415 protein-coding genes, 2 tRNA genes and 1 pseudogene (2 of these 418 running past the window's edge) are annotated in these 448,811 nt (G+C 65.3%); 209 read left to right on the top strand and 209 right to left on the bottom strand.

Annotated elements, in window-relative coordinates; genetic code table 11:
- Positions 1-823, bottom strand: the 5' portion of a protein-coding gene (locus P5703_RS21320) for a lactonase family protein (protein ID WP_020308004.1). The gene continues 341 nt to the left of window position 1, outside the view; only the first 823 of its 1,164 coding nucleotides appear in the window; its start codon is at positions 821-823; the stop codon falls past the left edge of the window.
- A 158-nt stretch (positions 824-981) separates the two neighbouring features.
- On the opposite strand from P5703_RS21320, the gene P5703_RS21315 reads away from it, so the two are divergent.
- Together P5703_RS21315 and P5703_RS21310 are read left to right on the top strand one after the other, a co-directional pair.
- The gene (locus P5703_RS21315) at positions 982-2,139 is read left to right on the top strand and encodes an acyl-CoA dehydrogenase family protein (protein ID WP_041755198.1); all 1,158 of its coding nucleotides are present in this window, start codon (positions 982-984) and stop codon (positions 2,137-2,139) included.
- Complete coding sequence (locus tag P5703_RS21310; RefSeq protein WP_011911391.1) at positions 2,136-4,922, top strand: response regulator; 2,787 nt, start codon at positions 2,136-2,138, stop codon at positions 4,920-4,922. Before P5703_RS21315 ends, P5703_RS21310 begins: the two co-directional genes overlap by 4 nt.
- Here the strand turns inward: P5703_RS21310 and P5703_RS21305 are convergent.
- From P5703_RS21305 to P5703_RS21295, 3 genes are read right to left on the bottom strand one after another with little or no spacing between them, the layout of a single operon-like run.
- Complete coding sequence (locus P5703_RS21305; protein WP_013981345.1) at positions 4,885-5,106, bottom strand: hypothetical protein; 222 nt, start codon at positions 5,104-5,106, stop codon at positions 4,885-4,887. The two genes, P5703_RS21310 and P5703_RS21305, sit on opposite strands and share 38 nt — an antisense overlap.
- Entirely contained in the window at positions 5,103-6,230 is a 1,128-nt protein-coding gene (locus P5703_RS21300; RefSeq protein ID WP_095460381.1) for a PepSY-associated TM helix domain-containing protein, read from the bottom strand. Before P5703_RS21300 ends, P5703_RS21305 begins: the two co-directional genes overlap by 4 nt.
- Positions 6,230-8,461 (bottom strand): TonB-dependent receptor, encoded by a 2,232-nt coding sequence (locus tag P5703_RS21295; protein WP_285589630.1) that lies wholly within the window; start codon positions 8,459-8,461, stop codon positions 6,230-6,232. The genes P5703_RS21300 and P5703_RS21295 overlap by 1 nt, the downstream gene beginning before the upstream one ends.
- Positions 8,462-8,753: 292 nt before the next feature.
- Here P5703_RS21295 and P5703_RS21290 point away from each other — a divergent pair, with 292 nt between their 5' ends.
- The 3 genes from P5703_RS21290 to P5703_RS21280 all read left to right on the top strand — a co-directional run bounded on the left by P5703_RS21290 (position 8,754) and on the right by P5703_RS21280 (position 10,901).
- Positions 8,754-9,215 (top strand): YybH family protein, encoded by a 462-nt coding sequence (locus P5703_RS21290; RefSeq protein WP_095461220.1) that lies wholly within the window; start codon positions 8,754-8,756, stop codon positions 9,213-9,215.
- A gap of 85 nt (positions 9,216-9,300) precedes the next feature.
- Positions 9,301-9,657 (top strand): YciI family protein, encoded by a 357-nt coding sequence (locus P5703_RS21285; RefSeq protein WP_011911395.1) that lies wholly within the window; start codon positions 9,301-9,303, stop codon positions 9,655-9,657.
- Between the two features lie 2 nt (positions 9,658-9,659).
- Complete coding sequence (locus P5703_RS21280; protein ID WP_048328198.1) at positions 9,660-10,901, top strand: RNA polymerase sigma factor; 1,242 nt, start codon at positions 9,660-9,662, stop codon at positions 10,899-10,901.
- A 129-nt stretch (positions 10,902-11,030) separates the two neighbouring features.
- Here the strand turns inward: P5703_RS21280 and mifR are convergent, their stop codons facing one another.
- Both mifR and P5703_RS21270 read right to left on the bottom strand, forming a co-directional pair.
- The gene (gene mifR, locus P5703_RS21275; RefSeq protein WP_125852492.1) at positions 11,031-12,374 is read right to left on the bottom strand and encodes a two-component system response regulator MifR; all 1,344 of its coding nucleotides are present in this window, start codon (positions 12,372-12,374) and stop codon (positions 11,031-11,033) included.
- Positions 12,375-12,405: 31 nt separating this feature from the next.
- Positions 12,406-14,169 (bottom strand): sensor histidine kinase, encoded by a 1,764-nt coding sequence (locus tag P5703_RS21270; RefSeq protein WP_019407414.1) that lies wholly within the window; start codon positions 14,167-14,169, stop codon positions 12,406-12,408.
- A 204-nt stretch (positions 14,170-14,373) separates the two neighbouring features.
- Between P5703_RS21270 and P5703_RS21265 the strand changes: the two genes are divergently transcribed.
- Both P5703_RS21265 and P5703_RS21260 read left to right on the top strand, forming a co-directional pair.
- Complete coding sequence (locus P5703_RS21265) at positions 14,374-15,591, top strand: cyclic di-GMP phosphodiesterase (protein WP_020699870.1); 1,218 nt, start codon at positions 14,374-14,376, stop codon at positions 15,589-15,591.
- A 262-nt stretch (positions 15,592-15,853) separates the two neighbouring features.
- On the top strand, positions 15,854-16,705 hold the full coding sequence (locus P5703_RS21260) for a universal stress protein (RefSeq protein ID WP_285589620.1): 852 nt from the start codon (positions 15,854-15,856) through the stop codon (positions 16,703-16,705).
- Positions 16,706-16,752: 47 nt separating this feature from the next.
- Here the strand turns inward: P5703_RS21260 and cfaB are convergent, their stop codons facing one another.
- A complete protein-coding gene (cfaB, locus tag P5703_RS21255) occupies positions 16,753-17,934 on the bottom strand; it encodes a C17 cyclopropane fatty acid synthase CfaB (protein ID WP_045158116.1) in 1,182 nt (393 codons plus the stop codon).
- A gap of 151 nt (positions 17,935-18,085) precedes the next feature.
- On the opposite strand from cfaB, the gene P5703_RS21250 reads away from it, so the two are divergent.
- Positions 18,086-18,460: a DsrE family protein gene (locus P5703_RS21250; protein ID WP_265661405.1), complete on the top strand. Its 375-nt coding sequence runs from the start codon at positions 18,086-18,088 to the stop codon at positions 18,458-18,460.
- Positions 18,457-18,921: a glycine cleavage system protein H gene (locus P5703_RS21245; RefSeq protein ID WP_170801102.1), complete on the top strand. Its 465-nt coding sequence runs from the start codon at positions 18,457-18,459 to the stop codon at positions 18,919-18,921. The genes P5703_RS21250 and P5703_RS21245 overlap by 4 nt, the downstream gene beginning before the upstream one ends.
- 66 nt (positions 18,922-18,987) lie before the next feature.
- Here P5703_RS21245 and P5703_RS21240 read toward each other — a convergent pair whose 3' ends face one another.
- The 14 genes from P5703_RS21240 to P5703_RS21175 form a co-directional block, all read right to left on the bottom strand.
- Entirely contained in the window at positions 18,988-19,305 is a 318-nt protein-coding gene (locus P5703_RS21240; protein WP_111481790.1) for a hypothetical protein, read from the bottom strand.
- A gap of 144 nt (positions 19,306-19,449) precedes the next feature.
- Positions 19,450-19,545, bottom strand: a tRNA-Sec gene (locus P5703_RS21235).
- A gap of 8 nt (positions 19,546-19,553) precedes the next feature.
- On the bottom strand, positions 19,554-20,594 hold the full coding sequence (locus tag P5703_RS21230) for a phage integrase (RefSeq protein WP_285589614.1): 1,041 nt from the start codon (positions 20,592-20,594) through the stop codon (positions 19,554-19,556).
- A complete protein-coding gene (locus tag P5703_RS21225) occupies positions 20,594-21,874 on the bottom strand; it encodes a phage replication initiation factor (RefSeq protein WP_125881907.1) in 1,281 nt (426 codons plus the stop codon). Before P5703_RS21225 ends, P5703_RS21230 begins: the two co-directional genes overlap by 1 nt.
- A 147-nt stretch (positions 21,875-22,021) precedes the next feature.
- The gene (locus tag P5703_RS21220; protein WP_285589611.1) at positions 22,022-23,200 is read right to left on the bottom strand and encodes a zonular occludens toxin domain-containing protein; all 1,179 of its coding nucleotides are present in this window, start codon (positions 23,198-23,200) and stop codon (positions 22,022-22,024) included.
- Positions 23,201-23,212: 12 nt separating this feature from the next.
- Positions 23,213-23,539, bottom strand: coding sequence for a DUF2523 domain-containing protein (locus P5703_RS21215; RefSeq protein WP_265661401.1), 327 nt, complete (start codon positions 23,537-23,539; stop codon positions 23,213-23,215).
- Positions 23,539-24,507, bottom strand: a complete 969-nt coding sequence (locus P5703_RS21210) for a virulence factor TspB C-terminal domain-related protein (protein WP_285589609.1) — start codon at positions 24,505-24,507, stop codon at positions 23,539-23,541. Before P5703_RS21210 ends, P5703_RS21215 begins: the two co-directional genes overlap by 1 nt.
- A gap of 521 nt (positions 24,508-25,028) precedes the next feature.
- The gene (locus P5703_RS21205) at positions 25,029-25,238 is read right to left on the bottom strand and encodes a major capsid protein (RefSeq protein WP_285589607.1); all 210 of its coding nucleotides are present in this window, start codon (positions 25,236-25,238) and stop codon (positions 25,029-25,031) included.
- Positions 25,239-25,248: 10 nt separating this feature from the next.
- Positions 25,249-25,464 (bottom strand): hypothetical protein, encoded by a 216-nt coding sequence (locus P5703_RS21200; RefSeq protein ID WP_285589606.1) that lies wholly within the window; start codon positions 25,462-25,464, stop codon positions 25,249-25,251.
- Positions 25,461-25,640 (bottom strand): hypothetical protein, encoded by a 180-nt coding sequence (locus P5703_RS21195; protein WP_265661398.1) that lies wholly within the window; start codon positions 25,638-25,640, stop codon positions 25,461-25,463. Before P5703_RS21195 ends, P5703_RS21200 begins: the two co-directional genes overlap by 4 nt.
- A gap of 15 nt (positions 25,641-25,655) precedes the next feature.
- On the bottom strand, positions 25,656-26,027 hold the full coding sequence (locus P5703_RS21190) for a hypothetical protein (RefSeq protein WP_285589602.1): 372 nt from the start codon (positions 26,025-26,027) through the stop codon (positions 25,656-25,658).
- A 175-nt stretch (positions 26,028-26,202) separates the two neighbouring features.
- On the bottom strand, positions 26,203-26,976 hold the full coding sequence (locus P5703_RS21185) for a DNA cytosine methyltransferase (RefSeq protein WP_285589600.1): 774 nt from the start codon (positions 26,974-26,976) through the stop codon (positions 26,203-26,205).
- Between the two features lie 4 nt (positions 26,977-26,980).
- Entirely contained in the window at positions 26,981-27,319 is a 339-nt protein-coding gene (gene pflM, locus P5703_RS21180; protein WP_285589597.1) for a lysogeny maintenance protein PflM, read from the bottom strand.
- Positions 27,320-27,634: 315 nt separating this feature from the next.
- A complete protein-coding gene (locus P5703_RS21175) occupies positions 27,635-27,850 on the bottom strand; it encodes a DNA-binding protein (protein WP_125881902.1) in 216 nt (71 codons plus the stop codon).
- Between the two features lie 115 nt (positions 27,851-27,965).
- Between P5703_RS21175 and P5703_RS21170 the strand changes: the two genes are divergently transcribed.
- The gene (locus tag P5703_RS21170; protein ID WP_241833468.1) at positions 27,966-28,250 is read left to right on the top strand and encodes a DNA-binding protein; all 285 of its coding nucleotides are present in this window, start codon (positions 27,966-27,968) and stop codon (positions 28,248-28,250) included.
- A gap of 57 nt (positions 28,251-28,307) precedes the next feature.
- Positions 28,308-28,859: a hypothetical protein gene (locus tag P5703_RS21165; protein ID WP_125881901.1), complete on the top strand. Its 552-nt coding sequence runs from the start codon at positions 28,308-28,310 to the stop codon at positions 28,857-28,859.
- Positions 28,860-29,072: 213 nt separating this feature from the next.
- Here the strand turns inward: P5703_RS21165 and selB are convergent, their stop codons facing one another.
- The 7 genes from selB to P5703_RS21130 all read right to left on the bottom strand — a co-directional run bounded on the left by selB (position 29,073) and on the right by P5703_RS21130 (position 39,111).
- Positions 29,073-30,989, bottom strand: coding sequence for a selenocysteine-specific translation elongation factor (selB, locus tag P5703_RS21160; protein ID WP_019407420.1), 1,917 nt, complete (start codon positions 30,987-30,989; stop codon positions 29,073-29,075).
- On the bottom strand, positions 30,986-32,395 hold the full coding sequence (gene selA, locus P5703_RS21155; RefSeq protein ID WP_019407421.1) for an L-seryl-tRNA(Sec) selenium transferase: 1,410 nt from the start codon (positions 32,393-32,395) through the stop codon (positions 30,986-30,988). The genes selB and selA overlap by 4 nt, the downstream gene beginning before the upstream one ends.
- Positions 32,392-33,309 (bottom strand): formate dehydrogenase accessory protein FdhE, encoded by a 918-nt coding sequence (fdhE, locus tag P5703_RS21150; protein WP_019407422.1) that lies wholly within the window; start codon positions 33,307-33,309, stop codon positions 32,392-32,394. The genes selA and fdhE overlap by 4 nt, the downstream gene beginning before the upstream one ends.
- A gap of 126 nt (positions 33,310-33,435) precedes the next feature.
- On the bottom strand, positions 33,436-34,059 hold the full coding sequence (locus tag P5703_RS21145) for a formate dehydrogenase subunit gamma (protein WP_017245933.1): 624 nt from the start codon (positions 34,057-34,059) through the stop codon (positions 33,436-33,438).
- A gap of 57 nt (positions 34,060-34,116) precedes the next feature.
- Entirely contained in the window at positions 34,117-35,055 is a 939-nt protein-coding gene (gene fdxH, locus P5703_RS21140; protein ID WP_026012601.1) for a formate dehydrogenase subunit beta, read from the bottom strand.
- On the bottom strand, positions 35,055-38,129 hold the full coding sequence (gene fdnG, locus P5703_RS21135) for a formate dehydrogenase-N subunit alpha (protein ID WP_141239074.1): 3,075 nt from the start codon (positions 38,127-38,129) through the stop codon (positions 35,055-35,057). The genes fdxH and fdnG overlap by 1 nt, the downstream gene beginning before the upstream one ends.
- 145 nt (positions 38,130-38,274) lie before the next feature.
- A complete protein-coding gene (locus P5703_RS21130) occupies positions 38,275-39,111 on the bottom strand; it encodes an AraC family transcriptional regulator (RefSeq protein WP_045158099.1) in 837 nt (278 codons plus the stop codon).
- A gap of 117 nt (positions 39,112-39,228) precedes the next feature.
- Between P5703_RS21130 and P5703_RS21125 the strand changes: the two genes are divergently transcribed.
- Positions 39,229-39,657 (top strand): organic hydroperoxide resistance protein, encoded by a 429-nt coding sequence (locus P5703_RS21125; protein ID WP_049326115.1) that lies wholly within the window; start codon positions 39,229-39,231, stop codon positions 39,655-39,657.
- Positions 39,658-39,694: 37 nt separating this feature from the next.
- Positions 39,695-40,648 (top strand): alpha/beta fold hydrolase, encoded by a 954-nt coding sequence (locus tag P5703_RS21120; protein WP_285589566.1) that lies wholly within the window; start codon positions 39,695-39,697, stop codon positions 40,646-40,648.
- Positions 40,649-40,808: 160 nt separating this feature from the next.
- Here the strand turns inward: P5703_RS21120 and P5703_RS21115 are convergent, their stop codons facing one another.
- The 3 genes from P5703_RS21115 to uvrD form a co-directional block, all read right to left on the bottom strand.
- On the bottom strand, positions 40,809-41,651 hold the full coding sequence (locus P5703_RS21115) for a Tim44 domain-containing protein (RefSeq protein ID WP_218422122.1): 843 nt from the start codon (positions 41,649-41,651) through the stop codon (positions 40,809-40,811).
- A gap of 189 nt (positions 41,652-41,840) precedes the next feature.
- Complete coding sequence (locus tag P5703_RS21110) at positions 41,841-42,944, bottom strand: TRAP transporter substrate-binding protein (protein ID WP_285589559.1); 1,104 nt, start codon at positions 42,942-42,944, stop codon at positions 41,841-41,843.
- A 73-nt stretch (positions 42,945-43,017) separates the two neighbouring features.
- Complete coding sequence (gene uvrD / locus P5703_RS21105) at positions 43,018-45,207, bottom strand: DNA helicase II (protein ID WP_285589556.1); 2,190 nt, start codon at positions 45,205-45,207, stop codon at positions 43,018-43,020.
- A 257-nt stretch (positions 45,208-45,464) separates the two neighbouring features.
- Between uvrD and P5703_RS21100 the strand changes: the two genes are divergently transcribed.
- Positions 45,465-48,284: an EAL domain-containing protein gene (locus tag P5703_RS21100; protein WP_285589553.1), complete on the top strand. Its 2,820-nt coding sequence runs from the start codon at positions 45,465-45,467 to the stop codon at positions 48,282-48,284.
- Between the two features lie 21 nt (positions 48,285-48,305).
- Here P5703_RS21100 and trhP read toward each other — a convergent pair whose 3' ends face one another.
- The 8 genes from trhP to zwf form a co-directional block, all read right to left on the bottom strand.
- On the bottom strand, positions 48,306-49,679 hold the full coding sequence (gene trhP / locus P5703_RS21095) for a prephenate-dependent tRNA uridine(34) hydroxylase TrhP (protein ID WP_043942078.1): 1,374 nt from the start codon (positions 49,677-49,679) through the stop codon (positions 48,306-48,308).
- A gap of 123 nt (positions 49,680-49,802) precedes the next feature.
- On the bottom strand, positions 49,803-50,021 hold the full coding sequence (locus tag P5703_RS21090; RefSeq protein WP_011911422.1) for an HP1242/YdcH family protein: 219 nt from the start codon (positions 50,019-50,021) through the stop codon (positions 49,803-49,805).
- A gap of 184 nt (positions 50,022-50,205) precedes the next feature.
- A complete protein-coding gene (locus P5703_RS21085) occupies positions 50,206-51,636 on the bottom strand; it encodes an aspartate kinase (protein ID WP_013981377.1) in 1,431 nt (476 codons plus the stop codon).
- Positions 51,637-51,788: 152 nt separating this feature from the next.
- Entirely contained in the window at positions 51,789-52,697 is a 909-nt protein-coding gene (gene thpD / locus P5703_RS21080; protein WP_011911424.1) for an ectoine hydroxylase, read from the bottom strand.
- Between the two features lie 68 nt (positions 52,698-52,765).
- Positions 52,766-53,167 carry an ectoine synthase gene (locus P5703_RS21075; protein ID WP_013981379.1) on the bottom strand — a complete coding sequence of 134 codons (402 nt, stop codon included), beginning with the start codon at positions 53,165-53,167 and terminating at the stop codon, positions 52,766-52,768.
- Positions 53,168-53,177: 10 nt separating this feature from the next.
- Positions 53,178-54,455 (bottom strand): diaminobutyrate--2-oxoglutarate transaminase, encoded by a 1,278-nt coding sequence (gene ectB / locus P5703_RS21070; protein WP_279648699.1) that lies wholly within the window; start codon positions 54,453-54,455, stop codon positions 53,178-53,180.
- On the bottom strand, positions 54,452-54,967 hold the full coding sequence (gene ectA, locus P5703_RS21065; RefSeq protein ID WP_013981381.1) for a diaminobutyrate acetyltransferase: 516 nt from the start codon (positions 54,965-54,967) through the stop codon (positions 54,452-54,454). Before ectA ends, ectB begins: the two co-directional genes overlap by 4 nt.
- A gap of 637 nt (positions 54,968-55,604) precedes the next feature.
- Positions 55,605-57,047: a glucose-6-phosphate dehydrogenase gene (gene zwf / locus P5703_RS21060; protein ID WP_011911428.1), complete on the bottom strand. Its 1,443-nt coding sequence runs from the start codon at positions 57,045-57,047 to the stop codon at positions 55,605-55,607.
- A gap of 141 nt (positions 57,048-57,188) precedes the next feature.
- Between zwf and hexR the strand changes: the two genes are divergently transcribed.
- Together hexR and P5703_RS21050 are read left to right on the top strand one after the other, a co-directional pair.
- Positions 57,189-58,055: a transcriptional regulator HexR gene (hexR, locus tag P5703_RS21055; RefSeq protein ID WP_020307974.1), complete on the top strand. Its 867-nt coding sequence runs from the start codon at positions 57,189-57,191 to the stop codon at positions 58,053-58,055.
- A 102-nt stretch (positions 58,056-58,157) separates the two neighbouring features.
- A complete protein-coding gene (locus tag P5703_RS21050; RefSeq protein WP_037005028.1) occupies positions 58,158-58,370 on the top strand; it encodes a PA3496 family putative envelope integrity protein in 213 nt (70 codons plus the stop codon).
- Here P5703_RS21050 and P5703_RS21045 read toward each other — a convergent pair.
- Positions 58,315-59,274 carry a LysR family transcriptional regulator gene (locus tag P5703_RS21045; protein ID WP_020307972.1) on the bottom strand — a complete coding sequence of 320 codons (960 nt, stop codon included), beginning with the start codon at positions 59,272-59,274 and terminating at the stop codon, positions 58,315-58,317. The genes P5703_RS21050 and P5703_RS21045 overlap by 56 nt on opposite strands.
- Positions 59,275-59,512: 238 nt before the next feature.
- On the opposite strand from P5703_RS21045, the gene P5703_RS21040 reads away from it, so the two are divergent.
- From P5703_RS21040 to P5703_RS21015, 6 genes are all read left to right on the top strand, one after another.
- On the top strand, positions 59,513-60,928 hold the full coding sequence (locus P5703_RS21040; RefSeq protein ID WP_020307970.1) for an acetyl-CoA carboxylase biotin carboxylase subunit: 1,416 nt from the start codon (positions 59,513-59,515) through the stop codon (positions 60,926-60,928).
- A 10-nt stretch (positions 60,929-60,938) separates the two neighbouring features.
- A complete protein-coding gene (gene oadA, locus P5703_RS21035; protein WP_019407435.1) occupies positions 60,939-62,750 on the top strand; it encodes a sodium-extruding oxaloacetate decarboxylase subunit alpha in 1,812 nt (603 codons plus the stop codon).
- 189 nt (positions 62,751-62,939) lie between these two features.
- Positions 62,940-63,881: a sodium-dependent bicarbonate transport family permease gene (locus P5703_RS21030; RefSeq protein WP_013981387.1), complete on the top strand. Its 942-nt coding sequence runs from the start codon at positions 62,940-62,942 to the stop codon at positions 63,879-63,881.
- A 1-nt stretch (position 63,882) separates the two neighbouring features.
- Positions 63,883-64,185, top strand: coding sequence for a P-II family nitrogen regulator (locus tag P5703_RS21025; protein ID WP_014595482.1), 303 nt, complete (start codon positions 63,883-63,885; stop codon positions 64,183-64,185).
- 64 nt (positions 64,186-64,249) lie between these two features.
- Positions 64,250-65,158, top strand: a complete 909-nt coding sequence (gene glsB, locus P5703_RS21020; protein WP_108241275.1) for a glutaminase B — start codon at positions 64,250-64,252, stop codon at positions 65,156-65,158.
- Between the two features lie 44 nt (positions 65,159-65,202).
- A complete protein-coding gene (locus tag P5703_RS21015) occupies positions 65,203-65,901 on the top strand; it encodes a carbonic anhydrase (protein ID WP_011911437.1) in 699 nt (232 codons plus the stop codon).
- A 4-nt stretch (positions 65,902-65,905) separates the two neighbouring features.
- Here P5703_RS21015 and P5703_RS21010 read toward each other — a convergent pair whose 3' ends face one another.
- The 3 genes from P5703_RS21010 to P5703_RS21000 form a co-directional block, all read right to left on the bottom strand.
- Positions 65,906-66,715, bottom strand: a complete 810-nt coding sequence (locus P5703_RS21010) for a substrate-binding periplasmic protein (protein ID WP_020307967.1) — start codon at positions 66,713-66,715, stop codon at positions 65,906-65,908.
- Positions 66,716-66,843: 128 nt separating this feature from the next.
- Entirely contained in the window at positions 66,844-67,827 is a 984-nt protein-coding gene (locus P5703_RS21005; protein ID WP_020307966.1) for an asparaginase, read from the bottom strand.
- Positions 67,828-67,936: 109 nt separating this feature from the next.
- Entirely contained in the window at positions 67,937-69,358 is a 1,422-nt protein-coding gene (locus P5703_RS21000; protein WP_020307965.1) for an alanine/glycine:cation symporter family protein, read from the bottom strand.
- 170 nt (positions 69,359-69,528) lie between these two features.
- Here P5703_RS21000 and P5703_RS20995 point away from each other — a divergent pair, with 170 nt between their 5' ends.
- Positions 69,529-70,347 carry a helix-turn-helix domain-containing protein gene (locus P5703_RS20995; protein ID WP_013981394.1) on the top strand — a complete coding sequence of 273 codons (819 nt, stop codon included), beginning with the start codon at positions 69,529-69,531 and terminating at the stop codon, positions 70,345-70,347.
- Positions 70,348-70,358: 11 nt separating this feature from the next.
- Here P5703_RS20995 and P5703_RS20990 read toward each other — a convergent pair whose 3' ends face one another.
- Complete coding sequence (locus P5703_RS20990; RefSeq protein ID WP_079329330.1) at positions 70,359-71,618, bottom strand: dicarboxylate/amino acid:cation symporter; 1,260 nt, start codon at positions 71,616-71,618, stop codon at positions 70,359-70,361.
- A gap of 89 nt (positions 71,619-71,707) precedes the next feature.
- Positions 71,708-73,132, bottom strand: a complete 1,425-nt coding sequence (locus P5703_RS20985) for an aspartate ammonia-lyase (protein ID WP_013981395.1) — start codon at positions 73,130-73,132, stop codon at positions 71,708-71,710.
- 162 nt (positions 73,133-73,294) lie between these two features.
- Between P5703_RS20985 and P5703_RS20980 the strand changes: the two genes are divergently transcribed.
- The 9 genes from P5703_RS20980 (at position 73,295) to P5703_RS20940 (ending at position 85,145) form a co-directional block, all read left to right on the top strand.
- Positions 73,295-74,203: a LysR substrate-binding domain-containing protein gene (locus P5703_RS20980; RefSeq protein WP_014595489.1), complete on the top strand. Its 909-nt coding sequence runs from the start codon at positions 73,295-73,297 to the stop codon at positions 74,201-74,203.
- Between the two features lie 191 nt (positions 74,204-74,394).
- On the top strand, positions 74,395-77,130 hold the full coding sequence (locus P5703_RS20975; RefSeq protein WP_285589536.1) for an AMP-binding protein: 2,736 nt from the start codon (positions 74,395-74,397) through the stop codon (positions 77,128-77,130).
- A gap of 68 nt (positions 77,131-77,198) precedes the next feature.
- Complete coding sequence (locus tag P5703_RS20970; protein ID WP_285589534.1) at positions 77,199-79,124, top strand: bifunctional sugar phosphate isomerase/epimerase/4-hydroxyphenylpyruvate dioxygenase family protein; 1,926 nt, start codon at positions 77,199-77,201, stop codon at positions 79,122-79,124.
- 117 nt (positions 79,125-79,241) lie between these two features.
- Positions 79,242-81,734 (top strand): ATP-binding protein, encoded by a 2,493-nt coding sequence (locus P5703_RS20965; protein ID WP_285589532.1) that lies wholly within the window; start codon positions 79,242-79,244, stop codon positions 81,732-81,734.
- Positions 81,735-81,894: 160 nt separating this feature from the next.
- On the top strand, positions 81,895-82,383 hold the full coding sequence (gene purE, locus P5703_RS20960) for a 5-(carboxyamino)imidazole ribonucleotide mutase (RefSeq protein WP_013981400.1): 489 nt from the start codon (positions 81,895-81,897) through the stop codon (positions 82,381-82,383).
- Positions 82,384-82,456: 73 nt separating this feature from the next.
- Entirely contained in the window at positions 82,457-83,542 is a 1,086-nt protein-coding gene (locus P5703_RS20955) for a 5-(carboxyamino)imidazole ribonucleotide synthase (RefSeq protein ID WP_043942081.1), read from the top strand.
- A gap of 84 nt (positions 83,543-83,626) precedes the next feature.
- Positions 83,627-83,878, top strand: a complete 252-nt coding sequence (locus P5703_RS20950; RefSeq protein WP_013981402.1) for a GlsB/YeaQ/YmgE family stress response membrane protein — start codon at positions 83,627-83,629, stop codon at positions 83,876-83,878.
- A gap of 53 nt (positions 83,879-83,931) precedes the next feature.
- Complete coding sequence (locus P5703_RS20945; RefSeq protein ID WP_014595494.1) at positions 83,932-84,468, top strand: DUF3299 domain-containing protein; 537 nt, start codon at positions 83,932-83,934, stop codon at positions 84,466-84,468.
- Positions 84,465-85,145: a uracil-DNA glycosylase family protein gene (locus P5703_RS20940; RefSeq protein ID WP_111481777.1), complete on the top strand. Its 681-nt coding sequence runs from the start codon at positions 84,465-84,467 to the stop codon at positions 85,143-85,145. The genes P5703_RS20945 and P5703_RS20940 overlap by 4 nt, the downstream gene beginning before the upstream one ends.
- Here the strand turns inward: P5703_RS20940 and P5703_RS20935 are convergent.
- The 6 genes from P5703_RS20935 to oscA form a co-directional block, all read right to left on the bottom strand.
- Entirely contained in the window at positions 85,135-86,124 is a 990-nt protein-coding gene (locus P5703_RS20935; RefSeq protein ID WP_014595496.1) for a 2-hydroxyacid dehydrogenase, read from the bottom strand. The genes P5703_RS20940 and P5703_RS20935 overlap by 11 nt on opposite strands.
- A gap of 96 nt (positions 86,125-86,220) precedes the next feature.
- Positions 86,221-87,207: a sulfate/molybdate ABC transporter ATP-binding protein gene (locus P5703_RS20930; protein WP_111481776.1), complete on the bottom strand. Its 987-nt coding sequence runs from the start codon at positions 87,205-87,207 to the stop codon at positions 86,221-86,223.
- Complete coding sequence (cysW, locus tag P5703_RS20925; protein ID WP_008568697.1) at positions 87,204-88,079, bottom strand: sulfate ABC transporter permease subunit CysW; 876 nt, start codon at positions 88,077-88,079, stop codon at positions 87,204-87,206. Before cysW ends, P5703_RS20930 begins: the two co-directional genes overlap by 4 nt.
- A 10-nt stretch (positions 88,080-88,089) precedes the next feature.
- Positions 88,090-88,905 (bottom strand): sulfate ABC transporter permease subunit CysT, encoded by an 816-nt coding sequence (gene cysT / locus P5703_RS20920; protein ID WP_014595498.1) that lies wholly within the window; start codon positions 88,903-88,905, stop codon positions 88,090-88,092.
- Between the two features lie 137 nt (positions 88,906-89,042).
- Entirely contained in the window at positions 89,043-90,041 is a 999-nt protein-coding gene (locus P5703_RS20915; protein WP_285589521.1) for a sulfate ABC transporter substrate-binding protein, read from the bottom strand.
- A 266-nt stretch (positions 90,042-90,307) separates the two neighbouring features.
- Complete coding sequence (gene oscA, locus P5703_RS20910; protein WP_011911457.1) at positions 90,308-90,487, bottom strand: sulfur starvation response protein OscA; 180 nt, start codon at positions 90,485-90,487, stop codon at positions 90,308-90,310.
- 257 nt (positions 90,488-90,744) lie between these two features.
- On the opposite strand from oscA, the gene P5703_RS20905 reads away from it, so the two are divergent.
- The 27 genes from P5703_RS20905 to P5703_RS20775 all read left to right on the top strand — a co-directional run bounded on the left by P5703_RS20905 (position 90,745) and on the right by P5703_RS20775 (position 123,024).
- Entirely contained in the window at positions 90,745-91,320 is a 576-nt protein-coding gene (locus P5703_RS20905; RefSeq protein WP_011911458.1) for an RBBP9/YdeN family alpha/beta hydrolase, read from the top strand.
- Between the two features lie 47 nt (positions 91,321-91,367).
- On the top strand, positions 91,368-92,006 hold the full coding sequence (locus tag P5703_RS20900) for a peroxiredoxin (RefSeq protein WP_003284022.1): 639 nt from the start codon (positions 91,368-91,370) through the stop codon (positions 92,004-92,006).
- A 16-nt stretch (positions 92,007-92,022) separates the two neighbouring features.
- On the top strand, positions 92,023-92,616 hold the full coding sequence (gene ssuE / locus P5703_RS20895) for an NADPH-dependent FMN reductase (RefSeq protein ID WP_014595502.1): 594 nt from the start codon (positions 92,023-92,025) through the stop codon (positions 92,614-92,616).
- 97 nt (positions 92,617-92,713) lie between these two features.
- Positions 92,714-93,679 (top strand): sulfonate ABC transporter substrate-binding protein, encoded by a 966-nt coding sequence (locus tag P5703_RS20890; RefSeq protein ID WP_014595503.1) that lies wholly within the window; start codon positions 92,714-92,716, stop codon positions 93,677-93,679.
- 47 nt (positions 93,680-93,726) lie between these two features.
- Positions 93,727-94,875 carry an FMNH2-dependent alkanesulfonate monooxygenase gene (gene ssuD, locus P5703_RS20885; RefSeq protein ID WP_285589517.1) on the top strand — a complete coding sequence of 383 codons (1,149 nt, stop codon included), beginning with the start codon at positions 93,727-93,729 and terminating at the stop codon, positions 94,873-94,875.
- 137 nt (positions 94,876-95,012) lie between these two features.
- The gene (gene ssuC, locus P5703_RS20880) at positions 95,013-95,798 is read left to right on the top strand and encodes an aliphatic sulfonate ABC transporter permease SsuC (protein WP_285589515.1); all 786 of its coding nucleotides are present in this window, start codon (positions 95,013-95,015) and stop codon (positions 95,796-95,798) included.
- Positions 95,795-96,595 carry an aliphatic sulfonates ABC transporter ATP-binding protein gene (gene ssuB / locus P5703_RS20875; protein WP_279641145.1) on the top strand — a complete coding sequence of 267 codons (801 nt, stop codon included), beginning with the start codon at positions 95,795-95,797 and terminating at the stop codon, positions 96,593-96,595. The genes ssuC and ssuB overlap by 4 nt, the downstream gene beginning before the upstream one ends.
- Positions 96,596-96,701: 106 nt before the next feature.
- Positions 96,702-96,917 carry a TOBE domain-containing protein gene (locus tag P5703_RS20870; protein WP_042921314.1) on the top strand — a complete coding sequence of 72 codons (216 nt, stop codon included), beginning with the start codon at positions 96,702-96,704 and terminating at the stop codon, positions 96,915-96,917.
- 285 nt (positions 96,918-97,202) lie between these two features.
- A complete protein-coding gene (locus tag P5703_RS20865) occupies positions 97,203-98,015 on the top strand; it encodes an IclR family transcriptional regulator (protein WP_042921313.1) in 813 nt (270 codons plus the stop codon).
- A 197-nt stretch (positions 98,016-98,212) separates the two neighbouring features.
- Positions 98,213-99,886 carry an ABC transporter substrate-binding protein gene (locus P5703_RS20860; RefSeq protein ID WP_260465663.1) on the top strand — a complete coding sequence of 558 codons (1,674 nt, stop codon included), beginning with the start codon at positions 98,213-98,215 and terminating at the stop codon, positions 99,884-99,886.
- A 75-nt stretch (positions 99,887-99,961) separates the two neighbouring features.
- Entirely contained in the window at positions 99,962-100,915 is a 954-nt protein-coding gene (locus P5703_RS20855; RefSeq protein ID WP_042921310.1) for an ABC transporter permease, read from the top strand.
- A 2-nt stretch (positions 100,916-100,917) separates the two neighbouring features.
- A complete protein-coding gene (locus tag P5703_RS20850) occupies positions 100,918-101,808 on the top strand; it encodes an ABC transporter permease (RefSeq protein ID WP_042921309.1) in 891 nt (296 codons plus the stop codon).
- Positions 101,805-102,875 carry an ABC transporter ATP-binding protein gene (locus P5703_RS20845; protein WP_042921306.1) on the top strand — a complete coding sequence of 357 codons (1,071 nt, stop codon included), beginning with the start codon at positions 101,805-101,807 and terminating at the stop codon, positions 102,873-102,875. The genes P5703_RS20850 and P5703_RS20845 overlap by 4 nt, the downstream gene beginning before the upstream one ends.
- Positions 102,868-103,905: an ABC transporter ATP-binding protein gene (locus tag P5703_RS20840; protein WP_235989075.1), complete on the top strand. Its 1,038-nt coding sequence runs from the start codon at positions 102,868-102,870 to the stop codon at positions 103,903-103,905. The genes P5703_RS20845 and P5703_RS20840 overlap by 8 nt, the downstream gene beginning before the upstream one ends.
- Positions 103,906-103,968: 63 nt before the next feature.
- Positions 103,969-105,141: an amidase gene (locus P5703_RS20835; protein WP_042921304.1), complete on the top strand. Its 1,173-nt coding sequence runs from the start codon at positions 103,969-103,971 to the stop codon at positions 105,139-105,141.
- A gap of 41 nt (positions 105,142-105,182) precedes the next feature.
- A complete protein-coding gene (locus P5703_RS20830; RefSeq protein WP_042921303.1) occupies positions 105,183-106,421 on the top strand; it encodes a Zn-dependent hydrolase in 1,239 nt (412 codons plus the stop codon).
- A 487-nt stretch (positions 106,422-106,908) separates the two neighbouring features.
- Complete coding sequence (locus P5703_RS20825) at positions 106,909-107,922, top strand: hypothetical protein (protein WP_279641146.1); 1,014 nt, start codon at positions 106,909-106,911, stop codon at positions 107,920-107,922.
- Between the two features lie 279 nt (positions 107,923-108,201).
- Complete coding sequence (locus P5703_RS20820) at positions 108,202-108,567, top strand: hypothetical protein (protein WP_279641147.1); 366 nt, start codon at positions 108,202-108,204, stop codon at positions 108,565-108,567.
- A 104-nt stretch (positions 108,568-108,671) separates the two neighbouring features.
- Positions 108,672-111,953: a helicase-related protein gene (locus P5703_RS20815; protein WP_279641148.1), complete on the top strand. Its 3,282-nt coding sequence runs from the start codon at positions 108,672-108,674 to the stop codon at positions 111,951-111,953.
- 32 nt (positions 111,954-111,985) lie between these two features.
- Positions 111,986-112,519, top strand: a complete 534-nt coding sequence (locus tag P5703_RS20810) for a hypothetical protein (protein ID WP_279641149.1) — start codon at positions 111,986-111,988, stop codon at positions 112,517-112,519.
- Positions 112,520-112,542: 23 nt separating this feature from the next.
- Positions 112,543-113,310 carry a DUF4391 domain-containing protein gene (locus P5703_RS20805; RefSeq protein WP_279641150.1) on the top strand — a complete coding sequence of 256 codons (768 nt, stop codon included), beginning with the start codon at positions 112,543-112,545 and terminating at the stop codon, positions 113,308-113,310.
- Between the two features lie 10 nt (positions 113,311-113,320).
- A complete protein-coding gene (locus P5703_RS20800; protein WP_279641151.1) occupies positions 113,321-115,213 on the top strand; it encodes a site-specific DNA-methyltransferase in 1,893 nt (630 codons plus the stop codon).
- A gap of 11 nt (positions 115,214-115,224) precedes the next feature.
- Positions 115,225-116,907 carry an RNA-binding domain-containing protein gene (locus P5703_RS20795; RefSeq protein WP_279641152.1) on the top strand — a complete coding sequence of 561 codons (1,683 nt, stop codon included), beginning with the start codon at positions 115,225-115,227 and terminating at the stop codon, positions 116,905-116,907.
- A 103-nt stretch (positions 116,908-117,010) separates the two neighbouring features.
- Positions 117,011-120,112, top strand: coding sequence for a type III restriction-modification system endonuclease (locus P5703_RS20790; RefSeq protein WP_111482090.1), 3,102 nt, complete (start codon positions 117,011-117,013; stop codon positions 120,110-120,112).
- Between the two features lie 461 nt (positions 120,113-120,573).
- Positions 120,574-120,864, top strand: coding sequence for a hypothetical protein (locus P5703_RS20785; RefSeq protein ID WP_020306876.1), 291 nt, complete (start codon positions 120,574-120,576; stop codon positions 120,862-120,864).
- Complete coding sequence (locus P5703_RS20780) at positions 120,857-121,738, top strand: toprim domain-containing protein (protein WP_020306875.1); 882 nt, start codon at positions 120,857-120,859, stop codon at positions 121,736-121,738. The genes P5703_RS20785 and P5703_RS20780 overlap by 8 nt, the downstream gene beginning before the upstream one ends.
- A complete protein-coding gene (locus P5703_RS20775; RefSeq protein WP_014595524.1) occupies positions 121,735-123,024 on the top strand; it encodes a YfjI family protein in 1,290 nt (429 codons plus the stop codon). Before P5703_RS20780 ends, P5703_RS20775 begins: the two co-directional genes overlap by 4 nt.
- An 81-nt stretch (positions 123,025-123,105) precedes the next feature.
- Here P5703_RS20775 and cadR (P5703_RS20770) read toward each other — a convergent pair whose 3' ends face one another.
- Complete coding sequence (gene cadR, locus P5703_RS20770) at positions 123,106-123,513, bottom strand: Cd(II)/Pb(II)-responsive transcriptional regulator (RefSeq protein WP_014595525.1); 408 nt, start codon at positions 123,511-123,513, stop codon at positions 123,106-123,108.
- A 268-nt stretch (positions 123,514-123,781) separates the two neighbouring features.
- Entirely contained in the window at positions 123,782-124,216 is a 435-nt protein-coding gene (gene cadR / locus P5703_RS20765; RefSeq protein WP_008175821.1) for a Cd(II)/Pb(II)-responsive transcriptional regulator, read from the bottom strand.
- Positions 124,217-124,314: 98 nt separating this feature from the next.
- Between cadR (P5703_RS20765) and P5703_RS20760 the strand changes: the two genes are divergently transcribed.
- The 5 genes and pseudogenes from P5703_RS20760 to P5703_RS20740 all read left to right on the top strand — a co-directional run.
- Positions 124,315-125,211 carry a cation efflux transmembrane domain-containing protein gene (locus P5703_RS20760; RefSeq protein WP_008928737.1) on the top strand — a complete coding sequence of 299 codons (897 nt, stop codon included), beginning with the start codon at positions 124,315-124,317 and terminating at the stop codon, positions 125,209-125,211.
- A gap of 142 nt (positions 125,212-125,353) precedes the next feature.
- On the top strand, positions 125,354-126,115 hold the full coding sequence (locus P5703_RS20755; RefSeq protein ID WP_279641153.1) for a ZIP family metal transporter: 762 nt from the start codon (positions 125,354-125,356) through the stop codon (positions 126,113-126,115).
- Between the two features lie 294 nt (positions 126,116-126,409).
- The gene (gene lnt, locus P5703_RS20750; protein ID WP_043942082.1) at positions 126,410-127,849 is read left to right on the top strand and encodes an apolipoprotein N-acyltransferase; all 1,440 of its coding nucleotides are present in this window, start codon (positions 126,410-126,412) and stop codon (positions 127,847-127,849) included.
- 53 nt (positions 127,850-127,902) lie between these two features.
- Positions 127,903-128,424: a signal peptidase II gene (gene lspA, locus P5703_RS20745; RefSeq protein WP_008930575.1), complete on the top strand. Its 522-nt coding sequence runs from the start codon at positions 127,903-127,905 to the stop codon at positions 128,422-128,424.
- Positions 128,425-128,552: 128 nt separating this feature from the next.
- Positions 128,553-129,363 (top strand): annotated as a pseudogene (locus P5703_RS20740) (ISL3 family transposase); the annotation flags it as partial.
- A 1,236-nt stretch (positions 129,364-130,599) separates the two neighbouring features.
- Here the strand turns inward: P5703_RS20740 and P5703_RS20735 are convergent.
- The 6 genes from P5703_RS20735 to P5703_RS20710 form a co-directional block, all read right to left on the bottom strand.
- Positions 130,600-130,827 carry a helix-turn-helix transcriptional regulator gene (locus P5703_RS20735; protein WP_020306873.1) on the bottom strand — a complete coding sequence of 76 codons (228 nt, stop codon included), beginning with the start codon at positions 130,825-130,827 and terminating at the stop codon, positions 130,600-130,602.
- A gap of 162 nt (positions 130,828-130,989) precedes the next feature.
- Complete coding sequence (locus P5703_RS20730) at positions 130,990-132,315, bottom strand: tyrosine-type recombinase/integrase (RefSeq protein ID WP_020306872.1); 1,326 nt, start codon at positions 132,313-132,315, stop codon at positions 130,990-130,992.
- A 171-nt stretch (positions 132,316-132,486) separates the two neighbouring features.
- Positions 132,487-132,562, bottom strand: a tRNA-Thr gene (locus tag P5703_RS20725).
- A 70-nt stretch (positions 132,563-132,632) separates the two neighbouring features.
- Positions 132,633-133,865 carry a methyltransferase gene (locus tag P5703_RS20720; protein ID WP_285589459.1) on the bottom strand — a complete coding sequence of 411 codons (1,233 nt, stop codon included), beginning with the start codon at positions 133,863-133,865 and terminating at the stop codon, positions 132,633-132,635.
- 90 nt (positions 133,866-133,955) lie between these two features.
- A complete protein-coding gene (locus tag P5703_RS20715) occupies positions 133,956-135,332 on the bottom strand; it encodes a TRAP transporter large permease (protein WP_049341220.1) in 1,377 nt (458 codons plus the stop codon).
- Entirely contained in the window at positions 135,325-135,870 is a 546-nt protein-coding gene (locus P5703_RS20710) for a TRAP transporter small permease subunit (RefSeq protein WP_013981422.1), read from the bottom strand. Before P5703_RS20710 ends, P5703_RS20715 begins: the two co-directional genes overlap by 8 nt.
- A gap of 295 nt (positions 135,871-136,165) precedes the next feature.
- On the opposite strand from P5703_RS20710, the gene P5703_RS20705 reads away from it, so the two are divergent.
- Positions 136,166-137,272 (top strand): TRAP transporter substrate-binding protein, encoded by a 1,107-nt coding sequence (locus P5703_RS20705; protein ID WP_014595533.1) that lies wholly within the window; start codon positions 136,166-136,168, stop codon positions 137,270-137,272.
- 76 nt (positions 137,273-137,348) lie between these two features.
- On the opposite strand, the gene P5703_RS20700 is transcribed toward P5703_RS20705, so the two are convergent.
- From P5703_RS20700 to P5703_RS20685, 4 genes are all read right to left on the bottom strand, one after another.
- Positions 137,349-137,774 carry an OsmC family protein gene (locus P5703_RS20700; protein WP_013981424.1) on the bottom strand — a complete coding sequence of 142 codons (426 nt, stop codon included), beginning with the start codon at positions 137,772-137,774 and terminating at the stop codon, positions 137,349-137,351.
- Positions 137,775-137,815: 41 nt separating this feature from the next.
- Positions 137,816-138,124: a DUF2388 domain-containing protein gene (locus tag P5703_RS20695; protein ID WP_011911504.1), complete on the bottom strand. Its 309-nt coding sequence runs from the start codon at positions 138,122-138,124 to the stop codon at positions 137,816-137,818.
- A 69-nt stretch (positions 138,125-138,193) separates the two neighbouring features.
- Positions 138,194-142,888, bottom strand: a complete 4,695-nt coding sequence (locus tag P5703_RS20690) for a PAS domain S-box protein (RefSeq protein ID WP_285589456.1) — start codon at positions 142,886-142,888, stop codon at positions 138,194-138,196.
- A gap of 181 nt (positions 142,889-143,069) precedes the next feature.
- Positions 143,070-144,650, bottom strand: coding sequence for a L,D-transpeptidase family protein (locus tag P5703_RS20685; protein WP_197861123.1), 1,581 nt, complete (start codon positions 144,648-144,650; stop codon positions 143,070-143,072).
- Positions 144,651-144,866: 216 nt separating this feature from the next.
- Here P5703_RS20685 and P5703_RS20680 point away from each other — a divergent pair, with 216 nt between their 5' ends.
- Entirely contained in the window at positions 144,867-145,580 is a 714-nt protein-coding gene (locus tag P5703_RS20680; protein ID WP_125919211.1) for a murein L,D-transpeptidase catalytic domain family protein, read from the top strand.
- Positions 145,581-145,677: 97 nt separating this feature from the next.
- On the opposite strand, the gene tfpB is transcribed toward P5703_RS20680, so the two are convergent.
- Together tfpB and P5703_RS20670 are read right to left on the bottom strand one after the other, a co-directional pair.
- Positions 145,678-147,462 carry a type IV pilus assembly ATPase TfpB gene (gene tfpB / locus P5703_RS20675; protein WP_013981428.1) on the bottom strand — a complete coding sequence of 595 codons (1,785 nt, stop codon included), beginning with the start codon at positions 147,460-147,462 and terminating at the stop codon, positions 145,678-145,680.
- A gap of 96 nt (positions 147,463-147,558) precedes the next feature.
- On the bottom strand, positions 147,559-148,923 hold the full coding sequence (locus P5703_RS20670) for a CYTH domain-containing protein (RefSeq protein ID WP_270067048.1): 1,365 nt from the start codon (positions 148,921-148,923) through the stop codon (positions 147,559-147,561).
- A 113-nt stretch (positions 148,924-149,036) separates the two neighbouring features.
- Here P5703_RS20670 and P5703_RS20665 point away from each other — a divergent pair, with 113 nt between their 5' ends.
- From P5703_RS20665 to argA, 4 genes are all read left to right on the top strand, one after another.
- Entirely contained in the window at positions 149,037-149,714 is a 678-nt protein-coding gene (locus P5703_RS20665) for a TIGR00153 family protein (RefSeq protein ID WP_015278654.1), read from the top strand.
- Positions 149,715-149,755: 41 nt separating this feature from the next.
- Positions 149,756-151,021, top strand: coding sequence for an inorganic phosphate transporter (locus P5703_RS20660; RefSeq protein WP_014595539.1), 1,266 nt, complete (start codon positions 149,756-149,758; stop codon positions 151,019-151,021).
- Between the two features lie 118 nt (positions 151,022-151,139).
- The gene (gene argE, locus P5703_RS20655; RefSeq protein ID WP_011911512.1) at positions 151,140-152,291 is read left to right on the top strand and encodes an acetylornithine deacetylase; all 1,152 of its coding nucleotides are present in this window, start codon (positions 151,140-151,142) and stop codon (positions 152,289-152,291) included.
- A 45-nt stretch (positions 152,292-152,336) separates the two neighbouring features.
- Positions 152,337-153,635 carry an amino-acid N-acetyltransferase gene (argA, locus tag P5703_RS20650; RefSeq protein WP_013981432.1) on the top strand — a complete coding sequence of 433 codons (1,299 nt, stop codon included), beginning with the start codon at positions 152,337-152,339 and terminating at the stop codon, positions 153,633-153,635.
- Positions 153,636-153,668: 33 nt separating this feature from the next.
- On the opposite strand, the gene P5703_RS20645 is transcribed toward argA, so the two are convergent.
- From P5703_RS20645 to bcsE, 12 genes are all read right to left on the bottom strand, one after another.
- Positions 153,669-155,405: an alpha/beta hydrolase gene (locus P5703_RS20645; RefSeq protein WP_265661339.1), complete on the bottom strand. Its 1,737-nt coding sequence runs from the start codon at positions 155,403-155,405 to the stop codon at positions 153,669-153,671.
- Between the two features lie 208 nt (positions 155,406-155,613).
- Positions 155,614-157,191, bottom strand: a complete 1,578-nt coding sequence (gene gshA, locus P5703_RS20640; protein WP_285589440.1) for a glutamate--cysteine ligase — start codon at positions 157,189-157,191, stop codon at positions 155,614-155,616.
- 126 nt (positions 157,192-157,317) lie between these two features.
- The gene (locus P5703_RS20635) at positions 157,318-157,707 is read right to left on the bottom strand and encodes a PaaI family thioesterase (protein ID WP_011911515.1); all 390 of its coding nucleotides are present in this window, start codon (positions 157,705-157,707) and stop codon (positions 157,318-157,320) included.
- Between the two features lie 2 nt (positions 157,708-157,709).
- Positions 157,710-160,028: a Tex family protein gene (locus P5703_RS20630; protein ID WP_048328277.1), complete on the bottom strand. Its 2,319-nt coding sequence runs from the start codon at positions 160,026-160,028 to the stop codon at positions 157,710-157,712.
- 97 nt (positions 160,029-160,125) lie between these two features.
- Positions 160,126-163,620 (bottom strand): cellulose synthase complex outer membrane protein BcsC, encoded by a 3,495-nt coding sequence (gene bcsC / locus P5703_RS20625; RefSeq protein ID WP_014595545.1) that lies wholly within the window; start codon positions 163,618-163,620, stop codon positions 160,126-160,128.
- A gap of 6 nt (positions 163,621-163,626) precedes the next feature.
- A complete protein-coding gene (bcsB, locus tag P5703_RS20620; protein ID WP_045158003.1) occupies positions 163,627-165,849 on the bottom strand; it encodes a cellulose biosynthesis cyclic di-GMP-binding regulatory protein BcsB in 2,223 nt (740 codons plus the stop codon).
- Positions 165,846-168,443, bottom strand: coding sequence for a UDP-forming cellulose synthase catalytic subunit (gene bcsA / locus P5703_RS20615; protein WP_049341202.1), 2,598 nt, complete (start codon positions 168,441-168,443; stop codon positions 165,846-165,848). The genes bcsB and bcsA overlap by 4 nt, the downstream gene beginning before the upstream one ends.
- Before the next feature lies 1 nt (position 168,444).
- A complete protein-coding gene (gene bcsQ, locus P5703_RS20610) occupies positions 168,445-169,179 on the bottom strand; it encodes a cellulose biosynthesis protein BcsQ (RefSeq protein WP_049341200.1) in 735 nt (244 codons plus the stop codon).
- Positions 169,176-169,409, bottom strand: coding sequence for a cellulose biosynthesis protein BcsR (gene bcsR, locus P5703_RS20605; protein WP_017244729.1), 234 nt, complete (start codon positions 169,407-169,409; stop codon positions 169,176-169,178). The genes bcsQ and bcsR overlap by 4 nt, the downstream gene beginning before the upstream one ends.
- 7 nt (positions 169,410-169,416) lie before the next feature.
- On the bottom strand, positions 169,417-171,042 hold the full coding sequence (gene bcsG, locus P5703_RS20600) for a cellulose biosynthesis protein BcsG (protein ID WP_049341198.1): 1,626 nt from the start codon (positions 171,040-171,042) through the stop codon (positions 169,417-169,419).
- Positions 171,039-171,221 (bottom strand): cellulose biosynthesis protein BcsF, encoded by a 183-nt coding sequence (gene bcsF, locus P5703_RS20595; RefSeq protein ID WP_049341196.1) that lies wholly within the window; start codon positions 171,219-171,221, stop codon positions 171,039-171,041. The genes bcsG and bcsF overlap by 4 nt, the downstream gene beginning before the upstream one ends.
- Positions 171,218-172,756 carry a cellulose biosynthesis protein BcsE gene (bcsE, locus tag P5703_RS20590; RefSeq protein WP_049341194.1) on the bottom strand — a complete coding sequence of 513 codons (1,539 nt, stop codon included), beginning with the start codon at positions 172,754-172,756 and terminating at the stop codon, positions 171,218-171,220. Before bcsE ends, bcsF begins: the two co-directional genes overlap by 4 nt.
- Positions 172,757-172,972: 216 nt before the next feature.
- Here bcsE and P5703_RS20585 point away from each other — a divergent pair, with 216 nt between their 5' ends.
- The 3 genes from P5703_RS20585 (at position 172,973) to P5703_RS20575 (ending at position 175,616) form a co-directional block, all read left to right on the top strand.
- Complete coding sequence (locus P5703_RS20585) at positions 172,973-173,359, top strand: diacylglycerol kinase (RefSeq protein WP_013981444.1); 387 nt, start codon at positions 172,973-172,975, stop codon at positions 173,357-173,359.
- Between the two features lie 114 nt (positions 173,360-173,473).
- Positions 173,474-174,208: an osmolarity response regulator transcription factor OmpR gene (ompR, locus tag P5703_RS20580; RefSeq protein ID WP_011911524.1), complete on the top strand. Its 735-nt coding sequence runs from the start codon at positions 173,474-173,476 to the stop codon at positions 174,206-174,208.
- Positions 174,209-174,284: 76 nt separating this feature from the next.
- A complete protein-coding gene (locus tag P5703_RS20575) occupies positions 174,285-175,616 on the top strand; it encodes an ATP-binding protein (RefSeq protein ID WP_285589413.1) in 1,332 nt (443 codons plus the stop codon).
- Positions 175,617-175,638: 22 nt separating this feature from the next.
- On the opposite strand, the gene rimK is transcribed toward P5703_RS20575, so the two are convergent.
- Together rimK and rimB are read right to left on the bottom strand one after the other, a co-directional pair.
- Positions 175,639-176,544 (bottom strand): 30S ribosomal protein S6--L-glutamate ligase, encoded by a 906-nt coding sequence (gene rimK, locus P5703_RS20570; RefSeq protein WP_011911526.1) that lies wholly within the window; start codon positions 176,542-176,544, stop codon positions 175,639-175,641.
- On the bottom strand, positions 176,541-177,008 hold the full coding sequence (gene rimB / locus P5703_RS20565; protein ID WP_011911527.1) for a retropepsin-like aspartic endopeptidase RimB: 468 nt from the start codon (positions 177,006-177,008) through the stop codon (positions 176,541-176,543). The genes rimK and rimB overlap by 4 nt, the downstream gene beginning before the upstream one ends.
- Positions 177,009-177,109: 101 nt before the next feature.
- Here rimB and P5703_RS20560 point away from each other — a divergent pair, with 101 nt between their 5' ends.
- The gene (locus tag P5703_RS20560) at positions 177,110-177,508 is read left to right on the top strand and encodes an RNA-binding S4 domain-containing protein (RefSeq protein WP_014595554.1); all 399 of its coding nucleotides are present in this window, start codon (positions 177,110-177,112) and stop codon (positions 177,506-177,508) included.
- Here the strand turns inward: P5703_RS20560 and P5703_RS20555 are convergent.
- Positions 177,505-178,296 carry a phosphatase PAP2 family protein gene (locus P5703_RS20555; RefSeq protein WP_014595555.1) on the bottom strand — a complete coding sequence of 264 codons (792 nt, stop codon included), beginning with the start codon at positions 178,294-178,296 and terminating at the stop codon, positions 177,505-177,507. The two genes, P5703_RS20560 and P5703_RS20555, sit on opposite strands and share 4 nt — an antisense overlap.
- 195 nt (positions 178,297-178,491) lie before the next feature.
- Between P5703_RS20555 and hslO the strand changes: the two genes are divergently transcribed.
- The 3 genes from hslO to P5703_RS20540 all read left to right on the top strand — a co-directional run bounded on the left by hslO (position 178,492) and on the right by P5703_RS20540 (position 181,912).
- Positions 178,492-179,379 (top strand): Hsp33 family molecular chaperone HslO, encoded by an 888-nt coding sequence (gene hslO, locus P5703_RS20550; RefSeq protein ID WP_285589410.1) that lies wholly within the window; start codon positions 178,492-178,494, stop codon positions 179,377-179,379.
- A gap of 219 nt (positions 179,380-179,598) precedes the next feature.
- Complete coding sequence (locus tag P5703_RS20545) at positions 179,599-181,143, top strand: phosphoenolpyruvate carboxykinase (protein WP_014595556.1); 1,545 nt, start codon at positions 179,599-179,601, stop codon at positions 181,141-181,143.
- A gap of 166 nt (positions 181,144-181,309) precedes the next feature.
- Entirely contained in the window at positions 181,310-181,912 is a 603-nt protein-coding gene (locus P5703_RS20540; protein WP_014595557.1) for a nitroreductase family protein, read from the top strand.
- Positions 181,913-181,985: 73 nt separating this feature from the next.
- Here the strand turns inward: P5703_RS20540 and P5703_RS20535 are convergent, their stop codons facing one another.
- Positions 181,986-182,228: a DUF2790 domain-containing protein gene (locus P5703_RS20535; protein ID WP_013981452.1), complete on the bottom strand. Its 243-nt coding sequence runs from the start codon at positions 182,226-182,228 to the stop codon at positions 181,986-181,988.
- A 293-nt stretch (positions 182,229-182,521) separates the two neighbouring features.
- Here P5703_RS20535 and P5703_RS20530 point away from each other — a divergent pair, with 293 nt between their 5' ends.
- Positions 182,522-184,447, top strand: a complete 1,926-nt coding sequence (locus P5703_RS20530) for a RecQ family ATP-dependent DNA helicase (protein ID WP_014595558.1) — start codon at positions 182,522-182,524, stop codon at positions 184,445-184,447.
- Here P5703_RS20530 and P5703_RS20525 read toward each other — a convergent pair.
- Positions 184,444-186,465: an FIST N-terminal domain-containing protein gene (locus P5703_RS20525; protein WP_170799251.1), complete on the bottom strand. Its 2,022-nt coding sequence runs from the start codon at positions 186,463-186,465 to the stop codon at positions 184,444-184,446. The two genes, P5703_RS20530 and P5703_RS20525, sit on opposite strands and share 4 nt — an antisense overlap.
- A gap of 192 nt (positions 186,466-186,657) precedes the next feature.
- On the opposite strand from P5703_RS20525, the gene P5703_RS20520 reads away from it, so the two are divergent.
- The 7 genes from P5703_RS20520 to P5703_RS20490 all read left to right on the top strand — a co-directional run bounded on the left by P5703_RS20520 (position 186,658) and on the right by P5703_RS20490 (position 193,606).
- Complete coding sequence (locus tag P5703_RS20520; protein WP_013981455.1) at positions 186,658-186,825, top strand: hypothetical protein; 168 nt, start codon at positions 186,658-186,660, stop codon at positions 186,823-186,825.
- Entirely contained in the window at positions 186,806-188,440 is a 1,635-nt protein-coding gene (locus P5703_RS20515; protein ID WP_125872522.1) for a methyl-accepting chemotaxis protein, read from the top strand. Before P5703_RS20520 ends, P5703_RS20515 begins: the two co-directional genes overlap by 20 nt.
- A 450-nt stretch (positions 188,441-188,890) precedes the next feature.
- Positions 188,891-189,808, top strand: coding sequence for an aldo/keto reductase (locus tag P5703_RS20510; protein WP_125841838.1), 918 nt, complete (start codon positions 188,891-188,893; stop codon positions 189,806-189,808).
- 10 nt (positions 189,809-189,818) lie between these two features.
- The gene (locus P5703_RS20505) at positions 189,819-191,117 is read left to right on the top strand and encodes an NTP/NDP exchange transporter (protein ID WP_186415878.1); all 1,299 of its coding nucleotides are present in this window, start codon (positions 189,819-189,821) and stop codon (positions 191,115-191,117) included.
- A gap of 60 nt (positions 191,118-191,177) precedes the next feature.
- Positions 191,178-191,600, top strand: coding sequence for an HPF/RaiA family ribosome-associated protein (locus P5703_RS20500; protein WP_011911539.1), 423 nt, complete (start codon positions 191,178-191,180; stop codon positions 191,598-191,600).
- Between the two features lie 111 nt (positions 191,601-191,711).
- Entirely contained in the window at positions 191,712-192,272 is a 561-nt protein-coding gene (locus P5703_RS20495; protein ID WP_079327638.1) for a histidine phosphatase family protein, read from the top strand.
- A 122-nt stretch (positions 192,273-192,394) separates the two neighbouring features.
- Positions 192,395-193,606 (top strand): aldose 1-epimerase family protein, encoded by a 1,212-nt coding sequence (locus tag P5703_RS20490; protein ID WP_079327636.1) that lies wholly within the window; start codon positions 192,395-192,397, stop codon positions 193,604-193,606.
- Positions 193,607-194,155: 549 nt separating this feature from the next.
- Here the strand turns inward: P5703_RS20490 and P5703_RS20485 are convergent.
- From P5703_RS20485 to P5703_RS20455, 7 genes are all read right to left on the bottom strand, one after another.
- On the bottom strand, positions 194,156-196,105 hold the full coding sequence (locus tag P5703_RS20485) for a response regulator (RefSeq protein WP_265660569.1): 1,950 nt from the start codon (positions 196,103-196,105) through the stop codon (positions 194,156-194,158).
- The gene (locus P5703_RS20480; protein ID WP_285589388.1) at positions 196,095-196,967 is read right to left on the bottom strand and encodes a sensor histidine kinase; all 873 of its coding nucleotides are present in this window, start codon (positions 196,965-196,967) and stop codon (positions 196,095-196,097) included. Before P5703_RS20480 ends, P5703_RS20485 begins: the two co-directional genes overlap by 11 nt.
- Positions 196,960-197,970 (bottom strand): ATP-binding protein, encoded by a 1,011-nt coding sequence (locus tag P5703_RS20475; RefSeq protein ID WP_285589386.1) that lies wholly within the window; start codon positions 197,968-197,970, stop codon positions 196,960-196,962. Before P5703_RS20475 ends, P5703_RS20480 begins: the two co-directional genes overlap by 8 nt.
- A complete protein-coding gene (locus tag P5703_RS20470) occupies positions 197,967-198,371 on the bottom strand; it encodes an ATP-binding protein (protein WP_003281109.1) in 405 nt (134 codons plus the stop codon). The genes P5703_RS20475 and P5703_RS20470 overlap by 4 nt, the downstream gene beginning before the upstream one ends.
- Entirely contained in the window at positions 198,368-198,730 is a 363-nt protein-coding gene (locus tag P5703_RS20465; protein WP_285589379.1) for an STAS domain-containing protein, read from the bottom strand. The genes P5703_RS20470 and P5703_RS20465 overlap by 4 nt, the downstream gene beginning before the upstream one ends.
- Positions 198,730-199,578 (bottom strand): STAS domain-containing protein, encoded by an 849-nt coding sequence (locus tag P5703_RS20460; RefSeq protein WP_181090375.1) that lies wholly within the window; start codon positions 199,576-199,578, stop codon positions 198,730-198,732. Before P5703_RS20460 ends, P5703_RS20465 begins: the two co-directional genes overlap by 1 nt.
- Positions 199,579-199,771: 193 nt before the next feature.
- Positions 199,772-200,671: a LysR family transcriptional regulator gene (locus tag P5703_RS20455; protein ID WP_285589374.1), complete on the bottom strand. Its 900-nt coding sequence runs from the start codon at positions 200,669-200,671 to the stop codon at positions 199,772-199,774.
- A 102-nt stretch (positions 200,672-200,773) separates the two neighbouring features.
- Between P5703_RS20455 and P5703_RS20450 the strand changes: the two genes are divergently transcribed.
- The 4 genes from P5703_RS20450 to P5703_RS20435 are packed head-to-tail and all read left to right on the top strand — an operon-like array spanning position 200,774 to position 205,463.
- Positions 200,774-202,012 carry a 3-hydroxyacyl-CoA dehydrogenase gene (locus P5703_RS20450; protein ID WP_285589370.1) on the top strand — a complete coding sequence of 413 codons (1,239 nt, stop codon included), beginning with the start codon at positions 200,774-200,776 and terminating at the stop codon, positions 202,010-202,012.
- A 2-nt stretch (positions 202,013-202,014) separates the two neighbouring features.
- Positions 202,015-203,805 (top strand): acyl-CoA dehydrogenase C-terminal domain-containing protein, encoded by a 1,791-nt coding sequence (locus P5703_RS20445; protein ID WP_234493052.1) that lies wholly within the window; start codon positions 202,015-202,017, stop codon positions 203,803-203,805.
- A gap of 24 nt (positions 203,806-203,829) precedes the next feature.
- The gene (locus tag P5703_RS20440; RefSeq protein WP_234493051.1) at positions 203,830-204,993 is read left to right on the top strand and encodes an iron-containing alcohol dehydrogenase; all 1,164 of its coding nucleotides are present in this window, start codon (positions 203,830-203,832) and stop codon (positions 204,991-204,993) included.
- Between the two features lie 38 nt (positions 204,994-205,031).
- Positions 205,032-205,463, top strand: coding sequence for an acyl-CoA thioesterase (locus P5703_RS20435; RefSeq protein ID WP_234493050.1), 432 nt, complete (start codon positions 205,032-205,034; stop codon positions 205,461-205,463).
- Positions 205,464-205,564: 101 nt separating this feature from the next.
- Here the strand turns inward: P5703_RS20435 and P5703_RS20430 are convergent, their stop codons facing one another.
- The 4 genes from P5703_RS20430 to yrfG all read right to left on the bottom strand — a co-directional run bounded on the left by P5703_RS20430 (position 205,565) and on the right by yrfG (position 210,538).
- Complete coding sequence (locus P5703_RS20430; RefSeq protein WP_017244755.1) at positions 205,565-206,029, bottom strand: YMGG-like glycine zipper-containing protein; 465 nt, start codon at positions 206,027-206,029, stop codon at positions 205,565-205,567.
- 162 nt (positions 206,030-206,191) lie between these two features.
- The gene (fdhD, locus tag P5703_RS20425; protein ID WP_049325251.1) at positions 206,192-207,037 is read right to left on the bottom strand and encodes a formate dehydrogenase accessory sulfurtransferase FdhD; all 846 of its coding nucleotides are present in this window, start codon (positions 207,035-207,037) and stop codon (positions 206,192-206,194) included.
- 98 nt (positions 207,038-207,135) lie between these two features.
- Positions 207,136-209,691, bottom strand: coding sequence for a PAS domain-containing protein (locus P5703_RS20420; protein WP_234493049.1), 2,556 nt, complete (start codon positions 209,689-209,691; stop codon positions 207,136-207,138).
- Between the two features lie 166 nt (positions 209,692-209,857).
- Positions 209,858-210,538, bottom strand: a complete 681-nt coding sequence (yrfG, locus tag P5703_RS20415) for a GMP/IMP nucleotidase (RefSeq protein WP_014595575.1) — start codon at positions 210,536-210,538, stop codon at positions 209,858-209,860.
- A 115-nt stretch (positions 210,539-210,653) separates the two neighbouring features.
- Here yrfG and nudE point away from each other — a divergent pair, with 115 nt between their 5' ends.
- Both nudE and cysQ read left to right on the top strand, forming a co-directional pair.
- Positions 210,654-211,220, top strand: coding sequence for an ADP compounds hydrolase NudE (gene nudE, locus P5703_RS20410; protein WP_011911556.1), 567 nt, complete (start codon positions 210,654-210,656; stop codon positions 211,218-211,220).
- Complete coding sequence (gene cysQ / locus P5703_RS20405) at positions 211,217-212,035, top strand: 3'(2'),5'-bisphosphate nucleotidase CysQ (RefSeq protein ID WP_053528059.1); 819 nt, start codon at positions 211,217-211,219, stop codon at positions 212,033-212,035. Before nudE ends, cysQ begins: the two co-directional genes overlap by 4 nt.
- A 58-nt stretch (positions 212,036-212,093) precedes the next feature.
- On the opposite strand, the gene P5703_RS20400 is transcribed toward cysQ, so the two are convergent.
- Positions 212,094-212,546 carry a thioesterase domain-containing protein gene (locus P5703_RS20400; protein ID WP_013981477.1) on the bottom strand — a complete coding sequence of 151 codons (453 nt, stop codon included), beginning with the start codon at positions 212,544-212,546 and terminating at the stop codon, positions 212,094-212,096.
- 173 nt (positions 212,547-212,719) lie between these two features.
- Positions 212,720-213,121 (bottom strand): YkgJ family cysteine cluster protein, encoded by a 402-nt coding sequence (locus tag P5703_RS20395; protein ID WP_234492683.1) that lies wholly within the window; start codon positions 213,119-213,121, stop codon positions 212,720-212,722.
- 204 nt (positions 213,122-213,325) lie between these two features.
- Between P5703_RS20395 and P5703_RS20390 the strand changes: the two genes are divergently transcribed.
- The 5 genes from P5703_RS20390 (at position 213,326) to P5703_RS20370 (ending at position 218,471) form a co-directional block, all read left to right on the top strand.
- Positions 213,326-215,776, top strand: a complete 2,451-nt coding sequence (locus P5703_RS20390; protein ID WP_017244758.1) for a glycogen/starch/alpha-glucan phosphorylase — start codon at positions 213,326-213,328, stop codon at positions 215,774-215,776.
- Between the two features lie 183 nt (positions 215,777-215,959).
- Positions 215,960-216,970, top strand: coding sequence for a class 1 fructose-bisphosphatase (locus tag P5703_RS20385; RefSeq protein ID WP_285589356.1), 1,011 nt, complete (start codon positions 215,960-215,962; stop codon positions 216,968-216,970).
- Between the two features lie 3 nt (positions 216,971-216,973).
- Entirely contained in the window at positions 216,974-217,576 is a 603-nt protein-coding gene (locus tag P5703_RS20380) for a DUF924 family protein (protein ID WP_014595579.1), read from the top strand.
- Between the two features lie 81 nt (positions 217,577-217,657).
- Positions 217,658-217,912, top strand: a complete 255-nt coding sequence (gene bamE / locus P5703_RS20375) for an outer membrane protein assembly factor BamE domain-containing protein (protein WP_011911564.1) — start codon at positions 217,658-217,660, stop codon at positions 217,910-217,912.
- A 25-nt stretch (positions 217,913-217,937) separates the two neighbouring features.
- Positions 217,938-218,471, top strand: a complete 534-nt coding sequence (locus tag P5703_RS20370; RefSeq protein ID WP_011911565.1) for a lipocalin family protein — start codon at positions 217,938-217,940, stop codon at positions 218,469-218,471.
- A gap of 22 nt (positions 218,472-218,493) precedes the next feature.
- On the opposite strand, the gene P5703_RS20365 is transcribed toward P5703_RS20370, so the two are convergent.
- Positions 218,494-218,919: a hypothetical protein gene (locus P5703_RS20365; protein ID WP_011911566.1), complete on the bottom strand. Its 426-nt coding sequence runs from the start codon at positions 218,917-218,919 to the stop codon at positions 218,494-218,496.
- A 78-nt stretch (positions 218,920-218,997) separates the two neighbouring features.
- Between P5703_RS20365 and pip the strand changes: the two genes are divergently transcribed.
- Positions 218,998-219,972 carry a prolyl aminopeptidase gene (pip, locus tag P5703_RS20360; RefSeq protein ID WP_011911567.1) on the top strand — a complete coding sequence of 325 codons (975 nt, stop codon included), beginning with the start codon at positions 218,998-219,000 and terminating at the stop codon, positions 219,970-219,972.
- On the top strand, positions 219,969-220,406 hold the full coding sequence (gene dtd, locus P5703_RS20355; protein WP_048328325.1) for a D-aminoacyl-tRNA deacylase: 438 nt from the start codon (positions 219,969-219,971) through the stop codon (positions 220,404-220,406). The genes pip and dtd overlap by 4 nt, the downstream gene beginning before the upstream one ends.
- 3 nt (positions 220,407-220,409) lie before the next feature.
- Here dtd and P5703_RS20350 read toward each other — a convergent pair whose 3' ends face one another.
- The 10 genes from P5703_RS20350 to ubiE all read right to left on the bottom strand — a co-directional run bounded on the left by P5703_RS20350 (position 220,410) and on the right by ubiE (position 227,025).
- Positions 220,410-220,829, bottom strand: a complete 420-nt coding sequence (locus P5703_RS20350; protein WP_279946966.1) for a UPF0158 family protein — start codon at positions 220,827-220,829, stop codon at positions 220,410-220,412.
- 186 nt (positions 220,830-221,015) lie between these two features.
- Complete coding sequence (locus tag P5703_RS20345; RefSeq protein ID WP_020306821.1) at positions 221,016-221,723, bottom strand: 16S rRNA (uracil(1498)-N(3))-methyltransferase; 708 nt, start codon at positions 221,721-221,723, stop codon at positions 221,016-221,018.
- A complete protein-coding gene (tatC, locus tag P5703_RS20340; protein WP_285589345.1) occupies positions 221,720-222,523 on the bottom strand; it encodes a twin-arginine translocase subunit TatC in 804 nt (267 codons plus the stop codon). Before tatC ends, P5703_RS20345 begins: the two co-directional genes overlap by 4 nt.
- Positions 222,520-222,939 carry a Sec-independent protein translocase protein TatB gene (gene tatB / locus P5703_RS20335; RefSeq protein ID WP_049340081.1) on the bottom strand — a complete coding sequence of 140 codons (420 nt, stop codon included), beginning with the start codon at positions 222,937-222,939 and terminating at the stop codon, positions 222,520-222,522. Before tatB ends, tatC begins: the two co-directional genes overlap by 4 nt.
- A 67-nt stretch (positions 222,940-223,006) precedes the next feature.
- Positions 223,007-223,237 (bottom strand): twin-arginine translocase TatA/TatE family subunit, encoded by a 231-nt coding sequence (gene tatA, locus P5703_RS20330; protein ID WP_011911573.1) that lies wholly within the window; start codon positions 223,235-223,237, stop codon positions 223,007-223,009.
- A 20-nt stretch (positions 223,238-223,257) separates the two neighbouring features.
- Positions 223,258-223,590 (bottom strand): phosphoribosyl-ATP diphosphatase, encoded by a 333-nt coding sequence (locus tag P5703_RS20325; protein ID WP_011911574.1) that lies wholly within the window; start codon positions 223,588-223,590, stop codon positions 223,258-223,260.
- Positions 223,583-223,978 carry a phosphoribosyl-AMP cyclohydrolase gene (gene hisI, locus P5703_RS20320; RefSeq protein ID WP_011911575.1) on the bottom strand — a complete coding sequence of 132 codons (396 nt, stop codon included), beginning with the start codon at positions 223,976-223,978 and terminating at the stop codon, positions 223,583-223,585. The genes P5703_RS20325 and hisI overlap by 8 nt, the downstream gene beginning before the upstream one ends.
- A gap of 49 nt (positions 223,979-224,027) precedes the next feature.
- Positions 224,028-225,635: a ubiquinone biosynthesis regulatory protein kinase UbiB gene (gene ubiB / locus P5703_RS20315; protein ID WP_011911576.1), complete on the bottom strand. Its 1,608-nt coding sequence runs from the start codon at positions 225,633-225,635 to the stop codon at positions 224,028-224,030.
- Entirely contained in the window at positions 225,632-226,255 is a 624-nt protein-coding gene (locus tag P5703_RS20310; protein WP_045157966.1) for a ubiquinone biosynthesis accessory factor UbiJ, read from the bottom strand. The genes ubiB and P5703_RS20310 overlap by 4 nt, the downstream gene beginning before the upstream one ends.
- Positions 226,255-227,025 (bottom strand): bifunctional demethylmenaquinone methyltransferase/2-methoxy-6-polyprenyl-1,4-benzoquinol methylase UbiE, encoded by a 771-nt coding sequence (ubiE, locus tag P5703_RS20305; RefSeq protein ID WP_017244765.1) that lies wholly within the window; start codon positions 227,023-227,025, stop codon positions 226,255-226,257. Before ubiE ends, P5703_RS20310 begins: the two co-directional genes overlap by 1 nt.
- Positions 227,026-227,211: 186 nt before the next feature.
- Here ubiE and P5703_RS20300 point away from each other — a divergent pair, with 186 nt between their 5' ends.
- Complete coding sequence (locus P5703_RS20300; RefSeq protein ID WP_013981490.1) at positions 227,212-227,487, top strand: polyhydroxyalkanoic acid system family protein; 276 nt, start codon at positions 227,212-227,214, stop codon at positions 227,485-227,487.
- 37 nt (positions 227,488-227,524) lie between these two features.
- On the opposite strand, the gene P5703_RS20295 is transcribed toward P5703_RS20300, so the two are convergent.
- The 6 genes from P5703_RS20295 to P5703_RS20270 all read right to left on the bottom strand — a co-directional run bounded on the left by P5703_RS20295 (position 227,525) and on the right by P5703_RS20270 (position 235,153).
- The gene (locus P5703_RS20295; protein ID WP_011911580.1) at positions 227,525-229,456 is read right to left on the bottom strand and encodes a methyl-accepting chemotaxis protein; all 1,932 of its coding nucleotides are present in this window, start codon (positions 229,454-229,456) and stop codon (positions 227,525-227,527) included.
- Positions 229,457-229,757: 301 nt separating this feature from the next.
- On the bottom strand, positions 229,758-230,132 hold the full coding sequence (locus P5703_RS20290) for a gamma-butyrobetaine hydroxylase family protein (RefSeq protein WP_011911581.1): 375 nt from the start codon (positions 230,130-230,132) through the stop codon (positions 229,758-229,760).
- Positions 230,133-230,180: 48 nt separating this feature from the next.
- Positions 230,181-231,524 carry an ATP-dependent protease ATPase subunit HslU gene (gene hslU, locus P5703_RS20285; RefSeq protein ID WP_011911582.1) on the bottom strand — a complete coding sequence of 448 codons (1,344 nt, stop codon included), beginning with the start codon at positions 231,522-231,524 and terminating at the stop codon, positions 230,181-230,183.
- 27 nt (positions 231,525-231,551) lie between these two features.
- Positions 231,552-232,088: an ATP-dependent protease subunit HslV gene (gene hslV, locus P5703_RS20280; protein WP_011911583.1), complete on the bottom strand. Its 537-nt coding sequence runs from the start codon at positions 232,086-232,088 to the stop codon at positions 231,552-231,554.
- 120 nt (positions 232,089-232,208) lie between these two features.
- A complete protein-coding gene (locus P5703_RS20275; RefSeq protein ID WP_279641166.1) occupies positions 232,209-234,581 on the bottom strand; it encodes an FdhF/YdeP family oxidoreductase in 2,373 nt (790 codons plus the stop codon).
- Between the two features lie 89 nt (positions 234,582-234,670).
- Positions 234,671-235,153, bottom strand: a complete 483-nt coding sequence (locus P5703_RS20270; RefSeq protein ID WP_011911585.1) for a tRNA (cytidine(34)-2'-O)-methyltransferase — start codon at positions 235,151-235,153, stop codon at positions 234,671-234,673.
- Between P5703_RS20270 and P5703_RS20265 the strand changes: the two genes are divergently transcribed.
- On the top strand, positions 235,152-235,598 hold the full coding sequence (locus P5703_RS20265) for a hypothetical protein (RefSeq protein ID WP_043942085.1): 447 nt from the start codon (positions 235,152-235,154) through the stop codon (positions 235,596-235,598). The two genes, P5703_RS20270 and P5703_RS20265, sit on opposite strands and share 2 nt — an antisense overlap.
- A gap of 83 nt (positions 235,599-235,681) precedes the next feature.
- Here the strand turns inward: P5703_RS20265 and ntrC are convergent, their stop codons facing one another.
- The 5 genes from ntrC to glnA form a co-directional block, all read right to left on the bottom strand.
- Positions 235,682-237,118 carry a nitrogen regulation protein NR(I) gene (gene ntrC / locus P5703_RS20260; protein WP_011911587.1) on the bottom strand — a complete coding sequence of 479 codons (1,437 nt, stop codon included), beginning with the start codon at positions 237,116-237,118 and terminating at the stop codon, positions 235,682-235,684.
- Positions 237,115-238,197 (bottom strand): nitrogen regulation protein NR(II), encoded by a 1,083-nt coding sequence (gene glnL, locus P5703_RS20255; RefSeq protein ID WP_014595587.1) that lies wholly within the window; start codon positions 238,195-238,197, stop codon positions 237,115-237,117. Before glnL ends, ntrC begins: the two co-directional genes overlap by 4 nt.
- Positions 238,198-238,366: 169 nt before the next feature.
- Complete coding sequence (locus P5703_RS20250) at positions 238,367-238,996, bottom strand: DUF4124 domain-containing protein (protein WP_285589337.1); 630 nt, start codon at positions 238,994-238,996, stop codon at positions 238,367-238,369.
- Positions 238,993-239,547 carry a DUF4124 domain-containing protein gene (locus P5703_RS20245; protein ID WP_011911590.1) on the bottom strand — a complete coding sequence of 185 codons (555 nt, stop codon included), beginning with the start codon at positions 239,545-239,547 and terminating at the stop codon, positions 238,993-238,995. Before P5703_RS20245 ends, P5703_RS20250 begins: the two co-directional genes overlap by 4 nt.
- A gap of 164 nt (positions 239,548-239,711) precedes the next feature.
- The gene (gene glnA / locus P5703_RS20240; protein WP_011911591.1) at positions 239,712-241,118 is read right to left on the bottom strand and encodes a glutamate--ammonia ligase; all 1,407 of its coding nucleotides are present in this window, start codon (positions 241,116-241,118) and stop codon (positions 239,712-239,714) included.
- 340 nt (positions 241,119-241,458) lie between these two features.
- On the opposite strand from glnA, the gene thiI reads away from it, so the two are divergent.
- The 3 genes from thiI (at position 241,459) to P5703_RS20225 (ending at position 246,866) form a co-directional block, all read left to right on the top strand.
- The gene (gene thiI / locus P5703_RS20235) at positions 241,459-242,913 is read left to right on the top strand and encodes a tRNA uracil 4-sulfurtransferase ThiI (protein ID WP_285589335.1); all 1,455 of its coding nucleotides are present in this window, start codon (positions 241,459-241,461) and stop codon (positions 242,911-242,913) included.
- Between the two features lie 167 nt (positions 242,914-243,080).
- On the top strand, positions 243,081-244,901 hold the full coding sequence (gene typA / locus P5703_RS20230) for a translational GTPase TypA (RefSeq protein WP_011911593.1): 1,821 nt from the start codon (positions 243,081-243,083) through the stop codon (positions 244,899-244,901).
- Between the two features lie 327 nt (positions 244,902-245,228).
- Positions 245,229-246,866, top strand: a complete 1,638-nt coding sequence (locus tag P5703_RS20225) for a methyl-accepting chemotaxis protein (RefSeq protein ID WP_019407521.1) — start codon at positions 245,229-245,231, stop codon at positions 246,864-246,866.
- Between the two features lie 75 nt (positions 246,867-246,941).
- On the opposite strand, the gene P5703_RS20220 is transcribed toward P5703_RS20225, so the two are convergent.
- Entirely contained in the window at positions 246,942-248,255 is a 1,314-nt protein-coding gene (locus tag P5703_RS20220) for a 2-hydroxycarboxylate transporter family protein (RefSeq protein WP_011911595.1), read from the bottom strand.
- 266 nt (positions 248,256-248,521) lie between these two features.
- On the opposite strand from P5703_RS20220, the gene dcuS reads away from it, so the two are divergent.
- Together dcuS and P5703_RS20210 are read left to right on the top strand one after the other, a co-directional pair.
- Positions 248,522-250,129 (top strand): DcuS/MalK family sensor histidine kinase, encoded by a 1,608-nt coding sequence (gene dcuS / locus P5703_RS20215; protein WP_125920642.1) that lies wholly within the window; start codon positions 248,522-248,524, stop codon positions 250,127-250,129.
- Complete coding sequence (locus tag P5703_RS20210) at positions 250,126-250,851, top strand: response regulator (RefSeq protein WP_017244096.1); 726 nt, start codon at positions 250,126-250,128, stop codon at positions 250,849-250,851. The genes dcuS and P5703_RS20210 overlap by 4 nt, the downstream gene beginning before the upstream one ends.
- Positions 250,852-250,924: 73 nt before the next feature.
- Here P5703_RS20210 and P5703_RS20205 read toward each other — a convergent pair whose 3' ends face one another.
- Positions 250,925-251,371, bottom strand: a complete 447-nt coding sequence (locus tag P5703_RS20205; protein ID WP_013981503.1) for a DUF2147 domain-containing protein — start codon at positions 251,369-251,371, stop codon at positions 250,925-250,927.
- Between the two features lie 459 nt (positions 251,372-251,830).
- On the opposite strand from P5703_RS20205, the gene P5703_RS20200 reads away from it, so the two are divergent.
- Positions 251,831-252,712 (top strand): alpha/beta fold hydrolase, encoded by an 882-nt coding sequence (locus P5703_RS20200; RefSeq protein WP_014595596.1) that lies wholly within the window; start codon positions 251,831-251,833, stop codon positions 252,710-252,712.
- Positions 252,713-252,871: 159 nt separating this feature from the next.
- On the opposite strand, the gene P5703_RS20195 is transcribed toward P5703_RS20200, so the two are convergent.
- On the bottom strand, positions 252,872-253,261 hold the full coding sequence (locus P5703_RS20195; RefSeq protein WP_013981505.1) for a DUF4168 domain-containing protein: 390 nt from the start codon (positions 253,259-253,261) through the stop codon (positions 252,872-252,874).
- A 150-nt stretch (positions 253,262-253,411) separates the two neighbouring features.
- Here P5703_RS20195 and P5703_RS20190 point away from each other — a divergent pair, with 150 nt between their 5' ends.
- From P5703_RS20190 to P5703_RS20165, 6 genes are all read left to right on the top strand, one after another.
- Positions 253,412-254,890, top strand: coding sequence for a sensor histidine kinase (locus P5703_RS20190; RefSeq protein ID WP_111481885.1), 1,479 nt, complete (start codon positions 253,412-253,414; stop codon positions 254,888-254,890).
- Entirely contained in the window at positions 254,883-256,271 is a 1,389-nt protein-coding gene (locus tag P5703_RS20185) for a sigma-54-dependent transcriptional regulator (RefSeq protein WP_011911602.1), read from the top strand. The genes P5703_RS20190 and P5703_RS20185 overlap by 8 nt, the downstream gene beginning before the upstream one ends.
- A gap of 63 nt (positions 256,272-256,334) precedes the next feature.
- Positions 256,335-256,793, top strand: coding sequence for a YehS family protein (locus P5703_RS20180; protein WP_011911603.1), 459 nt, complete (start codon positions 256,335-256,337; stop codon positions 256,791-256,793).
- Between the two features lie 152 nt (positions 256,794-256,945).
- A complete protein-coding gene (locus P5703_RS20175; protein ID WP_285589320.1) occupies positions 256,946-258,214 on the top strand; it encodes a PQQ-dependent sugar dehydrogenase in 1,269 nt (422 codons plus the stop codon).
- Positions 258,215-258,270: 56 nt separating this feature from the next.
- The gene (locus tag P5703_RS20170) at positions 258,271-258,612 is read left to right on the top strand and encodes a c-type cytochrome (RefSeq protein WP_013981509.1); all 342 of its coding nucleotides are present in this window, start codon (positions 258,271-258,273) and stop codon (positions 258,610-258,612) included.
- A gap of 70 nt (positions 258,613-258,682) precedes the next feature.
- A complete protein-coding gene (locus P5703_RS20165; protein ID WP_285589318.1) occupies positions 258,683-259,357 on the top strand; it encodes a DUF1028 domain-containing protein in 675 nt (224 codons plus the stop codon).
- 16 nt (positions 259,358-259,373) lie between these two features.
- Here the strand turns inward: P5703_RS20165 and P5703_RS20160 are convergent, their stop codons facing one another.
- The 3 genes from P5703_RS20160 to P5703_RS20150 all read right to left on the bottom strand — a co-directional run bounded on the left by P5703_RS20160 (position 259,374) and on the right by P5703_RS20150 (position 263,418).
- Positions 259,374-259,853, bottom strand: a complete 480-nt coding sequence (locus tag P5703_RS20160) for a BCAM0308 family protein (protein ID WP_111481889.1) — start codon at positions 259,851-259,853, stop codon at positions 259,374-259,376.
- A 126-nt stretch (positions 259,854-259,979) separates the two neighbouring features.
- Entirely contained in the window at positions 259,980-262,346 is a 2,367-nt protein-coding gene (locus P5703_RS20155) for a putative bifunctional diguanylate cyclase/phosphodiesterase (protein ID WP_264884249.1), read from the bottom strand.
- Entirely contained in the window at positions 262,333-263,418 is a 1,086-nt protein-coding gene (locus P5703_RS20150) for an ABC transporter substrate-binding protein (protein ID WP_017244089.1), read from the bottom strand. Before P5703_RS20150 ends, P5703_RS20155 begins: the two co-directional genes overlap by 14 nt.
- A 220-nt stretch (positions 263,419-263,638) precedes the next feature.
- On the opposite strand from P5703_RS20150, the gene P5703_RS20145 reads away from it, so the two are divergent.
- Together P5703_RS20145 and P5703_RS20140 are read left to right on the top strand one after the other, a co-directional pair.
- Positions 263,639-264,307 carry a phosphoribosyltransferase gene (locus tag P5703_RS20145; protein WP_013981514.1) on the top strand — a complete coding sequence of 223 codons (669 nt, stop codon included), beginning with the start codon at positions 263,639-263,641 and terminating at the stop codon, positions 264,305-264,307.
- Positions 264,304-264,957, top strand: a complete 654-nt coding sequence (locus tag P5703_RS20140; protein WP_013981515.1) for a dienelactone hydrolase family protein — start codon at positions 264,304-264,306, stop codon at positions 264,955-264,957. The genes P5703_RS20145 and P5703_RS20140 overlap by 4 nt, the downstream gene beginning before the upstream one ends.
- A gap of 22 nt (positions 264,958-264,979) precedes the next feature.
- Here P5703_RS20140 and P5703_RS20135 read toward each other — a convergent pair whose 3' ends face one another.
- The 4 genes from P5703_RS20135 to P5703_RS20120 all read right to left on the bottom strand — a co-directional run bounded on the left by P5703_RS20135 (position 264,980) and on the right by P5703_RS20120 (position 269,003).
- The gene (locus P5703_RS20135; protein ID WP_045633745.1) at positions 264,980-265,987 is read right to left on the bottom strand and encodes an SDR family oxidoreductase; all 1,008 of its coding nucleotides are present in this window, start codon (positions 265,985-265,987) and stop codon (positions 264,980-264,982) included.
- 93 nt (positions 265,988-266,080) lie between these two features.
- Positions 266,081-267,073 carry an ArsA family ATPase gene (locus P5703_RS20130; protein ID WP_285589303.1) on the bottom strand — a complete coding sequence of 331 codons (993 nt, stop codon included), beginning with the start codon at positions 267,071-267,073 and terminating at the stop codon, positions 266,081-266,083.
- Positions 267,064-267,330: a cory-CC-star protein gene (locus P5703_RS20125; protein WP_013981518.1), complete on the bottom strand. Its 267-nt coding sequence runs from the start codon at positions 267,328-267,330 to the stop codon at positions 267,064-267,066. Before P5703_RS20125 ends, P5703_RS20130 begins: the two co-directional genes overlap by 10 nt.
- Entirely contained in the window at positions 267,327-269,003 is a 1,677-nt protein-coding gene (locus P5703_RS20120; RefSeq protein WP_011911615.1) for a carbon starvation CstA family protein, read from the bottom strand. Before P5703_RS20120 ends, P5703_RS20125 begins: the two co-directional genes overlap by 4 nt.
- A 252-nt stretch (positions 269,004-269,255) precedes the next feature.
- On the opposite strand from P5703_RS20120, the gene P5703_RS20115 reads away from it, so the two are divergent.
- From P5703_RS20115 to P5703_RS20080, 8 genes are read left to right on the top strand one after another with little or no spacing between them, the layout of a single operon-like run.
- Positions 269,256-269,759 (top strand): Na+/H+ antiporter subunit E, encoded by a 504-nt coding sequence (locus P5703_RS20115; RefSeq protein ID WP_013981520.1) that lies wholly within the window; start codon positions 269,256-269,258, stop codon positions 269,757-269,759.
- Positions 269,759-270,010: an MrpF/PhaF family protein gene (locus P5703_RS20110; protein ID WP_013981521.1), complete on the top strand. Its 252-nt coding sequence runs from the start codon at positions 269,759-269,761 to the stop codon at positions 270,008-270,010. The genes P5703_RS20115 and P5703_RS20110 overlap by 1 nt, the downstream gene beginning before the upstream one ends.
- Entirely contained in the window at positions 270,003-270,311 is a 309-nt protein-coding gene (locus tag P5703_RS20105) for a cation:proton antiporter (RefSeq protein ID WP_013981522.1), read from the top strand. Before P5703_RS20110 ends, P5703_RS20105 begins: the two co-directional genes overlap by 8 nt.
- Complete coding sequence (locus tag P5703_RS20100; protein WP_020306798.1) at positions 270,304-271,212, top strand: MnhB domain-containing protein; 909 nt, start codon at positions 270,304-270,306, stop codon at positions 271,210-271,212. Before P5703_RS20105 ends, P5703_RS20100 begins: the two co-directional genes overlap by 8 nt.
- Positions 271,209-271,490 (top strand): NADH-quinone oxidoreductase subunit K, encoded by a 282-nt coding sequence (locus P5703_RS20095; RefSeq protein WP_013981524.1) that lies wholly within the window; start codon positions 271,209-271,211, stop codon positions 271,488-271,490. Before P5703_RS20100 ends, P5703_RS20095 begins: the two co-directional genes overlap by 4 nt.
- Positions 271,487-272,911: a complex I subunit 5 family protein gene (locus P5703_RS20090; RefSeq protein WP_011911619.1), complete on the top strand. Its 1,425-nt coding sequence runs from the start codon at positions 271,487-271,489 to the stop codon at positions 272,909-272,911. The genes P5703_RS20095 and P5703_RS20090 overlap by 4 nt, the downstream gene beginning before the upstream one ends.
- Entirely contained in the window at positions 272,908-274,401 is a 1,494-nt protein-coding gene (locus tag P5703_RS20085) for a complex I subunit 5 family protein (protein ID WP_285589289.1), read from the top strand. The genes P5703_RS20090 and P5703_RS20085 overlap by 4 nt, the downstream gene beginning before the upstream one ends.
- Positions 274,398-276,047, top strand: coding sequence for a complex I subunit 5 family protein (locus tag P5703_RS20080; RefSeq protein WP_285589285.1), 1,650 nt, complete (start codon positions 274,398-274,400; stop codon positions 276,045-276,047). The genes P5703_RS20085 and P5703_RS20080 overlap by 4 nt, the downstream gene beginning before the upstream one ends.
- Here the strand turns inward: P5703_RS20080 and P5703_RS20075 are convergent, their stop codons facing one another.
- The 8 genes from P5703_RS20075 to P5703_RS20040 form a co-directional block, all read right to left on the bottom strand.
- The gene (locus P5703_RS20075; protein ID WP_013981526.1) at positions 276,048-276,491 is read right to left on the bottom strand and encodes a ketosteroid isomerase-related protein; all 444 of its coding nucleotides are present in this window, start codon (positions 276,489-276,491) and stop codon (positions 276,048-276,050) included.
- Between the two features lie 76 nt (positions 276,492-276,567).
- A complete protein-coding gene (locus tag P5703_RS20070) occupies positions 276,568-277,965 on the bottom strand; it encodes an ATP-binding protein (protein ID WP_279647013.1) in 1,398 nt (465 codons plus the stop codon).
- The gene (locus P5703_RS20065) at positions 277,962-278,639 is read right to left on the bottom strand and encodes a response regulator (RefSeq protein ID WP_011911625.1); all 678 of its coding nucleotides are present in this window, start codon (positions 278,637-278,639) and stop codon (positions 277,962-277,964) included. The genes P5703_RS20070 and P5703_RS20065 overlap by 4 nt, the downstream gene beginning before the upstream one ends.
- 74 nt (positions 278,640-278,713) lie before the next feature.
- Positions 278,714-279,319 (bottom strand): outer membrane beta-barrel protein, encoded by a 606-nt coding sequence (locus tag P5703_RS20060; RefSeq protein ID WP_013981528.1) that lies wholly within the window; start codon positions 279,317-279,319, stop codon positions 278,714-278,716.
- Between the two features lie 133 nt (positions 279,320-279,452).
- Complete coding sequence (locus tag P5703_RS20055; RefSeq protein WP_125885783.1) at positions 279,453-279,863, bottom strand: hypothetical protein; 411 nt, start codon at positions 279,861-279,863, stop codon at positions 279,453-279,455.
- A gap of 44 nt (positions 279,864-279,907) precedes the next feature.
- Entirely contained in the window at positions 279,908-280,789 is an 882-nt protein-coding gene (locus tag P5703_RS20050) for a hypothetical protein (RefSeq protein WP_125885782.1), read from the bottom strand.
- 17 nt (positions 280,790-280,806) lie between these two features.
- Positions 280,807-281,298, bottom strand: coding sequence for a curli production assembly protein CsgB (locus tag P5703_RS20045; protein ID WP_125912501.1), 492 nt, complete (start codon positions 281,296-281,298; stop codon positions 280,807-280,809).
- A gap of 195 nt (positions 281,299-281,493) precedes the next feature.
- Positions 281,494-282,078, bottom strand: coding sequence for a helix-turn-helix transcriptional regulator (locus P5703_RS20040; RefSeq protein ID WP_014595614.1), 585 nt, complete (start codon positions 282,076-282,078; stop codon positions 281,494-281,496).
- A 262-nt stretch (positions 282,079-282,340) separates the two neighbouring features.
- Here P5703_RS20040 and P5703_RS20035 point away from each other — a divergent pair, with 262 nt between their 5' ends.
- The 4 genes from P5703_RS20035 (at position 282,341) to P5703_RS20020 (ending at position 286,135) form a co-directional block, all read left to right on the top strand.
- Complete coding sequence (locus P5703_RS20035; RefSeq protein ID WP_125912500.1) at positions 282,341-284,053, top strand: OPT/YSL family transporter; 1,713 nt, start codon at positions 282,341-282,343, stop codon at positions 284,051-284,053.
- A gap of 70 nt (positions 284,054-284,123) precedes the next feature.
- Positions 284,124-285,194 carry an AI-2E family transporter gene (locus P5703_RS20030; RefSeq protein ID WP_265660548.1) on the top strand — a complete coding sequence of 357 codons (1,071 nt, stop codon included), beginning with the start codon at positions 284,124-284,126 and terminating at the stop codon, positions 285,192-285,194.
- Positions 285,195-285,316: 122 nt separating this feature from the next.
- Positions 285,317-285,688, top strand: coding sequence for a hypothetical protein (locus tag P5703_RS20025; protein WP_125885781.1), 372 nt, complete (start codon positions 285,317-285,319; stop codon positions 285,686-285,688).
- Positions 285,689-285,838: 150 nt separating this feature from the next.
- A complete protein-coding gene (locus P5703_RS20020; protein ID WP_049340659.1) occupies positions 285,839-286,135 on the top strand; it encodes a hypothetical protein in 297 nt (98 codons plus the stop codon).
- A gap of 82 nt (positions 286,136-286,217) precedes the next feature.
- Here P5703_RS20020 and serA read toward each other — a convergent pair whose 3' ends face one another.
- The gene (serA, locus tag P5703_RS20015) at positions 286,218-287,447 is read right to left on the bottom strand and encodes a phosphoglycerate dehydrogenase (protein ID WP_020306786.1); all 1,230 of its coding nucleotides are present in this window, start codon (positions 287,445-287,447) and stop codon (positions 286,218-286,220) included.
- Positions 287,448-287,646: 199 nt separating this feature from the next.
- Between serA and P5703_RS20010 the strand changes: the two genes are divergently transcribed.
- The 4 genes from P5703_RS20010 (at position 287,647) to P5703_RS19995 (ending at position 291,706) form a co-directional block, all read left to right on the top strand.
- Positions 287,647-289,041: a D-2-hydroxyglutarate dehydrogenase gene (locus P5703_RS20010; RefSeq protein ID WP_011911635.1), complete on the top strand. Its 1,395-nt coding sequence runs from the start codon at positions 287,647-287,649 to the stop codon at positions 289,039-289,041.
- Positions 289,042-289,068: 27 nt separating this feature from the next.
- Positions 289,069-289,734: a fumarylacetoacetate hydrolase family protein gene (locus tag P5703_RS20005; RefSeq protein WP_014595619.1), complete on the top strand. Its 666-nt coding sequence runs from the start codon at positions 289,069-289,071 to the stop codon at positions 289,732-289,734.
- Positions 289,735-289,829: 95 nt separating this feature from the next.
- Positions 289,830-290,732, top strand: a complete 903-nt coding sequence (locus P5703_RS20000; protein WP_169917551.1) for an SdiA-regulated domain-containing protein — start codon at positions 289,830-289,832, stop codon at positions 290,730-290,732.
- Between the two features lie 77 nt (positions 290,733-290,809).
- Positions 290,810-291,706: an SdiA-regulated domain-containing protein gene (locus P5703_RS19995; RefSeq protein ID WP_125881853.1), complete on the top strand. Its 897-nt coding sequence runs from the start codon at positions 290,810-290,812 to the stop codon at positions 291,704-291,706.
- Positions 291,707-291,739: 33 nt separating this feature from the next.
- Here P5703_RS19995 and P5703_RS19990 read toward each other — a convergent pair whose 3' ends face one another.
- Positions 291,740-292,087: a YegP family protein gene (locus P5703_RS19990; RefSeq protein ID WP_014595622.1), complete on the bottom strand. Its 348-nt coding sequence runs from the start codon at positions 292,085-292,087 to the stop codon at positions 291,740-291,742.
- Between the two features lie 88 nt (positions 292,088-292,175).
- A complete protein-coding gene (gene rpiA, locus P5703_RS19985) occupies positions 292,176-292,847 on the bottom strand; it encodes a ribose-5-phosphate isomerase RpiA (protein ID WP_011911640.1) in 672 nt (223 codons plus the stop codon).
- A 166-nt stretch (positions 292,848-293,013) separates the two neighbouring features.
- Here rpiA and ilvA point away from each other — a divergent pair, with 166 nt between their 5' ends.
- Positions 293,014-294,528 carry a threonine ammonia-lyase, biosynthetic gene (ilvA, locus tag P5703_RS19980; protein WP_169917553.1) on the top strand — a complete coding sequence of 505 codons (1,515 nt, stop codon included), beginning with the start codon at positions 293,014-293,016 and terminating at the stop codon, positions 294,526-294,528.
- Positions 294,529-294,548: 20 nt separating this feature from the next.
- Positions 294,549-294,977, top strand: coding sequence for a DUF2269 family protein (locus P5703_RS19975; protein ID WP_013981545.1), 429 nt, complete (start codon positions 294,549-294,551; stop codon positions 294,975-294,977).
- On the opposite strand, the gene P5703_RS19970 is transcribed toward P5703_RS19975, so the two are convergent.
- On the bottom strand, positions 294,978-296,204 hold the full coding sequence (locus tag P5703_RS19970; protein WP_279641869.1) for an MFS transporter: 1,227 nt from the start codon (positions 296,202-296,204) through the stop codon (positions 294,978-294,980).
- Between the two features lie 114 nt (positions 296,205-296,318).
- A complete protein-coding gene (locus P5703_RS19965) occupies positions 296,319-296,975 on the bottom strand; it encodes a histidinol-phosphatase (protein ID WP_061373835.1) in 657 nt (218 codons plus the stop codon).
- Between the two features lie 193 nt (positions 296,976-297,168).
- Between P5703_RS19965 and P5703_RS19960 the strand changes: the two genes are divergently transcribed.
- Positions 297,169-297,648, top strand: coding sequence for an RNA pyrophosphohydrolase (locus P5703_RS19960; protein ID WP_011911645.1), 480 nt, complete (start codon positions 297,169-297,171; stop codon positions 297,646-297,648).
- A 25-nt stretch (positions 297,649-297,673) separates the two neighbouring features.
- Positions 297,674-299,947 carry a phosphoenolpyruvate--protein phosphotransferase gene (gene ptsP / locus P5703_RS19955; RefSeq protein WP_279641870.1) on the top strand — a complete coding sequence of 758 codons (2,274 nt, stop codon included), beginning with the start codon at positions 297,674-297,676 and terminating at the stop codon, positions 299,945-299,947.
- Between the two features lie 21 nt (positions 299,948-299,968).
- On the opposite strand, the gene P5703_RS19950 is transcribed toward ptsP, so the two are convergent.
- Positions 299,969-300,724 (bottom strand): NRDE family protein, encoded by a 756-nt coding sequence (locus P5703_RS19950; protein ID WP_111481750.1) that lies wholly within the window; start codon positions 300,722-300,724, stop codon positions 299,969-299,971.
- 145 nt (positions 300,725-300,869) lie between these two features.
- On the opposite strand from P5703_RS19950, the gene P5703_RS19945 reads away from it, so the two are divergent.
- The 4 genes from P5703_RS19945 (at position 300,870) to P5703_RS19930 (ending at position 304,367) form a co-directional block, all read left to right on the top strand.
- Positions 300,870-301,652: a sulfite exporter TauE/SafE family protein gene (locus P5703_RS19945; RefSeq protein WP_014595628.1), complete on the top strand. Its 783-nt coding sequence runs from the start codon at positions 300,870-300,872 to the stop codon at positions 301,650-301,652.
- A gap of 10 nt (positions 301,653-301,662) precedes the next feature.
- The gene (gene lgt / locus P5703_RS19940; RefSeq protein ID WP_011911649.1) at positions 301,663-302,463 is read left to right on the top strand and encodes a prolipoprotein diacylglyceryl transferase; all 801 of its coding nucleotides are present in this window, start codon (positions 301,663-301,665) and stop codon (positions 302,461-302,463) included.
- 105 nt (positions 302,464-302,568) lie between these two features.
- The gene (locus tag P5703_RS19935; protein ID WP_045157928.1) at positions 302,569-303,363 is read left to right on the top strand and encodes a thymidylate synthase; all 795 of its coding nucleotides are present in this window, start codon (positions 302,569-302,571) and stop codon (positions 303,361-303,363) included.
- Between the two features lie 230 nt (positions 303,364-303,593).
- The gene (locus P5703_RS19930) at positions 303,594-304,367 is read left to right on the top strand and encodes a ParA family protein (protein ID WP_020306783.1); all 774 of its coding nucleotides are present in this window, start codon (positions 303,594-303,596) and stop codon (positions 304,365-304,367) included.
- A gap of 11 nt (positions 304,368-304,378) precedes the next feature.
- On the opposite strand, the gene P5703_RS19925 is transcribed toward P5703_RS19930, so the two are convergent.
- The 6 genes from P5703_RS19925 to P5703_RS19900 form a co-directional block, all read right to left on the bottom strand.
- The gene (locus tag P5703_RS19925) at positions 304,379-305,365 is read right to left on the bottom strand and encodes a branched-chain amino acid ABC transporter permease (RefSeq protein ID WP_011911652.1); all 987 of its coding nucleotides are present in this window, start codon (positions 305,363-305,365) and stop codon (positions 304,379-304,381) included.
- Complete coding sequence (locus tag P5703_RS19920) at positions 305,365-306,252, bottom strand: branched-chain amino acid ABC transporter permease (RefSeq protein WP_104098091.1); 888 nt, start codon at positions 306,250-306,252, stop codon at positions 305,365-305,367. The genes P5703_RS19925 and P5703_RS19920 overlap by 1 nt, the downstream gene beginning before the upstream one ends.
- Positions 306,252-306,956: an ABC transporter ATP-binding protein gene (locus P5703_RS19915; RefSeq protein ID WP_285589239.1), complete on the bottom strand. Its 705-nt coding sequence runs from the start codon at positions 306,954-306,956 to the stop codon at positions 306,252-306,254. The genes P5703_RS19920 and P5703_RS19915 overlap by 1 nt, the downstream gene beginning before the upstream one ends.
- On the bottom strand, positions 306,949-307,749 hold the full coding sequence (locus P5703_RS19910; RefSeq protein WP_279641872.1) for an ABC transporter ATP-binding protein: 801 nt from the start codon (positions 307,747-307,749) through the stop codon (positions 306,949-306,951). The genes P5703_RS19915 and P5703_RS19910 overlap by 8 nt, the downstream gene beginning before the upstream one ends.
- Complete coding sequence (locus tag P5703_RS19905) at positions 307,746-308,951, bottom strand: ABC transporter substrate-binding protein (RefSeq protein ID WP_017244070.1); 1,206 nt, start codon at positions 308,949-308,951, stop codon at positions 307,746-307,748. The genes P5703_RS19910 and P5703_RS19905 overlap by 4 nt, the downstream gene beginning before the upstream one ends.
- A gap of 403 nt (positions 308,952-309,354) precedes the next feature.
- The gene (locus P5703_RS19900) at positions 309,355-310,152 is read right to left on the bottom strand and encodes a universal stress protein (RefSeq protein WP_045633275.1); all 798 of its coding nucleotides are present in this window, start codon (positions 310,150-310,152) and stop codon (positions 309,355-309,357) included.
- 198 nt (positions 310,153-310,350) lie between these two features.
- On the opposite strand from P5703_RS19900, the gene P5703_RS19895 reads away from it, so the two are divergent.
- Entirely contained in the window at positions 310,351-311,259 is a 909-nt protein-coding gene (locus P5703_RS19895) for a response regulator (protein WP_045633274.1), read from the top strand.
- Positions 311,260-311,401: 142 nt separating this feature from the next.
- Positions 311,402-312,298, top strand: coding sequence for a peptidoglycan DD-metalloendopeptidase family protein (locus P5703_RS19890; RefSeq protein ID WP_013981559.1), 897 nt, complete (start codon positions 311,402-311,404; stop codon positions 312,296-312,298).
- A gap of 52 nt (positions 312,299-312,350) precedes the next feature.
- Here P5703_RS19890 and P5703_RS19885 read toward each other — a convergent pair whose 3' ends face one another.
- From P5703_RS19885 to glcC, 7 genes are all read right to left on the bottom strand, one after another.
- Positions 312,351-313,112 (bottom strand): outer membrane protein, encoded by a 762-nt coding sequence (locus P5703_RS19885; RefSeq protein WP_014595635.1) that lies wholly within the window; start codon positions 313,110-313,112, stop codon positions 312,351-312,353.
- Between the two features lie 173 nt (positions 313,113-313,285).
- Positions 313,286-314,629 (bottom strand): hemolysin family protein, encoded by a 1,344-nt coding sequence (locus tag P5703_RS19880; RefSeq protein WP_013981561.1) that lies wholly within the window; start codon positions 314,627-314,629, stop codon positions 313,286-313,288.
- A gap of 100 nt (positions 314,630-314,729) precedes the next feature.
- Positions 314,730-316,031 carry a phosphate regulon sensor histidine kinase PhoR gene (gene phoR, locus P5703_RS19875; RefSeq protein ID WP_013981562.1) on the bottom strand — a complete coding sequence of 434 codons (1,302 nt, stop codon included), beginning with the start codon at positions 316,029-316,031 and terminating at the stop codon, positions 314,730-314,732.
- 62 nt (positions 316,032-316,093) lie between these two features.
- The gene (phoB, locus tag P5703_RS19870; protein ID WP_011911663.1) at positions 316,094-316,783 is read right to left on the bottom strand and encodes a phosphate regulon transcriptional regulator PhoB; all 690 of its coding nucleotides are present in this window, start codon (positions 316,781-316,783) and stop codon (positions 316,094-316,096) included.
- A 118-nt stretch (positions 316,784-316,901) separates the two neighbouring features.
- On the bottom strand, positions 316,902-317,795 hold the full coding sequence (ubiA, locus tag P5703_RS19865; RefSeq protein ID WP_279641874.1) for a 4-hydroxybenzoate octaprenyltransferase: 894 nt from the start codon (positions 317,793-317,795) through the stop codon (positions 316,902-316,904).
- A 43-nt stretch (positions 317,796-317,838) separates the two neighbouring features.
- Positions 317,839-318,378 carry a chorismate--pyruvate lyase family protein gene (locus tag P5703_RS19860; RefSeq protein ID WP_279641875.1) on the bottom strand — a complete coding sequence of 180 codons (540 nt, stop codon included), beginning with the start codon at positions 318,376-318,378 and terminating at the stop codon, positions 317,839-317,841.
- A gap of 120 nt (positions 318,379-318,498) precedes the next feature.
- The gene (gene glcC, locus P5703_RS19855) at positions 318,499-319,272 is read right to left on the bottom strand and encodes a transcriptional regulator GlcC (RefSeq protein ID WP_011911666.1); all 774 of its coding nucleotides are present in this window, start codon (positions 319,270-319,272) and stop codon (positions 318,499-318,501) included.
- 233 nt (positions 319,273-319,505) lie between these two features.
- On the opposite strand from glcC, the gene glcD reads away from it, so the two are divergent.
- The 10 genes from glcD (at position 319,506) to P5703_RS19805 (ending at position 330,330) form a co-directional block, all read left to right on the top strand.
- Entirely contained in the window at positions 319,506-321,005 is a 1,500-nt protein-coding gene (gene glcD / locus P5703_RS19850; RefSeq protein WP_014595640.1) for a glycolate oxidase subunit GlcD, read from the top strand.
- Positions 321,005-322,066, top strand: coding sequence for a glycolate oxidase subunit GlcE (glcE, locus tag P5703_RS19845; RefSeq protein ID WP_200632931.1), 1,062 nt, complete (start codon positions 321,005-321,007; stop codon positions 322,064-322,066). Before glcD ends, glcE begins: the two co-directional genes overlap by 1 nt.
- Positions 322,067-322,072: 6 nt before the next feature.
- Entirely contained in the window at positions 322,073-323,290 is a 1,218-nt protein-coding gene (glcF, locus tag P5703_RS19840) for a glycolate oxidase subunit GlcF (protein ID WP_014595642.1), read from the top strand.
- A 73-nt stretch (positions 323,291-323,363) separates the two neighbouring features.
- On the top strand, positions 323,364-323,768 hold the full coding sequence (locus P5703_RS19835) for a heme-binding protein (RefSeq protein WP_011911670.1): 405 nt from the start codon (positions 323,364-323,366) through the stop codon (positions 323,766-323,768).
- A 20-nt stretch (positions 323,769-323,788) separates the two neighbouring features.
- Positions 323,789-325,969, top strand: coding sequence for a malate synthase G (locus P5703_RS19830; protein ID WP_045159316.1), 2,181 nt, complete (start codon positions 323,789-323,791; stop codon positions 325,967-325,969).
- Between the two features lie 216 nt (positions 325,970-326,185).
- On the top strand, positions 326,186-327,889 hold the full coding sequence (locus P5703_RS19825; protein WP_014595644.1) for an L-lactate permease: 1,704 nt from the start codon (positions 326,186-326,188) through the stop codon (positions 327,887-327,889).
- A 114-nt stretch (positions 327,890-328,003) separates the two neighbouring features.
- Positions 328,004-328,171, top strand: a complete 168-nt coding sequence (gene rd / locus P5703_RS19820; RefSeq protein WP_011911673.1) for a rubredoxin — start codon at positions 328,004-328,006, stop codon at positions 328,169-328,171.
- A 35-nt stretch (positions 328,172-328,206) separates the two neighbouring features.
- Positions 328,207-329,391: an NAD(P)/FAD-dependent oxidoreductase gene (locus tag P5703_RS19815; RefSeq protein WP_279641876.1), complete on the top strand. Its 1,185-nt coding sequence runs from the start codon at positions 328,207-328,209 to the stop codon at positions 329,389-329,391.
- Positions 329,392-329,540: 149 nt separating this feature from the next.
- A complete protein-coding gene (locus P5703_RS19810; RefSeq protein ID WP_003283322.1) occupies positions 329,541-329,813 on the top strand; it encodes an HU family DNA-binding protein in 273 nt (90 codons plus the stop codon).
- A 142-nt stretch (positions 329,814-329,955) separates the two neighbouring features.
- The gene (locus tag P5703_RS19805) at positions 329,956-330,330 is read left to right on the top strand and encodes an SCP2 sterol-binding domain-containing protein (protein ID WP_020306777.1); all 375 of its coding nucleotides are present in this window, start codon (positions 329,956-329,958) and stop codon (positions 330,328-330,330) included.
- A 147-nt stretch (positions 330,331-330,477) separates the two neighbouring features.
- Here P5703_RS19805 and P5703_RS19800 read toward each other — a convergent pair whose 3' ends face one another.
- Positions 330,478-331,380 (bottom strand): LysR family transcriptional regulator, encoded by a 903-nt coding sequence (locus tag P5703_RS19800; protein ID WP_285589226.1) that lies wholly within the window; start codon positions 331,378-331,380, stop codon positions 330,478-330,480.
- Positions 331,381-331,557: 177 nt separating this feature from the next.
- Between P5703_RS19800 and P5703_RS19795 the strand changes: the two genes are divergently transcribed.
- The gene (locus tag P5703_RS19795) at positions 331,558-332,739 is read left to right on the top strand and encodes an acyl-CoA dehydrogenase (protein ID WP_011911678.1); all 1,182 of its coding nucleotides are present in this window, start codon (positions 331,558-331,560) and stop codon (positions 332,737-332,739) included.
- A gap of 66 nt (positions 332,740-332,805) precedes the next feature.
- Positions 332,806-334,029 carry a CaiB/BaiF CoA transferase family protein gene (locus tag P5703_RS19790; RefSeq protein WP_020306776.1) on the top strand — a complete coding sequence of 408 codons (1,224 nt, stop codon included), beginning with the start codon at positions 332,806-332,808 and terminating at the stop codon, positions 334,027-334,029.
- A gap of 17 nt (positions 334,030-334,046) precedes the next feature.
- Here P5703_RS19790 and P5703_RS19785 read toward each other — a convergent pair whose 3' ends face one another.
- Complete coding sequence (locus tag P5703_RS19785) at positions 334,047-335,060, bottom strand: zinc-binding alcohol dehydrogenase family protein (RefSeq protein ID WP_020306775.1); 1,014 nt, start codon at positions 335,058-335,060, stop codon at positions 334,047-334,049.
- A gap of 100 nt (positions 335,061-335,160) precedes the next feature.
- Between P5703_RS19785 and vimR the strand changes: the two genes are divergently transcribed.
- The 4 genes from vimR (at position 335,161) to P5703_RS19765 (ending at position 338,178) form a co-directional block, all read left to right on the top strand.
- A complete protein-coding gene (vimR, locus tag P5703_RS19780; RefSeq protein ID WP_285589219.1) occupies positions 335,161-336,081 on the top strand; it encodes a transcription regulator VimR in 921 nt (306 codons plus the stop codon).
- A 103-nt stretch (positions 336,082-336,184) separates the two neighbouring features.
- Positions 336,185-336,793, top strand: a complete 609-nt coding sequence (locus tag P5703_RS19775) for a LemA family protein (protein WP_013981577.1) — start codon at positions 336,185-336,187, stop codon at positions 336,791-336,793.
- Complete coding sequence (locus tag P5703_RS19770) at positions 336,790-337,542, top strand: TPM domain-containing protein (RefSeq protein WP_013981578.1); 753 nt, start codon at positions 336,790-336,792, stop codon at positions 337,540-337,542. The genes P5703_RS19775 and P5703_RS19770 overlap by 4 nt, the downstream gene beginning before the upstream one ends.
- An 18-nt stretch (positions 337,543-337,560) precedes the next feature.
- A complete protein-coding gene (locus P5703_RS19765; protein WP_011911684.1) occupies positions 337,561-338,178 on the top strand; it encodes a TPM domain-containing protein in 618 nt (205 codons plus the stop codon).
- Positions 338,179-338,226: 48 nt separating this feature from the next.
- Here the strand turns inward: P5703_RS19765 and P5703_RS19760 are convergent, their stop codons facing one another.
- A complete protein-coding gene (locus tag P5703_RS19760; RefSeq protein ID WP_279642480.1) occupies positions 338,227-339,357 on the bottom strand; it encodes a tetratricopeptide repeat protein in 1,131 nt (376 codons plus the stop codon).
- Between P5703_RS19760 and P5703_RS19755 the strand changes: the two genes are divergently transcribed.
- Positions 339,349-339,837: a helix-turn-helix domain-containing protein gene (locus tag P5703_RS19755; RefSeq protein ID WP_234545491.1), complete on the top strand. Its 489-nt coding sequence runs from the start codon at positions 339,349-339,351 to the stop codon at positions 339,835-339,837. The genes P5703_RS19760 and P5703_RS19755 overlap by 9 nt on opposite strands.
- A 27-nt stretch (positions 339,838-339,864) precedes the next feature.
- Here P5703_RS19755 and P5703_RS19750 read toward each other — a convergent pair whose 3' ends face one another.
- Positions 339,865-341,838 carry an AAA family ATPase gene (locus tag P5703_RS19750; protein WP_019407008.1) on the bottom strand — a complete coding sequence of 658 codons (1,974 nt, stop codon included), beginning with the start codon at positions 341,836-341,838 and terminating at the stop codon, positions 339,865-339,867.
- 506 nt (positions 341,839-342,344) lie between these two features.
- Between P5703_RS19750 and P5703_RS19745 the strand changes: the two genes are divergently transcribed.
- Positions 342,345-343,100: a substrate-binding periplasmic protein gene (locus P5703_RS19745; RefSeq protein ID WP_013981582.1), complete on the top strand. Its 756-nt coding sequence runs from the start codon at positions 342,345-342,347 to the stop codon at positions 343,098-343,100.
- Positions 343,101-343,135: 35 nt separating this feature from the next.
- On the opposite strand, the gene P5703_RS19740 is transcribed toward P5703_RS19745, so the two are convergent.
- From P5703_RS19740 to P5703_RS19730, 3 genes are read right to left on the bottom strand one after another with little or no spacing between them, the layout of a single operon-like run.
- Positions 343,136-344,365, bottom strand: coding sequence for a c-type cytochrome (locus P5703_RS19740; protein ID WP_125459944.1), 1,230 nt, complete (start codon positions 344,363-344,365; stop codon positions 343,136-343,138).
- An 11-nt stretch (positions 344,366-344,376) separates the two neighbouring features.
- Positions 344,377-346,575, bottom strand: coding sequence for a xanthine dehydrogenase family protein molybdopterin-binding subunit (locus tag P5703_RS19735; protein WP_285589203.1), 2,199 nt, complete (start codon positions 346,573-346,575; stop codon positions 344,377-344,379).
- An 11-nt stretch (positions 346,576-346,586) separates the two neighbouring features.
- The gene (locus tag P5703_RS19730; RefSeq protein ID WP_011911691.1) at positions 346,587-347,039 is read right to left on the bottom strand and encodes a (2Fe-2S)-binding protein; all 453 of its coding nucleotides are present in this window, start codon (positions 347,037-347,039) and stop codon (positions 346,587-346,589) included.
- A gap of 264 nt (positions 347,040-347,303) precedes the next feature.
- Here P5703_RS19730 and P5703_RS19725 point away from each other — a divergent pair, with 264 nt between their 5' ends.
- Entirely contained in the window at positions 347,304-347,762 is a 459-nt protein-coding gene (locus tag P5703_RS19725; RefSeq protein WP_049326228.1) for a FecR domain-containing protein, read from the top strand.
- Between the two features lie 11 nt (positions 347,763-347,773).
- Positions 347,774-348,337, top strand: coding sequence for an OmpA family protein (locus P5703_RS19720; RefSeq protein WP_014595654.1), 564 nt, complete (start codon positions 347,774-347,776; stop codon positions 348,335-348,337).
- Positions 348,338-348,377: 40 nt separating this feature from the next.
- On the opposite strand, the gene ridA is transcribed toward P5703_RS19720, so the two are convergent.
- The 5 genes from ridA to P5703_RS19695 all read right to left on the bottom strand — a co-directional run bounded on the left by ridA (position 348,378) and on the right by P5703_RS19695 (position 353,005).
- Positions 348,378-348,758, bottom strand: coding sequence for a deaminase RidA (gene ridA, locus P5703_RS19715; protein WP_011911694.1), 381 nt, complete (start codon positions 348,756-348,758; stop codon positions 348,378-348,380).
- Between the two features lie 149 nt (positions 348,759-348,907).
- Positions 348,908-351,016 (bottom strand): bifunctional GTP diphosphokinase/guanosine-3',5'-bis pyrophosphate 3'-pyrophosphohydrolase, encoded by a 2,109-nt coding sequence (gene spoT, locus P5703_RS19710; protein ID WP_013981587.1) that lies wholly within the window; start codon positions 351,014-351,016, stop codon positions 348,908-348,910.
- A 60-nt stretch (positions 351,017-351,076) separates the two neighbouring features.
- Positions 351,077-351,340 (bottom strand): DNA-directed RNA polymerase subunit omega, encoded by a 264-nt coding sequence (rpoZ, locus tag P5703_RS19705; RefSeq protein ID WP_003295433.1) that lies wholly within the window; start codon positions 351,338-351,340, stop codon positions 351,077-351,079.
- A gap of 119 nt (positions 351,341-351,459) precedes the next feature.
- Complete coding sequence (gene gmk / locus P5703_RS19700; RefSeq protein ID WP_011911696.1) at positions 351,460-352,080, bottom strand: guanylate kinase; 621 nt, start codon at positions 352,078-352,080, stop codon at positions 351,460-351,462.
- Positions 352,081-352,141: 61 nt separating this feature from the next.
- On the bottom strand, positions 352,142-353,005 hold the full coding sequence (locus tag P5703_RS19695; protein WP_013981589.1) for a YicC/YloC family endoribonuclease: 864 nt from the start codon (positions 353,003-353,005) through the stop codon (positions 352,142-352,144).
- Positions 353,006-353,154: 149 nt separating this feature from the next.
- Here P5703_RS19695 and rph point away from each other — a divergent pair, with 149 nt between their 5' ends.
- Together rph and P5703_RS19685 are read left to right on the top strand one after the other, a co-directional pair.
- Positions 353,155-353,877, top strand: coding sequence for a ribonuclease PH (gene rph, locus P5703_RS19690; protein ID WP_011911698.1), 723 nt, complete (start codon positions 353,155-353,157; stop codon positions 353,875-353,877).
- Between the two features lie 17 nt (positions 353,878-353,894).
- Positions 353,895-354,263 carry a DUF4870 domain-containing protein gene (locus P5703_RS19685; RefSeq protein ID WP_011911699.1) on the top strand — a complete coding sequence of 123 codons (369 nt, stop codon included), beginning with the start codon at positions 353,895-353,897 and terminating at the stop codon, positions 354,261-354,263.
- Positions 354,264-354,336: 73 nt separating this feature from the next.
- Here P5703_RS19685 and crc read toward each other — a convergent pair whose 3' ends face one another.
- Positions 354,337-355,116 (bottom strand): catabolite repression control protein Crc, encoded by a 780-nt coding sequence (gene crc / locus P5703_RS19680; protein ID WP_011911700.1) that lies wholly within the window; start codon positions 355,114-355,116, stop codon positions 354,337-354,339.
- A gap of 85 nt (positions 355,117-355,201) precedes the next feature.
- Here crc and pyrE point away from each other — a divergent pair, with 85 nt between their 5' ends.
- The 3 genes from pyrE to P5703_RS19665 all read left to right on the top strand — a co-directional run bounded on the left by pyrE (position 355,202) and on the right by P5703_RS19665 (position 358,136).
- Positions 355,202-355,843, top strand: a complete 642-nt coding sequence (pyrE, locus tag P5703_RS19675; RefSeq protein WP_013981594.1) for an orotate phosphoribosyltransferase — start codon at positions 355,202-355,204, stop codon at positions 355,841-355,843.
- A 46-nt stretch (positions 355,844-355,889) separates the two neighbouring features.
- The gene (locus P5703_RS19670) at positions 355,890-356,456 is read left to right on the top strand and encodes a DUF4124 domain-containing protein (protein ID WP_084902309.1); all 567 of its coding nucleotides are present in this window, start codon (positions 355,890-355,892) and stop codon (positions 356,454-356,456) included.
- A 204-nt stretch (positions 356,457-356,660) separates the two neighbouring features.
- Complete coding sequence (locus P5703_RS19665) at positions 356,661-358,136, top strand: DUF3360 family protein (protein ID WP_011911703.1); 1,476 nt, start codon at positions 356,661-356,663, stop codon at positions 358,134-358,136.
- Between the two features lie 56 nt (positions 358,137-358,192).
- Here the strand turns inward: P5703_RS19665 and argB are convergent, their stop codons facing one another.
- The 4 genes from argB to coaBC are packed head-to-tail and all read right to left on the bottom strand — an operon-like array spanning position 358,193 to position 363,392.
- Entirely contained in the window at positions 358,193-359,095 is a 903-nt protein-coding gene (gene argB / locus P5703_RS19660) for an acetylglutamate kinase (protein WP_011911704.1), read from the bottom strand.
- A 16-nt stretch (positions 359,096-359,111) separates the two neighbouring features.
- Positions 359,112-361,682 carry a phosphomannomutase/phosphoglucomutase gene (locus tag P5703_RS23980; RefSeq protein ID WP_341829572.1) on the bottom strand — a complete coding sequence of 857 codons (2,571 nt, stop codon included), beginning with the start codon at positions 361,680-361,682 and terminating at the stop codon, positions 359,112-359,114.
- Positions 361,683-361,726: 44 nt separating this feature from the next.
- Positions 361,727-362,182 (bottom strand): dUTP diphosphatase, encoded by a 456-nt coding sequence (gene dut / locus P5703_RS19650; RefSeq protein ID WP_011911706.1) that lies wholly within the window; start codon positions 362,180-362,182, stop codon positions 361,727-361,729.
- 1 nt (position 362,183) lies between these two features.
- Entirely contained in the window at positions 362,184-363,392 is a 1,209-nt protein-coding gene (gene coaBC, locus P5703_RS19645; RefSeq protein ID WP_011911707.1) for a bifunctional phosphopantothenoylcysteine decarboxylase/phosphopantothenate--cysteine ligase CoaBC, read from the bottom strand.
- 137 nt (positions 363,393-363,529) lie between these two features.
- Between coaBC and radC the strand changes: the two genes are divergently transcribed.
- Positions 363,530-364,204, top strand: coding sequence for a RadC family protein (gene radC / locus P5703_RS19640; protein WP_011911708.1), 675 nt, complete (start codon positions 363,530-363,532; stop codon positions 364,202-364,204).
- Between the two features lie 6 nt (positions 364,205-364,210).
- Here the strand turns inward: radC and P5703_RS19635 are convergent, their stop codons facing one another.
- On the bottom strand, positions 364,211-365,539 hold the full coding sequence (locus P5703_RS19635) for a hypothetical protein (RefSeq protein ID WP_279641893.1): 1,329 nt from the start codon (positions 365,537-365,539) through the stop codon (positions 364,211-364,213).
- Between the two features lie 3 nt (positions 365,540-365,542).
- Positions 365,543-365,971, bottom strand: a complete 429-nt coding sequence (locus tag P5703_RS19630) for a PaaI family thioesterase (RefSeq protein ID WP_279641894.1) — start codon at positions 365,969-365,971, stop codon at positions 365,543-365,545.
- A gap of 114 nt (positions 365,972-366,085) precedes the next feature.
- On the opposite strand from P5703_RS19630, the gene P5703_RS19625 reads away from it, so the two are divergent.
- From P5703_RS19625 to P5703_RS19615, 3 genes are all read left to right on the top strand, one after another.
- Entirely contained in the window at positions 366,086-367,609 is a 1,524-nt protein-coding gene (locus tag P5703_RS19625) for a 3-hydroxyacyl-CoA dehydrogenase (protein ID WP_285589185.1), read from the top strand.
- A 161-nt stretch (positions 367,610-367,770) separates the two neighbouring features.
- On the top strand, positions 367,771-369,333 hold the full coding sequence (locus P5703_RS19620) for a methyl-accepting chemotaxis protein (RefSeq protein WP_014595662.1): 1,563 nt from the start codon (positions 367,771-367,773) through the stop codon (positions 369,331-369,333).
- 101 nt (positions 369,334-369,434) lie between these two features.
- Positions 369,435-369,959, top strand: a complete 525-nt coding sequence (locus P5703_RS19615; protein WP_068506899.1) for an Mpo1 family 2-hydroxy fatty acid dioxygenase — start codon at positions 369,435-369,437, stop codon at positions 369,957-369,959.
- 6 nt (positions 369,960-369,965) lie between these two features.
- Here P5703_RS19615 and P5703_RS19610 read toward each other — a convergent pair whose 3' ends face one another.
- The 4 genes from P5703_RS19610 to P5703_RS19595 all read right to left on the bottom strand — a co-directional run bounded on the left by P5703_RS19610 (position 369,966) and on the right by P5703_RS19595 (position 374,440).
- Positions 369,966-370,703 carry a hypothetical protein gene (locus P5703_RS19610; RefSeq protein ID WP_011911714.1) on the bottom strand — a complete coding sequence of 246 codons (738 nt, stop codon included), beginning with the start codon at positions 370,701-370,703 and terminating at the stop codon, positions 369,966-369,968.
- Between the two features lie 202 nt (positions 370,704-370,905).
- Positions 370,906-372,453 carry a phospholipase D family protein gene (locus P5703_RS19605; protein ID WP_125852921.1) on the bottom strand — a complete coding sequence of 516 codons (1,548 nt, stop codon included), beginning with the start codon at positions 372,451-372,453 and terminating at the stop codon, positions 370,906-370,908.
- A gap of 60 nt (positions 372,454-372,513) precedes the next feature.
- On the bottom strand, positions 372,514-373,848 hold the full coding sequence (locus P5703_RS19600; RefSeq protein ID WP_279649457.1) for an NAD(P)/FAD-dependent oxidoreductase: 1,335 nt from the start codon (positions 373,846-373,848) through the stop codon (positions 372,514-372,516).
- Between the two features lie 103 nt (positions 373,849-373,951).
- Positions 373,952-374,440, bottom strand: a complete 489-nt coding sequence (locus tag P5703_RS19595) for an Lrp/AsnC ligand binding domain-containing protein (RefSeq protein WP_003295466.1) — start codon at positions 374,438-374,440, stop codon at positions 373,952-373,954.
- 147 nt (positions 374,441-374,587) lie between these two features.
- On the opposite strand from P5703_RS19595, the gene dadA reads away from it, so the two are divergent.
- The 5 genes from dadA (at position 374,588) to P5703_RS19570 (ending at position 378,150) form a co-directional block, all read left to right on the top strand.
- Positions 374,588-375,886 carry a D-amino acid dehydrogenase gene (gene dadA, locus P5703_RS19590; RefSeq protein WP_013981605.1) on the top strand — a complete coding sequence of 433 codons (1,299 nt, stop codon included), beginning with the start codon at positions 374,588-374,590 and terminating at the stop codon, positions 375,884-375,886.
- Positions 375,861-376,235 (top strand): RidA family protein, encoded by a 375-nt coding sequence (locus P5703_RS19585; RefSeq protein WP_014595665.1) that lies wholly within the window; start codon positions 375,861-375,863, stop codon positions 376,233-376,235. Before dadA ends, P5703_RS19585 begins: the two co-directional genes overlap by 26 nt.
- Positions 376,236-376,347: 112 nt before the next feature.
- Entirely contained in the window at positions 376,348-376,896 is a 549-nt protein-coding gene (locus P5703_RS19580; RefSeq protein ID WP_017246161.1) for a cupin domain-containing protein, read from the top strand.
- A 158-nt stretch (positions 376,897-377,054) separates the two neighbouring features.
- A complete protein-coding gene (locus P5703_RS19575) occupies positions 377,055-377,480 on the top strand; it encodes a c-type cytochrome (RefSeq protein ID WP_011911719.1) in 426 nt (141 codons plus the stop codon).
- A gap of 133 nt (positions 377,481-377,613) precedes the next feature.
- Positions 377,614-378,150 (top strand): cupin domain-containing protein, encoded by a 537-nt coding sequence (locus P5703_RS19570; RefSeq protein WP_285589171.1) that lies wholly within the window; start codon positions 377,614-377,616, stop codon positions 378,148-378,150.
- 17 nt (positions 378,151-378,167) lie between these two features.
- Here P5703_RS19570 and P5703_RS19565 read toward each other — a convergent pair whose 3' ends face one another.
- The 4 genes from P5703_RS19565 to P5703_RS19550 form a co-directional block, all read right to left on the bottom strand.
- On the bottom strand, positions 378,168-378,740 hold the full coding sequence (locus tag P5703_RS19565; RefSeq protein WP_013981607.1) for a xanthine phosphoribosyltransferase: 573 nt from the start codon (positions 378,738-378,740) through the stop codon (positions 378,168-378,170).
- 136 nt (positions 378,741-378,876) lie between these two features.
- Positions 378,877-379,461, bottom strand: a complete 585-nt coding sequence (locus P5703_RS19560; protein WP_095460874.1) for a 3-keto-disaccharide hydrolase — start codon at positions 379,459-379,461, stop codon at positions 378,877-378,879.
- A 9-nt stretch (positions 379,462-379,470) separates the two neighbouring features.
- Positions 379,471-381,093: an alpha-amylase family protein gene (locus P5703_RS19555; protein WP_011911723.1), complete on the bottom strand. Its 1,623-nt coding sequence runs from the start codon at positions 381,091-381,093 to the stop codon at positions 379,471-379,473.
- 2 nt (positions 381,094-381,095) lie between these two features.
- Entirely contained in the window at positions 381,096-382,631 is a 1,536-nt protein-coding gene (locus P5703_RS19550) for an alpha-amylase family glycosyl hydrolase (protein WP_037004557.1), read from the bottom strand.
- A gap of 186 nt (positions 382,632-382,817) precedes the next feature.
- Between P5703_RS19550 and gap the strand changes: the two genes are divergently transcribed.
- The 5 genes from gap (at position 382,818) to P5703_RS19525 (ending at position 388,131) form a co-directional block, all read left to right on the top strand.
- Complete coding sequence (gap, locus tag P5703_RS19545; RefSeq protein WP_095460877.1) at positions 382,818-383,828, top strand: type I glyceraldehyde-3-phosphate dehydrogenase; 1,011 nt, start codon at positions 382,818-382,820, stop codon at positions 383,826-383,828.
- Positions 383,825-384,412 (top strand): cyclodeaminase/cyclohydrolase family protein, encoded by a 588-nt coding sequence (locus P5703_RS19540; protein ID WP_285589164.1) that lies wholly within the window; start codon positions 383,825-383,827, stop codon positions 384,410-384,412. The genes gap and P5703_RS19540 overlap by 4 nt, the downstream gene beginning before the upstream one ends.
- A gap of 159 nt (positions 384,413-384,571) precedes the next feature.
- Complete coding sequence (locus tag P5703_RS19535; RefSeq protein WP_151320423.1) at positions 384,572-385,738, top strand: iron-containing alcohol dehydrogenase; 1,167 nt, start codon at positions 384,572-384,574, stop codon at positions 385,736-385,738.
- 4 nt (positions 385,739-385,742) lie between these two features.
- A complete protein-coding gene (locus tag P5703_RS19530) occupies positions 385,743-387,245 on the top strand; it encodes a CoA-acylating methylmalonate-semialdehyde dehydrogenase (RefSeq protein ID WP_151320422.1) in 1,503 nt (500 codons plus the stop codon).
- A gap of 91 nt (positions 387,246-387,336) precedes the next feature.
- Positions 387,337-388,131, top strand: coding sequence for an IclR family transcriptional regulator (locus tag P5703_RS19525; RefSeq protein ID WP_053526893.1), 795 nt, complete (start codon positions 387,337-387,339; stop codon positions 388,129-388,131).
- Here the strand turns inward: P5703_RS19525 and trhA are convergent.
- Positions 388,119-388,736, bottom strand: coding sequence for a PAQR family membrane homeostasis protein TrhA (gene trhA / locus P5703_RS19520; protein WP_045632858.1), 618 nt, complete (start codon positions 388,734-388,736; stop codon positions 388,119-388,121). The genes P5703_RS19525 and trhA overlap by 13 nt on opposite strands.
- 95 nt (positions 388,737-388,831) lie before the next feature.
- A complete protein-coding gene (gene rep / locus P5703_RS19515; RefSeq protein ID WP_285589145.1) occupies positions 388,832-390,841 on the bottom strand; it encodes a DNA helicase Rep in 2,010 nt (669 codons plus the stop codon).
- A 244-nt stretch (positions 390,842-391,085) separates the two neighbouring features.
- Between rep and P5703_RS19510 the strand changes: the two genes are divergently transcribed.
- A complete protein-coding gene (locus P5703_RS19510) occupies positions 391,086-392,723 on the top strand; it encodes a putative bifunctional diguanylate cyclase/phosphodiesterase (RefSeq protein WP_279641910.1) in 1,638 nt (545 codons plus the stop codon).
- Positions 392,724-392,762: 39 nt separating this feature from the next.
- Here the strand turns inward: P5703_RS19510 and P5703_RS19505 are convergent, their stop codons facing one another.
- From P5703_RS19505 to P5703_RS19495, 3 genes are all read right to left on the bottom strand, one after another.
- Positions 392,763-394,736, bottom strand: coding sequence for a BCCT family transporter (locus P5703_RS19505; protein WP_084902368.1), 1,974 nt, complete (start codon positions 394,734-394,736; stop codon positions 392,763-392,765).
- A gap of 129 nt (positions 394,737-394,865) precedes the next feature.
- A complete protein-coding gene (locus P5703_RS19500) occupies positions 394,866-396,362 on the bottom strand; it encodes a YifB family Mg chelatase-like AAA ATPase (RefSeq protein ID WP_285589142.1) in 1,497 nt (498 codons plus the stop codon).
- 36 nt (positions 396,363-396,398) lie between these two features.
- Positions 396,399-396,659, bottom strand: coding sequence for an accessory factor UbiK family protein (locus tag P5703_RS19495; RefSeq protein ID WP_013981620.1), 261 nt, complete (start codon positions 396,657-396,659; stop codon positions 396,399-396,401).
- A 396-nt stretch (positions 396,660-397,055) separates the two neighbouring features.
- Between P5703_RS19495 and glnK the strand changes: the two genes are divergently transcribed.
- The 5 genes from glnK to sutA all read left to right on the top strand — a co-directional run bounded on the left by glnK (position 397,056) and on the right by sutA (position 401,049).
- On the top strand, positions 397,056-397,394 hold the full coding sequence (glnK, locus tag P5703_RS19490; RefSeq protein ID WP_003096476.1) for a P-II family nitrogen regulator: 339 nt from the start codon (positions 397,056-397,058) through the stop codon (positions 397,392-397,394).
- 37 nt (positions 397,395-397,431) lie between these two features.
- Positions 397,432-398,748 (top strand): ammonium transporter, encoded by a 1,317-nt coding sequence (locus P5703_RS19485; RefSeq protein WP_011911736.1) that lies wholly within the window; start codon positions 397,432-397,434, stop codon positions 398,746-398,748.
- A gap of 116 nt (positions 398,749-398,864) precedes the next feature.
- Positions 398,865-400,115 carry an ammonium transporter AmtB gene (locus tag P5703_RS19480; RefSeq protein WP_014595677.1) on the top strand — a complete coding sequence of 417 codons (1,251 nt, stop codon included), beginning with the start codon at positions 398,865-398,867 and terminating at the stop codon, positions 400,113-400,115.
- Positions 400,116-400,216: 101 nt separating this feature from the next.
- Entirely contained in the window at positions 400,217-400,642 is a 426-nt protein-coding gene (locus P5703_RS19475; protein WP_011911738.1) for a secondary thiamine-phosphate synthase enzyme YjbQ, read from the top strand.
- Positions 400,643-400,719: 77 nt separating this feature from the next.
- A complete protein-coding gene (gene sutA, locus P5703_RS19470; RefSeq protein WP_011911739.1) occupies positions 400,720-401,049 on the top strand; it encodes a dormancy-specific transcriptional regulator SutA in 330 nt (109 codons plus the stop codon).
- Between the two features lie 69 nt (positions 401,050-401,118).
- On the opposite strand, the gene P5703_RS19465 is transcribed toward sutA, so the two are convergent.
- From P5703_RS19465 to lptM, 6 genes are read right to left on the bottom strand one after another with little or no spacing between them, the layout of a single operon-like run.
- The gene (locus P5703_RS19465) at positions 401,119-401,820 is read right to left on the bottom strand and encodes an HAD family hydrolase (protein WP_019405712.1); all 702 of its coding nucleotides are present in this window, start codon (positions 401,818-401,820) and stop codon (positions 401,119-401,121) included.
- On the bottom strand, positions 401,817-402,716 hold the full coding sequence (xerC, locus tag P5703_RS19460; RefSeq protein ID WP_285589138.1) for a tyrosine recombinase XerC: 900 nt from the start codon (positions 402,714-402,716) through the stop codon (positions 401,817-401,819). Before xerC ends, P5703_RS19465 begins: the two co-directional genes overlap by 4 nt.
- Before the next feature lie 56 nt (positions 402,717-402,772).
- A complete protein-coding gene (locus P5703_RS19455) occupies positions 402,773-403,465 on the bottom strand; it encodes a DUF484 family protein (protein WP_011911742.1) in 693 nt (230 codons plus the stop codon).
- Positions 403,462-404,292: a diaminopimelate epimerase gene (dapF, locus tag P5703_RS19450; RefSeq protein WP_084902380.1), complete on the bottom strand. Its 831-nt coding sequence runs from the start codon at positions 404,290-404,292 to the stop codon at positions 403,462-403,464. Before dapF ends, P5703_RS19455 begins: the two co-directional genes overlap by 4 nt.
- Positions 404,293-404,302: 10 nt before the next feature.
- Positions 404,303-405,550 (bottom strand): diaminopimelate decarboxylase, encoded by a 1,248-nt coding sequence (gene lysA / locus P5703_RS19445; RefSeq protein WP_285589133.1) that lies wholly within the window; start codon positions 405,548-405,550, stop codon positions 404,303-404,305.
- Positions 405,551-405,562: 12 nt separating this feature from the next.
- Positions 405,563-405,703, bottom strand: a complete 141-nt coding sequence (gene lptM / locus P5703_RS19440; RefSeq protein WP_003283423.1) for an LPS translocon maturation chaperone LptM — start codon at positions 405,701-405,703, stop codon at positions 405,563-405,565.
- Between the two features lie 187 nt (positions 405,704-405,890).
- Between lptM and cyaY the strand changes: the two genes are divergently transcribed.
- Together cyaY and rnk are read left to right on the top strand one after the other, a co-directional pair.
- Positions 405,891-406,223, top strand: coding sequence for an iron donor protein CyaY (cyaY, locus tag P5703_RS19435; protein ID WP_019405708.1), 333 nt, complete (start codon positions 405,891-405,893; stop codon positions 406,221-406,223).
- Positions 406,224-406,383: 160 nt separating this feature from the next.
- Complete coding sequence (gene rnk / locus P5703_RS19430; protein ID WP_011911747.1) at positions 406,384-406,788, top strand: nucleoside diphosphate kinase regulator; 405 nt, start codon at positions 406,384-406,386, stop codon at positions 406,786-406,788.
- Positions 406,789-406,871: 83 nt separating this feature from the next.
- Here rnk and P5703_RS19425 read toward each other — a convergent pair whose 3' ends face one another.
- The 8 genes from P5703_RS19425 to argH form a co-directional block, all read right to left on the bottom strand.
- Entirely contained in the window at positions 406,872-407,102 is a 231-nt protein-coding gene (locus P5703_RS19425; protein WP_043942090.1) for a FecR/PupR family sigma factor regulator, read from the bottom strand.
- A 77-nt stretch (positions 407,103-407,179) separates the two neighbouring features.
- Positions 407,180-407,647: a sigma factor-like helix-turn-helix DNA-binding protein gene (locus P5703_RS19420; RefSeq protein WP_014595680.1), complete on the bottom strand. Its 468-nt coding sequence runs from the start codon at positions 407,645-407,647 to the stop codon at positions 407,180-407,182.
- Positions 407,648-407,732: 85 nt separating this feature from the next.
- Positions 407,733-410,549 carry a class I adenylate cyclase gene (locus P5703_RS19415; protein WP_285589130.1) on the bottom strand — a complete coding sequence of 939 codons (2,817 nt, stop codon included), beginning with the start codon at positions 410,547-410,549 and terminating at the stop codon, positions 407,733-407,735.
- 150 nt (positions 410,550-410,699) lie between these two features.
- Entirely contained in the window at positions 410,700-410,945 is a 246-nt protein-coding gene (locus tag P5703_RS19410) for a TIGR02647 family protein (RefSeq protein ID WP_011911750.1), read from the bottom strand.
- Positions 410,946-411,023: 78 nt separating this feature from the next.
- Positions 411,024-411,464 carry a hypothetical protein gene (locus tag P5703_RS19405; RefSeq protein WP_011911751.1) on the bottom strand — a complete coding sequence of 147 codons (441 nt, stop codon included), beginning with the start codon at positions 411,462-411,464 and terminating at the stop codon, positions 411,024-411,026.
- Between the two features lie 70 nt (positions 411,465-411,534).
- Positions 411,535-412,062, bottom strand: coding sequence for a hypothetical protein (locus P5703_RS19400; RefSeq protein WP_011911752.1), 528 nt, complete (start codon positions 412,060-412,062; stop codon positions 411,535-411,537).
- A 77-nt stretch (positions 412,063-412,139) separates the two neighbouring features.
- Complete coding sequence (locus tag P5703_RS19395) at positions 412,140-413,288, bottom strand: NnrS family protein (protein ID WP_014595682.1); 1,149 nt, start codon at positions 413,286-413,288, stop codon at positions 412,140-412,142.
- Positions 413,289-413,343: 55 nt separating this feature from the next.
- Positions 413,344-414,738, bottom strand: a complete 1,395-nt coding sequence (gene argH / locus P5703_RS19390) for an argininosuccinate lyase (protein ID WP_014595683.1) — start codon at positions 414,736-414,738, stop codon at positions 413,344-413,346.
- 206 nt (positions 414,739-414,944) lie between these two features.
- Between argH and P5703_RS19385 the strand changes: the two genes are divergently transcribed.
- The 9 genes from P5703_RS19385 (at position 414,945) to P5703_RS19345 (ending at position 423,322) form a co-directional block, all read left to right on the top strand.
- On the top strand, positions 414,945-416,003 hold the full coding sequence (locus tag P5703_RS19385; RefSeq protein WP_013981628.1) for a sensor histidine kinase: 1,059 nt from the start codon (positions 414,945-414,947) through the stop codon (positions 416,001-416,003).
- A complete protein-coding gene (locus tag P5703_RS19380) occupies positions 416,000-416,746 on the top strand; it encodes a LytR/AlgR family response regulator transcription factor (protein WP_285589125.1) in 747 nt (248 codons plus the stop codon). Before P5703_RS19385 ends, P5703_RS19380 begins: the two co-directional genes overlap by 4 nt.
- A gap of 155 nt (positions 416,747-416,901) precedes the next feature.
- Complete coding sequence (hemC, locus tag P5703_RS19375) at positions 416,902-417,840, top strand: hydroxymethylbilane synthase (protein WP_014595684.1); 939 nt, start codon at positions 416,902-416,904, stop codon at positions 417,838-417,840.
- Entirely contained in the window at positions 417,837-418,607 is a 771-nt protein-coding gene (locus P5703_RS19370; RefSeq protein ID WP_285589121.1) for a uroporphyrinogen-III synthase, read from the top strand. Before hemC ends, P5703_RS19370 begins: the two co-directional genes overlap by 4 nt.
- 16 nt (positions 418,608-418,623) lie before the next feature.
- Positions 418,624-419,808: a uroporphyrinogen-III C-methyltransferase gene (locus tag P5703_RS19365; protein ID WP_285589118.1), complete on the top strand. Its 1,185-nt coding sequence runs from the start codon at positions 418,624-418,626 to the stop codon at positions 419,806-419,808.
- On the top strand, positions 419,805-421,025 hold the full coding sequence (locus P5703_RS19360; RefSeq protein ID WP_019405697.1) for a heme biosynthesis HemY N-terminal domain-containing protein: 1,221 nt from the start codon (positions 419,805-419,807) through the stop codon (positions 421,023-421,025). Before P5703_RS19365 ends, P5703_RS19360 begins: the two co-directional genes overlap by 4 nt.
- A gap of 118 nt (positions 421,026-421,143) precedes the next feature.
- Positions 421,144-421,635, top strand: coding sequence for a disulfide bond formation protein B (locus P5703_RS19355; protein WP_011911761.1), 492 nt, complete (start codon positions 421,144-421,146; stop codon positions 421,633-421,635).
- A 263-nt stretch (positions 421,636-421,898) separates the two neighbouring features.
- On the top strand, positions 421,899-422,360 hold the full coding sequence (locus P5703_RS19350; protein WP_011911762.1) for an Rsd/AlgQ family anti-sigma factor: 462 nt from the start codon (positions 421,899-421,901) through the stop codon (positions 422,358-422,360).
- Positions 422,361-422,464: 104 nt separating this feature from the next.
- Complete coding sequence (locus P5703_RS19345) at positions 422,465-423,322, top strand: AlgP family protein (RefSeq protein ID WP_285589116.1); 858 nt, start codon at positions 422,465-422,467, stop codon at positions 423,320-423,322.
- Here the strand turns inward: P5703_RS19345 and P5703_RS19340 are convergent.
- Complete coding sequence (locus tag P5703_RS19340; protein ID WP_011911764.1) at positions 423,298-423,774, bottom strand: TIGR02444 family protein; 477 nt, start codon at positions 423,772-423,774, stop codon at positions 423,298-423,300. The genes P5703_RS19345 and P5703_RS19340 overlap by 25 nt on opposite strands.
- Before the next feature lie 69 nt (positions 423,775-423,843).
- On the opposite strand from P5703_RS19340, the gene P5703_RS19335 reads away from it, so the two are divergent.
- Genes P5703_RS19335 through P5703_RS19315 form a run of 5 tightly spaced genes read left to right on the top strand, consistent with a single transcriptional unit; the run spans position 423,844 to position 428,233 of the window.
- Positions 423,844-425,754, top strand: coding sequence for an ATP-binding cassette domain-containing protein (locus P5703_RS19335; protein ID WP_285589113.1), 1,911 nt, complete (start codon positions 423,844-423,846; stop codon positions 425,752-425,754).
- Positions 425,751-426,332 carry a mechanosensitive ion channel domain-containing protein gene (locus P5703_RS19330; protein WP_013981637.1) on the top strand — a complete coding sequence of 194 codons (582 nt, stop codon included), beginning with the start codon at positions 425,751-425,753 and terminating at the stop codon, positions 426,330-426,332. The genes P5703_RS19335 and P5703_RS19330 overlap by 4 nt, the downstream gene beginning before the upstream one ends.
- Positions 426,333-426,341: 9 nt before the next feature.
- Positions 426,342-427,100 carry a TerC family protein gene (locus tag P5703_RS19325; protein WP_011911767.1) on the top strand — a complete coding sequence of 253 codons (759 nt, stop codon included), beginning with the start codon at positions 426,342-426,344 and terminating at the stop codon, positions 427,098-427,100.
- Between the two features lie 30 nt (positions 427,101-427,130).
- Complete coding sequence (locus tag P5703_RS19320) at positions 427,131-427,763, top strand: LysE family transporter (protein ID WP_011911768.1); 633 nt, start codon at positions 427,131-427,133, stop codon at positions 427,761-427,763.
- A gap of 14 nt (positions 427,764-427,777) precedes the next feature.
- Entirely contained in the window at positions 427,778-428,233 is a 456-nt protein-coding gene (locus tag P5703_RS19315; RefSeq protein WP_013981638.1) for a YaiI/YqxD family protein, read from the top strand.
- On the opposite strand, the gene P5703_RS19310 is transcribed toward P5703_RS19315, so the two are convergent.
- The 3 genes from P5703_RS19310 to elbB all read right to left on the bottom strand — a co-directional run bounded on the left by P5703_RS19310 (position 428,208) and on the right by elbB (position 431,735).
- Positions 428,208-430,346, bottom strand: a complete 2,139-nt coding sequence (locus tag P5703_RS19310) for a putative bifunctional diguanylate cyclase/phosphodiesterase (protein WP_125872568.1) — start codon at positions 430,344-430,346, stop codon at positions 428,208-428,210. The genes P5703_RS19315 and P5703_RS19310 overlap by 26 nt on opposite strands.
- Before the next feature lie 112 nt (positions 430,347-430,458).
- Entirely contained in the window at positions 430,459-430,926 is a 468-nt protein-coding gene (locus tag P5703_RS19305) for a thioesterase family protein (RefSeq protein WP_013981640.1), read from the bottom strand.
- A gap of 143 nt (positions 430,927-431,069) precedes the next feature.
- Positions 431,070-431,735 (bottom strand): isoprenoid biosynthesis glyoxalase ElbB, encoded by a 666-nt coding sequence (elbB, locus tag P5703_RS19300; RefSeq protein WP_011911772.1) that lies wholly within the window; start codon positions 431,733-431,735, stop codon positions 431,070-431,072.
- A gap of 303 nt (positions 431,736-432,038) precedes the next feature.
- On the opposite strand from elbB, the gene hemB reads away from it, so the two are divergent.
- Complete coding sequence (gene hemB / locus P5703_RS19295; protein ID WP_125872569.1) at positions 432,039-433,052, top strand: porphobilinogen synthase; 1,014 nt, start codon at positions 432,039-432,041, stop codon at positions 433,050-433,052.
- Positions 433,053-433,072: 20 nt separating this feature from the next.
- The gene (gene ppk1, locus P5703_RS19290) at positions 433,073-435,274 is read left to right on the top strand and encodes a polyphosphate kinase 1 (RefSeq protein WP_125459965.1); all 2,202 of its coding nucleotides are present in this window, start codon (positions 433,073-433,075) and stop codon (positions 435,272-435,274) included.
- 70 nt (positions 435,275-435,344) lie between these two features.
- Here ppk1 and ppx read toward each other — a convergent pair whose 3' ends face one another.
- Positions 435,345-436,847 (bottom strand): exopolyphosphatase, encoded by a 1,503-nt coding sequence (gene ppx, locus P5703_RS19285; RefSeq protein WP_019405690.1) that lies wholly within the window; start codon positions 436,845-436,847, stop codon positions 435,345-435,347.
- A gap of 183 nt (positions 436,848-437,030) precedes the next feature.
- Between ppx and trxA the strand changes: the two genes are divergently transcribed.
- Positions 437,031-437,357, top strand: a complete 327-nt coding sequence (gene trxA / locus P5703_RS19280; RefSeq protein WP_013981643.1) for a thioredoxin TrxA — start codon at positions 437,031-437,033, stop codon at positions 437,355-437,357.
- Between the two features lie 54 nt (positions 437,358-437,411).
- Here trxA and P5703_RS19275 read toward each other — a convergent pair whose 3' ends face one another.
- Positions 437,412-438,614, bottom strand: a complete 1,203-nt coding sequence (locus P5703_RS19275; protein WP_003282047.1) for an ISL3 family transposase — start codon at positions 438,612-438,614, stop codon at positions 437,412-437,414.
- A gap of 289 nt (positions 438,615-438,903) precedes the next feature.
- Here P5703_RS19275 and rho point away from each other — a divergent pair, with 289 nt between their 5' ends.
- The 3 genes from rho (at position 438,904) to P5703_RS19260 (ending at position 442,797) form a co-directional block, all read left to right on the top strand.
- On the top strand, positions 438,904-440,163 hold the full coding sequence (gene rho, locus P5703_RS19270; protein WP_011911776.1) for a transcription termination factor Rho: 1,260 nt from the start codon (positions 438,904-438,906) through the stop codon (positions 440,161-440,163).
- 122 nt (positions 440,164-440,285) lie between these two features.
- A complete protein-coding gene (ubiD, locus tag P5703_RS19265; protein ID WP_014595696.1) occupies positions 440,286-441,752 on the top strand; it encodes a 4-hydroxy-3-polyprenylbenzoate decarboxylase in 1,467 nt (488 codons plus the stop codon).
- A gap of 73 nt (positions 441,753-441,825) precedes the next feature.
- Complete coding sequence (locus P5703_RS19260) at positions 441,826-442,797, top strand: CDP-6-deoxy-delta-3,4-glucoseen reductase (protein ID WP_014595697.1); 972 nt, start codon at positions 441,826-441,828, stop codon at positions 442,795-442,797.
- A gap of 55 nt (positions 442,798-442,852) precedes the next feature.
- Here the strand turns inward: P5703_RS19260 and P5703_RS19255 are convergent, their stop codons facing one another.
- The 3 genes from P5703_RS19255 to P5703_RS19245 all read right to left on the bottom strand — a co-directional run bounded on the left by P5703_RS19255 (position 442,853) and on the right by P5703_RS19245 (position 447,595).
- The gene (locus P5703_RS19255; RefSeq protein ID WP_045632883.1) at positions 442,853-443,518 is read right to left on the bottom strand and encodes an SPOR domain-containing protein; all 666 of its coding nucleotides are present in this window, start codon (positions 443,516-443,518) and stop codon (positions 442,853-442,855) included.
- Complete coding sequence (gene argS, locus P5703_RS19250; protein WP_079328102.1) at positions 443,519-445,258, bottom strand: arginine--tRNA ligase; 1,740 nt, start codon at positions 445,256-445,258, stop codon at positions 443,519-443,521. It abuts the gene before it with no gap.
- 114 nt (positions 445,259-445,372) lie between these two features.
- A complete protein-coding gene (locus P5703_RS19245) occupies positions 445,373-447,595 on the bottom strand; it encodes a primosomal protein N' (RefSeq protein WP_285589102.1) in 2,223 nt (740 codons plus the stop codon).
- Between the two features lie 194 nt (positions 447,596-447,789).
- Between P5703_RS19245 and rpmE the strand changes: the two genes are divergently transcribed.
- Positions 447,790-448,002, top strand: a complete 213-nt coding sequence (gene rpmE, locus P5703_RS19240) for a 50S ribosomal protein L31 (RefSeq protein ID WP_003301052.1) — start codon at positions 447,790-447,792, stop codon at positions 448,000-448,002.
- A 20-nt stretch (positions 448,003-448,022) separates the two neighbouring features.
- Positions 448,023-448,811, top strand: the 5' portion of a protein-coding gene (locus P5703_RS19235; RefSeq protein ID WP_279641945.1) for a thermonuclease family protein. 6 nt of this gene lie beyond the right edge of the window; only the first 789 of its 795 coding nucleotides appear in the window; the start codon lies at positions 448,023-448,025; its stop codon lies beyond the right edge, outside the window.

The raw sequence follows: 448,811 nt of genomic DNA, 5'->3' as shown, positions 1-448,811 counted from the left end.
TGAGGTCCAGCAGTTGCCGGCGGGTCAAGGTGCCATTGGTGTAATCGAAGCCAGCCACCTGGGCGCTCAGTTCGAGGGCGAGGTAGGCGTGTTTGCCATTGGGATGGAACACCAGATGGCGCGGGCCGCTGCCCGCGGGCAGCTCGATGCTGGCTGGCTCATCCGGCCGCAGCGGGCGTTCGGCATGGCTCGGGTCGTAGCGGTAGACGAACACCCGGTCGGCGCCCAGGTCGCTGACCAGAAGGCGCGTGCCGTCCGGGCTGGGCACCGCCGAATGCACGTGAGGCGATGCCTGGCGTTCGGGGTGCACGCCGCTGGCCTGATGCGCAGCGATCTGCGTGACCGGCAAGGGGCGGCCATCCTCGTCCAGCGGCAGCACCGCCAGGCTGCCGCCGGGGTTGGGTCGCGAGCCATAGTTGCTGACGAACAGGTAGCGGCCATCGGCGCTCAGGCTGGCGTGGGTGGGCTCATCGCCGAGGCTGATGGCCTGGCCGATGGGCTGGTAGTCGCCCTTGGCGTCGCGCTGCCAGGCGCCGACGCGACCGACCGGATCGGCATGGGCCGGGCCGTTCTCATGGGTGGCATAGAGCCGCCCGCGTCGCTCGTCCAGCACCAGCCAGGAGGGGTTGTGGCTCGTCAGCGCCTGCAGCGGCTCCGGCTCGAGCCGTCCCTGCGAGGGGTCGAAGCGCAGGCGCAGCACGCCGGGGCTGTCGCTGTCATGCGTGTAGCTGCCGATCAGGATCTGCATGTCGTTGCTCTCGGCCTGGGCGCCATTGGCCAGCAATGCCCCGGTCAGCAGAGCCAGTGCGAGTCGAAGGCGCATGGGCCGCTTGCCCTTTGTCGAAGAAGTCATGCCACTATGACCGCCAATCTCACGTGGCGCTCCCCACATGGAGCCGCCGCGTTCGAACAAGATCCGACCAAAACGGTCAGATATTCGGCTGGGTGGATGCCGGCCTCCCCAAGATTCCAGGAAGACTCATGGACCATTTGCTCCCCGTTCAGCTGGTCGAATTGCAGAGCATCGCCACCGATCTGGCAGAAAATGTCATCGCGCCCCTGGCCGCCGAGGTCGACGCCGAGTGTCGCTGGCCGGCCCATTCCATGCGCGCGCTCGCCGAGGCCGGCCTGCTCGGCCTGCAGGTTCCGGTGGATCAGGGCGGGCTGGGTCAGGGGCTGCTGGGCCTGTGCGTGCTCACCGAAGCCATTGCCCGTGCCTGTCCGTCCTCTGCCTTGTGCTATGGCATGCATTGCGTGGCCACTGCGGTGATCGCCGCCAAGGCCACCGACCATCAGCGCGAGCACTACCTGAAGGAAATTGCCGCGGGCCGGCATGTCACCACCCTGGCGCTGTCCGAGCAGGGCACCGGTGCGCATTTCTATCTGCCGGAGACCCGCCTGGATGCCGACGGCGAGGATTTCATCGTCGAGGGCACCAAGCAGTTCGTCACCAATGGCGGGCATGCCGATTCCTACGTGGTATCCACCGTGGCGGCCGGCGCCGAAGCCGGGGATTTCAGCTGCCTGATCGTCGACAAGGGCGGGGAGGGTATGCACTGGCTGGATGCCTGGGCCGGTTTCGGAATGCGCGGCAACTCGTCGCGACCGCTGCAGCTCGATCGGGTACGGGTGCCGGCGCGCAACCTGCTGGGCGAGCCGGGCGACCAGGTCTGGTATGTCTTCGAGGTGGTGGCACCGTTCTTTCTCATGGCCATGGCCGGCACCTACCTGGGCATCGCCCAGGCTGCGCTGGACGAGGCGGGCCTGCACCTGCACTCGCGTCGCTACAGTCATTCCGGCGAGTCCCTGCGCGACGTGGAGACGCTGCAGGTGCGCTATGGCGAACTCTGGACCGATCTGGTGAAAACCCGCGCGTTGGTGCGTGAGGCCGCACGCCGTGGCGATGCCGCGCATCCCGAGGCGCTGCCGTACATTCTGGCGTGCAAGACCGAAGCGGCGGAGACGGCGGTACGCCTGGCCAACGAGGCGATGACGCTGTGCGGTGGGGCGGCCTATCGGGAAAACAGCCGTGCTGCCCGGCTGCTGCGGGATGCCCGCGCCGGCCACGTGATGACGCCCACCACCGGGCTGCTCAAACTCTGGACAGGCCGCAGTCTGCTGGGGGTGCCGCTGCTATGAGCGACCTGCTGCTCGATCGGGTCGCGCTGCTGGAGGTCGATGACAGCGGCCTGCATGAGCAGGTCGCCCGGTGGGCGGCGGCGCACGGCCTGCAGCTGAGCCGCCTGGATGCCGGTGCATTGCCGCCGGACGACGAACAGCCGGCGCTGGTGCTGTTGGCGGCCGCTCTGCCGCGCCCGGTGACCCTGGCGCGACAGCTGCGCAACCACTGGAAAACGGCGCAGATCCTCTTTCTCAGCGAGGATGGCGAAGCCGACGCGCTGCACCGCGCGCTGGGCCCGGCGCCCCTGCTCGGGCCCCACTGGTCCATCGTCAACCTGGGTGCCAATCCACAACAGCAGCTCGATCAGGCGCTGGCCAGCGTGCGGCGACGGGCGCGTCTGCGGACCACGCTGGACCGGGCCAATGCCACGGTGCACGGCAGTCAGTCGAGCAGGCGGCCGCTGCCAACGGCGGAGCTCTATCTGCATCACTTCATCGATGCCGCGCGCGATGCGATCGTCGGCCTCGACCGGGCCGGCGCGGTGCTCTACTGGAGTGCCGGCGCGGCCGAGCTGTTCGGTCTCGCGCGCGCCGAGGTGCTGGGTCGTACCGCGAGTGGTCTGCCGTTCTGGAGCCCGGAGCTGGGCCAGGCGCTGGCACGCGCGCTGGACTGCGACACGACGCAGACGCTGCAGCACGAGGACGCCGTCAGCGGCCGCGCCCTGGAGATCGTCGTGGCCGCGGTCTGTGCGGCGGATGGTGCCGTGGTGGGCGCTGCCCTGACCCTGCGCGATGTGTCGGCACTGGTGGCCGAGCGCCGCGCCAGCGAGCTGCACGGGCGCCGACTCGACGAGGAGCGCGCGCATCTGCAGCGGCTGTTCGACCAGGCACCGGGCTTCATCGCCATCACCGAAGGGCCGCGCCACGAACTGAAGATCGCCAACCGCGCCTTCCATCAGCTGGTTGGTGCCCGCGAACTGCTCGGCCGCCCGGCATTCAAGGCCTTTCCGCAGCTGGAGAGCCGTGCGCTGTCCGAGCTGCTGCAGCAGGTCTACGTTACCGGGCGGCCCTATCTCGGCCGTGACCTCGCCGTGCGCGTGCGCCCGCAGACCGGTGGCAAGGCCGAGCGACGCTACCTCAACTTCGTTTTCCAGCCGGTATTCAGCGAGGACGAGCGGGTCACCGGTATTTTCTGCCAGGGTCATGACGTCACCGCCCAGGTGCTGGCGCAGCAGGCCTTGCAGCGCTCCAGCGAGCGGCTGCAGGAACTGGTCGAGGAACGCACCCGCGAGCTGGAGCTGAGCCGGCAGGCGCTGTACCAGTCGCAGAAGCTCGAGGCCATCGGCAAGCTCACGGGCGGCGTGGCCCATGATTTCAACAACGTGCTGCAGGTGATCGCCGGCAATCTGCAATTGCTGCAGCCGCTGGTGGAGGAGCACCGCAGCGCGGCCAAGCGCGTCGATGCTGCCAGCTCGGCAGTCGAACGCGGTGCCAAGCTGGCGCGCCAGCTGCTGGCCTTTGCCCGCCGCCAGCCGCTACGGCCGCAACCGACCAACCTCGGCCGGCTGTTGCGCGATCTCGACGAGCTGCTGCGCCAGGCCATCGGCGAGCACATCGAGATCGAAACCGTGGTCGCCGGCGGCCTATGGACCACCATGGTCGATCCACACCAGCTCGAGCAGGTGGTGCTCAACCTGGCGATCAATGCTCGCGATGCCATGCCCGAGGGCGGCAAGCTGACCCTGGAATTGGGCAACGCCATGCTCGACGAACTTTATGCGGGCACCCAGGCCGACGTGACGCCCGGTCAGTACGTGCTGCTGGCGGTGTCCGACACCGGCATCGGCATGCCTGCCGAGATCATCGAGCAGGCCTTCGAACCCTTTTTCACCACCAAGCCGGAAGGCCACGGTACCGGCCTGGGCCTGAGCATGGCTTACGGTTTCGCCAAGCAGAGTGGCGGGCATATCCGCCTCTACAGCGAGCCGGGCTCGGGTACCACGGTCAAGCTCTACCTGCCGCGTACCGAGCAGCCCGAAGTACAGGCGCTGCCAGCCACCGTCGGCCCGGTGGTGGGCGGCAGCGAAACCATTCTGGTGGTGGAGGATGACCTGCCCGTACAGGCCACGGTGATCGAACTGCTTACCGGTCTCGGCTATTCGGTGTTGCGTGCCAACGATGCGCAGAGCGCCCTGAGCATCCTGCAGAGCGGCATCGGTATCGACCTGCTGTTCACCGACGTGGTCATGCCCGGGCCGCTGAGCAGCACCGAACTGGCGCGCCAGGCACGGCTACTGCAGCCGGACGTCGCGGTGCTGTTCACGTCCGGCTACACGCGCAATGCGGTGGTTCATGGCGGGCGCCTGGACCCCGGCGTGGAGCTGCTGAGCAAGCCCTACCGGCAGGAAGACCTGGCGCGCAAGGTGCGTCAGCTGCTGGGTGCCCAGCATGGGGACGACAAGACCGCGCCGCGGCAGTGGGTGATGGTCGTGGAGGACCAGCCGCAGCTGCTGACGCTGACCTGCGAGATGGTTGAGGAGCTGGGTTACGGCGTGCGCGGCTATCCGGACGCGGAAACGGCGGCAAAGGCGCTGCACGAGCAGCGTTTCGACCAGCTGCTGCTGGACGTCAACCTGCCCGGCCGCTCGGGCCCGGAATTCGCTGCCGAGGCGCTGAAGGCCCAGCCGTGGCTGCGACTGGTCTTCGTCTCCGGCGAGGGCCGTATCGACAGCCGCCTGCCGGCGCGTTCGTTGCCCAAGCCGTTCAGCTTCGATCAGCTCGCCGAGGTGCTGCGCCCCTGAAATCGTCGCTGCGCGCCTGAGCCCGGGCGCCGCAGCGGGTCAGGCCATGCACGCCGACGGCGACCGGTGCTGCCAGCGCCAGCCAGCTCAGCCAGTCGCCGGCGCCTTCGGAAACCAGGCCGGCGATCAGTCCGGCGGCGGACAACACGGCGATCACCACCGGCCACAACCAGATGCGCATCATGTGCGCACCTCGGTCGCGCCGCGCTTGAGCCAGAGGTACAGGCCGCTGCCGAGCACGACGATGGTGAGGATATCCAGCAGCGCCCAGAGCACCTTCAGCGGCAGGCCGCCGTAGTCGCCGAAGTGCAGCGGCTCGGACAGCTGCAGCGTGGTGACGTACCAGGGCCGCGCGCTGGCCTCCAGCACCTCGCCGTTGGCGGGGTCGACCAGCAGCGCCTGGCTCAGACGCGAGGTCAGCGGTGTGTCGCCATGCAGCATCACCGCGACATGCTCCGGCGTGGCGCGCAGGGTACCGGGGTAGGCGATCATCGCCACCGCCATGCCCGGCGCGGCGGCCAGTACACGGTCGACGGCAGTCTGCAGCGAGCCGTCCGCGGCCGGTGCATCACTGGCGTCCTTCGGCAGCAACACGCGGGTCTTGCCGGCCTGCAGGGCGGCGACCTGTTCGGCCTGCCAGGCCTGGAAGATCAGGTCCGCCCAGGTGTTGATCACCCCGGTGAAGCCCACCGCCAGCGCCCAGACCAGGGTGACGATGCCGAGCAGGTTGTGCAGATCCAGCCAGCGGGTGCGGGCGGTGCGTTCCTGACGCACTTCGCCGAAGCGCAGCTTGCGCATGAAGGGCGCGTAGAGCACCACGCCGGAAATGATCGCCACCATCAGCAGCAGGCCCATGAAGCCGAGGAACAGCTTGCCCGCCAGCCCCGCGTAGAGGTCGACGTGCAGGCGGTACATGATGCTCATGAACCCCTCGTCGAAGTTCGGCGCGCCCAGTACCTCGGCCGTGCGGGCGTCGGAGAGGATCAGCGTCGACCCGCTTTCATCGGTATCGACGCGGGTATCGAGTTTGACGTACCAGACATCCGGATCGTCTTCTTCGGCGAAGAAATACAGCGGCACCAGCCCTGGATAGGCCTCGACCGCCTTGGCAGCCACCTGATCGACCGGAGCGCGCGGCGTGCCTTCGGGCATCGCCGGCGCCTCGATCTCGTTGCCGGTCAGGTGATCGATCTCATGCGAGAAGATCAACGGCAGGCCGGTCAGGCACAGCATCAGGATAAACAGCGTGCAGACCAGGCTGGACCACTTGTGGACCCAGCCCCAGCGACGAAGCGTGGCTGCCTGCATCAGAAGTCGACCGTGGCGCTGACCGACAGGGTGCGCGGGGCGCCGAGGACGAGGTAGTTGGCGTTCGGATAGCCGCCCACCGAGGCCCAGTAGTCGCGTCCGGTCACGTTGTCCAGGCGGGCACGCAGGGTCACGTCACGCTCGTCGATCACCATACGGTAGCGGGCGCCAAGGTCCAGGCGGGTCCAGGAAGGGATTTCGAGATCATTTGCCGTATCGGCATACTGGCTGCTGGTGTAGACGACACGGCTGGTCAGGGTCAGGCCATTGCTGCCGGGTACGTCCCACTCACCGCCGATATTGGCCTGGGTGCGTGGCACGCCGATGGCGCGGTTGCCTTCGTTGACGCCGTCCTGGGTGCTGGTCAGCTCTGCATCGAGCAACGTCAGGCCGCCCAGCAGGCGCACACCGTAGGTCGGTTCACCGAACACCGACAGCTCGATACCGCGGTTGCGCTGCTCGCCGCCGTCGGTATAGACGCCCCTCGTGACGCCGCCAATGGTTTCGATACCTTCAACGGTGCTGAATGGCCGGTCAGTGGTGAACACGGCCAGGCTGCCGCCGAGGTTACCGCCGTCATACTTGATACCGACTTCGGTCTGCTTCGAAACGTAAGGCTCCAAGGCGTCGCCAGCATTGTTGATCGTGACGCCTCCGCTCGTAACCGGTGCGATATCACCTTTGACCAAGCCTTCGATGTAGTTGGCATAGACCGAAAGCTCGTCGGTCAGCTGATACACCACGCCGGCGACCGGGCTGTTCTTGTAGCGGTTGTAGGAAGGCAAACGGTCACCGCTGTTGTAGTCGTAGCTCTTGGCTTCGATGCCCTGGCGGCGGGCGCCAAGGGTGACCAACAGACGGTCATCCATGAAGCCCAGGGTATCGGCGATGGCCAGACTCTGGGTGTGGGTTCGCTCTGTGACGTTGGGGTTAGACATCGAGCCGCCCAGCCAGACAGCATCCGGCATCGCGGCGGCGAACGGCCGGTAGATATCTGCTGCATAGTTGCCCGACATGGCGTAGGCGTTGCGGGCTTCCAGATCGAACATGGCTGCCGACATCACCCATTCGTGGGACACGTCGCCAGTTCTGCCGCGGGCGCGCAGGCCCACTTCGCTGGTGAATACCTCCTCCTCACGTACGTTGTCGAAGCGGTAGAAGGTGCCGGCGCCCGAACTGCCTGCAGTCATGCTTGCCAACCGATTCTTTTCCTCGCCCTCACGCACGCCGGCTGCGAGCCAGCCGGTTACGGCATCGGAGAAGTCAAATTCGGCGCGGAAGGTGCCGAAAGTCTGCTTCTCCTTCGAGTAGGTCCAAGGCTGGGCAAAGTTGTCGTCGGCATCCGGCGCGCTGGGAATGCCACCGCTCGGCGTGACGCTCGGTCGTGGCTGGTCGATGAAGTGGTACTGGTGACCGATGTCACCGGAGAGGCGGAAGTTGTCGCCCTGGTAATCGAGGCCAAGGGCGAACATGTCGAGGATGCGATCCTCGTCTTCGACCGTGGTCTCGCCGGCACGCTTGGCCGCGTTCAGGCGCACACCGAAGCGCTCCTCTTCGCCGAAGCGACGGGCGATATCGGCGTGGGTCATGGCCTGGCCACCGTTTTCGGCACCGACGGTCAGTCGCGTCAGCGGCTCGTTCGGCGCGCGCTTGGGCAGGATGTTGATCGCGCCGCCAATGCCGCTGCCACCTGGGGCTGCGCCGTTGAGGAAGGTGTTGGCGCCGCGGAACACTTCCACCCGCTCGATGAACTCGGCGGCTACATACTGGCGCGGTAGCAGGCCATAAAGGCCGTTGTAGGAAATGTCATCGGAGTACACCGGGAAACCGCGCACCACGTACAGCTCCTGGAAGTTGCCGAAGCCGCGGGCAACGCGCACCGAGGGGTCGTTCTGCAGCACGTCCGACACGCTGCGAGCCTGCTGATCCTGGATCAGCTGCGAGGTATAGGACGTCGAGGTGAACGGCGTTTCCATGTAATCGCGGTTGCCGAGAATACCCACACGCCCGCCGCGGGCGACCTGTTCGCCGGCGTAGGGTTGGGTCAGCCCGTCTGCAGAGGCGTCGGCGCTGGCGGTGATCTCCACCGATTGCAGCTCGACCGGCTCGGCCGCACTGCTCTGTGCTCCCTCTTCGAGTTGTTCCTGGGCCATGAGCGGCGAGCCAGCGAAGCTGGCGGCAAGGCAAACGGGCAGCAGTGCGGTTTTACGCGAGAAGCGAAGAGTGGGCATGACGGACCTGACCGGGCATTGGACTGTAGGTGGCGGAGGACGGCTCGGCTGGCGATGCGAGCCTGTGCCATCTGAGAGCCACTATCGTATATAAAGGATAACAATTCGCAACTGTATTCCGCCTGGCGGTGCCGTGCCATGGCGGCGCGCTAGGCATGCCAAGGCGTCTGGCCCGCGGCCCGTCGCCTGTCGGTCTTCTGAAAAAAAAGATTCGCCCGGCCTGTCGATCCATGGGCGCGCCGAACGACTACTGGCTGAACCCACCCGTTCAACCCGATCACAGGAGACGGACATGAACACCGAAACCCGTCAGGATGAAACCGCCATTCGCCAGCTGCACGAAGACTTCGAGCAGGCCATTGGCGCCAAGGATCTCGACCGGATCATGGCTCAGTACGCGCCGGAGGTGGTCGCCTTCGATGCTGTGGGCGCGTTGCAGTTCAAGGGCGTGCCCGAGTACCGCGCGCACTGGCAGCGCTGCTTCGAGTTCTGCCAGGGCGAAGGCTTCTTCGAGACCCACGAGCTGCACGTGGACGTCGGCGGCGAGCTGGCCTGCAGCCGCATGCTCAGCCACTGCGGTGGCCCCAACGCCGAAGGCGAGATGCAGAGCGCGTGGATGCGCGGCACCCGTGTCTGGGCGCGGCGCGGCGGCGACTGGAAGGTCATCCATGAGCACTTCTCGATGCCCTTCGACATGGAGACCGGCCAGGTATGCATGTCGTCGACACCTCCGGCGGCGCAGCAGGCCGGTTGAGCGCTGCGGAGCTTCGTCGTTCGATCGGGCAGGCTTTGCTCCCGGCTGCTAGCTTTTCTGCGTCCCCAGCAGCCGGAGCCTCGCCATGAAATACCTGTGTCTGATCTATTACGACGAGCAGCGCGTGGATGCGCTGACCGATGAACAGTGGCAGGCGCTGGTTGCGCGCTGCCTGAGCTGTGGCGAGGAGCTGCGTGCCAGCGGGCATATGCTCGCCGGGGAACCGCTGCAGTCGGTGCGCACGGCTCGCACGGTGCGCGTGCGCGATGGCATCACTTCGGTGGTCGATGGTCCTTTTGCCGAAACCCGCGAGCAGCTGGCCGGCTTCTACCTGATCGAGGCGGCTGACCAGCGGGAGGCAGAGGCCATCGCGGCGAAGATTCCGCCAGCCAGCCTCGGTTGTGTCGAGGTCCGGCCTTTGCGCCAGCTGCCGCAGCGCTGAGCATGCCGCTCACTGGAGCCATTGCGGCGGCGCAGGTCGAGGCGGTCTACCGCCGCGAATCGCGTCGGGTCCTGGCCACGCTGATCCGCCTGCTGGGTGATTTCGATCGTGCCGAGGAAGCACTGCAAGACGCCTTCGCCGCCGCGCTGCAGCAATGGCCACGCGATGGCGTCCCGGACAACCCGCGCGCCTGGCTGGTGTCCACCGGTCGCTTCAAGGCCATCGATGCCCTGCGCCGGCGGGCGCGCTTCGATGCCTCGCTGCGGTTGCTGGCCGAGCAGCTGGAAGACGCAGCCGAGGCGGCGGAGGTGGACGAGATGGAAGACGACCGTCTGCGGCTGATCTTCACCTGCTGCCATCCGGCCTTACCGGCGGATGGTCGCGTGGCGCTGACCCTGCGCGAGGTCTGTGATCTGACCACCGAGGAGATCGCCCGGGCCTTTCTGGCGCCGCCCAGCACCATCGCCCAGCGCATCGTGCGGGCCAAGGCGAAGATCCGCGATGCCCAGCTGCCCTATCGGGTGCCGGAGCGCGCGGAACTGCCGGCGCGCCTGGAGAGCGTGCTGCGGGTGATCTACCTGGTGTTCAACGAAGGGTATTCGGCATCGGCCGGGGCATCGCTGACCCGCGCCGACCTCTGCGCCGAGGCCATTCGGCTGGGTCGCCTGCTCTACGAGCTGCTGCCCGACGTGGAGGTCGCCGGGCTGCTGGCGCTGATGCTGCTGCATGATGCCCGGCGCGCCGCACGCACGGATGCCTACGGCGAGCTGGTGCGGCTGGACGAGCAGGATCGCAGCCTGTGGGATCGGCAGCAGATCGCTGAAGGCGCATTGCTGGTGCAGCGTGCCCTGAGCACGCGTGCCTTCGGCCCCTACGCATTGCAGGCAGCCATCGTTGCCGTGCATGCCGAGGCGCCGAGCGCCGCGCAGACGGACTGGACGCAGATCGTGCGGCTCTACGATGTGTTGCTGCAGTTCAGTCCGTCAGCCGTGGTGGAGCTGAACCGCGCGGTGGCGGTGGCCATGCGCGACGGCGCTGAAGCGGGATTACTGCTGGTGGATGCGCTGTTGGCCCAGGGGCACCTGCAGGACTATCACCTCAGCCACGCCACCCGCGCCGACCTGCTACGCCAGCTGGCGCGCCTCGACGAGGCTCGCGAGGCGTACCGCAGCGCCTTGCGGCTGGTGCAGCTGGAGCCGGAACGCCGTTTTCTGCAGAGGCAGCTGGATGGGCTGGACAGTTGACTCGACGGGCTCGACGCTTGCGGATGCGTGCGCTCAACGCCCGCAAGGCTCCCATTCGGAGCGGACGACCCATGCTACATGGCGTCGCGCTGCGACGGTTTGCAGAGGCGACGAGGGCGGCTGCCGTGATCAGTTGTCGCAACTTCCGGCCGGCAAATAGTCACTGCGGCTCAAGCCGTGGCGCTGCATCTTTTCGTTGAGGGTTCGGCGCGGCAGCTGCAGCTGGGTCATCACCTCGGCAATGTTGCCTTTGCATTGCTGCAACGCATTGTGCAGGCACTGCGCCTCGAAGGCTTCCATCTGCTCGGCCAGCGACTGTCCGCCGCTGCTCGCCGGGGCCGGCGCGCTGAGGCCGAGGGCGTGGCGTTCGGCAGCGTTGATCAGTTCGCGCACGTTGCCCGGCCAGTCGTGGGCGAGCAGCTGCGCCAGTTCGCCGGGCGTCACCGGTGGTGCGGCACGGCCGTGGCGCTGGGCGGCCTGGCTGGCAAAGTGTTCGAACAGCAGCGGAATGTCCTCGCGCCGCTCGCGCAGTGGCGGGATATGCAGCTCGGCGACGTTCAGCCGGTACAGCAGGTCCTCGCGGAAGCGCCCGCCACGCACCTCTTCCAGCAAATCCGGCTTGGCCGCGCTGATCACCCGCAGATCGACCTCAATGCTGCGGTTGGAGCCCAGCCGCTCCAGGGTCTTCTCCTGCAGCACGCGCAGCAGCTTGACCTGCTGCGCCAGCGGCATGCTTTCGATCTCGTCGAGAAACAGCGTGCCGCCGGCGGCGTGTTCGATGCGGCCGATGCGCTTGCCCTGGGCGCCGGTGAAGGCGCCGCTTTCATGGCCGAACAGCTCGCTCTCGAAGATGGTTTCCGGGATCGCCGCGCAGTTCAGCGCCACGAACGGCCCGCCGGCGCGCGGGCTGAAGTCGTGCAGGCAGCGCGCCACCTGCTCCTTGCCGCTGCCGGTTTCGCCGCGGATCAGCACGTTGACGTCGGTTCCGGCCAGCTCCAGCACCTGGCGTCGCAGGTTATCCATGGCGCGGGATACGCCCAGCAGCTGCGATTCGATACGCCCCTTGCGGGCGAACTGCTCGCGCAGCTGGCGGTTCTCGCAGACCAGCCGGCGCTTGTCCATCGCGCGGCGCACGCTGTCCAGCAGGCGCTCGGGGGTAAAGGGCTTCTCGATGAAATCGTAGGCGCCCTGACGCAGCGCCTGCACGGCCATGGGCACGTCACCGTGGCCGGTGACCATGATCACCGGCAGGTCGGCATCCAGTTCGATCAGCCGCTCCAGCAGGCCGAGGCCGTCGAGGTCTGGCATGCGCACGTCGCTGATCAGCACACCGGGAAAGTCGCGATCCAGTACCGACAGCGCTTCCCGCGCGCGGGAAAAGGTGCGCACCTGGAAGCCGGAGAGCTCCAGCCATTGCTGCACGGCCTGACGGATCGCCGCCTCGTCATCGATGAAGATTACCTGCCCGCTCATTGCCAGCTCCTCGCGCTCGCGTCGCCGCAGTTTACTCGGCGGCGTGCACTTCGGCAGCCGGCAGCGTCAGGGTGAACACCGCGCCCTGTTCGTCGTTGCTCACCTCCAGGGTGCCGCCCATGTCGCGCACGATGCCATAGGACACCGCCAGGCCCAGGCCCAGGCCCTGACCCACCGGCTTGGTGGTGAAGAAGGGCTCGAACACCTGATCCAGATGCTCGCTGGCAATGCCGCCGCCATTGTCGGCAACGCTGAGCTGCCAGGCGTCGCCGACGCGCCGACAGAGGATGCGCAGGCGCCGTTGCGGCCGCTCGGCCATGGCGTCCAGCGCGTTGTGCAGCAGATTGATCAGCACCTGCTCCAGGCGGATCGCATCGCCACGCACCGTGGCCTCGGTCGGCACCTGGCGGAATACCTCCACCTGCTCGCTGCGAATGCGCGGCGACAGCAGCTGCAACGCCTGTTCCAGCACATCGGCCAGCGCCAGGTGCTGTTGCAGGCCGGCAGGACTCTTGCGGGCAAAGGTCTTCAGATGGCCAGTCAGCGCGGCCATGCGCTCGAGCAGACCTTCCACGTGCCCGAGCCCTTCGCGCACTTCGCCCTCGCGGCCGTTGTCTAGCAGCAGGCGCAGGCTGGCCAGTTGCATTCGCAGGGCGGTAAGCGGCTGGTTGATTTCGTGGGCCAGCGCGGCGGACATCTGCCCCAGTGCCGCCATGCGCGCAGCATGCACCAGCTCGTCCTGGGCGGTGTGCAGCTCGCGGGTGCGTTCCTGCACCAGGCGCTCCAGCTCACTGCGGCTGCGCAGTTCGAGGCGGCGGGTCTTGCGTCGCTGTGCCAGGTAGAGCAACAGGAACGCCAGCGTCATCCATACGCCGGCCGCGGCCAGGCGATAGCTGCGCACACTGGCGGCGATCGACTGCGGGTCATGCAGCAGGTGCAAGGTCCAGTCTTCCTCGGGCAATGCCAGACGCTGCCAGAGGTACTCGCGGCGGCCATCCGGGCCGTCCACCAGGCGGCGCTCGCTGCCCTCGTCGAGCTGCTGCACCCGGCTGCTCTGCAGCGGCTGCAGGGTCTGCTCGGCATAGCGGCGCACATCCACCAACCGGCTGCGCACCTCGTCGCTCAGCGGGCGCAGGTAGCGAAAGCGCCAGGCCGGGCGGTTGGTGAGGATGACGATGTCCAGCGAGTCGGCGATCAGCAGGATACCCGGCTGGCCGACCCAGTCGCGCTGCATGTCCTCCAGTTCGAGCTTGACCACCAGTACGCCGAGCAGCTCGCCGGCAGCGTTCTTCACCGAACTTGAAAGGAAATAGCCGGGAATGCCGGTGGTCACGCCGACCGCGAAGTAACGCCCGCTGCCGTTGGCCACGGCGTCGCGGAAATAGGGGCGAAAGGCATAGTTGTTGCCGACGAAGCTGCTCCAGTCACGCCAGTTGCTGGCTGCGATGGTCTCGCCGTTACGATCCAGCAGGTACAGCACCGAGGAGCCCGCGGCGTGGTTCTGCTGCTCCAGGCGCTGGTTGAGCTGGCCGCGCAGCTGGCGGTTGCCCGGGTCGGCGAGTAATGCCTGGATGTCGCTATCCAGCGCCAGCAACGCCGGCACCGAGCGGAAGCGCTCGACCTGGGTGTGGATGGCCTGCGCATAGAGCTCCAGCTGCCCCTGCGATTCTTGCCCGCGCTCGGCCCAGGCGCGCTGCTCGGCCAGCCGCCCGGCCCAGTACATGCTGAGCAGCAGACCGACGAGGATCAACGCCACGATCAGGCTGACGCGGCTGCGGTTGGAGATGACAGGCATTGGCGACGCTCGCGAAAGGACGCGACGATGGTAAGCGAAAGCCGTAGTCCCTGTGGACCGACCGGCGAGCCGATCGACACCAAAGTCTTGATCCAGACATGTAGAGGCAAAGTGCCATCACACATATACTGTGGGGAGTTCTTGTAGTGGCGAGCATGGAACGCTTGCGCGGCTACCAGCGCCGCTCACGAATCGAGGTGCGCCTTGCTCAGAAAAATCCTTGTCAGTCAGCTTCGCTTCGGCATGTACGTACACGCTCTGGAGGGCAGCTGGTTCGACCATCCGTTCTGGCGCAGCAAGTTCCTGCTGACCGATCCCGCCGACCTGCAGACGCTGCGCAGCAGTGGCGTCAAGGCGCTGTGGATCGACGTGGAGAAGGGCGTGGATGTCGAAACGGCAACGCCGGCCGCCGCCGATGCGCCACCGCTGGTGCAACCACCGGAGCCCTCCAGCCTGCCGTCGGATGCCACCACCTCGACGCAGCAGTGCAGCGTGGATGACGAGTTGCAGCGCGCGAGCCGGCTGCTCAAGCGCTCCAAGGAGCAGGTGACCTCGATGTTCAACGAGGCTCGTCTGGGCAAAGCCGTCGATCCGCAACAGTGCCAGCCCCTGGTGGAGCAGATATCCGCCTCGCTGGCGCGCAACGGTTCGGCGCTGCTGAGCCTGGCGCGCCTGAAGACCAAGGACGAATACACCTACATGCATTCGGTGGCGGTGTGCGCGCTGATGGTCGCGCTCGCCCGTCAGCTGGACCTGCCCGAGGATCAGGTGCACGAAGCCGGGATGGCCGGGTTGCTGCACGACATCGGCAAGATGGCCATGCCGCTGGATGTGCTCAACAAGCCGGGCAAGCTGAGCGACGACGAGTACGCCATCATGCGCAGCCACCCGGAGCGCGGCCATGCCATGCTGCTCGCCGCGCAGACCGCCGTATCCGACGCGGTGCTGGACGTCTGCCTGCATCACCATGAAAAGGTCGACGGCACCGGCTACCCGCACCGGCTGGCGGGCGAAGAGATCAGCCTGCTGGCTCGCATGGGTGCGATCTGCGATGTGTACGACGCCATCACTTCGAACCGCCCGTACAAGACGGCCTGGGATGCCTCGGGCTCGCTGGCACGCATGGCCCAGTGGCAAGGGCATTTCGATACGCAGCTGCTGCACGCCTTCGTCCGTACCGTGGGCATTTATCCGCTGGGCTCGCTGGTGCGGCTGCAGTCGGGTCGGCTCGGCGTGGTTATCGAGCATCATCCGCAGCAACTGACCGCGCCGCGGCTGAAGCTGTTCTATTCGGTACGCACCCGGGCGGCGATTCCCGCCCAGGAGCTGGATCTCTCCAACCCCCAATGCGGCGACCGCATCGTCGGCCGGGAAGATCCCGCCGCCTGGGGTTTCAACAACCTGGACGAGCTCTGGACCTAGCTCGGCAGCCCGGCTCGCCAGTCGGGCCTTCGTCGTTCCCGATGGCCAGACGACTGCCGTCCTGGCGGTGGTCATCCCCTGCGCCCTGGCCTACCGTGTTCGGGTAGACGAGCCGTTGGTGAGCAGGCAGCAATGACCGCCGCGACGGCACCGATGCCCGGGTGCCGGGTCTCAACAAGCGAGCGCGACGATCGCCTCGACGTGCATGGCGAACCCGCGGCCATCGACCCGATCGTGTGAGCTACTGACCAGGAGAAGCACCATGACCCATGTAATGGCTTGTATCGACGGCTCTCCGCAGGCCGCGGCGGTCTGTGATTGCGCGGCCTGGGCCAGCCGGCGGCTGGGCGCGCCGCTGACGCTGCTGCACGTGCTGGATCGCCAGCAGTACCCGATGTCGGGCGACCTCAGCGGCATCATCGGGCTCGGCAGCCGCGAGTTCCTGCTGCAGGAGCTGGCGACGCTGGACGAAAAGCGCGCCAAGCTCGCCCTTGAGGAGGGCCGCATGATGTTCGATGCGGCGCGCCAGCGGGCGATTGCCGCCGGTGTCGCCCAGCCGGAATGCCGGCAGCGTCATGGCGACCTGGTCGAAGCCCTGCGCGATCTGCAGAACGAAACGCGCCTGCTGGTGATCGGCCGCCAGGGTGAGGACAGCGACGATGCCCTCCAGCACATTGGCAGCCAGCTGGAGAATGTCATCCGCACCATGCAGCGACCGATCCTGGTGGTACCCGGCGAATTCAGTGCGCCGCAGAGCGTGATGCTCGCCTTCGACGGCAGTGCCACCAGTCGCAAGGGCATGGAAATGCTGGCCGGCAGCCCGCTGTTCAAAGGCATGCCGATCCATCTGGTGATGGTCGGGCAGGATGGCGCCGAGCACCGCGCGCAGCTGGAAGATGCGCGCGCCGTACTGGCGTCGGCCGGTTTCGCAGTGCAGATCGCCATCCGCGACGGTGAGGTCGAGCAGACCCTACATGCCTATCAGGCCGAGCACGGCATCGATCTGCTGGTGATGGGCGCCTACGGCCATTCGCGCATTCGCCAGTTCTTCGTCGGCAGCACCACCACCAACATGATCCGCACCACCCGCACGCCGCTGCTGTTACTGCGTTGAAGGCAGCACACCGCGCCCATCGACGTCGGGCGCAGCGGCCAGCCTCTTCAGCGGTACAGGTCGGCGCGTGTCCAGGGCAGCTCGTGGGAGCCGTCCGGCAGCGGCTTGGTCGCCAGAATCTGATGCAGGTCGATCCAGTCGCGGCGGAAACCATAGGCGCAACCCGCCAGATACAGCCGCCAGATACGCAGCGCCCGCTCGGGCACCAGCGCCTGGGCCTCGGCGAGCCGGGCTTCCAGCCGCTCGCTCCACAGCTGCAGCGTACGTGCGTAATGCAGGCGCAGGCTTTCCACGTCGACGATCTCCAGCCCCGCTTCGCTGATGCAGCCGCTGATGTTCACCAGGTGCGGCAGCTCGCCATGGGGAAACACGTAGCGATCGATGAACTCGCCGGCGCCATGGCCCACCGGCCGGCCATCGAGATGGCGCGAGGTGATGCCGTGGTTGAGTACCAAGCCACCCGGACGCACCGCGCCGAACAGCCGCTGGCAGTACAGCGGCAGATTGGCGTGGCCGACGTGCTCGAACATGCCGACGCTGACCACCTTGTCGAAGCGCTCGTCCTGCGGCAGGTCGCGGTAATCCATCAGCTCCAGTTGTACCTGATCCTGCAGCCCCTCGGCCGCCACGCGCTCGCGGGCCAGCGCCAGCTGCTCGCGGCTGAGGGTGATGCCGAACACCCGGGCGCCGAACTCGCGGGCGGCGAAGCGGGCCAATCCGCCCCAACCGCAGCCGACATCCAGCAGGCGGTCGCCGGGCTTGAGCCGCAGCTTGCGGCAGATCAGGCGCAGCTTGGCCTGCTGCGCCTGGTCGATAGCCTCTTCGCCGGTCTCGAAATAGGCACAGGAATAGACCATGTCGCGGTCCAGCCAGAGCTGGTAGAAGTCGTTGGACAGGTCATAGTGGTAGGAGATGGCCTCGGCGTCTGTCGCCTTGTCATGGGCCTCGCGTGCCGGTGTCGAGAAATCGTCCTGGCTCATTGCCCGACTGATCACGTCGCCGATACGGATGACCTCATCCACCGGCCCGTGCAGGTCGATCTGACCTTCGACATAGGCGGCGCCAAGCACATCCAGACTGGGACTGGCCAACTGAGTGACGAGGCTGGGGTCCCTGATGACCAGCGTGACGGAAGGGGCGGGGCCGATGTCGATCTCCTTGCCATCCCACAGCTGCAGTTTCAGTGGCACGGCGAGTTCTTTCAGGGCCGGTAGCAGTGTCGCCAGCATGCTCGATCTCCTATCTGTGCATCCGTGAAAAATCCTAGACCATGAAATCGAGACTGTAGGCTATGGTGATGATAGTTTCATGCAATGGCCCGAACGGCGGCGAACGTGCGCTTGACGGCTTAACTCGTCGGCCTGGTCCAGAAGAGGCGTTATGCAGCAGTCTCCCTCACCACGCGTGCTGATCCTGGTAGCCAGCGGCCCCAGTACCCCCGCCCGTTGCGCCGCGCCATTCCACATCGCGACGCTGCTCGCCTGCATGGATGCCGAGGTCACCCTCTACCTCACCGGAGAGGCCACGCAGCTGGCGCACCCCGAGGTCGCCGCAACGCTGTGCGCGGTGGACGGGGGCGAACCGTTGCTGCACTTTATTCGCAATGCCAAAGCGGTGGGCGCGCGGCTGCTGATGTGCCGCCAGCCCGGCGCCCAGTTGGAGGCCTCCGCGCTGATCGCCGAGCTGGACGACATCTCCAGCGGTGGCGAGCTGGCGCAGATGATCTTGGAGTACGAGCGGGTGCTGACCCTATGAATGTGCAGGGCCTGGAATTTCCCGACACGCTGCGTTACGCGCCGGAGCACAGCCTGTGGCTGCGCGAGGAAGCCGACGGCAGCGTCACCCTCGGCCTGACTGCCTACGGTTGCGCGCTCTACGGCCAGATATTCGCCTTTACTCCCAAGCGCGTCGGCGCCCGCATCGAGCGCGACCGCAGCTTCGGCGTGGTGGAATTCGCCAAGGCCGCGTCCTCGGCACGCTGTCCACTTAGCGGCACACTGTTGGCGGTGAACGAAGCGCTGCTGAAGCGCCCCGGGCTGATCAACCAGGACTGTTACGGCGAAGGCTGGATGGTCCGCCTGCAACCCGAGAACTGGGCTGCTGCGCGCGACGTCTTCCCATTGGGTGAAGCAGCCAAGCCGGCAATCGCCGAACGCATGCGCCTGGACAACTTCGACCCGGCCAACGCCCATGTGCAGGCGTTGCAGTGGAAGTAACGGTGCTGCAGGCTGCTCGGTACGGTGGGCTTCAGCCCACCCTCAACAACATGCCCAGGCGCAATCTCAGGATTTATCGGGCGTCGAACAGCCCAGTACCTTGTCGCAGCTTTCTTTGATCGCCTGATCGAGCTGGCGGATGCAGAGTTCGATCGCCATATCGCGGGTGCGCTTGTTCGACCATTCCAGCTCGGCCAGCGTCTCGATCAGGTCCTGATGACCATTCTCGTTGACCAGCATTCCATGCCGTACCGTCAACGTGCGGCCCTGCAGGCTCAGCTGCACCGGGTCCCGGCCGACCAGCGAAGCACCTGCCGCCAACAGGCAATCGATATGGTCTCGCAGTGCATGAAACGCACGCCGCTCATCGATCCGATCGTTCACAAGCGTCTCTCCCGTCCCTGGAAAGAAAAACGCTGATTGTGACGCGCTTCGCATGATAAGGCGATGGCTTTTTGATATCGCGATATGGGTCAGACTGTCGCACACCGATCTGGCGGCTGGAGAGAGGGTGGAGGCGAGGGAGATTGGCGGAAGGCAGTGAGAGTCGAACTCACCCGGGAGCGGCTGCCGCCCCCAACCGGGTTTGAAGCCCGGCCGCACCACCGGGTGCGATTGCCTTCCTTATTGATTTACAAAGGATTTTCCTGCCCCAACTGTAGCTCAGAGGCGGGAGTGTCGAAGAAGTGTCGAAAATCCCTAGCAGGACCAAAGGCTAACACGTCTTGCAGATGATCGGGCGCAAGGTGCGCGTATCGCATTGTCATTGCCAGGGACGAGTGACCGAGAATTTTCTGCAAGGTCAGGATATTGCCACCGTTCGCGATGAAGTGTGAGGCGAAGGTATGCCGCAACACATGCGACTTTTGTCCCGCAGGCAACCCCAGCCCGGCTCGCGAAACCGCCTCATCGAACCGATCCCGGCAGTTGGTAAACGCACCGTGTTCCCGAAGATGTTGGCGAATCCGCTCCGCCAGCTTCGGATCGACCGGCACCACACGACGACGCTTCGACTTCGTGTTGACGAACTGGAGCATGCCATCGCCCACCCGGCTGATCGTGAGCCCTTGCGCTTCACCCCATCGGCAACCCGTTACCAGACAGATCATGGCGATCAGTTCGACATGCGGGTGCGTCATGCTGCGCAGTACCTGGAACAGTCGGTCGATCTGATGGCTGTCGAGGTAGGACAGTTCCCTTTCCTGCACCCGAATCGCTCTGAGCATCGAGAGCGGGTTATCGAACTCGATTTCACCAAGTCGCCGCAGCTCATTGAACATGGCCCGCAGGTACGAAAGCTCGTTGTTAAGCGTTTTCGGGCTGATGCCGGACGCGAGGCGCTTCGCGCGGTACTCCGCGAAATCGGTAGCAGTGAAGGCTATGGCCACAGGGTCTTTCAGGCGTTCGACCATACGATCCATGATGACGCGGCGACCTTCGTAGTCGGACAGCGAACCGCCATGCAGACGACCCCAGCATTCCACCAGTTGGGACAGGCGACGACGATCCTTCGGCTTCGGTGACCATTGCGGGCTTTCGATCAGCTTGGATCGGCACGTCGCTTCGAAGCGCTGAGCCTCGCCCTTGGTCTTGAAGGTCTTACGGAATCGCTTGCCCTTGATCGGCTCAACATCGACCCGCCAGCGTCCGTCAGAGAGTGCCTGTATCGCCATCAGACGGCACGCCCCCAGCGCACGTGTCGTTCCTGCAACAGGTTCTTGATGTGCTTGTACAGGTCACGCTCGCTCATATCCTTGGCGGCGTAGTGGTCGCGGATCACTGGCCAGCATTCCCATTGCTTCAATCGATCAAATGCGGTCTTAGCGCCCACTCGCTCCCTTGCCAGCAGGCTTACGAAGTTTCCCAGGAACAGCTCGACGTTCTTGCCGCTGAATCCACGGCTGGTCTTGTAATAGCGCTTGTACTCCGTTTCCTCGACCAGGGAATCGACTGGTAGATCGACCCTCGCGTCATCCCGCATTAGCGTCCAGATCGGCTCGTAATAGCCGGGGCGGGCGATCAGCTTGAACTGGCTCAGGCCATAGCGCCACAGGCCGTCCAGATGCGCCGAGAACGCCGCAAACGAATCCGTATCGATGGCCTCGCCGGTCTTCGCACTGATCGAGCCGCTGGCGAACTGCTGGATTACGGAGTGGTGATAGCGCAGCTCGACGCGCCAGACGTCTTGGGTCGGATCGTAGTTATCGGGATCGGTAGGATCGAAGGAATCCCGACGACGCCACACGCTTTCCCAGTAGTCGAGCTTGTCATTGGCTCGCGCCTGAAGCGTTTTGTTGTAGATGCCGAGCTGCACACCGCTGGCCGAGCCAAACAGGAAGGATTGGCCCTTGCCATAGGTGGCCGACTCCATGGTCCACTGAATTTCCTTGATGCCAGAAATATCGCGGGTTGCGCGCGCGCGACAGTGGAGGCGGGCAACCAGATCAGCTGGAGGGGTCCACCCCTGAAGGTCCAATGCCAAGTGAACGGCACACTGATTGCGCTCGCGATTGGTCATCACTGCTGCAGCGTAGTAGTCCATCCGCTCTTGCAGACGTTCCGGCGACAGCGCGTCGATGGCATGCGGCGACACCTCGATTTTCAGGTGTGGCCCGATGTTTTCGAGCTTGGCGTTGAAATTCTTGATGAGCAGGATGAACCCGAGGTCAGCGTTCTGGAGCTTGTACTGGTAGCCAGAGTCCCGGCCGACCCGTCCCGAGTGCCAGACTTCGCCAGCAAACTCCACCATCGCGCCCGGTTTCTCGAACAGCGCCATGATCTCTGGACGGATCAGCCCGCGATACAACTGGCGAACCGTATCGACGCCGCAACGCAGCAACCGGACCTTCGACAGATCGGTGATAGCCGCAGTCCCTGGATCAACGAAAAGCCGTCCCCGCTTGGTCGGGTTGCCCGTGATGTGGTCCAGCCTTGCTTGATCTTTAACGCTCATCTTCGAAACTCCAACAATGTCCAATAACGGACGGTTTCAACTGGATTTATCTGACGTGCTACAGGGACGTCAGCGCGCGCGTTTGCACGCCGGCTCGTGCCTCGCCGCGCGTGCAAAGAGCGCGGAGCGCACGCGCGCTGACGGTCATCACCACAGGAAACGCCCCTTCTCGTAGGGCACGCGCGTAAGCGTGGTAGCCGCTTGCTGCTGGCTCGGTTGATAGGCCGGTGCGGTGGTCGGTGGTGGTGGCTGGTTGCGCATGTCCTGCGGCGAGCCACGGTCGGGCTTGGTGTCGTCGAAGTAGCCGTTCTGCACGACCGACATACAGAAGCGAAACGACACATCCAGGCGGGTGCCCTGCTGGGTGTTGCAACGGCACCCCGTCAGCCCTTCATCGCTGTCACCGACCTGCATGCGCTTGTAGTTGCGGGCGATCAGATCGCGGTCGTTGGTGGCGATGCATACAGGCTTGGGAAAGGTTTGCGGGCCGGTCAGGCCGTCATACACCGGCGCAGATGCTGGCAGGTCCTGCACCCTCGGCACTCGCCTGCCCAGGTACTGCTCGACGGTGAGCGGCGCGGCCTGTTCGGCGTCGGAGGCGCTTGGCCGGATAAACGACCCGACCGTATCCCTTACCTGATCAACCATGCTCCCGGCCGGCGCGCTGCTGGTGGCTACGAGCGCGGTTTTCTCGGCGTTGTAGCGCTCATAGGCGCGATAGACGAGGATGCCCGCACCGATCAGCACGCAGATGGCCAGGATGAACTTGGTCGGCACCTTGGCCTGGAAGTGGTGCTTGGCGTTGGTGCTGGTGTAGGCGCCGAAGTAGCGCTTATCCAGGCGCAGCGACTTCTTGTCCGCGTCCTTGAAGCTGGTCTTCAGCTCGACCTTCTCTACGACGACTTCCGACTCGAAGCGCAGCAGCTGGGCGGACTTGAACACGCGCCAGTAGTGGATGTGCGTGTTGCACAGCCGACGCAGATGCACATCGAGATAGCGCGGGTCCTGGGTGACGAGGTGCACTTCGTGGCCCTGGTGGCGCATTGTCTCGAAGCGGGTGATGTGCTCCGGTGGCCGCGCCCGTGGATCGCGTGCGCCGAACCAGCCCTGCGCTTCGTCCACGACGATGATCGAGTCGTTTGGCAGCTCGAACCACTTCTCCGGATCTTCGAACTCGAACCACTGCGCTTGCAGCTGATCGGGCTTGAGGCCGTTGATGTTGTGGAAGTAGACGACGCGGCCTTCGGCGTGGGCCTTTTGATCGACCTCCCGAATGGTGTTGAGGGTCTTGCCATGGCCGGGCTTGCCAGTGCGGATAACGAGCATGACGGCGTCTCCTTAGGCTTCGATGGAGGTGCCGCCCGGCTTGCGCCAGACCTGATTGCGTTTGCGGTCGGTGGCCTTGTCGATCCCCGCCAGGATGAAGCGCGTGGAGATGGCGGCAAAATACAGGTTCACCACCACATCGAACTTGGCCAGCCCGAGAATGCCCTGGATGACCGGCCCGACATCCCCTATCAGGCCGAACAGGTAGTCCTGCGCCTGGCCAATGATGAGGTTGAAGCCCATGTACGAGACGAAGCCGAAACCGATCATTTTCAGCACCATCTTTACCAGCGGGCCAAGCACGATGATCAGCATCTGAACGATGAATAGGAATTGCATTACTGACCTCCTACACCGCGGCCTACATACAGGGCGGCAAGAACGGTGGCCACAGCCACGAACAGGCCGCTCAGGTCACTGGCGGCGCGGCAAAGCGGTTCGTAGCTGAGCTGGAAAGTGCGACCGCCGGCCGTGGTCAGGCTGAAGCTCTCGGCGGCAGGACAGGCGGACGGCAGAAAACGGGTGCCCTGGTTGATGAAGGACGGCAGCTGAATCTCGGAACCTTCCTCAAGCTGGAACTTGTCGCCCTGGACGGCGGCTTCGATGGCGGGCTTATGCTTTTCGAAGTCGGCCTGCTTCTCGGCGTGGCAACGCAGTTCCTTTTGCTGGCGGAGAATCGCGCATTGCACGGCGTCGCCGGTGCACTTCACCTCAGCGTCACAGGCTTCGCCCTCTACGCTAGACTTGCCGCACTTGTTTGGGTCCTTGGCCGGGTCGCATTCGGCCCCATCCCCGTCTCCTTTGCCATCCCCGTCGCCGTCTCCTGACCCATCACCGTCTCCTGACCCATCACCGTCTCCATCGCCGGAACCGTCACCGTCTCCATTGCCGTCACCATCCCCTTCGCCGTCACCGTCACCGTCACCGTCGCCAGGGTTGTCAGGATCGGGGTTCTCGTTGCCATCGCAGCCGCCGACTTCAACTTCGGGATCGCACGGTTTGGGCGGTTCCTTGCTGCAGAAGGTGCCGTTCCAGACGTAGCCGTCCGGGCATTTGTTGTCAGGATCGGGGGTTGGGGTTTCGTCGGGATCGGTCTGCTGGCCGGGGTTGCCCGGTTCCTTGCGGGTGTCTTCGTTGCATTCGATGCCGTTGCCGGTATAGCTGTAAACACCGAAGACGCCGGGCGGATTGCCGCTGCTGTAGACGTAGACGTTACTGGCCGGCGTAAAGCCGAAGGCGTACTGGCAGCTATTGGCGCAGACCGAGCCAGGCGGATCGATCACCGGCTGACCGACCGCTTCCTTCATCTTGTGTTCGTGGGTGACGACCTGGCCGATGGTGGCTTCGCAGGCATTGGGCGGCGCTACGCATTCGCCGGTTGTGGGGTTGTATTCTGTGCCAGACGGGCAAGCCGACCCATAACGGTAGATAGTTGCAGAATATTCAACACCATAGGATATCCCCTTACAGAAACCTGATGTTGGAGTAGTAAGTGAATAAGTTACAGAGTGAATAGGGTACTGAAGTGTTTTTGATCTGTCCGCGGCCCACAAATTGCACGTTTCAGCAGGGGAAGAAGCAGCGAATATCCGTGCAGTAGTATCCCAATAATAATCCTCAGCACTAACGGGCGAGCACCAAATCCCCGCAGCCAGCAATATCAGAAGCATCCTTTTCATATTCACACCCGCCCAAAAAACACGAGGTAAAACGCCAGGGTAGTGAGGATCAGGACGTACAGTTCGTAGCTCATGGCATTTCCCTGGAAGAGAAAACCCCGCCGGAGCGGGGTTTGTTTGCTTCGGAACATGCAGTGCGCGGTTCCCGGTTACAGGGCGCGGCGCATGTACTTGAACACCATCGCAGCGATGATCACGGCGAACACCGCCCAACCGATGGTGCCGACGTCGGCGCCCGCGGTATCCAGCGCTTGGGTGGCTTCGGGCGGGACTGCCGCGTAGACGGAGCCGGCAGCAGCCGAGAGAGCAACGGCAGCGCCGAGGCCGATTTTCTTGATGAAGTGCTTGTTCAGTTGCATGGGTGATACCTCACTGTTTCAGGGCTTTTTTCAGGACCAGGAAGCCGAACACGGTGGCGAACAGAACAATCGCTTCGCCTTGCAGCTCGGAGACTTGGTCCCAGGTCAGTGCAGAGCCGTAGAGGCTTTGCATTTCCTCGACCGTGAGGGCGACCAGCGAGCCGGAGCAGATGGGCGAGCCATCGGCGCTTTGCAGCCAGTCACCGTCACAGGCGAGGAAATTCATTCGCCGGCCTGCTCGAGGTCGGCGGATTGTTCGGAGGGTTCGCAGTCAGGGCAGACGGCGAAGTGGGGCGGCAGGCTGAGGTCGGGCAGCAGGTCGCTTTGCGGCGCGGGCAGCGCCATGAGCTTGCCCATGTCGTTTCCGCAGCAGTCGCAGTACACCCGGTCATCGATCAGCATGGCCGCCCCTACCGGTTAGTTGGCCTTGGCCTGTTCCGGCTGGGTGCCGGCTGGCTTGGCGGTTGGGGTCGGTTGCTGAGTCGGCTTGGGGGCTTGAGCAGCGGCTGCTTTCACAGGCTCAACGTGCAGGACGATGAACTTGCCGGCGTTCTTGGAGCCTCGCTCGATCTCGGTGGTAACGCGGATCGGCTCAAGCACATCGAGGCTTTCGCAGGCGGACCACACTTCGTCCAGGGCATCTTCGGAGACATTCATCGACAGGATGGAAATGCCGAGGTCACGCTTGCCGTCCGGCTCGTCACCGACAAACAGCTTCACCAGCTTCACGTTGTCGAACTCGACTTTCTCGGCGCTGAGAAATGCAACTTCCATGATCGAACGTGCCATTTGTGTTTCCTCTCTCTAGTTGCGCTTTATTGCGCTGCTTTGCTTTCTGCAGGCCGAGCGATCCCGAACCGGTGAACTCGCAAGTTCGCCGAGGTGATCTGTTACTTGGCCTACTGGTTAAAACGTCGCGTTGTGCGTGTTCTCTAGTTGGTTAACACCAAGGGCTTTGCCCTTGTCATCCCACTCTCGCCGCCGAGGGCTCGGGAGCGCGGGGCGGTGAAGCTGCCCCACACTCACGAGCGGAGGCTGTTTCTGTTCGTGCCGGGTCAAGGGTGCGCTTCGCCCGTGCTTCCGTTCGCCGGATCGGTGAAGCGTGATCCGACGAGCCGGGAGCGCGGCCCTGGACCAGGACAGGTCGCATGGGGTTGGCGAGCTGGTCCATCACGTATCTGCCCCATTGCATGGCAATTGCCTCTGCGACGCACTGATAGGTACGCGAGCGGTTCTTCCAGCGGTCCGGTCCCGGCGCCATGTAATGCACAGTCGGTTCGCGGCCGTCGACGATTTCGGTCGGTACCAGGAGCGGCAGGTTCTGGAGCCAGAAATGCGTTTCCTTGCGTTCGCCATGACCGAACATCCAAGGCTGGATGATCTGGTCCGGTTTGCGGATCCGGCTGGAGATGACGGACTTCGGATTTTCGAGTGCCTTGAAAGGGATCGGCGCAGCCAGCAGGGTGCGGACGAAATCCAAGGCGCGGGCTTGACGACCATCAGCGATCTTCTCAGGGAACCAGCGTGCGCCCGATGTAGCGAGATCAGTGCAGGGCGGATGGGCAATCAGTAGATCCCATCCCCAGTCGAGTACTTCCAGCACATCGCCCTGGATGTGCTCGCCTTCGGTTTCGGATGGCAGCAGGTCGCAGCTGACGGCGTAGAACCCGGCGCGGGTCAGCGCATCACGAACGCGCCCGGAGAACTCGCAGGCAACGAGAGCGGTTGGCTGTCTCATGCCATCACCCCACCAATTCGAACGGTTCGTGAATCGGGACGAAGGGCGTTGGCTTGCCCGGGTCGTAGATAACGCTCCACCACTTCGCGGGGCGGTCGGGTGGCGTGTGCTTCTCGCAGATAAAGGCCGGTTCCACTGTCCAGTCCGAGAGCAGAGGCTTCCAGGTTCCACCGACGCAGCCCATTTGCAGCGTGCGAATCGGCCGCGCAGAGGCGGGGCGGCAAAGGGCGCATGGTGTGGACCGGGAGGGATCGGGTTTCGCCACTTCGCGTCCGGACCAGCAGACAGAGCAGTCGCAGTTCGGGGCATGAGGTAGGCGCAAGTACTTCGCCAGGACAATCATCAACAGGCACCTGGGTCGATGGCTTTACCGGAGATTGACGACGCATATAGGCAACGTAGGAGGGCATTACCGGACCCACGTTGCGCTCATCGGGGAACGGCTTCCCTGAATTTTCAGAGGCGTTCAGCAGTAAGTCAGTAAACAAACAGTGCTGATCCCAGGTGATAACACCGAGATCCCAAAGAGCATGTAGCTGGCCTTGAACCAAACCAAATTTTGCGTGGCGCTGATAATCAGGAGTGCTTTCAGGGCCACTCAAGCGGACATCGACGAGAGCGAGCAGAAGCGAGCGGAACGCGCGATCAGTAGACAAGCTCATTCGTCCCACTCCTTTTCCATGAGCTGCTTAACCAGCAACGCCACGTTAACCATCACGTACTTGCCGACCTTGTGCGACGGGATGTAGCCATTGCGAATCCAGCCCCACACCACGTCGTGTTCATCGCCCATGCGAATCCAGTCCGCGAACTGGCGCCACGGCATGACCGGGGGCGCGTTGAGCAGGTCTATCGGCGGTAGGTTTCCTTCCATGTCCTTGGCCTTTGTTGCACTATGTTGGTCTATATCAGCAATGCTGTTATCTGCGTAACATTTACTCTTGCGTAAAAGTTACACCTTCTTTCAGCATGCGTAAATATTACGCAACATGAAATTTACCTATATGGATTCGGTCCGAGATAGAGCGCTTCGATTGATACGTGTTGTCGGTCCGAAGCGCCTGAGCGAGAAGGGCGGGAAGAACTACGACCGCTGGCGCAACATCAGCAGCGAGAAAATCCGCATCGGGACGGAGGAAATCGGCATCCTGGCTGACTCGTTTCCTGAGTACGCCCTTTGGCTCGTTAGCGGCCGGATTGAGCCAGAGCATGGCCACCGAAGCCCGGAATACGACGAGGCCAACCGAAACTTGACCAGTCAAAGCGCGGGATAGCGATTACCAAGGAAGTGACTAGGCGCTGGTACGCCCGAAGGACAGGGAGAGGGAGATATGAAGGCTGAATGGAACGACGCCCCGGACTACATCAGAAGGCGCCCGCGCAAGGGAGCCGTAGCATGGCTGATACCAGGGCTGATCGGCACCGTAATCATGCTAGCCGCGCTACAGATGGTGGGTTCGGCATTCCTCAAAGGCACCGTCCAGGGCATCGCCGATAAGCGCATCCAACCCAAGCCAGCCCCCGTTGCCGAAATCAGGCGAGCAGAGCCGACAGCGACCAAGGATTGGGACAGAGTAGTAGAGGAAGTGGCCGCTAGAGGTGCAACGCCTCAGCCGCGAGCAGCTCAGCCAAAGGCCGCTACGGCAGAACCACCGCCCAAGCAAACCGTATTCAACGACAAAAACTACGTTCCCCAGGGTGCGACCAATATCGTTCCGGCTACTCGGGTTATCCCCGAGCCGGCCGTAGCGATCCCAACCCGGCAAAAAGAAATTGTAGTTGTAGGCAAAGAGCGACGGATCAGCGACTTTTGCCCAGGCGGAGAAGGCAGTATTCAACGCCGAAACTGCAAGGCGAGCGTAAACCTAAACACCAGAAACTAACCGACAGCGGTGTCGAAAAAGTGTCGAAGGCACTGCCCGAAAAAGACCAGCAATCGCCAAAACAGTAACCAGCAGATTCGCACAACGCCCGGCATTGGCCAACATAGGCCATTGATGAATAAGGCAAAAACAGGATTTGAAGCCCGGCCGCACCACCGGGTGCGATTGCCTTCCTTATCTGGTCTTGATGTGGGAAAGGAAGCGGCGACCAGCCTACCCCAGGGCTGACTGGATCGCCAAGGCGCTGTCCTGGCGGACTTTGCGTTCGTTGCCGAAGCGGCGGGTGAGGCCGATGCGGTCGAAGTGTTCGAGCAGCTGGATGCTGCGTTTGCGGCCGAGCTGGATGCGGTCGCGGAAGGCGGCGGCGCGGATCACGCCGCTTTGCGCTTCCAGTTGCAGTACATGCCCCGCGAGTTGGCGAATGGTGAACTCGGGGTAGAACAAATCTTTCACCACCTGTTGCAGCAGGCCGAGACGGGCGAGCTTGCGTAGCAGGTTGCGCATCTGCATTTCGTCGACACCGAGGTCGTGGGCCAGGTCGCGGACCCAGGGTGGGTCGAAATGGCCGGCTTCGAGCAATGGCCACAGGCGCGCTTTCAAATCTTCTTCCGCATCGCTCAGGCGCACCCGGTGATCGGGGCGGTGCAGCCACGGGCCGCTGGTTTCGATGCGGCCGGCGGCCAGTGCCTGTTCCAGCAGGGCGGTGAACACCGGCCGCTCCAGCTGCGGCAGGGCGTAGCGACGCAGGCGGTCGCGGTCGGGGCCAAGTTCGTCGGGTTGCTCTTCGTGAAAACGCTGAAGTGAGTCGAGCAGCGCGGTTTCGAGTTCGCGCCAGCGGGCCTGGTCGAATAGCCGTGGGCCCAGCCGTGTGCTGATCTCCAATACGCCGTGCGGCAGCTGCCAGCCATCGCGCGGGCGGTTGAACTGGCGTTCCAGGCCTTGCGGGTCGATGCCATTGGTGGCGCTGGCGAGCAGTGGCGGCAATGCCTGCTCCAGGCTCGGCTGGTTGAGGGCGCGAAGTTGCTCCAGCCGCGCGGCACGACGGCGATTGCGTGGCGGTGCAAAGGGGTCGAGCACACGGCCACCACCAAGGGTGCGCTGGGCGGACTGGTCGCGCAGGACGATGCGGTCGCCATGTACCGCGTGGCTCGGTGTGTTGAGCAGTAGCTGGGCGAAGGCGCGTTCGCCCGGCGCCAGGCTCGTGCCTTCGAGCAGGGCGACGCGGGCGGTGACGTCCTGGGCGCCGAGGTGCACGTGCACGGGCGTCCGGTGCTTGAGTTCGTGGGCTTCGCCGGGCAGCAGCTGGAAGTCGACGTCGATGCGTTGGGTCGGCGCGTGCAGCAGTGGGTGCAGCAGCCAGTCGCCGCGATGGATCTGCTCCACGGCCAGCCGGTCGCCGGCAAGATTCAGGGCCACGCGCTGGCCGGCATGGGCTTCGTCCGCTTCGCGGTTCTGTGCGTGCAGGCCTCGGACGCGCACGCGTTTGCCGGCGGGGCCGAGCAGCAGTTCGTCGCCGATTCGCACGCGCCCGGCAAAGGCGGTGCCGGTGACCACCACGCCAGCGCCGGTGACGCTGAAGGCGCGGTCGATGGCCAGGCGGAAGTGGCCGCTGTCGCTGCGGGCGGCGGTGCGCGCGGCTTCGTCGATCAGCGCGGCGCGCAAGGCGTCGATGCCATCGCCGCGGATGCTGGAAACCGGAAAGATCGGCGTTCCGGCCAGTGCTCCGGCGGCCAGCAGGTTTTCGATCTGTTGCTCGACTTCGGCGATGCGCGCCGGCTCGACGCGATCGATCTTGGTCAGCGCCACCAGTGCCCGGCGGATGCCGAGCAACTCGACGATGGCCAGGTGTTCACGGGTCTGCGGCATCACGCCGTCATCGGCGGCCACCACCAGCAGCACGCAGTCGATGCCGCTGGCGCCGGCCAGCATGTTGTGCACGAAGCGCTCGTGGCCTGGCACGTCGATAAAACCGGTGAGGCTGCCTTCGCCGAGGTCGGCGTAGAGGTAGCCGAGGTCGATGGTGATGCCACGCTCGCGCTCCTCGCGACGGCGGTCGCCCTGTTGCCCGGTGAGGGCGTGGAGCAGTGCGGTCTTGCCATGGTCGATATGGCCGGCGGTCCCGACGATCAACGGGCCAGCTCCTCTTGCAGGTGCGCCAGTTGCTGGAGGAAGGCCGGTTCGTCGTCCAGTTGGCGCAGGTCGAGCCAGAGGGCGTCGTCGTCGATGCGCCCGAGGACCGGAATCGGCAGGCAGCGCAGCGCTTCTTCAAGCTGACGCAGGCTGCGGCCGCGCAGGCGCTTGGGCTGCTGCGGACGGATGCACAGGGCGGCGCTGGGCAGACGGGCCACCGGCTGCGCGCCGCTGCCGATCATGCCCAGGGCATCGGTTACTGCGACTTGCCAGCTCTCGCCGAGCACGGCGGCCAGCGCCGGAGCGATGCGTTCAGCCTGGGTGCGGATCTCCGCCTGCGGGCGGCTGAGCAGGCGCAGGCTGGTGAGGCGTTCGGCCAGGCGGTCGGGGTCGCGATAGAGGTTGAGCACCGCTTCCAGCGCCGCAAGGGTCAGCTTGTCGACGCGCAGGGCGCGCTTGAGCGGGTTCTTCTTGATCTTCTGGATCAGCGCCTTGCTGCCGACGATCAGCCCGGCCTGCGGGCCGCCGAGCAGCTTGTCGCCGCTGAAGGTGACGATGTCGGCGCCGTCGCGCAGCGCTTCCTGCACCGTCGGCTCCTTGGGCAGGCCCCAGCGCGAGAGGTCGAGCAGGCTGCCGCTGCCCAGATCTTCCAGCAACGGCAGATCGTGGGCATGGGCGATGCGCGCCAGCTCGGCGGTGGCGACGCTGGCAGTGAAACCCTGCACGCTGTAGTTGCTGGTATGCACGCGCATCAACAGCCCTGAGCGAGGGTTGATGGCCGCTTCGTAATCCTTGGCGTGGGTGCGGTTGGTGGTACCGACTTCATGCAGCTTCACGCCGGCGCGGGCCATGATGTCCGGGATGCGGAAGGCGCCACCGATCTCGATCAGCTCGCCACGGGAAATGATGCCTTCCTTGCGCGCGCCGAGGCTGTTCAAGGCCAGCAGCACGGCGGCGGCGTTGTTGTTGACCACGGTGACCGCCTCGGCGCCGGTCAGCTCGCGGATCAGTCCTTCGATGAGGTCGTCGCGATCGCCGCGCTTGCCGGTGGCGAGATCGAATTCCAGGTTGAGCGGGTAGCGCGCGGCAAGGGTGATCGCCTCGATGGCTTCATCCGGCAACAGGGCGCGACCGAGGTTGGTGTGCAGCACTGTGCCGGTGAGGTTGAACACTCGGCGCACGCGGCTCTTGTGCTGGCTGGCCAGGCGTTCGCCGGCGCGCCCGGCGAGCACCGCTTCGGACAGTTCCAGCGCGGCCAGCTGGCCACGGCGAGCTGGTTCGCGCAGTTCGTCGAGCAGGTCGCGCAGCGTCGCCAGCAGCGCCTGACGGCCATAGCGCTGCTGCAGTGGCTGGCAGGCCGGATCGCGCAGCAGCTTGTCCACCGAGGGCAGATGGCTGCTGCTCATGCCTCGTTCCCCGGTGCCAGCAGCAGGTTGGGTGCCTGGCGGTTATAGCCCTGATCGGCCAGCAGCAGGTCGAGGTCCAGCGTCGCCAGATCGGCGGACAGGCTTTCGCCGTCCGGTGCCAATTCGAGATAGAGCTGCTTGAGGTAGCCGTTGCATTCGGGGCACGCCTCGGCCTTGATGCCGTTGGGCGAGCCTTCGAAGTGCAGGTAGTCGAGCTTCTTGGTGCTGCGGCAGTGGCTGCATTTCAGGCGCACGTAGTGCCATTCGCAGGCGCACAGGGAGCAGACCAGGTAGCGCAGGCCGTTGAGCTGCCCGCGGTGGCGAATCACCCCGGCCATGGGCGGTGCGCCGCAGCAGGGGCAGAGCGTCTGGTCTTCGCGTTCGCGCAGGTCGGAGAGGTCGAGCTGGAGCAGCCAGTGGGTCCAGGCCAGTTGCAGCGCGGCGCCGAGAAAGGGCACCAGCGCCGGCGGCAGGCTGTCGTACTGGCCACTGACCAGCGCCACGGCCCAGGCCTTGCGCTGGCCGCTGTCGGCGCGGCGCAGCTGGTCGAAGGCAGCGATGACCGACAGGTTGTCCGGCACCGCGAAGGCATCCAGCCAGGCATCGAGCAGCGGCAGCCACGCCCCCTCGCGCACCAGGGTGTCGGCGGCCAGCGGCGGCATGGCGTGCTTGAAGCATTCGCGGGTGCGCGCAGGGTCGAGCGGTGCGCTGGCAGGCGGGTTGTCCAGCACCTGCTGCTGTGCCTGGCATACGCCGGCGAGCAGGCGCAGGTAGTCGGCCAGCGGATGATCTTCGGCGAGCTTGGCGAGGCGCGCGCTGCGCAGGGCGAACAGATCGCGTGGTGGCAGGTTGGTGAAGGGTGGTTTGCTGGCAGCGGCTTCGATCTGCCCGGGCTCTAGAATGGTGCCTGCCACGCAGGACTCCTTTTCTTGTGGTTATGCCGAACAGCATAGTCCGTCACGGTTATAGCTCGGCTTTCGATGGCATGCACGGGCGAAGATTCCCACGGCGGCGGGAATCTCCGGCGTGCTTGGCGGCGCTTACTTGCGCTGGTTGATCTCCCGGTACCAGGCCGGATGGTGCTTGCGCGCCCAGGCCCGGCTGACGGTGCCGTAGAGCATCGAGCCCATCGACCCCTTGATCCAGATGGCTGCGTAGATGTGCACGATGATGCTGACGATCAGCACGAAGGCGGCGGCCGCATGCAGCAGGCTGGCCCAGCGCAGCGAGACGATGCCGAAGAAGCTGCTGAAGTACTCGCGCCAGATGACGATGCCGCTGAGCAGCAGCACCAGCATGCTGAGGATCAGCACCCAGAACAGCACCTTCTGCCCGGCGTTGTAGCGGCCGACTTCCGGCAGCTTTTCCTCGCGGTTGTGCACCACGTCGTTGATCTGCCGGAGCCACTGGCGGTCGCGTGCTTCGATGCGGTTGTGCCCAGCGAAGCGGATCGCCAGCCAGAGGAAGAAGACGAACATCGCGACCCCGATGAAGGGGTGCAGGATGCGCGTCCAGGTGCCGCCGCCGAACAGCCCGGAGAGGCCGAACAGCGCCGGATGGAACAGTGCCAGGCCGGACAGCGCGGCGAGCACGAAGAGAATCGCGACGATCCAGTGGTTGGTCCGTTGCGAGGGGTTGTAGCGTTCGATCTCGTTGTTGTTCATCGTTGACTCCTTGAGCGAGCGGACACCGAAGGCGGCCCCGCGAACGGGGCCGCGCGGTCAGGGTCGCGGCTCCTTGGGATCGACCACATGCACCGAAGGATCGACCTGATGCACCACGGGCTCGCTGAGCTCGGCCTTGTCGTCCTCTTCCTCGACGCGAATCGGGCCGACCCGCGTGTAGTGGAAGAAGCCGGCCAGCACCGCCGCGCCCATGCCCAGCAGGGCGAGGGGCTTGGTCACGCCCTTCCACAGGCTGACCAGCGGGCTGATGGTGGGCTCGTTCGGCAGGTCGTTGTACAGCGAGGGCTGATCGGCATGGTGCAGCACGTACATCACGTGCGTACCGCCGACGCCGTCGGGGTCGTACAGGCCGGCCTGGTCGAAACCGCGTTCCTTGAGGTCGGCGATGCGCCCGGCGGCATGCTCCTTCATGTCCTCCTTGCTGCCGAAGACGATGGCGCCGGTGGGGCAGGTCTTCACGCAGGCCGGCTCCAGCCCGACCGACACGCGGTCGGAACAGAGCGTGCACTTGTAGGCCTTCTTGTCCTTCTCGGAGATGCGCGGGATGTCGAACGGGCAACCGGTGATGCAGTAGCCGCAGCCGATGCAGTGGTCCTGGTTGAAGTCGACGATACCGTTGGCGTACTTCACGATCGCCCCCGGCGCCGGGCAGGCCTTGAGGCAACCCGGGTCGGCGCAATGCATGCAGCCGTCCTTGCGGATCAGCCATTCGAGGTTGCCGCTGCCGGGGTTCTCGTACTCGGCGAACTTCATCACCGTCCAGGATTCGGCGGTGAGGTCGATCGGGTTGTCGTAGGTCCCGTGGCTGGTGCCGACCTCGTCGCGCAGGTCGTTCCATTCCGAACACGCCACCTGGCAGGCCTTGCAGCCGATGCACTTGGAGGTGTCGATCAGTTTCGCCACTTCGCCGATCTCGCGGATCGACGGCCGCTCGGTGGTCGTGGCGGAGCGGGCAATCACGTCTTGAGTAGCCATCATGCCTTCTCCACGTTGACCAGGAACGACTTGAACTCCGGCGTCTGGGTGTTGGCGTCACCGACGAACGGCGTCAGCGTGTTGGTCAGGTAACCGTTGCGCGCCACGCCGGCGAAGCCCCAGTGCAGCGGGATGCCGATCTGGTGCACCGTCTGCCCGTCCACCGTCAGCGGCTTGATGCGCTTGGTCACCACCGCCACCGCCTTGATGAAGCCGCGGTTGGACGACACCTTGACCCGCTCGCCGGCCTTGATGCCCAGCTCGTTGGCCAGCACCTCGCCGATCTCGACGAACTGCTCGGGCTGGGTGATCGCGTTGAGCCGGCAATGCTTGGTCCAGAAGTGGAAGTGCTCCGTCAGCCGGTAGGTGGTGGCGGCATAGGGGAAGTCCTCCGCCGTGCCGAACAGCTCCATGTCGTTCTTGAACACCCGCGCGGCGGGGTTGCTGATCGCCTGCGCGTTGCCTGGATGCAGGGGGTTGCGTCCGATCGGCGTTTCGAACGGCTCGTAGTGCTCGGGGAATGGCCCCTCGTTCATCTTGTCCACGGCGAACAGCCGTGCCACCCCTTCGGGGTTCATGATGAAGGGGTTCATGCCATCTTCCGGCCGTGAATCGACCTTGAAGTCCGGCACGTCGGTGCCGCCCCACTTGCCGCCATCCCACCAGACCAGGCGCTTCTTCTGTGCATCCCACGGATTGCCCGCCGGATCGGCCGAGGCGCGGTTGTAGAGGATGCGCCGGTTGGCCGGCCAGGCCCAGGCCCAGCCCAGCGTCTGGCCCATGCCGTAGGGGTCGGCGTTGTCGCGGCGGGCCATCTGGTTGCCGGCCTGGGTCCAGGAGCCGCAGAAGATCCAGCAGCCACTCGAGGTGGTGCCGTCGGCGCGCAGCAGGCCGAAGCCCGGCAGCAGCTCGCCGGCCTTGGCCAGCTGGGCGCCTGTCTGCAGGTCGAAGACGTCGGCCAGTGCCTTGCCGTTGTACTCCTGGGCAATTTCCTCGGCGCTCGGTTCTTCCGGCTGGCGATAGCCCCAATCGATGTTCATCAGTGGCTCGGCATAGGCGCCGCCTTCCTTGCGGTAGAGCTCGCGCAGGCGATGGAACAGCCCGCCCATGATCACCACGTCGGTCTTCGCCTGTCCCGGTGGCTCGGCGGCCTTCCAGTGCCACTGCAGCCAGCGGCCGCTGTTGACCAGCGAGCCGTCCTCCTCGGCGAAGCAGGTGGTCGGCAGGCGGAACACCGTGGTCTGGATGCTGGCGGTGTCGACGTCGTTGTACTCGCCGGCGTTGCGCCAGAACTCCGAGGTCTCGGTGGCCAGCGGGTCCATGATCACCAGGTACTTGAGCTTGGCCAGCGCCGCGCTCACCTTGGCCTTGTTGGGGAACGAGGCGGTGGGGTTGAAGCCCTGGCAGAAATAGCCGTTGACCTGCCCCTGGTACATCATGTCGAACACCTTGAGCACGTCGTAGCCGGGGATATCCAGCTTTGGCAGCCAGTCGTAGCCCCAGTTGTTCTCCGCGGTGGCGTTCCTGCCGTACCAGGCCTTCATCAGGCTGACGTGGAATTTCTCGTAGTGCTGCCAGTAGGACAGTTGCCCCGGGCGCAGCGGCTTGGCGGTGCGCTTGGTGATGTAGGCCGTGTAGTCCTGCTCGGCCTCCAGCGGCAGCGTCATGTAGCCCGGCAACAGGTTGGAGAGCAGGCCCAGGTCGGTCAGGCCCTGGATGTTGGAGTGGCCGCGCAGGGCATTCATGCCGCCACCGGGCATGCCGATGTTACCGAGCAGCAGCTGCACCATGGCGCCGGTGCGGATCATCTGCGAGCCCACCGAGTGCTGCGTCCAGCCCAGGGCGTACATGATGGTCATGACCTTGCCCGGGGCCGAGGTCTCGGCGATGGTCTCCCAGATCTGCAGCATCTTGTCCTGCGGCGTGCCGCAGATGTTGCTGACCACCTCCGGCGTGTAGCGGCTGTAGTGCTGCTTGAGCAGGTTATAGACGCAGCGCGGATGGGTAAGGCTCTTGTCGACGCGGGCGAAGCCGTCCTCGTCCAGCTCGTAGCTCCAGGTGGATTTGTCCGGGTAGCTGCGTTTCTCGGCGTCATAACCGTTGAACAGGCCGTTCTCGAAGCCGAAGCCTTCCTTCACGATGAACGAGACATCGGTGTAGTTGACCACGTACTCGTGCTGGATCTTGTCGTTTTCCAGCAGGTAGTTGATCAGCCCGCCGAGGAAGGCGATGTCTGTGCCGGTGCGGATCGGCGCATACATGTCGGCCACCGAGGCCGAACGGGTGAAGCGCGGATCGACCACGACCAGCCGGGCCTTGTTGCGCGCCTTGGCTTCGGTGACCCATTTGAAGCCGCACGGGTGCGCTTCGGCGGCGTTACCGCCCATGATCAGGATCAGATCGGCGTTCTGGATATCACTCCAGTGATTGGTCATCGCGCCGCGGCCAAACGTCGGGGCAAGACTTGCCACCGTCGGGCCGTGTCAGACACGTGCCTGGTTGTCGAACGCCAATATGCCGAGTGATCGAACCACCTTGTGGGTGATGTAGCCGGCCTCGTTGGATGATGCCGAGGCGGCGAGGAAACCGGTAGTCAGCCAGCGGTTGACCGTCTGGCCCTTGTCGTTGCGCTCGATGAAGTTGGCGTCGCGGTCGTCCTTCATCAGCCGGGCGATGCGGTCGAGGGCTTCGCTCCACTCGATGCGCTTCCACTCGTTGCTGCCGGCTTCGCGGACTTCCGGATGGGTCAGGCGGTTGGGGCTGTGAACGAAGTCCAGCAGGCCCGCGCCCTTCGGGCAGAGCGTGCCGCGGTTGACCGGGTGATCGGAGTCGCCTTCGATGTGGATGATGTTCTGTGCGACGTTCTTGCCGCCGCTGCCCTGGCTGTAGAGGATCAGCCCGCAGCCGACGGAGCAGTAGGGGCAGGTGTTGCGTGTTTCACGGGTGTTGGTCAGTTTGAAATGCCGGATCGACTCGGCATACGCCGTCGGCGGGGCCATGCCCAATGCCGCCATGCTCGACGCCCCAAGGCCCACACCGCAGACCTTGAAGAACTGTCGACGGTTCATGTCCATCGGAGGTTCTCCTTCTTATCAGGCTGAAACGCCGATGCTTTGCCGGCGTCTGCTAAAGCAGCTTAGCCAAGCTTTCGGAAAGTGAAGGATTAATTCCGGGTGCCGCCGCTGCCCTTGCAGCCAGCCGATCGGTCACATGGCGGCTTCAGGCGCCTGTCGAGGCGGCAAGCTGGTTTTTCCATTCCCGCGGCGATTGTCCGGCTTGGGCCTTGAATGCGCGCGAAAGCGCCGCTTCGCTGCCGTAGCCGACCTCGGTGGCGATCACCTTCAGCGGCCGCCCGCGCTGCAGCGCCTTCTGCGCCAGGCGGACGCGCCAGCCCAGCAGATACTGGCCGGGCGTCTGCCCGAGCGTTTCGCGGAAGGTGGTGGCGAAGGCGCTACGCGACATTCCGGCGACGCCGGCGAGGTTGTCGAGCGTCCAGTCCTGTGCGGGCGCTTCGTGCATGGCCACCAGCGCGTTGCGCAGACGCGGATGGGCGAGGCCGGAGAGCAGGCCGCCGCTGACCTCGTCGCTTTCCATCAGCTGACGCAGGATCTGGATCATCACCACCTCCACCAGCCGCTCCACCAGCGCCATGCGCCCGCAGCGCTGTTCGAAGGCTTCTTCGAACAGCAGTGAGAGCACCGGCTCGGCGCCCCACACGCCATCCAGCGGCAGGCAGACCAGATCGGCCAGGGCAGAGGCGATCGGGTTGGCCCTGCCCCCCTCGAACGTCAGGTTCGCGCAGACCATGTCCACCTCGCAGTCCGGCGCGGTGATGAAGCGATGCGTCAGCGGTCGCGGGAACAGCAGCAGGCTCGGCTGCGTGACGTGCAGTGTCTCCCGGCCGTAGCGGACCTCCACCGCACCGCGGCGAATCAGGTGCAGTTGTCCGTGCACGCCATCGCTCTGCAACGTGTTGATGCCGCACAGCGGCCCGGTGTTGAACACCTGGGCGCGCATCGGGAAGTGCGTCATCAGTGCAGCGAGACGGTCAGCCATCTTTGTACTCCTGATCAAGTTTCAAAGACTTTACGTCACCAATAGTTTTTCGTGCTGGAGGAGAATAGCGCTTACCGGGCAACACCGCTCCGGCAACCCGAAACAGGAGTCACCACCATGTCCATCGAGAAGATTCTCTACACCGCTACTGCCACCGCCACCGGCGGCCGCGAAGGCCGCGCCAGCTCCTCCGACCAGGCGCTCGACGTGCAGCTGTCCACGCCGCGCGAGCTGGGCGGCGCCGGTGGTGCCGGGACCAATCCCGAGCAGCTGTTCGCCGCCGGATACTCGGCCTGCTTTCTCGGGGCGCTGAAGTTCGTCGCCGGCAAGCAGAAGGTCACTCTGCCGGTGGAAACGCGCATCACCGGCAAGGTCGGCATCGGCCAGATCCCCACCGGCTTCGGCATCGAGGCCGAGCTGACCATCAGTGCCCCCGGCGTTGCCCGCGACCTGCTGCAGAACCTGGTCGAGCAGGCCCACATCGTCTGCCCCTATTCCAACGCCACCCGCGGAAACATCGACGTCACGCTGGTCATTGCCGACTGAGCCGGACCGCCACCCTTTCGAACAGGAGACCCATGCCATGAATCCGATCACCCGTACCCTCGCCATGCCGCTGCTGCTGGCCATCGCGCTGCAGCCCGCCTTCGCCGCCCAGGCCGCACAACCGGCGAAGCCCGGCAGTGCCGCTGTTGTCGCACATACAGCCAGCACCATCACTACCGCCGATGGCGTGCAGCTCTACTACAAGGACTGGGGCCCGAAGGACGGCCCGGTGGTGACCTTCAGCCACGGCTGGCCGCTGAGTTCCGACAGCTGGGAATCGCAGATGCTGTTTCTCGCATCCGAGGGCTATCGCGTGGTCGCCCATGACCGCCGCGGCCATGGCCGGTCCAGCCAGCCCTGGGAAGGCAACGACATGGATCACTACGCCGACGACCTGGCCGCGGTGATCGACACGCTCGACCTGCAGGACGTGACCCTGGTGGGTTTCTCCACCGGTGGTGGTGAGGTGGCGCGCTACATCGGTCGCCACGGCACCGGGCGGGTGAAGAAGGCCGTGCTGGTCAGCGCCGTGCCCCCGATGATGCTGAAAACCGCGGATAACCCGGGTGGCCTGCCGCTGGAGGTGTTCGACGGCATTCGCAAGGCCTCGCTGGAAGATCGTGCGCAGCTCTACCTGGACCTTGCCTCCGGCCCGTTCTATGGCTTCAACCGGCCGGGCGCGAAGGTTTCCCAGGGGCTGATCGATAACTGGCGAGCGCAGGGCATGCAGGCCGGGCACAAGAACACCTATGACTCCATCGCCGCCTTCTCGGCCACCGACTTCCGCGAGGACCTGAAGAAGTTCGACGTGCCGACCCTGGTGATCCATGGCGACGACGACCAGATCGTGCCGCTGGACATCTCCGGCAAGGCATCCGCAGCGCAGATCAAGGATGCGAAGCTGATCGTCTACCCCGGTGCGCCGCACGGCCTGACCGACACCCACAAGGTGCGCTTCAATCAGGACCTGCTGGACTTCCTCAGGAAATGATCGCATGCGTCGCTGTGCCGGCCGCGGTTTGCTCCGCGGCCGGTTTTTTTTGCGCAGCAAAAGGTCGAGGAGGGCGCGGCAGAAACGAAAAACCCCGCCGGAGCGGGGTTATCGTGGCCTGTCCGGAGGCAGGCCGGTGTGGGTTCCGGAACGGTGCCGATCAGGCGTTCTGACGGATACCGGCCACCAGCCAGGGCTGGTTCTCGCCCTGCTCACGCTCCATGCGCCAGCTCTCGCTGAAGGGTTCGCCCTGGTCGAAGCGCGAGGTCTTGGCCACGCCGCTGAAGGTCAGCGTTGCGGTGGTCTTCTCGGCATTGTCGTCGACGCCGTCGAGCTGGATCTGCAGATCGTCGATGTAGGTCGACTGATAGGCATCACCGATCTCGGCGCGCTCCTGCTTGAGGAAACCCAGCAGCTGGGGGGTAACGAACTCGGCGATCTTGTCCATCTCGTTGGCGTCCCAGTGCTGCTGCAGCGAGAGGAAGTGCTCGCGCGCGGCGGCGACGAAGCTCTGTTCGTTGAACCAGGCCGGGGCATTGATCACCGGAGCAGCGGCGACCGGGGCGGCGCTGCCGCCGAAGATGGAGGTCGCCGGCTGCTGCGGCATTTCACGCTGCATCGGCGCATGGCCGGCCATGGCGGGCTGCTGCTGGCGACGGCGGGCGGCGAGGAAGCGGAACAGCAGGAACGCGATCAGGCCGAAGATCAGGATATCCATGAACTGGATGCCTTCGAAGCCATCGCCCATGAACATCGAGGCGAGCAGGCCGCCGGCGGCCAGACCGGCCAGCGGGCCGAGCCAGCGCGAGGCACCACTGGGCGCAGCCGCAGCCTGCTTGCCGGCCTGGGACGGTGCGGCCTGGGTCTGCTGGGGCGCCTGGCGGGTCTGGTGGCTCGGTGCCGAGCCGAAGCTCTTGCCGCCGCCAAAGCGCTTGGCGTGGGCATCCAGCGCGAAGGTCAGGCTGATACACAGCGCCATGAAAATGCTAAGCACACGTTGCATTGAGTGTTCCCGCTTGAATTAAGTGGAGGTACGCGCGCCATCCTGCCGAGCCGGGCAGGGGTTGGCGAGGGGCAGTATGTTACGAGCTTTTGCTTGCGACCGTTGGTCGCGTCCGGCGGTGCCGGCAGACGCTTGCGCTGGTCCTGCCTGGTAGGCGAACGGAGCCCGGTGCTCCGTTCGTCAGGGCAGTCAACGCCAGTTGTACAGTTCCTTCTCGGAAATCTCGTGCATCGGCTTGACCTGCTCCTGGAAGGCTTTCATCGAGGCCCAGATGCGGCCGTTCAGCTCGCTCTGCGCGGCCAGCTCGCCGAGCACCAGCTCCGACTGTTCCTGCATGGCGTCCAGCACTTCGTCGGGGAAGCGCTTGAGCTCCACACCCTGCTGCTTGAGCTGATCGAGCGCCAGTGCGTTGTTGTAGACGTAGTCATCCATCATGTCGCGGCTGGCGGCACGGGTCGCCTCGGTGAGGATGGCCTGCAGGTCCTCGGGCAGGGTATCGAGGGCCTTCTGGTTGACCAGCAGTTCCAGCACCGCCTGCGGCTCCTGCCAGCCCGGGTAGTAGTAGTACTTCGCGGCCTTGTGCAGGCCGAAGGCCAGGTCGTTGTACGGGCTGACCCAGTCGGTGGCGTCGATGGCACCGGTCTGCAGCGCGGTGAACACCTCGCCCCCGGGCAGGTTCACGGTGGTCGCGCCGAGACGCGCCAGCACTTCGCCGCCCAGGCCCGGCATGCGGATCTTCAGGCCGCGCAGGTCGCCCAGCGAATTGATCTCCTTGTTGTACCAGCCGCCCATCTGCATGCCGGTGTTGCCGACCACCATGGGCTTCACGCCGAACGGGGCATAGGCCTCGTCCCAGAATTTCTGGCCTTCGCCCTTGCTCAGCCAGGCGTTCATCTCGATGGCCGACAGGCCGAACGGCACGGAGGTGAAGAATTGCGCGGTGGGCACCTTGCCCTTCCAGTAATAGGCAGCGCCATGGCCCAGTTCGGCGGTGCCGCGGGAGACGGCATCGAACACTTCCAGCGCCGGCACCAGTTCGCCGGCGGCGTAGACCTTGATGGTCAGGCGGCCGTCGCTCATCACCTTGACGCGCTCGGCCAGGCGTTCGGCGGCGGTGCCCAGCCCCGGGTAGTTCTTCGGCCAGGCGGTGACCATCTTCCAGGTGTAGGTCTTGGCGAGTTCGCTGGCGGCCTGCTGGCCTGTGGTTTCGACTTTCTTGTCATCGTTGCAACCGGCGAGGCCGAGGGTGGCAAGCAAGGCAGCGGCAGCACCGAACAGATGGCGGCGTTTCATGGGTCGGTATCCTTGGAAGATTCTTCTTATAGGAATGACTGGTTGGTATGGCGGGTTGACGTTAGCGTCAACCTCACAGGGCTTCAAGTTTTGCGTAGCTGAGCATCAGCCATTTGCTGCCCTCGTCCTCGAAATTCACCTGCACCCGAGCCTGGGCGCCGGAGCCTTCGAAGTTGAGGATGGTGCCTTCGCCGAACAGCGAATGGCGCACGCGTTGGCCGAGGTTGAACGGTGTTTCCGGCACGCCGGCGCCGTCGAACAGCGACGAGCCGCTCATGCTCTTGCCACTGAACGAGCGCGTCACCGTGTTGCTCAGCCGCACTTCCTGCACCAGCGCCGGTGGAATTTCGCGGACGAAGCGCGAGACCTTGTTGTAGGTCTCGCTGCCGTACAGCCGGCGCGTTTCGGCGTAGGTGATCACCAGCTGCTGCATGGCGCGGGTGATGCCGACGTAAGCCAGGCGGCGTTCCTCTTCCAGACGGCCGGACTCCTCCAGGCTCATCTTGTGCGGGAACAGGCCTTCTTCCATGCCGACCAGGAACACCAGCGGAAACTCCAGACCCTTGGCGCTGTGCAGGGTCATCAGCTGCACGCTGTCCTCGTGGTCGCCGGCCTGCTGTTCGCCGGCCTCCAGCGAGGCGTGGTCGAGGAAGGCGGCCAGGGGCGACTGGATGTCGTCTTCCTCTTCGCTGTAACTGTCGAAGGCGCGGGCGGCGGACACCAGTTCCTCGAGGTTTTCCACTCGCGCCTGGGCCTTCTCGCCCTTCTCGTCGCGGTGGTAGGCCAGCAGTCCGGATTCCTCGACGACCAGTTGCGCCATGCTGTGCAGCGGCAGTTTCTCGACCTTCAGCGCCAGGGTGTCGACCAGTTCGACGAAGCCGTTCAGAGCGCTGGCGGCGCGCCCGGAAACCGCCTTGGTGCCGACCGCCTGATGCAGCGCAGCCCACATCGACAGGCCCTGTTCACGGGCCAGCTGACGCAGGCATTCGACGGTCTTCTCGCCGATGCCGCGGGCCGGCACGTTGATCACCCGCTCCAGCGCCGCGTCGTTGTCGCGGGTCTGGATCAGGCGCAGGTAGGCCATGGCGTTCTTGATCTCGGCACGCTCGAAGAAGCGCTGGCCGCCGTAGATGCGGTAGGGGATCTTCTCGCGCAGCAGCGCCTCTTCCAGTACCCGCGACTGGGCGTTGGAGCGGTAGAGGATGGCGATCTCGCTGCGGCTCATGCCGTCGCGGATGGCTTTCTCGATGCTCTCGACCACGTAACGCGCTTCGTCGTGCTCGTTGAAGGCAGCGTACAGGCTGATCGGCTCGCCCTCGCAGCCGGAGGTCCAGAGTTCCTTGCCGAGGCGACCCTGGTTGTTGGCGATCAGCGCGTTGGCGGCCTTGAGGATGCAGGCGGTGGAGCGGTAGTTCTGTTCCAGGCGGATGGTTTCGGCATCCGGGAAGTCGGCGCTGAACTGGTGCAGGTTCTCGATGCGCGCGCCGCGCCAGCCGTAGATCGACTGGTCGTCGTCGCCGACCACCATCAGGCTCTCGCCACCCTTGGCCAGCAGCCGCAGCCAGGCGTACTGGACGGCGTTGGTGTCCTGGAACTCATCCACCAGCACATGGCGGAAGCGCCGCTGGTAGTGCTCGAGCAGGCCGGGGTGGTCGCGCCACAGATCCAGCGCACGCAGCAGCAGCTCGGAGAAGTCGATGACGCCAGCGCGGGCGCAGGCCTCTTCATAGGCTTCGTAGATCTTCAGCTGGGTGGCGAGGAACAGATCACCGCCGGGCTGGATGTTGCGTGGACGCAGGCCTTCGTCCTTCTGCGCGTTGATCCACCACTGCGCCTGGCGCGCCGGCCAGCGCTGCTCATCGAGGCCGAGCTCGCGGATCACCCGCTTGACCAGGCGCTGCTGGTCATCGGAGTCGAGAATCTGGAAATTCTCCGCCAGCTTCGCTTCCTGCCAGTGGGCGCGCAGCAGGCGATGGGCCAGGCCGTGGAAGGTGCCGACCCACATGCCCTGCGGGTTGGCGTGCAGCAGCTGCTCGATGCGCTGGCGCATCTCCGCGGCGGCCTTGTTGGTAAAGGTCACCGACAGGATCGAGTGCAATGATGCGCGCTCGACCTGGTGCAGCCAGGCGATGCGGTGCACCAGTACACGGGTCTTGCCCGAGCCGGCGCCGGCCAGCACCAGTTGCCGGCCCAGCGGCGCGGCCACGGCCTGGCGCTGGGCATCGTTGAGGGAATTCAGGAGAAGGGAGAGATCGTCATGCATCGCGGCATTCTATTGGAAATGCCCGCGCTGCGCTCGCCCTGTGGTCCGTTCGGGCGCGGCATTTGCGGCAATCCGGCGCAGCCGCAGCACAGGCGGCATCACGTCTGGTGGCGACGATCCGCTGGTCGGTTCGGATGGCGATCATGGCATTTCCGACGCAGCGCGATATGACGTGAGGCTAGCAACGTGCCATTATCGGCCGTGTTGTGGTTCCGCCGGAACCTGATTCGGGTGCAGTTACCACTAGAACAATATTCATGACCGATTCCATTCGAGCCGCCTGCCCGGCGTCAACGCAGCATGCCACTGACCAGGCTTCGGCGGCCGAGCAGGCTGCCGAGCACACGCGGTTGCTGTATCGCGGTTCGCGCACTCCCGTCCTGCTGTTGCTGCTCACCACGCTGATCTGCGGGGTGGTGCTCTGGCCCGAACAGGGCGGTATCGAACTCGGGGTCTGGCTGGGCTGGATGGCCGCGCTCGGGCTGTTGCGCCTGCAGCAGATCGGAGCCTTCAATCGAGCCAGCCCCGAGGCGCAGGCGGCGCCGCACTGGCGCTGGCGCTTCCTGCTGGGCAGCAGTGTCTCGGCGTTGAGCCTGTGCTACGCCATGGTGGCGCTGGTGCCGGCCGATACCTTCGTCACCCAGGCCTTGCTCTACGGCTTGATGGGCTCCGTGGTGCTGGCCGCCAGTGTCGCCTACGGCGTCAGCCTGCCGGCCTTTTTCAGTTTCGCCGTGCCCTGTCTGTTGCCGGCGGGGCTGCTGCTGATGACCAGCGGCGAGCCGCTGCAGCAGGGCTGGGGCGTGCTGGCGATGATCGTGCTGGCGACGCTCAGTCTGATCGCCTGGCAGCTCAACCGGCTGGCCACTGACAGCATCGAACAACGCCTGCACCGCCAGCGGCTGATCGAGCGGCTGGAGAAGGCCGGCCGCGAAGCCGACCTGCTCAATGGCCGCCTGGTCACCGAGGTCGAGCAGCGCCGGCATGCCGAACAGCAGCTGCGCAGCGCCTACGACCGCCTCGAACAGCGCACCGCCGAACTCGGCGAGAGCGAGGCGCGGCTGACCCTGGCGCTGGAGGCCAGTGACCTCGGCCTGTGGGATTGGGATCTGCAGAGCAACCGTGTGCATCATTCGCCCATGCAGGTGGTGTTCGGCATCGACCTGGAAAATCGCTATGGCAAAGACGGTTCGCGACTGCCGGATATCCATCCCGACGACCTGCAGCGCGTGCGGTCCGCCCTGATCGCCCATCTGAAGGGCGAAACCGAATCCTTCGTCATCGAGTACCGTGCCCTGTGCGCCGATGGCAGCGAGCTGTGCCTGGAAGACCGCGGGCGGGTGATCCAGCGTGACGCCAATGGCCGTGCGCTGCGCATGATCGGCACGCGCCGTGACATCAGCGAGCTGCGCAGTCAGGCCGAGCAGCAGCGCCTGGCCGCCACGGTGTTCGAGGCCGCCAGCGAAGGCATCGTGATCATGAACGATCGCTACCGTGTCCTGGCGGTGAATGACGCCTGCTGCACGCTGTCCGGCTACAGCCGCGAGGAACTGCTCGGTCACAGCGTGGCGCGTATCGCCGGCTCGCCGGAGAGCCAGCGGCAGTACGAGACCATGCGCGAGGCGCTGGAGCGGCACGGCCACTGGCAGGGCGAGCTGATCGAGACGCGCAAGAGCGGCGAGGTCTATCCGCAGTGGGTGCAGCTGCGCGAGGTGCGTGATGCCAACGGCAGCGTCACCCATGTGGTCGCCTTCGTCTCCGACCTCAGCGTGCGGCGCAAGATCGAGGAGCGCTTGCGCTACCTGACCCATTACGACGATCTCACCGGGCTGGCCAACCGCGGCCTGCTGAAGGAGCGGCTGCAGGAAGCCTGTCAGCGGGTTCGCCGCAACGGCCGCAACATGGCGGTGCTGTATATCGATCTGGACCGTTTCAAGCTGCTCAATGAAAGCCTCGGCCACGAGGCGGCCGATGCGTTGCTGCGCGAGGTGTCTCGACGGCTGAGCCAGACCCTCGGTGAGGCCGACACCATTGCCCGCCTGTCCGGCGACGAATTCGTCGTGCTGCTCGATGCCTACGGCAGCCTCAGCGGTCTGGCGCACCTGGGCAGTCGTCTGCTGCAGCGCATCCGCAAGCCGATCGTCATCGGCGAACAGGAGCTGGTGATCAGCGCTTCCATCGGTGTCAGCCTGCTGCCGGACAACAGCCGCGATGCCGAGGTCCTGCTGCGCCAGGCCAGCACCGCCATGCAGCAGGCCAAGCACCTGGGCGGCAACACCCTGCAGTTCTTCACCGACCGCCCGCAGGCATCCGGCATGCACTACCTGCAACTGGAAAACCAGCTGCGCAAGGCGCTGGAAGTCGGCCAGCTGGAAGTCTTCTACCAGCCGCGTCTGAGTCTGGCCGACGACAGCCTGGAGGCCGCCGAGGCATTGGTGCGCTGGCGCCATCCGCAGCGCGGACTGGTCACGCCGGCGGACTTCATTCCGCTGGCCGAGGAAACCGGGCTGATCATTCCGCTGGGCGAGTTCGTCCTGCGCGAGGCCTGCCGCCAGGCACGCCGCTGGCAGCAGGAAGGGCTGGCGGACATCCGCGTGTCGGTGAACCTCTCCGTGAAGCAGCTGCGTCAGGGCAACTTCGTCAGTCTGGTGCGCCAGGTGCTGGAAGAGACCGGGCTGCCGCCAGCGATGCTGGAACTGGAACTCACCGAGAGTCAGCTGCTGGACGACATCGATAACGCCATCAGCATCAGCGAGCAATTGCGTGCCCTGGGCGTGAAGTTGGCGATCGACGACTTCGGCACCGGTTTCTCGTCGCTGAGCTACCTCAAGCGCTTCCCGGTGGACTACGTGAAGATCGACCGCTCGTTCATCAGCGAGGTGGAGCATTCCACCCAGGATGCGGCGATCACCCGCGCCATCATCGCCATGGTTCACAGCCTGGAACGGCGAGTGGTGGCCGAGGGCGTGGAAACCCAGGCGCAGATGGACTTCCTGAAGGCCAACCTGTGCGACGAAATCCAGGGCTACCTGCTCAGCCCGCCGGTGCCGGCCGAGCAGTTCGCCGAGCTGCTGCGCTAGCGGGCGGTTGCCCGCCCAGCTTCAGCCGCGGGTGCTGCTGCCGCCCTCCAGCTCGCGCATCAGCAGGCCGAAGTGCAGGTCCACGTCCTGCGGGACCGGCAGATAGACGGTGTGGCCGTCGCCCGGCGCAACCTCGATGGCCTCGCCGCGGCTGCTTTCCAGGGTCTCCAGGCGCAGGTTGAGATTGCCTTGCGGTGTCATCAGCTCCAGCCTGTCGCCGACCGCGAAGCGGTTTTTCACTTTCACCTCGGCCAGGCCGTTGCGCCGCTCGCCGGTGAGCTCGCCGACGAACTGCTGGCGCTCGGAGAGCGAGAAGCCGCGTTCGTAGTTCTGGTATTCGTCATGCACGTGACGGCGCAGGAAACCCTCGGTATAGCCGCGGTGGGCCAGGGATTCGAGGGTGTCCATCAACGACTTGTCGAACGGCCGGCCGGCCAGTGCGTCATCGATGGCCTTGCGGTAGACCTGCGCGGTACGCGCCACGTAGTAGTGGCTCTTGGTGCGGCCTTCGATCTTCAGCGAGTGCACGCCCATCTGCACCAGCCGCTCGACATGCTGTACGGCGCGCAGGTCCTTGGAGTTCATGATGTAGGTGCCGTGCTCGTCCTCGGTCGCCTCCATGAACTCGCCGGGCCGCGAGACATCCTCGAGCAGGAACACCTTGTCGGTGGGCGCTCCGACGCCCAGGGTCGGGTTGCCCTGCGCCTCGACCTGCTGCACGGCGATGGGCTCGTAGAGGTGAACCGAGTTGCCCAGTTCGTCCTCCTTGGCCTCGTGGGTCTTGTATTCCCAGCGGCAGGCATTGGTGCAGGTGCCCTGGTTGGGATCGCGCTTGTTGATGTAGCCCGACAGCAGGCAGCGACCGGAATAGGCCATGCACAGCGCACCGTGGACGAACACTTCCAGCTCCATGCCCGGCACCTGCTCGCGTATCTCGCCGATCTCCTCCAGCGAGAGCTCGCGGGAAAGGATCACCCGGGAGACGCCCTGGCTTTCCCAGAACTTCACCGTCGCCCAGTTCACCGCATTGGCCTGTACCGAGAGGTGGATGGTCTGCTGCGGAAAATGCTGGCGCACCAGCATGATCAGGCCCGGGTCGGACATGATCAGCGCGTCCGGCCCCATCGCCACCACCGGCTCCAGGTCCTTGATGAAGGTCTTGAGCTTGGCGTTGTGCGGGGCGATGTTGACCACCACGTAGAACTGCTTGCCCAGCGCGTGGGCCTCGTCGATGCCGACCTTTAGGTTGGCGTGGTCGAACTCGTTGTTGCGTACGCGCAGGCTGTAGCGTGGCTGCCCGGCGTACACCGCATCGGCGCCGTAGGCGAAGGCGTAGCGCATGGATTTCAGCGTGCCGGCAGGCGACAGCAGCTCGGTGCGGTTGGGGGTGTTCATGGCGCGGGACTCGCAGGGGTATCGAAAGCGCGGCATTTTACTGCGCTTGCCGGGCGATTGCGCGTCGAGCGTTGTCCGCAACGACGCGGCAGGCAGCGCCCAGCGAGCGGGGCGCGCAGAGGGTCAGGCGACGGATGCCTCCTTGAGCATGTCGTAGAGGCGATCCTTGAGCTGCAGCTTCTGCTTCTTCAGGTTTTCCACCTCGCTGTCGGTGCCCGGCACGATGTGCGCCTCGATGTTCTTCACCCGCTGGTCGAGGTCGTTGTGCTCGTCGAACAGGCGGGCAAAGGTCTTGTTTTCAGCCTTGAGACGGGTGATCAGATCGCGGTACTCGGGGAACATGGCAACTCCTGCTTCATGGGGGAGCGATGGGGCGCCTCGCGCGTCTTGCGACCGGCAGGCGCCGCTTGCAGCCATGGTCCTCCCGCCCCGAGCGGGCGGTATTGATCGGCGTCATACGGGATGGGCGGTCGCGCAGACAGCAAAACGCCGGGACGAGCCCGGCGTTTTGTGTTGCAAGCCCGAATCAGGCTGCGGCGATCACGTCGCCATGGTTTTCCGGCTCGATCAGTGCGCGGTGCAGCGCGGCGATGGCGGCGTCGTAGTCTTCCTCGTTGACCACGCACTGCATCTCCACCTGACGGATCGACTGGTGGATCGCCTGGATGCTGATGCCGGCCTCGGCCAGGGCGGCCACGGTCTTGGCCAGAATGCCCTTGACCTTGAGGTCGGAGCCGATGGCCGAAACGATGGCCAGGTTGTGCACGGTGACCTCGGCGGCCGGGTACTGCTCCTCGATCAGCCGCGCGGCGCGGTTGATCAGCTTGCGCGAACCGGAGGCGTAGTAGGTGATGCTGTTGGCGTCGGAATCCTTGTTCACCACATAGAGCTTGAGCTGCTTGAGCAGCTTGCTGATCTCCATGTCGTAGCCGATGTCGCCGAGCATGTCCTGGTCGAACACCTCGATGCCGAAGACGTCTTTGCGCCCGGCGATGATCTCGACGCAGGGCTTCTCGGACTTGTAGTCCTGGCTGATCAGCGTGCCGCCATGCTCGGGCTCGAAGGCATTCTTGATGCGCAGTTCGACGCCGGCGCGACGCAGGGTCTTGGCGGCGCGCGGGTGGATCGCCTCCATGCCGAGGTTCGACAGCTGGTCGGCGACGTCGTAGTTGGTGCGGCCGATGGTGACCACCTTGTCGGCACCCACCAGATTCGGGTCGGCCGAGGAGAGGTGAAATTCCTTGTGGATGATGGCCTCGCGTGCGCCGGTGGCGGCGGCGATCTGGGCGAAGGTGATCTCGCTGTAGCCGCGATCGAAGGTATTCATCAGACCTTCGGCGCAATGGGTGTAACCGGTGGCGACCACCAGTTCGCGGCTGAAGTCGAAGCCGGCGAAGTGGCTGGAAATCATCTCCTCGAACGGCAGCGGTGCCTCCTGCTGCCAGCCGGTGAGGTCGGCCAAACGCGCGTTGACGCCGCGCTGCTTGAGCGCCAGCACCGAGTTGAAGGCGCTGTGGGCTTCGCCGAGGGAAGCGAGCATCTCGCGCACCTTCATCAGGTGTTCGGAGAGCTGGAAGTGGCCGTAGGCGCAAAGCTTCTGCAGGCTGTGCATGCACTCGCTGGCATCGTCGATGCGCGAGTTGATGAACTGGTTGGCGGCGTGCAGTTCGTACTCGGAACTGAACAGCTCGGCGTTCTTGGCGAGCATGCGCTGGCGCACACCCTCCAGCGCTTCGCGCCAGGCACCTTCGCTCTGCGCATCGGCGAAGCGTTGGTAGACGCCGGGCTCGCCGGTCTTCTTGTGCTCCAGCAGCAGGTTGGTCATGCCGCTGTAGGCCGAGACGACGAAGATACGCTGGTATAGCGCTGCGCCTTCCCGGCGGCCGATGAAGATATTGTCGAGAACTTCCTCGAAGCGGCTCATCGACGTGCCGCCGATCTTTTCCACGGTATGCATCTTTTTATAGCGTCCGAATCTGGCAGGCCGTTGACGGGCCCGGCGCGCAGCTGGCGCACCTGTCGATCAACGAGCTGGAGTGAATTTCCCTGGGCCGGTAGCGATCGGCCAAGCCGGGGGAAGGGGCCCGTCATCAGACGCGCCCCATCGCCTCAGAGATACTGTTGCGGCCGAATGTCCAGCGGCTTGAAATTCTCGCGTTCGGCGACAAAGGCCGGGCGCGGTTTCTGCTCGCAGAACGGAGCCTGCACGGCATTATCCACGTGGTTGTAGACGTAGAACAGATTGCTCCGCGCGCTGGGCGTGATGTTGCCGTTGGAGCCGTGCATGGTGTTGCAGTCGAAGAACACCACGCTGCCGGCGGGGCCGGTGGCGCAGTCGATGCCGAAGCGGCTGGCCAGCTCGCTCAGGCTGTTCTGGTCGGGGATGCCGATCTCCTGCTTGCGCAGGGACTTCTCGTAGTGATTTTCCGGTGTGGCTCCGACACAGCGCACGTAGTGCTTGTGCGAGCCGGGCATCAGCATCAGCGGGCCGTTGTGCGGCTCGTTGTCGGTCAAGAGGATCGAGCAGGACAGGCAGCGCATGCGCGGCATGCCGTCCTCGATGTGCCAGGTCTCGAAATCCGAGTGCCAGTAGAACTCCTTGCCGGTGAAGCCGGGCTTGAAGTTCATTCGCGACTGATGCACGTACAGGTCGCCGCCAAGGATGAAGCGGGCGATGCCGGCGGTGCGCTCGTCGGCTGCGACGCGGGCGAACAGCTCGTTGTCCTTGTGGATGGCGAACACCGAGCGGATCGCACCGCTGTCGGGTTCCTTGATGGTCTTGCCGGAACCGGCGACGGCCGGGTCCTGGCGCATGCGCTCGAGTTCGGCGCGAAACAGCGCGACTTCGTCGGCGCTGAACAGATTGGGGATGACCAGGTAGCCGTCGCGCTCGAAGCGTTCGACCAGCTCTGCCGCGATTGGCGCATTCTCCAGGTCGCTGCGGTAGACGACCGGATCCAGGCGTTCCTGCCAGCTGGGCTGGTCTTCCTGGCGCGAGGGATACAGGTCGGCTTGCATAGGGTTCACGCTTACCTCCTTTCTTGTAATGGCGGGGCGGCGCGGTGGCCGCCCCGGTTGAACCGGTATCAGACGGTTTCGGCCTCCAGCGGATAGACGCCGCTTTCGTCATGCACTTCGCGCCCGTTGAGCGGCGGGTTGAAGACGCAGGCCAGCTTCATGTCTTCGCTGCCACCGCGCAGCAGGTGCTCGTCATGCTTGTCCAGCACGTACAGCGTGCCCGGCTCGATCTTGTAAATCTTGCCGTCGGCGATGGTTTCGATCTCGCCATTGCCGCTGATGCAGTACACCGACTCGAAGTGGTTCTGGTAGTGGATGTGCGTCTCGCTGCCGGCGTAGATGGTGGTGATGTGGAAGGAGAATCCCACCTTGTCGTCCTTGAGCAGCATGCGCGTGCTGTCCCAAGTGCCGGTCTGGCTGTGGACCTTGCGGTCGGTCTTTTCGCACTCGGCGAGGGTTCTGACGATCATTGCGGATACCTCAGGAAGCTTGGTTCTCGGTCTGCTCGCTCATCACGGCGGCAAAGGCCTTGTCGAGGATGGAAAGCGCCTTGTCGATCTGCTCATCGCTGATGATCAGCGGGCAGAGGCACTTGACCACTTCGCTGTGGGCGCCGCTGGTCTCGATCACCAGGCCGTTTTCGAAGGCATGGCGGCACACTGCGGCGGCAATCTCGCCATCGGGGCAGCTAATGCCGATCATCATCCCGCGGCCCTTGAGAAACAGCGAATCCGGGCCGTGGCGACGGATGATGCGCTGCATGCCGTCGGCGATGCGCTTGCCCTTGGCCTTCACGCTGTTGGCGAACGTGTCGTTCTGCCAGAAGTGCTCGACCGCCGCGGCCGCCGTGACGAATGCATGGTTGTTGCCGCGGAAGGTGCCGTTGTGTTCGCCGGGCTTCCACTGGTCCAGCTCCTGGCGCAGCAACACCATGGCGAACGGCAGGCCGTAGCCGGACAGCGACTTGGACAGCGTTACGATATCCGGCTGGATGCCCATCTCTTCGAAGCTGAAGAAAGTCCCGGTGCGGCCGCAGCCGGCCTGGATGTCATCGACGATCAGCAGCATTTCGTGCTTGCGGCAGAGCTTCTCGAGCTTGCGCATCCATTCGGCCGACGCGGTGTTCAGGCCGCCTTCGCCCTGCACCACCTCGACGATCACCGCGGCGGGCTTGTCGATCCCGCTGGATGGGTCGGACAAGAGCTTGTCCATCATGCCGATAGTGTTGGTCTTGTCGCCGAAATAGTTGGCGTAGGGCATGCGGCTGACGTCGGAGAGGCCGATGCCGGAGCCGCCGCGGTGATGCTGGTTGCCGGTGGCGGCCAGCGCGCCAATGCTGCAGCCGTGGAAGCCGTTGGTGAAGCTGATGATGTTGTTGCGCCCGGTGACCTTGCGCGCCAGCTTCATCGCCGCCTCGACCGCGTTGGTGCCGGTCGGGCCGGTGAACTGCATGCGGTAGTCGCCCATGCCGCGCGGCTCGAGGATCAGCCGGTTGAAGGTCTCGAGGAAACGCTCCTTGGCCGCGGTGTACATGTCCAGGCCGTGGGTGATGCCGTCGCTCTCGATGTATTCGAGCAGCGCCTGCTTGAGCACCGGGTGGTTGTGCCCGTAGTTGAGCGTGCCGGCACCAGCGAGGAAGTCGATGTAGCGCTTGCCGTCCTGGGTGACCAGTTCGGCGCCCTGGGCCTGCTTGAAGACCACGGGGAAGGAACGGCAGTAGCTGCGAACCCTGGATTCATTCAGTTCAAAAGTTTTCATGCGTGCTCCTTGAGCTCTTCTTCTAGATGGGAAACGGTGAACGGGCCGGCGCGGTAGAGCACCTCGTCCTCGTGCTGACCGGCGAAATGCGTGTCGCGGGCGAACAGCGTGCGCGTCGTGCAGTTGGCATCGAGGCGGTCGAAGGCCCGCTTGAACAGCGCCTGTGACGCCCCGTTGTCCGGCGAGATGGTGGTTTCCATGTAACGCACGCCGTACTCGCGAGCGACCCGGGCGGTCAGTGCCAGCAGCATGCGCAGGGCCAGCCCCTGACCGCGCATCGAGCTGTCGACGGCGACCTGCCAGACGAACAGCGTGTCCGGCCGCGAAGGGGGGCGGTAACCCGAGATGAAACCGACCAGCTCGCCTTGGGCGTTCTCTGCGGCGATGGCGGTATCAGCGAAATCGGAACACTGCAGCAGGTTGCAGTAGACCGAATTGGTATCGAGGGGCTGGCAGCGCGCCACCAGCTGATGAAGGTTGTAACCGTCGCCGTCGGTTGGGCGACGGAGCATTACGGTGGGGAAACTCAAAACAATGCCTTTGGGGTTGTTGATTGAATTCCTTTTTAGGGTAGGCATATCCGCACAAGTTTCTCAACCCATGTAACGGAATATGGGAAGTTTGCGTTGCTGTATATGCCGCTGAAACCCGCATGATAACTGCGCTGGCGCGCAGAATGTTTCTGTGTATTGCGGTGGTCAGCTTGCCGGGCAACTTAGCTGTCACCGAAATGCAATTTGAATTCAGGCTGGAAGTTCGAGCGCCGAGCGCGTCAGAAGTTCTCTGACTGACGGTCTGCCTGGCTGAAAGCCGCGCCGGGCGAGGGCTGTGGCGGTGCTTGGCGCGGCGGATTGGTAGCTTGCGCGGGGCGTCTGGGACAAACGAAGGGGCTGGGCGGATAAGGCCGCGCTGGGCGATTCGATATTCGTAAGACTTCTGTGATCGAGTCCGGAATATATGGCGCTAGTGTGACGCCCATATATTCCGCAGTTTTCCCGGCTCCCACTCTTAATTGTTTGAGTCACGCTTCGTAGTCGCCGCAAAGTTCTCGCTGCCCTCTAGCGCGCATTATTCGGGCGCTCCGGGCTAATTCGCGAGAGAACACTTGCGAGCATCTCATCCGGTAACTTCCCGGTCACGAAAAAAGGATCATTGCCACCAGCTGTGGCCTTGCCGTTCGATGAACTGGTGCGCCTGTTCCGGACCGTCCTCGCCGGCCGGGTAGGGTCGCGGTTTGCGGTAGTAGCTGCTCCAGCCGCGCAGGATCGGATCGACCCAGTTCCAGGCGGCTTCCACCTCGTCGCGGCGCATGAACAGCGTCGAATCGCCTTCGATGACATCCAGCAGCAGGCGCTCGTAGGCCTCCCACCGGCGGGTGCTGCTGAAGGCATGGGCCAGGTTGAGGTCCAGTTCCACCGGCTCGAGCTGCATGCCCTTGCCGGGTGCCTTGGCCATCAGTTGCAGGCTGATGCTTTCCTCCGGCTGCAGGCTGATGACCAGGCGGTTGACCTCGCCCTTGGCAAACAGCAGGTGCGGCACCTGCTTGAAGGTGATGATGATCTCCGAGCGCTTGCGCGCCATGCGCTTGCCGGTGCGCAGGTAGAAGGGCACGCCGGCCCAGCGCCAGTTGTCTATCTCGGCCTTCACCGCGACGAAGGTTTCGGTGTCGCTGTCGTTGTCGATGTTGGGCTCGAAGTAGTAGGCCGGCACGTCGTGACCGCCGATGCGCCCGGCGCCGTATTGGCCGCGTACGGTCTTGTCCAGCACGTCGTTGCCGGTGATCGGCTTGAGCGCTTCGAGCACCTTCACCTTCTCGCCGCGGATGTGCTTGGCATCGAAACGCACCGGCGCCTCCATCGCCACCAGGCAGAGCAGCTGCAGCAGGTGGTTCTGCAGCATGTCGCGCATGGCGCCGGCATTGTCGTAGTAGCCGCCGCGGTTCTCCACGCCAAGGGTTTCGGCCACGGTGATCTGCACGTGATCGATATGCCCGGCGCGCCAGATCGGTTCGAACAGGGCGTTGGCGAAGCGCAGCGCCATGAGGTTCTGCACCGTTTCCTTGCCCAGGTAGTGGTCGATCCGGTAGATGCGCGCTTCGGGGAACACCGCGCCGATGGCTTCGTTGATCTCCAGCGCCGAATCCAGCGAATGGCCGATGGGCTTCTCCAGCACGATGCGCGCATCGTCACCGGCAAGCCCTGCGCTTTCCAGGTTGGCGGCGATGGGTTCGAACAGATCGGGCGCAGTGGCCAGGTAGTAGACCCGCACGCGGCCGTTGGCTTGGCCGAGGTGCTGGGCCAGACGCAGGTAGTCGCTGCGCTGGGAGGCGTCCATGGCGAAGTAGTCGACGCGCTGGGCGAAGGTCTGCCAGGTGTCCGGGCTGAAGTCGCCGCGGGCGACCTGCGCGCGACAGTGGCGCTCGGCCAGGGCCAGGTAGCCGTCGCGGTCGAGCTTCTTGCGCGCCAGGGCGAGAATCCGCACGTCGGCATGCAGGCGGCCGTCGCGGTGCAGGTGATACAGCGCCGGAAGCAGTTTGTGCAGCGTCAGGTCACCGGTCCCGCCGAACACGAGCATGTCACAGGAAATCGACATCGAATCTCTCCCAGGGGCAAAAAATGGGCGTCATGGCGAGGCTTGTAGTATAACTACCGCCCCACTACAACCCGCTGATGGCCGAGCGGTGCCTGTCGCGCCCGAACGAGTCCTCAGTCGTGAGCATAGCGAGCCCGCCACGTGAATCTGCTGCAACACATCGCCCAGTCGAGAAGTCTGCTACGGAAGTCGGAGTTGAAGGTGGCCGACCATGTCCTGCTCGATCCGGCCTCGGTGATGCACAGTTCCATGGCCGATCTGGCCCACACCGTCGGCGTCAGCGAGCCGACCATCGTGCGCTTCTGCCGGGCCATCGGCTGCCTCGGCTTCCAGGACCTCAAGCTCAAGCTGGCGCAGAGCCTGGCCGCCGGCGCCAGCTTCGGCCAGTTCGCCATCAGCGAGAACGACTCGGTGGCTGACTTCGCGCTGAAGATCTTCGACACCACGCTGCACACCCTGATGGAGGTGCGTGAGCGCCTCGACCCGGATGCCCTGCAGCGCGCCATCACCGCCATGGCCAAGGCCGAGCGGGTCGAGTTCTACGGCTTCGGCGCGTCCGGTGCGGTGGCCACCGATGCGCAGCACAAGTTCTTCCGTCTGCTGCTGTCGGCCGCGGCCTATTCCGATCCGCACATGCAGGCGATGTCGGCGGTCACGCTCAAGCCCACCGATGTGGCGATCTGCATTTCCCAGTCCGGTCGCTCCAAGGACCTGCTGATCACCGCCAACGTGGTGCGTGAGTCGGGCGCTACCCTGATCACCCTGTGCCCGAGCCAGACGCCGCTGGCCGAGCTGGCCACCATCAACCTGGCCATCGACGTGCAGGAAGACACCGAGATCTATACCCCGCTGACTTCGCGCATCGCCCACCTGGTGGTGATCGACGTGCTGGCGATGGGTGTCGCGATGGCCCGCGGGCCGAGCCTGGTCAATCACCTCAAGAGCGTCAAGCGCAGCCTGCGCAGCCTTCGTCTGTCGCCGCAGAAGGTCAAGTCGCACGACGACTGAAGCTGCGCCGCGTCTTTTCATCGGCGCGTCATGGCGCTGACTTCAGGTTGTCATTCACGGCGTCGATGCTGATCTCCCGTTACCTGTTCTGGGAGATCACTCATGCTCCGGCACACCGACGACAACAGCCAGCTCGACAGCAAGTCCCGCCGCAAGCAGCAGGATGAACGCCGCATGCGTTTTCGCCGCGCCATCGAGAGCTACACCGAGCAGCGCCAGCTGCATGCCGAACTGAACGATTACGCCGATGCGCTTGTGCTCAGTTCGTTGCGGCCGTCGTCGGCGACCCGGCGAAGCGCTCCGCCAGCACACTGATCTGCGCACGCTCTTCACGGAGGAAGGCGAAGAATGCCTGGGCCACCGGGCTCAGGCGCTTGCTGCGCGGATGCACCACGCACCAGCTGCGGTACAGCGGCAGCTCCGCCACCGGCAGTTCGCGCAGCAGTCCGCTGGCCAGTTCGAGGTGCACCGCGTGCCGGGGTAGTAGTGCCAGGCCAAGGCCTGCCACCACGCATTCACGCAGCGCGTCCAGCGACGCGACCTGGATGGTCTGGGCGAAATGCGCGCGTTTCTGGCGCAGATAGTCTTCGCCGGCCCGTCGCGTACCTGAGCCGGGTTCGCGCACCAGTAGCGGGTAGCCGGTGAGGTCCTGCAGGGAAAGCGTGGCGGCGTGGCACAACGGATGTCCGGGGGGCGCCACGGCGATGATCGGGTTGTTCAGGAAGGGCATGAACTCCAGGTCCATGTAGGTGGGCACCTGGGACATGATCAGCAGGTCGTCACGGCTGACCGACAGGCGCTTGACCGCCTGGGCATGGTTCACCACCACCAGTTGCAGGCTGACCTCCGGGTGCAGGCGTTTGAATGCGGCGAACAGATGCGGCGTGACGTACTTGGCGCTGGATTCCACGGCGAGGTTGAGCTGGCCCTGCAGCGAGCCCTGCAAGTCGGAGAGCTGCATGTCGAGGCTGTCCAGCCGACCGAAGATGTCGGTGCTGGCGCGCTGCAGCGCCTCGGCCGCGTCGGTGAGATAGAGCTTCTTGCCGACATATTCGAATAGCGGCTGGCCGACCAGTTCTTCCAACTGGCGGATCTGCAGACTCACCGCCGGTTGGGTCAGCGCCATCTCCTCCGCTGCGCGGCTGTAGGAAAGCGTCTCGCAGACCGCGCGGAACACCTGAAGCTGGCGCAATGTCATGCGCATCAATGATTTTCGCATCGTTTTACCAGTAGTTCGCCTGCATTTCGCGGAAGAGTCAAACCTGCGGCGTTTCTGTCTGACTGGTCAAGAAACAGTCAGTCCTGACGCATATATAAGTAAATACTTATCCCAAAGAAAACAATTATTCATTTTCAGTAATCCCCCTCACGGGCGTAGGGTGAAACGACTCGCCAGCAAGGCGAGTGATCCTGACCCGCTCGCGGGTCGCCTGCTCAACGATCCGAGGGAAGACAGCGTGATCAAGAAGCTGCTGATCGCCAACCGCGGGGAAATCGCGGTGCGCATCGTTCGCGCCTGTGCCGAAATGGGTGTCCGCTCGGTGGCGGTATTTTCCGAAGCCGACCGCCATGCCCTGCATGTCAAACGCGCGGATGAGGCGCATTTCATCGGCGAGGACCCGCTGGCCGGTTATCTGAACCCGCGCAAGCTGGTGAACCTGGCGGTGGAAACCGGCTGTGATGCGCTGCATCCGGGCTACGGCTTCCTCTCCGAGAATGCCGAGCTGGCGGACATCTGCGCCGAGCGTGGAATCAAGTTTGTCGGTCCTTCGGCAGACGTGATTCGCCGCATGGGCGACAAGACCGAAGCGCGGCGCAGCATGATCAGGGCCGGCGTTCCGGTCACGCCGGGCACCGAAGGCAACGTCAGGGACCTCGCCGAGGCGCTGCGCGAAGCCGAGCGCATCGGTTATCCGGTGATGCTCAAGGCCACCTCCGGTGGTGGTGGCCGCGGCATTCGTCGCTGCAACTCGCAGGCAGAGCTCGAGTCGGCTTACCCGCGGGTGATCTCCGAAGCGACCAAGGCCTTCGGCAGTGCCGAGGTGTTCCTGGAAAAGTGCATCGTCGAGCCCAAGCACATCGAGGCGCAGGTGCTGGCTGACAGTTTCGGCAACACCGTGCACCTGTTCGAGCGTGACTGCTCGATCCAGCGGCGCAACCAGAAGCTCATCGAGATCGCCCCCAGCCCGCAGCTCACCCCCGAGCAGCGCGCCTATATCGGCGACCTGGCGGTGCGTGCCGCCAAGGCGGTGGGTTACGAGAACGCCGGTACCGTCGAGTTCCTGCTCGCCGATGGCGAGGTGTACTTCATGGAGATGAACACCCGGGTGCAGGTGGAGCACACCATCACCGAGGAAATCACCGGCATCGATATCGTCCGCGAGCAGATCCGCATCGCTTCGGGCCAGCCGCTGTCGGTCAAGCAGGAAGACATCCAGCATCGCGGCTTCTCCCTGCAGTTCCGCATCAACGCCGAAGACCCGCGCAACAACTTTCTGCCCTGCTTCGGCAAGATCACCCGCTACTACGCGCCCGGTGGCCCCGGCGTGCGCACCGACACGGCGATCTACACCGGTTACACCATTCCACCGTATTACGACTCCATGTGCCTGAAGCTGGTGGTCTGGGCGTTGACCTGGGAAGAGGCGCTGGCCCGCGGCTCGCGCGCGCTGGATGACATGCGCGTGCAGGGTGTGAAGACCACTGCCACCTACTACCAGCAGATTCTCGCCAATCCGGATTTCCGCAGCGGCCAGTTCAATACCAGCTTCGTCGACAACCATCCGGAACTGCTGAACTACTCGATCAAACGCAAGCCGGGCGAACTGGCCCTGGCCATCGCCGCCGCCATCGCCGCCCACGCAGGCCTGTGAGGAACGCACCATGACTGCCCAGAAGAAAATCACCGTCACCGACACCATCCTGCGTGACGCCCACCAGTCGCTGCTGGCCACCCGCATGCGCACCGAAGACATGCTGCCGATCTGCGACAAGCTCGACCGCGTCGGCTACTGGTCGCTGGAAGTCTGGGGTGGCGCCACCTTCGACGCCTGCGTGCGCTTCCTCAAGGAGGACCCATGGGAGCGCCTGCGCCAGCTCAAGGCAGCGCTGCCCAATACCCGCCTGCAGATGCTGCTGCGTGGCCAGAACCTGCTGGGCTACCGTCACTACAGCGATGACGTGGTCGAGGCATTCTGTGCCCGCGCGGCGGAGAACGGCATCGACGTGTTCCGCATCTTCGATGCAATGAACGACGTACGGAACCTGGAAACCGCCATTCGCGCGGTGAAGAAGAGCGGCAAGCACGCCCAGGGCACCATCGCTTACACCACCAGCCCGGTGCACACCGTCGAGCTGTTCGTTGAACAGGCGCGGGCCATGCGTGACATGGGCGTCGACTCCATCGCGATCAAGGACATGGCTGGCCTGCTGACCCCGTTCGCCACTGGCGATCTGGTCCGCGCGCTGAAGGCCGAGATCGACCTTCCGGTGTTCATCCATTCCCACGACACCGCTGGTGTGGCCAGCATGTGCCAGCTCAAAGCCATCGAGAATGGCGCCGACCACATCGACACCGCCATCTCCAGCATGGCCTGGGGCACCAGCCATCCGGGCACCGAGTCCATGGTCGCCGCGCTCAAGGGCACGCCGTACGACACCGGCCTCGATCTCGAGCTGCTGCAGGAGATCGGCCTGTACTTCTACGCCGTGCGCAAGAAGTATCACCAGTTCGAAAGCGAGTTCACCGGCGTCGACACCCGCGTGCAGGTCAATCAGGTGCCCGGCGGGATGATTTCCAACCTCGCCAACCAGCTCAAGGAGCAGGGTGCGCTGCACCGCATGGACGAAGTGCTGGCGGAGATTCCCAAGGTGCGCAAGGACCTCGGCTACCCGCCGCTGGTCACGCCGACCTCGCAGATCGTCGGCACCCAGGCGTTCTTCAACGTGCTCGCCGGTGAGCGCTACAAGACCATCACCACCGAGGTGAAGTACTACCTGCAGGGCCGCTACGGCAAGGCGCCGGCGCCGGTCTGCGAGCACCTGCGCTTCCAGGCCATCGGCAGCGAGGAGGTCATCGAGTGCCGCCCGGCCGACCTGCTGGCGCCGGAACTGGACAAGCTGCGCAAGGACATCGGCGAGCTGGCCAAGAGCGAGGAAGACGTGCTGACCTTCGCTATGTTCCCGGACATCGGCCGCAAGTTCCTCGAGGAGCGCGAGGCCGGCACGCTGCAACCCGAGGTGCTGCTGCCGATCCCCGACGGCAAGGCCGCGGCCGCCAGCGTCGAGGGCACGCCGACCGAGTTCGTCATCGATGTGCACGGCGAGACCTACCGCGTCGACATCACCGGCGTCGGCGTCAAGGGCGAGGGCAAGCGGCACTTCTATCTCTCCATCGACGGCATGCCCGAGGAAGTGGTGTTCGAACCGCTGAACGCGTTTGTCGGCGGTGGCGGCAGCCAGCGCAAGCAGGCCAGCGCGCCGGGCGACGTCAGCACCACCATGCCGGGCAACGTGGTCGACGTGCTGGTCGCCGTCGGCGACGTGGTGAAGGCCGGGCAGACCGTACTGGTCAGCGAGGCGATGAAGATGGAGACCGAGATCCAGGCGCCCATCGCCGGCACGGTGAAAGCCGTTCACGTCGCCAAAGGTGACCGGGTGAACCCGGGAGAAGTCTTGATAGAGATCGAGGGCTGAGTGAAGGGTGGCGTGGCGATTCGATCGCGCCACGCCAGCGTCGTTTCGATCCATCTGCTCGCGCTGTGCAGCGGGCGGCGGAACGCAAGGCGCTGGCAATGTGTCCCCTTTGGGAGCCCCAGTGGCTCCTTTTTTTCGAGCCAGTGTCTGCCAGGGAGCGGTTCAATTTCCGAGCTGTGGAGAATCTAGATGGGTATCGACCCGGTAGTGCTGTTCTTCGTCTTCGGCCTGTTCGCCGGACTGGTGAAGAGCGAGTTGAAGTTGCCACCAGCGCTCTACGAGACGCTGTCGATCGTGCTGCTGCTGGCGATCGGTCTGCATGGCGGGGTGGAGCTGGCCGAGCAGGCCAGTGCCGCGTTGCTCGGCCAGTCGCTGCTGGTGCTGGCGCTGGGCGTGCTGCTGCCGATCCTGGCGTTCGTCCTGTTGCGCGGCCTGCGCTTCGATCGGGTCAACGCCGCGGCGGTGGCGGCGCACTACGGTTCGGTGAGTGCCGGTACCTTCGCCGTGGTGGTGGCGTACCTGGCGGCGCGCGAGGTGTTCTTCGAAAGCTACATGCCGCTGTTCGTGGCGATCCTCGAGATCCCGGCGATCCTGGTGGGCATCCTGCTGGCCAAGGGTGTGTCGAAGGACACCGACTGGAAGGAGCTGGGCCGCGAGATCTTCCTCGGCAAGAGCATCATGCTGCTGCTCGGCGGCCTGCTGATCGGCGCCATTGCCGGCAAGGAGGCGATCAAGCCCCTCGAACCGCTGTACACCAGCATGTTCAAACCGGTACTGGCGTTCTTCCTGCTGGAGATGGGCCTGATCGCCTCCGGCCAGCTCGGCTCGCTCAAGCGTTACGGCGTCAAGCTTGCCGCCTTCGCCCTGGTAATGCCGCTGATCGGTGCGCTGATCGGCGCGCTGCTGGCGCGCTTCATGGGGCTTTCGCTGGGCGGCACGGCAATGCTCGCCACGCTGGCGGCGAGTGCGTCCTACATCGCGGTGCCGGCGGCGATGCGTCTGGCGGTGCCGGAGGCCAATCCGTCGCTGTCGCTGACCGCATCGCTGGGCATCACCTTTCCGTTCAACATCCTGATCGGCATTCCGCTCTACCTGGCCTTGGCCGAGCGGCTGATCGCCTGGGGGTTCTGACATGAACGCGCACAACCGAACACTGCTGACCGTGATCTGCGAGGCGGCTCTGGAACACAAGCTGGAAGCCGACCTGAAAACCCTGGGTGCCCCGGGCTGGACCCTGTCCGACGCCCGCGGCAGCGGCAGCCGCGGGGTACGCAGCGCCGGCTGGGACACCGATGGCAACATCCGCCTGGAAGTGATCTGCAACCGCGAGCTGGCCGAGCGGATCGCCGAGCACCTGCAGGCGCGCTACTACGCGAACTTCGCCATGGTCTGCTACCTGGCCGAGGTGGAAGTGCTGCGCCCGGAGAAGTTCTGAGCCGCGCTGTGATGCCATGGCCCGCGCGGGCGTCCATCCTCCACCAGGACCGATGGAGCTGACGATGCACGCGCTGTTGCAGGAGATTCTCGACGAGGTGCGCCCGCTGCTCGGGCAGGGCCGTGTGGCCAGCTACATCCCGGCCTTGGCCGACGTGGCGCCGGATCAGCTGGGCATCGCCGTGTGCAGTGCCGATGGCGAGGTGTTCGAGGCCGGCGACGCGCAAACGCCGTTCTCGATCCAGAGCATTTCCAAGGTGTTCAGCCTGGTGCAGGCCATCGGACACCGCGGTGAGTCACTGTGGGAACGCCTCGGCCACGAACCCTCTGGGCAGCCGTTCAATTCGCTGGTGCAGCTGGAATTCGAGCGCGGCCGCCCGCGCAACCCGTTCATCAACGCCGGCGCGCTGGTGATCTGCGATGTCAACCAGTCGCGCTTCGCCACGCCCGAACTGTCGATGCGCGACTTCGTCCGGCACCTGTCCGGCAACCCGCTGGTCATCTCCGACACCCGGGTGGCCGAGTCCGAGTACCAGCATCGCGCACGCAATGCCGCCATGGCCTACCTGATGCAGTCGTTCGGCAACTTCCACAACGACGTCGAGGCGGTACTGCGCAGCTACTTCCACCACTGCGCGCTGCGTATGAGCTGCGTCGATCTGGCCCGTGCGTTCGGCTTCCTCGCCCGCGACGGCGTCTGCCCGCAGGGCGGCGAGGCCGTGCTCACGCCGCGCCAGGCCAAGCAGGTCAACGCCATCATGGCCACCAGTGGCCTCTACGACGAGGCCGGCAACTTCGCCTACCGGGTCGGTCTGCCCGGCAAGAGCGGCGTCGGCGGCGGCATCGTCGCGGTGGTGCCGGGGCGCTTCACCGTCTGCGTCTGGTCGCCCGAACTGAACGCCGCCGGCAACTCACTGATTGGCATGGCCGCGCTGGAGGCGCTGTCGCAGCGCATTGGCTGGTCCGTATTCTGACGCGCCGTGATGGCGCCTACCCTTGCAACTGGAGAGAACTGAACATGAGCGACGACAAGACGGGCGAAACTGCCCAGGAGGCCCTCGACCACATCGTCTCAGGCGTCAAGCGCTTCCGCGAAGAGGTGTATCCGCAGCAGCGCGAACTGTTCGAGAAGCTCGCCTACGAGCAGAAACCCCGGGCGATGTTCATCACCTGTGCCGACTCGCGGATCATTCCGGAGCTGATCACCCAGAGTTCGCCCGGCGACCTGTTCGTCACCCGCAACGTCGGCAACGTGGTCCCGCCGTACGGGCAGATGAACGGCGGCGTGTCGACCGCCATCGAATTCGCCGTGATGGCCCTCGGCGTACAGCACATCATCGTCTGCGGCCATTCCGACTGCGGTGCCATGAAGGCGGTGCTCAATCCGGCGCAGCTGGAGCGGATGCCGACGGTCAAGGGCTGGCTGCGACATGCCGAGGTGGCCAAGATCGTCGTGGAGCAGAACTGCGGCTGTGCCGACCACAACACCCTGGGCATCCTCACCGAGGAGAACGTGGTCGCGCAGCTCGACCACCTGCGCACCCATCCTTCGGTGGCGGCGCGGTTGGCCAGCGGTCAGCTGTTCATCCATGGCTGGATCTACAACATCGGCACCAGCGAGATCCGCGCCTACGACGCCGAGAAAGGCGAGTTCCGCATGATCGGCGACGGCCCACTGCCAATGGCCACGCCACGCGCCCGCTATCAGGCGAGCTGAGGGCTCAGCGGCTGCCGGCCAGCGTCTTGCCGCGGTTCTGGATCAGGTAGCAGAGGTCCGGTGTCTTGCTGCAGCCGGCGTAACCTTCGGCGATCACCTCGTCGAGGGCTTTCTGCAGACGGTTCACCACGGCATCGGGGGTATCCGGACTCAGCGCCAGGTACAGCGGTTCGCTGCGAAAGCTCAGCGCCACCTGCAGCTGGCCTTCCTCGACGCCCTGCTGCCGGGCGAAGTAGCGCCACACCGGATCGGCCACGGCCCAGAGGTCGATGCGCCCGGTCAGCAACTTGCGCAGGTTTTCGGCGTCGTTGAGGCTGTTGCTGGTGCGGATGCCCTGGCTTTCCAGAAACAGGCTGACGGTGCCGTTGGCATGTCCACCGATCTGGTAGCCCTGGGCCTGGGCCAGGCTGTCGAACTTCAGGCCTTTGCCGGCCGGCGCCAGCAGTACGCTGTCATGGTGCGCCAGCGGCCCGACCCATTTGAACTGACCGGCGTTCTGCGGCGTGCGCGCCACCGAGAACAGACCGTGGGCGGGCTGCTGCTGGGTCTGTTCGTAGAGCCGGCTCCAGGGGCCACGCAGGGTCAGGTTGTAGGAGACGCCGGCGCGCCGGAAGATGTCGCGCACTGTATCGGCAGCGATTCCCTGCACGTCGTCGCCCCGGGCGAAGCCCTTGCTGTTGGGCCCCATGTTGAAAGGCGGGAAGCTGTCGGTCTGCAGGGTGATCGGGTAGTTGGCGGGCAGTTCGGCCCGGACGCTGAACGCAGCACTGACGAGCAGGGCGAACAGCGCCCGGGCAGTTCGGGATCTGGCCATGGCATCGGCTCCTTGACGCATTTTTTTGTAGTTGTTGGCGCATCAGAGAGTAGCGGTGCCGGGCGGGTCTCGCCAGTCGCCAGTGCGGCTGCCGATCGGCGCCGCAGGCGTGTCACCGGGGGCTGGCGTCAGCCCGCCATTTCGCCGCACAGGTCACGGCAGAACCAGTGTTCCACCTGGGCCTGGTCGAGGCCGGCGGCGAGCAGGGCGAACAGCTTGCCCAGAGCCGCTTCGCGGGTCATACCGCCGCCGGAGACCAGCCCGGCATCACGCAGCGCGCTGCCGGCGGCATAGACCCCGAAATCCACATGGCCGCCCGGGCACTGGCTGATCGCCGCCAGCACCACGCCCTGGCGGTGTGCCTGGCGCAGCGCCGCGACGAACTCGGCGTCGTCCGCCGGCCCGGTGCCGCTGCCGTAGCACTCCAGCAGCAGCGCCTGGGCTCCGCTGGCCACCAGCGCCTGGACCTGTGTCGCGCCGACGCCGGGATACAGCGGCAGCACCATGACCTGTGCCGGGCGCCGGGGCAGCAAGGCCGGCGGGCGCTCGGCTGTGGCGTTCGCCAGGCGCTGGCGCGGCGCTTCGGCGAAGGCATCAAAGGCGTCGCTGCGCAGCTTGCTGACCCGCGCGCCGTGCAGCAGTGCACCGTTGAAGTACAGCTGCACACCGCTCACCCGGCCGGCCTGCAGGGCACGCATGGCGCCGAACAGATTGGGCCAGGCATCACTGCCCTCGCTGCCGGCCGGCAGCATGGCGCCGGTGAGCAGTACCGGTACGGGCAGATCGAGCAGCAGAAACGACAGCGCGGCGGCACTGTAGGCCAGGGTGTCGGTGCCATGCAGCAGCAGGACGGCATCGCAGCCCTCCGCCGTCACCGCGCTGCGGATGCGCTCGGCCATCTGCTGCCAGTGGCGTGGATGCATGTTGGCGCTGTCCAGCAGCGGCTGCAGCTCGTGGAAGGTCCAGTCCGGCAGCGGCCCGGCCTCGTGCGCCTGCTGTTCGCGCATGCGGGCTTCGAAGCCGGAGGCCGGCATCAGCCCGGCGGCGCTTTGCTGCATGCCAATGGTGCCGCCAGTGTAGAGGACCAGCAGGCGTTGGATAAATGGGTTCACGCGCGCTCCTCGCTGGTCGGCGCAGGTCGTCGGGAAATCGGGCGGGTGGGCTGGCCACCCGCCGTCGCATGTTAACGGAGCGGCGGGTGACCGGCCTGTCGCGTCGCGGTCAGCGCCGCGCGGAGGCGTCCGTCGTGGCAGAGGCATTGGCCTGCCACACGGCCGGATCGAGGTCCAGATCGGCGTAGTTCTTCGGATCGAGCACGGGCTGCTCGATGCCGGCGCGGATCTGGCTGTCGTAGTCGCGCATCAGGCGCAGGCCGACCTTGAACAGCAGGGCCACGGCGATCAGGTTGGCGATGGCCAGCAGGCCCATGGTGACGTCGGCGAAGGCGAACACGGTGCCCAGGTCCTGCACCGACCCCCAGAGCACGAGGATGATCACCAGCACGCGGTAGATCACCACCGGGGTGCGCTTCTCGGTGAAGAAGCCCAGCGCGTTTTCGCCGAGGTAGTAGTTGTAGATCAGCGTGGTGAACACGAACAGCAGCAGTGCGACGCTGACAAACACCCGGCCCCACTCGCCAACCACGGCAGCGACGGCGGTCTGGGTCAGCACCACGCCGGCCTGGTCCATGCCCGGCTCGTAGACGCCGGAGAGCAGGATGATCAGCGCGGTGCAGCTGCACAGGATGATGGTGTCGATGAACACCGACAGCGACTGCACGATGCCCTGCGCCACCGGGTGCTTGACCTCGGCCACCGCAGCGACGTTCGGCGCACTGCCCAGGCCCGCCTCGTTGGAGAACAGGCCGCGCTTGACTCCCATCAGAATGGCCGCGCCGATGCCGCCGGCGAAGGCCTGCTCGAGGCCGAAGGCGCTACGGAAGATCAGGCCGAAGGTTTCCGGAATCGCGCTGAAGTTACTGCCGATGACGAACAGCGCCATGCCCAGGTAGGAGAACGCCATGACCGGCACCAGCACGTCGGCCCACTTGGCGATGCGACGGATACCGCCGAAGATGATGCCGCCGATCACCAGGGTCAGGGCGATGCCGCTGGCCACGGTCGGTACGCCGAAGGTGTCGTGCAGCGAGCTGGCGACGGTGAACGACTGCACGGCGTTGAAGCCGAAGCCGAAGGTCATCAGCAGCAGGATCGACACCAGGATGCCCAGCCAGCGCTGGCCGAGGCCGTGCTGGATGTAGAACGCCGGGCCGCCGCGGTAGGTGCCGTCGGGTTCGCGGCGCTTGTACAGCTGGGCCAGCGAGCATTCGAAATAGCTGGTGGCCATGCCCACCAGGGCCACCACCCACATCCAGAAGATCGCGCCCGGGCCGCCGAGCATGATCGCCACGGACACGCCGGCGATGTTGCCCGCGCCGACCCGGCCGGCCACCGAGAGCATCAGCGCCTGGAAGGAGGAGAGCTGCCCCGGCTGCCGCTCGAAGGCGTGGCCGAAGATCGTGAACATGTTGCCGAAATAGCGGAACTGGACGAAGCCGGAGCGGATGGTGAAGAGCAGACCCAGGCCGATCAGCATGACGATCAGCAGTTTGCTCCAGATAAGGTCGTTGAGAAGGTCGAGCATGGCGATGTTCACCTTGTTGTCGTTGTTAGGGTGCCGACGCGCGCCGCTGCGCCGTGCAAGCGGGGGATGTTTCAACAGTAGGGGCGGCAGGACAATTTCGCAGGTGGCCGCGATGTGACGCGACCTGATGCTAGAATGGCGTCATTCGCGCCAGACTTCAGGGCATCGCTGTGACCTCCCACCTCGCCGAAAACCTCAAGTTGCTCTGCAGCCACTACCGCTCGATTGCCGAGGTGTGCCGCAAGCTCGCCATCAATCGGGCGCAATTCAACAAGTACCTGGGCGGGCAGAGCCGGCCGACGCCGTTCAACCTCAAGCGCATCGGCGATTTCTTCGGCGTCGAAGGCTACGAGCTGGAGATGCCGCCGGAACAGTTCGCCCGGCTGGTCGGCGCCCGCCATCCGGAAGCCCAGGCAATGCCGCGCAGCGACCCGCTGCTGAGCCTGCTGCAGCCGTTGCGCGAGCACGCCTCCAGCCTGTCGCGCTACTGCGGCTACTACTTCGAATACGCCAACTGCATGTCGGTACCGGGCAGCGTGCTGATCTCCCTGGTGCACCTGCGCGAGGAGGACGGCCTGTACCTGTTCGAGCGCCAGGAGCGCCAGGAGCGCGCAAGCCCGACGCTCGGCCAGGCCGAGGACTGGGTTCGCTGTCGCTACCTGGGTGCTGCGTTCGGCCTGCAGGACCGCCTGTTCCTGATCGATTACGAGTCGCTGACGCTCAACGAGATGAGCCAGACCATCCTCATTCCCAGCTTCAAGAGCCGCATCACCCGCCTCAATGGGCTGAAGACCGGCGTCTCCTCCGGTGACCGCCGTACCCCGGCCAGCACGCCGGTGGTATGGGAATATCTGGGCAGCGAGATCAACCGCGTCAGTGCCTACCGCCAGGTGATGCTCTACAGCCCGGACGACCCGCGTATCGACCCGGACATCCGCGAGCGTCTGGCGACTCCGCGTGTGGAGAACGGGCTGTTCGGCATCGAGTGAGTCGTATGTCCTCACTCCTTGTTGCTACTGTCGTATACCGCGCGGTCGAGCTCTTGCTCGCTGCGACCGACCAGGGTGGTGGTCATCAGGTCGCCGGCGACGTTCACCGTGGTGCGCGCCATGTCGAGGATGCGGTCGATGCCGGCGATCAGCGCCACGCCTTCCAGCGGCAGGCCGGCGGCGGTGAGCACCAGGCCGAGCATGATCAGCCCGGCGCCGGGAATGCCGGCGGTGCCGATGGAGGCCAGCGTCGCGGTGAGGATGATCATCGCGTACTGCCCGGCGCCCAGGTCGATGCCGAAGGCCTGGGCGATGAACAGCGCGAGTACGCCCTGATAGATCGCCGTGCCGTCCATGTTGATGGTCGCGCCCACCGGCAGTACGAAACCGGCCACACCCTCGGACACGCCGAGGTTCTTGCGGGCGCATTCGATGGACACCGGCAGCGTGCCGGAGCTGCTGGACGTACTGAAAGCCACTGCCAGCGCCGGGGCGATACCCTGGAAGAAGCGCAGCGGATTGAGCCGCCCCAGCAGGCCGAGCAGCCCGCCGTAGACCAGCAGCACATGGGCGATGCTGGCCAGGTAGATCACGCCGATCACGCCCGCCAGCGGCAGCAGCACTTCGGCGCCATGGCTGCCGACCACGCCGGCGGTCAGGGCGAAGACGCCGATGGGCGCGACGCGCATCACCAGGTCGGTGAGCTTGTAGAAGGTCTCGGCCAGCGCATCGAACAGGCGCACCGCCGGCGCGCCGCGCTCGCCGATCAGGTTGATGCTCACACCCAGAGCGATGGCGAAAACGATGATCTGCAGAATGTTGCCTTCGGCAAAGGCGGTGACCGGGTTGGATGGCACCAGGCCGACCAGGATCGACACCAGCGAGGGCGCCTGCTTGGCCTCCTGGGTGCCGCTGGCGACCATGTTCATCCCTTCGCCGGGGCTGAACAGCGCGCCGAACAGCAGGCCGATGCTCACCGCGAAGGCGGTGGTCACCAGATAGATGGCGATGGTTTTGAGACTGATGCGGCCAAGCTTGGCGCTGTCCTGCATCGAGGTGATGCCAGCCACCAGCGAAACGAACACCAGCGGCACGATGAGCATCTTGATCGCGTTGAGAAACAGCGTGCCGATGGGTGCCAGCAGCTGCGCGTCTGCGCCGAAGGCCATGCCGGCGGCGACGCCGAGGGCCAGGCCGATGAGAATCTGCTGCCAGAGCGGCAGGCGGACAAGCAGGCGCAGGGGAGCGGAGAGGGTCGTACTCTGAGTCATGGGTCTTCCTGTTGTTTTTATTGTGCGAACGGGCCGGGCTGGCGGCCCGTAAAGCAAGCGCCCGGCTATATGCCGGGCGCAGGGAGCGATCACACCGCCAGCGGGGCCAGGCGTGGCGCGATCATGTTTTCAGGGCGCAGGATCTCGGCCAGCATGGCCTCGTCCAGCAGCCGCTCTTCGCGCACCAGCTCCAGCACGCTGCGGCCGCCGAGCAGGGCCTCGCGGGCCAGGCGGGTGCTGTTGTCGTAGCCGATATAGGGGTTCAGCGCGGTGATCAGGCCGATGGAGCTTTCCATCAGCTCGCGGCAACGCGCTTCGTTGGCGGTGATGCCTTCGATGCAATGCTCGCGCAGCATGTCCATGGCGCGCTGCAGCAGGCGGATCGAATCGAACAGCTTGTAGGCGATCAGCGGCTCCATGACGTTGAGCTGCAGCTGTCCGCCTTCGGCGGCCATGGTCAGCGCCAGGTCGTTGCCGATCACTTCGAAGGCGACCTGGTTGACCGCCTCGGGGATCACCGGGTTGACCTTGCCCGGCATGATCGAGCTGCCCGGCTGGCGCGGTGGCAGGTTGATTTCGTTGAAGCCGGTGCGCGGGCCGCTGGAGAGCAGGCGCAGGTCGTTGCAGATCTTCGACAGCTTCACCGCCAGGCGCTTGAGCATGCCGGAGAACAGCACGAACGAACCCATGTCAGAGGTGGCCTCGATCAGGTCGGCGGCCTGGCGCAGCGGTTGGCCGCTGATCTGGGCCAGGCGTTGCACGGCGATGGCCTGGTAGCGCGGATCGGCATTGATGCCGGTGCCGATGGCGGTGCCGCCGAGGTTCACTTCCAGCAGCAGCTCCGGGGCGAATCGGCGCAGGTGCTGCAGGTCTTCGCCCAGGGTGGTGGCGAAGGCATGGAATTCCTGACCGAGGGTCATCGGCACCGCGTCCTGCAGCTGGGTGCGGCCCATCTTCAGCACATGGGCAAAGGCGTGGCCCTTGCCGGTCAGCGCCTCGCAAAGGCTCTCCAGGCTGGCCAGCAGCGTGTCATGGCCGAGCAACAGGCCCAGGCGAATGGCGGTGGGATAGGCGTCGTTGGTGGACTGCGCCATGTTCACGTCGTTGTTCGGGTGCAGGTACTGGTATTCACCCTTGGCGTGGCCCATGGCCTCAAGACCCAGGTTGGCGATCACCTCGTTGGCATTCATGTTGGTCGAGGTGCCGGCGCCGCCCTGGATCATGTCCACAACGAACTGCTCGTGGAACTCGCCGCGAATCAGTCGCGCGCAGCCCTGGCTGATGGCCACGTGCTTGGCTTCGGGCAGGTAGCCCAGCTCGCGATTGGCATCCGCCGCCGCCTGCTTGACCATCGCCAGGGCGACGATCAGCTTCGGGTAGTGCGACAGCGGCACGCCGGACAGGCGGAAGTTGTGCAGTGCGCGCAGGGTCTGGATGCCGTAATAGGCCTCGGAGGGAACGGGGAGGGTGCCAAGCAGGTCTTTTTCGATTCGCGATGATGCAACTTCGGACATGATGGTAACGTGGCTCGGATAGGCGCAGGCAGTGCTGCAGTGGCCCTAAAATAAGGCCTGCGGGGCGTGTGCGGCCAATGCCGTTGCTGGCTGTCCCATGCCGAAACGGCATAATGAGCGTGTGACTTCCCGTTCGTCGCCATCGTATCGAGGAGCTTCGGATTGAATCTGGAAACCAAGTGGCTGGAAGACTTCGTCGCCCTCGCGGCAACCCGCAGCTTCTCCCAGGCGGCGCAGCGCCGCTTCGTCACCCAACCGGCGTTCAGTCGGCGCATCCGTTCGCTGGAAGAGGCCCTGGGCCTGCAACTGATCAACCGTTCGCGCACGCCCATCGAACTGACCGAGGCCGGCCAGCTGTTTCTGGTCAGTGCGCGCAACATGGTCGAGCAGCTCGGCGAGGTGGTGCGTCACCTGCACCATGTCGAAGGCCAGCAGGGCGAGGTACTGCAGATTTCCGCGGCGCACTCGCTGGCGCTGGGCTTCTTCCCGGCGTGGATCGCCGGGCTGCGCCACGAGGGCCTGAACCTGGCCACCCGGCTCATCGCCACCAACGTCGGCGAGGCGGTGCATGTGCTGCGCGAGGGAGGTTGCGACCTGATCCTGGCCTACTACGATCCGGATGCCGCGCTGCAGCTCGACCCGGAACTGTTTCCCTCGCTGCACCTGGGGCGCACCGAGATGCTGCCGGTCTGCGCGGTGGGGCCGGACGGCACGCCACTGTATGACGTCGACAGTGGCCAGACCGTGCCCTTGCTGGCCTACAGCGCTGGTGCCTTTCTCGGCCGTTCGGTGAACCTGCTGCTGCGCCAGCGCGCGTTGCGCTCGACCACCGTCTACGAGACAGCCATGGCCGACAGCCTGAAAAGCATGGCGCTGCAGGGGCTGGGGATCGCCTGGGTGCCGCGGTTGAGTGTGGAGCCGGAACTCGAGCGCGGCGAGCTGGCGATCTGTGGCGGCGAGCAGTGGCGAGTGCCGCTGGAAATTCGCCTGTATCGCTGCTCGCTGATGCGCAAGGGGGCGGTGCGCCTGCTTTGGCGACGACTGGAGAGCCGCGCCATCGCTACCGAGTGAGTTGCCGCCGGAGCGCAGGCTAAAGCCCTTCGGTGGCGCCGTCGGGATCGGGGCTGACGGTAAATTGGCGAATTGTGCCGCCAACGGCAAAGTTTTGTTGCTTAACAAGCGGCAACTTTTTTGAGGGGTGCTGTCTTAGGTCTGCAATCCGCGCCATGGCCAGGCCGGACCCTAGCCAAGGAAAGACAGCCGTGAACCACGACTTCGACGCCGCCGTGCCCCAATCGGGGTCGGCTTTCCCTGCGCCCGACTCCGACTCTGTCAGCGCCGAGGCCACCACCCTGTACGCGGCGTTCGCCCAGCTGGCGAGCCGCGTACCGGAGCAGCCCGCCGTGCTCTCCACGCGCTACGCAGCGCTGGATCACCGCGGCCTGCAGCAGGTGATCGAGCAGACCCGCCGGCAGCTGCGCCAGGCCGGTTTCGGCCGCGATGCGCGCATCGGTGTGATGCTGCCGGAAGCGCCGCAGGCCGCGGTCGCCATCATCGCCATCGCCTGTTCGGCGGTCGCCGTACCGCTCGATCCGCGCCTCGGCACGGCCGAGCTGGACCAGTTCCTCCAGCAGCTTCCGCTCGATGCGCTGCTGATTGCCAGCGATGGCGACCAGCAGGGGCGACGCGCCGCCGAACGCCACGGCCTGCCATTGATCAGCGCCGAGGCGGCGGAAGACGGCTCGCCGGCGCTGCAGCTCGCGATGCCGGTCGCGGCACGGCCTGCACCGGATGAGCTGCCGGAACCGGACGCCCCGGCATTCATCCTGCGCAGCTCGGGCACCACCGCGCTGCCCAAGCTGATTCCCTTCACCCATCGCAACATGCTGACCGCCGCGCGCAAGTGGCAGCGCTGGTTCGGCCTGAATGACGGCGATCGTTGCCTGTGCGTTTCGGCGCCTTACTACTCCCACGGCCTGAAGGTCACCATCCTCACGCCGCTGCTCGGCGGCGGCAGCGTGGCCTTTCCGCTCAGTCCGGCGGTGGTGGACGTGCATGAATGGTTCGAGACGCTGCGGCCGAGCTGGTATTCCGCCGGGCCGGCGTTGCACCTGGCGATCCTCGAGGCGGCCCGCGCGCATCCCGAGGGCCTGGGGCGGCAGCGGCCGCGTTTCGCTTCTTCCGGCGGCGCCCCGCTGGGGCAGGAGATCATCGACAGCTTCGAGCGCACCCTGGGCTTCCCGCTGCTGGAACACTACGGCTCCAGCGAGGCCGCGCAGATCGCCGCCAACACCCCGGACGCGCGCAAGCCCGGCACGGTCGGGCGTCCCTGGCCGGAGACCCTGAGCATCGTCGGCGAGGACGGTCAGCCGGTCGCCCCTGGCGAGCGCGGCGAGATCCGCGTGCGCGGCGCCACGGTGATGCCTGGCTACCTCGGCGACGAGACACTCAACCACGAGGCGCTGCGTGACGGCTGGTTCCACACCGGCGACATCGGCAGCCTCGATGAAGAAGGCTTCCTGCACCTGCACGGGCGTCTGCGCGAGGTGATCAACCGCGGTGGCGAGAAGGTCAGCCTTTCGGAAGTCGATGCAGCGCTGCTGCGCCATCCGGCCGTGGCCGAAGCCGCGGCGTTCGGCGTACCCCATCAGCGCCTCGGCCAGGACGTCGCCGCGGCCGTGGTACTGCGTCCGGCAATGGCGGTGACGGGCGCCGAGCTGCAGCGTTTCCTGCGCGACGAGCTGGTCTACTTCAAGGTGCCGCGGCGTGTGCAGATCGTCGAGGCATTGCCGCGCGGGCTGACCGGCAAGGTGCTGCGCCATCGCCTGGCCGACGACTACGTCCAGCAGCGCAGCGAGCGTGCCCGGCTGGCGACCGGCGCGGTCGCGGCTTCGCAGCTGGAACAGGACGTGCTGGCCATCTGGAGGCGCCTGCTGAAGACCGATGCGGTCGGCCCTGAGGACAACTTTCTCGACAGCGGCGGTGATTCGCTGCTGGCCACCGAGATGCTCACCGAACTGGAACAGATGCTCGGTCGGGTGATTCCCGAGTCGGTGCTGGTGGAAGCCGAGACGGCCCGCGAGCTGGCGCTGCGCCTGGAAAACCTGGCTTCGCACGTCATCCCGGTGATCGACTTCAACGCCCAGGCCGGACGGCAGTCGCTGTTCTGGTTCCACGGCGATTTCGCCCACGGTGGCTATTACATCCGGCGCCTGGCGCGCCTGCTCGGGCCGCAGCAGCCGCTGACCGCCATCGCGCCGCATGGCATGGGCGACGAGGCGATCCCCGAGTCGGTGCAGCAGATGGCCCGCGAGCGCCTGCCACTGATCCTCGAACGCCAACCGCAGGGGCCATATCGCATCGGTGGCTACTGCAACGGCGCGCTGGTGGCCTTCGAGGCCGCGCGCATGCTTCGCGAGGCCGGCCACAGCGTGGAGATCGTCGCGCTGATCGATCCGCCGACGGCCAACGTGCGGCCCTGGTCGCGGGTGATCCTGCGCAGCCTCGATCGCGTCCTGCCGGACATGTACCTGGCGCGGGCCTACGAGGTCCTCAGCCGTTTCGGTGAAACCAGCAAGTGGCCCTATCCCAAGCGCATCGCCAACCTGGCCTGGAAGGTCGCGCGGCGCAGCGTGCGCATGGTGCGCGAGCGCCTGGCCGGCCATGTGCCGACGCCGCCCACCGCGCGTGACCGCGAGGTGCGCGCGCGCTTCCTGCGCTACTCGCTGGTGATGGCGCGCTACCTGCCCGAGCGCATCGACGCACCGGTGGTGTACTTCTCCGCCGATTACACCAGCCGCGCCTGGCGCAACATGGGCACCAGCTTCGAGAGCTACGACGTGCTCGGCGGCCACCACCGCTGCGTGAAGGACTACACCGCCTCCATCGCCACGCCATTGCGGGCGCTGCTGGAAGACTCGGCCGCCGCGATGCCCGGCCAGAGCGGCCTGATCCTGCCGCTGACCGAGCCGGCCAAGCGTGATGGCATGGCGCCCTGAGCATGGTCGCGGCAATCACAGGCCGGTGGCCGGCAGGGCCCCGACACCCCGGTAACAGGAGTAACCGCATGAAGCGCTCGATCGCCACCGTATCCCTCAGCGGGACCCTGCCGGAGAAGCTCGAGGCCGCGGCGGCCGCCGGCTTCGACGGCATCGAACTGTTCGAGAACGACCTGCTCTACCACTCCGGCAGCCCGCAGGACATCCGCCGGCGCTGCGAGGATCTGGGCCTGGCGGTCACGCTGTTCCAGCCGTTCCGCGACTTCGAGGGCTGCCCGCGCGAGCGCCTGCAGCGCAACCTCGACCGCGCCGAGTGCAAGTTCGATCTGATGCAGGAGCTCGGCGCCGAACTCATGCTGCTGTGCAGCAACGTGCAGGCCGACGCGCTGGGCGACCGCGAAACGCTGCTCGGCGACCTCGCCCTCATCGCCGAGCGCGCCGGCGCTCGCGGGCTGCGGGTCGGCTACGAAGCGCTGGCCTGGGGCCGCCACGTGAAGACCTGGCGCGATGTCTGGACGCTGGTGCGGCAGGTCGATCATCCGGCGCTGGGGGTGATTCTCGACAGTTTCCATACCCTGGCCCTGGGCGACGATCCGAGCGGCATCGTCGAGATTCCCGGCGAGCGGATCTTCTTCGTGCAGCTGGCCGATGCGCCCGTGCTGGCCATGGACGTGCTGGAGTGGAGCCGGCACTTCCGCTGTTTCCCCGGTCAGGGCGAATTCGACCTGGCAGGGTTCCTCGCGCCGGTGCTGCAGGCCGGCTACAGCGGGCCGCTGTCGCTGGAGGTGTTCAACGACGGGTTTCGCGCCGCGCCGCCCAGGGGCATCGCCGCCGATGGTCTGCGTGCGCTGTTGCACCTGGAGGAGCTGACCGGCCAGCGTCTGGCGACCAGCGCCAGCTCGGCGCCAGCCGCCCAGGCGCTGTTCGCACCGCCACCCGCGCCCCGTTACGAGGGTATCGACTTTCTCGAGTTCGCCGTCGACGAGCCTCATGCCGCGCGCCTGGGCAACTGGCTGCAGCAGCTGGGCTTCGCCCACGTCGGCCAGCACCGCTCGAAGGAGGTGCAGCTGTACCGCCAGGGCGAGATCAACATCGTGCTCAACGCCGAGCCGTATTCCTTCGCGCACAACTACTTCGAGGCGCACGGCCCCTCGGTGTGCGCCATGGCGCTGAAGATCGATGACGAGGCCTCGGCCCTGGCGCGCGCCTGCGCCTTCGGTGGTCAGCCCTATCGTGGGCTGATCGGGCCGAACGAGCGGCAGATTCCGGCCGTGCGGGCGCCGGATGGCAGCCTGATCTACCTGCTCGAATCCGGCGCGCCGGGCCAGAGCAACTACGACATCGATTTCCGCCTGCATGCCGTGGCGCCAGTGGGCGCGGGCCTGCAACGCATCGACCACATGGCCACGGCGCTACCGGCCGAGAGCCTGGCCAGCTGGGTCCTGTTCTACCGCAGCCTGTTCGACTTCGAGGCCGATGATGAGCTGCTGCTGCCCGACCCCTACGGGCTGATGCGCTGCCGTGCCGTGCGCAGCCCCTGCGGACGGGTGCGGCTGCCGCTCAACACCTCGCAGGACCGCGACACGGTGATCGCCCAGGCGCTGTCCAGTTACCGCGGTGCCGGCGTGCATCATGTGGCCTTCGCCTGTGACGACATCTTCGCCGAGGTGGCTCGGGCGCAGGCGGCCGGGGTGCCGCTGCTGGAAATTCCGCGCAACTACTACGACGACCTGGCCGCCCGTTTCGACTTCGATGATCGGCTGCTCGCCGAACTGGCGCGCTACAACGTGCTGTACGACCGCGACGCCGAGGGCGGCGAGCTGTTCCACGTCTACACCGAGCCCTTCGAGGGACGCTTCTTCTTCGAAATCCTGCAGCGCTGCAACGACTACGCCGGTTACGGAACGGCCAACGTGGCGGTGCGGCTGGCGGCGATGGCCAAGCAGTGTCGACGCAGCGCGAGCCCGGCCGCGAGTCTGGCCAGCGCGTCCTGATCGCCGCGCCGGGCATGCGGCCAAGGCCGTAGTCCGCCGCTGCGGTGGCGATGTTATGATCGCCGCCGGCCGCCCCTCTGCTGATTGCCTGCCCTGCGCGGCCGCTGGAGCCCAGTCGTGCCCACCGCTAACCCAATCGGCCTGCGTCAGTGGATCTGGCGGGCCTTCGTCCGCAGCGCCCTGATTCCGCTGGTTCTGGTGGAAACCGCGCTGATCGCGATCTATCTGCTGACCAACAACGCGATTCGCGATGCGCAGATCGAGTACCTGCGCGACACCGCGCTCAATGATCTGCAGGCAGCGGTCAGCCTCGAATCGCGCCTGGTCAGCGAGCAGCTCAGCCAGATCGGCGCGCTCACTCAGGTGTATCGCAACCTCACGGCCCAGGCGCTGCACAGCGGCGAGCCGGCGGCACTGCCGGAGCTGGCGCTGAGCGCCGATGGCGTGCGCTACAGCCCGGAAAACAATGGCGGTGCCGCGGTCTTCTACTCCGGAGCGACGCCCGCCGAGCGCCACGATCTGGAGAAGATCGCGCGGCTGCGACAGCTCGAGCCGCTGATGAAGGAGATCGAGGCGCGCAATCCGCTGATCGCCAGCCTCTACTTCAACAGCTGGGACAGCTTCAACCATATCTACCCGTGGTTCTTCACCCTCGACCAGTACCCGGCGGATATGGACATCCCCAAGTACAACTTCTATTACCTCGCCGATGCCGAGCACAACCCGGAGCGCGGCGTGGTCTGGACCGATGTGTACCTCGACCCGGCCGGACACGGCTGGATGATGTCGGCGATCGCACCGGTCTACCGCGACGATTTCCTCGAAGGCGTGGTGGGCATCGACATCACCGTCAGCGGCATTCTCGAACAGATCGGCCAGCTGCAGGTGCCCTGGGGCGGCTACGCCATGCTGGTCAGCGACGACCTGTCGATCATGGCGCTGCCGGAGCCCGGCGAAGAGGATTTCGGCCTGGCCGAGCTGACCGAGCACTCCTACCTGGATGCGATCCGCAGCGAGATGTTCAAGCCCGAGGACTTCCGCCTCGATCGCCGCCGCGAAACCGCCGAGCTGGCTGCGGCGATATCTGGCTCCGACCGTGGCGTACAGCAGGTGATGCTCGGCGGCAGGCCGCAGCTGGTGGCCTGGACTACCGTGGCGCAGACCGGCTGGCACCTGCTGACGGTGGTGGACGAGGCCGCGGTGTTTCGCCAGACCAATGCCCTGGCCAGCCGCTATCGGCAGATCGGCTATCTGCTGATCGCCGGGCTGCTGCTGTTCTACATCGGCTTCTACGCGGTTATGTGGCTGCGCGCGCGCCAGCTCAGCCAGGCATTGCGCGATCCCATCGCCGGTATCTCGCAGATGATGAAGGAGATCGGCCGCGGCCGCTGGCGACCGGCTGCGGTGCACGCCGATATCCGCGAACTTGACGATATGTCGCGCCAGACGCTGGAGCTCGGCACTCGCCTGGCAACCAGCGAGGTTCAACGCGGCGACACCCAGCGACGTCTGGAACTGGTGCTGGAAAGCGCCACCGAGAGCCTCTGGGAATACGACATGGTCAACCAATCGCTGCGCGTGCGCGGCAACCTGGTGGCGAGCTTCGGGCTGCCGGCCGCGCAGCTGTCGGACAGCCAGTTCCGCCAGCGTATCCATCCTGACGACCTGCAGCAGGCGCTGGCCCAGATCGAGCGCATCAAGCTGGGTCTGCAATCGCGCTACGAGGCCAAGTACCGCTTCGCCGACGCGCTTGGCGAATATCACTGGCTGCTCAGCCGCGGGCGGGTTCTCGAGCACGACCCGGATACTGGTGCGCCGCGGGTGCTGGCCGGTACCCACGTCGACATCGATGCGCTCAAGCGGGTCGAGGAGGAGCTGCGCGCCGCCACTGTGCAGGCCCAGGCCGCGAGCGAAGCCAAGGGCCGGCTGCTGTCGGGCATCAGCCACGAACTGCGCACGCCGCTCAACGCCATCCTCGGCTTCGCCCAGTTGATGCGGATGGACTGCGATGACGAAAGCCAGACCGAGGCGGCCGAATACCTCGACGAGATCCTGCTGGCCAGCCGCCATCTCAACCAGCTGCTGGGCGAGATCCTCGAATGGTCGAGCCTGCAGCAGGAAGCGCCTCAACTGGAACTGCAGGCCGTCGATGTCTGCGGCCTGATGCGCGAATGCGCCGAACTGGTTTCGCTGGAAGTGCAGCAGCGGGGCCTGCAGCTCGAGCTGTCGCTGCCCGACGAGGATCTGCAGGTGCTGGCCGAGCCGCGGCGCCTGCGTCAGGTGGTGCTCAACCTGCTGTCCAACGCGATGAAATACAACATCCCCGAGGGCCGCATCGCCTTGCGCGCCGAAACCACCCCGACGCTGGTTCGCCTGCTGGTCGAGGACACCGGGCTGGGTATCGACCCGGCGCAGCAGGGGCAGGTGTTCGAGCCTTTCCAGCGGCTCGGGCGGGAGAACAGCATGATCCAGGGCACCGGTATCGGCCTGTCGCTGTGCCTGGAGTTCGCCCGCCTGATGAACGGCCAGATGGGCCTGCACAGCGAGCCGGGTGTGGGCAGCCGTTTCTGGATCGAGCTGCCACGGCTGGCGCCGGCTGCATCGAGCTAGCGGCCCGACCATGCGGGGTACTGGCCGGTCACGCCTTGCGCTATACTGCGCGGCTTTCGCGCGGGCGGCCTGTGGCCGGTTCGCGCCCATCCAGGCCACGCTCTTTTGCGTGGTTTGTTGTTATTGACGCGCCCGCGGGCGCCCGACGAGAGGCACGACGATGAGCGCACTGGTAGGCGTGATCATGGGCTCCAAGTCCGACTGGTCCACCCTGAGCCACACCGCCGACATGCTGGAGAAGCTGGGCATTCCCCATGAAGTGACGGTGGTGTCCGCCCACCGCACCCCGGATCTGCTCTTCCAGTACGCCGAACAGGCCGAAGCGCGCGGCCTGCGCGTGATCATCGCCGGTGCCGGCGGTGCCGCCCACCTGCCGGGCATGTGCGCCGCCAAGACCCATCTGCCGGTGCTCGGCGTGCCGGTGCAGTCGTCGATGCTCTCCGGAGTCGATTCGTTGCTGTCCATCGTGCAGATGCCGGCCGGCGTACCGGTCGCCACCCTGGCCATCGGCAAGGCTGGCGCGATCAACGCCGCGCTGCTCTCGGCGAGCATCCTCGGCCACGAATTCCCCGAGTATCACCAGGCGCTGAAGAAATTCCGTGACGAGCAGACCCAGACCGTGCTCGACAATCCGGACCCGCGCGGTTGAGCCGGGACTAAACTCTGCTTCCCAGCGACGCGCGCGTCGCGCGCTGAATCTGCCGCCTAGAAGGGCCGTTGATATGAAAATTGGTGTGATCGGTGGCGGCCAGCTGGGCCGCATGCTGGCCCTGGCGGGCACTCCGCTGGGCATGAGTTTCGCCTTCCTCGACCCCGCGCCGGATGCCTGCGCCCAGGCCCTCGGCGAGCACATCCGCGCCGACTACGACGACAAGGACCACCTGCGCCGGCTGGCCGACGAAGTGGACCTGGTCACCTTCGAGTTCGAGAGCGTGCCGGCCGAGACGGTGGCCTTCCTCTCGCAGTTCGTGCCGGTCTACCCGAGCGCCGAATCGCTGCGCATCGCCCGCGATCGCTGGTTCGAGAAATCCATGTTCAAGGAGCTCGGCATTCCCACCCCGGCGTTCGCCGACATCCAGTCCCAGGCCGATCTCGACGCCGCGGTAGCGGGCATCGGCCTGCCCGCCGTGCTCAAGACCCGCACCCTGGGCTATGACGGCAAGGGCCAGAAGCTGCTGCGCAAGCCGGCCGATGTTGCCGGTGCGTTCGCCGAGCTGGGCAGCGTCCCGTGCATCCTGGAAGGTTTCGTGCCGTTCACCGGCGAAGTCTCGCTGATCGCCGTGCGTGGCCGCGATGGCGAAACCTGCTTCTACCCGCTGGTGCACAACAGCCACGAGAGCGGCATCCTGCGGTTGTCGGTGGCCAGCAGCAACCATCCGTTGCAGGCGCTGGCCGAGGACTATGTCGGTCGCGTGCTCGCGAAGCTCGACTACGTCGGCGTGCTGGCCTTCGAATTCTTCGAGGTGGACGGCGGCCTGAAGGCCAACGAAATCGCTCCGCGCGTGCACAACTCCGGCCACTGGACCATCGAAGGTGCCGAGTGCAGCCAGTTCGAGAACCACCTGCGTGCCGTCGCCGGCCTGCCGCTGGGCTCGACCGCCAAGCTGGGCGAGAGCGCCATGCTCAACTTCATCGGCGAAGTGCCGCCGGTGGACAAGGTGATCGCCATCGAGGATTGCCATCTGCACCACTACGGCAAGGCCTTCAAGGCCGGGCGCAAGGTCGGCCACGCCACGCTGCGCTGCCCGGATCGCGCCACCCTCGACCGGCAGATCACCGCCGTGGAAAGCCTGATCCCGCATTCCTGACGGCCGACCGTCCGGCGCCGGCGAACGGCGGCGACGCCCTCCGGTCCATTGGTTACCCACCTTTCGGACCTGAGGAGCACAACCATGGGCATCATCGGCACCATCATCATCGGCCTGATCGTCGGCCTCGTTGCGCGTTTCCTGAAGCCGGGCGACGACAGCATGGGCTGGATCATGACCATCCTGCTGGGTATCGGCGGCTCGCTGCTGGCGACCTACGGCGGCCAGGCGCTCGGCCTGTACCAGGCGGGCGAGGGCGCAGGCTTTATCGGCGCCGTGGTCGGTGCGATCATCCTGCTGGTGATCTACGGCATGGTCACCAGCCGCAAGCACTGACCCGCCGCGGGGCCGCGCCCTGCGGCCCCGTTCTCTTCTCACGTAGTGACCTCATGCGTTCATTTCTCGCCTCGCTGTTCTGCTGTTTCGCCCTCGTTGCCACCGTTCATGCCGCGCCATCGGAACTCGACTGGCTGGAACTGATGCCGCCCGAGGATCGCCAGGCGCTCGAGGAGATGCCGGAGATCGACCATGCGACGCCCGAGGACCTGGGCTTCAGCGATCAGGGCGGGCTCAAGCAGGAGGCCGGACTGCCGGCGGTGATGTATTCGGCCAAGACGGTCGCCGAGCTGAACGGCCGCGAGATCCGTCTCGGTGGCTACCCGGTGCCGCTGGAAAGCGATGCCCGCGGGCGCAGCACCGAGTTTTTCCTTGTCCCTTATCCCGGTGCCTGCATACACGTGCCGCCGCCACCGCCGAACCAGATCGTGCTGGTGCGTTACCCCAAGGGCATCGCCCTGGAGGACATCTACGCGCCGCTGTGGGTCGACGGCCGCCTGCAGATCGAGCCGGTCAGCAACGATATGGCCGATGCCGCCTATGCCCTGGACGCCGCGGCGGTCGAGCTGGTCGAAGAAGACGACTATTGAACCGCGTGCCTGCATCGCTGCGCCAGGCGCTGCGTGACCTCGCTGCCGACACCGACGGCATCGATACGGCGATCTATGCAACCTACGACCGTGATCCGCTGGAGCCGATCATCGGCCTCGGTGACGCCGACGCGCCGCTCTGCTTCTTCGGCCGCGACCCGGGGCGCGAGGAAGTGCGTCACGGCGAGCCCTTCATCGGCGCCGGCGGGCAAATCGTCCGGCGCGTGCTCTATCGCCACCTGCACGGCGCAGAGATGCCGGACTTCGAGGCGGGACGGGCGCTGGGCCGGCACTACTTCTGGATCAACACCGTGCCGTACAAGCCCATCGGCAACAAGGCCTGGTCCATGGCGGTGAAGCGCCGCTTCCAGCCGCTGATGCGCCAGTTGCTGATCGACAGCTGGCATGGCCGGCACATCGTCACTCTCGGTCGCGAGGCCTTTCTCTGGTTCGCCATCGACCAGCCGCGCGAGGCGCGCCAGCGCCTGGAGGCGTTCTGGCAGCGTGAGGATCGCTTTACGGCCAACCTCGATATCGACCTGCAGGACGCGCAAGGCCACGAACGAACCTTCACCCTGCACCCGCTGCCGCACCCCTCACCGCTGAACCAGAACTGGTTCAAACGCTTCCCCGCGTTGCTGGAAGCGCGCCTGCGCCAGCTCGACGCTAGTCGCTGACCTGATTGGCGAGCTGCCCGGCCTGCCAGGCAGCGACGTTGCCCAGGGTGGTGCCGGCGATGGCTGCCAGCGCCTCCTCGGTGAGGAAGGCCTGGTGGGCGGTGACGATCACGTTGGGGAACGACAGCAGCCGCGCCAGCACATCGTCCTGCAGCGGCAGGCCGGAGTGATCCTCGAAGAACAGCCCGGCTTCTTCCTCGTAGACATCCAGCCCCAGATAGCCGAGCTGGCCGCTCTTCAGCGCGCCGATCAGCGCCGGCGTGTCGATCAGCGCGCCGCGGCCGGTGTTGATCAGCATGGCGTGCGGTTTCATGGTCGCCAGGCTCTGCTGGTTGATCAGGTGACGGGTCTCTTCGGTGAGCGGGCAGTGCAGGCTGACGATATCGCTGCCGGCCAGTAGCTCGTCGATCGCCACGTAACGCATGCCGAGGCGCTCCAGCTCCGGGTTGGGGTAGGGGTCATAGAGCTGCACCTCGCAGCCGAAGCCCTGCATGATCCGCGCGAACACCGCGCCGATCTGCCCACTGCCGACCACGCCGACGCGCTTGCCGACCAGATCGAAGCCGGTCAGCCCCTGCAGCGAGAAGTTGCCTTCGCGGGTGCGGTTGTAGGCACGCGGCAGGCGGCGGTTGAGCGCCAGGATCAGTGCCACGGTGTGCTCGGCCACGGCATGCGGCGAGTAGGCCGGCACTCGCACCACCGGCAGACCGAGACGCCTGGCGCAGGGCAGATCGACGTGGTTGTAACCGGCCGAGCGCAGTGCGATCAGCCGCGTGCCGCCGGCCGCGAGCTGCTCCAGCACGGGGGCGGAGAGCACGTCGTTGACGAACGGGCAGACCACTTCGGCGCCCGTCGCCAGGGCCGCGGTATCAGGGTCCAGGCGGGTCTCGAGAAAGTGCAGCTCGAAGCCGTGGGAGCGGTTGGCGGCCTGGAAGCTGTCACGGTCATAGGGCTTGCTGCTGAACAGGGTGATGCGCATGGGAGCCTCGCGATAAGGGGCGACTGCCGACAGGGTGCGACAGTTGCCCGCCGCGGCCAAGTCGCTTCTGTCGCCCGATATGACCGGCGGCACGCATCAGCCTGCGCGCAGTGCCTGCCCCTTGGGCTGGAGGTACAGCGTGCTGCCGCGTTGCACGCCCACCAGGCTGGCGTGGTCGTTGCCGACCTCCGCTTCGATCGGCTCGGCTTGCCCTGCGACTTTCAGTGTGACGCGGGTCAGCGCGCCGAGCGGGCGGATGTCGCGCACCTCGCCGGCCAGGTGCTCGGCCACCGCTTCACGGCTCAGGGAAACCTCATGCGGGCGGAACAGCACGCTGCGCTGTTCGTCCAGCTGCAGGCGATTGGCGTCGCCGAGGAAGTGGTAGACGAACTCGCTGGCGGGATTGGCATACACCTCCGCCGGTGTGCCGATCTGCTCGATCACACCCTTGTTCATCACCACGATGCGATCGGCGACCTCCATCGCCTCCTCCTGGTCGTGGGTGACGAACACGGAGGTCAGGTGCACGTCCTCGTGCAGCCGCGCCAGCCAGCGGCGCAGTTCCTTGCGCACCTTGGCGTCCAGCGCGCCGAACGGCTCATCGAGCAGCAACACTTTGGGCTCCACTGCCAGCGCGCGGGCCAGGGCAATGCGCTGGCGCTGGCCACCGGAGAGCTGTTCGGGGTAACGGTCCGCGAGCCAGTCCAACTGCACCAGATTCAGCAGCTCGTGCACCTTGGCGGCGATCACCGCTTCGCTCGGGCGCAGCTTCTTCGGCTTCATGCGCAGGCCGAAGGCCACGTTGTCGAACACCGTCATGTGGCGGAACAGTGCGTAATGCTGGAAGACGAAGCCGACGTTGCGGTCGCGCACATCGCGGCTGGAGACATCCTCGCCATGGAACACGATGCTGCCGCTGTCCGGCGTTTCCAGCCCGGCGATGATGCGCAGCAGGCTGGTCTTGCCGCAGCCGGACGGGCCGAGCAGGGCGACCAGTTCGCCGCTCTGGATGTGCAGGTCGATCGCCTGCAGCGCCTGGAACTGGCCGAAGCGCTTGTTGACGTCACGGACTTCGATACTCATGGCTGTGCTCCGGTTTTCAGGCGCGCAATGCGCGATTCGCTCCACTGCTTGAGCAGCAGGATCACCAGCGCCAGGGCCAGCAGCAGGCTGGCCACGCTGAACGCGGCGACGTGGTTGTATTCGTTGTAGAGAATCTCGACGTGCAGCGGCAGGGTGTTGGTCAGCCCGCGGATATGCCCGGAGACCACCGACACCGCGCCGAACTCGCCCATTGCCCGCGCGGTGCAGAGCACCACGCCGTAGATCAGGCCCCATTTGATGTTCGGCAGGGTGATGTGCCAGAACATCTGCCAGCCGCTGGCGCCGAGCAGCCGCGCGGCTTCCTCTTCGGTACTGCCCTGCTCCTGCATCAGCGGGATCAGCTCGCGGGCGACGAAGGGCACGGTGACGAACAGCGTCGCCAGGACGATGCCCGGCACGGCGAAGACGATCTGGATATCGCGATCACTCAGCCACTCGCCGAAATAGCCCTGGGCGCCGAACAAGAGCACGTAGATCAGGCCGGCGATGACCGGGGAGACCGAGAACGGCAGGTCTATCAGGGTCACCAGCAGGCTCTTGCCGCGGAACTCGTACTTGCTCACGCACCAGGCGGCGGCGACGCCGAACACCAGATTGAGCGGCACCGAGATGCCCACGGCAAGCAGGGTGAGCTTGAGCGCGGCCAGGGCATCGGGCTCAAGGATCGCCGTGAAGAAGGTGCCGACCCCTTGCTTGAAGGCTTCGCCGAGGACGATCAACAGCGGCAGGAGAAGGAACAGCGCGAAGGTCAGCCAGGCCGCGCCGATCAACAGGCGGCGGGCCGTTTGCTTGCCGCGACGGGTAGTGGCGGCGCGGGCATTCGCCGACACGGGCAGGGAAGCGGTAGTCATGCTGGCCTCCTCAGCCGTGGGCAATGCGGCGCTGCAGCAGGTTGATCGCCAGCAGCAGGATGAAAGACACCACCAGCATCAGCACGCCGATGGCCGTGGCGCCGGCGTAGTCGTACTGGTCCAGCTTGACCATGATCAGCAGCGGCAGGATCTCGGTCTTCATCGGCATGTTGCCGGCGATGAAGATCACCGAGCCGTACTCGCCGACGCCGCGGGCAAAGGCCAGGGCGAAGCCGGTCAGCCAGGCGGGCAGCAGCGCTGGCAGCAGCACATGGCGAACGATCTGCAGCGGACGCGCGCCAAGGCAGGCCGCGGCTTCTTCCACTTCACGCGGGATATCGGCGAGCACCGGCTGGAGGGTGCGCACCACGAAGGGCAGGGTCACGAAGGTCAGTGCCAAGGTGATGCCCAGCGGACTGTAGGCGATCTTGAAGCCTAGGTCGGTAGCGAACTGGCCGATCGGTCCGTTCGGCGCGTACAGCGCGGTGAGGGCAATGCCTGCCACCGCGGTCGGCAGGGCGAAGGGCAGGTCGATCATCGCCTCGATGATCTTGCGGCCGGGGAAGCGATAGCGCACCAGCACCCAGGCCAGCAGCGTGCCGATCACGCCATTGAGCATGGCGGCCGCGAAGGCGGTGCCAAAGCTCAGCTTGAGCGCCGCCAGCACGCGCGGCGCGCTGACGATGGCGATGAACTGCGCCCACGAGAGTTCGGTGGTCTTGAGAAACAGCGCACCCAGGGGAATCAGCACCAACAGGCTGAGGTACACCAGGGTGTAGCCCAGCGTCAGCCCGAAGCCGGGTATGACGGAGGTAGATCGGGACATGGACGTTGCCTTTTATTCGAGCGTCTGGCGGCTGAAGTGTCACGAGCGCAGCGTGCAGGGAGGACGCCCACCACCGCTTTCCTCACGGAAGGCAGCGGTGGACCGGTGAAGCCTGGTCCACCCTACGAAGCCAAGGCCTACTGCGCCTGATAGATCTGGTCGAAAACGCCGCCATCATTGAAGAACTTCGGTTGTGCGGCCTTCCAGCCACCAAAGTCCCCGTCGATGGTGACCAGCTTCAGCGCCGGGAACTGATCCTTGAATTCGGCCGCCACGGCCTCGTTGCGTGGCCGGTAGAAGTTCTTCGCCGCGATGCGCTGGCCTTCCTCGCTGTACAGGTAGTTCAGATAGGCTTCGGCCAGCGCCCGCGTGCCCTTGCGCTCGACGTTCTTGTCCACCACTGCCACCGGTGGCTCGGCAAGGATCGACAGCGAAGGCGCGATGATCTCGAAATCTTCACCGCCCTGTTCCTTCAGGGCCAGGAAGGCCTCGTTCTCCCAGGCCAGCAGCACGTCGCCGATGCCGTTGTTGACGAAGGTGACGGTCGAGCCGCGGGCGCCGGTATCGAGCACCGGCACATTCTTGTAGAGCTTCTCGACAAAGGCCTGGGCCTGCTGCTCGTCGCCGAATTTCTGCTGGGCGTAGGCCCAGGCGGCGAGGAAATTCCAGCGCGCGCCGCCGGAGGTCTTCGGGTTCGGCGTGATCACCTCGACGCCCGGCTTGACCAGGTCGTCCCAGTCCTTGATGCCCTTCGGATTGCCCTTGCGAACGAGGAACACGATGGTCGAGGTATAGGGCGTGCTGGCGTCCGGCAGGCGGGTCTGCCAGTTCTCGGGGATCAGTTTGCCGAGGCGATGCAGCTCGTCGATATCGCCCGCCAGGGCCAGGGTCACCACATCGGCGCGCAGGCCGTCGATCACCGCGCGGGCCTGCTTGCCGGAGCCGCCATGGGACTGCTGGATCTTGATCGGCTCATGGCCCTGGGCCTGCCAGTGCTTGTTGAAGGCGTCGTTGAATTCCACATAGAGCTCGCGCGTCGGATCGTAGGACACGTTGAGCAGGGTATCGGCGGCCAGTGCAGGGCCGGCGATCAGCGCGCTCGCCAGGGCGGCGAGGGCGAAGCGACGAATGGACATGGTGCAGCTCCTGAAAAAACTAATTTGGTATGTGTTGGCGCTTCAGGGGCGGTCGCTGAAATCACGCTGGAAGACAGGCAGGGCGAGGCAGAAGCAGCCTGGCGGGTTGCAACCTGGTCTAGCTGTGTCAGGTGGTTTTCAGTGACTCGATTAGCTCCGCATTCGCGGGCGACAGCTGCAGTACCGGTGCGTGTTCATGGTCTCGGCTCGTTTCATGGTCACGCCCTCCGGTGGTCCAGTCGGGCTGATGGATGGGGTAGTCGGGGTCAGGCGTTCTTGCCGGTCGGCTGCAGGCGGAACTTCTCCTTGCGCTCGATCTGCACGACCTGGCCGTTGTGCACGGTGATTTCAACCGAGCCGAACTTGAGGCCGCTCAGGGCACTGTGGATCTCGCGCAGGATGCTGGCTTCGTCCTGCCCCTCGAGGTTGCGAATGGTCGCGGTCATTGCTGTTCTCCGTGAAAGCCTTTCGTGACGACCGGAACGGCCGTAGCCAGCAAGGCGTGGAGCGGATGATAAGTTCGGCCGAAATATTCTTAAAAATATTGTTTAAGAACATTTATAGATCCTTATGGAATAAGGAAGCGGCTCGTTATCAGGTGGTCTTATAGATGAAAAAAATATAAATAAAGAATTCTTTATTCTTTTTAAGTGAATCGATCTGCTGTCTAGACTGGCCGCCATGAATCACAGGAGGCGCCGATATGCGCAGCATCCGATATCTGATCGTGCCGGGCTGGCACGGCTCGCCCGATGAGCATTGGCAGAGCCATTGGCAACGCACCCTGCCGGGCAGCGCCCGAGTAGAGCAGCAGGACTGGCTCCTTCCGCGTCGTGAAGACTGGGTCGCCGAGCTGCAGCGCAGCATTGCCGCCCATGCCGAACCGGTCATTCTGGTGGCGCACAGCCTGGGCTGCATCACGGTTGCGCACTGGGCGGCTCAGGCACCTGCGCAGCTGCTGCAACGGGTGCGCGGCGCCCTGCTGGTGGCCCCCGCGGATGTCGAACGCAGCGGCTGCCCGGAACCCTTGCGCAACTTCGCCCCGATCCCTCGCCAGCCTTTGCCATTCGCCAGCCTGCTGATCGGCTCGGACAACGACACTGCCGCCAGTGCCGCGCGTGCCGTCGAGATGGGCCACGCCTGGGGCAGCGAGACCACGATCCTGGCCGGCGCCGGGCATATCAACGTGGCCTCCGGACATCGGCGCTGGGAGCAGGGCTTCGCCAGCCTGTACCGCTTGCAGAGCCGGATCGAGCGACAGGCGCAACGGCGCGCCTGAATCGCTATCAACCAATGCCGCAACCCACGCAAGAAAGGAGAACGAAGATGAGCATCCGCCTCGGCGACATCGCCCCCGATTTCGAACAGGATTCCAGCGAAGGCCGCATCCGCTTCCACGAGTGGCTGGGTGACAGCTGGGGTGTGCTGTTCTCGCACCCGGCCGACTTCACCCCGGTGTGCACCACCGAACTGGGCTTCACCGCCAAGCTGAAGGACGAGTTCGCCAAGCGCAACGTCAAGGCCATCGCCCTGTCCGTGGACCCGGTGGATTCGCACATCAAGTGGATCGACGACATCAACGAGACGCAGAACACCCGCGTCAACTTCCCGATCCTGGCTGATGCCGACCGCAAGGTCTCCGAGCTGTACGACCTGATTCATCCCAATGCCAACGACACCCTGACGGTGCGCTCATTGTTCGTAATAGACCCGAACAAGAAGGTGCGTCTGACCATCACCTACCCGGCGAGCACCGGGCGCAACTTCCACGAGATCCTGCGGGTGATCGATTCGCTGCAGCTCACCGACAACCACAAGGTCGCGACCCCGGCCAACTGGCAGGACGGCGACGAGGTGGTGATCGTGCCCTCGCTCAAGGACGAGGAGGAGATCAAGCAGCGCTTTCCCAAGGGCTATCGCGCGGTCAAGCCGTACCTGCGCCTGACGCCGCAACCTAACCGCTGAGCGAGGACGATCACCGATGATGGTCGTTTCCCTGGCCGGCAGCCCCAGCCAGCGCTCGCGCTCCGGCGTGCTGCTGGATGCGGCGGGTGACTGGCTGCAGCGCCACGGCGTGGAGGTGGTGCGCTACGCCGTACGCGATTTCGAGCCGGCCGACCTGATCCACGCCCGCTTCGACAGCCCGGTGGTGCAGCGTTTTGCCGAGCACGTCGAGCAAGCCGATGGTCTGCTGGTGGCCACGCCGGTGTACAAGGCGTCGTTCGCCGGTGCGCTCAAGACGCTGCTGGACCTGCTGCCGGAGCGGGCGCTGGCGAACAAGGCGGTGCTGCCGCTGGCCAGCGGTGGCAGCGCGGCGCACATGCTGGCGCTGGACTACGCGCTCAAGCCGGTGCTGGCGGCGCTCAAGGCACAGGAGATCCTGCACGGCGTGTACGCCGTGGACTGGCAGATCGCCTATGCCGAGGGCAACCAGCCGGCGCGACTGGATGACGAGCTGCGTGAGCGCCTCGACGCCGCCGCGTCGCAGCTGCTCGCGGCGCTGGCGCGATGTCCGCGGCCACTCGATCCGCACCTGCTTAACGACCGGCTGGCCAACGCCCGCTGGAGTATCTGAAAACCCGGGCTCCGGCCCCTGACGCTTCACCCCGCCTTACTCCCCCGCCAACGGGTGAGCAGGTCGCTTCCCAATCCGATCGCAGAGGAGCGTGCCCATGAGCACTCGCAACCTGCGTCGAGGACTGGTCGCCCTGCTTGCCGCGACCCTGTCCATCGGCGCTTTCCATGTCCAGGCCGAAACCCTACGGATCGGCTACCAGAAATACGGCACGCTGGTGCTGCTCAAGGCCCGTGGCACGCTGGAGCAGCGGCTTGCCGGGCAGGGCTTCGACGTTCAGTGGACGGAGTTCCCTGGTGGTCCGCAGCTGCTGGAAGGGCTCAACGTCGGCTCCATCGACTTCGGCGTGACCGGTGAAACCCCTCCGGTGTTCGCCCAGGCCGCCGGTGCCGATCTGCTCTACGTCGCCCATGAGCCGCCGGCGCCCAGTGGCGAGGCGATCCTGGTGCCGAAGGACTCGCCGATCCGCTCGGTGGCCGAGCTCAAGGGCAAGAAGATCGCGCTGAACAAGGGCTCCAATGTGCACTACCTGCTGGTCCGCGCGCTGGAATCGGCGGGGCTGCAGTACCGCGACATCCAGCCGGTGTACCTGCCGCCAGCCGATGCCCGCGCCGCCTTCGAGCGCGGCAGCGTCGATGCCTGGGTGATCTGGGATCCGTTCCAGGCCGCCGCCGAGGCGCAGCTGCAGGCGCGCACCCTGCGCGACGGCCAGGGGCTGGTCAGCAACCATCAGTTCTACCTCGCGGCGCGCCCGTTCGCCGAGCGCAATCCCGCGGTCATCAGCACCCTGATCGGTGAAATCCGTGATATCGGCCGCTGGGTCGAGGCCAATCCGGACCAGGCCACCGAGCAGGTGGCGCCGCTGCTCGGCCTGTCCCGCGAAATCACCCGCAAGGCGGTGATCCGCCAGGGATACGGTGCCCGGCCGATCACGCCAGAGGTGGTTCGTGCCCAGCAGCGCATCGCCGACACCTTCGCCGAACTCAGGTTGATTCCACGAAAGCTGGTCATCCAGGACGCGGTCTGGGCGGCGCCAAAGAGCATCGCCCAGTACCCGGAATAACCCTCCTTGCCCTCGGTTCGCCCGACGAACAAAACGGAGTTCTACCCATGAGCCTCAACATCTTCTGGTTCCTGCCCACCCATGGCGACGGCAAGTACCTCGGCACCAGCGAAGGCGCCCGCGCCGTCGACCACGGCTACCTCGGCCAGATCGCCCAGGCCGCCGACCGCCTCGGTTTTGGCGGCGTACTGATTCCCACCGGCCGCTCCTGCGAGGATTCCTGGCTGGTGGCTGCCTCGCTGATCCCGCTCACCCAGCGCCTGAAATTCCTCGTCGCACTGCGCCCGGGGATCATTTCGCCCACCGTGGCGGCGCGCCAGGCGGCAACGCTGGATCGGCTCTCGGGCGGTCGCGCGCTGTTCAACCTGGTCACCGGCGGCGACCCGGACGAGCTGGCCGCCGACGGCCTGCACCTGTCCCACGCCGAACGCTACGAGGCCTCGGTCGAGTTCACCCGCATCTGGCGTCGCGTGCTGGAAGGCGAAACCGTCGATTACAACGGCAAGCATCTGCAGGTCAAAGGCGCCAAGCTGCTCTACCCGCCGATCCAGCAGCCGCGCCCGCCGTTGTATTTCGGGGGTTCATCCGACGCCGCGCACGAGCTGGCCGGGGAGCAGGTAGACCTGTACCTGACCTGGGGCGAGCCGCCGGCCGCGGTGGCCGAGAAGATCGCCCAGGTACGCGAGAAGGCCGCCAGGCTCGGACGCACGGTGCGTTTCGGCATTCGCCTGCACGTGATCGTGCGCGAGACCGACGAAGAAGCCTGGGCGGCCGCCGAGCGCCTGATCAGCCACCTCGACCAGGACACCATCGACCGCGCCCAGGCCTCCCTGGCGCGCTTCGATTCGGTCGGCCAGCAACGCATGGCCGCGTTGCATGGCGGGCGGCGCGACCGCCTGGTGGTGGCGCCGAACCTCTGGGCCGGTGTCGGCCTGGTTCGCGGCGGCGCCGGCACCGCGCTGGTGGGCGACGGCCCGACCGTGGCGGCACGGGTCAGGGAGTACGCCGATCTCGGCATCGACACCTTCATCTTTTCCGGCTACCCGCACCTGGAAGAGAGCTATCGGGTCGCCGAGCTGCTGTTCCCGCATCTGGACATCGCCCAGCCCGAGCGCCCGGCGAGCCGTGGCTATGTCAGCCCGTTCGGCGAAATGATCTCCAGCGACATCCTGCCGAAGGCGGCGGCAGCGAGTTGAGTCGGCGGGGTGGGCTGAACCCGGGCCTACGGGGTAAGCCCCCGCCCCTGCGGTCGGCCTGTGCACATCGAGCCGCTGGCGAAAGCCACCGACCGCAAACCTTACGTCAGCGAAATTCGAACATACGGACCATAAGCATGACCTTTATTTCTCTTGGCCGGCGTCTGGCGCCGTGGGTCTTGCCGGTCGCGCTGCTGGCGGCCTGGCAGGGCGCGGTGGTCCTCGGGCTGTTGTCCACCCGCATCCTGCCGGCGCCCAGCGCTGTGCTTGCGGCCGGCTGGGAGCTGCTCGGCAGCGGCGAGCTCTGGACCCATCTGGCCATCAGCGGCTGGCGCGCCGGCGTCGGCTTCGCCATCGGCGGCGGCATCGGCCTGCTGCTCGGTTTCATCACCGGTTTGTCGACCTGGGGCGAGCGTCTGCTCGACAGCTCGGTGCAGATGATCCGCAACGTGCCGCACCTGGCGCTGATCCCGCTGGTGATTCTCTGGTTCGGCATCGACGAGAGCGCAAAGGTCTTTCTCGTTGCGCTCGGCACCCTGTTCCCCATCTATCTGAACACCTACCACGGCATCCGCAACGTCGACCCGGCGCTGGTGGAAATGGCGCGCAGCTACGGACTCAGCGGATTCGCCCTGTTTCGCCAGGTGATCCTGCCCGGCGCGCTGCCGTCGATTCTGGTTGGCGTGCGCTTCGCCCTCGGCTTCATGTGGCTGACGCTGATCGTCGCCGAAACCATCTCCGCCAGCGCCGGCATTGGCTACCTGGCGATGAACGCCCGCGAATTCCTGCAGACCGACGTGGTGGTGCTGGCGATCCTGCTGTACGCCGTGCTCGGCAAGCTGGCCGACGTCGCCGCCCGTGGGCTGGAGCGCGTCTGGTTGCGCTGGCATCCGGCCTACCAGGCCAGGGGAGGTGCGCAATGACCGCGCTGCACAGCATCCGTCAGGGCATCCCGCTGGCGATCGAAGGCATCGGCAAGGCCTTCGGCGCGCGCGAAGTAATCCGGGGCATCGATCTGAACATCCCGGCCGGCCAGTTCGTCGCCGTGGTCGGCCGCAGCGGCTGCGGCAAGAGCACCCTGCTGCGCCTGCTGGCCGGCCTCGACCAGCCGAGCCGGGGCGCGTTGCTGGCCGGCAACGGTCCGCTGTCCGCCGCCCATGACGATACCCGGCTGATGTTCCAGGACGCCCGTCTGCTGCCCTGGAAGCGGGTGATCGACAACGTCGGCCTGGGCCTTTCCGGCGACTGGCGGCCCAGGGCGCGCGAGGCACTGGCCGCGGTCGGCCTGGCCGATCGCGCCGGCGAATGGCCGGCGGCCCTGTCCGGTGGGCAGAAGCAGCGCGTAGCCCTGGCCCGCGCGCTGATCCACCAGCCGCGCCTGCTGCTGCTCGACGAACCGCTCGGCGCCCTGGATGCGCTGACCCGCATCGAGATGCAGCAACTGATCGAGCGGCTCTGGCAGCAGCACGGCTTCACCGTGCTGCTGGTGACCCATGATGTGGCCGAGGCGGTGGCCGTGGCCGACCGGGTGATCCTCATCGAGGACGGCCGCATCGGCCTCGACCTGCCGGTCGACCTGGCGCGCCCGCGGCACCGCGGCGATGCGCGTCTGGCGGCGCTGGAAGCCGAAGTGCTCGACCGCGTCCTGCAGCGCCCGGCATTGCCGGAACAACCCGATCCCGTATCCCCCTTGCCCATGCAATTGCGCTGGGCGCTTTAGAGCAGCGGCAAGCGGCAAGCCACAAGCTTCAAGCAAGAGCAGCGCGCTTCTACTTAGAGCTTGCAGCTCGAGGCTTGCCGCTAATTGCGACCCCAGGAGAAATACCATGACCATCAAGGCCATCAACGTACGCAACCAGTTCAAGGGCACCATCGAGGCCATCATCCTCGGCGACGTGCTGTCGGAAATCGACGTGCAGACCGCTGCCGGCATCGTCACGTCGGTGATCACCACGCGCTCGGTGAAAGAGCTGGAACTCGGTGTCGGCAGCGAAGTGATCGCCTTCGTCAAATCCACCGAGGTCTCGATCGCCAAGCTGTAGCATTTTTGTCCGATGGGTTCGCACCGCCGGTCGCAGCTGAGACCCGCGGTACCTGCCGGTGGATGCGAGCCATGACGCGCATGCCTGCTTCGGCGAGCGGGCGACCGCCTTGTCGTTCAGCGGTGGCTGCTGCACAGGCGTTCGGCGACGTGATTCTGTTCATGCACTAGCAGTGAGGCCGCAGACGCATCCTGGCGACATGCTGTCTTGAGGTCGGGGCGTTTCTCGACGCGTTTGTCGGTAACATGCGCGTCACGCTTACCGAGCTTTTATCGAGCAGTCGCTATGGCAAAATCCGGAACGACCGGCACAATCGGCAAGGAACGCCCCGAGGCGACCGACCCCCTGTTCAATCAATCCCTGGAAAAGGGGCTTGCCGTGCTGCGGGCGTTCGATCCCGCGCATCGAACCCTGACCCTGGCGGACATCGCGCGCATCGCCGACATGAGCAAGGCGTCCGCGCAGCGTGCCGTGCACACCCTGACGGTGCTGGGCTACATCGGCCGCGACCCGTACAGCCGGCGCTTGCGCCTGCTGCCGAAGGTGATCGAACTCGGCTTCAACTACCTGGCATCCCACCCCCTGGTACGCCTGGCTCATCCGTATCTCGCCCAACTGGCCAGAACCAGCGGGGAAACCGCCAGCCTGACCGAGCCGGTGGATCAATACATGGTCTACATGTCGCAGATCATGACGACCCAGTCCATCCCGGTACTGACGCCGGTCGGCATGCGGATCCCCATGTATTGCACCAGTTCGGGGCGCGCCTATCTCAGTCGCCACACGGACCAGCAGGCCCGCGAACTGCTCGAGGCGTCGATCCGCGAGGCACGAACCCCGGCGACGCTCACGGACGTGGACGACATTCTGCAGACCATTCGCACCTGCCGGCAGGTGGGTTATGCGCTCAATTGCGAAGAGCTGTTCCTGGGCGACATGGGCATCGCGGCGCCGATCATCGATCGCTACGGCGAGGCAGTCGGCGCCGTGCACCTGGCGCCGCCGACCAGCCGCTGGAGCCTGGAGGAGGTGACCTCGCGCCTCGCTCCATTGGTAATCGAGTGTGCCCGGGGCATTTCCGAGTCGCTCGCGCACTGATGAGGGGCATGGGCGGGGCCTGACGAAGCGCCACTTGCGCGATCACCCCTTGGGTACGGCGGGGCTGTCCACGTCGATTCGGCTCGGAAGGGCCGGATTCCCTCGTTTTTGGATCGATAATCGATAACTCAAAATCGATTGGCATATAGGTTGCTTCGGCAGATGTCGGTTAGGTTCCCTTTTGATGAGGTCTTCCGATGAGCATGAAGCTGCCGAAACAAACCCCGGCGACCGCGCTTTCCCGATTCGCACTGGCACTATCCCTGGCGATTGGTTGCACCACCGCTGCCGAGGCCGCGGAAAAGGTCCTTCGCATCGGCATGACGGCCGGCGACATCCCCCGCACCCTGGGCCAGCCGGACCAAGGCTACGAAGGTAACCGCTTCACCGGCATCACCCTGTACGATTCGCTGACCCAATGGGACCTGAGCTCCGGCGACAAGGCGAGCGTGCTGATCCCGGGGCTGGCCGAGTCCTGGTCGGTCGACCCGGCAGACCAGACCAAGTGGATCTTCAAGCTGCGTCCCGACGTGACCTTCCATGACGGCTCGCCGTTCAACGCCGACGCGGTGGTGTGGAACGTGGACAAGGTGCTGAACAAGGATGCGCCGCAATACGACCCTTCGCAGATCGGTGTCACCGCCTCGCGCATGCCGACGCTACGCTCGGCGCGCAAGGTCGATGAACTCACCGTCGAGCTCACCACCTCCGAGCCGGACTCCTTCCTGCCCTACAACCTGACCAACCTGTTCATGGCCTCGCCGAGCCACTGGCAGGCCAAGGCAGACGCACTGCCGGCCTCGGTCGCCGACCCGGCCGCACGCAGTCAGCAGGCCTGGGCGGCCTTCGCCGCCGACTCGTCCGGCACCGGGCCGTTCAAACAGGCCAGGTTCGTACCCCGCGAACGCCTGGAGATCGTGGCCAACACCGATTATTGGGACGCCAAGCGTCGGCCGCAGATCGACCGCGTCGTACTGCTGCCGCTTCCCGAGGCCAGCGCCCGCACTGCCGCACTGATGTCCGGCCAGGTCGACTGGATCGAGGCGCCCGCGCCGGATTCGATCGATGCGATCAAGGCGCGCGGCTACAAGCTTTATTCCAATCTCCAGCCACACCTGTGGCCCTGGCAATTCTCGCTGTTGCCCGAGTCGCCTTTCCATGACAAGCAGGTACGCCAGGCCGCCAATCTCTGCGTCAACCGGGAGGAGTTGAAGGCGCTGCTCAGCGGCCAGATGGAACCGGCCACCGGCGTCGTCGAACCGGGCGACCCCTGGCGCGGCAACCCGAGTTTCCAGGTTCGCTATGACGTCGCCGCCGGCCAGAAGCTGATGCAGGCCGCCGGCTATTCGGCGTCCAAACCGGCGAAGGTGAAGGTGCAGACCTCGGCCTCGGGTTCCGGCCAGATGCAGCCGCTGCCGATGAACGAGTACATCCAGCAGAACCTCAGGGACTGTTATTTCGATGTCGAATTCGACGTGCTGGAATGGAACACGCTGTACTCCAGCTGGCGTCTGGGTGCCAAGGACCCGGCCGCCCACGGTGCCGACGCCACCAATGTCAGCGCCGCGGTCATGGATCCATTCTTCGCCATGGTCCGCTTCGTCAGCAGCAAGGCGCTGCCGCCGGTTTCCAACAATTGGGGGTATTACATCGACGAGAAGACCGACGCCCTGGTCGAGAAGGCCCGCACCACCTTCGACGAGCAGGCGCGCAACGAAGCCCTGGGTGAACTGCACGCGAACATCGTCGACGAGGCGCCGTTCCTGTTCGTTGCCCATGACGTCGGGCCGCGTGCGCTCTCGGCGAAGATCGGCAATGTGGTGCAGCCCAGGAGCTGGTTCATCGACATCGCCACCATGACCCTGGACTGATCGCCGCCAGGCGACGTCCAGTCCGCGCTGCGGCACAGGGAGCAGCCGCAGCGCCCCCATCGAGAGGCCCCCACGATGATTGGCTATCTTCTTCGCCGGCTGGGCTATGCGCTGCCCATCATGCTCGGCGTGTCCTTCCTGTGCTTCATGCTGGTCTATCTGGCACCGGGCGACCCGCTGGTTTCCATCCTGCCGGCCGATGCTTCCGCCGAGCTGCAGAAACAGATGATGCAGCTCTATGGTTTCGACAGGCCCCTGATCGAGCAATTCGTACGCTGGTTGTGGCGGGCGCTGCAGGGTGACCTGGGCCATTCGATCGCCACCAGCCGGCCGGTGGTCGACGAGGTGTTCAAGGCGGTGGGCAATACCCTGATGATCGCCGTGCTGGCGACTCTGATCGGCTTCACGCTGGGCGCGCTGTTCGGCTTCGTTGCCGGCTATTTCCGCAACTCCTGGGGCGATCGGCTGGCGTCGTTCGTCTCGGTGATCGGTGTCAGCCTGCCGAACTACTGGCTGGGCATGGTGCTGGTGATCGTGTTCTCCGCGCAATTGATGTGGCTGCCGGCCACCGGCGCCGGGCCGGGCGGCTCGGGTAGCTGGACGTGGGACTGGGAACACGTCCAGTACCTGATCCTGCCGGCGCTGACCATGTCCTTCATTCCCATGGGCATCGTCGCCCGTACCGTCCGGGCGCTGGTCGCCGACATCCTGTCGCAGGAGTTCGTCGTCGGCCTGCGGGCCCGGGGGCTCGGCGAGTGGGGCGTGTTCAAGCACGTGGTGAAGAATTGCGCACCCACGGCCCTGGCGGTGATGGGCCTGCAGCTCGGCTATCTGCTGGGCGGCTCGATTCTCATCGAGACGGTGTTTTCCTGGCCGGGAACCGGCTTTCTGCTCAATCAGGCGATCTTCCAGCGCGACCTGCCGCTGTTGCAGGGGACCATCCTGGTCCTGGCGCTGTTCTTCGTGGCGCTCAACCTGCTGGTGGACGTGCTGCAAACCATCTTCGATCCACGCATCGAGAGGGGCTGACCATGACCGCTGCCACGTTTACCGACACCCGCGGCAGAACGCCGGTGGTGCGCTCGCGCGGACACGGCGCCAACGTGCTGCGCCGCTTGCTGCGCAACCCCGTGGCGATGATCGCCGCCACCATCATCCTGCTTCTGGTGCTGATGGCGATCTTCGCGCCCTGGCTCATGCCGGCCGACCCTTACGCCACTTCCATGCTCAAGCGCCTGAAGCCGATCGGCACCGAGGGCCTGCCGCTCGGCTCCGATGAGCTGGGGCGCGACCTGCTGTCGCGGCTGATGCTCGGCGGCCGCCTGTCGCTGTTCATGGGCATCGCCCCGGTGGTCATGGCTTTCATCATCGGCGGCGGCATCGGCATCCTCGCCGGTTACGCCGGCGGCTGGCTCAACACGGCGATCATGCGCTGCATCGACGTGCTCTATGCCTTCCCTTCGGTGCTGCTGGCCATCGCCCTGTCCGGTGCGCTGGGCGCCGGCATCACCAACGCGTTGGTGTCGCTGACCGTCGTGTTCATCCCGCAGATCGCGCGGATCGCCGAAAGCGTCACCACGCAGGTGCGCCGCAGCGACTACGTCGATGCCGCACGCGCCTCTGGCGCATCGTCGCTGCTGATCATCCGCAAGCACGTGCTCGGCAACGTAATCGGCCCGATCTTCGTCTACGCCACCAGCCTGATCTCGGTCTCGATGATCCTCGCTTCGGGCCTGTCCTTCCTCGGCCTGGGAGTCAAGCCGCCACAACCGGAATGGGGACTGATGCTCAACACCCTGCGCACCGCCATCTACACCCAGCCCTGGGTCGCGGCGCTGCCGGGGCTGATGATCTTCATCACCTCGGTGTCCTTCAACATGCTGGCCGATGGCCTGCGCTCGGCGATGGAGGTCAAGCAATGAAGCCAACGCATTCGGCAAGGGACCCGCGAGACCTGGGCGGACCACGCCAACCGCTGCTCAGCGTGCGCGAACTGAAGAAACATTTCCCCCTGAAGAAGACCGGCCTCGGCCTGCGCGGCCCGCGCCTGGCGGTGCGTGCGGTGGATGGCATCAGCTTCGACATCCTCAAGGGCGAGACCCTCGGCGTGGTGGGCGAGTCGGGCTGCGGCAAATCCACCACCGCCCGGCTGCTGATGCAGTTGACCCCGCAGGATAGCGGCGAGCTGGTGTTCGACGGACTCAGCCTGGGCTCGCCGGGACTGTCGTTGCGCGATTACCGGCGGCAGACGCAGATGGTCTTCCAGGACAGCTATTCCTCGCTCAACCCGCGCATGACCGTCGAGGACTCCATCGCCTTCGGGCCGACGGTGCACGGCGTGTCGCAGCGTGAGGCCCTGTCCCGCGCCCATGACCTGCTGGCGCGGGTCGGGCTGGAGCCGGCGCGCTTCGCCGGCCGCTATCCCCACGAACTGTCTGGCGGCCAGCGCCAGCGGGTGAACATCGCCCGCGCCCTGGCGCTGGAGCCGCGCCTGATCATTCTCGACGAATCGGTGTCGGCGCTGGACAAGTCGGTCGAAGCCCAGGTGCTCAACCTGCTGCAGGACCTCAAGCAGGCCTTCGGGTTGACCTACGTGTTCATCAGCCACGATCTGAACGTGGTGCGCTATATGTCCGACCGGGTGCTGGTGATGTACCTCGGCGAGGTGGTGGAAGTGGCGAGTGCCGACGCGCTGTTCGAACAGCCGCTGCACCCCTACACCGCTGCACTGTTGCGTTCGATGCCCACTACCGACCCGCTGCGGCGTACCGAACAGGCACCGCTGTCCGGCGATCCGCCGAACCCCATCGACCCGCCGTCCGGTTGCCGCTTCCATACCCGCTGCCCGGACGCCCAGGCGATCTGCCGTACGCGCACGCCGGTGTTCGGCGAGGCCATGCCGGGGCGCAGTGTCGCCTGCCTGAAATACGAACCCGGCTCCGGTTACGCAGCCTCGACCATTGCGCTGAAGGAGGTGACCCATGCCTGACATGCAGACGGCACACAGCCCGATGATCCGCTTGCACGATCTGCAGGTGGAGTTTCGCGTGCCTGGCAAACGCGTCCAGGCGGTCAATGGGGTGAACCTCGAAGTCGGCCCGGGCGAGGTGGTTGCCCTGATCGGCGAATCCGGTTCCGGCAAGAGCGTGACCCTGCGCGCCCTGATGCGTCTGCATCCCGAGCGCACCACCCATTACGCCGGCACCCTGGAAGTCGCCGGCCGCGACGTGCTGAAAATGGGCAAGCGCGAGCTGGCGCAACTGCGCGGCAGCAGCGTCGCGATGATTTTCCAGGAGCCGTTGCTCGCCCTGGACCCGGTGTACACCCTGGGTCAGCAGATCACCGAGGCGATCCGCCAGCATGCGCCGGTAAGCAGGGCCGAAGCCCGGGCACGCGCCCTGCGGCTGTTCGAGAAGGTCCGCATTCCGAGTCCCGAGCGGCGCCTCGATGCCTACCCCCACGAGATGTCCGGCGGCATGCGCCAGCGGGCGATGATCGCCCTGGCCCTGGCCTGCGAACCGCAGGTGCTGCTGGCGGACGAACCCACCACCGCGCTGGATGCCACGGTGCAGATCCAGATCCTGCTGCTGCTGCGCGAACTGCAGCGGGAGCTGGGGTTGTCCATCGTCTTCGTCACCCATGACATCGGTGCTGCGGCGGAGATCGCCGATCGCATGGCGGTGATGTATGCCGGGCGCATCATCGAGCAGGGGCCGGCCGCCGAACTCCTGACCCGGCCGCGCCACCCCTATACCCGCGCACTGCTGAAGAGCCGCAGCGAGGGCGCCATGCAGAAAGGTCGCCGGCTGGACACCATCCAGGGCGCGCCGCCGGACCTGTCCCGGCTGCCGGCCGGCTGCGCCTTCGCCGAACGCTGCGCCTTTGCCGCCGAGACCTGTCTGGGGGGACAGCCCGAGGAGACCCGCGTCGGCCCCGAACACAGCGTGCGGTGCTGGCGGCTGGACGAGCTGCCCGCGCAGGGCGGTCCCGTCCAGCGGGCCGAACCGGTGAACGGATGATCCCTTCCGGCGGCCGGCAACGGCCGCTGCCCCTTTCCCTGACAGCCTGACGGTGCGACTGCCATGACGACCCCTGCACACTGCTACCTGCCTTACCCCGACGCGCCGGTCGCCTCCGGTGACGGTCCCCTGGCGGACCTGGAATTTTCCGTCAAGGACATCTTCGACCTGGCCGGCTACCCTACCGGCTGCGGCAACCCGCACGCGCTGGCGCGCTCCGGGATCAAGACCACCACCGCACCGACCGTGCAAAGGCTGCTCGACAGCGGCGCGCGCTTCACCGGCAAGACGCTGACCGATGAGCTGGCGTTCTCGATGAACGGCAAGAACGCCCATTTCGGCACCCCGCGCAATGGCGCGGCGCCGACCCGTATTCCTGGCGGCTCCAGCTCGGGCTCGGCCTCGGCGGTCTCCAACCGTCTCTGCGACTTCGCGATCGGCACCGATACCGGCGGCTCGGTGCGGGCGCCGGCCAGCCACTGCGGCCTGATCGGCCTGCGTCCGACCCATGCCCGCATCAGTCTCGAAGGCTGCATGCCGCTGGCGCCCAGCTTCGACACCTGCGGCTGGTTCGCCCGCGAGATCGACTTGTTCGCCCGTGTCGGCGAGGTGCTGCTCGGCGAGGACAGCATGCCGCTGCCCGCGTCACCGCGCCTGCTGCTCGCCGCCGACGTCATGGAGCAGGTCACGGTCAGCGCGCGGGCGACCACCGCCGAACTGCTGGGTCAGCTGGCGGCGGCCTTCGATACCGGGCTCGAGCCGGTCGCGAGCGCCTTGTTGCCGGCCAACGAGCTGTACTGGGCGTTCCGCCATATCCAGGGCATCGAGGCCTGGCAGAGCCAGGGCGAGTTCCTCTGTCGGCACGACGTGCAGCTCGGCCCGGGAGTGAAGGAGCGCTTCGCCTGGTCCAGCACGCTCGACGAGGAACAAGTGGCGCCGTATCGAACTATCCGCGCCGAATTCAGCCGCCGCTTCGATGAGCTGCTTGGCCACGATGGCGTACTGGTGATGCCGACCATGCCCGACGTGGCCCCGCTGCTGAGCAGCGACGAGGCCACGCTGGAGGACTATCGCAACCAATCCATCCGCATGCTCTGCCTGGCGGGACTCGCCGGCTGCCCGCAGATATCCCTGCCGCTGATGCAGCTGTCCGGTGCACCGCTGGGGCTGTCGCTGATCGGCCCGCGCGGCTCGGACCAATCCCTGATCGCTCTGGCCCGCCGCTTCACGGCCTGAGCGGCGCGCTTTTCATTTGCCCTATCACCTGGAAGACTCCCATGACCCCGCACATCGATTCCAACCGTCTCTGGCAATCCCTCATGGACCTGGCGAAAATCGGCGCCACCGACAAAGGCGGTGTCTGTCGCCTGGCGCTGACCGAGCTCGACCGCCAGGGCCGCGAACTGTTCGTCGGCTGGTGCCGCGAGGCCGGCCTCTCTGTCCGGGTAGACGCCATCGGAAACATCTTCGCCCGGCGTGAAGGCACCGACCCGACACGGCGCGCCATCGCCATGGGCAGCCACATCGACACCCAGCCGACCGGCGGCAAGTTCGACGGCAATTTCGGTGTGCTCGCCGGCCTCGAGGTGCTGCGCACACTCAACGATCACTGTATCCAGACCGCGGCGCCGCTTGAGGTGGTGGTCTGGACCAACGAGGAAGGTTCGCGCTTCGTGCCGGTGATGATGGGCTCGGGCGTATTCACCGGCGCCTTCGGTCTCGAGCACGCGCTGGTGCAGAAGGACATCGACGGCGTGAGCGTAGCCGACGCACTGACGCGCATCGGCTACGCCGGCACGCAGATGCCCGGCGAGGTACCGGGCGGCATGTTCGCCGCCTATTTCGAGGCACACATCGAACAGGGCCCGGTGCTGGAGGCGCACGGCCTGCCCATCGGCGTGGTCCCCGGCGCGCTGGGCCAGCGCTGGTACGACGTTACCGTGACCGGCATGGAGGCGCATGCCGGCCCGACCCCGATGCAGCAGCGTCACGACGCCCTGCTGGCCAGTGCCCACCTGATCCAACGCATCAACCGGATTGCCCTGGAGCACGCCCCGCATGGCCGGGCCACGGTTGGTTTCATGCAGGTATCGCCCAACTCGCGTAACACCATCCCCGGTAGCGTGACCTTTTCGGTCGATTTCCGGGCGCTCGACGACGACGCCCTTTCCGCCATGGATGCCGAATTGCGCGATGCCTGCACGACCCTGGAAGCCAGCGATGAGCGCCTGACGATCCAGGTCGAGCAGGTGGTGTACTTCCCGCCCTGCCATTTCGACCCGGCGTGCATCGCCAGCGTGCGCGAAGCGGCCGAGGCGCTGGGGCTGGACAACATGGAAGTGGTCAGCGGCGCCGGCCACGACGCGGTCTACCTGGCCGACGTGACGCCCACCGCGATGATCTTCGTACCGTGCCGGGACGGTATCAGCCACAACGAGATCGAGCATGCCGAGCAGGCGCACATCGCCGCGGGTGCCGACGTGCTGCTCAACGCAGTGCTCAGGCACGCGCGCTAGGGGTTGTTCCCCGTTTCATCGCGAACTGCGTTGCAGCGCCAAATGGCGCCAGGTCGGACGGCGTTCCGCAGGCGCGGGACGCCGCTGGGGCTGAATCTAGCCCATGATGAGGTGCTCGGCCATCGGAGCTCGAAGGCGCCGATCAGCGCAAGAGAAGCGGTGACCAAAAAGCCCACAAATGAAAAAGGCCCACCTTGCGGTGAGCCTAAGTCGTTGATTTCTATGGTGCGGCACCAGGAGTCGAACAGTAGGGCTTAAGACCACGTAGATACGGCGATAAAGCCTGTTTATGTCGTTCATGTATACCTAAACGTATACCCATCGGTTGACGCACATCCGTACTCGAAGGACCCGGCGTCCGGATTAGATAACGAGACTTGAGTGGTGTCATTGTCCCGCTATTAGCATTTGTATATAAGGGCGCGGAACTGTCAATCGAAGTGGCCTAAGGCCTACGTACTGACAAATATGCCAAGGAGGCGATCCGATGAAATGTTTCACCATCCTATGTGCACTCGCAGCGGCCATGCTGCTTTCAGGATGTGTCTCCGACCCTTGGATGAAAGACGTTTCGGTGAGGTTGCCGGCGACTTCGTTTGATAACCAAGACGAGCAAATTCGCATTGGCTACCTAGCACGGTATCTGGCGGACGCGGATGCGCGGGCCCGCATAGAGAGCCGTGTCTTAGAAACGGAGTATGTGCGGCAATGGGATGCAGTTGATCATTCAACATTCACATCCATGTCGGCAGATTTGGCTGTGGGGCAGTTTGGCTCGGCAGCAGGTGATGCGTTGGGCGCCTCTGTTCTAGTGCTCGGAATGCTGAGCGGAGACGGAAGCCTGAAGTATATCAGCCAGGCATTTATGCCTGATGAATTCGATGGCAAGCCGTTACGTACCTCTGAAGAGGTACGGGGCGCGCTGATGACAATGATGGATCGCCGCCTGCAGTCGGTTGCTGGAGCGCTGAACGCTAAGCTCGCTTGCTTCTACGGGTGTGAATCATCAAGCCGGATTTACCGCATGGTCCTCGGTGGGCAAGTGTTGGCGAGCCGTTATCCGTACCTGCCAGAGCAATTTCTTGTGGCGGTGAATATCGGAGAAGTTGAAGCTGTTACGTCGACCGACCCTATCAGCGCATTGGTCGGCTTCCCTGTGAAGTGGAAGACCCAGCAGGGAAACAGTGCTTCTGTTCGGATGTTCGACAAACCGGCCTTGCTGACCAGGGGGGCTCTCGAAATCGCTAGGGACAGTAATGGGTTTGTTAGTCCAGTAGGTTGGCGATCCATGGACCATACGACGATTGGCACGCAAATTATAGCGACGCTTTACGCCTCTCCTCATTTGATATGGGGCGCGCAGCGTGGGCTTCCGAACCGGATCTTCTACAACGGCCACGCGTACGGCTTCATATCTAATGGGCGCCCTGAGTTCGTTAACAAGCGCCTCTCAGTGCCACTCCTCCCAGTCACCGGGCCCGCACTTGATACGAAGCGATAGTCTCACGACTTGCTAGTTCATCTTGATAGGCCACCATCCGCTTGAATGGCTTGTCGGGAGAGAATACATGCGGGATTTTTCATTGCGGCTCAATGAGATTTTGGAGATGGCCGAGCGGACGCCAGGCTTCTTCGAGGTGGAAATAAGCTTTTGCATCAGGCTGCACGAGGGAAACGAGAGTTATTTTCTGCGCCTGGTCTCTGACGCTGATAGCTTGGAAGTGCCACATCAAGCTTGCTTGGCTTCGCCGTCTACCAATAGCTGGTTCTAGGAGCTGGCATGATTAAGCAGCTATTAAGAGCATGGCTACGGCCTAAAAGTATCGGTGAAGGATATATAACAATCATTTACCCTCAGCGAGGTCGAGGCGTGGTCATCCATGACACGCTTACCAAGGGGTCAACGTACAGCGGGTCCGGCATCGCCTACGCTGAAGAGCTTGAAGAGCTTGAAGAGCTTGAAGAGCTTGAAGAGCTTGAAGAGCTTGAAGAGCTTGAAGAGCTTGAAGAGCTTGAAGAGCTTGAAGAGCTTGAAGAGCTTGAAGTACTCAAACCAATGTTTGAGTTCAACCCGGCGACAGGCCTCCCAATGGTCAGCGATTGCTTCGATGCTGGAGGGAACGCGTTCGGCTTCGGGGATGATTGAGCAGTAGTCTGTGAAGACACAGTCCGAAGCCGACAGTAAAAACGTGAAGTTCCTCTTGTTCTTAGTGATAATCCGAGCTTGCTCTGCTTGGATGGTTACGCCTCATGGAACTGATCGACAACATCAACGCGCTGCTCGGCGAGGATCTCAAGGGCCAGCTCAAGCCCGGTGCCAAGCTGAAGATCGCCGCCTCCTGCTTCTCGATCTACGCCTATGTGGCATTGAAGAAGGAGCTGGAGAGCATCGACTCCCTGGAGTTCGTCTTCACCTCGCCAACCTTCGTGCCCAGCGAAGCCAGCGACAAGCTGAAGAAGGAGCAGCGCGAGTTCCACATCCCCAAGGCTGAGCGCGAGCGCAGCCTCACCGGCAGTGAGTTCGAGATCCAGCTGAAGAACAAGCTCACCCAGAAGGCCATTGCCCGCGAGTGCGCTGACTGGATTCGGCGCAAGGCGACCTTCCGCTCCAACAGAGGCCAGGCACCGATGCAGCCGTTCATCGGAGTGAAAGGCCAGGCAGGCGATGCCGTCTACATGCCGGTGCAGGGCTTCACCGCCGTGGACCTGGGCTACCAGAGGGGCAATGCGCTCTCCAACATCGTCACCCGCTTCGACGAACCGGCCCACACGGGCATGTTCCTCAACCTGTTCGAGCAGATCTGGAACGACCCGGACAAGCTGGAAGATGTCACCGCGTGCCTCTGCGAGCACATCGCCTCGGTCTATCAGGAGAACGCGCCCGAACGCATCTATTTCCTGATGCTCTACAACATTTTCCGCGAGTTCCTGGAGGACGTCAGCGAGGACGTGCTGCCCAACGAGCTCACTGGCTACCAGGACACCCTGATCTGGCAGAAGCTGTTCAACTTCCAGCGTGATGCGGCGACCGGGCTGATCAACAAGCTGGAAACCTACAACGGCTGCATCCTGGCCGACAGCGTGGGCCTGGGCAAAACCTTCACCGCGCTGGCCGTGATCAAGTACTACGAGCTGCGCAACAAGTCCGTCCTGGTGCTCTGTCCGAAGAAGCTGGCCGACAACTGGCTGAACTACAACCAGAACCTCAAGACCAACATCTTCGCCAAGGACCGCTTCAACTACGACGTGCTGTGTCATACCGACCTCAGCCGTACCCGCGGCACCTCGCTGGGCATTCCGCTGGACCGGGTCAACTGGGGCAACTACGACCTGGTGGTGATCGATGAGTCCCACAACTTCCGCAACAACGACGCCTACAAGGACAAGGAAACCCGCTACCAGCGGCTGATGAACCAGGTCATCCGCCAGGGAGTGAAGACCAAGGTGCTGATGCTCTCGGCCACCCCGGTCAACAACCGCTTCAACGACCTGAAGAACCAGCTGGCCCTGGCCTACGAAGGCGACAGTGAAGCGCTGAGCAAGCGCCTGCGCGGCGACCAGGACATCGAGCAGATCTTCCGCCGCGCCCAGGCCGCCTTCAACGCCTGGTCCAACCTGCCAGCAGAGAAGCGCACCGCCACGGCGATCCTCAACAGCCTCGATTTCGACTTCTTCGAGCTGCTCGACAGCGTGACCATCGCCCGCTCGCGCCGGCACATCGAAACCTTCTACAACACCGCCGAAATCGGCCGCTTCCCCGAGCGCCGCAAGCCGCTGTCCTTCCACTGCCCGCTGACCCAGCGCGGTGACGTGATCGGCTTCAACGAGATCTTCGACCAGCTCTCGCTGCTCAAGCTCGCCGTGTATGCGCCGGTCAGCTACATCCTGCCCAGCCGGTTGAAGAAATACGAAGAGCTGTACGACACCCAGACCGAGGGCGGGCGCGGCAAGCTCAAGCAGGCCGACCGCGAGAAGAGCCTGCAGGCACTGATGACCACCAACCTGCTCAAGCGCTTGGAAAGCTCGGTGGAAGCCTTCCGCCTGACCCTGCAAAGCCTACAGGCCAGCCATCGCAACGCGCTGGAGAAGATCGCCAACTTCCGCAAGACCGGCCTGGAGAGCGGCTTTGCCGACGTCTCGGCGGCCTTCGAGGACGTCGATTTCGACGATGACAGTCTGCCGGTACCGGGCGACTTCAGCATCGGCAAGAAGATCACCATCAACCTGGCTGACATGGATTTGCCCTCCTGGGAGCAGGATCTGCAGACCGACCTGCTCTACATCGACGAACTGCTCGGCGAGATGCGCAAGGTCACCCCGGCCGACGATGCCAAGCTGCAGCACCTAAAAACTCAGATCGCCAGCAAGCTCGCCTCACCGATCAACCCCGGCAACCGCAAGGTGCTGATCTTCACCGCCTTCGCCGACACCGCCAATTACCTCTACGACAACCTGGCCAGCGATCTGCAGCGCCACCACCAGGTGCATACCGGCAGGGTCACCGGCAGCGATGCGCCCAAGTCGACTCTCGGCAACATGCCCGGTAGCCGGCAGAGCTACGACTTCCAGGGCCTGCTGACCCTTTTCTCGCCACGCTCCAAGGAGAAAGCCGCGATCTACCCGGACGAGCCGCGGGAAATCGACATCCTGATCGGTACCGACTGCATTTCCGAGGGCCAGAACCTGCAGGACTGCGACTACCTGATCAACTACGACATCCATTGGAACCCGGTACGCATCATCCAGCGCTTCGGCCGGGTCGACCGGATCGGCTCACAGAACGCAAGCATTCAATTGGTCAACTACTGGCCAGACATCAGCCTCGATGAGTACATCAACCTCAAGGAGCGAGTGGAAAACCGCATGATGATCGCCGACGTCACCGCGACCGGCGACGACAACGTGCTCAACGCCCAGGCCAACGACGTGGCCTACCGCAAGGAGCAGCTGCGCCGCCTGCAGGACGAAGTGATCGAGATGGAAGACCTCAAGACAGGCGTTTCCATCACCGACCTCGGGCTCAACGATTTTCGCATGGACCTGCTCAACTACATCAAGCAACACGGCGAGCTGGACCACCTGCCCAATGGTCTGCATGCCGTGGTGCCGGCGCATCCCGAGGTGAGCCTACTGCCCGGCGTGATCTTCACCCTGCGCAACCGCAACCATAGTGTGGACATCAACCAGCAGAACCGCCTCTACCCCTACTACCTGATCTACATCGGCACCGATGGCCGGGTCATCAGCGACCACACCGAAGCCAAGCGCCTGCTGGACCTGGCCCGTAGCGCCTGCAAGGGTTACAACCAGCCGATTGCCGAAGCCTACCAACGCTTCAACCAGGCCACCGATGATGGCCGCCAGATGCAGGCCTACTCCAACCTGCTCGATCAGGCCATTCGCGCCATGATCGAGGTGCAGGAAGAGAAGGACATCGACAGCCTGTTCAGTGGCGGCCGGACCACCGCGCTGTGTGACAGCATTACCGGCCTTGACGACTTCGAGCTCATCGCTTTCGTCGTGGTCATCTGAACCCCGCTCCTTGCCTTCATGGATGAATCCAAATGAAAAAAACACTCGCCGCAGCCATTCTTTCCGGCCTGTTCGCCACGGCGGCGACCGCCAGCACCGTGCCGTCCGAAGCGGACATCAAGCGCCAGGCCCTCGCGGTTGCCTACAAGCATGCCGAGAGTATTGGCTGCACGGACCCCGAGTACGTGAATCAGGAATTCATGACCCTGGTACCCTGGGCGGACTTGTACGACAGGGAGCTGGCCGAGTATGCCGTCATCTGGAACGGTGACATTGGCTGTGCCGGAGGCAGCGGCACGACCGGCGTCCACCTGTCGATCGTCAAGGTCGGCGCAGGCAACACCTTCTATGTAGACCCACACAAGTCGTCGCCGGTGACCGAGTTCGAGTTCTACTCCAGCACGGGGTACGATGCCGTGGTGGCCAATACCGAAGATGTGATCGTCATCGACGGTCGGGACTATGCCGAGAACGATGGCCGCTGCTGCCCGAGCTTGAAGGTGCGCTACACCCTCAAGCGCAATGAGCAAGGGCACTGGAAACTGTTCAACAAGAAGGCCATCTAGGCCCGTTCGTCGGCATGAGCCTCATGAGCTGCGTACAGTTGTTCAAATTTCCGGAAAAGGCCAGGTTCGACCGGGTGATACCGAAGTCGAAGATCTACGAACGCGCCGAGCCGGACAGCGCCCTGCGTGACAAATTCGTCAGCCAGGTCGAACAGATCCGCTGGGCCTACAAGCTGGCCCCCGAGACCCTCAATCTGCCGGCGACTCGCACGGTCAGCGAGATCCAGGTGTTCCACATTGAACTGCGCAGCGCGAGGTTGGATCATGCCGTGCTGCGCGCCATTGACAAGGCCATCCCGTTACCGTTGCTCTTCGAGCTGAGCTACCACAGCCAGATCAAACTGACCGCGGCCTGGAAGCGCCCGAGCGAAGCCAACAGCAGCCACTGGGTGGTGGGGAACTACTTCGAGAGCGAGTGGCTGCCGGAAGACTCGCCCCGCCAGCCACTGCCCGTGGTGCTGGACATGGCCGCTCTCTATGAGCGGCTGCTGAGCCCATTGGTGGCGGGCCACAGTCAGCCGGAGCCCATGCCTGTCTCCACCGGAGAAGCGCCTGCCCCGTACTCAACCACAGTGCAGGTCGCTGCTGGCTCGGTCAGCCTCAGCCTGGAGCAACGTATTTCCCTGGCCGAGCGCATCGCCGCCCAGAGCAAGGAGATCGAGCGGATCAAGGCGCGCCTTGGCCGCGAAAAACAGTTCAACAAGCGCGTAGCCATCAATGCCGAGCTGCGCGATGCCAGACAGGAATTGGAGCGGCTGACCCGTCAGCAGGCCGCTGCCGCACAACATTGAGAGAGACCCGATGGACAAACTGAAGATGCACAGCCCCGACCTGAGCCAGGAGAACATCGCGAAGATTCGCGAGCTGTTTCCCGGCTGCGTGACCGAGGCTCGGGACGACAAGACCGGCAAGCTGCGTCTGGCGGTGGATTTCGACCAGCTCAAGCAGGAACTGAGTGACCATATCGTGGAGGGGCCGCAGGAGCGCTATCGGCTGGACTGGCCGGGGAAGCGGGAAGCTTTGATAGTTTCAAATACGCCAATTGGGAAAACACTCCGCCCTGCGGAGAGCGAAAGTGTCGACTTCTCAAAAACCCGGAACCTACTCATTGAGGGAGACAATGCCGATGCGCTGAAACTGCTTCAGGAGAATTATCTTGGCAAGATAAAGCTTATCTATATTGATCCTCCGTATAATACGGGAAGTGATTTCATCTATGAGGATCGCTTTGCGCAGGGGGCTCAAAGGTACTTGGAGGAATCTCTTCAGAAAGACTCCGAGGGTAATCGGTTAGTATCAAATACAACTGCAAATGGCCAATTTCATTCCGACTGGCTATCAATGCTATATCCGCGAATTAGATTGGCAAAGAAGCTGCTATCTGATGATGGGGTGATTGTAATAAGCATTGATGATGGTGAGGTCAGTAATCTCCGTATCGTTTGTGATGAGGTGTTTGGGCGGGATAACTTTATTGCGCAGTTTGCTTGGAAATCTCGTGTCAGCGAGGATACTAGGGCTACTACTGGGGTATCAACGGATCATGAGTATCTTGTCTGCTACTCTCGCGGAGATAGTGCGCGCTTTCGCGGAACCGAGAAAGACTTTGACAAGTTCTCGAACCCAGATAACGACCCGCGTGGGCCTTGGAGGTCCGCAGATCTAACTGGTCTAGCTACCAGGGATGCAAGGCCAAACTTGCATTACGACCTAGTTGATCCAGAGACGGGAATTAACTATGGGTGCCCGCCTAAAGGGTGGCGCTATGAGCCTAAAACAATGAGCCTAAAGATCCAAGAAGGGCGCATTATATTTCCTGAGAACGCTGAAGGCAGGCCCCGGCATAAACTTTTCCTTAATGAAATGAAGAGCCTATTCAAGAACATTTCATCCGTTCTGAGTGGCTTCAGTACTGCCGATGGGACCAGGGAGTTAAATTCACTAATGGGAGGGGTTGCATTTACCTTCCCCAAGCCAACAGCCCTCATTCAGCTTTTTATTGAGCAGCTAACAGAGTGCGGAGATGTTGTTGTCGACTTTTTTGCTGGCTCAGGAACTACAGCGGACGCCGTATTCAAGCAGTGCGCAGCAGATGGGCATTCGAGAAGCTTTATCTTGGTTCAGCTTCCGGAGCAGCTTGATCGCGAAAACTCAGTTCAAGGTACTGCTGCTAAACTTTGCGACACACTTGGGGTTCCTAGAAATATCGCTGAGCTCACAAAAGAACGAATCCGCCGTGCTGGCAAGAATGTCCTCGAAGGCAATTGTCACCCCGACTGGAATCGTGATGTCGGCTTCCGCGTCCTCAAGGTCGACACCTCCAATATGAAGGACGTCTACTACCGCCCGGATCAGCTGTCGCAGGCCGACCTGTTCGAGTCGGTGGACAACGTCAAGCCTGACCGTACCGCAGAAGACCTGCTGTTCCAGGTGCTGGTGGACTGGGGCGTGGACCTGACCCTGCCGATCCGCCGCGAAACCCTGCACGGCAAGACGGTGTTCTTCGTCGACGACAATGCGCTGGTCGCCTGCTTCGATCAGGGCATCAGCGAGGAGCTGGTCAAGGAGCTGGCCAAGGTTGAACCGCTGCGCGTGGTATTCCGCGACAACGGCTTTGCTTCCGATGCGCTGAAGATCAACGTCGAACAGATCTTCCGTCAGCTGTCGCCGAGCACTGAAGTCAGGACGCTTTGACGGAGGCCGTAATGGATCATCAGGCTTTGCAGGCGTTGCTGGAGTCACTGGTCGAGCGCTGGGAAGGTGAGGTGGTGGAGTTCAAGCGCGCTGGTGATGACTATTCCAGCGACAAAATCGGCCGCTATTTCTCTGCCCTGGCCAACGAGGCGAATCTGCGCAATCACGACCGGGCCTGGCTGGTCTTTGGCGTGGATAACCGCACCCGATGGATTGCATGCGGCGGCACCGACTACCGTCCGCAGCCCGAGCGCCTGCACAACCTGAAGATGGAGGTTTCCGACTCTACGGAGCCGAGCGTCACCCTGCGTGAAATCCATGAGTTGAAGCTGGACGAGGGTCGGGTACTGCTTTTCGAGATCCCCGCAGCACCGCTTGGCTTGCCGATTGCCTGGAAGGGGCATTATTACGCCCGCTCCGGGGAGAGCCTGACTCACCTGGGGCTCGATAAGCTCGACGAGATCCGCGCTCAGGTGGGCGCCGCCGATTGGTCGGCCCAGTTGGTGCCGGGCGCGAAGTTGTCCCACCTGGACAGCGTTGCCCTGAATACGGCTCGCGAATCCTTTGCCAAGAAGTACGCCAACCGGTTCGACCTGGACGAGGTGATGGGCTGGCCGGTTACTACTTTCCTCGACCGCGCCAAGTTGACGCGTGACGGGCAGATCACGCGGACGACCTTGCTGTTGCTTGGCAAGCTGGAGGCCGCCCATCTTTTGTCTCCCCACCCCGCGCAAATGACCTGGAGGCTGGAGGGGCCGGAGCGGGCCTACGAGCATTTTGACCCACCGTTTCTGCTCGCTAGCAGCGACTTGTATCGCAGGATACGCAACATTCAGGTGCGCCTATTGCCGGATGACCAATTGCTGGCGGTGGAACTGGCCAAGTACGACCAGAAGATCGTCCTCGAAGCGCTGCACAACTGCATTGCCCACCAGGATTACAGCCGCAATGGCCGAATCGTGGTGACGGAGTTTCCTGATCGTCTGGTGTTGGAGAATGAAGGTGGCTTTTTCGAGGGACAGCCTGCCGACTACATTGCTGGCACCCGCACGCCACGGCGCTACCGTAATCCTTTCCTGGCCCAGGCGATGGCTGAGCTGAACATGATCGACACCATGGGCTACGGCATCCATGACATGCACGCCCGCCAGGCCCGGCGCTTCTTTCCCATGCCGGATTACGACCTGAGTGAACCGCAGATGGTGCGGCTGACCATCCATGGTCAGGTGGTGGACCCGGCTTATAGCCGTCTGTTGATCCAAAAAACAGACCTGCCGCTGGAAGACGTGCTCGCCCTCGATCGAGTCCAGAAGAAGCTGGCGATTCCGGACGATGCGGTTTCGCGCCTCAAGCGCGCCGGGCTGATTGAAGGCCGCAAGCCTAACTTCCATGTCTCCGCAAGCGTTGCCAAAGTCACTGCCAGTAAGGCGGACTACATCCGTACCCGCGCCCAAGACGACGAGTTCTACGCCAAGCTGCTTACAGATTATCTGGAGCGCTTCGAGCAAGCCAGCCGTGCAGAGATCAACCAGCTCCTGCTCGACAAGCTTAGTGATGCGCTGGACCCGCAGCAAAAATACAACAAGATCAGCACGTTGCTGACGAAGCTGAGGCGCCGCGGGGTCATTGTGAACACGGGTTCAGATACCGCATCTTGCTGGAAAATTGCAGAGAGCTTCAAAAGAGAAAAATAGAGAGCCTGCAAAGAGATCTTGGTAAAGCCATTAAAAATCAATAGGTTACAGTTATTTGTAGGCTGCAGCCTGCAGAGAGCTTGCAGAGAAGGTCAGTGGTGAGATGAAACTCAAATTCAAAGTACAGCCCTACCAGACCCATGCTGTCGAGTCCGTGGTGGACTGCTTTGCCGGCCAGCCACTGAGCAATGGCTTGACCTATCGCATTGATCCTGGCCAGCAAAGCCAGGCGAACGCTTTCGAGGATGGCTTCAAGAACGTCGACCTTGTCTTGAGCGACATGCAGTTGCTGGAGAACATCCAGAAGGTTCAGCGTCGGCAGAACCTGCCGGTATCCCAGACTCTAGTCGAGTTCACCACGTTCGATGCCAAGGGTGCCCGCGTGCCGGTCAAGGCGACCTACAAGAAGGAGGCACTGGCGGCTTCGCGGATCCACCTCGATGTAGAAATGGAGACCGGCACCGGAAAAACTTACTGCTACATCAAGACGATTTTCGAACTGAACAAGCGCTACGGTTGGTCGAAGTTCATCATCATGGTGCCGTCGATTGCCATCCGCGAAGGTGTGCAGAAGTCGCTGCAGATCACCGCCGACCATTTCACTGAAGGCTACGGCAAGAAGGCTCGGTTTTTTACCTACAACTCTAAGCGGCTGCATGAGCTGGAGAGCTACTCCTCAGATGCCGGCATCAACGTGATGGTGATGAACATCCAGGCATTCAATGCCCGTGGTGCTGACAATCGCCGCATCTACGACGAGCTGGATGACTTCCAGTCGCGCAAGCCCATCGACGTGATCGCCGCCAACCGTCCGATCCTGATTCTGGATGAGCCGCAGAAGATGGAAGGTGCCGCCACCATGGAGGCTTTGCCCAAGTTCAAGCCGCTAATGATTCTGCGCTACTCGGCCACCCACCGTACGCTGCACAACCGTATTCACCGCCTCGACGCACTGGATGCCTACAACCAGAAGCTCGTAAAGAAGATCGCCGTGCGTGGTATCCAGACGCGCGGGCAGGCCGGCACCAATAGTTATCTGTACCTGGAGGGCATCGACATCTCCAGCAAGGCGCCAGTGGCGCGCATCGAGCTTGAGGTGAAACTGAAGTCTGGAGAGATCAAACGCCAGCTGCGCCGCCTGGCATTTCGCGATGATTTGTTTGTGCTATCCGGCGAGCTGGACCAGTACCGCGACGGTTTTGTCATCAGCCAGATCGACGCCAATAGCGATACCGTGGAGTTCACCAACGGCCTGGTGCTGAAGGCCGGTGAGGCCAATGGTGATGTGTCCGAGCGCGACATCCGCCGCATTCAGATTCGCGAAACCATCAAGGCCCACCTGGACCGGGAGAAACAGCTGTTCGCCCAGGGCATCAAGGTGCTGTCCCTGTTCTTTATCGATGAGGTGGTGAAGTACCGTGACTACAGCCAAGCCGATGAGAAGGGCGATTATGCTCGGACCTTTGAAGAGGAATACCAGCAGCTGAAAGACGAGTACCTGTCGGAGCTGGACCTGGACAATCATGCTTATCGCCAGTACCTCTCAGGAATCGACGCGCAGGCCACCCACAATGGCTATTTCTCCATCGACAAGAAAACCAACCGCCTGAAAGACCCGGCCGTAGGGGCCAGGGCGGTCGATTCGGGTGATGTAGACGCCTATGACCTGATACTCAAGGACAAGGAGCGGCTGCTGTCGTTTGCCGAGCCTACCCGCTTCATTTTCTCTCATTCCGCGTTGCGCGAAGGTTGGGACAATCCGAACGTTTTCGTCATGTGCATGCTCAAGCACAGCGACAACAGCATCTCCCGCCGTCAGGAAGTGGGGCGCGGCTTGCGGCTATGTGTAGACCAGCATGGCGACCGTGTAGACCATCCGGCCGTGGTACACGACGTTAACGTGCTCACGGTGATTGCCAGCGAAAGCTATCAGAGCTTCGTGGCCGGGCTGCAGCAGGAGATCGCCGAAACCCTCACGGCACGGCCTCGCCAGGCTACCGAAAGCTACTTCACCGGCAAGGTGTTGAGCACCGAGCAAGGGCCGGTCGAAGTGACGCCGGCCATGGCTAAGCAGATCTATCGGTACCTGGCGAAAAATGACTACACCGACGATACGGACCAGATCGCAGAGGCATACCACCAGGATAAAGCCGCTGGCACGCTGGCATCCTTGCCGGCAGAGCTGCAGCCGTATGCCGATCATATTTTCGAGCTGATCGACAGCGTGTTCAGCGATGGGCAGTTGCCCAGGGTGGACGACGGCCGCAAGCCCAAGACCAATCCGCGCAACGCGAATTTCGACAAGAAGGAGTTCCAGGAGCTCTGGAACCGGATCAACCGCAGGGCGGTGTACCGCGTCGAGTTCGACTCGCCCGAGCTGGTGCGCAAGTGCATCGCTGCGCTCGACAGCAAGCTGCGTGTTACCCCACTGCAATACTCGGTGCACAAGGGCATCCAGCACAGCGGCCTGACGGATGAGCAACTGCGTGCTGGCGATGGCTTCAAGGTGGAAGAAACGGCGACCGAGTACGCCGACTCCATTCATTCGACGGTTCGCTATGACCTGCTAGGCAAGGTTTCCGCGGCTTCACAGCTGACCCGCCAGACCACAGCTGAGATTCTGCAAGGTATTCAGCCTGCGGTGTTCAAGCAGTTCAGCCAGAACCCGGAGCATTTCATTGCCGAAGCGTCGCGACTGATCATCGAGCAGAAAGCCGCGATGGTCATTGAGCGGCTGGTGTATGACGAGCTGGATCAGCAGCACGACGTGTCGATCTTCACTGCCAACCAGGTAGGCCAGGACTTCTCCCGTGCCTCGGCAAAGCTGAGCAAACATATTTACGACTACGCCATCGTTGACTCCGATATCGAGCGCCGTTTTGTGCAGGAGCTGGATACCAGCAGCGAGGTGGTGGTGTACGCCAAACTCCCGCGCGGCTTCCTGATTCCGACCCCGGTGGGCGATTACAACCCGGACTGGGCAATTTCGTTCCGCGAGGGTAGCGTGCGGCATATTTATTTCGTGGCTGAAACCAAGGGGTCCATGTCCTCGCTGAAGCTGCGAGAGATCGAAAAGACCAAGATCGAATGCGCGCGCAGGTTCTTCGATGAGATTAGCCAGCGTGTCACGCAGGACCGCGTCAGGTACGACGTGGTGACCGATTACGCACAGCTGATGGACATCGTGGCGCCTGTAGTTTGCTGATAGTCCGAGCCGCCCGACTTGGGCCAGTTTGGGTTCGCGCGCCCCAATTAAGCCCCAAGATGGCAAAGGTAGGGGGTGTTGCTTTGCAATTCTCCCCGTCTCTGCTACCCCCACTCGGCACTATATTATCTAGTTGCCGCATGGGGGCGACTCGGCACAAGGGAAATTTCCTGCCGACTCCCCCTCCACTCGGCATATGTTCACGCATCTTCATCACTTGGCTTCTTTATCGAGCCTGATTAGCCGGAGCATTACTCCGGTAAGTGCCTTTCAAGCCGAGTTCCGTTCCCTGCACTGTCTGTAATAACCGCAACGCGCCCGTAGTCTGGCCAGCGGATCCTGGAAGTTCGGAATGTCGCGGAAAGCTGAGTAATTACAGTAATTCCGCAATTTGACGGAACACGGCAGGAGCGCCATGTAAAAAACTGTGTGACGTAACCCACCGTTCACGCAGGACTTTTATGGATATCAAAGGTAAGTTCCACGTTGATGCCCTTACCCAAGAAGGCGTTCGCTCCGAAATCGCTGCGCTGCTTGGTTGTGATCGCGATGAGTTGCCCATCGTGTTAAGGCCTGACGAGGTCGCGAGGATTCTCGAAGTGGAGTCGGTTGAGCTTGAAGCTTGTCCGCCTCATCACGGCCTCCCTTTCATCATGTTTGGCAGCTCAGTATGGTATCGCCTGAACGATATCATCAGGCTTTTGGCCAACCGTCATCGGGCTCGCACTAATGAGGTCGGTGACGATGGCTGATGTCCGCACGCAGTTTCAGGAAGAAATTCGCGGAAAGCTCGGCCCGGTTGATGTTTTGCCCGTCCCCGACGGTGGAGTGCATCGATTTCATGTGCCGGGTGATCGCGCTGGGTCGAAGAACGGCTGGTATGTCTTGCACGCCGACTCCGCCGATCTGGCGTACGGCGCTTTTGGGAGCTGGAAGAGCGGCGACAGGCATGCATGGAGCAGCCGGCAGTCTGAGGCGCCCATCGACGCCGCAATTCGCCACCAGCGAGCAGAGCAATGCCGTAGTCAGCGAGAAATTGAGTGTAGTCGGAGGCAGCAGGAAGCCGCCCAGTTTGCGCGGCGGCTGTGGTGCCAGGCGGGGCATGCTGACCCGCACCATCCTTACCTGGTTAGTAAACGCTGTGACGTGCACGGGTTGCGTCAGCAGGGCGAAGTCTTGTTAGTCCCGCTCTGCTACCAAGGCCAGCTCGTGAACGTGCAGCGTATCTTTCTTGACGGTACCAAACGGTTCCTGGGTGGGGGGCGGGTCAACGGTTGTTACTCGCCTATTGGGGCGTTCACAAAAGGTATGCCGCTTTATATCTGCGAAGGCTGGGCAACCGGGGCGACCATTCACGAGACGACTGGAGCCCCGGTAGCCGCTGCCATGAATGCCGGCAACCTGCTGCCAGCCGGCCAGGAGCTCAGTCGGCGCTACCCTCAAATGACTTTGATCGTTGCAGGTGATGATGATCGGGGAACAAGTGGTAATCCTGGCCGTGCTGCTGCTACGAAAGCAGCTGATGCCCTCGGCATCGGTTTGGTTTTCCCTGCATGGCCTGAGGGAGCCCCGCTGACGCTGACCGACTTCAACGACTTGCGCCAGTGGCAGGAGGGGCGAGCATGAACGCACCGTTGATGACCGAGCCCACCTACCCTGAACCGCTAAGGTTATTGCCTGACCACGAAGCGGCGGCTCCTTTTCCGCTTAAGGCGTTGGGGGAAGTTTTGGGGGGCGCCGCTGCCGCTATCGTTGAGGCGGTGCAGGTGCCTGAAGCGCTGGCTGCGCAATCGATTTTGGCTGCGGCGGCGCTGGCTGCACAGCCTCACGGCAATGTCGCGCGAGATGGTCAGCTCATCCCAGTTTCGCTTTTCGCTCTTACCATCGCGGAATCTGGTGACCGAAAAACGGCTGCAGATCGCCTGGCACTGCGAGCTCATCACTTTTACCAGCAGGCTCTGCTGGAAAGCCACGGCGAAAACCTGAAAAGATATCAAAATCGCCGCGATGCCTACTTGAAAGCTCGCGCCGCTGTTCTGGACGCTAACAAGGGCGACCCTGATGTCATCGCCGCCAAGTTGGACACGCTGCAGGAGCCCAAGGCTCCGCCTCTGCCATTTGTGCTTTCCGAAGAGCCAACATTGGAGGGGCTGCAGAAGTCTCTATTACAAGGTCAACCCTCCCAGGGGCTATTCAGTGACGAAGGGGGGCAGTTTTTCGGCGGATATTCGAACAAGCCGGAGAACCTGCTGAAGAGCGTCGCGGGTCTGTCGAAGCTTTGGGACGGTGCGCCAATTAGCAGGATGCGCGCGGCTGAAGGCGAGAGCGCAGCCCGTTGTGGATGTCGGCTAAGCGCTCATTTGATGATCCAGCCAATCGTGGCTGAGAGCGTGCTGCGTAACCCCGTAATGCGAGGGCAAGGCTTCTTGGCTCGCTTTTTGATCGCTTGGCCGCAGTCGTTAGCGGGGACTCGGCTTTACCGCAGTGCTGACCCGAACAACGACCCACGCTTCGTGCGCTACTGGGAGCGTATGAATCAGCTTTTGAGCCTAGGCCCTCGCATCGATAGTCGGGGGGATCTGGATCCACCAACGCTAACGATGGATGCGCCGGCAAAAAGAGCTTGGGTCGAGGCTCATGATGAGATCGAGACTGCTCTCGGGCGAGGAGGTGACTTCCAAGAAATAAAAGGCACCGCTGCGAAAGGAGCAGAGCACATTTTGCGTATCGCAGGAATTCTGGCGATCGTTGAAAACACCACTCTGCTGGCTGAGCCGCATTTGAGCCAGGCTACCGAACTCGTTCGCTGGTATCTGACCGAGGCACTACGCCTGACAAGCCCGGTGGTCATCGACCCTGATCTGCTGCTATCGCAGCAGCTGCTCGACTGGTTGCTTGAAAAAAACGGGTAAGCGGATTAAATGGTTGATCTTACCTTTGCATGAGAGTGAGACAGACCGGCATCTCATCGGATTATCTGGTTGATGCTTCACCTACTGCTGGTGCATGTTTCCTTCGCTAATTCCAGCAAGAACCCCACACGCCTCAACTTCCCGGTCATCGTTGCAACTCGCTCTCAGTGAAACGAGTTGTTTCTCAAGCGCTTGCAGAGCGGTTATCTGCGACCGCACATGAGAGATGTGATCATCGAGCAAGGCGTTGACGGCGGTACAAGGCTGATGAGGGTCGTCCTGATAGCTCTGTAGTTCGTGAATCTCAGCCAGTGACAGGCCCAGGATTCTGCAGCGACGGATGAAGGCCAGCCCCTCACCATGCTTCTCGGTATAGACACGGTAACCGTTGCCCTGCCGATCAGGCGGCGGCAACAAGCCCTGCTGTTCATAGAAGCGGATCGTCTGTGTTTCGACCCCTACCAACTGCGCCAACTGACCAATGCGCATCAGCCTCCTCCCCAACGGATTCTTTACTCTATTGACCTTATAGTAGCTTTATAGTTTGGGTATCCGGATTTTTTGGTTGATTGGCTCATATCATGATGACGGAACCAACCATCAGCTCAGCGGATTACCTGGTTGATGACGACTCTTCTTCACGGCCCCTGCAAGTTTGCAGCAACGCCCAGGTTCGCATGCCGAGATACGCAGTGAGGCTTCGCGATCAACACACCATGCATTCACAATGTCACTGCAAGGTCCGGCATGTCTCTGCTCAGTCCTTACGGCCTGAGCTAGCCCTATACAGCTGTTGTTTGCTCTCCTCGCTGATCCCCGTCAGGATGCCGCAGGCATTGATCTCCCGACCCTCGTTGCAACTCGCCCTCAGTGAAACGAGTTGTTGCTCAAGCGCTTGCAGAGCAGTTATCTGCGACCGCACATGAGAGATGTGGTCATCGAGCATGGCGTTGACGGCGGTACAAGGCTGGCGAGGGTCGTCCTGATAGCTCTGTAGCTCGCGAATCTCTGTCAGTGACAGGTCCAGAATTCGGCAGCGGCGGATAAAGGCAAGCCACTCGCCATGCTTCTCGGTATAGACACGGTAACCATTCTCCTGCCGTTCTGGCGGCGGCAACAGGCCCTGCTGCTCATAGAAGCGGATCGTCTGCGTGTCGATACCCGCTATCTGGGCTAACTGACCAATGCGCATCAGGCTTACTCCTCAACGGATCATCTGTCCCATTGACCTTATAGTAGCTATATAGTTTTTAATACTAGCAATCTATGTTGGTTAACTGGAGCCGTATCGTGAGTAAAGCCTGTGGTGGCCCATGTAGCTGCGATGCAACGCCTGCAGCGGATACCGATATGCCGGTCTCCTCCGAAGCGTCAGGGGAATGGGTCAGCGTGTATGCTGTGCCGAAGATGGATTGTCCCTCAGAAGAACGGATGATCCGCTTGGCGCTGAACGGCTTTGATGAGATTCGAACGCTGTCCTTCGACTTGTCGAACCGCCGATTGGAGGTCGTGCATGACGGCGAGGCTGAGCCCATTACCGCGAAACTGGCGACCTTGGGGCTAGGCGCCTCTCTTCAGGAAACCGTCATTGCCGACCCAGAGACGATCAAGGCCGCTGAGAGCTCGGCAGTCTCTGCTACGCAGGAGTCAGGCACTCTGCGCGTGTTGCTCGGTATCAATGCGATCATGTTCGTGGTGGAAATGACTGCTGGCCTGATCGCCCAGTCTACCGGCCTGATCGCTGATTCCCTGGATATGTTTGCCGATGCAGCCGTCTATGGCCTGGCTCTCTATGCCGTAGGGCGCAGTGCGAAAATGCAGGTACGTGCCGCGCATCTGGCAGGGGTACTGCAACTGATTTTGGCTATCGGCGTACTCGTCGAGGTGGTGCGACGCTTTGTTTTCGGTAGTGAGCCTGAATCGCTGATGATGATGGCGATCGCCTTCGTCGCGTTGATCGCCAATACCGGTTGCCTGCTGTTGATATCCAAGCACCGCGAAGGCGGCGCGCATATGAAGGCAAGCTGGATATTCTCGGCCAATGATGTGGTGATCAACATGGGCGTCATCGCCGCCGGTGCCTTGGTCGCCTGGACGGGGTCCAGCTACCCTGACCTGATTATCGGTACCATCGTGGGCCTGATCGTCCTCAACGGCGCTCGGCGCATCCTGGCGCTCAAGGGGTGAGGCTGCACGGTACGCAGCTATCGATGCCTGGGACACTTGATCGAAGTGGCTGTACAAGCGCGCTAGGCCTGAACGACAGCATATAGCGCGAAGGCTCGGAGCCAGCAAGGTAGCGTATCTAGGAATCAACCAAGGAAGGAAGATGATGGATAGTATCTGGCTGGTACTCGGCCTGGCGCTGTTGCCCGCCTTAGGCAATTTTAGTGGTGGGCTCGCTGCGGAGGCCTCCCGAACTACCGGGCGCCGTCTCAATTACGCCCTTGACGGCGCTGCCGGCCTCGTCATTGCGGTGGTGGCGGTTGAAATCATGCCGCGCGTGCTAGAGAACCTCTCAGCCTGGGTAATCGCCCTCGCTTTCGCGCTGGGCGGCATTGCTTACGTAGGTATCGAGAAGCTCGTTGAGAGTCTCCAGAAGCGACAAGGCCAGCAGGGAGAAGGCGGTCAGACGAGTGTCTGGATGATCTATATCGCCGTATCCATCGACCTGTTCAGCGATGGCCTCCTGATCGGGGCGGGGTCGGCGGTCTCACCGTCGGTCGCGATAATCCTGGCGGCGGGTCAGGTTCTCGCCGATGTTCCTGAGGGCTTTGCGACGATCGCCACCATGAAAGATAAAGGAATCCCTCGTAGCAAGCGGATACTGCTCTCTGCTTCCTTCGCGATTCCTGTGCTCTCGGCAGCCGTCTTTGCTTACTTCGTACTCAGGAACCAGCCGGAGGCATTTAAGCTAGCGGCACTGACGTTCACGGCAGGCCTTCTCACGGTCGCTGCCATCGAAGATATGGTCTCCGAGGCTCACGAGAGCGGTGACGATACGCACATCTCACCGCTGGCTTTCATAGGCGGCTTCGTCCTGTTCGTTCTGGTATCAGCGGGCTTGGAAGGGGTGGTATCGCAAAGCTAACGTACTGCTCCCCAACACAGCCACTGTCGTGCTGGCCGAATACGAAGCAGCTCCCAGCTTACGGCGCACCTAGTCGAGTCCAGAAACATTCACTTTGCCACCCTGGCCAGCCGGCCGAATGAATTGACGCAGCTTGATTAAGCGGAGCAAGAAAGCATGAGCCACAGGGTTGATCCTGGATTCGGAGGCGAGAGAGCATTGGGTGATAAGTGCGCGCTACCCTCTAGCCTATACACGGGCGTGCGCTATAAGCCGCTTCTGACAGGGGGGATGGCTCTACTTGCTGGAGGCGCCATGCCGCTTGCCTTTGCCCCTGTGGGCTGGGCATGGCTTGCGGTGATCGCTCTGGCAACATTTTTTGTCCTGACCGCGCAGTCTTCAAGGCGTCAGGCGCTGTGGTCGGCCTACCTCTTTGGCCTCGGCTACTTCGGCGTGGGTGTCTCCTGGGTCTTTATCAGCATTAGCCAGTACGGCAATGGCCCCGTGGTGGCGGTGTTAGTCACGGCGGCCTTTGTCTCGCTGCTCGCCCTCTTTCCATGGGGCGTCGCGTACCTCGTGCGCTGCCTGCGCCCTGAGATGGATGCAATGGCACTCTGGCTAGGGCTACCTGCGGCATGGGTGCTGAGTGAATGGATGCGCACCTGGTTCTTGACCGGCTTTCCCTGGCTCTTCATTGGCTACAGCCAGACCGACACCACACTTGCCACTATCGCTCCCGTCTTTGGCGTGCTTGGCGTGAGTTTACTGGTGGCACTTCTCGCTGGCGGGCTTGCCTGGGTTGTCCAGGGGCCAAGCCAGCGCCGTGCTGCGGTAGTCGGTGCCGTGTTAGTCGCTACCCTCGCCGGCTTGCAACTGCTGGATCGTGAATGGACGCAGCCAGCCGCTGACCCGATCGATGTCGTCCTCTTGCAAGGAAACATCGCGCAAGACAAGAAATGGGACCCGAGATACCGGGACATCACACTTGAGCGCTATCAGGCGCTTACCGCGCAGCATCTCGGAGCCGATATCGTGATCTGGCCAGAAGCGGCAATCCCGATGTGGCATGACCAGGCCAAAGCATATCTTGCTGAGCTTGAGGCGTTAGCCGATCAGGCAGGCACATCGTTAATGATTGGCGTCCCGGTACGCGAGGCGGAGGGCCGTACCTACAACGCCGTGGTAAGCCTCTCCGATCCCTCAGGCTTCTACTACAAACGCCACCTGGTGCCCTTCGGTGAATATGTTCCGTTTCGGGATCTTTTGGGGTCGGCCCTCGACGTGCTCGGGGCGCCCATGTCCGACTTCACACCGGGACGGGAAGCGCACGTCCTGAATGCAGCAGGGGTGCCCGTAGGGGCACTCATCTGCTACGAGGCGGTCTTTGGTGCCGAAGTCACTGAGCTTCTGCCCGAAGCGCAGTTACTGGTGAATGTCAGCAACGATGCCTGGTTCGGCAGCTCGCTCGGCCCCCTCCAGCATTTCCAGATGGCACGCATGCGTGCCATCGAAACCGGACGTGACCTTCTTCGAGCCACGAACACCGGTATCACAGCAGCCATCAATCATGAGGGCAAAGTGCTCAAGCGTGCTCCGCAGTTCGAAGTGGCCACCCTCAGCGCCGAAGTGACACCGCGAACTGGCGCGCCCCCTTATGTGCGCTGGCGGGATTGGCCTGTCCTTGGCCTGACCGCACTCGGACTCGGCCTGCTCCTGCTCCGTCGAATTCGTCGGCATCATCGGTTGGGTACATGACGCTTGTTATTTAGCAGCGAGCAAATTCTAGATTGGGTCAGGAGGAAGGGGATATGTCTACTTATGGCAGTCGGCTCGCAGAGAAAGCCCACGAGCCGGGAAAGGCGATGCGCTGGCTGTGGCTCTCGCTCCTGTTACTGTTTGTCGATCAGGCGAGCAAGTACCTTGCCAGCACCATGCTAGCGCATGGTGAAAGCGTGCCTGCCGCACCCTTCTTCAATTGGGTCCACCGCCACAATACGGGGGCGGCCTTCAGCTTTCTCGCGGATGTCGGCGGTTGGCAGCAGCCGCTTTTCATCGGACTGGCCCTGGTTATCTCGATATTACTGGTGTACTGGCTTTGGCGTTCACCACGCGTACTGAGTTATCGGCTCGCCCTCAGTGCGATCCTCGGCGGCGCGTTGGGCAATGTCGCAGATCGCTTGCGGTTAGGCTACGTAGAGGATTTTCTCGATTTTCACTATGCCCAGTGGCACTGGCCATCGTTCAACCTAGCGGACGTATGGATCTTCCTCGGTGTCGCCCTCTTTATTTGGGCGGAAATACGACATCAACCAGGCAGCCGCCGCCGCTGAATCGCCTAGCGTCTTCGCTATCGCATGCTTGACTTCCGGAATAGGCGCGTCCTGGGCCTTGATAAGGCGGCACGCCTTCATGAGCCAGCTGTACGTTCCTGATGCACGACTGCTGCCAAGGGCTCTGCTGCATCCTAACCAATCTGGAAGAGCGCACCCTGCTGGACCTGCTACCCGGTCGTCAGCAAGAGAGGGTGACAAGACGCCTCATGAGCATGGCCAACCGCCACCAGGTCGAGATCGTCAGCATGGACATGTGGAAGCCCTACCGCCGCGCCTTCCAGACGGTGCTGCCACAGGCCCGTATCGTGGTCGATAAGTTCCACGTCGTGCGCATGGCCAACGAGGCCTTAGAGAAGATCCGCAAAGGCCTAAGGAAGGAGTTGAAGCCCAATCAGCGCCGGACCCTCAAAGGTGACCGGAAAATCCTGCTGAAGCGCGCTCACGACGTTTCAGACCGCGAACGGCTCATCATGGAGACCTGGACAGGAGCATTCCCCCCAGCTCTTGGCGGCTTACGAGCACAAGGAGCGCTTCTACCATATCTGGGACTGTACCAATCGGCGTGGTGCCGAACAGGCTCTCGCCACCTGGATTGACAACATCCCTCAGGGGCAGAAGGAGGTTTGGAAGGATCTCGTCAGCGCCGTCAGTGGCTGGCGTGAAGAGATGCTGACCTACTTTGAGACCGACATCCCGATCACCAACGCTTTCACGTAGTCGATAAACCGCCTAGCCAAGGACAAAAACCGTGATGGCCGGGGCTATTCGTTCGAGGTAATGCGAGCCCGGATGCTCTATACCACCAAGCACAAGAAGAAGGCGCCACAAGTCAAGGAATCCCCGTTTCTGGGCAGAGCCACCATGACCTACAACATGGGACTCCCCGAGCCTGAGAAGAACTTCGGTGTCGATCTATCAACCTTCTGGAAGGACTAAGGGTTGGATGGGGCTGGAAGGCCCATCAACCACTTAATCCGGATACCCAAAAAAACTGGCTAATGTTCGACGCAAGAAGTTTGCAGCGCGATGGACCTCGCTTCGTTCGGAAGAGCGCAAAAAAGCGCGACCTTCTGCTGACCGTGCTGGCACAACACCGCCAGGTTTTAACGGCGGATGGTAAGCACTTCCGAGTGAACCCACTGGCGACTTTGGCGACATCGGCGACTGAACCGCGAACGGTGGTCTAATGATGGCGACGCGCTGGCGACCTACTGCGACAGGGACACGGCCTTACCCATATGTCGCCGGGTGTCGCAGCTATCTCGCTCACGATGCCCGCCGTAAAAGGGGGCTTGTCGCCGCCGTCGCCGCTGTCGCAGGACTGTCTGGTGTGCCGAATGCGTGCTCCACGTGCGTATTCCACGCCATTCAGTCACCCGTTCCACGGCCATCCGGCCAGGCAGTCGGGGCGCAACGACGCAGCGGCGGCATCGTAGGCCCGGGGTGGCTACGCGATTACTTAGCCATGGATTCCCAGGGAACCATCGATTCGCCCTACAAGTTGTTCCGGCAAGCGTCGTACGGCAGCCGGTCGAGATGGCATAGGTAGAGTCGGATCGTCTGTCGGGCCTGTTAGTTGTTCGCCAGCATTCAGCTGGCCGCCTAGGTGAAGCGCTGGCTATAGCGATTACACGATTATTCAGCGCGTTGCCGCTTTGTGTGTCCGAGGCAAGAGGATTCGGCCCCGGCCCTTGCGGATAACCAGATCGGTTTTTGGTGTGGCGGCTCATAAACTTGGAGAGAACGCCCAGTCGGATAGTAGAAACTATGCGGTGCTGTCTGTCTGAAGCAGACCGGATGGCTGCTCGGCGAGCGAGATCGTGACGCAACTGGCCAGCTTCCAGAGCCGCTCTTGCTACAGCTGCGAGTTCCGATAAATTGAGCGCAATTGCAGCCGAAGTCGCCGGTTAAGCGGCTGGGCCAGCCGGCGGTGCCCTTAACACCGGCAGCGCGCCATGAGTTTAAACCTGAATGGTTTGCCTCCGACTCAGGGGCGCGCGCACTTTTCGCGATATGACGAGTCGTTATCGACTGACGTGACCGAAAGCCCAGCTACGCCGGCAGACAGCGTTGCTCGTTCGCAACCATGGACTCAAGGCGCATCAACGTCCAATTCAATACTGCGTTGGCGGTATCCCTGGGTAGAATCTCCGGGCAACCAGAAACCATGCTTCAGTTCGCCGAATCCCGCTCCTTGATCTTACCGAGCAGCCAGGCGTCAAGTTCGCGAGCGACGTAGTAGCACGCGGCTTGGCGAGTATCACCGAACTTGATGCGCTTCGGGAAGGAGGGGTCGTTTTTGCGAAGCGTTTTAATACGGCCGGGGGTGAGACCGTAAATTTCTTTCAGCTGCGCTTGGGGAATCAGAGCCTGCTCGTGGTAAGCGATCGGTGATGACATTTGAACGTCTCCATAGTGATGACGCTCGTTATTTTCCGCATGCGCAGAGGCTCAGAGTCACGGCTAATTGCGCATCTCACGAAGTTTCCCCCCTTGCTTTTCTCAGCATGCTGAGCCTGTTTGCATGCGACTGACTTGCGATGAGCTGCCGGCAATTCCATATCACGCGCCTTGGCGAGGGATCTTGAGCCTCACTACGTTTCGAGAAACTGTCGCCTGGTTGGCAAAGTCATAGGGCGTTATGAAACCTCCCTGGATGGCATCCAGATAATCAGACCACCACTGGCACATTAGCCTCCGCTCCTCCAAGTGTTCCGCCTTATGGATATAGGCAGCACGCACCCCGTTGCGCTCCTGGTGACTCATCTGTCGTTCTACTGCATCACGGCTCCACAATCCTGACTCCATGAGTGCCGAGCAAGCCATAGCTCGGAAACCATGACCACAAACCTCGGATCCGGTGTCATACCCCATGCGCCGCAGGGCAGCATTTACCGTGTTCTCGCTCATCGGTTTCCAGTACGAATGGTCACCTGGGAAGATCAACTCGAAACGCCCGGTAAGCTGATGAACACGTTCCAGCAGCGCCAGTGCTTGCCGGCTCAGGGGCACAAGATGTGGAGTACCCATTTTGGCTCCTCGGCCGGAATGTTTTACGCCCTCGATAGCCTGGCGCTCGGCGGGGATCGTCCACAATGCGCGTGCAAAATCAACTTCATCCCAACGCGCAAAGCGCAACTCACTAGAGCGGATGAATACCTGCAGAGTGATCTGAACAGCCAGGCGTGTTAGCGGTCGCCCGCGGTACGTATCCAAGCGCGCTAGCAACTCAGGCAGTCGCTCCATCGGCAGAGCGGGTCGGTGAACGGTTTTGCGGGTCGCAGTAGAGCCGTGCAAATCGTTGGCAGGATTAGTATCGATAAGTCCTTGTTGTACGGCCATACGCAAGATACTGGTGATGTACTGACGGAGTCGGCTGGCCGTTTCCAGGGTATCGCGACCCTCAGCTACCTTAAGTGGCGCCATCAGGTCCCGCGTTTTCAGTTCCGAGACAGGGCGCGCTCCGAGAGTGGGGAACAGGTGCTGCTCCATCCGACGTAAAACGGTGGTGGCGTGGTGTGGCTTCCATTTCCGAGCGCAGACGCTGTGCCAGGCTCTGGCTACGGCCTCGAAGGTATTGATACGGGCATTAGCTGCCTGAATTTTTGCTTCCTTGGCCGCTTCCATGGGGTCATGCCCGGCCGCCAGCAACCCCAGGGCTTCGGACCGACGAGCACGAGCGGCTTTCAAGCCAAGGGCAGGGTAATTGCCAAAGGTCGCCAGCCCTGCACGGCCATCAGGCCGTCGGTACTTGAAGCGCCACACCTTCGTGCCATTTCTCCTGACCAGCAGGAAAAGTCCCTGTCCATCGAACAGGGTGTAATCGCTGTCGCGGGGTTTGGCAGCTTCGCATTTGGGATCGGTTAGCGGGGTTACAACACGTGCCATAGGTATATGAATCCTTGTCGAATCGACATATACCCACTCGTATACCTTAGTCGGCGCGCTGTACAACCCCATATGAACGCTTACAGACCTACCTAGAAACGACAAGCCCCGCACATGGCGGGGCTTTGAGCACGCTTTCGGATCATACGAACCCATCTGAAAGCATAGAGATGGTGCCGGCACCAGGAGTCGAACCCGGGACCTACTGATTACAAGTCAGTTGCTCTACCAGCTGAGCTATACCGGCAAGTGAGGGTCGCCATTATATCCATTGCGGGCGGCGAGTAAACCGTTAGCTGACGGTCACTTGCGCTGGCTTATTCAGGCCGCTTCACATTTGGTGCGCTGTGGCTGCGCTCGGCCAGCAGAAGGATGTTGCGCGGTGTCAGCTCGCTGGGGCAGAAGGTGCCGAGGTGCACGCGGTAGCCCTGTTCCTCCAGCAGCAGGGCGCGATCGAGCAGTAGCCAGAGTTCCAGCGGGCGGCGGAACAGGCCGCGCACCAGTTCGAGGTTGCGCACTTCGGCGAGGCGTTGCCAGCCGGCCCGCTCCAGTGCGGTCCAGTCCTGCTCGCCCGGGGCGGGCAGTTGCTTGAGGGCGGCCAGATCGCGGCAGTAGTCGGCGAAGCCCTTTTTCAGCCAGGCGCTGGGCAGCGAGGGCGTCGGCAGGTAGTCGTCCTGCTGGCGCAAGCGTCGCTGCAGCAGATCGAAACCCAGCCGCCAGGCCATCGAATGGTCACGGTTGCGCCGTTCTCGCGCGCCAGCGGTGACGGTTTCGCTCAGCGGCAGGCCGAGGTCGTCGCGGCTGAGTTGCAGCGCCGTGGCCCGGCCGGCTTCGGAGAGTGGCACGTAGATTTCGTCCCGGGTGCGGTTGTAGCAGCAGGGGGCGATGGCGAGCTGGCGACAGCCCTTGGCAATGCTCAGGCGCAGCAGGCGTACATGCAGATCACCGCAGGCGTGCAGTGCGACGGGCGTGTGCGTGGCCTGTAGCTGGTCGCCGGCATCGGCTGCGAGCACGTCCTGGCAGCGGTGTCGGGCCGGGATGCCGAGCCGCTCGCTCATATGCGCGCCTGTCCGTACCAGTGTTTCATCCCATTCCAGGCAGGTCAGCGCGGCGCCATCGCGGGCGAGATAGCGCCCGAGATGGCCCTTGCCGGCACACCAGTCCAGCCAGTGCGTCGGCGCTTCGGCGAACCGTAGGCGGGCGCCGAAGGCCTGAATCTGCAGGGCCTTGCGGCCTGGCACGTCCACCGCGTGGCGATGGTCCATGGCTGGCGATTCGCCGGCGGGCAGCGCGTCGAGATGGCTCAGCCGGTCGGCGAGGTCAGCCAGCTCAGGAAACGGTGCGGGTGCACCGAGCGTTGTCGGCTGGTTGTGCGCGGCCTCGGCATCGGCCAGCGAGCGGCTTCGCAGCCAGGCGGCCAGTTCGGGGTGCTCGGCTTCCCATGGCAGCGTTTGGCAGACGAACGGCCGCGGCCGCCAGAGCGACTGGTGCGCAGTGAGGAAGCGGTCCAGTGCCTGGAAGCGCTCGAGCAGGTTGGGGGCGGCGGACATCGGCGGGGCGGGTATATGAACAGGCGCCGATTGTAGCGGGAGCGCCTGCCATAAAGCACAACGCCCGTCGAGGACGGGCGTTGTGTCGGGCTACTTGCCGTAGACCTGTTCCGGCAGCCAGGTCACCAGGCCCGGCCACATGTACGCCACCACCAGCATGCCGATCTGGATTATGATGAAAGGCAGCACACCCTTGTACATCACGCTGGTGGGCACGCTGCGTGGCGTGACGCCGCGCAGGTAGAACAGCGAGAAGCCGAAGGGTGGGGTGAGGAACGAGGTCTGCAGGTTGATGGCGAACATCACACCGAGCCAGACCGGGTCCAGGCCCATGGCGAGCAGGATCGGGCCGACGATGGGCACCACCACGAAGATGATCTCGATGAAGTCGAGGATGAAGCCCAGCAGGAAGATGACCAGCATCACCACCAGGAAGGCGCCGAGCACGCCGCCGGGTAGCGAGTGCAGGGCATCCTCGATCAGCGCTTCACCGCCGAAGCCACGGAAGACCAGGGAGAACAGCGAGGCGCCGATGAGGATGAGGAACACCATCGAGGTGATCTCGGTGGTACCGAAGGCGACCTGCTTGAGCTGGGCGAAATTCAGCTGACCCTTGGCGATCGACAGCAGCGTCGCGCCCAGCGCGCCGATGGCGGCGGCCTCGGTCGGTGTGGCGTAGCCGGCGAGAATAGAACCGAGCACCGCGGTGATCAGCGCCAGCGGTGGCAGCAGCGCACCGATCAGCTTGCCCCACTCGATCGGCCCCAGCTCTTCCTGCGGCAGCGCCGGCAGCTTCTTCGGCTGGAAGATCGCCACCGCGACGAGGTAGAGGATGTACAGGCCGACCAGCACCAGGCCGGGGATCAGCGCACCAACGAACAGGTCGCCGACCGAGACGGTCTTCGGCGAGAAGATGCCCATCTTCAGCTGCGCCTGCTGGAAGGCGCTGGACATCACGTCGCCCAGCAGGACCAGGATGATCGATGGCGGGATGATCTGGCCGAGGGTGCCGGTGGCGGCCAGGGTGCCGGTGGCGATGGCCGGGTCATAGCCGCGGCGCAGCATGGTCGGTAGCGCCAGCAGGCCCATGGTGACCACGGTGGCGCCGACGATGCCGGTGCTCGCGGCGAGCAGCGCACCGACCACGCAGACCGAGATCGCCAGGCCGCCGCGCATGGTGCCGAACAGGCGCGACATCGACTCCAGCAGGTCCTCGGCAACCCTGGATTTCTCCAGCATCACGCCCATGAAGACGAACAGTGGCACGGCCAGCATCGTCTGGTTGTTCATGATGCCGAAGATGCGGTTTGGCAGCGCATGCAGGTAGCCGACGTCGAATGAGCCAGTGACCACACCGATGCCGGCGAACAGTAGCGCCATGCCGCCCAGGGTGAAGGCCACGGGGTAGCCCGACATCAGGGCCAGGCAGATGCTGATGAACAGCGCGATAGCCATGAACTCAGCCATGCTTCACCTCCGGCTCCGGCAGGCGACCCGCGATGCGATAGGCCACCTTGACCAGATCCGAGAGTGCCTGCAGCGTCAGGCTGCCGACCAGCAGGAGGATGATGCTCTTCTGCAGGTAGACGAACTTCAGCCCGCCGGACTCGTTCGAGCCCTCGCGCGTCGCCCAGGAGTTGCTGACGTAGTCCCAGCTGTTCCAGCCGATGAACAGACATACCGGCAGCAGGAACAGCAGATGGCCGAGGCCGTCCACCGTCGCCTGCCGGCGGCTGCTGAACTTCTGGTAGAAGATGTCGACGCGCACGTGACCGTTGCGCTGCAGGGTCCAGGCCGCGGCGCCCATGAACACCAGCGCATGGCCGTACATCACCGCTTCCTGCAGGGCGATGGCGCCGATGCCGAAACCGTAGCGCAGCACCACCACAATGGCGGTGCCGATGACGAGAAACAGGGTGATCCAGGCACAGAGCTGGCCGAGGCGCATGTTGAACGCATCGATGAGGCCAGCCACGCGCAGCAGGGGCGGGGGGCTCTGGGACATTTTTAGTCCTTCTTAGGTAGACGCAAGGTTGGCGGGAGACGGCGATTCTTGCAGTACTGGCGCTTTGCAGCAATCGGCCTACGACTTTTAGCTTATGCGCTAGGCTTGAGACGCCGAAGGCTCTAATGTTAGTCGAGCCCGGAGTGGTGTCTGCACCTCCGGCGCAGGTTTCGCCGCATGAGCCCGCTGCCAGTCAGGCTGGTGGGCGCACACGGATCGAGAAGCGCACGCGGTCCGGCAACAACGCGTGGCCTTGCCAATGCGCAATAAGAACAAATAACAAGGAGTTACCTTCATGAAACGTCGTGACATTCTCACCGCTGCTGGCGTGGGCCTGGCGGCTACCGCTCTGGCCGGTTGCAATGACAAGAGCGAAAAACCAGCCGCGGGCGAGAGCAAGCAGGCGAGCGAGCAGCAAACCTTCAATTGGAAAATGGTCACGTCCTGGCCGAAGAACTTCCCGGGCGTGGGCGTCGGTGCCGAGCGTTTCGCGCAGCTGGTCAACGAGATGAGCGGCGGCCGCCTGAAGGTCAAGGTCTACGCGGCGGGTGAGCTGGTTCCGGCGCTGGAAGTGTTCGATGCGGTGTCGCGCGGCACGGCGGAAATGGGCCACGGCGCGCCTTACTACTGGAAGGGCAAGGTTCCGGCGGCGCAGTTCTTCTGCGCACTGCCGTTCGGCCCGAACGCCCAGGAAATGAATGCCTGGCTGCACCGCGGCGGCGGCATGCAGCTGTGGGAAGAGGTCTACAAGCCGTTCGGCGTGCTGCCGATGGCTTGCGGTGCCACAGGCGTGCAGACCGCGGGTTGGTTCAACAAGGAAATCAACTCGGTCGACGACTTCAAGGGCCTGAAGATGCGCACCCCGGGCCTGGGTGGCGAAGTGCTGACCAAGATGGGCGGTACCGTGGTCAACATGCCGGCCGGCGAAATCTTCACCGCGCTGCAGACCGGTGCCATCGACGCCACCGAATGGATCGGTCCGTACAATGACCTGGCGCTGGGTCTGCACAAGGCGTCCAAGTACTACTACACCCCGGGCTGGCAGGAGCCGAACGTCACCTTCGAACTGGACGTCAACCTCAAGGCCTGGGAAACCCTGCCGGACGACCTGAAGGCGATCGTTCGTGCCGCGGCACGCGACGTCAACGGCGACATGCTCGACGACTACAACGCCAAGAACATGGAAGCGCTGGAGCAGCTGCGCGAGCAGGGCGTGGAAGTCCGTCGTCTGCCGGACGAAGTGCTGGCTCGCCTGAAGGAAGTCGCCGCGGAAGTGGTCGATGCTTCCGCCAAGGCCGACCCGGTGGCCGCCAAGGTGTGGGAGCAGCAGAGCGCCTATCTCAAGCGGCTGTATGAGTACGCCGAGCTGAACGAGAAGGACATCTACAACATCCGCGGCTGATCACGGCGGATGCAAGAACGCCACCCTGGCAACAGGGTGGCGTTTTTTTTTGCGGGGCGGAACGTCGCCGTGTCGGTCAGCCTTCCAGCGTCGCGTTCAGGCTGATGCGTGCGTTGAGTACCTTGGACACCGGGCAGCCTTCCTTCGCCTGGTTGGCGATCTGCTGGAACTGCGCATCGTCCGCACCCGGAATGCGGGCCTTGAGGGTCAGGTCGATCGCGGTGATGCTGAAGCCCTCGCCGTCCTTGTCCAGGGTCACCTCGGCGCGGGTCTCGATGCGCTCGGCGGTGAGGCCGGCCTGGCCGAGCATCATCGACAGGGCCATGGAGAAGCAGCCGGCATGGGCGGCACCGATCAGTTCTTCCGGATTGGTTCCGGGTGCGCCTTCGAAACGGGTGTTGAAGCCATAGGGGTTGTCCTTCAAGGCACCGCTTTCGGTGCTGATGGTGCCCTTTCCATCTTTCAGGCCGCCTTGCCAGACGGCGGAAGCGCTCTTCTTCATGTTCGGTCCTCGCGTGGGTGGGTGGATGGTCAGCGCACCGCTCAGCGAGGCTGTTCCGCCGCCAGAATCGCGCTGGCCAGCTCCATGTCGGTCGCCTGCAGCTGCGGCTGTTCGCTACGCAGTTGCTGCAGCATCGCTTCCAGATACGGACCACGGATCTCGCCATTGCTGGCAACGAAGGTGCCGGCATCCTCACGGGCCGGAATCACCAGCTTGTTGTCCTTGAACGTCAGGTAGGTGGACGCCGTGGTCGCGCCCGAGGACAGGATGTCACGTACCAGGCCATCGGCCATGGCACTGCCGAGCGGCGCCAGGGCCAGGGCGAATGCGGCGATAAATGTCTTGCGCATGAGCGGAAACCTCCTTGCTATCGTCCTCTGTTGAGAGTGCGAGCCGTTGCGCAGAGTTCCGGTTGCCGCTCAGACGCCCGTGTCGATGAGGCTGCGGATGCGCGCCGCGAGGATGTCGATGCTGAACGGCTTGGCGAGGATATCCATGCCGGGGCCGATGAAGTCGTTGCGCATTTCGTCGTCCGGCACGTACCCGGTGATGAACAGCACCTTCAGCTCCGGGCGATGCTGCCTGGCGCTTTCCACCAGCTGCCGACCGTTGAGCCCGGGCAGACCGAAGTCGCTGACCAGCAGATCGAGGCGCTGATCGCCGTGCAGGTAGGGCAGCGCACTGGTCGCATCGCAGGCTTCCAGCACCTGGTAGCCGAGCTCCTGCAGTACTTCCACCACCAGCATGCGTACCGCCGCTTCGTCCTCCACCACCAGTACGATCTCGCCACTTCTGGCACCTGGCATGTCGGTCGCTTGCGCCGGCCCGGGCTGGGCCTGGTCGTCGCTCAGATTGCGTGGCAGATAGAGCGTGACCCGGGTGCCTTCGCCGAGGGCGCTATCGATGCGTACATGGCCGCCGGTCTGCTTGGCGAAGCCGTAGACCATCGACAGGCCAAGGCCGGTGCCCTGGCCGATCGGCTTGGTGGTGAAGAACGGATCGAACGCCTTGGCGATGGTCTGCGCCGACATGCCGGCACCGTTGTCGGTGACGCAGAGCACCACGTAGTCGCCGGGCTCCGGCGCGTCGGGCTGGTGCTGCTCGATGCGCTGGTTTTCGGTGTGTACGCCGAGGCGGCCGCCGTTGGGCATGGCATCGCGGGCATTGATCACCAGATTGAGCAGGGCGTTCTCCAGCTGATGACCGTCGGTGTAGGCGAGCCAGGCATCGGCCTGCAGGTCCACTTCCAGCTGGATGTGCTCGCCCATGGTGCGGCGCAGCATGTCTTCCATCGACACCACCAGCATGTTCACGTCCACCGGTTTGGGGTCCAGCGACTGGCGCCGGGCAAAGGCCAGCAGGCGATGGGTCAGCGCCGCGGCGCGGTTGGCCGAGGTGGTGGCGGCGTCGATGTAGCGGTCCAGGTCGCCGGTGCTGCCGCTGGCAACGCGGCGCTGGATGAGGTCCAGCGAGCCGAGCACGCCGGTCAGCATGTTGTTGAAGTCATGGGCCAGGCCGCCGGTCAGCTGGCCGATGGCTTCCATCTTCTGCGCATGGCGCAGTGCTTCCTCGGCGCGTTCGCGTTCGGCCATCTCGATATGCAGGCGGCTGTTGATCGCCGCCAGCTCGCGGGTACGTTCGGCCACGCGCCGTTCCAGGCTTTCGTTGAGTTCGCGCAGGGCTTCTTCGGCGGCAACCTGGGCCGTCACGTCGGTGTTGGTTCCGAACCAGTGGGTAACCTGGCCGAAGTCGTCGCGAATGGGCAGCGCCCGGGAGAGGAACCAGCGGTACTTGCCGTCCTTGCCGCGCAACGGGAAGGTCTCCTCCCAGATGGAGCCGATGGCGAAGGCACGCTTCATCGAGGCGCTGACCCGCTCGTGATGATCGGGATGGTTGACCGCGCGCCAACCCAGCGCGCGCATGGCCTCGCTGGTGGTGCCGGTGTAGTCGTACCAGCGCTTGTTGTACCAGTAGATGCGCCCGGCGGGGTCGGCCATCCAGGCGAACTGGCTCATGTTGTCGGCCAGGGTGCGGAACTGCTCTTCGCTCTCACGCAATGCGCGTTCGGCGCGCATGCGTTCGTCGGCGGTCCAGGCGCGGTCGGCCACTTCGCGGATGAACGAAATGTCCTCGTCGAGCCAGGCGCGCGGCTGCTCCTCGAGCAGCATCATCACGGCGGAGATGCGGCCCTGCTCGAACAGTGGCACGCAGACGATGCTGCGGATCAGGCTTTCGGCGAAGTTCTCGGCGTGGCTGGCGGTGCGGGCGTCATGCAGCACGTCCTCGATGACCACCAGTTCGTTTTCCTGCAGGTCGTAGAAGAAGTCCCCGTAATCGGCGAAATAGACCATCTCATTGCTGCTGTCGGAACCGCCGTCGCTCCAGTAGCGCTCGATGGTGGCGCTCTGGCTGGAGGCGTCGACACTGGCGAACAGCACCCGCGATACGCCGATGGTCCGGCCGATCACGCTGACGGCGGCATGGGCGATGGTCTGGCTGTCGTGCTGTTCGCGCAGCAGGTCGCCCAGTTCGATCAGCGCCGTCTGCCGCTGCTCGGCCTGCTGACGATCCTTGATCTGCTCTTCGAGCATCTCGTTCATGCGCAACATGCGCTCGGCGGCGTTGCGTTCGGCAGTGATGTTGCGCGCCGTACCGAGGATGCGGACCTCGCCGCTGGGGTCGAGCAGCCGGCGGCCACGGTTGGCCAGCCAGACGAAGTCGTCGATGCGGGTGTCGTAGATTCGGTAGTCGAGCTGGAACTCGCCGTCGCCCTCACCGGCCAGGGTTTCACCCAGCGCCCGGATCAGCTTGCCGCGATCGTCCGGATGCACCCGTGCCAGCACCTCATGCACATCCAGCCCCGGCTGCTCGGGTGGTATGCCGGCCATCGCCTTGAGCTGGGCGTCCCAGTGCAGGGAATGCTGATGGTCGCGGTACTCCCACACGCCGATTGAGGCGATCTCGTTGGCCAGGCTGATGCGCTGTTCCGCCTCGCGCAACGCCTTGTTGGCGCGGATGCGCTCGGCACTGCTGCGCAGCCGTTCGAGAACTTCACGCACCAGGGTGACGTCATCGCCGGTCCAGGCTTGCGCCTGGCCTCGCATGAACAGCAACACCAGCGGCTGGGTGCCGATCGTCGGTAACTCGGCCATCAGCAGCCCCGTGCTGGCCAGCCGCTCGTGCAGCCCAGGTTGCGACTCATCCGGGTCGAGTATGACCAGATGCTCGCGGCGCAGGCGCTCGGTCAGCGTCGCGCCGTCCGCCAGGGCGTGCCGGCCGAGCCGGCTCGGTGTACCTGGCGCCAACCATTGTTGCTGTACCACCAGTGCATCCTGTTCCACGCAGGCCCAGGCGATGCAGTCGCTGCGTGTCAGACGTGCCAGGCGTTCATCCAGTACGCAGCAGAGGTCCACCTGTTCGCTGTTGGCCTGCAGGCAGTCGCTCAGTTCCAGCAGGAACGCCTGCAGGGCCTGGTGCTGGGTGCGCTCGCTGATGTCGCTGAAGGTGCAGATCGCCCCCTGCAGTTCGCCGTCACGGAAGATCGGTGCGACCCGGTATTCGACGGGCAGGCTGCTGCCATCGACGCGGAAGAACAGCTCGTGTTCCACATGCCGCGGCTGACCGGTGACCGCCGTATGCTGGATCGGACACTCCTGCACCGGATAGGGGCTGCCATCGGGGCGACTGTGGTGGATCACATGGTGCAGGTGCCTGCCCAGTACCTCTTCACGGCTGGCGAAGCCGAGAATCTTGAGAAAGGCGTCGTTGCACAGGGTAACGGCGCCGTTGCGGTCGATGGAGTAGAAGCCTTCATTGGCCGAATCCAGCAGCAGGCGGGTAAAGGCCTCGCTCTCCAGTCGCTGCATTTCCGAACGCCGGCGGCTGTCGATGTCCTGGGCGACACAGACCCAGCGCAGCAGCTGTCCGTCGGCGTCGTAGGTAGGCGCCGCGTTGGCCTGGAACCAGCGCAGGTTGCCGTCGACATCGCGCAGCGGCAGCTCCAGCTTGAAGGGCAGCTCCCGGCGCAATGCGGCTTGCCATTGCTCGGCGACGCGCTGGCGATCACTGGTCGACACAGCGGCCAGCCAGCCTTCGCCGGTGGAGCTCGCCTCGCCGAGCCCGGTGAACTCGCACCAGTAGCTGTTGCAAAAGGTGAGGCCACCCGCGGCATCGCATTGCCAGATGATCTGCGGGCTGAGGTCGACCAGGGCGCGGTAGCGCTCCTCGGTTTCGCGCGCCGCCGCCTGCTGCTGACGGGATTCGGTCAGGTCGCGCAGGATCTTGACGAAGCCCTGCGTCTGGCCGTCGTGCAGCAGTGGCGTGAGGATGCCGCTGGCCCAGAAGCGTGAGCCGTCCTTGCGCAGATGCCAGCGTTCGTCGCCGGCACGCCCCTGCTCCAGCGCCGTGCGCATTTCGGCCTGGGGGACCTGTGCGGTGCGATCGGCTTCGCTGAAGATGCACGCCACGTCACGGCCGATGGCTTCCTCCGACGACCAGCCCAGCAGCCGCTGCGCACCGCTGTTCCAGCTGGTGATGCGGCCCTGCAGGTCGGTGGCGAGAATGGCGTAATCCTGGGCGCTGTCGATGATCTGCCGGCTGCGTTCCTGCTCGCCGCGCAGTCTGCTGAGCTCCAGCAGGGCCATGACCTGGCGCGCCACCGCCAGCAGCTGAGTGCCCTGGCGCGGCGTGAGTTCGCGGGGCTGGTGGTCAAAGACGCTCAAGGTGCCCAGTGGCAGCCCGTCACTGCTGCGCAGGATCACCGCGGCGTAGAAACCGGTGGTCTGGCCATCGGCCAGCCGCGGCAGTTCGAACTGGGCGAGGGTGTCGGTATGGGGGAGAACCAGCGCGCCTTCCTGACGGATCGCCCAGGCCGACGGTGACCGTTCGCGCACGACAGCTTCGCGCTCCAGTGCGAACGCAGCCATGCAATGCTGGTACTGGTCGTCGACGAAATGAATCGCTGCCGCCGGACAGGCGCAGAGATCTGCAGCCATGGCGGCCAGCGCCTCGAGGTCCGTTATGCACAGAGCGTCGAGCGCGGTGTAGCGAGCCAATGCGATCAGCCGTTCAGCTTCATTCCAGGTCGCTGCGGGAGCGCAGTGTTCGGCGTTCAAAGTGTCCTGCTCGGCTATCCATGGCACTGAGTAATTCAGACGGTTTCGGTAGTTAAGCACCCGGCAGCGGCGGTCGTTGTCGAGTGGTCAGCAAAAGACTACGCCGAGGTCGCGAGGTTCAGACGGCGGGTAACAAAACTCCCGACGAACGGAGCACGTCGAAGTCACCCGAATCGCGCATTCAGCGGGCCGCGTCCAGGGCCCGCAGCAAGGCTGCATCGCGCTTGTAGATGTCCGGGCGGTAGCGGGGCAGGCCGCTGTCGTCGGCATCCGCCGTCCAGTAGGCCATCAGGATCGGTGTCTGCCGGGCGAGCCGGTATTCGTGGGTCTCGCCGCTTTGCAACAGCCTGGCGACGGTGTCCCGCTCGTCCTCCTCGAGCAGCAGATCGACCAGCTGCAGGGCGGACTCGACCCGTACGCAGCCGGAGCTGACCGCGCGGGCGGCACGTTCGAACAGCGGCTTGCTCGGCGTGTCGTGCAGGTACACCGAAAACGGATTGGCGAAGCGGATCGCCACCTGGCCGAGAGGGTTGGCCGGGCCGGCGTCCTGGCGCAGCAGGATGCCGCGCGGGTTGGCCCAGTCCACGGCGTAGGGGTCCACGGCATTGCCTTGGGCGTCGATCACGCGCATCTGGTGGCGCGCCAGGTAGGCGATGTCCTCGCGAATCAGCGGCAGCTTGTCTTGCTTGAGAATGGTTGGCGGCACGGTCCAGGTGGGGTTAAGGGTGAGGCGTGAGATCCGCGATTTCAGCAGCGGAGTCTGCCGCGCCTCGCGGCCGACCTGGGTGCGCGTCTGCCAGAACGGGCAGCTGTCGCGGAAATAGATCAGCCGTGCCCCGGCGATGTCCACCAGCAGCGATTGCGGCTCGAGGTCGCGGCTGATCCAGCGCAGGCGCTCGAGGTTGATGCGCAACTGATCGAGGCGGCTGGCCGGGCTGACATTGAGCGCCACCAGGGTGGCGGCGCCGACGACGCCATCGGCCTCAAGCCCGTGCTGCAGCTGGAAGCCACGTACGGCCTCGACCAGTTCGTCGTCGTAGCGCAGGTCCAGCGCGGGCGTGCTGCCGGCACCGGCGAGCAGCAGTTCGCGCAGCAGCGGGCTGCGCTCGTCACGCATTCCGGGGCGCAGCGTCGGGCCGCTCGGCAACGGGCGCCAGGCCGGCAGGGCTGCCTGGCGCTGCCTGGCATAGGCCGCACGCAGGTCGCGGTACAGGGCGTGCGGCGGGCGCGCGCGATCGAATGCCCCAGGCAGATCGGTGAGGCCCTGCACGGCGATCTGCAGAAGCCGCTGGCGATCATCCGCCTCCGGCGCATCCGGGCTGCGCCAGATGGGTTCGATGTCCGCCTGTCGCAGCCGTCCGCGGGCCAGGTGGTGCAGCGCTTGGAGGTAGGCCTGGCTGGCAAGCAGGTCGTCGCATTCGGGCCGGCGTGGGGAAGACGCGACCGGGTAGAGCTGCTCGCGTATCCGCTCCGGCTGGTAGTAGGCAGGGTCCAGGCCGTCGTCGGCCAGCTGCGCGAGCTGCTGCAGCAGGCCTTCGAGCAGGGAGCGGGAGGTCCAGGCGGGCTGGAACTGGCGGGCCTGGTAGAACGCGTTCAGGTGTTCGCTAATCGCGGACCTGACCGGCAGCTGCGGGCAGCTCTGCGGCAGGCCTTCCAGCACGCTTTGCAATGTCGCCTGCTGGGCGGAGGCAGACGTGGCGAGGGCCAGGCCGGAGGCGAGGCATAGCCAGATGGCCAGACGGGATGCACATTTTCTGAACAACGTTTCGCTCCAGACCGCTGCGGTGGCTGCTAGACTGCGCCGCTATAGGGCTGCGGCTCCGGCATCGACCGGTGACCGTTCGGACCATAAGAACATATCGTGCCGGACATGTGGGCTTCACTCGTCCCGGCTTCGTCGCGCTGCTGCATTGGGTAGCGAGTATAAGGCGCCGACCAGACAGGAAGTCGTCAGGTCGTGCCCGTGGGGTTGCTTGTGATGATTTCAGTGCTTCGACGTGCCTGCCTGGCGGCGGGCCTTCTCGTCTTCGCCGCGCCGCTCTGGGCGGCCACCGCCACCTATCAGCCGATGGTCGACAGCCTGGCGCGGCTGGCGCCCAAGCTGGACCGGCAGGTCCTGACCCACGCGGTCGCAGCGATGCAGTGCGCGGTCAACAATGGCGCCGGAGCCGCGCAGCGTCTGGCGGTGATCGATTATTCACTGCCTTCCAGCGAGAAACGCCTGTGGATCTTCGACCTGGAGAGGGAGCAGCTGTTGCTCGAGGACCTGGTCGCTCACGGGCAGAAATCCGGCGATAACCACGCCACGCGTTTCTCCAATGCGGTGGGCAGCCACCAGTCCAGCATCGGCCTGTTTCGCACTGCCGAAAGCTACAGCGGCAAGCACGGCTACTCGCTGCGCATGGACGGGCTGGAGCCGGGCATCAACGACCGCGCCCGTGAGCGCGCCATCGTCATTCACCCTGCCGACTACGTGAACCCCTCCTGGATCGCTACCCAAGGCCGCATCGGCCGCAGCCAGGGCTGTCCGGCGGTTCGGCCCGAGGTGGCACGGATTGTGGTCGACAGCCTCAAGGGTGGCCAGTTCATGTTCTCCTGGTACCCGGACCAGCAGTGGTTGCAGTCCTCGGCCTACCTCAACTGCAAGCCCAATCAGGTGGCGAGCATCCTCGCGGCGCGATCGGACGGCTGAATCGTCGTTCCGCATGCAGGCAGGCGCCTCAGATCGTTCGGTGCTGCGCTGAGCGGTTCGCGGCCGAGGCCGCTCTTACAGCGCCCGCTTGAATGGGCTACTTCTGCTCGCTCTGCGGCGTCACCCGCAACACTTCCTCGACGGTAGTCAGGCCGGCAGCGATCTTCTGCGCGCCGGACAGGCGCAGGCTGCGCATACCGTCCTTGAACGCCTGGCGACGCAGGGCGACGATATCGGTATCGGCGGTGATCAGCGGCTTGATCGCGTCATTGAGCAGCATGATCTCGTAGACACCGGCACGCCCGCGATAACCGGTGTCCCGGCATTCCAGGCAGCCGACCGCCCGTTGCGCGGTGCTCGGTAGCGGGGCGTTCCAGGGTTTAGTCAATGCACTCCAGTCGTCTGCATCGAGCTGCATCGGCGCCTTGCAGTGCGGGCACAGCGTGCGCACCAGGCGCTGCGCCATGACGCCGAGCAGGGTGGCCTTGAGCAGGTAATGCGGCACGCCCAGCTCCAGCAGGCGGGTGATGGCACTGGGCGCGTCGTTGGTATGCAGCGTGGAGAGCACCAGGTGGCCGGTCAGCGCGGCCTGGATGGCCATCTCCGCGGTTTCCAGGTCGCGAATCTCGCCGACCATGATGATGTCCGGGTCCTGACGCATCAGCGCGCGCACGCCGCTGGCGAAGGTCAGGTCGATGTTGTGCTGCACCTGCATCTGGTTGAAGGCGCCTTCGATCATCTCGATCGGGTCCTCGATGGTGCAGACGTTCACCTCCGGCGTCGCCAGCTGCTTGAGCGTGGTGTAGAGGGTGGTGGTCTTGCCCGAACCGGTCGGCCCGGTGACCAGGATGATGCCGTTGGGCTGGCTGGTCATGCTTTGCCAGCGACGCAGATCATCGGCGGAAAAGCCCAGCTGGTCGAAGCCCTTGAGCAGCACCTCGGGGTCGAAGATGCGCATCACCATCTTCTCGCCGAAGGCGGTCGGCAGTGTCGACAGGCGCAGCTCCACCTCGCCGCCATCCGGCGTCTTGGTCTTGACCCGACCATCCTGCGGCTTGCGCTTCTCGGCCACGTTCATGCGGCCGAGGGATTTCAGCCGGCTGACCACCGCCATCGTTACCTGCGGTGGGAACTGATAGACGTTGTGCAGCACGCCATCGATGCGAAAGCGCACGGTGCCCTGCTCGCGGCGCGGTTCGATGTGAATGTCGCTGGCGCGCTGCTGGAAGGCGTACTGGAACAGCCAGTCGACGATATTGACGATGTGCGAGTCGTTGGCGTCCGGCTCCTGATCGCTGGCGCCGAGGTTGAGCAGCTGCTCGAAGTTGCCGACGCCGCTGATCTTCTGATCCGTGCTGCTGGCACCGCTGACCGACTTGGCCAGGCGGTAGAACTCGACGGTGAAGCGTTGAATGTCCGTCGGGTTGGCCACCACACGCTTGATCGGCCGCTTGAGCACGTGGGTCAGGTTGGCTTCCCAACCGTGCACGAAAGGCTGGCTGCTGGCGATGGTCACGGCGCTGGCATCCACCGCCACGGCCAGAATGCTGTGGCGCTGGGCGAAGGCGTAGGACATCAGTGGAGTGACGGCGGCGACGTCGATCTTCAGCGGATCGATGCGCAGGTAAGGCTGGCCGGCACGTTCGGCCAGCCAGACGGTGAGGGTTTCCAGATCGAGCTTCTTGCCCGGCCGCTGCAGGTCGTCAAGCTGCTGGGCGGCGAGGAATTCCAGCGGATGCTGCTGGTTGGCCACCGCGCTGCGGCGTACCGTCAGGCACTGCTCGGCGCTGTCCTGCGCGACCCGCCCCTGGGCAACCAGCTCGCGCAACAGGTCGGCAAGATCGAGAGGGCGGTCCTGGGTGGGCGAGTTCAGCACGGACATGGTGTTCCTTCGACGTGGCGCGCAAAAATCCAAGCTTGCCGTTAAACACCCGGCGTTGTCTGCCGTCGGGGTTCAACTTTGCGCAGCGTTATGCCGTTATTTTTCCAGCAGCTTCCAGGCCTTGAGCGTCCATACCCGATGGGCCTGCTCGACGCGTTGCTCGCGCGCTGCTTCGTCCAGCGGCTGACGGGCCATTTCGTGGAGCTTGGCCAGTTCGCCGTAGAGACGGTCGGTTTCCGGCAGCTCCAGCACGCCGCGCGCCAGGTGCAGCCATACCAGCATGCGCTCCATGCGTGGGCTCTGCTCGGCCAGGTCTTCCGGCTGCTGCTGGTAGCGCGGTAACTGCAGAGCCTTGGCTTCTTCGGCCAGCAGGTGCGGCAGCCATTTGCCCAGCTCGGCGGCACCCTGGCGATCGCCACGGGCGTTGCGGCCTTGGGTCCAGCTGCGTTGCAGCAGCCAGAGGGACGCCTTGAGCGACAGCAGGCCCCAGCGGGTCTGACCCAGTTCCTCGGTGAACTGCGTCGGTGCGGCCTTGCGCACCCCCTCATCGTCCTGACCGGCTTCGACTCGCGGACGCCAGTCCTGGATCAGCATATCGAGCAGTTCGCGCAGCTCTCGGCTGCTGGCACGTGGGGCGGCCTGGCCGAGGCTGCCGAGCAGGGCGCGCAGTTCGACGAGCTGCTGCAGCCATTCGCCCAGCAGCTTCCAGCGGCCATTGAAGCGGTACTGCTCGGCCAGTCGCTGGCTATTGCCGAGCAGCTGCCAGCCAAGCGCGACGACGGCATCGTCCAGCGGCATGCTCGCCACCAGTTCGGGTACGGGCAGCTGCAGGCTGTAGCCATCGGCGTCATACAGGCGGTAGCCGCGTTCGGCCTTGCTGATGTCGCAGGGCATCAGCGGCAGGTCGGCGGCCAGTTCGGCGGCCAGTTCCAGCAGCGCTTCGGGCTCGCCCTGGCGCAGTTCCAGCTCCAGCTCGCAGATCTCCTCGGACTGCTTGCCGGCCTTGACCTGGCCCAGGTCCAGTGCGGCTTCGATGACGACCCTGGTCTTTCCGCGGCCCCAGGCGATCTCGGCCTTCTCGCGGACGAAATCGGTGGTGAAGATCGGTTTCAGGGTCTTCTTGTCCAGGTCGGCGAGGCTGGCCGGCCAGCAGTCATCGCCGAGCTTCTTGATGTCCAGCTTGGCCTTGTCCAGGTACCAGTCCCACTCGTTGCGTTCGGACAGGCCGGCGACGCTCTGGCCGCGGCTTTTCAGGGTCTGGATGAACTGCTCGCCGTCGCGCCGCAGGCGCAACGCCACGCGGGCATGAGCCAGATCGCGCTCGGCGGTGTCGTAATACTGGTTGAACAGCTCATGGCGCGACCAGCCGCTCTTGTTGCGCTTCTTCAGCAGCGGATGTTCGCGCAGGGCGAGCAGGGTCTCGCGGCTGGCGCGTAGCTTGATTTCGGTTTCTTTCTGCATGGTGCCGACTGGGTGCCTATGATGTGTTGATGTTGCAGCCTGATGACGCACGGTAGCAGGCGTGATGGCCTGTCCGTATACTTGCCGCCTCTTTCAAGCCGGGGCCATACCCTATGCCAGTCAATCCTTTCGTCAGCTTGTTCGGACGTTCGCCAATCGGCCCGATGCAGCAGCATATGGCCAAGTCGCATGAATGTGCAGCGAACCTGGTGCCGCTGTTCCAGGCGGTAATGGCCGAGGACTGGGAAAAGGTCGAGCAGATCCAGCAGCAGATGGCGCAGCTGGAGAACGAGGCCGACAAACTGAAGAAGAGCGTACGCCAGCACCTGCCCAAGAGCCTGTTCCTGCCGGTGCCGCGCTCCGATCTGCTTGATCTGCTGAGTGTACAGGACAAGATCGCCAACCGCGCCAAGGACATCGCCGGCCTGATGCTGGGTCGCTGCATGACGATCCCGCAGCCGCTGCAGCCGCAGATGCTGGCCTATGTACAACGCACCGTCGACGCCAGCGCTCAGGCGCTCAAGGCGCTCAAGGAACTGGATTCGTTGCTGGAAACCGGTTTCAGTGGCCGCGAAGCCACACTCGTCGAAAAGATGGTCGAGGAGCTCGAGGAGATCGAGCGCGAAACCGACCGCATGCAGATCACGGTACGCCGTGCGCTGTTCAATCTGGAAAAGGACCTGCCAGCAGTCGACGTGATCTTTCTCTACAAGATCATCGAATGGATCGGTGATGTAGCCGACCGCGCCGAGCGCGTCGGCAACCGTCTGGAACAATTGCTGGCGCGCTGAGGCGCCAGCGTCCTTTCTGGGTTCAACAGGTAGTTTTCCTTATGTCTCTTATTGCGGATTACGGCTTCGTACTCCTGATTCTCGCCTGCGCATTCGGTTTCTTCATGGCCTGGGGTGTCGGTGCCAACGACGTCGCCAACGCCATGGGCACTTCGGTGGGTTCCCGTGCGTTGACCATCAAGCAGGCGATCATCGTGGCGATGATCTTCGAGTTCTGCGGCGCCTACCTGGCCGGTGGCGAGGTTACCGAGACGATCAAGAACGGCATCGTCGATGCCGAGGTCATCTCGCCCGATCTGATGGTGCTGGGCATGATGTCGGCGCTGCTGGCGGCTGGTACCTGGCTGATGATCGCGACGATGAAGGGCTGGCCGGTTTCCACGACGCATTCGATCATCGGCGCCGTCATCGGCTTCGCTGCTGTCGGCGTATCCACCGATGCGGTGCACTGGGAGGCTATCGGGCCGATCGTCGCCAGCTGGGTGGTCACGCCAATGCTTTCGGGGGTCGTCGCCTTCGGCCTGTTCATGAGCGTGCAGAAACTGATCATCAACACCGATCATCCCTTCGAAAACGCCAAACGCTTCGTCCCGCTGTACATGTTTCTCACCGGTTTCATGGTCGCCCTGATGACGGTGACCAAAGGTCTCAAGCATGTCGGTCTGCACCTGAGCAGCCAGCAGGGCGTGGTCATCGCCTTCGGCATCGGCCTGCTGGTAGCTCTGCTCGGCGTGGCACTGCTCAGCCGTATCAAGCTGGACGTGGAGGCGGACAAGACCTTCCACTTCGCCAGCGTGGAGAAGGTCTTCGCCGTGCTGATGATCTTCACCGCGTGTTCGATGGCCTTCGCCCATGGTGCCAACGACGTCGCCAACGCCGTCGGCCCGCTGGCCGCCATCGTCGGTGTGATCGAATCCGGTGGTGCTGCCGACATCGCCGCCAAGTCCGCAGTGCCGGGCTGGGTGCTGCTGCTGGGCGCGCTCGGTATCGTCATCGGTCTGGCCACCTACGGCTACAAGGTGATCGCCACCATCGGCAAGGAAATCACCGAGCTGACCCCGAGCCGTGGCTTCGCCGCCGAACTGGCCACCGCGACCACCGTGGTCGGCGCCTCGGCCATCGGCCTGCCGGTTTCCACCACCCATACGCTGGTGGGTGCCGTGCTTGGCATTGGTATCGCCCGCGGTATCGGTGCGCTGAACCTGGGCGTGGTCGGTTCGATCTTCATGTCCTGGCTGATCACCCTGCCGGCCGGCGCCTTCCTCGCGATCGTCTTCTTCACCGTGCTCAAGTTCATCTTTACCTGAGTCGAGCCGACGCGATCGACGCCCCGCCTCGGCGGGGCGTTTTCGTTTGCGGGTCCCGCCGTCGCGCGTTTCGTGCTTCACTGCACCTTCGTTCCGATCGCATCACGGGAGGTCACCGGTGCCCATTCCTTCGCTCAAGGAGCAGTTCGCCGCGCTCATTGCCGCGCCCTCCGTCAGTTGCACGCAGCCTGGCTGGGATCAGAGCAACCGTCCGGTGATCGAGCTGCTGGCCGCCTGGCTCGGCGAGCTGGGCTTCGCCTGCGAGACGCCGGAGGTCGCGCCCGGCAAATTCAATCTGCTGGCCAGCTACGGCAGCGGTCCCGGTGGCCTGGTGCTGGCCGGACACAGCGACACCGTGCCGTTCGATGGTGAACTGTGGACGGCCGATCCGCTGCGCCTTCGCGAGGCCGATGATCGCTGGTACGGGCTCGGCAGTTGCGACATGAAGGGCTTCTTTGCACTGATCATCGAGGCGGTACGGCCTTTGCTGGAGCAGCCGTTCCGTCGTCCGCTGCTGATCCTTGCCACCTGCGACGAAGAAAGCTCGATGTCCGGTGCCCGCGCCCTGGCCGCAGCCGGCCAGCCGCTCGGCCGCGCGGCGCTGATCGGCGAACCCACGGGGCTGAGGCCGGTGCGTCTGCACAAGGGCATCATGATGGAGCGCATCGACATCCTCGGGCAGAGCGGACATTCTTCCAACCCCGCCTATGGCCACAGCGCGCTGGAAGCCATGCACGGCGTGATCGGCGAGATGATGACGCTGCGTCGGCAGTGGCAGGCCGAGTACGACAATCCGCTGTTCGACGTGCCCAAGCCGACCCTCAACTTCGGCTGCATCCACGGCGGCGACAACCCCAACCGCATCTGCGGGCAATGCGCGCTGGAGTTCGACCTGCGCCCGCTGCCGGGCATGGACCCGCAGCAGCTGCGCGGGATCATTCGCCAGCGCCTGCAGCCGCTGGCCGAGCAGCACCAGGTGAAGATCGACCTGGCGCCGCTGTTTCCGGCGGTGCCACCCTTCGAACAGCCGGCCGAAAGCGAGCTGGTGCGCCTGGCCGAGCGCCTCACCGGGCACCGTGCCGAGGCGGTGGCGTTTGCCACCGAAGCGCCTTATCTTCAGCAGCTCGGCTGCGAGACCCTGGTGCTCGGCCCCGGCGACATCGCCTGCGCGCACCAGCCCGACGAGTACCTGCAGCTCGAGCGCATCGAACCGACCGTGCAGCTGCTGCGTCGGATGATTGAGCACTACTGCCTGCAACCCCAGGCCTGACCGGCCGCCCACCCGACGAACAAGACCTGCCACAAAGGCTTTTCCATGCACGACTACGTCACCTGGCTCCGCGATTCCTCGCCCTACATCAACTCGCACCGTGATCGCACCTTCGTCGTCATGCTGCCGGGCGACGGCGTGGAGCATGCCAACTTCGCCAATATCGTCCACGACCTGGTGCTGCTGCACAGCCTTGGCGTGCGCCTGGTGCTGGTGTTCGGTTCGCGGCCGCAGATCGAGGCGCGGCTGGCGGCGCGCGGTATCACGCCGCGCTTCCACCGCGACCTGCGCATCACCGACGGTCCGACCATGGAATGCGTGATCGATGCCGTCGGCCAGCTGCGCATCGCCCTGGAGGCGCGGCTTTCCATGGATAAGGCCGCTTCGCCCATGCAGGGCGCACGCCTGCGGGTGGCCAGCGGCAACTTCGTCACCGCGCGACCGATCGGCGTGCTCGATGGCGTTGACCTGCACCACACCGGCGAGGTGCGGCGCATCGATCGCAAGGGCATCGGTCGACTGCTGGACGAGCGCACCATCGTGCTGCTCTCGCCGCTGGGCTACTCCCCCACCGGAGAGATCTTCAACCTGGCCTGCGAGGACGTCGCCACCCGCGCCGCCATCGATCTGCAGGCCGACAAACTGGTGCTCTACGGCGCCGAGACCGGCCTGCTCGACGAAAGCGGCAAGCTGGTGCGTGAGCTGCGTCCGCAGCAGATCCCGGCCTATGTCGAGCGCCTCGGCAGCCAGTACCAGGCCGAGCTGCTGGATGCGGCGGCGCAGGCCTGCCGCGGCGGCGTGCGGCGTAGCCACGTGGTCAGCTATGTCGACGACGGTGCGCTGCTCAACGAACTGTTCACCCGCGACGGCGCGGGCACGCTGGTGACCCAGGAGCAGTTCGAGCAACTGCGCGAGGCGACCATCGAGGATGTCGGTGGGCTGATCGACTTGATCACCCCGTTGGAAGAGCAGGGCATTCTGGTGCGGCGCTCACGCGAGGTTCTGGAACGCGAGGTCGAGCAGTTCAGCATCGTCGAGCGCGACGGGTTGATCATCGCCTGCGCAGCGCTCTATCCGATCGCCGACTCGGATGCCGGCGAGCTGGCCTGCCTGGCGGTCAATCCGGAATACCGTCATGGCGGGCGCGGCGACGAGTTGCTCGAACGCATCGAGGAACGTGCCCGGGCGCTGGGGCTGAAGAAGCTGATCGTGCTCACCACGCGTACCGCGCACTGGTTCCAGGAGCGCGGCTTCGAGCCCATCAGCGTCGACCGTCTGCCGGCCGCGCGGGCCTCGCTGTACAACTTCCAGCGGAATTCGAAGATCTTCGAAAAGCCGCTCTGAACCGAAGGCGGGCCCATGGGCCCGCCTTTTCCGTCAGTGCAGGGGCAGTTCGACCGTTCCGCTCAGTTGCACGGTACTCGGTACGCGGGAGAAGCTCAGCGTGTACTGGGGATGGAAGCCATAAAGCATCAGCCCCACTTGATCGCCGTGATTGAGGCGCGTGCTGACGCCGATCAGCTCGGTCTGTCGGCTGCCGACTCCGCGCAGCGGTAGCACCTGATCGTTCAGCAGTTCGGTGCGGCCGCTGCCCATGCGCTTCACGCCAATGCCGACGAACACGCGCGGATCCAGCTTGCCGAGACCTTCCATTTTGAAGTCTGCCAGGGGAATGCCTGCCAGGGTCTGCTCGCCGCTGGCCTGGTACAGCGGCACGAAGCGTGGAGCGGTACCGAGTTCGGCGATCAGATGCGGAGGCAGCGTGGTGACCAGTTCGGTGAGGATCTTACTGACCTGATCCGGACTGCCGGAACCGATGCCGCTCAGCGCCCCGAGCAGCACGCGTGCCGCGTCTGCCGAGACGCGGCTGAGGACGTCCGACAGCGTCGCGGGATCGAGCTTGCGCAGCAGGTTCAGCACCAGATCGATGGACGGCGGACCGACCAGCAGACTGCCGCTCTGCGTGGCGAAGCGCTGGCCGCCGCGCATGACCTCATCGCCAATCACGCCGTGCTCGTTGCCTTGAGTGAAGCACACCCGCGGCATCTCGATGCGCTGTTGCAGCTTGCGCAGCTTGCCATCGAGAAAGCCATACGCCAGATCAGCGACCTGATGGTCCTGCGCGCCGCAGCGCACCCGGGCGGCCACCGAGCCGATCTGGCCGATCTGCAGGCCCGGCAGTACATGGCCACCGTCGGACATCAGCAGATAGGCATCATTGCCGGCTTCGCGCAGGCAGTCGTAGTTCCACACCGCCTCGTTGCCGTTGAACAGGGTGTCGTTGATGCCCTGAATGATGAAGGCATCCACCCGTGGCGTGTTCATGCCACAGAATGCCCCGAGGCCGTGACCGGCCAGGCGCTGGCGGGTACTTTCGTCGACGTTGCCGCCTAGCGACTGGGCGTAGGCCTGCGTGACCCAGGGCGCCTGGTCGTCGATCGCGATCGCGCTGAGGAAGGTCAGCCAGAGGGTTTTCGGCACCGTGCCGGGCGTCAGGCTGTAGGACAGGTCATTCCAGGTGATCATCGGCACCAGCGCATCGAAGCGCGGATCGACACCTGCGCCGATCAGCTGGAAGCCGCCGCCGTAGCTCAGACCGATGCCACCCACCAGCGGGTCGCCACGCAGATAGGCCAAATGCGGCGTCAGCGCGCCCTCGGCCCAGTCGAGCAGGGTCTTGATGTCACGGCCTTCTATCTGAGGATCCTGAACATTGGCCCGACCGCCGCTTTCGCCGAACCCGCGCTGGTCGAATGTCATGACGAAGTAGCCGTTTTCCCAGGCCTTGCGTGCCGTGGCGGTAAGCGAGTCGTTTTCGCTGAGATCGGTGGAGCGGCTGCCGCCCCAGCCATGACTGTACATCAGCAGTGGCGCGGCCTGGCCTTTGCTCAGTGCAGGCTGGAAGACGGTGACTGCTATCGGGGTGCCATCGAAGGATGTGATGGTCAGGTCGTAGCGCAGGGCCGAGAGTGCCGGTCCGCCGCCGCTGATCGCACCGGCGATCGGGGGGCTGGCGGCGTCGACGGTTGCAGGCTGGCTCAAACCCAGCAGACCACCCAACAGGACGGCGACAGATGTGCCACGCAGGCGGCGCAGCATCCAATGCAGGGACATAACGCACCTCTTTTTGTTGTTGTTCTGGCTTGTTTCGGTTGACCGGGCAGACGCGCCGAGGCGCCCCGGATGCACGCATGACCGAACGTTAGAGCGAGGCTGGGCGGGGAAAATTTCGTAGAGCGGCGTCGCCGCGCGGGGCTGGTCACGCGGCGCTCAAGCTAGAGCGTCTATGACGCCCTATAAGTCTGGCTGATGAAGGCTGAGATCAGAGGCTGAGGCTGCGCTGGTAATCGGCGACGAAGCTGTCGAAGTCCGGCTCGTCTGCAGCTTCCATCGCCGCCTGGCGCTCCAGCGACTGCCGCGCCGCCGTTTCGAACTGCTGCAGTTCATCGGCGCTTGGCGCCTGGCTGCGGAAGTAGTCGGCGTGGGCAAGCGTCTGGCGCATGGCGAACTGGCTGAAACTCTCGCCGTTCGTGCGCAACTGCTCGAGCACGCGCGCCGAGGGCGTCAGGCTGCTGTCGGCGACCTTGGCGCGCTGTTCGGCCAGTGCTTCGGCATGCCGGCTGTCGCCATGGCTGCGGTCGAGCAGGGCGGCGACTTCGGCGATCTCGTCGAGCAGCTGGCCGGCCCACTCGCCGAGCGGCACGGGCTCGCCGCAGCGCTGCAGCTGCAATCCGGGGCGTCGGCCCTCCTTGACCACCTTGAGGAAGTTGTCGGTGGCCGCGCCGCACTCGCCATCGGCCAGGCAAGGGCTGTCGGCCAGCGCGCAGAACAGCAGGAAGGCGTCGAGGAAGCGCGCTTCGTTGAGGTCGATGCCCAGCGGCAGGAACGGGTTGATATCCAGGCAGCGCACTTCGATGTACTGGATGCCGCGGGCGCGCAGGGCCTGCAGCGGGCGCTCGCCGGTGGCGGTGACGCGCTTGGGGCGGATGTTCGAGTAGTACTCGTTCTCGATCTGCAGCACGTTGGTGTTGAGCTGCTGCCAGTTGCCGGCGGCGTCCTTGATGCCCTTTGCCTCGTAGGGTGCATACGGCGTGGAAACTGCGCGGTAGAGGCTTTCGGTATAACTCGACAGGTCGTCGTAGCAGGGCGTGAGGCCGGCCTGGGCATTGTTCTGGTAGCCCAGGTCGCTCATGCGCAGGCTGGTGGCGTAGGGCAGGTACAGGGTGTCGGCGTCGAGCGCTTCGAGCTGATGCGGGCGCCCGCGGAGGAAGCCGGCGTCCAGTGCCGGCGAGGCGCCGAACAGGTACATCAGCAGCCAGCTGTAGCGGCGGAAGTTGCGGATCAGCCCGATGTAGCGCGCGGAGCGGTAGTCCCGCTCGGTGCGGGTATCGCCATCATCGGCCTGCAGCACTGGCCACAGCGCCTCCGGTAGCGAGAAGTTGTAGTGGATGCCGGCGATGCACTGCATGGTCTTGCCGTAGCGCAGCGCCAGGCCCTGGCGATAGACATGCTTGAGCCGCCCGATGTTGGAGCTGCCGTATTCGGCGATGGGGATGTCCGCTTCGCTCGGCAGCGGACAGGGCATCGACGGGCTCCACAGGTATTCATCACCGAGCTTGGCGTAGGTGAAGCGATGGATCGCTTCAAGCTCGGCCAGGGTATTGCGAGGGTCCTGGTCGGTGCCGGTGATGAACTCCAGCAGCGCCTCGGAATAATCGGTGGTGATCTGCGGGTGGGTCAGCGCCGAGCCCAGCGCAATGGGGTGCGGCGTCATGGCCAGATGGCCGTGGGCATCGACGCGCAGGCATTCGCGCTCGATTCCGTGCAGGCATTGGTTGAGCAGCGGCAGGTGTGGAGCCTTGGCCAGCAATGCCAGGCGGTGGGTGAGAAGAGCGCTCAACTTGTGGATTCCTTCACGCGACAGTCGCCCCAATATGGGGATGGAAACGCCGCTTCACAAGAGGCAGCGTTGCTTCGACCACAGGCCAGGCGTGCCGACTCCGCGAGCGGCTGGTGGCACAGGCCGCTAGAGGCAGGCGAAGGTCGCCTGAGCCTTGGCGATCAGCTTGTCGCCCTGATGGACCTCGGCTTCGAGCACCTGGGTCCGCCGGCCACCGTGCACCACCCAGGCGCGACAACGCAGCTCGCCATCGGTCACCGGGCGGATGTAGTTGACCTTGCATTCGAGCGTGACGCTGTTCGGCGAGCCATCGCCCAGGCTGTGGCTGGCCTGGCCCATGGCGGTGTCGATCAGTGAAAACAGCGCGCCGCCATGCAGTTTGCCGTGCAGGTTGCGCAGGCCGTCGTGCATGGACAGGCCGAGCACGGCCTCGCCGTTGCCGACCTGGTGAATCTCCAGGCCGAGCAGACGGCCGAAGGCGCTGGAGTTACCCACCGCCTCGACTTGAATGCTCATGCTTATTTCCTCAGCTGCTTGGCGTTGGCGAACAACGCCGCCATGGCGGCATTGGCCGGCGCCGGCTTGTCCTCCCTGGCGTGGCGCTCGCTACGCGGCGCATTGCCCCGTGGCTTGCCACCGCTGCGCTGCGGGCCGTCGGTCTTGGCACCGGGCGTGTCGCTCATGCGCATGGACAGGCCGACGCGGTTGCGAGGGATGTCCACTTCCATGACCTTGACCTTGACGATGTCGCCGGCCTTGACCACCTCGTAGGGATCCTTGACGAACTTCTCCGAGAGCGCGCTGATGTGCACCAGGCCATCCTGGTGCACGCCGATGTCGACGAAGGCGCCGAAGTTGGTGACGTTGGTCACCACGCCTTCGAGCACCATGCCCGGCTCCAGATCGCTGAGCTTCTCCACGCCGTCCTGGAACTCGGCGGTCTTGAACTCCGGACGCGGGTCGCGGCCGGGCTTGTCCAGCTCGCCGAGAATGTCGGTGACGGTGGGCAGGCCGAAGGTCTCGTCGGTGAACTGCTTGGGGTCCAGGCGCTTGAGGAAGGCCGAGTCGCCGATCAGCGAGCGGATGTCGCGGCCGGTGTCCTGGGCGATGCGTTGCACCAGCGGATAGGTTTCCGGGTGTACGGCGGAGGCGTCCAGCGGGTTGTCGCCGTTCATCACGCGGAGAAAGCCGGCGGCCTGTTCGAAGGTCTTCTCGCCCAGGCGCGGGACCTTTTTCAGCTCGCTGCGGGACTTGAACGCACCATTGGCATCGCGGAACTGCACGATGTTCTGCGCCAGCGTCGCGTTGAGGCCGGAGATGCGGGCCAGCAGCGCGGCGGAAGCGGTGTTGACGTCGACGCCGACGGCATTCACGCAGTCCTCGACCACGGCATCCAGCGAACGCGCCAGCTTGAGCTGGGACACGTCGTGCTGGTACTGGCCGACGCCGATGGACTTCGGGTCGATCTTCACCAGCTCGGCCAGCGGGTCCTGCAGGCGGCGGGCGATGGAGACGGCACCGCGCAGGGAGACGTCCAGATCCGGGAATTCGCGGGCGGCGAGCTCCGAGGCCGAATACACCGAGGCGCCGGCTTCGCTGACCATGATCTTGGTGAGCTTCAGACCCGGTACCTTCTTGATCAGCTCGCCCGCCAGCTTGTCGGTCTCGCGGCTGGCAGTACCGTTGCCGATGGCGATCAGGTCGACGGCATGCTTGGCGCACAGCTTGGCGAGGATCGCCAGAGTGCCGTCCCAGTCGTTGCGCGGGGCGTGCGGGTAGACGGTGGCGGTTTCCAGCAGCTTGCCGGTGGCGTCGACCACTGCGACCTTGCAGCCGGTGCGCAGGCCGGGGTCCAGCGCCAGGGTCGCGCGCGGGCCGGCGGGCGCAGCCAGCAGCAGGTCATGCAGGTTACGGGCGAACACCGAGATCGCCTCGTCTTCGGCCTTGTCGCGCAGCTCGCCGAGCAGGTCGGTTTCCAGGCTGGTGTAGAGCTTGACCTTCCAAGTCCAGCGCACCACCTCGGCCAGCCACTTGTCGGCGGCGCGGCCGCGGTTGGCGATGCCGAAGCGCTCGCCGATCATGCCTTCGCCCGGGTGCATGCTGCCCGGGGTCTCGTCGCCGACCTTGAGGCTGACGCTGAGGATGCCCTCGTTGCGTCCGCGGAAGATCGCCAGTGCCCGGTGCGAGGGCGTGTTCTTCAGCACCTCGTCATGTTCGAAGTAGTCGCTGAACTTGGCGCCTTCGGTTTCCTTGCCTGGTACGACGCGGGCACTGAGGGTGGCGTTGTGCTTGAGGAAGTCCCGCAGCTTGGCCAGCAGGTCGGCGTCCTCGGCGAAGCGCTCCATGAGGATGTACTTGGCGCCTTCGAGCACGGCCTTCACATCGGCGAAGCCCTTCTCAGCGTCGATAAAACGGGTGGCTTCGCTTTCAGGATTCAACTCGGGATTGCCGAACAACGCATCGGCCAGCTCGCCGAGACCGGCTTCCAGGGCGATCTGGCCCTTGGTGCGGCGCTTCTGCTTGTAGGGCAGGTAGAGGTCTTCGAGGCGGGTCTTGGTGTCGGCGAGGTCGATCTCGCGCTTGAGCTCGGGGGTCAGCTTGCCCTGTTCCTCGATGCTGGCGAGGATCGAGACGCGTCGCTCGTCCAGCTCGCGCAAGTAGCGCAGGCGCTCTTCCAGGTTACGCAGCTGGGTATCGTCGAGGCTGCCGGTGACTTCCTTGCGATAGCGGGCGATGAAGGGGACGGTGGAGCCTTCGTCGAGCAGCGCCACGGCGGCGGCGACCTGTTGCGGGCGTACGCCCAGCTCGTTGGCGATACGGGAATTGATGCTGTCCATGTGGTGTCCTGCGGGCGGAATGACGGCCGGCCGGCCAGAAAAGCGGGCAAGTATAACTGCGCCCGCTTGAACTGGGTCGGTCAGGACGACCGCTTCGTCAGCGGAAATCCGCGTATGGCGTCAGAGGCTCGACCGGCAGAGGTAGGTTTCCACGCCAGGGCATCAGGTTGTAGCGCAGGTAGAGCAGCGCGCGGCTGGGTGCGTAATCGTCGCTGTGCAGCAGGCTGACGCCGCCGCCCAGGACGAAATGATCGCTCAGGCGCCGTTCGAACAAGCCCTGCAGACGATAGCTGATGCCGCGATTGGTGGAGCCTTTGCTTTCACCATTTGCTGCGGCAGCTGCTCTCTGCTCGGTGCTCAACAGCGAACGCAGCGGATAGTCAGGGCTGCCATCGCTCTGCGATACCGACCAGCCGACGCTGCTTTCCAGCAGCACGGACCAGTCTTCGTTACGCCAGGCGTAGCTCACCGGCACGCTGATGGAGTTGTAGTTCTGCGGGCTCCAGTAGCCGCCCTGGCCCAGGGTGTAGCCGCTCAGGTCCTTGTCGTAGCCGAAATGGATGAACGTCAGGCCGGTACGCACGCGCTCGCTGGGGCTGTCGACCAGCTTGTAGTAGTAGCCGGTCATTGCCGTGGTGCGATTGTTGCGCGCGACGTTGTCGCCAAGCAGCCAGTGATAGCCCAGCGAGGCCCATACGCCATGTGCGCCGCCCTGGTCCCAGCTCAAGCCAAGGCTGCTGCCGTTCGCGGTCACGGCGCCCCACTGCTCGCCTGTCACCGGATCGCGACTGCCGCCATAGGACAGCAGGGAGTTGCTCATCGGTCGGCGCGACGCAGTGAGCGACAGGCCGAAGGGCCCGGCGTCGCCGCGGCCGGTGATACCGCCATAGACATTATTGATCTCGAACCCCTGGGTCAGGCCCAGATCGGCTTCCCAGCGCTCGTCGCGCCAACCGCCGGCCAGCAGCGCCGCCTCGGCCTGCTGGCTTTTGCCATCGCAGGGTGACGCTTCGGTTGTTTCCAAGGCGCAGGTACCGAAGGTGGGACGGCTCGGTTCCGTAGGTGTACTTCGATCTACCTCCAGCTTGCCGGCATCCAGCGCCAGCCGCTCGGCGCGGACAAAGCTGCGCCCATTGGCTGCCGGCCATTCCACGTGCAGCAGCGTCGTGTCGGTCAGCAGTTCGGAGATGCCCGGGGTGCCGTCGTCGTTGCGCCAGCCGTGGTCATGCAGCAGCGTCACGGTGACATCCTGCTGCTGGTGCAGGTTCGCCACATCGCTGCGCAGGCTGCGGATCAGCCAGTCGTCCGTCTCGTTCTCACGGGTAGCCTGGGTCAGATCGGCGTCGCTCGCGCCTTCCGGCACCAGTTCGGCATCGACCATGGCCTTGCGGTAGTAAGCCATCGCACGGTCCGGCTCGGTCCTGGCCAGCAGGCGTGCCGTATCGCGGCGCAGCAGCGGGTCCGGCGCCTCGACCTGAGCCTCCAGCTGCTCGAGCATCTGCCGGGCCTTTGCCACTTCGCCGACCGCCGCCCAGCTGTTGGCCAGGCGCCGAATGGCGTTCGACTCATCGTTGCTGAACTGTGGCGGTGCGTCATGCAGGGCCTGGCTGGCTTCGTTCACCTGTCCCGCGGCGAGCAGCAGCTCGATCTGGGCGAGTCGTGCCGCGGCGTGTTCCGGATCGATGCGCAGCGCGCGTGCCAGATAGGACTGTGCTGCGGCTGGCTCGCCGCGCTCCACCGCCCAGTCGGCCAACAGCAGGAGGTCGTCCACCGAGTCTCCATGGCTGCGCAGGCGCTGCTGCATCAGATCGGCCGCCGCGGTTTCTCGCCCCGCCGCGCGCAGCTTGGCTACACGCGACATGAATTCGCGCCGCTCGACACGCGTCGCAAGCGCGCGGATGTCATCGTTCCAGTCGCTCGCGGGGACCTGTCGCAGGCTGGTCAGGGCCTGGGTATCGCGTTCGGCCGCGGCGAGATAGAGCGCATGTGCATAGCGTGTGGTCGGATCAGCGGGCTTGCGCGCGAGCAAGTCATCGAAGGTGCTGTCCGCCTCGTAGAAGGCGCCCTGCGTACGTAGCGAATTGGCCAGCCGGTAGGTCAGCCAGGGGTCGTTCGGGTCGAGCCGGCGAGCCTGGCGCAGTGCCTCGCTCGCCGCAGCCTGGTCGCCGCGCTCCAGTGCCTGGTCGGCCTGGAGCTGATAGCGAGCCAGGAGCAAAGCATTGCGCAGTTCGTTGAATTCCTGGCGCTGGGGTGCAGCAAGGGTTTCGATGAATGCCAGCGCACGCTCCGCGGATTCTGCTCGATAGAGGCGCACCAGCCCGCGGATCGCGCCGCCGTTGGCCGGGTCACGCGCAAGCAGGCGGCGATAGGCGGCTTCGGCTTCGTCGGTGCGGCCTTCGGCTTCGGCGACCTGGGCCAGACCGAGCGCGGCGAAGAGGCTATCGGGTTGTTGCCTGAGCGCACGGGTATACAGCGCCGCCGCTTCGCGGGGCCGCTGTTGTTCCAGTGCCTGGTCGGCCTGCTCGAGGGCGAGCCAGTAGCGGGTCGAGTCGATCAGGTCGCTCCACTTGCTCAGGTTGTCGATGTCTGCCTCGTTGTCCTTGGCGCGCTGGAAGTACACCAGGGCTTCCGGGCGGTGACCGGGGCGCATGAGGGCAAGGCCCAGGCCGCCGAGCAGTTCGGGGTCCTTCGGGTAGCCGCGCAAGGCCTGGCGGAGTTTGGCTTCCGCGGCTTCGTCCTGGCCCTGATCGAGCAAGCGCAGGCCCTCTTGGCCAGCCCGCCAGAGCGGGTCGGCGAGCAGCCGCTGCTGCCGCTCCAGGTGTTGCCGGGCGTCACCAGCGAAGCGCCCGTTCGGATAACGCTCGAGAAAGGCCTTCCAGGCCTTGGGTCCGTTGTCGTCGATCCGCCTGGTAGCCAGGTACTCGAACTCCCGCTGTGCCGCGGCATCGGTCGCCACCGGGTTTCGGCCCAACTCGGCCAGCAATGCCAGCGCCGCCTTGTCTTGCCCATCGGCAAACAGCAGATTCGCCAGCAACTGGCGTAGCTGGGGGTTGCCCGGGTACTCGTCGTCCAGGCGGCGCAACGCACCGATCGCCGACGTGCGCTGCCCCGGCTGGGCGCTGCGCAGGCGCCAGTATTCGACGGCCAGCTCCAGTGTCGGTGGCTGGTCGCCATAGAGGGCTTTGAAGCCCTGCAGCGCGTCATCCGGCCGGCCGGCCAGGGCTGCCAGACGGGCCTGCTGCAGGCGCTGTTGGCCTGCTTCACTGCTCAGCTCCACGAGCATCCGCCCGGTGCGCTCGGCCTCGCTGCCGGCGGCGGTACGCTGCAGGTTCTGCTGCAGCGCCTCGAGCTGCTGCAGGTCACGCTGACGCAAGGCAAGCCGCATCTGCGCCAGCGTTGCCTGAGCATGGCCGGGCGCGACACGTTGCAGCCGTGTCAGGGCGTCACGAACCAGCTCGTCACGGTTGACGGCTTCGGCGGCACGTACCTGTGCCAGCAACCACTGGGCCTGCTCGGCGCGATCGGCCGGGATCTCGGCATGGCTCCAGATCGGCAGCAATGCCGCGAGCAGAAGAAGCGGGGGCTTGCGCATGGCGGATTACCCGGCATCGCTCAGGCGGCGCCCGGCAGCCCAGCGCAAGGCCCGCCACAGCACGATGGCGAACAGCACGACACTGGCTGCGGCCAGAAACGCCAGCAGCACGGGGTGTGCGGAAAGGTGGAACCACAACAGCAGCCACCAGGGCAGCTTGCCCACGTAATAGGGTTCGCCCACGACATGGCTGCTGACGCCGCTGGTGCGAATCAGGGTAACGGCGCCGGCGAAGGCTTCCTGCTTGCCCGAATCGGTCAGCGCATCGCGCAACAGGCCGTAATCCGTCGGCGTCGAGGCAAGCAGGGCGACGAGACTGCGCTGTGCATGGAAGGGTGACTGCTGACCGACGACCGCCGCCAGAGGACCGTTGGCGCTCATGCCCAGCTTGCCGCCGGCGGACCGTTCGTCCGTGCCGGCAGCGCCGTGCTGCAACCAGCTGCGTGGCGATTCGAGCAGGAACGGCAGGGAGGCATCGTTGACCAGCTCATTGGGCAGAGGGCCCAGCAGCAACAGGTCGGCGTCGGCCTGCGCCGCGGACTTCCAGTTGTCGGTGATGCGCACGCCGAATGCCGGGTAGCCGGTATGAGAGCCGATCAGCGCAAGGGTATCGAGCAGGGTGCCGACCTGCGCCTCGTCGGGCTGGGCCGAGGTCAGCACCAGGGTCTCGGAAAGATCAGCCATCCGGCTGAAGGGGAAGCCGCTGCGCGAGAAGGCCTTCAGGTCGGGCATGGCCATGTAGTGGTGATAGCCCGACAGGTCGATCGTCGATTGCTCGTCGATGGCGGCCTGGATGTTGGTCGGCAGGTAGGTCTGGCAGCGATCGCGCTGGGCATTGCCCAGTTTGCTGGCGAAGTTGAATTCGAAGCGCACCTTGTTGCGCATACCCATCTTCAGCGCAGGCACCAGCAGCTTTTCGCTTTCGGCGGTGGAGTCCGACGCAAGAACGGTCAGGCGCAGGTTTTCCACGCTGCTGCGGCTGTCGCTGCCCTGCAGGGGGATGCTGCTGATGTATTGGTCGTTGACGCTGATGTTCAGGCGGGACTCGTCCGTCGTCACCGGCGGCGTATAGCGATAGCGCGTCTGCAGCGGGATGCCCTGGTTGCGCCAGACGAACAGGTCCGGCGGCAGGTTGACATCCAGTGTGATGGGATAGGGCTGAAGGCCGCTTACCTGCAGTTGCTGCGGGTAGTCGATCAGCTCGGCGAGCTGTACGGCGCGGTCAGTGCGGATCCAGTTGGGGGCGTCGTAAGGCTTGCGTGCCGGCGGTTCGACCTGCTCCAGGCGAACCCTATTTCCGCGCAGCTGGCCGCGATCCAGTGCCAGCGCCGTCGCCGCGACCACCAGATCGTCGTCGTTACGGCCGCTAATCAGCAGCAGCTTGCTGTAGCGGTCCTGAGGATGGTCGATCAGTTCGACGGTCGGCCCTTCCGCCGCTGGATGCTCGGCGAGGAACGACGGACGACGGTCGTTGGTGGCGAACACCAGCGCAGGTTGCGGACGTTCCTGCGTCGACGGCAGGGCATCGAACAACACCGGGAAGGTGGCGCTTCGCCAGGCGGCCAGGCTGCCGAAATAGGACGAGAGAATGCCTGCGGCCCGCTGCTCGCCAAGGGTAGGCGTGCCGGTGAAGACGACCGGCAGATTGAGCTGCTGGGTGTCGCGCTCGTCGAAGAAGGGCAGCGGGAACCAGGCCAGGTCGCCGGTGACGTCCAACGCCTGCTCATGCAGGCTGACCCGGCTCTGACGACCCAGGTTCAGCCACAGGCCGCTGTGCGCGGGGTCTTCGCAGACATCGCTGTAGTGGCCGACGAATTCGATTCGCACCCGGTTGAAATCGCCCAGCAGGCGCGGGTCCAGGGCCAGCTCTTGACGAACACGCTGGCCGATCTGCTCCTGGGTGATGGGCAGCGTGCCCATCAGCTCATCGTTCAGGTACACGCGCAGGTGCGACAGCACCGGGATCAGCGCCGGCGATGGCGTGTAGTCCAGGTGCAGGGTGGCGGCGGTGGCGATCCGGTCATGACGCAGGCGGAACTCGACCTGCTCCGCGTTGCGTATGCCAAGCAGCAACTGGTCGCGGGGACGGCCCAGGTCGCTGAAGCTGCGACTGGAGTTCCAGCTCGGCGGCGTGCTGTCGGCGTCGAGGCTCGGCTCAGCGAAGGCGGCAGCGCTGAATGCCCACAGCAAGGCGGTGAGCAGCGTCCGGGAATAGGTTCGGGTGATCATGACGGGGTTACCAGGGATTTAGAGGCTGGAGTACGAGGGCAATAGCTCAGTAGCCAGGCGGCTAACCGAAGAAGCGGGCGAAGGGGTCTGCTCAGGACGCTCGGCAGTTGTTCGTAGAGGCGGTGGTAGCCGCGTCCGCCGATACGCAGCACTTCGATGAAGCTGTGCAGCGGCCGGTCCGTCTCGAAATCCTGATGGCGGTTCAGCCAGACGTCGGCCCGGGCGAAGGTGCACTGGACCAGGTCGATCTGCTGCGCGAGGTCGAGGTTGTCGAGGCGGATACCCAGGCGCTCGCCGATCTGCCGGGAGGCTTGACCAGGAAACATGAACGAGCGATCCCCGCGCTGAAGGATCAGGGAGACCGGCTGATCCATGTCCACCTTCAGCCCCGGCGGGATCTGCAGGCCCGCACCGCCTTCGGCGAAGTCCAGCAGCGTGCAGGGGTAGGCGTGACCGTCGGCGAGCTTCAGCGAGGCCGGCAGCTGGGCCATGACACGGTGGGCGCGACGTATCTGCCGGACTTCGGATGCGACGGCCACCGCGGCGCCGATGATGAGCAGGTTGTAGATGACCCAGGCGGAGCTGACCAGAACCGTGCCGATTTCACTGACCGGACCGGTGAACAGGCGCCAGACGGCGAATCCGAGACCGGCCACGTTCAAGGCCGCCAGAACCAGGTAGGGGCGCGCGATGCGCCAGTCGAACTGATCGTGATCGATCAGCCCGCCTTTGGCCGTGACGTTGAACTTGCCCTTGCCCGGGTTGAACAGCGCCACCGTGGTGGGCCGCGCGATGTACCAGGCCAGTACCGTCTCGTACACCTCGCCCCAGAACGAATGCCGGTACTCGCCCTGCATCCTGGCGTTGGTCAGGCTGGCGTGAATCATGTGCGGCAGCACGTAGAGCACGATCATCAGCGCCGGCGCGTAGATGATGTAGGCGTGCAGCAGGAGAAACGCGAGCGGTGCCGTCAGGTAGATCAGGCGGGGCAGGCCCGCGAGAAAATGCAGCATCGCATTGGCGTAGCAGAGGCGCTGGAAGATCGTCAGGCCCGGACCGAGCAGCGGGTTGTCGGTGCGGAAGATCTGCGCCATGCCGCGTGCCCAGCGTATCCGCTGGCCGATATGCGCCGAAAGGCTCTCGGTGGCCAGGCCCGCCGCCTGCGGCGTGCCCAGGTAGGCGGAATTCCAACCGGCACGATGCAGGCGCAGCGCCGTGTGGGCATCTTCGGTGACGGTTTCCACGGCGAATCCACCGATGCTTTCCACTGCGTCGCGGCGCAGCACGGCGCAGGATCCGCAGAAGAACGAGGCGTTCCACATGTCGTTGCCGTTCTGCACCAGGCCGTAGAACAGCTCGCCTTCGTTGGGCTTGCGGCGGAAGGATCCCAGGTTGCGTTCGAACGGGTCGGGCGAGAAGAAGTGGTGCGGCGTCTGCACCAGCGCCAGTTTCGGGTCCCGCAGGAACCATCCCGTGGTGACCTGGAGAAAGGAGCGCACGGGTATGTGGTCGCAGTCGAAGATGGCGATCAGCTCGCTGTGGGTCACGGTCAGCGCATGGTTGAGGTTGCCTGCCTTGGCGTGCTTGTTGTCGGGGCGGATGATGTAGCCCACGCCGACTTCCTCGGCGAACTGCTTGAAACTGTCCCGCCGGCCGTCATCGCAGATGTACACGTTCAGCTTGTCGCGTGGCCAGTCCAGGCCCAGCGCCGCGAGCACCGTGGTGCGCACGACCGAGAGATCTTCGTTATAGGTCGGGATGAAAAGGTCGACAGACGGCCAGCTGCTGCTGTCTTCCGGCAGCGGGGCGGGTTTGCGATCCAGCGGCCAGCAGGTCTGTACGTAGCCGAGGATCAGGACGATCCAGGAGTAGGTCTCCGCCACCAGCAGGGTGATGCCGCACGCCAGGTCGAAATAGGAATCCCAATGCAGCGTGGCGGTGTAGCGCCACCACAGGTAGCGGCAGGAAATGATGGCCGACAGCACGATCAGCATCAGCACCGCGAAGCGCCCGGGAACGCGCCGGACCAGCAGGGCCAGGCCCCAGAGCAGGAGCACGAAGGTGACCTGCGCGGTATAGCCGAACGGTTCGGTGATACAGAGAATGCCAAGCAGTATGGCCAGCGCGCCGATGGCGATGTTGAACGCGTAGCGGACGGGTCTCGATAGGCTGGAAAGCCAGCGTTCGGCCTTTCCGACGCGCGCTTCGGCATTGCGCAAGCCAGGCAGGTCGAACGTCCGCCTGTGCCGCAGGCGCGGTGGCCTGGGCAGCTGCTGCGCGACGCTGCGCAGTCGCTGCCAGGTCGAGCGGAGTCGATCGCCCAGCGAGCGCGCCGGCGCGGACCCGGGCGCGCGTGCGACGAGCAGCCAGATGCTCTGGATGACGATCCGCAGCGGGTCGCCGGCGGTGGGCCTTTTGCCCGCGACGTGCGGATACAGCCTGCGGCGCTCGGCCATGACCCACTGCCAGCCAGGAGCATCCAGGCGCAGCAGCAGCCAGGCTGTCATGTAGGCGATCAGCCAGCTCAGCGCAGCAATCGGGCTGGCACCGTGCCGATAGCGGATGTACTGGTAGTAGCTCAGTGGGTTGGGCATATCAGCACTTCGCTCGCTGGGCCAGGCACCAGAGCGCCAGGCTGCGCAGGTCGCTGGCGGCCTGGCTCTTCGGTGCGTAATGACCTATCGGCAGCTTGTGCGCCAGGGCTTCCGGCAGCGCTTCGTCCTCGTGGATCAGTTGCGGTTGCCGGTTGCTCCTCGGCTGGCTGCGCCAGAGCAGCAGCAGATCGCGCTGCAGCTGGCTGGCCGGATTGAAGCGATTGATCAGCAGGAGATCCGCATCCGGGCGTGGGCGCTGCTGTAGCAGTACATGACACCCGGGATCGGGTGTAGCCAGATCGATCAGCACGTCGGCCCGATTCGCTTCCGACACAACGGCGCGATGGCCCGGCAGCCGCTGCGGCAGGTCGAACAGCACCCAGTCGTAGTTGTGCGCGATCAAGTCACAGCGCTGCGCCCAGCAGCTCGAATCCGCGCAGAGCTGGCCTTCGATCTGGGAAATCTCCGCCCCGCCAAGCTCGCCGTACGGCAGCAGGTGCAGGCTCGGGAGCAGTTCCAGGGCACTCTCATGCCATGGCGCAGCATCCAGCTGCGCGCGCGCCCAGCCGGAGGCGTACGCAACGTCGACACTGAAATGCAGGCGCAGCATGTTGTCCGGGCTGAGATCGATCAGCAGTACCCGCTCACCCTGTTCATGCAGCGCGATGCCGAGGCCAGCCAGCAGCGAGGTGGCGCCGATTCCGCCGCGCAGGCCGCGCAGCACGAGCTGCTTCATGCCGGACGCCTGCTGGCCACGGCCACACTGGCGTTCTCGAGCGAGACGCTCTCGATCGCGCTGTTCAGGTGGGCGACGACGGAAAGCTCGCTCAGCAGCGGCCAGCGCTGAACTGCCTTGTCCAGTGCCAGCGATGCGGAGATGTCCTGATAGCCGAGCTTCGGCATGCCCAGATGGCGTTTCAGGTTGTCGACATCGTCTTGTGGCGACGGCAGGACCAGAGATTCCATAGGCGTGCTACTCGAACCGGTTTGGATAAGGAAGCCAGATGGTCTGGCCGCTGAGACGTACATACGGTTTTCCTGCGCGCTCGATCACCTGCGCGCCGGCCGTTTCGGAGACCAGCTCGGTCTGCGGCAGGTCAGCGACCAGCGCCTCCAGGTTCGGGGTGCTGCCTTGCTGACGGGCGGCGTAGAGCCGGGAAACCAGCTCGGAAAGCGCCAGGAAGCTCGTTGGCTGCTGGATGTGCACGGGCTGCGTGCCGTGAGAGGCTTCCATCCCGATCAGTTTCAGGCCGACGGGCACCTGGGTGATCGATGGCCGGGGAATCTCGCGCATGCCGGCGATCTGCATGCGGTCACCATGCAACGCCGCTCCGTGCTCGGGTACCAGCAGCAAGGCGACCGGTCGACCGCTGCGCTCCAGCTCATCGATGAAACGGTTGAGGTCATCCAGCAGGCGCTGTGCGCGAGGCCTATATGCCGCCGATTGGGCATTGCCATCCGCCCCGACGATGCGGTTCCCGTCGTGCAGGCTGATGCTGTTGTAGAAAAGGCTGACCTGTGGCTCCGGCAATGCCTGACGACGCTGCCACCAGCCGTTGAGCACGTCGAAATCCCTGGCGATCGGCGAGCCGTCGAAGCCTGCCAGCGCACGCGCGAACTTCTGGCTCGCCAGCACCGGCTGGGGCATGCCCTGGGCTTCGATTTCACCGGCGAAGCCGTCGAACTTGCCGTTGTGGTTCATCAGGGTTTCGGCGTGGAAGCCCAGGTTGGCCAGGTTCTGGAACAGCAGGCATTGTTCCGGCGCGGGTTCGTACAGGGCCTGATGACGGGGCTGACCGCAGCTGGCTCGCAGCAGCCGGATTGCCGCCGGCCCGCTGTAGGAAGTGGCGGAGTTGAAACGATCGAAGATGACGTCCATGCGTTTGAGCAGAGCGTTGTCGCGTAACTCGACCGCGTCCAGATCGTCCCAGGCCAACGAGCAGACATTGATGAACAGCACGTCGAACGCCGCGGTTTGCTCGCTGCGCAGGGGGAACTGCGTCTGGCGCGTGGCCTCGGTGCGGAAGAAATTCTCGAGCCAGGTATCCAGCGCCACATTGTCCTGAAGGGCCGGCGCGTCGTTGCCCTGTGCGGACGCCACGACGGGGGCGGCATCTGCACGCGGTGGTGATGCCAGCAGAGGGATGCTGCCCAGGTTCAGCCAGATCAGACCGCCCAGGCAGATCGTGGACAGGCGAATCCAGTTCGCCATGTAGCTGTAGCCAATCACCAGCAAGGCGCAGAGGCCGAGCACGGTCCAGTCGACGAAGCGTCCGGCTAGTTCCACGAGATACGCTGGGGAAAAATCCAGCACCCCCGGTTGTGCCAGCAACCGGTCGAACGGGGGCAGCCAGGTGTCGTGGTACAGCAGCGCGATACCCACGGGAATCGCGATCAGCTGCCGTACGATGCGCCACGGGGCGCCCGGAAGGGGCACCACGAGAAACGCCGCGAATACCAGGTTCGGCAGAGCCTGGAAGTTCAGCAGGCCAAGGCCCAGCAACAGGAACTTCAGCAGAAAATACAGATTCCACACACCCAGGCCCGGCCAGCGGGTAACCGGGGGCGCGGGTACGATCAGCCGCTCCGGCGCATTCATGGCGTGTCTCCCGATCCAGTGGAACGACGGCGTATCGCTGTCCTTTTCAGGTAGCGGGGCGGGAGCATTCGATCGAATGCACGCAGCGCCCTGTGGCCGTACCGGGTCAGCAACCAGCCGATACCGATGCCGATCGCCAGGAACAGGCTGGCGACCTCGAGGAGTTGCTCGAGCGTCATGGTTGCGTCACCAGCGAAAGGGTCAGGGGGCGGGGTTGAAGCTGTCGACCCGGTGCCGGCTCGTTGACGAGCGTTTCGTTGCCGGGCAGTGACAAGGTTTCGCCGTGGAAGCCGGGGCCGGACAGGGGCTCGAGATCCGCCAGCTGTTCGAGGCCGAGGAACAGCTCCTGCCAGGTGACGCCAAAGATGTTGTCCAGAGCCGCCTCGAGCGATTCCGCGCGGCAGGCGAAAAGAAAAAGATACAGCGCCTTGTCGACGATGCAGGCTATGTCGCCGTTACGCCGCAGATGAGCCTGACCAAGCACCTGCTCCAGGCTCAGTCCGGGTACCGGTTGCAGCCGAACCAGCTGATGAACGATCTCACCCGTTGTGCTGCCGGCCCACATTTCCTGGGCGGCTTCGGCAAAGCGGCGCGGGCTCAGCTGGCCACGCAGGGGAAGCGGTTTGAGCTTGTCGAGGCTGGCATCGATGTCGCTCAGCTGACGCTGCCAGATATGCCCCTGAGCGCTCTCGACCATCGTCAGGAAGCGTGGCAGCGAGGTGCCGAAAGGCACGACCAGCGACGCGCCACCGGCCAGCAGCAGCTGTTCGTCCCGATAGCGCAGGCAGGGCGCCGTTTCCCGGATGATCAGCTTCAGCTGATTGCCGCAGGTGCGGCGCAAGCCATTGAGCTGATGGGCGAGCTCGTCGACCTGCTCGTTATCGGTGATCGCGAAGAGGATGCTCGCAGCCTTGGCGGTTTCGGCATGCGCCAGTAGGGCCGCTCTGCTCTCGAACAGGCGCCACTGCGTGGACAGGTTGTGCACCCCTTCCAGCACGCTGCGCTCCGCGTAGAAACGCCCCTGATCGGGGTGCTCGAGCACCTCGCCGAGTTCTCCGCAAGCCGTCAGCTGGAACCCGTCGGCCTGGTGGCGCAGGGCGAATTGGCGGGCGCTGGTCATGCCGCGCTCGTTCTGCCAGTGATGCAGATACAGGCGGGTGCCGGACGGGGTTTGAGTGAGCGAGGCGAACCCGGCCAGGCAATGGCTGAGTCGGAGCAAACCCTCGCTCAGGGCGTCGCTGACACCATCACTGATGATCAGCAGGGTCGCGCGGCGCTCGAGCAGCCAGGCGCCGATCCGCGTCAGCCAGCTTGAGAGGCGCGGCCCTGCAAGGCGCTCCCAGGCCTGAGTGGGGAGGTTGAGCAGGATGTACCGGGTGCGCATGTTGCCCGAGCGATCCAGTTCGGAATCCAGGCGCTGCAGCATCGCTTCGAAATGGTCCGGCGTCAGAGTCAGGGCCAGCAGTTCACCAGGGCCCGCGTCAGCCGGCAGGTCGGCCAGTGCGTGCCGCTGGCGGGCTGCGTCCGCTATCATCGCCGCCCGCTGACCGGCCGCCATGTTCCCGATGACCTGCCGGGTCAGCAGCGCCGCATCGCTCGCTTTTTCCGCCATGATCCAATGCAGGCGTCCGTCATTTAGCGCAAAAATCGGCCATTCGATACCGTCCAGTCCGAGCGGGGCCGGAAGCTGCTGGTTTTGGCGGAAGAGAAGCAAGAAGTCACCTGCGGCGGTTTCGGGCGCGACCTGTAGCGTCCTGAACAGCGTGTCGGCCAGGCGCTAAAGCGCTTTAAACCGTCACCAGACTGTTCGTCGGAAACTGAATCGTCCTTGATTGATGCCAATATGATATCAAGCGGCTTCGGCGTACGACAGTGGGGGTCGATGGCCGGTCACGAGTCGAATGAGCAGTCACGAACGAGCGGATGAGAGATGAAAGTCGAAACGACCAACGAGGCGTCTGCCTTCAAGAGCAAACCGGGGCTTGGGCGCATCGCCAAGGCGGCCGGCTATTCCTTTGCCGGCCTCGCCGCAGCCTGGCGGCATGAGGCGGCCTTTCGTCAGCTGGCCCTGCTTGCCTGCGTGCTCATTCCTGTCGCCTTCATGGTTGGCAGCACCCCCGTGGAGCGTGCTCTGCTGGTCCTGCCGGTGCTGATGTCGCTCGCCATCGAACTGGTGAATTCAGCCATCGAGGCAGTGGTCGATCGGGTGTCGCTGGAAATCCATCCGTTGTCCAAGCGCGCGAAGGATCTGGGAAGTGCGGCTCAGCTGCTCGGACTCATTTCCATTGCCGTCGTCTGGCTCGCCGTCCTGCTCTGAAGCCTCCGAGGCGCGCGGGGCAAGACGGTTGCGCGAAAAATCTGCTAACAATGGCTGTCAGTAGGGCCGAACCACACTGCGCAATAATGCGCCGTCGACCATCTGGGAGTTTCCATGAGCAGCACTGCGCAAGCCAACGAAGGCGAAAAGATCCTTATCGTCGATGACGATGCCCGTCTGCGGCGTCTGCTCGAGCGCTTTCTCGACGAGCAGGGCTACCGCGTCCGTACCGTGGAAAACACCGAGCAGATGGACCGCCTGCTCAGTCGCGAGCTGTTTCAGCTGGTGGTGCTGGACCTGATGATGCCGGGCGAGGACGGGCTGTCCGCCTGCCGCCGGCTGCGTGAGGCGAACAACCAGATCCCGATCATCATGCTCACCGCCAAGGGCGACGAGGCCAGCCGCATCCAGGGCCTGGAGCAGGGCGCCGACGACTACCTGGCCAAGCCGTTCAACCCTCGTGAGCTGCTCGCGCGCATCCGTGCGGTGCTGCGCCGGCAGGCGCCGCAGGTGCCGGGCGCTCCGGCCAGTGAGGACGAGACCGTCACCTTCGGCGAGTACGAGCTGTCGCTGGCCACGCGTGAGCTGAAGAAGGGCAACGAAGTGCACATGCTCACCACCGGTGAGTTCGCCGTGCTCAAGGCGCTGGTGCAGCACGCCCGCGAGCCGCTGACCCGGGACAAGCTGATGAACCTCGCCCGCGGCCGCGAGTGGGATGCGCTGGAGCGCTCCATCGACGTGCAGATCTCCCGCCTGCGCCGGCTGATCGAGCCGGACCCGTCCAAGCCGCGCTACATCCAGACCGTCTGGGGTGTGGGTTACGTATTCGTGCCGGACGGCAACAAGTGAGTCGACCACGGCGTGCCACCGGCTGCGGGCGCGATAGCCTCGTTACCCGCAGCCCGAGGCGTGCCGCCGCTTTTTCATGAAGACCCCGCTCTGGTTCCCGCAAAGCTTCTTCGCCCGCACCCTGTGGATGGTGCTGATCGTGGTGCTGTTCTCCAAGGTCCTGACGCTGGTCTATCTGATGACCAACGAGGACGTGCTGGTTGACCGCCAGTACAGCCACGGGGCGGCGCTGACCCTGCGCGCCTACTGGGCTGCCGACCTGGAGGACCGCGACCGCATCGGCCGCGCCGCCGGCCTGCAACTGGTGGCCGAGCAGAACGTGCCGCGCAGCGAGTATCACTGGCCCTACACCGAGATCTTCCAGCGGCAGATGCGCGACGAGCTGGGCGACGACACCGAGGTGCGCGTGCGCATCCAGCCGTCCACGGCGATCTGGGTGCGCGCGCCGAGCCTGGGGCCGGATTGGGTGCAGGTGCCGCTCTATGCCTATCCGCTGCGTGGCCAGCGCATCTGGAGCGTACTCGGCTGGTTCCTTGGCATCGGCCTGCTGTCCACCGGTGCGGCGTGGATCTTCGTCAGTCAGCTCAACCTGCCGCTCAAGCGGCTGGTCTTCGCCGCTCGGCAGATCGGCAAGGGCCGCCGCGTGCGCCTGCCGATCGGCGACACGCCGAGCGAGATGACCGAGGTGTATCGCGCCTTCAACCAGATGGCCGAGGACGTCGAGCAGGCTGGCCGGGAGCGCGAACTGATGCTGGCCGGGGTTTCCCACGATCTGCGCACGCCATTGACGCGCCTGCGCCTGTCGCTGGAGCTGATGAGCAGCGATGACGAGCTGACCGACGACATGATTCGTGATGTCGAGGATATGAACGCCATCCTCGACCAGTTTCTCGCCTTTGTCCGCGATGGCAGTGACGAGCCGGTGGAAACCACGGACCTTGCCGAGCTGATCCGCGAGGTTGTGGCGCCCTATAACCAGCAGCAGGAAACCGTGCGCCTGTGCGTCGAGCCGATGCCGCCGTTCGCCCTGCGCCGGGTGTCGATCAAGCGCCTGCTGGTTAACCTGATCGAGAACGCCCTGCGTTACGCAGGCGGCGGCGTCGAAGTGGCTGCCTATGTCTCCGGCGACCAGCACGCGCCCTACGTGGTGCTCAGCGTGCTGGACCGTGGCCCGGGGGTCGATCCGGCCGAGCTGGAAGGCATCTTCAATCCGTTCATTCGCGGCGATCGTGCCCGTGGCGGGCAGGGCGCCGGGCTGGGCCTGGCGATCGTCAAGCGCATCGCCTCGCAGCATGGCGGGGTGGTCGAGTTGCGCAATCGCGAGGGCGGTGGTCTGGAAGCGCGGGTCAGCCTGCCGCTGGGGCTGCTGCTGCCGCGCGATGCGGTGCAGGGCAAGCCGGCCGAATAAGCCGGCTCGCAGCGCGGTGGGATCAGCCCTTGCCCTTGGTTCGGGTCAGGTGCGGGCCGCCGTTCTTTTCCAGGTACTGGATGATCAGCCCGGCGACGTCCTTGCCGGTGGTTTCCTCGATCCCGGCCAGGCCCGGCGAAGAGTTCACCTCCATCACCAGCGGACCGTGGTTGGAGCGCAGGATGTCGACGCCGGCGACGTTCAGGCCCATCACCTTGGCGGCACGAATGGCGGTCATGCGCTCTTCCGGGGTGATCTTGATCAGGCTGGCGGAGCCACCGCGATGCAAGTTGGAGCGGAATTCCCCAGGCTTGGCCTGACGCTTCATCGCGGCGATGACCTTGTCGCCAACCACGAAGCAGCGGATATCGGCGCCGCCGGCTTCCTTGATGTACTCCTGCACCATGATGTCCTGCTTGAGGCCCATGAAGGCCTCGATCACCGACTCGGCGGCCTTCTCGGTTTCGCAGAGCACCACGCCGATGCCCTGGGTGCCTTCCAGCACCTTGATCACCAGCGGGGCGCCGTTGACCATGCGGATCAGGTCGGGGATGTCGTCCGGCGAGTGGGCGAAGCCGGTCACCGGCAGGCCGACGCCGCGGCGCGACAGCAGTTGCAGGGCGCGCAGCTTGTCGCGCGATCGGGCGATGGCCACCGACTCGTTGAGCGGGAACACCCCCTGCATCTCGAACTGGCGCAGCACCGCGCAGCCATAGAAGGTCACCGAGGCGCCGATGCGCGGGATCACCGCGTCGAAGCCCTCCAGCGGCTTGCCGCGGTAGTGGATCTGCGGCTTGTGACTGGCAATGTTCATGTACGCACGCAGCGTATCGATCACCACCACTTCATGGCCACGCTGCTCGCCGGCTTCGACCAGACGACGGGTGGAATACAGGCGCGGATTGCGCGACAGCACGGCGATTTTCATTGAGCACCGGAAGAAGTGAGGATCTGGGGTTTGTCCTGGATATAGGTTCGCGACGGATCGATCAGCCATTGGCCGTCGACCAGCGCCTTGGAGCCGAGCAGCAGGCGGTAGCGCATGGTCTTGCGGCAGGTCAGGGTGAACTCCACCGGCCAGACATGGCTGCCCAGCGCCAGCAGGGTGCGCACCACGTAGCGGGTCTGGACCTGGCCATTGGAACTCTTGATGAGCTTGCGGGTGACCAGCGGCGCCTCGCAGCGATGGCGGCGTTGCACCAGCGTGCCCAGGTGCGCGGTGAAGCGAACCCAGCGCTGCCCATCGCGTTCGAATTCGCTGATGTCGGTGGCGTGCAGCGCCGAGGTGCTGGCCCCGGTATCGACCTTGGCGCGCAGGCCCACCACGCCGAGATCCGGCAGGGCGATCCATTCACGCAGACCGATCACGGTATGGGGGTCGAGTTTCTTCAATGGGAGAGTCCGAAGAATTTGCCGGCATTCTAGTCGGCGTGCATGACAACTGCATCCGTCTGTAACACCCTGGAACGACCGATACGAGACTGAGTTGGACGATGGCCGAAAAAGACGACGACAAGGTACGCCTGGACAAGTGGCTATGGGCCGCACGCTTCTTCAAGACCCGTGCACTGGCCAAGGCGGCCATCGAAGGTGGCAAGGTGCACTGCCGGGGCGAGCGCTGCAAGCCGAGCAAGGAACCGAAGGTGGGCGATGAACTGGTGATCCGCAGCGGCTTCGACGAGCGCACGGTGGTCATCCGCGCGTTGTCGGCGGTGCGCCGTGGTGCTCCCGAGGCGCAGACGCTCTACGAAGAAACCGCACAGAGCATCGCGGCGCGCGAGGAGGCGGCTGCGCTGCGCAAGGCGGGTGCCCTCGGCATGCAGACCGACGGCCGGCCGAGCAAGAAGCAGCGCCGGCAGATCCAGCTGCTGCGTGACTTCAAGCCCGGTTAGTCACGCAGCACCGCCAGCTGGCGCAGCAGTGGCAGCCTGGCGGCCAGCTGCATGGGCGCACGGGCCAGCCACTGCAGCAGGGCTGCGAGGTGTGCGCCCAGTGGTGTGCAATAGCCCCAGCCGATGGCCAGCAAGGCGATCAGAAGTCCGCCGACGAAGTCATCGCTGACCCAGTGGGCGCCGGCCACCAGCCGCGGCAGCATGAACAGTACGGTGATGCCGAGCACCAGTGCCAGACGGCCGCCGCGGGCGAACAGCGCCATGAACAGTCCCCAGATCAGCAGCACCGAGGCGTGATCGCCGGGGAAGCTGCGGCTGGAACGATCCTTTAGTTCGAACACCCGCTCCAGCAGCGGAAAGTGGTCGCTCAGGTGATGGGCGCCAGCGATCTCGAGCGATGGACTGGCGTGCTGCCAGCCGAAGTGGCCGGCCAGCTTGGTCACCAGCACGCGAATTACCAGCAACACCAGCAGCAGGGCGACAAAGGTGAACAGCGCCGGACGCAGCTGGTGCTGCGCGAACAGCCAGTCGCGGCGGATCAGCAGGGTCAGCAGCAGGGCGCCGACGAGGATGTCGAACACGCGAACGCTGGCCAGTGCCCACAGCCAGTCCCACCAGGCCTGGTGGCCCAGCGAGCCGTTGAGCAGATGAAAGGCCGACTCGTCGAGAGCATCCCAGAACGGGCGGCTGACGGGCGAGAGCCAGCTGAGCAGCAGCAGCCCGGCGAGCAGATGGCTGATGAACCAAGACAGTGGGCGCCAGCGCGCCTGGGGCGTGGTCACGGGCATGAGGATCGTCCCTGGGGTTGCGATGGCGCGCGATGCTAGAGCCTGCCGTTGCGGCTGTCCTGACTACCTGCGAGCCGTTCAGCCAGCGTTCAGCTTGCGGCTGTCTGGCAGCCCGTCCGGCGCCCGCCCTTGGTCCGGGCCGGCTTTGCGCCTAAAATTGCCGCTTCCTCCGCCGTACCTGCGAGCTTTCCGGCTATGCCCGATCAAACCCAGCGTTTTCTCTTCGATGATTCCGATGTTCGCGGCGAGATCGCCACGCTCGAGGAAAGCTACCAGCACGTGCTGGCCAAACACACCTATCCAGAGCCTGTGGCCCAGTTGCTCGGCGAGCTGCTGGCCGCGGCCGCGCTATTGGTCGGCACGCTCAAGTTCGACGGGCTGCTGATTCTCCAGGCCCGCTCCAGTGGCGCCGTGCCGCTGCTGATGGTCGAGTGCTCCAGCGCCCGCGAGGTGCGTGGCATCGCCCGCTATCACGCCGAGCAGATCCAGCCGGACGCCACCCTCACCGAGCTGATGCCCGAAGGCATGCTGGCGATCACCATCGATCCGGCCAATGGCCAGCGCTACCAGGGCATCGTCGATCTTGAAGGGGCCACGCTCGCCGAATGCCTGACCAACTACTTCGCGGCCTCCGAACAGCTGCCGACGCGCTTCTGGCTCAATGCCGACAGCCGCCGCGCCTGCGGCCTGCTGCTGCAACAGCTGCCGGCCGACCGACTCAAGGATCCGGAGGAGCGTGACGCCAGCTGGGAGCACCTGCGTACCCTGGCCGACACCCTGACCGCCGAGGAACTGCTGGGGCTGGACAGCGAGACGTTGCTGCATCGGCTCTATCACCAGGAGCAGCTGCGCCTGTTCGATGCACTGCCGATTCGCTTCCGCTGCAGCTGCTCGCGCGAGCGCTCGGCCCGCGCGCTGGTCAGCCTGGGCGAGGAAGACGCCCTGCAGCTGGTGGCGGAGCAGGGCGGTTCGGTCAGCATCGATTGCCAGTTCTGCAACGAGAAATACACCTACAACGCGGCGGATGTGGCTCAGCTTTTCGCCGGTGGCGGCAGCGACGCGCCGTCGGATACCCGGCACTGATCGGCGTGCGGCGTTCCGGTCGTCTGCCTGCTGCCGCGGCGGCCGGGAATGAGGCAGGGATGGACCTGCACTCGGGCAGTGAACTATTTGGCCATCACGGCCTCATACCCAGCGCGGCGCATTATCTGGCATAATCGCGCGCACTTTTTTCGATGTAGTTCGCTCTTTGGCGGGCTACAACAGCATGGAGGAATCGGCCCAGGGCCGACGGGAACACTCATGACGCAAGCCACCAACGCCGTGTACACCGACATCAGCACCGCTCAACTGATTGAAGAAGCCGTCAAGCGCGGAGAGGGCGAACTGTCCGCCAATGGCTCTCTGGTGGTGAAGACCGGGCACCGCACGGGTCGTTCTCCGGCTGACCGCTTCATCGTCGAAGAGCCGAGCACCCAGCACAAGATCGCCTGGGGCCCGATCAACCGTCCGTTCCCGGCGGGCAACTTCGAAGCCCTGTGGAGCCGCGTCGAAGCCTATATCGGCGAGCGTGACAGCTTCGTGTCCCATGTCCATGTCGGTGCCGATCCCGAGCACTACCTGCCGGTCAAGATGACCACCGAGACCGCCTGGCACAACCTGTTCGGCCGCTGCCTGTTCATCACCCCCGAGCAGTTCAACCCGGCCGGTCTGAGCGAGTGGCGCATCCTCAACGCCCCGTTCTTCCAGTGCGTACCCGAGCGTGACGGCACCAATTCCGATGGCTGCGTGATCATCAACTTCGCCGAGAAAAAGGTGCTGATCGCCGGCATGCAGTACGCCGGTGAAATGAAGAAAGCCATGTTCTCCGTGCAGAACTTCCTGCTGCCGGACGTGGATGTGCTGCCGATGCACTGCGCCGCCAACATCGGCGAAGACGGCGACACCACCCTGTTCTTCGGTCTGTCCGGCACCGGCAAGACCACCCTGTCGGCCGACGAGAGCCGCTACCTGATCGGTGACGACGAGCACGGCTGGGGCGTTGGTCGCGTGTTCAACATCGAGGGTGGCTGCTACGCCAAGTGCATCGACCTGTCCGAGAAGAACGAGCCGGTAATCTGGAAGGCCATCAAGTTCGGCGCTGTACTGGAGAACGTGGTCCTCGACGAGCGTACCCGTCTGCCTGACTACGCCGATGCCAGCCTGACCCAGAACAGTCGCGCCGCCTACCCGCTGCAGCACGTCGAGAAGCGTTCCGAGAAGAATCTTGGTGGCGAGCCGAACGCGGTGATCTTCCTGACCTGCGACCTGACCGGCGTACTGCCGCCCGTGTCGATCCTGAACAACGAGCAGGCTGCCTACCACTTCCTCTCCGGCTACACCGCGCTGGTCGGTTCCACCGAAATGGGTTCGGGCAGCGGCATCAAGTCGACCTTCTCCACCTGCTTCGGTGCGCCGTTCTTCCCGCGTCCGGCCGGTGAATATGCCGAGCTGCTGATCAAGCGCATCAACGGCTTCGGCTCCAAGGTCTATCTGGTCAACACCGGCTGGACCGGCGGTGGCTACGGCGTTGGCAAGCGCTTCAACATCCCGACCACCCGTGCGGTGATCGCTGCGATCCAGAGCGGTGCACTGGTAGGTGCCGAGACCGAGCACCTGCCGATCATCAACCTGGACGTGCCGAAGGCCGTTGCCGGTGTCGACACCCAGCTGCTCAACCCGCGCAATACCTGGGCCGACAAGAGCGCCTACGACCAGGCTGCGAAGGAGCTGGCTGGCAAGTTCATCGAAAACTTCAAGAAGTTCGACGTCTCCGATGCCATCCGCAACGCCGGCCCGCAGCTCTAAGCTGCCTGCCGCGTGATCGAAAGCCGCCTTCGGGCGGCTTTTTCGTTTGAGCCGGGTGGTGAGTTAGATCAAAGGTGTCGATGATTCTTATCGGTCAAGACGCATGGATTCGATTGGTCGGCGCCCTTAGCATGGCGCGACTGTTCATTACGAGGAACCGCGCGCCATGAATACCGAAGAAGCCATTCGCACCCGCCGCGCCGTCAAGGCCTACGACCCCAGCTTCCAGCTGAGCCGTGAAGAAAAGGACGAGCTGCTGCAACTGGCACTGCTGGCGCCTTCTGCCTTCAATCTGCAGCATGTGCGCTTCGTCGAGGTCAGCGACCCGGCGCTGCGCGCGCAGATCCGCGAGGTGGGCTGGAACCAGGCGCAGATGACCGACGCCTCGATGCTGGTGGTGATCTGCGCCCAGGTCGACAGCTGGGAAAAGAATGTCCGCCGCGTCTGGGAAGGCGCACCGAGCGAGGTGCAGGACTACATGGCCGGCGCCATCGATGCCTATTACCGTGGCAAGCCGCAGGTGCAGCGTGACGAGGCCATGCGCAGCTGCGGTCTGATGGCGCAGACGCTGATGCTCGCGGCACGGGCCAAGGGCCTGGATTCCTGCCCCATGGATGGCTTCGATTTCGACGCGGTCGGCAAGCTGATCAACCTGCCGGACAACCATGTCATCGCGCTGATGGTCGCGGTGGGCAAGCGCGCCGCCGAGCCGAAGCCGCGTGTCGGCAAGCTACCGTTCGACGAGGTGGTGATTCGCGACCGCTTCTGATCGCGCTCAGGAAGACCGGGCGGAGGGCGCGTTGCGTGCTCCCGCCCGGCCCCGGCGTCCTTGTTCGTGGCGCTCAGTTCTGATTCCTGCAGGCCTCGGACAGCGTCCGGTAGGCCAGCTTGCGTTCGGTACCGGTGGAATCGCGGTAGGTCATCTCCGCATCGGTCACCTCGCAGTAGGGGGTCGGCTTGATCTTCACCGACAGCACCGAGGCGACATCCAGTCGGGTGCCGTAGGTGTAGGGCTGAGCCTTGGCATCATCAGCCTGGGCCAGCGAGGTAAACAGCAGGGCAGTGGCAATAAGGGTTGCACGCATGGCGGGGCATCCTGTTCTGGTTCATAGGTCCGTCCTGTTTTTGCCTGCCGGACCACCTGACCCGGCGTTGCTTGTGCTTGTTGTCAGGAGCCCAGGCATCGTAGAAGTAGATAGGCGCCTAACGGTAATTGCGGATTCCAATCCGCGCGATTGACGGAAATGCCTGGCCGTTCCGCTGCTGCACCGTCCCAAGGATCCTCGGCGTCGCACCCGGCCGACGAGGCGGGTCGATGCGCAGTGCCCTCTGCTGTCTTTTGCTACCCTCCTGCCTCCCGTCACAGGAGCGACGCCGCATGATCGAACAGACCCTCAGGCAGACGTTTGGCTACGACAGCCTGCGTCCGGGCCAGGAACAGGCCATTCGCGCCGTAGTGGCGGGGCGCTCTGCGGCGGCGATCTTTCCTACCGGCTCGGGCAAATCCCTGTGCTACCAGCTGCCGGCGCTGCTGTTGCCGCATCTCACCCTGGTGGTCTCGCCGTTGCTGGCGTTGATGCAGGATCAGCTGGCCTTTCTGCAGCGGCATGGCATCGTCGCCGGCAGCATCGACTCGGCGCAGAGCCGCGAGCAGGCCAGCGAAACCATGGCGCGGGCCAAGTCCGGCGAACTGAAGATCCTGATGATCTCGGTGGAGCGACTGAAGAACGAGCGTTTCCGCCACTTCATCAGTCAGGTGCCGATCTCGCTGCTGGTGGTGGACGAGGCGCACTGTATTTCCGAGTGGGGGCACAACTTCCGTCCGGATTACCTCAAGCTTCCCGACTATCAGCGCCAGTTCAATATTCCCCAGGTACTGCTGCTGACTGCCACGGCGACGCAACCGGCGATCGCCGACATGCAGGCCAAATTCTCGATTGCAGCGGATGACGTGGTGACCACCGGCTTCTACCGGCCCAATCTCAATCTGCTGGTGGAGCCGGTCAGCGGCTTCAACAAGCAGCGCCGGCTGGTGGAATGGCTGACGGGCAAGGCGGGGCAACCGACCATCGTTTATGTCACCCAGCAGAAGACCGCCGAGCAGATTGCCGAACACCTGGCGCAGCGGGGGTTTCCGGCCAGCGCCTACCACGCGGGCATGGCACACGAGCAGCGTGAATCGATCCAGCGTCGCTTCATGGCCGGCGAGCTGAACTGCATCGTCGCTACCATCGCCTTCGGCATGGGCATCGACAAGGCCGATATCCGCAACGTGGTGCACTACGACCTGCCCAAGTCGGTGGAAAATTACAGTCAGGAAATTGGTCGGGCAGGGCGCGACGGCAACGCTTCGGATTGCCTGGTGCTGGCCAATCGCGACAGCCTCAGCGTGTTGCAGAACTTCGTCTACGGCGATACGCCGGAACGCGAGGGCATCCGCTGCGTGCTCGACGAGCTGCTGCAGGCCGGCGCCGGCGGGCAATGGGAGCTGATGCTCAACCAGCTATCCGATCAGAGCAACATCCGCCAGCTGCCGCTGAAAACCCTGCTGGTGCAGCTGGAGCTGCGCGGCATCATCGCACCGCGTTTTGCCTACTTCGCCGAGTACCGCTTCAAGTACCTGCTCGAGCCCGAGGCGCTGGTAGCGAAGTTCGACGGCGAGCGGCGACAGTTCGTCGAAGCCATCGTGCACACCTCGGCGCGGGCGCGAACCTGGTGCACGCTGGATTTCGAAGCGCTTTACGGGCAGCACGGCGCCGACCGCGCGCGGGTGGTAAAGGCGCTGGAATATTTCCAGGAGAAGGGCTGGATCGAGCTGGAGAGCAAGCAGATGACCGAGGTCTACGCGCTGCTCGACACGCGCTTCGATGCCGAGGCTCTGAGCCGCGAGCTGCACGCCTACTTCAAGGAGCACGAAGCCAGCGAGATCGCCCGCATCGACAACATGCTGGCCCTGTTCGAATCCGCCGAATGCCTGAGCCAGCGACTGGCCGCCTATTTCGGTGATCGCCAGGCACCACAGCGCTGTGGGCATTGCTCGGTCTGCAACGGACAGGTCGCGAAGCTGCCGGAACCGCCGACACTGGCGCCGCTGGAGCAGATCGACCTGGCCGCCCGCTGCGCAGAGTTCAGTGAGCGTTACGCGCAGCTCAAGGGCGGTGCGCCGAGCGCCGAGTGCCTGACGCGCTTTCTCTGCGGCATCAGCGTGCCGGTGTTCACCAAGCTCAAGGCGCGCCAGCTCCCCGGCTTCGCCTCGCTGGAGGCCTATCCCTATGCCGAGGTTCGTGCGCGCTTGGCGGTTTAGCGCGCGGTCAGGCCGATCAGCCGGTCGGCGACGCCCTTGGTCTGGCGTGAGGTGTCCGCCGTCAGGTTGCTAGAGTTCTCCAGCGCGTCGAGCAGGCCGGTCAGCGAGCCGACGCCCGCCGATTGCGCCTCGATGTGCTGCGCCACCGCGCGGATTTCGCTTGCCAGACGGTCGATATCCGTACCGATCTCCTCGGCGTTCCTGCCGGTGATTTCGGCGAGCTTGCGCACCTCGTCGGCCACCACCGCGAAACCGCGCCCCATGTCGCCGGCCCGCGCTGCCTCGATCGCCGCATTGAGCGCCAGCAGGTTGGTCTGCCCGGCGATCTGCTGGATGGTCTGCACCACTGATTGGATTCGCTGGCTCGACTGCGCCAGGTCGCGGGCGCTGCTGACCACCTCGTCGGCCTGGTGAACCATCTGCTTGACCGAGCTGCCGGCCTGCTCGATGACGGTGCCCTGCTGGTTGATGTTCAGCGTCAGGTCATCCATCGAACCGTGCAGCTCGGTGGCGCACTGGCTCAGCTGTTCGGACATCGAGCGACGCTCCTCGTCAGCCTGCGAGAGCACCTGGCCAAGGTCGGCCAGGCCGCGGAACACCGGGCGGATGTGTTCGTCGAGGCCGTTGATGTCCACCGCGCTGCTGTAGTCCTGGCGCTTGAACTGCTCGATCTGCTTGACCACCACCTGGCTCAGGCCGGTGAGCTTCTTGATCTGCCGACGCAGGAAGAACGCCTTGAATTCACCGTGATAGGCGATGAAGTTGTCGGTGTATTCGTCGTGGAAGTCGTCCTTGCCGTTGGTGCGGAAGAAGAACACCGCGGTCAGCGTCTGGTTGAGATTTAGGCCGAGGATCTCGCCGAAGGTCGAGTAGCCGGCCACCGGCACGTCGTCGAACACCGGGTCCATGCCACCGAGTGCCTGCTCGTTATTCAGCCGGCGCAAGATGCAGTCGTTGAGGATGCCCACCAGCGGCTTGCCGGGCTTGTTGCGCATGAACTGCTGATAGTCGCGGCGGGTGGTTTCGGCCAGCGGGGTGCGCTTGACCATGATCAGCTCCTCGCCGGGGGCGACGTCGCAGAACAGATGCACACGCTCGTTGGCGAAGTCGATCTTCGAGATCGATCGGACGAAGACTTCCTCGCCGACACGGATGGCGAATGAGTAGTCGGCCAGCCGCTGCTCCAGCTCCTGCGGCGCGCACCGCAGCGCCTCGCACAGCGCCTGGACCATGCTGCGAATGTTGCCGCGGGCATCGACCACCTGGCTGATGTAGCGATCCTCCAGGGAGGCGCTGAGCACGCTCAGACTGAGCGGCGTGGGCTCGAAGTTCTGGCTCTTGAACACCCCGAAGCGGACGTTACGGGCGCACTTGAGAAAGACGATCAGTGCGTGGTTCTGGTAGCTGCGCTGGCCGTCGTGCAACTGCGTGCGCTGGAAATCCAGCTTGCCGCCCGCCGAGCCGCCGACAAACAGACAGGGGAAGCGTCCGGACTCGTACAGCGCTTCCATGAAGAACGACTCCGAGGCGGACAGGCCGTCGAAGAAGATGTTGGCCAGGGTGTCGCGGTAGTCGATCTTCATCGATACCTGCACGCGCTTGATCGATGCCGTGAGCCGGGCGATGCGCTCGCTCATGGGCAACCGCTGGCCCTGGCCGCGGATATCCTCGCACTCCAACGGTACCCGGACGATCTCCGCGGCCGCGATGACGCTGGCGTCGAACAGCTGCAATACCACCCGATCCCATTGCGCGCCGGCGGCGCAGTAGAGCCGCTGGCCCTCGCTGGACAGCTCGCCGGCAGTGGTGCACAGGCTGATCGTCGCCCGTGGAAAGCGCTGCGATACCTGCCGCGCGACAGCGTCCAGGTCGACGTGCGGCGAGACGAAACCGGCGATGTATGTCGGCTCGAAGCGCAGGGCCGTTAACTGCTGGCTCAGTTGCGACGCCGTGCAGAGCAGGCTCGCCGTACCGCTGGATTGCGTATGGCCAGGCTTGAAACGGGAGAACGAAATCATGGGCAGTACTCACGCTTGAGGGACGGAGCGGGAAACTCGGCCGCTCCCGCACTAGCCATCGCAGGCTGTTCATCGTTATCGGCAGCCGGAACGGCGCTCTGTAGGCCGTGCGGTGGCGTCGCTGACAGCCAGGTTATCGGCCGCCGAGCCGGGGATCGCCATACCACCATGGTCTTCATCCGGAAGTACTGAATGGGCAACCTGGCCACGCTTTTGTCAGTGACGGCGTTTGATATGGCTCAACTGCCGGTTGCTGTGGTTATGCAATTGTCGACCAGCGACCTCTTGCCGCAGACGTTGCGGCCGATAGCCAAGGACAAGCCTCCCAAGGAGCGATGCCATGACTCGCCTGTTCAGTGATCTCGGATTCCGTTGGAAAATCACTCTGCCTATCTCTGCGCTTGCCATTCTGCTGGTGCTGATGGGCGCCGTCGGTATGCGTGGCATTGAGCGAGTCGCAGATTCCAGCGAGTTGCTGGCTACTCGGCATCTACCAGCGATCGGCTTGCTGCTCAATGCCGACCGCGATCTCTATCAGGCTTTCGTCGCCGAGCGCAGTTTGCTGGACAGCGATGCCGGCGCACACGTCCAGGCGCTCAAAGCCAGCCACGCGGAGAACCTCAAGCAGGCCTACGATCGGGTGCAGAAATATGCTGCCATGCAGCCCGGCCGCGACGCGCTGGCCCTGGTCGAGCAGTTCAACCGCGGTTTCGAGCAATGGTCGACGGTGTCCAAGCGTGTAATAGAGCAGGTCGAACAGAATCCTCAGGCTGCCAGTGCATTGAGCTTTGGCGACAGCGAATCGCGCTTCGACGCCATGCGCGATGCCATCGACAAGCTCGGCGAACTGGAAGAGGCTGCAGCCGATGCCGAGGGCCAGGCCGCGTTGGCCGAGGGCGCGGCCACCGCGACCCAGCAAGGGGTGGTGTTGCTGATCGGCCTGCTAGGCTGCGTTGTGCTGGTTCTTGGCCTCCCGTTGGTGGTGCTGCGGCCGATGCGGCGGCTGCTTGACCGCCTGCAGCAGATCGCCGAAGGCGATGGCGACCTGCGGGCTCGCCTTGAGGTGCGCTCTGCCGATGAACTGGGCCAGCTCGGCACAGCCTTTAACCGCTTTCTCGACAAGCTACAGCCGTTGATCGCGGAGGTTGGACGCGTCACTGCCGAGGTCGAAACCGCTGCTCGTGGCATGGCCAGCATGGCTGAGACCAATGACCGCCTGATCAGCAGCGAACACGCCGCCGTCGATCAGGTGACTACGGCAGCGACCGAAATGAGCGCGGCGGTGCATGAGGTTGCGCTCAACGCGCAGCATGCTTCGGACGCCGCGCATGCGGCACATATGCAGTCCAACCAAGGCGCGGCGGTGGTCGGCAGCACCATTCAATCGATCCGCCAACTGGCGCAGGATGTCGAAGGCGCGTCGCAGACCATCGGCGCGCTGGCCGACGAGACCGCCAGCATCGGAGCGGTTCTCGAGGTGATCCGTGGTATTGCCGAGCAGACTAATCTGCTCGCGCTCAATGCTGCCATCGAGGCGGCGCGCGCTGGCGAGCAGGGCCGCGGCTTTGCTGTCGTGGCCGATGAGGTGAGGGCGCTGGCGGCGCGGACGCAGGACTCGACCAAGGATATCCAGTCCCGCATCGAGCGGCTGCAGAGCGGCGTCGACAAGGCGGTGCAGGCGATGCATACCGGCAGCAGCAAGGCGCGCGACAGTGTCGAACGGGCCGAGGGGGTCGATCAGGTGCTGGCAGAGGCGTCGGCGTCGGTACAGCGCATCAACGACATGGCCGCGCAGATCGCTACTGCATGTGAGGAGCAGAGCTGCGTCACGGAGGAGATTGCCCGCAACATCACTGACATCCGCGATCTGTCGAATGAGGCGGCGACCTATTCATCCCAGGGCAAGCTCGCCAGCCAACAGCTTTCCGGCTTGGCTAAGACGCTGGCTGACCTAGTCGGGCGGTTCCGTACGTGATCGCGTCGTACTACAACGACCCCCACAACAACCTGCCCAAGCCGCTGTCCGCAGGCAGCAGGAGTAGGCTCAGGACAAGCACCAGCAGCAGTCCGACCGCGTAGCTGAGGGCGCCTAACCCGACGGCAGGGTTCGTCTGTTTTGCGCGAAGAGGTGACTGCGAGCTTGTTACTGTGTTCTGTTCGCGTGGCTGGCGAAGCGAAAAGGACATGGCGGCCTCATCTATTGTGCCCGCTGTTCTGCTGCGGACATCGAGCGGCGCAGTAGAACCTAAATGGAGGCTTATTGCCACTACTCGTCGCGAGTGTCTGGGTTGGGTGTAGCTACCCAGCGTGACTGAAACATCGAGAAAAGCTCCGGTACGCCAGCTGGCTCGCGAGCCTGCATGGCTCGACCATACTCATGGGCCGGGTCATGCAGGTCAGCTTGCCAAATTTGGAGGATTTGCTCATGTTCACGCGCCGTCAGCTGCTGCAACGTTCCGCCCTTATCGCCACGCTCTCTGCCCTCGGCCCGCTGCTGCCTGCGCTGAGCTTCGCTGCGCAGGGCGTGCTGCGGCGAGCCATTCCTGCCACCGGTGAAACGCTGCCGGTGATCGGTCTCGGTACCTCCATTACGCATAACGTGAGCCTCGATGACCCACAGATGGACCGCCTGCTGGAGGTGCTGCGGGTGATGGTGGAAGGCGGTGCCTCGCTGATCGACACCGCGCCGAGCTACGGCAATGCCGAGCGCGTCGTCGGCGAACTGGTCAAGCGCCAGGGCCAGCGCGACAAGGTCTTTCTTGCCAGCAAGGTGTCTTCGACCGGACGCGAGCGCGGCCTGGCGCAGATCGAGGCGAGTTTCGAGGCACTGCAGACCGACACCATCGACCTGATCCAGGTGCACAACCTGCAGGACACCCGCACCCAGCTCGGCCTGCTGCGCGAGCTCAAGCAGGAGGGGCGGGTGCGTTACATCGGCGTGACGCACTATGTGGAGTCGGCCCACGATCGCCTGCTGGACACGCTGAAACAGGAGCAGGTCGACTTCGTGCAGTTCAACTATTCGGTCAGCGAGCGCAACGCCGAGAAGCAGCTGCTGCCCTACTGCGCCGACCACGGCATCGCCACCCTGATCAACCGGCCCTTTACCCGCGGCAACCTGCTGTCGAAGGTCCGGGACAAGCCGTTGCCGGACTGGGCCGCCGAGATCGACGCCAGCTCCTGGGCGCAGCTGCTGCTCAAGTTCATCCTCGCCGAGCCGGCGGTGACGGCGGTCATTCCGGCCACCTCCAATCCGCGCTACATGGCCGACAACCTGCTCGCCGGCCAGGGCCGTCTGCCCGACGCGCGGCAGCGGCAGATGATCGTCGACGCCTTCCGCTGAGCCGGGTCGCATGCCCGTCGCCTCCGCCGCGCTGATCAACGCCCGCCCCGGCGAACTGCGCGCGGCGCTGGCCGGCTTCGGCCTGTTCTTCTGCCTGTTCGCCGGCTACTTCATGCTGCGCCCGATCCGCGAGTCCATGGGCATTCAGGGCGGCGTGGAGAATCTGCAGTGGCTGTTCACCGCGACCTTCGTTGCCATGCTGGTGGCGGTGCCGCTGTTCGCCTGGCTCAACTCGCGGGTGGCGCGCATCCATTACATCGACTGGGTGTACGGCTTCTTCTGCCTCAACCTGCTGCTGTTTGCCGCGCTGTTCTTCGCGTTGCGTGACAGCGTCTGGCTGGCGCGTGTGTTCTATGTGTGGATCTCGGTCTACAACCTGTTCGTGGTCTCGGTGGCCTGGAGCCTGATGGCTGATGTGTTCGATGCGCCGCAGGCACGCCGGCTGTTCGCCTTCATCGCTGCCGGGGCCAGCGTGGGCGGCCTCGTCGGCCCCGCGGCAAGCGCGCTGTTGGTCGGCGTGCTCGGGCAGTTCGGGCTGATGCTGCTGGCGGCGCTGCTCCTGCTAGCCGCGGTGGCGCTGAAGCACTTCCTGATGACCTGGCGCGAGGTACACGGCGCCGGTCGGCCCGGTGCCGAGCACGCGGAAAGCCCGAAGCGGCCGGTGGCCGGCAACCCGTTCAGCGGCCTGACACGGGTGCTGAGATCGCGCTATCTGCTGGGCGTCGCGGTGTTCGTGCTGTTGCTGACCACAGCCAGCACCTTCCTCTATTTCGAACAGGCGCGCCTGGTTGCCGAGCTGTTTCCCGACCGCGTCGAGCAGGTGCGGGTGTTCGGCGCCATCGATTTCGTGGTGCAGGCCGGGGCGCTGCTGTCGCAGTTGTTCATCACCGGGCGCATCGCCCAGCGTCTGGGCGTGCGCGTGCTGCTTGCCGCCGTGCCGGCGCTGGTCTGTTTGGGCTTCGTCGGGTTGGCGCTGGCGCCGACCTTCGCCGTGCTGGCGGCGGTGATGATCGTGCGCCGGATCGGCGAATACGCCTTCGTCCGCCCGGGGCGCGAGATGCTTTTCGCGCCGCTGGATGCGCAGAGCAAGTACAAGGCGAAGAACTTCATCGACACCGTGGTCTATCGCGGCGGCGATGCGCTGAGCGGCTGGGCCAAGAGCCTGCTCGACAGCCTCGGCCACGGCGCCTGGCTGGTGGCCGTGGTGGGCGCTGTCTGCGCCGCGATCTGGGGCGTGGTGGGCTGGTTTATCGGCGGCCAGGCCGATCGTAAAGCGGCGGTACAGTCTGCTCCCGGACGAAGCCGCTGAACCTCGACCCCGCGTACGCCTCGAACTCTAGTAGGTACGTCATCTATCAGGAGTACTCGTATGCATGTTCAGGTCAACAGCAACCACATTCCCGGCAGTGTCGAATTGCATGAGTGGGTCGGCACGACGGTAGAGGATCGGCTCGAGCGCTTCGACGATTTTCTCACCCGTGTGGAAGTGCATATCAGCGACGAGAATGCGCAGAAGGCGGGTGCCGACGACAAGCGCTGCCAGATCGAGGCGCGGCCGAAGGGGCATCAGGCGGTGTCGGTCACGCATAAGGCCGAATCGCTGCAGCTGGCGGTCGATGGCGCGGCCGACAAGATGCAGCACGCGTTGGAGAACCTGATGGGCAAGTTGGACACTCGCGTGCAATCCAGCGGCGAACTGAACGATCCGCTGCTGGACGAGCCGCCGCAATCCGTCAAGGACGCGATGCTGGAAGAGGAGTTCCTGGAGAAGCAGAGCGAGCTCGACAAGTGAGCACGACGCCCCGGCTGCGGTCGGGGCGACTCGCACTACTCAAATCTTCCCGCGTCTCGCATCGCGATGATGCAGCAGGCGATATCACTCGATCCGTCCCGGTTTACCGACATGCAGATCATCCTCGTGCGGCACGGCAGACCCGACCATGGCGCGGCACGCTGGAGCACGCCGATCGGGATGAAAGCCTGGGTTGCGCGCTACAACGCCGCGGCGGTGGCCACGGGCGAGCGTCCGGATAGCCTGGTGGAGCTGGCCGGGTCGGTGGGCATCGTGGTGTGCAGTTCGTTGCAGCGCTGCGTCGAATCGCGTTCCCAGCTGGCCTGCGATTGTTGCCAGGAGCCCGACCCGCTGTTTGCCGAGGCCCATCTGCCCTATCCGGACTGGGGCCTGCCATTGCTGCCCTCGCGGTTCTGGCGACTGGTATTCCGTGGCGCCTGGTTTCTCGGCTTCTCCAGCCACACCGAGCCTGTCGGCGAATCAACCGACCGTGCCCGGGCGGCGGCGGATCGGCTGATCGCACTCGCTGAGGAACATGGCAGCGTGCTGCTGATGGGCCATAAGATCATGAACGCGCTGATCGCTCGCGAGCTGCGCCGACGGGGCTGGAAGGGCCCCATGTTTCCGCTGCTTTCGGGCTACTGGCAGCCGAGCCGTTACACCCGGGCATAGCTCAGAAAAACATCAGGTCGATGGCCCCGTCACAGCCGCTAGGCGGCGAGAGCCGCTTTGGCTTGCCAGATGAAACGTTTCAGCTAACGTGTGCGGGAGGCATAACAACAAAGGGAACACTCATGACACGTTTGCAACGCCTGCTCGGCCTGAGCATCTGCCTGGCGACTCCAGCCATGGCCTGGGAACAGGTTCTGATCGACCACGACAAGCCCGCGAAAAACTGGCGCGTCACCAGCGAGGAACTGGGCATCGATTCGGCAAAGCCGTTTTCGGTCAGCATGCGCACGCTGCACGGCGGGCGGCAGGAAGGGGTCAGCCTGATCGAGATCGACAATGGCACCATGCGCATGACAGTCGTCCCCACGCGTGGCATGAACGTGCTCGAAGCGGTTGCCGGTGACGTCCGGCTGGGTTGGGATTCGCCGGTGCAGGAGGTGGTCAATCCGGCCTTCATCGAACTCAACGGGCGCGGCGGTCTGGGATGGCTCGAGGGCTTCAACGAGCTGGTGACCCGCTGTGGCTTCGAATGGGTCGGGCATCCGGGCGAGGACAACGGTGAGCTGCTTACGCTGCATGGCCGTGCAGCCAACATTCCGGCTTCACGCGTTGTGCTGACCATTGACGAAAAGCCGCCGTACGCCATCCGCCTGCGCGGCGAGTTGCAGGAAAAGGCTTTCAAGAAGCTCGACTTCGCCATTCACACTGAGCTCAGCACCGAGCCGGGGCGCGCCGGCTTCTCGCTGCACGACACCCTGACCAACCAAGGCGACTATGCCAAGGAATATCAGGCGCTGTACCACACCAACTTCGGCACGCCGCTGCTGGAGGAAGGGGCGCGCTTCGTTGCGCCGGTCAAGCAGGTATCGCCGTTCAACCCGCGCGCGGCGAAGGAACTGAACGACTGGCAGCGCTACCGCGGGCCCACCAGGGACTACGACGAGACGGTATTCAACCTGGTGCCGTATGCCGACGAGCAAGGCGAAACCCTCACCATGCTGCACAACCGTGCCGGCAGCCTGGGGGTCAGTGTGGGCTTCAATACCGGCGAGCTGCCGGTTTTCTCGCTGTGGAAGAACACCGATACCGAGCAGCAGGGTTACGTCACCGGATTGGAGCCGGGCACCAGCTATTCCTACAACCGCCGCTATCAGCGTGCCCTCGGCCTGGTGCCGAAGATCGAGCCGGGCGAGCAGAAACATTTCCGGGTGAGCTACGAACTGCTGGCCGACAGTGCTGCGGTGGAACGCGTGCGCCAGCGAATCGAGGCATTGCAGGCAGGACGGGAAACCGAGGTGCGCGAGCAGCCGCTGGTCGACCTAAGCAAGGACTAGGCGGCCATGGTCGGCTCCGGCAGGGTTCAGGCCGCTTCGTTGTCTGCGTGCAGATATAACCGTTCGTCGCTATGGCAAATGGCTTACAAATACCCGCGCCGTTTTCCACTTCTGACCGCTCTGCCGGGTAATTAATCTACACCCACTCTGATGCGCAGGACGCGCTCAGGATCAGGATGATCGACCTAAGCCAGGAAGGCATTCGAAGGGAATTCGGACCGGTCAGAAAAAACCCGCCTCGGCGGGTTTTTGCTTTTTCAGCGGAACACGCGGGCGATGCAAGACAACGAAATGCTGTGCCGGTTCCATCTATGGCAAAAGGCTTACACGGATCGAAGTTTTTGGCTGTTCTAACGTCTTAGGCGGCTGCGTATTCTATGCCCATCTCTGCAGCGCAGGACGCGCTCGGGATCATGGATGATCGACCACTGCCAGGAGGCGCGCCGAAGGATTCGGAATGGTCACAAAAACCCGCTTCGGCGGGTTTTTTGTTGCCTGCAGGAAAAGCGGCCGCCACGCATTCGAAACGGCAAGGAACTCGCTGCTGCCTCAGCCGTTGTCCAGCAATGCGCGGATCTTGCCGAGCAGGCCGGCACCCTCGAACGGCTTGAGTACCAGCTCCATGCGCTCGTCGACGAATCCCTCCCGGCTGGAGGCCTTTTCGGCGTAACCGGTCATGAGCACCACGGGCAGCGCCGGTCGCGAGCGCCGGGCCCATTCGGCCAGCTGTCGACCGGACAGGCGTGGCAGGCCGACGTCGGTCAGCAGCAGATCGATGGATGGGTCGGCCTCCAGCAGTGCCTGGGCGGTTTCCACATCGCCGGCCTGGCTGCAGCGATAACCCGCCTCGATGAGGGTCTCGGCGATCAGCATGCGCACGCTGGGCATGTCTTCCACCACCAGCACGTGCTCATGGCCGGCCAGACGCGCCGAATCTTCGGACGCCGCGCTGGGTACCAGGCTCGTTTCGCCGTCGGCGGCTGGCAGCAGCAGGGTCACGTCCGTACCGACGCCCAGTGTGCTGCGAATGTGCGCGTCGCCGCCCGACTGCAGGGCGAAACCGTAGATGCTCGACAGTCCCAGGCCGGTGCCGCGGCCCTGAGGCTTGGTGGTGAAGAAGGGGTCGAACACCTTGTCGAGGACGGCGGGATCGATGCCCGTGCCATCGTCGCTGACGCACAGACCGATGTAACGGCCGGCGGCCAGTTCAGGGTGCTGGCTGGCATCGGTGGAAAAGGTCCGGATGCCGATGTGGCCGCCTTCGGGCAGGGCGTCGCGGGCATTGATCACCAGGTTGAGCAGCGCGCTTTCGAACTGGCTGACATCCACCCGTGCCACGGCCGGCCCCTCGGTGAAGTCGACGCTCAGGGTGATGCGCTCGCCGATGGTGCGCCGCAACAAATCCTCCAGCGAGCGGATGCGCTCGTTGATGTCCAGCGCGCGGGCGTCCAGCGGCTGCTTGCGAGCAAAGGCCAGCAGGCGGTTGGTCAGCGATGCGGCACTGCGCGCCGAACTCAGTGCGGCGTCGGCGAAGCGCAGCACGCTGTCGGCGCGGCCTTCGATGATGCGCTGCTTCATCAGCTCGATGCCGGTGATGATGCCGGTGAGCAGGTTGTTGAAGTCATGGGCGATGCCCCCGGTCAGCTTGCCCAGGGCATCCATCTTCTGCGCCTGCAGCAGCTGCTCTTCGGTACGCGCGCGCTCGGCCACCTCATGGGCCAGCTGGCTGGTGGTGGTGGCGATTTCCTGCCGCTGGGCGCGCTCACGGTGACGCTGCTCGGTGACGTCCTCGACGAACACCAGGCCCAGCCCCTGAGTGCGATAGGGCGAGATCTGCCATTCGGTCTCCCGCGTTTCGCCGTTGACGCGCATCGCCAGGGAGGTGCGCCAGCGGTTGCCGGCCTGAAGCTGGGTGCGCAGCTCGTCCAGCACGGCGTCCTGCCCGGGGAGGACGCAGTCGGCCAGCGGAGCTGAACGGTCCTCGGCGCCGACCAGGCGCTCGAAGGCATGGTTGCATTCATGCAGCTGCAGCTGGGCATCGAGCACCGCGATGGGTGCCGCAACGTGAATGAATATCTCGCGAAAGCGCGCCTCGCTTTCGCGCAGGGCGCGCTCGGTGTCACGCACCCGCAGCAGCGTGCGCAGGGTCGCCAGCAGCACATCCGGGTCGACCGGGTGAATCAGGTAGGCATCGCCGCCGGCATCGAGGCCGGTGATGATGTCGCCGGTCTCGATGGAGGCTGCGGACACATGGATCAGTGGCAGCAGCGCGGTATTCGGGTCGGTGCGAAGCTGGCGCGCGATGTCGAAGCCGCTCATGTCCGGCAGGTTGACATCGAGAATCAGGGCATCAGGCATGGCGCCGGCCACCAGCGCCAGCCCGTCGCTGCCGGTGCCCGCCTCCAGCACCTGGTAGCCATGGCGCTCCAGCACCCGGCGCATCGCGTAGCGGGTAGTGGCGTTGTCGTCGACGATCAGCAGACGGCTTTCACGCCCCATCGCTTCCCTCCGCCTCGATGCTGAACGGGATGATCACGTAGAACTCCGAACCCTTGCCGGGCTCGCTCCGCAGGCCGACCCGACCGCCCAGCAACTCGGCGAAGCGTTTGCACAGGGCGAGTCCCAGACCCGTGCCGCGCAGGCGCTTCTGCAGCGGGGAATCGACCTGGGCGAAGTCCTCGAACAGGCGATCGTGCAGCTGTGGTGCGATGCCGATGCCGGTGTCGGTGACCGCGAAGCGCACCTGCTGCGGGGTCTCCATCCGTGCCGAGACACGCACTTCCCCTTGGGTGGTGAATTTCAACGCATTGGAAATGAAGTTGCGCAGAATCTGCGCGAGCTTCTTGTCGTCGGTGTAGAAGCGCGGCAGCCCCTGCGGTTCTTCGAAGATGAGGTCCACCGGCGAGCCCTCGACGATGGGCCGGAACATGCCGCGCAATGCCGAGAACAGGTCGAGCATGTCGAACCAGGCCGGCGAGATGCTCACGCGACCGGCCTCGATCTTCGCCAGATCGAGCAGATCGTCGACCATCTCGCTCAGCTCGCTGGCGGCCGAGCTGACGAAACGCACCTGCGTGTGCTGTTCCGGGCTCAACGGGCCGTCCAGTTCGTCGCTGAGCAGGCGGGTGATGCTGAGGATCGAGCCCAGCGGCGTACGGAACTCGTGGCTCATGTACGACAGGAAGCGGCTCTTCAGGTCCGAGGCCTGGCGCAGCTGCTCGGCCTGGGTGTCCAGCTCGGCATACAGCGCCAGTACACCCTGATTGGTTTCTTCCAGTTCGGCGCGCAGCGATTCATTCGCCCGGCGCAGCTGTTCGAGCTGGCCGGCGTCGCCGGTCTCGGGGGACGTCGGATCAGCCACGGGGAGCCTCCAGATTGAGTGCCAGCACGGTCACGTCGTCGCGACCGCGGCAGAAGTCGCGATGCAACAGTGCGGCGATGATGGCCGGGTGACGGTGAACGAGACCGGGGTAGTCGCGCAGATTCCAGCGTGTTTGCAGACCATCGCTGTAGAGCACCAGGAGCCGCGCCTCGCCCAGCGGGTAGTCGAAGACATGCGCCTTGCGAAAGCGCACGCCGACGATGCCTGGATGTGAGGCCAGGCCACGCGAGCCCTCGCTAGCGATCAGGCTGGCGCCGATATTGCCGATGCCGGCGAAATCCAGCGTCTGACGCTGGCCGTCGAAGTGCGCGATGGCTGCGGCGCCGCCACGAGTGCCGTTCATCGCCTGGTGCATATTGCCGAACAGGGCGAAGGGGGAATCCAGTGGGGATTCTGCAAACGCCACCGCACCTGCCAGCGCGGCCTGCTGGGCAAGCTCGCCATGGCCGATGCCATCGATGACCAGGGCACTGCAGCGCTGCCCATCGAAGGCCAGCTGCCAGGCGTCGCCACAGGCTGTTTCGCCTGGATAGGGATGCTGGCTGACGCCGTAGCGCCATGGCGGCGGCTGCACGCCGCGAGGAAACAGCTGCGCCAGCACCACCGAGCCGCGGGCATCGGAATAGGCGTCGAACACCTGGGCCTGACGCGCCAGCGCGCCGAGCCCGATGCCCTGGGTGCCGCGGGTGGAAAATCCGTCGGTCAGGCATTGATCGAGGTCGAAGCCTGGTCCGCGGTCGACCGCGATGATTTCGACGCCGCGCCCCTCTCGCCCAGGAACTACGCGCAGGTGCAGTTCGCCGCGCCCGGCGTGCTTGAGCAGGTTACTGCCCAGCTCGGTGGCGAGCAGGGCGACGCGCCCGGCATCGGTGGTGTCGAAGTCGTGCTGTTCGGCCAGCCGCTGGGCGACCCGGCGGGCGTGGCCGATCTGGCTGTTGTCTTCGATCAGCAGGACCTGGGTGACGCTTCCCTGAACGTTCATGTCCACCGCGTGATGGTGATTCGGGTGCCCGCGCCGACCGTGCTGTCGAGTTCGAACTCGTCAACCAGCCGCTTGGCGCCGGTCAGCCCCAGGCCGAGCCCACTGCCGGACGTCCAGCCGTCGGTCATGGCCAGCTTGATGTCGGCGATGCCCGGGCCTTCGTCGCGAAAGGTCAGGCGCACGCCGACCCGCGTGCCGTCCTCGATCAGCTGCCAATCCATATCGCCACCGCCGCCGTAGACCACGGTGTTGCGCGCCAGCTCGCTGACCGCCGTGACCAGCTTGGTCTGGTCGATCAGGCGCATGGCGCATTCCTGGGTCAGCTTGCGCACGGTCTGCCGCGCCAGCACGACATCCTGTTCGAGGCGCACCGGCTGGCTGCCGCTGCTGCGTACGATCATTGCGCGGCCACGCGGGCGCGCAGCAGCTGCATGCCGCGCTCGACGTTCAACGCGGTGCTGACGCCGGGGAGGTCGAGACCGAGTTCGACCAGGGTGATGGCCACGGCCGGCTGCATGCCGACCACTACGGTCTCGGCGTCCATGATCCGTGACAGGCCGGAGATGGTGCCGATCATGCGGCCGATGAAGGAGTCGACCATGTCCAGTGCGGAGATATCGATCAGCACGGCCTTTGCCGACGTCGCGCTGATGCGTTCGGCCAGGTCGTCCTGCAGGGTCAGCGCCAGTTGGTCGTGCATGTCGACCTGGATGGTGACGAGCAGGAACTCGCCCATCCGCAGAATAGGAATTCGATCCATCAGGCGGTCCTGGTGACGGTGAGGCCGGAACGGCGCAGGGCGAGCGCGAGGGCATCGGCCAGGCTGGCCTTGGTGACGATGCCCTGCAGGTCGAGTCCGAGGTGGACGATGGTCTGCGCGATCTGCGGACGCACGCCACTGATGATGCAGTCGGCGCCCATCAGGCGAATGGCAGTGACGGTCTTGAGCAGGTGCTGGGCAACCAGGGTATCGACGGTGGGCACGCCGGTGATGTCGATGATGGCGATTTCCGAGCCGGTGTCGACGATGCGTTGCAGCAGCGATTCCATCACCACCTGGGTGCGCTGCGAGTCGAGGGTGCCGATCATCGGCAGGGCGAGAACGCCATCCCACAGCTTGACCACCGGGGTCGAAAGCTCCAGCAGCTCTTCCTGCTGGCGCTTGATCACGTCTTCACGCGACTGCTGGAAGGTGCGTACGGTGTGCAGGCCCAGATGGTCGAGCAGCTCGGACACGGCCCACAGCTGCTCGGCGAATACTGCGGGTTCGTTGGCGTATTCGCTCTGCAGCAGGGGCATCAGCGGGCGCTTGGCGGCGAAGATGAAGCCGGCGGTCTGCTGCGAGTCGAAACCCAGCAGGGCGCGGCTGCGCGACAGGCGCTCCAGGTAGGAACGCATGGCGTCCCAGGCCGGGCCGGCGATGTCGGCCGAGCCGTCGGCGGTGCCGCTGATCAGCAGGCGGATGAATTCGGCGGTCTGCTGGGTCAGTTCTTCGGGTTTTACGTTATGGAATCCGCCCATCTCCTGCAGGTCGCTTTTCCAGCTGCCGAGCAGCTCGGTCTGGTTGCGTGCAATGGTGTCGATGGTGCGTTGTAGCAGGGCCGCCATAGGGTAATAGCTCCGGAGTTGTCTGGGTCGTCCATGTCACCATGGCGAAGTATCAGGGATAGATTTCGGCCTTGCGTCGATGTTCCGCGAATCGCAGCGGAACGTGAAAACTTTCCGAGCGTTGCCGATGAAAGTGGGCCGGATGGTAGCAAATAGATATTGGCGGCAGGCAGGTCGTTCCGCTTAAGCGCCGTTAGGCAGGCGCGACGCCGTCGATCTGCTCGATCAGCCATTGCAAGGCTGCATCGTTCTGCCGCTGCGCCACGCTGACGATGTCCAGGCCGAAGGGGCCGAGGTCGAACGGCAGATCGAACAGCTCGAGCGGCAGCAGCCTGGCGAAGTGGCGCGCCAGCTGCGTTGGCAGCACCGCGGCGAGGTCGCTGCTGGCGACGATGTGCGCGGCCTGCAGGTAGTTTGGCGTGGTGTAGACCACCTCGCGCTCCAGCCCCTGGCCCTCCAGCCACTGGTCGACCATGCCGCGGGTCTGACCGCCGTGCACCCACAGATGCCGCAGGCGCAGGAAGGCGTCGAGGGTCAGCCGCCCGGAGAGCAGTGGATGGTCGCGGCGCACCGCCACCTGCAGCGTTTCGCTGGCCCAGTGGCGCACATGAAAGCGCGAAGGCACGTCGAGGAAACGCCCCAGCACCAGGTCGACCTCACCATTGTCCAGCGCGTCGGTGGGCAGGGTCGGGGTCAGGTGCTGGATCGCCAGTTGAATGCCGGGTGCATGCTCGGCCAGGCGCCGCATCAGTGCCGGCATGCAGATCAGTTCGACGTAGTCGGTCACGGCGATGCGAAAACGCTGCTGGCTGCACGCCGGATCGAAGGCCTCGCCGGCAATCAGGCTGTGTTCGATCTGCTGCAGCGCATGACGGATTGGCGCCTCCAGCGCCAGGGCTCGCGGCGTCGGCTGCATGGCCCGGCCGACGCGCACCAGCAGCGGGTCGTCGAGCAGTTCGCGCAGGCGGGCCAGGGCATTGCTGACCGCCGGCTGGCTGAGCGAAAGCCGCTCCGCCGCCCGCGAGACGTTGCGCTCGCGCAGCAGGGCGTCCAGCACACGGAGCAGGTTGAGGTCGAAGTTGTAGATATTCATTTGGTGAATCCGAAACATCACAAGACTAAATTTCAAAAATAGTAGCGTCTTCGTCTATGGTTGGTCTCCAGTTTTTCCAGCCTTGCAACGAGGACAGCTGCAATGAGCCAAACCCAATTCGATATCCAGACCGCAGCCGTGATCGGCGCGGGCACCATGGGCCGCGGTATCGTCATGAGCCTGGCCAACGCCGGCGTGCAGGTGCGCTGGCTGGACAACAATCCCGAGATGCTGGAACAGGCGCTGGGCGCGGTGGCCGACACCTACGCACACAACGTGCGCCAGGGGCGGATCGACGAGACTCAAGCGGCTGCGCGACGGGCCTGCATCAGCAAGGCGGCTGATTACCAGGCGCTGGCCGATGTCGATCTGGTGATCGAGGCGGTCTACGAAAACCTCGAGCTCAAGCAGCAGATCTTCCGCGAGCTGGACGGCATCGTGAAGCCGAGCGGCATCCTTGCCAGCAACACCTCCGCGCTGGATATCGACGCCATCGCCGCAGTCACTGGCCGCCCCGAGCAGGTTGCGGGTCTGCACTTCTTCAGCCCGGCGCACATCATGAAGCTGCTGGAGATCGTCCGCGGCGCGAAGACTTCCAAGGCCGTGCTAGACGCCTCCACCGAACTGGGCAAGCGCATGGGCAAGGTCAGCGTGATCGCCGGCAACTGCCCGGGCTTCATCGGCAACCGCATGCTCGCCACCTACGTGCGCGAGGCGCGGATGATGCTGCTCGAAGGCGCCTACCCGCATCAGGTGGACGCCGCGCTGCAGGGCTTCGGTTTTGCCATGGGGCCGTTCCGCATGTACGACGTGGTCGGCATCGATCTGGAATGGCGTGCCCGCGAACTGTCCGGCAAGGGCCAGGATGAGCCTGAGGTGCAGGTGGATAACCGTCTCTGCGAGCTGGGCCGCTTCGGCCAGAAATCGCGCATGGGCTACTACCGCTACGCCGAAGGCAGCCGCCAGGCCGAGCAGGATCCGGAAGTGGATGCCCTGGTGCAGCGCGAGTCCGAGCGCCTCGGCTATGAGCGCCGCGAGATCGGCCCGGAGGAAATCCTCGAGCGCTGCCTGCTGGCGCTGGTCAATGAGGGCGCCAAGATTCTCGAGGAAGGCATGGCCGAGTCCAGCGCCGATATCGACACCGTCTACCTCTACGGTTACGGCTTCCCGGCCGAAGTTGGTGGCCCGATGACCTGGGCCGACCGTCAAGGTCTGCCGGCCATTCGTGAGCGCCTCAACACATTGGCCGAGCGCCACGGCGAGCACTGGCAGCCGGCCGGACTGATCGACAGCCTGGCCACACTCGGCGGCCGCTTCGCCGACTACAAGAAGGAGGCATGAGCATGGAATACAAGGCTCCCCTGCGTGACATGCGCTTCGTGCTGCACGAGCTGTTCGACGCCACCGGCCATTGCGAATTGCTCGGCAACGGCCTGGACCGCGAGCTGATCGACGGTGTGCTGGAAGAAGCGGCGCGCTACACCGGCGGCGAGATCGCGCCGCTCAATCGCAACAGCGACGAAGAAGGCGTGACCCTGGAAAACGGCGAAGTGCGCACGCCGCAGGGCTTCGTCGAGGCCTACAAGCAGTACGTCGACAACGGCTGGGCGAGCATGACCGGGCCGACCGAATACGGCGGCCAGGGCTTCCCGCAGCTGGTGGCCTGCAACTTCCACGAGATGCTGATGGGCGCGTCGCTGTCCTTTCGCATCTATTCCGGCCTCACCGAAGGCGCGGTGCTGGCGCTGTACAAGCACGGCAGCGATGAACTGAAGAATGCCTATCTGGAGAAGCTGGTCAGCGGCCGCTGGAGCGGCACCATGTGCCTGACCGAGCCGCAGGCCGGTACCGACCTCGCCCTGCTGCGCACCCGCGCCGAGCCGCAGGCGGACGGCAGCTACAAGGTCAGTGGCAGCAAGATCTTCATCTCCGGCGGCGAGCACGACATGAGCGAGAACATCGTGCATCTGGTGCTGGCGCGCCTGCCGGATGCGCCGGCCGGGGTGAAAGGCATCAGCCTGCTCTTGGTGCCCAAGTTCATCGCCAATGCCGACGGCACGCCGGGCGCGCGCAACGCGCTGAGCTGCGGCGCCATCGAGCACAAGATGGGCATCAAGGGCGCGGCGACCTGCGTGATGAACTTCGACGGCGCCACCGGCTGGATCGTCGGCGAGCCCAATCAGGGCCTGGCGTGCATGTTCACCATGATGAACGACGCGCGCTTCCAGGTCGGCTTGCAGGGGCTTGGCATTGCCGAACAGGCCTATCAGGGCTCGCTGGCCTATGCCCGCGAGCGCCTGCAGTCTCGTGGGCTGGCAGGCGCGCAGCATCCGGACAAGCCAGCCGACCCGATCATCGTGCACCCCGACGTGCGCCGCATGCTGCTGACGCAGAAAACGCTGGTCGAAGGCAGCCGCATGCTGGCGGCCTACTGCGCCCGCCAGCTGGACCTCGAGCATGGCCATCCCGAGCCGAGCTACCGCAAGGCGGCGAGCAAGCGCGCTGCGCTGCTGATCCCCATCGTCAAGGCATTCTTCACCGACATGGGTCAGGAGGTGGCGAGCCTCGGCGTGCAGGTCTACGGCGGCCACGGCTATATCCGCGAATGGGGCATGGAACAGCTGATGCGCGACAGCCGCATCACCCAGCTCTACGAGGGCACCAATGGCATTCAGGCGCTGGATTACATCCGCCGCAAGCTGCTCGGTGACGGCGGCGCGGAACTGTCGGCGCTACAGGCGGAATTCAGCGAGATTTGCGACCGGCAGATCGATCGCCCTGCGCTGCACGCTCTGGCCAGCAAGGTGCAGATGCGTCTCGGTGAGTGGCGCGAGCTGACGGCCGAGCTCATCGCTGCCACCGGTCGCGATCCCCAGGAGATCGGCGCGGTGTCGGTGGATTTCCTGCAGTACTCGGCCTATGTGTTGTTGGCCGGTCTCTGGCTGCAGGCCGCGGCGCGTGCACAGGATGCGTTGGAGCAGGGCGCCGGTGAGGAGGCTTTCTATCAGGCCAAGCTGGCCAGTGCGGATTTCTATCTGCGCCGTGTGTTACCGCGGGCGAGTGCGCATCGGGAAGCCATTCAGGGTGGCGCGGATTGTTTGATGGCGCTGCCGGAAAGCGACTTCGCGTTTTGAGCTAATTGATCACTGGAGGCACCGATGCATCCGTTCAGCTTTGCCACAACCGCTCAATTGATCTGCGAGCCTGGCTCGTCGCGCCGGCTGGCCAGCCTCTGCAAGGAGCGTGGGGCGCGCTCGGTGCTGGTGGTGACCGACCCGGGCATCACCCGTTTCGGCCTGCTCGACGAAGTCCTGCCGGGCTTCGAGACGGAAGGCCTGCAGGTCGCGGCTTACGATCAGGTCGTTGCCGACCCGCCCGAGCACATCGTCCTGGCGGCGGTGGCGCAGGCCAGGGCGTCCCGGGTCGATCTGATCATCGGCTTCGGCGGCGGCAGCTCCATGGACGTGGCCAAGCTGGTTGCGCTGTTGGCCCATCCTGATTGCGCGCAGTCGCTGCAGGATATCTATGGTGTCGGCAACGCCAAGGGCCAGCGCCTGCCGCTGATCCAGGTGCCGACCACCGCCGGCACCGGCTCGGAAGTCACGCAGATCGCCATCATCACCACCGGTGAGACGACCAAGATGGGCGTGGTCTCGCCCCTGTTGCTGCCGGACCTGGCGTTGCTCGACGCCGATCTCACCCTCGGCCTGCCACCGGCGGTGACCGCGGCCACCGGCATCGACGCCATGGTGCATGCCATCGAGGCCTACACCAGCGCGCTGAAGAAGAACCCCATGTCCGACCTGCTGGCCCGCGAGGCGCTGCGCCTCTTGGCGGGCAATCTGGACGAGGCGGTGCACAACGGCAGCAACCGCGAGGCACGCCAGGCCATGCTGCTGGGCGCCTGCCTGGCCGGACAGGCGTTCGCCAATGCGCCGGTCGCTGCCGTGCACGCGCTGGCCTATCCGCTGGGAGGCAATTTCCACATTCCCCACGGCCTGTCCAACGCCCTGGTGCTGCCGCAGGTGTTGCGTTTCAACGTCAGCGCGGCGGCCACGCACTACGGCGAACTGGCACCGATCATTCTCGGCGAGCGCCTGCGCACGGATGATCCGTCCACCTACGCCGAGCAGCTGATCGAGGAGTTCGAGCAGATGAGTGCCCGCGTCGGCCTGCCGACCCGCCTGCGCGACGCCGGCGTGCCGGAGGACATGCTGCCGCAGCTGGCGAAGGAGGCGATGCTGCAGCAGCGGCTGCTGGTCAACAATCCGCGCGAGGTCAGCGAGGCCGATGCGCTGGCGATCTATCAGGCTGCCTACTGAGCCAGTCTTCCTCTTCATTGCGTACCGCGAGAACGACCATGCCCGAGCAACCCAAACACCTGCGCCGCGACTACAAGCACTTTCAGCCCATCACCACGCGCTGGCACGACAATGACATCTACGGTCATGTGAACAACGTCGTCTATTACGGGTTTTTCGACACGGCGGTGAACAACTATCTGATCCGGCAGGGCGGGCTGGATATCCAGGATGGCGACATCGTCGGCTTCGTGGTCAGTTCGGCTTGCGACTACTTCGCCTCGATCACCTATCCGGACCTGATCGAGGTAGGTCTGCGGGTGGCCAGGTTGGGCAACTCGTCGGTGCAGTACGAGCTGGCGATCTTCCGCGAGGGCGAGCAGGAGGCCTGCGCGGCGGGCCGCTTCGTGCATGTTTTCGTCGAACGCGCAAGCAATCGTCCCACTGCCATCCCCGGGCGCCTGCGCGCCGCGCTGGAGGCCTTGAGCTAATCCGCTCGGCGCGGAAAGCTGAAGCCGTAAACGAGATCGCCCGGAGCGGCTGGGGCGATCCGGTGGTTGCTACGAGACGGCAACGGTGCCGTCTGCGGCACTCAATGGTGCTTGTGTTTGTGCTTGTAATGGCCTTTGGCTTTGCCTGGATGGCCGTAGTAGCGGCGATCATCCCGGTAGCGGCGGTCGCCCCGATAACGGTCGTCGTCATCGTCGCCGTAGGCGTTGCCGATCGCGCCGCCGGCACCGCCGCCAACGGCCGCGCCAATCAGGCCGCCGGTGCTGCCGCCGACCTTCTGGCCGATGACGTTACCACCTGCCGCGCCCAGGCCACCGCCGATGGCCGCTTCGGTGCGGCTGCGCTTGTCGGCGCCGACCATGCCACCTGCCGCACCGCCGACGCCGGCGCCGATGGTCGCGCCAGTCGAGCCACCCAGATGCTCACCCACCACGGAACCGAGCGCGCCACCGAGGGCACCGCCAACGGCGGCTTCGGTGTTGCTGCCGGCAAAGGCGGCGGCGCTGAGCAGGCTGGTGGACAACAGGAAAATCGAGGCGTACTTCATGGTGTGATCCCGTATGAGGAATTGCGGCGTGATCCTCACGTGCCGCTTCGCTTCCGGCAAGGGCTTCCCGATGAAATGCGTGACCCAGTTCCTGTTTGCTAACTCTTTGATTTCTGGCTGGAACCTGGTCCTGAAAAGCAGGTCTCAGCTCGCTTGTGCGGGTCAGGCGCAGCCGTCACCTGCGGCCGGGCTGTAGACCCGCGGCGGGCTGTGCTGTGGCAGGTGGATCAGGTTGAGATTGTGCCGTTGAGCCCATTGTGCGGCGAGCCCTGTGGGCGAGGACAGGCTGACCAGCGTCGGGATGCCGGCGCGCTGAACCTTGTGCACCAGCTCCAGGCTGCAGCGGCTGGTGACGATCGCCAGGCCGCCAGCGGGCTCGCAGCCGACGCGCGCCATGGCGCCGATCAGCTTGTCCAGCGCGTTGTGTCGGCCGATGTCCTCGCGGCCCAGACGCAACTCGCCGGTGGCATCCATGAACAGCGCGGCGTGCACCGCGCCGCAGTCGCGACCCAGTGGCTGGAACTCGCCGATGCGTTGCCGCAGATCCAGTAGCCAGTGGGAAGGCGGCAGGGCCGAGGGCGGCAGCTGGGCCAGCTGCGGCAACGCCTGCTCCAGCGCTTCGACGCCGCACAGGCCGCAGCTGCTGGTGCCGGGCAGTTGGCGGCGCTGCTGCTTCAGCCGCCAGAACGCGCGGCTGGAAATCTCCACTTCCGCACGTCGCGCATTGCCGCGCCCATGCAGGCGGATGTCATAGATGTCGCTCAGCGACTCGACGAAGCCGTTGGCCAGGCTGAAGCCGACCACGAAATCTTCCAGGTTGGCCGGTGAGATCATCATCACCGCCTGGCTGAGCCCGTTGTAGGCGATGGCCAGGGCGCACTCTTCGGCGAGGTCGACGCAGCACGATCCGTCCTCGTCGATGGGCTGGTAGCAGTAGCGCTGGCTGGCGCCGGATGGCGCGCGCGCCGTGCCGGCGAAGGAGGCGGTCAGGCGAGACGGGGCATTCATCGGCAGGCTCGTTCAGTGTGGTGGATGCCGAGCCAGTCGACGCCTGTGACAGCGGCGGCCGGCGGATAGGGTTATGACCCCGGCCGGCCGCGGACGATTCACCGTTGGTCGCGCTCCATCAGCATGTCGCTGACCCGCTTGGCCAGAGCGTCCAGGTTGAACGGCTTGCTGATCATGTCCATGCCCGGCTCGAGGAAGTCGGAGCTGGCGGCCTGCCTGGCGTAGCCGGTCATGAACAGCACCGGCAAACCCGGGTACTGCTGGCGCGCCACATCGGCGAGCTGGCGGCCGTTCATTCCCGGCAGGCCGACATCGGTGACCAGCATGTCCACCGCTGTCGCACTTTCCAGGATGCGGATCGCCGCATTGCCATCCGCCGCCTCCAGCGTCTGGTAGCCGAGCATCTGCAGCACGTCGATCACCAGCAGCCGCACCGCGGGATCGTCCTCGACCACCAGCACCGTTTCCCCCTGCTGGGCCCGGAGCGGCCCCTCGGTTTCCGCTGCCGGTGCCGCAACGGCGTCCTGCTCGTCGAACACCGGCAGGTACAGGCTGACCTGCGTGCCGACACCCGGTTCGCTGGCGATCTGGATATGACCGCCGGCCTGGCGGGTGAAGCCGTAGACCATCGACAGGCCGAGGCCGGTGCCCTGGCCGATCGGCTTGGTGGTGAAGAACGGTTCGAACACGCTGGCCAGCACCTTGGCGCTCATGCCGCAGCCAGTATCGGTCAGGCAAAGGCTGACGTAGCGGCCAGCGGCAAGGTCGCCCACCTCGCCCTGGCGCAGCTCGGTGTTGCGGGTTTCCAGCAGCAGCGTGCCGCCGTCGGGCATCGCGTCACGGGCATTGATGACCAGATTGAGCAGAGCGCTCTCCAGCTGGTTCTCGTCGCTGGAGACCGGCCACAGGCCGGCCTGCAGCTGGTTGCGGATCTGGATATGGCGGCCCAGCGTGCGGCTGAGCAGGTCGTGCATCGATTCGATCAGCTGATTGAGTTCGACGCGCTTGAGGTTCAGTGGCTGACGCCGGGCGAAGGCGAGCAGGCGGTGGGTCAATGCCGCGGCGCGGTTGGCCGAGGTCACCGCGGCATCGATGAAGCGCTGGGTTTCGCCGTGCCGGCCTGACTGGATATAGCGCTGGATCAGGTCCAGGCCACCGATGATCCCGGTCAGCATGTTGTTGAAGTCGTGGGCAATGCCGCCGGTCAGCTGGCCCACCGCTTCCATCTTCTGCGATTGGCGTAGCGCTTCCTGCGCCTGTTCGCGGCTGGCCATCTCCTTGAGCAGGCGCTCGTAGACTTCGGCCAGCGCCTGGGTGCGCTCCTGGATGCGGCTTTCCAACGTCTCGTTGAGCTCGCGCAGGGCCTGCTCGGCGCGCCAGCGCTCGGTGACGTCCAGGGCCATGACAAAGAAGCCGAGCACGGCACCCTGTGCATCGCGGCGCGGCAGATAGTGCACCAGCATCCGACGGGCCTGGCCGTCGCGGTGCGGGCTGTAGGCTTCGAACACCACCTGCTGGCCGGCCAGTGCGGCACGAATGCTTTGCTCGCGTTCGGCATAGCCTTGCTCGCCCAGCACCTCGCGGGCGGTCTTGTCGAGCAGCCACTGGGTCGGATAGCCGAACCACTCGGTGTAGTAGCGATTGTTGAAGCGGAAGCGCTCCTTGTGGTCGAGGTAGCCGATCAGCACCGGCAGGGCGTCGGTGATCATCTTCAGTTCCGCTTCGCTCTGGCGCAGCGCATCTTCGCTGGCCTGCTGGCGGCTGATGTCCATCACCGCGCCGGGAAAGCGCAGCGGGCGGCCCTGCTCGTCGCAGTGACAGCGGCCGCGCGCCAGGGCCCAGCGTGTCTCGCCATTGGGCAGCTGCAGTCGATAACGCTGGTCGAGGGCGCCGCGCTCGGCGATGCAGCGTTCCAGCGCGGCACGCAGCCGGGGCGCGTCCTGGGGATGGACATGATCGAAGAAGGCCTCGCTGCTCAGGCCCTTGGGGCCCGATTGCTCCACCGGGAGGATGCGCGACAGCTCGGCGCCGGGCGGAATCCCCTCGCTGCCGAGGGCCCAATCCCAGATGCCTATCAGGTCGCTGGCCTCGAGCGCCAGCTGCAGGCGCTGCTCGCTCGCCCGGTGCACCTCGGCGCTGAGCTTGTAGTGCAGGGCGGTCTGCGACAGGCGGGTTTCGGTGCGCACACGCTCGCTGGTTTCGCTGAGACAGAGCAGCAGCCCGCCGATGCCGTGCGGTGCGTTGCGGATGGGGCTCAGGGCAAGGTCGAACCAGGCATCTTCCGCGGCGCCGCCGCGCTCGATCGCCACGTGCTGGTTGCGCAGCAGTCTCGGCTCGCCTCGCCGGGCCGCATCGCAAGCGGGGTTCAGCAGCTCCCAGGTGGCACCCCAGCGACGACAGGCAGGCTGGCCGAGTTCGGCAGGATGACGATCACCGATCAGTGCGGCGTGTGCATCGTTGTAGAGCTGCAGTGCCTGCTCGCCCCAGAGGATGCACATGGGCACGGGCGCCTCGAGGACGGTCTCGAGCAGCAGCCGCAGGGCCGCCGGCCAGCTGTCGGGCACGCCGAGCACGGTCACGCCCCAGTCGTGCCGGCGGATCCGCTCGCTCATTTCGCTGTGACTCTGGGGCCAGAGCTCCGCGCCTACTGCCATGTTGCTTCCTATCGATCATCCGTGGCTGAACTACGAATACAGGCATGCAGTGCCTGCGGGTCGCGTTTCGATGCGTGTCGGCCCGCGCTCTTCCTGAGCCGGTTCCCGCCGACGGTAACCGTTGCGTAGTGTAAAGCTTCCCGCTGCCCGGCGGCAGCGCCGGACGTCACGCCTGATTGCCGTGCAGGCTGGCGATCAGCTCGCGGTAGTCATCGACGGCGACGAATTCCTCGGTGTCCTTGGGCGCGCGTCGGCTGTCAGGCTCACGCACCGCGAGCAGATGGGCAACGCCGAAATGCCGGGCACTGCGCAGGATCGGCAGGCTATCGTCGATGAACAGCGTACGAGATGGGTCGAACGCCAGATCCTGGCGCAGCGCGTACCAGAACTGCGCCGCCTCCTTCGGATAGCCATAGTCGTGGGAGCTGATCAGGCGATCGAACCAGGGCGCCAGTTCGATCTTCTCCAGCTTGAGCGACAACGAGTCGCGGTGGGCGTTGGTGATCAGCACCACGCGCTTGCCAGCCTGGCGCAGCGCCGAGAGGAACTCGTCGGCGCTGGGTCTGAGGGCGATCAACTCGGCTATCTCACGCTTCATCTCGCGGATCGGCAGGTTCAGTTCGCGTGTCCAGTAGTCCAGGCAATACCAGGTGAGCTTGCCGACGTGTTCGTTGAACAGCGGCGCGAGCTCCAGTTCGGCCATGGCGCGGCTGATGCCGTGCAGTTCGGCGTAGCGCTGCGGCAGCAGCTCGAGCCAGAAGTGATTGTCGAAGTGGAGATCCAGCAGGGTGCCGTCCATGTCGAGCAGGACGGTATCGATGTCGGGCCAGGGCAGGGTGGCGATCATGGGCGGCTCAAGTGACCTAGTGAGGGCGGGCAGGGCGTTCAGCTGGTCGCAAAGCGCTCACGGCCAGTGCAGGAACACGGGTTATGATAGCCGCTCGCGTTTCCAGGAGTTCCCCATGCGCCAGAAACCCACCGTGCTCGCCCGTGAAATCGTCGCCAGCAGCCGCCTGTTCCGCGTCGAGGAATTGCAGTTGCGCTTCTCCAACGGTGTGGAACGCACCTACGAGCGCCTGGTCGGCAAGGGCAGCGGCTACGGAGCGGTGATGATCGTGGCGCTGGCCGACGCCGAGAATGCGCTGCTGGTCGAGGAGTACTGCGGCGGTACCGACAGCTACGAGCTGTCGCTGCCCAAGGGGCTGATCGAGCCGGGCGAGGATGTGCTGGAAGCGGCCAACCGCGAGCTGAAGGAGGAGGCCGGTTTCGGCGCCCGGCGTCTGGAGCTGCTCACCGAGCTGTCGCTGTCGCCCGGCTACATGAGCCAGAAGATCCAGGTGGTACTGGCGCGCGATCTCTACCCGGAGCAGCTGCCCGGCGACGAGCCGGAGCCGATGCGCCTGGAGCAGGTCAGCCTGCATGAGCTGTCGAGCCTGGTGCAGCATCCGCAGTTCAGCGAGGGGCGCGCGCTGGCCGCGCTGTATCTGGCGCGGGATCTTCTCACCCAGCGTGGGGAGTTCGGCCAATGAGTCATCCCTACCTGTCGGCAGTGATCGATCTGGTGCGTCAGGCTGGCGAGGCGATCCTGCCGCACTGGCGCAGCGAACTGGAGGTGCAGGCCAAGGCCGATGCCTCGCCGGTGACGGCGGCGGACATGGCGGCTCATCATGTGTTGCTGGACGGCCTGCAGGCCTTGGACGGCAGCATCCCGGTGCTTTCCGAAGAAGATTGCGCGGTGCCGCTGGCCGAGCGCGCCGGCTGGACGCGCTGGTGGCTGGTCGACCCGCTGGACGGCACCAAGGAATTCATCGCCGGCAGCGAGGAATTCACCGTCAACGTGGCGCTGATCGAGCAGGGCGAGGTTCGCTTCGGTGTGGTTGGCATTCCGGCGTCCGGGCGCTGCTATTACGGCGGCAAGGATTTCGGCGCCTGGCGCAGCGAGGCCGATGGCGCGACGCAGCCCTTGCGCGTGCGGCCGCATCCCGCCGGGAGATTTACCGTGGTGGCCAGCCGGCGCCACAGCAGCCCGGCGCAGGAGCGGCTGCTGGACAGCCTGCGCGGACGCTTTGGTGAGCTGGCGCTGGCCAATGTCGGCAGCTCGCTGAAGTTCTGTCTGCTCGCCGAGGGCTCGGCGGACTGCTATCCGCGGCTGGCGCCGACGTCGCAATGGGACACAGCGGCGGCACAGGGGGTGCTGGAAGGTGCCGGTGGCGAGGTGCTGGAGGTGGCAGGTGCGCCGCTACGCTACGAGGCGCGGGAGACGTATCTCAATCCATCGTTCCTGGCGCTTCCGGCCGGCGTGGACTGGCGCGAGCTGCTGATCGAGCTGGCCAACCGCAGCTGACCGCGCTACGCCCGAGGCAGGATAAGCAGGGCTGCGCCGCTCGGGCGCAGCCGAGCAGTTACTTGTGCAGCACGAACTGCCCGGTGAAGCGCACGGCGTCGCGACCGTCGGAGGCGAGGATGCGGCTGTGCAGCTCGAGGCGCGAGCGCCCGCGCCGGCGGTAGATCGACTCGAAACGTTCCCAGGCCTCGGGGCTCGGTGCCGAACAGATGGCCATGGCGTCGTCGACCACCGGCAGCGGGTATTCGATCTTGCCTTCGTGGATGACGATGTGGCCGTCTTCGATGCCGGCTTCGCGCAGGCGCAGATGCAGCCAGCCCCAGCCTGCCAGTACGGCGGCGCAGTAGAGGCTGCCGCCGAACATGCTGCTCTTGTGGTTGATGTTCGGCTGCAGCGGGACCTGCAGGCGCAGCTCGTGGTTTTCCCACTGCTCGACACGCAACCCGAGCGAGCGGGTCAGCGGAATGTCGTGGTGAAGGATGGCTTCCAGGTAGCGGCTATCGCGGCTCATGCCGGGCAGGTTCCTAAATGTTACGAAGATACAGACAGACGCCAAGCATGACTCCTGAGTCACGGTTTGGCCAGTCCGTTCACGGCATTTGCCCGGCCCGGTAGAGGTCGCTGTGCGGCGGTGTTCCGGATCGGTGCCCGGCGCGCTGTCGGCGGCGTTCGCTGGTGCGCCGCTCAGCCACCGCTCTTGCTGCGATAGGCGCAGTAGCCGGGGCGTGGCCCGATGCGCGGATGGTTGCGGCAGGTGTCCGGCCGCTTGGCATAGACCGTGCAGAGGCGCGTCTTGCGGTCCAGATAGAGGCAGTCGCCATTGGTCAGGCGCGTCAGCGTGAACATTTCGTGCTTGTGATTGAAGTGCTCGACGATGCCCGCCTTGCTCAGGCGCTTGGCGATGTTCTTCGCCGGCTCGTCGCGCTCGAAGGCATCGACCAGTTCCAGGCGGATCAGGTCGTCGATGCGCACCTCCACCGGCAGGGTGCAGCAGGTCGCGTGGCAGTCACGGCACAGGCCGGCGCTGTAGCGTACCCAGGTTTCCAGGCGTTCCGGGTCGGCGGAGGCGATCAGTCTTGTCTTCACGGGATGTCTTCAGGTGCGGTTGGGCGCGCGGATCATAGCGGCTCGCGCGCCAATTGCCAGTGCCTTCCGGCGCCGGCCACCGGACAGGCGGTAGCGCAGATGTAAAGGAAACCTGCAACCCTTTTTCAGGAACGCCGAACGGAGGTGAACGGGCGCGGCTGCCGCGAGTCCCTCTTGTGTGTCTTCGCTAACCGAGGTCTGTCCATGACGCAGGAATCAGCCAACGCCACTGCCCAAGAAGTCGCCGCTTTCCGTGAGCGGGTTTTGCGCAAGCTCACCTACTCGGTGGGCAAGGATCCGGAGAACGCCTCCGACTATGACTGGTTCCATGCGGTCGCCCTGGCGACCCGCGACAGCACCATCGATCGCTGGATGGATTGCACGCGCGAGGCCTATACCGGCGGGCAGAAGCGGGTCTACTACCTTTCCCTGGAGTTCCTGATCGGCCGTCTGCTGGTGGACAGCCTGAGCAACCTGGGCCTGTTCGAGGTGGCGCGGGAGGCGCTGGCCGGACTGGACGTGGACATCGATCGCATCCGCCTGCTGGAGCCGGACGCGGCGCTCGGCAATGGCGGCCTCGGGCGGCTCGCGGCCTGCTTCATGGAAAGCATGGCCACCCTTGGCGTGGTGTCCCATGGCTACGGCATCCGTTATGACCATGGCCTGTTCCGCCAGGCGATCGTCGATGGCTGGCAGCACGAACAGACCGAGACCTGGCTGGATTTCGGCAACCCCTGGGAGTTCGAGCGCTCCGAGGTCAAGTACCTGATCGGCTTCGGCGGCAGTGTCACGGCGACCACCAACGAGCAGGGTGAGGTTCAGCATTTCTGGCACTGGGCCGAAGGCGTGCGCGCGATCGCCTATGACACGCCCATCGTCGGCTGGCGCGGTGCCGGGGTGAACACGCTGCGCCTGTGGCGCGCGCGGCCGGAAGCGGACTTCCACCTGGCGCGCTTCAACGCTGGCGATCACATCGGCGCCGCGGCGGAGGAGGCGCGTGCCGAGAGCATCTCGCGGGTGCTCTATCCGGCCGACAGCACCGAGGCGGGGCAGGAGCTGCGTCTGCGCCAGGAGTACTTCTTCGTCGCCGCCTCGCTGCAGGACCTGCTGCGCCGCCATCTCAAGCAGCGCGGCTCGCTGGACAGCCTGCCCGAGTACACCTCGATTCAGCTCAACGATACCCACCCGGCCATCGCCGTGGCCGAGCTGATGCGGCTGCTGGTCGATGTGCACAGCTACGAATGGCAGCACGCCTGGAGGCTGACCACCGCTACCCTGTCCTACACCAACCACACCCTGCTGCCCGAGGCGCTGGAGACCTGGCCGGTGGGGCTGATGGAGCGGCTGCTGCCGCGGCACATGCAGATCATCTACCTGATCAACGCCTACCATCTGGACAACCTGCGCGAGCGCGGCATCCACGACGCCGAGCTGCTGCGTTCGGTATCGCTGATCGAGGAGGACCATGGCCGCCGGGTACGCATGGGCAACCTGGCCTTCCTCGGTTCGCACAGCACCAACGGTGTGTCGGGGCTGCACACTCAGCTGATGCGCAAGACCGTGTTCACCGACCTGCATCGCCTCTATCCGCAGCGCATCAACAGCAAGACCAATGGCATCACCTTCCGCCGCTGGCTCTATCAGGCCAATCCGCAGCTGACCCAGTTGCTGGTGGAGCATCTCGGTGAGGAAGTCCTCGACGAGCCGGAAACCCGCCTGCGCCAGCTCGAGCCCTATGCCGAACAGGCGGCCTTCCGCCAGCGCTTCGCCGAACAACGGCTGGCCAACAAGCGCCATCTGGCCAATGTGATCCAGGAGCGGTTGGGCATCAGTGTCGATCCGACCGCGCTGTTCGACGTGCATGTCAAACGTATCCACGAGTACAAGCGCCAGCTGCTCAACCTGCTGCACACCGTGGCGCTGTACCAGGCCATCCGTTCCGATCCGGGTGGCAACTGGGTGCCACGGGTGAAGATCTTCGCCGGCAAGGCGGCGGCCAGCTATCACCAGGCCAAGCTGATCATCAAGCTGACCAACGACATCGCCAATACCATCAACGCCGACCCGACCGTGCGCGGGCTGCTCAAGGTGGTGTTCCTGCCCAACTACAACGTCAGCCTGGCCGAGGACATCATTCCCGCGGCCGACTTGTCCGAGCAGATCTCCACCGCCGGGCTCGAAGCCTCCGGCACCAGCAACATGAAGTTTGCCCTCAACGGCGCACTGACCATCGGCACCCTGGACGGCGCCAACGTGGAAATGAGCGAACAGATCGGCCTGGAACACATGTTCATCTTCGGCCTTACCGCGCAGGAGGTGAATGCGCGCAAGCAGGGCAACGAGTACAACGCCGAGGCCATCATCGCGGGGTCGCATCGTCTCAGCGAAGTGCTGTCGGCGATCCGCGGCGGCGGTTTCTCACCGGGCGATCCGGGTCGCTACGTCGGCCTGGTGGACGGTATCAGCTGGCACGATACCTTCATGGTCTGCGCCGACTTCGAGGCCTACTGGCAGGCCCAGCTGGAGGTCGAAGAGCGCTGGCGCGACCCGGCCCGCTGGTGGCGCTCGTCGGTGCTCAATACCGCGCGCACGGGTTGGTTCTCCTCCGATCGCACCATCCGCGAATACGCCCGGGAGATCTGGAAAGTGATGTAAGTGGCTGGCCTGTCGGCGCTTTTCCGCCGGCGGTCAGCCAGAACCTGCGGGGTGACGCGCTCGTGCTGGCAATCTGCTCGCCGCTGCGCTGAACTCTGCGGGGGGCCGACCGGTCTGAGGGGAGTTAGTTTTCCTACGGCCTGCTAAACTGCGCGGGTTTATCCTTCCTCCGGAGCCATTTCCATGTCACGCGTAACCCTCAGTCGCTTCCTCATCGAGCAGACTCGCAGCAACAACACCCCGGCGGATCTGCGCTTTCTCATCGAGGTCGTGGCGCGCGCGTGCAAGGCGATCAGCCACCAGGTTTCCAAGGGCGCGCTGGGCGGCGTGCTGGGCAGCGCCGGCAGCGAGAACGTGCAGGGCGAAGTGCAGAAAAAGCTCGACGTGCTCTCCAACGAAATCCTGCTGGAAGCCAACGAGTGGGGCGGCCACCTGGCCGGCATGGCTTCCGAGGAAATGGACAACGCTTACCAGATTCCCGGCAAATACCCGAAGGGCGCCTATCTGCTGGTCTTCGACCCGCTGGACGGCTCCAGCAACATCGACGTGAACGTCTCGGTCGGCACCATCTTCTCGGTGCTGCGCTGCCCGGATGCCTGCTTCAGCCAGAACGACGCCCTCGGCGAGGAAGCCTTCCTGCAGCCGGGCACCAAGCAGGTCGCCGCCGGTTACGCCATCTACGGCCCGCAGACCATGCTGGTGCTTACCCTTGGCCACGGCGTGATGGGCTTTACCCTCGATCGCGAGCTGGGCAGCTTCGTGCTCACCCACGAGAACCTCTGCGTGCCGCAGAGCACTGCCGAATTCGCCATCAACATGTCCAATCAGCGCCACTGGGAAGCCCCGGTGCAGCGCTACGTCGGCGAGTTGCTCGCCGGCAAGGAAGGCCCGCTGGGCAAGAACTACAACATGCGCTGGATTGCCTCGATGGTCGCCGACGTGCACCGCATCCTCACCCGCGGCGGCATCTTCATGTACCCGCGTGACGCCCGCGAGCCGGACAAGGCCGGCAAGCTGCGCCTGATGTATGAAGCCAACCCGATGTCGATGATCATCGAGCAGGCCGGCGGTGCCGCCACCACCGGTACCCAGCGTATCCTCGAGATCCAGCCGCAATCGCTGCACCAGCGCGTGCCGGTGTTCCTCGGCTCGAAGGAAGAAGTCGAGCGCGTCACCGGCTACCACCAGGGCTGACCGGTGCAGGCGCCCTGGCAGGACTTGCTCCACTGGTGGTTCGGCCAGGGCACCAGCGCAACCGAGATCGCGGCTGAAAAACAGCGGCTCTGGTTCGGCTACCGTCCACAACAGGATGCCGAGGCGCGCGAGCGCTTCGGCGCGCTGGTCGAGCAGGCGCTGAACGGCGACCTGCAGGACTGGGCCGAACTGCCCGAGGGCTGGCTGGCCCTGGTGCTGCTGCTTGACCAGCTGCCCCGGATGATCCATCGCGACACCCCGCGGGCCTTCGCCGGCGATGAGCGCGCACAGCAGCTGGTTCGCGATGGTCTTGCCCATGGCGGCGACATGCTGCTCTCGCCGATCCAGCGCGTATTCATCTATCTGGTGCTCGAACACGCGGAGAACCTGGCGGTGCAGGATCTGGCAGTGGCGCACTTCACCGCCCTGCGCGACATTGCCGCCGAGCACGAACAGGCGCTGTTCCGCGACTTCCTCGACTATGCCGAACGCCATCGGGAGGTCATCTCCCGCTTCGGGCGCTTCCCGCATCGCAACGCCATTCTCGGACGCGACAGCAGCGATGCCGAACAATCGTTCCTGCAGCAGCCAGGTTCGTCGTTCTAGCCCCGCCGCCGCCGTCGTTGGGCTGGCGCCGCAGAACCCCGCTCTGCAGCGCTGAACTTAAAAAGAAGCAAGGAGCTCGATATGTCATTGCGTACCCCATTGTTGATCGCCTGCACGGTTCTGCTGGCCGCCTGCAGCCCGATCACCCAGGAGAACTTCGCCAAGCTCAAGCCCGGCATGGAACGGGTGGAAGTGGAGAAGCTCTTGGGCAAGCCTTCGGAATGCGCCGGTGCGCTGGGCATGTCCAGCTGTACCTGGGGTGAGAAGAACCGCTTCATCAGCGTCCAGTTCGCCGGCGACAAGGTGATGATGTTTTCCGGCAAGGGGCTGAAGTAAACGCCGAAACCGTCTGGAGATTCCCATGCGTGCGAGTGTCGCCCTGCTGTGCCTGATCCTGTTGAGCGGCTGTGTGGGAGGCGGGCGTGAGCGGCCGCCGGAAACCGTGGGCGAGGTGGATCTGGCGCGCTACCAGGGCACCTGGTACGAGCTGGCGCGCCTGCCGATGTTCTTCCAGCGCGACTGCCTGCGTTCCGAAGCGCATTACCAGCTGCAGGCCAACGGCAAGGTAGCGGTCACCAATCGCTGCGAGACGGAAGATGGCCAATGGCAGGAAGCCAAGGGCGAGGCGGTACCGCAGCAGGCCGGTCGCACCGATCGGCTGTGGGTGCGCTTCGATAACTGGTTTGGCCGTCTGTTCCCGGATCTGACCAAGGGGCATTACTGGGTGCTCTACCTGGATGAAGGGTACAGCACCGCCCTGGTCGGCAGCCCCGACCGCAAATATCTCTGGCTGCTGGCCCGCGATGCCGAGGTCGACCAGGCGACGCGCGCCCGTCTGCTCAGCGAGGCCGAACGCAGAGGCTACGACACCTCTGAGCTGATCTGGCGCCAGTGAGGTGGCCTGCAACCGGCGCTGCTCACTGCCACTGCAGACGCGCCAGTTGCCAGCTGCCGTTCTCCTGTCGCCACTCCAGCCTGACCTGATAGTGCCCGGCCTGCTGCGGCAGCAGGGCCTCGGCACCGGTCAGCGCGACCTGCGCTTCGGTATGACCGCGGTCCGGGTAGGTTGCATCGATCCAGCTGCGCTGGCTCAGGGCGATCACCCGGACGTTGCGATGGCGCATGAACATCAGCGTCGCCGTGCGCCGGGCCCAGTCGCGATCGTACTGCTGCTGGGCCTGGAAATCGGCGTGCAGCAGTGCCATCAGCTCTCCGGTCTGCTTGCTTTCCAGGCTCGCCTGCAGCTGCTCTGCCGCCTGCTGCAACGCCGCCTGCGGATCGTCCCGACCGCAGCCGACAAGTGCCAGCAATACCGCCAGCGCCGCTATTTTCCATGCTGACATGCTCAACTCCCCGAACCTCGCTATGATGCCGCAAACGTCATGCGGGCCGGCCGGCCCGCCGCAGATCAGGAGTGTGCCATGCAGACCTTGTATCCGGAGATCAAACCCTACGCCCGGCACGAGCTGGCGGTGGAAGAACCGCATGTGCTCTACGTCGACGAGAGTGGATCGCCGGATGGCCTGCCCGTGCTGTTCGTGCATGGCGGCCCTGGCGGTGGCTGCGATGCCATCAGCCGGCGCTTCTTCGATCCGAGCCTCTATCGCATCATCACCTTCGACCAGCGGGGCTGCGGTCGCTCGACGCCGCATGCCAGCCTGGAGAACAACACCACCGCGCACCTGATCGCCGACATGCAGCGCATCCGCGAGCATCTGGGCATCGACAAATGGGTGCTGTTCGGCGGCTCCTGGGGTTCGACGCTGTCACTGGCCTATGCCCAGGCCTTTCCCGAGCACGTGCACGCGCTGATCCTGCGTGGCATCTTCCTCTGCAGGCCGGAAGACCTGTCCTGGTTCTATCAGGAAGGCGCCAGCCGGCTGTTCCCGGATTACTGGCAGGACTTCGTCGCGCCGATTCCGCCCGAGGAGCGCGACGATCTGATGCAGGCGTTCTACCGCCGGCTCACCGGCAGCGACCAGATCGCCCAGATGCATGCGGCCAAGGCCTGGTCATGCTGGGAAGGCCGCACGGCGACCCTGCGACCCAATCCCAACGTCGTCGAGCGTTTCGCCGATCCGCACCGGGCATTGTCGATGGCGCGCATCGAGTGCCATTACTTCGTCAACCAGGCCTTTCTCGAACCCGACCAGTTGCTGCGCGACATGCCGAAGATCGCTCATCTGCCAGGGATCATCGTGCATGGTCGCTACGATGCCATCTGCCCACTGGACAATGCCTGGGCGCTGCACCAGGCCTGGCCCAACAGTGAGCTGCAGATCATTCGCGATGCCGGACACTCGGCTGCGGAGGTGGGCATCGCCGATGCGCTGGTCCGCGCGACCGGCGAGATCGCCCACCGCCTGCTCGACCTGCCGCCGGCGGATGCCGAATGAAGGGGCTGATCCAGCGGGTCCGCCACGCGCGGGTCGAGGTGGCCGGCGAGACAGTCGGTGCCATCGATCAGGGTTTGCTGGTGCTGGTCGGTGTCGAGCGCGAAGACGATCAGGCGCGCGCCGACAAGCTGCTGCACAAGCTGCTCAACTACCGGGTGTTCGGCGACGAGCAGGGCAAGATGAACCGGTCGCTGAAGGACATCGGCGGCGGCCTGCTGCTGGTGTCGCAGTTCACCCTTGCCGCGGACACCCGCAGCGGCCTGCGCCCGAGCTTCTCCAGTGCAGCGCCGCCTGCCCACGGCGAGGCGCTGTACGACTACCTGCTGGCGCGTGCCCGCGACCAGCATCCAGAGGTGGCCTGTGGGCGTTTCGGCGCCGAGATGCAGGTGCACCTCGTCAACGACGGGCCGGTGACATTCCTCCTCGAAAGCTGAGTGTCAGTGGCGGACCGGCTCCAGATCGTTGTCGCGCAACCAGGTGATGGCGTATTCGCGTAGCTGTACGGTCTGGTAGCGCAGCCAGGCCTCCCTGACGTCGGGGAAGTCCTCCAGCTTGAAATCGAAGGTGCGTAGCGGCTTGCGCCCCTTGAGCGCATTGCTGAGCACCGCATGGGCGATGGGATCGTGCTGGGTGAACAGGAAGGCCTCACGCATGGCGATCGATTGCGCGAGATCCAGTGGTTCGATGTGCAGGTAGCGGTCCTCCTTGACGCCATACTTCTCCATGGCCCCGGGAGGAGGATCACCGGGAAAGATCGCGCGAATTTCGCCGCTTTCCAGATCCAGGTAGTACTCGGCGATGTCGCGTCCGTCCAGAGCATATTCCAGACGGTGCATGTCGATGGTCAGTGGTCGCATGGCAAGAACGGCTCTTTTTAGGGATTCGTTGAAATGTCTAGGCCGCGGCGCAGATGCGTCGAAGCGTGAGCAGTCCCAATCTCTGACTCTCTCGCACCGGGTGGGTGCGCTACGTTCATCGGAGTGCCGTCTGCGTCGGTCGTCGCGCCCGTCGCGGGTGCAGCGCCGCGCCGCCTCCAGGCAGCGCTAGAACAACCTGGCCAGCAGGGCGCTGACCGCCGTCTCCACGCGCAGAATGCGTTCGCCCAGCTGCACCGGTTGCAGCCCGGCGGCGGTGAATTTCTCCACCTCGTAGGGAATCCAGCCGCCTTCCGGACCGATCGCCAGGGTGACCGACCCCCCGACCGCGCGTGGGCAGGCCGGGAAATCGCCGGGATGACCGACCAGCCCGCAGGTACCTGCCGCGAGCTGCGGCAGACGGTCCTCGACGAAGGGCTTGAAGCGCTTTTCGATGATGACCTCGGGCAGCACGGTATCGCGCGCCTGTTCGAGGCCGAGGATCAGCTGTCCACGGATGGCGGCCGGTTCGAGGAAGGGCGTCTGCCAGAAGCTCTTTTCCACCCGGTAGCTGTTGAGCAGGACCAGTCGTGGCACGCCCATGGCAGCGACGGTCTGCAGCACCCGGCGCAGCATCTTCGGTCGTGGCAGTGCCAGCAGCAGGGTCACCGGCAGCTTGGCCGGCGGCGGCTGGTCGAAGCTCACCTGCAGCTCGGCCTCGGTGGCGTCCAGGCGCAGCAGCCGACCGCTGCCCATCTGGCCGCCGAGCCGGCCGACCCTGAGGCTCTCATTGACTTCGACGCGGTGCACGTCGCGCATGTAGGTCAGGCGGCGGTCGCGCAGCCGTACCCGGTCGGCGGCGACGAAGTCGCCTTCCTCGAGCAGCAGCAGGTTCACGGGCGTGGTGCGGGCGGCTGGTCGCCGGATGGCGGGACGTCATCCTCGGCATCGCCGCGGAAATGCTCCTCGCGCTTTCGGATCACGCTGCCGCAGATCACGCCGGCTTCGAACAGCAACCACATGGGCACGGCCAGCAGCGACTGTGAGAACACATCCGGCGGCGTCAGCACCATGCCGACGGCAAAGCAGCCAACGATGACATAGGGGCGGCTCTTGCGCAGGGTGGCAACGTCGACGATGCCGACCCAGATCAGCAGGAAGGTCGCCACCGGGATTTCGAAGGCCACGCCAAAGGCGAAGAACAGCGTGAGGACGAAATCCAGGTACTGGCCGATATCGGTCATCATCGACACGCCTTCGGGCGTCACGCTGGCGAAGAAGCCGAACATGATCGGGAACACCACGAAATAGGCGAAGGCCATGCCGGCGTAGAACAGGAAGATGCTCGACACCAGCAGCGGCACGGCGATGCGTTTCTCGTGCTTGTACAGGCCGGGTGCGATGAACCCCCAGATCTGGTGCAGGATGATCGGCATCGAGAGAAACAGCGCGACCATCAGGGTCAGCTTGAATGGCGTCAGGAACGGCGAAGCGACGCCGGTGGCGATCATCGTCGCGCCTTCGGGCAGGTAGGCCCGCAGCGGCGCGGCGACCAGCGCGTAGATCTGTTGCGAGAAGTAGAAAAGCCCGGCGAAGAGCAGGGCGATGGCCACCACGCAGCGCAGCAGGCGCTTGCGCAGCTCGGTCAGGTGCGCGACCAGCGGCATTTCCTGGTCGTCGATGGAAGGCTTGCTCATGGTTCGGATGGTCTGTCGGAGCGAAGGGGCTGAGCGGTCTCGTTGCTCGGCGCGGGCGGGTTCGCAGCGGGCGTCACCGTATCGCCGGGACTGCTGCTCGCGGCATTCGCGGGCTGGCCGGCGCCCTCGCTGGGGGTCGACGGCGGCGTGGCGGCCGGGTTGCTGGCGGGCGGCGGCATGATGCTCTGCTTCATCTCCCGCTCCAGGTCGAGGATGCGCTCGTTGTGCAACTGCCGGCGGATCTCGTCGGCGCCGATTTCGCGCTCCACTTCGGCCTTGATGTTGCTGAAGCTGCGCTTCAGCCGGCCAACCCAAAGCCCGGTGGTCCGCACCGCACCCGGCAGGCGCTCCGGGCCTAGCACCATCAGCGCCACCAGGCCGACCAGTAGCAGTTCGGTGAAACCGATATCGAACATCAGGACGTGCTCACATCAATAGAGAGAGCGGTCGCGCAGCAAATGCGCGCCCGCGTCGAGCCAGGGACTAGTCTTTCTTGGTCGGTTCTTCGACCTTGCGCGCCTGCGCATCGATGGTGTGGTTCTGCTTGTCTTCCACGCCAGGCTTTTCCTCGTCGGTGCCCATGGATTTGCGGAAGCCCTTGATCGCATCACCGAGGTCGGAGCCCAGGCCCTTGAGGCGCTTGGTGCCGAACAGCATGATGACGATGAGCAGGATGATCAGTAGTTGCCAGACGCTGATGCCGCCAAAACCCATGGTGATATCTCCGATGTGAATCAGGTTTGCGGACGCGCGGCTTTTTCCGCGTGTCCGGAGAGACCGAAGCGTCGATCCAGTTCATCCAGCACGGCCTGCGGGTGCTGGCCGAGAGCGGCGAGCATGACCAGGCTGTGGAACCAGAGATCGGCGGTTTCGTAGATCAGATCGCTGGAATCGCCACTGACGGCGGCGTCCTTGGCGGCGAGTATGGTTTCCACCGATTCCTCGCCGACCTTCTCGAGAATCTTGTTCAGGCCCTTGTGATACAGGCTGGCGACGTAGGAACTGTCCGGCGCCGCGCCCTTGCGGGCCTCCAGCACCTCGGCCAGGCGGGTGAGGGTGTCACTCATGCTTGTGCTCCGCGTAGATGGCGTGCGGGTCCTTGAGCACCGGCTCGACGACTTTCCAGGCGCCGTTCTCGAACACGCGGTAGAAGCAGCTTTCGCGACCGGTGTGGCAGGCGATGCCGCCGATCTGCTCGACCATCAGGATGATCACGTCGGCATCACAGTCCAGGCGCAGCTCGTGCAGTTGCTGCACATGTCCGGACTCCTCGCCCTTGCGCCACAGCTTGCCACGCGAACGTGACCAGTAGATGGCGCGGTTTTCCTGTGCGGTCAGCTGCAGCGCCTCGCGATTCATCCAGGCCATCATCAGCACGCGACCGGTCTTGTGGTCCTGGGCAATTGCCGGGACCAGGCCATCGGCGTTCCAGTTGATTTCGTCCAGCCAGTTCATCGGATTCTCCGCTCAATGCGTCAAGTGTGCCAGCCCCCACCAGCGATGGCTATCGGCGCACCACGATGAAGGTGCCGGCCACGAGCATGATCCAGGCCGGCCAGGCGTTGAGGGCGGTAAAGCTCTCGGCGCCGGCGGCGAGCGTCGCGCCGCTGCCGAGCAGGATCGCGCCGACCAGGCGCAGCGGCCAGTGGCGGCGCTCGCGCCATGGTGGCGGCGGGTTGTTGGCGTGGGGATGCGACATGCGTTCGAGCAGTTCGCGGGTCATGTGCGCCAGGTGCGGCAGCTGTTCGATCTGCGCCTGGGCGTTCTTCAGCAGCTGGCGCGGGCCCATGCGCTCGCGCATCCAGCGCTCGAGGTAGGGCTGGCCGGTGCTCCAGAGGTCGAGGTCGGGATACAGCTCGCGGCCCAGGCCCTCGATATTGAGCAGGGTCTTCTGCAGCAGCACCAGTTGCGGTTGCACCTCCATGTTGAAGCGCCGCGCCACCTGGAACAGGCGCACCAGCAGCTGACCGAAGGAGATGTCCTTCAGCGGCTTCTCGAAGATCGGCTCGCAGACGGTACGGATCGCCGCCTCGAACTCGTTGACCTTGGTTTCCGCCGGTACCCAGCCCGAGTCGATGTGCAGCTGCGCCACCTTGCGGTAGTCGCGTTTGAAGAAGGCCATCAGGTTGCGCGCCAGGTAGTCCTGGTCCTCCGGCGTCAGGCTGCCGACGATGCCGAAATCCACCGCGATGTACTGCGGGCTCCACGGCTGATGGGTGCTGACGAAGATGTTGCCGGGATGCATGTCGGCATGGAAGAAACTGTCGCGGAACACCTGGGTGAAGAAGATCTCCACGCCGCGTTCGGCCAGCTGGCGCATGTCGGTGTTCTGCCGTGCCAGACCGGCCATGTCCGTCACCGGTACGCCATAGATGCGCTCCATGACGAGCACTTGCGACCGGCAATAGTCCCAGTACACCTGCGGCACGTAGAGCAGTGCCGAGCCTTCGAAGTTACGCCTGAGCTGGCTGGCGTTGGCCGCTTCGCGCAGCAGGTCGAGTTCGTCGTAGATGGTCTTGGCATAGTCGTCGACCACTTCCACCAGGTGCAGGCGGCGCGCGTCGATGGAGATGCGTTCGGCGGTATTGGCCAGCATGAACAACCAGGCCAGGTCCTGGCTGATGATCGGCTTGAGGTTCGGCCGTACCACCTTGACCACCACTTCCTCGCCGGAACGCAGCTTGGCGGCATGCACCTGGGCCACGGACGCGGAGGCCAGCGGTTTGCTGTCGAAGCGGGCGAACAGTTCGCCGACCGGGGCACCCAGCTGCTGCTCGATCAGCGCCGTGGCGACGGCCGAGTCGAATGGGGGTACTCGGTCCTGCAGCATCGCCAGTTCTTCGGCGATATCCGGCGGCAGCAGGTCGCGACGGGTCGAGAGAATCTGCCCGAACTTGATGAAGATCGGCCCCAGCCCTTCCAGCGCCAGGCGCAGACGAGCGCCCCGCGACAGCGCGCTGCGCCGCCGCGGAACCCAGCGCCAGGGCAGCAGATAGCTGGTGCCGCGCAACCACCAGGGCATCGGCAGGTCGAGGATGATGTCATCGAGGCGGTAGCGGATCACCACCAGCAGGATGCGGAACAGGCGGCGTGCGGCGGCGAACAGCTTCATTCGGAGCGATCTGGATTCAGGTTGAGGGCGAGGCGCTCGATGCGCGCCTCGAGTCGGTCGAGGGCGAGTTTCATGTCATCCAGTTCGTCGAAGCGCGCCTGGGCTTCGGCCTGGCCGACCAGCGTGCGTGACTCCTCGCTGAGATAGTCGGCCAGATCCTGGCGCAGCGAGCCCGCGCTGTCGCGCAGCCAGTCCAGCGGGTTGCGCAGGCTGGAGCCGAGCAGCTGTGCACCGACCGGACCGAGCCAGCGGGAAATCTCGTACTCCCAGTCCAGCTCCAGGTCCTGCAGCACCTCCGCGAGGTTCATCAGCAAGCCGCTGTCGCCCTCGATCTCGACGTCCGGACCATGCAGCACCGCGGTCTTGTTGCGGCTGACGGCCAGGCGCAGCAGGCTGCTCGCCGGCGCGCGCAGCCGGCAGTCGGCGTCGCTACCCCAGGTGCCGGCCAGACGCAGTCCTTCATCGTCGGCGAGGATGAACAGGCGCCAGGCCGGGGCCGTGCAGTCGATCTCGATGACCCGGCCACTCAGGCGCGCCAGCCGCGGCAGTGCGGTCGGGTCCAGACGCAGGACGCGATTGATGCCGCGCTCGGCGCCGGCCAGCAGGGCAGCGCGCAGCATCAGGGCTTGATGCCGCGGTGCAGGGCGACGATGCCGCCGGTCATGTTGTGGTAGCTGACGCGCTCGAAACCGGCAGCTTCCATCATGCCCTTGAGGGTTTCCTGATCCGGGTGCATGCGGATCGACTCGGCCAGGTAGCGGTAGCTGTCGGCATCGTTGGTGATCAGCTTGCCCATCATCGGCAGCAGGCTGAACGAGTAGGCGTCGTAGGCCTTGGAGAACAGCTGGTTGGTCGGCTTGGAGAATTCCAGCACCAGCAGCCGGCCGCCCGGCTTGAGCACGCGCAGCATCGAGGCGATGGCGTCTTCCTTGTGGGTGACGTTGCGCAGGCCGAAGGCGATGGTGACCACGTCGAAATAATTGTCCGGGAAGGGCAGCTTCTCGGCATCGGCCTGGACGAACCTGACGTTGCCGGCCACGCCCTTGTCCAGCAGCTTGTCGCGGCCGACCTTGAGCATTGAGGCATTGATGTCGGCCAGCACCACTTCACCCGTGGGGCCGACAATGCGGGAGAACTGGCGGGTCAGGTCGCCGGTGCCGCCGGCGATGTCCAGAATCCGATTGCCGTGGCGCGCGCCGGACAGCTCGATGGTGAAGCGCTTCCACAGTCGGTGGATGCCGCCGGACATCAGGTCGTTCATCAGGTCGTACTTGGCGGCAACGGAATGGAACACCTCGGCCACCTTCTGCGCCTTCTGGCTTTCCGGCACGTTCTTGTAGCCGAAATGGGTGGTCGGTTCTGCGTCATGCGCTTTGCGAGGATCGGTCATGTCACTTTCACCCGAAGAATGTGCCCGGCATTCTAAACCTAAAAAGGCGGCTGATAAGCGTCGAGCAGGTGGCGGCCGGCAAAAGGTCTAGCGGCGACATGTCGCAGGGTCGAGCTCGGGGTGCCGCGGAGCAGACTTGCCACTTTGCTATAGTGCGCGCCTTTTCGGGCGCAGCCAGGAGCCGTCATGGCGCAGATCATCGTCGAACGTTCCCACAACCTCGGCCGCGACGCGGCCCGCGAAAAGGCCGACGAGCTCGCCGCACGCCTGGCCCGCGAGTTCGGCGTGAGCTGTCAGTGGCAGGGTGATGTGCTGGCGGTCAGGCGCAGTGGCGCGGACGGGCGCATCGAAGTGCGCGAGGACAGCGTGAAGGTGCTGCTCAACCTCGGCCTGCTGCTTTCGGCCATGGGCAGCAGCATTCAGGGCCAGATCGAGCGGGCACTGGACAAGGCGCTGGCCTGAACGGCGGCGCAGGGCCACGTGGCCCTGCGCCTGGCAGTCAGAGGCGGAAGCGGCCGATCTGCTGCTGGAGCGCGTTGCCCAGCTGGGCCAGTTCGGTGCTGGCGCGCGCCGTCTCGTCACTGGCGGTGGCGGTTTGCAGGGAAATGTCACGCACGCTGACCACGCTGCGGTTGATCTCCTCGGCCACGGCGCTCTGCTGCTCGGCCGCCGCCGCGATCTGCTGGTTCATGCTCTGGATGGTCGACACGGTACGGGCGATGACGCTCAGGGCGTCTCCGGCCCGGCGGGTCAGTTCGACCGTGCTGTCACTCAGCTGCTGATTGTCGCGCATCAGTTGGCTGGCGCTCTGGGCACTGTTCTGCAGGGTGCCGATCAGCTTCTCGATCTCCTCGGTCGATTGCTGGGTGCGTTGCGCCAGGGCGCGTACTTCGTCTGCCACCACGGCGAAGCCGCGGCCGGCTTCACCAGCCCGCGCCGCCTCGATGGCGGCATTGAGCGCCAGCAGATTGGTCTGCTCGGCGACTGCCTTGATCACGTCCAGCACACTGCCGATGGCATCGCTGTCGCGGCGTAGGTGCTCCATCGCCTCGCCGGTATTGGCGACCTGCATCGCCATGCGCTCGATCTGGGCGACGGCGTCGCCTGCCAGCTTCTCGCCCTGTACCGCCTGCTGGTCCGCTTCGGCAGTGGCCTGTGCGGCATCGACCGCATTGCGCGCCACTTCCTGAACGGTGGCGGCCATCTCGTTCACCGCCGTGGCCACCTGATCGGTCTCCTGGCGCTGATCGTTGACGCCGGCGCTGGTCTGCTCGGTGACGGCAGACAGCTCCTCGGCAGCGGCGGCGATCTGCGTCGAGCTGTCGCCGATGCTGCCGATCAGCTTGCGCAGACTCTGGCGCATGTCCTGCATCGCGCTTTCCAGCTGGCCCAGCTCGTCGCGGCGTTGCGCGCTGTCCTGGCCGGAGAGGTCGCCGTCGGCGATGCGCCGGGCCATGGCCAGGGTGTGGCGCAACGGCAGAATGATCTGGCGGGCGATGAACCAGGCCGCGAGCAGGCCGAGCAGTGCACTGGCGAAGGCGGTCAGCATCGTCTGGATGCGCGCCTGCTGCGTTTCGCCGAGCATCTTGGTCTGCTGGTTGCGGTACAGATTGCCGTTGATTTCCAGCAGACCGCCGATTTCGGAGGCCAGCGCCGTGCGAGCCTGGATGGTCGCATCCATGCCGACCTTGAAGGTCTCGATCGCTGCACGGTAGCGCTGCAGGGCGCTGGTCATGCGGTCGAGATGGCTGTGTTGATCGACGGGTAGCAGGCCGCGCAGCAGATCGGCCTGTTCACGGGAGCGATCGAGGCCGGCATAGGCGAGCTGCGCAGACTCTTCGGTGTGCTGGAAGATGTAGCCACGCACCAGGTAGCGGCTCTCCAGTACGCGCCGGGTTAGTTCGGCGAGGGCGCGGGCCTGCTGTACGACGAGCGGGTCGTCGGCGGACTGTTCGAGGGTCTGGTAGATCTGCTCTTCCAGTTCGCCGAGCGCCTTGAGGGCCTCGCCGGCGCTGCTGACCATCACGCCCCGGCTCTGTTCGCGGCTTTCGCGGGCCTGCTTCAGCTCCTGGAAGCTGCGCTCGATGCGCTCGGCATACTGGAGCGCGGAGGCGATGTCGCGCTGGTCATCGGCGGCAGTCAGGGTGGTGCGGATGTCCTGCAGGTGGTTGCGGACTTCGCCGATCTTGCCGGTCACCTGCTGGGCGTGGGCGTCGCTGCCGCTTTGTTCGAACAGGGTGCGTGCGGTATCCACCGCGTAGGACGCTTCCTGGACCTGGGACAGGCGGGTCTGCTTCTGGTTGCGCTCCAGCAACCCGTTCAGGCTGGTGACGGCGATGGCGGCAACCAGAAGTGTCAGCAGGACCATGAAACCGAAGCCCAGGCCAAGCTTGCGCGTGACGGCCAGGTCGGTGAAAAAGCGGGAGATCATGTGTGAACGCTCCAGAAAGTCGAGGCAGGCGCAGTCGCAAGAACACTGCAGCGAGGCGTCTTGTGCCGGGTCGCCGCATTAGCGGCGCGTAAGTGTCCCTGCACTTAGCGGCCGGCCTCGGAGGTTTCTTAAGCGCTTGTGCGGCTCGGCTGTCGTTTTTCGACCGCAGGGTCGCGCTGTGGTCGTGTGGCTCTGGAAGCGGTGGGGCAAGGCATGAAGCAGGCGGGGAGGCGCCGGCGGTTACGACTTTGAATCGGTCAGGCGCGCAAGAGCGGGAGGGTGCAATCCTCGCCACGGCGGCTCAGAGCATCAGCTTGACCACGGACTCATCGGGGTCGCGGGACTTGCCGGCGGCCGCCAGTGCCGCGAGATAGGCGTCCCACAGCGCCTGCTGATTCAGCGCCAGGCGTTCGAGGTAGTCCCAGGTGTAGAGGCCGCTGTCGTGGCCGTCGCTGAAGGTCAGCTTCAGGGCGTACTGGCCGGCCGGCTCGATCTGCTCCAGCGCGACCTTCAGCTTGCCGGTCTGCAGCACCGGGTTGCCGTGGCCCTGGACTTCCGCCGATGGCGAATGCACGCGCAGGAACTCGGCGGGCAGCACGTAGCGCTCGTCGGCGCCGTATTCCAGTTCCAGCGTTCTGGACGCCTTGTGCAGTTTGATGGCAGTGGGGATGCGCATGCGACGCTCCGGAAAAATCGGCCGTGGCAATGGCCACGGCCGTGACGGTCAGAGGATGTAGCGCGACAGGTCTTCGTCCTGAGCCAGTTCGCCGAGGTGCTCGTTGACGTAGGCGGCGTCGATGCGGATCGGTTCGCCCTGCTGCTTGCCGGCCAGGTCGGCTGCACTGAAGGAGACCTCCTCCAGCAGACGCTCGAGCAGGGTGTGCAGGCGACGGGCACCGATGTTCTCGGTCTTTTCGTTGACCTGCCAGGCGATCTCGGCGATGCGCTTGATGCCGTCCTCGAGAAACTCGATGTGCAGCCCTTCGGTCTTCAGCAGCTCGCGGTACTGCTCGGTGAGCGCCGCATGCGGCTCGGTGAGGATGCGCTCGAAGTCCTGCGGTGACAGCGCTTTGAGCTCCACGCGGATCGGCAGGCGACCCTGCAGTTCCGGCACCAGGTCGCTGGGCTTGGACAGGTGGAAGGCGCCGGAGGCGATGAAGAGAATATGGTCGGTCTTGACCATGCCCAGCTTGGTGTTGACCGTGCTGCCCTCGATCAGCGGCAGCAGGTCGCGCTGCACGCCCTCGCGGGAAACGTCGGCGCCGCTGGTATTGCCGCGCTTGGCAACCTTGTCGATCTCGTCGATGAAGACGATGCCGTTCTGCTCCACCGCCTCCAGGGCGCGGGCCTTGAGGTCTTCTTCGTTGACCAGGCGCGCGGCTTCCTCGTCGCGGATGAGCTTGAAGGCTTCCTTGATCTTCAGCTTGCGGCTCTTCTTCTTGCCCTTGCCCATGTTGGCGAAGAGGTTCTGCAGCTGGTTGGTCATCTCCTCCATGCCGGGCGGGGCCATGATCTCCACCCCGGCCGGGCTCTCGGCGACCTCGATGTCGATCTCCTTGTCGTCCAGCTGGCCTTCGCGCAGGCGCTTGCGGAACAGCTGACGGGTGTTGGAATCACCGCTCTGCACCGGCTCTTCGGAAAAGCCTACCGGGCGCGCCGGCGGCAGCAGGGCGTCGAGGATGCGTTCTTCGGCGGCGTCTTCGGCGCGGTGGCGCATCTTGTGCACCTCCTGCTCGCGCAGCATCTTCAGCGCCGCGTCGGCCAGATCGCGGATGATCGATTCGACGTCACGGCCGACATAGCCGACCTCGGTGAACTTGGTGGCTTCCACTTTCAGGAACGGCGCGTTGGCCAGCTTGGCCAGGCGGCGGGCAATTTCGGTCTTGCCGACGCCGGTGGGGCCGATCATCAGAATGTTCTTCGGGGTGACTTCCTGGCGCAGCTCGGCGGGCAGCTGCATGCGCCGCCAGCGGTTGCGCAGGGCGATGGCCACGGCGCGCTTGGCGTCGTCCTGGCCGATGATGTGGCGGTTGAGTTCGTGGACGATCTCGCGGGGCGTCATGGACATGGTGCGGTACTCCGGAACGACAGGCGATTAGACCGCGCTGTCGAGCTCCTCGATGGTCAGGTTCTGATTGGTGAACACGCAGATGCTGCCGGCGATGTTCAACGCCGTCTCGGCGATTTCCTGGGCCGACATGTCGGCGCCGGCCTTGAGCAGCAGGGCCTTGGCCGCGGCCTGGGCGAAGCCGCCGCCGGAGCCCATGGCGATCAGGTCGTCTTCGGGCTGCACCACGTCGCCGTTCCCGGTGATGATCAGCGAGGCATCCTTGTTGGCGACGGCGAGCATGGCTTCCAGACGGCTCAGGGAGCGGTCGGTGCGCCAGTCCTTGGCCAGCTCGACGGCGGCGCGCACCAGATGGCCCTGGTGCTTCTCCAGCTGACCTTCGAAGCGCTCGAAGAGGGTGAAGGCATCGGCGGTGGCGCCGGCGAAGCCGGCCAGGACCTGGCCGTGATAGAGGCGGCGGACCTTCTTGGCGTTGCCTTTCATGACGGTGTTGCCGAGGGAAACCTGGCCGTCGCCGCCCATGACGACTTTGCCGTTGCGGCGCACTGAAACGATGGTGGTCAAAGGAAAATCTCCACACTGCGGGGCGATGAATGCCCGAATGCGGTTGATATGGGGGACTGCTGCCGGCTTTTCAACGGCTGTCGGTGAGGTTCATCGACAGCCGTGGTTCTGCACGAGGCGCTACGCAGGCCCTGGTTGTTCGCTGCGTTGCGGGCGGCTGGGCTGGCGCGGCACGTCGCCGGCTACCGCCGCGGCGATCATCTTGCGCAGCCGGACCGGAATCGACTTGGCCGCCGGCACCTTGCTGCGTTCGGCATGGTGCCAGACCGGCAGCAGGGCGTTGCATTCGGGGTAGTAGCCTGCGCAGCAGCCCTCCGGAATGCTGTAGGGCGTCACCCGCAGCGGGCCGACCGCGCGGTGTACGCCGTCATCGACCACGGTGATCGCCTCGATGCGGTCGTTCTCGGCCAGGCCCAGGCGGACGATGTCGTTGCGGTTCATCAGGATCACCGCGCGGGTGCCGTGAATGCCGCGGAAGCGGTCGTCGTACCCGTAGACCGTGGTATTGAACTGGTCGTTGCTGCGCAGCGTCATCATCTGCAGCACGTCGTGCCGTTCGTGGCCGCCTTCCTCGGTATCCGGGTCCATGCTCAGCGAAGGCGGGTTGATGAAGTTGGCCTTGCCGGTCTCGGTGTCCCAGCGCCGCTGGCTGGCGCCGAGCGGGCGATGGAAGCCGCCGGGTTCCATCATGCGCACATTGAAGTCGTGGAAGATCTCCGGGTAGCTCTCGGCGATGGCGTCGCGGATCAGACTGTAGTCCGCGACCCAGGCGTCCCAGTCCAGCATCGGATTGGGCGCGAGCGTGGCCTTGGCCAGTCGCGCGATGATCGCCGGTTCCGATAAGAGCAGTTCGTCAGCCGGCTCGGCGGCGCCGCGCCAGGCCCGGATGCAGCCGGTGCTGTCCTCGGTTGTGTGGCGTTGCTCGCCGGTGGCCTGGCGGTCGATCTCGGTGCGACCGAGGCAAGGCAAGATATAGGACACTTCGCCGGTGATCAGGTGATTGCGGTTGAGCTTGGTCGACACCTGGACCGACAACCGCAGTTTGCGCCAGGCCGGCTCCATCTGCAGGGTGTCAGGAATGGCGCGGACGAAGTTGCCGCCCAGGCCGATGAAGCCGCGGATCCTGCCGTCGAGGATGCCCTCGCAGGCCTCTACCGTATTCACGCCATCTTCGCTCGGCGGCTCGAAACCGAACTGCCGACGCAGGTTGTCCACCGGCACCTTCGCTGCCTTTTCGGTGATGCCGACGGTGCGCTGACCCTGCACGTTGGAGTGGCCGCGCACCGGCAGGATGCCCGCGCCCTCCTTGCCCATGTTGCCGCGCAGCAGGAGCAGGTTGACCAACATCTGGATGGTCTGCACGCCGTGGCGGTGCTGGGTCAGGCCCATACCATAGGGGGCGATCACCCGCTCGCAGCGGGCATAGGCGGTGGCCGCCGCTTCCATCGCTGCGCGGGTGAGGCCGGAGCGACGCTCCAGCTGCTCCCAGGTGTAGCTGCGGATGCGTGCTTCGAAGGCCTCGAAGCCATGGGTGTGCTGCTCGATGAAGGCGACATCGAGCACCCTCTGACGCCCTTCGGCCATGGCCAGGTCGTCCATGGCGAACAGCGCCTTGCACATCCCGGCGATGGCCGCCATGTCGCCGCCGATGGCCAGCTGGTGATACTGGGTGCTGATCACCGTGCTGTCCGGCGTCAGCATCTCGCGCGGCGACTGCGGGTTGACGAAACGCTCCAGGCCACGCTCACGCAGCGGGTTGAAGGTGACGATCTCGGCCCCGCGCTCGCGCGCGGCCTGCAGTTCATGGAGCATGCGCGGGCTGGAGGTACCGGTATTCTGGCCGAAGAAGAACAGCCCGTCGGTGTGCTCGAGGTCGTTCAGGGTGACCGTGGCCACCGGTACACCAATGCTTTCCGGCAGCGCCACCGAGGTGCTCTCGTGGCACATGTTGGAACTGTCCGGCAGGTTGTTGGTGCCGTACAGGCGCGCCAGCAGGCCATACATGTAGGCCGTCTCCAGCGCCGCACGCCCGGACATGTAGAACACCACCTGGTCGGGATCGTCCATGGCCTTGAGTTCGGCGCCGATCTCGGCGAAGGCGCTGTCCCAGCTGACCGGCTGGTAATGGTCGCTGGCGGCATCGTAGCGCAGCGGATGGGTCAGCCGGCCCTGTTGTTCCAAGTCGAAGTCGCTCCAGTTGAGCAGCTCGCTGACGCTGTGCCTGGCGAAGAATTCCGGGCCGCAACGCAACGAGGTGTTTTCCCATGCCGTGGCCTTGGCGCCGTTCTCGCAGAACGACAGCGGCCGCGAGGGGTGCGGCTTGGCCCAGGCGCAGCTGACGCAGGCGAAGCCGTCGATCGGCTTGTTCTGCTTGAGCAGCAGGCCGATGCCGGCCGGCGAGACGCGTTCACGCAGCAGGATGTTGGCGACGGAGTAGGCCGATCCCCAGCCACCGGCCGGTGCACGGTAGGGTTTGAACTTGGTCTGGGACACGTCGTTCCTCCTTTCGCAAGGGAGCTTGTCTGTGTACGACGGGACCCGCGCCGGATCGTTCAGGGCGCTTTGTCACAAGGTTGTGCGATTCACTCCATGGCGAAACCGTGCTGACGCCAGGCCTCGTACACCGCGATGGCCACTGTGTTGGACAGGTTCAGGCTGCGGCTGTCGGGACGCATCGGCAGGCGCAAGCGCTGCTCGTTGGGCAGGGCATCGCGGATATCTGGCGGCAGGCCGCGGCTTTCGGGGCCGAACAGCAGGGCGTCGCCGCGCCGGTAACGCACCTCGTGAAAGGGCTGCGAGCCCTTGGTGGTGAAGGCGAATAGCCGTGGGCCGTCCGGGTTGGCGGCGTCGATGCCGATCCGCGCGAGGCAGCTCGGCAGATCGGCGTGGCGCTCCAGCGTGGCATATTCGTGATAATCCAGGCCGGCGCGGCGCAGGCGTTTATCGTCCAGCTCGTAACCCAGCGGCTCGATCAGGTGCAGGTGGCAGCCGGTATTGGCGCAGAGCCTGATAATGTTGCCGGTATTGGGCGGTATTTCCGGTTGGAACAGGATCACGTGAAACATGCGCAGCACCGAGGTTGAAGACCGGCGGCATTCTACCGGGGCGAAGGACCCGATGCGCCGCATACGCCGGACCTTTTTCGGTTCGCTGGTGCTGATCGGGCTGCTGGTGGGGCTGATGATCGGCCGGCTCACCGCGCCCGGGCCGGTGCAGCTGGAGGCGGTGCAGGTGCTGCCACAGGGGCTGTCGCTGCGCTTCGACCGCAAGCCGGAGACCTATGACGAGCATCTGGAGGGGGCGTTCGCCCTGTTGTTCCAGGCCGAGGGCGAGGCGCAATCCGGGCAGCTGCAGATCGACGGCATGCCTGTGGCCTGGCGCGTGCAGCAGACCGAGAAGGGCCTGCTGTTGCATCTGGTGGCGGCGCGCCGGCTGCAGGGGCAGTGGCAGGGCGCGCGCGTCGACGGCGGCTGGCAGGTGGAGGTCAGCGTGTCGCCCTGGCGGCCATGACGGATTCGCACATGGCTGGTGCGTCAGAAAGAAGAACCCCGCCAGTGGCGGGGTTCTTTGTCGCAGGTCGGATCAACGTCTGATCAGCTGTCGTCGCCGTCGTCGTCATCGCTGCCATCGACGCGCATGCCCAGCTCCTTGATCTTGCGCGTCAGGGTGTTGCGACCCCAGCCGAGCAACAGGGCGGCATCGCGTCGGCGACCGGCGGTGTGCTTGAGCGCGGTCTCGATCATGATGCGCTCGAAGGCCGGCACCGCCTCGTCGAGCAGGTTGCTCTGGCCGCGCGCCAGGGCCTGATCCGACCAGTTGCGCAGCGCCTGTTCCCAGTTGTGCGCCGGCTGCGCCTCGGCCTGCTGGTTGAGCAGCTCCGGTGGCAGGTCGTCGACATGCACTTCGCGCCCGGACGCCATGACCGTGATCCAGCGGCAGGTGTTCTCCAGTTGGCGCACGTTGCCCGGCCAGGGCAGATGCTGCAGGTATTCCTTGGTTTCCGGCTTGAGCACCTTGGTCTCCACCGACAGCTCCTGCGCGGCGCTGGCGAGGAAGTGTTCGGCCAGTGCCGGAATGTCTTCGCGGCGATCGGCCAGGCGCGGAATGTGGATGCGGATGACGTTCAGCCGGTGGAACAGGTCTTCGCGGAACTTGCCGGCCTGCACCAGGGTTTCCAGGTCCTGGTGCGTCGCGGCGATGATGCGCACGTCGACCCGCACCGGCGTGTGGCCGCCGACCCGGTAGAACTCGCCATCGGCCAGCACGCGCAGCAGGCGGGTCTGGGTGTCGGCCGGCATGTCGCCGATCTCGTCGAGGAACAGGGTGCCGCCGTCGGCCTGCTCGAAGCGGCCGCGGCGCTGGTTGGCCGCACCGGTGAAGGCACCTTTCTCGTGACCGAACAGCTCGGATTCCATCAGGTCCTTGGGAATCGCCGCCATGTTCAGCGCGATGAACGGCGACGCCGAACGCGGGCTGTGGCGGTGCAGGGCATGGGCGACCAGCTCCTTGCCGGTACCCGACTCGCCGTTGATCAGCACGGTGATGTTGGAGTGGCTGAGGCGGCCGATGGCGCGGAACACCTCCTGCATCGCCGGTGCCTCGCCGATGATCTCCGGTGTGTGATGACGGTTGGCCGGCTGCTGCTGGTTCTGCTGTTCCTGGGCGTGCTGGTTGGCGCGCTTGACCAGCGACACGGCGTCGTCGACGTCGAACGGCTTGGGCAAGTACTCGAAGGCGCCGCCCTGGTAGGAAGCCACCGCGCTGTCCAGGTCGGAGTGCGCGGTCATGATGATCACCGGCAGGCGCGGGTACTGCTCGCGGATCTGCGAGAGCATGTCCAGGCCGCTGAGGCCGGGCATGCGGATGTCGGAGATGATCACATCCGGCTGCTGGCGGGCGAGGCGGGCCAGCACGCTGTCAGCGCTGTCGAAGCTCTGCGTGGCCATGCCTTCCTGTTGCAGGGCCTTTTCCAGGACCCAGCGGATGGAGCGGTCGTCGTCGACGATCCAGACGTTTTCGCTTCGGCTCATGCTGATGTGGCTCCTTGTTCCAGCGGAAGGAAGATCGAGAACACGGTGTGGCCAGGATGACTCTCGCATTCGATCAGACCCTGGTGCTGACTGATGATGTTCTGGGTGATGGCCAGGCCCAGCCCGGTTCCGTCCGGGCGACCGCTGACCATCGGGTAGAAGAGCGTGTTCTGCAGTTCGGCGGGAATGCCCGGGCCGTTGTCGATGATCTCGATGCGCGCCACCAAGCGATGACGGATATGGCCGATGGTGAACTGGCGCAGCGTGCGGGTGCGCAGGGTCAGGCGGCCCAGGCCCAGCTCGTTCTGCCCGGCGAGGGCCTGCATGGCGTTGCGCATGATATTGAGCACGGCCTGGATCATCTGTTCGCGGTCCATCAGGACCTCGGGAATGCTCGGGTCATAGTCGCGCACCAAAATGATGCTTCCCTGGCATTCGGCGTCGATCAGGCTGGCCACATGTTCGAGCACTTCGTGGATGTTGGTCATCGCCAGCGACGGCAGCTTGTTCGAGCCAAGCATGCGGTCGACGAGGTTTCTCAGCCGGTCGGCTTCCTCGATGATGACTTCGGTGTAGTCCTTCAGGTGTTCTTCCGGCAGCTCGCGGGCCAGCAGCTGCGCCGCGCCGCGAATGCCGCCCAGCGGGTTCTTGATCTCGTGGGCCAGGCCGCGCACCAGCATCTTGGTGGTTTCCTGCTTGGACAGCTGGGCCTCTTCCTTGGTGATGCGCAGCAGCCGGTCGCGTGGCAGCACTTCCAGCAACAGCATGGTCTCCTGGCGCGTCAGCACCGGTGTCACCGCGTAGTCGACGGTCAGCGACTGGCCGGTGGCGGAGGTCAGGGTTGCCTCGCGTTTGGTGAAGGGGTGGGCTTCTTCCACAGCCTGGCGCAATGCCGCCAGGGCTTCCGGTGATTCGGTGAACAGTTCGCTGATGAATTGCCCATGGCTGCGCTGACCGCTGACGGCCAGCAGCATTTCGGCTGCCGGGTTCATGTATTCCAGACGCAAGCGCGAGTTGAGCAGCAGCGTTGCGGTGGTCAGGTTCTCGATCAGCAGGCGTTGCAGGGCTTCGTTGATCATGGCTGGTCTGCATCCGAAGGTTCGTGCAGGAAATGCAAGAACCAAACCAAGCGCGCCATTGCGGCGCGGATCGGTGTGATGCTGCAGCCCTACGGGCTGTTCGGTGACCCAATTTGGTGACGAACGATCGGCTCGTTCATTGGGCGCACCAAACAGGTGCACTCAATGATCATAGAAAGGGCACGAAGGGAATGTCGCGTTTTTCTACCGGTTTGTCCTTGAGCGGGCATTCCGGGCGCACGCCGTAATCGGCTTTCTTGCACGGATTGACCATGCGCCGCTGGGCCAATGAGGTGCGAATCAGATGGAAGGACCGGCTTTCTGACTGTTGCAGGACCCGCTCCTGTGCGTCTACCACCGCGACCGCCAGCTGATGGGTGCCGTGATCGACATTGCTCAGCTGGAAGCTGGTCTGCTCGCCGGGGGCGCCGAATGGCTCGCCGTCGAGCAGCAGCTGGTAGAAATGGCCGGGCTGCAGCGCGGGCTCGGCCTCTACGGTGACGCTGACCGTGCCGGCGTTGTTGCGGATCGCCTCGTCTGCGGCCGGGCTGAGGATCTGTAGCTGATAGCGGATGGCTGCCGCCTGCTGCTTCGGCCGCTGGACCACACGCGGGGCGGTTGTCGGCTGGGTTGCCATGCTGTTGGAGAGCTTTAGCTGCACCTCTTCCACTGCCTGGCCGCTAGGTCGGTCGGTAAAGACCCGGTTGCCCTCGGCATCCGTGTAGGAATAGATGCCGCCCAGCGCAGGCAGGGCGGTGCCGAGCAGCAGGATGGTCGTCACCTTGCGAAGGATGCTCAAGGAGCTGGTCTCGGCTTCGGTGGCGGCGGACGCAGTGCGGGGCTCGAGGTATTGACCCGCTGCACGGTGAACAACACCGGCTCGCTGCGCTGGATGATGCGCTCGCCGCTCAGTACCTCGACGTGCAGGCGATGGTCGCCGCGTTCGACGTTGTTCAGTTGCAGCGAGGTCGCCGGGCTGGGTGCGGCCTGGGGGATGCCGTCGAGCATGAAGCGCAAGGTATGGCCCGGTTGCAGCGGCGGTTCCAGCAGGGCGCTGACGACGAAGGTACCGTTGTTGGCGCGCAGTGCCTCGGCGTCGGGAATGCCGCTCAGCATCAGCGTCTGGTAGGGCGCCTGCTGATTCTGCTGACGGTCCGGCAGAGGAGGCGGCGGCTCGGGCGTGCGGATGTTCACGGTGTTGGCCGGCGGCAGGTCCACCGTGTCGGCCTGCACGCCTTCGGGCGGCTGGTTGGTGAACACCGTATTGCCTTGCGCGTCGGTGTACTTGTAGATCTCGGCGAAGGCCGGGACGCTGAGGATGAACAGCAGGCTGAACAGGGCGCTACGCATGGGAGGCTCCGCGGAGTTTGACTGCCGAAGCCTTGCACTGCAGCGGCCTTCAGGCAAGCACGATCGCTGCGATTTGCGAGGCGTGACAAGCTGCACGGATGACGGTCGCCGGGCAGAAACGAAGAAGGCCACCCGAGGGTGGCCTTCCTGTCACGCGAACTGGATCAGACGCTGTAGTACAGGTCGTATTCCAGCGGGTGCACGAAGGTGCGCACCTTGATCTCTTCCTCGGACTTCAGCTCGATGTAGGCATCGATGAACTCGTCGGAGAACACGCCGCCCTTGGTCAGGAACGCGCGGCCCTTGTCCAGCTCTTCCAGGGCTTCCTTCAGGCTGCCGCAGACCTGCGGGATCAGCTTGCCTTCTTCCGGCGGCAGATCGTACAGGTTCTTGTCGGCGGCATCGCCAGGATGGATCTTGTTCTGGATGCCATCCAGGCCAGCCATCAGCAGTGCAGCGAAGCACAGGTACGGGTTGGCAGCCGGGTCCGGGAAGCGCGCTTCGATACGACGGGCTTTCGGGCTGGAAACGTACGGAATACGGATCGAGGCCGAGCGGTTGCGCGCCGAGTAGGCCAGCATGACCGGTGCTTCGAAGCCCGGGACCAGACGCTTGTAGGAGTTGGTCGACGGGTTGGTGAAGCCGTTCAGCGCCTTGCCGTGCTTGATGATGCCGCCGATGAAGTACAGAGCGGTCTCGGACAGGCCGGCATAGCCTTCGCCGGCGAAGGTGTTCTTGCCGTCCTTGGAGATCGACATGTGTACGTGCATGCCCGAGCCGTTGTCGCCGTACAGCGGCTTCGGCATGAAGGTGGCGGTCTTGCCGTAGGCGTCGGCGACGTTGTGCACGCAGTACTTCAGGGTCTGAACTTCGTCGGCCTTGGCGACCAGGGTGTTGAACTTCACGCCGATTTCGTTCTGACCGGCCGTGGCCACTTCGTGGTGGTGCACTTCGACGACCAGGCCCATCTCTTCCATGGCGTTGCACATGGCGGTACGGATTTCGTGGTCGTGGTCGCACGGCGGAACCGGGAAATAACCGCCCTTGACGGCCGGGCGGTGGCCCTTGTTGCCGCCTTCGACGTCCTGGTCGGTCATCCAGGAGCCCTGCTCGGAGTAGATCTTGAACATCGAGCCGGAGATGTCCGACTTGAACTTGACCTGGTCGAAGATGAAGAACTCCGGCTCCGGGCCAACGAAAACGGTGTCACCGATACCGGTGGTCTTGAGGAATTCCTCGGCGCGCTTGGCGATGGAGCGCGGGTCGCGGTCGTAGCCCTGCATGGTGCTCGGCTCGACGATGTCACAGACCAGGATCAGGGTCGGCTCTTCGGTGAACGGATCGAGTACCGCGGTCTCGTCGACCGGCATCAGGATCATGTCGGAGGCTTCGATGCCTTTCCAGCCATGGATGGACGAACCGTCGAACATCTTGCCGTGCTCGAAGAAGTCTTCATCCTGGGCATCACGAGCCGGGACGGTGACGTGGTGCTGCTTGCCTTTGGTATCGGTGAAGCGCAGATCAATCCACTTCACATCGTAATCTTTGATCAGTTGAAGCGACTTCGACATGGTGTTCTCCAAGTGGTGGAAGCGTGACAGTGAGCTTCCGAATCAGGGTGAAGCCGGGCGGCGATGTTCCGCCAAGGCGACCTGCCTCACAAGAGAGCAAATTGCATGCCAGTGCTCCTTCTTGGGACTGCAGGCCCGCAACAGCGCTGCCGCGGCGTTTGGCCGTGCTAAATGCTAGTCGTCATGGCCAAAGCGTGCGCGTTAATGGTGCGAGCGGTCGTGGCTGCGCATTGTTTTGGTGCGCGGCGCCCGGCCTCAAAGAAAGCGATTAAATCTTGAGCAGTTTCCGCTATACTCCGCGCCCCTCTTTTCCAGCCATACCGGCACCCGCGCTGTTTCCATGAAGCTGATCGTCAAGGTTTTTCCCGAAATCACCATCAAGAGCCCGCCGGTGCGCAAGGGCTTCATTCGTCAGTTGGCGAAGAACATCCGCACCGTGCTGCGCGAGCTCGACCCCGAGGTGCGGGTCGAAGGCGTGTGGGACAACATCGAGGTGGAAACCGCGCTCAGCGAGCCCAAGCCGCTGCGCGAGATGATCGAGCGCCTGCGCTGCACGCCCGGCATCGCCCATTGTCTGGAAGTGCACGAATACCCGCTGGGTGATCTCGACGACATCGTCGCCAGGTGCGAGGCGCATTACGCGGAACGCCTGCCGGGCAGGATCTTCGCCGTGCGCTGCAAGCGCGCCGGCAAGCACCCGTTCAGCTCCATGGATGTCGAGCGTCATGTCGGCAGCCAGCTGCGTCAGCAGTGCGGTGCCGCCGGCATCTCGCTGAAGGCACCGGAGATCGAGGTGCGCATGGAAATTCGCGACCAGCGCCTGTTCGTCGTACACGAGCAGCACGATGGCATCGGCGGCTACCCGCTGGGTGCGCTGGAGCAGACCCTGGTGCTGATGTCCGGTGGTTTCGACTCCACCGTTGCCGCCTACCAGATGATGCGTCGCGGCCTGATGACCCACTTCTGCTTCTTCAACCTCGGCGGCCGCGCTCATGAGCTGGGCGTGATGGAAGTGGCCCACTATCTATGGAAGAAGTACGGCAGCTCGCACCGCGTGCTGTTCATCAGCGTGCCGTTCGAGGAAGTGGTCGGCGAAATCCTGCAGAAGGTTGACAACAGTCAGATGGGCGTGGTCCTGAAGCGCATGATGCTGCGGGCCTCGACCGAGATCGCCGAGCGCCTGCATATCGACGCGCTGGTCACCGGCGAGGCGATTTCCCAGGTGTCCAGCCAGACCCTGCCGAACCTCTCGGTGATCGATTCGGCCACCGACATGCTGGTGCTGCGCCCGCTGATCGCCAGCCACAAGCAGGACATCATCGATACCGCCTTCCAGATCGGCACCGCCGAGTTCGCCAAGAACATGCCCGAGTACTGCGGCGTGATCTCCAAGAACCCCACCACCCGCGCCAAGCGCTATCGCGTCGAGCACGAGGAAAAGCAGTTCGACATGGCCATCCTCGAGCGCGCTCTGGCCAGTGCCCGTCAGGTACCGATCGACCGGGTGATCGACGAACTGGGCGAAGACATCAAGGTCGAGGAAGTCAGCGAGGCAATGGCCGGCCAGGTCATCCTCGACATTCGTCACCCCGATGCCGCCGAGGACGAACCCCTCGAACTGTCCGGCATCGAAGTTCAGACCCTGCCGTTCTACGCGCTGAACAACCGTTTCAAGGAACTGGATGAAAACCGCCAGTACCTGCTGTATTGCGACAAAGGTGTCATGAGCCGCCTGCATGCTCACCATCTGCTGAGCGAGGGGCATGTAAATGTTCGCGTCTATCGTCCGGCCTGACGCATCGGTGAAACAGCCGGGGCTATTGGGTGGCAGCATTCGCCACCGCCCTCCCGACCGCTGCTGATCGCAAGGCCCCAGTCGTAACCAATCGGACAGCCTGACGTCGTCCGGACTATTCCCAGCTTCCAGCCCGAGCTCGAAGCCATCTACAGAGAAACGAATCAGTGATCGAGAATCTTCGCAACATCGCCATCATCGCCCACGTCGACCATGGCAAGACCACCCTCGTCGACAAGCTGCTACGCCTGTCCGGCACCCTGGACCGCAAAGAAGCGGAAAACGAGCGCGTGATGGACTCCAACGACCAGGAAAAGGAACGCGGCATCACCATCCTGGCCAAGAACACCGCACTGAAGTGGAACGGCTACAACATCAACATCGTCGACACCCCCGGCCACGCCGACTTCGGCGGTGAAGTCGAGCGCGTGATGAGCATGGTGGACTCCGTACTGCTGGTGGTCGACGCCCAGGACGGCCCCATGCCGCAGACCCGCTTCGTGACCCAGAAGGCGTTCAAGGCCGGCCTGCGTCCGATCGTCGTGGTGAACAAGATCGACCGCCCGGGCGCGCGTCCGGACTGGGTCATCGACCAGATCTTCGACCTGTTCGACAACCTCGGCGCCAGCGACGAGCAGCTGGACTTCCCGATCGTTTACGCCAGCGCCCTGAACGGCATCGCCGGCATGGACCACGAGAACATGGACGACAACATGGATGCCCTGTTCCAGGCCATCATCGACCATGTTCCGGCGCCCAAGGTGGACGTCGACGGCCCGTTCCAGATGCAGATCTCCCAGCTGGACTACAACAGCTTCCTCGGTGTGATCGGTATCGGCCGCATCGCTCGCGGCACCATCAAGGCCAACAGCCCGGTGACCGCCATCGGCGCCGACGGCAAGAAGCGTAACGGCCGTATCCTGAAGATCATGGGTCACTCCGGTCTGCAGCGCGTGGAAGTCCAGGAAGCCACCGCCGGCGACATCGTTTGCGTATCCGGCATGGACGAGCTGTACATCTCCGATACCCTCTGCGACCAGAACACCGTCGAGGCGCTGCCGCCGCTGACCGTCGACCAGCCGACCGTATCCATGACCTTCCAGGTCAACGACTCGCCCTTCGCCGGCAAGGAAGGCAAGTTCGTCACCAGCCGCAACATCAAGGACCGTCTGGACAAGGAACTGCTGCACAACGTGGCGCTGCGTGTCGAGCAGGGCGACAGCCCGGAGAAGTTCAAGGTCTCCGGCCGTGGTGAGCTGCACCTGTCGGTACTGATCGAAACCATGCGCCGCGAAGGCTTCGAGCTGGCCGTCGGCCGCCCGGAAGTGGTGATCATCGAGAACGAGGCCGGCGAGAAGCAGGAGCCCTACGAGAACGTCACCATCGACATCGAGGAGCAGCACCAGGGACCGGTGATGGAACAGATGGGCCTGCGCAAGGGCGATCTGACCAACATGATCCCCGACGGCAAGGGTCGCATCCGCCTGGAGTACACCATCCCGGCGCGCGGCCTGATCGGTTTCCGCAACAACTTCCTGACCCTGACCTCGGGTACCGGCATCCTGACCTCGACCTTCAGCCACTACGGCCCGATCAAGGCCGGCGAAGTGACCAACCGCCAGAACGGCGTGCTGGTCTCCATGGCCACCGGTACCGCACTGACCTACTCGCTGGAAACCCTGCAGGCTCGCGGCAAGCTGTTCCTCGAGCCCGGCCAGGACATCTACGAAGGCCAGCTGTGCGGCATCAACAGCCGTGACAACGACCTGGTGATCAACCCCACCAAGGGCAAGAAGCTCGACAACATGCGCGCGTCCGGCAAGGACGAGGTCATCGCCCTGGTTCCGCCGATCAAGTTCACCCTCGAGCAGGCGCTGGAATTCATCGCTGATGACGAGCTGGTGGAAGTGACGCCGAAATCGATCCGTCTGCGCAAGAAGATGCTGAACGAGAACGACCGCAAGCGTTACGAGCGCAGCAAGGTGTAATCCCCGTTGCGAAACTGCAAAAAGGCGCCTTCGGGCGCCTTTTTGCGTTTTCACGCACGCCGCACATCGGCCAGCGCAGCGGCGCCGGAATCTGTGAGGACGTTGCATTGAAAGTTGTACAACCCTTTTGCAGCAGTATCGCTTAGTTAGATTCCTATCAGCCGGGCTCATCGCCAGCAGTCAGCGCCCGTCCAGGCGGCAATAAAACTTGTACAAGTAATGTCACAATGACATGATGTTGTACAAGTTTTGGCTCGGTGCAAATGTGTCCGGGTCCTCGATGACTGACCGATTGGCTGCCGAGCAGCCTCGCAAAGGGAGTGTTCGATGAACAAGCAGATGTCGGTTTCCATGCGTCTGGGCCTGGGATTTTTCGTGATTCTGGCGTTGATGGTGGCGGTCGCCGTGGTCAGCGCGCTCAAAGTCGACGTCATCGACCGGAGCATGAGTCAGATCAGCTCGCAGGCTGGTCTGAAACAACGCTATGCGATCAACTTCCGTGGCAGCGTGCACGACCGCGCGATTGCCGTGCGCGACGCCGTCAGTGCTGCTGATCCCGCGTTCGCTCGCGGGCAGGTGGCGGAGATCGAGCGCCTGGCGCAGCTGTATGCTGACTCGGCGGCGCCGATGAAGACGATGCTCGCGCAGCCCTCCGCCGATACCGTAGAAAAGCAGCTGATGCAGCAGATCGAGACCATCGAGGCGAAGACCAATGCGCTGACCCGGCAGGTGGTCGAACTGCGCTTCAGCGAGGATTCGGCGCGTGCCCACGAATTCCTCTTGGACAATGTCGCCGGGGCCTATACCGAATGGCTGCGGCTGATCAATGCATTCATCGATCACCAGGAAGCGAGCATCAATCAGGACGTGGCCGTGGTCCGGGAAACCGCCAGCGGCTTCCTCGCGCTCATCGTCGCGGTGACTGGCGTGGCGGTTCTGCTCGGGGTGGCCATTGCCGTCGTAATCATCCGCAAGCTGCGCTCGACCCTCGGCGCCGAGCCCGACGAGGTGGCCCGCGTGATCGGCAACCTGGCCAATGGTGATCTCGGCCAGGTAATCGTCACCCCGTACCCGGACAGCGTCATGGGGGCGACCGCCAAGATGGCCAGCCGCCTCACCGCAATTATTGCCGAGGTGCGCGCTGCCGCCGACGGCGTCGGTGTCGCTTCGGGTGAGCTGCGTACCTCGTCGGCGAACAGCAATCAGCAGATCCAGCATCAGTCGGCCGAGGCCGAGCAGGTGGCCACGGCGATCAATCAGATGGCCACGACGGTGAACGAGGTGGCGAGCTTCGCCGCCCGCGCCGCCGCAGCGGCGAAGAGCGCCGACGAGCAGGTCGAGACCGGAACGCGAATCGTCGGCGAAACAGCCGTCTCCATCCATAACCTGGCCAAAGTGCTGGAAAGCGCGACCGAAACCGTCAACCAGGTCTCGGCGCAAAGCGGCGATATCGAAAAGATCCTGCAGGTCATCACCGCGATCGCCGAGCAGACCAACCTGCTCGCGCTCAATGCGGCGATCGAGGCGGCGCGTGCCGGCGAGCATGGTCGCGGCTTCGCAGTGGTGGCCGACGAGGTGCGCTCGCTGGCCAACCGCACGCAGCTGTCGTCCAGCGAAATCAGCGAGATGATCGCCTCGCTGCAGGCTGGCGCCGGCAGAGCGGTGGAGGTGATGCAGTCGAGCAAGCAGCTGGCGCAGCAGACCGTCGAGCAGACGCTGCAGGCGGAGAATGCGCTGGCCAAGATTCGTCAGGAAGTGGGTTCGATCAACGAAATGAACGCGCAGATCGCGACGGCTTCCGAGGAGCAGGGCGCAGTGGCGGAAGAGGTCAATCAGAGTGTCACGCGTATCCACGACTCCACCGTCGCCAGTTCCGCCGCCTCGAACCAGGTGGCGTCTTCCAGCCAGGACCTGACCCTGCTCGCCGAAGAGCTGAATCGCAAGGTCAACTACTTCCGCGGTTGACGACCCGTTGGCTGAACAGAAAAGCCCCGACCACAAGGCCGGGGCTTTTCACTTTCCGACGATCTGGAATGCCGGTTAGGTAAAGAACAGCGGCACCACGACGCTGGAAATCAGCAGGATCAATGCACCGCCCAGGCGCGAGGAGATCTGCGCGAAGGGCATCAGCGACATGCGCCGGGCGGCGGAGAGCACCGCGACATCACCGGTGCCGCCCATGTTGGCCATGCACAGGCCGGCGGTGATGGCCGACTCGATCGGATAGAAGCCCACCAGTTTGCCCACCAGGCCGGCGCCGAACGCCGCACCGGCAACCACGGCGAAGACGATCAGCACATAGGTCAGCGAGATGGCGTCGATCACCTGGCCGAGGTCGGTGAAGGCCACGCCGATGCCGAACAGCAGGGCGAAGGTCCAATTGCGCGCGACGAAGCGGAACCACTGGGAGGCGGCGTCGTTGATCGACTCGGGCACCAGGTTGCTGATCTTGAGCAGCGCCACCAGCACGATCATCAGTGCATAGGGATGCAACGGCACGAACTTGCCGAGGATCTGCCCGGCGATGAAGAAGCTCAGTGCCGCGACCAGACCGATGCCCAGCGCGGGTAGGGTGATCGGGCCTTCCTTGTCGCTGACATCCACGCCCGGCATCATCTGGCCGTTGCCGGTTAGTGACGGGTAGCGATTGCCCAGGCCGTTGAGCAATCCGGCGATGATGATCGCGAAGACATTGCCCAGGGCCAGGGCCGGCACCAGGATCGAGATGTAGTAGCTGGCCGGCTGGCCGAGCAGCTGCTCGTAGATCTGGCTCATCGGTACCGCACCGGCACCCATGCCGCCGCCCATGATCGGCATGGCGATGACCACCACCGCATCCTGCGGCGAGAAACCGAGCAGCGCGCCCACGGCCATGGCGAACAGCGCCGCGAACAGCACCGAGCAAAGCAGCGGCAGCGCGTAGCGCGAGCCGACTTTCACCAGCACCTTGGCATCCATGCCGAGGATGCTGCCGGTGATCAGCGCGGCGATATAGAAGTCGAGAAAGCCGCCGCCCTTCATGAAGCTGGCGACGTCGTCCGCCACCGCCTTGGGCAGCCAGCCGAAATAGACCATGGCCGCGGCACCGAACAGCGCCAGGATCGCGCCGCCGCCCAGGTAGGTCTTGATGATCGGCAAGCGGTCGCCGGCAAAGCCGAGCAATTCGCCTAGCAGCATCATCACCAGCAGCGCGCCGATCATCCCGCTGGGCAGGGTATCGGTAGCGATGGCGGCGGCCATGACGAGCAGGGCGATGGCGAACAGTGGCAGCGGCAGATTGAAGATGCGCTGGGAAAACACGGACAGGGACGGGTTGCAGTCAGGCACGGCAGTGCTCAACGGGGTCCGATTCATTGTTGTACTCCTTCGAACGCGGCAGCCAGGCGGCGCGCGTACGGGTCATGGTTGCGATAGCGCCCGATGCGGGCGGACGTGCACAGCCGGACAACCGTGCGCGGCTACCTTAAGCAGAGATGCTTCGCGGCCAATGTTTGGCGAAGTTAAAAAAGCATTACGAAACTAAAAAAAGCGCCGCCGAGCTTGACCCGCCGGCGCCCCGCTGGCTCGATCCAGCCCTCTATCGCGGCCCTTGAGCGCCGCTCAGCCACTGGAGAACGACCTTGCGCCTGCGCCTGAATACCCTGATCTCGCTGCTGGTCGCCGTCATGCTGGTGCTGGCCCTCGGTCTTGCGCTCTGGCTGTTCAACGTGCAGCTGCAGGACACCCTCGAAGAAGGCCAGGCCGCGCGGGTGACCAACGTCGCACAGAGCGTTGCGGCGCGTGACGACGTGCGCCAGGCGCTGGTCGGGATGACCATGGATTTCACCGCCGACAACCCGCTGCAACGCGATATCGACAATCTGCGCCAGCGGCTGGGGGTCGATTTCATCGTGGTGATGGATCGGCATGCCCTGCGCCTTACCCATCCGGAACCGGCACGCATCGGCCAGGCCTTTCGCGGTGACGATGAAGGCCCGGCGCTGGCCGGCGAAACCTACAGTTCGCGCGCTGAAGGCAGCCTGGGTACCAGCATCCGCGGCTTTGCTCCGGTGCTGGACGCACAGGGCGACGTGCTCGGCGCGGTATCGGTCGGCGTGACCCTGGCCTCCCTTGGTGAGCTGCTCAGCGAGCATCGGCGCGACGTGGTGGTCGGCGTGCTCGTACTGATGCTGCTGACCGTGCTCGGCGCGCACCTGCTGGCGCGCTATATCAAGCGCGTGCTGTTGGGGCTGGAGCCCTACGAAATCACCCGCCTGGTGGAAGAGCGCCAGGCGATGCTGGCCTCGGTGCGCGAGGGCGTGCTGGCGGTCGACGATCAGGCGCGCATCACCCTGGTCAACCCGGCCGCGGAGCGCCTGCTGGTCAGCACCGGGCTGGGCAAGCCTCCGCTGGGGCGGCCGATCGCCGAGTATCTGCCCACCAGCGGCCTGCCCGAAGTGCTGGCCAGCGCCAGCGAGCAGCTGGATCGCGAGTTCAGCCTCAACGGCCTGGCCATCCTTGCCAACCGCGCGCCGATTCGTCACCAGGGCCGGGTGATCGGGGCCATCGCCACCTTCCGCGACAAGAGTGAAGTCAACGCGCTGGCCGAACAGCTGACTGGCGTCAGCCGCTATGCCGAAGCGCTGCGCGCGGCGACCCACGAGTTCAAGAACAAGCTGCACGTGCTGCTCGGGCTGGCGCAGATGGGTGATCTGGATGCGCTGCGCGCCTACCTGCGCGACCTCGCCGATCACCAGCTGGCGCCCGCCACGGCGCTGGTGGAGGGCATCGGCGAACCGGTCCTGGCCGGCTTCCTGCTGGGCAAGCAGAGCGAAGCCCGCGAGCGCGGCATCGTTTTCCAGGTGGAGGTCGAACATCCGGTGCCGGCCGCCGCGCCGGAACGGATCCACGGCCTGGTGACCATCCTCGGCAACCTGCTAGAGAACGCCTTCGAGGCCGTCGCCGAGCAGGCCGAGCAGCGTGTCAGCCTGACCCTCGACTACGACGAGGCGCTGCTCTCGCTGCACGTACAGGACAGCGGCGGCGGCATACAGCCCGAGGTGCGCGAGCAGATCTTCGAGCGCGGCGTATCGACCAAGGGCGAGCGGCGCGGCATCGGTCTGGCCGCGGTGCGCGAACAGGTCGACGCCTGGGGCGGTACCCTGGCGGTCTACTCGGAAGCGGGCCGCGGCAGCCTGTTCGAGGTCGAGCTGCCCTATCGCACCGCCGCCACGGAGGGAACACCATGAAAACCGCCCTGCGCGTGCTGATCGTCGAGGACGACCCGATGGTCATGCGCCTGAACGTGGACTATCTGGCCCGTCTCGACGGCATCGAGCTGGTCGGCCAGTGTGCCAGCGTGCCGGCGGCACTCGAACTGCTGGCGGACGAGACGGTGGACCTGCTGCTGCTCGACGTCTACTTGCGCAACCGCTCCGGCCTCGAGGTGCTGCGCTACCTGCGTGCCGAGGACCGCAACACCGATGCCGTGTTGATCACTGCGGCATCGGAGATCGAGACGGTACGTGCCGCCCAGCGCCTCGGCGCGCGGGATTACCTGGTCAAACCGTTCAGCTTCGAACGCTTCCGCGATGCCGTGGAGAGCTGCCGGCGCGCCCGTGATGCGCTATCGCGGTTGCCGGAACAGCTCGGCCAGGGCGACATCGACCGGCTGTTCAGCCAGCCTGCCGCGGCGGACGTGCGTCGTCCCGGCGACCTGCCCAAGGGGCTGACCCCGGCATCGCTGGCCCAGGTGGCGCAGGCGATCCTGGCGCTGGAGGAAGACAGTTTCACCAGCGAAAACCTGCTGACCGCCACCGGGATGTCCCGCGTCTCGGTGCGCAAGTACCTCAAGCACCTCACGGACGCGCAGCTGCTGGAGGAATCCTTCCACTACGGGCAGATCGGCCGGCCGTCGTTCCGCTATCGCTGCCTCGACCGTGTTGCGCTGCAGCGGCTGGCACAGGGCTGATGGTGGCCCGCCAGCCGGCTAGCCCGTTGAAGACGCCTGACCCGCGGCATGGCCAGCCGGGGCGACGGTGGCGTTACTGGCGCACCCAGGTCTGGCTGCGACCCAGCGCCTCGATGCCGATGTAGCCGCGTACCTCCAGCTTGTTGCCGCCATCCAGCAACCTGGCCTTGGAGCGGTAGGTCTTGCCCTTGGCCGGGTCGAGGATGGTGCCGTTGCTCCAGACCTGCTCGCCGTCCGGCTTGAGGTCCCAGAGAATGGTCATGCCGGTGATGGGCTGGTCCTTGCGCTCGCCTTCGCACTCGGTGCACAGCGGGTTCGGGCCATGGTCCGACTGCAGGATTTCCACCACCTTGCCGGTCAGGCTGCCATCGGCCGCCTGCTGGATCTCGACGATGGACTTGGGCTTGCCGGTTTCGTCGTCGATGGTCTGCCAGCGCCCGGCGGGCGAGTCGGCGGCTGAGGCCAGCGAAGAGAATGCGAGCGGCAGGGCCAGCAGCAGGGCGTTGAACAATGGGCGCATGGTTTCTCCAATGATCGAATAGGTGGCACCGACTCTATCACCGGCGATACAGCCCGGTTGCGGCTTGCCGGCTGACCGGTTGGTTCTCGTCACATACGCCCTTTTAGTCGTCCTGTTTCGGCTGGGTTCGGCATGGCTGAGACCAAATGGCGGTGAAGGCGATGTCACGCCTGCGCGCGTGGCTGACTCGCGGGGCCACTAAGCTGGCCGGCAGCGCGAGTCTGCATGCCATTCCGTACCGCTAGACTGTTCCGTCGCCAGAACAAGAAGAGAAACCCTCGTGACCGTCGCCCTTACGCTGCATCCGCTTCATCTCAACGAAAAGACCTCTATCGAGGGGCAGCCCCGTATTGGTCTGCCTGCTGGTTTTCGGCCGGTTACTGCCTTCACCTGGAAGGGCACGGCCGCAGGCGCGGGCGTGCCGGGGAGCGCTGGCAGTAGTGACGCGAGCGACCGCGTATGAGCACCGAAGGCATGGCACTGGACACGTGGCGCGCGAACGCTCGCGAATTCTCGTTCGGCGGCAAGCGCATTCGCTACTGGACGGCCGGCGAAGGTGAGCCGCTGCTGTTGATCCATGGCTTTCCCACCGCCAGCTGGGACTGGCACAAGGTCTGGCAGCCGCTGGCGGCGCGTTACCGGCTGATTGCCTGCGACATGCTCGGCTTCGGCTATTCGGCCAAGCCGCGCGGGCATGCCTACAGTCTGATTGAGCAGGCCGACCTGCAGCAGGCACTGCTGTCGGAGCTGGGCATCGGCGGTGCGATCCATGTGCTGGCGCATGACTATGGCGACAGCGTGGCTCAGGAGTTGCTGGCACGGCATTGCGAAGGACGCATCGCGCTGGCCAGCTGCGTGTTCCTCAATGGCGGGCTGTTCCCTGAAACCCATCATCCGGTGCGGGTGCAGAAACTGCTGCTCGGCCCGTTCGGCTTTCTGCTAGGCCGGCTGTTCTCGCGGCGTACGCTAGGGGCGACGTTCGGCCGGGTGTTCGGTGCGCAGACGCAGCCGAGCGATGCTGAACTGGACGATTACTGGCGACTGATCGCCGAAGGCAACGGACCTGCGGTGATGCACCGGCTGATCCGCTACATGCCGGAGCGGGTCGCACAACGCGAGCGATGGGTGGCGGCCATGCAGCGCGGCGATGTGCCGATGCGGGTGATCGACGGCGCGGCCGATCCGATCTCCGGCGCGCACATGGTGGCCCGCTACCGCGAGCTGATTCCCGCGCCCGACACTGTGCTGCTGGAGGGCATCGGTCACTACCCGCAGGTCGAGGCGCCGGAGCGGGTGCTCGAACACTACTTCGCCTTCAGGCAGGGACTGCACGGGCGGTGACCGCGCCGGACCTCTGCCCAACGCTTCTCGAAGCACGCCGCTGTTGAAGCGTGGCGCATCAGGTTGTCGTTATCAAAAACCCAAAGAGCCCCGCCGGCATCGGCCGGGCGGGGCTCCGATCGTTCGGGCGAGCTGCTTTGCCAGCAGCGCCGGGACGGCTTACTGCATCATCGCAATCACGCGGTTGCGCAGCTCCGGGTCGGTCTGCACGGCTTCGTTGATGGCGTTGTATTCCTCGATGCTGATGTTGTTTTCCTCGATCACACCAAGCATTTTCTCGTTGGCCTGCTGCTGAAGGTCGCGGGCCTTGTTGGCGTCTTCGGTCTGTTGCAGCTTGCCGGTGAACTCCTCACGGATCTGCATGATCTCGCCGAGCGACTCGGCGAAGCTTTCCAGTTTCTTTTCGCTGAACTGCTGCGTTTGCGCGCCAGCGGCGGGCTGGGCAGCCGGTGCCGGGTTGGCTGATTGGGCCGATGCGAGGGGGGCGGCCAGGCCGAGGAACAGCGAAAAAATACCGGCGAAGGCGAGACGAGCGTTGTGCTGGGTCATGTTCATTCCTGCTTCGGTTAAAGACGGGTTCGCTGGTGCAGTAGCCGTGCCAGCTTTTCGATCAAAGGTTCATGTCATTGATTTGAATGGCATTTTTCGTTTCGTCGGGGTGCGGTGGACCTGTCGGGCAGCGGTCTGTAGTGTGCCGGTATGACACATGTATCACTCTGGCAGAGGCCAGCCAGCCTGCGCGGCGCGCTGTTGCTCAAGGTCATCGTGCCGCTCATGGCAATCATGTTCGGCTTCAGTTCGGTGGTGCTCTGGACGGTGGAGCGCAACAGCGAGCGGCGGCTGCAGGCCGAGGTGGAGCTGGTGGCGCGGGCGGTGCGCCTGCCGCTCAGCGCCAGCCTGGAGAAGAACCATGAGCGCACCCTGCAGCAGGTGCTGGAATCGGTGCTTGGCGTCGGCCGCGTCTATGGCGCCTACGTCTACGACCGTGACGGCAAGCTGGCTGCCTATGCCGGTGCGGTGGAGCCGGATCAGGATGCGTCGGCGATTCAGCAGCTCACCGAAGGCGGCGAGCTGACCGGCGAGTACCAGCGCATCAACGGTCGCCCGGTGTATTCCTATTTCGTTCCGCTGGAAGAGAGCGGTGGGCAGATCAATGGCCTGCTGCAGGTGACCCGGCGCTGGGGTGACTTCGAACGCGACATCCGTCGCCTGCGGCTGATCGCTGCCGGGCTGGGTGGGCTGCTGGCCGGCGTGGCGCTGGTGGTGATCCTGCTTGGCCACCGTTCGGCCGTGGGCAAGCACCTGCAGCAGCTGGCGCGTAGCATGGCGCGGGTCGCGGCCGGCGACCGCGAGCATCGTGCACCGCGCAGCGGGCCGCAGGAGATCATGGTGCTGTCCGGCGCGCTGAACCAGATGCTCGACAGCATCGCCGCCGCCGAACGCCAGGTCGCCGAGCAGCAGGCCCGCGAGGAGCAGTTGCAGGCGCGCCTGCGTCAGAGCCAGCAGCTGGCGGCAGTGGGGCGGTTGGCAGCCGGCGTGGCCCACGAGCTGGGCAGCCCGCTGAGCGTGATCGATGGCAAGGCGCAGCGGGTGTTGCGCGACGACGAGCTGGCCGAAAGCCATCGCCGCGCGCTGTTGCAGATTCGCCAGCAGGTGGCGCGGCTTAGCGCGATCGTCCGTCAGCTGCTGGATTTCGGCCGGGCCGCCGGCTCACCCCCGCGCCGTGTGCCGGCCGAGGTGCTGGCGCATTCGGCCGCTGCGGCGGTGGCCGACGAGCTGGCCGTGCTCGAAGTCCGCCTGCAGCTGCAGGCGCCGCCGCAGACACTGCATTGCCGGGTCGACCCGCCGCGTTTCGAGCAGGCGCTGACCAATCTGTTGCGCAACGCCGCCCAGGCCAGCCCGGGAGGCGAGGTACGGCTGAGCTGGTGGGGCGACGGTCGCGAGTTGTTCATGCAGGTCGAGGATGACGGCCCGGGCATTACTGAAAGCCATCGCGGAGCGCTGTTCGAGCCGTTCTTCACCACCAAGGCGGTGGGCGAAGGCAGCGGCCTCGGCCTGGCTGTGGCCCATGGGGTGGTCAGCGAGTGCGGCGGGCGTATCGAGCTGGTCCACGGCCGGCTGCCGGGTGCGGCATTTCGCATCGCGCTGCCATTGAGCGAGGAGGAGAATCATGACTGACGCGGTGCAGGAGCGTGTGCTGCTGGTCGAGGACGATGACAGCCTGCGCCAGCTGCTGGTTGAGGAGCTGGAGGATCGCGGGCTGCAGGTGCGCGCGCTGGCCAGCGCCGAGGAGGCGGTGGGTTCCCTGGAAAGCTGGGAGCCGGCGCTGGTGGTCAGCGACCTGCGCCTGCCCGGCGCTGACGGCATGGCGCTGCTGCGGCGGGTGAAGAGCATGCAGGCGGCACCGGCCTTTCTGGTGATCACCGCGTTCGGCAGCATTCAGCAGGCGGTGGCGGCGCTCAAGGAAGGCGCCGACGAGTTCCTCACCAAGCCGCTGGACCTCGAGCACTTCGCCCTGGCGGTCGGCCGCGCGCTGGAGACGCGGCGCCTGCGCGACGAAGTGCGGCGCTTTCAGCAGCTGCTCAGCGATGATCGCTTCCACGGCATGCTCGGACGCAGCCGGGTGATGCGCGGGCTGTTCGACCAGATCCGCCAGCTCGCCCGTGCCGAAGGGCCGGTACTGGTGATCGGTGAGAGCGGCACCGGCAAGGAACTGGTGGCCAGGGCGGTGCACGCCGAGAGCGAGCGCGCCGGCGGCCCGTTCCTGGCCATCAACTGCGCCGGGTTGCCGGCCGAGCTCCTGGAAAGCGAGTTCTTCGGCCATGTCGCCGGTGCCTTCACCGGCGCCAATCGCGCGCACAAGGGGCTGTTCCAACAGGCCGACGGCGGTACGCTCTTTCTCGACGAGATCGGCGAGATGCCGCTGCCGCTGCAGGCCAAGCTCCTGCGCGTGCTGCAGGAAGGCACGATCCGCCCGGTGGGTGCCGAGCGCGAACTCAGCGTGGACGTGCGCATCATCGCCGCCAGCAATCGCCCGCTGGAAACCGAGGCCGGGCGCGAGGCGTTCCGCGAAGACCTGTTCTTCCGTCTGGAAACCTTCATTCTGCAGGTGCCGCCGTTGCGTGATCGCGAGGAGGATCTCGAATTGCTGGCCGCCGGCTTCGTCGCCCACTTTGCCGCGCGCGGCGGACGGCCGGTGCGCGGCATCGCGCCGGCGGCGCTGGAGCAGCTACGCCGCTATCCGTTCCCGGGCAACGTGCGCGAGCTGCAGAACGCCATTGAGCGGGCAGTGACGTTCTGCCACGGGCGCAGCATCGAGCTGGAGCACCTGCCCAGCCGCATCGCCAGCTACCGTGACGACAAGGCCCGCAGCGCCGGGGCCGAGCTGCTCGCCGAGCTCAGCGATGGCCCGTTGCTGCCGACCCTGGAAGAACTGGAACTGCGTTATATCGAGCACGTGCTCAAGCTGGTGGATGGCAACAAGCGCCGCGCGGCGGCCTTGCTCGGCATCGGACGGCGCACGCTGTACAGACGCCTCGGCGAGCGCGAGGAAGGCTGATCGGGCTCGCCGCAGGGCGCCCGAAGGCGCACACTGCCGGCCTTTTCCCAGTGAGGAGCGAACATGCTCAACAACGACGTCCTGCGCAGCCTGCGCTACACCCTCAAGGTCAGCGATGCGCAGATGGCCGAAATCGCGGCCCTGGGTGGTTGCACGGTTGCCGAGGCCGAGGTTCGCGCCTGGCTCAGCCGCGAGGACGAGGACGGCTATCAGGAATGCCCGGACGAGGCGATGGCGCGTTTTCTCGACGGGCTGATCTATTTCAAGCGTGGCAAGGATGAAAGCCGCCCGGCACCGCCGCTGGAACTGCCGGTCAGCAACAACCAGATTCTGAAGAAACTGCGGGTGGCCTTCGAACTGCGCGACGAAGACCTGCAGGCGATCCTGCATGCCGCCGACCTGCAGCTGTCGAAATCCGAGCTCGGCGCGCTGTTCCGCAAGCCCGGGCACAGCAACTATCGGCCCTGCGGCGACCAGCTGCTGCGCAATTTCCTCAAGGGGCTTTCGCTGCGCCAGGGCTGAGCTGCACCGCAGGGCACCTCAAGTGGTAAATGGCCGGGCGGCCGCTACGCTGAAGCAGGCAGCTAGCCGCATGCCCGGTGCGCAGCTCGGCGCCGGGAACGCCATAACAACAAGATGACCGCCCCCAGTGGCGGTGCCCCGAGGTGCGTGCCATGAAGACCTTCCGCCTGACCCTGAGCGCCCTGCTCGCGCTGAGCTGCGCCGCTGCCATCGCGGCGCCGACCAGTGACGAAGCCCTGGAGCGCATGCGCTCGATGAAGACCACCGACCAGTCCCTGGACATGAAGACCATTGCCCAGGACGGCCCCACCGCCGATGCCATCCGCGAGAACCTCAAACGCATCAAGCTGCCCGAAGGGTTTCGCATTGACCTCTACGCCGTAGTGCCCGATGCCCGCCATATGGCAGTCGGGCCGTCCAGCGGAGTGGTCTTCGTCGGCACCCGCAAGACCGACCTGTGGGCGGTCACCGATCGCACCAAGAACCGCACCGCCGACGAGGTGAAGCGCTTCGCCCCGGCGATCTCCTTCACCCAGCCTGGCCCCTGTTTCAGCCCGGACGGCTTTCTCTTCGTCGCCGAGCACAACCGCGTGCTGGTGTTCCCGGCCGCCGAGTTCTTCTACGAGGGGCCGGACGTGGCGGCGGACATCGTGGTGCCGACCGGCGAGCTGATCCCCAAGGATGAAGAGAGCTACAACCACGGCGCGCGGGTCTGTGCCATCAGCCCGGACAACAAGCTCACCATCTCCCTCGGCCAGCCGCACAACGTGCCGCCCAAGGACAAGCTGGAGCTGTACGAGCGGCACGGCATCGGCGGCATCGTGCGCATGGAGCGCGACGGCAGCAAGCGCGAGGTCTACGCCACCGGCGTGCGCAACTCGGTGGGCATCACCTATCACCCGACGACGAAGGAGCTCTGGTTCACCGACAACCAGGTCGACGGTATGGGCGACGACACGCCGCCAGGCGAGATCAATCGTGCACCCAAGGCCGGAATGAAGTTCGGCATGCCCTGGTACGGCGGCGGCCAGGTGCGTACCAACGAGTACGCCGACGAAACGCCGCCGGAAGGCCTGACCCCGCCGGTGGTGGAAACCATTGCCCACGCCGCCGACATGGGCCTGACCTTCTACACCGGCAAGCAGTTTCCCGAGCAGTACCGCGGCGGGCTTTTCAGCGCCCAGCGCGGCAGCTGGAACCGCACCGTGCCGGCCGGTGCGCGGGTGATGTTCACGCCGTTTGCGGCCGATGGCAGCGGTCCGTCCGGCGAGACGGTGCCCTTCGCCGAAGGCTGGCTGGACGAGGAAACCGGCGAGTACTACGGCCGCATCGTTGACGTCGCCCAGCTCAAGGATGGCTCGTTGCTGGTCAGTGACGACACCGCCGGCGCCATCTATCGCATCTCCTACCAGGGCAAGTGAGCCGCCGCGCCGGCCCGTGCCTCGCCGCGGGCCGGCGCCCATCCGAGGAGTACCGCATGCCCATCGCTCTCGTTTCGCACCGGCGCCTGTGCCGCATGCTGCCGTTACTGTTGTGCCTGGCGCCGTCGCTGCAGGCCGCCGACCTTGCGGCGGACAAGGCCAAGGCGAAGATGTGCGCCGCCTGTCATGGCATCGACGGCCTCGCCAAGGTCGCCGACGCACCTAACCTGGCCGGCAACGGCGAGCTCTACCTGGCCCGCCAGCTGCAGGCGTTCCGCTCCGGCGAGCGCAAGCATCCGCAAATGAGCGTGATCGCTGCGGGGCTGGGCGATGACGACATCGCCGCGGTGACGCGCTGGTACTCCTCGATCAAGGTCAGTGTCGAGCTGCCGGAATGAAACACGGGGCCGCCTGAACGTTTGCCCCTCGGCGTCGGCCTAACGTGCGACCAGTCCAGAGAGCACGCCCATGACCTTTTCCATCGTCGCCCGCTGCCCGCGCACCGGGCAGATCGGTGTCGCCGCCGCCACCGCCATGCCAGCCGTGGGCAAGCTGCTGACCCACGCGGCGGCACGTGTGGGCGCGGTGGCGACCCAGGCGCAGATCAATCCGTACCTGGGCATCGACGGCCTGCGCTTCCTGCGCGAGTTCAGTCCGGCCGGCGAAGTGCTCGAGCGGCTGCGGCGCACCGATCCGTGCATGGAGCTGCGCCAGTGCGCGGTCATCGACAGTAGCGGGCGCACCGCCTGCTGGACCGGCGAGCACTGCCTGCCCTGGGCCGGCTCCATCGCCGGCGAGCAGTTCTGCGTGCAGGGCAACCGGCTCAAGGGGCGGGAGGTATTGGAGGCGGCTTGCGAAGCCTATGTCGGTAGCGTGCAGCTGCCGCTGGTGGAGCGCCTGATGGCCGCGCTGGCGGCTGGCGACGCCGAGGGTGGCGACCGCCATGGCGAATCCTCGGCGACGGTGTATGTGGTCGACCAGGAGCAATACCCGCTGTGGGATATCCGCGTCGACCATCATCGTGACCCCTTCGCCGAGCTGCGTCGGTTGCACGAGGTGTTCGCCCGCGAGGTGGTGCCGGAAATCCTCGCCATGCCGACCCGCGCCAATCCGGCCGGGGCGGCCGGCGAGGAGACCATCTGAGCCGGGGTTCGCAGGCTCAGTCGCGCAGCCAGTGCACGTCGACGTAATACGCTTCACCGTCGTAGAGGATCTTCAGTTCGCCGTCGTAGGCGGCTTCCAGCGCGTGGCCGATGCGCTGAGCCAGGTGCAGGCCGGTGGTGGTCACACGCAACCCATCGGGTTCGTCGCTGATGGCCATCAGGCGCTCGAGCGGATGTTCGCCCTTTTCCTTTTCTTCGGTGTTGCGGATCAGTCCGCTGAGTTCGTCGGTATGCGCTTTGACGAACGCGCCGCGCAGGCTGATGGTGCCGGCCGGCACGTCTTCGACGATGCGCTGGCAGGCAGGACAGAGGGCTTCCTGGGCGTTGCTCGCATCGACCAGTCCGTGCCAGGTCCAGCGTCCGGCCTGGTAGGCGGCGCCGCATCGTGGGCAAAGGGTGTCGCTGCGCTGGTGCCACGCCTTGAGGTAGGGGTCGTGGTGTTCGGGTTGTAGAAGCTTGTCGCGCGTCTTGTCCATGGCAAAGGCCTCAATGATAGGGAGGGTGCCTTTGCAGCGTAGATCAGCCCACAGCGCTCTTCCGCCTGCGGGACGTGGCGGCCGCCGGTTGCGATGATCGGTCGCGCAAGGGCTCGCGCGACTCGCTCATAAGGGTTGCGGCAGCACCCGCGGCGCCAGCTGTTCCAGGCGAAGTGCACCCTGGGCGCGGTTGCGCACGGCCATCCAGTCTTCCAGTGCCGGCAATGCCCGTGGCGGCGAGATCAGGTAGCCCTGGAACAGGTCGCAACCGGCCTGAAGCAGCGCCGACTGCTTCTCCATGTCATCCACGCCTTCGGCATTCACCCGCTTGCCCTGGGCATGGCAGAAGGCGACCAGGGCGCTGAGGCTGTGCTGCATGTCCGGCCGTGTCAGCCGCGTGATGATCGCCATGTCCAGCTTGATGGTGTCGGCCGGGTACTCCAGCAATTGCTGGATCGACGTGTAGCCGACGCCGAAATCGTCGATGGCGACGCGAAAGCCGGCCCGGCGAATTGCCTGCACCACGGCCATGGTGTCCTTGTTCAGCTCGGCCGCGTAGGTCTCGGTCAGCTCGATCTCGATCCTGCCCGGGGCCACCCCGTGATGGGCGGCGCGCTCGGCCAGATAGCGGCAGATGCGGTCGTCGGCCAGCTGCGCGGAGGACACGTTGATCGCCAGGATCACCTGCTCGCCGAACAGCCGCACCAGCTGCGGGTACTCGGCCAGTGCGTGGTCGATGACCCAGCTGTCGATCTTCGGGAACAGCCCGGCACGCTCGGCAATGGGGATGAACTCGGCGGGCGAGACCGTGCCCAGCACCGGCGAATGCCAGCGCAGCAGCACTTCGCAACTGACCACCGCACCGTCGCGGTTGAGTGCCGGCATGTAGACCAGCCGCAGCTGGTCGTCGCCGTCCAGTGCGCGCAGCTGGTCCTCGATCAGGCGGATTCGCTCGTTGCGCTGTTCCAGCTCGTTGCTGAATGCCACCGCCATGCACTTGCCTTCGGCCTTGGCCTGGTACATGGCGGTGTCGGCGCGGGTGAGCAGCTGGGTGATGGAGTCGGCATCGTCCGGATAGCAGGCGGTGCCGATGCTGAGGCTGACCGGGTAGGTGCGCTCCTCCAGGCGGAATCCGCCGCGGCACAGGCCGAGCAGCGCGTTGCACAGTGCGTCGAGGCCGGGCTCGGCATCGCTCAGCAGGAGGATGGCGAATTCGTCGCCGGACAGCCGGGCGAACGCCGAATAGGTGTGCGGATGCTGCTGGCGATGCCGTTCCAGCAGCGTCTGGGCGCGCTGGGCGAACAGGCGCAGCAGGGCATCGCCGGCATCGTGGCCGTGGCGGTCGTTGACCTGCTTGAAGTTGTCCAGGTCGATGAACAGCAGCGACAGGCGCTTGTCCTCCTGCAGACATTGTTCATACATGGCGTTGGCCAGCATGCCGAAGTGCGCGCGGTTGCTGATCTGCGTCAGGCTGTCGGTCCAGGAGATCTCCTGGATGCGCTGCAGCGCGGCGGTGCTGCGATCGTGCAGGGTCTTCATGTTGACCGTCAGACGGCCGATCTCGCCGCCGTCACTGGGCTCGTCGAGGGCCGCGCGTTTGCACAGCAGCAGGTCGGTGAGCTGGTCGTCCAGCTGGCTGATGGGTGTGGTGATGTAGCGGCGGATCAGCCACAGCAGCAGCCCGATGGACAGCAGGCCGATCAGCGAACCGCCCGCGAGAAAGGCCAGCCCGAGCTTTTGCAGACGCTCGGCGGTGTAGTCCGGCGCCGGCGTCAGGCGGGCGTGCAGCGAGCGCGACAGCGGAATCTCGGCGGACAGGCCGACGTCCACCGGCAACTGCTGGTCGGCGATCTCCACCGGCGCACCGTATTCGCTCTCCAGTGCCCGCTTGAGCTTGATGAATCGCTCGGGGCGTACCGCCAGCTGGATGGCGAAGGCCTCACCGCGCTGGCTCGGCAGCGGCCGGCTGCCGCTGGCCGGCAGGACGAAGTCGGTGTTGACCAGCAGCGGAGCGCCATCGGCCTGTTCGAGGTAGGTCGTCGCGCTGGAAGCCGATTGCCGGGCCTGCTGGACGATCCGTTGCTGCGAGGCATCCATCGAGCCGAACGGCGACAGGCTGCTCTCGAAGTAGTAGGCCGGCTGGCCATCGGGCTGCACGATGGCGAAGGAAACGAACGACAGTTCGGTGTTCGACAGCGAGCGAATGCTTTGCTGCAGGCGAAGCCCGAGGGTGTCGTTGCGAAAGGCGGTGTCCGACTCGCGCAGGAAGTGCAGCAACGCCTCGCTGTCGATGATCGAGTAGAGCACGCTGCGGTTGAACGCCTCGTAGTCCAGATAGGCCGACTTCAGCGCCGACAGCTGCTGCTCCAGACGCGCCTGCTTCAGGCCCAGCAGCGAGGCGCGCTGGGTCAGGTAGGCGGTGGTCGAGGCAACCAGCTGGATGATCAGAATGACCGGGAAGATCACCAGCAGCGCGCGTTTACCGAGCGTCATGGGCGTTGATCAGTGCGCTGATGATGCGCCGCCGGGTCTGCGTGCCCTCCAGCGGCCGCTCCTCGTAGACCTGGCTGCGGGCCAGGACCGCCTCTGGCGGGTAGATGGTCGCATCCGCGCGCACGTCCTCCGGCAGCAGCGCCCGGGCTGCGGCATTCGGCGTGGCGACGCCCAGGTCCTCGGCATTCAGGGCGGCGATCTCGGGTCGGTTGAGGAAGTCCAGGAAGCGGTAGGCCAGCGCCTGGTTCGGGCTGTTGCTCGGCACCGACAGGCAGTCGACCCAGAGCAGTGTGCCTTCTTCCGGCACCACGTAGCGCCAGGGCTCGCCGTGCACGCCCTCGACCGCGTTGAGCACCTGCTGGTCGCCACTGTAGGCCAGCGCCATGTCGGCGCGGTCGAGATGCCGCTGGCTGCGCAGCGCGGTGATCACGTACTCGTAGGTGAGCACTGCCTCGGATTGGCTGCGCAGCAGCTCGAACGCTGCCTTGAGCTGGTCGAGGTCAGAGGTATTGATCGAGTGGCCGAGCAGGATCAACGGGCTGGCGAGGATGTCCTCGTGGTCTTCCATCATCACGATGTGCGGCTCGTCCGGTCGCGCCGGTTTGAGCAGGTCCGCCCAGGAGCGTGGCGCCTGCTCGATGCGGTCGCTGCGATAGGCGATGCCCAGCGTGCCCCACAGGTACGGCACGGCGTAACGGCCGCAGCTGTCGCGCCAGCGCCGGGCCACATGACGCAGCGCCGGCAGGCGGGCTTGCTCGATCGGCTCCAGCAGTTTGCGCGCGCCGAAGCGCGACGAGCTGATCAGCTCGGTGAGGGCGATGTCGATCTGGTGGTCGGGTTTGGCGAGGATCTCGTCACGCTTGTCGCCGCTGTCGAAGAAGATCTGCTGGATCTCGACCCCGGTCTCGGCCTGCCAGCGCTCGATCACCGCCTCGCTGAGGTACTCCTCCCAGGTCAGCAGCGTCAGGCTTTGTGCCGCGTGCAGCGAGGTAGAGGGAAACAGCAGGCTGACGGTCATCAGCACTGCGCTGCGTACACACCAGGCGACCCGGGGTTTTTTGTTGTTCGGCATGGGCATCCTTCCGCTGGCAGAGGTCGAACCGGCCGGCGTCCCGGCATGGCTGCAGTACTGGCACTTTAATGGCGCCAGACATATGACGGCAATGCCTTTCGTCGACCGCCGCTTACGCCCCGATCGGCGGCGGTTCTGCGTTGTTTGTCGCAGCGGCCGACGGACCTCCCATTCTTGAGCCAGACTCCAATGCATTCGGCAGCGTAGCGAGGAACCGGCCATGACCCTGATGATCCCTTTCCCCGATCGAATACATGCAGGCGAGGCACTGGCCGAGCGGCTGGCGCAGGAAGGCGACTGGACCGATGCCCTGGTGCTGGCGCTGCCGCGCGGTGGTGTGCCGGTGGCGTTCGAGGTGGCGCAACGCCTGGGGCTGGAGCTGGACATTCTGGTGGTACGCAAGCTCGGCACGCCCGGCAATCGCGAGCTGGCCATGGGCGCCATTGCTAGCGGTGGTGTGCGGGTGATGAACGAGGACATCGTGCGCTACGTTCACGCCTCCAGGGCCGAGATCGACGGCACCATCGCTCAGGAGAGCCACGAGTTGCAGCGCCGCGAACAGGCTTATCGCGGTGACCGCCCGCGGCCGGTGGTCGCCGGGCGTGCGGTTATCCTGGTGGATGACGGACTGGCCACGGGCGCCACCATGCGCGCCGCGGTGAAGGCGGTGCGCCAGCTGGAGCCGTCGAGCATCACCGTGGCGGTGCCGGTGGCAGCTCCGGACAGCGTCGCGCAACTGGAGCCGCTGGCCGACCGCATCATCTGCCTGCACATGCCCCATGACCTCTATGCAATCGGCCGCTGGTACCAGAACTTCGATCAGACCCCGGACCGCCTGGTGGTCGATCTGCTGCAGCGCGCCTGGAGCCGGGGAGGGCAGCCGGCATGAGCCAGTCATCCGCGACCCCGATGCGCTTCACCCTCGGCAAGGCCCGCCTGCACGGCGACCTGTGCGTGCCGGCTGCGGCGCGTGGACTGGTGGTCTTCGTGCACGGCAGCGGCAGCAGCCGGCACAGCCCACGCAACCAGAGCGTGGCGCGCTGCTTCAACGAAATGGGCCTGGCCACCCTGCTGTTCGACCTGCTGACCAAGCACGAGCAACCCATCGACGAGATCACCCGCCAGCTGCGCTTCGACATCCCCTTGCTCAGCCAACGCCTGACGGGCGTGATCGATCAGCTGAGCAGCGATGCACAACTGCGCGAGCTGCGCATCGGCCTGTTCGGTGCGAGCACCGGTGCGGCCGCGGCGCTCACCACCGCGGCTTCCCGCCCAGCCGACATCGCGGCAGTGGTCTCGCGCGGGGGGCGCGTCGACCTGGCCGAGCCGTCGCTGGCACGAGTCCACGCCGCTTCGCTGTTCATCGTCGGCAGCCGCGACCTGGAGGTGCTGGAGCTCAATCGTGCCGCGGCGGCACGACTGCAGTGCGAGCACCAGCTGGTGGTGGTGCCCGGCGCGAGCCACCTGTTCGAGGAGCACGGCACGCTGGAAGAGGTGGCGCGCCTGGCCGGCGACTGGTTCGTGCGGCACCTGGTATAGCCGCACGCCGGCCACCGCCCGATCAGCCGCGGCGTCGCAGCAACGAGAACACCGTCAGCGCGCCCAGCGCCAGGGCGGCGGTGGTCGCCACCGGGTGTTGCGAGGCGCGGGTATACAGGCTGTGCTGCAGCACCACCCCGGGGTAGGCGCCATGGGCATGCCCGGCGCCGCCCTGGCTGCTGTCGGCTTCGTGCAGTTGGCCGCGACGGTTGGCATCCGGACGGCCGCTGACGATTGTCGGGGCGATGAAGCGGCGGCGCAGCCAGTCCACCAGGCGCGGCGCGTTCTGTTCGAGGCGGCTGAGCAGCTTGCCGTTGCCGATGTAGACGTCGCGCTGTGGGTGTTCGGCCGCATGCAGGATGGCCTGGGCGACCACCTCCGGCGCGTACACCGGCGGTGGGAAGTTCGGTGCGCTCTCCAGCTCGTTCTTCGAGTGATCCATGAACGGCGTATCGGTCGCCACCGGCCGCACCAGCGTCACCGAGACCGGAGCGCGATCCTGTTCCAGCTCCAGCCGCAGCACGTCGGTCAGCGCCTTCACCGCGTGCTTGCTGGCGCTGTAGCTGGCGTGGAAGGGCAGCGCCACCACCGACTCCAGGCTGCCTATGTTGATGATCGAGCCGCCACGTGGGCGCAGGTGCGCCGCGGCGATGCTGGAGCCATAGAAGGTGCCCCAGAAGTTGGTCTGCATGACGCGCTGGTGATCCTCGTCGCTGACGTCGCCGAGGCGACCCCAGACCGATGATCCGGCGTTGTTGATCCAGGTGTCGAAGCCGCCGAAACGCTCGATCACCTGGTCGGCAGCATGTTGCAGCTGCTCGCGCTCACCGACATCGGCCACCACGTGCATGACCCGTTCGCCGGCGCCCAGCTGTTGTTCGGTCTGCGCCAGTGCTTCCTCGTTGCGGGAGATCAGCGCCACGCGGGCGCCCTGCTCGACGGCCATGCGTGCGGTGGCCAGACCGATGCCGCTGGAGCCGCCGGTGATGACGATGACCTGTTGGTTCAGGGGTTTGAGATGCAGCTTCATGGAACCCTCCTCTCGCGCTTTGCAATGGATATGGCATGGCGTATGGAAAAGGGCGCGACGAGGCCGTTCAGTCGGTGTGACGGGCGGTCCGGGTCAGTCGGCCAGCCTGTGGGCGAAGGCCTCCAGCGCCGCTTCGCCGACCACATCACCGGGCAAAAGCGGCAGCTCCAGCAGTGGTAGCTGGCCCAGCGCCTGGCGCAGGGTGGCGAGATGCTGTTCCTCCAGGGCGTGGCGTTCAGCTAGAAAGGCGCCGGCATCGGCCGGCGAGCGCTTGTTCACCACCAGCGCGCCGACCGGCGTGCCGGCGCGCTGCAGCTGCGCATGCAGTTCGATGGTTTCCAGCACCGGCAGCCGCTCGGCGGCGAGCACGATGACGAACGCGCACTGCTGCGCATCACCGAGCACCTCGCGCAGCCGGTTGAAGCGCTCGCGGCGACGGTCGAGGATCTGGCGAATACGACTGTCGCGATCCGGCGCAGCCTCGCCATCGCCCTGGCCGAGTATGGACTGGCCGAAGCCGCGATCGTCCTGGCCGAGGTTCTTCAACACCTGGCTGAAGCGCGAGCCGCGCTCCTGCCGGCGCAGCAGGCCTTCGGTCCAGGCGCTCATCATTTCCGGCAGCGCCATCAGCCGTGCCGTGTGCCCGGACGGGGCGGTATCGAACACCAGCAGGTCGTAGTCGGCCAGGCCCTGCTCCAGCGTCTCGGCGATGCGTTCGAGCAGCGCCGCCTCGTGCATTCCAGGGGCATCGCGCGACAGCGCCATGTGCTTGTCCACTTCGCCGGCCAGGTGCGCCGGCATCAGCTTGCGCAGGGCGGCGCCGACGTCCTCGAGGTGCTGCTGCACGGTGAGTTCCGGGTCCAGCTCCAGGCCGTCCAGCCCGGCCGCCAGGCGCACCTTCTGCGGGCCCACCGGGCGCTGCCAGAGGTGCCCGAGGTTGTGTGCCGGATCGGTGGAGACCAGCAGCACGCGGCGCCCGGCCCGCGCCTGGGCGAGGGCGGTAGCGGCGGCCACGGTGGTCTTGCCGACGCCGCCCTTGCCGCCAAAGAACAGCACGCGACGCTCGGCTGCCAGCTCTAGCAGCATGCGATATGGTCCAGTGGCGAGTGCTCCATTCCCATGCGCCGGTGCCAGTCGTGGAAGCGCTCGTACAGCGCCGGCATCAGCTCCAGGGTGTACCAGGCGGCCGGGTTCGGCACGCCCAGGGTTTCGCTGAACACCAGCAGCATGAACAGGTCGTCCTCGTCGCGCCGGGCCCGGGCGAAGGTTCGCCGATAGGGCGCGACGTAGAACTCGCGCAGCCCCGCGGAAACCTTGCCGAGGATGCTCAGCGGCTCGCTCACGGCTGCGCCTCGAAGGCGCGCTCGGCCGGGTCGCGGCCCTTGCGCATGGCGATGATCGCCTCGAGGGTGACCCACAGTGCGGCGATCAGGATGATCACGTCCATGCCCAGCAGCAGCCAGTTTTCGGCGCGGTAGAACTGGCCCATCTGCACCAGCAGCGCGTAGATCGACATGGCCAGCAGGAACACCAGCGGCACCAGGGTGTACACCGGCGAGCGGCCGAGCTTGATCAGGATGACGGTGATCACCGCCAGGGTCAGGCCGGCCAGCAGCTGGTTGGTGGTACCGAACAGCGGCCAGATGACCATGCCGCCGGTGCCATCGGAGCCGGCGCCGAAGGCCAGCGCCATGCACACGCCGACGGCGATCAGCGTGCCCACCAGGGTGTTGACCTTCATTCCGGCCAGCTCGCCGGCTTCCTGGATGACGAAGCGCTGCAGGCGCAGGCCGGTGTCCATGGTGGTGCCGGCGAAGAGAATCGCCATCACTGCGAGAATGGTCCCGCCAAGCTCGGCAGGCAGGCCCAGACCGTTGGCCAGCAGCGTGCCGCCACCCTGCACGAAGGCGGTGACGCCGCCGCTGCCGAAGGCGGTGTAGACCTGCTGCCAGTCGGTCAGGGTGGCGAAGCCGGCGGTGCAGCAGATGATCGCCGCAAGTGAGAGCATGCCTTCGCCCATGGCGCCGAAGTAGCCGACGAAGCGGGCGTCGGTTTCCTTGTCCAGCTGCTTGGAGGTGGTGCCGGAGGCGACCAGGCCGTGGAAGCCGGAGATCGCGCCGCAGGCGATGGTGACGAACAGCAGCGGCACGATGCTCGGGGTATCGGCCGGCAGCTCCTGGTTGAAGGCCGGCGCCACCAGCTCCGGCGCGCCGAACAGCACCGCCAGGTAGAGCAGGCCGAGGCCGACGAACAGTTGCAGGCCGTTGATGTAGTCGCGCGGCTGCAGCAGCACCCACACCGGCAGCAGCGAGGCGATGGCGGCGTAGACGAACAGCAGCAGGATCCACAGCGACTTGGCCGACAGGCCCATGACCTCGTCCGGCAGCACGATGGGGTACTGGTTGCCGATCAGGATCAGCGCGTAGAGCACGATCACCCCGCCCAGCGAAGGCCAGAGCAGCTTCATGTTGTAGCGGTAGATCATCTGGCCGATCACCAGCGCCACCAGGATCGCGCCCCACACCGGGATCACCGAGGTCGGCGTCGACACCAGCAGGTTGGAGATCACCGCGGCAAAGGCGCCGTTGACCATCAGCAGCACGAGGAAGATCACCACCAGGAACAGACTGCGCCCGCGCGAGCCGATCAGCCGACCACTGAGCATGCCCACCGACTGGCCGCGGCTGCGGGCGCTGGCCCAGAGCGCGCCGAAGTCATGCACGCCAGCGAAGAAGATGGTGCCGAAGACCACCCAGGCGAAGGCCGGACCCCAGCCCCAGATCACCGCGATGGCCGGGCCGACGATGGGCGCGGCGCCGGCCACCGAGGTGAAGTGGTGGCCCCAGAGCACGAATTTGTTGGTCGGTACGTAGTCCACGCCGTCGCGCATGGTGTGCGCTGGCGTCCGGTAGTTGGGATCGAGCCGGTAGATTCGTTCGGCGATGAACTTGGAGTAGAAGACGTAGCCCAGCGCCATGGCGCCCAGGCCGACCAGCAACAACGCGATTGCACTCATCTGGGGATTCCTCGGCGTGCCGCCCGCCGGCGACAACGCAGTCCTGTTTGGCCCTCATGGGGTGATTGTTATGACCGGGCGTCCACGCCGCGGCCTCAGGGGACAGACCAGCGCTCGCCACGGACGTTCCGCCCGCGCGCGAGCGGGCGCGCGGGCAAGCCCAGCGGCAATCTGCTGATACAAGGCTTTTCGCCGCCGCCTGTGGACAGCGGCGAACTCTTGGCCTCGACTTGTTACAAAGATCGGACTGCCATGGAGGATGTGATGACTCAGGCCACACTGCGTCGCGGAGCCACCGACGCGCTCTTCTGGTCACTGATCTATACCGCGCTGTGGGCACTGTTCGCCGCTGGCCAGGGCTGGCTGCTGGGCGTGCCGACGGTGGCGCTGGCGGTTGCCCTGAGCCTGTGGTTGGGCCTGCGCCCGCCGGCCATGCGCCTTGGCGCGTTGCCAGGGTTTCTCACGTTCTTCCTCAGGCACATGCTGCTCGGCGGCTGGGATGTGGCGCGCCGTGCCTTGCAGCCGCGCTGCCAGCTGCAGCCGGCATGGCACCCGTATCCGCTCACCAGCCGCTCGCCACGGGTACGTCTGCTGCTGTCGGCGCTGGTCGGGCTGCTGCCCGGCACGCTGTCCTCGCGCATCGAAGGCGATCATATGCAGGTGCATGTGCTCGACGAGCGCCTGGCCTGGCAACCCACGGTCGCCGAGCTCGAACGGCGGCTCGAGCGCCTGCTGGGCGGCCTGGAGCGACGCTGATGGCCCTGTACGCGGCGTTGCTGCTGCTGACCCTGATCATCGGCCTGTGGCGCGTGCTGCGCGGACCGGGGCGGGTCGATCGGCTGCTGGTCGTGCAGCTTTTCGGTACTTCCGGCACCGCGCTGCTGCTGGTGCTGGCGCAGTGGCAGGGGGCCCCGGCGCTGCGCGATGCCGCGCTGGTGCTGGCGCTGCTGGCGGCGATGGTGAGCGCCGCGCTGGTCCAGCTGCTGCGCCGGAGCCGCCATGAATGAGCTGCTCGCCGCGCTCAGCTGGCTGCTGCTGGCCGGCGGCCTGCTGTTCTTTGCCGCGGGCAGCATCGGCCTGCTGCGTTTTCCCGACACCCTGAGCCGGCTGCACGCGCTGACCAAGGCCGACACCCTCGGTTTTGGCCTCGTGGTGGCCGGGCTCGCGCTGCGCGCCGGCAGCCTGCTGGAAGTCGCGCAAATGCTGCTGATCTGGCTGCTGGTGCTGGCCTCCGGCGCCACCGCCTGCCAGCTGCTGGCACGTCAGCGCGAAGATCAGGGCGCGGCCGGGGAGCGTGATGATGACTGACTGGCTGCTGGACGGTGTGCTCGGCCTGCTGCTGCTCGGCCTGGCCGGCGGCGCCCTGCACGTGCGCCAGCTGTATGCCGGCGTGCTGCTGTTCGTCTCGTTCGGCCTGGTTCTGGCGCTGGTATGGGCGCGCCTGGGCGCTGCCGACCTGGCCCTGGCCGAGGCCTCCATCGGTGCCGGCCTGACCGGTGTGCTGCTGTTCGCCGCGCTGGCCCGGCAGCCATTGGCAGGCAGCGAACCTCGTCTGTCCGGCCGGCGCCGCCTGGCTGCGGTGCTGGTACTGCTGCCGTTGCTGATCGTCCTGTTGCCGCAGCTCGCGCCGCTGGCCGAACAGACCTCGCGGGTGCCGATGCAGATCGATGCGGCCATGGCGCAGAGCGGCGTCGACCATCCGGTGACCGCCGTGCTGCTCAACTTCCGCGCCTGGGACACCCTGCTGGAGCTGGCGGTGCTGCTGCTGGCGCTGCTCGGCGCGCGCCAGCTCGGTCCGCTGCGCATGCAGCTGAGCGAGCCCTGGCCTCTGCTGCAGGCCTGGGGCCGAACCCTGGCACCGTTGCTGGTGCTGGCGGGCGGCTATGTGCTCTGGCGCGGCGCGGCGTCGCCGGGTGGCGCCTTCCAGGCCGGCGCCTTGCTCGCCTCCGGCATCGTCCTGCTGCGCCTGGCCGGCGCGTTGCCGGTGCTGCGCTGGAGCCAATGGCCGCTGCGGCTGCTGGTGCTGGTCGGCCTGTTGCTGTTCGTCGCGGTGGCGGCGGCCTGCGCCTGGTTCGGTGCGGGCTGGTTGCAGTATCCATCCGGCTGGGCCAAGCCGCTGATTCTCGTCATCGAAGCCGCGGCAACGCTGTCCATCGCCGCCAGCCTCAGCCTGCTGGTGATCGGCGACGAAACGGAGACCGAGCGATGAACGCCACGCTGTTCTGGATCGCCATCGGTTTCGCCCTCTGGCTGCTCGGCCTGCATGGTCTGCTGACGCTGCGTCATGCCCTGCGGCGGATCATCGCGATCAACCTGATGGGCAGTGGCGTGTTCCTGGTGATGATTGCTCTGGCGGCGCGTCATGATCCGAGCGACCCGCTGCTGGTGGCGCTGGTGGTCACCGGGCTGGTGGTGGCGGTGAGTGCCACCGCGCTGGCGCTGCGGCTGAGCAGTGCGCTGGCCGCAGCGAAGGAGCACGAGCGATGAACGCCGCGTTGGCCAGCCTGCTGCTGCCCCTGGGCGGCGGCCTGTTGCTGATCCTGCTGCGCCCGGCCCGCGGCGGGCGCTGGGTGATCGCGCTGAGCCTCGGCGCGCTGCTGGCGGCGATCATGGCGCTGCAGGTGGTGCTCGATCATGGCGAACGCAGCCTGTTCATCGGTGGCTGGGAGGCCGGGCTGGCGATTCGTTTCCGCCTGACGCCTCTGGCCGCGCTGTTGCTGGTGTTCACCGCCGGGCTGCACCTGCTGGTGGCGCTGTATGCCGCGCGCATCGCCCATGCCACCGGCAAGGCGGACTACTGGCCGCTGTCCTGCCTGCTGCATGCGGCGCTGGCGGCGCTGTGGCTGTCGGCCGATCTGTTCAACCTCTACGTGACCCTGGAACTGCTCAGTCTGGTGGCCGTGGCGCTGGTGTCGCTGGCCGGGCGCAAAGCCTGGAAGCCGGCGCTGAACTATCTGCTGCTGTCGCTGGCTGGCTCGCTGGCCTACCTGCTCGGTGTGGCGCTGCTCTACGGGCGCTACGGGCTGCTCGATCTGGCCCTGCTGGCGCGCCTGAGCGAGGCCGACGGCGCGACCCATCTGGCGCTGCTGCTGATGAGCGTGGGGCTGATGCTCAAGGCCGCGCTCTGGCCGTTGCACCTGTGGTTGCCGCCGGCCCACGCCGCGGCGCCGACAGCGGTCAGCGCGCTGCTTTCGGCGCTGGTGGTCAAGGGGCCGCTGTACATCCTCTGGCTGATCTGGAGCGAGATTGCCCCGGCTGAATTCGGCCGCGACGCCGGCCTGCTGTTCGGCACTGCCGGGGTGCTGGCGCTGGTCGCCGGTGGCTGGTCGGCGCTGCGCGCGCCGCGGCTGAAGACGCTGGTGGCCTATTCCACGGTTGCCCAGCTGGGCTATGCGCTGCTGGCCCTCGGCCTGCTGTTGCATCTGCCCGAGCCGCGGCTGCATGCGGCGCTGTGGCTGTTCGTGCTGGCCCATGGGCTGGCCAAGGTGTCGATGTTTCTTGCCGCTGGCGAGTTGCAGACCATTCTCGGCAGCAAGCGGGTCAAGGGCATGAAGGGCGCCAGTCAGAACGTGCCGATCGCCCTGGCCGCGTTCGCCGTGGCCGGCGGCAGCCTGGTGGGCCTGCCGCCCAGCGGCGGCTTTCTGGCCAAATGGTTGCTGCTGCAGCCGCTGTTCGAACAGCCGCAGCACTGGCCGTGGGCGCTGGGCGTGCTGTTCGGCACGCTGATGTCGGCCGCCTACGTATTCCGTGTAGTGGCCCATGGCTTCGATCGCGCGCGGCCCAATCCGCCGAGCATCCATCCCGATCGCCTGGCGCAGTGGCTGGCGCTGCTGCCGGCGTTGCTGGTCTGGGGGTTGGCGCTGATCAGCGAGCCGCTGCTGCTCTGGCTCGGGGGGCTCGGACGATGAACTGGCACGGCCTGCTGCCGCTCGGCATCGTACTCAGCTCGCTATTGCCGGGCCTGGTGATCTTCGCCCTGCGCGAGGACCAGCAGCGCCTGCGGGTCACGCTCAACCTGCTCGGCGTGACGCTCAAGCTGCTGCTGGTGGGTGGCATGCTCTACGGCGTCAGCCAGGGCAGCGAGTATCGTTTCAGTGTGCCGCTGCTGCCAGGCGCACCGCTGGTGCTGCAGGCCGATGCGTTGTCACTGCTGTTCGTCGCGCTGTCCTCGCTGCTCTGGGCGGCCACCACCATCTACGCCATCGGCTACCTGGAAAACTCGCCGCTGCGCTCGCGCTTCTTCGGCTATTTCAGCCTGTGCGTCAGCGCCACTGTGGGCCTGGCGCTGGCGGGCAACCTGGTCAGCTTTCTGCTGTTCTACGAGCTGCTGACCCTGGCCACGTTCCCGCTGGTGGTGCACCGCGGCACGCCGGAGTCGCTGACCGCCGGGCGCGTCTACCTGGCCTATACGGTGGGCGGCGGCACGCTGGTGCTGATGGGTGTGGGGCTGCTGCACAGCCTGGCCGGCACGCCGGATTTCCAGGCCGCCGGCTATCTGCTGGAGCAGGTCGACGAGCACGAGGTGCCGCTGCAGGTGGCCTTCGTCCTGCTGATTCTCGGGCTTGGGGTGAAGGCCGCGCTGATCCCGCTGCATGGCTGGCTGCCGCAGGCGATGGTCGCGCCGGCGCCGGTCAGCGCGCTGCTGCATGCGGTGGCGGTGGTGAAGGCGGGGGCGTTCGGTATCGTGCGGGTGGTCTATGACGTCTTTGGTGCCGAAGCGCTGACCCGGCTGGATCTCACCAGGCCGCTGTGGCTGGCCGCGGCCACCATCCTCTACGGCTCGCTGCGCGCCTTGCAGCAGCAGGAGCTGAAGAAGCGCCTGGCCTACTCGACCATCAGTCAGGTGTCCTACGTGACCCTCGGCGTCGCGCTGCTCGGACCGATCGCCGCGGTGGGCGGCCTGGTGCATCTGGTGCATCAGGGGCTGATGAAGGTGACGCTGTTCTATTGTGCGGGCAACTTCGCCGAAACCCTGGGGATTCACCGCATCCGCGAGATGGATGGCGTTGGCCGACGGATGCCCTGGACCATGGCGGCGTTCTCCATCGGTGCGCTGGGCATGATCGGCATTCCGCCAATCGCCGGCTTCATCAGCAAGTGGACGCTGGGCCTCGGCGCGCTGGAGGTCGGGCAGGACTGGGTGCTGCTGGTGCTGCTCGGCTCCGCGCTGCTCAACGCTGCCTACTTCCTGCCGCTGCTGTGGCGCGGCTGGTTCGCCGAGCCGGCCGACTGGCACGAGGACCGTTGGGCCGGCGAGCGCTTCGAGACTCACTGGATGCTGCTGCTACCGCCCCTGCTCACCGCGCTGCTGTCGCTGCTGGTCGGGTTGCTGGCAGCCACGGCGCTCAGCCCGCTGGGCTGGAGCCAGTTGATCGTCGAGCGGGAGTTCGCCATATGAGCGCCTGGCTCTGGCTGCTGGTGCCCTTCGCTCCGCTGCTGGGTGCGGCGCTGCTGCCATGGCTGCGCGAACGCGCCCTGCCATGGCTGTGGCTGAGCGGCCTGCCGGCGCTGCTGGCCGCGCTGCAACCGCCGGTGGCGCTGGAGCTGCCCTGGCTGTGGGAGGGGGTGCGCTGGGGCACGGACGATGTCCTGACGCGCGCCTGGCTGGGCTTTTCCGCCGTGCTCTGGACCTGCGCGGCGATCTTCGCCAGCAGCAGCCTGGGCAACGGGGCGGGGCGATTGCGCTTCTGGATGTTCTGGCAGCTGGCCGTGGCCGGCAATCTGCTGCTGATCATCGCCACCGATGCGCTGAGTTTCTACCTCGGCTTCAGTGCCATGAGCCTGTCCGCCTACGGACTGATCGTCCATCGCGGTGGGCCGGGGCCACGGCGAGCGGGGCGGCTGTACCTGCAACTGGCGATCTGCGGCGAAATGCTGCTGCTCGCCGGGCTGCTGTTGCGCACTCACGCCGCCGACCAGGCCTTCGACTTCGCCAGCTGGCAGGCGCAACCGATCGATCATCTGACCCTGGCCCTGCTGCTGCTCGGCCTCGGTCTGAAGGCCGGCTTCTGGCCGCTGCACGTCTGGCTGCCGCTGGCCCACCCCGAGGCGCCGGCGCCGGCCAGCGCGGTGCTCTCCGGGGCGATGCTCAAGGCCGGCATTCTCGGCATCTGGCGCTGCGTGCCGGAGACCGACCCGACGCTGACCGCCTGGAGCATGCCGTTGCTCCTGATCGGCCTGTTCGGTGCGCTCTATGCCGCGGCGCTGGGACTCTGTGCCGGCAAGCCCAAGGCCGTGCTGGCCTGGTCGTCGGTGAGCCAGATGGGCTGGCTGCTGATGGTCCTGGCGCTGGCCTGGAGCCTCGAGGCGCCGCCCCCCGCGCTGCTCACGCTGCTGGTGCTGTTCGGCGTACATCACGGGTTGGCCAAGGGTGCGCTGTTCCTGGCCGCCGGGATGGTGCACGAGGGGCGCCTGCCACGCCCGGGCTGGCTGCTGCTGGTCCTGCCGGCGCTGGCGATCATGGGGGCGCCGCTGACCAGCGGGGCGGCGGTGAAATACCTGTTCAAGGACGCCCTGCACGACAGCCTTTTCGCCGCCTGGGCGCCCTGGCTGACGCTGGCCAGCTTCGCCACCGCGCTGTTGCTGTTGCGCGCGCTCTGGCTGATGTGGCGCGATCAGCAGCCTGCCAGCGCACCACCGGCGGCCGGGCAATGGCTGCCCTGGGCGCTGCTCAGCCTGGCGTCGGTGGCGCTGCCATGGATGTGGTCGGCCCTGCGCGAGCCGTTGCTGGCGGGGTTGTATCCGGCTGGCCTGTGGGCAGCGCTGTGGCCATTGTTGCTGGCCGTCGTGCTGGCGGGGCTGGCCTGGCGGCGCCAGTGGCGTGTGCCGGCGCGCCTGGCCCGGCTGCCGAATCCGGCACTGTCGGCTTCGCTGGCGCTGACCCGGCTGCTGCGGCAGCCGCCATTGCCCGAGCCGTCGGTCCGCCTCGATGGGAGCCGCTGGCGACAGCGTGAACGGCGCTGGAATCGCCGCTGGGAAGGCGGCGCGCTGACCCTCAGCGCCTGGCTGCTGGTGCTGTTGCTCTGGCTGGGCTGGTGGTGGTGATCAGGGCAACGCCTTGTCGGCGTAGGGGCGGGTATCCAGGCCCAGCTGGGCGCGGAAGCTTTCCATGTCGAACATGGTGCAGATCTCCTGCACCTGCTGCGTCGGGGTGATGGTCCAGAACGCCATGGCGGAGATGCTCAGCACCTTGTCGCTGGGCGGGTAGCCGAACGCCGCATGCTCGATGGTGCCGATCAGCGTGCTCCAGGTGACCACCCGGTTGCCTTCGGCGATGCATTCTTCGACCACCACTTCCAGCTCCGGCATGGCGTGACGGATCTGCCGGACCATGTCGAGAAACTCGGCACTGACCAGCGGCCGGCCGATAAAGGAGCTCTTGTAGAGAAAATCCTTGCTGTGGAGATGCTCGGCGAGCGCCAGGTGCCCGCGGTTCCAGGTCAGGTCGATGTGCTGACGGACGAGTTTCTTGCGGTCATCCAGTGACATGCGCGTTCCATGAGGCTGCGGGTGGCTCGGTAGCGAACTCTAGCAGCGGTCGGGACGCAACGGGAGTGCCGTTCGTTCAGTCGGCGCGCAGCCGTACCTGGAAAGCCGCGCCGCCCAGGGGCGACTCGCCCAGGCTGAGTTCGCCGCCGTAGCTGTCGAGGATGTCCTTGACGACGGCCAGGCCGATGCCCTGGCCGGGATGCTGGGCGTCGAGGCGTTCGCCGCGACGGATGATCCGTGCGCGCTGGTCCACCGGCACGCCGGGGCCGTCGTCCTCGATGCCTAGCAGCAGGTCGCCGTCATGCGTGCGAGCGCTGATGCGGATCTGCCCAAGGCACAGCCGGTAGGCGTTTTCCAGCAGGTTGCCGAGCAGCTCCATCAGCGCGCCCTGTTCCATCGGTACGACACAGGGCTCGACCAGCTGAGCGTCGATCTGCACGCGCTTGTCGCGATAGACCTTGTCCAGCGTGCTGCACAGGCTGTCGAGCAACGGCCGCAGTTCGACCCGGTGGCGCACCAGGCCGCTCTTGCCGAGGCTGGCACGCTGCAGCTGATAGCCGATCTGCTGGCTCATGCGCTCGATCTGCGCCTGCATCACGTGCGCCTGCTCGCGGCTCTGGCTCTGCGCCGAGAGCGTCTCGCCGACGCCCTGCAGCACGCTGAGCGGGGTTTTCAGGCTGTGCGCCAGATCGCCTAGGGAGTTGCGGTACTGCTCGCGCTGGCGACGTTCGCTGTCCAGCAGGCGGTTCAGCGAGCGGGTCAGGCGCAGCAGTTCGCGCGGGTGGTCGTCGCTCAGACGCTCGCGCTGCCCGGCTTCGACCTGGTCGAGTTCGGCGCTGACCCGCTTGAGCGTGCGAAAGCCCCAGGTCAGGCCTAGCCAGAGCAGGGCCAGCAGCACCAGCAGACCGCTGCCCAGCCAGAGATAGAGCTGCCGGCGAAATTCCTCGAACAGGCTGAGGTACTCGCTGGTCGGCTGCATGGTGACGAAGCTGAAGGCGTTGTCGCGGCTGCCGGCCAGGTGCAGTTCCACGTCGTAGACGAAGTACTCCACGCCATCGGCATCGCGCACCCGCAGGAATTCGGTGGCGCCGCCCTCATAGCGCGGACGGTAGTCGATGCGTTCGTCGGCAGCCGAGCGGGAATGCCAGATCAGCTCGCCGCGGCGGTCGTAGATGAAGCCGAGCAGCTGTGCATCCGGCAGGTCGAACTCCTCGTCCGGCAGCCGCTCGGGCATCTGCAGCCGGCCGCCTTCGACCTGGGCGGCGGTGATCAGGGTGCTGGCATCGGCCGCCAGGCGCTGTTCGATGACCTTCTCGAAGGTCAGGCTGAAGGCGCCCTGCAGTGCGGGCAGCAGCGCCAGCATGAACAGCGCGGCCAGGCTCGCGGCGCCGAGCATCAGCCGCAGGCGCAGCGACATGGCGCCGGTCAGGCGGGTTCGCACGCGCGCCTGCAGCCGGCGCCAGCGTCGGCTCATCGGCAGCGCTCGGTGAACAGATAGCCGAGGCCGCGTACGGTTTCGATGGGTTTCATCGCGCACTGCGCCTCGAGCTTGCGACGTAGCCGTCCGACCAGCACCTCGATCACGTTTGGATCGCGCTCCTCGTCGCCGCTGTAGAGCTGCTCCATCAGCCGCTCCTTGGCCACCACCTGCTGCTGATGACGCATCAGGTACTCGAGGATGCGGTATTCGTAGGCGGTCAGCGCCAGCGGCTCGCCGTTGGCTGTGGCCTGTTTGCGGTTGAGGTCCAGCAGCAGCGGGCCGGCTTCGATGGTGGCCTGGGTGAAGCCGCTGGAACGGCGCAGCAGGGCGTTCAGCCGGGCTTCCAGTTCCTCGAACTGGAACGGCTTGACCACATAGTCATCGGCGCCGGCCGCCAGCCCCTCGACCTTGTCCTGCCAGTTGCCGCGGGCTGTGAGGATCAGGATCGGAAAGGTCTTGCCGCGGCTGCGCAGCTGGCGGATCAGGTCCAGCCCGCTGATGCCCGGCAGGCCGAGGTCGATGACGGCAAGGTCATGATTGAATTCGTGGGTCTGATACAGCGCTTCTTCGGCATTGGGCACGGCATCGACGATATGCCCGCTTTCACCGAGCCGCGTCTGCAAGTGGTGACGCAGCAGCGCCTCGTCTTCCACCACCAGCACTTTCATGTTTTGTGCTCCCAGTGCAAAAAACGGCCGGGTTCGTCCCGGCCGTCGTTCGACATTCTGTCAGCGAAACGCCATCAGAAGTGATAGTTCAGACCCAGGTAGGCCTGCTTGCTGCTGTGCACGTCGATCGAGCCCAGCTTGCCGACCCCTCGCTCGGAGACCTCGGTTCCGGCGTTGCTGCGCAGGTAGCGGTAACCGGCTTCCACCGAGGTGTTGTCGCCGAGCTTCTGCAGGATACCGGCCTGCAGGCCGACCAGGTAGCCGATGTCGGTGTCACGGCTGTAGCCCTTGGACTCGTTCTCCAGCTTGGTCAGACCGGCGCTCGCACCGCCGAACAGGCGGGTGGTGTCGCCCAGCGGGACGAACATGTCGTAGCTGCCGATCAGGTTCTGCTGACGCAGCTTGAGGCTGCTGCCGTAGTCGTCCGAAACGTTCTCGTAGGTCATGTAGTAGCGGCCTTCGTCGGTCATCTGACCGGCGCGCACGCCCCAGGTGCCGCTGTTCTTGATCACGTCATCGAAGCGGTTCTTGCCGTCCATGTTCTGCTTCAGCGAGCTGGAACGGTCGGTATTGACGGTGCTTTCGCCCCAGGTGAAACCGGCGAAGTTCTCGGCGGCATGGGTGCCGAGGCTGAAGATGCCGAAGGTGGTGGCGATGGCCAGGGTGCTGAGTTTTTTCATCGGTGACTCCTTTTCAGGCAGCGGGATACTGACGGCCCCTAGCCTGAACGGGTATCACTGAACCCAGACTGAACCTTGCCTGAACCTGCGCTGAACGGATGCCCCATGGGCTGCCATTGGTCGGTCGCGACCTTCAGGCCAGCTGTTGCGGCTGGTCCGGATCGGGCTCTTCGTCGCTGTCGCCGCCGCGCGGCGGATAGCGCTCGAGCAGCGGCGGCTGCTCCTGATCATCGATCCACCACTGCAGTTCGGCCTCCACGGCGGTATCGGCGGCGATGCCGAGCCGGTTGCGCAGCGGGCACTGTTCGCTTTCGCCGGCAGTCAGGCTGCCGCTCTGGGTGGTCTGGCCCGTGCCGGCGGTGCCACTGGAGCGGACCTTGAGACGGTAGCGGACCTGCTGGCCGCTGCCCTTGAAGCATAGCGAGAGCGTCAGTCGTTGCTCGGCGGCGGCGGGCTGCAGGTCGAGGCGGACCTGCACCGGAGCGTCGGTTGTCGCGGCGGCGGCGGCCGCCAGCAGCCAGGGGACGAGGGTCATGACGAGCATCCTTGTGGTTCCTGCGAGCCGGTCCGTGGCCTTGGATGATGGTACTACTGCTGGATGATGGTGGCGCTGTTGCCGGTGCCGCTCTGATGAATCGTCGCGACGCCCGGCAGGCGCGTGTTGTCGTTCGCCGGGAAGCCCTGGCGAATCATCGCCTCGTTGGCGCTGCCCAGCTGCGTGATGGTGGCCTGATGGCCCCAATTGCCCTGCTCGATGCTGGCCAGGTTGTCGTCGCCGTTCTGGGTCACCGATGCACGGTTCGAAGCAAAACGCTGATCGATGTCCACGCTGTTGCGGTTGCCGGTGGACGAGCCGCTGATGACGCCGCCATAGCCGTTCTGGTCGACGGTCAGGCGGTTGTCGTCACCGCTCTGGGTGAAGCTCAGTTCGTTGTGGTAGTCGCCTTGGCGGATGTCGGCGTCGTTGTAGTTGCCATCCTGCACGAGCGCCAGGCGATTGCCGTCACCCTGCGCGATCTCGGCCTGGTTGCTCACGCCGTCCTGGCTGACGCTCAGCCGCGAACCTTCGTAGTAGGTCTGCTGGCTGAAGCTGAGCGAGTTGTTGTCACCGCGCTGGGTGATCTCGGCCACGGCGAAGCCGGTCTGGCTGCCGCTGAGCTGGTTGCCGTCACCGGTGCTGCTGGCGGTCAGGGTGTTGGCTCGCCAGGTCTGCTCCAGTGAGGCGACGTTGAGGTTGCCGGTCTGCTGCAGATTGGCGACGTTGAAATGGCTTTCGCCAACCTGGGTGACACTGGCGTCATTGAAGTCGCCCACTTGGCTGACGGCGATGTCGCTGGATTGCATCAGGCCGATCTGCTGGAGCACGGCGACATTGCCGGTACCCGTCTGCTCCAGCTCGGTGCTGTTCTGCGCCATGACCTGGGTGGCGCCGAAGGCGAGCAAGGTAGCGATTGCTGCGGGTTTCAACATGCGATTCTCCATGGCCTCTAGCGGCCCTGCACGATATTGATCTGCTGGCCGTAGCCATATTGCGTGACGGTGCTGCGCAGGCCGTCGCCGACCTGTTCGATACGCGCGTCGTTGTAGGCGCCGTACTGGCTGATGCTGGCCTGGTTGTCGCTGCCGGTCTGGCGGATCTCGGCGTAATTGCCGTGGCCGACCTGTTCGATGACGGCCAGCAGGTCTTCCCCGTGCTGCAGGATAAAGGCTTCCTGGTCGCTGCCCTGTTGCAGCACCTGGGCGCTGAGCGCCTGACCGTTCTGCCGCAGTTCGGCCAGGTTGCCCTGACCCAGCTGCTGCAGATAGGCCTGCTGCGCACCTGCCGCCTGTGTCAGTCGGGACGGTGCGGCGCCGAGCGGGATGCCGCCCGGCGCGAGGTCGCCGTTGTCCATCATGTCGGCAGCGAGCAGCGGGGAGCCGATCAGGCTGAGGATCAGGGCCAGCAGCAGTGCGGCGCGGGGCGGAGAGCAAAGGGTCATTGGTAGATACCGGATGACAGTGGAGGCGATTCTTGAACGCCGCGCGCGACCTTGGATATCCATCGGATGATGTAAAAGTCCGCCTGGATAACGCGTTTCATGGATTAATCCCAGCGGTGCCATGGAGCTCCACTCAGCTCGAGCGCGCCCCGGCAATGCCGCCTGCTCGGCGTGCGCTGCCGGGGCGGCCCGCGCTCAGACGCTGCAGGACTTGTCCCAGTCCAGATGGCTGCGCAGCAGGTAGGCCGCCTCGGCGCGGTTGGAGGCGCCGATCTTGCGCAGCAGGTTGTGGATATGACTCTTGATCGTGTGCGGGCTGAGGCACAGCTGCTCGGCGATCTCGGCATTGGACAGGCCCTTGCCGGCAAGGCTGAGGATTTCCCGCTCGCGCAGCGTCAGGCTGGTCTTGCTTTCCGCCAGCTGGCGCATGCGCCGCCACTGGCCCAGTAGCCGCTCGGTGAGCACCCGCGGCAGCCAGTCGCCGCCCTTGAGCAAAACGCGAATGCCTTCGAGCAGGTGTTCGCGGGTGGCGTGGCTGTAGAACACCCCGCGGATGACCGGGTGTTTCTCCACCAGCTGTTCGGCCTGTTCCGGGACGATGTTCACCAGTGCCACCGGGGTGTGGTCGTCCAGTTGGTCGATCAGGCTGGAAATCTGTTCGGCCTCGCTGTGGCCGGCGTCCACCAGAAACAGATCGGCATCATGCTGCTCCGGCGGTTCCAGGCCGGCGAGGGAGACTTCGACCTGGGCCTGTTCGCCGAGGAAGTGGCGGAAGAACAAGCCAAGCAGTTCGTTGCCGGTTAATAGCGTGACGGTTGGGGATGTGTTGCCCCGCGTAAGATCCGCGTCCATGTTCGGTACCTAGTCAGTCGGGCGTAATCGTTTAAAAAGCTACTAAACGACCAGCACCTTGCAGCGAAGTTCAGCCCAGAGATGGCGAACGGGCACTATCCGGCCAGCAGGTGCGCAACCTGGCCCAGAGACGGGCGAGCCGCCGGTAAGGCCGCGCGTTTTTGCACGGAACGGCTGCTAAGGTAGCTGCATGAGCCAAACCTCTGCTGCCGTTTCACCTCGCGAACTCAGCGCACGCGCTCTGGCGACCGGGTTGTTGCTGGGGGCGCTGCTGGCGCCATCGAATGTCTACTCGGGCCTCAAGATCGGCTGGTCGTTCAATATGTCGATCATTGCGCTGCTGGTCGGCTTCGCCTTCTGGCAGGGCATCGCCAGGGCATTCGGGCGCCCGCGCTGGTCGTTGCTGGAGAGCAACATCAACCAGACCACCGCCTCGTCCTGCGCTTCGATCATCTCCGGCGGGCTGGTGGCGCCGATTCCCGCCTACACGCTGCTCACCGGTCAGCAGCTGGACAGCCTGGCGCTGATGGCCTGGGTGTTCTCGGTGAGCTTTCTCGGCATCTGGGTGGCCTGGTACCTGCGCCCGGGGCTGATCGCCGGCTCCGGGCTGCGCTTTCCCGAAGGGATGGCGACGCTGGCCACCCTGCAGCAGATCTACAGCCAGGGTGCCGAAGCCGGGCGCCGGTTGTGGGTGCTCGGCAGCGCTGCGCTGCTCGCCGCCGGCACCAAACTGATCGATACCTTCTTCTGGAGCCTGCCGCGCTGGGCACCCTCGGCGCAGCTCGAGCGACTGACCTTCACCTTCGAGCCGTCGCTGCTGCTGGTGGGCTTCGGTGGCATTGTCGGCCTGCGCGTCGGCTTGTCGTTGCTGCTCGGCGCACTGCTGGCGTGGGGGCTGCTGGCGCCCTGGCTGCTTGCCGAGGGTCTGGTGCGCCTGCCAGCCGCTGCCACGGGTCCGCAGTTCGCCACGCTGATCGAGTGGCTGCTGTGGCCCGGGGTCAGCCTGATGGTCTGCGCCACGCTGACCTCGCTGGGGCTGCGCCTGCTGCGTTCGCGCACGGCGACACGGCGCGGCTCACCCCGGTGGCGTCTACAGGGCTGGCCGGCCGCTGGCCTGGCGCTGGCGATCACGCTGGTGGTGGTGCTGCAGATCAGCCTGTTCGGCATCGCCCCGGCGCTGGCCTTGCTTTCGATCCCGCTGGCGCTGCTGCTGGCGATGGTCGCCGCGCGAGTGGTCGGCGCTACCGGGATTCCACCGATTGGCGCAATCGGGCAGCTGTCGCAGCTTGGCTTCGGCGTGTTCGCACCCGGGCAGGTGCCGGTCAACCTGATGAGCGCCAACACCGCCGGCGGCGCGGCCGGGCAGTGCACCGACCTGCTCAATGATTTCAAGGTCGGGCACGCCATCGGTGCCACGCCGGCGCGCCAGGCGGTGGCGCAATGCGTCGGCATCCTGCTCGGCAGTGTGGTGGGGGTGCTGGCCTATCAGCTGCTTATCCCGGACCCGCAGGCGATGCTGATCACCCCCGAGTGGCCGGCGCCGGCGGTGGCGACCTGGAAAGCGGTGGCCGAAGCGCTGACCGGCGGGTTGGGTGCGCTGGCGGTCGATGTGCGCTGGGCGATGCTGGTCGGCGCGCTCTGCGGGGTCCTGCTGGGTGCGCTGGAAGGTCTGTTGCCGGAGGCGCAGTTGCGCTGGCTGCCAAGTTCGGCAGCGCTCGGCCTGGCGTTCATCATTCCCGCTTCGATCTCGCTGCTGATGACCTTCGGCGCCGTGCTCGCCTGGGCCTTCACCTCGCGCTGGCGCAGTCTCGGCGAGCGTTTCGTGATCGTCGCCGCCGCGGGGCTGGTGGCCGGCGAAAGTATGGCGGGCGTCGGTGCATCGCTCTGGCAATTGCTGCGCTGATTTAGCGAAACGCCTGAATTAAAGCGCCGCGTGGTCGGTCGTACCCCTTGTACTCATCTGGGGGAGAGGCATGACCAAGCCAACATCGCCGGACGACAACAAGCAGGTCGCCAACCGCGCCATGGTGCAGGCGGCCGTCCTGGCCGCTGTGGTGCTGCTGTGCATCGTCGCCTGGCTGGCCTTCGACTTTCTCTTGCTGCTGTTCGCGTCCATCCTGTTCGGCGTGTTGATCCACGGCGTGAGCTGCTGGCTGAGCAGGCACAGCCCGTTGCCCTACAAGGCTTCGATGGCCGCATTCTTCGTGGTCCTGCTGCTGGGCCTGGGCGGCGGGGGCTGGCTGGTGGCGCCGAGCATCGCCGAGCAGGCCGACGCGCTGTCCGATTCGCTGCCGGAGGCGGTCGAGCGGCTGCGTGAGCGTGCCGAGCAACTGCCCTGGGCCAACGAGCTGCTGCAGCAGAGCGATCGGCTGGCGGATTCGTTGCCGGAGGGCTCCAGCGCCTTCAGCGTGGTGACCAAGGTGATGGGCTCGGTGGCGGGCGCGCTGAGCAGTTTCGTCATCGCCTTCGCCATTGGCATCTGCCTGGCGATCGACCCGCGGGTCTACCGCAGCGGGTTGCTCAAGCTGGTGCCGCAGGGCTATCGCCCGCGTGCCGCCGAGGTGCTCGACGAGAGTGGCGCGACGCTGCGTGCCTGGTTGCTGGCCAAGCTGCTGGAGATGCTGCTGATCGGCGTGCTGACCACCCTCGGCCTCTGGCTGCTGGGCATCGAGCTGGCCCTGGTGCTCGGGCTGATCGCCGGATTGCTGTCGTTCATCCCCAACATCGGCCCCGTACTGGCGGTGATTCCCGCGCTGTTGCTGGCCTCGCTGGAGAGTGGGCGCACGGTGCTCTATGTCGCCGGGCTCTACCTGTTCGTCCAGGCGCTGGAGAGCTACGTCTTCACGCCGTTCATGCAGCAACGCATCGTTTCGATCCCTCCGGCGCTGACCATCGGCGTTCAGCTGCTGTTCGGCTTGCTCGCCGGCACCCTCGGTCTGCTGCTGGCCACACCGCTGGCGGCGCTCGGCATGGTGCTGGTGCGCATGCTGTACGTGGAGGATCTGCTCGGTGATCGCGAGCAGGTGACCGACGGTTCGTCGTAGCGGCCGCTCTGCGCCGCCGCCTGGCGGGCATGTCATGTTTTGTAAAGGCTGGCGAGGAAACCCCTGGCCAGCCCTGCTGCCGGAACCTGTGTACCCCCTGAAAAAATGGCAGGAGACGCATCATGAACATGCACAAGATCGCGGCATTCACCCTGGCGGGTCTGCTTTCCGGCGCGGCGTTCGCGGCGGACAACACCGGCACCGGCACGCACAATTCCATGGATCACGGGACCCATGAGCAGGGCACCATGGGTGGCACTGGCACTGGCACTGGCACTGGCACTGGCACCGGCGGCATGGACAGCGGAACCGGTACGGGCACAGGCACAGGCACAGGCACAGGCACGACCGATATGCCGGGTTCGGCAGATCGTCCGGCCACCACGACCGGCAGTGACCAGGGCACCGGTGCCGATACCGGTGCGGATAGCGCCACCGGTGCGCCGGGTACCACTGGTACCGGCGGCGAGGGCGGTGCACGCGGCGCCTACTGATCCCGGCAATACGACGACCTGGCAAGGCGCTCCCTTGCCGGGTCGTTTTGTGTCTGGCCTGCGACCGCCCGACCGACAGTCGCGGCGCCGCTGAAACCTTGGCGGTGTGGGCATGCCGAAAGCGTTATAGAGACGCTCGGAGGTGCGACGATGAGCATTCTGCGTGACGGCATGCTGCTGCTTTCGCTGGCGTTCGCTGCCGGCGCCATGGCCGATGGCACCGGCCCCACCCAGCCGGACAAGGCGCGCCAGCACCCGCTGGACAACAGCGCGCCGCGTGACGATTCGGTGGAGCAGCCGAGGCAGGGACCCCAGCGCGATCAAACTCCCGTGCTGCAGCCGCGTCAGGCGCCGATCGAAACCGATGTTCCACCCCGGCTCGATCCGGCGGACGAGCAGCCCGGCACCGATGTGGATGCCGCGGCCCCGCGTGCGCTGCGCAGCTAGTCCGTCGCGGTGCGCCGGGCGGAAGTCGCAGCAACGAAAAAGGGAGGCCGAAGCCTCCCTTTCAGTGCACCACGTCAGCGAATCAGAACAGCACGCGGCTGCGGATGGTGCCGTTGACGTGCTGCAGCTTCTCCAGCGCCAGGTCGGAGTATTCCTTGTCCACGTCGATGACGACGTAACCGACCTTCTCGTTGGTCTGCAGGAACTGGCCGCAGATGTTGATGCCGTTGTCGGCGAAGACCTTGTTGATCTCGCTCATCACGCCCGGAATGTTCTGGTGGATGTGCAGCAGGCGATGCTTGCCCGGGTGCGACGGCAGGGCGACTTCCGGGAAGTTGACCGAAGACACCGAGGTGCCGTTGTCGCTGTACTTGACCAGCTTCTCGGCGACTTCCAGGCCGATGTTGGCCTGCGCTTCGGCGGTGGAACCACCGATGTGCGGGGTCAGGATCACGCGATCCAAGCCACGCAGCGGGCTTTCGAATTCCTCGTCGTTGGACTTCGGCTCGACCGGGAACACGTCGATGGCGGCGCCGATCAGGTGCTCGTCCTTGATCGCGGCGGCCAGGTGATCCAGCTCGACCACGGTGCCGCGGGCGGCGTTGATCAGGATGGCGCCTTTCTTCATGGCGCGGATTTCCTTCTCGCCGATCATCCACTGGGTGGACGGCAGCTCCGGAACGTGCAGCGAGACGATGTCGCACATGCCCAGCAGCTCGTACAGCGAGCCGATCTGGGTGGCATTGCCCAGCGGCAGCTTGGTCACCACGTCATAGAAGAAGACCTGCATGCCCAGCGCTTCGGCCAGTACCGACAGCTGCGTGCCGATGGAGCCGTAGCCGATGATGCCGAGCTTCTTGCCGCGGATCTCGAAGGAGTTGGCTGCCGACTTGATCCAGCCGCCGCGATGGCAGGAAGCGTTCTTCTCGGGGATGCCGCGCAGGAGCAGGATGGCTTCGGCCAGCACCAGTTCGGCCACGGAACGGGTGTTGGAATAGGGCGCGTTGAACACCGCGATGCCGCGCTCGCGGGCGGCGTTGAGGTCGACCTGGTTGGTGCCGATGCAGAAGCAGCCGACGGCGATCAGCTTCTTGGCGCAGTCGAAGACTTCCTCGGTGAGCTGGGTACGCGAGCGGATGCCGATGAAATGGGCGTCGGCGATCTTTTCCTTCAGCTCATCGCCGGACAGCGCGGTCTTGAGGTACTCGATGTTGGTGTAGCCGGCCGCCTTCAGGGTATCGACAGCGTTCTGGTGCACGCCTTCGAGAAGAAGGAACTTGATCTTGCTCTTGTCGAGAGAGGTCTGGCTCATCTGCATTAAAACCTTAAGGCCGAAGGATAGGACTGAAGTGTCCAGCGAAGGCTGGCCGACCCGGCAATGCCGGTGCCGGGAGTCTGCCGAGGCACGTTTCAAAGGGGTGCGTATGCTAGCATACGAGCCCCTCGAAACACCCCCACCCCTGTGCTGAAGCGTGCTCAGGGTGACCATGAATCGTATGAGAGTTCCCGTGATGACCGACCCCGCCCTGATCGATGAGCTGAAAACCCTGGTCGAGCCCGGCAAAGTGCTGACCGACGCCGATTCGCTAAACGCCTACGGCAAGGACTGGACCAAGCATTTCGCTCCCGCGCCGTCGGCCATCGTCTTCCCCAAGAGCATCGAGCAGGTGCAGGCCATCGTGCGCTGGGCCAACGCCCACAAGGTCGCGCTGGTGCCGTCGGGCGGTCGCACCGGACTCTCGGCCGCCGCCGTGGCAGCCAATGGCGAGGTGGTGGTGTCTTTCGACTACATGAACCAGATTCTCGAATTCAACGAGATGGATCGCACCGCCGTCTGCCAGCCCGGCGTGGTCACCGCGCAGCTGCAGCAGTTCGCCGAGGACAAGGGCCTGTACTACCCGGTGGACTTCGCCTCCGCCGGCTCCAGCCAGATCGGCGGCAACATCGGCACCAATGCCGGTGGCATCAAGGTGATCCGCTACGGCATGACCCGCAACTGGGTCGCCGGCATGAAGGTGGTAACCGGCAAGGGCGACCTGCTGGAGCTGAACAAGGACCTGATCAAGAACGCCACCGGCTACGACCTGCGCCAGCTGTTCATCGGCGCCGAGGGCACGCTGGGCTTCGTTGTCGAGGCCACCATGCGCCTGGAGCGTCAGCCGACCAACCTCACCGCGCTGGTGCTGGGCACCCCCGATTTCGATTCGATCATGCCGGTGCTGCACGCCTTCCAGGACAAGCTGGACCTGACCGCCTTCGAATTCTTCTCCGACAAGGCGCTGGCCAAGGTGCTCGGCCGCGGTGACGTGCCGGCGCCGTTCGAGACCGACTGCCCGTTCTACGCGCTGCTGGAATTCGAGGCCACCACCGAGGAGCGTGCCGAGCAGGCGCTGGCGACCTTCGAACATTGCGTCGAGCAGGGCTGGGTGCTCGACGGCGTGATGAGCCAGAGCGAGCAGCAGCTGCAGAACCTGTGGAAGCTGCGCGAGTACATCTCCGAGACCATCAGTCACTGGACACCGTACAAGAACGACATCTCGGTCACCGTCGGCAAGGTGCCGGCCTTCCTCAAGGAAATCGATGCGATCGTCGGCGAACACTACCCGGATTTCGAGATCGTCTGGTTCGGCCATATCGGCGACGGCAACCTGCATCTGAACATCCTCAAGCCCGACGCCATGGACAAGGACGAGTTCTTCGGCAAGTGCGCGACGGTGAACAAATGGGTGTTCGAGACCGTGCAGAAGTACAACGGCTCGATCTCCGCCGAACACGGCGTCGGCATGACCAAACGTGACTACCTCGAGTACAGCCGCTCGCCGGCGGAAATCGAATACATGAAAGCGGTCAAGGCGGTGTTCGATCCGAACGGCATCATGAACCCCGGCAAGATCTTCGCGGCCTGAGTCGCCCACCGACCCAAGGAGTCATCGATGAGCTACCAGCACCACTACACCGACGGCACGCCGATCCACTACCCGCTGGGCAAGGTGGTCTGCATCGGCCGCAACTACGCAGAGCACGCCAAGGAACTGAACAACCCGGTGCCCACCGAGCCGCTGCTGTTCATCAAGGCCGGCAGCTGCACCGTGCCGCTGGAAGGCGGCTTCAGCATCCCGAGCGATCGTGGTGCGGTGCACTACGAGGCTGAAATCGCCGTGCTGATCGGCAAGCCGCTGTCGCGCAAGCCCAACGAGGAAGAGGTGCGCGATGCCATCTCCGGCTTCGCCCCGGCGCTGGATCTGACCCTGCGCGACGTGCAGGCCAGGCTCAAGGAGAAGGGCCACCCGTGGGAAATCGCCAAGAGCTTCGACGGCGCCTGCGTGCTGGCACCGTTCGTGCCGGGCGACGCGGTGGAGGATCTGGGCGACATCGGCATCCGCCTGACCATCAACGGCGAAGTCCGCCAGGACGGCAACAGCAGTCAGATGCTCAACGCCATCCTGCCGCTGCTGCAGCACATCGCCGGGCATTTCAGCCTGCAGCCGGGCGACGTGGTACTGACCGGCACGCCGGCCGGTGTCGGCCCGCTCAACCAGGGCGATGAGCTGGTGCTGGAGCTGGTCGGCCTGTCCCGCTTCGAGAGCCGCGTGCTCTGATCCATCGACGCGGCGGGATTCACCCGCCGCGTTTGCCGCTTCTTTGCGAAACGTTCTCGTGTTGTAATCCGGCACCCTCCGCTGGAACGCTTTTCATGCCCGTTCGTTATTCCCGTTGGCGCCTGCTCGTCGCTGTCGTCCTGTTGCTGCTGTTCGTTGCGCTGCTCGTCGCCGGTCGGCTGCTGCATTGGGATGACCAGCTGCGGCTGTACTGGAGCGAGCGCTCGGTCACTGCCGAACAGCGTGCCGCCGGCATCTGGCTGCCGGACTATGAGCTGGCGCTGGAGACCACGCTGGCCGGGCTCGAGGACGACGAAACCTCCGGGCTGACCTGGAACCCGCTGACCGGCACGCTGTTCACTGTTACCGGCAAACATCCGCAGCTGATCGAGTTCACCCCGGCCGGTGTCGTATTGCGGCGCATCGCACTGACCGGCTTCTCCGATCCGGAAGCGGTGGAGGCGCTGGATGATGGCCGCCTGGCGATCGTCGACGAGCGCCGCCGGCTGGTCGCGGTATTCCGCCTGAAGCCGGGCGTGGAAAGCCTGGAGCTGGACGACCTCGCCAGCTATGACCTCGGGTTCGCCGAGGCCGGCAACAAGGGCTTCGAGGGGCTGGCGTGGAATCCGCATACGCAACGCCTGCTGCTGGCCAAGGAACGCGACCCGCAGGGGCTGTTCGAGCTGCCATTCCCGGGTGAGGACGGTGCCGTCGGCGCGCTGAAGGCATTGCCCAGCCAGCCGCTGCTGGTGCGCGACCTGTCATCGGTGACGATCGATCCGCGCAGCGGTCATACGCTGCTGCTCTCGGACGAGTCCCGGCTGCTGGTGGAGCTGGACCTGCAAGGCAAGCCACGCAGCTTCATCGCCTTGTTCGGTGGTCTGAATGGCCTGGTGCAGGGCATCGAGCAGGCTGAGGGCGTCGCCATGGACGGCGAAGGCAACATCTATGTGGTAGGCGAGCCGAACCGCTTCTACGTGTTCAGCCGCAAGCGCTGAGACGTTGCGCCCGTTAAGCCTGGTGTAAGCCGGGCCCGACACAATCGCGATTTCAGAATTAGAAGAAAGTGGGTGTCATGCGTGCGTTGAAAATCCTTCTGGCTGCGCTGCTCGGCGTTGCCCTGTTACTGGCCGTGGCGGCCGGCGTTCACTACCGTCTGTTCGAGCGCGGCTGGTTCCACTTCACCCAGTGGCAGCAGGGCGGGCAGAGCGGCAGCGCCTCGTTGTGGCTGCCGGACTACCGGGTCGCGATCCAGGGCAAGGTCGTCGCCGGTATCGACGATGACCTGTCGGCGCTGACCTTCGATCCGGATCGCAACAGCCTGATCGCCGTCACCAACGGTGATCCGCACTGGCTGGAGCTCAGCCTGGAAGGCGATCTGCTGCGCGCCATTCCGCTGGTCGGCTTCGGCGATCCGGAGGCCATCGAGTATATCTCCGAAGGCGTCTACGTGATCAGCGATGAACGCCTGCAGCGGTTGCTGCGCGTCGAGGTCAATGAGCAGACGAGCGTCATCGATGCCGAGCAGGCGCAACAGCTGTCGCTGGGGATCGACCTCAACGGCAACAAGGGCTTCGAGGGGCTCGCCTACGATACGGTGGGCCAGCGCCTGTACGTCGCCAAGGAGCGCAACCCGGTGCGCATCTACGAGATATCCGGCTTTCCATTTGCCGAGCCGACGCCCTCGGTGCATATCAGTGAGCACCAGGCGCGACTGTTCGTGCGCGACCTTTCCAGCCTGCAGTTCGACGAGCAGACCGGCCACTTGCTGGCGCTTTCCGACGAGTCCCGCCTGGTGGTCGAGCTGGACGCCGATGGCCAGCCGCTCAGCAGCCTGTCGCTGAGCGCGGGCCGGCACGGGTTGGAGCGGGACGTGCCGCAGGCGGAGGGGATGGCGATGGGACCGGACGGCACGCTCTATCTGGTCAGCGAGCCGAACCTGTTCTACGTGTTTCGCAAACCGGCCAGGTGATCGGACGACCAGCCGATCACCTGGCACCAGCGATCAGGCGACCGGCGAGGCGCTTTCGTCCTGCAGGGCGGCGTTCGGGGCGTGGCGACGGACCGAGTCGCAGCCCTGCTCGGCGCTGTGCAGGCTGGCGTACATCTGGCTCTGACCGATGACCTGGCCATTCGTGGCCTTGAGCACGAAGTAATGCTTGCCGTTGCTCGACTCCCTGACCTCGAACGCCTCTTCGCGCACGGCATTCTTACGTACCGAATCGATGCCGTTGAGCGCCGAAGCGTGGGCCTTGTACTGTTCGCTGGACAACACGACCTGGCCGTTGCTGGCCAGCAGATTGAAATGAAACTGGCCATTGCTGGCGCGTTTCAGCTGGAATTTGCCGGACATGGCGACACCTCCTGTGAATTGCTGCGACGGACTCGGCGCAGCAATTCAAGCGTAGTCGCCCGTGGCGAGAGGCGCCGCTGTGTCACGGTCAGCGCGTGAGGGTCTGCACGCCGTCCTGGGTGCCGAGCAGCAGCAGGTCGGCCGGGCGCATGGCGAACAGGCCGTTGCTGACCACGCCGACGATGTCGTTGATCTTGCCTTCCAGCTCCGGGGCGAAGCCGATCATCAGGTTGTGCACGTCAAGGATGACGTTGCCGTTGTCGGTCACCACGCCGTCGCGGTAGACCGGGTCGCCGCCGAGCTTGACCAGCTCGCGCGCCACATGGCTGCGCGCCATCGGGATGACCTCCACCGGCAGCGGAAAGGCGCCCAGCTGCTCGACCAGCTTGCTGCCATCGGCGATGCAGATGAAGGTCTTGGCCACCGCCGCGACGATCTTCTCGCGGGTGAGTGCCGCGCCGCCGCCCTTGATCAGCTCCAAGTGCTTGTTCGCCTCGTCGGCGCCATCCACGTAGAACTCCAGTTCGCTCACTGAGTTCAGGTCGTAGACCGGAATGCCGTGCTGCTTGAGACGTTCGGCGGTAGCTTCGGAGCTGGCCACGGCACCGTCGAAGAAGCCCTTGTGCTTGGCCAGCAGGTCGATGAAAAAGTTGGCGGTGGAGCCGGTGCCGACGCCAACGATGCTGCGATCGTTGAGCTTGGGAAGAATATGGTCGACAGCGGCCTGGGCGACGGCCTGCTTGAGCTGGTCCTGGGTCATGGGGGAATCCGGGCGGGAAAGACGAAGCGCGGATTATAGCCCCGCGCCGGCGACCGGTCTCGTGTGCTGCGGCAATGCCGAGGCCTTCGCGGATTGCCGGTGGTCGCCGGGGCGCTCGCGAGGGTAGACTCGGCGTTCACCGCAAGGCCCGCCCAAGATAGCCAGAATGCTCGAACACTACGTCAAGAAGATCCTCACTTCGCGCGTCTATGACGTCGCCGTCGAAACGCCGCTGCAACCCGCCCGCCAGCTTTCCGAACGGATCGGCAACCAGATTCTGCTCAAGCGCGAGGATCTGCAGCCAGTGTTCTCCTTCAAGGTGCGAGGCGCCTACAACAAGCTGGCGCAGCTTTCGCCCGAGGAACTGGCGCGCGGTGTGGTCACCGCGTCGGCCGGCAACCATGCCCAGGGCGTCGCGCTGGCGGCCAAGCAACTGGGGATCAAGGCCACCATCGTCATGCCGCGCACCACGCCAGAGCTGAAGGTGCAGGGCGTGCGAGCCCGTGGCGGCAAGGTGGTACTGCATGGCGATGCCTTCCCCGAGGCGCTGGCCTATTCGCTGAAGCTGGTGGAAGAGAAAGGCTACGTCTATATCCACCCGTACGACGATCCCGACGTGATCGCCGGACAGGGCACCGTGGCGATGGAAATCCTCCGCCAGCATCAGGGGCCGATCGACGCGATCTTCGTACCGGTAGGTGGTGGCGGTCTGGTGGCTGGCATTGCGGCTTACGTGAAATACCTCTATCCGCAGACCAAGGTGATCGGCGTCGAGCCGGACGACTCCAATTGCCTGCAAGCGGCGATGGCCGCCGGCGAGCGCGTGGTGCTCGAACAGGTCGGCCTGTTCGCTGACGGCGTAGCAGTGGCGCAGATCGGTCAGCACACTTTCGAGCTCTGCAAAGATCATGTCGACGAGGTGATCACCGTCAGCACCGACGAGATATGCGCGGCGATCAAGGATATCTACGACGACACCCGTTCGATCACCGAGCCCGCCGGCGCGCTGGCCGTGGCAGGGATCAAGAAGTATGTCGAGCGCGACGGTGTAAGCGGGCAGGTGCTGGTAGGCATCGACTCGGGCGCGAACGTCAATTTCGATCGCCTGCGCCATGTCGCCGAGCGCGCCGAGCTGGGCGAGAAGCGCGAGGCGATCATCGCGGTCACCATTCCCGAGCAGCCAGGCAGCTTCAAGGCCTTCTGCGAAGCCATCGGCAAGCGCCAGATCACCGAGTTCAACTATCGCTATCACACCGACCGCGAAGCGCACATCTTCGTCGGCGTGCAGACCCATCCGGAAAACGATCCACGCGCGGCACTGGTGCAGGGGCTGCGTGACAAGGGCTTCCCTGTGCTCGATCTGACCGAAAACGAACTGGCCAAGCTGCACACGCGGCACATGGTCGGCGGCCATGCGGTCGGGGTCAGCGACGAGATGGTGCTGCGCTTCGAATTCCCGGAACGGCCCGGCGCGCTGTTCAACTTCCTCAACAAGCTGGGTGGGCGCTGGAACATCTCGATGTTCCACTACCGCAACCACGGTGCGGCCGATGGCCGGGTGGTCGCCGGCCTGCAGGTGCCGGCCGAGGAGCGCCATCTGGTACCCGCGGCGCTGGACAAGATCGGCTACCGCTACTGGGATGAAAGCGATAACCCCGCCTACAAGCTGTTTCTCGGCTGAGCGCAGATAAAGGAAAGCCAATGGAACACTACCTGACCCTCCGCATCGTGCATGGCGCCACCGCAGTGCTCTTGCTGCTGGGCGTGATCGTGCACTTGCTGATGCTGTGGAAGGCGGCCCGCGGCGGCGACCAGGCCGTGCTGCAGCGCAAGTTGCAACGCACCCGCCGGCTGTCCCTGCCGCTGTTGGCGGTGATCGGCCTGTCATTGCCGCTGACCGGATGGTGGATGACACATCTGGCCGGATGGCCGCTGGGGCAGCTATGGCTGCTGGCCAGCTCCGTGCTGTTCGTCGTGCTGGTAGCGCTGGTGCCGCTGCTGGCCGGCCGCCTCGCCGCCTGGCAGGCACCGGGCAACGCCACCGCCGCACGCAATGCCGGCATCTACGGCGTGCTGGTACTGCTGGTGCTGATCGCAATCACGGCGCTGATGGGCGCCAAGCCGGTCTGATCAATCGCCCGCACGGCCCCTGCGGCGCAGCCAGGCCAGGGCCAGCAGCAGGTAGATCGCCGAGCCGCCCCAGTACAGCCAGGCGAAGCCGTCGGCCAGCCCGATCAGCAGGTAGGCGAGCAGCGGCCCGAGGGCGGCGCCCAGGTCCTGGGCGATCGAATAGCGCGTCATGAAGGCGACGACGTTGCCGGCGCTGGCGACGTCGCTGGCCAGCGCATCGGTAAGGGTGGTCAGCGCCGTCGCCAGCAGCATCACCAGCAGGGTCACGGCGAGCCAGGGCAGCAGCGGCAGGCCGCTGGCCATCAGGCCGAAACTCAGCGCCGCCACCAGCAGCGTTCCGCCATAGAGCCGCGAGCGGCCGCGCGGGCCGTCGGACCAGGCACCGAAGCGCCGACCCAGCCAAGGCTCCCATGACCAGCGCAGCGCCTGCAGGATGCCAGACAGCGCGGTCGCGCTGAGCAGCAGGCCGAACAGGTCGAGCCGGTTGCCGTAGAAGCGTTCGATCAGTGCGCTCAGGGTCGCCGCCAGCACGCCCTGGATCAGCATGGCGGTGCAGAAGCCGCTGACGATTACCCGGTATTTGCCGTTCAGCCGTGCGGACCGTCGCGGGGTGTCGGCGGCGGGCGCCGCCGGCAATTGGCGCTCGTCGAGCGCCGCCGGGGGCTGGAAGTGGCGCAGCAGCAATGGCAGGCCCAGCAGGGCCATGGCGGCGAAGCTCAGGGCCAGTGCCGGCAGGCCGTAGACCGGCACCAGCAGGCCGCCGAGCAGCATGCCGACGAGGCTGCCGAGTCGATAGAGACCGTTGTACAGGCCCATCGCCTGGCCGCGCGACTGGCCGGCGGCACAGTAGACCACCGCCGATAGGCCGCCGATGCGGAAGAACGACCAGCCGATGCCCCACAGCGCGCGCAACAGCAGCCAGGCGATGAACCCCTTGGCGATGCCGTAGCCCAGGGTGGTCAGGGTGCCGAGCGTGGTGGCCAGCAGCAGGCCGGCGCGCAGACTGATGCGCTGGTACAGCCACCCGATCAGCGGGTTGAACGGCAGGCGGATCAGGCGGTTGACCGAGAGCAGTACGCCCACCTGCCAGAGCGCCTCGAGGCCGACTTCGTGCCAGTAGATCGGCAGGGCGATGTACAGCATGGAATCGCCGGTCAGGCACAGTGCGGTGGCCAGGGCGACCACCACGATCGGTCGGGAACTGGGTTGTTCGAGGGACGCGGGCATGCTGCTCCTCTTGTGAGCGTGCGAGCGGTGTCCCGGGCAGGCTGACCGCGGTGTCGGGTTCCTTTGGGGTGTCGCATTAGCGCCGCGCCGCAGCACGGCGCGTAATTCGTCGGATCACGGGCGCAGCGAGATGACCTGCCAGCCGCGCTCCTCGGCGATCGCCCGCAGCACCGGGTCGGGATCGACCGCCACCGGATGGGTGACCCGCTCGAGCAGCGGCAGGTCGTTGCGCGAGTCGCTGTAGAAATAGCTGCCTTCCAGGCTCTGCTCGGTTTCCGCCAGCCAGCGCTCGATACGCTGGACCTTGCCTTCCTGGAAGCAGGGGATGTCGGTCAGGCGACCGGTGTAACGGCCGTCGCGCATCTCGCATTCGGTGGCCAGCAGGGTGTCGACGCCCAGGCGTGCGGCGATCGGTCCGGTGATGAAGCGATTGGTGGCGGTGACGATCGCCACCTTGTCACCGGCTTCCAGGTGCTGGCGCAACAGCGCTTCGCCCTTGCTCAGCACGATGGGCTCGATGTGCTCGCGCATGAACTCCTCGTGCCAGGCCTGCAGCTGCGTCATTTCGCTGCGCCCCAAGATTTCCTGGCAGAAGTTCTGGTAGGCGTGCACGTCGAGGTTGCCGGCCAGGTAGTCCTGATAGAAGGCATCGTTGCGGGCCCGGTAGTGGCTCGCATCGACGATGCCGCGCTGGCAGAGGTATTCGCCCCAGGCATGGTCGCTGTCACCGGCCAGCAGGGTGTTGTCGAGATCGAATAGAGCCAGGCGCACGGAAGATTTCCTCGGGGATGGTCAGGGCAGCGCCAAGCATAGCGGTTAGATCGTCCGCGGTGCAGTCTCGGCCCATCTGCCAGGCGGTGCAGCGCGGGTCAGGAGCGCGGGCCGAACGGCGGCTTGCTGCGCTTTCGGCTTGTTGCGGTTTTGTGGAACAATGCCGCGACATGCGTCTGCGAGGTGGTATGCCGTGATCGATTCCGATGGTTTTCGCCCCAATGTCGGCATCATCCTGACCAATGATGTCGGTCAGGTGCTGTGGGCTCGGCGGATCAATCAGGATGCCTGGCAATTCCCCCAGGGCGGTATCAACGCCCGTGAAACGCCGGAAGAGGCGTTGTTTCGCGAACTCAACGAAGAAGTGGGCCTGGAAGAGCAGGATGTGAAGATCCTCGCCTGCACCCGTGGCTGGTTGCGTTATCGTCTGCCGCAACGCCTGGTGCGAACCCACAGCCAGCCGCTGTGCATCGGCCAGAAACAGAAGTGGTTCCTGCTGCGCCTGACCGGCGCCGAGGACCGTGTACGCATGGATCTGACCGGCAAGCCCGAGTTCGATGGCTGGCGCTGGGTCAGTTACTGGTATCCGCTGGGGCAGGTGGTCACCTTCAAGCGCGAGGTCTATCGTCGCGCACTCAAAGAACTTGCGCCGCGTCTGCCGGTGCGGGACTGAAAAATCGGGGAGAAAGCCTCTGAGCATGCTCGGCACGCTGCGCAAGATTGTCCAGGAAGTGAATGCCGCCAAGGACCTCAAGGCGGCGTTGGGCATCATCGTGCTGAGAGTCAGGGAGGCCATGGGCAGCCAGGTCTGCTCGGTCTATCTGCTCGATCCGGAAACCGAACGCTTCGTCCTGATGGCCACCGAAGGTCTCAACAAGCGCGCCATCGGCAAGGTCAGCATGGCGCCCAACGAGGGTCTGGTGGGCCTGGTGGGCACCCGTGAGGAGCCGCTCAACCTCGAACACGCCTCCGAACATCCGCGCTACCGCTACTTCGCCGAGACCGGCGAGGAGCGCTACGCCTCCTTTCTCGGTGCACCGATCATCCACCACCGTCGGGTGATGGGCGTACTGGTCATCCAGCAGAAGGAACGCCGCCAGTTCGATGAAGGCGAGGAAGCCTTCCTGGTGACCATGAGCGCGCAGCTCGCCGGGGTTATCGCCCATGCCGAGGCGACCGGTTCGATCCGCGGCCTCGGCCGCCAGGGCAAAGGCATTCAGGAAACCCGCTTCATCGGCATTCCCGGCGCCCCGGGCGCCGCGGTGGGAACCGCGCTGGTGGTGCTGCCGCCGGCCGATCTGGACGTAGTGCCGGACAAGCACATCGATAATATCGAGGCCGAGCTGACGTTATTCGAGGCGGCGCTGGAGGCGGTGCGCGCTGACATGCGCAACCTGTCGGAAAAGCTCGCCACGCAGATGCGCAAGGAAGAGCGCGCGCTGTTCGATGTGTACCTGATGATGCTCGATGACTCGGCGCTCGGTGGCGAGGTGACCAAGGTCATCCGCACCGGCCAGTGGGCCCAGGGCGCGCTGCGCCAGGTGGTCACCGAGCACGTCCGGCGCTTCGAAATGATGGACGATGCCTACCTGCGCGAGCGCGCCTCGGACGTCAAGGACATCGGCCGGCGCCTGCTCTCCTATCTGCAGGAGGCACGCCAGCAGGCGCTGGTGTATCCGGACAAGACCATCCTGGTCAGCGAGGAACTGTCGCCGGCCATGCTCGGCGAGGTGCCCGAAGGCAAGCTGGTGGGGATGGTCTCGGTGCTGGGCTCGAGCAACTCCCACGTCGCCATCCTGGCCCGTGCCATGGGCATTCCGACGGTGATGGGCGCGGTCGACCTGCCCTACTCGAAGGTCGACGGCATCGAGCTGATCGTCGACGGCTACCGCGGCGAGATCATCACCAACCCCGGCAAGGTGCTGCGCGAGCAGTACGAGGTGCTCGCCGAGCAGGAGCGGCAGCTCTCCGAAGGCCTCGACGTACTGCGCGAGCTGCCCTGCGAAACCACCGATGGTCACCGCATTCCGCTGTGGGTCAATACCGGATTGCTGGCCGATGTGGTGCGCGCCCAGGAGCGTGGCGCCGAAGGCGTGGGGCTGTATCGCACCGAAGTGCCCTTCATGATCAAGGAGCGCTTCCCCAGCGAGAAGGAGCAGATGGCCATCTACCGCGAGCAGCTGGAAGCCTTCCATCCGCTGCCGGTGACCATGCGCAGCCTCGACATCGGCGGTGACAAGTGCCTGCCGTACTTCCCGATCAAGGAAGAGAACCCGTTCCTCGGCTGGCGCGGCATTCGCGTCACCCTCGATCATCCCGAGATCTTCCTTCTGCAGACCCGCGCCATGCTCAAGGCCAGCGCCGGGCTGAATAACCTGCGCATCCTGTTGCCGATGATTTCCGGCATTCGCGAGCTGGAAGAGGCGCTGCACCTGATCCATCGCGCCTGGTGCGAGGTGCGCGACGAGGGGCTGGACGTGATCATGCCGCCGGTCGGCGTGATGATCGAGGTGCCGGCGGCGGTCTACCTGACCCGCGAGCTGGCGCGCATGGTGGACTTCATCTCGGTCGGCTCCAACGACCTGACCCAGTACCTGCTGGCGGTGGACCGCAACAATCCACGGGTCGCCGATCTCTACGACTATCTGCATCCGGCAGTGCTCGAGGCGCTGCAGCGGGTGGTCAAGGAGGCCCATGGCGAGGGCAAGCCGGTGAGCATCTGCGGCGAGATGGCTGGCGATCCGGCGGCGGCCATGCTGCTGCTGGCGATGGGCTTCGACAGCCTGTCGATGAACGCCACCAACCTGCCCAAGGTGAAATGGCTGCTGCGTCAGATCAGCATGGACACCGCCCAGCAGCTGCTCACCCGCGTCATGCTGCTGGACAGCCCGCAGGTCATCCACAGCACGGTGCAGCTGACGTTGCGCAACCTCGGCCTTAACAAGCTGATCAACCCCTCCGCCGCGGTCTGAGCCCGCCGCGGTCGCGCGCCATCATCTCGCGGGTGGGTGGCGGTAGCGCACCTCGCCCGAGGGACCGGCCGGGCCGAAGCTGCGTTCGATGATGTCCAGCGAACCGTCTGCATGGCGGATCAGCGCCGTACTGGCGCGAGTGCCGTACTCAGGGCTGGCGATGAAGATGCTCGACAGCCGCCGCTCCCACTCCAGTGGCACCCCAGTCTGTGGGAGCTCATGCTCGGCGGCCGGCTCGGCATCGGCGAGCAATGCCAGCAGGCGTTCCGGCTCCGGTTGCTGAAGGATGGCGGTGAGTGCTGCGCGGGCTCTTCTCAGCTTGGGCCAGGGCGTATCCAACCCGGCGTTGGACAGGCCGTAGACGCCAGGCTGCAGTTCCTTGGGCTCGCCGTCATGGGAGTTCAGATGCCACAGCGTCTGCCGATCGCCTACCAGCAGGTTGTAGCCGGCGTAGTCGCCGCGACGCTCGGCCAGTTCGGCCAGGTAGTCGGCCGGCGGCAATTCACCCCGCAGATAGCGCTCCGGCAGCTCGCCCCGTGAGCGCGCGCCGATCGGCTGGTCGGGTGCGCGGATGTTGGTCAGCGCGGCGAAGCGGCCGCGGGCGGTGACGCCCATCCAGGTGCCGCCGGCTTGCAGATCGCGTCCGCCGATGATCCAGGGTGCGTCTTCCCAGCAGCCGAGCGGCAGACTGGGACGCGCGTGGAACTCGTCGCGATTGGCCGCCACCACCAATGGCTGGGAGTGGTCGGGGCGCCAGGCGAAAACGATCAGGCACATGGGACACCTTCGCAGTTGCAGACCTGCAAGGGTACAGGCGCGGCGGCGGAAAGGGCCATGGCCAGCCGGCGGCAGCGCGTCGGCGAGCAAGCGCCAGTCGGGCATTTTCGCTACCATGCCGGTTTGTTTCGCCGGGACGGGGCGCATGGAGTTTCTGCTTTATCTGCTGCTGGGCGGCTTCGCCGGAGTGCTGGCCGGTCTGTTCGGCGTGGGTGGCGGGCTGATCATCGTGCCGGTGCTGGTGTTCAGCTTCAGCGCGCAGGGCTTTTCCCAGGACATTCTCACCCACCTGGCGGTTGGAACCTCGCTGGCGACCATCGTTTTCACGTCGGTCAACTCGATTATCACCCACCATCGCCTGGGTGCGGTGCGCTGGCCGATGGTGCTCTGGATGACCTTCGGCATCCTGCTCGGCGCGGCGCTGGGCAGCCTGACCGCGGCGGCGATCCAGGGGCCGATGCTGCAGAAGATCATCGGCGTGTTCGCCCTGGCGATGGCGGTACAGATGGGCTTCGACCTGCGTCCAAAGGCCACCGGTCGTGTACCGGGACGACCCGAACTGTCGCTGGTGGGCGTGGTGATCGGCTGGGCTTCGGCGATCTTCGGCATTGGCGGCGGCTCGTTATCGGTCCCGTACCTGACCTGGCGCAGCGTGCCGATGCAGCAGGCGGTGGCGACCTCGGCGGCCTGCGGGCTGCCGATCGCCGTCGCCGGGGCGTTGAGTTTCATGGCGGTAGGCTGGCACGAGGCGCACCTGCCACAGTGGAGCCTGGGTTTCGTCTACCTGCCGGCCCTGCTGGGCATCGCCGCCACCAGCATGTTCTTCGCACGGCTCGGCGCGCGGCTGGCGCATCGCCTGTCGGCCAAGGTTTTGAAACGGCTGTTCGCTCTGCTGCTGCTGAGCGTCGGCATCAACTTTCTGGTTTGAGGAGTAACGGATGCTGCCCTATCCGCAGATCGATCCGGTGGCCATCGCCATCGGCCCCTTGCAGATTCACTGGTACGGCCTGATGTACCTGATCGGCATCGGCGGCGCCTGGTGGCTGGCCTCGCTGCGGGTGCAGCGCTTCGCGCCGGAATGGCCGAAGGACAAACTTTCCGACCTGGTGTTCTGGGTCGCCATGGGAGTGATCGTCGGCGGCCGCCTGGGTTACGTGCTGTTCTACGACCTGGCCGCCTACATCAATCAGCCGAGTCTGATTCTGCAGGTGTGGAAGGGCGGCATGTCGTTCCACGGTGGCCTTATCGGCGTGCTGCTGTGCAGCTGGATCTTCGCCCGGCGCAACGGCAAAAGCTTCTTCGAGCTGATGGACTTCATCGCACCCTTCGTGCCGATCGGCCTGGGTGCCGGGCGCATCGGCAACTTCATCAATGCCGAGCTGTGGGGCAAGGCCACCGATGTGCCCTGGGCGATGGTCTTCCCGACCGATCCGCAGCAGCTGGCGCGACATCCGTCGCAGCTCTACCAGTTCGCCCTGGAAGGCGTCGCGCTGTTCGTCATCCTCTGGCTGTATTCGCGCAAGCCGCGGCCGACCATGGCGGTGTCCGGACTGTTCGCGGTGTGCTACGGCATTTTCCGTTTCATCGTCGAGTTCGTCCGCGTGCCTGATGCGCAGCTGGGCTACCTTGCGTTCGGCTGGCTGACCATGGGCCAGGTGCTGTGCATTCCCATGGTGCTGCTGGGCGCCGGGATGATTGCCTGGGGTTACCGGCGCGAAGCCGGCCGGGCACCGGCCTGAATCTGATCCCGGCTTGTCGCCGCACACGCGACAAGCCGGGCGTCGCCTTTTACTATTCGCGCAGCCTTTTTTCACCGCGCTTTGGCGCCTGCTTCGAGTCAATCGATGAAACAGTATCTCGACCTGATGCGCCACGTGCGCGAACACGGCACCTTCAAGAGCGACCGCACCGGCACCGGCACCTATAGCGTGTTCGGCTACCAGATGCGCTTCGACCTGGCCGAAGGCTTCCCGCTGGTGACCACCAAGAAGTGTCACCTCAAATCCATCATCCACGAGCTGCTGTGGTTCCTTCAGGGCGATACCAACATCAAGTACCTGAAGGAAAACGGCGTGCGCATCTGGGACGAGTGGGCCGACGAGAACGGCGAGCTGGGCCCGGTCTACGGCTACCAGTGGCGCTCCTGGCCGGCGCCGAACGGCGAATCCATCGACCAGATTGCCAACCTGCTGGCGATGATCAAGAAGAATCCTGATTCGCGCCGGCTGATCGTCTCGGCCTGGAATCCGGCGCTGGTCGAGCAGATGGCGCTGCCGCCGTGCCACGCCCTGTTCCAGTTCTACGTCGCCGACGGCAAGCTCAGCTGCCAGCTGTACCAGCGCTCGGCCGACATCTTCCTCGGCGTGCCCTTCAACATCGCCAGCTATGCCCTGCTGACGCTGATGGTGGCGCAGGTCTGCGACCTCGAGCCGGGCGAGTTCATCTGGAGTGGCGGCGATTGCCACCTTTACGCCAACCACCTGGAACAGGCCGATCTGCAGCTGACCCGCGAGCCGCTGCCGCTGCCGACCATGAAGCTAAATCCCGCGGTGAAGGACCTGTTCGCCTTCCGCTTCGAGGACTTCGAGCTGGTCGGCTACGAGGCGCATCCGCACATCAAGGCGCCCGTTGCCGTCTGACTTTGGTCGGGTTTGCCGCCGCGGATAACGCGGCTGTCATATTTGCCGTATAGACTCGACCGCTCAGGGCCTTTTCACGATCTCGCGAGCTAGAGTCCTGCAAGGCAAAAACCGGTGAGGAAGCGGAATTTACTTATGTAAATGAGCATTCCGAGCCGGTTCTTTAACGCAGCAGGGCCGACGCGCAGCAGATCGTGAGCAGGCCCTCGGGGTTTCTTGGGAGCCAAGTCATGCGCAGGGTCGTGTTCAATCAGAAGGGTGGTGTCGGCAAGTCGAGCATCGCCTGCAATCTGGCCGCGGTCAGCGCATCGCAGGGCTACCGCACACTGCTGGTGGACCTGGACGCCCAGGCCAACTCCACGCACTACCTGACCGGCCTGACCGGCGATGACATTCCTACCGGCATTGCCGACTTCTTCAAGCAGATTCTCGCTGGCGGCAACGCTGGCAAGAAGGCGCGCCCGCCGATCCTCGAAACCGCGTTCGACAACCTGCACCTGATCAGCGCCACGGCCGAACTGGCCGACCTGCAACCCAAGCTGGAGGCCAAGCACAAGATCAACAAGCTGCGAAAGCTGCTCGAAGGCCTCGCCGAGGATTACGACCGGATCTACCTGGACACCCCGCCGGCGTTGAACTTCTACACGGTTTCGGCGCTGATAGCGGCCGACCGCTGCCTGATCCCATTCGACTGCGACAGCTTTTCCCGTCAGGCCCTGTACGGCCTGCTGAACGAGATCGAGGAGATGAGGGACGACCACAACGAGGCGCTCGAAGTCGAGGGCATCGTGGTCAACCAGTTCCAGCCACGGGCCGCGCTGCCGCAGCAGATGATCGACGAGTTGCTGGGTGAAGGCCTGCCGGTGCTGCCGATCAACCTGATGAGTTCGGTGAAGATGCGCGAGTCGCACCAGGCCTGTACGCCGCTGGTGTACCTGGATCCGCGGCACAAGCTCAGCCAGCAGTTCGTCGAGCTGCACGACCTGCTCGAGTCTGCCGGCTGAGGCTGAGGAAGTCAGTCCTCGGCGCGCCGCTCCAGCTTCTTGCCCAGCCGCGAGGCATAGAGTTCGCCGATCATCCCACGGCGGAACACCAGCACGCAGACCATGAAGATGATCCCGGTGACCAACGTCACCGGCAGTTCCGAGGTGGCGAAGTAGTTGCCCAGCGTGGTCACCAGTGCGGCGCCGAAGACCGGCCCGACCAGTGTGCCGATGCCGCCGAGCAGCGTCATCAGCACCACTTCGCCGGACATCTGCCAGCTGACGTCGGTCAGCGTGGCGAACTGGAACACCAGCGCCTTCAAGCCGCCGGCGAGCCCTGCCAGCGCGGCGGACATCACGAAGGCGCCCAGCTTGTAGCGCGACACCGTGTAGCCGAGGGAGATCGCGCGGTTTTCGTTCTCGCGGATCGAGCGCAGGATCATGCCGTACGGCGAATGGATCACCCGCCAGATCAGCAGCATGCCGGCGAGGAACACCGAGAGCACGAAGAAGTACATGTACAGCGGCTCTTCCAGGTCGATCAGGCCGAACAGGTGGCCGCGCGGGATATTCTGGATGCCGTCCTCGCCGTGGGTGAACGAAGCCTGCAGGCAGAAGAAAAAGAACATCTGCGACAGTGCCAGGGTGATCATCGTCGAGTAGATGCCCTGCCGGCGTATCGCCAGGAAACCGATGATCAGCCCGAGAAACGCCGCGCCGGCAACGCCGACGAGAATCCCCAGTTCCGGCGTCAGTCCCCATTCCTTCACCGCATGGGCGGTGAAATAGGCGGAGCCGCCGAAAAAGGCCGCATGGCCGAACGAGAGGATGCCGGTGTAGCCGAGCAGCAGGTTGAAGGCGCAGGCGAAGAGGGCGAAGCACAGCACCTTCATCAGGAAGATCGGGTAGAAGTAGAACGGCGCCAGGGTCAGGGCGACCACGCCGATCAGGATCAGCACGGTTTCCAGGCGCAGCAGCGGGCGTTTGGTGGTCGGGGTGACGCTCAGCTGGCTGTTCATCAGGCATCCCTCCCCATCAGGCCGGCCGGGCGTACCAGCAGCACGATCGCCATGATCACGAAGATCACGATATTGGACGCTTCCGGATAGAACACCTTGGTCAGCCCCTCGAGAATGCCCAACATGTAGCCGGTAATGATGGCGCCAAGAATCGAGCCCATGCCGCCGACCACCACCACGGCGAACACCACGATGATCAGGTTCGAGCCCATCAGCGGGCTGACCTGGTAGATCGGCGCGGCGAGCATGCCGGCCAGCCCGGCCAATGCCGCGCCCATGCCGTAGGTGAAGGTCAGCAGCAGCGGCACGTTGATGCCGAAGGTGCGCACCAGGGTCGGGTTCTCGGTGGCGGCACGCAGGTAGGCGCCGAGCTTGGTCTTCTCGATCAGCAGCCAGCTGGCGATGCAGATCACCAGCGACGCCAGCACCACCCAGGCGCGGTACTTGGGCAGGAACATGAAGCCCAGGTTGTAGCCGCCGGCCAGCTCCTTGGGCACCGCATAGGGTTGCCCGGAGGAGCCGTAGAAGTAGCGGAAGGCGCCCTCCAGGGCGAGCGCCAGGCCGAAGGTGAAGAGCAGGCTGTAGAGGTGGTCGAGGTTGTACAGCCGCGAAAGCGCCAGGCGCTCGATCACCGCGCTGCACAGGCCGACGACGATCGGCGCAAGGATCAGCGCCGGCCAGTAGCCGATGCCCAGGGTGGCCAGCAGCAGGTAGCCGGCGAAGGCGCCGATCATGTACTGCGCACCGTGGGCGAAGTTGATGATCTTCAGCATGCCGAAGATGATCGCCAGGCCCAGGCTGAGCATGGCGTAGAACGAGCCATTGATCAGGCCGATCAGGAGCTGGCCGAGAAACGCCTGGATCGGCACATCGAAAATCGTCGTCATCAGACCCACAGGGCTTCGTTGAGCATGCTCATGCGGCCAGGCAGATCGGCAACGTCGAAGGTGTCGATGACCTGGCCATGGTCCACCACGTAGAAGCGGTCGGCCACCTTGCTGGCGAAGCGGAAGTTCTGCTCCACCAGCAGGATGGTCATGCCGCGCTGCTTGAGCGTCTGCAGCACCTCGCCGATACGCTGGATGATCACCGGCGCCAGGCCTTCGGTGGGCTCGTCGAGGAGTAGCAGCCGGGCGCCGGTGCGCAGGATGCGCGCCATGGCCAGCATCTGCTGCTCGCCACCGGAAAGCTTGGTGCCCGGGCTCTTGCGGCGTTCCTCGAGGTTGGGAAACAGCTGGTAGATCTCCGCCAGGCTCATGCCGCCCTTGGCGATCACCGGCGGCAGGGTGAGGTTCTCCTCGACGGTAAGCGTGGAGAAGATGCCGCGCTCTTCCGGCACGTAGCCGATGCCGTGGCGGGCAGTGCGGTGCAGTGGCACGCGCAGCATGTCCTTGCCGTCGAAGCGGATCGTCCCGCTGCGCTTGCGGATGATGCCGACGATGGCGCGCAGCGCGGTGGTCTTGCCCACCCCGTTGCGGCCGAGCAGGGTCACCGTCTCGCCCGCATGGACGTCCAGGTCGATGCCGTGCAGGGCATGGCTTTCGCCATACCAGGCATTCAGCTCGCGCACGCTGAGCAGCGGTTCAGTCATCGTCGGTCCCCATGTAGGCCACGCGCACGCGCTCGTCCTGGCTGACTGTGCGGTAGTCGCCGGAGGTGAGGATTTCGCCGCGCTGCAGCACGGTCACCTGATGGCAGAGGTCGGCCACCACCTTGAGGTTGTGCTCGACCATCAGCACCGCACGCTGGGTAGCCACTTCGCGGATGATCTCGGCCACCACGTGCACGTCTTCATGGCCCATGCCGGCCATGGGTTCGTCGAGCAGCAGCACCTTGGGCTCCAAGGCCAGGGTGGTGGCGATTTCCAGCACGCGCTTGCGCCCGTAGGACAGATCGGCGGCCGGTTCGTGGCGCTTGTCGGCCAGGCCGACCGACTCGATCAGCTGCATGGCACGTTCGTTCAGCCGGTTCAGCGAACGCATCGGCAGCCAGAACTGGGTGGCCAGCCCGCCCGGGCGCTGCAGGGCGACGCGCACGTTGTCCAGCACCGAGAGGTGCGGGAACACCGCGGAGATCTGGAACGAGCGAACCAGCCCCATGCGCGCCACCTTGGCCGGGTCGGTGCGGGTGATGTCATGGTCGAGCAGGCGGATGCTCCCGGCGGTGGGCTGCAGGAACTTGGTCAGCAGGTTGAACACCGTGGTCTTGCCCGCCCCGTTGGGGCCGATCAGGGCGTGTACCCGGGCATGGTGCACGTCCAGATCGACGTTGTTGACCGCGACGAAGCCGCCGAACTCCTTGCGCAGGCCGCGCGCCGAGAGCATCACGGGCGTATCCCGTCCGGCGTCGCCAGTCGCGCTGGGCTGAACGGCGGCCATGCTCATTGCCCGACCAGCTCGCAGCCGCTGTCGGCCGGCTTGATGTAGGCCTCATCGCCCGGCACGGTGGCCAGCACCTTGTAGTAGTCCCAAGGCCGCGAGCTTTCCTCGGGTTTCTTCACTTCCATCAGGTAGACGTCGCTGATCAGCCGGCCGTTGGCGCCGACCTTGGCGTTGCGCGCGAAGACGTCGTCCACCGGCAGCTCGTGCATCGCCTTGGCCACCGGCTCGGTGGCGTCGGTGCCGGCCTTCTCGATCGCCTTGAGGTACTGCATGACGCCGGAATAGGTGCCGGCATGGACCATGTTCGGCATGCGCCCGGTGCGCTTGAAGAAACGCTCGCCGAACTCGCGGGACTTGTCGTCGCGGTCCCAGTAGAAGCTCTCGGTCAGGGTCAGGCCCTGGGCGGCGTCCAGGCCCAGGCCGTGCACTTCGGCGAGGGTGAAGAGCAGCGCGGCGAGGCGCTGACCGCCGGCGACGATGCCGAACTCGGCCGCCTGCTTGATGCTGTTGGCGGTGTCCAGACCCGCGTTGGCGAGGCCGATGACCTTGGCGCCGGAGGATTGCGCCTGCAGGAGGAACGACGAGTAATCGGTGCTCGCCAGCGGATGGCGCACCGCGCCCTTGACCTCGCCCCCCTTGGATTTGACGAACCTGGAGGTCTGTTCCTCCAGCGAATAACCGAAAGCGTAGTCGGCGGTCAGGAAGTACCAGCTGTCTCCGCCCTGGGACACCAGCGCACCGCCGGTGCCGACCGCCAGCGCGTGGGTGTCGTAGGCCCAGTGGAAGCCATAGGGCGAGCACTGCTTGCCGGTCAGTTCGGTGGTGGCGGCGCCGGTGACCAGATTGATCTTCTTCTTGCTCTTGGAAATGCCCTGTACCGCCAGCGCCACCGAGGAGGTGGTCAGCTCCATGATCGAGTCGACCTGCTCGCGGTCGTACCACTGCCGCGCGATATTGGAGGCGATGTCCGGCTTGTTCTGGTGATCGGCGGTGACGATCTCGATGGGCGCGTCGAGCACCTTGCCGCCGAAGTCTTCGGCCGCCATCTTCGCCGCTTCGAACGACCACTTGCCGCCGAAGTCCGCGTACACGCCGGACTGGTCGTTGAGGATGCCGATCTTCACCTTGCCGTCGGAAATCTCGGCCGAGGCGGGAACGGCGACCGCGGCCGTCAGGGTTGCCGCTGCGATTGCTGAAAGCTTCATGCGTATCTCCTTGCACGGGTTGCTCGACATACGGGCGCGCGCCGATGCGAGGCGAGCCGTACGGACGGGTTAGGGGAAAGCTGGGGAGGCGGGTAACAACGCAACGCCGGGCTCGCTCCGCGCGAGGGCCGCCGTGGTGCACCGGCGGACGACGGTGCGTGGCAATCCGAGCATCAGGCAGGCTGCCGCCGTCGCGTCATGCTGCGAAGTCGAATGGCTGGATAGCGAAAGGGTAGGGCGAGAATCAGTCGAAGCAGGGCACATGGGCGTCTTCTTCTTATTGTTGTTCTGGCTCTAACCGTAGCAGGGCTTCGACGGGACGCAACTCGATGCCGCTGCGATGATGGCGCTGCGGCGCAGATTCACGCCCGTAGCGGGGCCACGGGCGCAGGCGGGCGGGGGATCAGCGGGCGATCAGGATGTCGCAGGGCGGCTGGTCGAGAAACTGCCGCGCCAGGCTGCCGAGTAGCGCACTGCTCATCTCGCCACGGCTGTGGCTGCCCAGGGCGAGCAGCTGCGGTTGCCAGTCGCGCAGGGCGGCGTCCAGGCAGTTGCTGCGCTCGCCCTGATGCAGGCTGTAGCTCAGCAACGCACCGGTTTGCGGCAGTTGCTGCTGGATATCCTCCACCAGCTGATCGAACAGCTCCTGCTGCAGCACCAGACCCTCGGGGTCCGGGCCGTGCACCTCGGCCATCTCATGCACGTGCAGGGCATGCAGCTCGGCGCCGCCATCCAGCAGCTGCCAGGCGCACTGCATGGCGCGGGTGGCGCAGCGGGAGAAGTCCAGCGCGGCCATCGCGCGACGGTACGGCGCCTCGGCCGGCGCGACCACCAGCAGCAGCGGCGAGGTGCTCTCGAGCATGATGCGTTCCAGCGTGGTGCCGGCGAAGCCCTGGCTGGAGCCACGGTGGTGGCGGCCCAGGACCAGCAGGTCGGCTTCCAGCCCTTCGGCCTGGGTGAGGATTTCCTCCACCGCCGGGCCGCGGCGAATCCAGGGCTCGAGCTGGTCCAGCTGCTGCTCGCGCAGACGCTCCTGCAGCCAGGCGCGTGCCGCGTGCTCGTCGGCTGACGGGTCGCGCTCGTCGAGCACGTGCAGCAGGCTGAGCCGTGCGCCTGTCTGTCGCGCCAGCTGGACGGCACGCTGCAGGGCCAGATCGGCGTCCGGGCTGAGATCGTGAGCGACGAGAATGTGCTGGAACATGACTGGCCTCGCGAAGCTGGAGAAGAGGCGAGTATGCCGCGCCGCGGCAAGGCTGTCCTGCTGCAAGCCAGCAGCGGAGGGGGCGTCGCGGCGGTTTCTGGCTGATCCGGCGCAACAACTTGCGCATCCATGCCCTTGCGCGCTTTTGTCGATACGCTCCTGCGGCTATGCTTGCCGGCATTCGAGCAGGAGTGAAGGATGAGCAAGGTCAGTGTGCTGGTAGTGGATGACGCGCCCTTTATCCGCGACCTGGTGAAGAAGGCGCTGCGCAGCCAATTTCCCGGGATTCGCACCGAGGATGCAGTGAATGGACGCAAGGCCCAGCAGATGCTCGCCCGTGAGCGCTTCGACCTGATCCTCTGCGACTGGGAGATGCCGGAGATGTCCGGCCTGGAGCTGCTGACCTGGTGCCGCACTCAGGACGCGCTGAAGGCCGTGCCGTTCATCATGGTCACCAGTCGTGGCGACAAGGAGAACGTGGTACAGGCCATCCAGGCCGGCGTATCCGACTTCATCGGCAAGCCCTTTTCCAACGAACAACTGACCAGCAAGGTGCGCAAGGCCCTCGGCCGTGCCGGCAAGCTGGATGCGTTGGCTGCCAGCGCACCGACACGGGTCCTGTCCACCGGCGTGGCCAATGACTCGCTGGCCGCACTGACCGGCGGCAAGGCGGAGGTCGTCCGTCCCGCTGCCGCTCCTGCTCCGGAAGCGAAGGCTGCGCCACTGATCCAGCCGACAGCCCCTGCCGCTGCCCCGGGTGCCGCCTCGTCCGGGCGCGGCCAGGGCCAGCTGCGGCTGGCCCATGGCAGCGTTGCCTGTGTGATCAAGGCGCTGAGCCTCAAGGAAGCGCTGCTGGTGGTCAAGCGTGGCGAGCCGCTGCCGCAGGTGCTGGAAAGCGCCGTGCTCGACCTGGAGCAGGGCGAGGGCGGCGAGATCGCGCGGCTCAACGGCTATCTGCATGCCGTCGCGGCCTTCGAGCCGAAACCTGACAGCGACTGGCTGCAGCTCTCGTTCCGCTTCGTCGATCGCGATCCGCAGAAGCTCGACTACCTGTCGCGCCTGATCGCCCGCGGCACCGCTCAACGACACTTCACGCCCGGCGCCTGAATGCGGACCAGGCGACCATTCGGCGCCTGGTCCACGCGACAAGCTGACAAGCTTCACACCCCGACGGTCGGTGGCTCGCGCAGGCCAACCGCCACTGCTAGTCTTTGCGCTCCAACACCATAATCACTAGAAATCTGCCGTTATGCTGGGGCGCATTCTTCTGTTGCTCGGGCTGCCGCTGCTGGCCTCGCCGGCCTTGGCCCTGACCATCTACAAATACACCGACGCCAATGGAGTCGTGACCTATAGCGACCAGGCCGCGCCTGGTGCGCAGGTGTTCGTCTTCCGCGACCGCATGGTGGAAAAGCTCGACACTCAGGTGAAGCTGGAAACCCGCAAGCACGATGCGGGCGAAACGCTGCTAGTGCGCAACGACCTGTTCGCGCCGGTGGATATCGAGCTGAAGCTGGAGAACGTCGAGAACGCCGTGGGCGCACCGACCAAGCCGATCCGCTGGGTGCTGCCGCCACGCAGCCAGATCCGCCTGGCGACCCTGGCGCCGCGTGACGCCAGCAAGCCGCTCAAGTACACGCCCAAGCTGCGTCATGCGCTGGGCGATCCGCGGCTGATACCCAAGCCCTACAAGTACCCGCTGCCCTGGCGCGGTGGCCCGTTCCGCCTGACCCAGGGCGCCAACGGCCAGTACAGCCACTTCACACCCAAGGGCCGCTATGCCGTGGATATCGCCATGCCCGAGGGCACGCCGATCGTCGCGGCGCGCGGTGGCATGGTGGTGAAGATCGAGAACGAGCAGAGCGGCCGCGGCAACAACCCTGCCGGCAACTTCGTGCGCATCCTGCACGACGACGGCACCATGGGCGTCTATCTGCACCTGATGAAAGGGTCAGTGGCCGTGCGCGAAGGCCAGCGGGTCGAGACTGGCACCCGCATCGCGCGCTCCGGCAACACCGGCAACAGCACCGGCCCGCACCTGCACTTCGTGGTGCAGCGCAACGTGGGCCTGGCCATCGAGTCGATCCCGTTCGACTTCTCCCAGCCGGTCAACAGCCTGCCGAACTTCGCCGTGGGTGGGGAGTAGCCGCTGGCTACCCCCCAAAGCATGATCCGGCAGGCTGGTATCGCCTAGAGGCTTAGAACGCCAGACCAACCTTCAGGCCGACCTGCTCCTGCTTGAGCTTGCTGTTCTCGGCGAGCTCGCTGTTGCTGTCGAGTTCGTAGCGGGTCTGGGTGTAGTACAGGCTGGTGCTGATCGGCATGTTGTTGATGCCCTTGTTCCACAGCACGGTCAGCTCGCCGTAGGGGTTGACCTTGTCCTTCAGGTCGACGGTATCGCTTTCACCGCCGACCTTGAGCTTGCTGTCGGCCTCGATGGAATAGCGGGCTCCGACCTCCAGGCGCACGGTGTAGTCGGGCGTCAGGTAGTTGTAGCCGAGGCCGGCCTTGGCGAAAGGTGAGCGCGTGGTCAGCTTGACGTCTTCCTCGAACGGACCGACCCGAACGTCGTCCTGCTCGATGCGGCCCCAGTCGTAGCCACCGCCGACGATCACATCCACGTAGTTGTTGGTGCTCAACGCTGCGCGCAGGCCCAGGTCGAGATCGGCGCGAGCGGAGAGGAACTCGACATCATCCTTGTCGCGGTACTGCCCCTCGATGCCGGCCTGGTAGATGAAACCTTCCTGGCCGGTGAGCTTGTTGCCGAAGTTGTAGTACAGGCCGCCCTGGTTCAGGCGCTCCTTGTCACTCTCGTCATCGATGGTCAGCTTGTACTGATTGTGCGAGCCGATGACGCCGATGTTGGAGATCGGGCCGGTAGCGGACTGGGCGAAGGCGTGGGACGTGCCGGCCAGGCACAGGGCCAGCGCCGCCGTGGTGGTCAAACCGTTGATGCGCATGAGATTGCTCCATCGTCACTTGAAAGCCATGGCGCCCCGGGCGAGGCGCCTATGCCGAGGAGCAGGGCGAGGCGGCAAAATTCTCGAGATCACGATGAGCGGTCGTAAATTCTTGTAAATCAAGTATTAGCGAGCGGCATGTAAAGCAGAATGTAAATATCGGGCCAGCGACGCTAGCCCTGATATTTCAGCACCTTGGCCAGTACGATCTTGGGGCCGCGCATCTTCTTGATGACGATCTGCAGGCCTTCGACCTGCAACACTTCATCTTCGTCGGGAACGCGCTTGAGCGTTTCGTAGACGAGTCCGGCCAGGGTCTCGGCCTCCACATGATCGAGGTCGATGTCCAGCAGGCGCTCCAGCTTGAACAGCGGCGTGTCGCCACGCACCAGCAGCTTGCCGGGCTGGTAGGCGAGAACCCCGCGTTCGGTCTTGCGGTGCTCGTCCTGGATGTCGCCAACCAGCACTTCCAGCACATCCTCCATGGTCAGGAAGCCGATCACCTTGTGGTCGCCTTCTTCCACCAGCACGAAATGCGCGCCGCCCTGGCGGAACTGCTCCAGCAGGCTGGCCAGCGGCATGTGCTTGGACACCCGCTCCAGCGGACGCAGCAGCTCGTCCAGGCAGAAATGCTCGGCCAGGCGATCGTCGGCCGCCAGCGCCAGCAGCAGGTCCTTGATGTGCAGCAGGCCGACGTACTCGCCCTTGATGCCGTCATAGACCGGGTAGCGGCTGTACTTGTGGCGGCGGATGACTTCCAGAATCTCGCTCAGCGGAGCGTCGTGCTCCAGCTGCAGCAGGTCCTCTCGGGAGTTGGCCCAGTCGACGACCTCCAGTTCACTCATCTCTACCGCCGAGGCCAGCACCTGGATCTGCGGGTTGCTCGGGTCGCGGGCGCGGTTGGAGTGCAGGATCAGCTTGAGCTCCTCGCGGCTGTAGTGATGGTCGTGGTGTGCGCCTGGCTCGCCCTGGCCGGCGATGCGCAGGATGGCATTGGCGCTGGCGTTGAGCAGGTAGATCGCCGGGTACATCAGCCAGTAGAACAGGTACAGCGGCACGGCCGTCCATAGCGACAGCAGCTCGGGCTTGCGGATCGCCCAGGACTTGGGCGCCAGCTCGCCGATGACGATGTGCAGGTAGGAAATGATGAAGAACGCCGTGAAGAAGGCGATGCCGTGCACCAGTGCCGGCGACTGGATGCCGAAGCTGGCCAGCACGGGTTCGAGCAGGTGGGCGAAGGCCGGCTCGCCGACCCAGCCAAGCCCCAGCGAGGCCAGGGTGATGCCCAGCTGGCAGGCCGAGAGATAGGCGTCCAGTTGCTGGTGCACGGTGCGCAGGATGTGTCCGCGCCAGCCGTGACGGCTGGCAATGGCTTCCACCTTGGTGGCGCGCAGCTTGACCATGGCGAACTCGGCGGCGACGAAGAAGCCGTTGAGCAGCACGAGGAACAGGGCAAAGAGAATCAGACCGAAATCGGCGAAGTAGGAGGAGGCGGCGTAACTAGGGGAAGGGTCCATGAAGGGGTCGGGTGGCCAATGATCGCGACAGGATGGCGGCGGCGCAGCGGCTTTTCAAGCGACGAAGCGGGAAATTCCCGCCTCGCCGTCGGCTGATCGGTCAGCGTCCGGGCACCTGGGCGGTGGGGAAGTGGCAGGAAAAGCAGCTGCCCCGGCCCGGCGCGCTGGTGATGTCCAGACGGCCCTGATGGCGCAGCAGCACGTGCTTGACGATGGCCAGGCCAAGGCCCGTGCCGCCGGTGCTGCTGGCACGGCTCGAGTCGACGCGGTAGAAGCGCTCGGTCAGGCGCGGCAGGTGCTTCTGTTCGATGCCGATGCCGCTGTCCTCGACGCTCAGGTGCGCACCGGCCTCGTCGCCCCACCAGCGCACATGGATGGTGCCGCCGTCGGGGGTGTATTTCACCGCGTTGAAGACCAGGTTGGAGAAAGCGCTGCGCAGTTCCGTCTCGCTGCCCTTGAGCTGCAGCTGCGGATCGGCATCCAGACTGATCAGGTGGGCGCGGGCTCCGGAGAGCGCGCGGGCATCGCTGATGATCGACTGCAGCAGCAATCCGACCGCCACTGGCTGGTTGTCGGTCGGGCGGCTGCTGGTCTCCAGTCGCGCCAGCAACAGCAGGTCGTTGAGCAGGTGCTGCATGCGCCCGGCCTGCTGGTTCATCTGCTGTAGCGCGCGGAGCCAGCGCGGGTTCACCCCCTCGGCATGCTCCAGCAGGGTTTCCAGATAACCCGCGATGACGGTGAGCGGCGTGCGCAGTTCATGGGAGACGTTGGCAACGAAATCCTTGCGCATCTGCTCCAGCTGATGCAGCCGGGTGACATCGCGGACCAGCAGCAGGTGCTCGCGATTGCCGTAGCGGGTGATGTTGAACTGCAGGCGGATGCGATCGTCCACCGGCGAGGCCAGCTCCAGCGGCTGGTCGTAGTTGCCGCTGTCGAAGTACTCCTTGAACGCCGGGTGACGCACCAGATTGCCGATCGGATGGCCGGCATCCTGGGGCTTCTTCAGCCCGAGCAGGCGGTTGGCGGCTGGGTTCCACCACTCCAGGTTGCCGTCGCTGTCGAGCATGATCACCGCATCCTTGAGCGCTGCGGTGGACCCCTGGGCGCGATCGATGATGCCCTGCAGCTCGCCTCGCAAGCGCAGGTCGCGGCGCTGCAGCTGGTAGAGGTTGTCGAACACGTCGCCCCAGATGCCGGCCGAATCGGGCGGTGGTTCGTCCGGATCGCTGCGGTGCAGCCAGCGCTGCAGGCGCAGCAGCTGGCGCAGGGTCCAGATGAGGTAACCGCTCAGACCGAGCACCAGTGCCCAGGCATATTCGCCACTGATCAGACCGAGCAGCAGGCAGCCGCCCAGCAACAGCAGCAGGCGGCGAACGAGGGCTCCTTGCCAGTCCTGATTCAAGCGATGTACTCCGAAGAGAACGCGACGGTGCGCGGTTGGGAACGCATGCTAAGGCGGCGCGCTCAGCTCTTGCTGGAGAAACGATAGCCGGTGCCGCGTACGGTCTGCACCAGGTTCTCGTAGGCCTCGCCGAGGGCCTTGCGCAGCCGGCGGATGTGTACATCCACGGTGCGTTCCTCGACGTAGACATTGCCGCCCCAGACCTGATCGAGCAGCTGGCTGCGGGTGTAGGCGCGTTCCTGGTGGGTCATGAAGAACTGCAGCAGGCGGTATTCGGTCGGGCCCATCTCGGCCGGTTTGCCGTCGATGGTGACTCGGTGGCTGACCGGGTCGAGCAGCAGGCCGCCGATCTCGATGGGCGCCTCGCTGTCCACCGGCGTCGCGCGGCGCAGCACGGCCTTCAGCCGGGCCACCAGTTCGCGTGGCGAAAAGGGCTTGGTGATGTAGTCGTCGGCGCCGACCTCCAGGCCCTGGATCTTGTTGTCCTCTTCGCCTTTGGCGGTGAGCATGATGATCGGCGTGTCGGCGGTCAGCTCGTCGCGCTTGAGCCGTCGCGCCAGTTCGATGCCCGATGTGCCGGGCAGCATCCAGTCGAGCAGGATCAGGTCCGGTTTGCGGTCGATGATCAGCGCGTGGGCCTGTTGGGTGTTTTCCGCTTCGAGACAGTCATAGCCGGCCATTTCCAGGGCGACGACGATCATCTCCCGAATCGGCGCCTCGTCATCGACGATCAGTATGCTCTTGCCATTCATGGTCACGCCTCGGGTCCGTTCTTGTCGCTCGGCATTAGATAACGGAAATATTGCAGCCATGTGACAGGCAGACGGCAAGCCGGAGCAAGAAAGATTGCCTTCGATAGTGGCGTTTTGCTCAGGCCTTGGTCGCGTAATCCAGCACGATGCCGGCGAGAATCGCCAGGCCCGCCCAGTGATTGTGCAGGAACGCCTTGAAGCAGGCCTGTGGCTTGCGCGAGGCGGTCTTCCAGTATTCCCAGGCGAAGCAGCCGGCTGCGACCACCAGCCCCAGGTGGAACCACTGGCCCAGCTCGAAACGCACTCCGGCGAGGATCAGGCAGAACAGCGCCAGCCCCTGCAGGGTGACGATGATGATGCGGTCCGCTTCACCGAAGAGGATGGCGGTGGACTTGATGCCGATCTTCAGGTCGTCTTCGCGATCGGCCATGGCGTAGTAGGTGTCGTAGGCCACCGTCCACAGGAGGTTGGCGATGAACAGCAGCCAGGCTTCCGGCGGCAGGCTGCCGGTCTCGGCGGTGAAGGCCATGGGCATGCCCCAGGAGAAGGCCGCGCCGAGCACCACCTGCGGATAGAAGGTGTAGCGCTTCATGAACGGGTAGCAGGCGGCCAGCGCCAGGGCGCCGAAGGACAGGTAGACGGTGGTCGCGTTGGTCAGCAGCACCAGGCCGAAGCTCAGGCCCACCAGCACGGCGAACAGCGTCCAGGCCTCGCGCGAGCTGATCTTGCCGGTGGCCATGGGGCGCGCCTGGGTGCGTTGCACGTGGCCATCGAAGTTGCGGTCGGCGAAGTCGTTGACCACGCAGCCGGCGGCGCGCATGAGGATCACGCCGGTGACGAAGATGAACAGGTTCTTCGCGTTGGGCACGCCTTCGGCAGCGATCCACAGCGCCCACAGCGTCGGCCATAACAGCAGATAGGTGCCGATGGGCCGGTCCAGGCGCATCAGCTGGATGAAGTCCCAGGCGCGCGGGTGCAGGCGATTGCACGATTGCAGCAGTTTCAGATACATCAACGGCTCTCCTTGGCGGAAGGGGGCATGCAGAGCGGCGCGCTCAGGGCGTGACGGCGGCGGCCTGCCACAGCTCGGGGAGGAACACCTCGGCGACCAGCACGCCGAGCCGATTCTGGCGGAAGCACGAGCGCCGCGCCCAGAGGCCGTCGACACGGCACGCATCCGGTAGCCAGCGCGCGGGGTAATGACAGGCCTCGAGCGTGCCGCGGGCAAAGGGCGGATCGCTGAACAACAGCTCACCCAGGGAACGATTGCCCAGGCGCTGCAGGTCGAGGCCGGAGTCCTCCAGCTGCGCTCGCGCGGCGACGCTGCGGGCGAACACCCAGGGCTGGCCTTGACCGCACAGATAGACCTCACGCACCCAGCCCTCGCTGTCGGCCGGAACGCCAAGCGCGGCGCACTCGTCGGCGCGCAGGGGCTGCCAGGCTTCGTGTAGCGGCGTCACGCTGAAGGCGCCATCGGCCAGCTCGGTCAGGCGGCGGGTCAGTGAGCCCTTGTCGACGTAAAGCCAGTCGTGCAGGGCGGGGTCGAGCGGGAAGGGCAGGCGGTCGGGGCTCAGCCAGTCTGGATTCGGGGACACGGCGATTCGGGCATGACGGAAAGAGCGGCGAGTCTAGCATGCGCCTGGCTGCCGGGCGGCTGCATGCGTCCCTGTGCCGGCGCGCGGCCTGTAGCGGCGCGGGCGGGACGCTACAGGGGGTCAGGTCCAGCCTTCCAGGCGCATGGTGGCGCGCACCAGGCGCTGTTCTTCCTGCTCGATCTCCTTGAGATTGTCGCGAATGCCGTGGATATGGTCGCGTGCGGCACGCTGGGCCTGCTCGGGCAGGCGTTCGATCACCGCGTGGTAGAGCCGCGAGTGCTGGCGGTCGATCTGTCGTTTCTGCGCCGGCCGGTGATAGAGGTTGTTCACCGAGGCGAACACGGTGCTGAGCATCAGGTCGGTCAGCGACTGCAGCGTATGCACCAGTACCGGGTTGTGCGAGGCCTCGCAGATGGCCAGGTGGAAGGCATGGTCCAGGCGCGCGTGTTCACGCGGGTCGGCACCCTGCTCGCTGGCGTGGGCGGCGAGCATCTCCTCGTAGCGCCGACGCAGCAGGACGAAATCCGCGTCGGTGCCGCGCAGTGCGGCGAGCCGTGCCGATTCGCTTTCCAGCAGCGCGCGCACTTCCAGCAGGTCGTAGAGGGTGCGCGGCTGCGAGTTGAACAGGTGCATCAATGGGCTGGCATCGTGGTTGCCGGACAGCTCGGCGACGAAGGAGCCGCGGCCCTGGGAGGTCTCGATGATGCCGCGCCCGCGCAAAACGCGCAGGCCTTCGCGCAGTGCCGACCGGGAGATGCCGAGCTTCTCGCACAGGCGGCGCTCGGAGGGCAGCGCCTGGCCGACCTTGAGCACACCGTCGACGATCAGCCGTTCGATGCGCTCGGCCACCACGTCGGCGACTTGACGGCGGTCATTGTTGGGTTCGTTCGACATGCCACTTCTCCAGCTGGTAGGACCAGTTGGCGGGCAGTTTACCTCGAATGCTGAAAAGCACCTAACGGCGCGGTCTGGAGGGGCTTCAGGTAGTGCTTTGAACGGGATGACTACAAAAAACTGGTAGGACCAGTTGGTGCGGGCATGGACGGCTCGCGGCCATCGGCGCTAAAGATGCGTCATTCCACCGCAGCTGCCCGCGCTGGCGGTGACTCACGAAAGCGGAACCTGCCATGAACATTCTCTACGACGAACGCGTCGATGGTGCGTTGCCCAAGGTCGACAAGGCCGCCCTGCTGGCCGAGCTGCAGGCGCAGTTGCCCGATCTGGACATCCTCCACCGCAGCGAGGACCTCAAGCCCTACGAGTGCGATGGGCTGTCCGCCTATCGCACCACGCCGCTGCTGGTGGTGCTGCCCGAACGTGTCGAACAGGTCGAAAAGCTGCTCAAACTGTGCCACCAGCGCGGCGTGCCGGTGGTTGCCCGTGGCGCCGGTACCGGGCTGTCCGGCGGTGCGCTGCCGCTGGAGCAGGGCATCCTGCTGGTCATGGCGCGCTTCAACAAGATTCTCGAAGTGGACCCGGCCGGTCGTTTCGCCCGCGTCCAGCCCGGTGTACGCAACCTGGCGATCTCCCAGGCCGCGGCTCCCTTCGATCTGTATTACGCACCGGACCCCTCGTCCCAGATCGCCTGCTCCATCGGCGGCAACGTCGCCGAGAACGCCGGTGGCGTGCACTGCCTGAAATACGGGCTGACCGTGCACAACCTGCTCAAGGTGGACATCCTCACCGTCGAAGGCGAGCGCATGACGCTCGGCTCCGACGCCCTGGACTCGCCGGGCTTCGACCTGCTGGCGCTGTTCACCGGCTCCGAAGGCATGCTCGGCATCGTCACCGAAGTCACGGTCAAGCTGCTGCCCAAGCCGCAGGTGGCCAAGGTGCTGCTGGCCGCCTTCGACTCGGTGGAAAAGGCCGGCCGTGCGGTGGGCGACATCATCGCCGCCGGCATCATCCCCGGTGGCCTGGAAATGATGGACAACCTGTCGATCCGCGCCGCCGAGGACTTCATCCACGCCGGCTACCCGGTGGATGCCGAGGCGATCCTGCTCTGCGAGCTGGATGGCGTGGAAGCCGACGTGCACGACGACTGCGCGCGCGTCAGCGAAGTGCTCAAGCTGGCCGGCGCCACCGAAGTGCGCCTGGCCAGGGACGAAGCCGAGCGCGTTCGCTTCTGGGCGGGGCGCAAGAATGCCTTCCCGGCGGTTGGACGTATCTCGCCGGATTACTACTGCATGGACGGCACCATCCCGCGCCGCGAGCTGCCGGGCGTGCTCAAGGGCATTTCCGATCTGTCCGAGCAGTTCGGCCTGCGCGTGGCCAACGTGTTCCACGCCGGTGACGGCAACATGCACCCGCTGATCCTGTTCGATGCCAACCAGCCCGGTGAGCTGGAACGCGCCGAAGACCTGGGCGGCAAGATCCTCGAACTCTGCGTGAAGGTGGGCGGCAGCATCACCGGCGAACACGGCGTCGGCCGCGAGAAGATCAATCAGATGTGCTCGCAGTTCAACGCCGACGAGCTGACGCTGTTCCATGCGGTCAAGGCGGCCTTCGACCCGAGCGGCCTGCTCAACCCGGGCAAGAACATCCCGACCCTGCATCGCTGCGCCGAATTCGGCCGCATGCACATCCACAACGGCCAGCTGCCTTTCCCCGAACTGGAGCGTTTCTGATGTCCGTAATCGCCAACGACGCCAGCGCGCTGTTGCTGGACCAGGTCAACCAGGCGCTCGCCGCCAAGACCCCGCTGCGCATCCAGGGCAGCGGCAGCAAGAGCTTTCTCGGGCGGCAGGCCGACGGTGTACTGCTTGATACCCGCGAGCACCGCGGCATCGTCAGCTATGACCCTACCGAACTGGTGGTCACCGTTCGCGCCGGCACGCCGCTGACGGAGCTGGAAACCGCGCTGGATGAAGCTGGGCAGATGCTGCCTTGCGAGCCGCCCCACTTCGGCGAGGGCGCCACCGTCGGCGGCATGATCGCCGCCGGGCTGTCCGGCCCGCGTCGCCCGTGGAGCGGTTCGGTGCGCGATTTCGTGCTCGGCTCGCGGGTCATCACCGGCCAGGGCAAGCACCTGCGCTTCGGTGGCGAGGTAATGAAGAACGTCGCCGGCTACGACCTGTCGCGCCTAATGGCCGGCAGCTTCGGTTGCCTCGGCGTACTCACCGAAGTCTCGCTCAAGGTCCTGCCCAAGCCGCGCCTGTGCACCAGCCTGCGCCTGGAGATCGATCTCGAACGTGCATTGCTCAAGCTTGCCGAGTGGGGCCAGCAGCCGATCCCGATCAGTGCAGCCAGCCATGATGGCCAGGCGCTGCACCTGCGTTTGGAAGGCGGCGAAGGCTCTGTTGGTGCGGCCCGCGAGCGCATCGGTGGCGAGGATCTCGACCCCGGCTACTGGAACGATCTGCGCGAGCAGCGCCTGGCGTTCTTTGCCGATCCGCGCCCGCTGTGGCGCCTGTCGCTGCCGAACAACACGCCAGCCGTGGCGTTGCCGGGCGACCAGCTGGTGGACTGGGCCGGTGCCCAGCGCTGGCTGAAGTCCGATGCCGATGCGGTGACCATCCGCGGCATCGCCATTGAGGTGGGCGGCCACGCCACCTGCTTTACCGCAGGCGCCACGAGCAATCCGTTCCAGCCGCTGTCGGCGCCGCTGTTGCGCTATCACCGCCAGCTCAAGGCCGCGCTGGATCCGCAGGGGATCTTCAACCCCGGCCGCATGTATTCCGAGGTCTGACGACGTATGCAAACGAATCTGAGCGAAGCCGCGAAAAAACTGCCGCGCGCCGAGGAAGCCGAAAGCATCCTGCGCTCCTGCGTGCACTGTGGCTTCTGCAACGCCACCTGCCCGACCTACCAGCTGCTGGGCGACGAGTTGGACGGTCCGCGCGGGCGCATCTACCTGATGAAGCAGATGCTCGAGGGCGGTGAGGTGACCGAGAGCACCCAGCTGCACCTGGACCGCTGCCTGACCTGCCGCAACTGCGAGACCACCTGCCCGTCCGGGGTGAAGTACCACAACCTGCTGGACATCGGCCGCGACTTCATCGAGCAGCAGGTGCAGCGCCCGTTGGGCGAGCGCGTCGTGCGCGGCGGCCTGCGCACGGTGATCCCGCGACCGGGCCTGTTCAAGGCACTGCTGGGTGCCGGCAATGCGCTGAAGCCGTTGATGCCGGCCTCGCTGAAGGACCACCTGCCGCGCGAGATCCGCCCGGCCAAGCCACGCCCGCAGGTGCTGCACAGCCGCCGCGTGCTGATGCTCGAAGGCTGCGTGCAGCCGAGCCTGTCGCCGAACACCAACGCCGCCGCTGCACGGGTGCTCGACCGCCTGGGCATCAGCGTCAGCCCGGCGCGTGAGGCCGGCTGTTGCGGTGCGGTGGACTACCACCTCAACGCCCAGGAGGCCGGCCTGGACCGCGCGCGGCGCAATATCGACGCCTGGTGGCCGGCCATCGAGGCCGGTGCCGAAGCCATCGTGCAGACGGCCAGCGGCTGCGGCGCCTTCGTCAAGGAATACGGCCATCTGCTCAAGGATGACCCGGCCTACGCGGCCAAGGCCGCCCGTGTCAGCGAGCTGGCCAAGGACCTGGTCGAAGTGCTGCGCAGCGCCGAGCTGGAAAAACTCGACGTGCGTGCCGACAAGCGCATGGCCTTCCATTGCCCGTGCACCCTGCAGCACGCACAGAAGCTCGGCGGCGCGGTCGAAGACGTGCTCACCCGTCTGGGCTACCAGCTCACTGCGGTGCCCGATGCGCACCTGTGCTGCGGCTCGGCCGGCAGCTATTCGATCACCCAGCCGGAGATTTCCCACCAGCTGCGCGACAACAAGCTCAACGCGCTGGAGAGCGGCAAGCCGGAAGTGATCGTCACCGCCAACATCGGTTGCCAGACCCACCTCGATGGCGCCGGCCGCACGCCGGTCAAGCACTGGATCGAAGTGGTCGAGGAATCGATGCAGTAGCAATGCCTCATGGTTCGGCCGCCCAGACAGGGCGGCCAACGAACAACCGAAATACGAAGACAGGAGAATCGAGATGAAAAGCAAAGCCGTACTGAGCCAGACCGAAGTCGCCACCATCCTCGCCGCCGCCCGTGCCGAAGCGCAGGCCAACGGCTGGGCCGTGACCATCGTCGTCGCCGACGACGGCGGCCATCCGCTGGCGCTGGAGCGTCTGGACGGCTGCGCGCCGATCGCCTCCTACATCGCCACCGAGAAGGCCCGCAGCTCGGCCCTCGGTCGCCGCGAAACCAAGGGCTATGAAGACATGGTCAACAACGGCCGCACTGCCTTCCTCTCCGCGCCGGTGGTCTGCTCGCTGGAGGGTGGCGTGCCGGTGGTGGTCGACGGCCACGTCATCGGTTCGGTCGGCGTATCCGGTGTGACCGCCGCGCAGGACGCCCAGATCGCCAAGGCCGGCGTCGCCGCCCTGGCCAACTGAACAGACAAGGAGAACGACAGATGACCGAGCGTGTAACCCTGGGCCGCCTGCAGGTCGCGGCCAATCTGCAGCGATTCATCGAAGACGAAGTCCTGCCGGGCACCGGTATCGAAGCCGCCGCCTTCTGGCAGGGGCTGGACACCCTGGTCCACGACCTGGCGCCGAAGAACCGTGAGCTGCTTGCCGAGCGCGACCGCATGCAGGTCGAACTGGACAGCTGGCACAAGGCCAACCCGGGCCCGATCAAGGACATGGCGGCCTACCGCGCCTTCCTCGAGTCCATCGGCTACCTGCTGCCGGTGCCGGGTGAGGTGAAGATCGAGACGGCCAACGTCGATAGCGAGATCGCCACCCAGGCCGGACCGCAGCTGGTGGTGCCGATCATGAACGCGCGCTATGCGCTGAACGCCGCCAACGCCCGCTGGGGCTCGCTGTACGATGCGCTCTACGGCACCGACGCCATCTCCGAAGAGGGCGGTGCGCAGAAGGGCCCGGGCTACAACGAAGTCCGTGGCGCCAAGGTCATCGCCTATGCGCGCACCTTCCTCGATCAGGCCGCGCCGCTGGCCGAAGGCAGCCACGCCGACGCCACCGCCTATCGCGTGCAGGACGGCCAGCTGAAGGTCACCCTGGAGAACGGCAGTGTCACCGGCCTCAAGCAGCCAGAGAAGTTCGTCGGCTTCCAGGGCGAAGCGGTCGAGCCGAAGGCCGTGCTGCTGAAGAACAACGGCCTGCACATCGAGATCCAGATCGACCCGAACAGCCCGATCGGCCAGACCGATGCCGCCGGCGTGAAGGACCTGCTGATCGAGTCCGCGGTTTCCACCATTCTCGACTGCGAAGATTCGGTCGCCGCGGTGGATGCCGACGACAAGGTGCTGGCCTACCGCAACTGGCTGGGCATCGTCCAGGGTACCCTCAGCGAGGAAGTGGCCAAGGGCAGCTCGAGCTTCGTCCGCCGCCTGAATCCGGACCGCGAATACAGCGCGCCCAACGGCGGCGAGCTGAAGCTGCACGGCCGCTCGCTGTTGTTCATTCGCAACGTCGGTCACCTGATGACCAACCCGGCGATCCTGCTGGAAGACGGCCGCGAGATTCCCGAAGGGATCATGGACGGCGTGTTCACCAGCCTGATCGCCAAGCATGATCTGGCGCGCAAGGGCAACTCGCGCACCGGCAGCGTCTACATCGTCAAGCCGAAGATGCACGGGCCGAAGGAAGTCGCCTTCGCCGACGAATTGTTCGGTCGCGTCGAGGACCTCATCGGTGTGCCGCGCTACACCCTGAAGATGGGCATCATGGACGAGGAGCGCCGTACCAGCGCCAACCTCAAGGCCTGCATCGCGGCGGCCAAGCACCGCGTGGCGTTCATCAACACGGGCTTCCTCGACCGTACCGGCGACGAGATGCACACCTGCATGGAAGCCGGACCGGTGCTGCGCAAGGGCGACATGAAAACCACGCCGTGGATCCAGTCCTACGAGCGCAACAACGTACTGGTCGGCCTGGCCTGCGGCCTGCGCGGCAAGGCGCAGATCGGCAAGGGCATGTGGGCCATGCCGGACCTGATGGCGGCCATGCTCGAGCAGAAGATCGGCCATCCGAAGTCCGGCGCCAACACCGCCTGGGTGCCGTCGCCCACCGGCGCCACCCTGCATGCGCTGCATTACCACCAGGTGAACGTGCAGGCCGTGCAGAGCGAGCTGGAAAAGGTCGACCTGGCCGCCGAGCGCGAGCAGCTGCTCAACGATCTGCTGACCATCCCGGTGGTCGCCGAAGACAAGTGGAGCGCGGAGGAGAAGCAGCAGGAGCTGGACAACAACTGCCAGGGCATCCTCGGCTACGTGGTGCGCTGGGTCGAGCAGGGCGTCGGTTGTTCCAAGGTGCCGGACATCCACAACGTCGGCCTGATGGAAGACCGCGCCACCCTGCGCATCTCCAGCCAGCACATCGCCAACTGGCTGCACCACGGCGTGGTCAGCCGCGAGCAGGTGCAGGAAACCCTGGAGCGCATGGCCAAGGTGGTCGACCAGCAGAATGCCGGCGATCCGCTCTATCGCGCCATGTCCAGCGACTACACTCAGTCGATCGCCTTCCAGGCGGCGTCCGATCTGGTGTTCAAGGGCCGCGAGCAGCCGTCCGGTTATACCGAGCCGCTGCTGCACCAGTGGCGCCAGCGCTTCAAGGCCGCCCAGGGCTGATGAACAGGGGGAACCGCGTGCGGCCGGAGGTTCGGCCCCCGCGGTGAGGACAGGAGCCCCAGGCGTCCAACGGCGCCCGGGGCTTTCGAGCATGAGCGGCACGGTTTCGGCCGGGCCGTCGGGAAGCGCACCGCCTGGCTGCGCTTCATGCGAAGCACCGGGCACGCCCGGACACAATAGAAGTGGTTCACAACAAAAAACGCAGGGACCCAACAAATGAGTCAAACACTACTGTCCATCCTGGCCTTCGTGCCGCTGGTGCTGGCGGGTGTGCTGCTGATCGGCTTTCGCTGGCCGGCCAAGTACGCCATGCCGCTGGTTTTCGTCCTCACTGCGCTGATCGGCCTGCTGGCCTGGGACATGACCCTCAACCGGGTCATCGCCTCGACCTTCCAGGGCCTGATCCTCACCGCGGCGATCCTCTGGATCATCTTCGGTGCGATCCTGCTGCTCAACACGCTGAAACATTCCGGGGGGATCAGTTCGATTCGGCGTGGCTTCTCCAACATCAGCCCTGACCGTCGTGTCCAGGTGCTGATCGTCGCCTGGCTGTTCGGCTGCTTCATCGAGGGGGCCTCGGGCTTCGGTACGCCAGCGGCGGTGGCGGCACCGCTGATGGTAGCGCTGGGCTTCCCGGCGTTGGCGGCGGTGGTGATGGGGATGATGGTGCAGTCCACGCCGGTGTCCTTCGGTGCGGTGGGCACGCCGATTCTGGTGGGTGTCGGTGCCGGCCTGGACAAGACCGGCATCAGCGAGCAGCTGGCGGCGGTGGGCAGTAACTGGGAGGTGTTCTTCCACCTGATCTTCTCGCGCGTCGCGATCATTCATGCGCTGTGCGGGATTCTCATGCCGCTGATCATGGTCAGCATCATGACCCGCTACTTCGGCCGCAACAAATCCTGGACCGAAGGCCTGGCAATCGCACCGTTCGCGGTGTTCACCGGCCTGGCCTTCGTGATTCCGTATGCCGCGGCCGGTGTGTTCCTTGGGCCGGAATTCCCGTCGATGATCGGTGCGCTGGTCGGTCTGGCCATCGTCGTGCCCGCGGCCAAGGCCGGTTTCCTGCTGCCGAAGGACAGCTGGGATTTTGCCCCGGCGAGCGAGTGGCCATCCGAGTGGATGGGCAAGATCGAGATGAAGATCGAGGACGTCGCCGGCAAGACGCCGATTTCCGTGCCGATGGCCTGGGCGCCGTACCTGATCCTGGCCGGCTTGCTGGTGGCCTCGCGGGTGTTCCCGGACTTCAAGGCCTTGCTGATGTCGCTGTCGTTCGGCTGGAAGGACATTCTCGGTGAGACCGGCGTCTCCGGCACGCTGGAGCCGCTGTACCTGCCCGGTGGCATTCTCTGCATCGTGGTGCTGATCACCTTCTTCCTGCATCGCATGAGCGCGCGGGAACTGGGCGCGGCGATCTCCGAGTCGAGCAAGACCCTGCTCGGCGCAGGCTTCGTGCTGATCTTCACCATCCCGATGGTGCGCATCCTGATCAACTCGGGCGTGAACGGCTCCGACCTGGTGTCCATGCCGGTGGCCATGGCGCAGCTGGTGGCCAACAGCGTGGGTGACGTCTATCCGTTCTTCGCGCCGGCGGTCGGTGCGCTGGGCGCCTTCATCGCCGGTTCCAACACCGTGTCTAACCTGATGCTGTCGCAGTTCCAGTTCAACACCGCGGGCCTGCTGGGGCTGTCCGGTGCGCTGATGGTGGCGCTGCAGTCGGTCGGTGCGGCGGCGGGCAACATGATCGCCATCCACAACGTGGTGGCGGCCTCGGCCACCGTCGGCCTGCTCGGTCGCGAAGGGATCACCCTGCGCAAGACCATGCTGCCAACCCTGTACTACCTCATCCTGGCCGGCACCATCGGCCTGATCGGGTTCTACGTGATGGGCATCAGCGATCCGCTGGTGGGTGCCGCAGGCTAAGCCAGGCGGTAGTTTGACGGGCGGCCCAGGCCGCCCGTTTTCATTTGTGCAGTTGGTGCGGCGCGCCGTTCTGGTATAGCGTGCGTCGCAGTCGACGGAACATCGAGGTTACCCATGAAGAAATGGCAATGTGTGGTGTGCGGCTACATCTATGACGAAGCGCTGGGCGCGCCGGAAGAGGGCATCGCCCCCGGCACGGCCTGGGAAGATGTGCCGGAAGACTGGGTCTGCCCCGATTGCGGCGTCGGCAAGCTGGACTTCGAAATGATCGCCATCGGCTGATTCCGTTTCGCCAACCTACCCCATGAGGACCTGACGTGAGCGCACCCGTAGTCATCATCGGCACCGGCCTGGCCGGTTACAACCTGGCGCGGGAGTTCCGCAAGCTGGACCCGCAGACGCCGCTGTTGCTGATCACCGCGGACGACGGTCGTTCCTATTCCAAACCACTGCTGTCCACCGGTTTTGCCGCCAACAAGGACGCCGATAGCCTGGGTATGGCCACCGCTGGGGCCATGGCCGAGCAGCTGAACGCGGAGATTCGCACGCACACCCGCGTCACCCGTCTGGACCCGACGCACCGCCGTGTCTGGATCGGCAACGAGCCGGTGCCATACCGGGATCTGGTGCTGGCCTGGGGCGCGCAGACGATCCGTGTGCCGGTGGAGGGCGATGCGGCGGATGCGGTCTATCCGATCAACGACCTGCACGACTATGGACGCTTCCGTGCCGCTGCCGCCGGCAAACGCCGCGTGCTGATCCTTGGCGCCGGGTTGATCGGCTGCGAGTTCGCCAACGACCTGCTGCAGGGCGGCCACGAGGTGGATCTGGTCGCCCCCAGCGAGCAGGTCATGCCGGGCCTGCTGCCGCTGCAGGCCGCCGAGGCGGTGAAGCGCGGCCTGGAGGGCATCGGCGCGCGCTTTCATCTCGGGGCCACGCTGGAGCGCCTGCAGCGCAGCACCGACGGTCTGCAGGCGACCCTGTCCGACGGCTCGCAGCGGGCCTGCGATCTGGTGGTCAGTGCCGTCGGCCTGCGCCCACGTACCGAGCTGGCCGCCGAGGCGGGGCTTGAGGTCAAGCGCGGCATCGTCGTCGATCGCCTGCTCAAGACCTCGGCGGAGCACGTCTATGCCCTGGGCGATTGCGCCGAGGTGGAAGGGCTCAGTCTGCTCTACGTGATGCCGCTGATGGCCGGCGCACGGGCCTTGGCTAAAACGCTGTTTGGCAATCCGACCTTTGTCAGTTATGGCCCCATGCCGGTAACCGTGAAGACCCCGGCCTGTCCGGTAGTGGTCTCGATGCCCGCCGTGGGCAGTGCCGGCAGCTGGTCCGTCGAGGCCCGGGACAACGACGTCAAGGCGCTCTATCTCGGGGCTTGCGGGGAGTTGCTCGGCTACGCGTTGACCGGCGCGGCGGTGCAGGAGCGACTGGCACTGAACAAGCAGTTGCCACCGGTATTGGCGGAACTACCGCAAATTCTGTCGCTAAAGTCCCCCAACTGAGCTTGCAGGGCGTCTGCGGGGACTGGCGCAGGTGCTAGCGCCGTGCCATTCTCCATGGGTCTGCCCCAGCCTAGAGCTGTTGCAGCGCCTTTAGCGCTGTTCTTGTGAACAGTACGGACACAACAACAAAAACGTCTCAGAGGCTCCCAATGCGTAAACCGGAACTCGCCGCAGCCATTGCCGAGAAGGCTGATCTGTCCAAGGACCAGGCCAATCGCGTACTCAACGCCGTGCTGGATGAAATCACCAATGCGCTGAACCGCAAGGACAGCGTCACCCTGGTCGGTTTCGGCACCTTCGTTCAGCGCCACCGTGGCGCCCGCACCGGGAAAAACCCGCAGACCGGGCAACCGGTCACCATCAAGGCCAGCAATACCGTCGCGTTCAAACCGGGCAAGATGCTCAAAGACGCCGTCAACTGACGCTGCGCCGACCCGGAGCCGATCGGCTCCGGGTAAACCTGACCGACCGGTCTTCCCCGGACCCGTTCGTACCCGTCCTTCCCCCCGCCGACCAAGCCACTACAATGCGGCCTTCCTCTCGTACCGGTCGGGACAACACGTCATGAAATTCCGCTTTCTGCTTTGGATGCTGGGCCGCCTGATGGCCAAGGCCAGCCGCACCAACCCCGAGTTCCAGCAGCAGCTGGGCGACAAGGATCTGACCTTTCAGCTGCACACCTTGGATGGCAAGGTCGCCCGGCACTTCGTGGTGAAAGACCAGCGCGTCACCAGCAAGCGCGGCCCGGCGAGCGAGCCGGCGTTCTCCCTGGGGTTCAAGGATGCCGCCTATGGCTTCGCCACCATGACGGCGAAGAACAAGCAGCTGGCGTTCATGCAGGGGATTCAGAACAAGGACATCCAGATCCAGGGGAACCCGGCGCTGGTGATGTGGTTCCAGGGGCTGACCAAATACCTGAAGCCGAAAAAGAAGAAGTAGTGTCGCCCTGAGCCCGCGATTCGGCGCGCTCATTTCTGGATGTCCGGCACCCGGCTCGTCAGACCCAAGCCTGCACGCCACCTGTGGTGGAAAACGCTGCGCGGCTTCCACCCTGCCGCCTTCCCGGTGCCAGATTCCTACACCTTCCTACGCCCCCTCCCGCCAGACCCTCGCCTCATCCTTCAGCCAGTCCCGAAACGCCACCAGCCCCGCCGACTCCACCTTGCGCTCCGGAATCATCAGGTAGTACGCCCGCGTCTCGCTGCGATAGGCGTGGGGATGCGCCAGCACCAGCCGCCCCTCGGCCAGTTCCCGCTGGATCAGGAACGGCGGGATCAGCGCTACTCCCATGCCATGCTCGGCCGCCTGCGCCAGCATGGAGAACAGCTCCAGCCGCGGGCCGGTCATGTCGCGGGCGACTTTCAGCCCCAGCGAATCGAACCACTGGCGCCAGGCATAGGGTCGGGTGGTCTGCTGAAGCAGCGGCAGTTCGGCCAGGGCTTGGGTCGTGAACGGCTGACCGTCGCGCAGCAGGTCGGGGCTGCAGACTGGCTGCAGGTCCTCGGGCATCAGGTAGTGCGCCTCGGTACCGGACCAGTCGGCATCGCCGAAGTAGATGGCAGCATCGAACTCGGTATCGGCAAAGAGAAAGGGCCGGGTGCGGTTGGTCAGGTTCACCGTGATTTCCGGATGCAGCGCCTGGAAATGCCTGAGGCGCGGCACCAGCCACTGGGTGCCGAAGGTCGGCACCACGGCCAGCTCCAGGCTCATGGCGCCCTGCTGGCCCATCACCGACAGCGTGTCGCGCTCCACCGCGTCCAGCTGCGCTGCGATGCGGCGGGCGTAGGACTGGCCGGCGGCGGTGAGCTTCACGCCGCGCCGCGAACGACGGAACAGCGCCAGGCCAAGGAATTCCTCCAGCCCGCCGATCTGCCGGCAGATGGCGCTCTGGGTCAGTGCCAGCTCGTCGGCCGCGCGGGTGAAGCTCTCGTGGCGGGCGGCGGCCTCGAAGGCGATCAGCGCGGCGGTACTAGGGATCTTGCGGCGCATTATGCAAAGACCTCACGGGATAAGCCTGATAATGGACGCGGAGCTTATCTCGGAGTGAGCGAAACGCACAGTTTGGTGCGAAATCCTCGTTTGCGACACACCGTTGCGGCGCCTAGGATCAGCTCATCCCGCCCGCGCGCCCGCGGTGCCGAAGACAACAAAAGAGGAGCCTCCCGAATGGCCGGCAAAGCAAGCTTCAACTGGATCGACCCGCTGCTGCTCGACCAGCAGCTGACCGAGGAAGAACGCATGGTGCAGGCCAGCGCCGCGCAGTTCGCCGCCGACAAGCTGGCGCCGCGGGTGCTGGAAGCCTTCCGCCATGAGCGCACCGATCCGGCGATCTTTCGCGAGATGGGCGAGACCGGTCTGCTCGGCGCGACCATTCCCGAAGCCTACGGCGGCAGCGGGCTGAACTACGTGTGCTACGGCCTGATCGCCCGCGAGGTCGAGCGCATCGATTCGGGCTACCGCTCGATGATGAGTGTGCAGTCCTCGCTGGTGATGGTGCCGATCTTCGAGTTCGGCAACGAGGCGACTAGGCAGAAGTACCTGCCCAAGCTGGCCAGCGGCGAATACATCGGCTGCTTCGGCCTCACCGAGCCGAACCACGGCTCCGACCCTGGCTCGATGGTCACCCGGGCGAAAAAGGTCGACGGCGGCTATCGCCTGTCCGGCAGCAAGATGTGGATCACCAACAGCCCGATCGCCGATGTCTTCGTGGTCTGGGCCAAGGATGACGCCGGCGAGATTCGCGGCTTCGTGCTGGAAAAGGGCTGGGAAGGGTTGTCCGCCCCGACGATTCACGGAAAAGTCGGCCTGCGCGCCTCGATCACCGGCGAGATCGTCATGGACAACGTGTTCTGCCCGGAAGAGAACGCCTTCCCCGACGTGCGCGGGCTGAAGGGCCCGTTCACCTGTCTGAACAGTGCCCGCTACGGCATCAGCTGGGGCGCGCTGGGCGCCGCCGAGTTCTGCTGGCACACCGCGCGCCAGTACGTGCTCGACCGCCAGCAGTTCGGCCGGCCGCTGGCGGCCAACCAGCTGATCCAGAAGAAGCTGGCCGACATGCAGACCGAGATCACCCTGGCCCTGCAGGGTTGCCTGCGCCTCGGCCGCATGAAGGACGAGGGCACCGCCGCGGTGGAAATCACCTCGCTCATGAAGCGCAACAGCTGCGGCAAGGCACTCGACGTGGCGCGCATGGCGCGCGACATGATGGGCGGCAATGGCATCAGCGACGAGTTCGGCGTGGCCCGGCACCTGGTCAACCTGGAGGTGGTGAACACCTACGAGGGCACCCACGATGTGCATGCACTGATCCTTGGCCGTGCGCAGACAGGCATTCAGGCGTTCTTCTGAAACTGCACCCCTCTCCCAGGAAGGAGAGGGTGCTTGCTCCATCCAATAGCCTTCGAGGTTTCGTCCATGCCCGGCGCCTTGTCCCATATCCGTGTTCTCGACCTGTCGCGCGTGCTCGCCGGGCCCTGGTGCGGGCAGATCCTCGGTGATCTCGGCGCCGAGGTGATCAAGGTCGAGCGCCCTGGCACGGGCGACGATACCCGCCACTGGGGCCCGCCCTATCTCAAGGACCAGCACGGCGAGAACACTTCGGAGGCCGCCTATTACCTGACCGCCAACCGCAACAAGCAATCGCTGACCGTCGACTTCACCCGGCCCGAGGGCCAGCGCGTCATCCGCGAGCTGGTGGCGCAGTGCGATGTGCTGCTGGAGAACTTCAAGGTCGGCGGGCTGGCCGCCTACGGGCTGGATTACGAAAGCCTGAAGGCGATCAATCCGCGGCTGATCTACTGCTCGATCACTGGTTTCGGCCAGGACGGCCCCTACGCCACACGTGCCGGCTACGACTTCATGATCCAGGGCCTCGGCGGGCTGATGAGCCTGACCGGGCGCAGCGATGCGGAGGAGGGCGCCGGGCCGGTGAAGGTCGGCGTGGCGCTGACCGATATCCTCACCGGCCTGTACGCCACGGTTGGCGTGCTCGCTGCGCTGGCACATCGCGAACGCAGCGGCGAGGGCCAGCATATCGACACGGCGCTGCTCGACGTGCAGGTCGCCTGCCTCGGCAACCAGGCGCTCAACTATCTCACCACCGGCGTGGCGCCCAGGCGGATGGGCAATGCCCATCCGAACATCGTGCCCTATCAGGATTTTCCCACTGCCGACGGCGACATCATCCTCACCGTCGGTAACGACGGTCAGTTTCGCAAGTTCTGCGAGGTGGCCGGGCGTCCCGAGTGGGCGGCTGATGCCCGCTTCGCCACCAATCGCGCGCGCGTTGCCCATCGCGCCGAACTGATTCCGCTGATCCGCCAGGTCACGGTGTTCCGCACCACGGCCGAATGGGTCAGTGCGCTGGAGCAGGCCGGCGTGCCCTGCGGGCCGATCAACGACCTGGCGCAGGTGTTCGCCGACCCACAGGTGCAGCATCGCGGGCTGAGCGTGGAGATGCCGCATCCGCTGGCCGGCCGTGTGCCGCAGGTGGCCAGCCCGCTGCGGCTGTCCGCTTCGCCAGTGGCGTACCGCAACCCGCCGCCGCTGCTCGGCGAGCACAGCGAGGCGCTGTTGCAGCGCCTGCTGGGCATGAACGACGAGCAGATCGCCGGCCTGCGCGCGGCCGGAGTGATCTAGCCTGGAGGCTATCTAGCTCAGAAGCCTTCCAGCACGATCTTGCCTTTGGCCTTGCCGCTTTCCAGCAGGGCATGGGCGCGGCGCAGGTTGGCCGCGTTGATGGTGCCGAAGTGCTCGCCGAGGGTGGTGCGCAGCACGCCCAGATCGACCAGCTGGCTGACGCGCTGCAGCAGGTGGTGCTGCTCGATCATGTCCGGCGTCTCGAACAGTGAGCGGGTGAACATCAGCTCCCAGTGCAGCGACAGACTCTTGCGCTTGAGCTTCATCACGTCCAGCGGCTGGGCCGGATCGTCGATCAGCGCCAGGCGGCCCTGGGGCGTCAGTGCCTCGACCAGCTGGTCGAAATGCTGATCGGTCTGGGTCAGGCTGGCGACATGGCTGACGCTGGCGAAACCGGCGCGCTGCAGCTCGGCGTGCAGCGGCTGGCTATGGTCGATGACATGATGGGCGCCGAGTTCGCGGGCCCAGGCCTGGGTTTCCGGACGCGAGGCGGTGGCGATCACGCTGACCTTCGTGAGCTGACGGGCCAGCTGCAGCATGATCGAGCCGACGCCGCCGGCGGCACCGACGATCAGCAACTGCTGCCCGGCGCCCTGGCCTTCCACCAGTTGCAGGCGTTCGAACAGCAGCTCCCAGGCGGTGATGGCAGTCAGCGGCAGTGCGGCGGCCTCGGCAAAGCTCAGGCTCCGCGGCTTGCGCCCGACGATGCGCTCGTCCACCAGATGGCGTTCGCTGTTGCCGCCGACGCGGGCGATGGAGCCGGCGTAGAACACCTCGTCGCCGACCTTGAACAGGCTGACTTCGCTGCCCACCCCGACGACCACACCGACGACGTCCCAGCCCAGCACCTTCGGCTGACCGCCCTCGGGCTGCGTGTTGCGGCGTACCTTGGTATCCACCGGGTTGACCGAAATGGCGCGCACCTCCACCAGCAGATCGCGCGGGCCGGGTACCGGCTCGGGCAGTTCCACGTCCTGCAGTGCGCGAGGATCGTCGATAGCGAGGGATTCGAAGTAGGCGACCGCTTTCATGCTGTTGCTCCGTATGGATTCGGTGGGAGGGCATGCTCAGCTATTTGACTCGGGAGAAAAACGGGGCGATAAGCGAGTCTCTTTCAACAGGATTTTGAAAATGCTGCGTATCGACGATCTGCAGCTGTTCGTCCGTACCGCCGACAGCGGCAGCCTTTCCGCGGCCGCGCGCACGCTCGACGTGTCGCCGGCGGTGGCCAGCGCGGCCTTGAAGCGCCTGGAGGCGAGCCTGGGGGCGCGACTGTTCGCGCGCTCCACCCGCAGCCTGCGCTTGACTGCCGAGGGTGAGGCGTATCTGCTGCATGCCCGGGCAGCACTGGCCAGCCTGCACGAGGGTGCCCAGGCGCTCGCTGGCGGGCGCGAGGCGATCAGCGGCGTGCTGCAGCTGTCGGCGCCGTCCGACTTCGGGCGCAACGTTCTGCTGCCCTGGCTCGACGAATTCCAGGCGAGCCATCCGCAATTGCAGCTGCGCCTGCTGCTGGGCGACGGGTTGACCGACCTGTTCCGCCAGCCAGTGGACCTGGTCCTGCGTTACGGCGAGCCGCAGGATTCGAGCCTGGTGGCGCTACCGGTGGCGGCCGGCAATCGCCGGGTGCTGTGCGCCTCACCGGCCTACCTGCAGCGCCATGGCGCGCCGCAGCGGCTGGACGAACTGGCCGGGCACAACTGCCTGCGCTTCATGCTCGCCGGACGCGTGCACGACCGCTGGTGCTTTCAGGAGGGCCGCCGGGTGCGCACCGTGCAGGTAAGCGGTGATCGGGTCAGCGACGATGCCGACGTGGTGCGACGTTGGGCGCTGGCCGGCGGTGGGCTGGCCTACAAGTCCTGGCTGGATATCGCCGACGACGTGGCCGCGGGCCGTCTACAGGTGTTGTTGCCAGACTGTCTCGGCGAGGCGGCGCCCTTGACCCTGCTCTGCGCCCATCGCGCGCAGTTGAGCAAACCGGTGCGGCTGCTGCATGAACATCTGCAGACGCGTTGCAAGGCGCTGCTGGTGCGCGCGCCCTGGCGGAAGCTGTAGCTCGTTTTGAGCCACAGCCAGGCACGTTCGTTGCCGGCCTGAACTCTTATGGCGTTTGGCTATTCTTATCTGAGTACTGGTTAACACAATGGACAGGCGCATCATGCATACGCAGCGTTTTCGCTACACCTGGCAACTGACGGTTGTCGTCCTCATGTCCTGGCTGCTGGCCGGCTGCGGGATCAACAACATCCCCCGCTATGACGAGCAGGTGAAATCCGCCTGGTCGCAGGTAGAGAACCAATATCAGCGGCGTGCCGACCTGATTCCCAACCTGGTTGAAACGGTCAAGGGCTTCGCTCGTCAGGAGCAGGAAACCCTCACCGCGGTGGTGGAAGCGCGGGCCAAGGCCACGTCGATTCAGGTCGATGCCAGCACCCTGGATGATCCGCAGAAGCTGCAGCAGTTCCAACAGGCGCAGAATCAGCTGACCGGCGCCCTGAGCCGGCTGATGGCGGTATCCGAGCGCTATCCGGAGCTCAAATCCAATCAGAACTTCCTCGCCCTGCAATCGCAGCTCGAAGGCACCGAGAACCGCATTGCGGTGGCCCGGCGTGATTTCATCGCGGCGGTAGAGCGCTATAACACCGAGATCCGCACCTTCCCTGGCCGCATCTGGCACACGCTGATGTACAGCGACATGCCGATTCGCGAGAACTTCGAGGCGACGGCCGAGAACGCCGAGCAGGCGCCGCAAGTGCAGTTTCAATGACGCGCCGGTTTCCGCTGCTGCTGGCCCTGCTGCTCTGGGCCGGCAGCCTGTTCGCGCAGCAGGCCGAGCTGCCGGCGCTGACCGGTCGCGTGGTCGATCGCGCCGAATTGCTCGATACCCAGGCCGAGGCGCGCCTGACCAGCATGCTGGCGGCCCACGAGCAGGCCACCGGCGAGCAGGTGGTGGTGGTCACCGTACCGGACCTGGGCGGGCGCAGCATCGAGGAATTCGGCCTGGAGCTGGGTCGCACCTGGGGTATCGGGCAGGAGGGCGAGGACAACGGCGCACTGCTGATCGTCGCCCGTGACGACCGCAAGATCCGCATCGAGGTCGGCTACGGGCTGGAGGATCGCCTGACCGACGCGCAGTCTTCGGTGATCATCAACCGGGTCATCGCGCCGGCCTTCCAGCGCGGCGACTTCACGGCCGGCATCACCGAAGGCACGCAGGCGATCATCACCGTGCTCGGCGGCGATCCGCTGCCGGCGGAGCTGCGGCCGGTCATGCCGATGGGCCAGCAGGAACCCGGTGGCTTCGGCGTGCTGGCGTTCTTCCTGATGCTGGTGGCGATCTTCGTGCTCGGCGGTGGCCGTGGCGGTCGCGGCGGTGGACGTCGCGCCCTGCTGCTCGGCGCGCTGCTCGGTGGCATGGGGCGCGGAGGCGGCTTTGGCGGTGGCGGTTTCGGCGGCGGAGGCTTCGGTGGAGGCGGTGGTGGCTTCGGTGGCGGCGGCGCTTCCGGTGGCTGGTAAACGGACGATGGACGAACGATGACCTTACTCAGCGAAAGCGAACTGCGGCAGGTGGCCGAGGCGATCGAGCGCGTAGAGCGCAGCACCGACGCCGAACTGGTGACGGTGCTCGCCGCGCAGGCCGACGACTACCACTACATCCCACTGCTCTGGGCCAGCCTGATCGCGCTGCTGCTGCCTGGTGCATTACTGTTCTTCAGCGGCTGGCTGAGCGCCTGGCAGCTGCTGCTGGTGCAATGGGCGACCTTCATCGTGCTGGCGCTGCTGTTCAGGCTGCCCGGGGTGACCAGCCGACTGATTCCGCGTTCGGTGCGCTGCTGGCGCGCCTGCAATCTGGCGCGGCGGCAGTTCATCGAACTCAATCTGCACCACACCGAGGCCGATACCGGCGTGCTGATCTTCGTCTCCGAAGCCGAACGCTATGTGGAAATCCTGGTGGATCGCGGTATCTCCAGTCGCATCGACAACGCCGCCTGGGAATCCATCGTCGGCTGCTTCACCGAGCGGGTGAAGCAGGGACAGGTGCTCGAAGGTTTCCTCGGTTGCATCGAAGCCAGCGGTGCACTGCTGGCGCAGCATGTACCCAAGACCCACGAGCGCAACGAACTGCCCAACCGCCTGGTGCTGCTGCCTTAGCGTCACGCAAGGGGGAGGCGTCCATTGCCTCTCCCTCACTCCCTTCCTTCACTGCATGCGCCGCTGCTCGGCCAGCATCAGGCGCTCGCGCTGCAACGCACGAGCGAGACCCTGCTGGCCTGCACGCTGGGCGGCGACGATCAGCGTCTGGTCGATCAGGTCACGCTGGGCGTGGCTGCCGCCGAACAGCTGCGCCTGATTGCGGATGCCCCGCAACCGATCGATGCAGCGCGCATGGTCGCCCTCGACGAAGGCTTCGACCGCCCCGACTCCCGGAGCGCCGACCAGGGCGGTAAAGCGTGCGTTGTCGTCAGCGCGCCCGCAGGCCCGCCGCTGTGCGTCGTGCAACAGGTCGAGCAGGTCGTCGCGACCGGCGCAGGCGAAGGCCATCGCCGCATGGAAGTCGTTGAAGGCGTAGCAGCCATCCGCGGCCATCGCCGCCCAGCGCTCGGCCACGCCGGACCAGCGCTGGCCGACCTCCACCCCGCGCAGCTGCAGGCGCCACAGCAGCGCGCTGGCGTCGATCAGCTCCAGCGCCAGGGTGCTGCCGTGACCGTTCAGCGGGCCGTCGAACAGGGCCAGGACGCTGTCGAAGTCATCCATTTCCAAATGGTGCAGCGCCAGGTGCCACCAGTTGTGCACGGCGAGCATGCTGTCCTGCTGCCAGGCCGGATTGCCGCGCATCCAGGCGATGCCTTCCTCGCGCCGCCCCTGCATTTCCAGTACATGCGCAACGGCGTGCTGGGCCCAGGCATCGTCGGGCTGCAGCGCCACCGCTTCACGGCCCAGGCGCTCGGCAAGGCGGTAGTCGCCGCTTTCCTCGAGGCCGAACGCGTACAGGCCAAGCAGGGCGTGGTAGCCCGGCACTTCCAGCGACCAGTCCGGCAGCACGCGGGCGATGCGGTCGCGCAGCATGCGGGCGTCGCCGGTGAAGAAGTCGATCTGGTGGCCGGCCTGCAGGGCGAGCAGGTCGTGGGGATAGTCGACGCTGAGGTCTTCCAGCGCGCGGCCGGCGGCGTACCAGCGGCCATCCATGAGCAGCCCCAGGGCGTGCAGGTGACGGGCTTCCCGCTCGTTGTGCGGCAAGGCCAGGGCGCGGTCACGCGAGGCCCGGGCCACCGGGAGGGCAGCTGCCTCCGTGCCAAGCAGATAGAGCCAGGCGTGCAGGACATGGCCCATCACCAGTTCAGGCGAGGCCTGCAGCGCGGCCTCGGTGGTTGCCAGCGAGGCGGCGGTCCGTTGGCCTACGCGGCGATGATGCGCACCGGTCAGCTGGCCGATCCGATCATCGCCCGCTGCCAGGAATGGGCCGCACAGCATTACGAGGAGGAGGCGCCGGTGAGTGCCATGGTGCGCATCAGCGGCCTGCCGGAGCGCACCTTCCAGCGCCGCTTCGCCCTGGCCACCGGGCTGACGCCGCTGGACTACATCCACACCCTGCGTCTGGAGGAGGCCAAGCAATTGCTGGAGAGCGGCGAGCTGTCGGTGGAGGCGATCGCCTGGGAGGTGGGCTATCAGGATGCGGGCTTTTTCGGCCGGCTGTTCCGGCGCAAGGTCGGCCTGACCCCGGCACAGTACCGCCGACGCTTCGGCGTGCTGTCGCGGCGTCTGGCCGGTATCGCCACGCTGCAGGAGGAGCGGGCGCCGGCCTTGCACTGAGCGGGCCGGCACCCGGTTATACCCGACTCAGAGCCGGGTCGGGCCTTCGTCGTCCTCGTCCGGCGAGACCACCGGAGCCAGTTCGAAACGGTCGGCCCCCTCCATGGCGCTGGCGGCGACACGGTCGATGCTGCTCAGCGCATGGCCGATGATGGAGCTGACGCTGGCTTCGTGATGCTGCGCCGGCAGTCGCTCGATGGCCGCCAGCACGTCTTCGCCCGGCACGGTTTCTTCGGCCAGCAGCTTGTCGGCGATCTCGTCCAGGGCCGGCTTCAGACGCTGCAGCAAGGCGATGCAGTCGCTGTAGAGCTGCTGCAGCAACTGGTCGGCGGCGCGGATGGACTCGCCGGAATCGAACTCGATATGGGCGTCGCGCACGGCCTGCAGGCTGAGCAGCGAGCCGTTCGGTCCCATGCCCAGCGCGCCGACCATCGACAGCGCGATCTTCGAGGCTTCCTGCAGATCCTGGCCGGCGCCGGAGGAGACTTCGTGGAAATACAGCTGCTCGGCACCGCGCCCGGCCAGCAGCATCTGGATGCGGTTGCGCAGCTCGGAATACATGTGCAGGCGCTTGTCCTCTACCGGCGTCACCAGGGTCACGCCCAGTGCCTGGCCGCGCGGCAGGATGGTGACCTTCTCCACCCGGCCGACATTCAACGCCGCGGCCACCAGCGCGTGGCCGGCCTCGTGCACGGCGATGCGCTTGCGGTCGGTGGGCGACATCGGCGTCACGCCGGACGGCTGCTCACCGATGCGGCAGGTTTCCACTGCATCGACGAAGTGGGCCATGTTCACCTGCTGCGCGCCGGTACGGGCGGCCAGCAGTGCGGCATGGTTGGCGATGTAGGCGATCGCCGCCGGCGTCAGGCCGACGGTATTGCGCGCCAGCTGCGGGAAATCCAGGTCGTCGGCAGCGTTGAGCTTGCCGGCGTAGAGGCGGAACAGCGCCTCGCGGTCATCCAGTCCCGGCAGGCCGACGGCGATGGAGCGGTCGAAGCGGCCTTCGCGCACCAGCGCCGGGTCGAGCGAGTTGGGGAAGTTCGTGGCACCGAGCACCAGCACGCCGCTGGCGCCGTCGAAGCCGTCCATCTCGGCGAGGAACTGGTTGATGATGCGGTTGCTCTCGGCATCGCTGGAGCGCGTCTGCTCGGCGCGCTTGCCGATGCCGTCGATCTCGTCGATGAAGATGATGCATGGTGCCTGCTTGCGCGCGGTGCGGAACAGCGCCTTGACCTTCTGGATGCCGACGCCGAAGTACATCGAGGAGAAATCGCTGCCGGTGACCTGGATGAAGCTGGCATTCGATTCACTCGCCAGCGCCTTGGCCAGCTGGGTCTTGCCGGTGCCCGGCTCGCCGGTCAGCAGCACGCCCTTGGGCGGACGGGCGCCGAGACGTGCATAGGCGCCCGGGTCACGCAGGTAGGCGGTGACGTCGCTGAGCGCCTGCTTGGCCTCGGCGGCGCCGATCACGTCGGCGAAGGTGATGCCGCTGCCCTTGCGCTGCACCTCGAAGCTGCGCGTCTTCATGGCGAAGAAGATTGCCGCGCCGAGCAGCAGCAGGGCGATCGGCGAGTAGGGCAGCAGGTAGGTGTAGAAGGGCTTTTCCGCGTCGGTCTGGAACATCGCCAGCGGGAACAGCTCGCCGTTGCTCTGCGCGTACTGCTCGAGCAGCAATCCAGCCACGCGTCCGGACTGGTCCGGCACCCAGTAGCGCAGGCCGTCGTGCAGGCTGACGTAGACCGCATCCTTGCCCAGCGCGGCGCTGGCGATGCTGGCGCCACGCAGGTCGGCCAGCAGTACCGAGAGATCGCGGCGATTGGCCTGCCAGGGGGCGGTGGACTCCTGCAGGGCTTCGAGCATGCTCGCCGCCGCGCCAGTGGCTGGCGTCGACGGCGCGGCTGGGCGCAGCTGCCAATAGGCCACGCAGGCGGCGATCAGCAGAAGCAGGAAAACGGAGAGCACAGGGCCGCGACGACCTTGTAGCAGACGTGGTGTTTTCATTTCACATCCAATCGGGAAGGCCCGATGTTTCGACAAACCACCGCCCGCAGGCGGACCACAGTTGTTGTGCGGGAAACCCGCGGCGCCAAAGGTATGGCGCGCCACAGTTCGGATGTGTTGGATGCGATTTATATGCCCGACTGTGTCTCGGATCGGCAGACTCCGATAGCCGGCGAGAATACGGCAAGTGCCACCATGGGGGCGGCTGTGCGACGAACGGACGGCAGGTTTTCGACGAATGACCGTTCGCGCCGGGAACGAAATCGTCGCTGTACAAGCACGGCAGGGCTGCTGGTGCAGCGCCATCGCGTCGACGCGCCGCAGCGGCACGTGCCACATAAGTGACCGGCTGCAGAGATTGCCGCGCAAGGGCCTGTTACCGTTCGACGCCGCATGGACGTCCGTCACGCTCCGTTGCGGACATGCGACACACTGCCGACAGCCGACCCTGCCACGATGCCGGGCGCGCTCATAAAAACAACGTTCGATCGACCCGAGACTTCAACATGCCAACCCGCAACAAGACCCTGCGCTCTGCCGTTCTGGGCGCGCTGTTCGCACTACTCCCGTTCGCCTCGGCCAACGCCCAGGATACGGTCAACCTGCTCACGCAGAACTTCCCGCCGTTCAGCATGGCCAATGACGGCAAGAACTTCGCGAAGGAGGAGGCCATCAGCGGCATCGACGCCGAGGTTGTGGCCGCTCTGTTCAAGCGTGCCGGCATACCCTACACGCTGACTCTGCGCTTCCCCTGGAGCCGCCTGCAGCAGCTGGCGGAAAAAACGCCCGGCTTCGCCGTGTTCTCCCTCAGCCGTACGCCTGAGCGTGAGCCGAAATACAAGTGGGTCGGCCCGCTCAGCGAGATCCAGATCGTGCTGCTCAAGCGCCCCGACAGCCCGATCCAGATCTCCAGCCTGGAGGAGGCCCGGCAGTACCGCATCGGCTCGAAGGACGGCAGCGTCGGCAGCCAGTACCTGATCAGCCGGGGTATCGAGGTGCAGAGTTCGCTGATCGATACGCCGGCCAAGCTGAAGGCCGGCCAGTTCGATCTCTGGGCGACCACCAACCCCTCCGGCGAATACGAAGCCAAGCAGGCCGGCGTCGGCCCGCTGGCGGTGGCCCTGACCCTGAGTCGGGTCGACCTCTACCTGGCGATGAACAAGGAAACTCCCGACGAGGTCGTCGAGAAGCTGCAACGCACCCTCGATCAGATGAAGCAGGAAGGCCTGCTGCAACAGGCTGCGCGCCGCTACGTGAACTGACGTCAGCCCGCGCCGCGGGGGCGGCGCGATGGGCTTCAGCGCCGCTCGGAAATCGTCCCTGCGCTCAGCGCTCCGGGCTGCGCACCGAAATGCTCGAGCATGAAGTTGGCCAGCTCCGCCACTTCCCGATCGTTGAAGTGCCGGTTGAAGGCCGGCATCAGGTGATGCCCGCTGGGCCCGTGCAGGGCGTCGCCATCGAGGATGACCCTGACCAGATTCAGGCCCTGCGGGTCGTTCAGCGTGCGCAGGCCGCGCAACGCGGCGTAGTCGCTCTGGCGGCCGCTGCCGTCCCACTGGTGGCAGCTGGCGCAGGCGTCGGCGAAGAGCTTCTGCCCCAGCGGGTGCTCGCTTTCGGTGGGCGGCTGATTGGCCAGTGAGCGGGCTTCGGGGCGTTTCACGTCCGCCGGCTGGGCGGGCACCGATTTGAGATAGACGACCATGGCCTGGATATCCTCGGGTGTGAGGTGGCGCAGGCTGTGGTTGACCACCTCGGCCATCGGCCCTCCCGCCACGCCGTAGCCCGGCGCGACGCCGGTGGCCAGGTAAGCCGCCAGGGCGTCGTCCGGCCAGCCGCCGATGCCGCTCTGCTCGTCGCCGGTAATGTTCCACGCCGCCCAGCCCTGGATGGTCGCGCCACCGAGCGCCTTGGAGCTCTGCTTCGCCTGCATGACGTTGCGTGGCGTATGGCATTCACCGCAGTGCCCCGGACCTTCCACCAGGTAGGCGCCGCGGTTCCATTGCGCGGACTGCTGCGGGTCCGGCTCGAAGCGTTCGTCGTCGAGAAACATCAGGTTCCACAGGGCGATGCCCCAGCGTTGGTTGAACGGAAAGCCGATGTCGTTCTCCCGGTTCGGCTGGTTCACCGGTTCCAGGCTGAACAGGTAGGCCTTGATGGCGAGGATGTCCTCGCGCGGCATCAGGGTGTAGGAGGTATAAGGAAAGGCTGGGTAGTAGTGGCGGCCATCCGGGCCGACGCCCTTTTGCATGGCCTCGACGAACTCATCGTCGGCCCAGTTGCCGATGCCGGTTTCCTTGTCCGGCGTGATGTTGGTCGAGTACAGCGTGCCGAACGGCATCTCCACCGGCAGGCCGCCGGCGTAGGGCTTGCCGCCTTCGGTGACGTGGCAGGCCAGGCAGTCCGCGGCGCGGGTCAGGTATTCGCCGCGTTCGAGCAAGGCGTCGTCCGCCTGCTGCGCCATGGCCGCCGTGCCGAACAGGGCCAGGGCAGCGCCCAGCAGGCTGCCGGTTGTGAATCGATTGTTCATGCTGGGACTCCTCAGATCACGTAGTAGCCGGCGCGTGCCAGCGGCAGGCGGCGGATGCGCGTGCCGTTGGCGGCCGCCAGGGCGTTGACCAGCGCGGGGGCGATCATCGCCGTGCCGGCCTCGCCGACCCCGCCGGGCGCCTCGCGACTCTCGACGATGTAGGTTTCCACTGGCGGCGCATCACTGATGCGCAACTGCCGGTAGTCGTGGAAGTTGGTCTGCTCGACGCGGCCCTCGCGCACGGTGATTTCGTTGAACAGCGCGGCCGACAGACCGAACAGGGTGCCGCCCTCGATCTGCGACTTGACCGATACCGGGTTCATCACCTGCCCGCAGTCGATGGCGACCACCAGTCGCTTGAGCCTGACGCCCTTGTCCTCGCTGACCTGCAGCTCGACCACCGTGGCGAGAAAGCTGCCGAACACCTCCTGCACGGCCACGCCGCGACCGTGCCCGGCCTCGAGCGGTTCGCCCCAGCCGGCCTTTTCCGCAGCCAGACGCAGAACGCCCTGGGCACGGGGATGGCTGCCGAGCAGGGCCATGCGGTAGTCGACCGGGTCCTGCTCGACGCTGCGGGCCACCTCGTCGATGAAGCTTTCCAGCATGTAGGTACTGCGCAGCGGGCCGACGCCGCGCCACCAGGACTGGTGCAGCGCCCGGGGTGGTACCGGCACGTAGTTCACCCGCAGGTTCGGCATCGCGTAGATCGGATGCATGGCGACTTCCACCGCATCGCCGTCCAGGCCGTTCTCCGGCACCGCCTCGGGCGCGAAACGGGCCAGCACCGAGGCGCCGGCGATGGTGTGGCGCCAGCCCTGCAGGCGACCTTCGGCATCCAGCGCGGCAGCGAAACGGTCGATGTAGTGCGGGCGGTACATGTCGTGGGTGGTGTCTTCCTCGCGCGTCCAGGTCAGCTTGATCGGATAATCGACCTGGGCCGCGATCGCCACCGCCTGGCTGATGAAGTCCACCTCCAGCCGCCGGCCGAAGGCGCCGCCGATGAGCTGGTTGTTGACGATCACCTGCTCGGCCGGGCGCCCGGCGGCCTCGGCGGCGGCCGTCTGCGCGCGCACCGGCACCTGGGTGCCGACCCACAGCTCGACGGCGTCGGCGCGCACCTCGGCGACGCAGGTCATGGGCTCCAGCGCGGCGTGGGCGAGGAAGGGCATTTCGTATTCGGCTTCGAAGGTGTTGGCTGCGTCCTTGAGTGCTGCATCGATGTCGCCCTGCTCGTTGGCGATGGCGCCGGGCTTGTCCAGCGCCCCCCTGATCTCGCGCTCCATCTGCGCCGAGTCGATGCCGGCGTTGTCGCCCAGCGCCCAGTCGATCTCCAGCGCGCGCACGCCAGCGAAGGCAGCCCAGGTGTGTTCGCCGATGACCGCCACGGCATTGTCCAGCCGCACCACCTCAATCACCCCCGGTATCTGCCGGGCCGCGCGTTCGTCGACCTCGCGCAGGGCGCCGCCGAGCACCGGGCAGGCGCGGATCGAGGCGTATTTCATGCCTGGCACCACCAGGTCGATGGTGAAGCGCGCGGTGCCGTCGACCTTGGCCGGTGTATCCAGGCGCCGGGTCGGCTTGCCGATCAGCCTGAACTGATCGGCCGGCTTGAGCGGAATGTCTTCGGGGACCGGCAACTTCGCGGCGTCCTCGACCAGCTCGCCATAGCCGAGGCTCTGGCCGTCCGGGCCCAGTACGCGGCCGTTCTCGGCGCGCAGCTGATCGGCGCCCAGCTGCCAGCGCTGGGCCGCGGCCTGAATCAGCAGCAGGCGCGCCGCCGCGCCGGCCTGGCGCAGCGGCTCCCAGTTGCTGCGGATCGAGGTCGAGCCGCCGGTGGCCTGGAAATTCAGCAGCTTGTCGTTGTAGATCTGCTCGTTCGGCGGGGCTTCCTTGAGGGTGATCTGCTCGAGGCCGATCTCCAGCTCCTCGGCGACCATCACCGCCAGGCCGCTCTGCGCGCCCTGGCCCATCTCGATCTTCGGCACGGTGAAGGTGACCTGGCCGTCGCGGTCGATGCTGATGAAGGCATCCAGCGCCGTGGCGTTGGACATCGGCTGGTCTTCCGGGCCTTCGTTCAGGATCTGCTCGGCGAAGCTGCGTCCGGCGAACGGCAGGGTGAAGCCGATCACCAGCCCGCCCAGGGCGAGGCTGCCGACCTTGAGCAAGGTGCGGCGCGAAGGGGACTGCAGGGTCGTGTCGGGTTGGCTCATCTCGCGCTTCCTCATGCCTGGGCGACGCGCTTGATGGCGCTGCGGATGCGGGTATAGGTGCAGCAGCGGCAGAGGTTGCCGGCCATGCCCTGGTCGATGGCGCGGTCGTCGGGCTGCGGGTTTTGCTCCAGCAGGGCAACGGCGGACATGATCTGCCCGCACTGGCAGTAGCCGCACTGCACCACCTCATCCTCCAGCCAGGCCTGCTGCACCTTGCGGCCGAGCTCCGTGTTGCCGATGCGTTCGATGGTCACCACCTTGCGGCCCTTCACCTCGCCGACCGGCAAGACGCAGGCGCGCGCCGCCTGGCCATCCAGGTGCACGGTGCAGGCGCCGCACTGGGCGATACCGCAGCCGTACTTGCTGCCGGTGAGCCCTAGCACGTCGCGCAGGACCCAGAGCAGGGGCATGTCTTCGGGCACGTCGACCTGCAGGTCGGTGCCGTTGATGGAAAGCGTCAGCATGGAACGGGGACCTCACGTCAGGCTCGGAAACGGCGCGCTTATGTCTGGTTGGATGCGCGCGTTAGATCGAGACAACGGGAGCGGCAAAAATCGCGAAATTTTTCTGCTCCGCGCAGCCGGCGCCATGGCATTTGCGAAGCGCTGCCAGCGGTGGAGCGCAGAAAACGGAACGCTGCGGGATTTTTTGCCGATTTGGACTGCCTTAGTTCTCTGGAGTCGAGCGGGACCCTTCCCTTGTGCAATTCTGTCGATTCGAGAGCTTCGATGACCTGTCTGGATCATTACATGCGCGCGTTCTGCACGTTGGCGGCCGCCTGGCTGGTGCCGGCCTTCGGCAGCACCTTGCCCGAGCCCGTCGGCCACGTGGCCCGTGTGGAGGGTGCGGCCTTCGTCAGCAGCCGCGGCCATACCAATGCGGCCAAGGTCGGCCAGGCGATCATCCCGGGCGTTGCCCTGAGTACCGGTGCCGAGGGTGGGCTGGGGGTGATCATGGGCGACGGCAGCGTGTTGTCGTTCGGCCCGGACAGCGAGCTGACGCTGGACGATTACCGCTTCGCACCGGCGAGCGATGAGCTGCGTCTGCGCGCGACGCTCAACCGCGGCACGCTCAGCCTGATCGCTGGCGACATGGCTCGGCTCGATCCCCAGGCCATCGCCGTCGAGACCCCGGAGGGCCGGGTCGGAGTGCGTGGCGGGCAGGTGCTGCTGAAGGTGAAACCGTGAAAGCCCGGTTGATGAGCGGCACGCTGCTGCTGGCAATGGCCGCGCTGGGCGGCTGCGCGCAGCATTCCTACGTGATGCTGGCGGATGATTCTGGCGGGCGTGGCGCTGCCGTGCTGGGCGACGAACAACGGGTGCTGGACATGCCGGGGCAGGGCATGGCGATTGCTCCTGGCGGGCAGGCCTTTGCGGTGTCGGACATGCAGCGCAAGGCCGATTTCGCCAAGGCGCTTTCGGCGCAGCCCGCATTGCCGGAGCGTTTCACCTTCCATCTGGCGCCTTCCGGCGAATTGGATGCCGGTGCGGAGCAGCTGCTGGACAGCGTGCTGCTTGCCGCGCGCCGCCGGGATTATCCGGTGGTTACCGTGATCGGCCATACCGACACCCTGGGCCACCGTGCCGCCAACGAGCAGGTCGGCATGCGCCGAGCCCAGCGCATGGCCGAGCTGCTGCGCGCCCGGGGGCTGGAGGCGATGGAGCTGCGGGTGGAGTCCCACGGCGAGCGCAACCTGCTGGTGGCGACGCCGGATGCCACCGCCGAACCGCGCAATCGGCGGGTCGAGGTGCTGGTGCGCTGAAGGGCACCGGCGCGGCGCGGGCCACGCCGGCAGGAGCGGGTCAGTCGATGACCAGGATCGCGTCCATCTCGACTTGCGCGCCTTTCGGCAGCGCAGCAACGCCAATGGCGGCGCGCGCCGGATAAGGCTGCTGGCAGTAACGACTCATCACCTCGTTGACGGTGGCGAAGTTGCCGAGGTCGGTGAGGAAAATGTTGAGCTTGGCAATGTCCTTCAGCGAGCCGCCAGCCGCTTCGGCCACCGCCTTGAGGTTCTCGAACACCTGCACGGCCTGCGCCTCGAAGCCTTCCACCAGCTCCATGGTCTTGGGGTCCAGCGGGATCTGCCCGGACAGGTAGACGGTGTTGCCGGCCTTGATGGCCTGGGAGTAGGTGCCGATGGCGGCCGGGGCCTTGTCGGTGTTGATCACGGTCTTGCTCATGGAAACTCCTCTGGGAATTGGGCAACGGGCAGCCAGCATAATGGCTGATGCCGGCAGCGGCCACCCGCGACAGCCGTCTGGGTGGACAAGTATCAGGGCAGGCGGGCGCGGCGGGGCGACAGCACCGCCGCCGTGAGTGGGGTAGGCGATCAGGCCTTGACGCGGGTGATGCGGGTGACGCCCTTGATGGTGCGCAGCTTCTTGATCACGCGGGCCAGATGCACGCGGTCATGCACACTGACCACCAGCTGGACCACGCTGATGCGGCCGTCGCGCTCGTCCATGCCGATCTTCTCGATATTGCCGTCGGCGGCATTGACGCTGCCGGCGAGCAGGGCGATCAGGCCGCGCTGGTGCTCCAGTTCGACGCGCAGTTCGACGTTGAACTCGCCGGTGACGTCCTTGGACCAGGACAGCTGGATGCACTTGTCCGGATTGTGGCGGACGTCGGCGATGTTCCGGCAGGTTTCCAGGTGCACCACCATGCCCTTGCCGGCCGACAGGTGCCCGACGATGGGGTCGCCGGGGATCGGTGTGCAGCACTTGGCGTAGTTGAGTACCAACCCTTCGGTGCCGCGGATAGCCAGCGGCCCTTCGAGCGCTGGTGCCTGTTCGTCGTCCCGGGCAATCAGACGCCGGGCGATGACATAGGCCATGCGGTTGCCCAAGCCAATGTCTTCCAGCAGGTCCTCGACGTATTCCATGTGGTATTCGGCAAGCACCTGCTGGATGCGCTCGGGGCTGATCTTGTCCAGGCTCGTCTCGAAACCGCTGAGGGCCTTGCTCAGCAGCCGCTCGCCGAGATTGATGGACTCCGAGCGGCGCTGCAGCTTGAGCGCATGGCGAATGTGTGTGCGCGCCTTGCCGGTGACGACGAAATTCAGCCACGCCGGGTTTGGCCGAGCCCCCGGTGCGGTGACGATCTCCACCGTCGAGCCGCTTTCCAGCGGTTGCGACAGCGGCGCCAGGCGACGGTTGACGCGGCAGGCGATGCAGGTGTTGCCGACATCGGTGTGCACCGCGTAGGCGAAGTCGACCGCGGTGGAACCCTTGGGCAGTTCCATGATGCGGCCCTTGGGCGTGAAGACATAGACCTCGTCCGGGAACAGGTCGATCTTGACGCTCTCGATGAATTCCAGCGAGTTGCCGGCGCGCTGCTGCAGCTCCAGCACACCCTTGACCCATTGCCGTGCGCGGGCGTGGGTGCCCTTGGGCACTTCATCCTCGTTGGACTTGTACAGCCAGTGCGCAGCGATGCCGTTGTTGGCCATCTCTTCCATTTCGCGGGTGCGGATCTGGATCTCGATGGGCACGCCGTGCATGCCGAACAGGGTGGTGTGCAGCGACTGGTAACCGTTGGCCTTGGGGATCGCGATGTAGTCCTTGAATCGCCCTGGCAGCGGCTTGTACAGGCTGTGCACCGCGCCGAGCACGCGGTAGCAGGTATCGACCTTGTCCACCACGATGCGGAAGGCATAGACGTCCATGATCTCGTGGAACGCCTTGCGCTTGCCGCGCATCTTCTTGTAGATGCTGTACAGGTGCTTCTCGCGACCCAGCACCTCGCCTTCCAGACCATCGCGCTCGAGGCAGTGAATCAGCGACTGCTCGATCTTCTCGACGATCTCGTTGCGGTTGCCGCGAGCGCGGCGCACCGCGGCGCGGATACGCTCGGAGCGCATCGGGTGCATGGCTTTGAAGCCGAGGTCCTCGAACTCCACGCGCATCGTGTGCATACCGAGGCGATTGGCGATCGGTGCGTAGATTTCCAGGGTTTCCTTGGCGATGCGCCGGCGTTTCTCGCCGGCCAGCACCTCCAGGGTGCGCATGTTGTGCAGGCGGTCGGCGAGCTTGACCAGGATCACGCGGATGTCGCGGGCCATGGCCATGGCCATCTTCTGGAAATTCTCGGCCTGGGCCTCGGCCTTGGTCTCGAAGTTCATCTGGGTCAGCTTGCTGACCCCATCGACCAGCTCGGCGACGGTTTCGCCGAACTGGGCGACCAGAGCTTCCTTGGGAATGCCGGTATCCTCGATGACATCGTGCAGCATCGCGGCCATCAGGCTCTGATGGTCCATGTGCATGTCGGCGAGGATATTGGCTACCGCGAGGGGATGGGTGACGTAGGCTTCACCGCTGCGCCGGCGCTGCCCGTCATGGGCCTGCTCGGCATAGAAATAGGCTCGGCGAACCAGGTTGACCTGGTCCGGGCCGAGATAGGTCGACAGGCGATCCGCGAGTGCGTCTATGGCTGGCAAGGTCGTACTCCCTGCCGGCTGACTTCGATCTTCTCGGTTCGACTTCGACCTGGCATTTAATCAGATGGCCTCGTTCGGCTCTTCCTCGTACTGGGTGAAGAGCGGTTCATCGTCAACGATTTCGTCCTGAGCAATGACATCGTAGTCGACCAGGCCGGAAGCGATCTCGCGCAGCGCGACAACGGTCGGCTTGTCGTTTTCCCAGGCCACTTTCGGCTCCTTGCCGCCGGTCGCCAGTTGACGCGCGCGCTTGGTGGCAAGCATGACCAGCTCGAAGCGGTTATCAACGTTGTCCAGGCAGTCTTCAACGGTAACGCGGGCCATGGTGTTCCTCGTGATCAGTAACGGTAGAGCATGCCCGGATGGGCGAGCGGACGGAGTAGTCTAAAAAATCACCAGCCGTAATGGAAGCGCTGTTTCTCAGGCGGTAGCGCCGTGCCGGCTTAGGCCAGCAACTCGCTGAGCAGGCGCGCATGGCGCTGCTGCTGGGCCTGCTGCTTGAGCTGATTGGCGCGGAAGATCGACTGCAGATCGATCAGCGCGTGGGCGAAGTCGTCGTTGATCACCAGGTAGTCGTACTCGACGTAGTGGCTCATCTCGCTGACCGCTTCGCGCATGCGCTTCTCGATGATCTCGTCGCTGTCCTGGCCGCGGTTGTTCAGGCGCTGGCGCAGGGCCTCCTGGGTCGGCGGCAGGATGAAGATCGATTTCGCCTGGGGCATCAACCGGCGCACCTGCTGCGCGCCCTGCCAGTCGATCTCGAGGATCAGGTCGTAGCCCTCGGCCAGCGTCTGTTCCAGCCAGCGCTGAGAGGTGCCGTAAAGATTGCCGAACACTTCGGCGTGTTCGAGAAACTCGTTGCGCTCCAGGCGCGCGAGGAATTCCTCGCGGCTGACGAAGTGATAGTTGACCCCGTCTACCTCACCCGGACGCATGGCGCGGGTCGTGTGGGAGACCGACACCCGCACCTGCGGCTGTGCATCGACCAGGGCCTTGACCAGGCTGGTCTTGCCGGCCCCGGAAGGCGCGGAAACGATATAGAGCGTACCGGTGGTGGCGGACATGACGGCTTCCTGGAAAACGCTGTGGGACAAAAAATAGACCAGCCGCAACGGCTGCTGGCAGTTATTCGAGGTTCTGTACCTGTTCGCGCATCTGCTCGATGAGGACTTTCAGGTTTACCGCGGCCTGAGTGCTGCGCGGGTCGAAGGCTTTCGAGCCGAGGGTGTTGGCCTCGCGGTTGAGTTCCTGCATGAGGAAGTCGAGGCGGCGCCCGGCGGCACCGCCGGCCTTGAGCACCCGCCGCACTTCGCTGACGTGGGTGCTCAGGCGGTCGAGTTCCTCGGCGACATCGCTCTTCTGCGCCAGCAGAACCATTTCCTGCTCGAGGCGCTGCGGATCCAGCTCGGCACGCACCTCGCTGAAACGGTCGAGAATCTTCTGCCTCTGGGTGGCGAGCATCTGTGGCACTTGCTCACGCAGCGTGGCGACTTCCTCGAGGATGCTGTCCAGGCGTTCGCCGAGCAACTTGGCCAGCTCCTCGCCCTCGCGGCGGCGACCTTCCTTGAGCTGCTCCAGCGCCTTGTGGAACAGCTCGAGTGCGCTCTGGTTGAGCGCTTGCGGATCGAGCGCATCGCCGACCAGCACACCAGGCCAGCCGAGCACCTGCAGCGGATCGATGGCGGCAGGCTGGCGGATCAGCGCGGCAACGCTTTCAGCGGCGGCGATCAGCTGGCTGGCGCGCTCCTGGTCGACCTGCAGGTTGCCGCGCTGGCCTTCCTCCGCGAAGCGCAGGGTGCATTCCACCTTGCCGCGCGAGAGTCCTTTGCGCAGGGCATCGCGCACCTGGCCTTCGAGGTCGCGAAAGGCTTCCGGCAGGCGCAGGTGCGGCTCCAGATAGCGATGATTGACCGAGCGGATTTCCCAACTGAGGGTGCCATGGGCGCCGGCCTGCTCGCTGCGGGCAAAGGCCGTCATGCTGTGGACCATCGGGTTAACCTCTCGGATGCGGACTGCGAAAGGCGGAGGATTGTAAAGGAAACCGGCAATCGCTGCAGAGACGACCGGACTGTCGCGACCCTTTCCCGGCCAAGGGGCTCTATAATGCCGCTCACATTCTTCTCTAGCAGGACCTACCCATGAAGCGACCCAGTGGCCGTGCCGCCGACCAGCTGCGCTCGATCCGCATCACCCGCAACTACACCAAGCATGCCGAAGGCTCGGTGCTGGTGGAGTTCGGTGATACCAAGGTGATCTGCACAGCCAGCATCGAGACAGGCGTACCGCGCTTCCTCAAGGGGCAGGGCCAGGGCTGGCTGACCGCCGAATACGGCATGCTGCCGCGCGCCACGGGTGAGCGTAACCAGCGCGAAGCGGCGCGGGGCAAGCAGGGCGGACGTACCCTGGAAATCCAGCGTCTGATCGGCCGTTCGCTGCGGGCCGCGCTGGACATGAGCAAGCTCGGCGAGAACACCCTGTACATCGACTGCGACGTGATCCAGGCAGACGGTGGTACGCGCACCGCCTCGATCACCGGCGCCATGGTGGCCGTGATCGACGCCCTCAAGGTGCTGAAGAAGCGCGGCGGTCTGAAGGGCGGCGATCCGGTCAAGCAGATGATTGCCGCCGTATCGGTCGGCATCTATCAGGGCGAGCCGGTGCTCGATCTGGACTATCTGGAAGACTCGGCTGCCGAAACCGATCTGAACGTCGTGATGACCGACGCCGGTGGCTTCATCGAGGTTCAGGGCACGGCCGAGGGCGCGCCGTTCCATGCCGACGAGCTCAACGCCATGCTGGCGCTGGCACACGATGGTGTGCGTCAGCTGTTCGAACTGCAGCGCGCGGCGCTGGCGGACTGAGCGAGAGGTAAGGCGAAATGAGCGATCAGGATCTCGTGCCGTTGCCCAGCCGCGAAGCGCGTCAGTGGGCGATGTTCTGCCACTACTCGGCGTTCTTCTGGTTCCTGGCGCCGATGATCGGCAACGTGCTCGGCCCGCTGATCGTCTGGCAGTTGAAGAAGGACATGGACCCCTTCGTCGACCAACAGGGCAAGGAGGCGCTGAATTTTCAGCTGACCTTCAGCCTTGCGATGATGATCTGTGGCGTGCTGGCCTGGATCCTCATCGGTTTTCCGCTGATGGTGCTGGTGAGCGTGGTGGCGCTGGTGCTGGTGGTGATCGCCGGCATCCGTGCCAACGAAGGCAAGCCCTATCGCTACCCCTTCTGCTGGCGGATCGTCAGATAGGACGGTTTCGATTCCCTGACAGCTGAGCGGTGGCCGACACATCGCGTGCCGGCCGCCGTTGCGAATCGCGGGATTACAGGCTCAGCGTCCAGTCGTAATCGACGATCAGTGGGGCGTGCTGCGAGAAGCGCGGTTGGCGCGGCAGGCGGGCGCTGCGCACGAAGCGGCGCAGGCCTGAGGTCAGGATCTGGTAGTCGAAGCGCCAGCCGAGGTTGAGCATCTCGGCCTGCTCGGTATCCGGCCACCAGCTGAACAGGTCGCCTTCGCGATTGACCTCGCGCAGCGCGTCGATATAGCCCATGTTGCCGAAGATCTCATCCAGCCAGGCGCGCTCGGGCGCGAGGAAGCCCGGATCCTGCTGGCAGTCGCGCCAGTTCTTCACGTCCAGCTTCTGGTGGGCGACGTACAGCGAGCCGCAGTAGATGTACTCGCGGCGCTTGCGGCGCTGCTTGTCCAGATAGTGGGCGAAGTCATCCATGAACTTGAGCTTGTGGTTCAGGTTGGCATCGCCGCCCTGACCCGAAGGCACCAGCAGGCTGGCGATACTGACCTTGTCGAAGTCGGCCTGCAGATAACGCCCGTAGCGATCCGCCGTCTCGAAGCCCAGACCGGTGATCACGGCTTTGGGCTGCAGCCTGGAATAGAGCGCCACGCCTCCCTGCTCCGGAATCTCGGCATCGCAGGCGTAGAGGAAGTAGCCATCCAGTTGGTAGGCGGGGTCGTCGAGTTCCAAGGCGGAGGCGCGGGTATCCTGCAGGCAGATGACATCGGCATTCTGCGCTTGCAGCCAGCTGAGCAATCCCCGCTGTGCCGCCGCTTGAATGCCATTCACGTTGACGCTGATGATCCGCATAAATGGCCCCTAAAAACACGTGCGTGTATGATAACCCAAGCTCTTCGCAATTAGCTAAAACAGTGGTTTTCCGGGAAATTTCTTCATGCAGGCGTACCAGCGCGAGTTCATCCGCTTCGCCATCGAGCGCGGCGTTCTGCGTTTCGGTGAGTTCACCCTCAAGTCGGGGCGTACCAGTCCCTATTTCTTCAATGCCGGCCTGTTCAACAGCGGCAGCGCGCTGGCACAGCTCGGGCGGTTCTACGCCTCGGCGGTGATCGAGAGCGGCCTGGATTTCGACGTGATCTTCGGTCCGGCCTACAAGGGCATCCCGCTAGGCGCAGCCACGGCCATCGCGCTGGCCGAGCAGCATCAGCGTGACCTGCCGTGGTGCTTCAACCGCAAGGAAGCCAAGGATCACGGCGAGGGCGGCACCTTGGTCGGCGCCCCGCTGACCGGCCGCGTGCTGATCGTTGACGATGTGATTACCGCCGGCACCGCCATCCGTGAAGTCATGCAGATCATCCGGGCACAGAATGCCGAGGCGGCAGGTGTGCTGATTGCTCTGAATCGGCAGGAAAGAGGGCAGGGCGAGCTGTCGGCGATTCAAGAAGTTGAACGTGATTATCGAATGCCGGTGATCAGTATTGTGTCCCTGGAGCAAGTGCTGGAATATCTCGCCGATGATGTTCAGCTGAAACAGCACCTGCCCGCGGTTCAGGCTTATCGCGAGCAGTACGGAATCTGACCCAGGGTAGGTATTGCACATGCGTAGATCGGTAGCCACTCGAACGATGCTCCTGTTGGGGGTCATCTGTCCGGTAGTGGCCTCGGCTGCCGAGCTTTATCGCTATGTCGACGAACGAGGCGTGGTGGTTCTCGATCGCCACGGCGTGCCGCCGCAGCATATCTCCCGCGGTTATCAGGTGCTCAACGAGCAGGGACGCGTGGTCCGCGAGGTGCCGCCGGCGCCGACCGCCGAAGAGTTCGCCCGGCTGCAGGCGAAGAAGGCGCGCGATGCGTCGGATGCACAGCTGCTGCGTCTCTATGCCAGCGTAGAGGATGTCGAGCGAGCTGAAACGCGCAAACTGGCCGAGCTCGATAGCGTGATCGGCTTGTCTCAGGGCAACCTGCAATCCATCCGCAGTCAGCACAGCAGTCTGCGCAAGCAGGCGGCGAACCACGAGCGGGCGGGGCGCAATGTCCCTGAGAACCTGCTGGCGCAGATCGAAAACCTCGAGAAGGAAGAGCAGAGCCTGTTGCGAGACCTGGCGCGTTTCGAGAAGACGCGTGCCGAGGCGGAGGTCAGCTTCGCCCAGGATCGGCAGCGAGTCGCCGAGCTGCTCGGGCAGAATCCATAAGCGCGTCGACCTGGCGCGCCCCTTCGAAACTTCCTGCTGAAAGCAATCTCGACGCATTAATGGCGTTTCGCCATTTTTCCGGATGAATGCGTAGCTTGCTTACTATCACAAAAGACCGCTCTAACTCAATAGTTTCAAGGTCGTGATGAGTTGCTTGGAGTCAGTCTGTACCGTTGCGCAAAATTTTCGGTATGGCTGACTGGCATGAATGATAGGAACCTACGCAGTTATCAGGAGCTTCACAAGCCGAAGGGAAATTTCGCGACTCGCGCTGAATACCTTGAACACGAATTGGAGATCATGGCGCCGAAACGCTGGGGCGTGAACCTGCCGTTTCGTGACTACCGTTTCGAGTACGAAGACTGGGTGCCAGCCATGGCGGCAACCATCGGCAAGATTGTCATGGTGGCCGCAGTGGTCGCAGCGTTCGCCGGTCCGATGGGGCTGTCCAACGAGTTCGTGATCGAGAACGCGCGCTACGAGATGCTGATTGCCGCGCTGCTGTTCGTGGTGCTGTTTTCCGGCTTCCTCAATCCCACCGCCAACCTGGCCGGAACCCATGGCCCGCTGATCCCGCTGATTCCACTGATCGTCGCCTCGGGCGGTCATCCGATGGCGCTGGGCATCATGGTTGGGGTGCTCGGTTTTACCCTCGGCGTGTTCAAGGGTGGCAGCCTGCTGGCGCGGCTGACCAGCGACGGGGTGTGCGGCGGTCTGTTGCTCTACCTCGGCTTCATCGGCATCACCTCGCAGATCAAGAAGCTGTTCGGCTGGGCGGACAGTTTCGACATGGGTTATATCGCCTTTGTCGTGGTCTTCGCGACCATCGTCATGTATGCCTATCTCGAGCATATCCGCATGCGCTGGCTGGCGATTCCGCTGGGCTCGGCTCTGGCTGCGCTGATCGCCTTCGTGATGGGCGCTCCGTTCGAGTTCACCACCGAGCCGGGCGTGCCGAATCTCAATCCAATGTATTGGTGGGGCGAGGACACCGGCTGGCAGATCGGCCTGCCGGACCTGCATCATTTCATCGCGGTCGCGCCTTTCGCCGTGCTGGCGGTGGCCATGTGGTCACCGGACTTCCTCGGTCATCGGGTGTTCCAGCAGCTCAACTATCCGCCCAAGGCGAAGAAGGTGCTGATGAACATCGACGACACCATGTGCGTCGCGGCAGCGCGGCAGATCGTCGGCACTTCGCTGGGCGGGGGCAATCTGGCGTCGTCCTGGGGTACCTTCATGGTCCCGGCGGCCATCGCCAAGCGTCCGATCCCCGCAGGTGCGCTGCTCACCGGCCTGCTCTGCGTGGTCGCCGCGCTCTGGGGCTATCCGATGGACCTGGCCATCTGGCCGCCGGTTCTGAGCGTGGCGCTGATGGTCGGCGTGTTCCTGCCGCTGCTGGAAGCCGGCATGCAGATGACCCGCGAGGGCAAGACCTCGCAGTCGGCAGCCATCGTGATTTTCTCTTCGGCGCTGGTCAATCCGGTGTTCGGTTGGTCACTCACCGTGCTGCTGGACAACCTCGGACTGATCGGTGACAAGGAGCGCGGTCAGTCGCTGAGCCATCTGCACCGCTGGGTGATTCCGACGATTGTGTTCATCGTGCTGTGCGCGGTGATGCTGGGCATCGGCATGTTCCCAGGCATTCCGGCGATGCTCGAATCGTTCCGCATCGATCTCTGAGGTTCTAGCGCACACGAAAAAGGGGAGCCTGGGCTCCCCTTTTTCATGTACAGGTATCAGCGCTGACTGTTGGTGATCAGCGTGCCGACCCCAACGTCAGTAAAAATCTCCAGCAACACCGCATTGGGCACGCGGCCGTCGATGATATGCGCGCTGTTGACGCCGCCCTGCACGGCTTCCAGTGCACAGCGGATCTTCGGCAGCATACCGCCATAGATGGTGCCATCGGCAATCAGCGCATCGACCTGAGCGGTGGACAGCCCGGTCAGCACGTTGCCCTGCTTGTCCATCAGGCCGGCGATGTTGGTCAGCAGCATGAGCTTTTCGGCCTTCAACGCCTCTGCCACCTTGCCGGCCACCAGATCGGCGTTGATGTTGTACGACTCGCCGTTCTCGCCCACGCCGATCGGCGCGATGACCGGGATGAAGTTGCCCTGCACCAGCATTTCCAGCAGCTCGGCGTTGACGCCGGTGACCTCGCCTACATGGCCGATGTCGATGATTTCCGGCTTGGTCATCTCCGGCGTCTGACGGGTCGCCTTGAGCTTCCTGGCGCGGATCAGGCCGGCATCCTTGCCGGTCAGGCCAATGGCGCTGCCGCCATGCTGGTTGATCAGGCTGACAATGCTCTTGTTGACCTGGCCGCCGAGGACCATCTCCACCACATCCATGGTCTGGCTGTCGGTGACCCGCATGCCGTCGATGAAGTGGCTTTCGATGTTCAGGCGCTTGAGCAGATCGCCGATCTGCGGGCCGCCGCCGTGCACCACCACCGGGTTGATGCCCACCGCCTTCATCAGCACGATGTCGCGGGCGAAGCCGGTCTTCAGCTCCTCGCTCTCCATCGCGTTGCCGCCGTACTTGATGACCAGCGTCTTGCCGACGAATCGGCGGATGTAGGGCAGCGCTTCGGACAGGACCTTGGCGAATTGGGTGGCAGCTTCACGGCTGAGGGTCATGCAGGACTCCGCAAAATCAGAACGGCAGTTTGAGGTCGGGTGCAACGCTGAGCAGCTGGCCGCGGAAGACGTCCTGGATGCGGCTGAGCTCTTCTTCGCTGTCGGCCTCGAAGCGCAGTACCAGCACCGGGGTGGTGTTGGAGGCGCGGATCAGGCCCCAGCCCTTGGGATAGTCGACCCGCACACCGTCGAGGGTGATCAGGTTGGCTTCGCCCCATTTGGCGTCGCGTTGCAGGGCGTCCATGATGGTGAATTTGCTTTCCTCTGTCACCGTGATGTTGATCTCCGGCGTCGAGATATCGCAGGGGAAGGCGGCAAACACCTGTTCGGCGTCACGCTTGTCCTGACTGAGGATCTCCAGCAGGCGTGCAGCACTGTAGATGCCGTCGTCGAAGCCGAACCAGCGTTCCTTGAAGAAGATGTGGCCGCTCATCTCGCCGGCCAGCAGCGCGCCGGATTCCTTCATCTTCTTCTTGATCAGCGAATGGCCGGTCTTCCACATCACCGGGCGGCCGCCATAGCCGCTGATCAGCGGGGTCAGGCGGCGGGTGCATTTGACGTCGAAGATGATGTCGGCGCCTGGATTGCGCGAAACCACGTCCTTGGCGAACAGCATCAGCAGGCGGTCCGGGTAGATCATGGTGCCGGCGTTGGTCACCACGCCGACGCGATCGCCGTCGCCGTCGAAGGCCAGACCAAGATCAGCCTTCTCGGATTTCACCTTGGCGATCAGGTCGACCAGGTTCTCCGGCTTGCCGGGATCGGGGTGGTGGTTGGGGAAGTTGCCGTCGACCTCGCAGTACAGCGGGATCACGGTGCAGCCCAGGGCCTCGATCAGCTTGGGCGCGATGACGCCGGCCACACCGTTGCCGCAGTCGACCACCACCTTCATCGGCTTGGCCATGGCGATGTCGCTGCGGATCTGCTCGAAGTAACGCTCCAGTACATCGACCTGTTCGACCTTGCCGACACCGCTGGACAGGTCGTTGGTCTCGATCCGCTTGCGCAGCACCTGGATCTGCTCGTTGGCCAGGGTGTCTCCGGCGATGACAATCTTGAAGCCGTTGTAGTCCGGCGGGTTGTGGCTACCGGTGAGCATCACCCCGGACTTGCCGGCGAGGATGTTGGCCGCGTAGTAGAGCACCGGCGTCGGCACCATGCCGACGTCGCTGACGTCGCAGCCGCTGTCGAGCAGGCCCTGGATCAGGTGCTGGACCAGCTCCGGGCCGGACAGGCGACCGTCGCGGCCGACGGAAACGTTGGGTTCACCCTTGGCGAGGCTCTCGGACCCGATGGCGCGGCCGACCCAGTACGCGGTTTCGGTGGTCAGGCTGTCGCCGACAACGCCACGGATGTCGTAGGCGCGGAAGATACTGGCGGGCAAGTTCGGGGCTTTGGCGCTGCTCATTGCGGTTTCTCGCTCCTTGGTGTCGAGGCCGAAGATGTCCTGGTCCTCGTCGAGAATGTCGATGTCGAGAATATCGGTCTCCGGCAGGGGCGGAGCGACGTACTCGGTAGGTTTGGCGGGCCGTACGGCGGGGGCCGCGGCAGGTGCCTGAGTCGGAGCCGATCCGGCGGGGCGGACGGGCAGTCGGACCATGTTCCTGGCCAGTGCGTCGAGGACCGGCAGGCTCAAGGCCGGTATTTGGATGGTCTTGCCCGTGGAGAGTTCCTGCAGCAGGCGACTGATCCGCAGCACGTCTTCGCGCAGCTTGCGTTGCTGGCTGCCGAGCACCAGTTGCAGGCCGATCAGTACGCCGGCCAGTGCCAGCAGCGCCGCGGCGATCAGGTGCAGGGGCGTCAGCATGGCCGGCGCGGCTTCGCTGCCCGGAACGTAGCTCAGCGTCCAGTTGGAATTGCCGCTGGGCAGTGTCAGGGCCGTGGCATTGCCCGGGGTGCCGCGCTGCAGCAGCACTTGCTCCGGTGCGCCGGCGAACTGCTGGCTCAACCGCAGTTGCCCGGCGCCGGCGGGCAGCGTCGGGAGGCCGGCGAAGAGGCGTTCGAGGTCAGTCACCAGCAGCAGCGTGCCGCGAATCGCCTGCTGACCTTCGCCGCGCAGGGCGACAGCGCTGTACAGCAGCCAGCGGTTGTCGACCTTGTACGCTTCGGGGGCGGGCGCCTGGCCGGCTTCCGCACGCTGCAGCAGATCGAGCGCGGCGAAGTTCAGCGGTCCCGGGCGGCTGGTGTCGGGTACGGCGCGGCCGCGGACATTCAGATGCGCGTCGACTACGCCGGGCAGGTCCAGCAGGCGCTGCTCGGCATCGCGTCGACGCTTACCGTCGCCACGCGGTGCTTCGACCAGCATCAGTCGCTCCGTCACCGCCTGGGTATCGCCCTGCAGCTGACGCAGCGCTTGCTGCAGCGCGCTGGCCTGGCTCTGGCCCCAGGCGCTGGCCAGCTGCGTCCGTTGCTCCTGCTCGGCATTCTGCAGGCCCAGCCAGAGCAGCGCTGCCGCTGCGCCGAGGCCGATCAGGCTGCTCGCCAGGCCACCGAGCAAGGGTTTGATGTTGATGCCGCTGCGCTTGCTGCGGGTCTCGGCCGGGTTCAGTACGCCTGAATCCTTGGCGGTGCGCTTGAAGAGTGCCATGAAGCTCCTCGGATCATCCTGAAAGAAGTAAGCGGGGGTATCGCTCAGTGGCTGCCGGAGTGGCCGAATCCGCCGGCGCCGCGATCACTGCTGTCGAAGCTGTCGACCAGTTCGAAACGCGCCTGCACCACCGGCACCAGCATCAGCTGCGCGATGCGCTCGCCGACGGCGATGGTGAATGCGCTCTGGCCGCGGTTCCAGCAGGACACCATCAGCTCACCCTGGTAGTCCGAGTCGATCAGCCCGACCAGGTTGCCGAGCACGATGCCGTGCTTGTGGCCGAGGCCCGAACGCGGCAGGACCAGCGCGGCCAGGGTCGGGTCGGCGATGTGGATGGCCAGGCCGGTGGGGATCAGCAGGGTCTGGCCGGGTTCCAGGACGGTGTCCTGCTGCAGCATGGCGCGCAGGTCGAGACCGGCCGAACCGGGTGTGGCGTATTCGGGCAGCGGGAAGTCCCGACCGAGGCGCGGGTCGAGGATCTTGGCTTGGAGTGCGTGCATGTCAGGACTCTTTGTAGCGCTCGGCGATGAAGGCCACCAGCGCACGGGCAATATGCCCCTTGCTGGCCTGGCCGAAGCGGGTTTCGTGCTGTTGGCGGTCGATCACGCTGACCGCGTTGTCTTCGCTGTTGAAGCCGATGCTGGGGTTGGCCACGTCGTTGGCGACGATCAGGTCGAGGTTCTTGTCGCGCAGCTTGCGGGCGGCATATTCGAGAAGATTCTCGGTCTCCGCGGCGAAGCCGACGCAGAACGGGCGATCCGCACGGCCTGCAAGGGTGGCGAGGATGTCCGGGTTGCGCACCATCTGCAGCAGCAGGCCATCGCCAGTGCTGGGGTCTTTCTTCAGTTTATGGGGTGCCACCACTTCCGGACGGTAATCGGCGACGGCTGCCGCGGCGATGAGGATGTCGCAGGGCATCGCCGCTTCGCAGGCCGCGAGCATGTCACGGGCACTGACCACGTCGATGCGCTGCACACGATCGGGAGTGGGCAGGAACACCGGGCCGGTCACCAGGGTGACCCGCGCGCCGGCTTCGGCAGCGGCCTCGGCGAGGGCGAAACCCATTTTTCCCGAGCTGTGGTTGGTGATGTAGCGCACCGGGTCGATGTTTTCCTGGGTGGGGCCGGCGGTGATCAGCAGGTGCTTGCCGGTCAGCATGCCGGTCTCGAAGCAGTCGGCGGCGGCGCGCGCCAGCTCCTCGGCTTCGAGCATGCGCCCCATGCCGATGTCGCCGCAGGCCTGGCTGCCAGAGCCGGGTCCGAACAGGCGAATGCCACGTGCCAGCAGCTGCTCACGATTGGCCTGGGTAGCGGGGTCGGCCCACATGGCCTGGTTCATGGCCGGTGCCAGGGCGACCGGGGCGTTGGTCGCCAGCACCACGGTGGTCAGCAGATCATTGGCGACGCCCTGAGCAAGGCGGGCCATGAGGTCGGCGGTGGCCGGCGCGATCAGCACGAGGTCTGCCCAGCGAGCCAGTTCGATGTGCCCCATGGCCGCTTCCGCCGCGGGGTCGAGCAGGTCCAGGTGGACGGGATGGCCGGAGAGCGCCTGCAGGGTGAGGGGAGTGATGAACTCGCGCCCGCCCTGGGTCATCACCACCCGGACTTCGGCGCCATGGTCGCGCAGGCGGCGGACCAGTTCGGCGCTCTTGTAGGCGGCGATGCCGCCGCCGACGCCCAGGACGATGCGTTTACGATACAGCCGCTGCATAGGCCTGCCTTGTTATCTGGTAGGGATGTCCGGAGTGAGAACCAGGTCTGAAGTTGCCCGGTGCCCCGGAAAAATGACGGGCTAAGATAGCACAGCGCCCACAGCGGAAAAGTGGGCCTGCTCGACAGGGAGATGACATGAGCATACGTGACTGGCCGGCGTCGGAGCGGCCGCGGGAGAAGCTTCTCGATCAGGGCGCGGCCGCGCTTTCCGATGCCGAATTGCTGGCGATATTCCTGCGCACCGGCGTCGCCGGAAAGAGCGCGGTGGACCTGGCTCGCTACCTGCTCGCCGAGTTCGGCAGCCTGCGCGCGTTGCTGGAGGCGGATCTCGATCAGTTCAGCGCACACCTGGGGCTTGGGCCGGCCAAGTTCGCCCAGTTGCAGGCCGTGCTGGAGATGGGGCGCCGGCACCTGGCCGAACGGCTGCGCCGCGATTCGGCGCTGGAATCGCCGCAGGCGGTACGCGATTACCTCAAGGCGCGCCTGCGCCACGAACCGCACGAGCTGTTCGGCTGCCTGTTTCTCGACGCCAAGCACCGGGTCCTGGCCTTCGAAGTGTTGTTCCACGGCACCATCGATGGCGCCAGCGTCTACCCTCGGCAGGTGGTCAAGCGTGCCCTGGCGCAGAACGCGGCGGCGGTGATCCTCACCCACAACCACCCGTCGGGCGTGGCCGAGCCGAGCCAGGCCGACCGTCAGCTGACCCAGCGGCTGAAAGACGCCCTGGCGCTGATCGACGTGCGGGTGCTCGATCATTTCATCGTCGGTGACGGCGAGCCGCTGTCGATGGCCGAATATGGCTGGATGTGAGCGTCGCTACGCCAGCAGCGGTACCAGCAGCAGCGGACCGAGCACCAGCAGCACGAAGCGGCCGTTCCAGCCGAAGGCGATGCGCCACGGGGAGATCCCCGCGTGGCGCGCCAGCATCAGCGCCGACGGCCCATAGGGCGACAGCAGCATCGCCAGAGAAAAACCCACCAGCAGCGCCACCGCCGGCTGCATCACCGCGACGCCGTGGCCCGCCAGCTGGGCCAGCAGTGCGGCGCACAGGCTCAGCGAGATGATCGGCGCGACACCCAGCAGCGCCAGCGCGATGATGGCGAGCATGCCGATGGCGCCGAGGCCGAACAGCGCCAGGGGCGTACTGCTGAAATGACCTGCCAGACGTTCGACCGGAATCAGGATGGCGGTCAGCCCGCCCAGCAAGGCGGAGCAGGCGAAGATGAAGGTCTCGTTACGCATTCCGGCAAGGGTGTCACGTACCTCGCCATAGACGGCGGTTGGCGAGCCGCCCTGGTGCAGTAGCAGGCCGATCACGGCGAGCGGCACCAGCAGCATCGCTGCCTGGGTCGCTGACAGCCAGGTCAGGCTGGCCAGCAGGGCGATCAGCGCAATGCCCAGGAGGCTGCCATACAGCAGCCTGCGCAGCTCACCGGCCGGCGCGGGCGGCCGTTCGCTGCCCATCTGCAGTTGATGCAGCCGGTGATTGTCCATCGTCCAACCGACCACTAGTAGGATTGCCGCACAGAGCAGCCCGAACGGCAGCAGTGCGCTCCAGCTGAGCCCCGGCAGCTCGCGAGTGAGGATCGCCACGGCAACGCTGGTGGGCGCCAGCAGAGGCACCAGGGCGAAGCCGCGCAGTGCCGTGACCATCACCCCGCGGGCGCCCTCGCGCCGCTGCGCCGGACTGTAGCCGCGGCCGTCCAGATGACGTTCCAGCGAGCCGCAGACCAGGTTGAGCATGCCGAAGCTCAGCACCGAACTGATGGCGAAGGTGCTCAGCAGATAGCTCGGGTAGAGACGCCGGGGCGGTTGTCGCAGCAGCAAGCGGTGCAGCTCGCCCAGTTGTGGCAGCCGCTTGACTGCGCAGTGCGCGAGCCCCAGCGCGCCGATGAACGCGCCGTAATAAGCAGCGGCAGCCAGCATCCGCTGCGCTTGTTCCCAGCTGGGCGTGCCAAGCAGCAACCAGTAGGCGAGCAGGCCGAGCGTGACCAGCCCCAGCCGGCGCGGGTAGGGCATCAGCGAGCGCCAGTGCCACAGGAAGAACAGTACCAGCAGGGCGCCGCTGATCACGCTCGGCCATTGCAGGCGGGAGACCAGCGCGAACAGCTCGCAGGCGAGCGCCAGTGGCAGCAGGGCCAGCATCGGTCAGGGCAGCTCGCTGCGCAGCTTGCCGCGCTGGTAGACGCCTTCACCAAAGGCCAGCAGGCGATCTTGCTCGTCCAGCAGGTCGCAGCTGGCCATGAATACCTTGTGCCCGGAGGAGCGGCAGCATGCCACCGCGCGGATGCGGCTGCCGGCTGGCGCCGGTGCGCTGAAGTTGACGTTCATCGACAGGGTGGTCGCCACGCGGCGCTGGTCCGCCTGCTCGGTCCAGGTGCCGCACAGGCCCATCGCCACGTCGAGCAAGGTTGCGCTGACGCCGCCGTGCAGCTTGCTGGCGTTGTTCAGGTGGCGCGGCTGCAGCAGCAGTTCGATCACCACCCGCTCGGGGCCGTACTCGGTCAGGCGGCAGCCGAGATCCTGAAAGAAGCCGGTTATGGAGGCTTCGACCTGCTGGCGTGAATGCTCGGACATAAGGGCGTATCGGTAGGAAGTTGCGCCGCAGAGTGGCAGCCTTTAGCCTGCTGGTCAATCTGACGGAATGCCATTCCGCACTGCGGAATATGCGGTGTGTGAGGAGGGTTTGGGATGTTCGAACGTATCGGAATCATCGGTGCCGGCGCCATGGGGCGGGGCATCGCTCAGCTGTTTGCCAGCGCGGGCAAGCAGGTGTGGCTCTACGATGCGCTCGGCGAGTCGGTCGCCGAGGCGCTGCGTTTCAATCGCGAGCTGCTGGAGCGCAGCCTGGCCAAGGGCCGCCTGAGCACCGAGGCGCTCGACGCAACCCTGGCGCGGATGCGGCCGGCGTCGACGTTGCAGGAGCTGGCCGGTTGCGACCTGCTGATCGAGGCCATCGTCGAGAATCTCGAGGCCAAACAGGCACTGTTTGTCGAGCTGGAGGCGCTGGTTGCCGAGGACGCGGTACTGGCGACCAATACCTCGTCACTGTCGGTCACGCGGATCGCCGCGGCCTGCCGGCACCCGCAGCGGGTGGCCGGTTTTCATTTCTTCAACCCGGTGCCGTTGATGAAGCTGGTGGAAGTGGTGCGCGGCGAGCGCAGCGATCCGCAGGTGATCGAGCGGCTGGTCAAGCTGGCCGAAGAGGCCGGGCATTTCCCTGCGATCACACCGGATACTCCCGGTTTTCTGGTCAACCATGCCGGTCGCGCCTACAGCACCGAGGCGCAGCGCATCCTCGCCGAGGGCATCGCTGATGCCGAGCAGATCGACCGCATCCTGCGCGACGGCCCGGGCTTTCGTATGGGGCCGTTCGAACTGCTCGACCTCACCGGCCTGGACGTCTCTCACGCCGTGATGGAGTCGGTGTACCAGCAGTTCTACCAGGACCCACGCTATACGCCGTCCTACCAGGCAGCGCAGCGGGTCGCCGCCGGTCTGCTCGGGCGCAAGAGCGGCCAGGGCTATTACCGCTACGACAATGGCCAGCAGATGCGAACGCCGGCGCCGGCCCTCGAGCCAGTCTCGGTGGACCGCCCGTTCTGGCTGGACAGCCAGGACGCCGAGCTGCGCGGTTGGCTGGCAGCCTTGCTGGGCCAGACGGGTGCGCAGCTGGAGTCGGGTGAGACGCCGTCGGAACGGGCCATCTGCCTGATCACTCCTTTGGGTGAGGACGCCAGCTCGATGATCGCGCGTCTGGGTTTGCCGGCGGCGCGTTGCGTCGCCTACGACCTGTTTTGCGATCGCGAACGGCGGCACGTGCTGATGCGTACGCCTGCGCTCGACCCCGCGCTGGAAGCCCAGGCGCGGCAGGCGCTGGGTGGCGACGGCGTGCCGGTGGAGGTGATCAACGATTCGCCGGGGTTCGTCAGTCAGCGCGTCGTGGCCAGCATCGTCAACCTGGGCTGCGAGATAGCGCAGAAGGGCATCGCCGATCCGCATACGCTGGACCGGGCAATTACCCTGGCGCTGGGCTACCCGAAGGGACCGCTGGGTTTCGCCGAGCATTATGGTGCGGCGCGCGTCCTCGCCATTCTTGAGGCGATGCAGGCCTGCTATGGCGGTGAGGCGCGCTACCGGCCGAGCCCCTGGCTGCGTCGGCGGGTACAGCTCGCGCTGCCCCTGAGCGCGCCGGAGCGGACGTCGGCACCCTAGTTATCGAGGCGACCGGAGGCGCCTTCAGTTTGTCCGGCCGCGGCCGTTAAGCCTGGGGTGAACCTTCGATAACGGCACGGTGCTACTAAGGCACTACTGTTCTTTGTCGGAGGCTGTGGGTACAACGTCGGATCAATCCGACAAGAACAAGAGGCCCGTCCATGAGCCCCGCCAACCGCCACCCCAAGGCCATCGTGTTCCATGTAGCGCTGATCGTCGGTCTGCTGCTCATGCATTACTGGCTGGCCCCGCCCCTGCTGTTGACGGCGCTGTTGCTGCTCGCCGCGGCGCTATGGCCCTGGTTCACCGTCTGGCGCGCGGCAGACGACGGCGCGACGGCTGCCGATACGCCGCCGGCGTTCAGTGAGCTGACCAAGAATCTGTCGCGCAACACCTGCCACAACGCGCTTTCCGCCGCTCAGGTCGCCTTCAGCGCCGAGCAGCTCGCCAGCCGCCTGCAGTCGCAGCTCAAGGCAGTGAGCGAAATCGCCAACGGTGCCGAGGCGATTGCGGCCACCGAGCAGGACAGCGCCGAGCGCGCCCGACACACGCTGGACGCCGCGCAGTCGGTGCGTCAGCGCAGCGATGCCGGTCAGGCCGAGTTGCAGCGCGCCATCGAGCGGATGCAGCAGCTCAGCGCGCAGACCCATGCCAGTCGCGAGCTGATCGACGGCCTGTCTGCCCGCACCGAAGAGATTCGCCGGATCACCGACGTGATCCAGTCCATTGCCAGCCAGACCAATCTGCTCGCGCTCAACGCAGCCATCGAGGCCGCCCGCGCCGGCGAGGCGGGGCGCGGCTTTGCCGTGGTGGCCGACGAGGTGCGCAGCCTGGCGGCGCGTACCTCCAGCGCCACCGAAGAAGTGGGGCGCATGGTGGCCGACATTCGCCAGCAGAGCGAAGCGGTGGTCAGCTACATCCAGCGCCAGGCCAACGAGCTGGACGCCGCCGCCGAGCAGATCGCCACCACCGGCGAGCAGCTCAGCGGTATCGCCGGGCTGGCCGGCAGCGTCGAGTCCCAGGTGGAGCAGATCACCACCGGCACCGCCGACAACCATCAGCGCCTGACCGGGCAGTTCGTCGCCCTCGACCAGCTGCGCGCCGACGCACTGGACAGCGAGAAACAGACCCGCCAGCTGGAGCAGGCCGCCGAGCGGCTGGTGGCCCAGGCCGAGAGTGCCAGCGAGCAGCTCGCCGAGGTGCAGCTGGACGACTATCACCAGGCCATGTTCGACCTGGCGCGGCAGGGTGCTGCGGCCATCGCCGAGCGGTTCGAGGCGGACATCCAGGCCGGGAGGGTCAGCCTCGATGATCTCTTCGATCGCAACTACCGGGCGCTGCCCAATACCGACCCGGTGAAGTACCAGACGCGCTTCGACAAGTATGCCGACGAGGTTCTGCCTGCGATCCAGGAGCCGCTGCTGCAGCGGCATCCGGCACTGGTCTACGCCATCGCGACGACCCCGGAAGGCTATGTGCCGACCCACAACCGGGCCTTCAGCCAGCCGCCGGTGGGCAATCCGGAGATCGATCGGGTCAAGAGCCGCAGCAAGCGGCTGTTCAATGATCGCACCGGCGGCCGCTGCGGCAGTCATCAGCGGCGCCTGCTGTTGCAGACCTACAGTCGCGACACCGGCGAGCTGATGCATGATCTGTCGGTGCCGATCATGGTTCGCGGGCGCCACTGGGGTGGGCTGCGGCTGGGCTATCGCCCCGAGCAATAAGGCCGATCCCGAGGTTGGCGCGATCGCCCTGGCCCTGTGCAGCTGCACGGGCCAGGGAGCGACTAAGCTTGCTGGCTACTGGTTCTGCGGAGATGCAGCCGATGAAGACGCTCACCGATCACCTCGCGCAATACGCGGCCTACCACCGCGACCCGCGCAACCTGCTCACCCATTTCGTTGGCATTCCCCTGATCGTGGTGGCCGTGGCCGTGCTGCTGTCGCGCCCCGGCATCGCCTGGGCGGGCCTGTGGCTCAGTCCGGCGGCGCTGGTGTCGCTTGTCGCCGCGCTGTTCTATCTGCGTCTGGACCTGCGCTACGGCATGCTGATGAGCGCCGTGCTGGCGCTCTGCCTGTGGCTGGGTGCGCTGGCCGCCGGAGCGGGCACGGCGCTCTGGCTGGGTATCGGCGTGGGGTTGTTCGTGGTCGGCTGGATCATCCAGTTCATCGGCCACTATTTCGAGGGGCGCAAGCCGGCGTTCGTCGACGACCTCAGCGGGCTGATCATCGGGCCGCTGTTCGTCGCGGCCGAACTCGGCTTCATGCTCGGGTTGCGCGAGCCGCTGCGCCTCGCCATCGAGGCGCGGGTCGGGCCGGTGCGTCTGCGCCACACGGCCGCTCACGGCTGACGGTTCTCAAGGCTTGGCGGCCATCCACTGGTCGCTGAGGCTGCGCGTATGGCGGTCGACCATGATCGGCGCGAACGGGCGGCCCGAGGCGGTGGTGAGGTTGTTGCTGGCGCTGTTCATGTCCTGCAGCGCCACCCGGAGGAAATCCCAGCGGGTCTTGAGCTTGGCCAGCAGCGGGTCGCGCTTGCCGTCCAGCTCGGCGAGCTGGGCGTCGATGGCCGGCACCAGGTGGCGCTCATCCTGGCCGAGGTAGGTATCCGGCTGTTCGCGGGCGATTTCGAAGGAGCCGATATAGGCGCGGCTGAGGTATTGCACGGCAAGGTATTCGACCTTGGCCGGCAGTTCGGCCTGGCTGTCGGCGCCCTGCTGGGCGCGCACGGCCGTGAGGAAATCGCGTAGCGCCTTGCTCATCTGCAGCGGAAAGCCCCAGGGCATGTCGTCTTCGGCGGTGCCGAAGCTCGCACCTTCGCGAAGCCGGGCCAGCAGTTCCTGATGGCTTTCGCGTAATGCGCTGGTGGGGTTGGGTACCTGCATCAGGGCGGCGTTCAGCGCCCGCAGATCGTCTTCCAAGCGCAGCAGGTGTGCCTTCTGAAACCCTTCGCCACGGTAGAGCAGCAGGCTGCTAGTGGCGCGGTTGGCGTGAATCTGCATGTTCTGCAGCGGGGTGGTCGGCTCGGCCGCCTCGGTGAGGCCGGGCAGCATGCCGAGGATCAGCAATAACCAGAAGCGAGTGAAACGGTCCATTGTCGTGCTCCTTTTTTATTTTTATAGAAGCGATGCGTGCGTGGCAGCAGCATTCCTGAGCCTAACGGACCACTGGCTATCTGGTATCACCCCAAAGAATGATTTGCAGGGGGAGGACAGAAGGGCGGAGATGTGCTGCAGCTGACGCGCCGGCAGGTACTCGCTGCGCAGTCACCGGCGGCAGGGCGGTCCAGAGCGGATGCTAGAGCATCTTCTCCAGTCCGATCACGTCGGCGAACCAGGCGTTGAAGCGTCGCCAGAGCCCGCCGGGCTCCTTCTCCAGCACGCGCAGGCGACCGCCGTCCTCGGCGATCCAGACCAGCTGCTGGCGCCCGTCGCGCTCCTCCAGGCGTACCTCGTAGCTGAGCGCGGGCGACATGCCCTCCAGGGTCAGGCGATGGACCTCGCGGGCCAGCTCATGGCTTTCCACCAGCACGCCGACTTCGCTGTTCCAGAGCACCGAGCGCGGATCGAAATTCAGCGAGCCGATGAACACCTTTTCCTGATCGAACACTGCCGCCTTGCTGTGCAGGCTGGATTCGGACTCGCCGAGAAAGCTGTAGGACGGCTCCTGTTGCGGCTGCCGGCGCAGCTCGAACAGGCGCACGCCATGCTCCAGCAGTTCGCGGCGGTAGGGTGCATAACCACCGTGCACGGCCGGCACGTCGGTCGCCTCCAGCGAATTGGTGAGGATGCGTACCGTCACCCCCGCACCGGCGCGCTCGGCCAGGTACTCCACGCCACTGGCGGTCGGCACGAAGTAGGCCGATATCAGTGTCAGCTCGCGGCTCACCGCTTGCATGGTCGGTGCCAGCTGAGTGGTCAGCAGCAGCGAGGTGGCCGGTATGCCCTCGGCGAGCAGCTTCTCCGGGGCATCCCACATCGCCTCGCCCGGTGCCCAGATGAGCTCATCGAGCCATTGCTGCAGCTGCGGCTCCTGTTTGTACTGCATCAACCGCTGGTACTGCTCGCTGTTGTCCTGCCGCGCCTGCTGCAGGTAGTCGCGCAGCTGCCGGCGGGCCTTGTCCAGGCCGCTGGCCTTCGGCTGCCACCAGAGAAAGCGCTGGATCGGCACGCTCAGTTGATTGTTCCAGTACTCGTCGAAACTCCGCGCCAGCTGCTCGGCCACCGGGCCGGCGCCAAGCAGGTCGATGTCGGTGAAGTTCATCGCCTGGTCGGCCTCGAAGTACTCGTCCCCCAGGTTGCGCCCGCCAACGATGGCCAGGCTGCCGTCGACCAGCATGAGCTTGTTGTGCATGCGCCGATGCTGCAACGACAGGTGCAGCAGGCGGCCCATGGTTCGGGTAATCGCGTTGCTGCGGCCCAGGTGCAACGGGTTGAAGACGCGGATCTGGACGTTGGGATGGGCGGCGAGGGCGCCGATGCGGTAGTCCTGGCCGTCGCTGGTGGTGTCGTCCAGCAGCAGGCGTACACGAACGCCACGGTCAGCCGCCTGCAGCAGCTCGTCGATGAGTGCGCGGGTGGTCAGGCCGTCATGGACGATGTAGTACTGCACGTCCAGGCTGAGCTGGGCGGCGCGGATCATTTCGCTGCGGGCCGTGAAGGCCTCGGTGCTCTCGGCCAGCAGGCGAAAGCCGGAGTAGCCGTCCGGCTGGGTGGCAGCGAGCTGCTGTATCCGCCGGCCGAGGGGAGAGGCGTCCGGGGCGACCGAGTAGGACTCGGTCGGGGCTGGATGGCTGGCGCAACCGGCCAGCAGCACGAGCAGCAACAGCGTCAGATAGGCGCGCAAGGTTTCTCCGGGTCTGCATCCATTCATTCCATGCTTGGACGCTGCGCTTCGTCGGAAAATTCAGAAGCGATCCTTCAGCCGATACCAGAGCATGCCCATGGCCAGCAGCGGCGAGCGCAGCAGGCGACCACCGGGGAAGGTCGGGTGCGGCACCTTGGCGAACAGATCGAAGCCATGGCTCTGCTGCGCCATGATGGCTTCGGCCAGCAGGCGACCAGCCAGATGAGTGGCATTCAGCCCGTGCCCGGAATACGCCTGGGCGTAGAACACGTTGGGCTGCTCGGGCAGGCGCCCGATCTGCGGCAGGCGATTGGCGCCGATGCCGATCATGCCGCCCCACTGGTAGTCGATGCCAATGCCGATCAGCTGCGGGAACACCTCGAGCATCTTCGGCTGCATGTAGGCGGCAATGTCTTTCGGGTCGCGGCCCGAATAGTGGCAGGCGCCGCCGAACAGCAGACGGCCGTCGGCCGAGAGGCGGAAGTAGTCGAGCGCCACGCGCTGGTCGCAGACTGCCGTATTCTGCGGCAGCAGTTCGCGGCACAGCGGTTCGGGCAGGCGCTCGGTGGCGATGATGTAACTGCCGGCCGGCAGCACTTTGCCGGCGAGCTTCGGCTGCAGGCCGTTGAGGTAGGCGTTGCAGGCGAGCACCAAGGTTTCTGCCTGCACCACGCCATTGGCCGTGTGGACCTTGACCTGCGGGTCATACTCGATGCGTTCGACCTTCGACTGCTCGAACAGGCGTACGCCCAGCGACTGCGCCGCGGCCGCCTCGCCAAGCGCCAGATTCAGCGGGTGCAGGTGCCCGGAGCCCATGTCCAGCAGGCCGCCGAGGTAACGCTGTGAGCCGATCACGGTGGCCAGGTTCGGTCGCGATACCCGTTGCAGCGGATGCGGATAACCCAGGCGCAGCAGGTCGGAATAGTCTTCGTCGAAGCCCTTGAGATGACGCGGCTTGGTTGCCAGGTCGCAATAACCCCAGGTCAGGTCGCAATCGATGGCATAGCGTTCGATGCGCTGGCGAACGATCTCCACCGCCTCGAAGCCCATGCGCTTGAGCTCGTCCACACCCTCTTCGCCGAGGATGTTGGTGAACTGCTCGACATCATGGCCGACGCCGCGGATCAGCTGGCCGCCGTTGCGCCCGCTGGCGCCCCAGCCGATGCAGTGCGCTTCCAGCAGGATGACGCTGAGCCCGCGTTCGGCCAGTTCGATGGCGGTATTGAGGCCGGAGAAGCCGCCACCGACGATGCACACGTCGGCCCGCTGTTCGCCCTGCAGGGGCTCGAAGGACAGCTCGCGGTTGACGCTCGCGGCATAGTAGGAAGGTGCATGGTCGCTGGTGTTCGAAGCGGATGCACGATGATTCACTGAAGTGTCATGAAAGGTCTGCATCTTCCTAGGGTAGACCGGAGCGGTGCCGCGGGGCAAAGGCGAGCTGGACCGACGGTGCCACGACTGGCTTGTCGCGGCACATCCAGATATGCACCCGGAGGCTCTAGTCCGGGACCGGCAGGTCGAGGGACTCCTTGATCTCTTCCATCACGATATAACTCTTCGATTCCCGCACGTGGGGCAGCTTCAGCAGGATGTCGCCAAGCAGCTTGCGGTAGGAGGCCATCTCCGAAATCCGCGCCTTGACCAGGTAATCGAAATCACCGGACACCAGATGGCACTCCAGTACATGGGGTAGCTTGAGCACCGCGCGGCGGAATTCCTCGAAAATGTCGCCGGACTTGTACGCCAGGCTGATCTCGACGAACACCAGCAGACCGGCCTTCAGATGCTGCGGATTCAGCCGGGCCGAATAGCCCATGATGATGCCCTCGCGCTCAAGGCGCCGGACCCGCTCGGTGCAGGGCGTGGTGGACAGGCCGACGCGCTCGCCCAGTTCGGTGAACGGCAGACGCCCCTCGGCTTGCAGGATGCGCAGGATATGACGATCGATCTTGTCCAGTTCGCGTCGGGTCTGATGGCGAGTTCGCAAGGGAAATACGCTCCAAATAAAGCGGCTCTGGCGTGAATTATGGCCAAAGATAGCTTTTTATATGGTGAATAACACTGCTTCAGCCTTTTTATACTCCGAATCAATAGTGAATCCGGAAAAGCCTGTTCGAGCGGGCGGGAGGCTGCAATGCGTGTACTGGTACTGGGTAGCGGAGTCGTCGGCACCGCCAGCGCCTACTATCTGGCGCGGGCCGGTTTCGAGGTGGTTGTGGTCGATCGGCAACCGGCCGTGGCAATGGAAACCAGCTTCGCCAATGCCGGCCAGGTGTCGCCGGGTTATGCCTCTCCCTGGGCCGCGCCGGGTGTGCCGCTGAAGGCGATGAAGTGGCTGCTGCAGCGTCATGCGCCGCTGGCCATCAAGCTTACCGGTGATATCGACCAGTACCTGTGGATGGCGCAGATGCTGCGCAACTGCACTGCGGCGCGTTATGCGGTGAACAAGGAGCGCATGGTGCGATTGTCCGAGTACAGTCGCGACTGCCTCGACGAGCTGCGCGCCGAAACCGGTATCGCGTACGAAGGGCGCCAGCTCGGTACCACGCAGCTGTTCCGCACTCAGGCCCAGCTGGATGCAGCGGCCAAGGATATCGCCGTGCTGGAGCGCTCCGGCGTGCCGTACGAACTGCTCGATCGCGCCGGTATCGCACGGGTCGAACCCGCCCTGGCCAAGGTCTCGCACAAGCTCAGTGGGGCCCTGCGTCTGCCCAACGACCAGACCGGTGACTGCCAGCTCTTCACCACCCGTCTGGCGGAGATGGCCCGAGCCCTGGGCGTCGAGTTCCGTTTCGAGCAGAACATCCAGCGTCTGGAACATGCCGGCGACCGCATCGCCGGGGTGTGGATCGACGGCAAGCTGGAAACTGCCGATCGCTACGTGCTGGCCTTGGGCAGCTACAGCCCGCAGATGCTCAAGCCGCTGGGCATCCGCGCGCCGGTCTACCCGCTCAAGGGCTATTCGCTGACCGTGCCGATCAGCGATCCGGCGATGGCGCCGCAGTCCACCGTGCTCGACGAGACCTACAAGGTCGCCATTACCCGCTTCGACCAGCGCATCCGCGTCGGTGGCATGGCGGAGATCGCCGGCCACGACCTGTCGCTCAACCCGCGTCGGCGGGAGACCCTCGAAATGGTGGTGGGCGACCTCTATCCGCAGGGCGGGGATCCGTCTGACGCGGTATTCTGGACCGGCCTGCGACCGGCCACGCCCGATGGCACACCGATCATCGGCGCGACCCCGTATCGCAACCTGTTCCTCAACACCGGTCACGGCACACTGGGCTGGACCATGGCCTGCGGCTCTGGCCGGGTGCTCGCCGATCTGCTCGCCTCCAAGCGCCCGCAGATCAGCACCGAGGGCCTGGATATCTTCCGTTACGGCAAGCACAAGGAGAATCACAAACATGCCCATCCGGCGGCTGCACACTGAGACGCGCTACAGCGAGGCGGTGATCCACAACGGCGCGGTCTATCTGTCCGGGCAACTGGCCGATGACCTGACCGGAGACATCCGTCAGCAGACCCGCGAGACGCTTGCCAGCATCGAGCGCCTGCTGGACGAGGCGGGCACCAGCAAGGCCCGCCTGCTCTCGGCGACCATCCACCTCAAGGATATCGCGGGCGACTATGCCGGGATGAACGAGGTATGGGACGCCTGGTTGCCCTCGGGCACCGCGCCGGCGCGGACCACCGTTCAGGCACTGATGTACGCCCCTGATGTGCGGGTGGAAATCACGGTCGTCGCTGCGATGCCCGACTTGGCAGGCCCGGTACTCTGAACATCGGCCGCGTGCCGCGCGACGAGCCGCCCGGTACGCGTGTTGTAAATTCTGAACGCCATTGCCATCATAAGCCCCCTTATCGCTTCGCTCTTGAAAGGGGGCTCCCGTATTGGACGTCGGTGTTCGACTGCAAACCATCCGCAAGCTCAAGGGCCTGTCCCAGCGCGAACTCGCCAAGCGCGCCGGCGTCACCAACAGCACCATTTCCATGATCGAGAAGAACAGCGTCAGCCCGTCCATCAGCTCGCTGAAAAAGGTGCTGAGCGGCATTCCGATGTCGCTGGTGGAATTCTTTTCCCCTGACTTCGATCAGGACAGCGATACCCAGGTGGTCTACAAGGGCAGCGAACTGATCGATATTTCCGACGGCGCGGTGAGCATGAAGCTGGTGGGCAAGGCGCACCCCGGTCGTGCCATCGCCTTTCTCGACGAAACCTATCCGCCGGGCTCCGATACCGGCATGGACATGCTGTCGCACCAGGGCGAAGAGGCCGGCATACTGGTCGAGGGGCGCCTGGAGCTGACGGTGAGCGGCCAGGTCTACGTACTGGAAAGCGGCGACAGCTATTACTTCGAGAGCAGCAAGCCGCATCGTTTCCGCAATCCGTTCGATGTACCGGCGCGGCTGATCAGCGCCACCACACCGGCGAATTTTTAACGCGACCGCGCGTCTCGTTCGAAAGTTCGATGCGACAAAGCGTCGCTGGGAATAGCTGGGCCTTTCGTATTGTTTCAGCCGGCATGGCTTGCCGGTATACTGACCGCCGCTCGCGATACCGTGGCCGCGGGCGTGTCTAGCCACAATGAGGGTGTAAGGTGAACCTGATTAAGAAGATCCTGGTAGCACAGACTGCCGTATTGGCCCTGTGGGCAATGAGCGCTCAGGCTGCGACCGACGAAGCAATCGCCGAGCGCCTCAAGCCGGTGGGCGAAGTATGTATCCAAGGTGAAGAGTGCGCAGCCGCTGGTGCCGGTGCTGCCGCAGCCGCCGGTGGTGCAGCTCGCAGCGGTTCCGACGTGTATGGCAAGTTCTGCACTGCCTGCCACGGCTCCGGTCTGTTGAACGCACCGAAGACCGGTGACAGCGCCGCCTGGTCCGCCCGTGCCGACGCTGCCGGTGGTCTGGACGGCCTGCTCAAGCACGCCATCAGCGGCATCAACGCCATGCCGCCGAAGGGCACCTGTGGCGACTGCTCCGATGACGAGCTGAAGGCCGCCATCCAGCACATGTCCGGCCTCTGATCGAGCGCCGCGTCATCAGCAAAGCCGCCTCCGGGCGGCTTTGTCGTTTCTGGAGGGAGCAAAGCGCGGCTGCCTCGAGTCGAAACCGATAGGCCGATCGGCCTGACTCATCGACCCGAGCAGGAGGCCCCGCATGCCCAGTACCGCGCCGCATCCCGAACAGCTGCAGCTCTGCAGTGACGGGCGCACGCCCAACAGCCCGCACCCGGTGCTGATCTATCGCCAGCTACCCTTGGCCGGGCCGAGCCGGGCCGAGGCGTTCGAGCGATTGTTCGACAGCCATCTGTGGCCCTCCGCCTGGCGCGGAACGGTTTACGACTACCACCATTACCATTCCACCGCCCACGAAGTGCTCGGCGTGGCCAGCGGCTGGGCGCGGCTGATGCTCGGCGGGGAGAAAGGCGAGGAAGTCGAGCTGCGTGCCGGCGATGCGCTGGTAATGCCTGCCGGCACTGGCCATTGCGCACTGGAGGCCAGCGAGGATTTTCAGGTGGTAGCCGGTTATCCGCTGGATCAGCAGTACGACATGCAGCGCCCCGATGCGGCCAGCCATGATGCCTCGCGGGCACGCATCGCCCGCGTCGGCGTGCCCGTCAGCGATCCGCTGGCCGGCACGCAGGGCGCACTGGTGACGCTCTGGCGCGGGGAGGCCGCGCCGGTCAGCCGATGAGTCGGCGCAGGTCGCGCTCAGTCGATGAACTGCACGGCGCCATCGGCCAGCGAGGCGACCCGGGCAAGTGACTCGACGCGGTAGCCAGCCTCTTCCAGTTCCTTGCGACCGGTCTGGAAGGATTTCTCGATGACAATGCCGAGACCGGCGATGCTGGCACCGGCCTGGTTGATGATCGAGATCAGACCCTTGGCGGCTTTGCCGTTGGCCAGGAAGTCGTCGATGATCAGCACGCGGTCGTTGGCAGACAGGTGCTGCGTCGATACAGCGATGGTGCTTTCCACCTGCTTGGTGAACGAATAGACGGTCGCGGTGAGCAGGTTGTCATGCAGGGTCAGCGACTGATGCTTGCGGGCGAAGATCACCGGTACGCCCAGCTCCAGGCCGGCCATCACGGCCGGTGCGATGCCCGAGGCCTCGATGGTGACGATCTTGGTGATCCCGTCATCGCGGAAGCGACGAGCGAATTCTCGGCCGATGGCCTGCATCAGCACCGGGTCGATCTGGTGATTGAGGAACGCGTCGACCTTGAGAACCCGGTCGGAAAGCACGATGCCATGACTGCGAATCTTATCTTTCAGCTGTTCCACGAACGCTACCTCAAGCGTGGGCGGCCGCGGCTTGCCTGACGCTCGGCGCGGTGGCGCTTCTGCCGTCACTGCGTTTCGCAGCCTGGAAAAGCCGCGCATTCTCGCTCAATTCGCGGCGCCGATCCAAGGGCGACGTTCAGCTGAGCGGTTCGATCGACAGGCGGCGAAAGCGCACGGCCTCGCCATGGTGCTGCAGCACGATGTGGCCAGCGGTGGCCTGTGCGTACAACGGCTTGTCGGCGAACTTGCTGGCCCGAATCTGCATGCGCAGATCCGGGTCATCCAGGCGATAAGAAAGCACCATGCGGTTGTCCAGCCAGTGTTCGACGTCCGCGTCGCGAACCACCAGCGCACCTTCCATGAAACTGCCCGGTTCGATCGGCGTTTCCTGCTGCGTTGCCCGCAGGCCGTACAGGGCGCCGTTGCGTGTGGTCGGCTCGGCGCCGTCGGGATGCACGGCATCGTCCAGCAGCTGCATTTCCGGCCCGCTGTGCCAGGCGAGTTCGGCGGCCTCGTCGACGCGGTAGAACACCCCGGAGTTGCCGCCGACCGGCAGCGCGTATTCGAAACGCAGGATGAAATTCGCAAAGCACTCGCGGGATATCAGGTCGATCCGCGGCGCACCGACGATGGCGCACAGCTGCTCCTCGTCGCGGTACCAGCTGCCCTCGGGAAAATCGGCGCCGTGCCAGGCGCGCCACTGTGTTGCGTCGAGAATCATGCGTCGCTCCTATCCGAACAGTTGCTGCTTGCGCCGCAGCCAGCGGTAGCCGTACGGACCCAGCCGCAGCTGGAGCGGGGTGCCCTCGGGCTGCCCGTAGTCGCAGTCGGCGAGTACATCGACCATGTCCTGCAGGTCGTCGTCGGTGATCGTCACGGTGGTCTCGCGGTCCGCCAGATTCACCAGCATCAGCACCGTGGAGTCGTTGTCGTGGCGAATGGCGAACACGCTCGGGTCGTCCACCTCCACCGTGCGCCGCTTGCCGATGCCGATCTCGCGCAGGCCGATGCGGGTGCGGATCATGTTGCCGGTGCGCGCCATCAGCGAGTCGCTGCGCAGGGTCTGGGCGAATACGTTGACCCTGTCGAAGGCGAAGGGCCCTTCATCGATCACCGGGGCGATCAGCCGTTGCGCGTCGATGCAGGAGAAGCCTGCGTTGGGCTCGTTGGACCACTGCATCGGCGTGCGCACCGCCAGCCGTTCCGGGCGCTCGAGATCGTCGCCCATGCCGATTTCCTCGCCGTAGCGGATGATCGGCGTGCCGGGCAGGGAAAAGAGCAGGGCGTGGGTGGCGGCGATGCGTCGCTCGTCGCCGTCGAGCATGGGCGCCAGGCGTCGGCGAATACCGCGGTTGTAGGCGCGCATGTTCTGATCGGGGGCAAAGGTATCCAGTACCTCGTTGCGCTCATCCTCCTCCAGCCGGTCCAGGCTCAGCTCATCGTGGTTGCGAATCCACAAGGCGTATTGCGAATGGCTGGGTGGCAGCGGCTGGCTGTTCAGCGCGCGACAGAGCGGCTCGGCCTGCTGCCTGGCGAGGGCGAGGAACAGGTGGTTGTTGACCCAGAAGTCCAGCAGCAGGGTGACGCGGTCGGCCTCGTCACCGAAGTACTCGATGTACTTCTCCGGATCGGTATCGATCTCGCCGAGCAATACAGTCTCCGGGCGGCGCATGGTGACGAAGTCGCGCATGTGTTCCAGCAGCCAGTAACCCTGGCGCAGGTCGCCACCGCCGGCCTGGCGCACCATGTGCACCGCGGCGTCGATGCGAAAGCCCGACACGCCCAGGCGTAGCCAGAACGACATGATCCGCTCGATCTCGTGGATTACCCGCGGGTTGGTCAGGTCCAGGTCCGGCTCATGCTTGTAGAACAGATGGCGATAGTACTGGCCGGCCTGCTCGTCCCAGGTCCAGACGCTGTCTTCCACCGTGGGAAAGATCGGCTCGATGGCGTCGTCCGGCTCGTCGGCCCAGATGTAGTAGTCGCGATAGGGCGAATCGCGGTCGCGGCGCGCTTCCTGGAACCAGCGGTGTTCGCTGGAGGTATGCTGCACGACCAGCTCGATGATCACGTGCAGACCCAGTTCCTCGGCCTTCTCCAGCAGGGCAACGATGTCGGCCAGGTCGCCGAAGCGCTCGGCCACCTGCAGATGGTCGCTGATGTCGTAGCCGGCATCCTCGAATGGCGACTGGTAGAAGGGCATGAGCCAGATCGCGGTGCAACCGAGGCCGCGAATGTAGTCGAGGCGCTCGGTGATGCCGCGCAGATCGCCGCAGCCATCGCCGTTGCTGTCACGGAACAGCGAGGGGTCGATCTGATAGATCACCGCGTTGCGGTACCAGAGTGGGCGCATGGTCAGGCCTCCGTGGGGCGCAGTACGAGTGCCTGGCCCGGGTTCAGGGTGCCGGCATAGGGCTCGCCTTCGCCGAGGCCGTCGCTGGCGATTTCCACCGTCCAGTCGCCACTCTGCGGGCAGGCATGCGCCGCTTCGGCGAAATTGATGCAGACCAGCCGCAGGTCATCGCCCAGCTGCCGGCGGTAGGCGAGCACCTCGGGGTGCGAGGGCAGTTCCTCGAAGTCGCCGTGCAGCAGCGCCGGGCTGGCCTTGCGCGCTGCGAGCAGGCGCTGATAGAGGGCGAACATCGAGTTCGCCGCGCCGACCTGCCGTTCCGCGGCCAGCTTGTCGGCATCGGGCGGAAAGGGCAGCCAGGGTGAGGCGCCATTCCAGTCATGGGGCGGTTCGGCCAGCCAGGGAATGGGAGCACGACAGCCGTCGCGGCCGCCCGGGTCGATGCGCGCCTCGTCGGCGATGTGTGCGTCTTCCAGGCCCAGCTCCTCGCCCTGGTAGATGAACGGTGTGCCGCGCAGCGTCAGCAGCAGCACCGCGGCAGCGCGGGCGGCGCGCTCGGAGCCCTGGTAGCGGCTGCGCTGGCGCACATTGTCGTGGTTGGACAGCACCCAGGTCGGCCAGGCGCCGGCCGGCTGCAGCCAGTGCTCGACCTCACGGATGCAGGTGCGAAACAGCACCGGGTCCCAGGGCGCATCGAGCGGATTGAAGTTGAAGGCCAGGTGCAGCTCATCGCCGGCGCCGTAGTACTGCAGCACGCGCTCGGTGGAGCGGATGTTCACCTCGCCGACCAGCATGCGATCACCGGGATAGCTGTCGACCAGCTTGCGCAGGCCGCGCAGCACCTCGTGGCTGTAGGGCTGGTCGTTGAAGTCCGACAGCGGCTGACCGGCCTGGCAGCGCGGATCGTCGGCGAAGCTCGGATCCTTGCCGGTGCAGTGAATGACGTCGATGCGAAAGCCATCGATGCCGCGATCGAGCCAGAAGCGCAGCACGTCGTGCATTGCCGCGACCACTTCGGGGTTGCGCCAGTTCAGGTCCGGCTGCTTGGCCAGGAACAGGTGCAGGTAGTACTGCTGGGTGTGCTCGTCCCAGGTCCAGGCGCTGCCGGCACCCAGCGCAGCGCGCCAGTTGTTCGGCTGGTCCCGCCAGATGTACCAGTCGCGCTTGGGGTTGTCCCGCGAGCTGCGCGACTCGACGAACCAGGGATGCTCGTCCGAGGTGTGATTGGGCACGAAGTCCAGCAGCACGCGAATATCGCGGGCATGGGCCTCTGCGATCAGCCGGTCGATGTCGGCCAGCGAGCCGAACAGCGGGTCGATGTCGCAGTAGTCGCTGATGTCGTAGCCGGCATCGGCCATCGGCGAGCGGAAGATCGGCGATAGCCACAGAGCATCGACCCCCAGCCGCTTGAGGTAGTCGAGGTGCCGCAGTACGCCCTGGAGGTCGCCGATGCCGTCGCCGTTGCTGTCAGCGAAGGATCGCGGGTAGATCTGATAAACGGTCGCACCCATCCACCACGGCGTTCGCGTTGTCTCGCTCATGCAGCGTACCCCCTGATTCGTCTGAGGTCGCGGCGGCTCGGCAACGCCGCCTCGTCAGCCATACGACTGGCAAGCGGGACACGGGTTCGCCACTTCCCTTGATCCCGGTCGGTTCATGGAGAACGCAAGGGTGGATACTGCGCCTAAGCTAACGACTGACTTTCAACCCCTCCGAGGAGATTTGCCATGCTGCGTATTGCCATCAATGGGTATGGGCGTATCGGTCGCGCGGTGGTGCGCGCGTTGTTCGAGCGCGGACTGCAGAATCAGGTGCAGGTGGTCGCCATCAACGACCTCAGCGAACACAACACGCTGGTGCACCTGACCCGTTTCGACTCGACCTTCGGTCGTTTTCCCGAGCCGGTGACGCTCGAGGGCGATTCGATGGTGGTGCGCGGTCAGTCCATCCGCCTGCTGGCCGAACGCGACGCCACCCAACTGCCGTGGAAGGAGCTGGGCGTCGATGTGGTGCTCGAGTGCACCGGCAAGTTCAAGCAGCGCGCGGCCATCGAGCAGCACCTGCAGGCCGGTGCCGGCCGGGTGTTCGCCTCGCATCCGCTGGATGGCGGCGACCTGACCGTGGTCTACGGCGTGAACCATCAGCTGCTGGCCGACCAGCGGGTGATCTCCAACGCTTCGTGCACCACCAATTGCCTGGCACCACTGGCCAAGGTGCTGCACGAGGCGGTCGGCATCCGCCAGGGGCTGCTCAACACCGTGCACTCCTACACCAACGACCAGAACCTGCTGGACAAGGCCCACAAGGACCTCTATCGAGCCCGCGCCGCCGGGCTGTCGATGATTCCGTCCACCACCGGTGCGGCCAAGGCCATCGGCCTGGTGCTTCCGGAACTGGCCGGGCGGCTGGACGGGCTGTCGGTGCGTGTGCCGACGCCGAACGTCTCGCTGGTGGACCTGACCTTCATCGCCGAGAACGCGCCGGCAAGCGTCGACGCGATCAACCAGATCCTGCGCGACGGTGCGCAGAAGCTGCCGGCCGGTGTGATGGAGTGCAACGACGAGGCGCTGGTGTCCTGCGACTTCAACGGCTATCCCGCCTCCTGCGTCGCCGACCTCAGCCAGACCCGCGTGCAGGGTGAGCTGGTCAAGGTGATGGCCTGGTACGACAACGAGTGGGGCTTCTCCAACCGCATGCTCGATGTGCTGCTGCACTGGCAAGGCGCCAACGCGGGATGACCGACGCCGACCGGCCTGGTGTGGGGCAGGGGCTCTGGCAACTGCCCCTGGGGCAGTTTCGCGACGCCGCGGCCGAGCGCGCCCTGCCCGGCTGCGGCGCGGTCGCGGCGGTGACCGCGGACCTCGCCGTAGCGCTGATCGTCAAGGCGCTGCGGGTCACGGCCGGGCAGCGCGACGATGACCGCTGCAGCGCGTTGCTCGACGAGGCGCGGGCACTGCTCGGCCGTCCTGGTGCCTTTGCCGACGACGATGTGGCGGTGTTCCGTGAGGTGCTCAAGGATCAGCACGATGATCGCTTGGCGTCCTCGGCGGCGCGCCAGGCCTGTGCCGTGCCGCTGGCCACGGCCCATGCCTGTATCGAGGCGCTGGGCATAGCCGAGCGTGCCGTGCCGCTGGTCGACCCCGCGCTACGCTGCGACGTCGAGGCTGCCGTCCTGTTGCTGGTTGCCTGTGTCGATGCCGTGCTGCTCAATGTCGGCGCCGACCTGCAAGGGCTGGGCGACGCGCAGGTGCGCGCGCGAGTGCAGGTGCGGGCCGAGCGGCTGGCCATGACAGTGGAGCGGCACCGGCAACGTTCGGTTTGATCAGCACGCGCACTGCGCAGCGAATAAAACGAGACCATCGGTCTCGTTTTTTATTGACGTCTACCCATTCGCTTTCTACTCTCCAGGCTCGATAGTGAGACATAAAGTCTCATAATAAGAAGCCGCCATGCCTCAGGCGGCCCACCTCGGAGAATGCTCATGAGCCACCGCATCGTCCTGCCGCGCCTGATGGAAGTCGGCGCTGGCGCCAGCGGGCAACTCGCCCGCGTGCTGCAGGAGCTGGGCTGCAGTCGCCCGCTGATCGTCACCGACCGCATGATGGTCGAGCTCCGCTATGTCGCGCGCATCGCCGGTCAGCTGGAAGAGGCCGGCATCGCCAGCCAGTGCTTTGCCGATACCCTGCCCGAACCGACCGCTGCCTCCATTCGCGCCGGCGTAGAAATGGTCCGCCAGGGCGATTTCGATTCCATCGTCGCCCTCGGCGGCGGCAGCCCGATCGATTCGGCCAAGGCCATCGGCATCCTCGGCAAGTTCGGCGGCGAGATGCGCGACTACCGCTTCCCGCGCGATGTCAGCGAAGCCGGCCTGCCGCTGATCGCCATCCCCACCACCGCCGGCACCGGCTCGGAGGCGACGCGTTTCACCATCATCACCGACGAGACCAGCGACGAGAAAATGCTCTGCGCGGGCCTCGGCTTCATGCCCATCGCCGCGCTGATCGACTACGAGCTGACCCTCTCGCTGCCGCCGCGGGTCACCGCCGACACCGGCATCGACGCGCTGACCCACGCCATCGAGGCCTATGTCAGCCGCAAGGCCAGCCTCTACAGCGACTCTCAGGCGCTGGAAGCCATGCGCCTGCTGGCGCCGAACCTGCGCACAGCCTTCCACCAGCCGGACGACCGCGCCGCGCGTGAAGCGATGATGCTCGGCGCGACCCTGGCCGGAATCGCCTTCTCCAACGCCTCGGTGGCGCTGGTGCACGGCATGAGCCGGCCGATCGGTGCCTTCTTCCACGTGCCGCACGGGCTGTCCAACGCCATGCTGCTGCCGGCGATCACCGCCTTCTCGATTCCCGCGGCGCCCGAGCGCTACGCCGACTGCGCGCGGGCCATGGGCGTCGCCGCACAGACCGACAGCGTCGAAGTGGCGAACGACAAGCTGCTCGCCGAGCTGCGGGCGATCAATCAGGAACTGAAAGTGCCGAGCCCGGAACAATTCGGCATCGCCCGCGACCGCTTCTTCGAGCTGCGCGCGACCATGGCGCGTCAGGCGCTGGCCTCCGGCTCGCCGGGCAACAACCCGCGCGTGCCCACGGAAGCGGAAATCATCGACCTCTACGAAACCGTCTGGAACCAGGAGTGAAGCCATGCAGACCCTCGGCAACCTGATCAACAACGAGGCCGTCGCCGGCCGCTCCGAGCGCCATGCCACCGTCTACAACCCGGCCACCGGCGAGCCGCGCCTGTATGTCTCGCTGTCCTCGGCGGACGAGACCCGTGAGGCCATTGCCGCTGCCCAGGCCGCCTTCGATGGCTGGTCGAAGACGCCGCCGCTGGTGCGCGCGCGGGTCATGTTTCGCTTCAAGGAACTGCTCGAAAAACGTCGCGACGACGTCGCCCGGCTGATCACCAGCGAGCACGGCAAGGTGTTTTCCGACGCCCAGGGCGAAGTGACCCGCGGGCTGGAAGTGGTGGAGTTCGCCTGCGGCATCCCGCATCTGCTCAAGGGCGAGTTTTCTTCCAACGTCGGCCGTGACATCGATTCGAATTCGCTGATGCAGCCGCTCGGTGTCTGCGCCGGGATCACCCCGTTTAACTTCCCGGCCATGGTGCCGCTGTGGATGCTGCCGGTGGCCATCGCCTGCGGTAACACCTTCGTCTTGAAGCCCTCGGAAAAGGACCCCAGCGCGACGATGCTGATCGGCGAACTGCTGGCCGAGGCGGGGCTGCCGGCTGGTGTGCTGAACATCGTCAACGGCGACAAGGAGGCGGTGGACGTGCTGCTCACCGATGAGCGGGTGCAATCGGTCAGCTTCGTCGGCTCGACGCCCATCGCCGAATACATCTATGCCACCGCCTCGGCCCACGGCAAGCGCTGCCAGGCGCTGGGCGGGGCGAAGAACCACATGGTGGTGATGCCCGACGCCGATCCGCAGCAGGTGGTCAGCTCGCTGATGGGCGCGGCCTACGGCTCGGCCGGCGAGCGCTGCATGGCGATTTCCGTGGCGGTGTGTGTCGGTGACGAGGTGGCTGACAAACTGGTCGAAATGCTCAAAGGCGAAATCAGCCAGATGCGCACCGGCCCGGGTCTGGGCATCGAGCCTGAGCCGCACATGGGCCCGCTGGTGACCCGCGAGCACCAGCAGAAGGTCAGCAGCTACATCGATCTGGGCGTGGAGGAAGGTGCAACGCTGGTCTGCGACGGCCGCGGCATCAAAGTCGAGGGCCATGAGAACGGCTTCTATGTCGGCCCGACGCTGTTCGACCGGGTCATGCCGAGCATGCGCATCTACCGCGAGGAGATCTTCGGCCCGGTGCTGGCCTTGGTGCGGGTTGCGTCGTTCGACGAGGCGCTGCAGCTGATCAATGACCACGAGTTCGGCAACGGCACTTCGATCTTCACCCGTGACGGCGACACCGCGCGGCAGTTCGAGGAGAACGTCAAGGTCGGCATGGTCGGCGTCAACGTGCCGATTCCGGTGCCGATGGCCTTCCATTGCTTCGGCGGCTGGAAGCGCTCGGTGTTCGGCCCGCTGAACATGCACGGCCCGGATGGGGTGCGTTTCTTCACCCGGATGAAGACCGTGACCCGGCGCTGGCCCACCGGTATCCGTGCCGGCACCGAGTTCGCCATGCCGACCATGAAGTAGCCCGCGCGGTACCGTTGCACTGGCGGTGCCGGTCGCTACACTCCCGGGCGCCCTGTGGGGCGTCCATCTTCATCGAACGACAAGGCAGACGATGCGCAGCACTCCCCGCGAGAAAGGCTCTTCCATCACCCGCGTGCTGGAAATCATCGAGGCGGTGGCGGCGGCGAAGGAGCCGCTCAGCCCGACCGCGCTGGCCGAGCGCCTGGACATCCCCAAGGCCAGTGCCCACCGGCTGGTGCAGACCCTGGAGAAGGAAGGCTTCCTGCAATTCGGCCTGCGCGGCGGGCTGCTGCCGGGCGAGCGCCTGCATGTCGCGGCGCTGAACATTCTGCGCAGCAGCCGGCACAAGGCGCTGCGCCAGGCGATCCTGCGCCAGCTCTCCGAGGCCATCGGCGAGACCTGCGGTCTGGCGATTCCGGACGGGCTGGACATGCTCTATTTCGATCGGGTGCAGACCAACTGGCCGCTGCAGATCAACCTGCCGATCGGTAGCCACACGCCGCTCTGGTGCACCGCCAGCGGCAAGCTCTATCTGGCGTCGCTGCCGCCGGAGCAATTGGAACGGGTGCTGCCGCACCTGCCGCTGCAACGGATGGCGCGCAACACCCTTACCGATCTCAGCGCGCTGCGCGATGACCTGGCCCGCGTGCGCGAGGAACAGCTGGGTACCGACTGCGAGGAATTCATCGACGGCATGGTCGCCTGTGCGGTGCCGGTACGTGCCTCCGACGGCGAACTGCTGGCCTGCCTGTTCAGCCACGCGCCGGTGATCCGCTGTTCGATGGCGCAGCTGCTGGCGTTCGTGCCACGAATGCGTGCCGCTGCACGCGAACTGGAGGCGGTGCTCGGCAGCGCGGCGGCGCTGGAGGCCGATCAGAGCACGTAGAACAGAATGGCGATGAAGTGCAGCAGGCTGCCGACCATAACGAAGATGTGCCAGATGCCGTGCCAGTGCTGGAAGCGGTCGTCGAAAACGAAAAAGACGATGCCCACCGTGTAGCAGATGCCGCCGGCCAGCAACCAGCTGAAACCGGCGCCACCCAGGGCGGCGAACAGCGGCTTGACCGCCACCAGCACGATCCAGCCCATCACCGCGTAGATCACCAGTGACAGCACCCGTGCTTCGGAGCGCGGCTTGATCTCCTGCAGCATGCCGATCACGGCGAGGCTCCAGACGATGCCGAACAGCGTCCAGCCCCAGGTGCCAGCCAGGGTGACCAGACAGAACGGCGTGTAGCTGCCGGCGATCAAGAGGTAGATCGACAGGTGATCGAGCTTGCGCATGACCACCTTCGCCCGCCCGCGCAGGCTGTGATAGAGCGTCGAGATGCTATACAGCAGGATCAGGCTCAGACCGTAGATCGCAACGCTGACGATCTTTACCGGCGAGCCGTCGAGCGCGGCGAGGACCAGCAGCCAGATCGCGCCGAGACACGCCAGCGCAGCACCGACCAGGTGCGTCCAGGCATTGAAGCGTTCGCCGTGATACATCCCAACCCTCCCGAAAACCACGATGCCAGCAGCATGCCGCGTCAGCGTTACGGGATTCAAACCGGCCGCGAAAAAAAGATCGGCGCGGCGAGCCTTCAGCGCTTGAGCATCGCCCGCATCGCTGCCAGGGCGTCGTTGCCGCGCGCGGCCTTGACCTCCACCGGCGCTTCTTCCATGCCTTCCCAGACCAGATCCTCGGGCGGCAGCTCGTCGAGGAAGCGGCTCGGCGTGCAGTCGATCACCTCGCCATACTGCTTGCGCTTGGCGGCGAAGGTCAGCGCCAGGTTGCGCTTGGCGCGGGTGATGCCGACGTAGGCCAGGCGCCGCTCTTCCTCGATGGTGTCGGCCTCGATGCTGGAACGGTGCGGAAGGATTTCCTCCTCGAAACCGATGATGTACACCGAAGGGAATTCCAGGCCCTTGGAGGCGTGCATGGTCATCATCTGTACGCCCTCGGCACCTTCTTCCTCTTCCTGCTGGCGCTCGAGCATGTCGCGCAGCACCAGCTTGCCGATGGCATCCTCGATGGTCATGTCGCCGTCTTCGTCTTTTTCCAGGGTGTTCTTCAGCGCATCGACGAGAAACCAGACGTTGCCCATGCGCGCGTCGGCCACCTTGTCGCTGGAGGCGTTCTGCCTGAGCCAGTTCTCGTAGTCGATGTCCATCACCATGCTGCGGATGGCGGCGATCGGGTCGTTCTGCGCGCACTGCTGGCGCACGTTGTCCATCCAGTGCTTGAAGCGCGCCAGGCGCTCGGCGTAGCGGCTGTCCAGATGCGCGCCGAGGCCGATTTCGTCAGCGGCGGCGTACATGCTGATGCCGCGCTCGCTGGCGTAGTTGCCGAGCCTTTCCAGGGTGGTGGAGCCGATCTCCCGTCGCGGCACGTTGATCACCCGCAGGAAGGCGTTGTCGTCGTCCGGGTTGACCAGCAGGCGGAAGTAGCTCATCAGGTCCTTCACCTCCTGGCGGGCGAAGAAGCTGGTGCCGCCGGACAGGCGATAGGGAATCTGGTGGTGCTGCAGCTTCAGCTCCATCAGCTTGGCCTGGTAGTTGCCGCGGTAGAGGATGGCGAAGTCGCTGTAGGGGCGCTGGGTGCGCAGGTGCTCGGTGAGGATTTCCAGCGCCACCCGCTCGCACTCGGCCTCTTCGTTGCGCGTGCGGATCACGCGGATCTCGTCGCCATGGCCCATTTCCGACCACAGTTGCTTCTCGAACACGTGGGGGTTGTTGGCGATGAGGATGTTGGCGCACTTGAGGATGCGGCTGGTGGAGCGGTAGTTCTGCTCCAGCATCACTACCTTCAGGGACGGGTAGTCCTCCTTCAGCAGCATCAGGTTTTCCGGACGCGCGCCGCGCCAGGCGTAGATCGACTGGTCGTCGTCGCCGACCACGGTGAACTGGTTGCGCATGCCCACCAGCATCTTCACCAGCAGGTACTGGCTGGCGTTGGTGTCCTGGTATTCGTCCACCAGCAGGTAGCGGATGCGGTTCTGCCACTTCTCGAGGATGTCGGGGTGTTCTTGGAAGAGCTTGACCGGCAGCAGGATCAGGTCGTTGAAGTCCACCGCGTTGTACGCCTTGAGCGTGCGCTGGTAGTGCAGGTAGACGATGGCGGCGGTCTGCTCCTTGGGGCCGCGCGCCTTGGCCAAGGCCTCGTCGGGCAGGATCAGGTCGTTCTTCCAGCTGTCGATGAGGTTCTTGATCTCGTCGGCGCCGTCATCGCCGGCGTATTCCTTCTGCATGATGTCGGTGAGCAGCGTCTTGATGTCGCCGTCATCGAAGATCGAGAAGCCGGGCTTGTAGCCCAGGCGCGCGTATTCCTTGCGGATGATGTTCATGCCCAGGTTGTGGAAAGTGGACACGGTCAGGCCGCGCGCCTCGCTGCCCTTGAGCAGGGTGCCGACGCGCTCCTTCATCTCCCGCGCCGCCTTGTTGGTGAAGGTCATGGCGACGATGTGACGGGCCTGGATGCCGCAGTTCTGCACCAGGTGGGCGATCTTGCGGGTGATCACGCTGGTCTTGCCGGAGCCGGCACCGGCGAGCACCAGCAGGGGGCCGCCGACGTAGTTCACGGCTTCCTGCTGCCGAGGATTGAGTCGGGACATGTTGTTCAGGTCGTTCGAAACGGGGGCGCGAGTTTAACAGGCCGAAAGGGTGATGCAGGCGCGTTACAGACGCAATAAAACGCCGGTCGTCGCGCGTGGGGCTTGGCTAATGGCAAGAATCGATTAGTCTTGTCGCGCTGCAGGATGCTGGGGTGGTTGCACAGGGACTGGTGGGATCGGAGACCCTTTGGTGTCTTCAACAGCTCAAGAGTCCGGAGGCCGCTTGCCAGCGCCTGCCCAACCCATGCCACTGTTGCTGTTGGCGCATCGCCCAGACTGGGCGGTGCGGCTGCGCGCCTGCCTGCAGGGTTCGGCCCACGCCGAACAGCTGGTCGTGGCGACGGACTGGCAAACCGTCAGCCAGCAGCTCGAATCTCCCTGTCTGGTCCTGGCGACGCCGCAATGCCGGCCCGCACCGGGGCGCTTTCCCTGGCCGCTGATCCTGCTGCTCGACGAGGAGCCGGAAGAAACCCCGGAAGGTGCGGTCGACTGGCTGGTGGCCGACCAGCTCAGCGCCGAGGTGCTGCGCCGTTGTCTGCGCTACGTGCGCGAGCGCTGCAACCTGCAGGGAACCCTGCAGAAGCTTGCGGTGCGCGACCCGCACACCGGCATCGCCAATCGTCAGGGCTTCCAGGCGCAGCTGCTCGACGCCCTGAGCGAGCACGACGGTCATGGCCTGGAGCTCGGCTACCTGGACCTGGACAATTTCCGCCACGTCAACGACGCCCTCGGCCACGATGCCGGAGATCGCTTGATCCTGCAGGTGGTCGCCCGGCTCAAGGCGCAGCTGGAAGTGGGCGATCTGCTGGCGCGGCTGGGCGGCGACGAGTTCGCCTTGCTGCTCGACACCCGTGACGATGCCGGGCGCGCCGATGCGATCGCCGATCGCATCGTCGAGGCGCTGGCCGAGCCCTACTGGGTGGACGGCGAAAGCCTGATGCTCGGCTGCAGCCTCGGGCTGGCGCGAGCCAGCGCCGGAACCTCGGCCGATGCGCTGCTCTGGCATGCGCAACTGGCGATGCGTCAGGCCAAGGCCAGCCAGGGCTGCACCTGGTGCCTGTACGACGAGCACGTCAGCCGCAGTGCCCGCAGCCTGGCCGACCAGGAGGGCGAGCTGCGCCGCGCGCTGCGCCGTGGTGAGCTGGAGCTGCACTACCAGCCGCGGCTGTGTCTGGACACGGGCCGCGTGGTCGGCATCGAGGCGCTGGTGCGTTGGCTGCATCCCGAACGCGGTCTGCTCGGGCCGGACGCCTTCATTCCCATGGCCGAGGAAAGCGGCCTGATCGTGCCGCTCGGCTACTGGGTCATCGCCCGCGCCCTGCGCGACCTGCAGAGCCTGCACGAGCAGGGTGCGGACTCGCTGCACATGGCGGTCAACCTGTCGTTCCGGCAGTTCCAGGACAGCCAGTTGCTGCCGACACTGACGCGGCTGATCGACGAGCGCGCCATCGACCCGCACTGGCTCGAGTTCGAGCTTACCGAAACCGCCGTCATGCGCCGCAGCGAGCAGGTGCAGACTGCCATGCAGGCGCTTGGCCAGCTGGGCGTGCGCTTCTCGCTGGATGACTTCGGCACCGGCTTTTCCTCCTTCGTGCACCTGTCCAACCTGCCGATCACGCTGCTCAAGATCGACAAGAGCTTCGTCGCCAGCATGGGCGCCCGCCCGGAAAAGCGGCAGCTGGTGGAGGCGATGGTCGGGCTGGCGCACAACCTGCGGCTGGAGGTGGTGGCCGAGGGCGTGGAAACCGCCGAGCAGCTGGAGCTGCTGCGCCAGTTTGGTGCGCAGCAGGTCCAAGGCTATCTGGTCAGTCAGCCGCTGCCGCTGGCCGAACTGCTGAGCTTCATGAGCGCCGAGCGCCAGAGCGCCGGCCTGGCGCACTGAGGCGAGGCGCCCCGGCACCACGGCCGGGGCGCGCCGCTATCAGCGCACCATGTGCAGGAAGTGCATGTGCTTCTCGTACTGGCCGAGGATGTCGCCAATGACGTCTTCGCGGCTCCAGCCCATCACGTCGTAGTCCTGGCCGCCTTCCTTGAGATGCACCTCGGCGCGGAAGTACTTGCGCTCCTCGCGCTCGTCGTCCTCGCTGGTCACCACGAAGCTGGGCATGGCGTAGGCCCGCGGGCGTACTTCGTAGATGAAGTCCGGCTCGCCTTCGTGGGTGATCTCGAAGCGCAGGCGGCGGTCTTCGCCTTCGCTGATCTCCACCTCGTAGCCCTGCTTGCGCATTTCTTCGGCGATGGCCTCGTAGGCCGGACGCACCACCTCGGCGATGAAGCGCACCACATGGGCGCGCCGCGGGAACAGCATCAACGTGCGCAGGCGCCGTTGCCAGCCTCCGGCCGTTGGCGCTGCGCTCGGCGAGATGCTCAGCGCCTGATAACGCAGGCCCTGCTTGGTGGCGTCAAGGCGTAGGGCCTTGAGCAGACCCCACATGGAGCAGAGCAGGGCGATGGTGAAGGGCAGGGCGCTGGCGATGGTCGCTGTCTGCAGCGCGGTCAGGCCATCGGCCAGCAGCAGCGCGATGGCCACCCCGCCCATGGACAGCGCCCAGAAGATGCGCTGCCAGATCGGCGTGCCCTGCTTGCCGCCGGACGCGAGCATGTCCACCACCAGTGCGCCGGAGTCGGCGGAGGTGACGAAGAACACCACCACCATGATGATCGCCACGAGGGAGATCAGTGCCGAGAACGGAAAATGTTCGAAGAAGGCGAACAGTGCCAGTGAGCTGTCCTGTTCGATGGCCTCGCCGAGGCTGCTCACGTGCTCCCAGAGGATCATGTGGATGGCGGTATCGCCGAACACGGTCATCCACAACAGGGTGAAGGCGGTGGGTACCAGCAGCACACCTGCAACGAATTCGCGGATGGTCCGCCCGCGGGAAATGCGCGCGATGAACAGGCCGACGAAGGGCGACCAGGCCAGCCACCAGCCCCAGTAGAACAGCGTCCAGCCGCCGATCCAGTCGTTCGGCTCGTAGGCGTAGAGGTTGAAGGTCTTGTTGACGATGTCCGACAGGTAGCTGCCGATGTTCTGCACGAAGGTCTGCAGGATGAACACCGTCGGCCCCGCGATCAGCACCATCAGCATCAGCAGGCCGGCCAGTGACAGATTCAGCTCGGACAGCCGCCGCACGCCCTTGTCCAGCCCGGTCACCACCGAAATGGTGGCGAGCAGGGTGGTGGCGACGATCAGGCCGATCTGCACCGGAATGGTCACCGGCAGGCCGTAGAGGTGGTTCAGCCCGGTGTTGATCTGGGTGACACCCAGGCCCAGCGAGGTAGCGACGCCGAGCACCGTGCCGATGATGGCGAAGATGTCCACCGCGTGCCCGATGGGACCGTAGATGCGCTCGCCGATCAGCGGGTAGAGCGCCGAGCGCAGTGTCAGCGGCAGGCCGTGACGGTAGGCGAAGTAGGCGAGGATCATCGCCACGATGGCGTAGATCGACCAGGCGTGCAGGCCCCAGTGAAAGAAGGTGATCTTCATTGCTTCGCGGGCGGCGAGCGTCGTGCCGCCTTCGCCCACCGGCGGCGAGAGGAAATGCATGACCGGCTCGGCTACGCCGAAGAACATCAGGCCGATGCCCATGCCGGCGGAAAAGAGCATGGCGAACCAGGTCAGGGCGCTGTAGTCCGGTTCGCTGTGGTCCGGGCCGAGCTTGATGTCGCCGTAGCGACTGAAGGCCAGCAGCACCACCATCAGCAGGATGAGTGCGACGGCGAGAATGTACAGCCAGCTGACATTGGCGATGATCCAGGCCTGGGCGTCGCCGAACAGGGCCTGCGCGTGTTCCTGAAAGGCGACGCTGTAGATCACCAGTGCCAGGATGATGACTGCCGAGCCGTAAAAGACCGGGGCGTTGAGGTGAGAAGACGAGGGCTGTTTTGCCTCCATGCTGCGCTCCTTCGGTTGTGTCTGGGGAGTGGCCGCCTGTGGCGAAAGCCAGGCAACTTAACACAGACCGCAAAAGCGTCCGCTTGTCAGCAGGCATCCGGCAACGTCGAATGCCCCGGCCGGAGGGGCTCAGGCCTGGCTGCCGGGGCGATATTGCAGCGCTTCGGCCAGATGTTGCCGGCCGATGCGTTCGGCCTGCTCCAGGTCGGCCAGGGTGCGTGCGACCTTGAGCAACCGGTGTGCGGCGCGCAGGGACAGTGCGAGACGCTCGCAGGCGCGCTCCAGCCAGGCCTGGTCCTCGGCGGTCAGCTGGCAGTGCTCACGCAGGCCGACAAGGTCGAGAAAGGCGTTGGCGCAGCCCTGGCGGGCGAGTTGCAGTCGCCGCGCCTCGGCCACCTGTGCGGCGAGCACGGCGCTGCTCTGGGCGGTCTGTGGCGCTGCGTTGAGGGCGGTGGCCTCGCGCGCCACGGTCAGATGCAGGTCGATGCGGTCGAGCAGCGGTCCGGAGAGCTTGTTGCGGTAGCGCTGGATTTGCTCCGGCGTGCAGCGGCAGCGACCATTAGGGTCGCCCAGATAGCCGCACGGGCAGGGGTTCATTGCCGCCACCAGCTGGAAACGCGCCGGAAAACGCACCTTGTCCCGCGCCCGGGCGATGACGATATGGCCCGATTCCAGTGGCTCGCGCAGCACCTCCAGCACCTTGCGGTCGAACTCCGGTAGCTCGTCGAGAAACAGCACACCCTGATGCGCCAGGGTGATCTCGCCCGGTTGCGGCCGGCTGCCGCCACCCACCAGCGCCGGGCCCGATGCACTGTGATGGGGCTGGCGGAACGGGCGCTGCGGCCAGTGCTGCAGCGGGCTGTGGCTGGCCACCGAATGAATCGCGGCCACTTCCAGCGCCTCCTGCTCATCCAGCGGCGGCAGCAGGCCGGGCAGCCGGCTGGCCAATAGCGTCTTGCCGGTGCCGGGCGGCCCGGAGAACAACAGGTTGTGTGCGCCGGACGCGGCGATCAGCAGGCCGCGTTTGGCCGCCTGCTGGCCCTGTACGTCGGCCAGGTCGGGGTAGGGCTGGACCTGCCGCAGCAGCCCCTGGGCCACGTAGGGCTCGAGCGGGGTAACGCCGTTGAAGTGGGCGGCAACTTCCAGCAGATGCTCGGCGGCAAACACGGTCAGGCCCGAGGCGAGGCTGGCCTCCTCGGCATTGGCTCGCGGCACCAGCAGCGCACGGCCGGCGGCACGCGCGGCGAGGGCGGCCGGCAGCACGCCCTGGACCGGGCGCAAGGCACCGGACAACGCCAGTTCGCCCAGGCATTCCAGCTGCTCCAGACGTTCGCCGGGCAGCTGTCCGCTGGCGGCGAGGATGCCCAGCGCGATGGCCAGGTCGAAGCGACCACCGTCCTTGGGCAGATCGGCAGGGGCGAGATTGAGCGTGATGCGTCGGGCGGGGAAATCGAAACCGGAGGTAAGGATGGCGCTGCGCACCCGGTCCTTGCTCTCCTTGACGGCGGTTTCCGGCAGGCCGACCAGGGTCAGCGCCGGCAGGCCGTTGGCCAGATGCGCCTCGACGGTCACCGCCGGGGCTTCGACGCCGACCTGAGCGCGGCTATGGACGATGGCCAGGGACATTCGATCACTCCTTTGATCGTGTCACGGCCCGGTCGGTCAGGACGCGGGCGGTGTGAGCTTCTCTTCCAGTTCGGCGACCTTGGCTTCGAGCGCCTCGAGCCGGGCGCGGGTGCGGGCGAGCACCACCATCTGGCTGTCGAACTCGTCGCGGCTGACCACGTCGAGCTTGTTCAGTGCACCCTGCACCACGCCCTTGAGCTGGGCTTCGAACTCGCCACGCGGCAGCGGCGTTTCACCGTTGAACAGGCGCGAGGCCTGGGAGCCGATGGCATCTAGGAAAGCTTTTGGCGGCAACATTGAAAACACCTGTCATTGAACGGGGCGCAGTGTAGCACGGCGTTTTTTTCGCCTTTCCCGGCTGCGGTGCACAAAAAATGAGCAGGTCATGGTGCAGCTGCGCACCATTTTCGTGCGTTCGTTGTGCTCAACCGTCCGTCGGACCGCTCCGTTTGCGGCCGAGCGCCCGCAGCAAGCGGCTCGCGCAAAGCTGGCATCGATTCTGCTTTGTCCCCGTTGACGCACGCACCGGTTCGTTGCGGTGCATGGGCGATTCGCGACGCTTCGTCGGCGAGATTGGTGGTGTCGGTCCGCGGCCCGGCTGAAGCCGGAGCGTTACAAGAGCCAGACACTGAGCTTAGACTTGAGCCGGGTTCGTACTTCTGGGGCAAGTCCACCTAAACGGGAGAAGTTTTCATGAAACTAGTCACTGCCATCATCAAGCCGTTCAAGCTGGACGACGTGCGCGAGTCGCTGTCGGAGATTGGCGTACAGGGCATCACCGTCACCGAAGTCAAGGGCTTCGGCCGTCAGAAGGGTCACACCGAGCTGTACCGCGGCGCCGAATACGTTGTCGACTTCCTGCCAAAGGTGAAGATCGACGTGGCCATCGCCGACGATCAGCTCGATCGCGTGATCGAGGCCATCACCAAGGCGGCCAACACCGGCAAGATCGGTGACGGCAAGATCTTCGTGGTCAACCTGGAACAGGCCATCCGCATCCGTACCGGCGAAACCGATACCGACGCGATTTAAGCAGCACCTCCGAACCCCACGCCCCAGGAGTAAAACCATGACTCTGCGAAGATTCGCAGGGCTAGGAGCCCTTTTGTCTCTGTTAAGCCCAGGCCTGGCCATGGCGCAGGAGGCAACGCTGGATTCAGGCGATACGGCATGGATGCTGACGGCCACTGCGCTGGTGCTGTTCATGACCATCCCCGGACTGGCGTTGTTCTACGGCGGCATGGTCCGCTCGAAGAACATCCTCTCGGTGATGATGCAGTGCTTCGCCATCACCGGCCTGATGAGCATCCTCTGGATGGTCTATGGCTACAGCCTTGCATTCGATACCACCGGTATGGAAGCGGGCGTCACCAACTTCAATTCCTTCGTCGGTGGTCTGGATCGTGCGTTCCTCAGCGGCCTGACTCCTGACAGCCTGGTCGGCGCCTTCCCGGAAAGCGTCTTCATCACGTTCCAGATGACCTTCGCCATCATCACCCCGGCGCTCATCGTCGGCGCCTTCGCCGAGCGCATGAAGTTCTCGGCGATGCTGGTGTTCATGGGCGTGTGGTTCACCCTGGTCTATGCGCCGATCGCGCATATGGTCTGGGGCGGTGACGGTGGCCTGATGTGGGACTGGGGCGTGCTGGATTTCGCCGGTGGCACCGTGGTGCACATCAATGCCGGTATCGCCGGTCTGGTGGCCTGCCTGGTCCTGGGCAAGCGCAAGGGCTTCCCGACCACGCCGATGGCACCGCACAACCTGGGGCTGACCCTGGTCGGCGCGGCGATGCTGTGGATTGGCTGGTTCGGCTTCAACGCCGGTTCGGCCGTGGCTGCCAACGGCACCGCCGGCATGGCCATGCTGGTCACCCAGATCGCCACCGCCGCGGCTGCGTTGGGCTGGATGTTCGCCGAGTGGATCGGCCACGGCAAACCCAGCGCGCTGGGCATCGCCTCGGGCGTGGTCGCCGGTCTGGTCGCCATCACCCCGGCTGCCGGCACCGTCGGGCCGATGGGCGCGCTGATCATCGGCCTGGTCTCGGGGGTGGTCTGCTTCTTCTGCGCCACCAGCCTGAAACGCAAGCTCGGCTACGACGATTCGCTGGATGCCTTCGGCGTGCACGGCGTGGGCGGCATCGTCGGTGCGCTGCTCACCGGCATCTTCGCCGCACCCATGCTGGGCGGTTTCGGTGAGGTGGAGAACATCGGCCTGCAGCTGTGGATTCAGTTCAAGGGCGTGCTCTTCACCGTCGTCTACACCGGCATCGTCACCTACCTGATCCTCAAGGCGATCGACCTGGTGATGGGCCTGCGGGTGAACGAGGAGCAAGAGACCATCGGCCTCGACCTCAGCCTGCACAACGAGCGCGGCTACAACCTGTAACCCATTTCAGCGCAGTACCCCGGAGCCAACACCGGGGTCAGGGCAGGCCCGCCGGAGCAGCGTGCGGCGGCCTGCGGACCGAACAGCGCACACAGCGCGACAGCAAGAGGTGACACATGGATAGCACTGCATTGATACCCGTCCAGTACGGACTCGATACCTTCTACTTCGTGATCTGCGGAGCGCTGGTGATGTGGATGGCGGCGGGTTTCGCCATGCTCGAGGCCGGTCTGGTGCGGGCCAAGAACACTGCCGAGATTCTGACCAAGAACATCGTGCTCTACGCGCTGGCGTCGATCATGTACCTGCTGGTCGGCTACTACATCATGTACTCCAGTCCGGAAGGCGGCATTTTCCCGAGCCTGGGCTTCCTCATCGGTGACGAGCATGCGGTCGACCTGGTCGCCGCCGGCGGCGAGGACGCGCCTTACTACTCGGCCCGCGCGGACTTCTTCTTCCAGATCGTCTTCGCCGCGACCTGCATGTCGGTGGTCTCCGGTGCGGTGGCCGAGCGCATGAAACTGTGGGCCTTCATCGCCTTCGCGGTGGTGATGACCGGCTTCATCTACCCGATCCAGGGCTTCTGGAAATGGGGCGGCGGCTTCCTCGACGCGGCCGGCTTCCTCGACTTCGCCGGTTCCGGTGTGGTGCACATGGCCGGTGCCGCTGCGGCCCTGGCCGGTGTCCTGCTGCTCGGGGCGCGCAAGGGCAAGTACGGCCCGAACGGTCAGATCAATGCCATTCCGGGTGCCAACATGCCGCTGGCGACCCTCGGGGCATTCATCCTGTGGATGGGCTGGTTCGGCTTCAACGGCGGCTCGCAGCTGAAAATGAGCACCATCGAGGACGCCAACGCGGTGGCCCAGGTCTTCGTCAACACCAACATGGGTGCCGCTGGTGGCCTGATCGCGGCCCTGATCACCGCGCGCCTGCTGTTCGGCAAGTCCGACCTGACCATGGTGCTCAACGGCGCCCTGGCCGGCCTGGTGGCGATCACTGCCGAACCGCTGACCCCGAGCGCGCTGCAAGCCACCCTGATCGGCGGTGTGGGCGGTGTGCTGGTGGTGTTCAGCATCCTCGGTCTGGACAAGCTCAAGCTCGATGACCCGGTCGGTGCCATCTCCGTGCATGGTGTCGCCGGCATGTGGGGCCTGCTGGCCGTGCCGCTGACCAATGCCGACGCTTCTTTCGGCGCGCAGCTGCTGGGCCTGGTGTCGATCTTCCTCTGGGTGTTCATCGCCAGCCTGATCGTGTGGGGCATCATCAAGGCGGTGATGGGCCTGCGCGTCAGCGAGGAAGAGGAGTACGAGGGCGTGGACGTGGTCGAGTGCGGCCTGGAGGCGTACCCGGAGTTCACTCGCCAGTAATGTTTCGCTGATACATGACAAGGGCGCCTTTTGGCGCCCTTTGTTTTTTCCGGCGCCACGCTAGAATGCGCGCGACCAGCCGTCGAACATGAGTGCTGCACATGTGGCAACAGACCCTGATCACCTTGCGCGCGCGCCCACGCGGTTTTCATCTGATCACCGACGAGCTGCTCGCCGCGCTGCCGGAACTGCGGCAATGTCAGGTCGGTCTGTTACACCTGTGGCTGCGGCATACCTCGGCCTCGCTGACGATCAACGAGAATGCCGACTCAGCGGTACGGCGCGATTTCGAACGGTTCTTCAATCGTCTGGTGCCGCAGGGCGAGGACGGTTACGAGCATGACTACGAAGGGCCGGACGACTTGCCGGCACACTTCAAGGCCAGCCTGCTCGGCTGCCAGCTGAGCCTGCCGGTAAGCGCGGGGCGCCTGGCACTGGGGACTTGGCAGGGCGTCTATCTCGGAGAGCACCGCGACCAGGGTGGCGCGCGGCAGATAGTGGCAACGCTGCACGGGACGGCAAGTTGAATTTTTTTTGGTGATGTCGGTCATTCCGCATCGCTGGGCTATAACTTACTCCGCTTTGGCAAGCCATGAGGTAGAACATGAGCGACGAAGAACTAGAACAAGACGATCTGGAAGTGGGCGACGAGGAGGAAGGGGAGGAGCTGAACGCTGCCGATGACGGCGACGACAGCCTCGACGAGGAGGGCACCGACAGCGAGCGGGCCACGCCGACCAAGAAGGCCAAGGCCAAGTCCGCCGAGCCGGACGAGCTGCCGAGCCTGGAAGCCAAGCAGAAGGAGCGCGAAGCGCTGGCGCGGGCCATGGAGGAGTTCCTGGCACGTGGCGGCCGCGTTCAGGAGGTCGAACCCAATGTGGTCGCCGACCCGCCGAAGAAGCCGGATAGCAAGTACGGCAGCCGTCCTATCTGAGCTGCACGGATCACGAAGAAGCCCGCTATTGAGCGGGCTTCTTCGTTTCAGCGGCGCGCTGGCGGTGGCTCAGTTGTCGCGCCAGGCGAGCAGCAGCTTGGGCAGGTCGGCCAGGCGCTGGATCTCGGCGTCGGGCTGGTAGTCGTGCGCCCAGGCGATCCGCTTCGGGTTGAACCACACCGCGCGTAGCCCAGCCTGCTGTGCGCCGGCGATGTCGTCCAGGGCATGGTCGCCGATGTGCACCGCCTGTTCCGGGCGCGCATCACCCAGGCGCAGGGCCTGCTGGAATGGATGCGGATCCGGTTTGCCGACGCCCAGATCCTCAGCGCACAGGGTGAACTGGAAGTAGTCCGCCAGGCCCAGGCGGCGCACATCCGCATTGCCGTTGGTGATCACGCCGAGGGTGTAGTGATTGGCCAGGAATTCCAGGGTGGGTTGCACGTCGGGGAAGATCTGTACCTCGTGACGAGCATCGAGGAACACCTGGAACGCCTGCTCGGCCAGGCCGTTCGCCTCGTCGGCAGGGTAGCCGGCATCCTGCAGGGCATGTTGCAGAATGCGCCGGCGCAGCTCGCTGATGCGGTGGCGCAGCGCCGGCTCCCGCTCCACCAGCATGCGACGTATTGCACCCAGCGCTTCGATGGGAAAATCGCCGAGCCGCGGTGCATGGGCGGCGAGCCAGTCGCGCAGTGCGGTTTCCGCGCTCTGGATGGCTGGCGTGGTTTCCCAGAAGGTGTCGTCGAGGTCGAAGGTGATCAGGCGGATGCTCATGTGTCGGTGTCCTGCTTGCGCTTGGCGCGCGGATGCGCATGGTCGTAGACCTTGGCCAGGTGCTGGAAATCCAGGTGCGTGTAGATCTGCGTCGTGCCGATGTCGGCATGGCCGAGCAGCTCCTGCACCGAGCGCAGGTCCTGCGAGGATTCCAGCAGATGGCTGGCGAAACTGTGGCGCAGCATGTGCGGGTGCAGATGCTGACCGAGTTCGCGCACACCGGCCTGGCGTACCCGCAGCTGCACGGCACGGGCGCCGAGGCGACGCCCTTGCTGGCCGATGAACACCGCACCGTCGGCGGGCCCGGCCAGCGTTCGCAACGGTAACCAGGCCTGCAGCGCCTCACGCGCCTTGCTGCCGACCGGCAGTTCGCGCACCTTGTTGCCCTTGCCCAGTACCCGCACCAGACTGGCGGCGAGGTCGAGCTGATCGAGGTTCAGACCGACCAGTTCGGACAGGCGCAGACCGGAGGAATAGAACAGTTCGAGCATCGCCTGATCGCGACGGGCGATGAAATCGTCCTCGACACCGCCATCGAGCAGCTGCATGGCGCGATCGGTATCCAGCAGGCGCGGCAACCGGCGTTCGCCCTTGGGGGCGGACAGGCCGGTGGCCGGGTCGTGCTCGCAGAGCCCTTCCTGGTTGAGGTAGCGATACAGTCCGCGCACCGATGACAACAGGCGTGCCAGGCTGCGGCTGGACTGTCCCTGGCGATGCTGTTCGGCGATCAGGTGGCGCAGATGGCGGCCCTGCAGGTCACGCCAACCGGCGATGCGCTCGCGCTCGCAGTAGGTGAGAACCTTGTCCAGATCGCGACGATAGGCATCCAGCGAATGGCCGGACAGCTGTCGCGCGCTGCGCAGGTATTCGAAGTAGGCGTCGAGTTCGTTCTGCACCGGGCTCCCTCGCTCGCGAAAAGAACGGCCACGCCAGCCGACGCCGGCGGCTGCGCTCAGCGTACCGAGCGCAGCGGGGTGCCGAAGCGCGGCAAGACGCGCGCGAGCACTTCGGCGATATAACCGAGGAACAGGGTGCCCAGCGAGCTCTTGTAGTGCTGCGGGTCGCGGCTGCCGATGGCGAGAACCCCCAGCTGGTCGTCGAGGCTGACCACCGCGGCGGAGCCGACGCTGGGGCCATCCTCGCCGAACAGAAAGCTGAGCTCGTGGGGACGCAGCACGCCGCAGATGGTCTTGCCACCCTCGAGCAGGCCACCGATGTTCTGCTTGGCCTCGGCGGTGCTGACGCAGCGGCCGACCGGCAATGTCGCCTCGCTGAACAGGATCAGGCTGACGTAGGGCACCTGAAACTCATGGCGCAGGCTGTCTTCCACCGCGCTGACCACCTCTTCCAGGCTACCGGCGTCGAGCAGGTCGAGCACCAGGCGGCGGGTCTTGTCGAACAGGCGATCGTTGTCGCGGGCCACGTCCATCAGCTGTGACAGGCGATGGCGCATCTCGATGTTGCGCTCGCGCAGCAGCTTGACCTGGCGTTCCACCAGCGACACGGCGGTGCCCGGCTGGTGTGGGATACGCAATTCCGGGATCAGCTCGTCGTGGTCGACGAAGAACTCCGGATGGGCGCGCAGGTAGGCGGCGACGGCTTCGGCGTCGGGTAGCGGAGTGCTGCCCTGGGTCTGGTCGGTCATAGGCGAACCTGTCCTTCAAAAACGCGAACGGCGGGGCCGGTCATCATAACCGGCTGCCCCGGACCTGCCCATTCGATGGACAGACGGCCGCCGGGCAGTTCGATCTGCACCGGCGAGTCCATCCAGCCCTGGCGAATGGCGGCTACCGCGGCCGCACAGGCACCGGTGCCGCAGGCCTGGGTCTCACCGGCGCCGCGCTCCCATACGCGCAGCCGCGCATGGCGGCGATCAACCACCTGCAGGAAGCCGACGTTGACCCGCTGCGGAAAGCGCGGGTGATGCTCGATCTTCGGCCCCAGTTCATGCACCGGCGCACGCTCGACACTGTCCACCCGCAGCACTGCATGGGGGTTGCCCATGGATACCGCGGCCAGTTCGACCTGCTGCCCGTCCACCTCGAGCGAATAGCTCAGGGCTTCTCGCTCGGCCTGAAACGGTATCTCGGCAGGCACCAGGCGCGGCGGGCCCATGTCGACGCGGATCTGTCCATCGGGGCGGATGTCCAGCTCGATGATGCCGCCCTTGGTTTCCACCTTGATCTTGCGTTTGACAGTCAGGCGCTTGTCGACCACGAAGCGGGCGAAGCAGCGCGCGCCGTTGCCGCATTGCTCCACTTCCGAACCGTCGGAGTTGAAGATGCGGTAGCGAAAATCCACATCCGGATCCTGCGGCGGCTCGACGATCAGCAGCTGATCGAAGCCGACGCCGGTGTGACGATCGCCCCATTGCTTGGCGTGCTTGGGCTGGATGTGCGCGTGCTGGCTGACCAGGTCGATGACCATGAAGTCGTTGCCCAGACCGTGCATCTTGGTAAAGCGCAGAAGCATGATCGTGGCCTCAAGTGGGCAGCAGGCTTTCGCCGGCGTACAGCTCCTGAACGCTCTCGCGACGGCGCACTTCGAAGGCCTGGTCACCATCCACCAGCACCTCGGCGGCGCGGCCGCGGGTGTTGTAGTTGGAGCTCATGACGAAGCCGTAGGCGCCGGCCGAGCACACCGCCAGCAGGTCACCTTCGGCCAGTGCCAGCTCGCGATCCTTGGCGAGGAAGTCGCCGGTCTCGCAGATCGGCCCGACGATGTCGTAGCGGCGCGTATCGCCTTCGTGCGGTTGCACCGCGATCACGTTCATCCAGGCCTGGTACAGCGCCGGACGGATCAGGTCGTTCATCGCTGCATCGACGATTGCGAAATCCTTGTGCGCGGTGTGCTTGAGATACTCCACGCGGGTCAGCAGCAGGCCGGCGTTGGCGACGATGGAGCGGCCCGGCTCGAACACCAGCGCCAGGCCACGGCCTTCGATGCGCTGGCGCACGGCCTGGATGTAGTCACCGGCCAGCGGTGGCTGTTCGTCGCGATAGCGCACCCCGAGACCGCCGCCCAGGTCCAGGTGACGGATCTGGATGCCGCGCGTGGCGAGCCGATCGATCAGCGCCAGCAGGCGGTCAAGGGCATCGAGGAAGGGCGGCAGGCTGGTCAGCTGCGAGCCGATGTGGCAGTCGACGCCGACCACTTCCAGGTTCGGCAGCTCGGCCGCGCGGGCGTAGACCGCCTCGGCGTTGTCGATATCGATGCCGAACTTGTTCTCTTTCAACCCGGTGGAGATGTAGGGATGGGTGCCGGCATCCACGTCTGGATTGACCCGCAGGGAAACCGGCGCCTTCATGCCCAGTTCGGCGGCGACCTGCTGCAGACGCTCCAGCTCGTCGGTGGACTCGACGTTGAAGCAGTGCACACCGACCTCCAGTGCGCGGCGCATGTCGTCGCGAGTCTTGCCGACGCCGGAAAAGACGATGCGGCCCGGCTCGCCGCCGGCGGCGAGCACGCGCTCCAGTTCACCGCGCGAGACGATGTCGAAGCCCGCGCCGAGACGTGCCAACACGTTCAGTACACTGAGGTTCGAGTTGGCCTTGACGGCGAAACAGACCAGGTGCGGCATGCCTTCCAGCGCATCGGAGTAAGCCCGGTACTGGGCTTCGATGTGGGCGCGGGAATAGACGTAGGTCGGCGTGCCGAAGCGTTGCGCGAGTGCGGGCAGTGCCACGCCCTCCGCGAAGAGTTGACCGTCGCGGTACGAGAAGGCCTCCATGAACAGCCTCCTTTAGAGTTCGAAACGGTCTTTGGAACGTTCTTTGACGGTCTGCTCGTCATCCGGCAGATACAGCGGACCTTTCTGGCCGCAGCCGCTGAGCGCGGCGGCGAAGACGGCGAGAGCGATGAAGGGAAGCAGAAGGCGCTTCATGGGGACTGGAATCCTTGAAAAATCTAATCGCCGGAGTATACCCAGCACCCGCCGGATTGCCTATGCGAGCCGCACGTCACACGGCGGCTGACCTGGCGGTCGGCTCGCTTGACCCGTCCGCGCCCTGCTAAGCTCGCCGCCGTCGAGCGCGACCTGCGTCGCGCGCAGAATCATCGAGGAAAGTTGCATGAGCCTGAGCGAAGCCCGTTACCACGACCTGGTCGATGCCGTGCAGGAGAGCGTCGAGGACGTGTTCGACGACACCAGTCTGGATGTCGACCTGGAGAATTCCGGTGGCGTACTGACCGTGCGTTTCGACAACGGCAGCCAGCTGATCCTCAGTCGGCAGCCGGCGCTGCGTCAGCTGTGGGTGGCGGCACGTTCCGGCGGCTTTCATTTCGACTATGACGAAGGCAGCCAGCTGTGGCTGTGCGATGCCAGCGGCGAGCGCCTCGGCGAACTCCTGACGCGGGTTACGCAGGAGCAGGGTGGTGAGGCGCTTGAGTTCGAGGATATCTGATCCGGCTGGTCTGCAGTCCGCGAGTTTACTGGCCTGCGGGCTGGGGTCTTGCTTATTCGGGCTGCTGTGATAGTGTCTCCGGCAGGTCAGCAAAACCCCGCCTTCGGGCGGGGTTTTGCTTTTTTCAGCATTTCATTTTCCCAGGAGCTAGCCAGAGCCCATGACCAGTGCACCGCCGATCATCCTTACCAAACTCGACCTGCAGCGCCTCGAGCGGCTGCTCGACAGCCTGGACGATTACGGTCCGGCCGCCGAAGCGCTCGAGCAGGAACTGTCGCGGGCGCAGGTCGTGGAACGCAGCGAGATGCCTGCCGGTGTCGTGACCATGAACTCGCGCGTGCACTGCCGCGACGAGGGCAGCGGCAAGGACTACCACCTGACGCTCGTCTACCCCCACGATGCCGGCAAGGAAGGCACCGTGTCCGTCCTCGCTCCGGTCGGCACCGCGCTGCTGGGCATGAGCGTCGGTCAGCACATCGACTGGCCAGCCCCGGGCGGCAAGATGATCAAGCTCACCCTGCTAGCCATCGAGTATCAGCCCGAAGCAGCCGGCGATCCGTTCTGATCCTGCGGTTGTCCGCTCTATAGGACCGGCGTCCCGCCGGTTCCCATCGATGTGGGGCGGCGCCTGCTGCAAGGGTGGGTGCGTCAGGCTCGCCGAGCGCGACGGCAGAAGGTCCTGACGATCCAGGCGCCAGCGTTCTCGTCAGTTCGTGGCGGCCGTTGGGCTTCCGACGGAAGCTGTCCGGTCAGCCGCCATATCTGCTCCGCTCGTTGCCAGGCGCTGGCATTGACAGGCGAGGCCCGCTGCCAGGCCTCGCAGGCAGCACGCAATTCCTGGTCGTCGGGCGAAGCCTGCAGCCAGATAAGCCATTCCATGGCGCAATTCCATTGAGGTGCGGGAATTTCACTCATTCGAGTTCACCGGCGGTTGGAATAAACCCAGATTTGGCTTGTTACGGCCGCTTTGTCGCTCCGTCCAACGCGGCCGCGCAGCGGCTGAGTGCCGTGCGTATCGCCTGGTGGGCCATGCCGGCGGTGATGTCCAGTTCCCTTGCGACTTGCTCCAGCGTGTAGCCGCGCAGGCGATGCAGTTCGAAGGCCATGCGGGTATGCGCCGGCAGCTGTGCCAGAGCGTCGGCGATCAGCCTGAGCTCGTCCGGCTGTGCAGATACCTGCTCGGCCCTATGCTCTCGTACGCGAGGCGCGTGGTCGTCCGCCCTGGTGGGCGCGGGTTTGGTCACGATATGCAGGAAGATGCTCATGGCCTTGCTCAGCCAGAAGCGGGCTTGAGCGACCCGGCGCGACGTCTTGTGGCCATCCATGGCGGTTTGGCTTGTCGGCGCTCGGTTCGCCGGCAATGAGCCGACGAGGATGCCGTGATCAGCCGCGAACAGATCGGTTTTGTTGTCTTGCTCGTTCACGATGGTGCGCTCTCGAAGAAATGCGCGGATGGCCCGGGCATCCTAGCTTGAAGGCAAAATGACATCAAGCAAGAATAGTTATCATTCAGGCGTCCATGGCGGCGTTCAGCGCGGCCTCCAGCCGCGACTTGTAGCGCAGGTACTGGACGGTCTGGCTGCGCCCATTGCCGTGCAGCCCGGACAGATCGATATCGGTGATGTAACAGGGGTAGCGTTCGCCGTCGCGGCGGCGGGCGACGATCGTGCGTGTCACGGCGGCGAACAGGTCGTTGCCGTATTCAAGGCCGGAGAATTCCTGCTGGTTGCAGTACAACGTGACCTGCGAACGACCGTTGTCGCCGGCTTCGACGATCGCCTGCACCTCATAGAACGGATCGGTGACCTCGCCCAGGGGGGCTGGACGCCGCTCCAGCGTCGATGGCTGCGGACCCTGACCGGGCTGGATGCGGTAGACCAGAATCGTCGGATCCAGCGGGGCGACACCCTCACCCGGCTGCTGCGCGGCGCGGCGGAACATCAGTGATTCGAGAAAACGCAGCAATGGGCGCAGCAGCGTGCGTTCATCGCGATAGGGCAGTTGCTGGTGCCACAAGGCGTTGCACTCGTCGAGCACGCTGAGTTCGGCGCTGCCGTCCTCCGCACGGTAGAACACCTGCAGGCAGCCAGGCCGCCCCTGGGTAAGGATCAGCGCCAGGTCGTCGCCGGCCAGCGCCGCGCGATCGAGCTGCAGTGGGCTGTAGAGATGATGGGCCTCGCCAAGGTATTCCAGCAGTGCCGCCCGGTCGACCAGGCTGGTCAGCCGCAGGTCGCTCCCGTCGCGCTGCAGCACATGAAAGTGCTGGCGGATCTGCAGGAGATAGCGGCCGTGAGTAGCGCCGGCCAGGCTGCGTCGAGCGTCATCGAAGATCTGCTCGAGGCGTCGCGCAATGGCTTGCCCACGGTTGCGGGCAAAGCAGAACACCTGCAGTTGCGGGGGCTGGTCGCTGGCTCCGAGGTCGGCGAGGTTGTCGCGCAGGCACAGGGCGAGCGCTTTTGGCCCTTCGTAGCGCGTTACCAGCATCTCGTTCCAGCTGTTGAGCGTCACCTGATCCACGCTCTGCACCAGATTCTCAACGGCGCCGGCGAGGATCGACTCGCTGCTGGCCAGTCCGGCGGCATGCAGCGCGGGATCCATCCCGATGTTGACCAGCAGCAACACACGGCTGGCCCTGCTCGGTGCGAGCAGCGCCTCCTCGTCCACGGCCGGTAGCGGCATGGGCAGCGCACGGCGCAGGTCGCTCAGCAGCGCGAACAGCTCGGCTTCGCTCAAGCCGCTGTCGCCGGGGAAGAGCGACAGATGGGTGCCGGTATCCACCACGCCGTTGCGGTGGCCCCAGGCGAGTAGCGCCAGCAGTTCGCGGGCGCGCTTCAATGGCGCGTAATTGGGCAGTTCCGGCGCCGTGAGCTGGCCCTGGTAGAGCGACCAGTGCACGTCGCCCGCACCGTCATAACCGTGCACCAGCGTCAGGCTGTCCTCGGACATGTCCGGCGAGATGCCGAGGTTGACCACCTCCACCTTGCCAGCCTTGCGTTCGATGGCCGCGTACAGGCGGCGGCCTAGTACGCCGAGATCGCGACTGGTGAGCGGGCTGGTCGCTTGCACGCGCCGGGTGAAATCGCTGAGGAAGCGATAGCCATAGGTCAGTTCGTTGACCAGCGCGCGGCGTTCCTGGCTGACCTGGCGCACCTTCCACTGGCTGCGATTGTCGAGCAGAGCGAACTGTCGCTCGTCCCAGCGCCAGTCGCGGGTCAGGCGTTCGAGCAGGCTGCGTTGCCAGCTCTTGTTGCGGTTGGCCGGTGGGCGACTCAGCGGTCGGTTGATCTTCAGGTACAGGCAGCGTCGGGCGAGCTCCAGCCGCTCCTGAGCGCCGCGCTCGCACAGGTAGCGTTCGATGGCGTGATAGGCGGCGATATACGGATCGAGCTCGTCCAGGTCGGTGCGACCATGATAGATGGCCTGCTTGAAATCCAGCGCCAGGCAGCGCAGCTGCGGGTACCGGCTGGCGTAGACCTCCACCAGCAGCAGCTTGAACAGCGACTTGTACGGCGAGTCGATGGCCTTGTACAGCTGCCACAGGCCGGCGCCGACGAACTCGCCTGGCGGTACCTGGCCGAGATGGCCGAGATCGAGCACCTCGTCGGCGCGCACGAAGCGCTTGGCCAGCAGCGTCGCCACGTAATCGTCGTAGCGATGCTCCTCGTAGTCGGGCACCAGCCACCACAGTGGCGTTCGCCCGCCGAGCCACAGCGCGGTGCGGTAGAACTCGTCGAGCAACAGATAATGTTGCGTGGTGCCGCAGTCGTCGGAGGTCAGCTTGGCGTCGCGCTGGCCCTGGGTGAAACGTTCGGGGTCGACCAGAAAGAAGTGCGCCTCGCTGCCCTGGCTCGCCGCCCAGGCTCGTAGCGACTCGCATTTGCGGCGCAGTTCCTCGAGTTGCCGTTCGTCGAGTTCCGGATCATGGCAGACCCATACGTCCAGATCGCTGTGCTCGTCCTGGGCAGCGGTGCCCAGGCTGCCCATCAGAAACAGGCCGAGAATCGGCTGAGGTGCCTTGCTGCGCACGGGCTTGTAGGCGAAGGAGCGGCTCAGGCGCTGCGCCTCGGCCAGCTGCTCGGCGTCCGGCTCGAAGTTGGCGAGACCGGCCGGCGTGGTGGCCGAGATGTAACCGGGCAGAATCGGATGATTGACGTGAAACAGCAGCGGCAGGAGCTTGAGCACCTGCTGCTGACGGGTCGACATGGCGGCCAGAGCCCGTTCCAGGCGTGCAGCGTTGACTGCCAGAAAGCGCGTGCGCAGCGTGGCCAGCACCTTGCGGTCGATGCCTTCTTCGAGAACCAGGTGGATGTGCTGAGTACGGGTCATGGGGCTTCGTGCAGGCGAGGCTAACCCTGTTGATCGGCCGGTATGGGCAGGGCTTGAGCCCGGCAGGGCGCCCGCCGACCGGTGGCTGCCCCTGCCCGCGGCCGCACATTATCCGCGGCCCGGGCAAGCGAAGCAAAATGCAGTGGCGGATCAGGCCGGAACGGTCTCCGAAAGAATGGTCAGCAGCGTCTGTGCCTGTTCGGCGGCGTCGCGCCCGAGGCTGGTGAGATAGCCGCCGTCGGCCTGGGTGATCAGGCCCTTGGCATGCAAGCGGCTGAAGGCGGCGATGGTGGAGGGGCTGGCGTTGTGGTGCACCTTCAGCCCTTCCTGCAGGTTTTCCAGATTGAACTGGCAGAGGACTTCCAGCTCGGCGACCAACTCAGGGGTGTACGACATGCTCGCTCCTCGGATGGTGGGCTCATGCCCTGTTCGCTGAGTGTAGATGCTGTCGGCGCCCCTGCCTTGATCCAGATCCTATTCGGATGCTTCCGGCAATTCCGGCAGCTTGCGCAGCATGGTTTCATAGGCGGCGCCGTCGAAGGGCCGATCGTCGCGCAGCATGGCGCGGATCTCGTGCGCCAGCACCAGCGCCATCATCTGCAGGCACTCGTCGCGCTCGTAGCCGACCAGGGTCAGTTTGTTCAGCGTCGCCTGGGTGGCCGCCGGCTCGCCGCTCTCCAGTTGGTTCTCGATGGCCTGGAGCAGGGCTTCTTCGGCGAAGGCTTCGTCTTCGTCGCTGGTATGCGTGTCGTTGGTCATGGGATTCCTATCGAGCGGCGCCGGATTTTCCTCGTCCAGCTGACAGAGCGTACAGCTGCCGTCGTCCGGCCGGTTGGTTTCGACGTAGCGTACCCGCCGCTGGGCGGCCTGGCGATCGGCATCGACGCGGTAACGCGGGCGGTCTGGGGCGGTCATGGTGCATCTCCTGGCTCTTTCCAGCTAAGCACCCGCACGCGCCGAGAGCAATGCATGCCGTGCCGCGGGCTCAATCCATGAAGCTTAGCGCCAGGCAGAGCAGGCCGAACGCGCCCCAGACCAGCGAGAAGATGATCGGCGTGCGTAGCGAGAAAAGCAGCGTGCGCTTGTAGCGATGCCCGCCGACCGGACTGTTGCCCTCGCCAAACAGTGCCGATTCGTTGTTCGGCAGCATGCCGACCCGGCCTTCGATCTGCAGCAGCTCGGCCTGTTTCTGATGCCAGCGCTCGATGACGTCGAAGTTGGCCTTGATGCCAGGCATGGCGTGGATCGAGGTGAGCAGGCCGAGCAGCGACAGGATGGCCGGCACCACCAGGCGGAACAGGTCGCCCCATTCGGGGTTGCTGTTGGCCATGGACGACGCGAACGCGATCATCAGGAACGACTGCGAGGCCAGGTAGGCGCTGGTGCGTTCGGCCAGCAGGCTGGACTCGAAGTGGATTTCGGAGCGGTAGAACAGCAGGCGCTCCTTGGGCGACTCGAAGAGCTCGCCGCCCTGGGTGTCCTGATTCAACAGCAGGGTGCGCAGGTCGGGCATGCGGGTTCCGTGTCATCGGTGAATGGCGGTTGCTGCATGTAGGTCAAGCGCGGAGCGCGAGAGTTCCGAGCGATGCGCTATAGGTCAGGCTGGGCGCGCGGGCTGTCGACGTGCGCAGCGCGGCACTGCCAGAGCAGCAAGGCCAGGCTGAGAAAGGCCAGGGACCAGCAGCCTGCCGCGATCAGCAGCCAACCCGGCTGTGGCAGCGCCAGCAGCGCGGGCACGACGCGGGCGAGGGCGGCCAGGCTGATCAGCAGCGCCATAGCCTGGATCCAGGGCCGCGCAGCCGGGTCGCGGAAGCGGTAGAGCAGACGCGTGCGTGCCATCACCGCGAAGGTCAGGCTGCCCAGAGCGCCTACGCTCAGCGCATGCAGCGTCGCGCTCAGCGACAGCGCTGGCAGCAGCAAGCCCAGCCCGAGCAGCAGCAGGCCGAACGCCAGCCAGGCGTAACCGAGCAGCAGGATCAGCAGGTCCGCGCGCGCGCAACGCCACGGCTGCCAGCGCAGCAGGCGGATCGCGCTGAGCACGCCGGCGCTGATAACCAGCGCGGCCGCGAGTTGACGCAGCAGTGGCCAGGGCAGCGGATTCAGCACGAAGGCGAGGCCCAGCAGAATCAGGACGGCGCCTTCCAGGCCAGGCTGTACCCGAGCATCGAGCCGCCGACCCTGACTCTGCGCATAACCGGCCATCGCCGGCGCGATGATCCGGCCGCCCATGAAGGCCATCAGCGTGGCGAACAGCAGCAAGGCTTCGACCAGCAGCATCCGCTCGACGGCCACCCCCAGTCCGCTGCCGGCCATGGCGCTGAGCATGGCGAGCCCGGCCAGCAGTGGCGCGACGCTCTGGTTGCGCCATTTCTTCGCGGCGCCGAAAAAGCGCGGCAGCACCTTCCAGGCCACTGCGCCGGCGAAGGTCGCGGCGCTCGCCAGCGCCAGCCAGGAGCCCGGCCAGAGCAGGAAGCTCAGGCGCGCCAGTGCCCAACTGCCGAGCAGGGAGAGGATCAGGCGCAGTGGTTGCGGACCGAGCAGGTAACCGGCGACCACCGCCAGGGCGAAGCCGAAGAGCATTTCGTGGGCGTGCCCGCTGGGCGTGCTCAGGCCGGGCGGTGCGGGGATCAGGCCGAGCAGCGCGAATACCGAGATCGGCAGGATGAAGGCCGCATAGAGTGCGGCGACGGGGAAGAACCAGGCGTTGGCGAACGGCAGGCGCGGTTGGCGTGGGTGCATTGCGCACCTCCTGCGGGATGCGTGACGGGGCCTGAGCCCCGTCACCGAATGGCCATCAGCGGTCGGCGAGCAGCGCCTGACCGCGCTTGACTGCGGCGCGCACCTGCGCCGGCGCGGTACCGCCGATGTGGTCGCGGGCGTTGACCGAGCCCTCCAGGGTCAGCACGGCGAAGACGTCGTCGCCGATCTCTCCGCTGAACTGGCGCAGCTCGTCCAGCGTCATCTCGGCCAGATCCTTGCCGGTCTGCACGCCGTACTTCACCGCGTGGCCGACGATCTCGTGACAGTCGCGGAACGGCAGCCCCTTGCGCACCAGGTAGTCGGCCAGGTCCGTGGCGGTGGAGAAGCCGCGCAGCGCCGCTTCACGCATGATTTCGCGCTTGGGCTTGATCGCCGGGACCATGTCGGCGAAGGCCCGCAGCGAGTCGCGCAGGGTGTCGGCGGCGTCGAACAGGGGTTCCTTGTCTTCCTGGTTGTCCTTGTTGTACGCCAGCGGCTGGCCCTTCATCAGCGCGAGGAGACCGGTCAGCGCGCCGAACACGCGGCCGGTCTTGCCGCGTACCAGCTCGGGCACGTCCGGGTTCTTCTTCTGCGGCATGATGGAGGAGCCGGTGCAGAAGCGATCCGGCAGGTCGATGAACTGGAACTGGGCGCTGGTCCAGAGCACCAGCTCTTCGGAGAAACGCGACAGGTGCATCATCGCCACGGAGGCGGCGGCGCAGAATTCGATGGCGAAGTCGCGATCGGAGACGCCGTCCAGCGAGTTGCCGGAAATCGCTTCGAAACCCAGCAGCTCGCAGGTGATTTCCCGCTGGATCGGGTAGGTGGTGCCGGCCAGTGCGGCCGAGCCGAGCGGCATGCGGTTGGTGCGCTTGCGGCAGTCGACCAGGCGCTCGTAGTCGCGGCTGAGCATCTCGAACCAGGCCAGCAGGTGATGGCCGAAGGTCACCGGCTGGGCGGTCTGCAGGTGGGTGAAGCCGGGCATGATGGTGTCGGCTTCGGCCTCGGCGAGACCCAGCAGACCCTGCTGCAGACGGGTGATTTCGCCGAGGATCACGTCGATTTCGTCGCGCAGCCACAGGCGGATGTCGGTGGCGACCTGGTCGTTGCGGCTGCGTCCGGTGTGCAGCTTCTTGCCGACGATGCCGATGCGGTCGGTCAGACGCGCCTCGATGTTCATGTGCACGTCTTCCAGGTCCACGCGCCAGTCGAAGGTGCCGGCCTCGATCTCGCCCTGGATGTCCTTCAGGTTGGCGATGATCTGGTCGCGCTCGGCATCGGTCAGCACGCCGGCCTTGGCGAGCATGGTGGCGTGGGCGATGGAGCCCATGATGTCGTGGCGGTAGAGGCGCTTGTCGAACTCGACGGAGGCGGTGAATCGGGCGACGAAGGCGTCGACGGGCTCGCTGAAACGGCCGCCCCAGGACTGGTTGGTCTTGTCGGTGCTCATGAATGCGCTCGCTGAAATCCGAAGGCTGTGGAAAGGCGGCGATGATAGCAGGGATGGCGCCCTTGGCGGGCACGGCGGCAGGCGTCGGCGAAGGGTGAGCTGGCTGGCATTTTCGCATTATTCCGCCCGCGCAGCCCGACACGCGGCTTGCCGTTGTCCGGGCCTGCACGGAAACTGCCGGGCAGTCGAACCGCCGGGTTGAACCTGTGAAATCCACTGCCGTATCCGATGATTTTTTCGTGCCCGAGCTTTGCCAGCCCGAGGCCTTGCTCGGCCTCGTCCTGCTCGCCGAGCTGCTGGTTTTCGTGCTGGTGCTGGCCGAGCCTATGCAGCCGGGCTTCAACTGGATGCGCCTGGCGCTGACCTCGCTGTTTGTGCAGTGGATCGTGCTGCTGTCCGCCGGCACCATGTGCCTGCTGCGTCCTCTGCTGGCGAGGCTCAGAGCGGCATTCGCCGGGCTGGCTTGCTGCGCGCTGGTGGTCGGGCTGACGCTGGCCTGCACCGCCGTGGCGGACATCTACCAGCTCGGCGGCCCGCTTTCGCGTGACGGCGAGGTCAATCTCTACCTGCGGCACGCGCTGATCAGCCTGATCATGTCGGGTCTGCTGCTACGCTATTTCTATCTGCAGAGCCAGTGGCGGCGCCAGGAGCAGGCCGAGCTGCGGGCGCGGATCGAATCGCTGCAGGCGCGCATTCGTCCGCACTTCCTGTTCAACAGCCTCAACAGCATCGCCGCACTGGTGGCGAGCGATCCGGCCAAGGCGGAGCAGGCTGTACTGGACCTGTCCGACCTGTTCCGTGCGAGCCTCGCGCGGCCGGGCACACTGGTGGCCTGGCGGGATGAGCTGGAGCTGTCGCGGCGTTACCTGTCAATCGAGCAATACCGCTTGGGCGACCGTCTGCAGATGGACTGGCGGGTCGATGGCGTGCCGGACGACTTGCCGATTCCGCAGCTGACGCTGCAGCCGCTGCTGGAGAACGCATTGGTCTATGGCATTCAGCCACGTATCGAGGGGGGCGTGGTCAGCGTAACCGCCGATTATGTCGACGGCATGTTTCAGTTGGTGGTCAGCAACCCGTTCGACGAAGCCGCTCAAGCGCAGGCCTCACGGGGCACACGGCAGGGTTTGCAGAACATCGACGCACGATTAGCGGCACTTTTCGGTCCGCTAGCGAGTCTCAGCGTGGAGCGCCGTGAAGGCCGCCATTACACATGTCTACGCTATCCGTGTGCGAGACAACCGCAGGAAGCCAGATCTATATGAATGTCCTGATTGTCGATGACGAACCTCTAGCCCGCGAGCGCCTGAGCCGACTGGTAGGTGACCTCGACGGCTATCGTGTCCTCGAGCCTGCCGCCAGCAATGGCGAAGAAGCACTGACGCTGATCGAGGAACTGCGCCCTGATATCGTGCTGCTGGATATCCGCATGCCCGGGCTCGATGGCCTGCAGGTCGCAGCCAGGCTCTGCGAGACGGATGCGCCGCCGGCGGTGATCTTTTGTACTGCCCATGATGAATTCGCCCTGGAGGCGTTCCAGGTCAGCGCGGTTGGCTACCTGGTCAAGCCGGTGCGCCCGGAGCATATGTCGGAGGCGCTGAAGAAGGCCGAGCGGCCCAACCGCATGCAGCTGGCGGCGCTGACCCGACCGGCCGCCGTTTCCGGTGCCGGGCCGCGCAGCCATATCAGCGCACGTACCCGCAAGGGCATCGAGCTGATTCCGCTGGATCAGGTGATCTACTTCATCGCCGACCACAAGTACGTCACCCTGCGCCATGTCGGCGGTGAGGTGCTGCTGGACGAGCCGCTCAAATCCCTGGAAGACGAGTTCGGTGAACGCTTCGTGCGCATCCATCGCAACGCGCTGGTGTTCCGCGATCGGATCGAGCGTCTGCAGCGCACGCCGCTCGGGCACTTCCAGCTGTTCCTCAAGGGACTCGATGGCGAGGCGTTGACTGTGAGTCGGCGTCACGTGGCCGGTGTGCGCAAACTGATGCAGAACCTCTGAAGCATCCCGCCGGTGGCGCTGGCTTCCGCGGCCCGAGGGGCGCGGGCGCCAGCGCTGACGCTGCGTCGCGCCCACGCTTTCCTTGATTCCGGCCAACCCAGCCCGGACGTCCGGCCTGTTATCATCGCCGGCAATTCACTGTTCTGGAATTGCCCATGTCTCGCGAAATTCGCATCGCCACCCGCAAGAGTGCCCTGGCCCTGTGGCAGGCCGAATACGTCAAGGCACGCCTGGAGGCGTCGCATCCAGGGCTGAAGGTCAGCCTGGTGCCGATGGTCAGCCGTGGTGACAAGCTGCTCGATGCGCCGCTGGCGAAAATCGGCGGCAAGGGGCTGTTCGTCAAGGAACTGGAAACCGCACTGCTGGAAAACGAGGCGGACATCGCCGTGCACTCCATGAAGGACGTGCCGATGGAATTCCCCGAAGGGCTGGGCCTGTATTGCATCTGCGAGCGGGAAGATCCGCGCGATGCCTTCGTCTCCAATCGCTTCGACAGCCTTGACGCGCTGCCGCCGGGAAGCGTGGTCGGCACCTCGTCGCTGCGTCGCCAGGCCCAGCTGCTGGCGCGTCGACCTGACCTGAAAATCCAGTTCCTGCGCGGCAACGTCAACACCAGGCTGGCCAAGCTCGACGCCGGCGAATACGACGCCATCATCCTCGCTGCCGCCGGGTTGATCCGCCTTGGTTTCGGTGAGCGCATCCGTTCCAGCATCGGCGTCGATGAAAGTCTGCCGGCCGGCGGACAGGGTGCGGTGGGCATCGAGTGCCGCACCGGCGATAGCGAAGTGCATGCGCTGCTGGCCTGCCTCAACCACGCGCCGACTGCCACCCGCGTCGTCGCCGAGCGCGCGCTGAACAAGCGCCTGAACGGCGGCTGCCAGGTGCCGATCGCCTGTTATGCGGTGCTCGAAGGCGAGCAGCTGTGGCTGCGTGGGCTGGTCGGGCAGCCGGACGGTACCCTGCTGTTGCGCGCCGAAGGTCGTGCGCCGGCCGCAGAAGCCGAGGCGCTGGGCGTGCAGGTCGCCGAGGAACTGCTGGACCAGGGCGCCGAGCAGATCCTCAAGGCAGTCTATGGCGAGGCTGGACACGCGTGACCGGCTGGCGCCTGCTGCTGACCCGGCCGGCCGAGGAATGCGAGGCATTGGCCGCGACTCTTGCCGAGGCTGGTGTGCACAGCTCCAGCCTGCCGCTGCTGGCGATCGAGCCGCTGCTGGAGTCCGCCGAGCAGCGTGCAATGATCCTCGAGCTGGATCGCTATTGCGCCGTCGTCGTGGTCAGCAAGCCGGCCGCCCGCCTGGGCCTGGAACTGCTCGATCGCTACTGGCCGCAGCCCCCGTTCGGTCAGCCCTGGTTCAGCGTCGGTGGCGCCACCGGGGCGATCCTCGAAGCCTACGGGCTGGACGTCAGCTGGCCCGAGCGGGGTGACGACAGTGAAGCGCTGCTGGCGCTGCCACGATTGGCGCAGGCGCTGGCCTGGCCCGATCCCAAGGTATTGATCATGCGCGGCGAGGGCGGCCGCGAGTTCCTCGCCGAGACGCTTCGCGGGCGCGGCGTGCAGGTCGACTTTCTCGAGCTGTACCGTCGCAGCCTGCCCGACTATCCGCCTGGAACGCTGGTGCAGGTCGTTCGGTCGGAACGGCTCAACGGCCTGGTGGTCAGCAGTGGGCAGGGTCTGCTGTCGCTGCATGAGCTGGCAGCCGATACCTGGCCCGAATTGTGTGAGCTACCCTTGTTCGTACCCAGTCCGCGGGTGGCGGAGATGGCTCGACAGCTGGGCGCCAAACGAATTGTGGATTGCCGTGGCGCAGGAGCTGCGGCCTTGCTGGCGGCCTTGCGGGAAACCGCGGTGGCCGCTTCCTGATGCAAAGGATGGAAACGTGAGCGAAGCAGATTCCAAGAAAGAACCGCTGCAACCCCCCGCCAGCGAGCCGGCCCCCGCGACCGAGCCTGCGAAACCCGCAAAGCCCGCCAAGCCCGTCCCATCCAAGCCTGCCGCCAACGGCGGCGCCAAGTCCCTGGCAGCCTTGGCGCTGCTGGTCGGCCTGGGCGGCGTGGCGCTCGGTGGTTATGGCATCTGGCAGCTGCAACAGCTCGGTGCTCAGCAAGACCAGCGGCTCGAAGCCATGCAGGGGGCTGCCGAGCAGACGCGTCAGCTGGCCGAGCGCGAACGCCAGTTGGCTGCGCGGCTCGGTCGGCTGGAACAGCTGCCGTCGGCCAGCGAGCTGGAGGAGCGCCGTCGCCTGCTGGCCGCGCTGCAGAGTGATCAGCAGCGCCTTTCCGGGCGGGTCGAGCAGGTGCTGGGCGCGAGCCGCGAGGAGTGGCGCCTGGCCGAAGCCGAGCACCTGCTGCGCATGGCGATGCTGCGACTCTCGGCCATGCAGGACGTGAAAAGCGCCGAGATGCTGGTTCACGAAGCCGATCTGATTCTGCAGAAGCAGGACGATCCCGGTGCCTATGGCACCCGGCAGAAGTTGCTCGAAGGTCTCGAAGCGCTGCGCAGTCTGCCGGAGCTGGACCGTACCGGGCTGTTCCTGCAGCTGGGGGCGTTGCGTGGGCAGACCGGCCAGCTCAGCGCGCTCGCCCCGGAATTCGTCAACGGCGAGGCGCTGCCGGAAAACGCCCAGGACAGTCGCTGGCAGCGCTGGCTGAACGAATTGACGCGCTACGTGCGGGTGGACTTCGATGCCAGTGCCGACGTCAAGCCGCTGCTCGCCGGCCAGACCCTGGGCCAGGTGCGCCTGGCACTGTCGCTGGCCATCGAGCAGGCGCAGTGGGCCGTGCTCAATGGCAACACCCGGGTCTATCGGCAGTCGCTGGAGCAGGCGAGCACACTGCTCAAGGATCATTTCAGCGATGATAGCGGCCAGGCCCGTGGCCTGCGCGAGCGCCTGGAAGCCCTTACCGAGCGCGAGGTCGAGGTGAGCCTGCCCGATCTCGCACCCGCCCTGCAGGCGCTGCAGGCCTACGTGCAGAAGCGTGAGCGCCGCGATGAAAGCGACGCGGGCGAGACGTCCGCTCAGCCCGAGGCGCAGGACGCGGAGCAGGAGGCCCAGCGCACATGAGACGTCTGGTTCTGGTCTTCATTTTGCTGCTCGCGATCGCAGGTCTGCTCGGCTGGGCGATCAGCCAGAGCGCCGGTTATGTGCTGATCACCTATGACCGCTTCCGCTACGAATCGAGTTTCTGGGTCTTCCTCGCGCTGATTGGCTGTCTGTGGTTGCTGGCGCTGGCGGTGCACTGGGTGCTTGGGCTGCTGCACGTGTCCGGCGCGCTGATCAATCCCTGGTCGCGCCGCCATCGTGAGCGCCGTGTCGAGAAGGCCTCTCGACGAGGCCTGCGCGAACTTGCCGAAGGGCAGTGGGGGCCGGCGCTCGGCCATCTGCAGTTGGCTGCGGAAAGGGATCGTCAGCCGCTGGTCCACTACCTGGGCGCGGCGCGGGCAGCCAACGAGCTGGGCGAGTACGCACAGAGCGACGAGTTGCTGCAGAAGGCTCGCGAGCGCGAACCCGAAGCCGCACTGGCGATCGGCCTGACCCAGGCGCAGCTGCAGATCGCCCGTGGCCAGTATGTCGAAGCGCGGGCGTCTCTCAGCGCACTGCAAAGCGATCATCCACGGCACCCCTACGTGCTGACACTGTTGCAGCAGCTCTACGTGCAGCTCGAGGACTGGGCGGCGCTGTGCCGCCTGCTGCCGGAGCTGCGCAAGCATCGAGTGCTGCCACCGGCGCGCCTGAGCGAGCTGGAGGTACTGGCGTGGACGGCGGCGGTCGAGCAGGCCGGGCAACCTTCCGAACTGTCCGCGGAGGCGAGCCTGGAGGCGCTGAATCAGCGCTGGCAGACCGTTCCCAGCGCGCAGCGCGGGGAGCCATTGGTGGTGCGTGCCTATGCCGACGGGCTCGCCCGTCTGGGTGCGCAGGCGAAGGCCGAAGAGGTGCTCTACGCGGCGATCAAACGGCAGTACGACGATCGCCTGGTGGAACGCTATGGGCGTGTGCAGGGCAGCGATCCGGCGCGCCAGCTGGCCAATGCCGAGGGCTGGCTGAAGGATCACCCACAGAATGCCGTCCTGTTGCTGGCTCTCGGGCGGCTCAGCCTGCGCAACGCGCTGTGGGGCAAGGCGCGCGACTATCTGGAGGCGAGCCTGCGTTTCGATCATCGTCCGGAAACCTGCGCCGAGCTGGCGCGTCTGCTCGCGCAGCTGGGCGATACCGAAAGCAGCAACCGGTTGTTCCAGCAGGGCGTCGGTCTGCTCGATCGCAATCTTCCGGCTACGCTGTGACCGTTTCGTCAGGTCCGCCATGCGGCGGGCTTGACGGCTTCCTGCAGGCCTGCGAGCGCTTGTAACCACGACGGGGTTTCCACTACCGTAGCGAACTTTTCCTGCTAGCGGAGCCTCCATGCGCCTGGCCAGCCCTCGTTCCCTGTTCGTCATCGCCTTCCTGGGCAGCGCCTTGCTGATCGCCATCGCGCTCTACATGGAGCACGTGATGGGCCTTGCGCCATGCCCGCTGTGCATCGTTCAGCGCATCTGCGTGATCGGCTTCGGCCTGGTCTGCCTGGTGGCGGCGATCCACGGGCCGGCGAAGGTGGGGCGTCGCGTCTATGCGGCCATCGCCGCGCTGTTCGTGGCCGCCGGTGCCGCTACCGCAATCCGTCAGATCTGGCTGCAGAGCGTGCCGGCCGATCAGCTGCCGAGTTGCCTGCCAAGCCTGGAATACATGATGGAGGCGCTGCCCTTCCAGGAAATCGCCCGCCTTGTTCTGCACGGCACCGCCGAATGCGCCGAGGTCAGCTGGACCATGCTCGGCATGAGCATCCCCGAGTGGAGCCTGCTGGGCTTCATCGGTATGGCGATCGTCTGCCTCTGGCAGCTGCTGCGCCGAGACTGATCGGACTTTTCTCTTTCCCCCGCCGAACTCCTGCTGCTTTTGCACGGTCTTCTCATGGACGTGCGGCGCAGCTGCGGCTGCCTGTGCGCTCGCGCGATTCGTTGGGCATTTTGCTTGATGCATCGAGCGGCGCGGCATAGTCTGCTCGTGCGGTGACGGATTCTTGCCATTCGCGCCGCCACTCACCCAAGGCCGCTACCGAAAGACAAAAAAACGTCTCGGAATGGCGTACAAGCATCATCGATTAGGGAAGTGAGGTCATCATGCTCGAGAGCTGTCGGAATGCCCAGGAACGCTGGGGCGGTGTACATCTGCTGATCGACCGTTGGCTGCATGAACGCCATGCGCTGATCAACGCCTACGACCGGTTGCATATCGAGCGCGACGACGCTCGCCAGGCCCTGCAAAGGTTCTGCGAGTATCTGGTCGACTACGTCTCGGCCGGCCATTTCGAAATCTACGAACAACTGCTCGCCGAGGCCGAGGCGTTCGGCGATGCGCGCGCCATCGAACTGGCCAAGCAGATCTACCCGCGCATCGAGACCATCACCCAGGTGGCGCTGAGCTTCAACGATCGTTGCGAAAAGGGTGACTGCCTCGGCAGCCCCGGTCTGGCCGATGAGCTGAAGAAGCTCGGGCAGCTTCTACACGAGCGTTTCGAACTGGAAGACTGCCTGATCGAAGTGCTGCATACGGCGCACAAGCAAGCGGCTGCTCCGGCCTGAGAACCGAGCCACCCGCTGCGGCGGGTGCAACGCTTCGCGTCCCCTGGCGGCCACCTGGCGGGCCGTCTAGTATGGGTGCACCGTTCCTGCCAGGAGGCACCTTCATGCCCGCGAAGAAGAAGTCGGTTACCACCCCGCTGCATCTGTTGCAGCAGCTTTCCCACAGCCTTATCGAACATCTGGACAAGGCCTGCAGCCAGGCGATCAAGGACGCCGAGGGCGCGCTCGCCAAGCTGCAGAAGCAGCGCGGCAAGGCGCAGGACAAGCTGACCAAGGCCCGGGCCAAGCTGGACGAGGCGGGCAGCACTGGCAAGCCCAAGGCGCAGACCAAGGCACGTGCCCGACTCGGCGAACTGGAAGAATCCCTTACCCTGCTGCAGACCCGTCAGAGCGAAACGCTGAATTACCTGGCGGAGCTCAAGCGCGACGCCGAGCACAGCCTGAAGCTGGCGCAGGGCATCCGTCAGGTTGCCGATGCTGCAGACCAGGCACTGCAAGGCCGTCAGCAGCCAGCCAAGCCTGCAGCAGCGCGCCCGGCGGCCGGCAAGTCCGCGCCGGCGGCCGCCAAGCCCCGCACCTCTACGACCAGAGCTTCCGCAGCCAAGGCTGACAGTGCCCCAGCGAAAGCCGGCACGACCACGACTGCCTCCAAGCCGGCCGCCAAGCCTGCGGCAAAGTCGCCAGCCAAGGCTGCGGTCAAACCGGCTGCGAGAGCGCCCGCCAGTGCCGCGGCCAAGCCCGCCACGACGGGGGCGAGCGCCAGCAAGGCGCCGGCCCGTTCACGTGCGGCTGCTGGTTCGAAGGCACCCGCGTCGGCGGAGAAAAAGGCCGCCGCGTCGGCAGAGGCGCCGGACAGGGCGGCAGCTGCCAAGCCTGCAACCAAGGCCACAGCCAAGAAGCCGGTGGCGCGCAAGCCAGCGGCCAAGCGCGCCGCCGCTCAGCCAGCAGCCAGCTCCAGCTGAGTCTGCAGCGCCGCGCTGCGCAGGACTTCCAGCGCGGCGCGGTTGTGCGCTACCGGGACGAGGGTTTCCAGCCAGGCGTCGGCAGCGCCGTTCGAAGGCCAGTCCTGGCTGATCTTCTGCAACCGTTCGAGCAGTTCGCGCTCGGCTTGCAGTTCCAGCGTTTTCAACGCCTCACGCAGGCTGTGTAACGCCAGGTCCTGTTCGGCCTGCGATCGCCATGCCTGACGCAACCCCCGCAGCGGCTCGATCACGTCCCCGCGCCAGGGCGCAGCAAGCGCCGTCAACGCCTGCAGACGCGCCTGGCTGCAGGCGACGCCGCGTGCCTGCAGCCAGGCGCCACACAACAGCAGGCACACGTCCGCGCCCTGGTTTTGCAGCTCCAGGCAAGCCGTTTCGACACCTGGTCGGGCATAGCAGGCTAGGGCGAAGGTCCAAAGGTCAGGGGTTCGCATTCGAGTGGCGCCTTTTTTTGTCGACCGCCCGGCTGGCTTTCCAGGCGAACTGATAAACTCGCGGCCATTATGATCCGACTTCAGAACCTGACTCTACAGCGCGGGCCCCAGCGACTGCTGGAAGGCGCCGAGCTGACCCTGCATCCCGGCCAGAAGGCCGGCCTGGTCGGCGCCAACGGTGCCGGCAAATCCACACTCTTCGCCCTGCTGCGTGGCGAGCTGGTGCCCGATGGTGGCGACTGCCAGCTGCCGCCGGACTGGCGCATCGCGCACATGCGCCAGGAGATCGAGACCCTCGAGCGCCTGGCGGTGGACTATGTGCTCGATGGCGATGTTGAGCTGCGGCGCATCCAGACCGAACTGGCTGCCGCCGAGCAGGCCCATGATGGCAACGCCCTGGCGCGCCTGCACACCGAACTGGACAACGCCGACGGCTACAGCGCCGATGCGCGGGCGCGCAAGCTGCTCGCCGGGCTGGGCTTTTCCAATGAGCAGATGGTGCTGCCGGTCGGCAGCTTTTCCGGCGGCTGGCGCATGCGTCTGAACCTGGCGCAGGCGCTGATGTGCCCGTCAGACCTCCTGCTGCTGGACGAACCGACCAACCACCTGGATCTGGATGCGATCCTCTGGCTGGAGGACTGGCTCAAGGGCTACCCCGGCACGCTGCTGCTGATTTCCCACGACCGCGACTTTCTCGATGCGGTGGTCGACCATGTGATCCACCTGGAGCAGCGCAAGCTGACCCTCTATCGGGGCGGCTACTCGTCGTTCGAACGCACTCGCGCCGAGCGTCTGGCCCAGCAGCAGCAGGCCTTCGAGAAGCAGCAGGCGCAGCGCGCGCACATGGAAAACTTCATCCGCCGCTTCAAGGCCAAGGCGACCAAGGCGCGCCAGGCACAGAGCCGGATCAAGGCGCTGGAACGGCTGGAAGAGCTGGCCCCGGCGCACGTGGATTCGCCGTTCGACTTTCGTTTCCGCGAAGCGGACAAGGTCTCCAGTCCGTTGCTGGATCTGGCCGAGGGCCGCCTCGGCTATGGCGACAAGCTGGTTCTGGACAAGGTCAAGCTGCAGCTGGTGCCTGGCGCGCGGATCGGCCTGCTGGGTCCCAACGGTGCCGGCAAGTCGACCCTGATCAAGACGCTCTCCGGCGAGCTTTCGCCCCTCGGCGGCCGCCTGCAGCGCGGCGAGAACCTGGTGGTCGGCTACTTCGCCCAGCACCAGCTCGACTCGCTCGACCCCAAGGCCAGCCCGCTGCTGCACCTGCAGCGCATCGCCGCCAACGAGCGCGAGCAGACCCTGCGCGATTTTCTCGGCGGCTTCGATTTCCGCGGCGATCGTTGCGACGAGCCGGTGTTGAACTTCTCCGGTGGCGAGAAGGCGCGCCTGGCGCTGGCGCTGATCGCCTGGGGCAAGCCCAACCTGCTGCTGCTCGACGAACCGACCAACCATCTGGATCTGGAGATGCGCCTGGCGCTGACCCTGGCGCTGCAGGACTTCGAAGGCGCGGTGCTGGTGGTGTCCCACGATCGGCATCTGCTCAAGAGCACCACCGACGAGTTCCTGCTGGTGGCAGACGGCCGGGTGCAGGAGTTCGACGGCGATCTCGAGGATTACGCGCGCTGGCTGGTGGACTACCGTGCGCGGCAGCAGCCGGCTGTTGCCGCTGAAGCGATCGCCGACAAGACCGACAAGCGCGCCCAGCGCCAGGCCGCCGCCGCGCTGCGCCAGCAGCTGGCACCACACAAGCGCCAGGCTGACAAGCTGGAGAAGGACCTGGCTGGCGTGCACGAAAAGCTGGCCGCCCTGGAAACGCGACTCGGCGACAGTGCACTCTACGAAGCGGCGCGCAAGGACGAGCTGCGCCAGTTGCTGGCCCAGCAGGCCGAGCTCAAGGTTCGTGAAGGCGAGCTTGAGGAGGCCTGGCTGGAGGCACTGGAAACCCTGGAAGCCTTGCAGGCGCAGCTGGAGGCCAGCGCATGAGCGAACCCTGGCTGACCCTGGTCGAGGAATGGCGCCTGCAATGGATGCTGGGCTTGCAAGTATTGCTGATCCTGCTGGTGGCCTACGTGCTGCAACGGCTGGTGGTACGCGGTCTGACGCGGGTTTCGTCGCGCTACCCGCTGCCACCGGAGTTGCTGATCCCGGTGCGCGGCGGCATCCGCTGGTTCATCATCGGCGGCGCGCTGATCATGGTGCTGGAGCGCTTCGGGGTGTCCGCCACGGTGCTCTGGACGGCCATTTCCGGTTTCGTCGCGGTAGCCGCGATCGCCTTCTTCGCCATCTGGAGCGTGCTGTCCAACCTGCTGTGTGCGGTGCTGATCCTGACTGTCGGGCCGTTCCGTCTGGGAGATGTGGTGGAAATCGTCGAGGCGTTCGACAAGCCGATCGTCAAAGGGCGTGTCATCGATATCAACCTGCTCTATACCACCCTGGAAGAAGTGGCCGAGGCGGGTACCGGGGCTATCGTCCAGGTGCCCAACAGCCTGTTCTTCCAGAAAGCCGTGCGCCGCTGGCGTGGTGCCGACGTCCAGCTCTTCAACCGTAATCTCAACGAGTAGAACACCATCATGGAATGGCTCAGCAACCCGGAAATCTGGGTCGCGTTTCTGACGCTGACTGCCCTGGAAATCGTCCTGGGCATCGACAACATCATCTTCATCTCCATTCTGGTCAGCCGCCTGCCCAAGGAACAGCAGCCCAAGGCGCGCTTCTTCGGCCTGGCGCTGGCGATGGGCACACGCATCCTGCTGTTGCTGTCGATCGCCTGGGTAATGCGTCTAACCAACGACCTGTTCACGGTCCTGGGGGAGGGCGTATCCGGGCGTGACCTGATCCTGTTCTTCGGCGGCCTGTTCCTGCTGTTCAAGAGCACCCTGGAAATCTGGCACAGCGTCGAAGGCGAGGAGGAAGAACAGACCGCCGGCGGCGCGGCCAAGGCGGGTTTCGTTGGCATCATCCTGCAGATCGCAGTGATCGACATCGTCTTCTCGCTGGATTCGGTGATCACCGCGGTAGGCCTGGTGCAGCATGTGCCGGTGATGGTCGCGGCAATCGTGATCGCGGTGCTGGTGATGATGGTTTCGGCCGGGACCATCGCCGATTTCATCGACAAGCATCCGACGCTGAAGATTCTCGCGCTGTCGTTCCTCATCGTCGTCGGCACGCTGCTGATCGCCGAAGCCTTCGATGTGCACGTGCCCAAGGGCTACGTCTACTTCGCCATGGCCTTCTCGCTCGGCGTCGAGGCGCTGAACATCCGCATGCGCAAGGCCATGAAGCGCAAGCTCAAGGAACCGGTGAAGCTGGGCAAGGGCTCGCCGGACTGAACCCACGCGTCTGAAACGGAGGGCATCACGATGACACTGGAAACCTGGCTCGCATTCTTTGTCGCCTGTTGGGTGATCAGCCTGTCGCCGGGCGCCGGGGCCATCGCGTCGATGTCCTGCGGCTTGCAGTACGGCTTCTGGCGCGGCTACTGGAACGCCATCGGCTTGCAGCTGGCGCTGGTACTGCAGATTGCCGTGGTCGCCGCCGGCGTCGGCGCGGTGCTGGCCACCTCGGAACTGGCGTTCGGCCTGATCAAGTGGTTCGGCGTCTGCTACCTGCTCTGGCTGGCCTGGAAGCAGTGGCAGGCGCAGCCCGAAGCGCTGGACGATTCGGCGGCGCCGCGGCCCATCGGCCGGCCGCTGAGCCTGGTCTTGCGTGGCTTCCTGGTCAATGCCAGCAACCCCAAGGCGATCGTCTTCATTCTTGCGGTGCTGCCGCAGTTCCTCGATCCGCAGCGGCCGCTGCTGCTGCAGTACAGCGAGATGGCCGCGACCATGGTGGTGGTCGATCTGGTGGTCATGGCCGGCTACACCGGGCTTGCCGCCAAGGTGCTGCGCCTGCTGCGTACGCCGCGTCAGCAGCGCCTGGTCAACCGCAGCTTTGCCACCATGTTCGCCGGGGCGGCGGCCCTGCTGGCGACCGTTCGGCGTGCCGCGGCATGAGCGAGGCGGTTACGATGCGCGTATGGATCGACGCCGATGCCTGCCCGCGCGCAGCCAAGGATCAGGTGATCAAGTTCGCCCTCAAACGCAAGTTCGAGGTGCTGCTGGTCGCCGGGCAGAGCCAGGTCAAGCCGGCGTTCGCCTGCGTGCGTCTGATTGTCGTGCCGAGCGGGCCGGATGCCGCGGACGACTATCTGGTCGAGCATGCCGAGCCCGGTGACCTGGTGATCTGCAGCGACGTGCCACTGGCCGACCGGCTGGTGAAGAAGGGGGTCGCCGCGCTCGACCCGCGCGGGCGCGAGTTCGACGAGCGCAACATGGGCGAGCGCCTGGCGGTGCGCAACCTGTTCACCGATCTGCGGGATCAGGGGCAGGTGGGTGGCGGCCAGGCGGCTTACGGCGAGCGTGACCGTCAGGCGTTCGCCAATGCGCTGGACCGCTTGCTTACGCGGTTGTCACGGTCGCAGTGAGTGGCCGCTCGGCCAGCCAGTCGCGCAGCGCCGTTAACGGCAGCGGCCGGCTGTAGTAGTAACCCTGGATGAAGTCGCAGCCGTTTTCGCGCAGATAATCGAGCTGCACTGCCTCTTCCACCCCTTCGGCCACCACCTTCAGACCCAGCTTGTGCGCCATGGCGATGATCGCTGCGGTGATGGCGCGGTCGTTGGCCTGCTCGGCAATTTCCCGAACGAACGCACGGTCGACCTTGAGCGTATCGACCGGCAGCTGACGCAGGTAGGTCAGCGAGGAATAGCCGCTGCCGAAGTCATCGATCGAAACCTTCACGCCCAGCTCGCGCACCGCGTCCAGCGTGCGGATCGCCGCGCCGAGGCTGTTCATCAGGGCGTTCTCGGTGACTTCCACGGTCAGTCGCGCGGGCTCCAGCCCCGTGCGCTCGAGGATCCGCGCAACCACCGCGGGCATCTGCGGGTTGGACAGGTTGAGCGCCGAGCAGTTGACCGCCATGCGCAGATCATGGCCTTCCTCCAGCAGCCCGACCAGGTCGGCGCAGGCGCGGCGCGCCACCCAGGTGTCCAGCTCGGCGACGAAGCCATGCTGTTCGGCCAGCCCGACGAAACGCTCCGGACTGATGAACCCCTGCTGCGGATGCTGCCAGCGCACCAGCGCTTCGAGGCTCACCGGGCGCCCGCTGCGGCCGTCGACGATGGGCTGGTAGTGCACGCTGAGCAGATTCTCGTTCAGCGCTCGTCGCAGGTCCTGCTCCAGCGACAGGTCCTCCTGGGCGCGCAGTTCCAGTGCCGGATTGAAGCGCAGGCTGCGGTTGCGGCCGCTGGCCTTGCACTGCCCGACGGCCAGGCCGGCGTGACGGAACAGGGCATCGAAGTTGAGGCCGTCCTCAGGGTATTGGCTGATGCCGATGCTGGCTGTCAGGCGCAGTTGGGTGTCGCCCAGGACGAACGGCGGGCGCAGCTGGTCGAGGATCCGCTCGGCGGTCGCCTGGGCATGCTCCCAGGCGCCCAGGGTGAGCACGCAGAACTCGTCGCCGGAGAAGCGCGCCAGCATGTCGTGCTGACCGAGCACCGCGCGAATGCGTTGCGCCGCCTGTTGCAGTGCCAGGTCGCCGCTGCGGTGACCGAGGCTGTCGTTGATGCGTTTGAAGTTGTCCAGGTCCACCACCAGCACCGCCAGTGCCTGGCGCTCCTCGCGTGCGGCCAGCACCTGGGTGACCATCTCGGTGAAAGCGCGGCCGTTGAAAAGGTTGGTCAGTGGGTCGTAGTGGGTCATGGCGTTGAGCTGGTGCTCGGCCAGATCGAGCGCCTCGCGCTGCTCGCTGAAACGCTGTTCGGCCCAGCTCGCAGCAATGCCGGTGACGATCACCAGCAGGGCTACCAAGCCGATCGCCGAGGCGAGTGCGCCCTGGCCGGTGTGGCTGCCGAATGGTGCGGCGTGCTCCACGAGACCGGCGGGGACTGCCAGGGTCAGCGCGTGCATGCCGGTGTAGTGCATGGAGACGATTGCCGCACCCATCACCAGGCTGCATAGCAGGCGCTGCCAGCGCTGATGGCGGCTCTGGCTGGTGCGAAAATGAAAGCCCAGTACCAGCGCGGCGATGGAAGCGCCAATGGCAATCAGCACCGAGGCGGCAAAAGCCAGCGGCGCGTAGTACAGCGTGGCCAGCGAACGGATCGCGGCCATCCCGGTGTAGTGCATCGCCGCAATGCCGATGCCGGCAGCGGTTCCGGCCAGGGCATACTGCGCCACGCTCAGGTGATCGCGGCCGAGCACGCGCATCACCACGTAGGACACCGCCACGGCGATCAGTAGCGAAAGGGCAGTGATGCCGTGCTCGTAGCGAATGTCCAGCGGCGCGCGGAAGGCCAGCATGCCGATGAAATGCATCGACCAGATACCGCCTCCCAGGGCGAAGGCGCCGACCCAGCGCCATAGCTCACGCCCGCGCGGGCTGCTGCTGCGGCTGACCCGCTTGGCCAGGGCCAGGGCCAGGGCGGTGAAGGCCGCGGCGCTGGCGATCAGATAGGAGAGCACGACCAGCATCGGGTCGTGGCTGTGCCCGAGCAGGGCAACCTGGTCGGCGGGCAGGTCGGAAAACAGCAGTCTGGACACGCGGCGGCACTCGAACTGTCGGGCGTCCTGCCTCGTGGAGATGATGGCTCATGGCCATGTTCGTACAGAGTGTACGAGAGCGCACCCCGGCCGCCAATCTCCTATCGGCCGTTCAGCCGCAAAGATAAGTGCCGGTGCCCACGGCGATCAGCGTGTCCGATTCGTTGTGCAGCTCCGAACGCACCACCGCGACCTTGTTCCCCGAGCGCAGCAGGGTCGCGCTGGCAGTGAAGCGCGTACCGCGGCCGGGGCGCAGATAGTCGATGCGCAGGTCGATGGTGCCGAGGCGGGACAGGCGGGCGGCGCGTTCCTGCATGGTCAGGTGACGATGCTTGTCGAAGGCGCCCAGCATCGCCATGGCGCCACCGGCGACGTCGAGCAACGAGGCGATCACGCCGCCGTGGAGGATGCCATGGACGAAGTTGCCGACCAGCTCGGGCTTCATTGGCAGGTGCATCACCACCCGCGACGTGGATATCTCATCGAGCTCGATGCCCAGGGCCTGGTTGAAGGGGATGCGCTCGAACATCTGGCGTACCGCCTGGGCCTGCTCGGCGAGCAGCGCATCGTCATGGTTCATGGTCGGCATTCCTGAAAAGGGTCGGACCAAACTGCCCGAGGTCGTCCGGACTGAACAGGTCGACGGCAAGAGCACCCGCGGCTTTGGCGACTTTCGCGCAAAAAAATCCCGGGTTGCCCCGGGATTACGGTCTGTTCGAAGACTCAGTCCTCGGTGGTCATCTCCAGCACTCGGTCGACCAGCTTGTAGATGCCGGACGCCGCTTCGCTGATGGACTGCGCCAGCATGTAGGCCGGAGTAGTGACCAGGCGGTGCTGCTTGTCCACCACGATGTCGCTGACCTCGCAGGCCTGGTGGCTGGCTCCCATCTGGCCGACCGCCTTGGCGGCGTCGGCGTCGTCGCTGCCGAGGGTGCAGATCACGCCAGCGCCGAAGATCTCCGCGGCCATGGTCGGCGCGATGCACATCATGCCGACCGGCTTGCGCGCCTCGGCGAAGGCCTTGACCAGCGCCACCACGTCCGGCAGGGCCTTGCTGTTCGCACCTTCGGTGGCGAAGGTGGAGAGGTTCTTCGCGGCACCGAAGCCGCCAGGCATGATCAGCGCGTCGAAATCCTCGGCGCGTGCCTCGCGCAGATCCTTGATTTCGCCACGGGCCAGGCGTGCCGATTCGGTCAGTACGTTGCGCGATTCCGGCATTTCCTCGCCGGTCAGGTGGTTGATCACGTGCATCTGCGCAATGTTGGGTGCGAAGCACTGCACCTTGACGCCGCGCTGGTCCAGGCGCAGCAGGGTGATGACGCTCTCATAGATCTCCGAGCCGTCGTAGACGCCACAGCCGGATAGGATCACGGCGACTTTCTTGTTCATAGCGATACTCCTGGTCAGTTTCAACGGCCCTGGGGTGGGCGCTGCGGATGGGCTCGATGCTAATACCTGGGGCGGTTCCAGGTAAGCCCCGCATGCTGGTTTGGATTCGCCTGACCCGCCGGTGTTCATTGCCGCAGGTCTGGCACGAGACTTTGCGCCCGCTCAAAGCACTGGCAGTCGTGGGCGGGGCTGGCGACAATGGGACGATTTCGCTGGTCCGGCGGCATGGCGTTGTCATCATTTCGTCATGCGCCGGGCCTATAAAACGTCATATTCGCCCGTTTTGCGGGCCAGGAGTCCGTTGTGAGTTTCGTTCCTGCCAGCCGCCTGTTCCCCGCCACCCGCCTGCGCCGCAACCGTCGCGACGAGTTTTCCCGCCGTCTGGTGCGCGAGAACGTGCTGACGGTCGATGACCTGATCCTCCCGGTGTTCGTGCTCGATGGCGAGAACCGTCGCGAAGCCGTGCCGTCGATGCCCGGCGTCGAGCGGCTGTCCATCGACCTGCTGCTCGAGGAGGCCGAGGAGCTGGTGGCGCTGGGCATCCCGGCACTGGCGCTGTTCCCGGTGACGCCGCTGGAAAAGAAGTCTCTGGATGCCGCCGAAGCCTGGAATCCGGACGGTATTGCCCAGCGTGCCACGCGTGCGCTGCGTGCGCGCTTCCCGGAGCTGGGCATCATCACCGACGTCGCCCTCGATCCGTTCACCACTCACGGCCAGGACGGCATCCTCGACGACAACGGCTACGTACAGAACGACGTCACCGTCGATGCGCTGGTCAAGCAGGCGCTCTCCCATGCCGAGGCCGGTGCTCAGGTGGTCGCGCCGTCTGACATGATGGATGGCCGCATTCAGGCGATCCGCGAGGCGCTGGAAGTGGCCGAGCACCACAACGTGCGCATCATGGCCTATTCGGCCAAGTACGCCAGTGCCTACTACGGCCCGTTCCGCGATGCGGTGGGTTCGGCAGCGAATCTCGGCAAGAGCAACAAGAACACCTACCAGATGGACCCGGCCAACGGCGACGAGGCACTTCACGAGGTGGGCACGGACCTGGCCGAAGGCGCCGACATGGTCATGGTCAAGCCCGGCCTGCCGTACCTGGACATCGTCTGGCGGGTGAAGGAGGCCTTCAAGGCGCCGACCTTCGTCTATCAGGTCAGCGGCGAGTACGCCATGCACATGGCCGCCATCCAGAACGGCTGGCTGAGCGAGGCCGTCATCCTTGAGTCTTTGGTCGGCTTCAAGCGCGCCGGGGCCGATGGCATCCTCACCTACTTCGCCAAGCAGGCGGCACAACAATTAAAACGGGGCCAGTGAGCCCTTTTCGAGGCAAAGCGATGATCAACCAGGGACTCAGCGAAAAGGATCTGCAGGACGCCGTCGTCAGCGAGGTGCTGGAGGTGGTCGAGCCGGAAGCGGTAGCGGTGCCTTCCGCGCCGCCGGAAGTCGTCGAGGAGGCGCCGGTCGCACCGGTGACCAATCTGGATGACAGCGCGCTGTACATCCACCGCGAGCTTTCCCAGCTGCAGTTCAATATCCGCGTGCTGGAGCAGGCGCTGGACGAGTCCTATCCGCTGCTGGAACGGCTGAAGTTCCTGTTGATCTTCTCCAGCAACCTCGACGAGTTCTTCGAGATTCGCGTGGCCGGGTTGAAGAAGCGCGTCACCTTCGCCCGCGAGCAGGCCGGCGCCGATGGTCTGCAGCCGCATCAGGCGCTGGCACGCATTTCCGAGCTGGTGCATGAACAGGTCGACCGCCAGTACGCGATCCTCAACGACGTGCTGCTGCCGGCGCTCGCCGAACACCAGATCCGCTTCATCCGCCGCCGGCACTGGACGGCCAAGCTCAAGACCTGGGTGCGTCGCTATTTCCGCGACGAGATCGCACCGATCGTCACGCCCATCGGGCTCGATCCGACCCATCCGTTCCCGCTGCTGGTGAACAAGAGCCTGAACTTCATCGTCGAGCTGGAGGGCGTCGATGCGTTCGGTCGCGATTCCGGTCTGGCGATCATCCCGGCGCCACGGCTGCTGCCGCGGGTGATTCGCGTGCCGGAGTCGGTCGGTGGTCCAGGCGACAATTTCGTCTTCCTCTCCTCGATGATCCATGCCCACGCCGACGACCTGTTCCATGGCATGCGGGTCAAGGGCTGCTACCAGTTCCGCCTCACCCGTAACGCCGACCTCTCGGTGGACACCGAGGACGTCGAGGACCTGGCCCGCGCGCTGCGTGGCGAGCTGATCTCTCGGCGTTACGGCGACGCCGTGCGTCTCGAGGTGGCCGACACCTGTCCGCAGCATCTTGCCGACTTCCTGCTCAAGCAATTCAGCCTCGGCGAGAGCGAGATGTACCGGGTCAACGGCCCGGTCAACCTGACCCGGCTGTTCAGCATCACCGGCCTGGACAGCCATCCGGAGCTGCAATACAGCCCGTTCACCCCGTCGATTCCGAAGCTCCTGCAGAACAGCGACAAGATCTTCAGCGTGATCAACAAACAGGACATCCTGCTGCTGCACCCCTTCGAGTCGTTCACGCCGGTGGTCGACCTGCTGCGCGAGGCCGCCAAGGACCCCTGCGTGCTGGCGATCAAGCAGACGCTGTACCGCTCCGGCGCCAACTCCGAGATCGTCGACGCGCTGGTGGATGCAGCACGCAGCGGCAAGGAGGTCACTGCGGTGATCGAATTGCGCGCCCGCTTCGACGAGGAATCCAACCTGCAGCTGGCCAGCCGCCTGCAGCAGGCCGGCGCGGTGGTGATCTACGGCGTGGTCGGCTACAAGACCCACGCCAAGATGATGCTGATACTGCGTCGCGAGAACGGCGAGCTCTGCCGCTACGCGCACCTGGGCACCGGCAACTACCACGCGGCCAACGCGCGGCTGTACACCGACTACAGCCTGCTGACCTCGGACGACGCGCTATGCGAGGACGTCTCCAAGCTGTTCAGCCAGCTGATCGGCATGGGCAAGACCATGCGCATGAAGAAGCTGCTGCACGCGCCCTTCACGCTGAAGAAGACGCTGCTCGACCTGATCACCCAGGAGACCCAGCATGCGGCCGAGGGCCGGCTGGCGCACATCATCCTGAAGATCAACGCACTGACCGATCCGAAGATGATCAAGGCGCTGTACAAGGCCAGCCAGACCGGCGTGCGTGTGGACCTCATCGTGCGCGGCATGTGCTGCCTGCGCCCTGGCATCGCCGGGGTCTCGCACAACATTCATGTGCGCTCGATCATCGGTCGCTTCCTCGAGCACAGCCGGGTGTTCTACTTCCAGAACGATGGCGACGAGAAACTCTATCTCTCCAGTGCGGACTGGATGGAGCGCAATCTCGATCGGCGGGTGGAAACCTGCTTCCCGGTCGAGGGCAAGAAGCTGGTGATGCGGGTGAAGAAAGAGCTGGAGGGCTTCCTCAGCGACAACACCCAGAGCTGGATCCTGCAGCCTGACGGCAGCTACGTGCGCAACAGCCCGACCGGCAACCAGAACGCGCGCAACGTGCAGAGCACCTTGCTCGAGCGTCTGACCGGACCGTAGGTCGGGACGCGTTGAGTTCGGACTGGCTGCCGGTTGACTGAATGAACAAGGGCCCCTGCGGGCCCTTGTTTCATTTCATGCGCAGGTCGTAGCCCACGCGCGCGAGCCAGGCGGCTTCGGCCTCGAAGTCGGCGCGGGTCAGCGGGTTGGCGTTCAGCCAGTCGGTCGGGAAGATCAGTTCCAGGCTGCGTTCGTCGGCCTTCAGTTGCACGTCAGAGACGGCATTGGCGCCGCGGATGTGGTGGAACAGGATCGCGAAGCGCAACAGGATGCACAGACGAACCAGGGCGTCGGCGTCGGCCCCGGTTTCACCGAACTTGTCCTGCGGAATATTGCGCCGGTGGCCGCGCACCAGCAGCGCCAGCATGAGCTGGTCCTGCCGCGAGAAGCCGGGCAGGTCGGAGTGCTCGATCAGATAGGCGCCGTGCTTGTGGTAGTGATAGTGGGCGATGTCCAGACCCACTTCATGCACGCGCGCGGCCCAGGCGAGCAGCTCGCGGTGCCAGTCCTGATCCAGGTTCCAGGCTTCGGCCACCTGGTCGAAGGCCTCCAGCGCCTTGGCTTCGACCCGTGCGGCCTGCTCCATGTCGACGTGATAACGCTCCATCAGGAAGCTCAGCGAGCGATCGCGAATGTCCTCGTCGTGATGGCGGCCCAGCAGGTCGTAGAGCACGCCTTCACGCAGCGCGCCTTCGGAGTGGGTCATGCTGCTGATCTCGAGGGCATCGAAGATCGCCTCCAGAATCGCCAGGCCCGCCGGGAATACTCCGCGGCGGTCCGGCTTGACGCCGTCGATATCGATCTTCTCCACGTCACCGAGCTTGAACAGCTTGCGCTTGAGCCAGCCGATACCTTCGGCGTTGACCTCACCGTTGCCGAAACCACCGCTCTTGATCGCCAGACCGACGGCGCGAATGGTGCCGGACGCGCCGATGGATTCCTGCCAGCCAAGCCGGCGCAGGCCGTGTTCGATACCCATCAATTCGACGCGTGCCGCCGTGTAGGCCTGGGCGTAGCGCGCCGGGGTGATCTTGCCGTCGCGGAAGAAGCGCTGGGTATAGCTCACGCAGCCCATCTGCAGGCTTTCACGCAGCTGCGACTCGAAGCCTTCGCCGATGATGAACTCGGTGCTGCCGCCGCCGATGTCGGCGACCAGGCGCCGGCCCTGACTGGCCGGAACGGTATGTGACACGCCGAGGTAGATCAGGCGCGCCTCTTCGCGGCCGGAAATGACTTCCACCTGATGGTTGATGATCTCTTCGGCGCGGCGAATGAAGGTGGCGCGGTTGCGCGCCTCGCGCAGGGCATTGGTACCGACGATGCGTACCGCGCCCTGGGGCAGGTGGTTGACCATCTGCGCGAAGCGCCGCAGGCAGTCCAGGCCACGCTGCATGGCGGCCTCGTCGAGCAGGCGGTTCTCGTCGATGCCGGCAGCCAGCTGCACCTTTTCGCCGAGTCGTTCGAGGATGCGCATTTCACCGTTGCTGGTGCGCGCGAGCACCATGTGAAAACTGTTCGAGCCCAGATCCAGGGCGGCGATCATGGGAAAGGATTCAGCGGTGTTCTGGCGCATTGGGCGGTCTCGATGCAAAACCCCGACATCCTGACACGATCGACCCCATCCGCCAACGCAGTCATCGCCGCAGCGGCCTGCTCCGGACGGGCGCTCGTCGGCCGCCGACCGGTCTGCAGCTTTCGGTCCGCACGCAGTAGGGCTATGATGGCGACCTTTCCGTTCCGACCCTGGAGAAAATCCATGAGCGACTACATCAACAATGTCAGCGACAGCAGCTTCGAGCAGGACGTCCTCCAGGCCGACGGTCCCGTGCTGGTCGACTACTGGGCTGAGTGGTGTGGCCCCTGCAAGATGATCGCGCCGGTACTCGACGAGATCGCCAAGGACTATGAGGGCCGTCTGAAGGTCTGCAAGCTGAACATCGACGAGAACCAGGAAACCCCGCCGAAGTACGGCGTGCGCGGTATCCCGACCCTGATGCTGTTCAAGAACGGCAACGTCGAAGCGACCAAGGTCGGTGCGCTGTCCAAATCGCAGCTGGCCGCCTTCCTCGACAGCAACATCTGAGTACGACGAAGATCGCCTCCAAAGCCCTCGCAGATGCGGGGGCTTTTTTAAGGTTCATCGCGCTTTCCCGGGGAAGGCGGCCTTGATTTTCAGGAAGAAGTACTCCGAGTCCCGGAATCCATAGGCCATGCGCTTGATTACCTTGATGCGGTTGTTAACACCCTCAAGGACGCTGGTATGCATGTGGAAGTGAGCACTGGCAAGGATGCCTCGCGCGTATTTGCGCAGGTTGCGAGCGAAGCGTTGCAGCGGCGCGAGGTCGCTCTCGCGAGCATGTCGCAGCCAGGTTCGCCAGCGTCGCCAACCCTCTCGTACGCTGGGGGCGTACCAAACATCCTTCAGCGCATCCTTGAGCACATAGACCGTAGCCAACGGCTGGTTGGCAGCAAGCAGCTCCTGTAACTGCACGGCCTGTCCGTCCTTCAGGTTGTCGCGGTTGCGCAGCAGCAGCCAACGACTCTGCTTGACCGCCTTTCGTGCCGGCTTGTCTTCGCGCAGAAGGTTGGCCTGGTCGACCCGGATTCGGTCGATCACATCCCGACCGTAGCGCGCGACGACGTGAAACAGGTCGTACACCACTTCGGCCTGCGGGCAATGCTTCTTCACCTCCAGGTCGAAAGCCGTGTTCATGTCCATGGCCACCGCCTCAATCTGCTGGCAGTGCTCGCCGAGCAATTCAAAGAACGGGCGGATCGCCTCACGGCTGTTGCCGTGGCCGACCCACAGCACCCGTGTTCGCTCGGCGTCCATGATGACCGTGGCATAGCGATGCCCCTTGTGCAGGGCGAACTCGTCCATCACCAGGCGGCGGACACCGCTTGAATAGAAGGTGCCTACCTCGGCTTGCAGGCGGCGCTTGTCGAGCGTCTTGAGGGTGTGCCAGTGCAGGCCGGTGAGCTGGCTGACGTGGCTGATCGGCAGCAGCCGCAGCAAGCTTTCGAGCCAGACCTGTAACCGCCGGGTCAGGCGAGATGCAGGCTCCAGCCAGTCGATCCGCTCGGTCACCCGACCACAGTTCAGGCAATCGACTCGGCGCACGGGTAGTTGAAGCAAGACGCGCTGATCGAACAGATCACGATCGCGCACCAGACGAATTCGGCGCTCGTGAATCAACGGACTGAGCTGACCACAACGCCCGCACTTGGGCACTGAACCGGCTTGAGGCTCGAGCTCAATCAGAAGGGAGTTGTTGGCGGATGAACGGCAGGCAACGGCGTCATAGCCTGGCCAGAACGAGGCAAGATCAATAGGATGCACGGCGACAGCAGGGACAGGTGAAGGGTGTGTTTGGCGACTGCCAATTTACCTGCTTCCCTGACTGTCAACTCGCTCTTCCCCCAGAGTCCGCGAAGAACCTTTTTTAATCTGCAGGGTGGACGCTTCGCCTGCACGGTGCTAAATTCGGCCACGCGACGCTTTCTTCCGTCGCCCTCTGCATGCCGTCGCCGACGCACTTCAGCCTCATAAAGCACAACGAACCTCGTTCGTCTCCTGCTGCGCGGCTTCTCAAGCTAATCGCTTTCTACATCCTTCCTGATCTCTTTCTATGAATCTGACTGAACTCAAGCAAAAGCCCATCACCGAACTGCTGGAAATGGCCGAACAGATGGGCATCGACAACATGGCCCGTTCGCGCAAGCAGGACGTGATTTTCTCCCTGCTGAAAAAGCACGCGAAAAGCGGCGAGGAAATCTCCGGTGACGGCGTGCTGGAGATTCTCCAGGACGGTTTCGGCTTCCTGCGCTCCGCGGATTCTTCCTATCTGGCCGGCCCGGACGACATCTATGTGTCGCCCAGCCAGATCCGTCGCTTCAACCTGCGTACCGGCGACACCATCGTCGGCAAGATCCGCCCGCCGAAGGAAGGCGAGCGCTACTTCGCCCTGCTCAAGGTCGACTCGATCAACTACGATCGGCCGGAAAACGCGAAGAACAAGATTCTCTTCGAGAACCTGACCCCGCTGTTCCCCAACGAGCGCCTGAAGATGGAGGCCGGCAACGGCTCCACCGAAGACCTCACCGGTCGCGTGATCGACCTCTGCGCACCGATCGGCAAGGGTCAGCGCGGCCTGATCGTCGCGCCGCCGAAGGCGGGCAAGACGATCATGCTGCAGAACATCGCCAGCAACATCACCCGCAACAACCCCGAGTGCCACCTGATCGTCCTGCTGATCGACGAGCGCCCGGAAGAAGTGACCGAGATGCAGCGCACCGTGCGCGGCGAAGTGGTGGCCTCCACCTTTGACGAGCCGCCGACCCGCCACGTGCAGGTCGCCGAGATGGTGATCGAGAAGGCCAAGCGCCTGGTCGAGCACAAGAAGGATGTGGTCATCCTGCTCGACTCCATCACTCGCCTGGCGCGTGCCTACAACACCGTGATCCCGAGCTCCGGCAAGGTACTCACCGGTGGTGTCGACGCCCACGCGCTGGAGAAGCCCAAGCGTTTCTTCGGCGCCGCGCGCAACATCGAGGAGGGCGGCTCGCTGACCATCCTCGCCACCGCGCTGGTGGAAACCGGCTCGAAGATGGACGAGGTGATCTACGAGGAATTCAAGGGCACCGGTAACCTGGAGCTGCAACTGGACCGCCGCATCGCTGAAAAGCGTGTGTTCCCGGCCATCAACATCAACCGCTCCGGCACCCGCCGCGAGGAGTTGCTGACCGCCGAGGACGAGCTGCAGCGCATCTGGATCCTGCGCAAGCTGCTGCATCCGATGGACGAGATCGCCGCCATCGAGTTCCTGCTCGACAAGCTCAAGGACACCAAGACCAACGACGAATTCTTCATGTCCATGAAGCGCAAGTAAGCGATTCGTTGTTGCCAACAAGGCCGGGGAAACCCGGCCTTTGTCTGTCTGCAGGTTTTGGAAAACCCGGCGCTGGCGCTAAACTCTGCGCCCCGACCTGCCGGCCCATGCGAGGCTCAAGCATGCAGTATCGCGATCTGCGCGACTTTATCAGCGGCCTGGAAAAACGCGGTGAGCTCAAGCGCGTCAAGGCTGCTGTGTCTCCCGTCCTGGAAATGACCGAAATCTGTGACCGCACCTTGCGCAGGCAAGGCCCGGCACTGCTCTTCGAAAATCCGACCGGCTTCGACATGCCGGTGCTCGGCAATCTGTTCGGCACGCCGGGGCGGGTGGCGCTGGGCATGGGCGCTGAGGATGTCTCCGAGCTGCGCGAGATCGGCAAACTGCTGGCCTTTCTCAAGGAGCCGGAGCCGCCGAAGGGGCTGAAGGACGCCTGGAGCAAGCTGCCGATCTACAAGAAGGTCATCAGCATGGCGCCCAAGGTGCTCAAGGATGCGCCCTGTCAGGAAGTGATCGTCGAGGGCGACGACGTCGACCTGACGAAGATTCCGGTGCAGCACTGCTGGCCGGGGGACGCCGCGCCGCTGATCACCTGGGGCCTGACCATCACCAAGGGGCCGAACAAGGAACGGCAGAACCTCGGCATCTACCGTCAGCAGGTGATCGGCCGTAACAAGGTCATCATGCGCTGGCTGAGCCACCGCGGCGGAGCGCTAGATTTCCGCGAATGGTGCGAGAAGTACCCTGATCGACCCTACCCGGTAGCGGTGGCGCTGGGTGCCGATCCGGCAACCATTCTCGGCGCGGTCACGCCGGTGCCCGATACGCTCTCCGAGTACGCCTTCGCCGGCCTGCTGCGCGGCTCGCGTACCGAGCTGGTCAAGGCCATCGGCTCCGAACTGCAGGTGCCGGCCTATGCCGAGATCGTCCTCGAAGGGCATATCCATCCCGGCGAGATGGCCGATGAGGGGCCCTACGGCGATCACACCGGCTACTACAACGAGGTGGACCGCTTCCCCGTGTTCACCGTCGAGCGCATCACCCACCGCAAGAATCCGATCTACCACAGCACCTATACCGGGCGTCCGCCGGATGAGCCGGCGATTCTCGGTGTGGCGCTGAACGAGGTGTTCGTGCCGATCCTGCAGAAGCAGTTCCCGGAGATCGTCGACTTCTATCTGCCGCCGGAAGGCTGCTCCTACCGCATGGCGGTGGTGACGATGAAGAAGCAGTATCCCGGCCACGCCAAGCGGGTGATGCTCGGCGTGTGGAGCTTTCTGCGGCAGTTCATGTACACCAAGTTCGTCATTGTCACCGATGACGACATCAATGCCCGCGACTGGAACGACGTGATCTGGGCCATCACCACGCGCATGGACCCCAAGCGCGACACGGTGATGATCGACAACACGCCGATCGACTACCTGGATTTCGCTTCACCGATCTCCGGGCTGGGCTCGAAGATGGGCCTGGATGCGACACACAAGTGGCCGGGCGAGACCAGCCGTGAGTGGGGGCGGGCCATCGTCCAGGATCCGGCAGTAAAGCGGCGGGTCGATGAACTCTGGTCGCAGCTGGGTATCGACTGACATAACCGAAGAGGCGGGCCCGAGCCCGTCCGAAGCCTTGGCGGGTTATCCCGTTCACAGAAAAGACGTGCAGATGAAAGTGACCTTGCAGCCCTCCGGCGCCGTGCTCGATGTACGCCCCGGCGAACGCCTCCTCGATGCAGCCAAGCGGCTGGGCTACGAATGCCCGCAGAGCTGCCGCAACGGCAATTGTCATATCTGCGCCTCGCTGCTGGTCGAGGGCAGCATGCGGCAGGCCGGCGAGGTGCGGGATCATGGCGAGCTGCTGGCCTGCCTGGCCGAGCCGCTGGAAGACTGTGTGTTGCTCTGGGATGGCGTGCTGGCACCCGGCAAGCTGCCTGTGCGCGAGCTGAGCTGTCAGATCAGCGGCTACGAGGATGTGGGTGGCGACGTGGTGCGCCTGCGCTTGCGCCTGCCGGCCGGGCGTCAGCCGCGCTACCACGCCGGACAGTACCTGTTGCTGCAGCGCGAGGACGGCGAATGGTCGGCCTTCTCCCTGGCGTCGGCGCCGGGCAGTGGCCGCGAGCTGGAACTGCACGTGCTGGCTCGCGAGGAGTCGGCCGTCGAACTGCTGGCCTTCCTGCGTCGCCAGGGCTTCGCCCGAATCCAGATGCCCTTCGGCGACACGCACCTGGCCGAGCTGCCGGAGGGGCCGCTGGTGCTGATCGCCGCCGGTACCGGCATGGCGCAGATGCACAGCCTGATCGAGTACTGCCGGGCTGCCGGTTTCCCGCATCCGGTGCATCTGTACTGGGGTGTGCGGCGGCCGGAGGATTTCTACCGATTGCCGCATTGGGAAGAGTGGCAGGGCATGAGCAATCTGCACCTGCACCGTGTGGTCAGCGACGTCTGCGGCTGGGAAGGGCGCTGCGGCATGCTGCACGAGGCGATTCGCGAGGATTTCAGTGACCTCAAGCCGCTGCATATTTATGCCAGTGGCTCGCCGTCGATGGTGTACGGCACGCTGGATGCGCTGGTGGCCGCGGGGATGGACCCGCATCAGATGCGTGCCGATGTCTTCGCTTATGCGCCTCGGGAAAGCTGAGCGGAGCCTTCCCGCTAACTTAGAAAAACGCCGGGGCATGCCCGGCGTTTTATTGTCAGCGCGCTTGCCGTTGCTGCAGCAGTAGATTCTTGTAGCCGCTGGCGGCCAGCGTCTTCTGCGCAGCGTTTAGCTGCTCGCGGCTGCCGAACGGGCCGACCAGCACCCGGTACCAGGGCTCGTCACGTACCTTGACGCTTTCCACCCGCACATCCTGGCCAAGCAGGATGATCTGTGCGCGTACCCGGTCGGCCTCCGCCTGTTGGCGGAACGAGCCGGCCTGCAGGAAGAATTGCGTCACCGGCGCCTTGGCCACGGTCGGTGGCGGCGGTGGCACCTGACCATTGAGTGCGGCCTGGGCGCGAGCCTCGTCGATCTTCGCCGCTTCTTCCGGTGTGACCGGCGCGCTCGGCGGCTCGGGCTGCTTGGCCTCCGGCGGCAGGATCACTTCGGACTCGGGCAGCAGGGTGTAGAAATCATACTTCGGCTTGGGTGGCTGCTCAGTGGCTGGCGTGCGCTTGGGCTGTTCCTTCACGGCGGTCTTGGGTGCTTCCTTGGCGCGTTTGACCTCTTCACCGCCCGGTTCGAGGCTCATCAGGAACATGATGAATCCGCCGATGACCAGGCCGCAGACCAGCCAGACCCAGCCAGGCACGGGCTGCTTGGCCGGCGCCTGGTAACGGCTGGCGCCCCGCTTGGGTGCGGCTTTCTTCCTTGCTGCCACTTACATGCGCTCCAGTGGTTCCAGGCCGAGGAGTTCCAGGCCCTGCTTGAGGGTACGGCCGGTCAAGGCAGCCAGGCGCAGGCGGCTCTGCTTTTGCGCATCCTGTTCGGCACTGAGAATCGGACAGTGCTCGTAGAAGCTGGAGAACAGCCCGGCCAGGTCGTAGAGGTAAGCGCATAGTAGATGCGGTTCGCCTTTCTCGCCGACGCTGTTGAGCACCTCGCCGAACTGGGCGAGTTTGGCGGCCAGGGCGAGTTCCTGCTCGGCGTCGAGCTGGATCTGTCCGCTGATCTCGTCGATACCCTTGCCCAGCTTGCGGAACACACTGGCCACGCGGGTGTAGGCATAGAGCAGGTAAGGTGCAGTGTTGCCTTCGAAGCTCAGCATCAGTTCGAAGTTGAAGCGGTAATCGCTGGTGCGATGCTTGGATAGGTCGGCGTACTTGACCGCGCTGATGCCCACCGCACGGGCGATCTGACGCAGCTCGGCCTCGTCGAGTTCGGGGTTCTTGCCCTTGACCAGGGCGTAGGCGCGCTGCTCGGCTTCGTCGAGCAGGTCGATCAGCTTGACCGTGCCACCATCGCGGGTCTTGAACGGGCGACCGTCGGCGCCGTTCATGGTGCCGAAGCCCATGTGCTCCAGCTGCATGCCTTCATGGACGAAGCCTGCGCGGCGGGCCACTTCGAAGGCCATCTGGAAATGCAGGGCCTGGCGCTGATCGACGAAATACAACACGCGATCGGCGTGCAGTTGCTGGCTGCGATAGCGCATGGCGGCCAGGTCGGTGGTGGCGTAGAGATAGCCGCCACCGGCCTTCTGCACGATCACCGGCAGCGGGTTGCCTTCGGCGTTCTTGAATTCATCGAGGAAGACGCACTGGGCGCCATTGTCCTCGGTCAGCAGGCCTTTCTCGCGCAGGGCCTCGACGATGTCCGCCAGATCGGCGTTGTAGGCACTTTCGCCCTTGACGTCAGCCGGGGTCAGCTTGACGTTGAGGCGGTCATAGATCTTCTGGCAATGCGACAGCGAGATATCGTTGAAGCGCGTCCAGAGGCTCAGGCACTGGGCATCGCCCGCCTGCAGCTTGACCACCAGCTCACGGGCGCGATCGGCGAACTCGGGCGACTCGTCGAAGCGTTGCTTGGCGGCGCGGTAGAACTGCTCGAGGTCGGCCAGCTCGCTTTCCGCGGCGGCCGGCTTCTCCTCGAGGTAGGCCAGCAGCATGCCGAACTGGGTGCCCCAGTCGCCGACGTGATTCTGCCGGATCACCTCGTCGCCGAGGAACTCCAGCACCCGGCCAACCGCATCGCCGATGATGGTGGAGCGCAAATGCCCGACATGCATCTCCTTGGCCAGGTTCGGCGAGGACAGGTCGATCACCACACGCTGCTTGGCGCTCGCCTTGTGCACCGCAAGTTGCGCATCGGCCAGCGCGGTTTCGAGGCGCTGGGCCAGGGCGTCGCTGTTCTGGAAGAAGTTGAGAAAGCCCGGGCCGGCGATCTCGACCTTGCTGATCTGCGCGTCCTGGGGCAATGCGGCGATGAGCTTCTCGGCCAGCTCCCGCGGCTTCATGCCGGCCGGCTTGGCCAGCATCATGGCGATGTTGCTGGCGAAGTCGCCGTGACTCTTGTCCTTGGTGTTTTCCACCTGGATCGCGGGCGTCAGTCCCTCCGGCAGCACGCCCTCGCTGGTCAGGCGGACAAGGGCTTGCTGGATCAGGTGGCGAATGCTGTCTTTCATGGTCGGCTCGGTCCGCAGGAAGTGCGCGAAAACCCGGCATTATCGGGGCGTGATGGGTGCGGCTTCAAGCCGTGTGGTTCGCGCTGCCGGAAAGTCATGGTTCGGACGGCATGATCAGAACAGATCGATCGGGTCGACATCCAGGCTCCAGCGCACGGCGCGTCCGCCGGGCAGCTGCTCGAGCAGCGGCACCCAGGCATCCATCAGACGATGCAGGGCTGCGCGGGCGTTGCCCTGCAGCAGCAACTGCGCCCGGTAGCGCCCGGCGCGACGCTCCATCGGCGCCGGCACCGGACCGAGCAGCTCGATGCCGCTGAGCTGCAGCTGCCCAAGCGTCTGCTCCGCCAGCGTGCAGGCTTCGTCGAGAAAGGCCTCGGCCTGGCCGGGCTTCTGCGCTTCGGCGCGCAGCAATGCCAGGTGGCTGAAGGGCGGCAGGCCGGCCGCGCGCCGTTCGGACAGCGCCTGCTCGGCGAAGGCGAAATAGCCTTGGTCGGTCAGCTGCACCAGCAGCGGGTGATCGGCCAGGTGCGTCTGAATGATCACCTTGCCTGGCTCCTCCGCGCGTCCGGCGCGCCCGGCGACCTGCACGATCAGCTGGGCCATGCGTTCGCTGGCGCGGAAGTCGGCGGAAAACAGCCCGCCGTCGGCATCGAGAATCGCCACGAGGGTCACCCGGGGGAAATGGTGACCCTTGGCGAGCATCTGGGTGCCGACCAGCAGGCAGGGGTCGCCACGGTTGATGGTGGTGAACATCTTTTCCATCGCGCCCTTGCGCGCCGTGCTGTCGCGGTCGATGCGCAGCACCGGGTAATCGGGGAACAGGACGCCAAGCCGCTCTTCTGCGCGCTCGGTCCCGGCGCCGACCGGGCGCAGGTCTACCTTGCCGCAATCGGGGCAGTTGCGCGGCGGGCGCTCGACGTGCCCGCAGTGGTGGCAGCGCAGTTCGTTGTGCCGCTGGTGCAGGGTCATGCGCGCATCGCAACGTTGGCATTGGCTGAGCCAGCCGCAGTCGTGGCAGAGCAGGGTTGGGGCGAAGCCGCGGCGGTTGAGATAGACCAGTACCTGCTGCCCGGCAGCGAGCGTCTGGCCGATGGCCTGTTGCAGCGGGCCGGATATGCCGGCGTCCAGGGGTCGACTTTTCACATCCAGCCGCAGGAAACGCGGCTGCTGGGCATTGCCGGCGCGCTGGCTCAGCTTAAGTAGTGCATAGCGTCCGCTGTGGGCGTTGTGCAGGCTTTCCAGAGAGGGCGTCGCCGAGCCGAGCACGATCGGCAGGTTTTCCTGGCGAGCACGGACCATGGCCAGGTCGCGAGCGTGATAGCGCAGGCCTTCCTGCTGTTTATAGGAAGCGTCATGTTCCTCGTCGATGATGATCAGGCCGGGACTCTTCATCGGCGTGAACAGGGCTGAGCGGGTGCCGATGATGATGTCCGCTTCGCCATCGCGGGCCGCGAGCCAGGCATCGAGCCGCTCGCGGTCGTTGATGTTGGAGTGCAGCAGCGCGATCCGGGCATTGAAACGCTGCTCGAAGCGGGCCAGTGTCTGCGGGCCCAGGTTGATTTCCGGAATCAGCACCAGGGCCTGCTTGCCGGCCGCGAGCACTCGATGGATCAGCTGCAGATAGACCTCGGTCTTGCCGCTGCCGGTGACGCCGGCCAGCAGGAAGGCCTGAAAGCCACCAAGGCCGGCGCTGATCGCCTCGAACGCCGCGCGCTGCTGCGCATTCAGCGTCAGCTCGGCCTGCAGCAGCCAGCTGCCGCTGTGCTGTCGCGGCGGGCTGCAGCGACGCGATTCGACTCGCACCAGGCCTTTTTCCAGCAGCAGATCGAGGCTGTCCTTGTTCAGCTGCAGTTTGCCCAACAGGGCGTGGGGCAGGCCGTGGGCATGCTGCGCGATGATCTTCAGGGTTTCGCGCTGACGCGGAGCGCGCGCCAGTCGGGGATCGTCCGGGTTGGCGCCTTCCGCCAGGCGCCAGTAGCGCTCCAGACGGGCTTCGGCCGGTTCACCCTGGCGCAGCAGGACCGGCAGTGCCCAGCTCAGGGTGTCGCCCAGACTGTGCTGGTAGTACTGGGCGGTCCACAGACAGAGCTTGAACAGGGAGGGCGGCAGCGGCGGCGTGCTGTCCAGCAGCTCGATGGCCGGTCTGAGCTTTTCCAGCGGCACTTCGCTCTGATCGCTCAGCTCTACCAGCACACCGATGACCTCGCGCCGGCCGAACGGCACGCGCAGGCGCATGCCCGGCTGCAATGAGCCGGCAGTTGCGCCGTGCGGTGGCAGGTAGTCGAACAGGCGGCGCAGCGGCGAAGGCAGCGCCAGACGGAGGATGCAGGAAGGCACGCGGTGATCCTTGATATTGAGCGACGATGGTAAACGATCGCGGCGCTCGCCGCCGTCCCATAGCGCGATCCGGGTGGCGGGACGCCGGTCGCCTGCGCTTGCATCACCTTTTTGCTCTGGTATGATTCGCGCCCTACTTCGTGCGGTACTCGACATAGGGTCGGGTGGCGGCACGCAATCCCAGAGGATTCACCATGAAAGCCGATATCCATCCGAACTACGTCGAAATCGAAGCCACCTGCAGCTGTGGCAACGTCATCAAGACCCGCTCCACCCTGGGCAAGAACCTGAACATCGACGTCTGCTCCGAGTGCCACCCGTTCTACACCGGCAAGCAGAAGGTGCTGGATACCGGCGGCCGTATCGATCGCTTCAAGCAGCGTTTCGGTGTGTTCGGCGCCAAGTAAGCCGACACGGCGGGAATCCGATGAGGTTTTCCGAACACATGAAAAAGGCGTCCCTCGTGGGCGCCTTTTTCGTTTCCATCTTCTGCAGCCTGCAGGCCCTTGCGTTCTGTCCCTCGCCCGGGACACTGCCGCTGGTGGGCGTGGCAAAGGTGGTCGATGGCGATACGCTGCGTCTGGTCGATGGGCGAAACGTGCGCCTGATCGGTATCAACACGCCGGAATTGGGGCGTGATGGGCGCAAGGCCGAGCCGTTCGCCGTGGCGGCGCAGCGCCGGTTGCGCGCGCTGGTCGAGGCTAGTAATGGGCGGGTGGGGCTGGTCCCCGGGCGCGAGTCAAAGGATCGCTACGGTCGTACCCTGGCTCACGCCTATGACGAGCAGGGCCGTAATCTGGAATCGGCCTTGCTGGCCGAGGGGCTTGGCCTGATGGTGGCGATCGCCCCCAACACGGCGCTGGTGGCTTGCCACCGGCGGGCCGAGCAGCAGGCGCGTCAATCTCGCCTGGGTGTCTGGCGCAAGTTGACGCCGCGTTCGACTCGCGCCGTGAGGCAGGGTGGGTTCGCCTTGTTGCAGGGGATGGTCGAGCGGGTCGAGCATAATCGCGGCGGCTACTGGCTGGAGATGGAGGGCCCGCTGGTGGTTCACATTCCGCCGCAGGCGTTCAGTGCCTTCGACCTGGCGCAGCTACCCAGGCTTGCTGGCAAGACACTCGAACCCAGAGGTTGGCTGGTAGATCGGCGCGGACGGGCTGGGGCAGGGCAGGCTCGCTGGATGTTGCGGGTGACCCATCCCGCAATGCTCGGGTTACCA

It is taken from the genome of Stutzerimonas sp. FeSN7 (assembly GCF_030263795.1).
GTDB classification, from domain to species: domain Bacteria; phylum Pseudomonadota; class Gammaproteobacteria; order Pseudomonadales; family Pseudomonadaceae; genus Stutzerimonas; species Stutzerimonas stutzeri.
Note: the sequence above shows the minus strand (reverse complement) of the source record. Positions and strands in the feature narration are given on the sequence as shown.

Excerpts from the sequence above, each read along its gene's own strand:
- P5703_RS20645 (WP_265661339.1), bottom strand. The coding sequence starts at position 155,405 with ATGTCCCTGCATTGGATGCTGCGCCGCCTGCGTGGCACATCTGTCGCC.
- phoB (WP_011911663.1), bottom strand. The coding sequence starts at position 316,783 with ATGAATGGCAAGAGCATACTGATCGTCGATGACGAGGCGCCGATTCGG.
- cadR (WP_014595525.1), bottom strand. The coding sequence starts at position 123,513 with ATGCGCATTGGTCAGTTGGCGCAGTTGGTAGGGGTCGAAACACAGACG.
- bcsB (WP_045158003.1), bottom strand. The coding sequence starts at position 165,849 with ATGATCACCCGAACCTATTCCCGGACGCTGCTCACCGCCTTGCTGTGG.
- argH (WP_014595683.1), bottom strand. The coding sequence starts at position 414,738 with ATGAGCACCGACAAGACCAACCAGTCCTGGGGCGGCCGTTTCAGCGAG.
- P5703_RS19340 (WP_011911764.1), bottom strand. The coding sequence starts at position 423,774 with ATGCGAACCCCTGACCTTTGGACCTTCGCCCTAGCCTGCTATGCCCGA.
- bcsF (WP_049341196.1), bottom strand. The coding sequence starts at position 171,221 with ATGACGCTCGAGCAACTCCTCGAGGTCGCCAGCCTGTTCCTGGCGATC.
- P5703_RS19900 (WP_045633275.1), bottom strand. The coding sequence starts at position 310,152 with ATGTTCCAGCACATTCTCGTCGCTCACGATCTCAGCCCGGACGCCGAT.
- P5703_RS21165 (WP_125881901.1), top strand. The coding sequence starts at position 28,308 with ATGAAGGCTGAATGGAACGACGCCCCGGACTACATCAGAAGGCGCCCG.
- P5703_RS19615 (WP_068506899.1), top strand. The coding sequence starts at position 369,435 with ATGAAGACGCTCACCGATCACCTCGCGCAATACGCGGCCTACCACCGC.
- P5703_RS20200 (WP_014595596.1), top strand. The coding sequence starts at position 251,831 with ATGAGCACCGAAGGCATGGCACTGGACACGTGGCGCGCGAACGCTCGC.
- P5703_RS20585 (WP_013981444.1), top strand. The coding sequence starts at position 172,973 with ATGAAAGTCGAAACGACCAACGAGGCGTCTGCCTTCAAGAGCAAACCG.
- P5703_RS20225 (WP_019407521.1), top strand. The coding sequence starts at position 245,229 with ATGAACAAGCAGATGTCGGTTTCCATGCGTCTGGGCCTGGGATTTTTC.
- P5703_RS20010 (WP_011911635.1), top strand. The coding sequence starts at position 287,647 with ATGACCGACCCCGCCCTGATCGATGAGCTGAAAACCCTGGTCGAGCCC.
- P5703_RS20915 (WP_285589521.1), bottom strand. The coding sequence starts at position 90,041 with ATGTCCATTCGTCGCTTCGCCCTCGCCGCCCTGGCGAGCGCGCTGATC.
- P5703_RS20515 (WP_125872522.1), top strand. The coding sequence starts at position 186,806 with ATGACTCGCCTGTTCAGTGATCTCGGATTCCGTTGGAAAATCACTCTG.
- P5703_RS20400 (WP_013981477.1), bottom strand. The coding sequence starts at position 212,546 with ATGAGCCGCGATAGCCGCTACCTGGAAGCCATCCTTCACCACGACATT.
- fdxH (WP_026012601.1), bottom strand. The coding sequence starts at position 35,055 with ATGGCTACTCAAGACGTGATTGCCCGCTCCGCCACGACCACCGAGCGG.
- glcC (WP_011911666.1), bottom strand. The coding sequence starts at position 319,272 with ATGTCGAACGAACCCAACAATGACCGCCGTCAAGTCGCCGACGTGGTG.
- P5703_RS20475 (WP_285589386.1), bottom strand. The coding sequence starts at position 197,970 with ATGAACGTTCAGGGAAGCGTCACCCAGGTCCTGCTGATCGAAGACAAC.
- bcsR (WP_017244729.1), bottom strand. The coding sequence starts at position 169,409 with ATGGAATCTCTGGTCCTGCCGTCGCCACAAGACGATGTCGACAACCTG.
- P5703_RS19670 (WP_084902309.1), top strand. The coding sequence starts at position 355,890 with ATGCTCCTGTTGGGGGTCATCTGTCCGGTAGTGGCCTCGGCTGCCGAG.
- P5703_RS20310 (WP_045157966.1), bottom strand. The coding sequence starts at position 226,255 with ATGCTGCGCGCTGCCCTGCTGGCCGGCGCCGAGCGCGGCATCAATCGC.
- P5703_RS20050 (WP_125885782.1), bottom strand. The coding sequence starts at position 280,789 with ATGTTGAAACCCGCAGCAATCGCTACCTTGCTCGCCTTCGGCGCCACC.
- P5703_RS20985 (WP_013981395.1), bottom strand. The coding sequence starts at position 73,132 with ATGTCCGAAGTTGCATCATCGCGAATCGAAAAAGACCTGCTTGGCACC.
- ompR (WP_011911524.1), top strand. The coding sequence starts at position 173,474 with ATGAGCAGCACTGCGCAAGCCAACGAAGGCGAAAAGATCCTTATCGTC.
- P5703_RS20045 (WP_125912501.1), bottom strand. The coding sequence starts at position 281,298 with ATGACCCTTTGCTCTCCGCCCCGCGCCGCACTGCTGCTGGCCCTGATC.
- P5703_RS20830 (WP_042921303.1), top strand. The coding sequence starts at position 105,183 with ATGACCCCGCACATCGATTCCAACCGTCTCTGGCAATCCCTCATGGAC.
- P5703_RS20665 (WP_015278654.1), top strand. The coding sequence starts at position 149,037 with ATGCCAGTCAATCCTTTCGTCAGCTTGTTCGGACGTTCGCCAATCGGC.
- purE (WP_013981400.1), top strand. The coding sequence starts at position 81,895 with ATGAGCGCACTGGTAGGCGTGATCATGGGCTCCAAGTCCGACTGGTCC.
- argA (WP_013981432.1), top strand. The coding sequence starts at position 152,337 with ATGCACGACTACGTCACCTGGCTCCGCGATTCCTCGCCCTACATCAAC.
- P5703_RS20465 (WP_285589379.1), bottom strand. The coding sequence starts at position 198,730 with ATGGATCGAATTCCTATTCTGCGGATGGGCGAGTTCCTGCTCGTCACC.
- tfpB (WP_013981428.1), bottom strand. The coding sequence starts at position 147,462 with ATGTCCGTGCTGAACTCGCCCACCCAGGACCGCCCTCTCGATCTTGCC.
- nudE (WP_011911556.1), top strand. The coding sequence starts at position 210,654 with ATGCGCCAGAAACCCACCGTGCTCGCCCGTGAAATCGTCGCCAGCAGC.
- rph (WP_011911698.1), top strand. The coding sequence starts at position 353,155 with ATGAAGCGACCCAGTGGCCGTGCCGCCGACCAGCTGCGCTCGATCCGC.
- P5703_RS20470 (WP_003281109.1), bottom strand. The coding sequence starts at position 198,371 with ATGATCGTACGCAGCAGCGGCAGCCAGCCGGTGCGCCTCGAACAGGAT.
- ssuC (WP_285589515.1), top strand. The coding sequence starts at position 95,013 with ATGACCTTTATTTCTCTTGGCCGGCGTCTGGCGCCGTGGGTCTTGCCG.
- glnA (WP_011911591.1), bottom strand. The coding sequence starts at position 241,118 with ATGTCGAAGTCGCTTCAACTGATCAAAGATTACGATGTGAAGTGGATT.
- P5703_RS19930 (WP_020306783.1), top strand. The coding sequence starts at position 303,594 with ATGCGCAGGGTCGTGTTCAATCAGAAGGGTGGTGTCGGCAAGTCGAGC.
- P5703_RS21185 (WP_285589600.1), bottom strand. The coding sequence starts at position 26,976 with ATGAGACAGCCAACCGCTCTCGTTGCCTGCGAGTTCTCCGGGCGCGTT.
- P5703_RS19885 (WP_014595635.1), bottom strand. The coding sequence starts at position 313,112 with ATGCGCATCAACGGTTTGACCACCACGGCGGCGCTGGCCCTGTGCCTG.
- P5703_RS20930 (WP_111481776.1), bottom strand. The coding sequence starts at position 87,207 with ATGAGTATCGAAGTCCGTGACGTCAACAAGCGCTTCGGCCAGTTCCAG.
- P5703_RS19325 (WP_011911767.1), top strand. The coding sequence starts at position 426,342 with ATGGAATGGCTCAGCAACCCGGAAATCTGGGTCGCGTTTCTGACGCTG.
- P5703_RS19975 (WP_013981545.1), top strand. The coding sequence starts at position 294,549 with ATGGAACACTACCTGACCCTCCGCATCGTGCATGGCGCCACCGCAGTG.
- P5703_RS19765 (WP_011911684.1), top strand. The coding sequence starts at position 337,561 with ATGACCTTACTCAGCGAAAGCGAACTGCGGCAGGTGGCCGAGGCGATC.
- trxA (WP_013981643.1), top strand. The coding sequence starts at position 437,031 with ATGAGCGACTACATCAACAATGTCAGCGACAGCAGCTTCGAGCAGGAC.
- P5703_RS19935 (WP_045157928.1), top strand. The coding sequence starts at position 302,569 with ATGAAACAGTATCTCGACCTGATGCGCCACGTGCGCGAACACGGCACC.
- P5703_RS19695 (WP_013981589.1), bottom strand. The coding sequence starts at position 353,005 with ATGGTCCACAGCATGACGGCCTTTGCCCGCAGCGAGCAGGCCGGCGCC.
- P5703_RS20420 (WP_234493049.1), bottom strand. The coding sequence starts at position 209,691 with ATGGCAGTAGGCGCGGAGCTCTGGCCCCAGAGTCACAGCGAAATGAGC.
- tatC (WP_285589345.1), bottom strand. The coding sequence starts at position 222,523 with ATGAGCAAGCCTTCCATCGACGACCAGGAAATGCCGCTGGTCGCGCAC.
- P5703_RS20165 (WP_285589318.1), top strand. The coding sequence starts at position 258,683 with ATGACCTTTTCCATCGTCGCCCGCTGCCCGCGCACCGGGCAGATCGGT.
- P5703_RS19750 (WP_019407008.1), bottom strand. The coding sequence starts at position 341,838 with ATGAAAACACCACGTCTGCTACAAGGTCGTCGCGGCCCTGTGCTCTCC.
- gmk (WP_011911696.1), bottom strand. The coding sequence starts at position 352,080 with ATGTCCGCCACCACCGGTACGCTCTATATCGTTTCCGCGCCTTCCGGG.
- glsB (WP_108241275.1), top strand. The coding sequence starts at position 64,250 with ATGCACGCGCTGTTGCAGGAGATTCTCGACGAGGTGCGCCCGCTGCTC.
- P5703_RS19305 (WP_013981640.1), bottom strand. The coding sequence starts at position 430,926 with ATGAACCATGACGATGCGCTGCTCGCCGAGCAGGCCCAGGCGGTACGC.
- P5703_RS20195 (WP_013981505.1), bottom strand. The coding sequence starts at position 253,261 with ATGACCCAGCACAACGCTCGTCTCGCCTTCGCCGGTATTTTTTCGCTG.
- P5703_RS20510 (WP_125841838.1), top strand. The coding sequence starts at position 188,891 with ATGTTCACGCGCCGTCAGCTGCTGCAACGTTCCGCCCTTATCGCCACG.
- P5703_RS20850 (WP_042921309.1), top strand. The coding sequence starts at position 100,918 with ATGACCGCTGCCACGTTTACCGACACCCGCGGCAGAACGCCGGTGGTG.
- P5703_RS21085 (WP_013981377.1), bottom strand. The coding sequence starts at position 51,636 with ATGCATACCGTGGAAAAGATCGGCGGCACGTCGATGAGCCGCTTCGAG.
- P5703_RS19495 (WP_013981620.1), bottom strand. The coding sequence starts at position 396,659 with ATGTTGCCGCCAAAAGCTTTCCTAGATGCCATCGGCTCCCAGGCCTCG.
- P5703_RS19920 (WP_104098091.1), bottom strand. The coding sequence starts at position 306,252 with ATGACGACGATTTTCGATGTGCCGATCCAGGCGTTTCTCGGCCAGCTC.
- dapF (WP_084902380.1), bottom strand. The coding sequence starts at position 404,292 with ATGCTTCTGCGCTTTACCAAGATGCACGGTCTGGGCAACGACTTCATG.
- P5703_RS21205 (WP_285589607.1), bottom strand. The coding sequence starts at position 25,238 with ATGCAACTGAACAAGCACTTCATCAAGAAAATCGGCCTCGGCGCTGCC.
- ppx (WP_019405690.1), bottom strand. The coding sequence starts at position 436,847 with ATGCGCCAGAACACCGCTGAATCCTTTCCCATGATCGCCGCCCTGGAT.
- P5703_RS19415 (WP_285589130.1), bottom strand. The coding sequence starts at position 410,549 with ATGACCCGTACTCAGCACATCCACCTGGTTCTCGAAGAAGGCATCGAC.
- sutA (WP_011911739.1), top strand. The coding sequence starts at position 400,720 with ATGAGCGACGAAGAACTAGAACAAGACGATCTGGAAGTGGGCGACGAG.
- P5703_RS20440 (WP_234493051.1), top strand. The coding sequence starts at position 203,830 with ATGCATCCGTTCAGCTTTGCCACAACCGCTCAATTGATCTGCGAGCCT.
- P5703_RS20805 (WP_279641150.1), top strand. The coding sequence starts at position 112,543 with ATGAGCTGCGTACAGTTGTTCAAATTTCCGGAAAAGGCCAGGTTCGAC.
- P5703_RS19800 (WP_285589226.1), bottom strand. The coding sequence starts at position 331,380 with ATGCGCCGCAAGATCCCTAGTACCGCCGCGCTGATCGCCTTCGAGGCC.
- trhA (WP_045632858.1), bottom strand. The coding sequence starts at position 388,736 with ATGTATCACGGCGAACGCTTCAATGCCTGGACGCACCTGGTCGGTGCT.
- P5703_RS20555 (WP_014595555.1), bottom strand. The coding sequence starts at position 178,296 with ATGCCCGTGACCACGCCCCAGGCGCGCTGGCGCCCACTGTCTTGGTTC.
- P5703_RS20485 (WP_265660569.1), bottom strand. The coding sequence starts at position 196,105 with ATGGGGCGTGAAAGCCGTCTGCTGATCGTCGACGACAACGCCACTACC.
- P5703_RS19620 (WP_014595662.1), top strand. The coding sequence starts at position 367,771 with ATGAGCCCCGCCAACCGCCACCCCAAGGCCATCGTGTTCCATGTAGCG.
- P5703_RS19880 (WP_013981561.1), bottom strand. The coding sequence starts at position 314,629 with ATGGACCCTTCCCCTAGTTACGCCGCCTCCTCCTACTTCGCCGATTTC.
- P5703_RS19635 (WP_279641893.1), bottom strand. The coding sequence starts at position 365,539 with ATGCTGGCCCTGCTGCCACTGGCGCTCGCCTGCGAGCTGTTCGCGCTG.
- P5703_RS19330 (WP_013981637.1), top strand. The coding sequence starts at position 425,751 with ATGAGCGAACCCTGGCTGACCCTGGTCGAGGAATGGCGCCTGCAATGG.
- ubiD (WP_014595696.1), top strand. The coding sequence starts at position 440,286 with ATGCAGTATCGCGATCTGCGCGACTTTATCAGCGGCCTGGAAAAACGC.
- P5703_RS20855 (WP_042921310.1), top strand. The coding sequence starts at position 99,962 with ATGATTGGCTATCTTCTTCGCCGGCTGGGCTATGCGCTGCCCATCATG.
- P5703_RS21215 (WP_265661401.1), bottom strand. The coding sequence starts at position 23,539 with ATGCAATTCCTATTCATCGTTCAGATGCTGATCATCGTGCTTGGCCCG.
- P5703_RS19380 (WP_285589125.1), top strand. The coding sequence starts at position 416,000 with ATGAATGTCCTGATTGTCGATGACGAACCTCTAGCCCGCGAGCGCCTG.
- lnt (WP_043942082.1), top strand. The coding sequence starts at position 126,410 with ATGCCGCTTGCCTTTGCCCCTGTGGGCTGGGCATGGCTTGCGGTGATC.
- P5703_RS19970 (WP_279641869.1), bottom strand. The coding sequence starts at position 296,204 with ATGCCCGCGTCCCTCGAACAACCCAGTTCCCGACCGATCGTGGTGGTC.
- P5703_RS21190 (WP_285589602.1), bottom strand. The coding sequence starts at position 26,027 with ATGGCACGTTCGATCATGGAAGTTGCATTTCTCAGCGCCGAGAAAGTC.
- P5703_RS21110 (WP_285589559.1), bottom strand. The coding sequence starts at position 42,944 with ATGAAACGCCGCCATCTGTTCGGTGCTGCCGCTGCCTTGCTTGCCACC.
- rho (WP_011911776.1), top strand. The coding sequence starts at position 438,904 with ATGAATCTGACTGAACTCAAGCAAAAGCCCATCACCGAACTGCTGGAA.
- P5703_RS20755 (WP_279641153.1), top strand. The coding sequence starts at position 125,354 with ATGATGGATAGTATCTGGCTGGTACTCGGCCTGGCGCTGTTGCCCGCC.
- glnK (WP_003096476.1), top strand. The coding sequence starts at position 397,056 with ATGAAACTAGTCACTGCCATCATCAAGCCGTTCAAGCTGGACGACGTG.
- P5703_RS20720 (WP_285589459.1), bottom strand. The coding sequence starts at position 133,865 with ATGTCCGCCGCCCCCAACCTGCTCGAGCGCTTCCAGGCACTGGACCGC.
- zwf (WP_011911428.1), bottom strand. The coding sequence starts at position 57,047 with ATGTCGATTTCCTGTGACATGCTCGTGTTCGGCGGGACCGGTGACCTG.
- P5703_RS20110 (WP_013981521.1), top strand. The coding sequence starts at position 269,759 with ATGGCCCTGTACGCGGCGTTGCTGCTGCTGACCCTGATCATCGGCCTG.
- P5703_RS20455 (WP_285589374.1), bottom strand. The coding sequence starts at position 200,671 with ATGAATATCTACAACTTCGACCTCAACCTGCTCCGTGTGCTGGACGCC.
- P5703_RS19735 (WP_285589203.1), bottom strand. The coding sequence starts at position 346,575 with ATGAGCCAACCCGACACGACCCTGCAGTCCCCTTCGCGCCGCACCTTG.
- dtd (WP_048328325.1), top strand. The coding sequence starts at position 219,969 with ATGAAGGGGCTGATCCAGCGGGTCCGCCACGCGCGGGTCGAGGTGGCC.
- P5703_RS20160 (WP_111481889.1), bottom strand. The coding sequence starts at position 259,853 with ATGGACAAGACGCGCGACAAGCTTCTACAACCCGAACACCACGACCCC.
- glcF (WP_014595642.1), top strand. The coding sequence starts at position 322,073 with ATGCAAACGAATCTGAGCGAAGCCGCGAAAAAACTGCCGCGCGCCGAG.
- P5703_RS20000 (WP_169917551.1), top strand. The coding sequence starts at position 289,830 with ATGCCCGTTCGTTATTCCCGTTGGCGCCTGCTCGTCGCTGTCGTCCTG.
- P5703_RS20365 (WP_011911566.1), bottom strand. The coding sequence starts at position 218,919 with ATGTCAGCATGGAAAATAGCGGCGCTGGCGGTATTGCTGGCACTTGTC.
- P5703_RS20130 (WP_285589303.1), bottom strand. The coding sequence starts at position 267,073 with ATGCTGCTAGAGCTGGCAGCCGAGCGTCGCGTGCTGTTCTTTGGCGGC.
- P5703_RS19315 (WP_013981638.1), top strand. The coding sequence starts at position 427,778 with ATGCGCGTATGGATCGACGCCGATGCCTGCCCGCGCGCAGCCAAGGAT.
- P5703_RS20785 (WP_020306876.1), top strand. The coding sequence starts at position 120,574 with ATGGATATCAAAGGTAAGTTCCACGTTGATGCCCTTACCCAAGAAGGC.
- ectA (WP_013981381.1), bottom strand. The coding sequence starts at position 54,967 with ATGCTCCGTCGCCCAACCGACGGCGACGGTTACAACCTTCATCAGCTG.
- P5703_RS20950 (WP_013981402.1), top strand. The coding sequence starts at position 83,627 with ATGGGCATCATCGGCACCATCATCATCGGCCTGATCGTCGGCCTCGTT.
- P5703_RS20140 (WP_013981515.1), top strand. The coding sequence starts at position 264,304 with ATGAGCCAGTCATCCGCGACCCCGATGCGCTTCACCCTCGGCAAGGCC.
- bcsQ (WP_049341200.1), bottom strand. The coding sequence starts at position 169,179 with ATGAAGCAGCTCGTGCTGCGCGGCCTGCGCGGCGGAATCGGCGCCACC.
- P5703_RS20035 (WP_125912500.1), top strand. The coding sequence starts at position 282,341 with ATGAGCCAAACCTCTGCTGCCGTTTCACCTCGCGAACTCAGCGCACGC.
- P5703_RS21010 (WP_020307967.1), bottom strand. The coding sequence starts at position 66,715 with ATGGCCAGATCCCGAACTGCCCGGGCGCTGTTCGCCCTGCTCGTCAGT.
- P5703_RS20070 (WP_279647013.1), bottom strand. The coding sequence starts at position 277,965 with ATGAGCCGACGCTGGCGCCGGCTGCAGGCGCGCGTGCGAACCCGCCTG.
- P5703_RS21145 (WP_017245933.1), bottom strand. The coding sequence starts at position 34,059 with ATGAACAACAACGAGATCGAACGCTACAACCCCTCGCAACGGACCAAC.
- P5703_RS20695 (WP_011911504.1), bottom strand. The coding sequence starts at position 138,124 with ATGCGCAAGACATTTATCGCCGCATTCGCCCTGGCCCTGGCGCCGCTC.
- P5703_RS21090 (WP_011911422.1), bottom strand. The coding sequence starts at position 50,021 with ATGTTCCCCGAGTACCGCGATCTGATCACCCGTCTCAAGGCTGAAAAC.
- P5703_RS19990 (WP_014595622.1), bottom strand. The coding sequence starts at position 292,087 with ATGTCCGGCAAATTCCAGCTGAAACGCGCCAGCAATGGCCAGTTTCAT.
- ubiB (WP_011911576.1), bottom strand. The coding sequence starts at position 225,635 with ATGAAGCTGTTCGCCGCCGCACGCCGCCTGTTCCGCATCCTGCTGGTG.
- P5703_RS23980 (WP_341829572.1), bottom strand. The coding sequence starts at position 361,682 with ATGGCACTCTTCAAGCGCACCGCCAAGGATTCAGGCGTACTGAACCCG.
- P5703_RS20560 (WP_014595554.1), top strand. The coding sequence starts at position 177,110 with ATGGCCGAAAAAGACGACGACAAGGTACGCCTGGACAAGTGGCTATGG.
- P5703_RS20680 (WP_125919211.1), top strand. The coding sequence starts at position 144,867 with ATGATTTCAGTGCTTCGACGTGCCTGCCTGGCGGCGGGCCTTCTCGTC.
- P5703_RS19995 (WP_125881853.1), top strand. The coding sequence starts at position 290,810 with ATGCGTGCGTTGAAAATCCTTCTGGCTGCGCTGCTCGGCGTTGCCCTG.
- glcE (WP_200632931.1), top strand. The coding sequence starts at position 321,005 with ATGTCCGTAATCGCCAACGACGCCAGCGCGCTGTTGCTGGACCAGGTC.
- thiI (WP_285589335.1), top strand. The coding sequence starts at position 241,459 with ATGAAGCTGATCGTCAAGGTTTTTCCCGAAATCACCATCAAGAGCCCG.
- P5703_RS20185 (WP_011911602.1), top strand. The coding sequence starts at position 254,883 with ATGACTGACGCGGTGCAGGAGCGTGTGCTGCTGGTCGAGGACGATGAC.
- P5703_RS21225 (WP_125881907.1), bottom strand. The coding sequence starts at position 21,874 with ATGAGCGTTAAAGATCAAGCAAGGCTGGACCACATCACGGGCAACCCG.
- ectB (WP_279648699.1), bottom strand. The coding sequence starts at position 54,455 with ATGAAAACTTTTGAACTGAATGAATCCAGGGTTCGCAGCTACTGCCGT.
- P5703_RS20540 (WP_014595557.1), top strand. The coding sequence starts at position 181,310 with ATGAATACCGAAGAAGCCATTCGCACCCGCCGCGCCGTCAAGGCCTAC.
- argS (WP_079328102.1), bottom strand. The coding sequence starts at position 445,258 with ATGAAAGACAGCATTCGCCACCTGATCCAGCAAGCCCTTGTCCGCCTG.
- P5703_RS20170 (WP_013981509.1), top strand. The coding sequence starts at position 258,271 with ATGCCCATCGCTCTCGTTTCGCACCGGCGCCTGTGCCGCATGCTGCCG.
- P5703_RS19480 (WP_014595677.1), top strand. The coding sequence starts at position 398,865 with ATGGATAGCACTGCATTGATACCCGTCCAGTACGGACTCGATACCTTC.
- hemC (WP_014595684.1), top strand. The coding sequence starts at position 416,902 with ATGTCTCGCGAAATTCGCATCGCCACCCGCAAGAGTGCCCTGGCCCTG.
- P5703_RS20135 (WP_045633745.1), bottom strand. The coding sequence starts at position 265,987 with ATGAAGCTGCATCTCAAACCCCTGAACCAACAGGTCATCGTCATCACC.
- argB (WP_011911704.1), bottom strand. The coding sequence starts at position 359,095 with ATGACCCTCAGCCGTGAAGCTGCCACCCAATTCGCCAAGGTCCTGTCC.
- P5703_RS19720 (WP_014595654.1), top strand. The coding sequence starts at position 347,774 with ATGAGCGGCACGCTGCTGCTGGCAATGGCCGCGCTGGGCGGCTGCGCG.
- P5703_RS20020 (WP_049340659.1), top strand. The coding sequence starts at position 285,839 with ATGAGCATTCTGCGTGACGGCATGCTGCTGCTTTCGCTGGCGTTCGCT.
- P5703_RS20210 (WP_017244096.1), top strand. The coding sequence starts at position 250,126 with ATGAAAACCGCCCTGCGCGTGCTGATCGTCGAGGACGACCCGATGGTC.
- P5703_RS19785 (WP_020306775.1), bottom strand. The coding sequence starts at position 335,060 with ATGAAAGCGGTCGCCTACTTCGAATCCCTCGCTATCGACGATCCTCGC.
- ptsP (WP_279641870.1), top strand. The coding sequence starts at position 297,674 with ATGCTCGGCACGCTGCGCAAGATTGTCCAGGAAGTGAATGCCGCCAAG.
- P5703_RS21220 (WP_285589611.1), bottom strand. The coding sequence starts at position 23,200 with ATGCTCGTTATCCGCACTGGCAAGCCCGGCCATGGCAAGACCCTCAAC.
- P5703_RS20575 (WP_285589413.1), top strand. The coding sequence starts at position 174,285 with ATGAAGACCCCGCTCTGGTTCCCGCAAAGCTTCTTCGCCCGCACCCTG.
- vimR (WP_285589219.1), top strand. The coding sequence starts at position 335,161 with ATGCTGCGTATCGACGATCTGCAGCTGTTCGTCCGTACCGCCGACAGC.
- P5703_RS20630 (WP_048328277.1), bottom strand. The coding sequence starts at position 160,028 with ATGGACAGCATCAATTCCCGTATCGCCAACGAGCTGGGCGTACGCCCG.
- bamE (WP_011911564.1), top strand. The coding sequence starts at position 217,658 with ATGTCATTGCGTACCCCATTGTTGATCGCCTGCACGGTTCTGCTGGCC.
- P5703_RS20370 (WP_011911565.1), top strand. The coding sequence starts at position 217,938 with ATGCGTGCGAGTGTCGCCCTGCTGTGCCTGATCCTGTTGAGCGGCTGT.
- P5703_RS21260 (WP_285589620.1), top strand. The coding sequence starts at position 15,854 with ATGACCCATGTAATGGCTTGTATCGACGGCTCTCCGCAGGCCGCGGCG.
- P5703_RS21305 (WP_013981345.1), bottom strand. The coding sequence starts at position 5,106 with ATGATGCGCATCTGGTTGTGGCCGGTGGTGATCGCCGTGTTGTCCGCC.
- P5703_RS19570 (WP_285589171.1), top strand. The coding sequence starts at position 377,614 with ATGCCCAGTACCGCGCCGCATCCCGAACAGCTGCAGCTCTGCAGTGAC.
- P5703_RS19455 (WP_011911742.1), bottom strand. The coding sequence starts at position 403,465 with ATGACCGACCAGACCCAGGGCAGCACTCCGCTACCCGACGCCGAAGCC.
- P5703_RS20390 (WP_017244758.1), top strand. The coding sequence starts at position 213,326 with ATGACGCAGGAATCAGCCAACGCCACTGCCCAAGAAGTCGCCGCTTTC.
- oscA (WP_011911457.1), bottom strand. The coding sequence starts at position 90,487 with ATGACCGCGACCATTCGCAACCTCGAGGGGCAGGACGAAGCCAGCATC.
- P5703_RS21195 (WP_265661398.1), bottom strand. The coding sequence starts at position 25,640 with ATGCTGATCGATGACCGGGTGTACTGCGACTGCTGCGGAAACGACATG.
- P5703_RS19425 (WP_043942090.1), bottom strand. The coding sequence starts at position 407,102 with ATGGAATGGCTTATCTGGCTGCAGGCTTCGCCCGACGACCAGGAATTG.
- P5703_RS20075 (WP_013981526.1), bottom strand. The coding sequence starts at position 276,491 with ATGTCACTGGATGACCGCAAGAAACTCGTCCGTCAGCACATCGACCTG.
- P5703_RS20065 (WP_011911625.1), bottom strand. The coding sequence starts at position 278,639 with ATGAAAGTGCTGGTGGTGGAAGACGAGGCGCTGCTGCGTCACCACTTG.
- P5703_RS20100 (WP_020306798.1), top strand. The coding sequence starts at position 270,304 with ATGACTGACTGGCTGCTGGACGGTGTGCTCGGCCTGCTGCTGCTCGGC.
- P5703_RS19360 (WP_019405697.1), top strand. The coding sequence starts at position 419,805 with ATGAGACGTCTGGTTCTGGTCTTCATTTTGCTGCTCGCGATCGCAGGT.
- P5703_RS20175 (WP_285589320.1), top strand. The coding sequence starts at position 256,946 with ATGAAGACCTTCCGCCTGACCCTGAGCGCCCTGCTCGCGCTGAGCTGC.
- P5703_RS20520 (WP_013981455.1), top strand. The coding sequence starts at position 186,658 with ATGGGCAACCTGGCCACGCTTTTGTCAGTGACGGCGTTTGATATGGCT.
- P5703_RS20865 (WP_042921313.1), top strand. The coding sequence starts at position 97,203 with ATGGCAAAATCCGGAACGACCGGCACAATCGGCAAGGAACGCCCCGAG.
- P5703_RS19530 (WP_151320422.1), top strand. The coding sequence starts at position 385,743 with ATGCAGACCCTCGGCAACCTGATCAACAACGAGGCCGTCGCCGGCCGC.
- coaBC (WP_011911707.1), bottom strand. The coding sequence starts at position 363,392 with ATGCAGCGGCTGTATCGTAAACGCATCGTCCTGGGCGTCGGCGGCGGC.
- P5703_RS19555 (WP_011911723.1), bottom strand. The coding sequence starts at position 381,093 with ATGCGCCCACTCTGGTACCGCAACGCGGTGATCTATCAGATCGACCCC.
- P5703_RS21295 (WP_285589630.1), bottom strand. The coding sequence starts at position 8,461 with ATGCCCACTCTTCGCTTCTCGCGTAAAACCGCACTGCTGCCCGTTTGC.
- P5703_RS19790 (WP_020306776.1), top strand. The coding sequence starts at position 332,806 with ATGCCCGGCGCCTTGTCCCATATCCGTGTTCTCGACCTGTCGCGCGTG.
- ilvA (WP_169917553.1), top strand. The coding sequence starts at position 293,014 with ATGCTCGAACACTACGTCAAGAAGATCCTCACTTCGCGCGTCTATGAC.
- cysW (WP_008568697.1), bottom strand. The coding sequence starts at position 88,079 with ATGACTACCGCTTCCCTGCCCGTGTCGGCGAATGCCCGCGCCGCCACT.
- hslO (WP_285589410.1), top strand. The coding sequence starts at position 178,492 with ATGCCCGATCAAACCCAGCGTTTTCTCTTCGATGATTCCGATGTTCGC.
- rpiA (WP_011911640.1), bottom strand. The coding sequence starts at position 292,847 with ATGACCCAGGACCAGCTCAAGCAGGCCGTCGCCCAGGCCGCTGTCGAC.
- P5703_RS19830 (WP_045159316.1), top strand. The coding sequence starts at position 323,789 with ATGACCGAGCGTGTAACCCTGGGCCGCCTGCAGGTCGCGGCCAATCTG.
- P5703_RS20710 (WP_013981422.1), bottom strand. The coding sequence starts at position 135,870 with ATGTCCCAGAGCCCCCCGCCCCTGCTGCGCGTGGCTGGCCTCATCGAT.
- P5703_RS21200 (WP_285589606.1), bottom strand. The coding sequence starts at position 25,464 with ATGAATTTCCTCGCCTGTGACGGTGACTGGCTGCAAAGCGCCGATGGC.
- P5703_RS20120 (WP_011911615.1), bottom strand. The coding sequence starts at position 269,003 with ATGAGTGCAATCGCGTTGTTGCTGGTCGGCCTGGGCGCCATGGCGCTG.
- P5703_RS20990 (WP_079329330.1), bottom strand. The coding sequence starts at position 71,618 with ATGACTCAGAGTACGACCCTCTCCGCTCCCCTGCGCCTGCTTGTCCGC.
- P5703_RS20820 (WP_279641147.1), top strand. The coding sequence starts at position 108,202 with ATGATTAAGCAGCTATTAAGAGCATGGCTACGGCCTAAAAGTATCGGT.
- P5703_RS20790 (WP_111482090.1), top strand. The coding sequence starts at position 117,011 with ATGAAACTCAAATTCAAAGTACAGCCCTACCAGACCCATGCTGTCGAG.
- P5703_RS20900 (WP_003284022.1), top strand. The coding sequence starts at position 91,368 with ATGAGCATCCGCCTCGGCGACATCGCCCCCGATTTCGAACAGGATTCC.
- P5703_RS20490 (WP_079327636.1), top strand. The coding sequence starts at position 192,395 with ATGACACGTTTGCAACGCCTGCTCGGCCTGAGCATCTGCCTGGCGACT.
- P5703_RS21170 (WP_241833468.1), top strand. The coding sequence starts at position 27,966 with ATGAAATTTACCTATATGGATTCGGTCCGAGATAGAGCGCTTCGATTG.
- P5703_RS21045 (WP_020307972.1), bottom strand. The coding sequence starts at position 59,274 with ATGCGAAAATCATTGATGCGCATGACATTGCGCCAGCTTCAGGTGTTC.
- glcD (WP_014595640.1), top strand. The coding sequence starts at position 319,506 with ATGAACATTCTCTACGACGAACGCGTCGATGGTGCGTTGCCCAAGGTC.
- radC (WP_011911708.1), top strand. The coding sequence starts at position 363,530 with ATGAGCATACGTGACTGGCCGGCGTCGGAGCGGCCGCGGGAGAAGCTT.
- P5703_RS19730 (WP_011911691.1), bottom strand. The coding sequence starts at position 347,039 with ATGCTGACGCTTTCCATCAACGGCACCGACCTGCAGGTCGACGTGCCC.
- yrfG (WP_014595575.1), bottom strand. The coding sequence starts at position 210,538 with ATGATCGCCACCCTGCCCTGGCCCGACATCGATACCGTCCTGCTCGAC.
- P5703_RS19465 (WP_019405712.1), bottom strand. The coding sequence starts at position 401,820 with ATGAGCATCCGCCTGATCACCTTCGACCTCGACGACACCTTCTGGGAA.
- P5703_RS19560 (WP_095460874.1), bottom strand. The coding sequence starts at position 379,461 with ATGATTCTCGACGCAACACAGTGGCGCGCCTGGCACGGCGCCGATTTT.
- P5703_RS20155 (WP_264884249.1), bottom strand. The coding sequence starts at position 262,346 with ATGACGCTCGGTAAACGCGCGCTGCTGGTGATCTTCCCGGTCATTCTG.
- P5703_RS19725 (WP_049326228.1), top strand. The coding sequence starts at position 347,304 with ATGACCTGTCTGGATCATTACATGCGCGCGTTCTGCACGTTGGCGGCC.
- P5703_RS21290 (WP_095461220.1), top strand. The coding sequence starts at position 8,754 with ATGAACACCGAAACCCGTCAGGATGAAACCGCCATTCGCCAGCTGCAC.
- P5703_RS20635 (WP_011911515.1), bottom strand. The coding sequence starts at position 157,707 with ATGAGCATTCAAGTCGAGGCGGTGGGTAACTCCAGCGCCTTCGGCCGT.
- P5703_RS19805 (WP_020306777.1), top strand. The coding sequence starts at position 329,956 with ATGAAATTCCGCTTTCTGCTTTGGATGCTGGGCCGCCTGATGGCCAAG.
- P5703_RS21310 (WP_011911391.1), top strand. The coding sequence starts at position 2,136 with ATGAGCGACCTGCTGCTCGATCGGGTCGCGCTGCTGGAGGTCGATGAC.
- lgt (WP_011911649.1), top strand. The coding sequence starts at position 301,663 with ATGCTGCCCTATCCGCAGATCGATCCGGTGGCCATCGCCATCGGCCCC.
- P5703_RS20660 (WP_014595539.1), top strand. The coding sequence starts at position 149,756 with ATGTCTCTTATTGCGGATTACGGCTTCGTACTCCTGATTCTCGCCTGC.
- tatA (WP_011911573.1), bottom strand. The coding sequence starts at position 223,237 with ATGGGTTTTGGCGGCATCAGCGTCTGGCAACTACTGATCATCCTGCTC.
- P5703_RS20970 (WP_285589534.1), top strand. The coding sequence starts at position 77,199 with ATGAAGCGCTCGATCGCCACCGTATCCCTCAGCGGGACCCTGCCGGAG.
- P5703_RS19795 (WP_011911678.1), top strand. The coding sequence starts at position 331,558 with ATGGCCGGCAAAGCAAGCTTCAACTGGATCGACCCGCTGCTGCTCGAC.
- P5703_RS20780 (WP_020306875.1), top strand. The coding sequence starts at position 120,857 with ATGGCTGATGTCCGCACGCAGTTTCAGGAAGAAATTCGCGGAAAGCTC.
- P5703_RS20825 (WP_279641146.1), top strand. The coding sequence starts at position 106,909 with ATGAAATGTTTCACCATCCTATGTGCACTCGCAGCGGCCATGCTGCTT.
- trhP (WP_043942078.1), bottom strand. The coding sequence starts at position 49,679 with ATGAACACCCCCAACCGCACCGAGCTGCTGTCGCCTGCCGGCACGCTG.
- P5703_RS19625 (WP_285589185.1), top strand. The coding sequence starts at position 366,086 with ATGTTCGAACGTATCGGAATCATCGGTGCCGGCGCCATGGGGCGGGGC.
- P5703_RS19775 (WP_013981577.1), top strand. The coding sequence starts at position 336,185 with ATGCATACGCAGCGTTTTCGCTACACCTGGCAACTGACGGTTGTCGTC.
- P5703_RS21300 (WP_095460381.1), bottom strand. The coding sequence starts at position 6,230 with ATGCAGGCAGCCACGCTTCGTCGCTGGGGCTGGGTCCACAAGTGGTCC.
- P5703_RS21030 (WP_013981387.1), top strand. The coding sequence starts at position 62,940 with ATGGGTATCGACCCGGTAGTGCTGTTCTTCGTCTTCGGCCTGTTCGCC.
- P5703_RS20350 (WP_279946966.1), bottom strand. The coding sequence starts at position 220,829 with ATGCGACCACTGACCATCGACATGCACCGTCTGGAATATGCTCTGGAC.
- rep (WP_285589145.1), bottom strand. The coding sequence starts at position 390,841 with ATGTCCCGACTCAATCCTCGGCAGCAGGAAGCCGTGAACTACGTCGGC.
- pyrE (WP_013981594.1), top strand. The coding sequence starts at position 355,202 with ATGCAGGCGTACCAGCGCGAGTTCATCCGCTTCGCCATCGAGCGCGGC.
- ssuD (WP_285589517.1), top strand. The coding sequence starts at position 93,727 with ATGAGCCTCAACATCTTCTGGTTCCTGCCCACCCATGGCGACGGCAAG.
- ppk1 (WP_125459965.1), top strand. The coding sequence starts at position 433,073 with ATGATCAACCAGGGACTCAGCGAAAAGGATCTGCAGGACGCCGTCGTC.
- P5703_RS20735 (WP_020306873.1), bottom strand. The coding sequence starts at position 130,827 with ATGTCATCACCGATCGCTTACCACGAGCAGGCTCTGATTCCCCAAGCG.
- P5703_RS19740 (WP_125459944.1), bottom strand. The coding sequence starts at position 344,365 with ATGAACAATCGATTCACAACCGGCAGCCTGCTGGGCGCTGCCCTGGCC.
- P5703_RS19835 (WP_011911670.1), top strand. The coding sequence starts at position 323,364 with ATGAAAAGCAAAGCCGTACTGAGCCAGACCGAAGTCGCCACCATCCTC.
- P5703_RS20730 (WP_020306872.1), bottom strand. The coding sequence starts at position 132,315 with ATGGCACGTGTTGTAACCCCGCTAACCGATCCCAAATGCGAAGCTGCC.
- P5703_RS20705 (WP_014595533.1), top strand. The coding sequence starts at position 136,166 with ATGAAACGTCGTGACATTCTCACCGCTGCTGGCGTGGGCCTGGCGGCT.
- bcsC (WP_014595545.1), bottom strand. The coding sequence starts at position 163,620 with ATGCGCAAGCCCCCGCTTCTTCTGCTCGCGGCATTGCTGCCGATCTGG.
- P5703_RS19540 (WP_285589164.1), top strand. The coding sequence starts at position 383,825 with ATGACCGACGCCGACCGGCCTGGTGTGGGGCAGGGGCTCTGGCAACTG.
- P5703_RS20290 (WP_011911581.1), bottom strand. The coding sequence starts at position 230,132 with ATGCGCATCCCCACTGCCATCAAACTGCACAAGGCGTCCAGAACGCTG.
- P5703_RS20495 (WP_079327638.1), top strand. The coding sequence starts at position 191,712 with ATGCAGATCATCCTCGTGCGGCACGGCAGACCCGACCATGGCGCGGCA.
- P5703_RS19895 (WP_045633274.1), top strand. The coding sequence starts at position 310,351 with ATGAGCAAGGTCAGTGTGCTGGTAGTGGATGACGCGCCCTTTATCCGC.
- P5703_RS19585 (WP_014595665.1), top strand. The coding sequence starts at position 375,861 with ATGCCCATCCGGCGGCTGCACACTGAGACGCGCTACAGCGAGGCGGTG.
- P5703_RS20030 (WP_265660548.1), top strand. The coding sequence starts at position 284,124 with ATGACCAAGCCAACATCGCCGGACGACAACAAGCAGGTCGCCAACCGC.
- P5703_RS20535 (WP_013981452.1), bottom strand. The coding sequence starts at position 182,228 with ATGCGTGCAACCCTTATTGCCACTGCCCTGCTGTTTACCTCGCTGGCC.
- P5703_RS19400 (WP_011911752.1), bottom strand. The coding sequence starts at position 412,062 with ATGCCCGACCTGCGCACCCTGCTGTTGAATCAGGACACCCAGGGCGGC.
- P5703_RS20450 (WP_285589370.1), top strand. The coding sequence starts at position 200,774 with ATGAGCCAAACCCAATTCGATATCCAGACCGCAGCCGTGATCGGCGCG.
- P5703_RS19630 (WP_279641894.1), bottom strand. The coding sequence starts at position 365,971 with ATGTCCGAGCATTCACGCCAGCAGGTCGAAGCCTCCATAACCGGCTTC.
- rnk (WP_011911747.1), top strand. The coding sequence starts at position 406,384 with ATGACCAGTGCACCGCCGATCATCCTTACCAAACTCGACCTGCAGCGC.
- P5703_RS21230 (WP_285589614.1), bottom strand. The coding sequence starts at position 20,594 with ATGGCGATACAGGCACTCTCTGACGGACGCTGGCGGGTCGATGTTGAG.
- P5703_RS19665 (WP_011911703.1), top strand. The coding sequence starts at position 356,661 with ATGAATGATAGGAACCTACGCAGTTATCAGGAGCTTCACAAGCCGAAG.
- rpmE (WP_003301052.1), top strand. The coding sequence starts at position 447,790 with ATGAAAGCCGATATCCATCCGAACTACGTCGAAATCGAAGCCACCTGC.
- P5703_RS19685 (WP_011911699.1), top strand. The coding sequence starts at position 353,895 with ATGAGCGATCAGGATCTCGTGCCGTTGCCCAGCCGCGAAGCGCGTCAG.
- P5703_RS20775 (WP_014595524.1), top strand. The coding sequence starts at position 121,735 with ATGAACGCACCGTTGATGACCGAGCCCACCTACCCTGAACCGCTAAGG.
- P5703_RS20945 (WP_014595494.1), top strand. The coding sequence starts at position 83,932 with ATGCGTTCATTTCTCGCCTCGCTGTTCTGCTGTTTCGCCCTCGTTGCC.
- dut (WP_011911706.1), bottom strand. The coding sequence starts at position 362,182 with ATGCACGCACTCCAAGCCAAGATCCTCGACCCGCGCCTCGGTCGGGAC.
- P5703_RS20180 (WP_011911603.1), top strand. The coding sequence starts at position 256,335 with ATGCTCAACAACGACGTCCTGCGCAGCCTGCGCTACACCCTCAAGGTC.
- P5703_RS21250 (WP_265661405.1), top strand. The coding sequence starts at position 18,086 with ATGCAGCAGTCTCCCTCACCACGCGTGCTGATCCTGGTAGCCAGCGGC.
- P5703_RS21315 (WP_041755198.1), top strand. The coding sequence starts at position 982 with ATGGACCATTTGCTCCCCGTTCAGCTGGTCGAATTGCAGAGCATCGCC.
- P5703_RS20870 (WP_042921314.1), top strand. The coding sequence starts at position 96,702 with ATGACCATCAAGGCCATCAACGTACGCAACCAGTTCAAGGGCACCATC.
- P5703_RS21285 (WP_011911395.1), top strand. The coding sequence starts at position 9,301 with ATGAAATACCTGTGTCTGATCTATTACGACGAGCAGCGCGTGGATGCG.
- P5703_RS20545 (WP_014595556.1), top strand. The coding sequence starts at position 179,599 with ATGACGCAAGCCACCAACGCCGTGTACACCGACATCAGCACCGCTCAA.
- P5703_RS19485 (WP_011911736.1), top strand. The coding sequence starts at position 397,432 with ATGACTCTGCGAAGATTCGCAGGGCTAGGAGCCCTTTTGTCTCTGTTA.
- P5703_RS19500 (WP_285589142.1), bottom strand. The coding sequence starts at position 396,362 with ATGTCCCTGGCCATCGTCCATAGCCGCGCTCAGGTCGGCGTCGAAGCC.
- P5703_RS19915 (WP_285589239.1), bottom strand. The coding sequence starts at position 306,956 with ATGACTGAACCGCTGCTCAGCGTGCGCGAGCTGAATGCCTGGTATGGC.
- P5703_RS19350 (WP_011911762.1), top strand. The coding sequence starts at position 421,899 with ATGCTCGAGAGCTGTCGGAATGCCCAGGAACGCTGGGGCGGTGTACAT.
- P5703_RS20265 (WP_043942085.1), top strand. The coding sequence starts at position 235,152 with ATGCGCAGCACCGAGGTTGAAGACCGGCGGCATTCTACCGGGGCGAAG.
- crc (WP_011911700.1), bottom strand. The coding sequence starts at position 355,116 with ATGCGGATCATCAGCGTCAACGTGAATGGCATTCAAGCGGCGGCACAG.
- P5703_RS19320 (WP_011911768.1), top strand. The coding sequence starts at position 427,131 with ATGACACTGGAAACCTGGCTCGCATTCTTTGTCGCCTGTTGGGTGATC.
- selA (WP_019407421.1), bottom strand. The coding sequence starts at position 32,395 with ATGAGCAGCAGCCATCTGCCCTCGGTGGACAAGCTGCTGCGCGATCCG.
- P5703_RS21050 (WP_037005028.1), top strand. The coding sequence starts at position 58,158 with ATGCTCCGGCACACCGACGACAACAGCCAGCTCGACAGCAAGTCCCGC.
- P5703_RS19925 (WP_011911652.1), bottom strand. The coding sequence starts at position 305,365 with ATGAACAGCCAGCTGAGCGTCACCCCGACCACCAAACGCCCGCTGCTG.
- P5703_RS20530 (WP_014595558.1), top strand. The coding sequence starts at position 182,522 with ATGATCGAACAGACCCTCAGGCAGACGTTTGGCTACGACAGCCTGCGT.
- P5703_RS19745 (WP_013981582.1), top strand. The coding sequence starts at position 342,345 with ATGCCAACCCGCAACAAGACCCTGCGCTCTGCCGTTCTGGGCGCGCTG.
- gap (WP_095460877.1), top strand. The coding sequence starts at position 382,818 with ATGCTGCGTATTGCCATCAATGGGTATGGGCGTATCGGTCGCGCGGTG.
- bcsA (WP_049341202.1), bottom strand. The coding sequence starts at position 168,443 with ATGCCCAACCCACTGAGCTACTACCAGTACATCCGCTATCGGCACGGT.
- P5703_RS19600 (WP_279649457.1), bottom strand. The coding sequence starts at position 373,848 with ATGCAGACCTTTCATGACACTTCAGTGAATCATCGTGCATCCGCTTCG.
- P5703_RS20845 (WP_042921306.1), top strand. The coding sequence starts at position 101,805 with ATGAAGCCAACGCATTCGGCAAGGGACCCGCGAGACCTGGGCGGACCA.
- P5703_RS20840 (WP_235989075.1), top strand. The coding sequence starts at position 102,868 with ATGCCTGACATGCAGACGGCACACAGCCCGATGATCCGCTTGCACGAT.
- P5703_RS21270 (WP_019407414.1), bottom strand. The coding sequence starts at position 14,169 with ATGCCTGTCATCTCCAACCGCAGCCGCGTCAGCCTGATCGTGGCGTTG.
- P5703_RS19505 (WP_084902368.1), bottom strand. The coding sequence starts at position 394,736 with ATGGAGGCAAAACAGCCCTCGTCTTCTCACCTCAACGCCCCGGTCTTT.
- P5703_RS20295 (WP_011911580.1), bottom strand. The coding sequence starts at position 229,456 with ATGATCTCCCGCTTTTTCACCGACCTGGCCGTCACGCGCAAGCTTGGC.
- P5703_RS20700 (WP_013981424.1), bottom strand. The coding sequence starts at position 137,774 with ATGAAGAAGAGCGCTTCCGCCGTCTGGCAAGGCGGCCTGAAAGATGGA.
- P5703_RS19355 (WP_011911761.1), top strand. The coding sequence starts at position 421,144 with ATGCGCCTGGCCAGCCCTCGTTCCCTGTTCGTCATCGCCTTCCTGGGC.
- P5703_RS20385 (WP_285589356.1), top strand. The coding sequence starts at position 215,960 with ATGTCACGCGTAACCCTCAGTCGCTTCCTCATCGAGCAGACTCGCAGC.
- P5703_RS19610 (WP_011911714.1), bottom strand. The coding sequence starts at position 370,703 with ATGGACCGTTTCACTCGCTTCTGGTTATTGCTGATCCTCGGCATGCTG.
- P5703_RS20145 (WP_013981514.1), top strand. The coding sequence starts at position 263,639 with ATGACCCTGATGATCCCTTTCCCCGATCGAATACATGCAGGCGAGGCA.
- P5703_RS19910 (WP_279641872.1), bottom strand. The coding sequence starts at position 307,749 with ATGAGCATGGCCGCCGTTCAGCCCAGCGCGACTGGCGACGCCGGACGG.
- P5703_RS20205 (WP_013981503.1), bottom strand. The coding sequence starts at position 251,371 with ATGCGCCCATTGTTCAACGCCCTGCTGCTGGCCCTGCCGCTCGCATTC.
- P5703_RS19945 (WP_014595628.1), top strand. The coding sequence starts at position 300,870 with ATGGAGTTTCTGCTTTATCTGCTGCTGGGCGGCTTCGCCGGAGTGCTG.
- P5703_RS19550 (WP_037004557.1), bottom strand. The coding sequence starts at position 382,631 with ATGAGCGAGACAACGCGAACGCCGTGGTGGATGGGTGCGACCGTTTAT.
- hisI (WP_011911575.1), bottom strand. The coding sequence starts at position 223,978 with ATGAACTGGCTGGACGAAATCAACTGGAACGCCGATGGCCTGGTCCCG.
- lysA (WP_285589133.1), bottom strand. The coding sequence starts at position 405,550 with ATGGAGGCCTTCTCGTACCGCGACGGTCAACTCTTCGCGGAGGGCGTG.
- P5703_RS19760 (WP_279642480.1), bottom strand. The coding sequence starts at position 339,357 with ATGGGCCATGTCCTGCACGCCTGGCTCTATCTGCTTGGCACGGAGGCA.
- rpoZ (WP_003295433.1), bottom strand. The coding sequence starts at position 351,340 with ATGGCCCGCGTTACCGTTGAAGACTGCCTGGACAACGTTGATAACCGC.
- glnL (WP_014595587.1), bottom strand. The coding sequence starts at position 238,197 with ATGATCAACGAAGCCCTGCAACGCCTGCTGATCGAGAACCTGACCACC.
- P5703_RS20080 (WP_285589285.1), top strand. The coding sequence starts at position 274,398 with ATGAGCGCCTGGCTCTGGCTGCTGGTGCCCTTCGCTCCGCTGCTGGGT.
- cadR (WP_008175821.1), bottom strand. The coding sequence starts at position 124,216 with ATGCGCATTGGTCAGTTAGCCCAGATAGCGGGTATCGACACGCAGACG.
- P5703_RS20220 (WP_011911595.1), bottom strand. The coding sequence starts at position 248,255 with ATGAATCGGACCCCGTTGAGCACTGCCGTGCCTGACTGCAACCCGTCC.
- P5703_RS21000 (WP_020307965.1), bottom strand. The coding sequence starts at position 69,358 with ATGCTCGACCTTCTCAACGACCTTATCTGGAGCAAACTGCTGATCGTC.
- fdhD (WP_049325251.1), bottom strand. The coding sequence starts at position 207,037 with ATGAATGCCCCGTCTCGCCTGACCGCCTCCTTCGCCGGCACGGCGCGC.
- P5703_RS19535 (WP_151320423.1), top strand. The coding sequence starts at position 384,572 with ATGAGCCACCGCATCGTCCTGCCGCGCCTGATGGAAGTCGGCGCTGGC.
- pflM (WP_285589597.1), bottom strand. The coding sequence starts at position 27,319 with ATGATTGTCCTGGCGAAGTACTTGCGCCTACCTCATGCCCCGAACTGC.
- P5703_RS20445 (WP_234493052.1), top strand. The coding sequence starts at position 202,015 with ATGGAATACAAGGCTCCCCTGCGTGACATGCGCTTCGTGCTGCACGAG.
- P5703_RS21210 (WP_285589609.1), bottom strand. The coding sequence starts at position 24,507 with ATGAAGGAAGCGGTCGGTCAGCCGGTGATCGATCCGCCTGGCTCGGTC.
- P5703_RS20795 (WP_279641152.1), top strand. The coding sequence starts at position 115,225 with ATGGATCATCAGGCTTTGCAGGCGTTGCTGGAGTCACTGGTCGAGCGC.
- P5703_RS20935 (WP_014595496.1), bottom strand. The coding sequence starts at position 86,124 with ATGCGCATCACCCTGTTCAGCAGCAAGCCCTATGACCGTGACAGCTTC.
- P5703_RS19260 (WP_014595697.1), top strand. The coding sequence starts at position 441,826 with ATGAAAGTGACCTTGCAGCCCTCCGGCGCCGTGCTCGATGTACGCCCC.
- P5703_RS19825 (WP_014595644.1), top strand. The coding sequence starts at position 326,186 with ATGAGTCAAACACTACTGTCCATCCTGGCCTTCGTGCCGCTGGTGCTG.
- P5703_RS20430 (WP_017244755.1), bottom strand. The coding sequence starts at position 206,029 with ATGAAGTACGCCTCGATTTTCCTGTTGTCCACCAGCCTGCTCAGCGCC.
- elbB (WP_011911772.1), bottom strand. The coding sequence starts at position 431,735 with ATGAACAAGAAAGTCGCCGTGATCCTATCCGGCTGTGGCGTCTACGAC.
- ubiE (WP_017244765.1), bottom strand. The coding sequence starts at position 227,025 with ATGACCGATCCTCGCAAAGCGCATGACGCAGAACCGACCACCCATTTC.
- tatB (WP_049340081.1), bottom strand. The coding sequence starts at position 222,939 with ATGTTCGATATCGGTTTCACCGAACTGCTACTGGTCGGCCTGGTGGCG.
- P5703_RS20810 (WP_279641149.1), top strand. The coding sequence starts at position 111,986 with ATGAAAAAAACACTCGCCGCAGCCATTCTTTCCGGCCTGTTCGCCACG.
- P5703_RS20715 (WP_049341220.1), bottom strand. The coding sequence starts at position 135,332 with ATGGCTGAGTTCATGGCTATCGCGCTGTTCATCAGCATCTGCCTGGCC.
- P5703_RS20460 (WP_181090375.1), bottom strand. The coding sequence starts at position 199,578 with ATGGCGGCCCTGCTACAACGCACCATCGACACCATTGCACGCAACCAG.
- P5703_RS19905 (WP_017244070.1), bottom strand. The coding sequence starts at position 308,951 with ATGAAGCTTTCAGCAATCGCAGCGGCAACCCTGACGGCCGCGGTCGCC.
- P5703_RS21075 (WP_013981379.1), bottom strand. The coding sequence starts at position 53,167 with ATGATCGTCAGAACCCTCGCCGAGTGCGAAAAGACCGACCGCAAGGTC.
- P5703_RS20300 (WP_013981490.1), top strand. The coding sequence starts at position 227,212 with ATGGCGCAGATCATCGTCGAACGTTCCCACAACCTCGGCCGCGACGCG.
- rimK (WP_011911526.1), bottom strand. The coding sequence starts at position 176,544 with ATGAAAATCGCCGTGCTGTCGCGCAATCCGCGCCTGTATTCCACCCGT.
- serA (WP_020306786.1), bottom strand. The coding sequence starts at position 287,447 with ATGAGCCAGACCTCTCTCGACAAGAGCAAGATCAAGTTCCTTCTTCTC.
- P5703_RS21015 (WP_011911437.1), top strand. The coding sequence starts at position 65,203 with ATGAGCGACGACAAGACGGGCGAAACTGCCCAGGAGGCCCTCGACCAC.
- dadA (WP_013981605.1), top strand. The coding sequence starts at position 374,588 with ATGCGTGTACTGGTACTGGGTAGCGGAGTCGTCGGCACCGCCAGCGCC.
- P5703_RS20005 (WP_014595619.1), top strand. The coding sequence starts at position 289,069 with ATGAGCTACCAGCACCACTACACCGACGGCACGCCGATCCACTACCCG.
- P5703_RS20325 (WP_011911574.1), bottom strand. The coding sequence starts at position 223,590 with ATGAGTGACACCCTCACCCGCCTGGCCGAGGTGCTGGAGGCCCGCAAG.
- P5703_RS20090 (WP_011911619.1), top strand. The coding sequence starts at position 271,487 with ATGAACGCCGCGTTGGCCAGCCTGCTGCTGCCCCTGGGCGGCGGCCTG.
- P5703_RS19525 (WP_053526893.1), top strand. The coding sequence starts at position 387,337 with ATGCGCAGCACTCCCCGCGAGAAAGGCTCTTCCATCACCCGCGTGCTG.
- P5703_RS20505 (WP_186415878.1), top strand. The coding sequence starts at position 189,819 with ATGCCCGTCGCCTCCGCCGCGCTGATCAACGCCCGCCCCGGCGAACTG.
- P5703_RS19475 (WP_011911738.1), top strand. The coding sequence starts at position 400,217 with ATGTGGCAACAGACCCTGATCACCTTGCGCGCGCGCCCACGCGGTTTT.
- oadA (WP_019407435.1), top strand. The coding sequence starts at position 60,939 with ATGACTGCCCAGAAGAAAATCACCGTCACCGACACCATCCTGCGTGAC.
- P5703_RS20835 (WP_042921304.1), top strand. The coding sequence starts at position 103,969 with ATGACGACCCCTGCACACTGCTACCTGCCTTACCCCGACGCGCCGGTC.
- P5703_RS20245 (WP_011911590.1), bottom strand. The coding sequence starts at position 239,547 with ATGCGTAGCGCCCTGTTCAGCCTGCTGTTCATCCTCAGCGTCCCGGCC.
- P5703_RS20270 (WP_011911585.1), bottom strand. The coding sequence starts at position 235,153 with ATGTTTCACGTGATCCTGTTCCAACCGGAAATACCGCCCAATACCGGC.
- P5703_RS20860 (WP_260465663.1), top strand. The coding sequence starts at position 98,213 with ATGAGCATGAAGCTGCCGAAACAAACCCCGGCGACCGCGCTTTCCCGA.
- P5703_RS19410 (WP_011911750.1), bottom strand. The coding sequence starts at position 410,945 with ATGTCGTACACCCCTGAGTTGGTCGCCGAGCTGGAAGTCCTCTGCCAG.
- P5703_RS20815 (WP_279641148.1), top strand. The coding sequence starts at position 108,672 with ATGGAACTGATCGACAACATCAACGCGCTGCTCGGCGAGGATCTCAAG.
- P5703_RS20525 (WP_170799251.1), bottom strand. The coding sequence starts at position 186,465 with ATGATTTCGTTCTCCCGTTTCAAGCCTGGCCATACGCAATCCAGCGGT.
- P5703_RS19770 (WP_013981578.1), top strand. The coding sequence starts at position 336,790 with ATGACGCGCCGGTTTCCGCTGCTGCTGGCCCTGCTGCTCTGGGCCGGC.
- P5703_RS19345 (WP_285589116.1), top strand. The coding sequence starts at position 422,465 with ATGCCCGCGAAGAAGAAGTCGGTTACCACCCCGCTGCATCTGTTGCAG.
- P5703_RS19950 (WP_111481750.1), bottom strand. The coding sequence starts at position 300,724 with ATGTGCCTGATCGTTTTCGCCTGGCGCCCCGACCACTCCCAGCCATTG.
- cyaY (WP_019405708.1), top strand. The coding sequence starts at position 405,891 with ATGAGCCTGAGCGAAGCCCGTTACCACGACCTGGTCGATGCCGTGCAG.
- P5703_RS20955 (WP_043942081.1), top strand. The coding sequence starts at position 82,457 with ATGAAAATTGGTGTGATCGGTGGCGGCCAGCTGGGCCGCATGCTGGCC.
- ssuB (WP_279641145.1), top strand. The coding sequence starts at position 95,795 with ATGACCGCGCTGCACAGCATCCGTCAGGGCATCCCGCTGGCGATCGAA.
- P5703_RS20105 (WP_013981522.1), top strand. The coding sequence starts at position 270,003 with ATGAATGAGCTGCTCGCCGCGCTCAGCTGGCTGCTGCTGGCCGGCGGC.
- cfaB (WP_045158116.1), bottom strand. The coding sequence starts at position 17,934 with ATGCTGGCGACACTGCTACCGGCCCTGAAAGAACTCGCCGTGCCACTG.
- P5703_RS20085 (WP_285589289.1), top strand. The coding sequence starts at position 272,908 with ATGAACTGGCACGGCCTGCTGCCGCTCGGCATCGTACTCAGCTCGCTA.
- P5703_RS21245 (WP_170801102.1), top strand. The coding sequence starts at position 18,457 with ATGAATGTGCAGGGCCTGGAATTTCCCGACACGCTGCGTTACGCGCCG.
- P5703_RS21100 (WP_285589553.1), top strand. The coding sequence starts at position 45,465 with ATGACCGATTCCATTCGAGCCGCCTGCCCGGCGTCAACGCAGCATGCC.
- P5703_RS21280 (WP_048328198.1), top strand. The coding sequence starts at position 9,660 with ATGCCGCTCACTGGAGCCATTGCGGCGGCGCAGGTCGAGGCGGTCTAC.
- P5703_RS19510 (WP_279641910.1), top strand. The coding sequence starts at position 391,086 with ATGCCACTGTTGCTGTTGGCGCATCGCCCAGACTGGGCGGTGCGGCTG.
- ridA (WP_011911694.1), bottom strand. The coding sequence starts at position 348,758 with ATGAGCAAGACCGTGATCAACACCGACAAGGCCCCGGCCGCCATCGGC.
- P5703_RS20115 (WP_013981520.1), top strand. The coding sequence starts at position 269,256 with ATGGAGGATGTGATGACTCAGGCCACACTGCGTCGCGGAGCCACCGAC.
- mifR (WP_125852492.1), bottom strand. The coding sequence starts at position 12,374 with ATGAGCGGGCAGGTAATCTTCATCGATGACGAGGCGGCGATCCGTCAG.
- P5703_RS20095 (WP_013981524.1), top strand. The coding sequence starts at position 271,209 with ATGAACGCCACGCTGTTCTGGATCGCCATCGGTTTCGCCCTCTGGCTG.
- P5703_RS19810 (WP_003283322.1), top strand. The coding sequence starts at position 329,541 with ATGCGTAAACCGGAACTCGCCGCAGCCATTGCCGAGAAGGCTGATCTG.
- P5703_RS21125 (WP_049326115.1), top strand. The coding sequence starts at position 39,229 with ATGTCCATCGAGAAGATTCTCTACACCGCTACTGCCACCGCCACCGGC.
- P5703_RS20800 (WP_279641151.1), top strand. The coding sequence starts at position 113,321 with ATGGACAAACTGAAGATGCACAGCCCCGACCTGAGCCAGGAGAACATC.
- P5703_RS21115 (WP_218422122.1), bottom strand. The coding sequence starts at position 41,651 with ATGCAACGTGTGCTTAGCATTTTCATGGCGCTGTGTATCAGCCTGACC.
- P5703_RS19395 (WP_014595682.1), bottom strand. The coding sequence starts at position 413,288 with ATGCACCCACGCCAACCGCGCCTGCCGTTCGCCAACGCCTGGTTCTTC.
- P5703_RS19405 (WP_011911751.1), bottom strand. The coding sequence starts at position 411,464 with ATGACCGCCCCAGACCGCCCGCGTTACCGCGTCGATGCCGATCGCCAG.
- ubiA (WP_279641874.1), bottom strand. The coding sequence starts at position 317,795 with ATGTATCTGAAACTGCTGCAATCGTGCAATCGCCTGCACCCGCGCGCC.
- lptM (WP_003283423.1), bottom strand. The coding sequence starts at position 405,703 with ATGAAGCGCCTTCTGCTTCCCTTCATCGCTCTCGCCGTCTTCGCCGCC.
- P5703_RS21120 (WP_285589566.1), top strand. The coding sequence starts at position 39,695 with ATGAATCCGATCACCCGTACCCTCGCCATGCCGCTGCTGCTGGCCATC.
- P5703_RS20500 (WP_011911539.1), top strand. The coding sequence starts at position 191,178 with ATGCATGTTCAGGTCAACAGCAACCACATTCCCGGCAGTGTCGAATTG.
- lspA (WP_008930575.1), top strand. The coding sequence starts at position 127,903 with ATGTCTACTTATGGCAGTCGGCTCGCAGAGAAAGCCCACGAGCCGGGA.
- thpD (WP_011911424.1), bottom strand. The coding sequence starts at position 52,697 with ATGCAAGCCGACCTGTATCCCTCGCGCCAGGAAGACCAGCCCAGCTGG.
- bcsG (WP_049341198.1), bottom strand. The coding sequence starts at position 171,042 with ATGAATGCGCCGGAGCGGCTGATCGTACCCGCGCCCCCGGTTACCCGC.
- P5703_RS20060 (WP_013981528.1), bottom strand. The coding sequence starts at position 279,319 with ATGAAAAAACTCAGCACCCTGGCCATCGCCACCACCTTCGGCATCTTC.
- ssuE (WP_014595502.1), top strand. The coding sequence starts at position 92,023 with ATGATGGTCGTTTCCCTGGCCGGCAGCCCCAGCCAGCGCTCGCGCTCC.
- P5703_RS20670 (WP_270067048.1), bottom strand. The coding sequence starts at position 148,923 with ATGCAGAAAGAAACCGAAATCAAGCTACGCGCCAGCCGCGAGACCCTG.
- P5703_RS20150 (WP_017244089.1), bottom strand. The coding sequence starts at position 263,418 with ATGCCGAACAACAAAAAACCCCGGGTCGCCTGGTGTGTACGCAGCGCA.
- cysT (WP_014595498.1), bottom strand. The coding sequence starts at position 88,905 with ATGTCCCGATCTACCTCCGTCATACCCGGCTTCGGGCTGACGCTGGGC.
- P5703_RS20905 (WP_011911458.1), top strand. The coding sequence starts at position 90,745 with ATGCGCAGCATCCGATATCTGATCGTGCCGGGCTGGCACGGCTCGCCC.
- P5703_RS20435 (WP_234493050.1), top strand. The coding sequence starts at position 205,032 with ATGCCCGAGCAACCCAAACACCTGCGCCGCGACTACAAGCACTTTCAG.
- cysQ (WP_053528059.1), top strand. The coding sequence starts at position 211,217 with ATGAGTCATCCCTACCTGTCGGCAGTGATCGATCTGGTGCGTCAGGCT.
- P5703_RS19335 (WP_285589113.1), top strand. The coding sequence starts at position 423,844 with ATGATCCGACTTCAGAACCTGACTCTACAGCGCGGGCCCCAGCGACTG.
- hslU (WP_011911582.1), bottom strand. The coding sequence starts at position 231,524 with ATGTCCATGACGCCCCGCGAGATCGTCCACGAACTCAACCGCCACATC.
- P5703_RS21175 (WP_125881902.1), bottom strand. The coding sequence starts at position 27,850 with ATGGAAGGAAACCTACCGCCGATAGACCTGCTCAACGCGCCCCCGGTC.
- P5703_RS20055 (WP_125885783.1), bottom strand. The coding sequence starts at position 279,863 with ATGCTCGTCATGACCCTCGTCCCCTGGCTGCTGGCGGCCGCCGCCGCC.
- P5703_RS20025 (WP_125885781.1), top strand. The coding sequence starts at position 285,317 with ATGAACATGCACAAGATCGCGGCATTCACCCTGGCGGGTCTGCTTTCC.
- pip (WP_011911567.1), top strand. The coding sequence starts at position 218,998 with ATGCAGACCTTGTATCCGGAGATCAAACCCTACGCCCGGCACGAGCTG.
- P5703_RS19890 (WP_013981559.1), top strand. The coding sequence starts at position 311,402 with ATGCTGGGGCGCATTCTTCTGTTGCTCGGGCTGCCGCTGCTGGCCTCG.
- uvrD (WP_285589556.1), bottom strand. The coding sequence starts at position 45,207 with ATGCATGACGATCTCTCCCTTCTCCTGAATTCCCTCAACGATGCCCAG.
- rd (WP_011911673.1), top strand. The coding sequence starts at position 328,004 with ATGAAGAAATGGCAATGTGTGGTGTGCGGCTACATCTATGACGAAGCG.
- P5703_RS19755 (WP_234545491.1), top strand. The coding sequence starts at position 339,349 with ATGGCCCATCACCAGTTCAGGCGAGGCCTGCAGCGCGGCCTCGGTGGT.
- P5703_RS21130 (WP_045158099.1), bottom strand. The coding sequence starts at position 39,111 with ATGGCTGACCGTCTCGCTGCACTGATGACGCACTTCCCGATGCGCGCC.
- P5703_RS20890 (WP_014595503.1), top strand. The coding sequence starts at position 92,714 with ATGAGCACTCGCAACCTGCGTCGAGGACTGGTCGCCCTGCTTGCCGCG.
- ntrC (WP_011911587.1), bottom strand. The coding sequence starts at position 237,118 with ATGAGCCGAAGCGAAAACGTCTGGATCGTCGACGACGACCGCTCCATC.
- P5703_RS20190 (WP_111481885.1), top strand. The coding sequence starts at position 253,412 with ATGACACATGTATCACTCTGGCAGAGGCCAGCCAGCCTGCGCGGCGCG.
- P5703_RS21025 (WP_014595482.1), top strand. The coding sequence starts at position 63,883 with ATGAACGCGCACAACCGAACACTGCTGACCGTGATCTGCGAGGCGGCT.